The 461,373-nt window shown below is 44.0% G+C and carries 446 protein-coding genes, 1 tRNA gene, 3 pseudogenes and 1 riboswitch (2 of these 451 running past the window's edge); of the genes and pseudogenes, 260 read left to right on the top strand and 190 right to left on the bottom strand.

Annotation, left to right across the window (positions count from 1 at the left end; translation table 11 throughout):
- A protein-coding gene (locus tag AC5O63_RS02865) for a B12-binding domain-containing radical SAM protein (RefSeq protein ID WP_494503843.1) crosses the window boundary here: on the top strand, positions 1–487 show its final stretch. 725 nt of this gene lie to the left of the window's left edge; only the last 487 of its 1,212 coding nucleotides appear in the window; the start codon falls outside the window, past its left edge; it ends in the stop codon at positions 485–487.
- 276 nt (positions 488–763) lie between these two features.
- Positions 764–1,051, top strand: a complete 288-nt coding sequence (locus tag AC5O63_RS02860; protein ID WP_004743979.1) for a hypothetical protein — start codon at positions 764–766, stop codon at positions 1,049–1,051.
- Here AC5O63_RS02860 and AC5O63_RS02855 read toward each other — a convergent pair.
- Entirely contained in the window at positions 1,048–2,211 is a 1,164-nt protein-coding gene (locus AC5O63_RS02855; RefSeq protein ID WP_494503842.1) for a diguanylate cyclase, read from the bottom strand. The two genes, AC5O63_RS02860 and AC5O63_RS02855, sit on opposite strands and share 4 nt — an antisense overlap.
- Positions 2,212–2,491: 280 nt before the next feature.
- On the bottom strand, positions 2,492–3,403 hold the full coding sequence (locus AC5O63_RS02850) for a LysR substrate-binding domain-containing protein (protein WP_494503841.1): 912 nt from the start codon (positions 3,401–3,403) through the stop codon (positions 2,492–2,494).
- 88 nt (positions 3,404–3,491) lie between these two features.
- Here AC5O63_RS02850 and AC5O63_RS02845 point away from each other — a divergent pair, with 88 nt between their 5' ends.
- Positions 3,492–4,400, top strand: a complete 909-nt coding sequence (locus tag AC5O63_RS02845) for a DMT family transporter (protein WP_494503840.1) — start codon at positions 3,492–3,494, stop codon at positions 4,398–4,400.
- Between the two features lie 34 nt (positions 4,401–4,434).
- On the opposite strand, the gene AC5O63_RS02840 is transcribed toward AC5O63_RS02845, so the two are convergent.
- Positions 4,435–5,502, bottom strand: coding sequence for a DUF3541 domain-containing protein (locus AC5O63_RS02840; RefSeq protein ID WP_494503839.1), 1,068 nt, complete (start codon positions 5,500–5,502; stop codon positions 4,435–4,437).
- 375 nt (positions 5,503–5,877) lie between these two features.
- Here AC5O63_RS02840 and AC5O63_RS02835 point away from each other — a divergent pair, with 375 nt between their 5' ends.
- From AC5O63_RS02835 to gntR, 8 genes are all read left to right on the top strand, one after another.
- Positions 5,878–7,254 (top strand): diguanylate cyclase, encoded by a 1,377-nt coding sequence (locus AC5O63_RS02835; RefSeq protein ID WP_494503838.1) that lies wholly within the window; start codon positions 5,878–5,880, stop codon positions 7,252–7,254.
- Positions 7,255–7,324: 70 nt separating this feature from the next.
- Positions 7,325–7,759, top strand: a complete 435-nt coding sequence (locus AC5O63_RS02830) for an Mpo1 family 2-hydroxy fatty acid dioxygenase (RefSeq protein ID WP_494503837.1) — start codon at positions 7,325–7,327, stop codon at positions 7,757–7,759.
- A gap of 227 nt (positions 7,760–7,986) precedes the next feature.
- Positions 7,987–9,003, top strand: a complete 1,017-nt coding sequence (locus AC5O63_RS02825) for a TRAP transporter substrate-binding protein (protein ID WP_494503836.1) — start codon at positions 7,987–7,989, stop codon at positions 9,001–9,003.
- A 68-nt stretch (positions 9,004–9,071) separates the two neighbouring features.
- Positions 9,072–9,629 (top strand): TRAP transporter small permease subunit, encoded by a 558-nt coding sequence (locus tag AC5O63_RS02820; protein WP_494503835.1) that lies wholly within the window; start codon positions 9,072–9,074, stop codon positions 9,627–9,629.
- Positions 9,622–10,938 carry a TRAP transporter large permease gene (locus AC5O63_RS02815; RefSeq protein WP_494503834.1) on the top strand — a complete coding sequence of 439 codons (1,317 nt, stop codon included), beginning with the start codon at positions 9,622–9,624 and terminating at the stop codon, positions 10,936–10,938. Before AC5O63_RS02820 ends, AC5O63_RS02815 begins: the two co-directional genes overlap by 8 nt.
- A gap of 83 nt (positions 10,939–11,021) precedes the next feature.
- The gene (locus AC5O63_RS02810; protein ID WP_239853337.1) at positions 11,022–11,522 is read left to right on the top strand and encodes a gluconokinase; all 501 of its coding nucleotides are present in this window, start codon (positions 11,022–11,024) and stop codon (positions 11,520–11,522) included.
- Entirely contained in the window at positions 11,513–13,012 is a 1,500-nt protein-coding gene (gene gnd / locus AC5O63_RS02805) for an NADP-dependent phosphogluconate dehydrogenase (RefSeq protein WP_494504559.1), read from the top strand. Before AC5O63_RS02810 ends, gnd (AC5O63_RS02805) begins: the two co-directional genes overlap by 10 nt.
- A gap of 117 nt (positions 13,013–13,129) precedes the next feature.
- Complete coding sequence (gene gntR, locus AC5O63_RS02800) at positions 13,130–14,131, top strand: gluconate operon transcriptional repressor GntR (RefSeq protein ID WP_494503833.1); 1,002 nt, start codon at positions 13,130–13,132, stop codon at positions 14,129–14,131.
- 281 nt (positions 14,132–14,412) lie between these two features.
- Here gntR and AC5O63_RS02795 read toward each other — a convergent pair whose 3' ends face one another.
- Complete coding sequence (locus AC5O63_RS02795; RefSeq protein ID WP_494503832.1) at positions 14,413–15,945, bottom strand: DUF3612 domain-containing protein; 1,533 nt, start codon at positions 15,943–15,945, stop codon at positions 14,413–14,415.
- Between the two features lie 162 nt (positions 15,946–16,107).
- On the opposite strand from AC5O63_RS02795, the gene AC5O63_RS02790 reads away from it, so the two are divergent.
- Complete coding sequence (locus AC5O63_RS02790; RefSeq protein ID WP_171320695.1) at positions 16,108–16,680, top strand: aldolase/citrate lyase/malate synthase family protein; 573 nt, start codon at positions 16,108–16,110, stop codon at positions 16,678–16,680.
- Between the two features lie 67 nt (positions 16,681–16,747).
- Here AC5O63_RS02790 and AC5O63_RS02785 read toward each other — a convergent pair whose 3' ends face one another.
- Entirely contained in the window at positions 16,748–17,437 is a 690-nt protein-coding gene (locus AC5O63_RS02785; RefSeq protein WP_494503831.1) for a MaoC family dehydratase, read from the bottom strand.
- 316 nt (positions 17,438–17,753) lie between these two features.
- Here AC5O63_RS02785 and AC5O63_RS02780 point away from each other — a divergent pair.
- Positions 17,754–17,844 (top strand) — tRNA-Ser (locus AC5O63_RS02780).
- A 202-nt stretch (positions 17,845–18,046) separates the two neighbouring features.
- On the opposite strand, the gene AC5O63_RS02775 is transcribed toward AC5O63_RS02780, so the two are convergent.
- The 6 genes from AC5O63_RS02775 to AC5O63_RS02750 form a co-directional block, all read right to left on the bottom strand.
- Positions 18,047–18,949: a DMT family transporter gene (locus AC5O63_RS02775; protein ID WP_494503830.1), complete on the bottom strand. Its 903-nt coding sequence runs from the start codon at positions 18,947–18,949 to the stop codon at positions 18,047–18,049.
- 75 nt (positions 18,950–19,024) lie between these two features.
- The gene (locus AC5O63_RS02770) at positions 19,025–19,651 is read right to left on the bottom strand and encodes a LysE family translocator (protein ID WP_494503829.1); all 627 of its coding nucleotides are present in this window, start codon (positions 19,649–19,651) and stop codon (positions 19,025–19,027) included.
- A 65-nt stretch (positions 19,652–19,716) separates the two neighbouring features.
- On the bottom strand, positions 19,717–20,088 hold the full coding sequence (locus tag AC5O63_RS02765) for a hypothetical protein (protein ID WP_494503828.1): 372 nt from the start codon (positions 20,086–20,088) through the stop codon (positions 19,717–19,719).
- Between the two features lie 164 nt (positions 20,089–20,252).
- Positions 20,253–21,350: a YHYH protein gene (locus AC5O63_RS02760; protein WP_494503827.1), complete on the bottom strand. Its 1,098-nt coding sequence runs from the start codon at positions 21,348–21,350 to the stop codon at positions 20,253–20,255.
- Between the two features lie 3 nt (positions 21,351–21,353).
- Entirely contained in the window at positions 21,354–22,025 is a 672-nt protein-coding gene (locus AC5O63_RS02755) for a PEBP family protein (RefSeq protein ID WP_494503826.1), read from the bottom strand.
- A 113-nt stretch (positions 22,026–22,138) separates the two neighbouring features.
- Complete coding sequence (locus tag AC5O63_RS02750) at positions 22,139–22,690, bottom strand: helix-turn-helix domain-containing protein (protein ID WP_004749450.1); 552 nt, start codon at positions 22,688–22,690, stop codon at positions 22,139–22,141.
- A 182-nt stretch (positions 22,691–22,872) separates the two neighbouring features.
- Between AC5O63_RS02750 and AC5O63_RS02745 the strand changes: the two genes are divergently transcribed.
- The 8 genes from AC5O63_RS02745 (at position 22,873) to AC5O63_RS02710 (ending at position 29,172) form a co-directional block, all read left to right on the top strand.
- Positions 22,873–23,493 carry a LysE family translocator gene (locus tag AC5O63_RS02745; RefSeq protein ID WP_494503825.1) on the top strand — a complete coding sequence of 207 codons (621 nt, stop codon included), beginning with the start codon at positions 22,873–22,875 and terminating at the stop codon, positions 23,491–23,493.
- 35 nt (positions 23,494–23,528) lie between these two features.
- Complete coding sequence (locus AC5O63_RS02740) at positions 23,529–23,741, top strand: hypothetical protein (RefSeq protein ID WP_494503824.1); 213 nt, start codon at positions 23,529–23,531, stop codon at positions 23,739–23,741.
- Positions 23,742–23,817: 76 nt separating this feature from the next.
- On the top strand, positions 23,818–24,093 hold the full coding sequence (locus AC5O63_RS02735; RefSeq protein WP_494503823.1) for a hypothetical protein: 276 nt from the start codon (positions 23,818–23,820) through the stop codon (positions 24,091–24,093).
- A gap of 156 nt (positions 24,094–24,249) precedes the next feature.
- A complete protein-coding gene (locus tag AC5O63_RS02730) occupies positions 24,250–26,238 on the top strand; it encodes a sensor histidine kinase (protein ID WP_494503822.1) in 1,989 nt (662 codons plus the stop codon).
- 99 nt (positions 26,239–26,337) lie between these two features.
- Complete coding sequence (locus AC5O63_RS02725; RefSeq protein ID WP_494503821.1) at positions 26,338–27,405, top strand: threonine aldolase family protein; 1,068 nt, start codon at positions 26,338–26,340, stop codon at positions 27,403–27,405.
- A 29-nt stretch (positions 27,406–27,434) separates the two neighbouring features.
- Positions 27,435–27,776 (top strand): MerR family transcriptional regulator, encoded by a 342-nt coding sequence (locus AC5O63_RS02720; protein WP_004744019.1) that lies wholly within the window; start codon positions 27,435–27,437, stop codon positions 27,774–27,776.
- 58 nt (positions 27,777–27,834) lie between these two features.
- On the top strand, positions 27,835–28,704 hold the full coding sequence (locus tag AC5O63_RS02715) for a PhzF family phenazine biosynthesis protein (protein WP_494503820.1): 870 nt from the start codon (positions 27,835–27,837) through the stop codon (positions 28,702–28,704).
- Positions 28,705–28,911: 207 nt separating this feature from the next.
- Entirely contained in the window at positions 28,912–29,172 is a 261-nt protein-coding gene (locus AC5O63_RS02710) for a DUF5062 family protein (protein WP_004744021.1), read from the top strand.
- Between the two features lie 85 nt (positions 29,173–29,257).
- Here the strand turns inward: AC5O63_RS02710 and AC5O63_RS02705 are convergent, their stop codons facing one another.
- Entirely contained in the window at positions 29,258–29,686 is a 429-nt protein-coding gene (locus AC5O63_RS02705; protein ID WP_494503819.1) for a winged helix-turn-helix transcriptional regulator, read from the bottom strand.
- Positions 29,687–29,785: 99 nt separating this feature from the next.
- Here AC5O63_RS02705 and AC5O63_RS02700 point away from each other — a divergent pair, with 99 nt between their 5' ends.
- A complete protein-coding gene (locus tag AC5O63_RS02700) occupies positions 29,786–30,436 on the top strand; it encodes a glutathione S-transferase family protein (protein WP_494503818.1) in 651 nt (216 codons plus the stop codon).
- Positions 30,437–30,514: 78 nt separating this feature from the next.
- Here AC5O63_RS02700 and gcvP read toward each other — a convergent pair whose 3' ends face one another.
- The 3 genes from gcvP to AC5O63_RS02685 all read right to left on the bottom strand — a co-directional run bounded on the left by gcvP (position 30,515) and on the right by AC5O63_RS02685 (position 35,213).
- Complete coding sequence (gene gcvP / locus AC5O63_RS02695; protein ID WP_494503817.1) at positions 30,515–33,379, bottom strand: aminomethyl-transferring glycine dehydrogenase; 2,865 nt, start codon at positions 33,377–33,379, stop codon at positions 30,515–30,517.
- Positions 33,380–33,500: 121 nt separating this feature from the next.
- The gene (gene gcvH / locus AC5O63_RS02690; protein WP_004744041.1) at positions 33,501–33,881 is read right to left on the bottom strand and encodes a glycine cleavage system protein GcvH; all 381 of its coding nucleotides are present in this window, start codon (positions 33,879–33,881) and stop codon (positions 33,501–33,503) included.
- A 36-nt stretch (positions 33,882–33,917) separates the two neighbouring features.
- A complete protein-coding gene (locus AC5O63_RS02685) occupies positions 33,918–35,213 on the bottom strand; it encodes a serine hydroxymethyltransferase (RefSeq protein WP_239824186.1) in 1,296 nt (431 codons plus the stop codon).
- A 369-nt stretch (positions 35,214–35,582) separates the two neighbouring features.
- Here AC5O63_RS02685 and AC5O63_RS02680 point away from each other — a divergent pair, with 369 nt between their 5' ends.
- The 6 genes from AC5O63_RS02680 (at position 35,583) to AC5O63_RS02655 (ending at position 43,010) form a co-directional block, all read left to right on the top strand.
- Positions 35,583–36,206 carry a helix-turn-helix domain-containing protein gene (locus tag AC5O63_RS02680; RefSeq protein ID WP_239824188.1) on the top strand — a complete coding sequence of 208 codons (624 nt, stop codon included), beginning with the start codon at positions 35,583–35,585 and terminating at the stop codon, positions 36,204–36,206.
- A 259-nt stretch (positions 36,207–36,465) separates the two neighbouring features.
- A complete protein-coding gene (gene gcvT / locus AC5O63_RS02675) occupies positions 36,466–37,584 on the top strand; it encodes a glycine cleavage system aminomethyltransferase GcvT (protein ID WP_004744044.1) in 1,119 nt (372 codons plus the stop codon).
- 108 nt (positions 37,585–37,692) lie between these two features.
- Positions 37,693–38,661, top strand: a complete 969-nt coding sequence (locus AC5O63_RS02670) for a S1 family peptidase (protein WP_494503816.1) — start codon at positions 37,693–37,695, stop codon at positions 38,659–38,661.
- A 73-nt stretch (positions 38,662–38,734) separates the two neighbouring features.
- Positions 38,735–39,763, top strand: coding sequence for a S1 family peptidase (locus AC5O63_RS02665; RefSeq protein ID WP_494503815.1), 1,029 nt, complete (start codon positions 38,735–38,737; stop codon positions 39,761–39,763).
- 131 nt (positions 39,764–39,894) lie between these two features.
- Positions 39,895–40,560: a LuxR C-terminal-related transcriptional regulator gene (locus AC5O63_RS02660; protein ID WP_494503814.1), complete on the top strand. Its 666-nt coding sequence runs from the start codon at positions 39,895–39,897 to the stop codon at positions 40,558–40,560.
- Between the two features lie 164 nt (positions 40,561–40,724).
- Positions 40,725–43,010, top strand: a complete 2,286-nt coding sequence (locus AC5O63_RS02655; RefSeq protein WP_494503813.1) for an ATP-binding protein — start codon at positions 40,725–40,727, stop codon at positions 43,008–43,010.
- 24 nt (positions 43,011–43,034) lie between these two features.
- On the opposite strand, the gene AC5O63_RS02650 is transcribed toward AC5O63_RS02655, so the two are convergent.
- The gene (locus AC5O63_RS02650; RefSeq protein ID WP_494503812.1) at positions 43,035–43,298 is read right to left on the bottom strand and encodes a DUF3012 domain-containing protein; all 264 of its coding nucleotides are present in this window, start codon (positions 43,296–43,298) and stop codon (positions 43,035–43,037) included.
- Positions 43,299–43,607: 309 nt separating this feature from the next.
- Between AC5O63_RS02650 and rbsD the strand changes: the two genes are divergently transcribed.
- The 7 genes from rbsD to AC5O63_RS02615 all read left to right on the top strand — a co-directional run bounded on the left by rbsD (position 43,608) and on the right by AC5O63_RS02615 (position 51,245).
- Positions 43,608–44,027 carry a D-ribose pyranase gene (rbsD, locus tag AC5O63_RS02645; protein WP_494503811.1) on the top strand — a complete coding sequence of 140 codons (420 nt, stop codon included), beginning with the start codon at positions 43,608–43,610 and terminating at the stop codon, positions 44,025–44,027.
- Between the two features lie 24 nt (positions 44,028–44,051).
- Positions 44,052–45,557 carry a ribose ABC transporter ATP-binding protein RbsA gene (gene rbsA, locus AC5O63_RS02640; RefSeq protein WP_171320719.1) on the top strand — a complete coding sequence of 502 codons (1,506 nt, stop codon included), beginning with the start codon at positions 44,052–44,054 and terminating at the stop codon, positions 45,555–45,557.
- On the top strand, positions 45,554–46,537 hold the full coding sequence (gene rbsC, locus AC5O63_RS02635; protein ID WP_004745593.1) for a ribose ABC transporter permease: 984 nt from the start codon (positions 45,554–45,556) through the stop codon (positions 46,535–46,537). Before rbsA ends, rbsC begins: the two co-directional genes overlap by 4 nt.
- Before the next feature lie 60 nt (positions 46,538–46,597).
- Positions 46,598–47,476 carry a ribose ABC transporter substrate-binding protein RbsB gene (gene rbsB / locus AC5O63_RS02630; RefSeq protein WP_004745594.1) on the top strand — a complete coding sequence of 293 codons (879 nt, stop codon included), beginning with the start codon at positions 46,598–46,600 and terminating at the stop codon, positions 47,474–47,476.
- A 142-nt stretch (positions 47,477–47,618) separates the two neighbouring features.
- Positions 47,619–48,539, top strand: a complete 921-nt coding sequence (rbsK, locus tag AC5O63_RS02625) for a ribokinase (protein WP_494503810.1) — start codon at positions 47,619–47,621, stop codon at positions 48,537–48,539.
- 29 nt (positions 48,540–48,568) lie between these two features.
- Complete coding sequence (locus AC5O63_RS02620; RefSeq protein WP_494503809.1) at positions 48,569–49,570, top strand: substrate-binding domain-containing protein; 1,002 nt, start codon at positions 48,569–48,571, stop codon at positions 49,568–49,570.
- A gap of 127 nt (positions 49,571–49,697) precedes the next feature.
- The gene (locus AC5O63_RS02615; protein WP_494503808.1) at positions 49,698–51,245 is read left to right on the top strand and encodes a DUF3369 domain-containing protein; all 1,548 of its coding nucleotides are present in this window, start codon (positions 49,698–49,700) and stop codon (positions 51,243–51,245) included.
- Here AC5O63_RS02615 and AC5O63_RS02610 read toward each other — a convergent pair.
- Entirely contained in the window at positions 51,242–53,200 is a 1,959-nt protein-coding gene (locus AC5O63_RS02610) for a PAS domain-containing sensor histidine kinase (RefSeq protein WP_494503807.1), read from the bottom strand. The two genes, AC5O63_RS02615 and AC5O63_RS02610, sit on opposite strands and share 4 nt — an antisense overlap.
- A 118-nt stretch (positions 53,201–53,318) precedes the next feature.
- On the opposite strand from AC5O63_RS02610, the gene AC5O63_RS02605 reads away from it, so the two are divergent.
- From AC5O63_RS02605 to AC5O63_RS02590, 4 genes are all read left to right on the top strand, one after another.
- Positions 53,319–54,284 (top strand): ABC transporter substrate-binding protein, encoded by a 966-nt coding sequence (locus tag AC5O63_RS02605; protein WP_494503806.1) that lies wholly within the window; start codon positions 53,319–53,321, stop codon positions 54,282–54,284.
- Between the two features lie 148 nt (positions 54,285–54,432).
- Positions 54,433–55,416, top strand: coding sequence for a chemotaxis protein (locus AC5O63_RS02600; protein ID WP_494503805.1), 984 nt, complete (start codon positions 54,433–54,435; stop codon positions 55,414–55,416).
- Positions 55,417–55,567: 151 nt separating this feature from the next.
- Positions 55,568–56,008 carry a MarR family winged helix-turn-helix transcriptional regulator gene (locus tag AC5O63_RS02595; RefSeq protein WP_494503804.1) on the top strand — a complete coding sequence of 147 codons (441 nt, stop codon included), beginning with the start codon at positions 55,568–55,570 and terminating at the stop codon, positions 56,006–56,008.
- Positions 56,001–56,402 (top strand): VOC family protein, encoded by a 402-nt coding sequence (locus AC5O63_RS02590; protein WP_494503803.1) that lies wholly within the window; start codon positions 56,001–56,003, stop codon positions 56,400–56,402. Before AC5O63_RS02595 ends, AC5O63_RS02590 begins: the two co-directional genes overlap by 8 nt.
- Positions 56,403–56,447: 45 nt before the next feature.
- Here AC5O63_RS02590 and AC5O63_RS02585 read toward each other — a convergent pair whose 3' ends face one another.
- Positions 56,448–58,091, bottom strand: coding sequence for a methyl-accepting chemotaxis protein (locus AC5O63_RS02585; RefSeq protein ID WP_494503802.1), 1,644 nt, complete (start codon positions 58,089–58,091; stop codon positions 56,448–56,450).
- Between the two features lie 371 nt (positions 58,092–58,462).
- Between AC5O63_RS02585 and AC5O63_RS02580 the strand changes: the two genes are divergently transcribed.
- The 4 genes from AC5O63_RS02580 to pstB all read left to right on the top strand — a co-directional run bounded on the left by AC5O63_RS02580 (position 58,463) and on the right by pstB (position 62,040).
- Positions 58,463–59,284 carry a phosphate ABC transporter substrate-binding protein gene (locus AC5O63_RS02580; protein WP_069669128.1) on the top strand — a complete coding sequence of 274 codons (822 nt, stop codon included), beginning with the start codon at positions 58,463–58,465 and terminating at the stop codon, positions 59,282–59,284.
- A 105-nt stretch (positions 59,285–59,389) separates the two neighbouring features.
- Positions 59,390–60,319 carry a phosphate ABC transporter permease subunit PstC gene (gene pstC, locus AC5O63_RS02575; protein ID WP_004745605.1) on the top strand — a complete coding sequence of 310 codons (930 nt, stop codon included), beginning with the start codon at positions 59,390–59,392 and terminating at the stop codon, positions 60,317–60,319.
- Between the two features lie 50 nt (positions 60,320–60,369).
- The gene (pstA, locus tag AC5O63_RS02570; RefSeq protein WP_494503801.1) at positions 60,370–61,233 is read left to right on the top strand and encodes a phosphate ABC transporter permease PstA; all 864 of its coding nucleotides are present in this window, start codon (positions 60,370–60,372) and stop codon (positions 61,231–61,233) included.
- A gap of 57 nt (positions 61,234–61,290) precedes the next feature.
- Entirely contained in the window at positions 61,291–62,040 is a 750-nt protein-coding gene (gene pstB, locus AC5O63_RS02565) for a phosphate ABC transporter ATP-binding protein PstB (RefSeq protein ID WP_004745607.1), read from the top strand.
- Positions 62,041–62,500: 460 nt separating this feature from the next.
- Here pstB and AC5O63_RS02560 read toward each other — a convergent pair whose 3' ends face one another.
- Both AC5O63_RS02560 and AC5O63_RS02555 read right to left on the bottom strand, forming a co-directional pair.
- A complete protein-coding gene (locus AC5O63_RS02560; RefSeq protein ID WP_494503800.1) occupies positions 62,501–63,451 on the bottom strand; it encodes a curlin in 951 nt (316 codons plus the stop codon).
- Between the two features lie 51 nt (positions 63,452–63,502).
- A complete protein-coding gene (locus tag AC5O63_RS02555) occupies positions 63,503–64,135 on the bottom strand; it encodes a curlin subunit CsgB (protein ID WP_239856120.1) in 633 nt (210 codons plus the stop codon).
- A gap of 391 nt (positions 64,136–64,526) precedes the next feature.
- On the opposite strand from AC5O63_RS02555, the gene AC5O63_RS02550 reads away from it, so the two are divergent.
- Genes AC5O63_RS02550 through AC5O63_RS02540 form a run of 3 tightly spaced genes read left to right on the top strand, consistent with a single transcriptional unit; the run spans position 64,527 to position 66,236 of the window.
- Positions 64,527–64,976 (top strand): curli production assembly/transport protein CsgE, encoded by a 450-nt coding sequence (locus AC5O63_RS02550; RefSeq protein WP_494503799.1) that lies wholly within the window; start codon positions 64,527–64,529, stop codon positions 64,974–64,976.
- Between the two features lie 9 nt (positions 64,977–64,985).
- On the top strand, positions 64,986–65,387 hold the full coding sequence (locus tag AC5O63_RS02545) for a curli assembly protein CsgF (protein WP_425667264.1): 402 nt from the start codon (positions 64,986–64,988) through the stop codon (positions 65,385–65,387).
- A 12-nt stretch (positions 65,388–65,399) separates the two neighbouring features.
- On the top strand, positions 65,400–66,236 hold the full coding sequence (locus tag AC5O63_RS02540) for a CsgG/HfaB family protein (RefSeq protein WP_494503798.1): 837 nt from the start codon (positions 65,400–65,402) through the stop codon (positions 66,234–66,236).
- Here AC5O63_RS02540 and AC5O63_RS02535 read toward each other — a convergent pair.
- The 5 genes from AC5O63_RS02535 to AC5O63_RS02515 form a co-directional block, all read right to left on the bottom strand.
- The gene (locus tag AC5O63_RS02535; protein ID WP_494503797.1) at positions 66,233–67,342 is read right to left on the bottom strand and encodes a GGDEF domain-containing protein; all 1,110 of its coding nucleotides are present in this window, start codon (positions 67,340–67,342) and stop codon (positions 66,233–66,235) included. The genes AC5O63_RS02540 and AC5O63_RS02535 overlap by 4 nt on opposite strands.
- Positions 67,326–67,808: a putative pterin-binding protein gene (locus tag AC5O63_RS02530; RefSeq protein WP_494503796.1), complete on the bottom strand. Its 483-nt coding sequence runs from the start codon at positions 67,806–67,808 to the stop codon at positions 67,326–67,328. Before AC5O63_RS02530 ends, AC5O63_RS02535 begins: the two co-directional genes overlap by 17 nt.
- Before the next feature lie 168 nt (positions 67,809–67,976).
- Positions 67,977–69,347, bottom strand: a complete 1,371-nt coding sequence (locus AC5O63_RS02525; protein WP_486788206.1) for a YjiH family protein — start codon at positions 69,345–69,347, stop codon at positions 67,977–67,979.
- Positions 69,348–69,584: 237 nt separating this feature from the next.
- The gene (locus tag AC5O63_RS02520; RefSeq protein WP_494503795.1) at positions 69,585–70,250 is read right to left on the bottom strand and encodes a YoaK family protein; all 666 of its coding nucleotides are present in this window, start codon (positions 70,248–70,250) and stop codon (positions 69,585–69,587) included.
- Between the two features lie 102 nt (positions 70,251–70,352).
- Positions 70,353–70,760 carry a GFA family protein gene (locus AC5O63_RS02515; protein ID WP_486788205.1) on the bottom strand — a complete coding sequence of 136 codons (408 nt, stop codon included), beginning with the start codon at positions 70,758–70,760 and terminating at the stop codon, positions 70,353–70,355.
- 70 nt (positions 70,761–70,830) lie between these two features.
- On the opposite strand from AC5O63_RS02515, the gene AC5O63_RS02510 reads away from it, so the two are divergent.
- From AC5O63_RS02510 to ompW, 4 genes are all read left to right on the top strand, one after another.
- Positions 70,831–71,442, top strand: a complete 612-nt coding sequence (locus AC5O63_RS02510) for a hypothetical protein (protein ID WP_494503794.1) — start codon at positions 70,831–70,833, stop codon at positions 71,440–71,442.
- 117 nt (positions 71,443–71,559) lie between these two features.
- Positions 71,560–71,859, top strand: a complete 300-nt coding sequence (locus AC5O63_RS02505; RefSeq protein WP_004745615.1) for an isoamylase early set domain-containing protein — start codon at positions 71,560–71,562, stop codon at positions 71,857–71,859.
- Between the two features lie 150 nt (positions 71,860–72,009).
- Positions 72,010–73,317 carry a peptidoglycan DD-endopeptidase ShyA gene (shyA, locus tag AC5O63_RS02500; RefSeq protein ID WP_494503793.1) on the top strand — a complete coding sequence of 436 codons (1,308 nt, stop codon included), beginning with the start codon at positions 72,010–72,012 and terminating at the stop codon, positions 73,315–73,317.
- Positions 73,318–73,554: 237 nt separating this feature from the next.
- Positions 73,555–74,199, top strand: a complete 645-nt coding sequence (gene ompW / locus AC5O63_RS02495) for an outer membrane protein OmpW (protein WP_494503792.1) — start codon at positions 73,555–73,557, stop codon at positions 74,197–74,199.
- A 63-nt stretch (positions 74,200–74,262) separates the two neighbouring features.
- On the opposite strand, the gene ppsA is transcribed toward ompW, so the two are convergent.
- Complete coding sequence (gene ppsA / locus AC5O63_RS02490) at positions 74,263–76,632, bottom strand: phosphoenolpyruvate synthase (RefSeq protein ID WP_494503791.1); 2,370 nt, start codon at positions 76,630–76,632, stop codon at positions 74,263–74,265.
- A 174-nt stretch (positions 76,633–76,806) separates the two neighbouring features.
- Here ppsA and ppsR point away from each other — a divergent pair, with 174 nt between their 5' ends.
- Positions 76,807–77,640 carry a posphoenolpyruvate synthetase regulatory kinase/phosphorylase PpsR gene (gene ppsR, locus AC5O63_RS02485; protein ID WP_004745619.1) on the top strand — a complete coding sequence of 278 codons (834 nt, stop codon included), beginning with the start codon at positions 76,807–76,809 and terminating at the stop codon, positions 77,638–77,640.
- A 3-nt stretch (positions 77,641–77,643) separates the two neighbouring features.
- On the opposite strand, the gene AC5O63_RS02480 is transcribed toward ppsR, so the two are convergent.
- The 7 genes from AC5O63_RS02480 to AC5O63_RS02450 all read right to left on the bottom strand — a co-directional run bounded on the left by AC5O63_RS02480 (position 77,644) and on the right by AC5O63_RS02450 (position 82,999).
- On the bottom strand, positions 77,644–78,381 hold the full coding sequence (locus AC5O63_RS02480) for a substrate-binding periplasmic protein (RefSeq protein WP_494503790.1): 738 nt from the start codon (positions 78,379–78,381) through the stop codon (positions 77,644–77,646).
- A 65-nt stretch (positions 78,382–78,446) separates the two neighbouring features.
- Complete coding sequence (locus AC5O63_RS02475; RefSeq protein WP_069669147.1) at positions 78,447–79,229, bottom strand: heme ABC transporter ATP-binding protein; 783 nt, start codon at positions 79,227–79,229, stop codon at positions 78,447–78,449.
- Entirely contained in the window at positions 79,229–80,266 is a 1,038-nt protein-coding gene (locus AC5O63_RS02470) for a FecCD family ABC transporter permease (protein WP_494503789.1), read from the bottom strand. Before AC5O63_RS02470 ends, AC5O63_RS02475 begins: the two co-directional genes overlap by 1 nt.
- A 12-nt stretch (positions 80,267–80,278) precedes the next feature.
- Positions 80,279–81,124 carry a heme/hemin ABC transporter substrate-binding protein gene (locus AC5O63_RS02465; protein WP_494503788.1) on the bottom strand — a complete coding sequence of 282 codons (846 nt, stop codon included), beginning with the start codon at positions 81,122–81,124 and terminating at the stop codon, positions 80,279–80,281.
- 11 nt (positions 81,125–81,135) lie between these two features.
- Positions 81,136–81,549 carry an ExbD/TolR family protein gene (locus tag AC5O63_RS02460; RefSeq protein WP_494503787.1) on the bottom strand — a complete coding sequence of 138 codons (414 nt, stop codon included), beginning with the start codon at positions 81,547–81,549 and terminating at the stop codon, positions 81,136–81,138.
- Positions 81,546–82,247, bottom strand: a complete 702-nt coding sequence (locus tag AC5O63_RS02455) for a MotA/TolQ/ExbB proton channel family protein (protein WP_494503786.1) — start codon at positions 82,245–82,247, stop codon at positions 81,546–81,548. Before AC5O63_RS02455 ends, AC5O63_RS02460 begins: the two co-directional genes overlap by 4 nt.
- Positions 82,247–82,999 carry an energy transducer TonB gene (locus AC5O63_RS02450; protein ID WP_494503785.1) on the bottom strand — a complete coding sequence of 251 codons (753 nt, stop codon included), beginning with the start codon at positions 82,997–82,999 and terminating at the stop codon, positions 82,247–82,249. Before AC5O63_RS02450 ends, AC5O63_RS02455 begins: the two co-directional genes overlap by 1 nt.
- Before the next feature lie 170 nt (positions 83,000–83,169).
- Between AC5O63_RS02450 and hutW the strand changes: the two genes are divergently transcribed.
- The 4 genes from hutW (at position 83,170) to AC5O63_RS02430 (ending at position 86,226) form a co-directional block, all read left to right on the top strand.
- The gene (gene hutW, locus AC5O63_RS02445; RefSeq protein WP_494503784.1) at positions 83,170–84,540 is read left to right on the top strand and encodes a heme anaerobic degradation radical SAM methyltransferase ChuW/HutW; all 1,371 of its coding nucleotides are present in this window, start codon (positions 83,170–83,172) and stop codon (positions 84,538–84,540) included.
- Between the two features lie 11 nt (positions 84,541–84,551).
- Positions 84,552–85,055, top strand: a complete 504-nt coding sequence (hutX, locus tag AC5O63_RS02440; protein ID WP_069669154.1) for a heme utilization cystosolic carrier protein HutX — start codon at positions 84,552–84,554, stop codon at positions 85,053–85,055.
- A gap of 34 nt (positions 85,056–85,089) precedes the next feature.
- Positions 85,090–85,620: a heme utilization protein HutZ gene (hutZ, locus tag AC5O63_RS02435; protein WP_004745628.1), complete on the top strand. Its 531-nt coding sequence runs from the start codon at positions 85,090–85,092 to the stop codon at positions 85,618–85,620.
- Positions 85,621–85,704: 84 nt separating this feature from the next.
- A complete protein-coding gene (locus AC5O63_RS02430; protein ID WP_239824227.1) occupies positions 85,705–86,226 on the top strand; it encodes an ATP:cob(I)alamin adenosyltransferase in 522 nt (173 codons plus the stop codon).
- Positions 86,227–86,274: 48 nt separating this feature from the next.
- On the opposite strand, the gene AC5O63_RS02425 is transcribed toward AC5O63_RS02430, so the two are convergent.
- Both AC5O63_RS02425 and AC5O63_RS02420 read right to left on the bottom strand, forming a co-directional pair.
- A complete protein-coding gene (locus AC5O63_RS02425; protein WP_494503783.1) occupies positions 86,275–86,826 on the bottom strand; it encodes a DUF924 family protein in 552 nt (183 codons plus the stop codon).
- Between the two features lie 16 nt (positions 86,827–86,842).
- On the bottom strand, positions 86,843–88,261 hold the full coding sequence (locus AC5O63_RS02420; protein WP_494503782.1) for an aminotransferase-like domain-containing protein: 1,419 nt from the start codon (positions 88,259–88,261) through the stop codon (positions 86,843–86,845).
- Between the two features lie 99 nt (positions 88,262–88,360).
- On the opposite strand from AC5O63_RS02420, the gene AC5O63_RS02415 reads away from it, so the two are divergent.
- From AC5O63_RS02415 to AC5O63_RS02405, 3 genes are all read left to right on the top strand, one after another.
- Positions 88,361–89,275 (top strand): DMT family transporter, encoded by a 915-nt coding sequence (locus AC5O63_RS02415; RefSeq protein ID WP_494503781.1) that lies wholly within the window; start codon positions 88,361–88,363, stop codon positions 89,273–89,275.
- Between the two features lie 98 nt (positions 89,276–89,373).
- Entirely contained in the window at positions 89,374–89,619 is a 246-nt protein-coding gene (locus tag AC5O63_RS02410; RefSeq protein ID WP_494504558.1) for a hypothetical protein, read from the top strand.
- Positions 89,620–89,726: 107 nt separating this feature from the next.
- The gene (locus AC5O63_RS02405) at positions 89,727–90,470 is read left to right on the top strand and encodes a substrate-binding periplasmic protein (protein ID WP_494504557.1); all 744 of its coding nucleotides are present in this window, start codon (positions 89,727–89,729) and stop codon (positions 90,468–90,470) included.
- A 30-nt stretch (positions 90,471–90,500) separates the two neighbouring features.
- Here AC5O63_RS02405 and AC5O63_RS02400 read toward each other — a convergent pair whose 3' ends face one another.
- The 3 genes from AC5O63_RS02400 to AC5O63_RS02390 all read right to left on the bottom strand — a co-directional run bounded on the left by AC5O63_RS02400 (position 90,501) and on the right by AC5O63_RS02390 (position 92,355).
- Positions 90,501–91,049 (bottom strand): MSHA operon transcriptional regulator, encoded by a 549-nt coding sequence (locus AC5O63_RS02400; protein ID WP_494503780.1) that lies wholly within the window; start codon positions 91,047–91,049, stop codon positions 90,501–90,503.
- Positions 91,050–91,334: 285 nt separating this feature from the next.
- A complete protein-coding gene (locus tag AC5O63_RS02395) occupies positions 91,335–91,934 on the bottom strand; it encodes a hypothetical protein (protein ID WP_494503779.1) in 600 nt (199 codons plus the stop codon).
- A 127-nt stretch (positions 91,935–92,061) separates the two neighbouring features.
- A complete protein-coding gene (locus AC5O63_RS02390) occupies positions 92,062–92,355 on the bottom strand; it encodes a YfcZ/YiiS family protein (RefSeq protein ID WP_004748556.1) in 294 nt (97 codons plus the stop codon).
- A gap of 484 nt (positions 92,356–92,839) precedes the next feature.
- Between AC5O63_RS02390 and AC5O63_RS02385 the strand changes: the two genes are divergently transcribed.
- Positions 92,840–93,301 carry a TetR/AcrR family transcriptional regulator gene (locus tag AC5O63_RS02385; protein ID WP_004748557.1) on the top strand — a complete coding sequence of 154 codons (462 nt, stop codon included), beginning with the start codon at positions 92,840–92,842 and terminating at the stop codon, positions 93,299–93,301.
- A gap of 61 nt (positions 93,302–93,362) precedes the next feature.
- Here the strand turns inward: AC5O63_RS02385 and AC5O63_RS02380 are convergent, their stop codons facing one another.
- Positions 93,363–94,919, bottom strand: coding sequence for a methyl-accepting chemotaxis protein (locus AC5O63_RS02380; protein ID WP_367938501.1), 1,557 nt, complete (start codon positions 94,917–94,919; stop codon positions 93,363–93,365).
- Between the two features lie 226 nt (positions 94,920–95,145).
- On the opposite strand from AC5O63_RS02380, the gene AC5O63_RS02375 reads away from it, so the two are divergent.
- From AC5O63_RS02375 to AC5O63_RS02255, 25 genes are all read left to right on the top strand, one after another.
- Positions 95,146–96,060 (top strand): protoglobin domain-containing protein, encoded by a 915-nt coding sequence (locus tag AC5O63_RS02375; protein WP_171320754.1) that lies wholly within the window; start codon positions 95,146–95,148, stop codon positions 96,058–96,060.
- A gap of 19 nt (positions 96,061–96,079) precedes the next feature.
- A complete protein-coding gene (locus AC5O63_RS02370; protein WP_494503778.1) occupies positions 96,080–96,439 on the top strand; it encodes an STAS domain-containing protein in 360 nt (119 codons plus the stop codon).
- On the top strand, positions 96,432–96,854 hold the full coding sequence (locus AC5O63_RS02365; protein WP_494503777.1) for an anti-sigma regulatory factor: 423 nt from the start codon (positions 96,432–96,434) through the stop codon (positions 96,852–96,854). Before AC5O63_RS02370 ends, AC5O63_RS02365 begins: the two co-directional genes overlap by 8 nt.
- A gap of 1 nt (position 96,855) precedes the next feature.
- Positions 96,856–97,440, top strand: a complete 585-nt coding sequence (locus tag AC5O63_RS02360) for a SpoIIE family protein phosphatase (RefSeq protein ID WP_004748563.1) — start codon at positions 96,856–96,858, stop codon at positions 97,438–97,440.
- On the top strand, positions 97,433–100,582 hold the full coding sequence (locus tag AC5O63_RS02355; protein WP_494503776.1) for a hybrid sensor histidine kinase/response regulator: 3,150 nt from the start codon (positions 97,433–97,435) through the stop codon (positions 100,580–100,582). The genes AC5O63_RS02360 and AC5O63_RS02355 overlap by 8 nt, the downstream gene beginning before the upstream one ends.
- Positions 100,575–101,705 carry a response regulator gene (locus AC5O63_RS02350; protein ID WP_494503775.1) on the top strand — a complete coding sequence of 377 codons (1,131 nt, stop codon included), beginning with the start codon at positions 100,575–100,577 and terminating at the stop codon, positions 101,703–101,705. Before AC5O63_RS02355 ends, AC5O63_RS02350 begins: the two co-directional genes overlap by 8 nt.
- A gap of 127 nt (positions 101,706–101,832) precedes the next feature.
- On the top strand, positions 101,833–102,837 hold the full coding sequence (locus AC5O63_RS02345; RefSeq protein WP_171320760.1) for a response regulator: 1,005 nt from the start codon (positions 101,833–101,835) through the stop codon (positions 102,835–102,837).
- Positions 102,837–103,274: a PAS domain-containing protein gene (locus AC5O63_RS02340; RefSeq protein ID WP_171320761.1), complete on the top strand. Its 438-nt coding sequence runs from the start codon at positions 102,837–102,839 to the stop codon at positions 103,272–103,274. The genes AC5O63_RS02345 and AC5O63_RS02340 overlap by 1 nt, the downstream gene beginning before the upstream one ends.
- An 88-nt stretch (positions 103,275–103,362) precedes the next feature.
- Positions 103,363–104,862 (top strand): NAD(P)H-hydrate dehydratase, encoded by a 1,500-nt coding sequence (locus tag AC5O63_RS02335; protein ID WP_494503774.1) that lies wholly within the window; start codon positions 103,363–103,365, stop codon positions 104,860–104,862.
- Positions 104,863–105,075: 213 nt separating this feature from the next.
- Positions 105,076–107,004 carry a threonine--tRNA ligase gene (gene thrS / locus AC5O63_RS02330; protein WP_004748569.1) on the top strand — a complete coding sequence of 643 codons (1,929 nt, stop codon included), beginning with the start codon at positions 105,076–105,078 and terminating at the stop codon, positions 107,002–107,004.
- Positions 107,005–107,007: 3 nt separating this feature from the next.
- Complete coding sequence (infC, locus tag AC5O63_RS02325; protein ID WP_071881323.1) at positions 107,008–107,559, top strand: translation initiation factor IF-3; 552 nt, start codon at positions 107,008–107,010, stop codon at positions 107,557–107,559.
- 106 nt (positions 107,560–107,665) lie between these two features.
- On the top strand, positions 107,666–107,860 hold the full coding sequence (rpmI, locus tag AC5O63_RS02320) for a 50S ribosomal protein L35 (protein WP_004411425.1): 195 nt from the start codon (positions 107,666–107,668) through the stop codon (positions 107,858–107,860).
- Positions 107,861–107,901: 41 nt separating this feature from the next.
- Complete coding sequence (rplT, locus tag AC5O63_RS02315; protein ID WP_004401084.1) at positions 107,902–108,255, top strand: 50S ribosomal protein L20; 354 nt, start codon at positions 107,902–107,904, stop codon at positions 108,253–108,255.
- Between the two features lie 153 nt (positions 108,256–108,408).
- A complete protein-coding gene (locus AC5O63_RS02310) occupies positions 108,409–108,615 on the top strand; it encodes a GDCCVxC domain-containing (seleno)protein (protein ID WP_494503773.1) in 207 nt (68 codons plus the stop codon).
- Between the two features lie 69 nt (positions 108,616–108,684).
- A complete protein-coding gene (locus AC5O63_RS02305; RefSeq protein ID WP_494503772.1) occupies positions 108,685–109,182 on the top strand; it encodes a DUF2231 domain-containing protein in 498 nt (165 codons plus the stop codon).
- A gap of 112 nt (positions 109,183–109,294) precedes the next feature.
- On the top strand, positions 109,295–109,759 hold the full coding sequence (locus tag AC5O63_RS02300) for a hypothetical protein (RefSeq protein ID WP_494503771.1): 465 nt from the start codon (positions 109,295–109,297) through the stop codon (positions 109,757–109,759).
- Between the two features lie 24 nt (positions 109,760–109,783).
- Complete coding sequence (locus AC5O63_RS02295; RefSeq protein WP_239853417.1) at positions 109,784–110,158, top strand: nuclear transport factor 2 family protein; 375 nt, start codon at positions 109,784–109,786, stop codon at positions 110,156–110,158.
- A 61-nt stretch (positions 110,159–110,219) separates the two neighbouring features.
- Positions 110,220–110,711: a GNAT family N-acetyltransferase gene (locus tag AC5O63_RS02290; protein ID WP_494503770.1), complete on the top strand. Its 492-nt coding sequence runs from the start codon at positions 110,220–110,222 to the stop codon at positions 110,709–110,711.
- 55 nt (positions 110,712–110,766) lie between these two features.
- Positions 110,767–111,369: a class I SAM-dependent methyltransferase gene (locus AC5O63_RS02285; protein WP_494503769.1), complete on the top strand. Its 603-nt coding sequence runs from the start codon at positions 110,767–110,769 to the stop codon at positions 111,367–111,369.
- A gap of 51 nt (positions 111,370–111,420) precedes the next feature.
- Positions 111,421–111,720, top strand: coding sequence for an antibiotic biosynthesis monooxygenase family protein (locus AC5O63_RS02280; protein ID WP_494503768.1), 300 nt, complete (start codon positions 111,421–111,423; stop codon positions 111,718–111,720).
- Between the two features lie 57 nt (positions 111,721–111,777).
- Positions 111,778–112,191, top strand: coding sequence for a nucleotide triphosphate diphosphatase NUDT15 (locus AC5O63_RS02275; RefSeq protein ID WP_494503767.1), 414 nt, complete (start codon positions 111,778–111,780; stop codon positions 112,189–112,191).
- A gap of 65 nt (positions 112,192–112,256) precedes the next feature.
- Positions 112,257–112,703, top strand: coding sequence for a GNAT family N-acetyltransferase (locus tag AC5O63_RS02270; RefSeq protein WP_494503766.1), 447 nt, complete (start codon positions 112,257–112,259; stop codon positions 112,701–112,703).
- A 24-nt stretch (positions 112,704–112,727) separates the two neighbouring features.
- The gene (locus AC5O63_RS02265) at positions 112,728–113,213 is read left to right on the top strand and encodes a YbaK/EbsC family protein (protein ID WP_004749055.1); all 486 of its coding nucleotides are present in this window, start codon (positions 112,728–112,730) and stop codon (positions 113,211–113,213) included.
- Positions 113,214–113,283: 70 nt separating this feature from the next.
- On the top strand, positions 113,284–113,727 hold the full coding sequence (locus AC5O63_RS02260; protein ID WP_494503765.1) for a hypothetical protein: 444 nt from the start codon (positions 113,284–113,286) through the stop codon (positions 113,725–113,727).
- Between the two features lie 8 nt (positions 113,728–113,735).
- On the top strand, positions 113,736–114,536 hold the full coding sequence (locus tag AC5O63_RS02255; protein ID WP_494503764.1) for a PhzF family phenazine biosynthesis protein: 801 nt from the start codon (positions 113,736–113,738) through the stop codon (positions 114,534–114,536).
- Positions 114,537–114,558: 22 nt separating this feature from the next.
- Here the strand turns inward: AC5O63_RS02255 and AC5O63_RS02250 are convergent, their stop codons facing one another.
- Both AC5O63_RS02250 and AC5O63_RS02245 read right to left on the bottom strand, forming a co-directional pair.
- Positions 114,559–115,452, bottom strand: a complete 894-nt coding sequence (locus tag AC5O63_RS02250) for a cation diffusion facilitator family transporter (protein ID WP_272788141.1) — start codon at positions 115,450–115,452, stop codon at positions 114,559–114,561.
- Positions 115,453–115,639: 187 nt separating this feature from the next.
- Positions 115,640–116,518 carry a LysR family transcriptional regulator gene (locus tag AC5O63_RS02245; RefSeq protein WP_494503763.1) on the bottom strand — a complete coding sequence of 293 codons (879 nt, stop codon included), beginning with the start codon at positions 116,516–116,518 and terminating at the stop codon, positions 115,640–115,642.
- A 144-nt stretch (positions 116,519–116,662) separates the two neighbouring features.
- On the opposite strand from AC5O63_RS02245, the gene AC5O63_RS02240 reads away from it, so the two are divergent.
- The gene (locus AC5O63_RS02240) at positions 116,663–117,241 is read left to right on the top strand and encodes a class I SAM-dependent DNA methyltransferase (RefSeq protein ID WP_494503762.1); all 579 of its coding nucleotides are present in this window, start codon (positions 116,663–116,665) and stop codon (positions 117,239–117,241) included.
- Positions 117,242–117,303: 62 nt separating this feature from the next.
- Here the strand turns inward: AC5O63_RS02240 and AC5O63_RS02235 are convergent, their stop codons facing one another.
- Positions 117,304–119,304 carry an acetoacetate--CoA ligase gene (locus tag AC5O63_RS02235; RefSeq protein WP_494503761.1) on the bottom strand — a complete coding sequence of 667 codons (2,001 nt, stop codon included), beginning with the start codon at positions 119,302–119,304 and terminating at the stop codon, positions 117,304–117,306.
- A 225-nt stretch (positions 119,305–119,529) separates the two neighbouring features.
- On the opposite strand from AC5O63_RS02235, the gene phhA reads away from it, so the two are divergent.
- Both phhA and AC5O63_RS02225 read left to right on the top strand, forming a co-directional pair.
- Positions 119,530–120,321: a phenylalanine 4-monooxygenase gene (gene phhA / locus AC5O63_RS02230; protein ID WP_069669185.1), complete on the top strand. Its 792-nt coding sequence runs from the start codon at positions 119,530–119,532 to the stop codon at positions 120,319–120,321.
- Entirely contained in the window at positions 120,314–120,643 is a 330-nt protein-coding gene (locus tag AC5O63_RS02225) for a 4a-hydroxytetrahydrobiopterin dehydratase (RefSeq protein ID WP_171320773.1), read from the top strand. Before phhA ends, AC5O63_RS02225 begins: the two co-directional genes overlap by 8 nt.
- A 72-nt stretch (positions 120,644–120,715) precedes the next feature.
- On the opposite strand, the gene AC5O63_RS02220 is transcribed toward AC5O63_RS02225, so the two are convergent.
- The gene (locus tag AC5O63_RS02220) at positions 120,716–121,030 is read right to left on the bottom strand and encodes a hypothetical protein (RefSeq protein ID WP_494503760.1); all 315 of its coding nucleotides are present in this window, start codon (positions 121,028–121,030) and stop codon (positions 120,716–120,718) included.
- Positions 121,031–121,167: 137 nt separating this feature from the next.
- Positions 121,168–123,495, bottom strand: coding sequence for a bifunctional diguanylate cyclase/phosphodiesterase (locus AC5O63_RS02215; protein WP_494503759.1), 2,328 nt, complete (start codon positions 123,493–123,495; stop codon positions 121,168–121,170).
- A gap of 204 nt (positions 123,496–123,699) precedes the next feature.
- Positions 123,700–123,765, top strand: a riboswitch (Fluoride riboswitch).
- 114 nt (positions 123,766–123,879) lie between these two features.
- Here AC5O63_RS02215 and AC5O63_RS02210 point away from each other — a divergent pair.
- Positions 123,880–124,572 (top strand): iron-sulfur cluster assembly scaffold protein, encoded by a 693-nt coding sequence (locus AC5O63_RS02210; RefSeq protein WP_494503758.1) that lies wholly within the window; start codon positions 123,880–123,882, stop codon positions 124,570–124,572.
- 15 nt (positions 124,573–124,587) lie between these two features.
- Positions 124,588–125,562 (top strand): GGGtGRT protein, encoded by a 975-nt coding sequence (locus tag AC5O63_RS02205; protein ID WP_494503757.1) that lies wholly within the window; start codon positions 124,588–124,590, stop codon positions 125,560–125,562.
- A 13-nt stretch (positions 125,563–125,575) separates the two neighbouring features.
- On the opposite strand, the gene AC5O63_RS02200 is transcribed toward AC5O63_RS02205, so the two are convergent.
- Complete coding sequence (locus tag AC5O63_RS02200; protein ID WP_494503756.1) at positions 125,576–126,103, bottom strand: hypothetical protein; 528 nt, start codon at positions 126,101–126,103, stop codon at positions 125,576–125,578.
- Positions 126,104–126,197: 94 nt separating this feature from the next.
- Between AC5O63_RS02200 and AC5O63_RS02195 the strand changes: the two genes are divergently transcribed.
- The 5 genes from AC5O63_RS02195 to AC5O63_RS02175 all read left to right on the top strand — a co-directional run bounded on the left by AC5O63_RS02195 (position 126,198) and on the right by AC5O63_RS02175 (position 132,041).
- Complete coding sequence (locus tag AC5O63_RS02195) at positions 126,198–126,866, top strand: flagellar basal body-associated FliL family protein (RefSeq protein ID WP_171320779.1); 669 nt, start codon at positions 126,198–126,200, stop codon at positions 126,864–126,866.
- A gap of 99 nt (positions 126,867–126,965) precedes the next feature.
- On the top strand, positions 126,966–127,448 hold the full coding sequence (locus AC5O63_RS02190; protein WP_494503755.1) for a hypothetical protein: 483 nt from the start codon (positions 126,966–126,968) through the stop codon (positions 127,446–127,448).
- 79 nt (positions 127,449–127,527) lie between these two features.
- Positions 127,528–129,375 carry a protein translocase subunit SecD gene (secD, locus tag AC5O63_RS02185; RefSeq protein WP_494503754.1) on the top strand — a complete coding sequence of 616 codons (1,848 nt, stop codon included), beginning with the start codon at positions 127,528–127,530 and terminating at the stop codon, positions 129,373–129,375.
- Positions 129,376–129,377: 2 nt separating this feature from the next.
- Complete coding sequence (gene secF, locus AC5O63_RS02180; RefSeq protein WP_004746032.1) at positions 129,378–130,280, top strand: protein translocase subunit SecF; 903 nt, start codon at positions 129,378–129,380, stop codon at positions 130,278–130,280.
- Positions 130,281–130,775: 495 nt separating this feature from the next.
- Entirely contained in the window at positions 130,776–132,041 is a 1,266-nt protein-coding gene (locus tag AC5O63_RS02175; protein WP_494503753.1) for a Rid family hydrolase, read from the top strand.
- A 204-nt stretch (positions 132,042–132,245) separates the two neighbouring features.
- Here AC5O63_RS02175 and AC5O63_RS02170 read toward each other — a convergent pair whose 3' ends face one another.
- Positions 132,246–132,494 (bottom strand): hypothetical protein, encoded by a 249-nt coding sequence (locus AC5O63_RS02170; protein WP_486788170.1) that lies wholly within the window; start codon positions 132,492–132,494, stop codon positions 132,246–132,248.
- A gap of 250 nt (positions 132,495–132,744) precedes the next feature.
- Here AC5O63_RS02170 and AC5O63_RS02165 point away from each other — a divergent pair, with 250 nt between their 5' ends.
- From AC5O63_RS02165 to AC5O63_RS02130, 8 genes are all read left to right on the top strand, one after another.
- Positions 132,745–133,389, top strand: a complete 645-nt coding sequence (locus AC5O63_RS02165) for a hypothetical protein (protein WP_494503752.1) — start codon at positions 132,745–132,747, stop codon at positions 133,387–133,389.
- 9 nt (positions 133,390–133,398) lie between these two features.
- Positions 133,399–134,082, top strand: coding sequence for an ABC transporter ATP-binding protein (locus tag AC5O63_RS02160; protein WP_494503751.1), 684 nt, complete (start codon positions 133,399–133,401; stop codon positions 134,080–134,082).
- The gene (locus tag AC5O63_RS02155) at positions 134,070–135,329 is read left to right on the top strand and encodes an ABC transporter permease (protein ID WP_494503750.1); all 1,260 of its coding nucleotides are present in this window, start codon (positions 134,070–134,072) and stop codon (positions 135,327–135,329) included. Before AC5O63_RS02160 ends, AC5O63_RS02155 begins: the two co-directional genes overlap by 13 nt.
- A complete protein-coding gene (locus AC5O63_RS02150; protein WP_494503749.1) occupies positions 135,322–136,080 on the top strand; it encodes an outer membrane lipoprotein-sorting protein in 759 nt (252 codons plus the stop codon). The genes AC5O63_RS02155 and AC5O63_RS02150 overlap by 8 nt, the downstream gene beginning before the upstream one ends.
- A complete protein-coding gene (locus tag AC5O63_RS02145; RefSeq protein ID WP_494503748.1) occupies positions 136,081–137,349 on the top strand; it encodes a hypothetical protein in 1,269 nt (422 codons plus the stop codon).
- Entirely contained in the window at positions 137,349–138,383 is a 1,035-nt protein-coding gene (locus AC5O63_RS02140; RefSeq protein WP_494503747.1) for a sensor histidine kinase, read from the top strand. Before AC5O63_RS02145 ends, AC5O63_RS02140 begins: the two co-directional genes overlap by 1 nt.
- Before the next feature lie 13 nt (positions 138,384–138,396).
- Positions 138,397–139,182: a LytR/AlgR family response regulator transcription factor gene (locus AC5O63_RS02135; protein ID WP_494503746.1), complete on the top strand. Its 786-nt coding sequence runs from the start codon at positions 138,397–138,399 to the stop codon at positions 139,180–139,182.
- 91 nt (positions 139,183–139,273) lie between these two features.
- Positions 139,274–139,885: a DsbA family protein gene (locus tag AC5O63_RS02130; RefSeq protein ID WP_494503745.1), complete on the top strand. Its 612-nt coding sequence runs from the start codon at positions 139,274–139,276 to the stop codon at positions 139,883–139,885.
- A gap of 65 nt (positions 139,886–139,950) precedes the next feature.
- Here AC5O63_RS02130 and AC5O63_RS02125 read toward each other — a convergent pair whose 3' ends face one another.
- On the bottom strand, positions 139,951–141,582 hold the full coding sequence (locus AC5O63_RS02125; RefSeq protein ID WP_494503744.1) for a glycoside hydrolase family 13 protein: 1,632 nt from the start codon (positions 141,580–141,582) through the stop codon (positions 139,951–139,953).
- 145 nt (positions 141,583–141,727) lie between these two features.
- Between AC5O63_RS02125 and AC5O63_RS02120 the strand changes: the two genes are divergently transcribed.
- Positions 141,728–142,624, top strand: a complete 897-nt coding sequence (locus tag AC5O63_RS02120; protein ID WP_494503743.1) for a LysR family transcriptional regulator — start codon at positions 141,728–141,730, stop codon at positions 142,622–142,624.
- A gap of 49 nt (positions 142,625–142,673) precedes the next feature.
- On the opposite strand, the gene malE is transcribed toward AC5O63_RS02120, so the two are convergent.
- The 3 genes from malE to AC5O63_RS02105 form a co-directional block, all read right to left on the bottom strand.
- On the bottom strand, positions 142,674–143,852 hold the full coding sequence (malE, locus tag AC5O63_RS02115) for a maltose/maltodextrin ABC transporter substrate-binding protein MalE (protein ID WP_494503742.1): 1,179 nt from the start codon (positions 143,850–143,852) through the stop codon (positions 142,674–142,676).
- A gap of 199 nt (positions 143,853–144,051) precedes the next feature.
- Positions 144,052–145,905 carry a maltodextrin glucosidase gene (gene malZ, locus AC5O63_RS02110; protein WP_494503741.1) on the bottom strand — a complete coding sequence of 618 codons (1,854 nt, stop codon included), beginning with the start codon at positions 145,903–145,905 and terminating at the stop codon, positions 144,052–144,054.
- A 1-nt stretch (position 145,906) separates the two neighbouring features.
- Positions 145,907–147,697 carry an alpha-amylase family glycosyl hydrolase gene (locus AC5O63_RS02105; protein WP_494503740.1) on the bottom strand — a complete coding sequence of 597 codons (1,791 nt, stop codon included), beginning with the start codon at positions 147,695–147,697 and terminating at the stop codon, positions 145,907–145,909.
- Positions 147,698–147,964: 267 nt separating this feature from the next.
- On the opposite strand from AC5O63_RS02105, the gene AC5O63_RS02100 reads away from it, so the two are divergent.
- On the top strand, positions 147,965–149,398 hold the full coding sequence (locus AC5O63_RS02100) for a serine hydrolase domain-containing protein (protein ID WP_494503739.1): 1,434 nt from the start codon (positions 147,965–147,967) through the stop codon (positions 149,396–149,398).
- A 210-nt stretch (positions 149,399–149,608) separates the two neighbouring features.
- The gene (locus AC5O63_RS02095; protein WP_004749433.1) at positions 149,609–149,803 is read left to right on the top strand and encodes a hypothetical protein; all 195 of its coding nucleotides are present in this window, start codon (positions 149,609–149,611) and stop codon (positions 149,801–149,803) included.
- 48 nt (positions 149,804–149,851) lie between these two features.
- Here the strand turns inward: AC5O63_RS02095 and dgcA are convergent, their stop codons facing one another.
- The 3 genes from dgcA to AC5O63_RS02080 form a co-directional block, all read right to left on the bottom strand.
- Entirely contained in the window at positions 149,852–150,820 is a 969-nt protein-coding gene (gene dgcA / locus AC5O63_RS02090; protein WP_494503738.1) for an N-acetyl-D-Glu racemase DgcA, read from the bottom strand.
- Between the two features lie 11 nt (positions 150,821–150,831).
- On the bottom strand, positions 150,832–151,836 hold the full coding sequence (dgcN, locus tag AC5O63_RS02085; RefSeq protein ID WP_494503737.1) for an N-acetyltransferase DgcN: 1,005 nt from the start codon (positions 151,834–151,836) through the stop codon (positions 150,832–150,834).
- A gap of 96 nt (positions 151,837–151,932) precedes the next feature.
- A complete protein-coding gene (locus AC5O63_RS02080) occupies positions 151,933–152,799 on the bottom strand; it encodes a LysR family transcriptional regulator (RefSeq protein WP_494503736.1) in 867 nt (288 codons plus the stop codon).
- Positions 152,800–153,015: 216 nt separating this feature from the next.
- Between AC5O63_RS02080 and yegD the strand changes: the two genes are divergently transcribed.
- Positions 153,016–154,368 carry a molecular chaperone gene (yegD, locus tag AC5O63_RS02075; protein WP_494503735.1) on the top strand — a complete coding sequence of 451 codons (1,353 nt, stop codon included), beginning with the start codon at positions 153,016–153,018 and terminating at the stop codon, positions 154,366–154,368.
- 222 nt (positions 154,369–154,590) lie between these two features.
- Entirely contained in the window at positions 154,591–156,501 is a 1,911-nt protein-coding gene (locus AC5O63_RS02070) for a methyl-accepting chemotaxis protein (protein WP_494503734.1), read from the top strand.
- A gap of 54 nt (positions 156,502–156,555) precedes the next feature.
- Here AC5O63_RS02070 and AC5O63_RS02065 read toward each other — a convergent pair whose 3' ends face one another.
- On the bottom strand, positions 156,556–157,200 hold the full coding sequence (locus AC5O63_RS02065; protein ID WP_494503733.1) for a helix-turn-helix domain-containing protein: 645 nt from the start codon (positions 157,198–157,200) through the stop codon (positions 156,556–156,558).
- A gap of 331 nt (positions 157,201–157,531) precedes the next feature.
- Between AC5O63_RS02065 and AC5O63_RS02060 the strand changes: the two genes are divergently transcribed.
- Positions 157,532–158,443, top strand: a complete 912-nt coding sequence (locus AC5O63_RS02060; RefSeq protein ID WP_494503732.1) for a cation efflux transmembrane domain-containing protein — start codon at positions 157,532–157,534, stop codon at positions 158,441–158,443.
- A gap of 23 nt (positions 158,444–158,466) precedes the next feature.
- Positions 158,467–159,303 carry a DUF3626 domain-containing protein gene (locus AC5O63_RS02055; protein ID WP_494503731.1) on the top strand — a complete coding sequence of 279 codons (837 nt, stop codon included), beginning with the start codon at positions 158,467–158,469 and terminating at the stop codon, positions 159,301–159,303.
- Between the two features lie 23 nt (positions 159,304–159,326).
- Here AC5O63_RS02055 and AC5O63_RS02050 read toward each other — a convergent pair whose 3' ends face one another.
- Positions 159,327–160,532, bottom strand: coding sequence for an MFS transporter (locus AC5O63_RS02050; RefSeq protein WP_494503730.1), 1,206 nt, complete (start codon positions 160,530–160,532; stop codon positions 159,327–159,329).
- A gap of 97 nt (positions 160,533–160,629) precedes the next feature.
- Between AC5O63_RS02050 and soxR the strand changes: the two genes are divergently transcribed.
- Entirely contained in the window at positions 160,630–161,094 is a 465-nt protein-coding gene (gene soxR, locus AC5O63_RS02045) for a redox-sensitive transcriptional activator SoxR (RefSeq protein ID WP_494503729.1), read from the top strand.
- Here soxR and AC5O63_RS02040 read toward each other — a convergent pair.
- Entirely contained in the window at positions 161,068–161,943 is an 876-nt protein-coding gene (locus tag AC5O63_RS02040; protein ID WP_494503728.1) for an AEC family transporter, read from the bottom strand. The two genes, soxR and AC5O63_RS02040, sit on opposite strands and share 27 nt — an antisense overlap.
- 99 nt (positions 161,944–162,042) lie before the next feature.
- A complete protein-coding gene (locus tag AC5O63_RS02035) occupies positions 162,043–162,522 on the bottom strand; it encodes a peptide-methionine (S)-S-oxide reductase (RefSeq protein ID WP_494503727.1) in 480 nt (159 codons plus the stop codon).
- 285 nt (positions 162,523–162,807) lie between these two features.
- On the opposite strand from AC5O63_RS02035, the gene AC5O63_RS02030 reads away from it, so the two are divergent.
- Positions 162,808–163,458: a Qnr family pentapeptide repeat protein gene (locus AC5O63_RS02030; RefSeq protein ID WP_494503726.1), complete on the top strand. Its 651-nt coding sequence runs from the start codon at positions 162,808–162,810 to the stop codon at positions 163,456–163,458.
- Positions 163,459–163,526: 68 nt separating this feature from the next.
- Here AC5O63_RS02030 and AC5O63_RS02025 read toward each other — a convergent pair whose 3' ends face one another.
- The 12 genes from AC5O63_RS02025 to AC5O63_RS01970 form a co-directional block, all read right to left on the bottom strand.
- Entirely contained in the window at positions 163,527–164,330 is an 804-nt protein-coding gene (locus AC5O63_RS02025; protein ID WP_494503725.1) for a nickel/cobalt transporter, read from the bottom strand.
- Positions 164,323–164,934 (bottom strand): DUF1007 family protein, encoded by a 612-nt coding sequence (locus AC5O63_RS02020; RefSeq protein ID WP_494503724.1) that lies wholly within the window; start codon positions 164,932–164,934, stop codon positions 164,323–164,325. The genes AC5O63_RS02025 and AC5O63_RS02020 overlap by 8 nt, the downstream gene beginning before the upstream one ends.
- Before the next feature lie 51 nt (positions 164,935–164,985).
- Positions 164,986–165,867 (bottom strand): zinc ABC transporter substrate-binding protein, encoded by an 882-nt coding sequence (locus tag AC5O63_RS02015; RefSeq protein ID WP_494503723.1) that lies wholly within the window; start codon positions 165,865–165,867, stop codon positions 164,986–164,988.
- Between the two features lie 185 nt (positions 165,868–166,052).
- Complete coding sequence (locus tag AC5O63_RS02010; protein ID WP_494503722.1) at positions 166,053–166,586, bottom strand: pilin; 534 nt, start codon at positions 166,584–166,586, stop codon at positions 166,053–166,055.
- Positions 166,587–166,661: 75 nt separating this feature from the next.
- The gene (locus tag AC5O63_RS02005) at positions 166,662–167,291 is read right to left on the bottom strand and encodes a DsbA family protein (RefSeq protein WP_494503721.1); all 630 of its coding nucleotides are present in this window, start codon (positions 167,289–167,291) and stop codon (positions 166,662–166,664) included.
- A 548-nt stretch (positions 167,292–167,839) separates the two neighbouring features.
- Entirely contained in the window at positions 167,840–168,667 is an 828-nt protein-coding gene (locus AC5O63_RS02000) for a hypothetical protein (protein WP_494503720.1), read from the bottom strand.
- A 429-nt stretch (positions 168,668–169,096) separates the two neighbouring features.
- The gene (locus AC5O63_RS01995) at positions 169,097–169,645 is read right to left on the bottom strand and encodes a hypothetical protein (protein WP_494503719.1); all 549 of its coding nucleotides are present in this window, start codon (positions 169,643–169,645) and stop codon (positions 169,097–169,099) included.
- Between the two features lie 152 nt (positions 169,646–169,797).
- On the bottom strand, positions 169,798–170,103 hold the full coding sequence (locus AC5O63_RS01990) for a hypothetical protein (RefSeq protein ID WP_494503718.1): 306 nt from the start codon (positions 170,101–170,103) through the stop codon (positions 169,798–169,800).
- Positions 170,103–170,573, bottom strand: coding sequence for a hypothetical protein (locus AC5O63_RS01985; protein WP_494503717.1), 471 nt, complete (start codon positions 170,571–170,573; stop codon positions 170,103–170,105). Before AC5O63_RS01985 ends, AC5O63_RS01990 begins: the two co-directional genes overlap by 1 nt.
- A gap of 34 nt (positions 170,574–170,607) precedes the next feature.
- Positions 170,608–170,844: a hypothetical protein gene (locus tag AC5O63_RS01980; RefSeq protein ID WP_004748112.1), complete on the bottom strand. Its 237-nt coding sequence runs from the start codon at positions 170,842–170,844 to the stop codon at positions 170,608–170,610.
- Positions 170,838–171,254, bottom strand: coding sequence for a hypothetical protein (locus AC5O63_RS01975; protein ID WP_494503716.1), 417 nt, complete (start codon positions 171,252–171,254; stop codon positions 170,838–170,840). Before AC5O63_RS01975 ends, AC5O63_RS01980 begins: the two co-directional genes overlap by 7 nt.
- Before the next feature lie 38 nt (positions 171,255–171,292).
- Entirely contained in the window at positions 171,293–171,436 is a 144-nt protein-coding gene (locus tag AC5O63_RS01970) for a hypothetical protein (RefSeq protein WP_239824299.1), read from the bottom strand.
- A gap of 411 nt (positions 171,437–171,847) precedes the next feature.
- Between AC5O63_RS01970 and AC5O63_RS01965 the strand changes: the two genes are divergently transcribed.
- From AC5O63_RS01965 to AC5O63_RS01955, 3 genes are all read left to right on the top strand, one after another.
- Positions 171,848–172,846, top strand: a complete 999-nt coding sequence (locus AC5O63_RS01965; RefSeq protein WP_494503715.1) for an ABC transporter substrate-binding protein — start codon at positions 171,848–171,850, stop codon at positions 172,844–172,846.
- 3 nt (positions 172,847–172,849) lie between these two features.
- The gene (locus AC5O63_RS01960; protein WP_494503714.1) at positions 172,850–174,220 is read left to right on the top strand and encodes a diguanylate cyclase domain-containing protein; all 1,371 of its coding nucleotides are present in this window, start codon (positions 172,850–172,852) and stop codon (positions 174,218–174,220) included.
- Positions 174,221–174,358: 138 nt separating this feature from the next.
- Positions 174,359–174,967, top strand: a complete 609-nt coding sequence (locus AC5O63_RS01955) for a YitT family protein (RefSeq protein ID WP_004748620.1) — start codon at positions 174,359–174,361, stop codon at positions 174,965–174,967.
- A 51-nt stretch (positions 174,968–175,018) separates the two neighbouring features.
- On the opposite strand, the gene AC5O63_RS01950 is transcribed toward AC5O63_RS01955, so the two are convergent.
- Positions 175,019–175,525: a flavodoxin family protein gene (locus AC5O63_RS01950; protein WP_494503713.1), complete on the bottom strand. Its 507-nt coding sequence runs from the start codon at positions 175,523–175,525 to the stop codon at positions 175,019–175,021.
- A 95-nt stretch (positions 175,526–175,620) separates the two neighbouring features.
- Entirely contained in the window at positions 175,621–176,094 is a 474-nt protein-coding gene (locus AC5O63_RS01945; RefSeq protein ID WP_494503712.1) for an HAD family hydrolase, read from the bottom strand.
- A 320-nt stretch (positions 176,095–176,414) separates the two neighbouring features.
- On the opposite strand from AC5O63_RS01945, the gene AC5O63_RS01940 reads away from it, so the two are divergent.
- Together AC5O63_RS01940 and AC5O63_RS01935 are read left to right on the top strand one after the other, a co-directional pair.
- A complete protein-coding gene (locus tag AC5O63_RS01940) occupies positions 176,415–177,560 on the top strand; it encodes an efflux RND transporter periplasmic adaptor subunit (RefSeq protein WP_494503711.1) in 1,146 nt (381 codons plus the stop codon).
- Positions 177,561–177,569: 9 nt separating this feature from the next.
- The gene (locus AC5O63_RS01935; protein ID WP_494503710.1) at positions 177,570–180,695 is read left to right on the top strand and encodes an efflux RND transporter permease subunit; all 3,126 of its coding nucleotides are present in this window, start codon (positions 177,570–177,572) and stop codon (positions 180,693–180,695) included.
- 38 nt (positions 180,696–180,733) lie between these two features.
- Here AC5O63_RS01935 and AC5O63_RS01930 read toward each other — a convergent pair whose 3' ends face one another.
- The 3 genes from AC5O63_RS01930 to AC5O63_RS01920 are packed head-to-tail and all read right to left on the bottom strand — an operon-like array spanning position 180,734 to position 185,828.
- Positions 180,734–183,835, bottom strand: a complete 3,102-nt coding sequence (locus tag AC5O63_RS01930; RefSeq protein WP_494503709.1) for an efflux RND transporter permease subunit — start codon at positions 183,833–183,835, stop codon at positions 180,734–180,736.
- Positions 183,832–185,148 carry an efflux RND transporter periplasmic adaptor subunit gene (locus AC5O63_RS01925; RefSeq protein WP_494504556.1) on the bottom strand — a complete coding sequence of 439 codons (1,317 nt, stop codon included), beginning with the start codon at positions 185,146–185,148 and terminating at the stop codon, positions 183,832–183,834. The genes AC5O63_RS01930 and AC5O63_RS01925 overlap by 4 nt, the downstream gene beginning before the upstream one ends.
- Positions 185,148–185,828 (bottom strand): TetR/AcrR family transcriptional regulator, encoded by a 681-nt coding sequence (locus AC5O63_RS01920; RefSeq protein ID WP_494504555.1) that lies wholly within the window; start codon positions 185,826–185,828, stop codon positions 185,148–185,150. The genes AC5O63_RS01925 and AC5O63_RS01920 overlap by 1 nt, the downstream gene beginning before the upstream one ends.
- Positions 185,829–186,237: 409 nt before the next feature.
- Here AC5O63_RS01920 and AC5O63_RS01915 point away from each other — a divergent pair, with 409 nt between their 5' ends.
- Positions 186,238–186,633, top strand: a complete 396-nt coding sequence (locus tag AC5O63_RS01915) for a DUF6559 family protein (RefSeq protein ID WP_171320836.1) — start codon at positions 186,238–186,240, stop codon at positions 186,631–186,633.
- A 55-nt stretch (positions 186,634–186,688) separates the two neighbouring features.
- On the opposite strand, the gene AC5O63_RS01910 is transcribed toward AC5O63_RS01915, so the two are convergent.
- The 5 genes from AC5O63_RS01910 to AC5O63_RS01890 all read right to left on the bottom strand — a co-directional run bounded on the left by AC5O63_RS01910 (position 186,689) and on the right by AC5O63_RS01890 (position 194,454).
- On the bottom strand, positions 186,689–188,965 hold the full coding sequence (locus AC5O63_RS01910; RefSeq protein WP_494503708.1) for a glycoside hydrolase: 2,277 nt from the start codon (positions 188,963–188,965) through the stop codon (positions 186,689–186,691).
- A 62-nt stretch (positions 188,966–189,027) separates the two neighbouring features.
- The gene (locus AC5O63_RS01905) at positions 189,028–189,867 is read right to left on the bottom strand and encodes a DUF2861 family protein (protein WP_494503707.1); all 840 of its coding nucleotides are present in this window, start codon (positions 189,865–189,867) and stop codon (positions 189,028–189,030) included.
- Positions 189,864–190,511 carry a response regulator transcription factor gene (locus AC5O63_RS01900; protein WP_494503706.1) on the bottom strand — a complete coding sequence of 216 codons (648 nt, stop codon included), beginning with the start codon at positions 190,509–190,511 and terminating at the stop codon, positions 189,864–189,866. The genes AC5O63_RS01905 and AC5O63_RS01900 overlap by 4 nt, the downstream gene beginning before the upstream one ends.
- Positions 190,508–191,884, bottom strand: a complete 1,377-nt coding sequence (locus AC5O63_RS01895) for an ATP-binding protein (protein ID WP_494503705.1) — start codon at positions 191,882–191,884, stop codon at positions 190,508–190,510. The genes AC5O63_RS01900 and AC5O63_RS01895 overlap by 4 nt, the downstream gene beginning before the upstream one ends.
- Positions 191,885–191,976: 92 nt before the next feature.
- Entirely contained in the window at positions 191,977–194,454 is a 2,478-nt protein-coding gene (locus tag AC5O63_RS01890; protein WP_494503704.1) for a bifunctional diguanylate cyclase/phosphodiesterase, read from the bottom strand.
- Between the two features lie 204 nt (positions 194,455–194,658).
- Here AC5O63_RS01890 and AC5O63_RS01885 point away from each other — a divergent pair, with 204 nt between their 5' ends.
- The 3 genes from AC5O63_RS01885 (at position 194,659) to AC5O63_RS01875 (ending at position 196,256) form a co-directional block, all read left to right on the top strand.
- Positions 194,659–195,591 carry an endonuclease/exonuclease/phosphatase family protein gene (locus AC5O63_RS01885; RefSeq protein WP_494503703.1) on the top strand — a complete coding sequence of 311 codons (933 nt, stop codon included), beginning with the start codon at positions 194,659–194,661 and terminating at the stop codon, positions 195,589–195,591.
- A gap of 73 nt (positions 195,592–195,664) precedes the next feature.
- On the top strand, positions 195,665–196,033 hold the full coding sequence (locus AC5O63_RS01880; RefSeq protein WP_494503702.1) for a VOC family protein: 369 nt from the start codon (positions 195,665–195,667) through the stop codon (positions 196,031–196,033).
- A 76-nt stretch (positions 196,034–196,109) separates the two neighbouring features.
- Positions 196,110–196,256, top strand: coding sequence for a hypothetical protein (locus AC5O63_RS01875; protein WP_272788212.1), 147 nt, complete (start codon positions 196,110–196,112; stop codon positions 196,254–196,256).
- A gap of 54 nt (positions 196,257–196,310) precedes the next feature.
- Here the strand turns inward: AC5O63_RS01875 and AC5O63_RS01870 are convergent, their stop codons facing one another.
- The 5 genes from AC5O63_RS01870 to AC5O63_RS01850 form a co-directional block, all read right to left on the bottom strand.
- Positions 196,311–197,711 (bottom strand): class II fumarate hydratase, encoded by a 1,401-nt coding sequence (locus tag AC5O63_RS01870; protein ID WP_494503701.1) that lies wholly within the window; start codon positions 197,709–197,711, stop codon positions 196,311–196,313.
- Positions 197,712–197,728: 17 nt separating this feature from the next.
- On the bottom strand, positions 197,729–198,109 hold the full coding sequence (locus AC5O63_RS01865; RefSeq protein WP_171320846.1) for a hypothetical protein: 381 nt from the start codon (positions 198,107–198,109) through the stop codon (positions 197,729–197,731).
- A gap of 171 nt (positions 198,110–198,280) precedes the next feature.
- On the bottom strand, positions 198,281–199,138 hold the full coding sequence (gene yghU, locus AC5O63_RS01860) for a glutathione-dependent disulfide-bond oxidoreductase (RefSeq protein WP_494503700.1): 858 nt from the start codon (positions 199,136–199,138) through the stop codon (positions 198,281–198,283).
- Positions 199,139–199,317: 179 nt separating this feature from the next.
- Positions 199,318–199,968 carry an HAD family hydrolase gene (locus tag AC5O63_RS01855; protein WP_494503699.1) on the bottom strand — a complete coding sequence of 217 codons (651 nt, stop codon included), beginning with the start codon at positions 199,966–199,968 and terminating at the stop codon, positions 199,318–199,320.
- Positions 199,969–200,125: 157 nt separating this feature from the next.
- Positions 200,126–201,523, bottom strand: a complete 1,398-nt coding sequence (locus AC5O63_RS01850; RefSeq protein WP_494503698.1) for an alpha-amylase family protein — start codon at positions 201,521–201,523, stop codon at positions 200,126–200,128.
- 278 nt (positions 201,524–201,801) lie between these two features.
- Here AC5O63_RS01850 and AC5O63_RS01845 point away from each other — a divergent pair, with 278 nt between their 5' ends.
- Positions 201,802–202,680 carry an NAD(P)-dependent oxidoreductase gene (locus tag AC5O63_RS01845; protein ID WP_494503697.1) on the top strand — a complete coding sequence of 293 codons (879 nt, stop codon included), beginning with the start codon at positions 201,802–201,804 and terminating at the stop codon, positions 202,678–202,680.
- Between the two features lie 238 nt (positions 202,681–202,918).
- Here AC5O63_RS01845 and katG read toward each other — a convergent pair whose 3' ends face one another.
- The 12 genes from katG to AC5O63_RS01785 all read right to left on the bottom strand — a co-directional run bounded on the left by katG (position 202,919) and on the right by AC5O63_RS01785 (position 215,273).
- On the bottom strand, positions 202,919–205,096 hold the full coding sequence (katG, locus tag AC5O63_RS01840; RefSeq protein WP_494503696.1) for a catalase/peroxidase HPI: 2,178 nt from the start codon (positions 205,094–205,096) through the stop codon (positions 202,919–202,921).
- A gap of 267 nt (positions 205,097–205,363) precedes the next feature.
- Positions 205,364–205,981 carry a glutathione S-transferase family protein gene (locus AC5O63_RS01835; RefSeq protein ID WP_494503695.1) on the bottom strand — a complete coding sequence of 206 codons (618 nt, stop codon included), beginning with the start codon at positions 205,979–205,981 and terminating at the stop codon, positions 205,364–205,366.
- 9 nt (positions 205,982–205,990) lie between these two features.
- Positions 205,991–207,022, bottom strand: a complete 1,032-nt coding sequence (gene curA, locus AC5O63_RS01830) for an NADPH-dependent curcumin/dihydrocurcumin reductase (RefSeq protein ID WP_494503694.1) — start codon at positions 207,020–207,022, stop codon at positions 205,991–205,993.
- Positions 207,023–207,108: 86 nt separating this feature from the next.
- The gene (locus AC5O63_RS01825; protein ID WP_494503693.1) at positions 207,109–207,693 is read right to left on the bottom strand and encodes a TetR/AcrR family transcriptional regulator; all 585 of its coding nucleotides are present in this window, start codon (positions 207,691–207,693) and stop codon (positions 207,109–207,111) included.
- Between the two features lie 152 nt (positions 207,694–207,845).
- Complete coding sequence (locus AC5O63_RS01820; protein ID WP_494503692.1) at positions 207,846–209,549, bottom strand: diguanylate cyclase; 1,704 nt, start codon at positions 209,547–209,549, stop codon at positions 207,846–207,848.
- Between the two features lie 160 nt (positions 209,550–209,709).
- On the bottom strand, positions 209,710–210,024 hold the full coding sequence (gene yqfB / locus AC5O63_RS01815; RefSeq protein ID WP_494503691.1) for a N(4)-acetylcytidine aminohydrolase: 315 nt from the start codon (positions 210,022–210,024) through the stop codon (positions 209,710–209,712).
- The gene (locus tag AC5O63_RS01810) at positions 210,025–211,221 is read right to left on the bottom strand and encodes a DEAD/DEAH box helicase (RefSeq protein ID WP_494503690.1); all 1,197 of its coding nucleotides are present in this window, start codon (positions 211,219–211,221) and stop codon (positions 210,025–210,027) included. It abuts the gene before it with no gap.
- An 81-nt stretch (positions 211,222–211,302) separates the two neighbouring features.
- Complete coding sequence (locus AC5O63_RS01805) at positions 211,303–211,740, bottom strand: hypothetical protein (protein ID WP_494503689.1); 438 nt, start codon at positions 211,738–211,740, stop codon at positions 211,303–211,305.
- Positions 211,740–212,216, bottom strand: a complete 477-nt coding sequence (locus AC5O63_RS01800) for an OsmC family protein (protein WP_494503688.1) — start codon at positions 212,214–212,216, stop codon at positions 211,740–211,742. The genes AC5O63_RS01805 and AC5O63_RS01800 overlap by 1 nt, the downstream gene beginning before the upstream one ends.
- A 118-nt stretch (positions 212,217–212,334) precedes the next feature.
- Positions 212,335–212,889, bottom strand: coding sequence for a GNAT family N-acetyltransferase (locus tag AC5O63_RS01795; protein WP_494503687.1), 555 nt, complete (start codon positions 212,887–212,889; stop codon positions 212,335–212,337).
- A 214-nt stretch (positions 212,890–213,103) separates the two neighbouring features.
- Complete coding sequence (locus AC5O63_RS01790) at positions 213,104–214,783, bottom strand: RluA family pseudouridine synthase (protein WP_494503686.1); 1,680 nt, start codon at positions 214,781–214,783, stop codon at positions 213,104–213,106.
- 88 nt (positions 214,784–214,871) lie between these two features.
- Positions 214,872–215,273 (bottom strand): hypothetical protein, encoded by a 402-nt coding sequence (locus AC5O63_RS01785; protein ID WP_494503685.1) that lies wholly within the window; start codon positions 215,271–215,273, stop codon positions 214,872–214,874.
- 152 nt (positions 215,274–215,425) lie between these two features.
- Here AC5O63_RS01785 and AC5O63_RS01780 point away from each other — a divergent pair, with 152 nt between their 5' ends.
- A complete protein-coding gene (locus AC5O63_RS01780) occupies positions 215,426–216,295 on the top strand; it encodes a LysR family transcriptional regulator (protein WP_494503684.1) in 870 nt (289 codons plus the stop codon).
- A 47-nt stretch (positions 216,296–216,342) separates the two neighbouring features.
- Here the strand turns inward: AC5O63_RS01780 and AC5O63_RS01775 are convergent, their stop codons facing one another.
- Both AC5O63_RS01775 and AC5O63_RS01770 read right to left on the bottom strand, forming a co-directional pair.
- Positions 216,343–217,116, bottom strand: a complete 774-nt coding sequence (locus AC5O63_RS01775; protein WP_494503683.1) for a siderophore-interacting protein — start codon at positions 217,114–217,116, stop codon at positions 216,343–216,345.
- A gap of 93 nt (positions 217,117–217,209) precedes the next feature.
- Positions 217,210–217,794: a LysE family translocator gene (locus AC5O63_RS01770; RefSeq protein WP_004746944.1), complete on the bottom strand. Its 585-nt coding sequence runs from the start codon at positions 217,792–217,794 to the stop codon at positions 217,210–217,212.
- A 145-nt stretch (positions 217,795–217,939) separates the two neighbouring features.
- Here AC5O63_RS01770 and AC5O63_RS01765 point away from each other — a divergent pair, with 145 nt between their 5' ends.
- The 4 genes from AC5O63_RS01765 to AC5O63_RS01750 all read left to right on the top strand — a co-directional run bounded on the left by AC5O63_RS01765 (position 217,940) and on the right by AC5O63_RS01750 (position 222,978).
- Positions 217,940–218,380, top strand: coding sequence for an Lrp/AsnC family transcriptional regulator (locus tag AC5O63_RS01765; protein WP_494503682.1), 441 nt, complete (start codon positions 217,940–217,942; stop codon positions 218,378–218,380).
- 200 nt (positions 218,381–218,580) lie between these two features.
- Positions 218,581–219,576, top strand: a complete 996-nt coding sequence (locus AC5O63_RS01760; protein WP_494503681.1) for a porin — start codon at positions 218,581–218,583, stop codon at positions 219,574–219,576.
- A gap of 275 nt (positions 219,577–219,851) precedes the next feature.
- Positions 219,852–221,480, top strand: a complete 1,629-nt coding sequence (locus tag AC5O63_RS01755; protein WP_171320868.1) for a methyl-accepting chemotaxis protein — start codon at positions 219,852–219,854, stop codon at positions 221,478–221,480.
- 454 nt (positions 221,481–221,934) lie between these two features.
- Positions 221,935–222,978, top strand: a complete 1,044-nt coding sequence (locus tag AC5O63_RS01750) for a GMP reductase (protein ID WP_004746952.1) — start codon at positions 221,935–221,937, stop codon at positions 222,976–222,978.
- 123 nt (positions 222,979–223,101) lie between these two features.
- Here the strand turns inward: AC5O63_RS01750 and AC5O63_RS01745 are convergent, their stop codons facing one another.
- The gene (locus AC5O63_RS01745) at positions 223,102–224,133 is read right to left on the bottom strand and encodes a phage integrase (protein WP_494503680.1); all 1,032 of its coding nucleotides are present in this window, start codon (positions 224,131–224,133) and stop codon (positions 223,102–223,104) included.
- A 134-nt stretch (positions 224,134–224,267) separates the two neighbouring features.
- Between AC5O63_RS01745 and AC5O63_RS01740 the strand changes: the two are divergent.
- The 4 genes and pseudogenes from AC5O63_RS01740 (at position 224,268) to AC5O63_RS01725 (ending at position 226,606) form a co-directional block, all read left to right on the top strand.
- Positions 224,268–224,558: pseudogene (locus AC5O63_RS01740) on the top strand (hypothetical protein).
- A gap of 150 nt (positions 224,559–224,708) precedes the next feature.
- Positions 224,709–225,836 carry a hypothetical protein gene (locus AC5O63_RS01735; RefSeq protein ID WP_494503679.1) on the top strand — a complete coding sequence of 376 codons (1,128 nt, stop codon included), beginning with the start codon at positions 224,709–224,711 and terminating at the stop codon, positions 225,834–225,836.
- On the top strand, positions 225,829–226,149 hold the full coding sequence (locus AC5O63_RS01730; protein WP_494503678.1) for an STAS-like domain-containing protein: 321 nt from the start codon (positions 225,829–225,831) through the stop codon (positions 226,147–226,149). The genes AC5O63_RS01735 and AC5O63_RS01730 overlap by 8 nt, the downstream gene beginning before the upstream one ends.
- Positions 226,150–226,153: 4 nt before the next feature.
- A complete protein-coding gene (locus AC5O63_RS01725; RefSeq protein WP_494503677.1) occupies positions 226,154–226,606 on the top strand; it encodes a hypothetical protein in 453 nt (150 codons plus the stop codon).
- Between the two features lie 8 nt (positions 226,607–226,614).
- On the opposite strand, the gene AC5O63_RS01720 is transcribed toward AC5O63_RS01725, so the two are convergent.
- Complete coding sequence (locus tag AC5O63_RS01720) at positions 226,615–228,657, bottom strand: ATP-dependent nuclease (RefSeq protein WP_494503676.1); 2,043 nt, start codon at positions 228,655–228,657, stop codon at positions 226,615–226,617.
- On the bottom strand, positions 228,657–229,283 hold the full coding sequence (locus tag AC5O63_RS01715) for a phage repressor protein CI (RefSeq protein WP_494503675.1): 627 nt from the start codon (positions 229,281–229,283) through the stop codon (positions 228,657–228,659). The genes AC5O63_RS01720 and AC5O63_RS01715 overlap by 1 nt, the downstream gene beginning before the upstream one ends.
- A 91-nt stretch (positions 229,284–229,374) precedes the next feature.
- On the opposite strand from AC5O63_RS01715, the gene AC5O63_RS01710 reads away from it, so the two are divergent.
- The 22 genes from AC5O63_RS01710 (at position 229,375) to AC5O63_RS01605 (ending at position 244,327) form a co-directional block, all read left to right on the top strand.
- Positions 229,375–229,587: a hypothetical protein gene (locus tag AC5O63_RS01710; protein WP_019275486.1), complete on the top strand. Its 213-nt coding sequence runs from the start codon at positions 229,375–229,377 to the stop codon at positions 229,585–229,587.
- A gap of 67 nt (positions 229,588–229,654) precedes the next feature.
- Entirely contained in the window at positions 229,655–230,194 is a 540-nt protein-coding gene (locus AC5O63_RS01705; protein WP_494503674.1) for a phage regulatory CII family protein, read from the top strand.
- 28 nt (positions 230,195–230,222) lie between these two features.
- Complete coding sequence (locus AC5O63_RS01700) at positions 230,223–230,435, top strand: hypothetical protein (protein ID WP_494503673.1); 213 nt, start codon at positions 230,223–230,225, stop codon at positions 230,433–230,435.
- Positions 230,423–230,650, top strand: coding sequence for a hypothetical protein (locus AC5O63_RS01695; RefSeq protein WP_494503672.1), 228 nt, complete (start codon positions 230,423–230,425; stop codon positions 230,648–230,650). The genes AC5O63_RS01700 and AC5O63_RS01695 overlap by 13 nt, the downstream gene beginning before the upstream one ends.
- Entirely contained in the window at positions 230,647–230,880 is a 234-nt protein-coding gene (locus tag AC5O63_RS01690) for a hypothetical protein (protein ID WP_494503671.1), read from the top strand. The genes AC5O63_RS01695 and AC5O63_RS01690 overlap by 4 nt, the downstream gene beginning before the upstream one ends.
- A 12-nt stretch (positions 230,881–230,892) precedes the next feature.
- Complete coding sequence (locus tag AC5O63_RS01685) at positions 230,893–231,138, top strand: hypothetical protein (protein ID WP_494503670.1); 246 nt, start codon at positions 230,893–230,895, stop codon at positions 231,136–231,138.
- Entirely contained in the window at positions 231,125–231,682 is a 558-nt protein-coding gene (locus AC5O63_RS01680; protein ID WP_494503669.1) for a hypothetical protein, read from the top strand. Before AC5O63_RS01685 ends, AC5O63_RS01680 begins: the two co-directional genes overlap by 14 nt.
- Complete coding sequence (locus AC5O63_RS01675) at positions 231,654–233,195, top strand: rolling circle replication-associated protein (protein ID WP_494503668.1); 1,542 nt, start codon at positions 231,654–231,656, stop codon at positions 233,193–233,195. Before AC5O63_RS01680 ends, AC5O63_RS01675 begins: the two co-directional genes overlap by 29 nt.
- A 585-nt stretch (positions 233,196–233,780) precedes the next feature.
- Complete coding sequence (locus AC5O63_RS01670; protein ID WP_494503667.1) at positions 233,781–233,999, top strand: hypothetical protein; 219 nt, start codon at positions 233,781–233,783, stop codon at positions 233,997–233,999.
- A gap of 25 nt (positions 234,000–234,024) precedes the next feature.
- Entirely contained in the window at positions 234,025–234,264 is a 240-nt protein-coding gene (locus tag AC5O63_RS01665) for an ogr/Delta-like zinc finger family protein (RefSeq protein WP_494503666.1), read from the top strand.
- A 209-nt stretch (positions 234,265–234,473) separates the two neighbouring features.
- Entirely contained in the window at positions 234,474–235,799 is a 1,326-nt protein-coding gene (locus AC5O63_RS01660; RefSeq protein ID WP_494503665.1) for a hypothetical protein, read from the top strand.
- A 635-nt stretch (positions 235,800–236,434) separates the two neighbouring features.
- Entirely contained in the window at positions 236,435–237,625 is a 1,191-nt protein-coding gene (locus AC5O63_RS01655) for a DNA circularization N-terminal domain-containing protein (protein ID WP_494503664.1), read from the top strand.
- Positions 237,622–238,560 (top strand): phage tail protein, encoded by a 939-nt coding sequence (locus AC5O63_RS01650; protein ID WP_494503663.1) that lies wholly within the window; start codon positions 237,622–237,624, stop codon positions 238,558–238,560. Before AC5O63_RS01655 ends, AC5O63_RS01650 begins: the two co-directional genes overlap by 4 nt.
- Entirely contained in the window at positions 238,553–239,095 is a 543-nt protein-coding gene (locus AC5O63_RS01645) for a phage baseplate assembly protein domain-containing protein (RefSeq protein ID WP_494503662.1), read from the top strand. Before AC5O63_RS01650 ends, AC5O63_RS01645 begins: the two co-directional genes overlap by 8 nt.
- Positions 239,092–239,493 carry a phage GP46 family protein gene (locus tag AC5O63_RS01640; protein WP_494503661.1) on the top strand — a complete coding sequence of 134 codons (402 nt, stop codon included), beginning with the start codon at positions 239,092–239,094 and terminating at the stop codon, positions 239,491–239,493. The genes AC5O63_RS01645 and AC5O63_RS01640 overlap by 4 nt, the downstream gene beginning before the upstream one ends.
- Positions 239,490–240,533, top strand: coding sequence for a baseplate J/gp47 family protein (locus AC5O63_RS01635; RefSeq protein ID WP_494503660.1), 1,044 nt, complete (start codon positions 239,490–239,492; stop codon positions 240,531–240,533). Before AC5O63_RS01640 ends, AC5O63_RS01635 begins: the two co-directional genes overlap by 4 nt.
- On the top strand, positions 240,515–241,045 hold the full coding sequence (locus tag AC5O63_RS01630; RefSeq protein WP_494503659.1) for a hypothetical protein: 531 nt from the start codon (positions 240,515–240,517) through the stop codon (positions 241,043–241,045). Before AC5O63_RS01635 ends, AC5O63_RS01630 begins: the two co-directional genes overlap by 19 nt.
- The gene (locus AC5O63_RS01625; RefSeq protein ID WP_494503658.1) at positions 241,042–242,322 is read left to right on the top strand and encodes a pyocin knob domain-containing protein; all 1,281 of its coding nucleotides are present in this window, start codon (positions 241,042–241,044) and stop codon (positions 242,320–242,322) included. The genes AC5O63_RS01630 and AC5O63_RS01625 overlap by 4 nt, the downstream gene beginning before the upstream one ends.
- Positions 242,322–242,867, top strand: coding sequence for a hypothetical protein (locus tag AC5O63_RS01620; RefSeq protein WP_494503657.1), 546 nt, complete (start codon positions 242,322–242,324; stop codon positions 242,865–242,867). Before AC5O63_RS01625 ends, AC5O63_RS01620 begins: the two co-directional genes overlap by 1 nt.
- A gap of 151 nt (positions 242,868–243,018) precedes the next feature.
- Entirely contained in the window at positions 243,019–243,261 is a 243-nt protein-coding gene (locus tag AC5O63_RS01615; protein ID WP_494503656.1) for a hypothetical protein, read from the top strand.
- Complete coding sequence (locus AC5O63_RS01610) at positions 243,258–243,803, top strand: lysozyme (RefSeq protein WP_494503655.1); 546 nt, start codon at positions 243,258–243,260, stop codon at positions 243,801–243,803. Before AC5O63_RS01615 ends, AC5O63_RS01610 begins: the two co-directional genes overlap by 4 nt.
- Positions 243,804–243,805: 2 nt before the next feature.
- The gene (locus AC5O63_RS01605) at positions 243,806–244,327 is read left to right on the top strand and encodes a hypothetical protein (RefSeq protein WP_494503654.1); all 522 of its coding nucleotides are present in this window, start codon (positions 243,806–243,808) and stop codon (positions 244,325–244,327) included.
- Between the two features lie 17 nt (positions 244,328–244,344).
- Here AC5O63_RS01605 and AC5O63_RS01600 read toward each other — a convergent pair whose 3' ends face one another.
- The 4 genes from AC5O63_RS01600 to AC5O63_RS01585 form a co-directional block, all read right to left on the bottom strand.
- Positions 244,345–244,644, bottom strand: coding sequence for a hypothetical protein (locus AC5O63_RS01600; RefSeq protein ID WP_494503653.1), 300 nt, complete (start codon positions 244,642–244,644; stop codon positions 244,345–244,347).
- 1 nt (position 244,645) lies between these two features.
- Entirely contained in the window at positions 244,646–245,221 is a 576-nt protein-coding gene (locus AC5O63_RS01595; RefSeq protein ID WP_494503652.1) for a hypothetical protein, read from the bottom strand.
- A 147-nt stretch (positions 245,222–245,368) separates the two neighbouring features.
- Positions 245,369–246,337, bottom strand: coding sequence for a phage portal protein (locus AC5O63_RS01590; RefSeq protein WP_494503651.1), 969 nt, complete (start codon positions 246,335–246,337; stop codon positions 245,369–245,371).
- A gap of 21 nt (positions 246,338–246,358) precedes the next feature.
- Positions 246,359–248,119, bottom strand: coding sequence for a terminase large subunit domain-containing protein (locus tag AC5O63_RS01585; RefSeq protein ID WP_494503650.1), 1,761 nt, complete (start codon positions 248,117–248,119; stop codon positions 246,359–246,361).
- A gap of 134 nt (positions 248,120–248,253) precedes the next feature.
- Between AC5O63_RS01585 and AC5O63_RS01580 the strand changes: the two genes are divergently transcribed.
- From AC5O63_RS01580 to AC5O63_RS01525, 12 genes are all read left to right on the top strand, one after another.
- Positions 248,254–249,069 carry a GPO family capsid scaffolding protein gene (locus tag AC5O63_RS01580; RefSeq protein ID WP_494503649.1) on the top strand — a complete coding sequence of 272 codons (816 nt, stop codon included), beginning with the start codon at positions 248,254–248,256 and terminating at the stop codon, positions 249,067–249,069.
- Positions 249,070–249,101: 32 nt separating this feature from the next.
- Positions 249,102–250,139 (top strand): phage major capsid protein, P2 family, encoded by a 1,038-nt coding sequence (locus AC5O63_RS01575; RefSeq protein WP_494503648.1) that lies wholly within the window; start codon positions 249,102–249,104, stop codon positions 250,137–250,139.
- A 108-nt stretch (positions 250,140–250,247) separates the two neighbouring features.
- Positions 250,248–250,697 carry a head completion/stabilization protein gene (locus tag AC5O63_RS01570; RefSeq protein ID WP_494504554.1) on the top strand — a complete coding sequence of 150 codons (450 nt, stop codon included), beginning with the start codon at positions 250,248–250,250 and terminating at the stop codon, positions 250,695–250,697.
- Entirely contained in the window at positions 250,697–251,161 is a 465-nt protein-coding gene (locus tag AC5O63_RS01565; RefSeq protein ID WP_494503647.1) for a phage tail protein, read from the top strand. Before AC5O63_RS01570 ends, AC5O63_RS01565 begins: the two co-directional genes overlap by 1 nt.
- Complete coding sequence (locus AC5O63_RS01560; RefSeq protein ID WP_494503646.1) at positions 251,158–251,667, top strand: phage virion morphogenesis family protein; 510 nt, start codon at positions 251,158–251,160, stop codon at positions 251,665–251,667. Before AC5O63_RS01565 ends, AC5O63_RS01560 begins: the two co-directional genes overlap by 4 nt.
- Positions 251,667–251,849 carry a DUF2635 domain-containing protein gene (locus AC5O63_RS01555; protein ID WP_152472119.1) on the top strand — a complete coding sequence of 61 codons (183 nt, stop codon included), beginning with the start codon at positions 251,667–251,669 and terminating at the stop codon, positions 251,847–251,849. Before AC5O63_RS01560 ends, AC5O63_RS01555 begins: the two co-directional genes overlap by 1 nt.
- Complete coding sequence (locus AC5O63_RS01550; protein ID WP_494503645.1) at positions 251,846–252,979, top strand: phage tail sheath subtilisin-like domain-containing protein; 1,134 nt, start codon at positions 251,846–251,848, stop codon at positions 252,977–252,979. The genes AC5O63_RS01555 and AC5O63_RS01550 overlap by 4 nt, the downstream gene beginning before the upstream one ends.
- 3 nt (positions 252,980–252,982) lie before the next feature.
- Positions 252,983–253,348: a phage tail tube protein gene (locus AC5O63_RS01545; protein WP_494503644.1), complete on the top strand. Its 366-nt coding sequence runs from the start codon at positions 252,983–252,985 to the stop codon at positions 253,346–253,348.
- A 10-nt stretch (positions 253,349–253,358) separates the two neighbouring features.
- A complete protein-coding gene (gene gpM / locus AC5O63_RS01540; protein WP_494503643.1) occupies positions 253,359–254,039 on the top strand; it encodes a phage terminase small subunit in 681 nt (226 codons plus the stop codon).
- Positions 254,023–254,310: a phage tail assembly protein gene (locus AC5O63_RS01535; RefSeq protein ID WP_494503642.1), complete on the top strand. Its 288-nt coding sequence runs from the start codon at positions 254,023–254,025 to the stop codon at positions 254,308–254,310. Before gpM ends, AC5O63_RS01535 begins: the two co-directional genes overlap by 17 nt.
- Positions 254,310–254,453 carry a GpE family phage tail protein gene (locus AC5O63_RS01530; RefSeq protein WP_085058121.1) on the top strand — a complete coding sequence of 48 codons (144 nt, stop codon included), beginning with the start codon at positions 254,310–254,312 and terminating at the stop codon, positions 254,451–254,453. The genes AC5O63_RS01535 and AC5O63_RS01530 overlap by 1 nt, the downstream gene beginning before the upstream one ends.
- A 36-nt stretch (positions 254,454–254,489) precedes the next feature.
- Positions 254,490–256,379: a hypothetical protein gene (locus tag AC5O63_RS01525; protein WP_494503641.1), complete on the top strand. Its 1,890-nt coding sequence runs from the start codon at positions 254,490–254,492 to the stop codon at positions 256,377–256,379.
- 190 nt (positions 256,380–256,569) lie between these two features.
- Here AC5O63_RS01525 and AC5O63_RS01520 read toward each other — a convergent pair whose 3' ends face one another.
- The gene (locus AC5O63_RS01520; protein WP_494503640.1) at positions 256,570–257,478 is read right to left on the bottom strand and encodes a hypothetical protein; all 909 of its coding nucleotides are present in this window, start codon (positions 257,476–257,478) and stop codon (positions 256,570–256,572) included.
- Positions 257,479–257,884: 406 nt separating this feature from the next.
- On the opposite strand from AC5O63_RS01520, the gene AC5O63_RS01515 reads away from it, so the two are divergent.
- Complete coding sequence (locus tag AC5O63_RS01515) at positions 257,885–258,559, top strand: Rha family transcriptional regulator (protein ID WP_494503639.1); 675 nt, start codon at positions 257,885–257,887, stop codon at positions 258,557–258,559.
- Positions 258,560–258,639: 80 nt separating this feature from the next.
- Here the strand turns inward: AC5O63_RS01515 and AC5O63_RS01510 are convergent, their stop codons facing one another.
- Positions 258,640–259,317: a DUF429 domain-containing protein gene (locus AC5O63_RS01510; protein WP_137356968.1), complete on the bottom strand. Its 678-nt coding sequence runs from the start codon at positions 259,315–259,317 to the stop codon at positions 258,640–258,642.
- A gap of 9 nt (positions 259,318–259,326) precedes the next feature.
- Complete coding sequence (locus AC5O63_RS01505) at positions 259,327–260,019, bottom strand: hypothetical protein (RefSeq protein ID WP_137356969.1); 693 nt, start codon at positions 260,017–260,019, stop codon at positions 259,327–259,329.
- A 309-nt stretch (positions 260,020–260,328) separates the two neighbouring features.
- On the opposite strand from AC5O63_RS01505, the pseudogene AC5O63_RS01500 reads away from it, so the two are divergent.
- Positions 260,329–260,583, top strand: a pseudogene (locus tag AC5O63_RS01500) (IMP dehydrogenase); the annotation flags it as partial.
- Between the two features lie 105 nt (positions 260,584–260,688).
- On the opposite strand, the gene AC5O63_RS01495 reads toward AC5O63_RS01500, so the two are convergent.
- Positions 260,689–261,135, bottom strand: coding sequence for a DUF1240 domain-containing protein (locus tag AC5O63_RS01495; protein WP_494503638.1), 447 nt, complete (start codon positions 261,133–261,135; stop codon positions 260,689–260,691).
- A 34-nt stretch (positions 261,136–261,169) separates the two neighbouring features.
- The gene (locus tag AC5O63_RS01490; RefSeq protein WP_494503637.1) at positions 261,170–261,625 is read right to left on the bottom strand and encodes a hypothetical protein; all 456 of its coding nucleotides are present in this window, start codon (positions 261,623–261,625) and stop codon (positions 261,170–261,172) included.
- A 540-nt stretch (positions 261,626–262,165) separates the two neighbouring features.
- On the opposite strand from AC5O63_RS01490, the gene AC5O63_RS01485 reads away from it, so the two are divergent.
- On the top strand, positions 262,166–262,942 hold the full coding sequence (locus AC5O63_RS01485) for a hypothetical protein (RefSeq protein WP_494503636.1): 777 nt from the start codon (positions 262,166–262,168) through the stop codon (positions 262,940–262,942).
- Between the two features lie 341 nt (positions 262,943–263,283).
- Positions 263,284–265,296, top strand: coding sequence for an elongation factor G (gene fusA / locus AC5O63_RS01480; protein WP_494503635.1), 2,013 nt, complete (start codon positions 263,284–263,286; stop codon positions 265,294–265,296).
- 318 nt (positions 265,297–265,614) lie between these two features.
- Here the strand turns inward: fusA and AC5O63_RS01475 are convergent, their stop codons facing one another.
- Positions 265,615–266,343 (bottom strand): 4'-phosphopantetheinyl transferase family protein, encoded by a 729-nt coding sequence (locus AC5O63_RS01475; RefSeq protein WP_494503634.1) that lies wholly within the window; start codon positions 266,341–266,343, stop codon positions 265,615–265,617.
- Positions 266,344–266,529: 186 nt separating this feature from the next.
- On the opposite strand from AC5O63_RS01475, the gene AC5O63_RS01470 reads away from it, so the two are divergent.
- The 5 genes from AC5O63_RS01470 to AC5O63_RS01450 all read left to right on the top strand — a co-directional run bounded on the left by AC5O63_RS01470 (position 266,530) and on the right by AC5O63_RS01450 (position 273,049).
- Entirely contained in the window at positions 266,530–267,294 is a 765-nt protein-coding gene (locus tag AC5O63_RS01470) for an ABC transporter ATP-binding protein (protein ID WP_171320874.1), read from the top strand.
- Positions 267,288–268,169, top strand: coding sequence for an iron-siderophore ABC transporter substrate-binding protein (locus AC5O63_RS01465; protein WP_494503633.1), 882 nt, complete (start codon positions 267,288–267,290; stop codon positions 268,167–268,169). The genes AC5O63_RS01470 and AC5O63_RS01465 overlap by 7 nt, the downstream gene beginning before the upstream one ends.
- Complete coding sequence (gene fhuB / locus AC5O63_RS01460; protein WP_494503632.1) at positions 268,166–270,142, top strand: Fe(3+)-hydroxamate ABC transporter permease FhuB; 1,977 nt, start codon at positions 268,166–268,168, stop codon at positions 270,140–270,142. The genes AC5O63_RS01465 and fhuB overlap by 4 nt, the downstream gene beginning before the upstream one ends.
- A 97-nt stretch (positions 270,143–270,239) precedes the next feature.
- Positions 270,240–272,480 carry a TonB-dependent siderophore receptor gene (locus AC5O63_RS01455; protein ID WP_494503631.1) on the top strand — a complete coding sequence of 747 codons (2,241 nt, stop codon included), beginning with the start codon at positions 270,240–270,242 and terminating at the stop codon, positions 272,478–272,480.
- Between the two features lie 155 nt (positions 272,481–272,635).
- A complete protein-coding gene (locus AC5O63_RS01450; protein ID WP_494503630.1) occupies positions 272,636–273,049 on the top strand; it encodes a GFA family protein in 414 nt (137 codons plus the stop codon).
- Here AC5O63_RS01450 and AC5O63_RS01445 read toward each other — a convergent pair.
- Together AC5O63_RS01445 and AC5O63_RS01440 are read right to left on the bottom strand one after the other, a co-directional pair.
- Entirely contained in the window at positions 273,046–273,762 is a 717-nt protein-coding gene (locus AC5O63_RS01445) for a response regulator (protein ID WP_494503629.1), read from the bottom strand. The genes AC5O63_RS01450 and AC5O63_RS01445 overlap by 4 nt on opposite strands.
- Positions 273,759–277,019, bottom strand: a complete 3,261-nt coding sequence (locus tag AC5O63_RS01440) for a PAS domain-containing hybrid sensor histidine kinase/response regulator (protein WP_494503628.1) — start codon at positions 277,017–277,019, stop codon at positions 273,759–273,761. Before AC5O63_RS01440 ends, AC5O63_RS01445 begins: the two co-directional genes overlap by 4 nt.
- Positions 277,020–277,551: 532 nt before the next feature.
- Here AC5O63_RS01440 and betI point away from each other — a divergent pair.
- The 3 genes and pseudogenes from betI (at position 277,552) to nagE (ending at position 280,367) form a co-directional block, all read left to right on the top strand.
- Entirely contained in the window at positions 277,552–278,148 is a 597-nt protein-coding gene (gene betI, locus AC5O63_RS01435) for a transcriptional regulator BetI (RefSeq protein ID WP_494503627.1), read from the top strand.
- A gap of 89 nt (positions 278,149–278,237) precedes the next feature.
- Positions 278,238–278,792, top strand: a pseudogene (locus AC5O63_RS01430) (ATP-binding cassette domain-containing protein); the annotation flags it as partial.
- A 123-nt stretch (positions 278,793–278,915) separates the two neighbouring features.
- The gene (gene nagE, locus AC5O63_RS01425) at positions 278,916–280,367 is read left to right on the top strand and encodes an N-acetylglucosamine-specific PTS transporter subunit IIBC (RefSeq protein ID WP_272788263.1); all 1,452 of its coding nucleotides are present in this window, start codon (positions 278,916–278,918) and stop codon (positions 280,365–280,367) included.
- A 66-nt stretch (positions 280,368–280,433) separates the two neighbouring features.
- Here nagE and AC5O63_RS01420 read toward each other — a convergent pair whose 3' ends face one another.
- The 5 genes from AC5O63_RS01420 to AC5O63_RS01400 all read right to left on the bottom strand — a co-directional run bounded on the left by AC5O63_RS01420 (position 280,434) and on the right by AC5O63_RS01400 (position 284,077).
- The gene (locus AC5O63_RS01420) at positions 280,434–281,723 is read right to left on the bottom strand and encodes a sensor histidine kinase (protein ID WP_494503626.1); all 1,290 of its coding nucleotides are present in this window, start codon (positions 281,721–281,723) and stop codon (positions 280,434–280,436) included.
- A complete protein-coding gene (locus tag AC5O63_RS01415) occupies positions 281,707–282,381 on the bottom strand; it encodes a response regulator transcription factor (protein ID WP_004749422.1) in 675 nt (224 codons plus the stop codon). The genes AC5O63_RS01420 and AC5O63_RS01415 overlap by 17 nt, the downstream gene beginning before the upstream one ends.
- A 222-nt stretch (positions 282,382–282,603) precedes the next feature.
- The gene (locus tag AC5O63_RS01410) at positions 282,604–283,032 is read right to left on the bottom strand and encodes a DUF3010 family protein (protein ID WP_171320892.1); all 429 of its coding nucleotides are present in this window, start codon (positions 283,030–283,032) and stop codon (positions 282,604–282,606) included.
- 151 nt (positions 283,033–283,183) lie between these two features.
- Positions 283,184–283,567 (bottom strand): cystatin domain-containing protein, encoded by a 384-nt coding sequence (locus tag AC5O63_RS01405; protein ID WP_494503625.1) that lies wholly within the window; start codon positions 283,565–283,567, stop codon positions 283,184–283,186.
- 165 nt (positions 283,568–283,732) lie between these two features.
- Positions 283,733–284,077 (bottom strand): DUF3316 domain-containing protein, encoded by a 345-nt coding sequence (locus AC5O63_RS01400; protein ID WP_272788265.1) that lies wholly within the window; start codon positions 284,075–284,077, stop codon positions 283,733–283,735.
- 383 nt (positions 284,078–284,460) lie between these two features.
- Here AC5O63_RS01400 and AC5O63_RS01395 point away from each other — a divergent pair, with 383 nt between their 5' ends.
- The 3 genes from AC5O63_RS01395 (at position 284,461) to AC5O63_RS01385 (ending at position 286,489) form a co-directional block, all read left to right on the top strand.
- Positions 284,461–285,291: a DUF6279 family lipoprotein gene (locus tag AC5O63_RS01395; protein ID WP_494503624.1), complete on the top strand. Its 831-nt coding sequence runs from the start codon at positions 284,461–284,463 to the stop codon at positions 285,289–285,291.
- An 88-nt stretch (positions 285,292–285,379) separates the two neighbouring features.
- The gene (locus tag AC5O63_RS01390) at positions 285,380–286,144 is read left to right on the top strand and encodes a sulfite exporter TauE/SafE family protein (RefSeq protein WP_494503623.1); all 765 of its coding nucleotides are present in this window, start codon (positions 285,380–285,382) and stop codon (positions 286,142–286,144) included.
- A gap of 153 nt (positions 286,145–286,297) precedes the next feature.
- A complete protein-coding gene (locus AC5O63_RS01385) occupies positions 286,298–286,489 on the top strand; it encodes a hypothetical protein (protein WP_004748196.1) in 192 nt (63 codons plus the stop codon).
- A gap of 19 nt (positions 286,490–286,508) precedes the next feature.
- On the opposite strand, the gene exaC is transcribed toward AC5O63_RS01385, so the two are convergent.
- Positions 286,509–288,029, bottom strand: a complete 1,521-nt coding sequence (gene exaC, locus AC5O63_RS01380) for an acetaldehyde dehydrogenase ExaC (protein ID WP_494503622.1) — start codon at positions 288,027–288,029, stop codon at positions 286,509–286,511.
- Positions 288,030–288,283: 254 nt separating this feature from the next.
- On the opposite strand from exaC, the gene AC5O63_RS01375 reads away from it, so the two are divergent.
- On the top strand, positions 288,284–290,047 hold the full coding sequence (locus AC5O63_RS01375; protein ID WP_494503621.1) for a sigma-54-dependent Fis family transcriptional regulator: 1,764 nt from the start codon (positions 288,284–288,286) through the stop codon (positions 290,045–290,047).
- Here AC5O63_RS01375 and AC5O63_RS01370 read toward each other — a convergent pair.
- The gene (locus AC5O63_RS01370; protein WP_494503620.1) at positions 290,040–290,444 is read right to left on the bottom strand and encodes a VOC family protein; all 405 of its coding nucleotides are present in this window, start codon (positions 290,442–290,444) and stop codon (positions 290,040–290,042) included. The two genes, AC5O63_RS01375 and AC5O63_RS01370, sit on opposite strands and share 8 nt — an antisense overlap.
- A gap of 64 nt (positions 290,445–290,508) precedes the next feature.
- On the opposite strand from AC5O63_RS01370, the gene AC5O63_RS01365 reads away from it, so the two are divergent.
- The 19 genes from AC5O63_RS01365 (at position 290,509) to AC5O63_RS01275 (ending at position 311,532) form a co-directional block, all read left to right on the top strand.
- Positions 290,509–290,850, top strand: a complete 342-nt coding sequence (locus tag AC5O63_RS01365; protein WP_494503619.1) for a putative quinol monooxygenase — start codon at positions 290,509–290,511, stop codon at positions 290,848–290,850.
- A 14-nt stretch (positions 290,851–290,864) separates the two neighbouring features.
- The gene (locus tag AC5O63_RS01360; RefSeq protein ID WP_486796522.1) at positions 290,865–291,308 is read left to right on the top strand and encodes a YtoQ family protein; all 444 of its coding nucleotides are present in this window, start codon (positions 290,865–290,867) and stop codon (positions 291,306–291,308) included.
- 464 nt (positions 291,309–291,772) lie between these two features.
- Positions 291,773–293,182 carry an undecaprenyl-phosphate glucose phosphotransferase gene (locus tag AC5O63_RS01355; protein WP_494503618.1) on the top strand — a complete coding sequence of 470 codons (1,410 nt, stop codon included), beginning with the start codon at positions 291,773–291,775 and terminating at the stop codon, positions 293,180–293,182.
- 9 nt (positions 293,183–293,191) lie between these two features.
- Positions 293,192–294,427, top strand: coding sequence for an outer membrane beta-barrel protein (locus AC5O63_RS01350; protein ID WP_494503617.1), 1,236 nt, complete (start codon positions 293,192–293,194; stop codon positions 294,425–294,427).
- Between the two features lie 28 nt (positions 294,428–294,455).
- On the top strand, positions 294,456–294,986 hold the full coding sequence (locus tag AC5O63_RS01345) for a polysaccharide biosynthesis/export family protein (protein ID WP_486788058.1): 531 nt from the start codon (positions 294,456–294,458) through the stop codon (positions 294,984–294,986).
- 23 nt (positions 294,987–295,009) lie between these two features.
- The gene (locus AC5O63_RS01340) at positions 295,010–297,220 is read left to right on the top strand and encodes a GumC family protein (protein ID WP_494503616.1); all 2,211 of its coding nucleotides are present in this window, start codon (positions 295,010–295,012) and stop codon (positions 297,218–297,220) included.
- Positions 297,221–297,228: 8 nt separating this feature from the next.
- On the top strand, positions 297,229–298,359 hold the full coding sequence (gene wecB / locus AC5O63_RS01335) for a non-hydrolyzing UDP-N-acetylglucosamine 2-epimerase (RefSeq protein ID WP_494503615.1): 1,131 nt from the start codon (positions 297,229–297,231) through the stop codon (positions 298,357–298,359).
- Between the two features lie 56 nt (positions 298,360–298,415).
- Positions 298,416–299,663: a UDP-N-acetyl-D-mannosamine dehydrogenase gene (gene wecC, locus AC5O63_RS01330; protein ID WP_494503614.1), complete on the top strand. Its 1,248-nt coding sequence runs from the start codon at positions 298,416–298,418 to the stop codon at positions 299,661–299,663.
- Positions 299,664–299,666: 3 nt separating this feature from the next.
- Positions 299,667–300,809, top strand: a complete 1,143-nt coding sequence (locus AC5O63_RS01325) for a glycosyltransferase (RefSeq protein ID WP_494503613.1) — start codon at positions 299,667–299,669, stop codon at positions 300,807–300,809.
- Positions 300,799–301,998, top strand: coding sequence for an MATE family efflux transporter (locus AC5O63_RS01320; RefSeq protein WP_494503612.1), 1,200 nt, complete (start codon positions 300,799–300,801; stop codon positions 301,996–301,998). The genes AC5O63_RS01325 and AC5O63_RS01320 overlap by 11 nt, the downstream gene beginning before the upstream one ends.
- A complete protein-coding gene (locus AC5O63_RS01315) occupies positions 301,979–303,211 on the top strand; it encodes an O-antigen ligase family protein (protein WP_494503611.1) in 1,233 nt (410 codons plus the stop codon). Before AC5O63_RS01320 ends, AC5O63_RS01315 begins: the two co-directional genes overlap by 20 nt.
- Entirely contained in the window at positions 303,186–305,366 is a 2,181-nt protein-coding gene (locus AC5O63_RS01310; protein WP_494503610.1) for a bi-domain-containing oxidoreductase, read from the top strand. Before AC5O63_RS01315 ends, AC5O63_RS01310 begins: the two co-directional genes overlap by 26 nt.
- A 40-nt stretch (positions 305,367–305,406) precedes the next feature.
- Entirely contained in the window at positions 305,407–306,558 is a 1,152-nt protein-coding gene (locus tag AC5O63_RS01305; protein ID WP_494504553.1) for a prenyltransferase/squalene oxidase repeat-containing protein, read from the top strand.
- 1 nt (position 306,559) lies between these two features.
- Positions 306,560–307,303 (top strand): WecB/TagA/CpsF family glycosyltransferase, encoded by a 744-nt coding sequence (locus AC5O63_RS01300; RefSeq protein WP_494503609.1) that lies wholly within the window; start codon positions 306,560–306,562, stop codon positions 307,301–307,303.
- 11 nt (positions 307,304–307,314) lie between these two features.
- The gene (locus AC5O63_RS01295; protein ID WP_494503608.1) at positions 307,315–307,959 is read left to right on the top strand and encodes a hypothetical protein; all 645 of its coding nucleotides are present in this window, start codon (positions 307,315–307,317) and stop codon (positions 307,957–307,959) included.
- Positions 307,960–308,009: 50 nt separating this feature from the next.
- The gene (locus AC5O63_RS01290; protein ID WP_494503607.1) at positions 308,010–309,050 is read left to right on the top strand and encodes an acyltransferase family protein; all 1,041 of its coding nucleotides are present in this window, start codon (positions 308,010–308,012) and stop codon (positions 309,048–309,050) included.
- A 138-nt stretch (positions 309,051–309,188) separates the two neighbouring features.
- Positions 309,189–309,620: a hypothetical protein gene (locus tag AC5O63_RS01285; protein ID WP_494503606.1), complete on the top strand. Its 432-nt coding sequence runs from the start codon at positions 309,189–309,191 to the stop codon at positions 309,618–309,620.
- A gap of 57 nt (positions 309,621–309,677) precedes the next feature.
- Positions 309,678–311,093 (top strand): O-antigen ligase family protein, encoded by a 1,416-nt coding sequence (locus AC5O63_RS01280; protein WP_494503605.1) that lies wholly within the window; start codon positions 309,678–309,680, stop codon positions 311,091–311,093.
- Positions 311,086–311,532 carry a low molecular weight protein-tyrosine-phosphatase gene (locus AC5O63_RS01275; protein WP_494503604.1) on the top strand — a complete coding sequence of 149 codons (447 nt, stop codon included), beginning with the start codon at positions 311,086–311,088 and terminating at the stop codon, positions 311,530–311,532. Before AC5O63_RS01280 ends, AC5O63_RS01275 begins: the two co-directional genes overlap by 8 nt.
- A gap of 5 nt (positions 311,533–311,537) precedes the next feature.
- Here AC5O63_RS01275 and AC5O63_RS01270 read toward each other — a convergent pair whose 3' ends face one another.
- The 4 genes from AC5O63_RS01270 to AC5O63_RS01255 all read right to left on the bottom strand — a co-directional run bounded on the left by AC5O63_RS01270 (position 311,538) and on the right by AC5O63_RS01255 (position 316,303).
- Positions 311,538–312,170 carry an esterase/lipase family protein gene (locus tag AC5O63_RS01270; RefSeq protein ID WP_494503603.1) on the bottom strand — a complete coding sequence of 211 codons (633 nt, stop codon included), beginning with the start codon at positions 312,168–312,170 and terminating at the stop codon, positions 311,538–311,540.
- Positions 312,171–312,334: 164 nt separating this feature from the next.
- On the bottom strand, positions 312,335–313,123 hold the full coding sequence (locus tag AC5O63_RS01265) for a PhzF family phenazine biosynthesis protein (protein WP_494504552.1): 789 nt from the start codon (positions 313,121–313,123) through the stop codon (positions 312,335–312,337).
- Between the two features lie 189 nt (positions 313,124–313,312).
- Positions 313,313–314,452, bottom strand: coding sequence for an FMN-dependent L-lactate dehydrogenase LldD (gene lldD / locus AC5O63_RS01260; protein ID WP_494503602.1), 1,140 nt, complete (start codon positions 314,450–314,452; stop codon positions 313,313–313,315).
- Positions 314,453–314,611: 159 nt separating this feature from the next.
- Positions 314,612–316,303, bottom strand: a complete 1,692-nt coding sequence (locus AC5O63_RS01255) for an L-lactate permease (protein ID WP_494503601.1) — start codon at positions 316,301–316,303, stop codon at positions 314,612–314,614.
- A 155-nt stretch (positions 316,304–316,458) separates the two neighbouring features.
- Here AC5O63_RS01255 and AC5O63_RS01250 point away from each other — a divergent pair, with 155 nt between their 5' ends.
- Entirely contained in the window at positions 316,459–317,358 is a 900-nt protein-coding gene (locus AC5O63_RS01250) for a LysR family transcriptional regulator (RefSeq protein ID WP_239855471.1), read from the top strand.
- Between the two features lie 95 nt (positions 317,359–317,453).
- Here the strand turns inward: AC5O63_RS01250 and AC5O63_RS01245 are convergent, their stop codons facing one another.
- Positions 317,454–319,076: an ABC transporter ATP-binding protein gene (locus AC5O63_RS01245; RefSeq protein ID WP_494503600.1), complete on the bottom strand. Its 1,623-nt coding sequence runs from the start codon at positions 319,074–319,076 to the stop codon at positions 317,454–317,456.
- A gap of 13 nt (positions 319,077–319,089) precedes the next feature.
- The gene (locus AC5O63_RS01240) at positions 319,090–319,584 is read right to left on the bottom strand and encodes a hypothetical protein (RefSeq protein WP_494503599.1); all 495 of its coding nucleotides are present in this window, start codon (positions 319,582–319,584) and stop codon (positions 319,090–319,092) included.
- A 206-nt stretch (positions 319,585–319,790) separates the two neighbouring features.
- On the opposite strand from AC5O63_RS01240, the gene AC5O63_RS01235 reads away from it, so the two are divergent.
- On the top strand, positions 319,791–322,151 hold the full coding sequence (locus tag AC5O63_RS01235; RefSeq protein WP_239855473.1) for a Lon protease family protein: 2,361 nt from the start codon (positions 319,791–319,793) through the stop codon (positions 322,149–322,151).
- A 55-nt stretch (positions 322,152–322,206) separates the two neighbouring features.
- Here the strand turns inward: AC5O63_RS01235 and AC5O63_RS01230 are convergent, their stop codons facing one another.
- Positions 322,207–323,205, bottom strand: a complete 999-nt coding sequence (locus AC5O63_RS01230) for a 2-hydroxyacid dehydrogenase (RefSeq protein ID WP_494503598.1) — start codon at positions 323,203–323,205, stop codon at positions 322,207–322,209.
- Between the two features lie 155 nt (positions 323,206–323,360).
- On the opposite strand from AC5O63_RS01230, the gene AC5O63_RS01225 reads away from it, so the two are divergent.
- The 3 genes from AC5O63_RS01225 to AC5O63_RS01215 all read left to right on the top strand — a co-directional run bounded on the left by AC5O63_RS01225 (position 323,361) and on the right by AC5O63_RS01215 (position 326,284).
- On the top strand, positions 323,361–323,837 hold the full coding sequence (locus AC5O63_RS01225) for a GNAT family N-acetyltransferase (RefSeq protein WP_494503597.1): 477 nt from the start codon (positions 323,361–323,363) through the stop codon (positions 323,835–323,837).
- Between the two features lie 197 nt (positions 323,838–324,034).
- Positions 324,035–325,672, top strand: coding sequence for a methyl-accepting chemotaxis protein (locus AC5O63_RS01220; protein WP_494503596.1), 1,638 nt, complete (start codon positions 324,035–324,037; stop codon positions 325,670–325,672).
- Positions 325,673–325,765: 93 nt separating this feature from the next.
- On the top strand, positions 325,766–326,284 hold the full coding sequence (locus AC5O63_RS01215) for an NUDIX hydrolase (protein WP_494503595.1): 519 nt from the start codon (positions 325,766–325,768) through the stop codon (positions 326,282–326,284).
- 77 nt (positions 326,285–326,361) lie between these two features.
- Here the strand turns inward: AC5O63_RS01215 and AC5O63_RS01210 are convergent, their stop codons facing one another.
- Complete coding sequence (locus AC5O63_RS01210; RefSeq protein WP_494503594.1) at positions 326,362–327,324, bottom strand: hypothetical protein; 963 nt, start codon at positions 327,322–327,324, stop codon at positions 326,362–326,364.
- Between the two features lie 150 nt (positions 327,325–327,474).
- Here AC5O63_RS01210 and AC5O63_RS01205 point away from each other — a divergent pair, with 150 nt between their 5' ends.
- Positions 327,475–327,945, top strand: coding sequence for an Lrp/AsnC family transcriptional regulator (locus tag AC5O63_RS01205; RefSeq protein WP_171320933.1), 471 nt, complete (start codon positions 327,475–327,477; stop codon positions 327,943–327,945).
- Between the two features lie 47 nt (positions 327,946–327,992).
- Here the strand turns inward: AC5O63_RS01205 and tkt are convergent, their stop codons facing one another.
- Positions 327,993–329,984, bottom strand: a complete 1,992-nt coding sequence (gene tkt / locus AC5O63_RS01200; RefSeq protein ID WP_494503593.1) for a transketolase — start codon at positions 329,982–329,984, stop codon at positions 327,993–327,995.
- Positions 329,985–330,066: 82 nt separating this feature from the next.
- Complete coding sequence (tal, locus tag AC5O63_RS01195) at positions 330,067–331,017, bottom strand: transaldolase (RefSeq protein WP_004747746.1); 951 nt, start codon at positions 331,015–331,017, stop codon at positions 330,067–330,069.
- A gap of 450 nt (positions 331,018–331,467) precedes the next feature.
- Between tal and AC5O63_RS01190 the strand changes: the two genes are divergently transcribed.
- Positions 331,468–332,448: a sugar-binding transcriptional regulator gene (locus AC5O63_RS01190; RefSeq protein ID WP_004747744.1), complete on the top strand. Its 981-nt coding sequence runs from the start codon at positions 331,468–331,470 to the stop codon at positions 332,446–332,448.
- Positions 332,449–332,499: 51 nt separating this feature from the next.
- Here the strand turns inward: AC5O63_RS01190 and AC5O63_RS01185 are convergent, their stop codons facing one another.
- From AC5O63_RS01185 to moeA, 5 genes are all read right to left on the bottom strand, one after another.
- Positions 332,500–333,333, bottom strand: a complete 834-nt coding sequence (locus AC5O63_RS01185; protein ID WP_494503592.1) for a sulfurtransferase — start codon at positions 333,331–333,333, stop codon at positions 332,500–332,502.
- Positions 333,334–333,426: 93 nt separating this feature from the next.
- Entirely contained in the window at positions 333,427–335,373 is a 1,947-nt protein-coding gene (locus AC5O63_RS01180; protein ID WP_494503591.1) for a methyl-accepting chemotaxis protein, read from the bottom strand.
- A gap of 92 nt (positions 335,374–335,465) precedes the next feature.
- Positions 335,466–335,780 (bottom strand): hypothetical protein, encoded by a 315-nt coding sequence (locus AC5O63_RS01175; protein WP_494503590.1) that lies wholly within the window; start codon positions 335,778–335,780, stop codon positions 335,466–335,468.
- Positions 335,781–335,813: 33 nt separating this feature from the next.
- Complete coding sequence (moeB, locus tag AC5O63_RS01170; RefSeq protein WP_494503589.1) at positions 335,814–336,563, bottom strand: molybdopterin-synthase adenylyltransferase MoeB; 750 nt, start codon at positions 336,561–336,563, stop codon at positions 335,814–335,816.
- A gap of 9 nt (positions 336,564–336,572) precedes the next feature.
- Positions 336,573–337,808 carry a molybdopterin molybdotransferase MoeA gene (gene moeA, locus AC5O63_RS01165; RefSeq protein ID WP_494503588.1) on the bottom strand — a complete coding sequence of 412 codons (1,236 nt, stop codon included), beginning with the start codon at positions 337,806–337,808 and terminating at the stop codon, positions 336,573–336,575.
- 155 nt (positions 337,809–337,963) lie between these two features.
- Here moeA and folE point away from each other — a divergent pair, with 155 nt between their 5' ends.
- Positions 337,964–338,617, top strand: a complete 654-nt coding sequence (gene folE / locus AC5O63_RS01160; protein ID WP_004746842.1) for a GTP cyclohydrolase I FolE — start codon at positions 337,964–337,966, stop codon at positions 338,615–338,617.
- Between the two features lie 106 nt (positions 338,618–338,723).
- Positions 338,724–340,100 carry an ATP-dependent RNA helicase DbpA gene (dbpA, locus tag AC5O63_RS01155; RefSeq protein WP_494503587.1) on the top strand — a complete coding sequence of 459 codons (1,377 nt, stop codon included), beginning with the start codon at positions 338,724–338,726 and terminating at the stop codon, positions 340,098–340,100.
- Positions 340,101–340,177: 77 nt separating this feature from the next.
- Here dbpA and AC5O63_RS01150 read toward each other — a convergent pair whose 3' ends face one another.
- The 3 genes from AC5O63_RS01150 to AC5O63_RS01140 all read right to left on the bottom strand — a co-directional run bounded on the left by AC5O63_RS01150 (position 340,178) and on the right by AC5O63_RS01140 (position 343,580).
- Entirely contained in the window at positions 340,178–340,924 is a 747-nt protein-coding gene (locus AC5O63_RS01150; protein WP_494503586.1) for a MipA/OmpV family protein, read from the bottom strand.
- A gap of 154 nt (positions 340,925–341,078) precedes the next feature.
- Positions 341,079–342,215 (bottom strand): peptide-methionine (R)-S-oxide reductase MsrB, encoded by a 1,137-nt coding sequence (gene msrB, locus AC5O63_RS01145; RefSeq protein ID WP_494503585.1) that lies wholly within the window; start codon positions 342,213–342,215, stop codon positions 341,079–341,081.
- 162 nt (positions 342,216–342,377) lie between these two features.
- Positions 342,378–343,580, bottom strand: a complete 1,203-nt coding sequence (locus tag AC5O63_RS01140; protein WP_494503584.1) for an aromatic amino acid transport family protein — start codon at positions 343,578–343,580, stop codon at positions 342,378–342,380.
- Between the two features lie 579 nt (positions 343,581–344,159).
- Here AC5O63_RS01140 and AC5O63_RS01135 point away from each other — a divergent pair.
- From AC5O63_RS01135 to AC5O63_RS01125, 3 genes are all read left to right on the top strand, one after another.
- Entirely contained in the window at positions 344,160–344,735 is a 576-nt protein-coding gene (locus tag AC5O63_RS01135; protein WP_494503583.1) for an acyl carrier protein phosphodiesterase, read from the top strand.
- Positions 344,736–344,770: 35 nt separating this feature from the next.
- Positions 344,771–346,030 carry a DEAD/DEAH box helicase gene (locus tag AC5O63_RS01130; protein WP_494503582.1) on the top strand — a complete coding sequence of 420 codons (1,260 nt, stop codon included), beginning with the start codon at positions 344,771–344,773 and terminating at the stop codon, positions 346,028–346,030.
- 71 nt (positions 346,031–346,101) lie between these two features.
- The gene (locus AC5O63_RS01125; protein ID WP_494503581.1) at positions 346,102–346,605 is read left to right on the top strand and encodes a GNAT family N-acetyltransferase; all 504 of its coding nucleotides are present in this window, start codon (positions 346,102–346,104) and stop codon (positions 346,603–346,605) included.
- 31 nt (positions 346,606–346,636) lie between these two features.
- Here AC5O63_RS01125 and AC5O63_RS01120 read toward each other — a convergent pair whose 3' ends face one another.
- Complete coding sequence (locus tag AC5O63_RS01120) at positions 346,637–347,764, bottom strand: acyl-CoA desaturase (RefSeq protein WP_494503580.1); 1,128 nt, start codon at positions 347,762–347,764, stop codon at positions 346,637–346,639.
- A 254-nt stretch (positions 347,765–348,018) separates the two neighbouring features.
- On the opposite strand from AC5O63_RS01120, the gene AC5O63_RS01115 reads away from it, so the two are divergent.
- The 4 genes from AC5O63_RS01115 to AC5O63_RS01100 all read left to right on the top strand — a co-directional run bounded on the left by AC5O63_RS01115 (position 348,019) and on the right by AC5O63_RS01100 (position 353,255).
- A complete protein-coding gene (locus AC5O63_RS01115) occupies positions 348,019–348,579 on the top strand; it encodes a GNAT family N-acetyltransferase (RefSeq protein ID WP_367937841.1) in 561 nt (186 codons plus the stop codon).
- 99 nt (positions 348,580–348,678) lie between these two features.
- Entirely contained in the window at positions 348,679–349,797 is a 1,119-nt protein-coding gene (locus AC5O63_RS01110; protein WP_494503579.1) for an efflux RND transporter periplasmic adaptor subunit, read from the top strand.
- A gap of 10 nt (positions 349,798–349,807) precedes the next feature.
- On the top strand, positions 349,808–352,960 hold the full coding sequence (locus tag AC5O63_RS01105) for an efflux RND transporter permease subunit (RefSeq protein ID WP_425667149.1): 3,153 nt from the start codon (positions 349,808–349,810) through the stop codon (positions 352,958–352,960).
- A 73-nt stretch (positions 352,961–353,033) separates the two neighbouring features.
- Positions 353,034–353,255 (top strand): DUF7661 family protein, encoded by a 222-nt coding sequence (locus AC5O63_RS01100; protein WP_494503578.1) that lies wholly within the window; start codon positions 353,034–353,036, stop codon positions 353,253–353,255.
- Positions 353,256–353,290: 35 nt separating this feature from the next.
- Here AC5O63_RS01100 and AC5O63_RS01095 read toward each other — a convergent pair whose 3' ends face one another.
- Complete coding sequence (locus AC5O63_RS01095) at positions 353,291–355,051, bottom strand: methyl-accepting chemotaxis protein (RefSeq protein ID WP_494503577.1); 1,761 nt, start codon at positions 355,049–355,051, stop codon at positions 353,291–353,293.
- A 144-nt stretch (positions 355,052–355,195) separates the two neighbouring features.
- Here AC5O63_RS01095 and AC5O63_RS01090 point away from each other — a divergent pair, with 144 nt between their 5' ends.
- Complete coding sequence (locus AC5O63_RS01090) at positions 355,196–355,798, top strand: beta-phosphoglucomutase family hydrolase (protein WP_494503576.1); 603 nt, start codon at positions 355,196–355,198, stop codon at positions 355,796–355,798.
- A 34-nt stretch (positions 355,799–355,832) separates the two neighbouring features.
- Here the strand turns inward: AC5O63_RS01090 and AC5O63_RS01085 are convergent, their stop codons facing one another.
- Both AC5O63_RS01085 and AC5O63_RS01080 read right to left on the bottom strand, forming a co-directional pair.
- Positions 355,833–357,137: an inosine/guanosine kinase gene (locus tag AC5O63_RS01085; protein WP_272788325.1), complete on the bottom strand. Its 1,305-nt coding sequence runs from the start codon at positions 357,135–357,137 to the stop codon at positions 355,833–355,835.
- 111 nt (positions 357,138–357,248) lie between these two features.
- A complete protein-coding gene (locus tag AC5O63_RS01080; protein ID WP_004746809.1) occupies positions 357,249–357,716 on the bottom strand; it encodes a CreA family protein in 468 nt (155 codons plus the stop codon).
- Positions 357,717–357,982: 266 nt separating this feature from the next.
- Between AC5O63_RS01080 and AC5O63_RS01075 the strand changes: the two genes are divergently transcribed.
- Both AC5O63_RS01075 and AC5O63_RS01070 read left to right on the top strand, forming a co-directional pair.
- Positions 357,983–358,480, top strand: coding sequence for a flavodoxin (locus AC5O63_RS01075; protein WP_494503575.1), 498 nt, complete (start codon positions 357,983–357,985; stop codon positions 358,478–358,480).
- Positions 358,481–358,701: 221 nt separating this feature from the next.
- Positions 358,702–359,349: an HAD-IA family hydrolase gene (locus AC5O63_RS01070; protein ID WP_494503574.1), complete on the top strand. Its 648-nt coding sequence runs from the start codon at positions 358,702–358,704 to the stop codon at positions 359,347–359,349.
- Positions 359,350–359,784: 435 nt separating this feature from the next.
- On the opposite strand, the gene AC5O63_RS01065 is transcribed toward AC5O63_RS01070, so the two are convergent.
- Positions 359,785–360,240: a methylglyoxal synthase gene (locus AC5O63_RS01065; RefSeq protein ID WP_004743830.1), complete on the bottom strand. Its 456-nt coding sequence runs from the start codon at positions 360,238–360,240 to the stop codon at positions 359,785–359,787.
- Between the two features lie 9 nt (positions 360,241–360,249).
- Positions 360,250–361,266, bottom strand: a complete 1,017-nt coding sequence (gene torT, locus AC5O63_RS01060; RefSeq protein ID WP_494503573.1) for a TMAO reductase system periplasmic protein TorT — start codon at positions 361,264–361,266, stop codon at positions 360,250–360,252.
- An 80-nt stretch (positions 361,267–361,346) separates the two neighbouring features.
- On the opposite strand from torT, the gene torS reads away from it, so the two are divergent.
- Both torS and AC5O63_RS01050 read left to right on the top strand, forming a co-directional pair.
- Positions 361,347–364,238 (top strand): TMAO reductase system sensor histidine kinase/response regulator TorS, encoded by a 2,892-nt coding sequence (gene torS, locus AC5O63_RS01055; RefSeq protein ID WP_494503572.1) that lies wholly within the window; start codon positions 361,347–361,349, stop codon positions 364,236–364,238.
- Positions 364,239–364,240: 2 nt separating this feature from the next.
- The gene (locus AC5O63_RS01050; protein WP_239854860.1) at positions 364,241–364,768 is read left to right on the top strand and encodes a GNAT family N-acetyltransferase; all 528 of its coding nucleotides are present in this window, start codon (positions 364,241–364,243) and stop codon (positions 364,766–364,768) included.
- Here the strand turns inward: AC5O63_RS01050 and AC5O63_RS01045 are convergent.
- Positions 364,765–365,388 carry a lysoplasmalogenase gene (locus AC5O63_RS01045; protein WP_494503571.1) on the bottom strand — a complete coding sequence of 208 codons (624 nt, stop codon included), beginning with the start codon at positions 365,386–365,388 and terminating at the stop codon, positions 364,765–364,767. The two genes, AC5O63_RS01050 and AC5O63_RS01045, sit on opposite strands and share 4 nt — an antisense overlap.
- 62 nt (positions 365,389–365,450) lie before the next feature.
- Complete coding sequence (locus tag AC5O63_RS01040; protein WP_494503570.1) at positions 365,451–366,599, bottom strand: iron-containing alcohol dehydrogenase; 1,149 nt, start codon at positions 366,597–366,599, stop codon at positions 365,451–365,453.
- Positions 366,600–366,740: 141 nt separating this feature from the next.
- Between AC5O63_RS01040 and AC5O63_RS01035 the strand changes: the two genes are divergently transcribed.
- Together AC5O63_RS01035 and AC5O63_RS01030 are read left to right on the top strand one after the other, a co-directional pair.
- A complete protein-coding gene (locus tag AC5O63_RS01035) occupies positions 366,741–367,625 on the top strand; it encodes an AraC family transcriptional regulator (RefSeq protein WP_494503569.1) in 885 nt (294 codons plus the stop codon).
- Between the two features lie 384 nt (positions 367,626–368,009).
- Positions 368,010–371,162 carry a chitinase C-terminal domain-containing protein gene (locus AC5O63_RS01030; RefSeq protein ID WP_494503568.1) on the top strand — a complete coding sequence of 1,051 codons (3,153 nt, stop codon included), beginning with the start codon at positions 368,010–368,012 and terminating at the stop codon, positions 371,160–371,162.
- Between the two features lie 69 nt (positions 371,163–371,231).
- Here the strand turns inward: AC5O63_RS01030 and glgC are convergent, their stop codons facing one another.
- From glgC to fruB, 5 genes are all read right to left on the bottom strand, one after another.
- Positions 371,232–372,446, bottom strand: coding sequence for a glucose-1-phosphate adenylyltransferase (gene glgC / locus AC5O63_RS01025; RefSeq protein ID WP_494503567.1), 1,215 nt, complete (start codon positions 372,444–372,446; stop codon positions 371,232–371,234).
- A 152-nt stretch (positions 372,447–372,598) separates the two neighbouring features.
- The gene (locus AC5O63_RS01020) at positions 372,599–374,500 is read right to left on the bottom strand and encodes a sensor domain-containing diguanylate cyclase (RefSeq protein ID WP_494503566.1); all 1,902 of its coding nucleotides are present in this window, start codon (positions 374,498–374,500) and stop codon (positions 372,599–372,601) included.
- A gap of 234 nt (positions 374,501–374,734) precedes the next feature.
- Positions 374,735–376,471, bottom strand: coding sequence for a PTS fructose transporter subunit IIBC (fruA, locus tag AC5O63_RS01015; protein WP_494503565.1), 1,737 nt, complete (start codon positions 376,469–376,471; stop codon positions 374,735–374,737).
- 19 nt (positions 376,472–376,490) lie between these two features.
- Positions 376,491–377,465 carry a 1-phosphofructokinase gene (pfkB, locus tag AC5O63_RS01010; protein WP_494503564.1) on the bottom strand — a complete coding sequence of 325 codons (975 nt, stop codon included), beginning with the start codon at positions 377,463–377,465 and terminating at the stop codon, positions 376,491–376,493.
- 11 nt (positions 377,466–377,476) lie between these two features.
- Positions 377,477–378,610: a fused PTS fructose transporter subunit IIA/HPr protein gene (fruB, locus tag AC5O63_RS01005; RefSeq protein ID WP_494503563.1), complete on the bottom strand. Its 1,134-nt coding sequence runs from the start codon at positions 378,608–378,610 to the stop codon at positions 377,477–377,479.
- 307 nt (positions 378,611–378,917) lie between these two features.
- On the opposite strand from fruB, the gene cra reads away from it, so the two are divergent.
- Complete coding sequence (cra, locus tag AC5O63_RS01000; protein WP_494503562.1) at positions 378,918–379,895, top strand: catabolite repressor/activator; 978 nt, start codon at positions 378,918–378,920, stop codon at positions 379,893–379,895.
- A 51-nt stretch (positions 379,896–379,946) separates the two neighbouring features.
- On the opposite strand, the gene AC5O63_RS00995 is transcribed toward cra, so the two are convergent.
- Together AC5O63_RS00995 and AC5O63_RS00990 are read right to left on the bottom strand one after the other, a co-directional pair.
- Entirely contained in the window at positions 379,947–380,465 is a 519-nt protein-coding gene (locus tag AC5O63_RS00995) for a hypothetical protein (protein ID WP_171325129.1), read from the bottom strand.
- Between the two features lie 97 nt (positions 380,466–380,562).
- A complete protein-coding gene (locus AC5O63_RS00990) occupies positions 380,563–380,937 on the bottom strand; it encodes a YgiW/YdeI family stress tolerance OB fold protein (protein ID WP_494503561.1) in 375 nt (124 codons plus the stop codon).
- Positions 380,938–381,111: 174 nt separating this feature from the next.
- On the opposite strand from AC5O63_RS00990, the gene AC5O63_RS00985 reads away from it, so the two are divergent.
- The 4 genes from AC5O63_RS00985 to modC are packed head-to-tail and all read left to right on the top strand — an operon-like array spanning position 381,112 to position 385,140.
- Complete coding sequence (locus AC5O63_RS00985) at positions 381,112–382,569, top strand: cobyric acid synthase (protein WP_494503560.1); 1,458 nt, start codon at positions 381,112–381,114, stop codon at positions 382,567–382,569.
- Between the two features lie 11 nt (positions 382,570–382,580).
- A complete protein-coding gene (gene modA / locus AC5O63_RS00980) occupies positions 382,581–383,336 on the top strand; it encodes a molybdate ABC transporter substrate-binding protein (RefSeq protein WP_494503559.1) in 756 nt (251 codons plus the stop codon).
- Between the two features lie 8 nt (positions 383,337–383,344).
- Positions 383,345–384,037, top strand: coding sequence for a molybdate ABC transporter permease subunit (gene modB, locus AC5O63_RS00975; protein WP_494504551.1), 693 nt, complete (start codon positions 383,345–383,347; stop codon positions 384,035–384,037).
- Positions 384,034–385,140 (top strand): molybdenum ABC transporter ATP-binding protein ModC, encoded by a 1,107-nt coding sequence (gene modC / locus AC5O63_RS00970; RefSeq protein ID WP_494503558.1) that lies wholly within the window; start codon positions 384,034–384,036, stop codon positions 385,138–385,140. Before modB ends, modC begins: the two co-directional genes overlap by 4 nt.
- Positions 385,141–385,181: 41 nt before the next feature.
- Here the strand turns inward: modC and AC5O63_RS00965 are convergent, their stop codons facing one another.
- Positions 385,182–385,619: a DUF3069 domain-containing protein gene (locus AC5O63_RS00965; protein WP_004742764.1), complete on the bottom strand. Its 438-nt coding sequence runs from the start codon at positions 385,617–385,619 to the stop codon at positions 385,182–385,184.
- 228 nt (positions 385,620–385,847) lie between these two features.
- Between AC5O63_RS00965 and AC5O63_RS00960 the strand changes: the two genes are divergently transcribed.
- Positions 385,848–386,783 carry a GGDEF domain-containing response regulator gene (locus tag AC5O63_RS00960; protein ID WP_494503557.1) on the top strand — a complete coding sequence of 312 codons (936 nt, stop codon included), beginning with the start codon at positions 385,848–385,850 and terminating at the stop codon, positions 386,781–386,783.
- On the opposite strand, the gene AC5O63_RS00955 is transcribed toward AC5O63_RS00960, so the two are convergent.
- On the bottom strand, positions 386,780–388,015 hold the full coding sequence (locus AC5O63_RS00955; protein ID WP_494503556.1) for a GGDEF domain-containing protein: 1,236 nt from the start codon (positions 388,013–388,015) through the stop codon (positions 386,780–386,782). The genes AC5O63_RS00960 and AC5O63_RS00955 overlap by 4 nt on opposite strands.
- A gap of 218 nt (positions 388,016–388,233) precedes the next feature.
- Between AC5O63_RS00955 and AC5O63_RS00950 the strand changes: the two genes are divergently transcribed.
- The 12 genes from AC5O63_RS00950 (at position 388,234) to AC5O63_RS00895 (ending at position 398,966) form a co-directional block, all read left to right on the top strand.
- A complete protein-coding gene (locus AC5O63_RS00950) occupies positions 388,234–388,599 on the top strand; it encodes a late competence development ComFB family protein (protein ID WP_494503555.1) in 366 nt (121 codons plus the stop codon).
- Positions 388,600–388,619: 20 nt separating this feature from the next.
- Complete coding sequence (locus AC5O63_RS00945; protein WP_004742760.1) at positions 388,620–388,898, top strand: HlyU family transcriptional regulator; 279 nt, start codon at positions 388,620–388,622, stop codon at positions 388,896–388,898.
- A 298-nt stretch (positions 388,899–389,196) separates the two neighbouring features.
- Positions 389,197–390,747, top strand: a complete 1,551-nt coding sequence (locus AC5O63_RS00940) for a Re/Si-specific NAD(P)(+) transhydrogenase subunit alpha (RefSeq protein ID WP_494503554.1) — start codon at positions 389,197–389,199, stop codon at positions 390,745–390,747.
- 13 nt (positions 390,748–390,760) lie between these two features.
- Complete coding sequence (pntB, locus tag AC5O63_RS00935) at positions 390,761–392,137, top strand: Re/Si-specific NAD(P)(+) transhydrogenase subunit beta (RefSeq protein WP_171325113.1); 1,377 nt, start codon at positions 390,761–390,763, stop codon at positions 392,135–392,137.
- Between the two features lie 154 nt (positions 392,138–392,291).
- Positions 392,292–393,743 carry a sensor histidine kinase VxrA gene (gene vxrA, locus AC5O63_RS00930; RefSeq protein ID WP_494504550.1) on the top strand — a complete coding sequence of 484 codons (1,452 nt, stop codon included), beginning with the start codon at positions 392,292–392,294 and terminating at the stop codon, positions 393,741–393,743.
- Positions 393,718–394,377: a response regulator transcription factor VxrB gene (gene vxrB / locus AC5O63_RS00925; protein WP_494503553.1), complete on the top strand. Its 660-nt coding sequence runs from the start codon at positions 393,718–393,720 to the stop codon at positions 394,375–394,377. The genes vxrA and vxrB overlap by 26 nt, the downstream gene beginning before the upstream one ends.
- Positions 394,377–395,255, top strand: a complete 879-nt coding sequence (locus AC5O63_RS00920; protein ID WP_239854878.1) for a DUF2861 family protein — start codon at positions 394,377–394,379, stop codon at positions 395,253–395,255. The genes vxrB and AC5O63_RS00920 overlap by 1 nt, the downstream gene beginning before the upstream one ends.
- A 59-nt stretch (positions 395,256–395,314) precedes the next feature.
- A complete protein-coding gene (locus AC5O63_RS00915) occupies positions 395,315–396,490 on the top strand; it encodes a conjugal transfer protein TraF (RefSeq protein WP_494503552.1) in 1,176 nt (391 codons plus the stop codon).
- Positions 396,491–396,573: 83 nt separating this feature from the next.
- Complete coding sequence (locus AC5O63_RS00910) at positions 396,574–396,723, top strand: YoaH family protein (protein ID WP_004742753.1); 150 nt, start codon at positions 396,574–396,576, stop codon at positions 396,721–396,723.
- 602 nt (positions 396,724–397,325) lie between these two features.
- A complete protein-coding gene (locus AC5O63_RS00905) occupies positions 397,326–397,736 on the top strand; it encodes a hypothetical protein (RefSeq protein WP_494503551.1) in 411 nt (136 codons plus the stop codon).
- A complete protein-coding gene (locus AC5O63_RS00900; RefSeq protein ID WP_272283887.1) occupies positions 397,736–397,891 on the top strand; it encodes a hypothetical protein in 156 nt (51 codons plus the stop codon). Before AC5O63_RS00905 ends, AC5O63_RS00900 begins: the two co-directional genes overlap by 1 nt.
- Positions 397,892–398,390: 499 nt before the next feature.
- Positions 398,391–398,966, top strand: coding sequence for a hypothetical protein (locus AC5O63_RS00895; RefSeq protein ID WP_494503550.1), 576 nt, complete (start codon positions 398,391–398,393; stop codon positions 398,964–398,966).
- Between the two features lie 219 nt (positions 398,967–399,185).
- Here the strand turns inward: AC5O63_RS00895 and AC5O63_RS00890 are convergent, their stop codons facing one another.
- The 3 genes from AC5O63_RS00890 to AC5O63_RS00880 all read right to left on the bottom strand — a co-directional run bounded on the left by AC5O63_RS00890 (position 399,186) and on the right by AC5O63_RS00880 (position 400,513).
- Entirely contained in the window at positions 399,186–399,566 is a 381-nt protein-coding gene (locus tag AC5O63_RS00890; protein WP_494503549.1) for a phage protein, read from the bottom strand.
- A 251-nt stretch (positions 399,567–399,817) separates the two neighbouring features.
- On the bottom strand, positions 399,818–400,129 hold the full coding sequence (yciH, locus tag AC5O63_RS00885; protein WP_004742716.1) for a stress response translation initiation inhibitor YciH: 312 nt from the start codon (positions 400,127–400,129) through the stop codon (positions 399,818–399,820).
- A 6-nt stretch (positions 400,130–400,135) separates the two neighbouring features.
- Positions 400,136–400,513: a DUF3319 domain-containing protein gene (locus tag AC5O63_RS00880; protein ID WP_038197061.1), complete on the bottom strand. Its 378-nt coding sequence runs from the start codon at positions 400,511–400,513 to the stop codon at positions 400,136–400,138.
- 99 nt (positions 400,514–400,612) lie between these two features.
- On the opposite strand from AC5O63_RS00880, the gene AC5O63_RS00875 reads away from it, so the two are divergent.
- Entirely contained in the window at positions 400,613–401,569 is a 957-nt protein-coding gene (locus tag AC5O63_RS00875) for a tyrosine-type recombinase/integrase (RefSeq protein WP_494503548.1), read from the top strand.
- Here AC5O63_RS00875 and AC5O63_RS00870 read toward each other — a convergent pair.
- Together AC5O63_RS00870 and AC5O63_RS00865 are read right to left on the bottom strand one after the other, a co-directional pair.
- Positions 401,566–402,558, bottom strand: coding sequence for a D-alanine--D-alanine ligase (locus tag AC5O63_RS00870; RefSeq protein WP_494503547.1), 993 nt, complete (start codon positions 402,556–402,558; stop codon positions 401,566–401,568). The genes AC5O63_RS00875 and AC5O63_RS00870 overlap by 4 nt on opposite strands.
- Before the next feature lie 155 nt (positions 402,559–402,713).
- Positions 402,714–403,289 (bottom strand): SPOR domain-containing protein, encoded by a 576-nt coding sequence (locus tag AC5O63_RS00865; RefSeq protein ID WP_494503546.1) that lies wholly within the window; start codon positions 403,287–403,289, stop codon positions 402,714–402,716.
- 218 nt (positions 403,290–403,507) lie between these two features.
- Here AC5O63_RS00865 and AC5O63_RS00860 point away from each other — a divergent pair, with 218 nt between their 5' ends.
- The 3 genes from AC5O63_RS00860 to arsB all read left to right on the top strand — a co-directional run bounded on the left by AC5O63_RS00860 (position 403,508) and on the right by arsB (position 407,843).
- A complete protein-coding gene (locus tag AC5O63_RS00860) occupies positions 403,508–406,189 on the top strand; it encodes a bifunctional acetate--CoA ligase family protein/GNAT family N-acetyltransferase (RefSeq protein WP_494503545.1) in 2,682 nt (893 codons plus the stop codon).
- Positions 406,190–406,332: 143 nt separating this feature from the next.
- Positions 406,333–406,674 (top strand): ArsR/SmtB family transcription factor, encoded by a 342-nt coding sequence (locus AC5O63_RS00855; protein ID WP_004742710.1) that lies wholly within the window; start codon positions 406,333–406,335, stop codon positions 406,672–406,674.
- Positions 406,675–406,772: 98 nt separating this feature from the next.
- Positions 406,773–407,843: an ACR3 family arsenite efflux transporter gene (gene arsB / locus AC5O63_RS00850; RefSeq protein ID WP_494503544.1), complete on the top strand. Its 1,071-nt coding sequence runs from the start codon at positions 406,773–406,775 to the stop codon at positions 407,841–407,843.
- Between the two features lie 51 nt (positions 407,844–407,894).
- Here arsB and AC5O63_RS00845 read toward each other — a convergent pair whose 3' ends face one another.
- The 6 genes from AC5O63_RS00845 to AC5O63_RS00820 form a co-directional block, all read right to left on the bottom strand.
- A complete protein-coding gene (locus AC5O63_RS00845) occupies positions 407,895–408,764 on the bottom strand; it encodes an EAL domain-containing protein (RefSeq protein ID WP_494503543.1) in 870 nt (289 codons plus the stop codon).
- Positions 408,765–409,026: 262 nt separating this feature from the next.
- Positions 409,027–409,422, bottom strand: a complete 396-nt coding sequence (locus AC5O63_RS00840; protein WP_494503542.1) for a GFA family protein — start codon at positions 409,420–409,422, stop codon at positions 409,027–409,029.
- A gap of 19 nt (positions 409,423–409,441) precedes the next feature.
- Positions 409,442–410,299 carry a mechanosensitive ion channel family protein gene (locus AC5O63_RS00835; RefSeq protein WP_004742706.1) on the bottom strand — a complete coding sequence of 286 codons (858 nt, stop codon included), beginning with the start codon at positions 410,297–410,299 and terminating at the stop codon, positions 409,442–409,444.
- Between the two features lie 159 nt (positions 410,300–410,458).
- Complete coding sequence (locus AC5O63_RS00830) at positions 410,459–410,926, bottom strand: DM13 domain-containing protein (RefSeq protein WP_004742705.1); 468 nt, start codon at positions 410,924–410,926, stop codon at positions 410,459–410,461.
- A 76-nt stretch (positions 410,927–411,002) separates the two neighbouring features.
- On the bottom strand, positions 411,003–412,232 hold the full coding sequence (gene pepT / locus AC5O63_RS00825) for a peptidase T (RefSeq protein WP_486791556.1): 1,230 nt from the start codon (positions 412,230–412,232) through the stop codon (positions 411,003–411,005).
- Positions 412,233–412,425: 193 nt separating this feature from the next.
- Positions 412,426–413,634, bottom strand: a complete 1,209-nt coding sequence (locus AC5O63_RS00820) for a NupC/NupG family nucleoside CNT transporter (protein ID WP_171323555.1) — start codon at positions 413,632–413,634, stop codon at positions 412,426–412,428.
- A gap of 536 nt (positions 413,635–414,170) precedes the next feature.
- Between AC5O63_RS00820 and AC5O63_RS00815 the strand changes: the two genes are divergently transcribed.
- Together AC5O63_RS00815 and AC5O63_RS00810 are read left to right on the top strand one after the other, a co-directional pair.
- Entirely contained in the window at positions 414,171–414,617 is a 447-nt protein-coding gene (locus tag AC5O63_RS00815; protein ID WP_425667103.1) for an exoribonuclease R, read from the top strand.
- Positions 414,618–414,739: 122 nt separating this feature from the next.
- Positions 414,740–415,660: a hypothetical protein gene (locus tag AC5O63_RS00810; protein ID WP_494503541.1), complete on the top strand. Its 921-nt coding sequence runs from the start codon at positions 414,740–414,742 to the stop codon at positions 415,658–415,660.
- Positions 415,661–415,693: 33 nt separating this feature from the next.
- Here AC5O63_RS00810 and AC5O63_RS00805 read toward each other — a convergent pair whose 3' ends face one another.
- From AC5O63_RS00805 to AC5O63_RS00790, 4 genes are all read right to left on the bottom strand, one after another.
- A complete protein-coding gene (locus tag AC5O63_RS00805; protein ID WP_494503540.1) occupies positions 415,694–416,419 on the bottom strand; it encodes a carbonic anhydrase in 726 nt (241 codons plus the stop codon).
- A 168-nt stretch (positions 416,420–416,587) separates the two neighbouring features.
- Positions 416,588–417,685: a Fic family protein gene (locus tag AC5O63_RS00800; protein ID WP_494503539.1), complete on the bottom strand. Its 1,098-nt coding sequence runs from the start codon at positions 417,683–417,685 to the stop codon at positions 416,588–416,590.
- Positions 417,686–417,986: 301 nt separating this feature from the next.
- Positions 417,987–419,018 carry an L-threonine 3-dehydrogenase gene (tdh, locus tag AC5O63_RS00795; RefSeq protein ID WP_069669486.1) on the bottom strand — a complete coding sequence of 344 codons (1,032 nt, stop codon included), beginning with the start codon at positions 419,016–419,018 and terminating at the stop codon, positions 417,987–417,989.
- Entirely contained in the window at positions 419,018–420,214 is a 1,197-nt protein-coding gene (locus AC5O63_RS00790; protein WP_494503538.1) for a glycine C-acetyltransferase, read from the bottom strand. The genes tdh and AC5O63_RS00790 overlap by 1 nt, the downstream gene beginning before the upstream one ends.
- Positions 420,215–420,439: 225 nt before the next feature.
- On the opposite strand from AC5O63_RS00790, the gene AC5O63_RS00785 reads away from it, so the two are divergent.
- The gene (locus tag AC5O63_RS00785; protein WP_494503537.1) at positions 420,440–421,354 is read left to right on the top strand and encodes a LysR family transcriptional regulator; all 915 of its coding nucleotides are present in this window, start codon (positions 420,440–420,442) and stop codon (positions 421,352–421,354) included.
- Between the two features lie 29 nt (positions 421,355–421,383).
- Here the strand turns inward: AC5O63_RS00785 and AC5O63_RS00780 are convergent, their stop codons facing one another.
- The 4 genes from AC5O63_RS00780 to AC5O63_RS00765 form a co-directional block, all read right to left on the bottom strand.
- On the bottom strand, positions 421,384–422,850 hold the full coding sequence (locus AC5O63_RS00780) for a PepSY-associated TM helix domain-containing protein (RefSeq protein WP_494503536.1): 1,467 nt from the start codon (positions 422,848–422,850) through the stop codon (positions 421,384–421,386).
- A gap of 119 nt (positions 422,851–422,969) precedes the next feature.
- Positions 422,970–423,335, bottom strand: coding sequence for a hypothetical protein (locus AC5O63_RS00775; protein WP_494503535.1), 366 nt, complete (start codon positions 423,333–423,335; stop codon positions 422,970–422,972).
- A gap of 122 nt (positions 423,336–423,457) precedes the next feature.
- The gene (locus tag AC5O63_RS00770; RefSeq protein WP_494503534.1) at positions 423,458–423,841 is read right to left on the bottom strand and encodes a cytochrome b562; all 384 of its coding nucleotides are present in this window, start codon (positions 423,839–423,841) and stop codon (positions 423,458–423,460) included.
- Between the two features lie 81 nt (positions 423,842–423,922).
- Entirely contained in the window at positions 423,923–424,666 is a 744-nt protein-coding gene (locus tag AC5O63_RS00765; RefSeq protein WP_494503533.1) for a phosphatase, read from the bottom strand.
- A gap of 169 nt (positions 424,667–424,835) precedes the next feature.
- Between AC5O63_RS00765 and AC5O63_RS00760 the strand changes: the two genes are divergently transcribed.
- The 5 genes from AC5O63_RS00760 (at position 424,836) to AC5O63_RS00740 (ending at position 432,115) form a co-directional block, all read left to right on the top strand.
- Positions 424,836–427,712 carry an HD domain-containing phosphohydrolase gene (locus AC5O63_RS00760; protein ID WP_494503532.1) on the top strand — a complete coding sequence of 959 codons (2,877 nt, stop codon included), beginning with the start codon at positions 424,836–424,838 and terminating at the stop codon, positions 427,710–427,712.
- Positions 427,713–428,075: 363 nt separating this feature from the next.
- Positions 428,076–429,578: a glucose-6-phosphate dehydrogenase gene (gene zwf / locus AC5O63_RS00755; RefSeq protein WP_239825084.1), complete on the top strand. Its 1,503-nt coding sequence runs from the start codon at positions 428,076–428,078 to the stop codon at positions 429,576–429,578.
- On the top strand, positions 429,575–430,291 hold the full coding sequence (gene pgl / locus AC5O63_RS00750) for a 6-phosphogluconolactonase (RefSeq protein ID WP_494503531.1): 717 nt from the start codon (positions 429,575–429,577) through the stop codon (positions 430,289–430,291). The genes zwf and pgl overlap by 4 nt, the downstream gene beginning before the upstream one ends.
- Before the next feature lie 35 nt (positions 430,292–430,326).
- A complete protein-coding gene (gene gnd / locus AC5O63_RS00745; RefSeq protein ID WP_004742688.1) occupies positions 430,327–431,775 on the top strand; it encodes a decarboxylating NADP(+)-dependent phosphogluconate dehydrogenase in 1,449 nt (482 codons plus the stop codon).
- A 196-nt stretch (positions 431,776–431,971) separates the two neighbouring features.
- Positions 431,972–432,115 carry a hypothetical protein gene (locus AC5O63_RS00740; RefSeq protein WP_171323527.1) on the top strand — a complete coding sequence of 48 codons (144 nt, stop codon included), beginning with the start codon at positions 431,972–431,974 and terminating at the stop codon, positions 432,113–432,115.
- Between the two features lie 48 nt (positions 432,116–432,163).
- Here the strand turns inward: AC5O63_RS00740 and AC5O63_RS00735 are convergent, their stop codons facing one another.
- Positions 432,164–433,060, bottom strand: a complete 897-nt coding sequence (locus tag AC5O63_RS00735) for a LysR family transcriptional regulator (RefSeq protein ID WP_171323524.1) — start codon at positions 433,058–433,060, stop codon at positions 432,164–432,166.
- 252 nt (positions 433,061–433,312) lie between these two features.
- On the opposite strand from AC5O63_RS00735, the gene AC5O63_RS00730 reads away from it, so the two are divergent.
- The gene (locus AC5O63_RS00730; RefSeq protein WP_494503530.1) at positions 433,313–435,469 is read left to right on the top strand and encodes a TonB-dependent hemoglobin/transferrin/lactoferrin family receptor; all 2,157 of its coding nucleotides are present in this window, start codon (positions 433,313–433,315) and stop codon (positions 435,467–435,469) included.
- 448 nt (positions 435,470–435,917) lie between these two features.
- Here the strand turns inward: AC5O63_RS00730 and AC5O63_RS00725 are convergent, their stop codons facing one another.
- The 4 genes from AC5O63_RS00725 to AC5O63_RS00710 all read right to left on the bottom strand — a co-directional run bounded on the left by AC5O63_RS00725 (position 435,918) and on the right by AC5O63_RS00710 (position 438,647).
- The gene (locus AC5O63_RS00725) at positions 435,918–436,169 is read right to left on the bottom strand and encodes a hypothetical protein (RefSeq protein ID WP_494503529.1); all 252 of its coding nucleotides are present in this window, start codon (positions 436,167–436,169) and stop codon (positions 435,918–435,920) included.
- A complete protein-coding gene (locus AC5O63_RS00720) occupies positions 436,169–437,887 on the bottom strand; it encodes an SgrR family transcriptional regulator (protein WP_272787207.1) in 1,719 nt (572 codons plus the stop codon). Before AC5O63_RS00720 ends, AC5O63_RS00725 begins: the two co-directional genes overlap by 1 nt.
- Before the next feature lie 77 nt (positions 437,888–437,964).
- Positions 437,965–438,198, bottom strand: coding sequence for a DUF3389 family protein (locus tag AC5O63_RS00715; RefSeq protein WP_494503528.1), 234 nt, complete (start codon positions 438,196–438,198; stop codon positions 437,965–437,967).
- 2 nt (positions 438,199–438,200) lie between these two features.
- Positions 438,201–438,647: a hotdog fold thioesterase gene (locus AC5O63_RS00710; protein WP_494503527.1), complete on the bottom strand. Its 447-nt coding sequence runs from the start codon at positions 438,645–438,647 to the stop codon at positions 438,201–438,203.
- A 104-nt stretch (positions 438,648–438,751) separates the two neighbouring features.
- On the opposite strand from AC5O63_RS00710, the gene AC5O63_RS00705 reads away from it, so the two are divergent.
- Complete coding sequence (locus AC5O63_RS00705; protein WP_494503526.1) at positions 438,752–439,540, top strand: M48 family metallopeptidase; 789 nt, start codon at positions 438,752–438,754, stop codon at positions 439,538–439,540.
- A 42-nt stretch (positions 439,541–439,582) separates the two neighbouring features.
- Here the strand turns inward: AC5O63_RS00705 and AC5O63_RS00700 are convergent, their stop codons facing one another.
- Complete coding sequence (locus AC5O63_RS00700) at positions 439,583–440,665, bottom strand: site-2 protease family protein (protein ID WP_494503525.1); 1,083 nt, start codon at positions 440,663–440,665, stop codon at positions 439,583–439,585.
- A 253-nt stretch (positions 440,666–440,918) separates the two neighbouring features.
- Between AC5O63_RS00700 and AC5O63_RS00695 the strand changes: the two genes are divergently transcribed.
- Positions 440,919–441,476, top strand: coding sequence for a PhnA domain-containing protein (locus AC5O63_RS00695; protein ID WP_494503524.1), 558 nt, complete (start codon positions 440,919–440,921; stop codon positions 441,474–441,476).
- A 63-nt stretch (positions 441,477–441,539) separates the two neighbouring features.
- Here AC5O63_RS00695 and pulA read toward each other — a convergent pair whose 3' ends face one another.
- The 5 genes from pulA to AC5O63_RS00670 form a co-directional block, all read right to left on the bottom strand.
- Complete coding sequence (pulA, locus tag AC5O63_RS00690) at positions 441,540–447,581, bottom strand: pullulanase-type alpha-1,6-glucosidase (RefSeq protein WP_494503523.1); 6,042 nt, start codon at positions 447,579–447,581, stop codon at positions 441,540–441,542.
- 324 nt (positions 447,582–447,905) lie between these two features.
- A complete protein-coding gene (locus AC5O63_RS00685; protein ID WP_494503522.1) occupies positions 447,906–448,604 on the bottom strand; it encodes a DUF1223 domain-containing protein in 699 nt (232 codons plus the stop codon).
- Between the two features lie 128 nt (positions 448,605–448,732).
- Entirely contained in the window at positions 448,733–448,924 is a 192-nt protein-coding gene (locus AC5O63_RS00680; protein WP_069669505.1) for a hypothetical protein, read from the bottom strand.
- A gap of 286 nt (positions 448,925–449,210) precedes the next feature.
- Positions 449,211–450,170, bottom strand: a complete 960-nt coding sequence (locus tag AC5O63_RS00675; protein WP_494503521.1) for a TerC/Alx family metal homeostasis membrane protein — start codon at positions 450,168–450,170, stop codon at positions 449,211–449,213.
- 496 nt (positions 450,171–450,666) lie between these two features.
- A complete protein-coding gene (locus tag AC5O63_RS00670; RefSeq protein WP_494503520.1) occupies positions 450,667–452,418 on the bottom strand; it encodes a bifunctional metallophosphatase/5'-nucleotidase in 1,752 nt (583 codons plus the stop codon).
- A gap of 231 nt (positions 452,419–452,649) precedes the next feature.
- On the opposite strand from AC5O63_RS00670, the gene AC5O63_RS00665 reads away from it, so the two are divergent.
- Positions 452,650–454,281, top strand: coding sequence for an ATP-dependent endonuclease (locus AC5O63_RS00665; RefSeq protein ID WP_004742671.1), 1,632 nt, complete (start codon positions 452,650–452,652; stop codon positions 454,279–454,281).
- Between the two features lie 111 nt (positions 454,282–454,392).
- Here the strand turns inward: AC5O63_RS00665 and AC5O63_RS00660 are convergent, their stop codons facing one another.
- Together AC5O63_RS00660 and AC5O63_RS00655 are read right to left on the bottom strand one after the other, a co-directional pair.
- Positions 454,393–454,878 carry a DUF1097 domain-containing protein gene (locus AC5O63_RS00660; protein ID WP_004742670.1) on the bottom strand — a complete coding sequence of 162 codons (486 nt, stop codon included), beginning with the start codon at positions 454,876–454,878 and terminating at the stop codon, positions 454,393–454,395.
- Between the two features lie 165 nt (positions 454,879–455,043).
- Complete coding sequence (locus AC5O63_RS00655; RefSeq protein WP_004742669.1) at positions 455,044–455,949, bottom strand: LysR substrate-binding domain-containing protein; 906 nt, start codon at positions 455,947–455,949, stop codon at positions 455,044–455,046.
- A gap of 250 nt (positions 455,950–456,199) precedes the next feature.
- Between AC5O63_RS00655 and focA the strand changes: the two genes are divergently transcribed.
- Positions 456,200–457,648 carry a formate transporter FocA gene (focA, locus tag AC5O63_RS00650; RefSeq protein WP_494503519.1) on the top strand — a complete coding sequence of 483 codons (1,449 nt, stop codon included), beginning with the start codon at positions 456,200–456,202 and terminating at the stop codon, positions 457,646–457,648.
- 119 nt (positions 457,649–457,767) lie between these two features.
- Here focA and AC5O63_RS00645 read toward each other — a convergent pair whose 3' ends face one another.
- From AC5O63_RS00645 to AC5O63_RS00635, 3 genes are all read right to left on the bottom strand, one after another.
- Positions 457,768–458,337, bottom strand: a complete 570-nt coding sequence (locus AC5O63_RS00645; RefSeq protein ID WP_004748099.1) for a YceI family protein — start codon at positions 458,335–458,337, stop codon at positions 457,768–457,770.
- Complete coding sequence (locus AC5O63_RS00640) at positions 458,334–458,873, bottom strand: cytochrome b (RefSeq protein WP_494503518.1); 540 nt, start codon at positions 458,871–458,873, stop codon at positions 458,334–458,336. The genes AC5O63_RS00645 and AC5O63_RS00640 overlap by 4 nt, the downstream gene beginning before the upstream one ends.
- A 141-nt stretch (positions 458,874–459,014) precedes the next feature.
- A complete protein-coding gene (locus tag AC5O63_RS00635) occupies positions 459,015–459,263 on the bottom strand; it encodes a DUF2164 domain-containing protein (RefSeq protein ID WP_494503517.1) in 249 nt (82 codons plus the stop codon).
- Between the two features lie 103 nt (positions 459,264–459,366).
- Between AC5O63_RS00635 and AC5O63_RS00630 the strand changes: the two genes are divergently transcribed.
- The 3 genes from AC5O63_RS00630 to AC5O63_RS00620 form a co-directional block, all read left to right on the top strand.
- Positions 459,367–460,002 (top strand): hypothetical protein, encoded by a 636-nt coding sequence (locus AC5O63_RS00630; protein WP_171323621.1) that lies wholly within the window; start codon positions 459,367–459,369, stop codon positions 460,000–460,002.
- Between the two features lie 76 nt (positions 460,003–460,078).
- Positions 460,079–460,867: a lipase family protein gene (locus AC5O63_RS00625; RefSeq protein ID WP_494503516.1), complete on the top strand. Its 789-nt coding sequence runs from the start codon at positions 460,079–460,081 to the stop codon at positions 460,865–460,867.
- 284 nt (positions 460,868–461,151) lie between these two features.
- Positions 461,152–461,373: the 5' portion of an EAL domain-containing protein gene (locus tag AC5O63_RS00620; RefSeq protein ID WP_494503515.1), read on the top strand. It continues 624 nt past the right edge of the window; only the first 222 of its 846 coding nucleotides appear in the window; it begins with the start codon at positions 461,152–461,154; its stop codon lies beyond the right edge, outside the window.

Genomic DNA, 461,373 nt, shown 5'->3' with positions numbered 1-461,373 from the left:
TTTGATAGCACGTGATGAGGAGCTACTGTCAGCGGCCAAAAGAGCCGGCTTCAAAGCGGTCTTGCTTGGGGTTGAAACACCATCGGAAGAAGCTCTGAAAGCACAGAAAAAGGGATTCGTGAAACCAGACAAAATGAAGGAGTACATCAAGAAGATTAGGCAGCATGACATTGAAGTGTGGGGAGACTTTCTGTTTGGGTTTGATGAGCATGACACGTCAATTTTTGAGCAAACTCAACAGTTTGTAAAAGAGATAAAAGTCGACAAGGTAATCCCGCACTACATGATTCCTTTCCCTGGTTCCGAAACGTTTAAAAAACTGGACCAAGAGGGAAGAATTTTAACTAAAGACTGGTCTAAATATGATGGGAGCCATGCCGTTTACTTGCCCAAGAAAATGACCGCGAGCGAGCTTGAAGAGGGGATTTATTGGATATGGAGCAAGAACACGTCTTTTGTCGATAAGATGAAATCTTGGTTTAGTTAATCCAATAGCGTCAAGTTTTCCTATTTTGAGTATCGATTTGATAAAGAGAAAGGACTCGCAATGGGCGAAAAACGAGTTCTTCCAGCTAATCATGTACTTAGTGATGTATTTAGTAGTTGGCATAAGGTTTGCTATGCATAACGTAAGCCTTTTTGGGGAGTGATTCCTTGATTGGCATTTCGGAAATGCCGAAGATTTCAACAGTTATTATCAGAATTGTTATTGTAAGTCTTGGCTATACTTAGATAAAAGGCGGTCAAAAGAGAGGAGGTGCTTATGGCTGTTGTTCCAAAACACACTGACTCCCATAGTCGATACGACCCTAAGCAGGAGTTAACCGCAGATCAGTTACATCGTTTTGGTAAAGTGGCACAGAAAGCCCGTGAGCGACGTAAAGAAGAAGTGGAAAGAGGCACTATGTCTGCTGTTGCGAGGGCTGCGAAAGAAACTGCATTCAAACCAATAGTGACGCCTAAGCGTGAAAAACGTAACACGGTTCGCTACGCTGCATGGATGCTAGTCGCAATGGCTGTGTCGTTATGGCTAATGTATATGAGCCGCTAACCTCGCTTTAATGAAGTGACGCTTGCTAGCGTCTCTTCTTTGTTTTGTTTTTGTCCTTGCTCTAGTTGGCTTTCTACTCGATAAAAACGATATTGGTTTTTTCCACTGTGCTTAGCGGCATACATGGCTTTATCAGCGCAGCGGGTAAGCTCTGCAAGTGTACTGGCGTCATCAGGGTAAAGAGCAACGCCGACACTTACCGTGAGTTCATTAATACGTTGAGAAGACTGATACCCATCAGTAAAAAGCCCACAAATGCGTTTCAGAATGCCTTCAAGATCTTGCTTCGATTTCACATCGTAAAGCAGCAATACAAATTCATCTCCTGCGAAGCGAGCGACTGAATAATCGTGTTTATCTGTACTGCGATCTTTATTTCTGACGTTGTTTTTCAACCGCCTTGCAAAATGTTGTAAGACTCGGTCGCCCACTTCATGTCCGTAGGTATCGTTAATGAACTTGAAGTTGTCGATATCAAGAAACACCATAGCCGTGACATTTTTGCGCTCTATCTTTTCTTCGAGTTTCCCTTGTGCCCAATTTTCGAAACTCCAACGATTAGCGAGACCAGTAAGCTGATCTAAGTAAGCGAGATCTTCAATTCCTTCTTTATACAAAGATTGCACATAGTTCATGACTTTTGAGTATTGGTATGCGGAGATGTTGCATAGCAGGTAGAGGGAAAACAGACTAAAAAGAAATATGCTATGCGAACCTCTAACCATGTAGGATATAGAATCAGAAAAAAGTACTGACGACAAAACGACAAGGAAAAAGCCAGTACTGAGTGTTACACCAATTTTAAACTCGTTGGCAAAGATGATGATTGCGGTAATCGGATACAGCCAGAGCAAGCGATCTGGCACACTTTGCCCATAAACAAGCAAGATCACACCGTGAAATAGAAGAACGCCGCTAAGTATTAGGTCGCTGAATTTTGGGGTTGAGTGTTTGACCAGATAGAGAATGTTGAGCGTTAGAACGATAGAGGTAAAAAAGTTAATTGAGGCGAAAAAGTAGTTTTGCTCAATAAATCGAACCAAGCAGAAGGTGAAAATAATGGCTAGGGACACGGACGAGCATAGCAAGACAATCTTACGCTTTCTCGTTGCGCGAATATCTGCCATCTCTTCTATTTGTTGCCCTGCCATTTGTGGCATAGTCCACCTTTCGAAAAATGTAACCCCTCAAGCAAAGTTTAGAAGATAAATAAAAGTCTGAACGGGCCAATAATTATAAAGAATTTAACGACTTCAATAGCTTATATGTGCTTTTGTGCATACCTCGTGGATGAAAAGTTAACGTAATGAATTTTGACGCATATATAACTCACTGTCTTGAATTCCAAAAATGACCATCCGGTAGTTTATTGACGCTAGCTACATATTGATTGGTCGATTTAGTAAAGCATATTGATAGCTTTATTTATAACAAAAAAATCTATTGTTCCAATCGTGTATCTTCACTGAACTCGCGTCTTATCCAGCTTCTAAGTTGCAGTACGTTCTCGTTTTTCAACTTTCCGGGTAAACAAGCGAAGTAAAACTCTTGGTGTGGATTCAATACAGGTTCACCAACTTCGACTAGGTAGCCTTGTTGTACGTCATCACGAACAAAAATCCGGTGTGTAACAAATACTCCAAGGTGACGGGTGGCAGCCTGAACTGCTTGGATAGAGGCGCCAAACTTTAGGTTGTTTGCTGGATTGGGAATTGAAGTATTGTTCGCTTCGCACCACACTTGCCAGTCATGTTTTCGTCTGTCGTTAGCGGCAATGATTGCTGGATATTTTTTAAGTAGTGCTATGGGACAATCATAGTCAGCGGCTAACTCTGGGCTCGCGACCATGATCAGTTCATCATCTGCGAGCTTTTCACAGTAGTAATCCTGCCAGTCTTCAACATTACCGTGTATCACAGCGACGTCTACCCCTTCATCTTCCATGACAAATGTCCCAATGAGGGTAGAGATCCTCACATCAAGATTTGGAGCGTACTGGTTGAGTTGGTTAACTCTCGGAATCCACCAATGCATCGCCAGCGAGTTGACCATATTCAACGTTAAGCGATGAGATTGCTTGTCTTCGATTAGCTGGTGGGTAGCACGAGTGATCTGCTCAAGAGCTGGGGCAATATTTTTGTAGTATTGGCGTCCAGTGGCATTGAGAGTCACATGACGCCCAACACGGTTAAACAGAGATTGCCCAACGTGTTTTTCTAAAGACTTGATCGCTTGGCTGATAGCAGAGTGGCTGACATATAGCGCTGATGCGGCCTCTGTCATGCTGCCTGTTTCTGCGACGGCGACGAAGGCATAAAGAGATTTTATTGGAGCGGGAACGATACGTTTCATGTGTAAGTTTTTCTTACTAATGGTGTCAATATTACTCGTTATTTATTTCGGCTTGTTGCCCCTACACTTTAGATTAAGGGAGGGAGTTATGTCGAACCAGTTGTACCCAGTTTTATTTATGTTGGCCTCAACCTTTAGTCTGTCACTAACCGGACTATTTTCAAAATTATTAGGTCAATATCTTGAACCAAGCCTATTTAGTTTTCTAAGGTTTATAGTGCCTGCACTTATTATTGTCGCAATGTCACGAAGGCTCTATACGCGACCCACAGGCACATTGTGTCAGGCGATTTGGATTCGTGCCTTATGCATCGCCGCATGCCAAGTCTGTTTTATCTATTCGCTGAATCACTTAAGTTTAGTTGAAAGTGTGGTTTTATTTGGCACAGGTCCTTTGTTCTTACCTGTGTTAGAAAGATTAATATTTCACACCCAACTAAAGTGGATTTCAATTTGGGGGCTGGTACTGACGTTTACGGGAGTACTTCTACTCGCGGGGGATGTGTCAGGGATTAATCTACGACTCGAATTGTTGGTTGGGTTAGCGTCCGGCCTGTTCAACGCGGGTTCTCAGCTTAGCTTGTATCGCATTAGTAAGTCAGAACTCAACGCATTTGAAATCAATTACTGGACGTTTCTGTTTGCGGCGATAGTGTTATCCCCTTACGTTGGCTTTAGCTACATTACTAGCGAACAGATGGTCAATACCGTAGGGATTAATATGGAAGTGCTTATTGCTGTGATGTTAGGCGTCTCATTCCTAATCATTAATACGCAGGTATTTCGTTCTAAAGCGTACAAGTTGGCTGAATCGGGGTCGCAATTGGCGCCGCTGATCTTTACTAACTTACTGTTTACTGCGATATGGCAGTGGCTATTTTACGCAGAAAGCTACAGCTATTTGCAAGTAATGGGACTGACTCTGATTGTGCTTGCCAACATGTTTGTCGCCTTTGCTCCCAGATATCTGGCAAAGAGACCGGCGTCCATCGCATAAACTAGTAGCCCCGCATCGCTGCGGGGCTATCTGTTTATTGTGGGATAAGGCCATAAGGCGGACTAGAGAACATCTTTGGCTGACCTTTCACTGTCGGAGCCTCATTCACCTGCTGCCAATCGAGCAACATAATCGCAAGCACATTGCGGTGCTCGCCGTAAGTGACATCGAAATCACCAGTGACAGAAGGAATCATCCCTTTGTTTAGGTCAATTGAGCTTTGAATCGCTTTACGGGTTTTCTCGACCACTGGGTCATCTTCAAGACCAGCTAGCAAGAAGGTAATCCCTACCTCTGCGATGACATCTTCTTTAGCTCGAATCAGAATGGTATCAATGTTGTCGCGGAAATAGTCGTATATCCACTGATGCTGCTTTTCACTGACTTGGTGTTGGTAGTATTCCGAATCGCCGAAAATGATATGAGTCATACCATAAAGCTTGTTGCCGTACTGCTGCTTGGATAGCTTTTTGTCTTCGTGGTCTGGGTAGGCTTTCTTGAAAGCTTCTGTGAAAGGCTCCACAACATCTTGCTCTCCTAGCTGTCTTAGCCAGTAAACTTGATTGGCCAGTTGCGCAGCCCAAGCCTTAATCATCTCTTGGTCTGTTGCGTATTTAGCGAAATCATATCGACGAATGACGGAACGAAGCTTGTCATCATACTTGTGCTTCAAGCCGTACTCATTAGCGCGAGCCATCGAGCCTAACAGGTCAACACCAAGATAGAGATATTCAGGCATATGTTTGGTGACGGTATAACGTCTAACACTGCGCTCATCGGTTTCGCCAATGTAGCCAGAAACACGCTTTTCGGAGTAGAGGAGTATCTGCTCTGGTGTGTTGATTTCCGCGGTAAACTTATTGAGTCGACTGGCAACACGGGCCATATCAGTCCACACCGCTGCTGAGTATTTTGGATCCAACGTTTGGCGGAACATACGGAGTCCGTAGTGCCCTTCTTTAAAAGCTGGCAGGGTATATAACTGACTCTCGTAGGTGTTTCGAATGATATCTGCGGACTCTTTGTAGCTTTGTGGCGGAGATGCCATGACTGAGGGAGACAATACAATAGCAAAACACAATCCGATTAACTTTCCGCGCATTCTAATAGCCCAATAAAACCCAATGAATATAACCATTAAGGTTAACAGGTATTTTAAAAGTCGATGTTATCTCTCGGTCAAATATTTCGTTGAATAACCGCCTACAAGCCATTAACGCGAGCTGGATGCAAAATCGCCTAGTTTAGATAATCTACTCATTAAAGTGGCGAGCATTGGCCTTAGTTCCGCTGATTTTCGTTGTTACACTCGATAAAAATGGCCTTATTGTCGATAATTTTATCTATTGTCGATGAAAAACAGGCCGATTTATTGTAACTTTTATATAACCAATACAAATAATAACAATACGAATTACAGGCTTTATTCCTCGGGTGTGACCCGGTTTTTTGTTGCATGAATAGTTGTGGGGGGCGGATGGCCTTGAGTTCAGGCAGGCATTTTTATCTTAATGCTGTATGTTTGTTGGTTTTTGTTATCTCTATTGGATTGGTTGAGTCCCTCGATCGTAGCCAAAAATCTTTCTTGCGTGACAGTTTACTCGCCAGAGCCAAAGAAGAAGTTTCTATTGTTCGATCTGAATTAGAATCGGCCATTGTTTCAGATATCTATGTTGTTAACAGTTTGCCTGCATTAGTCGCGGCTAACCCCGAGTTTGAGTTTTCTGGATGGGATCTGATTGCTTCAAGCGTAATCCGAAAAAGCAGCCATGTTCAGTTGTTGGGCTTAGCTCCAGATGATGTGATTAAATACATCTACCCTTTAGAAGGTAATGAAAAAGCTTTGGGTTTGGACTACCGAACGATTCCAAGCCAATGGCGGACGGTTAAGAAAGCTCAAGACCTACAAGAAATCTTTATCGCGGGTCCAGTCAACTTAGTGCAAGGTGGCTTGGCTCTGATTGCTCGCGTTCCGATCTTTTCAGATCCTCCATATAACTCAAGATATTGGGGGGTATGCAGTGTAGTCATCTCGCTTGAATCGTTGTTTCTTGATGCTGGGGTTTCATCATTTGAACACAGATACAATATTGCCATTCGAGGAAGGGACAGTACAGGCTTAGATGGGGAAGTTTTTTATGGCTTGCAATCAACCTTCGATAACGCATTTGCTATTGAATCGGTTCACTTTCCCTATGGAAACTGGGTGATTGCTGCTTCGACGAAGAAAGACTTACTCGCGAGTAAACCTTGGTATCAAGTCCATGCAGTTCGGCTGCTTGGCTACCCAATGATACTTATTCTACTTGGTGCGTTTGCATTGACGTATCGCCTTTATGCTGCGGCCAGTAAGCGGTCGCTGCAAGACGAGTTAACCTTGTTACCTAATCGACGTTACTTTATGTATACCTTGCGTGAACACTTTGATTCTGTGAAGAAACGCCACGAGCCTGATAGGTTTGCGATTCTAAATATCGATCTTGATAAATTTAAAGCGATCAACGACACCTATGGACATGCAGCAGGTGATAAGGTCTTAATTGCTACTGCAGAGCGTTTAAAGAGCGTGTTGAGAACATCTGATGTTGTAGCAAGAATCGGTGGGGACGAGTTCTTAATCCTGTTGCCACGAATTGAAAACTCCAATGACATCGATGTAATCAACATCGAATTGCAGAAGGCGATTTGCCATACCCCAGTCATATACGAACAGCACTTGATCAATTTACAGGTGAGTGTTGGCTATGCGATCTATAAGCCTGAATTCAATGACATAGACGACATGCTCAAGTTAGCAGATTCACGTATGTATCAAGAAAAACGCCGCCAGTTGCAAAGAACTATCACAAATTAGTCTTTATTGACGGCAGGGGATGTAAAGCCATGCTATAGAAATAATAGGATGATTTTACAGGTGAAAGAGTATGAAGGATCTCACTCAGTGGCTTGCTGAATATGGTGAAAGCCATCAGAACCCGATCAATCAAAAGATACATAAAGTTGCCGTCCCCGGAATTTTTTTATCAGTGGTCGGGCTGATTTGGTCAATACCGCCGCTTGAATTGTTTGGTTTAACACTCAACTGGGTTTGGGTGGCTGCTTTACCTGTAATGGTGTTCTATTTTCGACTTTCACTCAGCGTGTTTCTTATGATGTTGGGTTTTACCCTCGCTTGTATCTCTCTGGTTTGGTCTATTGAAGTCATGCAGTTGTCGGTTTTGCTTGTTTCTTTGGTGCTGTTTGCCGTGCTGTGGCTGTTTCAGTTTATCGGTCACAAAATCGAAGGGAAAAAGCCATCATTTTTCGAAGATGTTCAATTCTTACTGATTGGCCCGATCTGGGTATTCAGAAAACGATAACAGAATCTGTGATCTAGCTAAGCGAGACTTTGATCACAGAGTCTGATCTCGATGTTAATTCTTTTGGGTTAGTAAATAACAAATGTGACAATAGTCATAGTAAAACGTTATCTGTTACCGGTAACATTGCCTCTAACGTTACCGGTAACATAAAAATAAGAACCGGTAGTTTACCTAGGTCATATCGGCTAGATTGGAAACTGAAACAAATAAAGGATACCCCTACTATGAAAGCGATGACTAAAACTCTGCTTGCTGCCACGATAACCGGTTTTTTCTCCGCCTCAGCGTTCGCTGCAGATTTTAATCTAAAGATTCAATCATCAGATCCGTCTGGCGATCTTAACTACAAGGTTCAGCAAAACTGGGTAGAGCGTGTTGAGAAAATGTCTAACGGCCGTATCGAAATCGACCTATTACCAGTAGGTGCAGTGGTTAAACACACTGAAACCCTAGGCGCGATCAAAATGGGTATCCTAGATGGTCAGGTGACAGCAACTGGTTACTTCTCAGGTAAAGATCCAGCGTTCGGCCTTATCGGCAACATGGTAGGTGCTTGGTCAGATACGACTCAGCTACTGCAATACATGAACTATGGCGGCGGTAACGAACTAATGACTGAGCTGTATGCGCCTTACGGTGTTAAGTTTGTAGGCGCTTCAACCACAGGTGTTGAATCCTTTATTTCTAAGAAGCCGATTGATGGTGTTGGTGATCTAAAAGGTTTGAAACTTCGCGCACCAGAAGGTCTGGTTCAGCAAGTGTTTGCAGCTGCGGGTGCGACGCCTGTTAACTTGCCAGGTTCAGAAGTGTTTACCGGTCTTAGTAAAGGTGTTATTGACGCAGCAGACTACACGGTTTTTTCAACCAACCAGAAAGCGGGCATGAACGATATCGCAACGCATCCTGTTCAACCTGGCTTCCACTCTTTGCCGCTAATCGATATCTCAATCTCGCAAAAGAAATGGGACAAGATGCCGGAAGATTTGCAAACCATTCTTCAGACTTCGGTACGCGACTTCTCTTACGATATGACGACTCAGCTAAAAATGGCTGACCAAGCTGCAGTGAAGGAAGCGCAAGCAAACCCAAATATAACCATTCACAACTGGTCTGACGAAGAGCGTAAGAAATTCCGTGAAATTGCCAAGACTCAATGGAAAGTGTTTGCAGAGCGTTCTCCAAATGCACAAAAAGTGTATGACTCAGTTACAACATTCTTAGAAACCAATGGTCTTCTTTAAGCTATCCGACCTTGTTTAGCTTCTCTCGGGAGGGCTAGCGCCCTCCTAATTTTTTGGGAACATTTTTTATGACTGATAAAACACCCCATACGCCACCAGAGCCTGATGAACAGCCAAGAAACTTTTTGGACAGAATCATTATAAAAATCAGCAACCTGTTGAGCTGGTTCTTTATCGTGACAGTACTTATCTCATTTTACGAAGTTGTGATGCGTTATGTATTTGATGCCCCGACGACTTGGGTTCACGAAACGGCATCATTTATTGGTGGGTCTCTGTTCATTGTTGGGGGTATATATGCATTCGCCGCCAATAAGCATGTTCGTGTAGTGTTGATTTACGATGCGGTCTCTTCTCAAACCCGCAAATATCTTAATCTCGTTCACCATATTGTAGGACTAGCTTTCGCAGGGATGCTGGCCTATGCCGCGTATTTTCTAGCGCAGGAAGCTTGGTTTACACCTTGGGGTGAGCTTAGATTAGAAACATCTGGCTCAGTCCTCAACGCCCCATACCCTGCATTACTCAAAGGTCTCATCTTTGTTGTTCTCAGTATTCTTGTTGTCCAGTTTGTATTGCACCTAATCCAAGAGATTATGGGGCTAAGGAAGAATGACGATGTTTGATCTCTCTTCAATTGGCATCGCATGGGGAAGTGTACTCATGCTAGTGATGATGATTGGCTTGCTGCTTACCGGCATGCAGCTCGCTTTTGTGACAGGTTTTGTCGCCATCTTCTTTACCTTATGTTGGTTTGGGCCAGATGCTCTACCTCTTATCGCGAGTCGTACCTATAGCTTCGCCTCTGGTTACGTGTTCTTAGCGGTTCCGATGTTTGTCTTAATGGCGGCATTGCTTGATCGTTCTGGTATCGCGAAAGACCTGTTTGATGCGATGAAATCAGTCGGTCGAAAGGTGCGCGGTGGTGTTGCTGTTCAGACACTATTGGTTGCGGTATTGCTTGCCTCTATGTCGGGTGTTATCGGCGGTGAAACCGTACTACTTGGTATTCTCGCGTTGCCTCAGATGCTGCGCTTAGGCTACGACCGTAAACTCGCTATCGGTACTACTTGTGCTGGTGGAGCGTTGGGAACCATGCTGCCTCCGAGCATTGTATTGATCATCTACGGTATGACAGCGAGCGTATCAATTGGTGACTTGTTTAAGGCGTCATTTTTGCCCGCATTTATCTTAGCTGGCTGCTACATCGCATACGTGTTGATTCGCTGTAAGCTGAACCCTTCTCTGGCACCGATTCCTAGCGATACTGACGAGGAGGATGAACCACAAGTCAGCTACTTTAAAGCGTTGTTTTTCCCTCTACTTTCAGTCGCGGTTGTATTGGGTAGTATTTATACCGGTGTCGCATCGGTGACTGAAGCATCGGCATTAGGTGTTGTCGGTATCATGCTCTCTGCGATTATTCGTGGTGAAATGAACTTCAAAATGCTTAAGGAAAGTGCCATCGCAACGATGCGTACCTGCGGCATGATTATGTGGATTGGTATCAGTGCAAGTGCATTGGTCGGTATCTACAACCTAATGGGCGGTATTGATTTTGTTGAAGAGGTGATTCTTGGTCTGAGCGGCGGTAGTGCGATTGGCACTCTATTGATCATGATGGTGATTCTATTGGTACTGGGCATGTTCCTTGACTGGGTTGGCGTAGCGCTGCTAACCATGCCTATCTTTGTACCAATTATTACTGGCTTAGGCTTTGACCCAGTGTGGTTTGGTGTCGTGTTCTGTTTGAACATGCAGGTTTCTTTCTTGTCACCACCATTTGGCCCTGCTGCATTCTACCTAAAATCCGTAGCGCCGAAGGACATTAGCCTTGGAGAAATCTTCACTTCACTGCTGCCATTTATCGCATTGCAGGTGTTTGTACTTAGCTTAGTGATTATTTTCCCGGAATTAGCGATGTGGTGGAAATAACCACCTCATAAGCGAACGATTACACATTTTGAATTGGTACACAGCCTTCGGTGAGAGTTGAAGGCTAAGGATAGTATTGTCCAATGAAAGCAAAGAAAATATTAGTGATGGGCGTATCAGGCTGCGGTAAGAGCTTGATTGGCAGCGAGATTGCGAAGTCCCTCAATTTGCCGTTTTATGATGGTGATGATTACCACCCACAAGCCAACGTTGAGAAGATGCGTCAAGGTACGCCGCTCACCGATGATGACAGAATTGGTTGGCTGCATACTTTAAATCGTCTCTACGTCGAGAATGAAGCAGCGGTTATCGCTTGCTCCGCGCTAAAACCTGAGTACCGCAACATCTTAAGGCTAGAAAACCAAGATCTAGTGATCGTGTTTCTTAAAGGCGATTTCGAAACCATTTGGTCTCGCCATCAAAAACGCGATAACCACTACTTCAATGGTGAAAGTATGTTGAGAAGTCAATTTGAAGCACTTCGAGAGCCAACACTGGAGGAAGCGCTACACATTGATATTCGCCATTCAGTGGAAGAGGTAGTTGAACAAGCTTTACAGGCGATTGAGGAGTCATACTCATGATTCAGTCAAATATTGCCATGATTGGCCTTGGAGTGATGGGGAAAAGCCTCGCGCTTAACCTGCTTGATAATGGTTTCCATGTTACTGGTTTTGATATCAACCAACAAAATCGTGACCGTGCCCAAGAAGAAGGTGAACAGCTATCAACGCAACCAAGCAAAGGCCGTCTACGCATCGTAGAGAACTTAACGCAGCTGCTAGAAAGCCTAGAGTGCCCGCGAGTCATTGCTCTCTCTGTTCCTGCTGGTGAGATCGTTGACTCAGTCATCGAAGATTTAAGTAATGCTGGCTTAAACCATGAAGATATTGTCATCGATACTGGCAATAGTTTATGGACTGACAGTGAGCGTCGTGAACAGCAGTTTAAGGGTCAGTTGCGATTCTTCAGTACCGCCGTTTCAGGTGGTGAAGTTGGGGCGCGTACAGGGCCGTCATTAATGGCAAGTGGAGACCGTGAAGCGTGGAACTATGTCAAACCGATGTGGGAAGCGATTGCAGCAAAGGTTGATGCAAAAGGTCTTCCGGTCGCTCAATTTGAATCTGGGGAGGCATGCGCAGCCTATCTAGGAAGAGCGGGGGCAGGACATTACGTGAAAATGGTGCACAACGGTATTGAGTATGCGGATATGCAGCTGATTTGTGAGGCATACCATTTCATGTCGAGTGCGTTAAACATGCCTGCTCATGAGGTTGGTGATGTGTTTGAGACGTGGAACCAAGGCGTACTCAATAGCTACTTAATGGAAATCAGTGCAGATATCTTGCGCACTGATGATCCGGTAACGGGGCGGCCGCTTGTTGAAATCGTCTTAGATAAAGCTGGTCAAAAAGGAACAGGGCTTTGGACGGCGGTGAATGCGCTGCAGCAAGGAGCGCCGACTCCCACCATCGCTCAAGCGGTATTTGCTCGCGCTCAGAGCAGTCAAAAGGAGACTCGTGGTTTAGCGTCTAGCGTTTTCAAGCCAAAACCGAGTGCAGAAACCGAGTTGGATAAAGCGTCACTGCTTGCAGAGCTACACGACGCTCTCTATTGCTCAAAGCTGACGGTTTATGCTCAGGGTTTTGATCTACTTAAGACAACCTCAGACAAAGAAGCGTGGGCGTTAGATTTTGCTAACATCGCTAAGATATGGCGAGCGGGATGCATTATTCGAGCAATTTTCTTACAAGATATTACTCACGCTTATCAAGAGAACAAACAACTGGAGAACTTGCTCCTCGATCCTAAATTTGTTGAGCAACTAAATAATCGCTCGCTAGGCTGGCGAGGGTGCATTGCAAAAGCAGCGCTAACCGGCGTTCCAGTGCCGGCGATGAGCTCAGCGTTGAGCTACTTTGACGGGCTTCGCAGTGCGGTTGTGCCAGCGAACTTACTCCAAGCTCAGCGAGATTACTTTGGTTCACACAGTTATGCGAGAATCGATGAGCCAGAGGAATCTCGCTACCATTTGACTTGGAGCCGCGAGCAAAAACAACAGATTTTCGTATAAATCAGAGCGCTCACACTAATGTGAGCGCTTTTTTGTTAGGTTCAACAATAAAATAGAATTAAATACTCGGTACTATGTTACCAGTAACAAAATCAGAACAACGCAAAGTAACACTTCATGGCGAATAAGAAAAAAAGACCAACGCTTCAAGATATTGCCGACAGGGTCGGCGTAACGAAAATGACCGTGAGTCGTTGCTTACGAGATCCTTCCCAAGTCTCAGAAGCAATCAAAGATAAAATTAACCAGGCAGTAGAAGAGCTCGGCTATATTCCCAATCGCGCCCCTGACATACTTTCAAATGCTAAATCGAATGCCATTGGTGTCTTGGTGCCGTCTTTAACCAACCAAGTCTTTGCTGAGGTAATGCGAGGTATTGAATCCGTCACTACCCCTGCCGGCTATCAAACTATGATTGCTCACTATGGCTATAGTGCAGAGCTAGAAGAAAAAAGTATCGCGTCATTACTGTCTTACAATGTGGATGCGATTATCTTGTCTGAAAACTTCCACACAGATAAAGCGCGCAAGATGCTTGAAACCGCTTCAATACCCATCGTAGAGATCATGGACTGTTTTTCTCCTCGGATTGAACAAGCTGTCGGTTTTGACAATGCAAAAGCATCACAAGCGATGACAGAAGCCATTTTGGCTAAAGGGCGCAAACGGATCGCTTACTTTGCTGCGAGAATGGATGAGCGGACTCGGCTAAAAATGCAGGGTTATCAAAGGGCGATGGAAGGCGCGGGTTTAGAGCCTATCAGCTTACAAACGGAAGAAGCGTCTTCATTTACCCTTGGCGCTAAGTTGCTAGGTGAGCTTAAAGAGTGCCATCCCGATGTAGACGGTATAGTGTGTACGAACGATGATTTAGCCATCGGGGCGCTCTATGAATGCCAAAGGAGAGGGATTTTGGTTCCCGAGCAAATGGCGATTGCTGGTTTCCATGGTCATGATATCAGCCAAGCGATGATTCCTAAACTGGCGACTGTGGTGACACCGCGTGAGGAGATTGGACGTGTTGCGGCCACTCAGCTGATAGACAGGCTGAAAGGGAAAACATCATGGAATGATTGTATTGATTTGGGTTATCAAATCGAAACAGGTGAAAGTATATAATTGCATTTTGCAAAATCTGCATTTCCTATAATGCACTAAATTGCAAAATGAAAACCCGTTATGCGCATTGTTTTTGTGAAATGGGTTATAAATTAGCCATATTTAAGGGTTTTGAATGGTTTTAAAAGTTGGCACGATTAATGCTCTATTACTAGTGACCCTTATTAAGCCGAGGGTCACCTAGCCAACTGACGTTGTTAGTGAACCTAATTTGTTCACACTTATATGTAGCCAATCACGATTGTTGTGATTGGCTTTTTTTCTATCTGGGCTAGGTAAACTTAAATTTGAATCGACGCTTCCTGACAACCGTTATAACAACTTGGTTTGCGTGGGCACACTGCACCTCGTGAACAGATAACTCTTGCATCAGTATGTATGCCACGTTCAATCCAGTTAATATTAAGAATCTTAGCAATGGTCGTGAATTCTTTTTGCATGTAGCGAGGAATAGCGGCGCTACCCCCATTACTCACACACAAAGATTTAAGCTCTTCTGCCAGTTCAATCGAATTTCCCCCCTGAGCATCGATAGCTGGGTTTAAGTCGATACCAGCACAAAGAACACGATTGTTTCCTGCCGGGTCAGTCATATTGACTGATTCACAACAGTATATTCTTGGCTCATCCCCGACATTCAATATCGATATTTGTGCCGAGCTACCCTGCTGAGGCTCCGACAGTCTTCTAAACACTGCCCAATGCTGACAAGGGTCATTTACCTTCCTCATGTTTCCCCAAGGTAAAGGAATACCATTGCCACGATATACGGCTTTGAGTTTATTCTGACCGTAGGCATCAAAGTAGTGCCAGTGGGGGTAAGGAGAGACAACGGTCATACGTCGCATTGCAACAGAAGGAGAGACACCGGCTTTTAGGTGAACATCGATTTCATAACCACTGCGATCGAGTAATTGCCTAAAAGGAACTTTAGGACACAGTAGAGCACCTGCGAAAAAGCTCGATTCGAAGTCTCGCCATGCTTGTAAAATGTCTTGGGAGTTAAGCTCAGATGTAGGAGAGGCTTGGCTATTTTCCTCCCAGCTATTCGCGTGTCCAACTGAAAGAACGCTTTTTAGTCCTTCTTTACTATGTAACACGCAGTGACCTATATAGACCGCTAGATCGTATTTAAGGCGCGTTGGGTACTGTTTAAGTACCTCATTTAGGTAGATGCTACCGGGAGGCTCAAAGAATGAGGTGACAATCTGTTTTGCACTTACTCCTAATTCGTCCACGACATCTTTAGGAGGGCGAGAAATCCAGCGAATGGTTAGCCCTAAACTTCGCGCAATATCCATCAAATCTTCTGCCGACAGATTAAGCCTTTTTAATCCTACTTCTTCAGCTGCTCGCTCTAAATCTGGAAAGTGGTTTTGGTTGCTTTCTTGATGAGCACGAATAAGAAGGTGTGCAAACTGGCGGCCAGTAATGCCAGTTTGTGACAACATCTCGGGTATCGCTATCTGTAGAATATCATTAGAGAACAAAAAGCTTGGCTCTAGAGCCATTCCACTGATACCACCTCTATTGCCTTTGTCTGGTGTAATATCTGCTTGCTCTGGTTCATCATCCAAAAACCAAGCCGGATCTTTTTGGAACACCTCTGCAATGACCTCTAGCATATCAATGCTTGGAACGCGCTTTCCCCGCTCTATCATGGATAGATAAGAGACAGAAGGGGCATACTCTGGATTGACGCGAATACAGCGTGCAGAGAGGTCTTCCATAGTTAAATGGTTGCGTTTCCTAAGATTTCTTATCTTAGTACCTAAAAAATGAGACTGACGAATAAGGCTTTTTGACACTGGCATTTTGTAAAATTCACACTGTAAAATTTTTGTTGTGAAATTGTAGTCAAAAATTCACTAGTATACAAAGTAAGCAAAGTCACAAATTCGCAAATCAATGAAACGCCAGTTTGGAATATTTGCTCTAGGACATAAAAGTTGTGAAATATCCGCGAGGGAAACGCTATGAACATGCTGACATTCGATAAGACTGAAATCCAAAAACAAAATAAGCCATTTATCGCTGAAGCAGTCTTCGCGGTAGAAACTATCAACGCAAGCCAAGCCAGTGAGAAGCAAGTAAAAGCAAAACAGTTGCTTGACCGTCTGTTCCCACTAGAAAATGGTTCTCATAAAGAAGTGACCGCTTATGTTATCGATTACCGCCATGTGATGGCTTACTTTAAAGATGGTAGCCACAGTGGATTGAAGCATCCTAAACACTTTGTCGCTTACATGGGCGAAAAAGAAGACCCTACGTCAATTCTGTTTAGAGATGGCACAGGAAGCCACGTTGAGGTGACCTTTGGTAATCATAAAGGGACAGGTTGTATTGAACTGATAGATATCGAAGACATTCAGTTAGAGACTTGTACGACCTTCCCGCAAGAAATGGCAGAAATGGCGGCGATGCGCCACTGGATTAGCCTAGTGAAAGGCGATGAAAAAGGTAAGCCAAGAGCTAATACAGAAGAGAAAGAGTACACCGCTAAAAACGGCGATGACTATCAATTAGAGTGCTGCTATACAATGAAATAAGTGAGATTGTGTAAAACGAAAAAGGGATACCCGCGGGTATCCCTTTCTTTTTAAATCAATCTATTGATTAAAAGTGCAATTGAATCACAGATGTGACTACGGCGCCTGGGCGGCGAACACCTTCAATCTCGACTTTGATTTCACGTTCGATTTCTAAGCCTTTACGGATTGGCGTTACCTTAGACAAGGTACTTACCGCACGCACTTTGTTATTTGCTTTAACAGGATAAGGGAATCGCACTTGGTTTAAGCCAATGTTGACGACCATCTTCGCTGTAGGGAAGAGGTTATTGTCAGGATCAACGCTATCAGTCAGCTTTGGTAATAAAGCTAACGTCAGAAAGCCGTGAGCAATCGTCGTTTTGAATGGAGATTCTGCTTCTGCGCGCTCTGGATCGGTATGGATCCACTGCATGTCTTCAGTTACTTGGCCAAACTGGTTAATTCGTTCTTGAGAAACGTCTAACCACTCACCAGTATGGATCACTTCACCTAGCTTTGCTTGCAGCTCTAGATAGAGTTTTTGCGCTTCAGGCTTCAACTCAATAGGTTTCGGCTGCTGAACCAGAGGCTGAACTTCATCATTAACAGCAGGAGCTTGAAAGTCACGCAGACGAGTAAACAGGTGGCGGTTATGAGCCTTGTTAACAATCTCTCCCCAGTATTCTTTTACAGTTGGAGTCATCCACTGCATAAACTCAGAATGCTGCTTAGTAATTGTTTCACCACGATGTTTAAATAAGTCAGCGACTTTCATAAAAACCTCTGAAATAGACGATGTTACTCAGTTAATTCCGTAATTTTGAATTAGTTCACACTATTGTGCAATCACTTTCGGGCGTACACGTGTTGTGTCAAAGTGTGTTTTCTTATATTTATCAGTTAGATATAAATAAAACACTATTTTATTATCATTTATGATTTAGAGTACTTAACCCATTAAATGGTCACTCTATGAGCGTAAAGTCACGAAAATATATGAAATGGTTGTCTAGATTATCAACACTTGAAACATCGAAGGTAAATTAGTGCTTTACAAGCCTGAGACCAATACCTAATATACGCACCGCAACGGAGAGATGGCTGAGTGGTTGAAAGCACCGGTCTTGAAAACCGGCATACGTTAATAGCGTATCTAGGGTTCAAATCCCTATCTCTCCGCCACATTAAAAAAGCCCGCTGACCTCAGCGGGCTTTTTGCGTTTTCTGTTGTATGTTCTTGAGTATTTTTACTAGAGAGCAATTGTTATGCCTGTTTTATTATTTTATATAAAACAATGACTTATGTTTTTTTAGTTAAGTTGGCTGAGCAAATATTTACCTAGCATAAGCAAAAAGCTGTTGAACCATGAGCAACATGTTGATTTTATCGGTTTGACGTCAATGGCTTCAGTAGCCGTTTACCGAAGACGTTAACCAATGCTCCCGTCACGATCAAACTCCCCCCTAAATAAGTCCATACGGAAGGAACTTCGTTAAATAGCCATACGCCAAGTAATGCGGAAAACACGATTTGGATGTAAGAGTAGGCTGACGCTTTTCCTGCTGCTTGAGTTTGCATCGCTTTGGTTAAACCATACTGGCCGATTTGGGTAAAAATTCCGACCAGTACCAAAATCAGTGTGAGATAGAAACTTGGCCAGACAAACTCGTTCCATACCAAGAAAAGGGAAGTGGGCAGTGCTACGAGCGGAAAGTAAAAAATGATGACGGAGCTGTCTTCAGTTTGGCTTAGCTTTCTCACAATCACGTAGGCAATTGAACTGCCGAAAGCCCCAAGTAATGCCGTGGCGACACTAAACAGTGGTAAATCTGAGCTTTGTCCACCACTCATGGTGGGCTGAACCATGACCCACAACCCGGCCAAGCAGAAGGCAATACAGATCATCGTTGAGGACTGAATACGCTCTTTTAAGAACAAGACCCCGAGTAAGGCGGTAAACACAGGGTGGACGTACTGTAAGATGGTTGCCTCAGCAAGCGGAAGCGTTGTGACCGCATAGTAAACGCACATCAATGCCACGGTGCCAACGGTTCCCCTGACTAAAAGCAAAGGCCTGTTATTACCCCAAACCGAGATCCTTTTGCGTTTGACATCTAGATAGCTAATGACCAAAGAAACTAGAGCCCGCGCCGCGACAATTTCAAATACGGGAATACCATGATTACTGACGTACTTTACACACGCAGACATTAGAGCGAAGCCTAGTGCGGAAAGAAGCATGAAGCGAACCCCTACAGGGATTTGATTGAGTGTATTGTTTAGCATGGTATCTAGATTGGGTGGGTTAGAATAAGGGTGACTAGCGCCACCCTTAGGTAAAATCAAAGTCGTTAAGTGAACTTATTTGTTAATGGCTAGATAAGTTCCGGCAGCAATCATAATACCGCCCGCACCTCGATTGAGTTTTTGTTGCGCTTTCGGCGTCTTGATCACTTTAGCTAACCTACCTGCACCTATCGCGACACTCATTAGCCCAGTCATCAAAGCCACCATTGTGAGCACAACGGCAAGGGTAATATCTTGGCTGCTTAGAGAGGTGAGATCCATAAATGTTGGCAAGAATGAAATGTAGAACAAAATCACTTTAGGGTTGGAGGCTGAAATGAGAAAACCTTGTACAAAGCCGGATAAACTAGATTGTTTATTAATTTCTGCACCTTGTTCAAGCGCTTCACTTGCTTGAGGCAGCGCTTTGATCATCTTGTAACCTAAATAGATTAAGTAAGCGGCGCCAACGTATCGGATTGCGACAAACAATGTTGCCCAGTTTTCGGCGATAGCGGCAAGGCCGAAACAAGCAAGAAGAAAGTAGATCACATCACTAACAACCATTCCCGCAGAAAGAGCAAGACAATTTCGAGCTCCTGAAACCATTGCGCGAGCGATAATGGCAAAGACACCAGGGCCGGGTGTAACGCTGAAGATCAACATTGCGATAAAAAAGGTAACAGCACTTTCAAAGCTCATACGCAGACGCTCCGGTTTTCATTGATTCTTTGCACACTAGCACCTTTTTCTATGAGTGAAAACGACTAATGTTGGAGCGAAAAGTTTTGAGTCGTGCCTGCTGGTAGCTGGCTATAAACTGGACGGGATAATGAAAAATGCACGTCACCGAGAGATTTGGGGAAGCGAATCTCAATTTCTTGAGGAGACTGAAAAGTGTGCGTCGCTGAAAAGCGAAATTCTACGACGTGGCTATGTTGTGAATCGGCTGTTTTAATAGGCGACAATGGAATAGGCTTTCCGTCTATAGTGAGTTTAACGCCATTCTCTAGAAGCTTGTATAGTTCAACGTTCAGGCGGCTTGATGTAAGTTGTGGTTCAGTAAGGAGAACTTCGGTATCCCCGAGTAGCCAAGCTTGAGGATCTTGCAGCCTCATAAGCCAAGTTTCTATATCCACGTAAAGTCTTAGTTCAGCCTGTCCATCGCGCAAAATGAGTTGTGAAGAGGTTTGCGCTAACGTGTGGCTTGAGGATATGGGTGGGAACAGTATTGCGACTAGACTAGTCAAACACCACAATATAAGTTTTGTTTTATATAACATAATTGACGTCTGTTTGGTTATTAACGGCAGTAAGTTCCTGACTCAATGGCCCCATTATTACTTATGGTTTTTTGTACGAACTCATAGCAGTTAGGTTGTGATTTTGATGGCGTATAACGTGAATAGTATTCGACACCTTGATAAGTATAGGAGAGCTCCCTCGTTCCGTCTTTTGACTCAGTGTGTCGCAAGTTTTGAACTCCATTCTTCGGCGGTTTTAAGTTCGCGCGAGCCCTTGCTCCCTTAAGTGGAGCCACTCTAGGTAGAATCTTGGTGTCTACTTTCCCTACTAAGCATTGAAATATGTATGGTGGTTGTGGAGAGGTATGATAACGATAGCCATAAGTGGGGTCTGTTTGCCCGTTGCAAATATCGAGAGAGCCGTTTTCGATCTGGGTTCCATTAGGGTTTCTATCGGCAAGCAGAGGGTATCCGTCGTAACCCCAGCCTATGATTGATGAATCCCCCCAGTTCGGCATGGATTCGATCATGCAAACTGGCTTTGCGTGATAGTGGTAATCATCGCCTCGACCTGCATGCCCGCCACATTGGTCTAACTGACCAAGCTTTACGGTATCTTTGGCTGATTGGCATCGCTCTGGGTTAAGTTCCCCTTGAGCTGAATAGTCGTAGATTGGGACACCGTTGATGGCAATTCCAAGAGCGGCATCTATCGATGTGTACGATTTGGCTTTCTCAGGAGAGAGTCTGATGGGGGCGACGTATTGACTAGCTGGGACGGGTATCTGCTCGTTTGTCCCCGTAATTCCATTCATTACGTCATGCTCAGGGTACGTATCTGACTGAACATATGCATAGGTCTCGTCGCATACGACAGAGACATTAGAGAAACCTGCTTTGAGAAAGCTCTCTTGTACTTTTGTACACTCAGGGCTATCGATAGTGGTTGTTGGCAGTACTAAGGCTTTTGGGGGGTTACCACGTTTTGGCTTTTTGTCTTTTTTGTAGTGTCTTATCGGGGCTTTAAGCACCTCAACTGAAAATTGGGTAGAAAGCTCTAACCTCGCTCTACTTTTGCCTTCAGACGCTGAAGAAAGTGAGGAAACAGAAGTTAGAGAAAACGCCAATGAAATTAGCAGTTTGCTGCCCAGCTTCATATCCTAAACCTCTTCTGAAGTGAGAGTTGCTCGACACAAAATCGTGTTGTCAGTCTCTAAATCTGCTGTCCATATTAACTTAGCCTCACGATGCCAACGAATTAGGTCGTAGCCACCTTTTGGTTTTACTTTAGATTTTGGAAATGCACTCGCATTTGGCCACTGTCTATCGTCGAATGACGTTGTTTTCCAGCCGTGTGGTTCGGAGGTTATATCGCTCATGCAGTCTTTATTAGGCTGGCTAGATTTTTCGCAGCGCTTGTCGATTGGAGCAATATGGATCGGAAAGCATCGCCAAGCTTCGTTGGAAACTAGCAGCGTTTTGTTATTACTACTGTCAGTGAACTGCGCAATAAATCCACCATCACCCATCTGTTGCTTGCGAGAACCGATATATTCCAAACCTGTATCATTTTGTTTGTAGTCTTTTATTACAAAGCTCAGCGTTACGGGCAAAGAAGATTGGAAGACAAAACTCTCTGCATTAAATGACCGCTCTGTATTTATGGAGACTGAGTCTTCCATGATCATTTGATCTTCTATGTACATGGCGAACCAGTTGTCTGCCCATACATCTGCTTGAATCTTGACCATTTCAGAACTGCTTGCATATGGCGTTGAAAGTGCAAGTGCAGAAATAGCGAGAGTGGAATAGAAGCGAGAGGTCTTTAGCATAAAGTCATCAATCCTTTGACAGCGGTGCTCGCTCAAATAGTAGAACGGGATTTTAACTGTTCAAGATAACCTTCGCTTAAATGTTACTGTGGTCATATTCTCAACCACTTAGACTATCGATACTCCGACACTAACATTGCACGCGTATTCGGTTCTAATGCCTCAAATATATGAGCTTGATCTCCGGGGTAGGTAATGTAGTCGCCTTCTCCGAGTTCATGCTGATCGGATAAGAGCCCTAATCGAGCCCTTCCTTTGACAATGATCATATGTTCAATCACACCGCGATTGTGCGGCTCTGAATGAAAAGGCGCACCCGGTTCGACTTCTAGCCAGTAAATATCGCGGCTGACACTCGGAGGGCATGCTGCCAGCAAGGTTGCTTTGTAATCTTCATTCTTCGAGAAAACAGATACGCCTTCACCGTAACGGATCACCTTGGTTTTTGCTGACGGTTCTTCTATCAAACGAGAGAAGGGGATATCCAAAACCACGCAGATTGACCATAGGGTTTCGATACTTGGGTTTCCAGAGCCATTTTCAAGCTGAGAAAGCGTTGATTTTGCGATGTTGGCACGTCTTGCCACCTCAGCGATGCTTAGACCAGAGCGCTGCCTTTCTGCACTAAGTGTTGCTGCTATCTGAGCTATTGGTGCTTTATTCATTGTCATAGGGTTCCAAGCTTCCTCACTCTTATCTTCACTATGTTCATTATAAAAAACGAATGTACGGTTTGACAAACATTATTCCGGTGTTCAATATATAATCTCATCGTTCATTAAATCGACTGTTTGATTGAGGGATTGGCTGTACGCAATTAAACCAAGAGTAAAAGAGGAAGTTTGTTGTGGAGTATCTATTATCCGTAGCCTTGTTCGCTATTTCTTCATCAGTAACACCTGGACCGAACAATATTATGGTGATGACGTCGGGAGTTAATTTTGGTGTTAAAAAGACCTTGCCTCTGCTTTTGGGGATATGCGTAGGCTTTACCTTTATGTTGCTATTAGTCGGGCTTGGATTTGGTCAGTTATTTTATGTGTTCCCCCAGTTAGATTTGGTCATTAAAACGCTCGGAACGGCTTATTTACTCTATCTTGCGTGGCAAATTGCTCAGTCTGGAAATGTCTCAGCGGCAGGAGGTCAATCTAAGCCACTGGGCTTTATGAAAGGGGCATTGTTTCAGTGGGTAAACGGGAAAGCGTGGGTAGTGGCGATTGGTGCCATTTCGGCTTTTACGACCGTTGGCGATACTTACATGTCGCAAAACCTAACGATTGCTATGACTTTCTTTGTGGCTTCCTTTCCGTGCGTCGGAGTTTGGCTGATGTTTGGTTCAGTTTTGAGGCAATACTTGCAAAAACCAAGTTATTTACGGTTGTTCAATCTCACCATGTCGATTCTGCTAGCTATTTCGGTGTTACCCGTTGTTATCGATATTGCCGCTGAACTAAAGATAGTTATGTAGAAATAAGTCTCAAAAGCAGGCTTGCAGAGAATGCGATGACATCTTTAGTCCAGAAACAGCAACTATCTGAAGGTGATCGAACTCTTGAGCTCAAGGCATTCGAAAGCGTTCTGCCTAAAGGATCAAGACTTTCTAAGTCACAAAGTTATCCCGTAGGAACATTTAACTCGCAAACCCTTAGTGATGAAGAGTATAAAATGAGTGAACAAGAACGGCAACAGGTGGCTTTTTTAGAACAATTGTTATGATATCGGCAGTTCGCACTAGTAGGGGACTCAAAACTATCATACAATCGAACGGTGTTTTTTATTGTGTTGATATTTTATGATCTATAAACATCCCGTTTTTATATTGAGCCTACTCGCCACGCTCACTGGATGCTCAAGCACGAATGAAACGCTTTCACCGGAAGAAGCTGTCAACCAGCCTCCACCCACTATCCAAAAGGAAGCTAGTGACCCAGAACCTATTCAGAAAAGTGTCGATGCTCAGGTCTTGCTAGATACCGAACCCACAAGGCAGATCCTAACTGCGGTAGAAAGCTTAACAGATACGCTGAATGTCCTCAGTTTTGGTATTTTTGCTGGCTCGAAAATGTAGAGAAACGCCCAGCTTCGTGGGAGTAGCTTCCACACCCAATACGGATTTAGTGACTATGCTTTAGGAACAAATACGTGTAAGCGGGTTGTTATGCTAAGTCTACAGAGAATATTAAGAAAACTGTCGATTAGAAACAGATTGCTGTTCGGCTATTTGATGTTGTTCATAGTCGTGATCAATATTGCTAACCTCGCTAACTACTTGTTAATGAGAGAGGTGGTTAAGCAAGGCGTAGAGAAAGAGTTAACGTCTGCAACCGAGTCGATCACCAATAACATTGCCAATACAGTCGATATAACGATTCGCAGCTATTTACGTGGTATCTCAGAGCAAAACCTCCAATATGTTGAGTTGTGTTTTCAGCAGTATCAACGTGGTCAGATTACACAGCAAGAAGCAAAGCAAAAGGCAACAAACTTCTTATTAAGCCAATCGATCGGTGAAACAGGATACCCCTATGTCGTCGACTCTTCAGGAGTGATTAGGGTCCACCCCAAACAGCCGCTGTTGAATACTAGCCTAATTTCCTTTGATTTTATTAAGCAGCAAATTGAGCTGAAGAGGGGGTATCTAGAGTATCAGTGGAAAAACCCTGATGAACTGGTTGAGCGGCCAAAAGCTCTGTACATGGTTTACTTTGAACCTTGGGACTGGATCATCACATCTTCCTCATACAGAGAGGAGTTTGCCAGTTTGATCAATATCGATGATTTTAGTGACTCTATCTCTAAGCTAAACTTCGACGAAACGGGTTACTCTTACGTACTGAATCAATTGGGTGACCCTATTGTGCATCCATTCGTAACCGGCAACTTTTATAACGTTACAGATTCCAATGGCAAGCTTTTCGTACAAGAGATAATTCATCAGAAAAACGGCACGATTACTTACACGTGGAAAAATCCCCATGATGAAGGCTATCGAGAGAAGATAGCGGTTTTCAGATACCTACCGGAGTACGATTGGTACATAGTTTCTTCAACCTATGTGGAGGAACTCAATCAACCGCTGGTGGATCTAAAACTTGTACATGTAGCCGTGCTAGTGTTTGCAATCGCTTTAGTGATTCCATCGAACTTAATTCTTAGCCGCTCGATAGTGTTGCCGTTAAAAGGCATGATGAACTGGATTAGCCAAGCATCTATGAGTAACCATCCGACGTTGATGAAAGACAAATCGGGTTCGACAGATGAACTCGCTCAGCTAACGGTCTACTTTAATCAGTTCGTATCTGACTTAGAAAAAGCTAATCAAAAACTACATAAAGAAATAGATGTTCGTATTGCTGCCCAAAAGCAACTTGAAGATTTAAATGAAAACCTTGAACACAACGTAGCGCAACGCACACTTGAGCTCAAGCAGAGCTTGGAACAACTAAAACAGACTCAAGACCAATTGATAGAATCTGAGAAACTATCAGCACTAGGGGGACTTGTTGCGGGTATTGCTCATGAAGTTAATACTCCTCTTGGAATTGCAATTACTTCTGCCTCGTTGGTCGCTGATGCAAATAGTGAGCTCAATTCTGCTTTTCAAAATCAAACTCTAACGAGCGATCAATTTGAATCTAATATGCAGCACCAATTAGAGGCTTTAGCCTTATTAAAAGAAAACTTAAACCGTGCTTCTTCACTTGTTCAAAGCTTTAAACAAACAGCAGTGCACCAAACCTCTGAATCACTGAGTGAATTTGTCGTTAGAGATGTACTCGAGTCATTGATCGCTAGTCTCCATCCTGAAACTCGAAAAGTATCAGTAGAGCCAATGTTAAAAGGCGACTCTAATGTTTCAATGACAAGTCTATCTGGTGCGCTAACTCAAGTGTTTTCAAACCTGATTTTGAATAGTATCCATCATGCATTCGATCAACAGCCACAGCCTGAAATAGTGATCGAGTTTTTTGAACAAAGCCAAGATGTGGTATTTGTTTATCAAGACAATGGGTGCGGGGTTGAGCAAGATTTACACAAGAAGATCTTTGAACCTTTTTATACTACTCGACGTGCCAGCGGGGGAACTGGTATTGGGCTTAATATGGTTTTCAACTTAGTTACTCAAAAGCTGAAAGGCAAATTAGAGTTCTCTTCAGATAAGGGCATAAAGTTTGTGATAACTCTTCCTAAGCAAAGGGTGTCGGAGGACTAGTCCGCACTGCGGGAAGCAAGCTTACCTATTTTTTAGAGGTATTTACCCTTCGTTTTTAACAGGTTACATTGTTGAAACCTTAAATCGAAGGAATGAACCATGAGCGCTCATCTAAAACAGCTATGCGGTACCCATCTACCAGGAAATAAAGAGGATTCACCAGCAGAACACTTCAAAAAAATGGCTAAGTGGTGTGAAGACAATGACGTGAGTCATGATGTCTATGGTGAGGGTGAAACCATCCAAGCTTTCGAGCAGAAGGTTGCTGACTTGTTAGGGTATGAAGCTGGGCTTTTTGTAGTCACAGGCACAATGACTCAGCCAACAGTATTGGAATTGGTGGCAAAGCAAAAGCGAAACCCAAATGTAGGCATGCATCCATCTAGCCATATTTATGTACATGAAAGACAAGGCTACCAACTTCAAAATCGATTCAATATATTGCCCATAGGCAATCAGTTCCAAACATGGAAGCTCGAAGATCTAAAAGCGTGGCCCGACGAATTGGCTGCGGTTTTGTATGAACTGCCTATGCGTGAAATTGGTGGTCAGCTACCTTCATGGCAAGAACTTGAAGAGATAAAAAGCTATTGTGCGGACAATAGCATTCATTTCCACATGGATGGCGCGCGATTATGGGAAGCGGCTGCTTACTATCAGAAAGAGTACAGAGAAATCGCGCAAGGTTTTGATACAACCTATGTATCCCTTTACAAGGGGGTTAATGGACTTGGTGGTTCTATGCTACTTGGCTCAAAAGAGTTTATTGATTTAGCATCAATCTGGATGAAGCGCCAAGGTGGCAATCTCTATCATCGCACCCCTTACGTGGTTTCAGCAGCGATGCAATTTGATGAAAAGCTAGCCAAGCTGCCCAAACTGTTTGAGCGTACTAAGCAGATATACAAGATTATCGATGAGTTTCCAGCTCTAGCAGTGAATCCTATTCAACCACAATCTAACATGCTTCATCTCATCCTTCCGTTTAGTTGCCATGAAGCCAAAGAACTCCAGCAGGCTTTTGCGACGGAAAAGGGCATATGGTTTGGTAATCCACAAGTGACAGCCAACCCAAATCAGTCAGTTGTGGAATGGTATGTGGGCGACAACCTGCTAGAAATCGAAGATGAAACGTTAAGAGGTTTCTTTAAGGAACTCATTAACTGAGGGTAATAGTGGTTATAGGTGCCTATGAAATGAAAATTGGAATTGTCAGCGATCAAACAGGAATGAGCATTCACACTATTCGTTATTATGAGAAACAGGGGTTAGTTAAAAAGCCTGTTAAGGATGCTAGCGGTCATCGCTCTTATACCTCAAAAGATGTGGATGTCCTCAATTGGATCTCTTGTATGAAAAACTCTGGTATGTCGCTAAACACCATCAAAAGATATACAGAAGCTTTTTATCAAGGCAATGATTTAGAATGTATCGCATTTCTAGAAGAACACCTTAACCACCTTTATAAACAGCAACAGGATATCGAGCACTATATTGAGGTTACAGAAAACAAAATAAATCGCTTCAAAAACGCTTGACCTAGAGTATGGTCTAGATTGCTAACCTCATTGAACTAACCCAGTGAGGAGAAGCAAAATGGAAGTGAAAGTAGCAATTGTAGATGCGTTTGTTGATGGTGAAAATGGTGGCAACCCAGCGGGTGTTGTTTTAGAAGCAGATGCTTTAAGCGCAGAACAGAAACTAATGATTGCCAAGCAAGTGGGCTTGTCTGAGACTGCGTTTGTTTCAGAGTCGACTTCTGGCGCAGATTTTAAACTCGACTTTTTTACCCCAGATAGGCAAATAGCTCATTGTGGCCATGCCACTATTGCGACTTTTAGTTACCTTTCCCAGCAGGGGCTAATTCCCAATCCAAATACGTCTAAACAAACGATTGATGGAAATCGGCACATCCGAATGGAAGGCGAGTTAGCCTATATGGAGCAGTTAAAACCTCAATATCTCCGCTTTGAAGCCGATGCGGACAACGTTTTAGATGCGTTAGGTCTCACGCAAGACAACATTTTAGCAACACCGATTATCGCGAGTACCGGAAATGCCTTTGCGCTAGTCGGTGTTAAAGATATTGATACCCTAGAAGCCCTTGTGCCAAAGATGGACGTCATTGATGAGCTGTCAGAAAAATATGACTTGATAGGCTTCTATGTATTTACACTGGAAACCAATAAAGCGGAGAGGGATGCGTCAGCACGAATGTTCGCACCTCGCTACGGGATTACAGAGGAGTCAGCGACAGGAATGGCTGCTGGACCGCTTGGGTGTTATTTATATGACTACTTGGGAGTCAAAAAGAACGAGATACATATTGAACAGGGGTATGCGATGACAACACCGTCGCCAAGCTGCATTAAAGTGTTGCTAGCATTTCAAGATAATAGGATTACTTCTTTGCTTGCGGGTGGAATTGGCGTGGTTTCTAGTTCTAAATCTATCGTTTTAGAATAGTGTTAATTCGGAGCTTATTGTCCCGTGCTCTAATCCTGAATAATCAGCCAGCTCATTTATTCACCTATTTGTCAAAAAAAAAAGACCTTGGAGTAGGCAATGGGCTGGCAAAATCAATCTATGTCGTTGTTATTCTGAGAGGTTGCTAACACGCCTACTTACGAGCTTGATGTATTCTGGATGGAGTCAGGAAAGAGGAATTTATTAATGTCAAAAAGCTCCAAGCTTCACAATGAAGATAAACTGGTAAAAAAGGCACTAGAAATTGGTGAGAAAATGGCAAAGATGCAAGGCTTTGATTTGCCCAAATCGCCACAGCCTGTCAGGGTGAAAGCGGTTTATCTATTTTTGGTTGATGCCAAACAAATTACTCCGTTGCCTGACAGTAAACTTGATGGTGCCAACATCAAACATAGACTCGCGCTTTGGATTCATAGCGCGTTGCCAGATAACGACCCTCTAAAATAAACGTGCTTAAATGGCCTACCTAAGATTTAGGCTGGAGCCTGAGTAGCGCCGCTAACGAAATATTATCTTGAGGGGCAGTGAGCCCCTACTTACTTTTGTCGTCTATGGCTAAGCCCTGTCGTAACTCTTGGTGTAACGACTCGGGGTCTTTACGCAGTTTGCGAATGAAATCAGAGGGAACTTCGGTTTTCGTATCGTATTTTTCGGACCAATCGATCATCGCTAGCATCATAGGTAGCAAATCTATTCCTTTGTCGGTCAATGTGTAGACAAACTTAGAACGCTTGACAGTATCACGTGTTTTACTGATCAGTCCGTTTGATTCTAAATCCGCAAGTCGACTCGCCAAGATGTTAGTGGAGATGCCTTCACCTGCCTCTAAAAACTCTTGATAGTAATGCCGACCTTTAAACATCAAGTCTCTAAGAATCAGAAAGCTCCACTTATCTCCGAATTGGCTCATGCCAAAACGCACTGGACAGCCGGACCATTCTTTAGTTTTTTTATCTACCATTCATTAATCGTACTCGTTTTAAATTTAACTTGCAAAATGAAAGTTAATTTTCTAGGGTTATTTAACTTGCAAAAAACAAGTTAAATTCAAGGAGGACACATGAAGCTATACGCAATTGTAGGATCGCCCAACTCTCGTAAAGTGTTGGCGGTGATCAATCATCTAGGACTAGATATTGAAATAGAGTATCTAGATTTGTTTTCTGGGGAGCACAAACAGCCGCAATACCTGAGCCTAAACCCGAATGCCATGGTACCGACGTTAATTAATGGCGATATTTCACTGTGGGAATCTAACGCCATTATTCAGCATTTAGCTGAGACTTCAGGTACAAATGACCTATATCCAAACGACCAAACAGTAAGAGCTGATATCAATCGCTGGTTATGTTGGGAGCTCGCCCATTTCAATCAAGCCTTTGGAACTTTAGCGTTAGAAGCCGTTGCCAAATCCAAATTTATGGGTACAAAAGGCGATGATGCTGTTATTCATTGGGCCAGCCAGAACCTAGTCCGATTTGCAGAAGTATTAGAGCAGCACCTACAAGGGCGCCAGTTCATGGTTGGTGATGCAATAACATTGGCGGATTACGCAATGGTGCATGTCGAGTTTTTTAAAGAAAGCATCCCTTTTGATTGGGAACCCTACCCCAACGTCAACGCGTATTTTGAGCGCATGCGTAAGGCCCCTCATTGGGCTGCTACAGCGCCAAGCAAAACTGAAGAGATTGGTAAGTCGACGAAAAGGTAATCCCTTACTCGAAGAGCGTTAAGGCATGAAATAAAAAGGCGAACCATTGGGTTCGCCTTTGGCTTACTGTAAGGAAACTTAGTCTTCGTAGCTGTCGATGCTTGGGCAAGAACAGATTAGGTTACGGTCACCGTATACGTTGTCTACGCGGTTTACTGTTGGCCAGTACTTCCAAGACTTGGTAGCAGGTGATGGGAAGCAGCCTAGTTCGCGAGAGTATGGGCGATCCCATTCATCTTTCGCTAGGTCTACTTGCGTGTGAGGTGCGTTGACTAGAGGGTTGTTCTCTAGTGGCCACTCACCGTTTTTCACCTTCGCCATTTCTTCGCGGATTGCGATCATCGCTTCGCAGAAACGATCGATCTCTTCTAAATCTTCAGATTCCGTTGGCTCAACCATCAGTGTGCCCGCAACTGGGAACGACATGGTTGGTGCGTGGAAACCGTAGTCCATTAGACGCTTGGCTATATCTTCTTCGCTGATACCTGTTTCTTCTTTCAGTGGACGAATATCGATAATACACTCGTGAGCCACACGGCCGTTTGTACCACGGTAAAGAACAGGGTAGTGAGGGCGTAGACGCTCCATCATGTAGTTGGCGTTAAGGATAGCGACCTTAGTTGCTTCTGTTAGACCCGCTTCACCCATCATCGCGATGTAAGCCCACGAGATTGGCAGGATAGAGGCACTACCTAGATCTGCTGCTGATACCGCAAAATCTTCACCTTCGACACCGTTTTCGATGTGACCCGGTAGGAAAGGTGCTAGGTGCGATTTAACGCCGATAGGACCCATACCCGGACCGCCACCACCGTGTGGAATACAGAAGGTTTTGTGCAGGTTAAGGTGAGAAACGTCAGAACCAATCAGGCCAGGAGAAGTTAGACCAACCTGAGCATTCATGTTTGCGCCGTCTAGGTAAACCTGACCGCCAGCCGCATGAACCATTTCACACACTTCTTTCACTTGCTCTTCGTATACGCCGTGCGTAGAAGGGTAAGTGATCATGATGCTTGATAGATTGTCAGCATGCTTTTCAATCTTCGCTGCTAGGTCTGACATGTCGATGTTACCGTCGTCGTCACACTTAACAACAACGACTTTCATTGACACCATTGATGCAGTCGCTGGGTTAGTACCGTGCGCTGAGCTTGGGATCAGACAGACGTTACGGTGACCTTCGCCACGGCTATCGTGGTAACGTTGAATCGCGATAAGACCTGCGTACTCACCAGATGCACCAGAGTTAGGTTGTAGTGAGAAATCATCGTATCCCGTGATTTCACACAGCTTCTCTTTAAGATCTTTCGCTAGCGCTGAGTAACCTGCCGCTTGCTCGATTGGCGCGAATGGGTGGATAGAACCAAATTCAGGCCAAGTTACCGGGATCATTTCAGCGGCAGCGTTGAGTTTCATTGTACAGCTGCCCAGTGGGATCATACCGTGAGTCAGCGAGAAGTCTTTGTTCTCAAGCTGTTTCAGGTAACGCATCATCTGCGTTTCACTGTGGTGAGTATTGAATACTGGGTGAGTGAGGTACTCAGACGTACGGCGAAGTGCTTCTGGGATCGCTGCAAATTCGTTGCCTGCGATCTCTGAAGATAGAGCGCTAACTTCTTCTTTCACGCCAAAGACAGCGAATAGTGCTTCAATATCATCCGTTGTCGTTGTTTCGTCTAAGCTCACACCTAGCTTGCCTTGAAGTAGGCGAAGGTTGATATCAGCCGCTTGCGCTTTTGCGTATAGCGCTTCAGTCTTATCAGTAGTATTGATAGTGATGGTATCGAAGAAGCTATTGTGAGCGAGCTCGAAACCAGACTTAGTCAGGCCAGCCGCTAGAATCGCAGTCATATGATGTGTGCGACGTGCAATCGTACGTAATCCTTCTGCGCCGTGGTAAACCGCGTAGAATGACGCCATGTTGGCCAATAGTGCCTGAGCAGTACAGATGTTAGACGTCGCTTTCTCGCGGCGGATGTGCTGTTCACGAGTCTGCATTGCCATACGCAGTGCTTGGTTACCGTTGGTATCGATAGAGACACCGATAACACGACCAGGCATAGTACGCTTGTGTTTATCACGTGTTGCCATGAATGCAGCGTGTGGACCGCCGTAACCCATAGGAACGCCAAAGCGCTGAGCTGAGCCGATAACTACGTCCGCACCCATTTCACCAGCAGGTTTCAGTAGCGCAGATGCAAGAAGATCAGTTGCTACAGTAACCAGTGTTTTGTTTGCTTGCGCTTTTGCAATGATATCCGTTAGGTCGCGAACTTCACCGGTTGTACCTGGGTACTGAACAAGTGCACCAAACACGTCTTGCTCTGGAAGAGATTCTAGTGAGCCTACTTGAACATCAAAGCCGATGTATTTAGCACGAGTTTTTACAACTTCCAGCGTTTGAGGGTGAACATCGTCTGCTACAAAGAAGACGTTACTCTTGCTCTTACCAGCACGCTTACATAGCGTCATCGCCTCGCCAGCCGCTGTTGCTTCGTCAAGAAGTGATGCGTTAGCAATGTCCATTGCTGTTAGGTCCATCACCATCTGTTGGAAGTTAAGTAGCGCTTCTAGGCGACCTTGAGAAATTTCTGGTTGGTAAGGCGTGTATGCTGTGTACCAACCTGGGTTTTCAAGTACGTTACGTAAGATAACGTTTGGCGTGAAGGTGTTGTAGTAACCTTGACCGATGAAAGTACGCTTAATTTGGTTTTGGTCGGCAAACTCACGCATCGCAACCAACATGTCTGCTTCGCTTTTTGCTTCCGCAAGAGTCATTGGTTTTTCTAGGCGAATTTGCGCTGGAACGGTTTCTTCAATCAACGCATCTAGGTTTGCTACGTTGATTGCTTCCAACATTTTCTGTTGGTCTGATTTGTTTGGGCCGTTGTGGCGAGCAACGAACTCGTTTTGTGTGCTGAGGCTTTGAAGTAATTCAGTCATTGTCCTTTACCTACTCCGTAGTCCGGGTAATGGATATCATTACTGATATATCTAATTATACGTCCGAACTTAGAAAAAAAGCTGCCACCCGAGTCGGGGGCAGCTTTCTGCATCTTCCTAATTACTCGTCTTCGATTGAGTTTAGGTACTCTTCTGCGTCTTTAAGGTTGTCTAGTTCAGATGCATCAGACATCTTTACTTTAACAATCCAGCCGCCTTCAAAAGGTTCTTCGTTAATAAGCTCTGGGCTATCTTCTAGTTCTTCGTTGATCTCTACGATTTCACCAGTGATTGGCGCGTAGATGTCTGAAGCTGCTTTTACAGACTCAACCAGAGAGAAGCTATCGCCTGCTTCGATTTCATCTTCTACTTCAGGTAGGTCAACGAATACTACGTCACCTAGCATTTCTTGAGCGTGCTCTGAAATACCGATAGTTACTGTGCCGTCACCGTTGTCACGTACCCACTCGTGGCTATCTGCAAACTTCAGTGTTTTGTCCATTGCTTAATCTCCAAAAAATAACTTTGATTAATTTGTTTATTGGTAAAGTGGGAAGCGAGCACACAGTGTTTTCACTTCTTTGCGAACGCGTTGTTCTACTTCTGCGTTACCTTCAGGGTTATCAACTAGCCCATCTAGTACGTCGCCAATCCAATTACCGATGAGTTTGAATTCTTCAGCGCCAAAGCCGCGGCTTGTACCCGCAGGCGTACCCAAACGGATGCCCGATGTAATCATAGGCTTCTCTGAATCGAATGGGATGCCATTTTTGTTACATGTGATCCCTGCACGCTCTAATGCTTCTTCAGCTTTGTTACCTTTCAAGCCCTTAGGGCGAAGGTCAACCAACATTAGGTGCGTATCTGTTCCGCCAGTCACAATGTCACAACCGCGAGTTTGCAACACTTCAGCAAGAACTTTTGCGTTATTGATCACTGAATCGATATAAGTTGAAAATTCAGGGCCTAACGCCTCGCCGAATGCAACCGCTTTTGCTGCGATAACGTGCATTAGAGGGCCGCCTTGAAGGCCTGGGAACACTGCTGAGTTGATTTTCTTGATGATGTCTTCGTGGTTAGTCAGAATCATACCGCCACGAGGCCCGCGCAGTGTTTTATGCGTTGTTGTCGTAACAACATGCGCATGTGGAATTGGGCTAGGGTGTGCACCTGTCGCGATTAGGCCAGCAATGTGCGCCATATCAACCATTAGGATGGCATCAACTTCATCCGCGATTTCACGGAACTTAGCGAAATCGATAGTGCGAGGAATGGCACTACCACCTGCGATGATCATCTTTGGTTTATGCTCAACAGCAAGCGCGCGAACATCTTCGTAGTTGATTTCTAGAGTTTCACGGTCAACGCCGTATTGAACGGCATTAAACCATTTACCTGATAGAGCAGGGCGCGCACCGTGAGTAAGGTGACCACCTGCATCAAGAGACATACCTAAAATGGTATCACCAGGTTGAAGTAGAGCCAGTTTCACAGCGCCGTTTGCTTGCGCGCCTGAGTGTGGCTGGACGTTTACGTATTCACATTTAAACAGTTGCTTAGCGCGTTCGATTGCAATCGCTTCTACTGTATCGACGTGTTCACAACCACCGTAATAGCGACGGCCAGGGTAGCCTTCTGCGTACTTATTGGTTAGGCAAGTGCCTTGAGCTTGCATTACCGCTTTAGAAACAATGTTTTCAGAAGCGATAAGTTCAATTTGTTCGTTTTGACGGGTGAATTCCGCTTGGATTCCAGCGAAGACTGCGTCGTCAGTAGCAGCAAGGTTAGTAGAGAAAAAGTTCTCTAGGCTGTGATTTTGAAACGGTTTGTTCATGGTAGATGACCTTCCATTCATGCCAACGAGATTCTTATGTCGTTCATTATTCTCGTTAGTTCTACTTCTATTACTACTCTTAACAAGGTAAGAGCAGGGTGAATTTCCAACCCCAAACGGTGGGGAAAACCGAAACTGAGCGTTAAAACAGTTAAGCACTGAGTTCGGAAATAACATCTCTACAACTAACAAGTTGGTAACATAGCGGTTGTAGCAAGAACAATCAACCAAAAATTTCCTATTGGAAACAAGGTTTCTAATTTTGTTAACGAGAGCACGGTTTATTTCTTGTTCGGTGCTTTCTTCCACTATCTGCTTCGTGCACAATGAAAATGAAACAGGAAGTCGCAGTAATAAGTAGAGGGAAGCATGCCCGAAGATATCTATGATGAGTATCCATCTTTGACTCTTGCGAAAGAGTCAGTGGACGAGAATATTGAGCCATTAAAGCTCGGCCAGAGAATTAAAGACATTCGAGGCAAGCTTGGGTTAACGTTAGAAGAGGCCAGTCAGCGCACCGGATTAGCGCGTTCTACGTTAAGCAAAATAGAGAACGAGCAGATTTCGCCGACCTTCCAAGCAATGCAAAAATTAGCGTTGGGCTTACAGATTGATATGCCACAACTCTTTGAGCCGCCTAGAAAAAAGGTCGCGACAGGTCGTCGAGATATCACCAAGGCGAATCAAGGCAAACCCCATCCGACCCCGACTTACGAGCATGAACTTTTGGCGACACAACTATCTAATAAAAAGATGATGCCCTTTAAGAGCCAGGTTCACGCGCGCAACTTTGAAGAGTATGGAGATTGGGTCAGACATGACGGAGAAGAGTTCCTTCTTATCTTATCTGGTTCAGTGATGTTTTACTCTGAATTCTACGAACCCGTAGAGATGAATGAAGGCGATAGTGTTTATTATGATGCAAATATGGGTCATATGTTGATATCGACCAGTGAACAAGATGCACACATTCTTTGGGTCACTGCGAAATAATGTAGATTTAATGTGAATTTCTTATAGTGAATGCAACCGTTTGCCTTCATTTTGTTAGAGTATTATTTAGCGCCATTTTGGATGGTTTATATCCGAAATGGCGTTTTTGTTTTTTTCTTTTTGTTGTGAATATGATGTTAAATGTCACATTTTGAATGTTCATCGTTAGGTTAAGAGTGCAAAAAATCTTCACTCATGTTTATTATTGGAAACAAGGTTTCCTCGAACGGAAAACGAACCTGATTAAATGGAGACAACAATGACTCAAGAACTACTTAAAACCCCTCTACACGCACTGCACGTTGAAGCTGGTGCGAAGATGGTTCCTTTCGCTGGCTACGATATGCCTGTTCAATACAAGCTTGGTGTTAAGAAAGAGCATTTACATACGCGTGATGCAGCGGGTCTGTTCGATGTTTCGCACATGGGGCAACTGCGCTTACACGGTGAGGGCGCAGCAGCATTCCTTGAGTCATTAGTTCCTGTCGACATTGTTGATTTACCACAAGGCAACCAGCGCTATGCTTTCTTTACCAATGAGCAAGGCGGCATCATGGATGACTTAATGGTGGCTAATCTAGGCGATCATCTATTTGTTGTTGTCAATGCAGCATGTAAAGAGCAAGACATCAATCATCTAGAAGCGCATTTACCGTCAGGTGTTGAACTAGAAATTATTGATGACCGCGCATTGTTAGCACTACAAGGCCCAAAAGCGGTAGATGTACTCAAGCGTTTCAATGCTGAAGTTGCTGACATGCTGTTTATGGATGTGAAGAAGCTAGAGATCTTAGGTGTAGAGTGCATCGTTAGCCGCAGTGGCTACACAGGCGAAGATGGCTATGAAATCTCAGTACCAAATTCACATGCGCAAGAGTTGGCGCAAAAGCTAACTGGCGAAGAAGAAGTCGAATGGATTGGCTTAGGTGCACGTGATTCGCTTCGTCTTGAATGCGGTCTATGTCTATATGGTCACGATCTTGACACAACGACTACTCCTGTTGAAGCAAGCCTTCTGTGGGGAATTCAGAAGATCCGCCGTGCAGGTGGTGAGCGAGAAGGTGGCTTCCCAGGTGCGGATATCATCCTTAAGCAGATTGAAACTAAAGACGTTTCACGCAAGCGTGTTGGCTTAGTCGGCCAGACGAAAGCGCCAGTGCGTGAAGGTGCAGAGCTGTTTGATGCAGAAGACAATAAAGTCGGCGTAGTCACCAGTGGTACAGCAGGCCCTAATGCAGGTAAACCAGTATCAATGGCGTATGTACGTGCTGACCTTGCCGCGATTGGTACAGAACTGTTTGCCGATGTTCGTGGCAAGAAACTACCTATGACGATCGAAAAAATGCCATTTGTGCCACAGCGTTATTACCGTGGCTAAAAATTGTATGACATGATACGTATGCTGTGCTAAAACCTCTCTTAGGAGAGGTTTTTTTATGCCGATAACTCCTGCTAATTAAATGGATTTGATGAATAGGAGAAGGTAATGCGAAGGATCTCAATTGTTCTTTCTTGCCTGTGGGCTGCAGGTGCCTATAGTGCGAGCGTATCGCCATATATCGTCAACGGTAGTGACGTCAATGTGAGTGTTCACCCCTCATTTGCTAGTTTGTTCTACGACCGGATTAACTATGATGGTCGTTATGGTACTGGACCTTATTGCGGAGCAACTCTGCTCAACAGCCAATACGTGTTGACGGCAGCGCATTGCATCTATGGCTCTACTCAAAATCAGCTGTTTACTTCCGTAGTTCCGCAGCTTCAAAATGAAACGGATTTTCCTAACTCAGTGGCTCAACGTGTGATGGTTAATGAGTTTTACTATCCAAGCAACTACAACAACAGTACCTTGGCGAATGATATTGCGATACTAAAACTCGCTTCGCCTATTACTGCTGTAACAAGTTATGCAACGCTTGGCACCACTGGCGATGAGGGCACTTATAGGCAGACTAGCCCAGTTCAAGTGTTTTATGCGGTTGGTCACGGTAATACTCAAACCAATATCGATACCACCACTTATCTACAAAGAACCCAACTGCAGTATGTTCCCAATGCGAGCTGTAATGTCTATACCAATGCGGATACTAGTGCCAATCTGTGTATGACAGGTGCTGCAACGGTCGTCTATGACAATGCAACTTGTCAAGGGGACTCGGGAGGCCCCTTATATTGGGATAACTCAGGTAGCTTTGTTCAAGTTGGGATCACCAGTTTTGGTCCTGAAACATGTGGTAACCCTTCCATTACGCCAAACTCGGTATTTACTGAAGTTTCTGATCATTCAGCTTGGATTGCATCTGTATTAGCTGGAAACGAAACGCCTAAAGTGACAGTAACAGACGCTCAGCGAAATGCGTATCTCAACCCTAGCTCTGGGGACTCTGGCGGTGGCTCCCTAGGCTTCGTGTTTCTATCACTATTAGGTTTGGTTGGTTGGAGACGCAGCAAATAAAAACTTACTGATCTGACCTACTTTCTACATCGTAATCTAAACTTAAATGGTGATTGCGATATAGGAAGAAAGCATGAAAGCGTCAATTCGTTTAATTTGCCTGCTTTTGATTACCAAGTTGAGCTATGCCGTTGAAGTTACGCCTTATATCGTTAACGGCAGTGATGCTAATATTGTCAATTACCCTTCCTTCGCCAGTCTTTTTTTTCGCAACGGTAACTTATATAGCTCGTCATCTTACTGCGGCGCAACGATGATCAATTCGCAGTTCGTGCTTACTGCTGCCCACTGTATCTACGATGACGACAATTTGATGCTGTATACCGTCGTCGCTCCTCAACTGGATGACGAAAGTAACTTTCTCTCGAATCAACAGGCCAGAGCTTTAGAGTTTTATTACCCAGATAGCTATATCGATTCATCAGCAGAGCTTTGGCCTGATGACATTGCTATCATTAAGTTAGAAACGCCGTTGGCAGTTTCCAATTATACCTCTCTTATAAACACGACGATTAACAATACATTTTCAGTCAGTGATACCTTTAAAGCGATTGGGCATGGCTTAATTGAAGGCAATGTATCTGGCGGGACTAACTTGTTAGAAACGACGCTAACCTATATGACAACCTCAGCATGCCAAGCGGAGTATGGAAGCAAGCTGACCTCAAGCCATCTTTGTTTCAGTGGACCAATCAGCGGCGGTTATCGGAACTCTACCTGTAATGGGGATTCTGGCGGTCCTGTCTATTGGTATAATGGCTCTCAGTACATCCAAATTGGTATAACGAGTTTCGGGCCAAGTACGTGTGGCGATACCAGCCGCAGTGTCACCTCTGTTTTTACCGATGTGCATGATTACCAAGCTTGGATATCTCGCGTTATCAATGGTCTTGAAACTCCGAAAGCATATGTCGCAACCGTTAATGGTGTGCGCACTCTAGTGAAAGGGACGTCATCTCCGCCAGTGACAACAACCAGTGGAGACAGTGGTGGTGGGAGCGCAAATCCGCTAATACTTCTCTATCTTCTACTAGTACTTTTTGTTCGCTTCCGGTCGATATTCACGATGCGCATATCCAATTCGTGCGCTTCTCACAAATGAGAACGTTCGGTTAATTTTATGAAATTAAATGATATTTCATACTTTCTTTCCCGCTATTTGTGATTTGTTAGGTTGACTATTTGCCACTAAACGATAGTTTTAACTTATCGATAAATCGAGCAGGAATTACCATGATGAATAATGATATTTATAAAATTACTCTTGTTTCTGATGTCACTATGCAATCGAAACTGCTGAAAGATTCTTTGGAAAAAGGGCTGGATCTCCAAGTAACCATGGTTACTTCCGAGGCTCTAGAAATGGAAGAGGGGAGTTCATTACTTGGCAATCTTGTTCTTATCGATTACCACTATCTGGATGAAAGTAAGTTTGAAGCGTACAATCAAGCAAAAATGGTGAGCCAATACACAGTCAAAGAAATTGTGTTTAACTGTCCTAACGAAGCGCCTTCAAGCCATCTGTTTAAATGGCGTAATCTAGTCGGAGTTTTCTACGTTGATGATGAGGTTTCTTTACTGCTCAAAGGTATGGAAAAGATCATGAATGATGAAATGTGGCTATCACGTAAAGTCGCTCAAGATTACATCGAGCATTTCCGCTGTGCGAATACGGTTACCACTTCCCAAGCCTATGCGAACCTAACTAAGCGCGAAAAAGAAATCATGCGTTTGCTCGGACACGGTGCGTCCAATATTCAAATTGCCGAAGAGTTGTTTGTCAGTGAAAACACGGTGAAAACGCACTTGCATAATATCTTTAAGAAAATTAATGCCAAGAATCGACTTCAAGCGCTGTTGTGGGCAAATAATAACATCGCTTTAGAAGAGCGGGTTTAATCGCCTGAATGACAAATTGTCTTTATCTGGCCAAGCTTAATCGCTTGGCCTTTTTATTGTTTGAGAAACTTCACCAATCAACTACAAATAGACCACCTGAATTGGATGGGGTATTGAGCCTAAACTACGCTTAGTTAAGTGAGTAAATAACCGTTAGGTGTGAAATGGCAGACAAAGAGCTAATTTCATTGCTCTGGTTGCTAGGGTGTACCTGTATCGCCCTGTTTATGCAGGCAGGTTTTACCTTGATCGAGACAGGTAGCGTACGAGCTAAAAACTCGGTCAATGTAGCGATGAAAAACCTTGCCGATTTCATTGTTGTGACCGTGGCTTACATTGTGTTCGGATATCACTTGAGCCAAGGTGATAGCTTGCTCTCGTTCGAGACGCTAGCTATGGACGATGAGCACCTACCTAAACTGTTATTCAACGTGATGTTTGTAACCACTGCAGCGACGATCGTTTCGGGATGTGTCGCGGAGCGCATGAGTTACAAAGGCTATATCTACACTTCTTTTTTAATCGCCGTTATCACTTATCCCATCGCTTCCTATTGGACTTGGAACCCATACTCTTGGCTTAACTCAAGTGGTTTTTATGATTTTGCTGGTGGCACAACGGTACACGTTGTCGGGGGTATGATCGGCTTGATTGGAACCATGATAGTCGGGCCGAGAAAAGGTCGTTTCGACAACAAGTCAGTACGTGAAATCCCTTCTTATAGCCATACACTTGTGACGTTAGGCGTGTTCTTAATGATGTTTGCTTGGCTTGGTTTTAATGGCGGAAGCCTATATACCTTCGATTTACGAGTGCCCAAAATACTGTTTAACACCTTAGTGTGCGGTGCGATTGCTGGATGTACAACTTTATTCTGGTTACATCACTATCGGCATGTTCCAGTGTTTGTCGTTCTCAATAGTGTTCTCGGCGGTTTGGTGATTGTTACTGCGGGTGCCGACATAATGGGAATGGTCGATTTGTTGGTGCTTGGTATGTTTGCTTCTGCGTGCGTCATTTTAGGCGATCGGATGCTCATCAAAGCCAAAATAGATGATCCGGTTGGCGCGATTCCTGTCCACCTATTCTGCGGGGTTGTTGGAACACTGTATGCGGGTTTTAAATTGGGATGGATTGAAAACCAAGACGTTGTTAACCAGTTACTCATTCAAGTTACCGGTTTAGTGATGGTTACGTGCTGGGCGGCGCTCAATGCCGTCACTATATTCATGCTTCTGAGAAAAATGCACCTAGATCGAGTGACAGAGCGAGAAGAAGAAGTGGGCCTTAATGTCAGTGAGCACGGTGTTAGGATGAGTTGGCTCGAAACCGTCAATACCATTGAGCAGATAAGCCAGCATGGAGACTACTCACGTCGAGTTCCGATTGAGTTTGGTACTGAGGCGGGGGATGTGGCGATATCATTCAATAATTTGATGGACCGACTAGAGAGTAACATTGATGTACTCCATCAGGTTGCTAAAGGGAACCTAGAAGATCTAGACGTGACGCCAAGCAGTGATCGAGACATCATGTCTAACTCACTAAAAACAATGATCCTTGGATTGCGCTCACTTATTGATGATGTGGAAGACCAACTACAAAAACAGGCCTCACAGGGTGACCCGCATACTTTACAAGCGTTAATAGAGCGTTTTAAGCGCACGCAAGATCAACTCATGGAAGCGGAAAAAATGTCCGCGTTGAGTGGTATGGTGGTAGGCGTGGCCCATGAACTGAATACACCTTTAGGGGTGTCGGTTACAAGTCTATCTATCTTAAATGAACGCCTGTTTTCAATTCAAAAAAGCTTTCAGGATAAGACGATTTCGCAGGACGATCTCACCGAGTTTCTCTCAGTGGCTAACCAGTGTATGGAGATGCTTATCGCTAACATCAATCGCTCTGTTGAGTTGGTGAGTAAGTTGAAAAGTGTCGACCAGAAAATGACGGTGGAAGAACCCAAGTTGATTGAATTATCGCAACTGTTTAGCGACGTATTAACTCATACTGAGGAGTTGTTCGATGAACACAATATCTCTGCCCGATTAGAGTGCGATGAGAAACTTCGTGTTTACGTTGCACCGATTTCGTTGGCGTGTGTTATTGAGGAGCTTTTAACCAATAGCGCATTGCATGCATTCTCTGACGAACAGAGCTCTCAGCGCGAGGTTAAGCTAGTTGCCAGCCAAGATCATCAACATACCTATATCAGCGTTGAAGACAATGGTAAGGGGATCAGCGAACAAGATCAGTCAAAAATATTCCAACCCTTTTTCACCACGCTTAGGGCTAGAGGGGGAACGGGACTAGGGATGCATATGGTTTACAATATTTGCAGTCAAAAACTAGCAGCAAATATTGAACTGGAAAGTACTTTAGGCGTGGGGACGAAATTTGTCATCACACTTGAAAATCGGATTGAACCGGAAGGAAGAGCATCTGCATAATTGTAAATGCTCTTTAGATATCGATTAGAATACACAATGCTTGGCGTAACTCGTTGCGTCGTTCGCGCTCCAGTCGCCTTTGGGCTTGTCTTCTAAATCTTTACACCAGCCTTCACTTCCGACAGCGTCTTGTAGCACACAGTGCTTAGCGTAATCAACAGCGCCTTGGGCATTCCATTCGCTCTTAGGCTTATCTGACATCTCGTCACACCAGGCTTGTGTGCCCACTTCTGTTTGACAGGCACTTAGCGTTAGTAGCGCAACGAAAGAAAATGCAATCTTTTTCATCTCAATTTCCAAGTCTTCTTGATGCCCCACACTATACCTTAAAAGATCTGCTGCTCCGCTTAATCGAGCAAATAAATATAGAAAATGGCATATCGAAACGTTTCGATGAGTGATCTTAATCACTTTGATAAGAGAATAGTCACTAGCAAAGCGGATCAATTTCACACTCTATAGAATCGAGTCTCGAATTTCTGAAGTGACGGACTATTATGTCATCGAAACGTTTCGATGAGTATTTTCTCAATAACAAGCATGACAGAGAAAATAAAGCTTGCCGTACGATAAACGTATTTTTGAAAGGTCGATGAGATGAAGAAAAGTACCCTTATAAATTCAGAACTTTCTTACTTGGTGGCGACATTAGGTCATACCGATGAGATTACCGTTTGTGATGCAGGCTTACCTATTCCTGATGAAGTGCAACGTATCGATTTAGCACTGACACATGGTGTTCCTTCATTTCTAGAAACAGTACGAGTGCTATTAAGTGAGTCTCAGGTTGAAGGCGTCATTATTGCTGAAGAATTTGCCAAAGTGAGCCCGGCTCATCATGAAGCTTTAGTCAAAGAACTTGCGACAGAAAGCGAGTTAAGCGGTAAGAAAATTGAAGTGACGTATGTGTCTCATGAAGACTTCAAAGTTCGTACTCAGCAGAGTAGAGCAGTAGTTCGTACTGGTGAGTGCACACCGTATGCGAACGTTATATTTCAAGCAGGTGTGGTTTTTTAAGCCGCGCGATCGTAGGGAAGAATTATGACTCAAGCCATTCTTCAGCTGAGCTCCATTGAAAAGGCTTTCCCAGGTGTTAAAGCTCTGGACAAAGCAAGCCTGAATGTTTACCCCGGACGTGTAATGGCACTGATGGGAGAAAACGGAGCAGGCAAGTCGACTTTGATGAAAGTGCTAACGGGCATTTACACCAAAGACAGCGGCAGCATTCAATATCAAGGTGAAACGGCAGCCTTTAAAGGCCCAAGAGACTCTCAAGAAGCTGGGATCAGCATTATTCACCAAGAATTAAACCTCATTCCGGAACTAACTATTGCCGAAAACATTTTCCTTGGTCGAGAATTTACCAGTGCATTTGGTGGCATTCAGTGGGGAAAAATGTATGACGAAGCGGACAAACTACTGGCACGCCTGAACGTCAAACACAGCTCTAAGACCTTGCTGGGTGACCTGAGCCTAGGTGAGCAGCAAATGGTTGAGATTGCGAAAGCACTGTCGTTCGAATCTAAGGTCATCATTATGGATGAGCCAACGGACGCCTTAACCGACACAGAGACTGAATCATTGTTTAAGGTGATCAACGAGCTTCGTGCTCAAGGTTGCGGCATTGTTTACATCTCTCACCGCCTTAAAGAAATTTTCGAAATCTGCGACGACATTACCGTTCTTCGTGATGGCAAGTTTATCGGTGAATGCCAAGTTTCTGATACCGATGAAGATGGCCTCATTGAGATGATGGTTGGTCGTAAGCTTGATGAGCAGTATCCGCGCATCGATGTTCGTCATGGTGAAACCTGTCTAGAAGTGATCGGTTTGACAGGTTCTGGTGTCCAAGACGTCACTTTTACTCTTAAACGAGGCGAGATTTTGGGTGTGTCTGGCTTGATGGGTGCAGGTCGTACTGAGCTAATGAAAGTCATCTACGGCGCACTACCGAGTGAACGTGGTGTGATTAACCTAGACAACAAAACGATTAACCCCGTTAGCCCGCAAGATGGACTTGCGAATGGTATCGCCTATATCTCTGAGGACCGCAAAGGGGATGGCTTGGTACTAGGACTTTCGGTTAAAGAGAACATGTCTCTTTGCGCGTTAGATAAGCTGACCAAGGGTGGTCGTATTCAGCACAGTGATGAAGTGGTCGCTGTTGAAGACTTCATCAAGCTTTTCAACATCAAAACTCCGACTAGAGATCAAATCATAGGCAACCTATCTGGCGGTAACCAACAGAAAGTGGCGATCGCTAAAGGGTTAATGACCAAACCTAAAGTGTTGATCTTGGATGAGCCGACTCGCGGTGTTGATGTCGGTGCGAAGAAAGAGATCTACCAACTTATCAACAAATTTAAAGCCGATGGCATGAGCATCATCCTTGTCTCATCGGAAATGCCCGAAGTGTTAGGCATGAGCGACCGCATCCTCGTTATGCACGAAGGTCGAATCAGCGGCGAGTTTGATGCAAAAGACGCCGACCAAGAAAAACTACTCGCCTGTGCCGTAGGCAAAAAGATTAATGAGGAAGCAGCATGAGTACCAATACCATGAGCAAACCAACGGAAACAAACAGCAAAAAACTGTTTAGCAAAGAGTGGTTAATTGAACAAAAATCACTGATTGCACTCTTGTTTTTGATTGTTGTCGTATCATTCTTAAACCCGAACTTTTTTACGGTCGACAACATTCTCAACATCCTGCGCCAGACATCGGTTAACGCCATCATCGCCGTCGGTATGACTTTGGTTATCTTGACTGCGGGTATCGATTTGAGCGTTGGCTCAGTCTTGGCTCTGTGTGGTGCCTTCGCTGCGAGCTTAATCGCGATGGAAGTGCCTGTCTTGATCGCAGTTCCAACCGCACTGTTCGCTGGTGCCGCACTAGGGGCAATCAGCGGCATTATTATCGCTAAGGGTAAGGTTCAAGCCTTTATTGCTACCTTGGTGACTATGACGCTTCTGCGCGGCGTGACCATGGTGTATACCGACGGTCGACCAATTTCTACAGGCTTCACTGACACAGCAGATGCATTCGCTTGGTTTGGTACTGGCTACGCATTAGGTATCCCTGTTCCAGTTTGGCTAATGGTTATCGTATTTGCAGCTGCTTGGTACCTACTTAACCACACTCGCTTTGGTCGCTATGTCTACGCCCTAGGTGGTAATGAATCTGCGACTCGCCTATCTGGTATCAACGTTGATCGCGTAAAAATTGGTGTCTATGCCATCTGTGGTCTGCTTGCTGCACTGGCTGGCATCATCGTCACCTCACGACTGTCATCGGCACAACCGACTGCGGGTATGGGTTACGAGCTAGACGCGATTGCCGCAGTTGTACTGGGTGGCACTAGCCTAATGGGTGGTAAGGGCCGCATCATGGGCACACTGATCGGTGCGCTGATTATCGGCTTCCTAAATAACGCCCTAAACCTACTCGACGTTTCCTCCTACTACCAAATGATCGCTAAAGCAGTGGTAATTCTACTTGCGGTACTGGTAGACAACAAAAACAAGTAAATCATAACTAAATCGAGCCAAGTGACGTGTCTTGGCTCACCCTACACAAGGACTGAGAAAATGAAAAAACTAACGACTCTTATCTCTGCTGCACTACTTTCGTCAACCGTTTCTGTTTCAGCGCAAGCTCAGGACACGATGGCAATCGTACTGTCTACGCTGAACAACCCTTTCTTCGTTACGATGAAAGATGGTGCTGAAGCAAAGGCAAAAGAGTTAGGTTATGACCTAATCGTACTAGACTCGCAAAATGACCCAAGCAAAGAGCTGTCAAACATTGAAGATCTGACTATCCGTGGTGTTAAGGCGATTCTAATCAACCCAACGGATTCAGACGCGGTGTCTAATGCGATTCGCATGGCAAACCGTTCTAACATCCCAGTACTTACTCTAGACCGTGGTGCGAGCCGTGGTGAAGTGGTGAGCCACATTGCCTCTGACAACGTTGTTGGCGGCGAAATGGCGGGTAACTACATTGTTGAAAAAGTGGGGATGAAAGCGAAAGTTATTCAACTTGAAGGCATTGCGGGTACTTCTGCGGCACGCGAGCGTGGTGAAGGCTTTATGAATGCGGTTAAAGGCAGTGAAATGGACGTTCTAGCGAGCCAACCTGCAGACTTCGACCGTACTAAAGGTCTTAACGTAATGGAAAACCTGCTAGCGGCTAACCCAGATGTGCAAGCGGTATTTGCTCAGAATGATGAGATGGCTCTAGGTGCTCTGCGCGCGGTTCAAGCATCAGGTAAAGATGTAATGATCGTTGGCTTCGATGGCACGGATGACGGCATCGCAGCGGTTAACCGCGGCAAGCTATCTGCAACTATCGCTCAGCAGCCAGATCTTATCGGCGCACTTGGTATCGAAACCGCTGACAAAGTACTGAAAGGTTCTCAAGTAGAAGAGTACATCCCAGTACCACTGAAAGTTATCACTAAGTAATGAGTTAACCAATTTTGTCCTTCTCCCCGTTTATATCTGTCGTTTAGGGGAGAAGGGCGAATAGCCATGTGCTTTTTTACAGAGTTCATCGCTATTACTCCTGTTCACATATAAGTGGCTCTAGCGAGCCGAGGATTACCTTATGAATAAGTTAGTGGTTTTAGGTAGTGTTAACGCTGACCATGTTCTTCAAGTGCCTTCTTTCCCTCGCCCTGGCGAGACGTTACATGGTCGAAACTATCAAGTTATTCCTGGTGGTAAAGGGGCAAACCAAGCCGTAGCGGCTGCAAGATTAAATGCGGATATCGGCTTCATTGCTTGTGTCGGTGATGATGCGTTTGGTATCAACATTCGCGAAAACTTCAAGATGGACAACATCAACATTGCCGGCGTTAAAATGGAGCCAAACTGCCCAACCGGTATTGCAATGATTCAGGTCGCCGATAGCGGTGAAAACAGCATCTGTATTTCTGCAGAAGCGAATGCAAAACTGACCGCTGAGGCTATTGAGTCAGATTTAGAGCAGATTCGTTCGGCCAAGTACCTGCTGACGCAATTGGAAACGCCGATTTGTGGTATAGAAAAAGCGGCCAAAGTGGCCAAAGAAGCGCGCACCAATGTTATTTTAAACCCTGCGCCAGCGCGTCCACTTTCGGATGAATTGCTCGCCTGTGTCGATGTTATCACGCCAAATGAAACAGAAGCGGAAGTGCTTACTGGGATCACTGTGACGGATAATGATAGCGCGCAAGAAGCGGCGAACGAACTGCATCGTAAAGGGATCGAAATCGTCATGATTACCCTTGGCGCGAAAGGGGTTTGGCTGAGTCAAAATGGGCGTGGAGAGCTAATTGCTGGCTTTAAGGTCGATGCAACAGATACGACGGCGGCGGGAGATACATTTAATGGGGCATTGGTCACTGGTCTGCTCGAAGATTTACCTTTAGAATCAGCGATCAAATTTGCTCATGCAGCAGCGGCTATCTCTGTGACGCGTTTTGGCGCCCAAACATCCATCCCGTCAAGAGAAGAAGTCGATGCTTTCTTAGCAGAGCAAAGCTAACGTCTAGCCACAAGCAAGGAGAGAATGACATGGCGACAATGAAAGATATCGCAAGAGTTGCGGGTGTATCGACCTCTACGGTGAGCCATGTCATCAATAAATCTCGTTTCGTCAGTGAAGAGATCTCTGAGCGCGTAAATAATGCCGCTCGTGAGCTTAATTACCGTCCGTCTGCATTAGCTCGCAGCCTTAAAGTCAATCGCACTAAAACCATAGGTATGCTGGTGACCACCTCGACCAACCCGTTTTTCGGTGAAGTGGTAAAAGGGGTGGAGCGCAGTTGCTATCAGCAAGGTTATAGCCTGATTCTGTGTAATACCGAGGGCGACCACGAACGGATGCGAGACTCGATCAATACCTTGCTGCAAAAACGTGTCGATGGTTTGATCTTGATGTGTTCTTCGCTTGAAGGTGAGCGTTTGGAAGTGTTTGAGCAATACCAAGACATTCCAGTCGTTGTTATGGATTGGGGGCCGATGCTGTTTACCAGTGACAAGATCCAAGACAACTCATTGCGCGGTGGCTATCTGGCAGCGAAGCACTTAATCGAATCTGGTCATAAAAAGATTGGTTGTATCACTGGTCCATTGGTCAAACACCAAGCTCAAATGCGTTATGAAGGGTATAAACGAGCCCTGAACGAACACGGATTGGAGTTCAAAGCTAATTGGATCATCGAGTCTGACTTTGAGTGTGAAGGCGGCTATGAAGCGTTCAATAAAATGATCGCTAAAGGACCGCTACCAAGTGCAATTTTTGTCTGCAATGACATGATGGCGATGGGGGTAATCAATGCTGCAAACGAGAAAGGTATTCGGATTCCGGAAGAGTTGTCTATCATTGGCTACGATGATATTCATATTGCAAAATTTATGAGCCCTTCGCTTACTACTATTCACCAACCTAAATACCGATTAGGTAAAGCAGCTGTAGAAGCGCTACTCAAGAAATTAGAAGGTGAATCAACAGATACTCAGGTGGTTCAGCTAGAACCAACTCTGGTCAGCAGAGCAACCGTTCTTAGGTTGTGATAAAGGTAGTGTCAAGCGTCAAACAATGAGTACACTGAATTAGCTTTTGCTTAATGAGTAAGTAGTAAATATCTGCAAATTTGTGCTAAACCTAAAGAATGAACTCATTTGCGATATTAGGTACTACATGGAGTTGTTTGCCGATCAAAGAGAGCAAGAAAGTCCTCTGAGCGATGGCCCGATTGATGAGGTTATCCCATCAGTGCCGTGGACAGTGCTGCTTGTAGATGATGACGCCCAAATGCATCAGGTGACTCGCTTGGCCTTGTCTGGCTTTACCTTTGAAGGCCGCAAACTCAATTTGATCTCTGCTCACTCGGCCCGAGAAGCCAAAGTTATGTTTCAGCAAAATAGTGATATTGCTCTGGCGCTGGTGGATGTGGTGATGGAAACAGAGCATGCAGGATTAGAGCTAGTAAAGTTCATTCGCGAAGATCTAGGTAACAACCTTGTTCGAGTCGTATTACGTACCGGACAAGCAGGGCAAGCTCCTGAAGATATTGTTATTCGCGAGTATGAAATTGACGATTACAAAGAAAAGACGGAACTTACCACTCAAAAACTCAAAACCTTGCTCTACTCGATGTTGCGTTCTTATCGAGACTTGTGCCTTATTAACCAGCAGAAGTCGGGGCTTAAGAAAGTGATTGAGTCTTCCGCGAAAGTTCAAAATACCACCACTTTACAAGCCTATGCCGCCTCTGTTTTGGAACAGCTTACTTCGTTGCTTCAGTTAGAAAAATCAGCTTTTTACTGTCTAGTAAAACCAAGACCCAATGGTGAAGTGACACGAGCATTGACTTTAGCAGCAACGGGCGAATACGTGGATTGCTATAGTGAGTGCGCATTCAATAAGCTGCCTGAAGAGGTCGCCAATCGTTGCCAGCAAGCCCTTGAACAGCGCCATTCGCAACATTTTGGCGATGCGTTTATTCTCTACACCAGTGATGAGCAGGGTGTCGATAGTCTACTGTATGTCAACTTCCATAAAGACCTTTCTGAACTCGATGTACAGTTGCTAGAAATCTATATGCAGAATATAGGGCTTACCTTCGAAAACCTGAGTCTTCTTATCGATATAAAAGAAACATCAAAAGAACTTGTCTATAACCTCGCTAACGCTGTAGAAGCGCGTAGCCGTGAGACTGGAGCGCACGTTCAACGAGTCTCGCTTATTTGCGAAAAGCTGGCGCTCCTCTATGGCTTGAATGAACATGAAGCCAGTATGATGAAGCACGCCTCGCCCTTGCATGATGTCGGTAAAGTCGCGGTACCTGACTCGATTCTTCATAAACCCGGCAAGCTAGATGCAGATGAATGGGAGATTATGAAGAAGCATGTTGATTATGGGGTGGAAATTTTAAGTCGTTCTAAACGTCGCTTGATCGTTATGGCTAAGGAGATTGCGGCTTATCACCACGAGAAATGGGACGGTTCGGGTTATCCGAATGGATTAAAAGGCGACGAGATACCCATCAGCGGACGTATTGCGGCGCTTGCTGATGTGTTTGATGCCCTTGGCGCCAAAAGAAGTTACAAAGAGCCGTGGAGTGATGAAGATATTCGCGCTGAGATCGTCAATCAAAAAGGGGCACACTTTGAGCCGCAGCTGGTCGATTTGCTAATCAACCATTGGGAAGAGTTCATCGAAATCCGTAACTCACTGCCTGATTAGATGTTGTAATCTAAATGGTGGTCAGGAGAATCACTAGCAGGCAAATTCCTTGGCAGTCTGAGCTCGAATCGCACCCCTTGTCCGAGTTCAGATTCAAATATCAGTTCACCTTTCAGTTTCTGTTTTACCAGATTGAATACCAAATTCAGCCCCAAGCCTGAGCCGCCTTTGCCTCGTTTTGTGGTGTAGAAGGGCTCGAAAATCTTTTGGTGTAATGATGCCTCTATGCCACTGCCGTTGTCTCGGTATTCAAACACCAGAATATCTTCATCTTGATGGAAACGAATTGATATCTGCGGTGTGCTCTGTTCGTGAAAAGCGTGATTGATGCTGTTCATAATCAGATTAGAAATAACCTGAGTTAATACGCCGGGTAGACTGTTCATAGTTAAACTGGTATCGCCTTCAAGAACAGGAACTACCGGGAGCTTACGTGTCTCTGGGTGCAAGCTGGCAATTAATGCATCCAATACTTGAAATACCTGAAATTGACTACGGCTTTCTGACACCTGGTCAACCGCGGTTTGTTTAAAATCTCGGATCAGTTTTGCGGCTCGATTGAGATTATGCTCGAGCATAGTGCTACTATCGGACATTCGCTCCATAATAGATCTGAATTGATCTGTTGTGAGAGTTTGACTGGCAAAGGCTTGATTCGCTTCGTGGGTCACATCACGTATGACAGAAGTTGCCGTTACTGCTATACCCAACGGTGTATTCACTTCGTGAGCAACCCCTGCCACAAGCCCCCCGAGGGCGGCGAGTTTTTCAGATTCAACAAGCTGCTCTTGGGTATGTTTGAGCTGCTCCATACTTTGTTTCAAGTCTAGGGTTCGAGTCGCCACTGTGTGTTCAAGGTTTTGGTTCAGCTCTTCAAGTTCAATCTGAGTCAGCTTCAATTCGGTTATATTGATGGCAGTGCCGCGAAAGCCAAGGAAACGATCACTTTCATAACGCGCTTTGGCTTGAAACAGCAGGTATTGAGTAATGCAGTTTAGTGTGATGGTCTCTTCACACATCGAAAAGGTGCTTCGTTGGCGAAGCTTTCCATGAAGTGAAGTGCAATGCTCCAACGCGGTTAGCTGATTCATTACCGGTTTGCTGAGACTATCTATGCTAAGCGCTTCTCTCATGCTATCTGAACAATAAACAAGATGCCCTAACTCATCAGTCTCCCATAGCCAGTCTGAAGAGACGTGGGCAAACTCTTTAAGGCGCTCTTGCTCTTGCTTGATATTGTCATATAGACGAGTGACATTACTGGTGATTTTATTGGCTTCTTCGGCAAGCCAGTCCAACTCGTCATCCTTTTCAGAGATCCAAGCTTGATGTTCAAGTTCCAAAGGATCGGCGGGGTGGCGCGGGTTGTATTTACGAAGGTACTTAGCGATTGCGAAGATCCTTTGGTTGACACTGCGATGGAATACCATCAACACCAGATAACAAACCAGTAAAGTCTTACCTGCGTTGAGAAGTAGGGTGTAAACCGCTTGCCAGATCAGGTAGTCGTAGATCTCTTGTGCATCAGACTGAACGTAAATATGACCGATTTCCTCGACGCGCGAAGTATTTGGATGCTTGTATATCAAAGGATACTTTTTGGTGATTGCGTTTTCGATGACTTCTGTGCCAGCTTCAAAAGTGTAGCCGCCACTTTCGACTCTGAGATAGTCCACTCTCGGCAAGTTCACCAAACCATCAATCTCTTGCTGAAGAATTAAAAGGTCAAAGTCCCAAACTGAAGAGGCAATGATTGGAGCATGTATATCGCGTATCTCAAATTGACGCTGTTTAACGGTATCAAACTCTTTTCTGTAGTCCCATGATAATTGTAGCAATGTAGTAAAAACGGTGATCAAGCTACTCAGCAGCACCATAATCAGGATGATACGTCGTCCGATCCTGCTATAAAAAGGACTGTTTTGGCTTTCTTCGATGTCTTTGCTACGCGTCATGGCATTAATTCGAAAGTTTATTTTTGAGTATAGACGTTCAAATACTAATTGAAGGCGAATGCTGGTGGAGACTTGAGCTAAGGCAACTACACTAATAGAAAAGCAAGAGGAAACTCTCATGCGTTGGATATTACTTTGTCTAGTTTTTTCGTCCCAAGCATTTGCAACTAAAGTGTTGCTGATTGAAAGCTATCATTCCGAATACCCTTGGGATAAAAGTTATGTTGAAGGCATACAGGCTACGTTAGCCGATACGGTTGAGTTAGAAACTTTCCAAATGGATACCAAACGTATCCCTAAAGCAGACTACGCGGGAAAAGCCAAGGAAGCGTTTGCCAAGTATAAGAGCTTTAAGCCTGATATTGTCATGCTCGGTGATGACAATGCTTTATCCTACATGCTACCGATGTTATTTGATGAGCCGATTTCGATTGTGTTTTTAGGGATTAACTCTAACCCTAGAAAGCTGATGTCGAAGTATCGTGGTCAGGCGAAAGTGACAGGTGTGTTGGAGCGGCCACTTTTTACTAAGTCACTGGGAGAGCTTAGAAAGCTATTTGATGATCGAAATTTCAAAGTGAAGGTATTGTTTGATTCAGGTGTGACGTCCCAAATTGCCAAAAGCTATATAGACAAACAGTATACTTTAATTAGGGAAAATCTTGGGATTGATGTTGATATACAAGCTAATGCGACCAAAAATGAGTGGCAAAGCCAAGTCAAAGGGGCAAAGAATGACGGTTTTACGGTCATCATTGTTGGCCTCTATCAAACGCTTATCGATGAACAGGGGAATAATGTCCCGGCCGAGCAAGTCATTAATTGGACCAATCAACACTCAGAGTTGCCGATTTTTGCATTTTGGGACTTTGCCGTAGGCGAAAAGAAAGCGGTAGGTGGTGTGGTGCTGTTTGGCCACAGTCAAGGGGAACAGGCGGCGAGCTTGGTGAATCAAATCATCAACAATGGTCACAGTAAGCCGATTCCTATCGTGACAGGCAATCAAGGTAAAGCGATTTATTCCGAAGTAGAGCGAGAAAGGTGGGGGCTAGAAATGCCTTCTCATTGGCGTTTAATTGATTGAATTGTCACTTGATAAGGCGCTGATATAGAGAAGTTTGAACTATGTCGAAGCAATTGATTTACAATTCACGGGATTACAGATAAAAAGAGCAAAAGAATTTGTAATTGATGACGATAATATAAAGTGATCAAACTAAGAAAGTAGAATTATGAGCGGATCAACCAGTACGATTTTAACGGAAAGTGGTACCAATGAACTTGAGATTATCGAGTTTCATTTGGTTAAGGAACTGCCAGACGGCAGCAAAAAGACGTGCTATTACGGTATTAACGTCGCTAAAGTGAGAGAGGTCATCCAAGTACCGGAAACAACCGATTACCCCAATGCACAACCGCATATGGTGGGGGTATTCTCGTCTCGTGATATTTTAACTCCGTTGGTCGATCTTGCTGGTTGGTTGGGCGTACCAACGTCGAAAGATCTGCAGAAAAAATTTGTTATTGTCACCGACTTTAACAATATGACTAATGGCTTCTTGATTGACAGCATTAGTCGAATTCACCGAATCTCATGGAATGATGTTGAGTCGCCAAGCCAATTCCTTGAAGCCGGTGAGCAAGACTGTGTGGTCGCGGTGGTACGCAAAGATGGCAACTTGATTATGATCTTGGATTTCGAAAAGATTATTGCCGATATCAACCCAGAGCTGAGTATGGAAAAATACGATGTCACAATCGACAAGAGTGTTGACCTTAACCAGCGAATGGTCACTAAGCGAAATGGCAAAACCATCATGGTGGTGGACGATTCAGCGTTTATCCGTTCTTTGATCCAAGATACATTAAGTTCTTCGGGCTATAACATTATCTCGTGTAAAGACGGTGGTGAAGCGCACGAGAAACTTATGAGTTTAATTGAAGTTGCCAAAGAAGAAGGCTTGCCTGTCAGTGAGCTGATTGATGGTGTAGTGACAGACGTAGAGATGCCTCGTATGGATGGTATGCATTTAGTTAAACGTCTACGTGATACTGATTCTTATGCCTCTATGCCAATCGTCATGTTCTCATCTCTAATGAGTGAAGATAACCGAGCTAAGGCATTGGCACTCGGTGCTAACGATACGATTACCAAACCAGAGATTGGTAAGATGGTCTCTATGATGGATAAGTACATCTTCGGTAAGAACGCTTAGAACGCTCCCGTACATTTTTCATTTAAAGGCACGCATTGCGTGCCTTTTGTCGTTATTTTCCGTTCACACATAAGATCCTTTTCGTCTTAATTGTTGTGGTTTGATATTAAATCTAATAGACTAGTTTAAATTCAAACTAAAATGCGGTGCTATGAAACCAACAGACACTATCGGCGGACTGGTCGGCTTGGCTTCTCGGGTTTTGACCAACGAACTTGAGGCGCAATTTAGCCAAAATGGGCTTAATTTAACCCGTGAACAGTGGATCTTTTTGATGACAGTCATCGAAGCAGAGCGCATTACGCCGCTCGAATTGTCACAACGGTTGTTAAAAAATCGAGGCTCTGTGACCAGTCTGATTAAAGGATTGGAAAAGCGCGAGTTGATACGTCGACTGACCAATGAAACTGATGGAAGAAGCTATTCCATTGTCGCAACAGCAGAAGCAATTGCACTGGTTGAGTCCTCGAAACACGTCGCCTTTGGTGTGTTAGGTAAAGCATTGCACAACTTTGATAGTCAACAACAGCAACAACTTCACGAATTGCTCAACATGTTTGTGGAGAACTTATTAGGAGAAAATAATGGATAAACCATTCGAAGACCACGGCCTGTTTAGCTGGTGTGAACTGATGACGACTGATTTTGAGAAGTCTCTAGAGTTTTACTCTAATGTATTGGGCTGGACGCTAAGAGAAGTGCCGGGAAGAAATCAGTCACGCTATGCCTTGGTTATGAATGAAAACAGCTCTGAGCCATTTGCAGGTATTCTGACGATGCCGGAGCCATTAAAAGCGCGCGGCGTCCCAAGTTTTTGGCAAGCCTATGTGACTGTAGAGGATGTGGATGCGACGCTTGAGAAAGCGCTAGAAAACGGTGCGCAAGTAGTCGTTGAGCCGATGGATATAGAGCGTATTGGTCGTATTGCTTCATTTCGCGACCCACTCGGCAGTGTGTTGTCTGTCATTAAATACGCGAGAAAGTGATACGAAAAGAGGCTCTTTAAGAGCCTCTTTTGAACAGTGCGATAATTACACTTTAAAGAATCCAAGCTGCTGTTTTTGATTTTCAGCGAGGTTAGATAGCTCTTGGCTTGCGGCCGCTGATTGGGTAATCCCAGTCACGTTTTGGCTAACAAGCTCGTAGATGTTGCCAAGGTTCTTATTAATGTCAGATGTCACTTGACCTTGCTCTTCTGAAGCCACAGCCACTTGCGCATTAAGCGTGGTGAGTTCAGATATTGAAGAACTAATGTTACTCAGCGCTTCGCTGACTAGCGTTGCTTGTTGCTGGTTTTGAGAAAGCATCTCAAGGCTAGAGTTCATGCTGTCGTTAGCGCTGCCTGACTGCCGCTGAAGCTCCTCGATGATGGTTTGAATCTCTTTGGTTGATTCTTGAGTGCGCGCGGCAAGCATACGCACTTCATCGGCTACCACCGCAAAACCACGGCCACTTTCACCTGCACGCGCGGCTTCAATTGCAGCGTTGAGTGCCAGTAGATTAGTTTGCTCAGAAATACTCTCGATAACCTCAATCACTTTACCAATCTGCTCAGACTGATCTTTTAGTGTGTTTACGACGCTCGCAGCCTGAGTAAGTTGATCGGCCATCTTGGCGCTTTCTCGAGTGTTTTGCTCGAAGATTGCTAGGCTTTCTCGCGCGAGTTTATCGGCGCTACTTGAAGCTTGATCAGCAAGATTGGCATTCTGAGTGACTTCTGATGCGGTACTTTCCATCTGGTTGATAGCTGAAGCAACCTGTTCAACTTCGTTCTTCTCTTGATCTGAGTTGGCCGTTGATTGCGTCATTACAGCGGCAAGCTCTGTTGAAGCCGAAGCCACATCGACACTAATTCGCACGAGTGAATCGACGGTGGTTTTTAGTTGTGCCACAGTTGAGTTGAAGTCTCTTGATAGGGCGGTGATTTCATTGTTACCTTGTTCGACAACGCTCACCTTAAGGTTGCCCTGAGCAAGTTCTTGCATCGCTTTTTGTAGCTTTCTGATTGGCGTAACGATAATTCCCGCAAGCACCCAGCTAATGACAAATGCGCCAAGTAAAACAAAACCTAAACCAATGACTGATTTGGTCATTACGCCAGAGTGAATTTCACCATTGTGTTCTACCTCTGCTAAAGCCAGTAGGTTTAGCTTGCTCGAAAGGTCTTCAATCGCTTTGACCATTAGGTTGCCTTTATCGCGATAAAGGGCAGACGCTTGGTCATATTTGCGTTGGAATTCGTTAGATACCGAAGACTGGCTGTGTTTGGTGTTTAAGAGTGGCACCATGGTGTTGATCGAGTAACTCACATAGCCTTCAATTGCTTCTTCCATCTGCTTTACTTCTCGTTGTAAGCCGTCGATATCACGTAGCGAGTCGAGAAGGCGCAAATTGTCATTCTGTTTTGCGAGTAATGTTGACTGAAGTTGAGCAACATCTTCGGCACGGAATAGGCTGTAAATCGCCTTAATACGCATACCATAAGTGTTGTCGATGATTTTTGTCAGTTCGTCTTTATGCTTGACCACGTCTTCGGTAGATACCGTGACCTGATTAAATGCATGCTTTAAGCTGGTGGTGCTGTAAGTAATGCCGACAATGAGTAGTAATAAGGTGAATATTACAGGCACGACGACCTGTAACTTAATCGATAAGCCGTTTAGTAACTGGCGCATTTAGAGTCCTCTCCGATGAAATATTAATAGTTTTATAATTGTTATAATGAGAGTGATTCTAATTCCTTTAATCTATAAATCAAAGGTGAATTCAGCAGGGTTTTTACAAATTTTGAAGAGGCATTATGCAACTAAATTATTCATATTTTTCATTAGGTTAAAATGTGTTCGATTTGTCACATTTGGACACAATTAGCCGAATTTCAAACAGAACGATCTACTCTAATAATTGTTCTGGGACGGGGAAAAAGAAAAATTTCATCTGTCATACAGGCTTCAACGAAGTGAAACACAACTGTCATATTTGAGTCCTAAAGTGGGCACCGTTCAAGTGAAACACAACGGCAATAAAGCCACTTAAGGAAATTGTGATGAAAAAGACAGTAATCGGTGCAATCGCACTTCTAGGCGCAATGGCAGTGACTTCAGTTTCTGCTAAAGAAACTATCTCTGCAGTGGGCTCTAGCAGCGTAACTCCACTGATGGAAGTTTTCTCTGAAACATACATGAAGACACACAACAACGTGTTTATCGAAGTTCAAGGCCCTGGTTCTTCTGCTGGTGTAAAAGCAGCGAAAAACGGCAGTGCTGACCTTGGTATGTCTTCACGTAACCTAAAAGATTCTGAAAAAGAGCCAGCTCTTAAAGAACTAACAGTTGCACTAGACGGTATCGCAGTCGTGGTTAACCCAAAAAATGGCTTAGACAAGCTAACGGCTGAGCAAGTAACTGCGATTTACAAGGGCGACATCACTAACTGGAAAGATGTTGGTGGTGCTGATAAGCCAATCGTAGCGATCACTCGTGACACAGCTTCTGGTACTCGTGGTGCATTCGAAGACATCATGAAGCTTAAGAAGAAAATCTCTGGTAAGAAGGTTTCTGCAATTTCTCAACGCGCTCAAGTTGCAAACGGTAACGGTGCACTGAAAACTATGGTTGCTTCAAACCCTTACGCTATCGGCTACATCTCTCTAGGTACAGTTGATAACTCTGTAAACGCGCTTTCAATCGACGGTGTGGCAGCGAACGTAGACAACGTTAAGAATGGTTCTTACAAAGTTGCTCGTCCATTCCTAGTTCTTTTCAAAGAAGGCAAGCCATCTGCTGAAGCTCAGAAGTTCCTAGACTGGATGGTTTCTGATGAAGCACAAGCTCTTGTTGATAACAAAGGCTACATCTCAGTTAACTAATAACAGTTAACCCCATTTATTAAATTTGCTCAGCCCACCTTTTCGGGCTGAGCGTTTTCAATCCATTTCGACTCTGCTTTGCAGCTCGAACTGTGAGATTTTCATATGACCATCGCAAATAGTGAAAAGCTTATGAATACTGAAGCGACTCAACTAAACAAGTCAGGTCTGCGTGCCCAAAAACGTGTAGATTGGAAAGAAAGAATCTTCCATGGCCTGTTTTTAACCAGTGCGGTTATCGGTATTGTCTCTCTAGCGGTTATCGCTTACTTCATTGTTAAAGAAAGTATCCCAGCGTTCCAAGAAGCGGGTGTTTCTGGCATCGTCCTCGGCCAAGATTGGTTGCCGCCAGCGCTTTACGGCGTTGCTACTATGATCGTTGCCTCTGTGGTATCCACCTTAGGTGCGGTTGTGGTAGGTGTGCCAGTTGGTGTTCTAACGGCGATTTATATTGCTGAAATCGCGCCTAAACGTGTTGCTGACATTATTCGCCCTGCGGTAGAGCTTTTGGCGGGTATCCCTTCGGTCGTTTACGGCTTCTTCGGTTTGGTAATCATTGTTCCTCTGATTCAAAACATCTTTAACGTTCCGGCAGGAAACACGATTCTAGCGGGTATCATTGTGCTAGGTGTGATGATTCTTCCAACGGTTATCACGGTATCTGAAACCTCGATTCGCGCAGTACCAAGAACCTATAAAGAAGGTTCTTTGGCACTAGGTGCTTCGAAGATCTTTACTATCTTCAAACTGCTAGTGCCTGCAGCTCGAAGCGGTATTATGACTGGTGTGATTTTGGGTATCGGTCGCGCACTGGGTGAAACCATGGCAATCATCATGGTTATGGGTAATGCGCCAGCGATGCCTGAGGGTATCCTTGACTCTGCACGTACTTTAACGGCGAACATTGCGATTGAAATGTCTTACGCAAGTGGTGTCCACGCGAACGCACTCTACGCAACCGGTGTTGTTCTACTGGTGTTTATTATGTCTCTGAATGCGGTTCTGCTTTACCTTAACCGTGAAAAAGCGAAGTAATGACTATGTCTCAAGTAAATCAATCACCTAATAAGACAAAGGCCTCGCAAATGGATACAGCAAAACTTAAGAAAGCTCGTCAGACCAAAGACAATATCCTAAATGCCTTCATTTGGGCTGCAGCGGCACTAACAGTCGGATTCCTGTTCTGGATTATCTGGTACATTCTTTCCAATGGTCTCCAGCATGTGGATTGGGCATTTATTACCGATAACTACACCGCGACTGGCGAAGAAAAGGGTATTTTCCCGATGATCGTATCGACCGTCTACATGGTTATTGCATCGATCGCGGTTGCGGCGCCACTCGGTATTATGACGGCCATCTACCTTACTGAGTATGCGAAGGTTGGTAGCCGATTAGTTAAAGTTATTCGTTTCTGTACTGAGTCATTGGCCGGTATTCCATCGATTATCTTTGGTCTATTTGGTATGACCTTCTTCGTGGCGATTCTTGGTCTTGGCTTCTCGATTCTATCTGGTGCTTTAACTCTGAGTATTCTTATTCTGCCAGTCATTATCCGTACTACGGAAGAGGCGTTAATGGCAGTACCACAAACATACCGTGAAGGCTCTTATGCACTGGGTTCTTCAAAAATCTATACTATCTGGCGTCTTATTCTACCGAGCGCGACACCAGGTATCTTAACTTCGGTCATTCTAAGTATTGGTCGTGTAATTGGTGAATCCGCACCTGTGTTCCTAACAGCAGGTATGGTTGCGCGAGTTCCAGATTCTCTTCTCGACTCAGGACGCACACTAACGGTTCACCTTTATAAGCTAACTACCGAGCTGTTCACTATTGAAGAGTGGAATCAAGCATACGGTACAGCAACAGTGCTGATTGTCGTGGTCTTATTGATCAATATGACAACCAAATTTATCGCTAGCCGCTTTAACAAAGCAACCTACTAAAGCTAGCCCTAGTCAGCATAGTTAGACACGAATTACAGAATTTTAGAGATTAAGACAATGAACAAATTTGATATTGAAAATCTAGATCTATTTTACGGCGAAAACCAAGCACTGAAATCAATCAACCTTCCAGTACCAGAGCGTCAAGTCACGGCACTGATTGGCCCATCTGGCTGTGGTAAGTCAACACTATTGCGTTGCCTGAACCGCATGAACGACCTGATTGAAGGTGTAAAAATCACTGGTCGATTAGAGATGGATGGCGATGACATTTATGGCAACATTGATGTTGCGGATCTGCGTATCAAAGTGGGTATGGTGTTCCAAAAACCAAATCCGTTCCCAATGAGCATCTACGAGAACGTAGCATATGGTCTACGAGCTCAAGGCATTAAAGATAAAAAGCACATCGACCAAGTTGTAGAGCAATCTTTGCGTGGCGCCGCGCTTTGGGATGAAGTGAAAGACCGTTTGAAATCTCACGCATTTGGTTTGTCGGGTGGTCAGCAGCAGCGCTTATGTATCGCGCGCACCATTGCGATGGAACCTGATGTCATCTTGATGGATGAGCCAACGTCAGCACTTGACCCAATCGCAACACATAAGATCGAAGAGTTAATGGAAGAGCTGAAAAAGAACTATACGATCGTTATCGTGACGCACTCTATGCAGCAAGCACGCCGTATCTCTGATCGTACCGCTTTCTTCCTAATGGGAGAGTTGGTCGAACACAATGATACTCAAGTGATTTTTAGCGATCCTCAAGACGACCGAACGCGTGGTTATGTAAACGGTGACTTTGGTTGATATCGAATACTGGCAAGACAAAATTATAACTATAAGCGATGGTACTTTGCCCCTCACTATGAGGGGCTTTTTTGTATCTGTTGCTTTGACTTAGCGGGTTAATTGTCTAAGTTGACAATCTCGATCGAGAGAGAATCGCGTTGAGTTTTCGGGTGTTATTATCTCAAGAGTTAACGGGAAATCTGAGGCCATAAAATGAAACCCTAGACGGGAGTTGGCTGTTAGAGAAGTTTGTACAGAGTTAGCACCACTGATTTTAATTTTGCTGTTTTCGGGGGTGTTTGACTGACTCGAAATAACTAACTGAACGCCTGATGTGTGAACTTCACACACAAGTCGGGCATAGTCGGTAATGATATACATGGAACCGCTACTTCCCTTTGCAGTGGTATGGAGAGGAAAGAGCAATAAAGCGGTGCATAGTAGCACCGCATTTTTCATATCGTGCCCAATCATTCGTTTAGTTCTGAATGATGTTTACGGTGTTATGATTTGAGGCGTAACCTGTCACAGTTGCTGAGTCAGAGGCATTTTGCCAAACGGTAACATCGTTATTGCTAGAGTATCTTAGATTCACAAGTGCATTAGAGCTGTGAGATGTCTGATCGATATCGATGTCATTGTTATCGCTGTGACGTCCTACGTAAACGCGAGCCTGGTTTCGATCGTTTTGGCTAATATCAATGTCATTGCCATCGCTACCCCAGTAGACACTTACGTTGGCATAGTTTCGGTTATCTTGAGTGATATCGACTTCATTGAAGTCTGACCCACTGCTGACATTGACATAAGCTCGGCTGAAATCGCCATTTTGAGTGGTGTTAATAGTGTTGGAGTCACTGTATGAAACGGTGACATGTGCATCATTTCGGTATCCGTTGTTTACCGCACTATTCACTTTGTTATTGTCACCATTCACAATTCGCGTTTGGATATGGTTTCTGTCAGCACCAGCACCATTGAAACTGGCGACTGTCATATTCCCGTTACCTTGAACACTGACGTCAGCATCATTGTAGTCACCTGATGTCACGAAGATCTTCGAATCATTGTTATCGCCTGTTTGAACGATGTCGAGATCGTTATTGCGGTTATAGATGCCCTGTGTTTTGATTTTGGCTTTGTTTTTGTCGCCTGTTTGAGTGATGTCAAAGTCAGAATGGCGAGCGTGAGTGGCGTCGACCGTGGCTGTGTTTTGATCGCCAGTTTGTAGAATAACCGTGTCATTCTTGTAGGTTGATGTCATATAAACAAAAGCGTCATTACCAAGTGATGGGTTTGCATGGGTAGTGTTTTGGGTGATCTGGACATCATCGCCATACGCATATTGAAGTTGAGTGGTTGCTTCGTTGCCCGCGTATACTGCACCAGATGCTAGAATAGCCGAGATAGTAATCGCTAACTTTTTCATGAATAGATCCTTTTCGTATATTTGTATTGATTTTCATCCTCTACGCCTTAATTACTGCTTAACGTAAATACCGCGATTCATATTGCTAAAAATTACGATGGAGTCGCCCCCATCCTGTTGTATGCCGTAGCTAGAGTTTCCTTTATCTACGACGAGTGCGAAGTTATCGTCATTCTTTTGAACTATGCTAATATCACTCGCGTGATCAGTTTGAGAACAATCGAACCCTTTGCATTGCCTTAAATAGGCGATATTGTCACTGCCGTATTGGCTGATATAGCTATTGTGACCGTTACCTGCCTGCTTGATTTCCGCGTAATTGTTATCTCCTTCGTTTTGCTCAATGACAGCGAGGTTATTCACCCCTGACTGCGTGATCGCTGCTTTATTTCTAGTTACGTTGGTTTGGACAACCTTCGCTTTATTTGTCCCGCTACCTAAACTGACTTGATTGATCAATACTTCCGAATCGTGAGCATTATTTAAAACAACTTCAGCGTAGTTGCTATAAGGTAAGATTCGGTCTTCTAGTTCAGCGTAAATAGCCGACTCATCATAAAATTCGCCAAACTCCTGAGCCATCTCGTTTAATTGAGAAAAATCAGTGCTATTGGCTAGGCCAAATTTTGAATAACAAGCTGAAAAGACAACAAAATAAAGTATTACCTTTTGCTGTTTATTCACTTATACCTCCTTGTAACTCCGGTGTTTGCGGGAGTTGAGGTAATTATGAATTTCATTGAACTAAATACAATCAACTTATAATTGATTATATTAATAGCGTACGAGGTATTAGTATGATTTGATTCTTAAGTTTGACACATGATAGTTTAATTTTTGATACGCAATTATTAACCATAAAGTTTATTTGGTTTTATAAGTTGATGAAAAGTAACATTTTATTTGGTTGTTTTTTGTTGTGTGTTTTACTTTTATGAAATTAAATTTGTGTAGTTAAAATGAGAAATCTGTTGTACCAATAATGAGAATATACTATTCAATGCTTTTAATATGTTTTAAGAGGGCTGTAATTAATATAAGTTGTAATAATTAATGTTTGTCTTAGAGGGTAGAGATGAAATTGGCATATAACATGGTGTGTTATTTATTAATAGCCACTTCTTTTACCACTTTGGCTAATGTTGATAAAGAGATTAAAAGTTCGACTTCTGCCAATGATGAAAACTTATTAATAGAAAATGAAGTTAATGGATTGATAATTGATAGAACAATAACACGCCTTGGTGATGATTTTTATTTCTATTTCAGTCAATTAGTTAATGAGCGTCATGGCTCACTAAAAGAGAACCTAACCGTAAAAGAGCGTCCAACGGCTCTCTCAGGCAGCATTATTAGTATTTTTCACAGAGGAAAAATTATATATAGAACAGCGCTTTCTCCTGGAAGAAAGCATGCTGAAGACAAAGCTAGAGAAGCATTGAATATATTAACGTCGTACTTGATTCGATGGAAATCTCAATTGGCTTATCAGGATACGTTTGATTTAGAACGTGATGAGTTTTAGGAGGAAACAATGAAAGGCAAATTCTCAGTCTGGGTAATGTGTTGCGTTGCAATCGGTGCGCATGCTACCGAGCTTGTTTATACACCGGTAAACCCAAGCTTTGGTGGTAATGCACTCAACAGCGCTCATTTGTTCGGCGTCGCTAATGCAATTAATGATTACAAGGCTCCCGATGATGGCTCTTCCATTGAGGGGGAATCGTCCCTAGAAAGATTGGCGAATAGTTTGCAATCACGCTTAATTAGTCAGTTGCTTGCTGATGTGGGTAATGGCAATACTGGTCAGTTGGAAACGGACGAGTTCTTCTTGAATATTGTTGATAACAATGGCGCCTTGATTGTCCAAATCGTCGATAAAGTCTCGGGTGAATCGACAGAAATTAAAGTGGCTGGCCTTAAACCGGATCAATAGAAAGGGAACAAGATGAAAACACTAATACTTCTTTTAGGGTCTCTTTCGTTGTTCGGTTGTAGTTACTCGATGGATATGCCTGATGCAAATGAGGCTCCGACACTGATGCCACGTGGTTCTTCATATCAAGACTTGGTGAGCCTGCCTCTGCCTAGGGGAAAAATCTTGGTGTCGGTGTATGACTTCCGAGACCAAACAGGGCAGTACAAGCCACAGCCTAACAGTAATTTCTCTACCGCTGTCCCTCAAGGTGGAACGGCCTTGCTCACTGCTTCTTTACTTGATTCAAAATGGTTTGTCCCACTAGAAAGAGAGGGGTTACAAAATCTACTTACAGAGCGAAAAATCATTCGTGCTGCACAAAAGAAAGGGCAAGGCGCGGCGAATCATGGTGACGACTTATCTGCATTGAGCTCGGCCAATGTGATGATTGAAGGCGGGATAGTCGCTTACGATTCCAATATCAAAACCGGTGGTGCTGGCGCACGTTATCTTGGTATTGGAGGCTCGGGTCAATATAGAACGGATCAGGTTACCGTTAATCTGAGGGCCGTTAACGTTAGGACTGGCCAAATATTGCTTAGCGTGACAACGAGCAAAACCATCTACTCTCACGAGTTAACCGCCGGCTCGTTTCGATTTGTCGACTACAAAGATCTGTTAGAGATAGAGCTAGGTTATACCAATAATGAACCTGTTAATGTCGCTGTCATGTCAGCCATTGATGCGGCAGTGATCCATATGATTGTCGGCGGTATCGGGCGAGGTCTATGGCAACCGCAAAGCGACAAGGATGTTAAGCATGAGATATTGCAGAAATACGCAAGGCAAACTCATCAGGTTCTTTAGCCAATGGTTTGGGGTATTTTGACTTTACGTGCAGTGTGCTTTTCCACATACATGTTGTTATCGGCGAGTTGCATTAGTTCGTTGAGCTCGCCTGCATCTTCTGGGAATCGCGCACTGCCAACGCTAGTACTGATATGAATCACAGTGCCATCTGTGACTATGATTGATGCTCTCATTTGGTGATGTATTGCCTCGGTAATCGAATGCAGTTCATTCACAGCAATTTTATCATTGATAACTGCAAATTCGTCCCCTCCAATTCGATAACATTCAGTATCTAGACTACTTAAGCGTTCTGCAAAAGCTTTCAGCACACGATCGCCCGATTGGTGGCCAAATTGATCGTTGACGGCCTTAAACGCATTTAGATCGAGCAGGAATAGATGAAAAGGATAGTCGTTGTGTATTCGCCATTTTAAGTCATTGAACAGTGCTAAGCGATTAGCAATGCCGGTGAGGGAATCAGTTAAAGATTGCTGGCGATGGTATTCGGACTCTTTGTGTAAAATGAAGGTGACAAGTACAACGCAAACGATCAGCAAGATCATTGAGGTCAACTGGAATTGGTTTAAATCGTTAGCCGCGCGCTGTTGGTATTCATAGAGCGGGCTTTTAACACGGAAATTGGTGTTCACGTACTTCACCATTGATTGATAAAGCGTATCAAGTTCTAAGCCCAACGCTGCGGCTTGCTGCGGTGTCTTCAATTGTACAATTTTAGGTTCCAAAGCTTGGAAGTGGTGAAATAGCGTTGTGAAGAATTCACGCGCGCCAGGAAGAGAGATAAATGAGTCGGCCTCATCACTGGTAAGTAGAAGGTCAAAACGTGACCAAGTAAGTTCATACTTTAATAGTGTTTTATCCATATACTCTTCATTTGAAGTGGAAAATGGCACGATAGATTTTAGTTCAGTGAATTCTTTGGTGAGCTGAAGGAGGAACCAAGTCGCCTGATTTTGCTGTTCACTATACGAATGCGCATGTTGTCGAGTAGCCGACAGGAAATAGAGGTTGGCAACAATCAATACAACACTGAGCAACAGCAGCAGGTACTTTGCACGTTTAAGCAGAGCGGATGGGTCATTATCGTTATTTATTTTCCACATCTTGTTTTCTATGTACCATAATCTCATCGATTTGCCATACCATTTGCGAATGAAAAACAGCGTTATCGATCTCTGGGTTCTCATCTAAGTTAAAGACCAGCCAATACGGTCCTTTATTTCGAACTTTCATCTTTTTATCGTTCATTTTATATGCAACTATAGGCTCATATTTTAAAATATCCTCAATTTGAGAGCTTGCTGCGTAATCGTTAAGGGCGATGAAAGAGACGGAGAATGCATCATTTATTGAAAGATACTGCAATAACTCAGAGACTTTAAATCCGGTGTACTTATTGGTGTTGGCGTACCAAGGAAGCTTAGTGGTAAATGAGGCAGGGGAGAGTTTGGTCGTAATATCAGCATGCGATAGATGAACTGCTTGCTCATCGCCAACTCGAATAACCAGTTGAGAAGCTGTCGCTTGAAAACTCAATAATAGTGATACAAATACCAACGTCCACCTCATAAGCACTCCTTGCAAGTAAGGTTATTATGTAATGTATCATTAATTATATGATGAGATGATTGTTAAGGGAATTTTAATTCCGAATGAGAATGTTGGCTAACCAATTAGTGGTAGGGGTGTAATCGCTTAGGTACAAAAAAGCCCCCGTAGGGGCTTAGTTACTATATTTTAGAATATGAGATGAGCAACACCCGCAATCACTGGCAGGGTAATTAAGGTACGCAAGATAAATATTGCGAACAGCTCAAAGATATTCACTGGGATGCGGCTACCTAAAAGCAGAGCACCAACTTCAGACATGTAGATAAGCTGGGTTACCGACATGGCTGCAATCACAAAGCGAGTCATTTCGTTATCAATTGATGCCGCTAAGATTGCTGGGATAAACATATCCGCAAAGCCAACCACGATAGTTTCAGATGCCGCCGCCGCTTCAGGCACGCCAAGCAATTCAAGGAATGGGATGAAAGGCTGGCCTAGAATGCTGAAAACAGACGTGTATTCCGCAATCACAAGCGCAATCGTACCTAACCCCATAACAACAGGGAGCACGCCAAAGACCATGTCGACGGCGTTACGTACACCTTCGCCAAACACGCCTTTAACCGACTTCACTTGAGCAGCTTTCTTCAATGCTAAATCCATACCCCAAGAGAAAGCGGTGTGTCCTTGAGGAATAGCATCGGCATCTTTAGCAGGCTCAGAACCGTCGATAAATGTGTTTTTCTTAAAGCTTAGTGGAGGAAGGCGTGGAATGATGATCGCCGCAACCAAGCCAGCCAAACAAATCGCACCATAGAACGGTAGGAACAGATGCTCCAACTCAACTTGTGCTATTACGACAAGGCTGAATGTAATCGATACCGCAGAGAAGGTAGTACCAACGACTGCTGCCTCGCGCTGAGTATAGAATTTGTTTTCGTACTGCTTACTTGTCAGAAGGATGCCGACAGAGCCATCACCCAACCATGAAGCCATACAGTCAATGGCGCTGCGTCCTGGCAAATTGAATACTGGACGCATGATTTTACTCAGCAAAGTGCCAAATAGTTCCAGTAGGCCAAAGTTCAGTAGGAGTGGCAGCAACAAACCAGCAAAGATGAATACGGAGAATAGCGTCGGTAGTAGTCCTTCTAGCACTAAGCCGCCAGTATTTTCTTCCCATACCGCATTTGGACCGACTTGGAAGAAAGTCATTACAACGGCTGCACCACCAATCAAACGTACCACTAACCACAATGGGCTTGGATTGAACAATCCGTTTAAGAACTCGCTATTAGCGATAAAAGCCGGCGTTTTGATACGGCATAGGGCAGACGCAATGGCCATAAAGGCGATGATCGCTGTCACCATGCCAACTAGGTGGTCGCCAAAAATAGCTTGGATAGATTTCGCTAGTACTGCGACAGGGATAGTAATATCACCTTCGTAACTGATCGGAGCCATAAAAAGGAACAAGCCGATGAGAGAAGGGATAAAGAACATCCAAAAGTTGCCTTTAGTTTTTGGTTGTTCTGTTGATTGAGCGCTGTTTTGCATACGTTTCTCGAGTTACAACTAGATAAATAGTATAGCCACTGGGTGGCATAGTTATTCACTAAACGTCCATATATTATCAAATTGGCGCAAGATTAATGGCTTTTATGCATCCTTGCAATACTATTCAATAAATACCGCTAAATATTCAAGATAAAGCGTCGAATATTTATCATTTAGTGGTTAAATGTGTCGAGAATGTTAAATTGTTTGTTTGTCTGTTTCAAGCTTAGTGGCACATTATCTGTGTGCGTTATGGTTTGATAGGAAGCGCCAGTAGGTGATCGCAAGTAAAAAGGCTAAAGCAACAGGCAGTAGCAATGCGGCTATTGAGTAGATAGAAAATACCTTGGCGCCAACGATACCACCGAATAAAAATCCGCAGAAAATAAACATAAACAGTTTGGCTTTACGGTAGTCAAAGCTTTCTCCCCGTAACTTTGCTCCGATCATTAATCCAAGATCAGTTATGATCCCTGTCATATGCGTAGTGCGAACAATAGCGCCACTAAATGTCGTGATCATGGCGTTTTGTAATCCACAAGCCGCAGAGGCGAGGTACTGTCCGGCAAGGTAATTCTTATCAAGCAGCCAATAAGCTCCAAGCAACAAAAAGCCTTCAACGCACAATGCGATGCCATATCGGCGGCCTAATTTCAGTGCTGTACTTTCTATAAACAACCCACTGAGAATCGCGCCAAACAGGAAGCTAAACAGGATCAGAAACAGATGGCCTGATTGCGCATTGAGAGCTTCGATTGATGTGCCTAAGAGAGTGACTGTGCCAGATATGTGTGAAACGGCTTGGTGCTGGAAGCCGAGCAGACCGATTGCGTTTACGGTGCCAGCGAGTAAAGCGAGTAGAAAAGCGCCATATTCTACCCAACGAGGGAGTTTGGTGATCAAAATTGACTCCTTAGATTAGGGCGCAATTATAGAGCGAGTATGCTGAGTTCGGTAGGGAAAAAATGCCGAGAATATTGATCCGAAACAATGAGTCGAGAAGATCTAATCGTAGTGCTCCATTTGGCAATCAAATTTGACCCAACCATGTTTCCTCTCTTCATAAACTGAAAAGCTTGGTGAGGGTAAGTCATGTTCGTTAAATACGCCTACGGGCACAACAAGAGCATCAGGTGCCGCTTGTAGACGGAGCAACATCGTTGTGCTGCATTTAGGGCAAAACGAATAGGTCACTTCATTGCCAGAATCACTTATCCTGGTGTACTCAATCAACTCGCCGCTAAAAGAAACTTGTTCTTTTTCGAATCGCGCTTGTACGCCAAAGACACTGCCCGTTCTTTTTTGACACTCAAAGCAGTGACAAACTGAAGTACGAGAGGGCTCTCCTCGGCAAACTAAGCTCACTTGGCCGCAGCTACAATCTGCGATTCGAACTTTCTTCTGATGTTCCATTTTAACTCCTAATAGTGTCCTGCTAACATGGAGGCGAATAACGTATCGCTTTTATAAGACCTTAACTCACATGAAAAAACGCATTTTACCTGTCCCACTTATCCTTTTGATTCCTCTCGTATTACTAATCATAGTCGCTGTGGCAGGGATTTATCGGTTCAGTCTTACTGATGAAGAAATTTTAGCCAAATTTCCTAACCAAGTCTCTCAGTCAGATCGAGTAATGCAAAGCCTGTTTTCAATTAAAACGGTCAACCCTTGGACGATTAAAATCCCAGAAAGTACTGCCTTTACATTTATTGACGATATGGAGCAACCACAGATTGTGAAAGGCACCTACGAAGAAGGGGCTGAGCGTGGTGAGGTGTCGATAGAAACTCGCTTTATCACGCAGGTAAATGAGACCACCTACGTGTCGCCATTAGTAGTAAGTAACCAAGGTTCAGGCGTTTTTTACTATTTAATCATTTCTACATACGATGAGTTTAGACAGCGTATGGTGACAAAAGGCTCTGCATTTTTGGGAGATAGAGTTCGAATCAAAGATATTTCTGTTAATGAAAATCAAGTGACGGTGAAACTCTTACAACGTGATGAACATCAAGCAATGTCAGAAGAACCTTCTCAATTAACCACTATACTTTTCAAGGTAACTGAGCAAGATAGCTTAGCAAAGCAATAGGTTTAAAGACCCAAGTTATCCGCATTGAATTCAGTATTGAGTATGTGTGATAGATTGCTTATGATTTGACCTAACAAGTTATGAGATGGAATTTAATTGTCGTTAACGGAGTAAACTATGATCAATAAACGTTTTTTCAAAACGAAAAATGAAGTTGAAGTTACCTTTGAGCTTGCAGCGGAAGAAGTAGGTCAATCTGTCGCTATCGTTGCTGATTTTTTAGATTGGCAGCCAACGGAAATGAAGAAAGTGGCGAAATCGAAGTCATACAAGTTTAAGACTCGTTTGCCAAAAGATAGTCAGTTCGAATTTAGGTATCTGGTAGATAAAGAAAAATGGATCAATGATCCGAACGCAGACCAATATCGACCAAATGGGTTTGGTGAAGATAACGGTCTAGTGTCGACCTATCAGTAACAGCGACAACTTTAGAAGTAACTGCTAATTTAGACCAATAAAGGCGCAATCTGCGCCTTTTTTAGTTTAAATCTGACATTTCGCAGGTGACAACTTCTAGATAAATTCGTAACCTTATGCCTTTGTTTATATCAGGTAATAGGTCAAATTGTGCTAACTAGAAGTCTGAAGACCCGCTTCCAACAGCTGTCTAGACCAAAAAAAATGATGGTGGTGAGTTTACCTCTCTTAGCTGCAGTCGTTATTTCTAGCGCACCTAAGCATGGTAAGTATCATCGCACTATTGATCTTTCTCTTCCTGAGTCTTCCCTTGTATCCGATTTCTTACTCGACAATGAAGTTGTACGTGACGTTCCTGACTACGAATACGTAATCCAATCTGGCGATAACCTCAGCACCATCTTTGATCAGTTAGGTTTTGGTTATAGCGAGCTAATGAAGATCATGGAAACCGATCTTAACTTCCTTGCTTTAGATACTCTTAAACCTGGAAACACATTGAGGTTCTGGCGTAATGAAGAGACGGGCAATTTGAGCAAAATGGAGCTTGAATTTAGCTTAGTTGAACGTGCGGTGTATAGCCGACTCGAAGATGGCAGTTATGAGTTTGCCGATGTCAAAATCCCCGGGGTGTGGAAATCCTTCCCTATGGTTGGGGAAATCAATGGCAGCTTTTCCCAGTCAGTTAATGCGCTTGGCTTAGGAAAGAGTGAAATCGAACAAGTCGTCAGCTTACTAAAAGATAAGATCAATTTTGCCCGAGATTTGCGCTCGGGTGATAAGTTTGAAGTGGTTCAGTCACGCCAGTTTGTTGGAGAGCAGCTTACTGGTAATCGAGAAATTCAAGCGATTAAAATCTATAACCGTGGTCGTGTGCTATCTGCTTATCTACATAGTGACGGGCAATATTACGACTACAATGGTGACAGCCTGCAACGTGCTTTCCAACGTAAACCGGTTAATGGTCGATACCGTCTAAGCTCCAACTTCAATCCTACGCGTAAGCACCCAGTAACTGGGCGCGTTTCACCACATAATGGTACAGACTGGGCAACCCCAACCGGTACGCCGATTGTCTCTACGGGTGATGGGGTCGTGATCATGACGCGTAAACACCCTTATGCTGGTAACTATGTAGTGATCCAGCATGGAAGTCGCTACAAAACGCGTTACCTTCATTTGAGTAAGATTTTGGTACGTAAAGGACAGAAGATTTCGCGCGGGCAGCGTATTGGTTTATCGGGCGCAACCGGGCGTGTCACCGGCCCTCATATTCACTATGAGTTGATTGACCGTGGCAGACCTGTCAATGCAATGAAAGCCAATATCCCAATGGCAAGCTCAGTGCCGAAGAAGCAGATGGCATCATTCCAGTCTCATCGAGATGAAATGGATAAGATGCTCAAGCAAAGGGAAATTGAACTCGCTAAACAACCAAATAGCGCGAATACTAGCTAAGTTTAAAGCTCCTTCGGGAGCTTTTTTAGTGCGTGATGAACATAAAAGTTGCATTACATAAATGTCATCAATGTTACATCTTTTAGTGATCGTATCGATGAAAAGGTAACTGCATACTCAATAAATTTCACAAATTGATTTCCCTCAACTTTGTATGGTTTTTATGTGCTACTTTGCGGCGCAAATAACAATGATTCCTTCAATCAATAAAACAAAACCCTACAAAAGGAAATCAAAATGAAAAAAACACTTTTAAGCCTAACTGTTCTAGCAACACTCGCTTCAGCAAATGCGTTTGCTCATAAAGAGGGTGACTTTATTCTTCGTGTAGGCGCGGCCACTGTTTCGCCTAACGACAGCAGTGGTGCTGTGCTAGACGACCCAGCGCTTAAATTCTCGGTTAACTCAGACACTCAGTTGGGCTTAACATTAGGCTACATGTTCACAGATAACATTAGTCTTGAAGTGTTAGCTGCAACGCCGTTCTCACACAATATTTCTGTAAATGGTGTTGGTGAGCTGGCGGAGACTAAGCACTTGCCACCAACATTTATGGTTCAATACTATTTCGGCGAGTCGAACAGTAAGTTCCGACCTTATGTAGGTGCGGGTATTAACTACACTGTGTTCTTCAGTGAAGAATTAAATAGCAAAGCAAAAAATGATGTTGGCCTGAGCGACCTATCTCTAAAAGACTCATGGGGTTTAGCGGCTAATGTGGGTCTGGACTACTCATTAAGCGAAGATTGGTTCTTAAATGCGTCTGTTTGGTATGCAGATATTGATACAACTGCTTCATATAAAGCTGGCGGCAAGCAATACTCAACTAAAGTAGAAATCGACCCTTGGGTATTTATGATCGGTGGTGGCTACAAGTTTTAAGCTCGCTTAAACCAGAAAGTAAAAAGGCTTCCAATTGGAAGCCTTTCTTCATATTAAGCGAGTTTATTTGCTTACGTTGCCTAACTTCAACCAAGTATCGATAACCGTATCAGGGTTGAGTGACACAGAGCTAATGCCCTGAGCCATCAGCCATTCAGCTAGGTCGTCATGATCCGATGGACCTTGTCCACAGATACCGACGTATTTGCCTGCTTTGGTTGCCGCATCAATGGCCATTTGAAGCATGGCTTTCACCGCTGGGTTACGCTCGTCAAATAGATGTGCAACATCACCTGAGTCACGGTCAAGACCAAGCGTAAGCTGAGTCATGTCGTTTGAACCAATAGAGAAGCCATCAAAGTATTTTAGGAACTCATCAGCGAGTACCGCATTCGATGGCAATTCGCACATCATAATCACTTTCAAGCCTTGGTCGCCACGGCGTAGGTCAAACTTAGCAAGAAGGTCGATAACCGATGCTGCTTCGCTTGGTGTACGAACAAATGGGATCATAATCTCGACGTTTTTCAGGCCCATCTCATTGCGAACGCGTTTAATTGCCTGTGTTTCAAGCTCAAAACAGTCTTCAAACACTGGCGAGATGTAACGCGATGCACCACGGAAACCTAGCATCGGGTTCTCTTCGTGCGGTTCAAAGCTCTTTCCACCAACTAGATTGCTGTACTCGTTAGACTTAAAGTCTGACATACGAACAATCACACGCTTTGGCCAGAATGCAGCACCAATCGTGGCAATACCTTCTGTTAGCTTACTCACGTAGAAATCGATAGGGTCTTTGTAGCCACGAATACGCTGACTAATTTCAGCTTTTAGCTCGTCACTTTGTTCGTCAAAGTTCAATAGTGCTTTCGGGTGAATACCAATCATCTTGTTAATGATGAACTCTAAGCGCGCAAGGCCTACACCTTCGTTAGGAAGTTGTGCGAAATCGAACGCACGATCTGGGTTACCTACGTTCATCATCACTTTAGTTGGTAGCATTGGCAGCTCGTCGACTGAAGAGCGCTTAACTTCAAACTCAAGTTCACCTTGATAAACGTAACCTGTTTCACCTTCAGAACAAGAGACTGTCACGGTCGCACCATCTTGAAGGCTAGTCGTTGCAGTACCACAACCTACGATCGCTGGGATGCCTAGTTCGCGGGCGATGATCGCCGCATGACAAGTACGACCGCCTCGGTTAGTCACAATCGCAGATGCCTTCTTCATCACAGGTTCCCAGTCTGGGTCTGTCATGTCTGTGACAAGCACGTCACCATCTTGAACCAAAGACATTTGGTCAAGAGAGTCGACTAAACGGACTGGGCCAGAACCAATGCGTTGACCGATTGCGCGACCTTCAACAAGAACGTCAGCCTTATTGTTTAGCTCATAGCGCTCGATAACATTTTGCTCGCTTTGAGAACATACGGTCTCTGGACGTGCTTGAACAATGTACAGTTTGCCGTCAATGCCATCTTTGGCCCACTCAATATCCATAGGACGTTGGTAGTGCTTCTCGATGATCATTGCTTGCTTCGCTAGCTCTTTGATCTCTTCATCGTTTAAAGAGAACGCTTGGCGCTCTTGCTCTGAGGTATCAATGATGTCTACCTGTTTGCCAATTTCTTGGTTGGTTGAGTAGATCATTTTGATCAGTTTAGAACCAAAGGTTTTCTTAACGATCGGGTAATGACCCGCTTCAAGCATTGGCTTGTGGACATAAAACTCGTCAGGGTTAACCGCACCTTGAACAACCATTTCGCCAAGGCCCCAAGAAGAAGTAATAAATACAACTTGGTCGAAGCCTGACTCAGTATCTAGGGTGAACATAACACCTGAAGACGCTTTGTCTGAGCGAACCATGCGTTGGATGCCCGCTGAAAGCGAGATTCCGCGGTGGTCGAAACCTTGGTGAACACGGTACGAAATCGCACGATCGTTAAACAGTGACGCGTAAACGTGTTTTGTTGCTTCAAGGACAGCATCGATACCTTTCACATTAAGGAAAGTCTCTTGCTGACCAGCGAAAGAAGCGTCTGGTAAGTCTTCAGCGGTGGCTGATGAACGCACAGCAACTGAAAGTTCATCATTACCGCCAATAAGTTCTTGGTAGTTTTCACGTATATCCTGCTCTAGATCGGCAGGGAAGGGGGCTTCTAAAACCCATTGACGGATGGTAGCACCTGTCTTGCGCAGAGCGTCTACATCATCAACGTCCAGTTCATCCAGCAATTGGTGAATGCGATCATCCAGTCCTTCAAAATCTAGGAACTGGTTAAACGCGTAGGAAGTGGTCGCAAAACCGTTGGGTACTGAAACGCCAGCATTGGATAGGTTAGAAACCATTTCACCAAGTGAGGCATTCTTACCGCCGACTTTGTCGACATCTTCCATGGATAGGCCATCGAACCAGAGGGTGTTCTTTTGCATGTCTTTCTCCAGAAACATTGCAGCTTTGTAGGGATTGGGCAAACGATTACGTAAAAGCTTAAAAAAATTCACAAGGAATTTTCAAAGCTGTGGGGGCCGTAACAGCAACCCGGGTTTTATTGTCGATATTATGGCTACTATCCTACTCAAAAGAATTTTAAAGTTTAAAAAAAAATGCAAATTGATATTCAAAGTCGTGATGTATTCTATGTTTCTGACGGAACGGCCATAACATGTGAAACATTAGGGCACGTTGTTCTGGGTCAATTCCCGTTTAAAGCTAATGAGAAAACCTTTCCTTTCATCGAAAGCGAAGACAAATTATCTGACCTGATAAAAGAAATTGAAACTTCATACCAAAGAAGTGGCATAAAGCCGTTGGTGTTTTTCTCCATCGTTATACCTGAGTTTCGTCAGCGCTTGCTAGAGTCGAACTCGTATGGCTACGACGTGTTAGAGAGTATTGTTCAGAAAGTACAAGATGATATTCAGATGCAGCCTAAACCGAAGTTGCAGCGTTCGCGCAGTGTAGGACGCGACTCTGATAAGTACTTTGACCGAATCGCCGCGATTGAATATACCTTGGCGCACGATGATGGAATTACCCTAAAGGGGCTTGAAGAGGCGGACATTATCTTACTGGGGGTTTCTCGAAGCGGGAAGACACCTACCAGTTTATATATGGCGATGCAGTTTGGTTTGCGCGTGGTCAATTATCCATTTATCGATGATGACTTGAAGCGCATGAGGCTATTGCCCGAGTTTGAGATTCATCGTCACAAGTTATTTGGTTTGACCATCAATCCAGAGAGATTGACTGAGATACGTGAAAATCGATTAGCCGGTAGTGAATACGCCAGTAATGAACAATGTTTACACGAGCTGCAAACGGTAGAGTCTTTGTTCCGCCGTGAGGCGATTCCATATATCAATACCTCTTCTCTTTCTGTCGAAGAGATCTCGACGAGGGTGCTAGAGAAAACAGGGCTAAGAAGAAGACTTCTGTAGTTACTACTCTCGTTGTCGAATAGTGCGAAGGTGTTGATCTAAATACCGCTTTAGTTCATGCCTTTGCTCTAATTTACGTGATATAAGCATGTAGAATTTGTGTGGTTTCATTTCGGGAACGGCGACAGAAACTAACTCATCCGTTATTAGGTCTATCCCCCACATCTCCTTTATCGCGTGCAGAATCTCTGCCCAGTTTAGGTAAATGTCGCACTTTCCCTGTCTCACTTGCTCAAGACAATCATGAACGGAATGACCTACGCGCGTAATGTTACTCAGTTGGAAATCGGAATAGTTATATCCGTGGTTGCCACAGACTCGGTATTGGGCAAGATCTTTGACATTTGAGATAACCAGCCCATCGGGAAACCGTTCTGTTGAGTAGACATAATGTGGGGTAATGGCGTAATACCAGTCTGTGTAGAGGTAATCTTTATCTCTTCGTACATTGAAAGAGGCACTAAGGGCTAAGTCGAATTCCCCATTTTTTGCCCCGCGTAGACATCGTGACCAAGAGGTCATGGTGATATCGTAGCTTAACCCTTTCTTGGTAAAGACTTCTTCCAATATGTCGACATCATAGCCTCGTGCTTTGTCGTTCAGTACATAGGTATAAGGTGGCCAGTCGATGGCATCTCCACAGACACGGATATGAGGAAGGTTATCGTGAGGGGCAGCGAGTCCCCCAAAACTGAGTAACAAGCTAAGAACAGTAATCAAAGGGCCAGTGATCCGAACCATCTTATAGCGCCTCTCAAGCACGATAACTTGAGTATAGCCAAGGTTCTCTGACCCTTCTAAATTACCTAAGCAGCTGGATAAATGAGAGGGAAGTCGAGCGTGGGGTGCGGTGCAACAATGGAGTCATAACCGTAAACACGTTTAATCATCTCGGGTTGGAGAGCTTTCCACGGCGCGTCATCACAAACTAGCTTGCCATCATGAAGCACGATTAAGCGATCTGAGTATTGAGCGGCTAAGTTCAAATCATGCAGCACGACAATAACAGCAGTATCGTGTTCATCGGCTAGTTTGCGCGCAATCTTCAACGTATTGTGCTGGTGGGCTAAATCTAACGCAGAAGTTGGTTCATCAAGCATTAAGATCTTATTTTCACCTGCCTGGTCAAGCTGAACAAGAACGCGAGCTAAATGAAGACGCTGTTTCTCACCGCCAGACAGTGATGGGTACAAACGGTCACTTAAGTGAGTGACGTCCGTCATCTCCATATACTTGTTCGCGAGCTTTTGTGCAGACTTGTTTGGCACATTTAATGGAATCGCCCCAAGCTCAACTACTTCATGGGCAAGAAATGGGAAACTCAATGTGCTGTGTTGTGGCAGCATTCCGAGGTGCTTAGCCAAGTCCGCAGGTTTCCATTGCTCTCGCGGTTGGTTGAAGTAGTGAATGTCACAGCGTGACGGTATTTCTCCGCAAAGCAGTTTAAGCAATGTACTCTTGCCCGCGCCATTAGGTCCTAGAAGTGTAGTGACTTCTCCGGCACGAATATCGATATTAATATCATCCAATACCTTGCGAGCGCCGAACTTCATGGAAATATGCTTACCTGATAAAACAACTTTACTCATCAGATGATTTTTCCTTTTTGCTTGAAGAGTAGATAGATGAAGAAAGGCGCACCGATGAGTGCAGTAACAATACCAACAGGCAACTCTGCAGGAGCGACGGCAACGCGAGAGAACATATCGGCAAACGTAAGCAGTAAAGCGCCCATCAGTGCCGAGATTGGCAATAGGGTTCGGTGATCTGGACCCGATAGCATTCTACCTAAGTGAGGGATGACCAAGCCGATAAAGCCAATCATGCCAGAAACACTTACAGTGACACCAACACCAACAGCGGTTAACAGAATCAGCTGACGCTTCAAGCGCTGTACAGGAATGCCCAGATGGTTGGCTTCCGCTTCGCCTAGCAAAAGAGCGTTCAGTGACATCGCCTTACGCACAAATATGATCATCAATAAAACCAGCGTGATCGCACATAAGATGATGCTTGTCCAATTTGCGCCTGCCAATGACCCCATCGACCAGAGTGATAAGTCACGCAGCATTTGGTCATCAGCAATAAAGTTCATGTAACCGATTCCCGCACCCGACAGAGCACTAATCGCCACACCGGCTAACAGCATGATAGTCACAGACGTGCCCATCTTGCTTGTGCCTAACTTATAGACAAGAACAGTCGTCAACGCACCACCAAGAAAGGCAAATATCGGTACGGCAGCTAAGTTCATAAATTGAGGGTATTGCTCACTAAGATCAGCGAACAGAACAATAGCTAACGCAGCCCCTAATGATGCCCCTGCTGAGACACCGATAATACCGGGTTCAGCAAGGGGGTTGCGAAACAAACCTTGCATCACAGTGCCACAGATAGCGAGTATTGCGCCTACCAGCATGCATAAGATAGTGCGTGGAAAGCGTATTTCATGGATAACCAAATTCACATGTGGGGCTAACTGTTCTGAACGAAACATAAGGCTTTGGACACTTTCCCAAAAGCCAATGTTCATAGGGCCAACAGTGACGGAACTGATCGCAGTAACAACCAAGACAATACCAAATATGGCAACAGCAGCGCTAAGCGGCAGACGGCGTAGAAGCATAGTAGTGACTCGTTATTTCAAAAGCTGGCTTAAGCGCTCAGCTTCAGACAGGCTTTTTAGTCCCAGTCCGCCGACTAATGCGTGACCATCAATTTTAATGAACTGTTTGTTCTGTCCTGCTGGTGTCGCCGCGAGCATTGGCATTTTCTTTAGTATTTCGTCAGCACCACCCAGTTTGTTATAGCTGCGCCCGCTGACCAAAATAATGTCTGGCTGCATTTCGACCATAGCTTCGGTAGAAAGCGGTTTGTATGAACTTAACTGGCTAGCGGCTGGGTTAACACCACCTGCGAGTTCAATAATCGCGTTAGGGGTGGTATCACGTCCGGCGACGTTAGCAGGTCTTCCTTCGTGGATAAGTAGGAACAGCACTTTCTTTGCTAACTTTTGCTGGGATTTGTTCTTTTCTAAACTAGCAATCTGCTCGGTTACTTGCTTTTTCAACTCGCTTGCTTGCTGCTCTGCTTGAGTGAGTGCGGCGATTTCATCAATACGTTCAAGAAGACCTTCTGGAGTTGGCTTTGTATTGACGATATCAACTTCAACACCTGCTGAGCGAAGCTGGCTGAGAGCCGTCTCTGGCCCCATCTCATCCGAGCCGATCAAGCGATTCGGGCCGAGAGCCAAAAGACCTTCTGCTGATAAACGTCGGTGATAACCTATTTTTGGCAGTTGTAAGGATCCCGGTAGTTCGCTTGTGACATCAACCGCGACCAGTTTCTCTTGCTGATTTAAAGCGATAAGCAATTCTGTAACGGCACTTCCTGCACTGACAATTCTTTCGCTAGCGAATGATGTTGAAGCCATTAACGATAAAGAAAGGGCGGTTAAGGTTTTTATAAGGGCTTTTTTATACATGTTGAACTCGATTATTTAGATTCTTCCGTGAGTAGCTGTGTCGCTTGAATACCGTTTTCTTGCAAAAAGGCGAGCAACTTCACTAGGTGCTGAACTTCGGCTGTTTTATCTGCACCTATCACGATGGGCTGTTTGTTAGATTTATATTCTTCCAGTAACGCTAGGGTGAAATTCTCCCAGTCTATGTATTCTTTTCCATCAATTGCCCAGTGAGGTTCTGCCTCCAAGATGTTGACGGTTAGAGATTTAGTATCCACGTCTGACACTACTTGCGAGTCAGTGGTCGGCAGGTCAACTTCAAGTGAGTCGAGCTTTACTGCTGCGGTGAGCATCAAAAACACCATGACGATAAAAATAATATCGAGCAGAGGCGTAAGATCAGGGGTTAAGCCGAAGCGATTTTCTTCCTGCTTAACCTTGATCATGAACTCGCCTCAGTGGTTAAGTTCGCGGAGGGCTTTATTGTGGTCAAAGCGTTATCTGGTGAGACATGCTGAAGGATAATTCCTTCCAACCATAGGTTTACGTAGTTAAGAGTGTGCTCTAATTTCGCCATGACTTTATCGGCCCACAAACCAAGAAGCTGGGCTCCAGCAATCGCAGGTAGTGCAATAAGAAGACCAGCGGCTGTGGTTCTCATTGCCAAGCCAAGTCCGTCTGCTAGGTCATTAGGGGTAATGTTGCCGGTTGAGGCCGCGACGCCTTTAAACATCTCTATCAGACCTAATACCGTTCCCAGTAAGCCAATCAGTGGGCTAATCACCCCAATCAGAGTCAGTAGCCTTAACCCTGAATTAAGCTGGTGGCGTTTTTCTTGTAACCACATACCTGCGGCGTCTTCACGTAGAGCTTTCGAAAATGAGTGGTGAGCAAGCAACATGGCCACACCTTTGTAGAGCAAAGGTCGGCGAGGTGAGAGTTTTTCTGCCAACGCCTCGATTTGATGACTGTCAGTTGGGCTAATCTGCTTTAGTTCGCTACGAATGGCTCGCTTGCCAACACCTAGGCTAATCATGACTTGAAAAAGACGCTCAGCAATAATCATTAATGTGAGTGCTGAGCAGATGATCAATGGCCAAGCCATAAGACCTAATTGTTGTTGCAATTGCTGTAATTGTTCCATTATCGATCCAACTTAAAACGAACAGGGATTTGAACGCGATGAGCCATTTTTTGCCCATCGACAGAGTGTGGTGAAAATCGCCACTTCTTGATTGCTGTCAGTGCTGACTTATCAAGCATTTCAGTGCCTGAAGATGAGATAAGGACTTGTTTAACTTGTTTACCATCTTCATCTAGCCAAATTTCGTAAAGGGCGATGCCTTCAATACCACGTTTTCTCGCCAATCGCGGATACTTGGGAGCAGAAGGGCGAGTGAGAAACGAAGGTTTGGTGACCATTACGGGTTGAGAGCTTGCCCCTTGATTAACCAACTCTGGCTGGGCTTTCGATTCGTGTTGCTTAGGCGCTTGCTTTTTTTCAACGACCTTTTGCGCGGGTTTCTCTTTTGGTTGGTCAGCCACAGGTTGTTTCTTAGGTACAGGTTTCGCTTTGGAGACCTTTTTTTCTACCTTGGGCTTTTTCTTGACGACTTTCTTTTCGACTGGTTTAGGTTGTTTTACGACTTTTTTGGGCTCAGGCGGAGTCACTTGTTCTTTAGTCGGTTCTGGTTCAGCTTTTGGTTGTGACTGTGTTACCGGTTGTTCTACTGGTGTGGCAGGCGGCGTCGCGACTGCTTTAAAATTTATCGACACAGAACTTGATTGTGCCCCGGCAGGCATTGCAAAGGCTTTTGGCTCTTGTGCAACGAACACGAACGCAGCGTGGATAGCTAACGAAATGCTACCTGCAATGGTGTATCGCTTGACGTTCACTTGAGTTCTCCATGATTCATATCGTTGACCAGACGGATTAGAATTATTACCCATAATGCAAATAAGATCAATTATCAATTGCATTATCATTAGCGCCAATTTATGATCGTTTTCAGTTTTTAAGAATTTAGCGTGAGGCTAGAGCTGACAAGCGCTGAGAGATTTATGAAATGCTTGATATTTATAAATTTGATGAATCAATTTTGGCGGCAGATACGCCAGATCCACTTCGCTTTGCTTTTGCCAAAAAGTCCTCCCCTCATGCAGGTGGTATGGCAGCCCCTTTATTGCCTGAGCAGAAAGCTGAAGTATTAAATAGACTCTATGCCTCACAAGGGGAAAAAAATGATAAGCGTTGCTTATATATCCATATTCCTTTTTGCCGAGTCCGTTGTACCTTTTGTAACTTTTTCCAAAATGCTGCCAGCCGAAAGCTAGTTGATGATTATTTCGAAGCCTTGATGGTTGAAATTAAGCACAAAGCGGCGATGCCCTGGACGCAATCTGGAACTTTCCATGCGGTTTATATTGGTGGGGGAACGCCCACCGATCTGTCGGCGGAGCAAATCGAGCGATTAGGCAAAGCCATTCGAGCAAATTTCCCTCTATCGACTGATTGTGAGATCACTCTAGAAGGACGAATTAACCGCTTTAGTGATGAAACATTTGAGCGCGCTTTAGAGGGTGGTTTTAACCGCTTTTCATTCGGTATTCAGAGCTTTAATACTCAGGTTAGACGTAGTGCAAAACGCCTCGACGACCGAGATGCGGTACTGGAACGTGTGAGCTCCTTAAGTGCCACTGACCAAGCGCCTATTATTTTAGACCTACTTTATGGCTTGCCTTACCAAACCTTAGAGGTGTTTGAGCAAGATCTAAACGACTTCATGTCGACAGGTGCTCACGGGTTAGATTTATACCAGTTAGTGGTTGGTGGTAACGCACCAATGTTGAATCTGGTCGAGAAAGGAAAGATCCCCACACCAGCAACGACACCTGACAAAGCATCAATGTACCAGCTTGGTTCAGAATTTATGCGAAAGCATCACATGCGACAGCTAAGCGTTAACCATTGGGCTAGAGACAACCGTGAACGCAGCCAATACAACTCGTTAGCAAAAACCTATGCTGAGGTATTACCTATTGGCTGCGGGGCAGGCGGCAACATTGGTGGCTACGGTATGATGAATCATCGAACACTAGAAACCTACATGACAGCAATGAAGTCTGGTGACTCATTAGTCGCGATGATGACTAAGCAGCACTCGTTGGAACCGATTTTTTCTGTACTGAAATCAGGCTTCGACCGCGGTGTGTTATCGCGTGCGGCAATGCCTAAATTTTTAGGACTATCCTCATTTGATTTCTTATTACCTTTATTCCACAACTGGCAAGAAAAAGGGCTAGTTCAAATCGAAGGTGATTATCTCTCATTAACTTTGGCTGGGCATTTTTGGGCAGTAAGCCTCGCTCAAGCTTGTATTCAAGTACTACAGTCAACGTATCAAGAAAAAAACGCGCTCGAATCAGTCGCGATGTAAATGGAAAAACTATGGAAGCACTAAAACAGCAGGTTGCTCAGCTTATCGAGCAAGAACCCACTCTACTACCCGCAGCAATTGCTGAGAAACTCAATGTCTCTGAGTTTGAAGCGGTAGCGGCCTTACCTGAAGAAATGATTGCTTTGGTGGATGGAGAACAAGCTCAGCATATCTTAGAGAGCTTAGTTGGATTCGGCCCTGTAACGACAATTGTTCATTCTTTTGGTTCAATCTTTGAAGTAAAAGCGCCGTTTCCTAAAGGAAAAGTTGCGCGTGGTTACTACAACTTGATGGGACGTGAAGGCGAACTACACGGCCATCTGAAGCTAGATAATGTTAAGAACATTGCTTTAGTGAGTAAACCTTTCATGGGTAGAGAAAGCCACTACTTTGGTTTCTTCTGTGAAGCGGGAAATAACATATTTAAGATCTACCTAGGTCGCAATGAAAAGCGTGAATTGATTGAATCGCAGGTAGCGACATTCAAACAATGGCAGCAAGAGTTTAAAAAGTAATTCAGAATAATAAGAGAAAGTTAGGAGCCTCAACATGGATCAACAAGTTAAACAAGAACGCCTTCAAGGACGTCTAGAACCGGAAATTAAAGAGTTTCGTCAAGAGCGACGTACGCTGCAACTGGCGACAGTCGACGAAAACGGTCGTCCAAACGTAAGCTACGCGCCATATGTGCAAAACCAAGATGGCTATTTCGTGCTTATCTCTGAAATTGCTCGTCATGCGCGTAACCTGCAGGTAAACCCAAATGTTTCTATCATGATGATTGAAGATGAAGATACCTCTAAGCAGCTGTTTGCACGTAAGCGTTTAACGTTTGATGCAGTCGCTTCTGTAGTAGAGCGTGATACTGAGCAGTGGACTCAAGTCGTTGCACAAATGCAGGGGCGTTTCGGTGAAATCATCGACGGTCTAAGCCAGTTGCAAGACTTCGTTCTATTCAACCTTAAAGCCGACAAAGGTCTGTTTGTAAAAGGTTTTGGTCAAGCATATCAAGTGTCAGGTGATGATTTAGTAGACTTTGTTCACCTAGAAGAAGGACATAAAAAGGTTTCAAACGCTTAAGTTTGTTTTAAGTTTAAGAGCCTAGTAAGCTAATTCTATTCAAAGGAGCCACATTGGCTCCTTTATTTTTGCCAAGGATTTATTATGCGCCCTGTAAGTAAAGAGCATGGAGAGATCTGCTACCCGTTTATCTATGAAGATAGCCCAGTGTGTGATTTTGAAATTGCTGCCGATGAACTGTGTAGTCGAATCGGTCTCGTGCTGACCATGGAATTAGACGCACTGTGCCGCGATATTTTAAGCCGCGTGCAGCCGAATGTTTATCACTTGAATGGCTCCGTTCGAGGTAAATTAGCGATTGATGAGCAGCAACTCCAAGAACTCTATCAAGACTATAACCTGTTGCGAGATAAGTTAGATGGCGGGTTTCGAGGCTTTGTCCTTCCCGGCGGTCATCCTATTTCTGCAGAGCTGCATCTATGCCGAACTCAGGCGAAGAAAATAGTCCGCGCCTTGGTTGCGGTTGAACATTCAGGTAAAAAGTCTCCAGCGCCAATTCTATTCCGCTACGCAAACTTACTCGCTAACGTGATGTATACATTGGCTTCTTACACCAATTTGCTTCATGAAGTGGATGAAGTCGAGTTTGTCAGTCGCAGTTACTAAACCTAGATTACAAAGATTATAGTAGGGGGCTATACAGGCCCCACATTGTTAGAAGCTAGAGCCAGGCTGTGTAAGGAACTCTATTTCTTCAGGAGTGCTAGAGCGCTCAAGAATGTCATTGCGATGTGGATAACGTCCAAATCTGTCAATAATCACCTTATGCTTCAGTTCAAACTCGTAATTGTTTTCCATTCCCGCCACGTTAAACAGCTCAACCGCTTGCTGATGGATGATCGCTGACTCGCTGTGCATAAATGGCATATAGAGAAAGCTTCTTTGCTTGGTTTCTAACTCCTGGTCCAGCCCAAGTGAAATCGCCTCTTGCGCGAGGGCGAGTGCCAAAGGGTCTTGGGCAAAGGCCTTAGGCGTGTTGCGATAGATATTGCGAGAAAACTGGTCTAACACAATGATTTCAGCAAGTCGTCCTTGGCTAGAGTCTCTCCAAGTGAACAGTTCACTTTGTGCGGCGCTTTTAAGTAAATCGCCAAAACGAGATGTGATTGTCTTATCTAGTTCTGAGTTGCTGACAAACCAGTCTTTGGGCTTTAACTCGTTAAACCAAAAATCGAGAACGTCTGTTGCATTGGGAAGTGTACTCATAATTCTATCCGTATAATTAGGGAGTTAACTGATGATGGATAAGAGTGGCGAGCTTTTCAACCCCAAGTTTCCAATCTGGGTTCGATAAAAAGTTGGAGCAGCTAAAGCGTATGCAATGTGAGTATTGTCCTGAGGTATCAAAAATGGTGCCGGGTAAAATGCTGATTCCTAGTGATTTTGTTTGCTGATACAAAGCACTACTATCGAAACCATTGGGTAACGCGAGCCAGAGTAAAAACGAACCTTGCGGCAAGAGTAGTTTAAACTTACCGTTTAAACTCGGGTACTGGTTAAGGCTACTGCTTAGCTGTTGGTAAAACAGCTTAGTGTTAGTTTGGTACAAGCGCTGCATGCGTTGCACGTGCTGGCGATACTTGCCAGAACCGAGGAAATCAGCCACGGCAGATTGCATTAGATTCAGGCTGCCCATGTTGTCACACATGAGGAACTTTTCAATTTGTGCTTGGTATTGTCCTGCCAGTATCCAGCCTATACGCAAGCGAGAATCAAGCATCTTAGAAAGCGAATTCACGTAGATGATCCGATCTTGCGTATCAAGAGTCTTCAGTGGCGGGATCCCTTTATCAAATGCAAGTGCACCAAAAACATCATCTTCAATGATGGGAATAGACCCTGTTACCTCTAGTAATTTCAAACGGTTGTCTAACGGCATTCTCGCCCCGGTCGGATTGGTAAAGTTGGGAGTGACGAGCAGTGCTCTTACATCCCAGCTATATAGCGCATCTTGCAGTGATTGAGTATCGATACCAGTACGAGGACAGCTTGGAATCTCGACTACTTTCAATCCTAAGGACTCCATCAATAGTAAGTTACCAAAGTAACAAGGTGACTCAACCGCAATGATGTCTCCTGTCTTGGTCAAAGCACGAAGCGCTAAACTGATCGCTTGTTGGGCACCATGAGTAATGGCTATTTCATTTTTGCCTGCAATCACACCGAGATCTTGGCTAATCTTAGTCAGGTGTTTGAGTAACAGCTCGTTGCCAGGAGGCAGTTGATAGTGGCTTGGGGTATGGCTTTGACGTCGGCTATGGCGACCTATTTCTGCATAAAGACTTTTAATCGCAGGCGTATCTATATTTGGATGAGCAGAACCTGTCGCCAAGAGCTCCTGTTGGTGTGAGTAAGTAAGGATCTCTTTACAAACCGAAAGCAAATCAACGTTGTTTGGTGCATGTACCGACGGCGCTTGAGAGTGACGAGCAGACACGCGATAACCTGATTTAGGCACCGTATAGATCATGCCTTGTGCTTCGAGCTCTTGATAAGCACGAATGACGGTGTTTTTACTCACGGTTAATGTATCGCTTAGTGAGCGAATCGAAGGTAGCTTATCTTCATCTGCCAACAAGCCAGTATCAATCTTCTGTCTGATGTATTGCTCAACCATCAGATACTTATTACTCGCATTCATTAATCTGTACCCAATAAATAATCCAAATCTGTATCTTTAAGCTTTTTCTGTACCTATTAAAGTAAACCTATATTAGCGATTAAATCCAGAGGAAAGTTCATGTTAGTGCGGCTCATCCCATTTGTGTTTGTAGTTCTTTGGGCTTCAGGCTTTGTAGGTGCAAGGTTTGGGCTTCAGTATGCCGAGCCTGCGACATTGCTTTCTTTGCGCATGGTGTTGAATGTCGCCTTGTTCGCGGTTTTGATTGTGTTCTTACGCCGCCGATTGCCAACAGGTAAAGCTTTACTGCATTGCGCAGTGGTTGGGGTACTTATTCATGGTTTCTATCTTGGTGGAACCTACCTTGCCATTGACCTAGGCATGCCAGCAGGGTTGAGTTCATTGCTGGTTGGCCTACAGCCGATATTGACAGCGGTGATATTAGTTTCTTTCATAGGACAATCATTTAAAGCCGCTCAATGGATGGGATTAGCGCTTGGCTTTATCGGGATAAGTCTAGTCTTGATGGGTAAAGTAGATTGGCAATCTGAAACGCATAAGACAGCGGCGATCATCCTTTGTTTGATCTCTTTGGTCGGTATTACTGTTGGGACTCTGTATCAGAAAAAATTCTGCCAAGGCGTCGATATGGTGGGCAGTGCGGCGGTTCAGTATTTTGCGGCGAGCCTGTTGTTTATCCCCTATGCGGCGAATTTTGAATCCATGCAGGTCGACTGGAGTTTACAGTTTATTCTTACCATGATTTGGCTAGTAGTGGTGCTGTCATGTGTTGCGATTCTGCTGCTGCTTTATATGGTTGAGCATGGAGCGGCATCCAGTGTGGCTTCCGTCTTTTACCTAGTGCCGCCAACAACGGCTGTTCAAGCTTGGTTGATGTTTGGCGAGTCTTTTGATGGCCTTGGTGTGCTTGGTTTTGCCTTTGCTGCTCTCGCGGTGTATTTGGTTGGCAAAGCGCCGGAGTTTAGATTGTTTAAGCGCAGAAAAGATAAAATCACTAATCCACACACTTTGTAGGTATTGGCAAATTTGGCTAAAGATCTATAATCCCGCTCCTTATTGTTGTTTGAGCTTTTTGTGTGAAAGAAAGTAGAAAACCAGATCGAGTCGCCGCAATGAAAGGCATTATTGAGCAGGTAAAAGATACCTTACCTCTTTATGCGCCAGAAACGTTTGTCTGTGGCATTAAAGGTAATTGTGTCGGTTGTCCAAAGAAGTTGTTAGAAATGGTCGACTCTGAGCTGAGTTATTGGGAGTCGGCGATAGATAGAGGCATCACTCCGCAGTTCGATGAGATTCGTCGATTTGGCAAAATGTGCTCAAGTGTTAAGCGCGGCTTAAGTCGAAACGGTCTAATTTAATTGAATCTCCCCCTTTAGAACTGGTCATCTCTAGACTAACTTTAGTATTAGATGGCATTTAGGGGGAGAACATTGTGATTCACAACATCTCTGTTTACCACTTGCTTATGGCGCTTGCTGTTTGGTTGTTGTCTCCAAGCGTGCTGAGCAAGGACAACGATCTGCGAGAAGTCTCGTTTTATACCGAGGCTTATCCGCCTGCCAATTTCCTCAAAGATGATAAGATTACTGGCTACTCTGTTGAGATACTGATGGAGGCGAGTGCCTTGGTCGGTGAGCCTGTTACCTTATCTCAAATGACCCTTCAACCTTGGGCGCGTTCGTATCGTACTGTACTGACGCACAAAAACTCTGTTCTGTTTTCAACAACACGCTCTGAACATCGTGAAAACTTGTTTCAATGGGTAGGGCCAATCGTCGATATCAAAGTCGTTGTCCTCGCTAGAAAAGACTCAAACATCAAGATTAATGATGCGCTTGATATGGCGAATTACCGTATTGGCGTGATTCGAGACGATATCGGTGAGCAAAGTTTGCTAGAACTCGGTATTCCAAGAAACTCGATGCAAGAGGCCTCTTATGTCACCGTGTTAGCTGAGCAGTTAATGAAAAAGCGGATTGATTTACTGGTTTACGCGGAGCGAGCCGCTTACTGGTGGTCAAGGCAGGCAGGTGTTGACCCAGATATGTTTGAAGCAGTTTATGTGGTTAAAGAGGGCGATGTTTACTTTGCCGTTAATCGTAATACAGACAAAGAAATCGTCGATAAGCTACAAAAGGGGCTTGAACTGCTAAAACAACAAGATGCGTCGGGTAATAGTCGCTATCAACAAATACTCGATAAGTATTAAGGACAGCGATTCGCTGCCCTTATCATACGACTAGACTTTGGCTTTTTTGACAAAGTATGGATTGTCGAACTTTTTAGGGCTTCCCAATTCAGAAACCACCAACTTGTTCCATAACTGAATATCGAACTCACCTTTCTCTATCGAAGGGTAAAGTGTCTCTGCTTCTTCAAGGGCGAAGCGGATAAACTGCTTCTTCTTAATCTGGTTGTATTTACGTGCTACGCGATTGTGTTTCGAAATCCACTCTTGCTTAAACGCAATCAAGCCGGGTTCTGCTTGTTCAAGTGGTAAACGCGATAAGTAAATACGCTTGTATGATACCTTACGATCCATCATAGTTCGCATTGCAGTTTGAATGTACTTACCATGGTTGGTAATCGAGATATCATTATTATCGAAAAGTTGGACACTCCAACCCGACGGAAAAAAGTTAGGTTTTCGGTATTGCTTATTCCTAACTTCGATTGCTTGGTGCATGACAAGATCAGAAGTGCCGTTGAACGTCTGCTGCCATTTGCCTATTCGGATCTGTACAGCCGTTGGCAATCGATAAATATTGGTGAATTTATCTTGTTCCATATTAGGTACACTATTATACGTCTATGAATATGAAGACGGGAAAAAGGCGAACACGTGGAGCGCCTTAGACATTGCTTGTTTTTTATTCTGCCACAGTGTAATGACTAGCGCGTGTGCAATCTAGTGGATTGAGTCAATTATAAGTCAGAAATGTGGCGGCTTACTTTAGCGTTAGATTATACATGATAACGACTGGCTGTGCGATATGTGAGCGATAACAGTTGTATCATTTCATTTCGCTTTACTTCTATAGCTTAAACAATACCCGGTAAAGTGTATCCACTACTATGGGGCTACTGCGCCGCCTAGGGTTAAGTTTGTCGGCCATTTCGAAATACGGTTACCACCCAGAAAGATATTGCCTTTGACCGTCATGGTGTCGGGAAACTCGGTAATCTTTGACCCGCCGATATAAAGATTGCCTTCAACGGTCATTCCCTCTGGGAGTGTTTCAAGCGGGGTGCGTATCACGCTGAGATCCCCTTTTACACGTAATCTTGGCGGTAAAGAGGTGAGGGGAGTGTCTGTTAGATTAATATAGCCGCCGACTTTTACGCCAGAAGGCCATCTTGTGATTTTGGAGCCAAGCAGGTTGGCATAACCTTTAATGGTTACCCCTTTATCTATCTTACTTAGGCTGCAGTTGGTCGCGGTCAGGCTACCTTGAATATCGACGCCTTTGGGAATTCGCTTAATCGAGGTTTTAGCAATGTTTAGGTTACCTTTGATCACCAAACCACTGGGCAGTTCGGTGTAGGGCTTATTGCGCAAATCTAAGTTACCATAGTTATCTAGATGGTTAAGAATACGAAATTGATCTAAAGCGACAGCATGGGTATTCAGAGAGAATACGACTAACAAGATTGAAAACAGAATACGCAGCATAGTCGAATGAGGTTTGAAAGAGTGATACCTAATATTAAGTCTAGGCTTAAATAGTGCAACGATATTGGCTTGTTGAAACAAAAAAACGGGCTGAATAGCCCGTTTTAGATAAAAATCAAATAGTTGATTATCGCGCTAGAGAGCGAGTTTTCAGTTCAAAGATAAGCTTTTCAGCACTCACTTCAAACTTAAAACGAGCTGTTAGCTCAGTCGACTCTTCAGTGATTGGAGATACTTCAAATTCAACAGCCGCACAAACTTGCTTGGCTAACTCAACATACTTATCCAGTTCTGCTTGTAGTAGCGTTTGACCCGCTGCAAAGATAGTTACTTCAGCAACATCATCACCTTCTTTAATGATGAAACCCATTTCGCCTGCACAGCCACATGCTTCGCATACTTGTTCTGGTTCAGTGCTCATCTCAAATCAATCCTCTTACAAATAATAGGGCTATATTAACCAGTAATTAGATCTGAATCCATAAAAAGGACTCTGCTGACTTTAGAGAAAATAACAGTATGATCTATTGTTTGCTGAAATTTTGCGCAACTATAAACACGGCGAATTGGTTCGCTCTAAGTGTGATTTAGATCAATAAATTACGAAAATTCATGTCATTCTCATGTCAGAATGCTATTCAGTTAGTTGTAAGCACCAACAAATTGTAAGATTATCGGTCGCTCAATATTATATAAACAAAAAGATAACGTCCTTTGATTTCATAAATGTCGTCAATGATTATTTGTGGAAAATTAGCTTGCATCACACAACAATTAGATAAGCCGTATGGTTTAATTGTGGTTTGGTCTTTTACGTTGAGTCATGACGTACGATACTAAAACGGAAGTTAGTGACATTGGACGTCAATAATTAAAGACGGATATACAGAGAGAAGAGCCTAAACATGCCAAAGCGTAGTAAAGAAGATACTGAGATCACCATCCAGAAGATAATGGATGCGGTAGTAGACCAACTATTACGACTCGGTTACGACAAGATGTCGTATACGACACTAAGCCAACAGACAGGCGTATCAAGAACAGGTATTAGTCACCATTTTCCGAAGAAAACCGACTTCACTGCTGCACTGGATGGTCGCATTTTTAAAATGTTTGTCGAGCACGTTGATTTCGAAAATGGACTGGACGCATTTTCATCTAGCTGGGTTGCTGCGCTAGATAACGAAGAGTTTCGTGCGATCCTACGTCTACTATTCCACCACATTGTGACGTCTCAAAGCACACACGAGTTTGCCAGCAATGGTATCGAGCGTCTTTACAAGGTTTGTGAAGAGAAGCTTGGTGAGGGCAGTGCGAAAGAACTTGAGTGGCTAATTGGTCGTTCATTGATTCGAATGGCGCAATAGCCAAAAATAAAAGCCTTCTTCGGAAGGCTTTTTTGATCTCATTGGAGCCTATTATCGGTGGCTATAGCTTTCTGAACTGGGCGACGAGCTTACCTTGTGAACCTAAGTTGTCGACCAGACCTTCACATTCATCTTTCGTGTCACTTGCCAACACATTGGTCGCAGCACACACATCACTGATTGACTGAACGCTAGAGTTCATTTCATCTGTCACTCTCGCCATCTCTTCAATCGCAGTCGCAATTTGATTGTTTCGATCTGAAATATCAGTGACTTGATGAAGTAGCGCGTCCAATTTATCTCCAGAGGTATTAGCGCAGTCGACACAAATATCTGAAAGCTGATTGCCTTCATTCATGGCTTGAACTGCTTTTTCAGTGCTGGCTTGAATGAGTTTGATGATGTTCTGGATCTCTTCTGTTGATTCATGGCTTCGCTGCGCTAATTGACGAACCTCATCAGCCACAACGGCAAAGCCTCGACCTTGTTCGCCGGCACGTGCCGCTTCAATCGCTGCATTGAGGGCTAATAAGTTGGTTTGCTCTGCGACACCTTGAATGATGACCAGAACTTCACCGATCGTTCGACCATGCTCTACTAACTGCTGAATAACCTCGGAAGCAACACCAAGCTGCTTGGAAAGTTCATTGATGGAGTCAATAGTTTGAGTAACGGAAGCTCTACCTTCATTCGCCGCGGTTCCTGCTTGCTCTGTAACGTCGGAAGCACTTTGCGCATTTTGTGCAATTTCATTGGCGGTAGAGTGCATTTCATTGATGGCAGCGGCAACTTGCTCTGTTTCCGATGTTTGACCAACAAGGTTCTCGGCTGTCGTCTCACAGTTTTGTGCTGAAGAGCTCGCAGCTTTAGATATCTGCTGATTGGAGTCTTGAATACGCCCGACAATAGAGTTGATTTCAGATTGGCGCATTTTGAGTGCCAGTTGAATCTCGGATATATCATCGACACGCTTGTTGTAAACCAATTCCATCAATGGGTTATCGAACACCTTACGTGCATCTTCCGATAATGATTCCAAGCGACGAGTAAGAGCAAAAGCAGCCGCCGTTCCTAGTAGGAAAAATCCCCAAATGGCCATTACTGGTGACGCTTGAGCGATTAAACTGGTGACTATGGCAATAACCAACAAGGCGAGAGCCATACGTTGCCACAAACGAGTTCGAGGCAGTTTTAGCTGTATCGGTGTTTTTCCTTGGTTTAGCTGAGCGTAAAGCTTCTCCGCATTTTTGACATGTTCCCTTTTTGGGGCAAGGCGTACAGATTGATACTCGACCGTTTTGCCATTCTCTTTAATGGGAGAAGCAAAGGCATCGACCCAATAGTGGTCCCCATTTTTACAACGGTTTTTCACCAATCCCATCCAAGAGTTACCTTGCTTTAGATACCCCCACATGTTTTCGAAAGCGGCAGGTGGCATGTCTGGGTGGCGAACAATATTGTGGGGCTGGCCCACTAGCTCATCTAATGTGTAACCCGCAACCTCACAAAAGTCTTGACTAGCATAGGTGATATGGCTGCTCGGCTTGGTGATCGAGAGGAGATTGTACTCCGGTGGATACGTGACTTCCCTTTGAGTTACGGGTTGGTTTACGCGCATAAGGTTCCCCTATTACTTCCTGTTCTAAAACGATTTCTAATGACCGAGTTCCATTCAGTATATGAACAAATTGAATACTTGACCTAATTACTAAGGATTAATTTTGTTTTTGATTATTTTGTTATTTGTCACGTCAATAATGTGAACTAAGCTTAATTGCATAATCAATTGTTAAGACTTTAGTTGAATCGTTCCTAGAGCGACGAGTAAAGGTGAGGAAGCAAGAATGTCAAACAATAAGTCAGTCGGTTCATATACAAGTGCGGACAGCTTACTCAAGTTGCATGATTTAACTGAGGCAGATTTGGCGCTTATCCGAAAGTTCGGTGATCTCATGTTGCCTAAGTTACATGAGTATGTAGGTCACTTTTATGACTGGCTTGAAAATCAACCCGAATATATTCAGTTCTTTGCGGACGATAAAAAGTTAAAACGGGTTCAAAATGCACAGATTGAATACTGGAGTACATTTTTCAAAGCCAAGGTCGACGACGAATACGTTAAACAGCGTCGAGACGTAGGTGAGGTGCATGCACGTGTCGGTTTGCCTCTACCTACATACTTCGCAGGTATGAATATCTCGATGGTTATTTTCACCAAAAGGATGTACGACGGAAGTTTATACAGTGATGAGTACAGCTCACTGGTGACTGCGTTTACGAAATTACTTCATTTAGATACTACGATAGTGGTTGATACCTACTCTCGACTGATCAATCGCCGTATCGCTGAACAGAGCGAAGCGCTTTTGGCTATGTCTACTCCGGTGACCATGGTGTGGCAAGATATTTTGATGTTGCCCATTGTGGGCATTATCGATTCTAAACGCGCGCAAGATATCATGTCGGCAGTGCTTAACAAAATATCTGAACACCGCGCCAAAATATTCATTATGGATATTTCTGGCGTTGCTGTCGTCGATACTGCAGTTGCCAATCACTTTATTAAGATAACTAAAGCCACCAAATTGATGGGCTGCGATTGTTTAGTGTCGGGCGTTTCACCTTCCATTGCTCAAACCATGGTTCAGCTTGGAATCAACGTCGGTGAAGTCCAAACCAACGCGACCTTAAGAGATGCATTAGAAAATGCTTTTGAAATGATGGGGTTAAATGTACAGGCACTAAAAGCACTCTCTTAGCGCGAGGCTTAGCATAATAATGAAGAAGTCCATTTCCATAAGTCAGTTACAGAATGTTCTCGTCGCGACAATTCAAGTCGATTTGAGCGATGAGGTCTTAGACGATTTTCGCCTTCACTTATTAGAGAAAGTTGGAAGCCATTCGATCAGTGGCGTGCTGATTGACTTATCAGAAGTGAAAACGTTAGACAGAGCCGATTTCGATAAGCTGTTTACCATCGTGAAAACGGTACAAGTTATGGGTAGGCGCTGCCTGTTTGTTGGTATACGACCTGGTATTGCAATGGCATTGGTTAACATTGGCTATCATACCGAGCAACTACCTTGTGTGCAGAGTATTGATGATGGTTTGCATCTAGTAGGAGGTGCAGGTGATTGATTCTAGCGCGCCCGAGAAAGTGATAGAAACACATTATGTTAACTCAGAGTCTGATGTTATGAGAGTTGTCATGGCGGTGTACACCATAGCTCAGCAGCTTGGGTACAGTGCGCCAATTGTCAGTGAGCTAGCGACGTCTGTCTCCGAACTTGCTACCAATATTGTCAAATATGCAGGTGAAGGAGAGGTATCGATACATCATGTTGAAACTTCGCTAAATATTGGATTGAAAGTTATCGTATCAGATTCAGGAGGAGGGATAAGCGACTTAACAAACGCGTTGAAAGACAACTATTCGACGGGGCAATCACTCGGGCTTGGACTTCCTGGTGTGGTGAGAATGATGGATGATTTTGATATTCAGTCATCACCTGAGCAAGGAACTGTTGTGACCATTACTAAGTGGAAGAGCTAGTATGGGTTTTCAATACAGCGTTAAGTGTGTCCCATATCGAGATGAACCGGAAGCAGGAGATGGCTTCCATATCTGTAAGCTAGAAAACGGGTTGTTGGTGACCATTATTGATGTTTTAGGACATGGAGAGAAAGCTGCACAACTGGCGCGACAGATTGAGACGTTTCTTGATGATATAGGTAGTGCTGATATTGATTGGACGATGCGCCAAGCTCATGAGTTCCTTACAGGAACTATAGGCGCAGCAATGACGATGGTCTTTTTCGATTCAATCAAGTTAAAAGGTTATGGCTTAGGTGTTGGAAATACTCTCATTCGGCATCTTGGAGACAAAGGAACGAGTTTTCATGCTCAAGCGGGCATTGTTGGCGAGACACTTCCCAATCTTAGGCATTTTGAATTTGAGTTTTCTGACGATTCCACTTTTCTCTTGACGACTGATGGGGTCAAAGAGAACATTTCTCAGTCTGAGTTAGAGCACGCCAATGGCAAAGCGGTAGATTACATCTCCTCTTACTTTATTGAGTCGTTCAGCAAACCGTTTGATGATGCGACTGTTATTGTTGTGAGGTTCTCTCATGACTAATCAATATCACCTAACCGTTACCAATAGTGACGTTTCTAGAATTACCTTGCGAAGGAAAATCGCATCTATATTGGATGTCATTGGATACCAACATTTTGAACGCGACCAACTGCTAATGCTTAGCAGTGAAATTCCAAGGTATCTCTATACGCTGACAGACAAAGTTGAATTGATGGCGGCAGTGGATGATGAGTTACTGATGTTTGAATGGCGCTGCCCTGAACTTACAACAGTTATTCCCCATCTAGCGATTCCAATACTGGATGTTCAGATTTCTAAACAGAGTTTAATCTGGCGAATACGGTTAGGGGCAACGCTTACTGCCCCGCAACATACAGCCATCGCAAACATACTTGGGGAAAAGTCACGGGATGAGTTGCTGGATGAGTTGCAGCAAAAAAACCTTGCCTTAGCTGAACACCAACAAGGTTTAGAAGCTGAAATTGAGCGTCGAACTAAAGATCTGAAAGCCTCTGAGGCCCTGTCGAGTACCATTATTGATGGGGCACCATCGAGCGTCGTTATTATTGATGCGCACCAGAAAATTGTTATGTGGAATAAGACCGCACAGGAGACTTATGGCTTTACTTCGCAGGAAGTCACTGGCAAGAACTTATGTGAGCTGCTCAAAATCGATTTGCCAAACGATCTAGATGAAATCTTGAGTGGTGAGCTTTCTATTGACGATCAAGAAAAGGTCAGCGGCGGGTTCTTTGAAGTCGAAACGTTCACCAAAGATGGGAAAATGATTCCAATAGATCTGGGGATTAGCATTTTCTGGTTTGATGACCAATGTTGTGCCGCCATGTTTTTGCGTGATGTGACCTCAAGGAAGGTAGTCGAAGAAGAGCTCATGGTAGCACGGGCGAAAGCAGAGGAAGCGGTTGAAGTAAAATCTATGTTCTTAGCCAACATGAGCCACGAAATTCGCACGCCTATGAACGCGATCATTGGTATGTCTCACTTGGCTTTAAAAACAGACCTTTCACCTAAGCAGCATGATTACCTGTCTAAGATTCACAATTCAGCTTCTCTACTACTGGGTATCATCAACGATATCCTCGACTTCAGCAAAATCGAAGCAGGTAAGCTCACCATCGAAGAGATCGACTTTTATCTCGATGATGTTTTACATAATGTGTCTATGGTCACTGGGCAAAAAGCGTTTGAAAAAGGCCTAGAGCTTCTATTTAAAGTCTCTAAAGATGTCCCTAAAGTGATCAAAGGGGACCCGCTTCGCTTGGGGCAAATTATCATCAATTTGGTGAACAACGCGGTTAAGTTTACAGAGCAGGGCGAGATAGCGGTGACGGTCAATGTTCGCCCTGAATCGGACGGCCAGATTTACTTATGCTTAGACGTTCAGGATACCGGAATCGGAATGTCAAAGGAGCAAGCTGACAAACTATTCAATGCATTTACTCAAGCAGATGGTTCCACGACACGGCGTTATGGGGGAACGGGCTTGGGGTTATCAATCTGTAGAAGACTGGTTGAACTGATGGGCGGAGAAATTCGAGTTGATAGTACGCCAAATCAAGGCAGCTGTTTCTCATTTTGCGTCCTCGTTGGATTTGAAGAAGCCAATCAGGATAAATGTTTGGTGGTTCCAGATACGCTCCAATCAGTAAAAGCGTTAGCCGTAGATGATAATGAACATGCGCTACTCATTATGGAAGATTTACTTGATGTCTTACCGCAAAAACCGAGTTTGGTCGACAGTGGAGAAAAAGCACTGCAAGAACTTGAACGCGCCTCAGCGGCTGGAGAGCCATATAACCTAGTGTTCATGGATTGGAAGATGCCTGAAATGAGTGGTATTGAGGCAACAAAGCTGATCCGCCAACAAATCAAACCGCAGCATCAACCCCAAATGGTCATTGTTACCGCCTATGACAAAGACGACATCTCCAATGAGCTAGACGATTTAGATATTGCTGGGTTCCTCGCGAAACCGATAGGGCAGTCATTTCTTTTCGACTTATTGATGGATTTATTTGCCCCAAATGGTTCATCGTCGAGTTCTCGTCATAAATCGAAGGCAGAAAAAGACGGCAGTATGTTTAATTGCTTGAACGCACTGCTTGTCGAAGACAATGAGATCAATCAGCAAATAGCGGTTGAGCTGATGGAAGACAAAGCGATGCATGTGACGGTGGCCAATAACGGCTTAGAAGCACTACAGATATTAGAGAAGAACCATGAGGACTTCGACATTATCTTTATGGATTTGCAAATGCCTGTTATGGATGGTTATGAGGCTAGCCGAAGAATTCGATCCAATGAGTTGTACGATGACATTCCACTGGTTGCCATGACGGCGCATGCGATGATTGAAGAGAGAGAAAGGTGTTTAAGTTTGGGTATGAACGAGCATGTATCTAAACCGATTGATCCAGACGCGCTTTATTCGACGATAAAGAGGTGCTGTATCGATAAGCTCGCTCTTAAAGATTCGAGGCAACAGTTTGCTGTCTCGGAGCAAGAGAATGAGAGTGCTGTTGATACTAGCTACTCGATCCATGATATTGAGTTGCTTGACGCTAAAAGTGGGTTAATGCGTGTTGCAGGTAACGAAGTGCTCTATCAAAGATTGCTCTCTCAGCTTGTTGATAAAGAGCATGATTTCTGTAAGCGTCTAAACATATCGCTTGAGAAACAAGATTATCCCCACGCGAAACTGTTAATACATACGCTTAAAGGTTCTGCTGGGAATCTAGGGGCAACACGATTATCTGATATCGCCGCACGATTAGAGTCACAACTGGGTGAAGAAGGGACCAACCAAGAGTTTGAAAGCTTAATTGAGGAACTTGAAGCACATTTAGAGCCGTTTTTTATGGCAGTTTGCAAAGGGCTAGGCAGACCTTATCCCGCTGAAGTTAAAGAGAGCTTAGATGACGAGAGTGTCGCGCTGATAGCTCGGCTCGATATGTTACTTAATGAATTTGACTCAAGTGCTATCGACTTTCTTGACGAGCACTACATACGACTCAATACTTTACTAGAGTCGGAGAACTTCGAAGCCTGCTGTCGGAATATTCACGATTGTGACTTTCTAGCGGCAAGTCAGGCATTGAGAAAGGCGATCAGTATCTATCCATTAGATATTGATAAAGTGTTTGGAGAGTCAAGTGGCTGATTCGGTATCGAGTGTGCTTGTTGTCGACGACAACGCAGAAAATCGGGTGTTATTAAGCAGCCTGCTTAAGCCGCATCACAAAGTCATTGTGGCAACGAGTGGCCAGCAAGCTCTGGCTATCTGCGAAAATCAATCCCCTGACATTGTCCTTCTAGATATCATGATGCCTGAGATGGATGGTTATGAAGTCTGTGAGAGGCTCAAAGCCAATCCGAATACCCAGCACATTCCAGTTATCTTTCTCACCGCTAAAACTCAGATTGAAGATGAGCAACGTGGCTTTGAAGTTGGAGCGGTCGATTATATCCTGAAGCCGATCAGCCCACCGACCTTGCTATCACGTATCAATACTCACCTTAAGCTACGTTTCACGATGGAAGAGCTGTCTGAGCAAAACGAAAGCTTGGAACAACGCGTGAAAAAGCGTACTCGAGAGTTAGAAATGCTGCAAGACGCGACAATAGGCGCGATGGCATCATTGGCGGAAACACGAGACAACGAAACAGGAAACCATATACGTCGGACGCAAAACTACGTCAAACTGCTTGCTGAAGAGCTCCTGCTTAATGGTCACTACACGGAAGAGTTGAATCCGAGCTCAATAGAACTGCTCTACAAGTCAGCACCTCTGCATGACATTGGTAAAGTCGGTATTCCTGATAGCGTACTGTTGAAGCCGGGTAAATTGACCGATGAAGAGTTTCATTTGATGAAGTTCCACACCACGCTTGGTCGAGCTGTGCTATTGACGGTTGAGGACTCTATTGACTTTAAGTGTGATTTTCTTCAAACGGCAAAAGAGATTGCCTACAGTCACCAAGAAAAGTGGGATGGTAGCGGTTATCCGGAAGGTTTGTCAGGCTATGATATTCCTTTGAGTGCGCGGCTTATGGCGGTTGCTGATGTCTATGATGCGCTAATTTCAGAGCGCGTATATAAACCGGCTTTTTCCCATGAGAAAGCGGTAGGAATTATTGCTGACGGCTCAGGTAGCCACTTCGAACCCTTGATGGTCGATACCTTCTTAGCAATAGAAGAAAAATTTAGAGAGATTGCGTCAACGTTTCGCGATGAAGGATTTGACGAGGACTCATTTAATCAAAAAGCGAGTGGTGAAGAGTAAGCCTAATATTGGTCTAGTGGTCTTACCTACTGTTTACTCAAAAGAAATTTGCCGCCTAGCGTACCGGGTGTGCAAACCTTCTGTTACACTCAAATAATAAACTACATAAATAGGAGTAGGTGTACGCATGTCTTATCCGGTACTTATATGCGATGACTCCGCTTTGGCGAGAAAGCAAATGGCTCGCTCACTGCCTGCTTCGCTAAATGCTGATATTACCTTTGCAGTCCATGGATTGGATGCTTTAGAGCAGCTAGAACAAAATGAATTCAAGTTGATGTTCTTGGATTTAACCATGCCAGAGTTGGATGGTTTTGGTACGTTGGAAGAGATTGGTAACCGAGGTATTGATATACCAGTGGTGGTAGTCTCAGGCGATATTCAACCTAAAGCCAAAGAACGAGTGATGACGCTAGGGGCAAAGGCGTTTATCCAAAAGCCAATTGATAAAGATGCACTTAATCAGGTGCTTAAAGAGTTAGTTGAACCGCCCACTCAACCGAGAATTGTCACACCTGTTTCTGTCGAACTACCGATACTCCGCCGCCGCGATATCTATATGGAAGTGGCTAACGTCTCTATCGGTCAAGCGGCTGATGCCTTGGCAAGACACTTTGATGTGTTTGTCCATTTACCTTTACCGAATGTGAACATACTAGAAGTTAGTGAACTTCACATGGCTCTGCGAGATCTGGCGGAAAACGATCAAGTCTCAGGGGTGTGCCAAGGGTTTAGCGGAGAAGGTATAGCAGGTGAAGCGCTGGTACTTTTGAGCGACTCCAGTGTCAGTGACCTGAAAAAACTAATGAAAGTGCCAGCTGATAGTGAAGAGTTAGAAGAGCTTGAGCTATTAATGGATGTCTCTAACATCTTAGTCGGCTCCTTCCTGAATGGCTTAGGTAAGCAAGCTGAGGTGCGCTTTTTCCAGAGTTCTCCTGTTTTGCTAGGCCAACATATCTCAATAGATTCTGTGATTTCTTCAACCACGGGGGTTTTTAAGAAAACCATGACGTTTGAAGTCAGTTACAACATTGATGGAACGTCGATACGGTGTGATTTACTGTTTATGTTTGTCGATGAATCGTTACCACTTCTCGACAACAAGCTTTCGTACCTAATGGAGGACTTCTAATGTTATCTCTTCCAGCTGAATTTGAGCAGTTCCACTGGATGGTGGATATGGTGCAAAATGTAGACTTGGGCTTAGTGGTTCTTGATACTGATCATAATGTTCAAGTGTGGAATGGGTTTATGACTCACCACAGTGGCATACAGGCGCATGATGCGATCGGAAAGTCTCTGTTTGAGCTGTTTCCTGAAATTCCTCAAGATTGGTTTAAGCTAAAAACCAAACCTGTCTACAATTTAGGGTGCCGTAGTTTTATCACTTGGCAGCAGCGTCCGTACTTGTTTAAGTGCCGAAATGTTCGTCCTGTGACTCAACAGGCCGACTTTATGTACCAGAACATCACGCTTAACCCGATGCGTACACCGACAGGTGAGATTCGCTCTTTGTTCCTCTCTATACAAGATGCAACTGCCGAAGCGCTTGTCTCCAAGAAGCAATAATAGTAAGCACTAATCTGTAACCAACGCCAAGGAAATCCTTGGCGTTGTTGTATATGCTCTAAATATGTTTTGGTAACCCTTCATATCTATGAACTCAACACTTCCTCTAGAACTGTACACAGGCCAGCAAGTCAAACGCGGTGAACAGCAAGCGGCAAAGCTCGCTGGCGTCGAGATGTATACGCTCATGCTCCAAGCAGGGCTGGCAACTTATCAAGTGATGAGAGATAAGTTTCCTCATGCTAAGCGCATCGTGATAATGGCAGGAACGGGAAACAATGGCGGAGATGGCTTTGTTGTCGCCAAACTTGCCAAATCAGATGGATTAGACGTTGCTCTCTATCTATTCGGTGATGAGACCAAAATATCTGCTGATGCGGCTAAAGCCAAACAAGAGTGGATGGAGTGCGGTGGAGAGATTCAATCGTTCGACTCGTTGGATTGGTCGAAAAACAGCGCGGATGTGTTGATTGATGGACTATTGGGCACTGGGCTTGCGGGAGAAGTCAGGAAACCCCTTCAAGATCTCATCGCAAAGGTCAATGATAGCCAAGTTCCGGTTGTCGCGATAGATACCCCTTCCGGTTTGTGTACCGACAGTGGTCAAATCTTGGGAAATGCGATCATTGCAAAACACACGGTAACGTTTATTGGCGTAAAACAGGGTTTAACAACCGCACAAGCGAGAGCTTATATCGGTGAGCTTCACTACGCGGGATTAGGCGTTGAAAATGAATTTAGGCAGTGCGTCGAAGCCAGTAGCCGATTTATCGATGCGGATCAATTTCGCTTAGCGATGCCACCCCGTCTCGCTACGGCTCACAAAGGGCACAATGGACGTTTGCTATGCCTAGGAGGAAATCAAGGTTATGCAGGAGCGATTCGTCTATGTGCGAGCGCCGGGGCGCGAAGTGGTGCTGGTCTGATACGGACATTATGTCACGCAAGTTCGGCATTGCCACTGCAGGTTGCCTGCCCAGAGGTAATGGCGTTAGGGTGGAGCGGTGAAGCTGATGCTCTGAAGGAAGGTTTAGAGTTCGCAGATGTCATTGCTGTGGGGCCGGGGCTTGGTACCGATAACTGGGCACAAGGTATATTCTTAGCAGCCAGCCGAGTAGAAAAACCAAAAGTTGTTGATGCGGATGGTCTCAATCTATTGGCGCAGCAACCTAATGTCGATGAATTACGAATTATCACACCCCACCCGGGTGAAGCAGCGCGTCTTCTGGAGTGCAGCGCCACAGACATAGAGCAAGACCGCTTTCAGGCAGTAAGAAACTTGCATAAGAAATACGGTGGTATCATCGTCTTGAAAGGCGCTGGAACCTTAATATTCGACGGAGACGAGATCTCAATTTGTCAGGCAGGAAACGCAGGAATGGCAACTGGCGGTATGGGGGATGTGTTAACAGGGATTATCGCTGCCTTAATCGCGCAGGGAATGTCATTGTCAAATGCTGCCAAGTTCGGTGTACTATTACACAGCGTTGCCGCAGACCAAATCGCAATGCGTGAAGGGCAAGTCGGTATGCTCGCCAGCGATGTGATTGATGAAGCGAGAACGGCGCTTAATTACTGGTTAACCTGAACGATTTTTGAACTTTTCTTAATCAATTCTGTGACTTCGATTGTTATTTTACATTAATTCGTTACAATACGCGTTCGTTCCTGAGTTGTGCATCCGTATTTGCGCAGAAAAAGGAAAAGAACTCTCGTCTTTACTCCTTGAATTCTAAGTTAAAGACACGTTTTAAATTGCATGTGTTGCTTGGTGTGCAACACCACTGTAAAGGACAGTTAAATGCCTATTATTACTCTTCCTGACGGCAGTCAGCGTCAATTTGACAACCCTGTTTCTACTCTTGATGTCGCACAATCTATCGGTCCTGGTCTTGCTAAAGCAACCATCGCTGGTCGTGTAGATGGTAACCGTGTTGATGCTTGTGATCTTATCGAACAAGATGCAAGCCTAGAAATCATCACAGTTAAAGATGAAGTAGATGGTCTAGAAATCGTTCGTCACTCTTGTGCTCACCTACTTGGTCACGCGATCAAGCAGCTTTTCCCTGAAGCGAAAATGGCGATTGGTCCAACTATCGATAGTGGTTTCTACTACGATATCGACCTTGAGCACTCTCTAACGCAAGAAGATCTAGAAAAGATTGAAAAGCGTATGAAAGAGCTTGCTAAGACCAAATACCAAGTAATCAAGAAAAAGGTTAGCTGGCAGGAAGCTCGCGATGCATTTGAAGCTCGCGGTGAAACATACAAGATGGAAATCCTAGACGAGAACGTTTCTCGTGATGATCGTCCAGGTCTTTACCATCATGAAGAATACATCGATATGTGTCGTGGTCCACACGTACCACATATGGGTTTCTGTCAGCACTTCACGCTACTTAACGTAGCAGGTGCTTACTGGCGTGGTAACAGTGACAACAAGATGCTACAACGTATCTACGGTACTGCTTTCCATGACAAAAAAGCGCTTAAAGCGCACCTTACTCGCTTAGAAGAAGCAGCGAAGCGTGACCACCGTAAAATCGGTAAGCAGTTAGATCTGTTCCACATGCAGCAAGAAGCACCTGGTATGGTGTTCTGGCATCATAATGGTTGGTCTATCTTCCGTGACCTAGAAGTGTTCGTACGTCAAAAACTGACCGAGTACGATTACCAAGAAGTGAAAGGTCCATTAATGATGGATCGCGTTCTTTGGGAGCGCTCTGGTCACTGGGATAAATACGCAGATGCGATGTTCACAACATCTTCTGAGAACCGTGAATACGCGATTAAACCGATGAACTGTCCAGGTCACGTCCAGATCTTTAACCAAGGTCTGAAATCTTACCGTGATCTACCGCTACGTATGGCAGAGTTCGGATCTTGTCACCGTAACGAGCCATCGGGTGCACTACACGGCATTATGCGTGTACGTGGCTTCACACAGGACGATGCACACATCTTCTGTACTGAAAGCCAGATCCAAGACGAAGTAACGGGTTGTATCAAGATGGTTTACGATACATACCAAACGTTCGGCTTCTCTAACATTGTGGTTAAGCTATCTACTCGCCCAGAAAAGCGTGTAGGTTCAGATGAGATCTGGGATCAATCTGAAGAAGCACTTAAGCTATCTCTAGAATCAATGGATATTCCATACGAGATTCAAGAAGGTGAAGGCGCGTTCTACGGTCCTAAGATTGAATTTACGCTTTACGATTGTCTAGATCGTGCATGGCAGTGTGGTACAGTTCAGCTAGACTTCAACCTACCGGGTCGTCTAGGTGCTACTTACGTGGATGAAAATAACGAGCGCCAAGTGCCAGTTATGATTCACCGTGCTATTCTAGGTTCACTAGAGCGTTTCATCGGTATTTTGATCGAAGAATACTACGGCTTCTTCCCAACTTGGTTATCGCCAGAGCAGGCTGTAATCATGAATATTACTGATAAGCAGTCAGATTATGTTCAGGAAGTGGCACAAAAACTACAAAAATGTGGAATTAGAGCTAAAGCGGACTTGAGAAATGAGAAGATAGGCTTTAAAATCCGCGAACATACTTTGAAGCGTGTACCGTATATGCTTGTTTGTGGCGACCAAGAAATGGAAGCTGGCGAAATCGCAGTACGTACTCGTAAAGGCAAAGATCTTGGCAAGTTTAAAGTGGATGACTTTATCTCATACATCCAAGACGAGATCTCAAGCCGTAAGCTCAATCTGGAGGAATAAACTATTAAAGGCGGAAGACGCGGCCAAGTACCGGCCAAACAAAATGCTCATCGTTTAAACGGTGAAATTCGTGGCGTTCGTGAAGTTCGTTTAACTGGCGCTGATGGTGAATCAGTTGGTGTTGTTTCTATCCAAGAAGCAGTAGCAGCAGCTGAAGAAGCTGGTATGGATCTGGTAGAAATCAGTCCAAACGCTGAGCCACCAGTATGTCGTGTAATGGACTACGGTAAATTCCTCTTTGAGAAGAGCAAATCTGCTAAAGAGCAGAAGAAAAAGCAAAAACAGGTCCAGATTAAGGAAGTAAAATTCCGTCCTGGAACTGATATTGGAGACTATCAGGTAAAACTACGCAACCTGACGCGTTTCCTTGAAGAAGGCAACAAAGTGAAGGTAACAATTCGCTTCCGTGGCCGAGAAATGGCACACCAAGAGATCGGTGTTGACGTTCTAAATCGTCTTAAGGAAGACACTGTTGATTTAGCAGTAGTGGAATCTTTCCCTAAGAAGATCGAAGGTCGTCAGATGATCATGGTTCTTGCCCCTAAAAAGAAGTAATTAACGGCTTTGCAAGTAAGAAAACTCAGCTGCCGTAAGGTGGCTGGGTTTTGTTCGCCCTAATTACTATTGTTTAAAACAACTCAACAATGCGGAGTTATTCATCATGCCTAAGATGAAAACCAACAAAGGTGCTGCTAAGCGTTTTAAGAAAACTGCTGGTGGTATTAAGTTTAAGCACGCTACTAAACGTCACATCCTGACTAAGCGTACTACTAAGAACAAGCGTCAGCTTCGTCCAAATGCAATCCTTCCTAAGTGTGAAGTGGCTGCAGTTGCTCGTATGCTACCATACGCATAATTCTTTTTAGTTTATTAATCGTTTAGTTTAGGAGAAGCATAATGCCTCGCGTAAAACGTGGTGTACAAGCTCGTGCACGTCATAAGAAAGTTCTAAAACAAGCTAAAGGTTACTACGGTGCACGTTCACGTGTTTACCGCGTAGCTTTCCAAGCAGTTACTAAAGCTGGTCAATACGCTTACCGTGACCGTCGCAACAAGAAACGTCAATTCCGTCAACTATGGATTGCACGTATCAACGCTGCATCTCGTCAGAATGGTCTATCTTACAGCCGTTTCATCAACGGTCTTAAGAAAGCATCTATCGAGATCGACCGTAAGATCCTTGCTGACATCGCGGTATTCGACAAAGCTGCATTCGCAGTTCTAGTTGAAAAAGCGAAAGCTGCTCTTTAATTAGAGTTAGTTTTTAGGATTAAGAAAAGGAGAGCTTCGGCTCTCCTTTTTTGTATCTGTAGTTCAGAAGACATCTCCCTTTGTTCGTAAACCCGCAACGATGTGATTAATTGTTGGCTATTCTTTTCTTAGTGATATAGGAAGGCAGAATTTATGGTCATCATCCTTGAATCTGAACTGGTTTGTCCGAAGTGCCAGAATAAACGCACTGAAGTTATGCCTACAGATCACTGCGTATACTTTTACGAATGTACCAATTGTGGAGAGCTGTTAAAGCCAAAGCATGGCGATTGCTGCGTGTTTTGCTCCTATGGCAGCGTTCCCTGCCCACCTGTACAACACAAAGGTAGTTGTTGTTAATTGTGTCGGCTTGGTTCTTGTCTACCTATAATCATGTTTGATTGGTAAATCAAAACCAAGGAGTGAGCAATGATCGAAGTTATTCCAAACTGGCACCCATTTGTGGTGCATTTTGTTATCGCCCCAATGGTTATTTCCTCTCTCTGCTATATCCTAAGTCTGTTTCCTTTTCCTGCTAACTTACGCTCTGAGCTACTCATTGTGGCTAAGTGGAGCTTATATGCTGCTGCGATTTCTAGTCTTATTGCTGCCATCACGGGGTGGTATGCTTTTAATACAGTTGCACACGATGAGGCTGGGCACGTAGCAATGCTGCTGCACCGTAAGGCTGCCATTGTTTCTGTAGCACTTATGTTTGTCTCTCTGGGTGTATTCCTCCTAATACGTAATAAGACAGTCAACGTATGGTTTATTGTTATCGTGCTAGTCTCGACCATGAGCGTACTTGTCACCGGTTATCTCGGTGCAGAAAATGTTTATCGCCATGGCATAGGTGTGCAGAGGATTCCAGAGATCGTAAATGGAGTCGGTCTTGAGGATCACAGCCACCATGATCATGACCATTAATCGATGTTGTTGACTTAGTGTAAATTCTTATTGCAAACGTATTGAATTCACTTAATATTTTGATTCAAACTCATTATGCACCTGAGTGGGTAGATTAGGTATTAGGGGTAATATGCAAGCAAAGGAAGCATTTGAAGCGGCGAGTAGTGCAGAGAAAGTCGCGAGCTCGTTGTACAAATGGATTGCAGGTAATCGTGGGCTTAAAAGAACGGTTGTAGTTGAACTGCAAGAAAACATCGAGCTCATTCGTTTGTATGTAGAGACGCGCTCTGGGTATGAACAACTCATTCCACAAATTAAAGAATCAGCCTATCGAAACGCATTGCAGCAAGGGTTTAACTTTAACTCACTCAATCGCTCCAAAATAGATGCAGCCAGCACTAAAGGAATCAAACAGCTTGAGCGCTACCATGGTTGGGAGACTCAGCAAGTGATTGAAAGCATTTACGCCAAGATTTCAGCAATTAAAGCCGCCATCACTATTAAAGGTAATGCCAAGCCATTACGATTAGGGGTTCGATTACACAACATCTTCAAGCTTCTTGTGATGCTCTCTAATCACATAGGTCAAAAGTAAAATAGCCGAACGAGGTGATAGGAAATGGATATTCTGATTGAACAAGAAAAAGCGCTACATCAGTTTTCAGTTCGGAAAGACAAAGCTGAAAGAGAACGACTAATCCACGCGACATTTCGTGAAGTAGGTAAATCGGGTACCAGCTTTGATTTTGAGACGATCAGTGAAATGATGGAGGGTGAAGAACCTTCTCAAGTTATCATCCATTCACAGGATTATGAATGCATTCAACTCGAACCTTCCGTTCAGCTTCTTCTGTATAAATCAGCATTAATCTCTGCGGATGGCGAAATTAGTAGTTATGCCAAACGGTCATCGATTTGGGCATTTACGGGGTGTAACTGGCAACTGAAATATCACCAAGGGACGCCTTGCCCTGCATTTGAAATTGATTCTTAGGTTTATCTCTTAGCTCAATCGAGTGTAGGATGAATAGCGAGTTATTGGTTAAGGAGGACAAATGGAACTAAGACAAGTGCAGCTCTCAGATGCTCAATGGATAGCGGATATCTACAATCATTACATCGCCACGACGGCTATCTCATTCGAAGAAGAGTCTGTTTCTATTGAAGATATGAAGGTGAGGATTGATGCCGTTCTCTCTGCAGAGCTACCTTGGATTGTGCTCGAAGAGGCGGGCCAACCCCTAGGGTATGCTTATGCGGTTAAGTGGAAACCTCGCAGTGCTTATCGCTATACGGTTGAACCATCTATTTATCTATCTAGTGATGCGAAAGGCAAAGGGGCGGGGCAAAAGCTCTATACTGCTCTGATTGCTCAATTACGTGAACTCGGCATTAAAAACGCGATAGGAACTATTGCGCTGCCAAACCCGTCTAGTGTGGCATTACATGAGAAGATGGGGTTTAGAAAAGTTGGCGAGTTCGCCAACATTGGATTCAAGTTTGATCAACATATCTCCGTAGGTTATTGGCAGTTAGAGCTTAACTAAATTGTCCCAAGAATTATCACGAGTCGTGACGAATAAAGGAATGATAGAAACCAACATGAAACCAGAACAAATAGGCAAGGCATACGACCAAATTACTCACATTTGGCAAGGCGAAAGTTTCAACTTAGAGAATGGTATTGAGCAACACAAGCGTGCTATTTCGTTTACGGAGAAACGCGGAAACGCTCTAGATATTGGTTGTGGTTGTACCGGACGATTCATTGAATTGTTATCGAATGAAGGGTTCAGTCCTTCAGGTATGGACGTATCAAGTGAGATGCTGGCGCTAGCCAAAGAGAAACACCCACAGGTTGAGTTTATCAACGCCGATATTTGTCAGTACGAATTTGCTGAAAAATACGATTTCATTACCGCTTGGGACAGTATTTGGCATATTCCTTTAGATCAACAGCGCCACGTGATGACCAAGATTGTCGATAGTCTAAATATCGGCGGTCTTTTCATTTTCTCATTTGGTGGCACAAGTGAAGAGGGCTTTCACACCAACAGCTTTATGGGGCCAGAAGTCTATTACTCGTCACTCGGAACCAATGGCTTTTTAAGTTTGTTTATTGAGCTAGGCTGTATGGTTCGACATCTCGAATTTGACCAATACCCAGAGCTTCATACTTATTTGATTGTGGAAAAACTGAAGTAGTCGCATTGAGCCTCAGTGGAGGAAAATACGCTCGGCATCATGGAGGATGTAATGTACGCGGTCATTTTTAAAGCGAAAACGGGTAATCAAGATGCCCACTATTCTGAGATGGTTGCACTTATGCGTGACCTTGCCTTTGACAAATACAACTGTCGAGACTTTATCGCAGTATCAGAAGGTTCTCAGGAGATAGCGATCTCTTACTGGGACAATGAAGAAGACATTCGAAAATGGCACTTAGACAGTCAACACTCAATCGCTCAAAACTTGGGGCGAGAAAAATGGTATTCATCCTATGTTGTTGAAGTTGTAGAGATAAAACGTCAGTATGCGTTTGGCGAGTCGGTATAATAGCGAAAAGCGAACAACTTTAAGTCAGAGCATACAACAAAGAGGAGATGGTTAACGATGAACAAAGAAGTACGTGTAGGTGTAGCGGTTGTGATTAAGCGAGATAACCAAATCCTTCTGGGAGAAAGAATCGGTGCTCATGGCGCTCACACTTGGGCGACACCTGGAGGACACCTAGAATTTGGCGAGTCTATTGAAGAGTGTGCTGAGCGCGAAGTCCTAGAAGAGACCGGATTGCAGGTGAACTCAATCAGTAAGCTTGGGTTTACCAACGACGTGTTCGAACAAGAAGATAAGCATTACATTACCTTGTTCGTTGTTGCTGAGTGTGCAGCCGGAGAGGCTCAAATTATGGAGCCGAATAAATGTAAGCAATGGAAATGGTTTGCATTAGATTCACTTCCAGAGCCTTTGTTTTTGCCGATGACCAACTTATTAGCTGAAAATCCTGACTTAACCGCTAAGTGCTGAATACCAAAGACTCTTTCTACCTGATACAGATAACCAAACGAACAGTGAATACGACTTACTAAGCCATGATATTTAAAGAAACTTTGCAAAATAAGGTACCGATGGACTTGTTGCTTGAAGCTGATCCCAGTGAGAAAAGCATTGCAACGTATCTTAGTGATTCTTGGTGCTTTGTCGCTTTAGAGAACGAGAAAATGGTGGCGGTATGTGTAGTAAAGCCTTTAAGCGGCGTACTTGCAGAAATCTTTAATGTCTCAGTACTACCAGTGTATCAGCAGAAAGGTATCGGTTCGCAGCTACTTAGGTATGCGCTCGCTGAGCTAAGTAATAAAGGTGTCAAGCGAGTCGAGTTAGGGACGGGAACGTTTGGTTATCAACTGACTTATTACCAAAGGCTAGGTTTTAGAGTCGATAGCGTTGTTAAAGATCACTTTGTAGATAACTACGCTGAAGCTATTTTTGAGTCTGGCATTCAACATAAGGATATGTTGAGGTTATACATACAGTTATAAGAACGAAAAATAAGAGGGAATACTATGTCAACGGAACTGAAAGCTTCATCCATCAAAGTTCAGGACTTTTTATCAAGTCGTGGCCATGATTTCGTGATTCAGCAAATGCCTGCCTCAACTCGCACTGCAGTAGAGGCGGCTGATGCTATTGGCTGTGGTGTCGCTCAAATCGCCAAATCGCTCATTTTTAAAAATGGCCAAACAGGCGAGGCAGTACTGATTGTTGCTTCAGGCACCAATATGGTTTGTGCAGACAAAATAGAGCAGCAAACAGGTATCCCACTTGAAAAAGCCAATGCGGCATTTGTGCGCGAGAAAGTTGGCTATGCGATTGGCGGTGTGCCTCCCGTCGCTCACACCGCAAAAGTGCAAACCCTGCTCGATCAGGACTTGAAACAATACGGTGAGATTTGGGCAGCAGCGGGAACGCCGAATACAGTGTTTAGATTAAAGGCAGCAGATCTTGACAGTTTAACAGGCGGCCAGTGGCTAGATGTAGCAAAACGCTAGTCATGACAAGCAATGAGAGTAGTAGAGGTTTTTAACATTGGTTAGTCCATCAAGCAGGCTAGTCACACTGATGACGCTTGCCATGGTTTTTATCAGCGCTTACGTCATTTTAAGAGATACCAGTGTATTTCAAGATGCCGCGAGTGAAAGTGACGTTGAGTTTTACGATGTCACCTTCGTTGAGGTGTTTTCTGGCGTTAAAGGTGGGCTATATAGCCACTTACAAGATAAGCAATCTGGTAAACGCATCAATACCGAATACTACCCATTTGAGGATGTTAAGAGCCCAGTTCGTGAGGATATTCATGTCGGAGTCGTTCCGCGTTCAAGTGGTCGACTTTACGATATTGTTTTCTTAAAAGTGGGGGAAACCGTGGTCAAGAAAACGGCTTATGGATTGGCGGATGTTAACCAGCAGAGAACTCAGAATGGCGCCTCTTACCTCTACATAATCATGCTAGGTGTTGCGATAGCACTCGGACTTAGTGCCTATGGAAAGCAGAAATCAGATTAAGGAAACAAATGGATATTGAGATTTATCAAGTCGACTCTTTTACCTCTCAGCCTTTTAGAGGGAACCCTGCTGGCGTTTGTATTACTCAAGAGCCGCTCGAAGAGTCGCTGATGTATTCGATTGCTGAAGAAATGGCGGTCTCAGAGACAGCATTTCTCACATTGAGCAACATGCAACTGAGGTGGTTTACACCCAAAGTTGAGGTTGCACTATGCGGTCACGGTACCCTCGCTGTTGCCCACATTCTCGCGCAAAAGGGCGCACTCTCAATAGGGGAGAGCGTCGCTTTTAACACACTGTCAGGGCAATTAACGGTCAAACGTAATCTCAATAGCATTGAACTAGATTTTCCAATAGCAACTTTGACTGGTAGTGAAGAAGCGGATAACTCCTTGTTGTTTGAAGCTTTAGGATTGAGTTCAAATCAAATTATTGCCACAAGGCAGTTTGATGAAAAAGTACTGATACACGTACCTGATTTACACATACTGGAGCAGTTGAAGCCGAACTTTGATGCCATGAAGCAACTGAAAGGCCGTGGAGTGATTGTTACTGCGTTGAGCAATAATCCAGAGGTTGATTTTGTGTCTCGTTATTTTGCTCCTTGGGTAGGCGTCAACGAAGACCCTGTCACAGGCTCTGCTCATTGCGCTTTAGCCGCTTATTGGCAACAGGCGTTAGGTAAAAGTAGCTTTAATGCTTACCAAGCCTCTCCTCGGGGTGGGCATATTGGCTTAGAGATAGAAGGTCAGCGAGTGAAGTTAAGCGGTACCGCTTGCACTATCATTTCAGGCGTGCTGCATCTGTAACGAGATACAGCTTAGCTCGTTTTTAGCTGGCAATATTCATGGTTAGATTAAGGTCTAACGAAAGCTTCGACAGTTTATCTTTTAACACTCGGCGGGTTTTATCCAGTTCCGCCACTTCAACTTGTTGACCTTTTGAGTGAACGTCAAGATTAACCCTCAACTCACGGCCGACCTTAGTGACGGCCGCTACTTTTAGTTGCTGAGACACTTGTTTATCTAATGCAGAGACTTCTTTGTCTACCGCGTTACAAATGGCTTCGTCAGGTTTCATCATCAGCAGCTCGCGCAGTGCGCCCATCAACATATCAAACGGTACCTTGATGAAGTAAAAAGACATAAGAATCATCATCATAGGGTCGGCATAAACGGCATATTTAGCAAATGGCGAAATGGAGACTAACCAAGCGGTTACAAAGCCTAACGTGACAGCGACACTTAATAGGGTATCCATTTGCCACTGTTTGCTTTCTGCTTCAATAAGCCCAGAAGAAAAGCGTTTTGATTTGTTGGCGATATACCACCAAGCATAGCCACAACCTAATACGTTCACTACGCCAAACAGAGTCGCAATGCCCGCGTCAACCTCACGTCCGCCAGTAAACATAGCCGTCACTGCTGAGTAGAGAGAAACGCTGACAATAGCGAGGATGACACTGCCTTTTACAGCAATGACAACGGGCTCTAGCACTGCTTTACCAAATGGGAATTGACGCTTCGAAGGGCGCTCAATAAAGCGCGAGACAGCCAGCGACAATAAAGTTAACAGCAGACTGACCAGAGAATAAACGCCGTCAAACACAATAACCAGTGAACCTACAAGCAAGCCGAGTACGAGACCTGCGCCAGCAAAGCCCGATGCGAGCAACGCTGAGAAGGTGAGTATTCGTTTTTCGTTTAAGCTTGTCCTAGCACACATAATGTTATCTCTTGTTTATCTACACTTACAGTGTTCTCAAAACCAGCGCATTTAACAAACATTATATGAGTTTTAGGTATGGTGTATTTTTAACCTTTCTTGGTTAATCTATATAATTCAATGAGATAGGTGTGAAATTTGGTGTCACTATTTTTGACGCTCACTGATGGTTTGTTTGTGTGTCAGGCTAAAAATCAAACAGATACTCGTTTAACTTGTCAGCCAACCAAGACATCCCGGGGTGCTCGGCCATGCCAGCTGCGGTAAACATGCAGTAATCTTCCTGAGTTAAACCATAGGTATGCTTAATCACCGCAAGCTCTTGTTTACGTAATAGATTACGGATCAGAGGTTCTGGTAGAACGCCCCATGCTTCTTCTTCAAGAATCGTATTGAGCATATATTCAAAGCTTGAGAAGCCGATATAGCGTAATGAAAACGGCTGAAGTTCAGGGTTGTCTTTCTCATTGAGATAGACCATAACCGCCTGCATCGCGTTACGTAGTTCATCATCGGATACACGACGTAATCGCGCCAACGGATTGTTGGTTCGGCACACCGACATCAAGCGGATTTTTCCGAGCGGCTGGAAGGTAACGAGAGGATCATCGATGCGCTCATAATCGACGCCGAAAGCAAAATCAACCTGAGAGGTCGCGACGAGATTGGCGAGGTCACCACTAGAGGCGAGCACAATATTGAATGTTGTGGCAGGAAAGTGGTTATTGAGCCTATGAGAGAGGTCATGCCATAGATCATCGGGCAGTGAATCGTCACGGGCAATCCAAACTTCAGCGTTGAACTCTCCGGAAACTTGAGCGCAGGTTTGGCGAATACGCGATGCGGTCACCAGCAAGTTCTGACTATCTTTATAAATCGCTTTACCCGCTTCGGAAAGCACTAAATTGTTACCGCTACGAACGAATAGCTCTACATCGAGATCTTTTTCCAATGCTTTGATTGCCATACTTAATTTAGTGCGGTTGCATTCAAGCTGGCGGGCGGCCTCCGAAACAGAGCCAGTATCTGCGACGGTGCAAAAAGCTTCGATCTGAGATAAGTTCATCTTTTGTACAATTTGATTAGCTTGAAATCGATATTATATTAATCCTAGGCAATTGTCTGTTTTCAGCATTGAAATGCTATGAATTTCATGCAGTTTTGATACTCTTGAGCGATGCCAAGTGAATGTAGTAACAGGGAGATCATGATGGCTAATAGTTGGGACGATGTCGCAGCAAACTGGGATGCGGAAAACGCAACCAATGATTACGCAGATAAGGCGTTTGAGTCGTTACAGAAAGTTGTCGATTTTAAAGGAATGCACATTCTGGACTTTGGCTGTGGTACCGGTTTGTTGAGTCAACGGATGTCGCCAATCGCTAAAGACATTGTCGCGCTAGACAGCTCGGAAGCGATGATCGAACAGCTAGACATGAAAGAGCTTGCCAATGTTGAGCCAGTAGTCGATATCCTCAGTCGCGGACTTGTCGCAATGCACCCAGCATTTAGAGCACAGTTTGATTTGGTCGTTGCCTCGTCGGTTTGCAGCTTTTTACCAAGCTACTCTGATACTGCAGATATTGTCTTCAGTTTGCTCGATGAAGGCAGTTACTTTGTCCATTGGGATTGGTTGTCAGATAAAGACGAAGTTGGCGGTATGACCATCACGCATGCGCAGCAAGTGTTATCCAGTGTTGGTTTCAGTGAGGTTGTTGTAACGACACCATTCGATATTGAAACGCCAGATGGAACGCTAAAGGTACTGATGGCCGTGGCTAAAAAATAATAGCCTAAAAGTGATAGCTTAAAGAGATTGAAGAAGCCCGACGATGACGTCGGGCTTTTTGTTTAGACAACAGGATGACCTTGGAACTTCTCGACTTCATCCAAAACCCAAGGGTTAGCGATAGCGCCTTTGTTCTTTATCTCTTCACCATGTAAGACTTGTTTTACCGCAAGCTCGACCAGTTTGCCGGATTTCGTTTTTGGTATTTCAGTCAATGTATAGATTTCTGAAGGCACATGGCGCGGAGAACACTGTGCCCGCAGCGTTTGCTTAATCGTGCTTTCGAGCTCCTTAGTAAGCGTCTGTTCTGGGTTCAGCTGGACAAAGAGGACGATTTTCTCGTCGCCATCCACGCGCCGTCCTACTGCGATAGAGTCTTGAATTTCGGGAAGTTGATTCACCTTCTGATAAATCTCAGCGGTACCAATTCTTACCCCGCCTGGGTTGAGTGTGGTGTCGCTTCGCCCATAGAAAATCATGCCATTTCGCGCGGTCATTTCAACATCGTCACCGTGGTGCCAAGTGTTTTCATATTTGTCCCAGTAGGCGCTGTGATAGCGTTCACCGTCATCGTGCCAAAAGCCTAGAGGTTGATTAGGAAAACTGTTGCGACAAACCAGTTCACCTCGCTCTGCAATCACTTCTTTTCCTGAGTCATTGAACACGGCAACATCCATGCCTAGCCCAGCACCCTGACACTCCCCACGATAAACTGGCGAAATAGGGTTGCCTAACACGAAGCAGCCACAGATATCCGTTCCTCCGGAGATGGAAGCCAAATGAAGATCCACTTTGATGTTGGCATACACATAGTCAAACTGTTCGGGGTACAAGACAGAGCCTGTGGAACACAAGGTTCGTAGGGAGTCCAACGAATAGTGACTACTTGGATTAAACTGGGACTTTTCAAGCGCTTCCAAATACTTAGCTGACGTGCCAAATAAGGTCGCTTGCGCATCTTCGCATAGTTGCCACAAAGCATTTGGGTTTGGGTACATAGGGCTACCGTCGTAAATGACCAAACTGGCACCACTGGCCAATGCTGACACATGCCAATTCCACATCATCCAGCCACAGGTTGTGTAATAGAAAACGCGATCTTTAGGTTGAACATCACAGTGAAGTTGATGTTCTTTGAGGTGGTTTAGAATTGTTCCGCCAACTGAGTGGACAATACATTTTGGTTTGCCCGTTGTGCCTGAAGAGTAGAGAACAAACAGCGGATCATTGAAACTGATCCTTTGATAGCGCATTCCCCGTGGCAGGAAACTGGCTAAAATGGCTTCCCAGTCAGAAAATGAGTCGCTAAGACCTTGGTTGCTCGGTTGTTCTTGCAAGTAGTCAATCTGACAAGTATTCACTAAGCTCGGCATAGCATCGACAATTTGCCGATTCTTCTCTTCCATATGAAAAGTTTTGCCGTTGAAGTCGTAACCATTACAGCAAAACAGTACCTTTGGCTGAACTTGACCAAAGCGCTCAATAACGCTTTCTGCACCGAAGTCGGGAGAGGTTGACGTCCATATTGCACCTAGGCTTGTCGTCGCTAACATGGCGATAACGGTTTCTGGCATGTGCGGCAAGTACCCAGCAACGACGTCCCCTTTTTCGACGCCATTGTGCTTTAACCATTGCTGAAGAATAGACACCTGATCACACAACTCTTGCCAAGAGAGTTTTCGGCAATCTCCGCGCTCATTTTTAAACCAGATAGCGATGTCATCAGGGGCTTGAAATGCGTAGGCAAGGAGGTTTTCTGCATAATTGAGTTGCGATTGAGGGAACCAAATAGTGTCTCGACTAGGGCTGAATGTTCCCCATTTGGCTAAACCTTCACCTAAAATACAGTCGCCTTTGTAACCAATAACATCACAAAATTGCCAGACTTCTAACCAGAAATCTTTTTTGCACTCTACTGACCAGCGATGTAAGTCAGAGTAGTTTTCTATCGCATCTCCCTGAATATTAATGTGTTTTATGAATTGATCTAGATTTGATGATTCTATACGCTCGCGACTAGGCGCCCAGATCGGGGAAGGGAAGCGCTGCTCTGAGTTAGACATGACATCCTCGTCTTTTTGTTCTCCGTTATCCAAATAAGCTTTGATGAAAATATAGGCAAAGTCAAACAAGTGGGGTGACTTCAGCTCCATGAAAAATAAGCAAAAAGCTGTCAAATGTAAAAATTATGTTACAGGAAAGGGTGGCGATAGAGTTGGCTCGGAAAATTGTCACCGTCTTAGCATGGCGATAGGCTTAATGTAACGGATTTGTTAACGGAGCTAGGTATGGCACAGTATCATTCTAAACCTGTGAATGAGCACGGGATTGTGGAGTGGAGCCGGGAAGAGAATGAGGTTTGGCGCGATTTGGTTGAGCGTCAACTGCACTTGGTAAAGCAAAGAGCTTGTAAAGAGTATTTGGCAGGACTCGAACTGCTTGATTTGCCAATTGATAGAGCTCCGCAGATTGTTGATATTAATCGAGTATTAAAGGAATCGACGGGTTGGCAGGTAGAGCCTGTACCTGCACTGATCAATTTTGACCGATTTTTTGCTCTGCTTGCAGATAAGAAATTTCCGGTGGCGACATTTCTGCGAACTCGTGAAGAGTTTGATTACCTCCAAGAGCCGGACTTTTTCCACGAAATCTTTGGTCATTGCGCTATGTTGACCAACCCCGAGTTTGCCCAGTTTACTCAGACGTATGGCCTTCTCGGCCGCAATGCGAGTGACAAAGAGCGAGTCTATTTGGCGCGTTTATACTGGTTCACGGTCGAATTTGGACTGGTTAAAGAAGGCGATCAAACTAAGATTTATGGTGGTGGTATTTTGTCTTCACCAGGTGAAACGCTATACGCATTAGATGATCCTAAGGCACAGCGAGTAGAGTTTGATATCCACACCGTATTTAGAACGCCTTACCGGATAGATATTATGCAGCCAGAATATTTTGTTCTTGATAACATTCAGCAGTTATACAAACTAAGTAAATTGGATTTAATGTTCCATGTTAAGCAAGCCATGCAGGCTGGATTATTACCCCCATTATTTGAACCAAAGGAAGTGACACATGCTTGATGAATTACGTTGTGAGTCTTGTACCAGTAGCGCAGTGGCGTTAGGCGCAGAAGAGAGAAGGTTACTCCTTACAGAGCTAGAAGGTTGGCAGATGCTAGAGCGCGATGGTATTCCTCAACTGGAAAAAGTCTATAAGTTTAAGAACTATAAACTTGCATGGGCGTTTGCCAACAAAGTGTCCGAGCTTGCTGAAGAAGAGTTTCATCACCCATCGATACTTCTTGAGTGGGGGAAAGTGACGGTAACTTGGTGGAGTCACTCCATTAAAGGGCTGCATCAAAATGATTTTATCTGTGCCGCTAAGTGTGACCGCTTAGACTAGCCCAACAAAACCTAGAAACAACAAAGCCTGAGGAGTGAATTCTCAGGCTTTGTTTTTTGGGGCTACCCAAATTTAAAATGAAGGAAGGTAGCGCTGCTCGCGAATGACATCACCATTCTCATCAATAATTTCGAATGTAAAAGTACGACCGTTGTCCAATAGGTTTGCCGCCATAAACGTACCTTTTACTCCCGTTGTGAAGTAATGGGTTCCATTGCCCTTAACCTTTACTTTGACGTCGCTCACTGGCACGCCATTTTCAGTTACGGTGACAATAGCTTGGTTTTCAATAGTCTTGATTCGGATTGATTGATCCTCTGCTGGCATTGCAAATGCGACTGTTGAAGTTAGGGCGGTAAGTGCGATTGCTTTTAGTACTGTTTTCATCATGAATTCCTCTCAACTCTTGGCTGTAGTTAATTTTGTAAACTGCGTCTTGTGCGCTTGAGAGAAATAATATGTGTGAATTAAATCACAAAAAATAGTATAAATTCGTTATTCATATTCGAAGTTTTCGAACAAGGTTAAGCGGTCGCTTTTGTCTGGTTATCGAGGACTCTTTCTATGCCACACACGGTAAGCGGCTTAGACTTCAAGTATCCCTGAATCAAGTTACAACGATGTTGGGTTAAGAAAGCGAGTTGCTCTGGGGTTTCTACGCCTTCGGCGACGACTTCTAGATCGATGGTATGCGCCATATTGATGATCGCCTGACAAAGGCTATCGGCATTATGTTGACCAAGTGCTATGCGGCTAACAAAACTGCGGTCGACTTTGATCACATCAACAGGGTAGTCATTGAGTACTGAGAGTGAAGAGTAACCTGTGCCAAAGTCATCCAAGTAAAGGGTTACACCGAGATCTTTGATACGCTGAAGTTGGCTAGCGTTGCACTCGTCCGCTAGAAGCATAGACTCTGTTATCTCTATACCGATGAGATGGGCTGGAAAAGAGTGACTCTCAAGTAAATGCGCTAGCGTATGGTAGATATGCTCTGACTCAAACTGCTTGGCCGACACGTTAATATTGAAACGAGGTACATTGTTGCCTTGTCGCGTGATCCATAATCGCTCTAGAATCTTGCAGCACTCTTTCGCCACCCAATCACCAATTGGAATGATCTGTCCTGTCTCCTCTGCTATCGGGATAAAGTCTTGGGGAGAGATGAATCCGAGCTTTGGGTGATTCCATCTAAGTAGAGACTCAAATCCGACAACTGAATCACTGCTTGTTTCATAGATAGGTTGATAGACCAATGACAACTGCTTAAATGCGAGTGCGCCCGTCAGCTCTTGCTCTAAAGTAAAGCGTTTCTTAGCCTGATTAAACATCTGGTCATGGAAGAAGACAACCTTCTCATTTGACGAGCCTTTAGCCTTATACATCGCAGTATCTGCCTCACGCAGAATGCCAGCTATGGTCTGCTTGGGGTCCGTGACTACCGAAATACCAATGCTCGCGCCTATATGACAAGACTGGCCATCAATCGTGTAGGGCTGACTTAGCGCCTTGGCGTAGCGATGACATATGTGTGTCAGTGCACCGCGTGAGGTTAACCGAGGTAAGCAGATGATGAACTCGTCACCGCCAAAGCGAAAACTCATATCGTCGTCGCGGCAGTGGCGGGTTAATCGAGATGCCACTTCCTTGAGTAATTTGTCGCCATGGAGGTGACCCATAGAGTCGTTGATGACCTTAAATCGATCTAAATCGATAAAGAGTATCGAGAAACCATCAGATGACCCTTTTTGTAAATACCTAAGCTGTTTATCGATTTCTCGATTGAGTGCAGTTCGATTGTTTAACCCAGTTAAGTTATCTTTGACCGCTTGAATAGCAAGAGAGCGGGTTTTCTCTTCGATCAATTGATCAGAGACTTTCAATCGGGTGGCATAGAAGTTTGCGGCTATTGAAACAGAACCCGTTAAAAGAAAAATCAACAGTATTGACGCTGTACTATACAAAGCGGTACTGCCACTACTATCCATCTTCGAGATTGAAATGGTCCACTCCTGATTGAATAGCGGGACGCGTATAGTTTGGTCAAGCGAAACGAGCCGTGCGGTTAGACCATCTTCGGTAAGCTTGGTGTTGATATGAGACTCAAAGGCAAGCTCATGGTTTGGTTGAACATAGACTTCAATTTCAGTTGTGGCTGAGTTCACTTCTCGTTGCCATATCTCACCAAGTAGTTCATGGAAAACAACCTTAGCGACAATAAATCCTTCAAGCTTTCCAGCGGTAGAGAACTTAGGTAAGACCAAGTTTGCAGCCAGTTGACCTTCTTCAACAAAATCGGCAACACCGACTCGATTGGAGGTAATAGCACGGGACATCGCGCTAACCAGTTGAGTGTCACTCTCTAATCGAAAGCCTAGATCATCACTCCCTTCAAACGAGGAGGATAGGTAGTAAACAGGAACCGTTTGATTACTGAGAAACCATGTTTTGTCTTCATTGGTCGATAACGGCGGAGTGAGCTCAAAACCTAGAAAGCCGTTCTGCCTTGCGGTCTGTTTAAACTCAGAAACCTGATCAATGGATACAGTAGGTGCCCAAATCACAGCTTGAACGTTTGGCAGCAGCGAAGATTGCTCTGAAAAGTATGCTTCAAATTGTTTAGGTGTTGGCTTATTGCCATTCGATAAAAATGCTCTAGTTGAATAGAGCAGCCTTTCAATCGAGTTTAGTGATTGTTGAAGGGTCTGTACTTGGTTGTTTAACTGCCCAGTAAGTTGGCTATTGAGCTTTTGTGTTTCGTAATGATGAACGATTAAGTAGCTGCCTCCAGCTAGACTTAGACCGATAATCCAGATCAGAAGAAAATGTTTAAGTGACAGAGCAAGTTTCAAGGCAGAGTCAGAGGTAATCCGTTACACATTCCTAAATGGTAACTGCAATTAACATTAATGCAAATGATAATTGATAACAAATAAGTTCAACAGTACAAGTAATTGTTACATTTGGTTTAATTGGTCTGCTTATATAAATTGGGTTGATTATAAGTTTTCACTCTAAATAAAGGTTTGCATAAAAGTGTGATGTGGATCTATTCTATTTCCCAAGGTGATGGGGTTCCACCTACTTAACCGCCAATTCTGGCTGATGACTCCTACAGATACGAAAACAGGTGATGCTGTTGTGAATAAACCACTCGCTAACGAGTCGGTTTGACGTTCTGTAGAGAAGTTGTATCTTCACGCCTCACTTGTTTTCCTGACGATTAGGAAAACGCCATGCAATACTCTTCTGAAATTCAATCTATGTGCCCAATTCAACGTGGGGACTTACATCCATCTGCGCCCATTCCAGTGGAAGGGTTAATGGTGCGGCCAAAAGATGTTATCGCCATTTCTGGTTTAAGCCACGGTGTTGGTGCTTGTGCTCCCCAGCAAGGGGCCGCGAAACTCACTTTGAATGTAAAGCAAGGCATCATCGAAGAAGCGCTGATTGAAACTATAGGCTGCTCTGGAATGACACACTCAGCGTCTATGGCGGCTGAAATATTGACTGGAAAAACCATCCTAGAAGCGCTAAATACCGATCTGGTCTGTGACGCGATTAATGTCGCGATGCGCGAGCTATTCCTCCAATTTGTTTATGGGCGTACTCAATCTGCTTTTTCTGAAGGCGGGTTAGAAATTGGCGCTGCGTTGGAAGATCTCGGTAAAGCTCAGAGAAGTCAGGTTGGAACGAGTTACTCGACGATGGCGAAAGGAGTGAGATACATGGAACTTGCTGAAGGCTACGTAACCAAACTTGCGCTCGACGAGAATGATGAAGTCATCGGGTATCAGTACCTTAACCTTGGCAAAATGATGGCAAACATTGAAAGTGGAATGGAGGCTGAAAGCGCAATGCTAGACGCGGGTGGAACGTATGGACGCTTCGATGAAGCTGTAAAAACGATCAATCCGCGTAACGCTTAACCAGAGGGCCAAATCATGAATATTTCGACAACTCAATTACTTAATCACATGAACTTTTCTACTCTAGAAGAGGCGCATCATTACTGTCTGACTTTCGGAATTGACCCTAAGCAAGTAGTACTTGAAACTCAGCCGATTGCATTTGATAACGCTTGTGATGCGTATACCTTAGGGACTGCACTGGCGCTGTTTCGCCAATCAGAAAACGCGGAGCAGGCAGCGCTAGCCATCGGTGAAGGGCTACAAGCGTTTACCAAAGAGGGCAGCGTTGCCCAGCAAAGACAAGTAGGTTTAGGGCACGGCGCTTTGGCTGCTCGACTGCTTAATGAGCAAACGCAGTGCTTTGCATTTCTCGCAGGTCATGAGTCTTTTGCTGCAGCGGAAGGAGCGATTAAAATTGCTCTCAATGCTAACAAGTCGAGAACTACACCTCTTAAAGTGATCTTGAATGGACTCGGTAAAGATGCGGCCTACTTAATCGCTAGAATTAACGGATTTACCTATGTAAGAACCGAGTTCGACTACCAAACCGGGGAGCTGGTGGAGGTTGAAAGAAGACGTTTCTCTCAGGGCGCGCGTGGTGAGATTCTCTGTTACGGCGCTGATGATGTCAGAGAGGGCGTGGCGATCATGCATCGTGAATCGGTAGACGTCAGTATTACGGGTAATTCGACTAACCCTACACGCTTTCAGCATCCGGTCGCCGGTATCTACAAATCTGAGTGCAATGCTCAGGGCAAAGCGTATTTTTCGGTTGCCTCTGGTGGTGGTACTGGACGAACGCTACACCCAGATAATGTTGCGGCAGGACCAGCAAGTTACGGAATGACGGATACCATGGGGAGAATGCACGCTGATGCCCAGTTTGCAGGAAGCTCTTCAGTGCCAGCTCATGTGGCAATGATGGGCTTCATCGGTATGGGGAATAATCCTATGGTAGGCGCATCCGTGGCACTCGCAGTGGCGGTGGAACAGCAACTTCATCACTAAGGTAAAACCGGAATTAATCCTGAGGCTTTGGTTTGGCGTTTTCCAGAGCCTCAATCTCTTTTCTATAGCGCCCTTCAAGTATGGTCAGTTTACTGATCAAGGATTCAATATCTTTCCTCATTGCTTGGTTAACCTGTGAGTATTGCCAACCGCTAATGACATTAGATTGGCTACCTGATTGTTTGCAATGTTTACTGATCGATAACCAACGTTTTTCCATCGCGTTCGCTTGATTGACTAATGGGTCAAGTAACCGTTTCTCTTCGTTTATCCTGCTTATCACAACACCGGAAGCCTCCGCTTGGGTTTGCATATGCTGATGAAAGGTGTGATTGCCGCTTTGCCACAGCCCTTGCAGTTCATTGGCGGTGAACTCCTGATATAAGAAAGGCTGAGCTTGGTGTATCTGGAGAAACTGATTGAATCGAGTCGCGTGAAAGTTATATTTCTGATCCAATTCTTGCTGAAGTTTGAGGGCACGATTCCATGATTCAGCGTCGCAATGCGCACTATTTGCCCCATAAGGTAAAGTGATCAGCAATGCTGCCGCTATAGTTATATTAATACTGTGCCATTTCATTATGATGGTTGTGGTGTTTGCAACCTCTTAAGTATAGGAAAAGAATCAGGGCGATATGAAAAAGGTCATTATGCTTCTCCTGCTGCTCGTCGGCATAGGCTGTGCTGCGGGTGGTTACTACATCTTCTATTACAAACCTCAACAAGACGCGTTAGCGATGGAAGGGGTAGAGGAAGAAGAGCCAATGACACCCATTCTTCTGGTTGAAGAGGAAGAAGAGGTCGAGCCACCGCCGCCGATTACCGACTACTATGTTAGCCCTCCCAAACTGGGTGTGCGTGAAGCTCCAGATTACTCCGCGTTTGTGGAAAATGTGGTTTATCGTGGAGACAAGCTGCATATCTTAGAAAAACGAGATGGCTGGGGAAGAATATCGCCTTACTATGTTTACGAAGAAGGTGGGCCTGAAGTTGCAGAATGGGTACCAATGGAAGCACTTCTGGAAGTGGCTCCAACCATTACCAAGCAAGAGAGAGTAGAAACCGTCACTACTTATATTGAAGATTCTGATGATTTTAAACAGCATTTCGAAATGTTCATTAAGACAACAGATAACCTGCTTAAAGAAGGGACGTGTGTACCGGAGGATTTTGAAGAAACTCAAGGTTGGATACGTTCGGTGACGTTTGAAGATATTGATGCCTACTTTGTGTACTGCGGTGGCTTGAAGCAAGCCAATAAGATCTATTTGGATGTTCAAACGGGTAAGATTTTCTATCGTTAAAACCCACCAAATTTGAAATGTTAGCTTTTAGATTATTTTAGTTGTCTGTTGCCAAGGTTAGATCTACTATCACGCTGTTGACTACTATCAGGTTCATCAATGCTTCAACGAATCGTTTCATATATCTGGCTTTTTACACTTGCGATGGCATTGCCAACGCAGGCGTTTGCCTATGTATTGCAAGCTGAAAATGAAGCATCTGCACGCCTTAATTATCGCACAAACGCGTTACTGCCCCTTTCAAACAGTGACTTCCAAGCTCTATTTGATGAAGTAAAGCAAGAGCCTCAATCAGAACCTGTTACCAAAGCCAATTTTTCGCAAGATTGGCTAGCCATCATCAATGCTAATCGCTGGCTGAATGTCACTCGCTACCTTGATAATGGTGATTCCTCTTCAAACATTGATTTACCTAGCTTTGAACCTGCTGCGATAGCTCTGTTCAGGTTGTATAAACTCCCTAAAATAGAGTCAGGTCTAGGCGTTACATCACGCTACAATTCCCCTTACCGCATTTCTGGTTGGAAAGAGACTAACGCGCTTTACGTGGCGCTCAACAGTCAGTATTCCGCTATTTCCTAACTTAAATACCGAAGCTATAGCTTTCACCGTTTATCCCTAGGTACAGATCTATCTGTTCCCAGCTAAGTTAAGAAATATTATGAAAAAAAATCCTATAAAGCAGGCGAAATCCGCGCGCCTGATGAACCACTATTCTGCATGGAAATATGTGGTTCTTATTGCGACAGTGGTAATGCTTACCCTTAGCGCCGTTCCAACTTGGTATGGTGAGAAACCTTCTATTCAGGTGACAACGTCACAAGTTGACTCAAACAACACTGTCAATAATGTCACTGAACTCAACCGCTATCTCGATCAACGTGATATTCAAGTGAACGAAATCGAACAGGTTGGTAACAAAACAACGCTCGTGTTTGAAAACGAAACTGAGCAAACTCAAGCACGTCAGGCGCTAGATAAGCTATTAGGGAAAGAAGACTCGATTACCTTTTCTTATGTTTCTGTCGCGCCTAAGTGGCTAGGTGATATGGGCTTTAGTCCTATCAAGCTAGGTTTGGACTTACGTGGTGGTGTGCAGTTTTTACTCAATGTTGATATTGACAAGGCATTTGAAGACCAACGTAACAGCTTAGTAGATGAAGTGAGAGACTTCTTGCGTCAGGAAAGACTGCGCGGTATTCAAATTTCTTCGGTTGGTTCTGAAGCCTTTGATGTTAAGACTGACACTGACAATGCGCTGGCTCAAGTGAATACTTTCCTTAAGCAGAACTACCCGAACTGGGATGTGAAGCGCCATTCGGATTATCTTGCGGTTAAGCCAACGCCAGAGAGTAAATCTGAGTTCCAGTCGGTCACTATCAAGCAAAACTTAAAGATCATGCGTGATCGCATTGAAGAGCTAGGCATTACAGAAGCTCTAGTTCAGCGTCAAGGCGAACACAGTATTCGTATTGAGTTACCTGGTGTGCAAGACCCTTCATTGGCGAAGAACGTTATTGGCGCAACGGCGACTTTGGCTTTTCATGAATCACGTACTCCTTCAGAGGGTAAAGCTTACGGCGACGTTGTTTTGAAAGACAATGACGGTCGTGATGTGACTCTAGCAAAACGTCCAGTTCTGACTGGTGAGCACATTATTAATGCGCGTGCTGGCATTGATAAAATGGGATTCTCTGAGGTAAACATCTCCCTTGATCATGCTGGTGGCAAAATCATGAGTGATTTCTCTGGGGGCCATATCGGCAAACCAATGGCAACTGTGTATCGCGAATATACGACTAACGCTAAGGGTGAAACTGAACGTAGCGAGCGAGTCATCAGTGTCGCAACCATTCAATCTCAACTAGGCAGTCAGTTCCGCATCACAGGTGCAGGCTCAATGGAAGACGCACAGAACCTTGCATTATTGCTTCGCGCTGGCTCGTTGACCGCACCAGTGACGATTGTTGAAGAGCGCACTATTGGCGCTTCATTGGGTGCTGAAAACATTCAAAATGGCTTTGCCGCTCTGGCGCTTGGTTTAGCGATGACATTGACCTTTATGGCGCTTTGGTATCGCCGATTAGGCTGGGTCGCCAACGTTGCATTAATGGTTAACATGGTAAGCTTACTTGGTTTGATTGCACTTCTACCTGGTGCCGTCCTGACTCTACCTGGTATCGCTGGTTTAGTTTTAACGGTCGGTATGGCGGTAGACACCAACGTACTGATATTCGAGCGTATCAAGGACAAACTCGCTGAAGGGCGTACATTCGCTCAGTCGATTGACCTTGGGTTTGATAGTGCTTTGAGCACGATTCTTGACGCCAACATTACAACCATGATCACTGCTGTCGTTCTTTACTCGATTGGTAATGGTCCAATTCAAGGCTTTGCCTTAACTCTAGGTCTGGGTCTGTTGACCAGTATGTTCAGTGGTGTGTTCGCATCACGCGCAATCATCAATTTGGTATGGGGACGCGATGCACGTCGCGATGTGAGAGTATAACCATGGTTGAATTTTTTAAACAGCATATTCGTCGAGTTCGCTACATTACCAACTTTGTATCGTTCGCGTTAATGGTCATCTCACTTGTTGCGTTGGGGATGAATGGCTTAAACATGGGGCTCGACTTTACTGGCGGTATGGTCACTGAAGTCAAAGTAGACAACAATGTTACCCATGAACAACTTGTTGATGCCCTGCAACCAGAACTAGGTCAGTTCACTAATGTGACTCACTCAGATCAAGATGGTCGATGGGTAATTCGCTATCCAATTCCTGAGCAAGGCGAACAATCAGCGGACCTAGTTAAAACACTCTCGCCGATTTCTCACCAAGTGGATGTGATCAGCAATAGCATGGTCGGCTCTCAAGTAGGGCAAGACTTAGTCGACCAAGGCGGTTTAGCGCTGATGATCTCTATGATGTGTATTTTAGGTTATCTGTGTTTCCGCTTTGAGTGGCGATTGGCAAGCGGCTCTTTGTTAGCATTGGTTCACGATGTGGTGCTTGTGTTGGGCTTTTTCGCTGCAACACAGATGGAATTTAACCTGACCGTGTTTGCTGCGATACTGGCGATTCTTGGTTACTCGCTTAACGACTCGATAATCATTGCCGACCGAATTCGTGAGTTGTTGATCGCTAAACAGTCATTGCCAACCGAAGAGATTAACGACCAAGCCGTTATGGCGACCTTCTCGCGAACTATGGTGACTTCGGGTACCACGTTAATGACGGTATCGGCATTGTGGATTATGGGCGGTAGCGCGCTGCAAGGTTTCGCTATTGCGATGTTCATCGGTATTCTGTCAGGAACCTGGTCTTCGATCTCCATGGGTACGGTGTTACCAGAATGGCTAAAACTTGAGCCCAAGCACTATCTTCCTGTCGAGATTGACAACGCGCCATAAAGCGATGAGTTAAATGAAAGGCCCTGAGCGATACGTCTCAGGGCCTTTTTGTTTCTAGCGATATTACCTAGCGTTAAGCCTGTTTTGGTCGCTTCTTAACGACACCTAGAATAATTTATGCACTCACAGAGAGATAAATCGCAGTGGTTAGATTGAATTGGCATGACTTTGTCCAGATTCTTGTGAAGCGGCTATCAGATCTGATCGAAACAAACCTCAGAGAACAGCTTTCTCAATGATTATGTATTCACTATTCTGGGAAAATTACATTATTTAATGAGTGCGAGTTTAATCAAGTAATAAAAATCTGGATATTTAATCTGGTAGTGACTAAATATCCTTATTTTCACCAGTTTATAGTAAAAGTAGTTCTTGATTCTAGTCACAATTAACAGCCAATAATTCACTTACTATCGTGTCACTTTAATTCCAATAACAAAAACTAACCCAAGATAAAATAACTATCTAGCGTGAAATAGAAGGATAAAAATCGACATGAGTGGCGCAATCATTAAAGTTTCAAGAAACACCGAAAATGCACCTGTTTCTGAGCTGTCTACGCAAAGCGTAGCATTCTCTCACTACAATAATATCTCTGCGCAGTTACCCCTAGACCCTGCTACTGGGCAGGTTGTTGTAGGTGATGTAAAAGAGCAAGCGAAACAGTGTTTAAACAATATTAAGGCGATTGTTGAAAGTATTGATCACGTCATGGACGACGTTGTACGTATTAATGTTCACCTAAAGAACATTGCAGACATGGAAGCTGTGGACGAAGTATACGAGACTTTCTTCCCGAACCTCATTCCAACCCGTACCACTGTGGCTGTGAATGCACTACCACACGGTGATGCTTTGGTTCAAATGGACGCGCTAATTTCAAATGGCGAAGGTACAGCACCTCAAGAGCCTTGTGCGCTTATCAAGCTATCAAGAAACACTGAGCAAGCACCCGTCAGTGCAGTATCTACACAAACCGTTGCATTCTCGCACTACAACAATATCTCAGCTCAGCTGCCAATTGATGCGGAAACAGGCAAGCTAATTGAAGGTGGCGTTCAAGAGCAGACGGCTCAATGTTTGAAGAACATCAAAGCTATCATGGAGAGCATTGATGTCCCATTTGATGACATTGTAAAAGTGAACGTGTATCTGAAAGATCTAGCGGATATGAAAGAGGTCGATACGGCATACACGACTTTCTTCCCAGATTCGTCTATCGCACGCACTGTCGGTTATATGCCAGCACGTACTTTTGTTTCTGTGGCAGACCTTCCAATGGGTGCGAAAGTTCAGTTAGATGCCGTCGTTTCTCATGGTGATGGTACACCACCACAAGAAGTGGAAGATAGACACGGTATTGTGATTCGTGCGCATAACACAGAAAATGCGCCAGTTAATCCATTTCACTCTCAAACAGTGGCATTTTCTCACTACAACCACATTGCAGCGCAGCTGCCAATGAAAGCAGGCGCGAGCCAATTGGTTGCTGGTGGAGCAAAAGAGCAGGCTCAACAGTGTCTCGATAACATTAAAGCGATTGTTGAAAGCATCAATCACGTGATGGACGATATTGTTAAAGTAAACATTCAACTGCGTGATATGGCTGATCTAGAGGCCGTAAATGAAATTTACAAGACGTACTTTGAACGTGAACTGCCAGCGCGTACTGTTGTTGGTGTCGCTGAAATCGCAATGGATGCATTAGTACAGATTGATGTGGTTGTTTCGAACGGTGAAGGTACACCGCCAAACGCATAATGTTAATCAATTATAAATAATGGGAAGAGGCTGACTAAATTAGTTAGCCTCTTTTTTATAATAACTGGATAACTGGATAACTGGATAATTATCCGAAATATTGGATAGTGTTTATTTTAGTTATTGTATTTGTAAAATATAAAGTTATTTTCGTTAAAATAAAGCCTGCATATAGGCAGGCTTAGTATATATTTAGGCAGTAAATTAGTGAGGGCGTTTAGGTCCATTGCGAACCAAGTCTTGTCCAGTCTGGAATACTTCCTCTGTCACCCAACGACCTAACACAAGTTGGTGCTTATCATCTAATACTGCAACAAATCGGCGTCCGTCACTGTTGTTGGTTGCGAGTACTACGCCAGCGGCATTACTCAGCCCAAGTACACCACTCTCTACAGCGATTAGGAAAGCCTCCAGTTCTGTTAAGTCTGCGATAATTCTGTCGTCATTAATCATTGGTCTATCTCGTTACATTTCTTACTTATAGCCAAGCATTTAGTAAAAAGCAGTGGCTCAATTATTGGCGCTACTCTAACGATCATAGTGGGAAAAATCTATAGCTGCACTCCGTTAGCGTTGAGGGATTATCCATTTAATCCGCTTTACGACCGTTTACTCCCGATTTCTTCCATTCGTCGCATAGCGCTGCCGACTTTTTCTGACGCAGTTATTCTTCCATCATCAAAACAGGCAAGGGATTATTCAGATGAAAACAGTAACGTTAGCGAGCTTATTTAGTATTGGGTTAGTTGTAGCGACACAAGTCGTCGCGGCGCCGAGTGAGGAGCTGATTGCTCAATACAATCTTGCAGCAGAAGGCGATGAAGACAAGGTGGAACTTGTTCATCAGCAGTTAGAGACTCAAATTGCTACCGATGGCGCTGACCCATTGAGTTTGGTGTATCTAGGAAGCACTCAGACTCTTATGGGGCGAGATGCGTTTATGCCGTGGAACAAAATGAAGTACACAGAGCAAGGGCTAGCGACCATCAGTAAAGGTTTGGATCTTCTAAGCAGCCAATCAACACCGTTAGAACAACAAGAATACCGTCAAGGGCTGCCTGAATCGTTACTTGCAAGATCAATCGCGGGTGCAACGTTTACTTCGTTACCGGATATGTTCAACCACTTTGAGCGGGGCTATGACGTGTTTCTCGACTTGTTAGCCGATGAGTCGTTTAAGCAACAGCACTATGATGCCATCTCTTGGGTTTATATCTATGCCATTCAAGCGGCACTTCGAGCAGAGGATAAACCTCAAGCTAAGCAGTGGGTCGCTGAAATGCAAGCTAGAAACCCGAATCACCCTATGACAGTTCAAGCTAAAGCAATTCTAGATTCTGCAGCTTAAGGAGGCGTTATGATTGAGTTTAAGCAGATTAATAAAACCTATCGAATTGGCCAACAGCAGGTACATGCCTTAAATCAGGTCAGTGGTGTGATTAGTAAAGGCGAGATGGTGGCTCTATGTGGGCCATCGGGCTCGGGCAAGAGTACGCTCCTCAACATATTAGGCTTACTCGATATGGACTACCAAGGTTCCATTGAATTATCTGGCCTTGCTTACCCAAGAGAAGCGATTAAGGCGGCTCATATGCGCCGCAACCAACTTGGCTTCGTGTTTCAAAAGTTTAACCTGATCCCTGTTATGACTGCGTGGGAAAATGTCGCTTATCCATTGATGTTAAATGGCTTTTCTTTGCAAGAGCAAAAACAAAAAGCGTTTGAAATCTTGGATAAAGTTGGCCTTAAAGAGTTTGCCAAGCATCGCCCAGACAACCTTTCTGGAGGTCAGCAACAGCGGGTTGCTATCGCGAGAGCCCTAGTACACAAACCGCAAATGGTGATTGCAGATGAGCCTACCGCAAGCTTAGACAGCCATACTGCCTCGGTAGTCATCGAACTGATGAAGGGGTTAGGGCACGAGTTGGGTACCACTTTTATTGTTGCGACACACGATCCCCGTATGGCGCAGCAGTGTGACCGAAGCATTGACCTATTGGACGGTACTATCAACAAGGAGCCAATGAAATGGGCAAGCTAATTCCACCATCATGGCGTATCGCGTTTCTTAACCTTCAGAGAAATAAACGTCGTAGTGTACTGTCTGTACTGATCATAGCGATTGCTATTTTTGCTCTAACTTCTGCAGGTGGCTTTGGGCTTTACACTTATGATTCTTTGAAAGAGTCGACGGCAAGAGACACTGGTCATTTGACTATCAGCCAGCCTGACTTCTTCGAAAAAGATGAAGAGATGCCACTGGCAAATGGTCTGTCAGATGGCACTCAAATCACACAGCAATTGATTGTCAACGATAAAGTGCGTGGTGTTCAGCCGAGAATCGAGTTTACCGGTCTTGTCTCTAACGGAAGTAAATCGACCATCTTTGTTGGCACTGGTGTCAATGAACGCGAGTTTGATATGAAAGGACCGTTTTTGGATGTTCGCCAAGGTAAAACGCTGTCGAGCATTCAATCTTCTCGCTACGACCCAAGTGAGCCAGAAGTCATGCTTGGCGTCGATTTAGCGCGCAATCTAAATGTTAGCATTGGTGACTGGGTCACATTGCTGGCGACAACCAGTGATGGCGCGCTAAATGCCTATGACTACAAAGTTCGCGGGATCTATTCAACGGGTGTGCCTGAACTGGATAAGCGCCAGCTCTACATTCATATCAAGTCTGCTCAGGAGCTTTTAGGTAGTGACAAGGTCAGCACATTATCCGTGTTCCTATTTGATACTGAGCAAACAATGCCGATGAAGCTTTGGGTTGAGCAGCAGCTGGCAGACATGTCTCTCGCGGAGCCAGTTGAAGTGACGCCATGGCAAGAGCGCGCATTCTTCTATACCAAAGTTAAAGACCTGTATGACCGAATTTTCGGCATTATGGGCGCTGTGATGGCGTTGGTGGTGTTTGTCGCACTGTTTAACACTATGACGATGTCGGTCACTGAACGCACACGAGAAATTGGCACCCTGTCGGCACTAGGCACTTATCCGAGAGAAATTGTGTCTGGCTTTGTACGCGAGTCCGCCTTGCTGGCCCTGATTGGTTCGTTCATTGGAGGCGTCATCAGCCTGTTAGTGAGTCTATTGCTTATGGTTGTGGATGTGCAAATGCCACCCCCTCCGGGCCGAACAGAAGGTTACCCACTCAATATCTACTTTTCACCAGAACTACTCTCTATGACAGCCGTGGGCGTGTTGCTCATATGTGTTGTGGCAGCATGGTTATCTGCATCGAAAGGGGTTAAGAAGCCAATAACGGAGGCGTTGATTTATGTTTAGTTTGATTAAGAAGATAGTTGTAGCGTCAGTGCTTATCGCCAGTGCTTCGAGTGTAATGGCGAAAGATGTCGCGACCATGGTTAAGAATGCCGATCAGTACCGCCTTGATACTGATGCCGCCAAAGTGGTGTCACTGGTCAGCCTGTTTGAAAATGGAGAGTTGGATAAAACGCGTGAGTACAATGTTTACACTCGTCCAAATCGAGAGTCTCTAGTGCTGTTTAAATCCCAAGTTGAAGCAGGGCAAAAAATGCTGATGCTAGGGGACAACTACTGGCTAGTGATGCCGAAAAGCCGCCGTCCAATCCGCATTACACCAATGCAGAAGTTATTGGGTGAGGCGTCAGTCGGGGATATTTCAACCCTGACTTGGAGCGAAGATTACCATGCAACGTTTGTAAAACCGGAACAACTGGATGTAAACGGTGATTCCTTACTGGTTAATCACCTACGTTTAAGAGCGACGACCAAAGGGGCAAGTTATTCGAAAATTGAACTGTGGTTAGATGAAAGTAACGACTTTCCTATCAAAGCTGATCTTTATCTGCGCTCGGGTAAGCTAGCCAAACAAGCTTGGTTTACCCAAGGTGAACGTGATGGTTTGCAGCGAGTTGTTGCCATGACGCTGCTTGACCAAATCCAGCCTGCGAAAAAGACCGTGATTGAATATCAGCAAATCACGCCAGTGGCACTAGAAGATAAATACTACAACCCAGCGTATTTAACGCGTAATGCGTTGTCGGAGTTATAAATGAAACATTGCCTTGCATTAACTTGCTTATTGGTATTTTCAACGTCTGTTGTGGCGGACGAAGTGAGCTTTGACTGGGATTACACACTCAGTGCTAGCACCGCGCAGCATCGAGATTCCGCTTTGCTTGGTAAGTCGAGCGACAGCAGTAGCGAAACGGTAGATGCGCTTATCGACTTACAACTAGAAGGCTATGGGTTCACGGGCTTGATAGCGGCAAAAGGCAATCAAATCTACAGCTCAGATTCGTCTGAGTCATATGATGGCGAGTTGATAATCCAAGAGTTGTTTTGGCAAGGTAGTACAGAGTTTTTTAAAGCTCCAATTGATTTAACGTTAGGTAAAGTGCGCCTCGATTGGGGGGTAGGTTACGGCTATCGCCCACTCGATGTATTTAAACCTTACCGAAGAAACCCTGTTGGTATTCAAGTTGAAGAAGGAACCGACGTCGCGATGGCGTCTTACTTTGACATGTCAGGTGAGTGGAGCCTTGTTTACAGCGACTCTTCATGGACGCAACAAGAAGGTAGCCAGTTAGAAGAGGCCTCTGAGCAGCAAGGTATTGGTCTAAGGCGATATGTTCTGTCGGGAGACAGTGAATGGCAAGGATTGGCTTACTATGATGACGTTCGCCAAGGTTTACTCGGTGGTTCATTTGTGACTGTTCTCAATGATGCTTGGTCACTGCATAGCTCTGCACTCTATCAACGTAAATACTTAAGCTATATCCAAGGCGAAAATCATCAACCAGTCACCTTGGCGGAGCAAACGGACGCAGTTCAAGCTCTGGTCGGGCTTAACTGGGCAAATGCAGTCGGCAACAACATCATCTTAGAGTATTGGTATGACAGTCGCAGCTGGAGTCAAAGTGAATGGAATAACGCATTCGAGCACGTGGCTTTTTTATCGAACGATCAATCACTTAAGCCGTTGGCTTCATCGTATGCACAAGGGTTAAATAATACTAATTTGGTGCAACATAATATGATGTTTCATTGGTCGTTAGACTCTTCGAGTTGGAGCCAATGGTCTTGGTCAAAAGAGTATTTGTGGCTAAACAAACTGACTCCGACGTTTGATCTTCTTTATTCCCCCCAAGATCAGGGAGTGATAGCGACTCAGTGGTTGGATTATCGGGTGTATGACTCTGGCTCTGCGTCATTTTCAGCGGAACTTGCTGCGCGTTTTATGACGGGTGACAGCGAGTCTGTGTATGCAAATTTATCAGATAAGCGTATGATTTTTATTAATCTAAGAGGAAGGTTTTAATGAAGGAATCGTCGAGTTACGCTGCAAATGCCTTTAAAAGTTTTGCCTATACCACGATCTTTTGCGCAGTGATTGCTTTTGTCACTCAATCTATTTGGCCAAGTGCCTACCTAGAGCATCTGGCGATAAGTTTAGGCTATGGTTACAGCTCGGTTGTGAGCTCATTGGTGATCAGCCGCTTGTGGCCGCAGCTGTCTAATCAAGTGGTTACCGGGTTGTCGATAGTGAGCGCTATGGTTTTCGGTACGCTGAATGCCTACTGGTGGTTAAATAGTTACGAAAAGTTCTCTGATATCAGCCAACTTAAACCAGTAGCAATTCTTGGTTTTATCTTCTCAGCGACATGCTTTTTCTACTTTTACACGCATGAGCAAAAGATACTGGCGCAAAAGGAGTTGGAAACAGCCAAGCGAATTCAATCAGAACAAGAGAAAGCCTTAGTCAAGAGCCAGCTTCGTCAACTGCAAAGCCAAATTGAACCACATTTCCTATTTAACACCTTGGCCAACGTCAATGCGTTGATCAGTCATGACCCAAAAGCGGCGCAGCATATGTTAGGGAAATTGACGGATTTGCTAAGAGGGACGCTACAAAACAGCCGTAAAGAGACTTCGACTTTAAAAGCAGAATTAGACTTGGTTGATGCCTACTTAGCGATACAAAAGATCCGTCTCGATGAACGCTTAAACTATCAGATCACCAACTCGATCAGTGAAGAGGTATTGTTTGCCCCTTTGCTGTTGCAACCTTTGGTTGAAAATGCGATTCAGCATGGTATTGAACCAAAAGTTGATGGTGGCGAGATCTCTATCGAAGTCTCGAAAAAAGAACAGCTTATGGTTATTGAAGTCGAGGATTCTGGTGTAGGGTTTGCTAATGCGCCAAACAGCAGTGGCAATGGTATTGGGTTAGAAAACACCAAAGAGAGAATTGCTGCGCTTTATGGCAACCAAGCGAGCTTGAAAATGAAGCAATCTGCCTCTGGTGGTGTGTTGGCCGTGATTCAAATTCCGTTCAATCAATTGAACTCGTAATAGGAAGGATTTAATGACAATCAAGGAAGTTAGCGCAGTCATCGCCGATGATGAACCATTGTTGAGACATCACCTTAACAAAATGCTGGCTGATGTTTGGCCTCAATTAGAAATTGTCGGGCAGGCTAAAAACGGTCAAGAAGCGCTGGAAATGATTGAACAATTCGAGCCAGATCTTGTATTCCTTGATATCAAAATGCCTCAACTGGATGGCATGGCTGCAGCAAAAGCTCTCACTAAGATGGATTGCCCAACTCAAGTCGTGTTTATTACTGCCTACGATGAGTACGCGCTACAGGCGTTTGAAGCCAATGCTCTTGATTACTTGCTAAAGCCGTTATCCGAGCAGCGCCTAGAGCAATGTGTTGTGAAGATAAAGCAGCGAATTGAGAGCGTAACTACACCTACTCCGCCAGATATGGCGGCGCTACTTGCACAAATTCAACAGCTTGGTCATCAATCAGCGCCAAGCTATCTAAATTGGGTAAGGGCAAGCAAAGGGGAAGATATTCACCTCATCTCCATTTCAGATGTGCTCTATTTCAAGGCGGAAGATAAGTATGTTTCGGTGTTCACACAAGAAGAAGGTAAAACGGTCGAGTACCTGCTTAGAACCTCGTTAAAAGAGTTGATACAACAGCTTGACCCAGACAACTTTTGGCAGATACATCGTTCAACCATAGTCAATGTCTCCGCCGTCGAGAAAGTGAAGAAAGTTATTACTGGGAAAATGGTCGTCGTAATTGGTGATGCTAAGCTCCCAGTTAGCCGTGCAATGCAAAGCCAATTTACTAAGTGATCCGGTTATAGAATTACTTAATGTCTTGTAGTGCAATTTGATTCTCAGCAGTTATGCTTAAAGCTATCAATAATATGCTGGAGCGATGTAAATGGCTGACAATAAACTTTACTATGTTTATGACCCTATGTGTTCATGGTGTTGGGGGTACAAGCCAGTCTGGCAGCAGATTTGTCAGATACTAGAGGGCAAAATTGATATTCAATATGTGGTTGGCGGCTTAGCGCCAGATTCTGACCAACCCATGCCGAAAGAGATGCAACAGCAAATAGCGTCGTACTGGAAAAGAATCGAAGACTTTCTTGGTACCCAGTTTAATTATGATTTCTGGAACAAAAATACCCCGAGACGTTCTACTTACCCTGCCTGCAGAGCGGTGTTAGCTGCGCGTAAGCAAAGCGCAGAGAAACAAATGCTGACCGCAATTCAAACTGCGTATTACCTTGAGGCGAGAAACCCGAGTGACAGCGATGTGCTTATCGATCTTGCTGACAGCATTGGTTTAGATTTAGAACGATTTGAGTCCGACTTTGGCTCGGTCACCTTGAACGAGGAGTTCATGCGCGAGTTGGATTTTGCTCGTAGCATAGGGGGGAATAGTTTCCCATCATTGTTTGTGCAAACGGCTGAAGGACTTGTCGAACTTCAAGTGGATTACCAATCAGCACAAACCACTATTAGCCAGATTGAACAATTGATTTAGGCTTGCGATGCCAACAAAGAAACACCGGGTTAATGCCCGGTGTTTTTGGTTAAGGATCGATTCAATTAGAGTTTAACTGCGATAGATTCGAATGGCTTAAGGTTTATTTCATTGCTAAGCGAATCGATTGAGTGACCGTTGCTGATTAAGGTCTTGACCTGCTGACCAACCAAGTAGTCGGGTAGTTCAACACTGATGGATTCAGCACTGAAGTTATTAAATACCACTATGTGTTCCGCAAGCCCCTTGCGCTCATAGGCGAACAGTTGTGGGTGATCTTCCAGTAGCGGGATGAAATCGCCATAGACAATCACTGGGTGTGCTTTACGCAGCGAGATAAGTTGCTGATAGTGATAGAAGATTGAGTCTTTGTCGGCAAGTGCTCTAGCGACATTGATTTCTGTGTAGTTTGGGTTGACCTCTATCCACGGAGTACCATTGGTAAAGCCTGCATGATGGTCATCATTCCATTGCATTGGCGTACGCGCATTATCGCGGCCATTTTCATGGATGGCTGTCATCATGTGTTCATGACTCACTCCCGATTCTGTCTTCACCTTATAGAAATTGACGGTTTCGATATCTTTGTATTGTTCAATGTTTTCAAACGCAACGTTGGTCATGCCAATCTCTTCGCCTTGATAGATGTAAGGCGTGCCTTTCATAAAGTGCAAAGTCGTGGCGAGCATCTTGGCAGATTCAACTCGATATTGCTTGTCACAGCCATATTTCGAGACGACACGCGGGAGATCGTGGTTGTTCCAAAATAGTGAGTTCCAACCTTGGCTTTTTAGCTCAACCTGCCATTTTGTTAGCACACGCTTAAACTCGTTTAAATCGAGTGGAATAGGGCGCCATTTATCACCGTTTTGCCAAGTCAGTGTGATGTGTTCAAACTGAAACACCATAGAAAGCTCATGCCTTGCAGGATCGCTATACAGTTTAGCAATCTCTGGTGTTGCACCCCACGTTTCGCCTACCGTGAGTAAGTCTTTGTTACCAAACGTTGCTTGGTTCATTTTCTGCAGTAATGGATGCAGGCGGTCACCGTTGCCTGTGATGCCTTTATCGATCTCTTTACCAATAAGGTCGATCACATCTAATCGGAAACCACCAATCCCTTGCTCGATCCACCAGTTCATCATCTCGAACACTTTGTCGTGGACGTTTGGGTTTTCCCAGTTTAAGTCAGGTTGGCGTTTTGAAAATAGATGGAAATAGTACTGCTGATTCTCTTCATCCCACTGCCACGCGCTGCCACCAAAAATAGAGTCTATCTGGCTTGGTGGAGTGCCGTCTGGATTGGCGTCGCGCCAAATGTAGAACTCCCGATATTCGCTGTTAGGGTTTTGCTTTGCTTCAACAAACCAAGGGTGTTCATCAGAGGTATGGTTGACCACTAAATCCATGACGATGCGAATACCGCGTTGTTTAGCTTGTGCAATCAGCTCGCGCATATCTTCCATGGATCCAAACTCAGGTGCGATAGCTTGATAATCTGAAATATCGTAGCCGTTGTCGTCCATCGGTGACTGATAAACAGGAGAGAGCCAAATAACGTCAATCCCGAGTTTATCTAGATAGTCGAGTTTGCTGATGATGCCTTGAAGGTCACCAATACCATCGTTGTTTGAATCACAAAAGCTGCGCGGATAGATCTGATAGACCACACTGTCATGCCACCAACGTTTTTCCATTTTCTAAGCCCTAACTGAACTGATTAACTGATCAGACTATAGCGAACTAATACAGGTAAAAATAATTGATTGTTTGAATTGCCCTATAGAAAAAATCAATACCACACGCTAGGCTTTAGCCTTCAGAAAACGGATGCGTGAAAGTATGGATAAGCAATATCGTTATTTCTATGAAGTTGCGCGGCAGGGCAGCATAAAAGCCGCTGCTGATAAGCTCTTTATTAGTCAGCCTTCCTTGACGACAGCAATTAAAAAGTTAGAAGAGCAGCTGGGAGCCGACTTGTTCGTCAGAAGGTCAAAAGGTGTCGAGCTTACAGAATATGGTTGGGTGTACTTTCGCTATGTTCAGGAGGTGCAAGAAAAGCACACCCAGATGATGCATCAAATGTCGGATATGAAGCTCAGAAGCGGTGGTAAGGTTAAACTGGGTATTGGGGAAGCTTGGTGGCAATGCTTTGGCGCGGAAGCGGTTCAGCAATTCACAAAGAAATTTCCTAACAGTTCAATGCACATCGAATTTGGTAATGGCTTGTCGATGCTCCATCACCTGATCAACGACGATATTGACCTGTTTGTTGGTCATGAAATTATCGGTATTAACACACGTCATCGTGTTCGTTTTATTCCGCTCTTTCAGGAACGTGAAGCTTGGTACGTTCGACCGGAGCACCCTTTAAGAGGCGAAGCCAATATTGCTGATAAAACCAAAGACTATCCGCTGGTTAAGGTTACGCCTGACCATGCTCGCCATGGCGATGTACTTACAGAAGAGGGGGCGGAACTGTTCACCGTTGCTGCGCAAAATACCCAAGTTACGTATGAGCTAGATTCGCTCTCAGCCAGTATTGATATGGTTAAAATGAGTAATGCGATTATGCCTTATACCTCTGAAATGGAGACGTATTTTGTTAACCAAGGTTTAGCCCTGTTATGGCTAAACAAAGAGCAGCTTGGTCAGGTAGGGATTTACACTAAGGTAGGTGACTTTACCAAACCAACCCAAGCCTTAATTGATCTGATTATAAAAAAAGCCGAGAGTTAAACTCTCGGCAAAAGGACTGAACAAGTTAAAAGAAGAAAGTAAGTCGATATTATTTAATGATCTGTTTCGCTGCCGTATCAAGGGCTTGTTTTACCGTTTGTTTTCCTTGCATTGCGTTATCAATAGCTGCTCCTTCGGCAAACCAGTAAGCAGTCATCTGCGGAATGTTAGGCATGATCTCGCCATTTTCAGCATTGGTCATTGTTGCCTTGATTCGCTCATCGCTTTCTAGGATTTTCTGGAAGCTTTTTAGTGTGACGGCACCAAGCGGTTTGTCGTCATTCATGATTTTTAACGCGTCATCAACGAACAAGTAGTTTTCTAATAGTTCGACGGCTAAATCTTCATTTGGGCTCCCAGCATTAATACCTGCACTGAGGACGCCGACAAACGGATTACCCTTACCGCCATTTAGGGTTGGAAGCTCGGCCACGCCATAGTTCAGCCCCATTTTATCTAGGTTGCCCCAAGACCAAGGGCCATTAATTGTCATGGCAACTTCACCTTTGCTAAAGGCAGCTTCGGACACTGAGTAATCCATATCGGGATTGACGACGCCTTGGTTCACCATGTCGACAAGAAACTGAAGTCCCTTAATACCCGCTTCATTATTCACGCCGGTCTTTGAGCCATTATAGCCGCCATCGACCTTTTCAAATGCGTAGGCGCCGCCCGACGAAATCATTGGCCAAGTAAAGTAGGCGTTCTTTACGTCCCACATAATGGCTTGTTTACCTTGCTCTGCCATGTTTTTGTGAATAGCGGCGAGCTCTTCCCATGTTTTTGGCGGCTCGGGCAATAAGTCTTTGTTGTAGATAAGCGAAGGTGTCTCAATGGCGATTGGGTAACCCATAATCTTGCCGTTAACCGTGACCGCATCCCAACTGAAATCGATGAGTTTGTTTTTAAATTCTTGGCTAGGATTGAGCTCCTTTAGAAGGCCAGCCTCTGCATAGCCACCGAATCGGTCATGTGCCCAAATAATAATATCTGGCCCCATTCCTTTCGCGGCGACTTTTTCAAATCGTTCTTCTAAAGATTCAGGGTGCTGAACAATGACTTTGACCCCAGTATCTTCTTCAAACTGTCTACCAATTTCAGCTAAACCTTCGTAGCTTTTATCACCGTTGATCCAAATCGTGATTTCACCTTCGGTCATCGCCATAACAGGGCTTGAAGCCAATACTGCCAGAGTACAAATAGAAAGAGGTTTCAGGAACTTGTTCATCAATATCAATCCATGTCATTAACTTTAAGATAAGGCTACCTCTCCTCCAGCTAATGAGAAAATAGATTATCGAAAGCAATGTATAGGAAAAAACTATATCAGACGTTAAAGATGTGCTTGTGTTCAAAGAAAACGGCGCATCAAAGAAAATGCGCCGCTGGTTTTATCCTTCATAGTGTGAAGTTAAGGTCAACAGACCCTAGGACTCCTCTTTTAACAGCAGCAGTGCTGAGCGAGGTGGCATTGAAAGGTTCAATAGGCCGTTAGAGGCGTAAGATACCTCACCACAGAGTTGTCCATTGAAAGTACATGAGTGTATATCAGCTCGCCAGACTGGCAGTTGGCGGTGGACTGTTTTCTCGCATAAGTTGAAGGCACAGAGCATGGTATTGCCGTCTAGTTTACGTGCAAAAACAAAACAGTCATCATCGTGATGGACGGGAATATAGTCACCTTTCTGTAGGGCAGAGTTCGTTTTTCTTAGAGCAATCAACTTCTTAAACCAGTCAAGATACTCGGAGTTATCCATCTGTTCCCAAGGCATTGTGCGGCGATTGTCAGGGTCATGGCTCCCCACCATACCGAGTTCTGTGCCATAGTAGACGCATGGCGTACCAACGTAACTAAACAGCAACACACTTGCCAGCTTAAATAGGCGAGGGTCATGTTTAACGAGTTCAAGGAAGCGCGCCGTGTCATGGCTATCTAGCTGGTTTAACTGGGCTAGTTGGTTTTGCCATGGCAGTTTAGCTCTTGCTTCTGCTTGCCAATCGATAAACTCCCCGATACTGATATCGATAGGGTCAAAGGCAATATCGAGTTTGGCTAATAAAGCTCTTACAGGATGGGCAAAGCCGTAGTAGTTCATCGCGCCATCTTCTTGATCGCCCTGCAACCACTGTGTCGCTTCAAAGAAGTGCTCTCCGAGTACATAACAATTTGGATTCACTTGCTTCGCTGAATCTCTGAATGCTTTGACATAGTGGGCATTATTTGTCGCGCCTTCGCCTTCACCAAGCATATGAATCACATCAAAGCGCCACGCATCGATTTGATATGGCGGCCTCAACCAGTGTTTGATGACCGCTTCATCGCTGGCGTAGATATAGTCTTTCACCTGCTGGTTTTCAAAGTTCAGTACAGGGAGTGATGGAATTCCCTTCCAGCCGACGTAGTCTTGGCTATCACCATTAAAGAAATAGTAATCCCGATACGGAGAATCCGGTGATTGATAGGCACCAAGGCTATCCTGTAACCCTTGTAAATTAAACCACGGATGCTCTGTTGACGTATGGTTAAACACCGCATCGAGCATGATTTTCATCTCTCTATCACGCAGTTGCTGGCAAAGGCTGGCAAAGTGCTCATTGCTGCCTAAATGGGGGTCAACTTGCAGGTAATCAGAGGTATCGTACTTGTGGTTACTTGGCGCAGTGAAAATTGGGTTTAAGTAGAGCGCAGTTACCCCAAGGTTTTGCAAATAGTCGAGTTTATCTTCAACGCCGTATAAGTCCCCGCCGTAGAACTCGCAACCCGCGTTTCCGCCTTCGGTATCTACGGGTTCACCCCATTGCTTAGTCACGACCGATTTTGTCCCGCCGGAGACTACGTATTCTCCCTCTTTAACGCTGATTTCAGGTTTGCCATTGCAAAAACGGTCAGGGAAGATCTGATAGAAAACCTGCTCTTGCACCCAGTTCGGCGGTTGGTGGTGTGCATTGTATTTAAAGTGAGTCTCTTTTGGTGAAACTCGCTTTGAGACTCCTTTGGCATCAAGCCAGTATTGCCCGCACTCAGTCAAAAGCTTGAAAGTGTAGTGCGAGACATCTCGGTCATTGTTGAGAGGGAAACTCGCTTGCCAGTACGTTAAGTGTTCAGTGGTTTTGCTTAACGTCATCTCGACCAAGTATTCTTCATTATCTGGCTCATGGCGCAGCAAGACTTTGGTAAAGTTGACGGCTTTCTCGGTGGCTAAGGTGACATTGAGTTTATTGTCTTCGCGTGTTAGCCAGTCAACAGATTGTCCATGATAGATAAATGGTAGTGACTTCATCTTAACCTCTCAACTGGTTGAGATTATCTAAACATAGGAAATGGGTTGCCAATGGAGCAAGATCTAATTCGATCCTTGCGCAGCTTTCGTCGACCTTGAGGCGATACGTTTGCTGATTGAGTTTATCAACGAGAGGGTATTGCCCATCACTTAATTGCCACAGCTCCACAAGGTTATTTGGGATAATTAGCTTGAGTTGCTTCGACTGCTTGTCACTAAAGTTAGTGGCGATGATGATGGCTTGTTCATCGTCGGAACGAGCAAACGCATACAGTTTATCCTGCATATCCGCGAAGTTATCAAAATTGGCGGCGTATAAGTCATGGTACTCGCCACATAGGGCTGAATGGTTCAACGTTAGGTTAAGCAGTGTGCTGTAGAAGTTTCTTAGTTCGAGTTCTGATGGTGAAAGAAGGCCGCTATCAAAACGTCCTTCATTCATCCAGCGCTGGTGGGCAGGGACACCAATATAGTCAAAAATTGAAGTTCGTGATGGTTGACCAAACCCTGCCATTTCAGCGCCCGCTTCACCAACCTCTTGACCAAAATAAATCATGGTCGGTGAGGTAGATAAACACGCCGATACCAACATGGCAGGCTTGCCTTTCTCGCCACTGCCTGCAAACTCAGGCGAAGCCACGCGCTGTTCGTCGTGGTTATCAAGGAAGTGGAGCATATGGTGCTCTATATCGCGCAGCTCATGCTGTATGCGTCCAATCTCTTTGGTCGAGCCCTTGTCCTGAATCACCTCTTTGAGTGAATCATAAAGATCGACTTTGTCGTATAAATAGTCCATCTTGCCCAGCTGAATATAGTCGCGATATAAGTCCGGTTGATAGACCTCCGCCATGAGGAAAGCATCTGGATTAACGTGTTTAATCGACGAGTTCATAAAACTCCAAAACTCGACAGGCACCATTTCTGCCATATCGTAACGGAAACCATCGACGCCTTGTTCAAGCCAATACAGTGCGATATCGCGGAACTTAATCCAAGAGTCGGGCACTTGCTTGTCTGACCAAAACTCTAGGTGTTCGTTAGCTGATTTAAAGCGATAGTCTTCAGGTAGTGTTGCAAAGTCTTTGCTGCCGTCGGGTTTTACCCCATAGTTAACTTTGACCGTTTCATACCAATCATCATGATTAGGTTTAGCAAGGCGCGAACCATTGCCTGTCCACTTTGCGGGAAACTCATAATACGGATCGACAAGATCTGGATGTTTTTCACCACCAAGTGGCGGCTCCTCAAGTAGAGTATCAGGCAACTCAAACGCTTGATTGGGGATATAGTAGAAGTTGTTATCTTTGGCGTAAGCAAGGCTAGTGTTATCATGGGCACCAAAGTCGCTGACGCCTTTGGGGTTGTTCAGCCCCTTGTAAACGCGCGCAACATGGTTGGGTACGATGTCGATGATGACCTTCATGCCCGCGTTATGCGTTCTTTCAATCAGCGCTGCAAACTCTTGGTTGCGCTCGCTAGGGTTGTCGGCTAAATCGGGATTGACCGAGTAGTAATCTTTTACCGCGTAAGGTGACCCTGCACGCCCTTTGACCACGCTTGGGTGGTCATTGCTGATACCTACCTCACTGTAGTCACCAATAACAGCATGATGGGGAACCCCCGTATACCAGACATGTGTGATGCCAAGCTTTTTAATCTCGACCAGCGCCTTATCAGTAAAATCGCTGAATTTCCCGACGCCATTTTGTTCAACGGTTCCCCAAGGAATATTGGTTCGATGGGTATTGCCAAATAGCCGAGTGAAGACTTGATAAATATTGTGTTTTTTCATTGTGTAGGGTAGCCAATTGTTGTTTTGTCAAAGGCTAAAACAAGCGGGGGAGAGCCAACTCATCCCTTTTTAAACTATAGGGGGCGTAGAAAAAGAAAGTGTGATTTTAGTTAAACAATTTCGCCTGAATTCTAGCAACCTTCCACCAATATAAAGTTTGGCATTGATAAGATTTATCGCGTTTGGTCTCGCATATTTGCTTAGTAAATGGTTGTATTAAAATAGAATTATTTAGAATGGGAATGAGAAAACTAATCAGGAGTCAGGATGATGATAACAGCTAAACGATGGCGGATTCACAAAGCCTTTTCTGTGGTTACTTGTACGGCTTTACTCTTATCCCATGTGCAAGCAGAAACGCTCACAGCACATCATGGAATGTATGAAGCGGGAAAAGCTGAAGCGCAAAATATGTTCTTTTATGAACAAAACGGCAACCAATACCTTTACAGCGCATGGGGCGTTGTCCCAATAGAGGTCAACGATAAAGGGGAGTTTAATGCGCTAGACCCAAATGTTCCTTTATCAGGCTCTTTCTATCACCAAAAAGACGGGGTGTACCAATCCGGAAGATTCCAATACAGCGAATTTAAAAGCTTGTTTGGACGTGCCGATGTCAATAGTCATGAGCTCAACGTTCCTATGTTATTTGACGACTACTGGTGGAGTAACTTGAGTAACGAAACCAGCTGTGAAAATCAAGAGTGGCAAACTGACAGTAATATCCGCTATGACCAAAGCGTAATAAAATCGCTTGTTGAACTAAGCCAACAATCAGATTCCCTCTATGCGAATACAGACAGTCTACTGGTCGCTAAGGATGGTAAATTAGTCATTGAAAAGTACTTTGGGGGTTGGCAAGCAGACTTTCCTCATACGATACAATCGATCAGTAAAAGCTTAACTTCCCTCGCAGCTGGCTCTGCGATAAAACAAGAGCTGGTCGAAGGCTATCAAACAAAAATAGCAGACCTCATGCCTGCTTATGCCAAGTTTCTTCAACAGGATAAATCCGAGCTGACATTACATCATTTCTTGTCAATGGGCGCTGGCCTCAACTGGGATGAGTGGAGTATCCCTTATGGCAATCCAAATAATGTTCGCTCAATTGAAATGGCAAAAAACGATCCTGTCGAGTTTATTTTAGATCGTGAGCTTGCCGTACAACCTGGCAGCATGTTCCAGTACAACGGTGGTCTAGTGACTATTGTTGGAGAAATTGTCGCCCAACAGAGCGGAAAGAAAAACTTCGCAGACTATTGGCGCTCTAGCCCTCTTAATATGCTTTGTTTTCAAAACGCTTACATGTCAATGCAGGCTGGTGGTGTGAGTAATGCTGCTGGTGGTGGTTATATGCGACCACGAGACATGCTAAAGGTCGGTCAACTGGTCGCACAAGACGGAGTGTGGCAAGGCGAACGAATTTTGCCTGAAGGTTGGATTAAACGCTCGACACAAAAGTATTTAAAAACCCGTGATAGGGGCGTTAGCTACGGATATTACTGGTGGTTAAGTGATGCTGAAGTAGATGGGAAAACTTACTCTGTTGCTTATGGCTTGGGATATGGTGGACAGATAGTCGCTGTGGTGGATGAACTCAACTTAGTCGTGGCGCGAACGGCGTGGCAAATGAATGGACCGACACCGTATCAAGAAATAATGGAGGACTATATTATTCCTGCATTTACTTCAGTTAAATAAGTTAATAAATTTACGTAAAAATTGGTATAGGCTCACAGATTCACTAATTGTGCGAGCCTTTTATTGTTAGCCATACTGATTAGTTTCTCTTTAATATCAGATGCTAACCAAGAGTCTTATAGTGTTTTCTGGTACGAAAGTTCACTTTGACACTTGGAGGAGATTTCCTAAGCTTTATTTGAGTAAAACGTCAGAGGAAAGGAGAACACAATGGCGAAATTCCAACAGGACATCCCTAATCGCGTCACCGTATATCATGATGATATTGACCAAGAAAAAGCGCTAAAGAACGCGATGCTTCCTGAAAAACCAAGATACTTTAACGGCTCACCCACCTACGAAGCATCAAGCGTTGATGAATTCAAAACCAAGCTCAGTCAAATAGGCATGTCACTCGATGTGTAACAGTAAGTAGAATAACCAAGGCAGCCTAAATGGCTGCCTTTTTGTTGTTTACAATAAATGCAATTTGCCTTCACTGTATCTCAATCCATTTTCCACATCTTGACCTAGTAAAACAGGGCCATCTAGATCGACGATTTCTGCACGCGTCGCGATTGGCAAAGCCGCTTTCATGGCAATGGAAGTGCCTAACATGCAGCCAACCATGATACCAAACCCAAGCGAGCGCGCTTGAGCTTCAAGTGCAAACGCTTCGGTGAGCCCGCCAGTTTTATCTAGCTTGATGTTGATCATCTCATAGCAGTCTTTTAGTGAAGATAGGTCTTGTTTGGTATGACAGCTCTCATCAGCACATAGCGGTATGGGATGAGCAATGCCTTGCAATAACTCATCCTGACCAGCAGGAACAGGTTGTTCAATCATCGCGATATCATAGTGAGCGAGACGCTGAAACAGCGACTCTAATTCCATATCGTGCCAAGCTTCATTGGCATCAAGAATGATTTTGCAATTTGGCGCGGCTTGCCTTACAGCTGCAACCCTATGTTCTATGTCTGACTCATCAAGTTTAACCTTGAGTAAGGTCGCCCCTTGTTGGGCATATTGGCGCGCTTGTTCTCCCATGACTTCTGCACTGCCTATAGATACCGTCATTGCCGTTTCTATATTGGGGTTAACGTCGAAGTAAGGTGCGGGAAAGTCGAGTTCATCCATATCGCAAATTAACGCCCACAATGCGCAGTCCAAGGCATTACGTGCTGCACCAGCAGGAAAGTTTTGCAATTGCAGCTTGGCTTGTACTGGAGTTAAGTGCTTTAAATTCACTTGCCAAGTTTCGATTTGTTCTAGTACGGATTCAACACTTTCCTCATAACGTGGGTAAGGAGTACATTCACCGACGCCTTGCCAATTGCCCAAACTAATCGTCACTCGAACGACATTACAGTGAGTCCGGGCACCACGAGAAATAACAAACGGTGTGGCAAGCTTAATTGAGTGAGCTTGGGCTTCAATGTGCATCTTACTCACCTTTAAAGCTGGGCAATATGGTGTGCAATAGAATCAATACCAAAGCGTACAGGGTCTGTCACAGGTAAATTGAATTGCTCTTGCCAATCGGCGCATAAAGCGCGCGCTTCCTCTTCACTGATTGCAGAGGTGTTTAAGCTTATGCCGACAATCTGAACATTGGGATTGGTGAGCTTAGCAGCGGCTAAGTTAGCTGATAGTGTCTCCTCGATTGAAGGGACAGGGCAATGAGGTAAATGACGAATATGCGGGCGACCGATTTCGTGACAAAGCACCAAAGCGTCGGCCTGAGCGCCATGAAGTAACCCCAAACTGACGCCTGCAAAAGAAGGATTAAATAGTGAGCCTTGGCCTTCGATAATATCCCACTCGTGGTCTGTAAAGTCAGGGCTAATCGCTTCTACTGCACCAGAAATAAAATCTGCTACTACGGCATCGACTGAAATGCCTGAGCCTTCAATCAAAATGCCCGTTTGCCCAGTGGCCTTAAATCGCGCATCTACGGAGTGCTTATTGAGAGCACTTTCAAGTGCGAGGGCAGTAAACATTTTGCCAACAGAGCAATCGGTGCCCACGGTTAAAAGGCGCTTACCTAGACGTTTTTTACCACTCCCGACTGCAAGTGATTCGTCAAAGTGGCGTACATCGTGAAGCTGGCATTTGCCTTGTTCTTCAAGCAATTTTAACTGAGGAATATCGGATAGGCGGCTATGCATTCCAGACGCAATATTGAAGCCCATTTCAGCTGCTTGAATTAACGTGTTTTTCCAGCTCTCAGGTATAACGCCACCTGCATTAGCGGTGCCTATGACAAGGGTTTTGACGCCTTGCTCTTTTGCTTGTTGCAACGATAACTCTGGTAAATCTAATGATACGGCTTCTTCGCTCAGCCTCAGTTGCCCTTTACAGGTTTCTGGGCGCCACAAGGCAATGCCACGGGCTGTTTTGGCTGCGATTGGATCAGTGACATCGCCAAGAAAGAGAAGGTAAGGTTGAGCAATTGACATAAGCATCCCTGTTATTGATTGTTTGCAATAACAAGACTGTAACTAGGCGTAGAGTCAGTTTCGAATGCTTATTTTTTTGTTGGGTATAACGTTAGGTTATAGGCTGGAGTAAAGCTGTTCGACAAACCACTTGGCCGCGATCGATAATGGGTAGTGCTCTGCATGAAGTAGAGAAACGGAGACTCTAATGGCAGGTTCGAGTTGAGCGGTTTGCACCTTGTTCTGATAATGCTGCGCTGTCCATGGGTCCACGACCGCGTTACAGTTTCCATACGTGACAAGTTCTGCAGCTGCGCTGTAGCTTCTTACTGAGATTTTAGAGTGATAGCTGGCGTCTACCGCATGAATAGCTTGGTGAAGTCGCAACCCTAATGGATCGCGAGTATCTAGCCCAACTAAGGGGTATTCATTCTCTATAAGTTCTGAAAGTGAATAGCTAGCTTGAGTAGTACTCTTCAGCGGCGTTAATACCGTCATCTCTTGGTCTAGCAGTTCGCTTCTCACTATTGCTGGTGGCGTTTCGTCACCAAAACCAATCGCCAGATCCACCTCATTTTTGATCAAAGCATCACATAACTCGTCTCGGTTACCGGTAGAAATTTCAACGGTATAATCGGTTTCGCGGCAAATTTTATCTACGATGGGGGCAAGTAAGATGGTCGCAAGAATAGGCGGAGCGCCAATTGTCAGGTGTTTTTCTCCTGCTTTTATCTTGTTAGTCAGGTTTCTAAACTGTCCAAGTTGTTGATAAACCTTTTCAGCTTCAGGTAACAGAAAATTAGCTTCTCTAGTTGGGATTAAACGCCCTTTAACACGCTCAAATAGCGCGAAACCTAATTGCTGTTCGGTGTGAGACAAAACGCGGGTAACATTGGGCTGGGAAACAAAAAGCTGTTTTGCCGCACCTGAAACGGTGCCAGTCTTCATTACTGCATAAAACACTTCAAGCTGTCTTAAATTCACCGACCACGATTCCTTCGCTCATTTATTCTTCAATCACTCTAAATGAATTTAGGTATTTAAAAAAGAAGCCTTTATCGCTATTGACCTGTCTACCAGTGTAGGTTCTACTATCTGGCTCGCCAAAATAAGGCTTAATACCAAGCAGAATAAATATCTGATCACCTATTTTATGCCGATTGGTATCAGATTTCGTTACAGTGAAGAGGTGCTGCCACTATGTCTATTGGATTTGATTATGGAACCGCGAATTGCTCAGTCGCAACGCTAGTCGATGGACAGGTGAAACAGATTCCTTTGGTGGGAGAAGATTACTATATTCCTTCGACCCTTTGTGCTCCAACGTCAGAAGTGGTGTCGGAATACCTATTTAGAATCCTAGGAATTAAGCCCTCTGATGCAGCGGGAGAACAGATGCTTCGTCGTGCGATTAAACTCAATGCCGAAGAAGGCCTCGATGTTCGTAGTGATGATGTTAAGTTTGGTCATGAAGCGCTCAACCTCTATTTAGAAGATCCTCAAGACGTTTACTACGTTAAATCGCCTAAATCGTTTTTAGGTGCAATGGGGCTGCGCGATATGCAGTTGTCATTTTTTGAGGATCTGGTGTGTGCCATGATGGCGAACATTCGCCAACGAACAGAGGCGGCTCTAGAACAAGAGGTGACTCAAACCGTGATCGGTCGCCCGGTGAACTTTCTTGGTCGAGGTGGAGAAGAGTCTAACATTCAAGCCGAAGGCATCTTGCGTCGCGCCGCTCTAAGGGCGGGATTCAAAGACGTCGAATTTCAGTTTGAACCCGTTGCCGCCGGGTTGGATTATGAAGCATCATTGGATCAGGACAAAAATGTCTTGGTCGTGGATATTGGTGGTGGTACCACAGACTGCTCTTTTTTACGCATGGGGCCAACATGGGCGGGCAAACGCGAACGTAGAGACTCGCTGTTAGCCCACTCAGGTCAAATGGTGGGTGGTAACGATCTTGATATTTTTACCGCGTTTAAGCAGTTTATGCCTGAGTTTGGTATGGGAACGCAAAATCTAGCAGGGTTAGAAGTACCGACAACCCAGTTTTGGAATCCCATTGCTATTAATGATGTTCAAGCGCAGCGTAAGTTCTATGGTCACGACAATCGCAAACAGCTGCAACTGCTAATTAAAGAAGCGCAGACCCCGGATAAATTGCGCCGACTATTCGAACTATATCAGGGCACACTGGGTTATGCCGTCATCCGAGAGGCAGAGCAAACCAAAATTGCTTTGGGCGAAGACGACAGCTACCAAGCGAAAATTCAATTGCTCAATGAGTTGGTTTCAATCCCTGTTTTAAAATCGGATATGGAAGAGGCTATTTCAGTCCCGACAGAGAAGATTAAAGCACTAGTTAAAGAAGCAATAAACCAGAGTGGGATTGAGCCAGATGTCGTTTATATGACAGGGGGCTCTGCACGCTCACCAATTTTAAGAGGGGCGGTGAGCGCGATACTGCCGACCACGCCAATCGTGAGTGGTAATTACTTTGGTTCGGTCACCGCTGGACTAGCGCGCTGGTCTGACACTATTTATTCCTAACGTTAGTCGTCCCACTTTTGGGACATCAACAAGCTAAATCACATTTTACTTACTGATATTAATCACATTAATGATTTATCTATCATTAATGTGATTATTGCATTTCAAATCTGGATTTTTGTCATATAACAGCCACACTTTAATAATAATTTTAATAATTAACTAAAGTTGACGTACTTCAAGTCGCTTAATAACTAATTGACTAAAAAAGGGTTGTTTGTAATGAGGAATTTAGGGTTTAGAAAACTACTTCTTATCTCCATTATTGCTCTGGTTGTTTTTTCGGTCTCTGTGTCTAGCTATGTTGCTTATATTGATCAGAAAGAAACGTTGGTAGAACTTATTACCAACAGCAACCAAGAGTATGTAGAGAGTCAGGCAGAGCAAATCGCCAGTAAACTCAATGAGAAAGTGGCAGGTTTAGATAAGCTTGGCAAACAGTTCGAAAGTGAGCCTATTACGGGAACAGAACAAGATTTCATTCAATTGACCCACCTGATTGCAGGCGGGATGAATCTGAATAGTTCGGTTGTTGGGTTTACCAATGGTGATGCGTATTGGAACCAAACCGCAAAAACTTGGCCGAACCATAAATACGATGGTGATGTTACAACGCGAAGTTGGTATCAGCTTGGTAGGCAAAGTACCACTGCGGCTATGACTGAACCATACCTAGACAGTGATGGGGACACCTATTGGGTATCCATTGTTCGTAAGACATTTAGCGGCATGATCTCTGCCGATATGCAGCTCGGCTTTCTCAACGAAATCGTCAAAAATGCGAACGAGATACCGGGCGCGATTGCGATGATTATTAACCACGATAAAACCATTCTTGCATCATCATTCGACGAGGTAAAAGCTGGCGAAAAATCAGATAAATACCCTTGGCTTAGTGACGTTGCAAAGCAATCACTTGGCGTTAATGCGTCGGTATTTGATGGGCTCATGGGAGATAAAGATAAATTGTTTTTCTCGCATCAAATCAACATCGCGGGTAAGAGTTGGTATTTTGTTGTTGGTCTAGAAAAGGACATTGTTTTTGCTGATCTCGCTTCGGCGAAGACATCTGCCATCACTACTGCGCTAGTTGCCACGGTGATCAGTGTGATTCTGGCACTACTAATCATGAATGTGTTGTACCGACCTATACTGGTACTGAAAGAGACCATTGCTGGTTTGAGTCAAGGTAATGGTGACCTAACCCAACGCATTGAGGTGAAAACCAATGATGATCTTGGGCAAATATCCGAAGGCGTCAATGCGTTTATCGCCAACTTGCAAAACATGCTGTTAGAGATAAGAGAAGTCACTGACCACCTGAATGAAAACGTCGATCGAATGAAGGACCAGAGTCAACGCAACAGCGTCATTCTTCAAAACCATGTTCAGGAAACCGAGCAGGTTGTTACTGCAATTGAAGAGATGAACTCAACCGCAGAATCTATGGCGACGGATGCAGCGAATACCGCTCAGCTTACACATAAAGCGAGTGAGGCGAGCACAACCTCAAAGAATACAGTCACACAGGCGCAAAACAACGTTCAGGAGTTAGTCGATGATGTCAGTACCGCTTCAGACAATGTTAACAACATGGCGTCAGAGACGGATGGTATCAACACTATTTTGGGTGTTATCGGTGATATTGCAGAGCAAACTAACTTACTAGCCCTAAATGCGGCAATTGAAGCAGCGCGTGCAGGGGAACAAGGTCGAGGCTTTGCGGTTGTAGCTGATGAGGTACGTAATCTTGCAAGCAGAACGAAAACCAGTACCGAAGAAATCGAGGCAGCGCTTGCGAGTTTGCTGCGCGGTAGCCAATCGGTTGTCGATTCAATGGACTCGACCAAGCAGAAATGTGCGCAAACCGCAGAGGGTGCCGGTGAAGTAGCAGAGAGCCTAGATGTGATGACAGAGTTTGTTACCGACATCAACGACCTGAGCACCCAGATTGCGACAGCGGCGGAAGAGCAAAGTAGCGTGACTCAGGAGTTGAGCCGCAATATGTCGGCGATTAATGACATCGTTGGTGAGTTGGACAGTAATGGTCAACAGGCTCTTGAAGAAGCTCAGAATATCTCTGACATGAACCAGAAATTGACCGGAATCGTGGGTCGATTCAAACTTGACTAATATAAAACAAAAAGAGGCACTGATTAGTGCCTCTTCTACTATCTGGATATTGGATTAGCTGCGCCTAGCCCAAACACCCCAGCGTACTACGCCAATAACTTCAATTTCAGATTCATCAATGGTGTTGATCGGGTTGCGATCAGTATCTTCACCATACCAAACGTGAACTTTGTCAGCGATTTTAACCAATGTGAAAAAGTCGGGAGTCGGATTACTACCAATGCGAGCCAGAACAATATCATCGTTCGCCCACTCTTTCTCTTTGGTAATAAGTGCGTAGCAACTCCATGTTCTCGACATTGATCCTGTTACTGGATAGACCACACCGAAGCAATCTGCATATTCTTTTGCTACAGGCATAGTGTCTACAGGTGTCGCGTCTGCAGTAGTTAGATGCTTATGTACATCTGTACGCTTATAGATATTAACGGTAGCAGCTTCCGAGTCAGACAGTAGGTTAATTGTCTCTTTATCTGTTGACTTGTCACCAATTCCAAAGCAAAGCCAGTGTGGTTCAACATCAAGAAAGCGAGCAATATCAGAAAGCTCTTCTAAGCTTGGGTAAGTACGGTTGCTTGATTTTGAAAGGTAGCGGCCGATGGTTGCTTTGCCTTTGCCGATACCTTGTGCCAGTGACGCGTTGTTTTCTCCACGCTCTTTCAAAAGAGCAATGATTCTGTCTTGGTAATTATCTTGCATCGATGGAAACCTTAACGGGTAAGTATTCTTCTCAAATATGAAACTACAAGAAAATATATGCTCTTTTTGAAAACCATGCAAGTCGTGATATCTCAAATTTCTTGAGCAAGTTTCTGATTTGGGTGGCTAATAATCAATATTTTGTATTTATTTCAAAAATGATTAACAGAATTTGTAACATGTCTGCGGATAATTGCCTATTTGGCTGTGCTCAAAGAGAACTCACTCTTTTATAGCGAGGTTTCGCGTATTGCGAGTCGGGTAAGTCGTAACTAGAATGTCAGTCTTGATTTAACACACTTAGCTTGTAGAAGTGGAAAAGGATATTGGGATGAAAGATCAAATTGCTCAAACAGAGAAGCGCGCATTAAAGTTAGGAATAGCGGCTAACTTGGTGATGGCGTTTTCAGGTTGGGCAGCTTACAACTTATCTGGCTCAGAGGCTTTGCTGCTTGATGGCAATATGTCTTTTATCTTGTTTCTTACTGCGATTGTGGCGCTGAAAATTACTCAAATAAAATCGTTACGTAATGAAACTTATCCTTTTGGCCTGTACGTTACAGAGGCACTATACAGCTTAATGAAAGGTTTGTTGCTGCTAGGTGTTGTTATATCGGCAATCGTCAGCAACGGGTCAAAAATTGTTAGCTATTTAAATGGAGCTCAGCTCACAATGATTAAAACCGGTGTGATTGTCTATTATGCGATTGCTATGGTGGCGATTTGTTGGGGGCTATCTGCTTTTTACTACTTTCAGAATAAGAAGATCGCTAACAGCAGCTCGATGTTAAAGGTCGATCAAAAATCTTCACTGATTGACGGGGTACTTTCTGCTTCGACCGGCGCTATTTTGGTTGTTATTGGTTACGTTCAAGTTGGCAGCCAATTTGATTTCCTGCTTTATATTGGCGATGCGTTATTAGTTTTAATTTTAGCACTGCTGATGATAGGTCAGCCGATTGGCATTATTCGCGAGGCGTTTGTTGAACTTGCGGGTGGTAAACTGCAAAATGAGCAGCAGCATCAAGAGATTTCGACGTTAGTGACAGATCATTTTGCTAATCAAGAGATAGAAAAGCTCAATATCAGTAAAACCGGATCAAGTTACCTAGTCGTGATTGGTGTGTCGCTACAGCAGTTGCAACAACACGATGAGGCAATATGGCGTGAGCAAAAAACGAAACTCACTCAAGTGCTGAGCAGTAAATATCCTTTTGTCGATGTCGAGGTGGTCGTTATCTAGATTTTTTGGGATAGAAATAGACAATGGCACAAGATATTTATCACAGAGCACTTCAGGCGATACGCGACAAGTCTTCACAGAATACTTCGTTATGTCCTTATGCCGTGACGATTAATTTTCACCCCGATCGTTTTACCCACGATGGACGACCGTTGATCGAGCAACTAGCGCATGATGGGGTTTTGAAGTCTCAGTTCGAAACACAAACGAGTAACGGTGGTTTAACGGCATTTAATGGTGGAGAACGCTGGCTATGGGAGCAACGCGTATTTGGTGGTGTTTATGATACTTGCGAAGCACATCAGAGGCCTAAATATGGTGCTTTGAACTTTCTTGAAAGCGAATACGGAGCAGCCCCTCGATTTGGTTCAAGTTACTTTCGATTAAATCGTAAAGTGTTAGAAAGAATCAGTTATTGCTATCCAGATAGCTACTATCATCCTAGCAATTTCGCTACATCCAGCTCCGTTAAATCTTTAGTCAAAATGGCACAAGCGTTTACTGGAGATGAGCTCGATAGATATGTTGAAGCGCAAATCCATGGTGAGTTGAACCTTGCTAAAGACGTTGAAGTATTGGTTCTTGACCCAAGCTTCAAGGGCACAGAGGTCGAGGTATGGGCTAACAAACTGCCATGTGTTTTAGAATGGCATAGCGGATACGTTTTAGATGTCCAAGACGTTAATGACAACCCTAGTTACAGAGGCGGGCGTTTCATCGAGCTGGCTGTAAAGCTAGCGACTAACAATAAGATAAAGCCAATAGATCTTTCTAGAGCCATTTATCAGATGAACTTTGACGAACAAGATATCAAGAAAATCTGGCACTATATGGCTAATTTCGGCAGATTGGCTCGCTAAATTACGAGCCTAATCTACTTAAGCTAAGAAACCAGTAATGGCTCTAGTTCGTTTCTTTGGTTAAGTCTAATCATCACACCGACGGCGACAAACATAACGGCGGCGGCCAGCATAAACCCATATTGAGTTGTACCGTAGTGAGCCAAAGCCGCAATCACAACATAGCTGATGCTTTGCACCGAAGTTGAGAACATAGCTAAGCCTCCATCCACTCGACCACGTTGATTGACCTCAATAGTGTGGTGCATCCAATTGGTACGTGCGATGCGATTTAATGCGTTAAAGAATCCAAAAAACAGAGTAAATAGCAAGATATAGCCAGGATGTTGCGAGAAACTCATGCCGACTAGGGTAAGCGCCACTACCGCCATGGAATACTGCATGGTTGTTTGGTGTGAGGTTAATGTCAACAGTTTGCTAAGTAATACACCTGTGAGCAGTGAACCTAAACCAAAAGTGATGTTATAGCCTGCATACCAATCACCTGAAATCCCATTTTCTGCAAACCAAATCGGAACCAACTTGCCTAAAAAGGTCAGTATCGGATAGGAAAGGCAAGAGAGCATGATAAAGGCATAGAAACGTGGTTGCTTAGCGAAAATACTCTTACTTTCTTTCATCTGTTCCAGAAAGGGCGCCTTGTGTGTGCTACGTAATTTTCTACGGTAAAGCGTTACTATGTAGCTAAGCGCAGCGATACCCGAAGCGCTCGCTGCGAAAGCTGCGAATTCAAGCATGCCCCATGCTTGCAGCAATATGACGCCCAATGCACCAGCACCAAGAGTTGTTCCTTGCATCACAATTTCTTGCTTGCCTGAGATAGAAGCGTATTCATGCAAATCGTAGTTTTCTTGAGTAAATGCATTATTGGTCGTCCAAGCTAGATTGCTCGTTACCCAGAACACAAGTTGTGCTGCAGCAAGTAACCAATGTGATCCGTCAGACAGCCAATAAGAAAAGAAGACAACCATAGCAGTTGCGGACTGAATCAATTGGACTAAAACCAGTAGTGACTTACGCGAGTGTCTGTCGATCAAAGTAGAGAAAAATGGGGTAAGGACAAACGAGGTTGCGGTACAGGCGAGTGCGATTAGGGCGACAAAGGTGCCCATGTTTTCTGATTCAAGCATGACCCAAGGCAGGGCCATCATAAACAAGCCAGATGAAATACCATCAAAAAAGCGTCCGGAAAGATAAGGTAAGGTTCTGCTTTTTGCGAGTAGGTTCATTGAATTTTCCTTATGTATATTCGCCAACTTGGTGCTACTCTAAAACCTCAAGATAACTTGAGGTAAAGCACTTTATTCAATTAATTTGGAGGCTTATATGGAAATGAGCGTAGGGGAAGTCGCGAAGCGTGCCGGAGTAAAAGTATCGGCACTGCATTTCTACGAACAAAAAGGTTTGATTCACAGCTGGCGTAATCAAGGCAACCAACGGCGTTACGATCGTAGCGTACTGAGAAGGATCGCAGTGATTAAAGCAGCACAGGAAGTAGGTTTAACGCTAGAGGAAATTGTCCACTCTCTTGATCAGTTGCCTAAGCATCAAGCACCAAATAGAGAGCAATGGGATCGGATGGCTTCAGGATGGAAAGAGATGCTTGAGCACAGAATTCTACAACTAAAAGCACTCCAAGATGACCTAGGGGGCTGCATTGGCTGCGGTTGTCTCTCTATGGAGTCTTGCGCAATCTACAATCCTCAAGATATTCGCGCAGAAACATTTAAAGGCAAAACCTTACTGACCAACCCTGAAGAGTGGTCAGAGGGAAAGAGCGAACCCGAGTAACAAGGGCAGAGTTAAAATACTAAAGAAGTTGCCAAATAAGACCATTGAAGCCACCTTGGTGGGCTCTATATGAAAGCGCTCAGCGAATAAGTAGTTCATCACGGCAGGTGGCAGCATGGTGAAAAGTACCATCATTTGTAACTGCATCGTTGGTAGTGGAATAAAGAAGTAAATAACCGCGAAAGCAATCGCGCCAGTAAACAGTGATTGCAATGTGCAAAGCAGACCAACCTTAAGACCGCTCATCCTCATATTACACATTTGAGCCCCTAAAGAGAGCAGCATCACTGGTACAGCCGCTTGCCCGAGTAAAACAGTCGCTTCATACAATGGAGACCAGACACCAATACCAGATAAATTGAAGATAAGCGCTGCGCTTGCGGCAAGAAAGATCGGCATTTTGATGATCTGCTTGAACGGATTCCCTTCACTGAGTAGAGCTAAACCAAGGCTAATGTGGAGACAAGCAGAAACCACAAACAGTAACACAGCAGAAGCGAGTGCGGTGTCGCCAAAGGTGTAAGTGAAAAGGGGGATCGCTAAGTTTCCACTGTTACGAAACATATGCGGTGGAGCCCAGGCTTTATACCTCAGCTTAGACACTTTACATATTGGAATCATTACCAGACCCGGCAGCAACACAGCGACGAGGGATGCAGTGAGCAAAGGCACTTGCTGTGTATCTAGCGGCATAGCAACCAATGAAGAGAAGACTAGCGCAGGGGTAAAGGCATCCATGTTAATGCGATTGATCGGCTTGAAGTCGGGTTTTAACCAACGCCCAACAGAGTAACCCACAGCCACCAATGCAAAAACTGGAAAAAGTATGCCTACGACTTGCTGAAACATGTCCTGCCCTGAACTGTCTAAATCCTAGTCGTCAAAGTAACTGATTTTATTACAACAAAACAGAGCAAGAAGGGAAATAAGTGAACTATCTACTTTGCGTTACTCTTGGCGATATTTGTGCAGTAGATTGATTGGTATATGACAGTAATCATTGGGGAAGCGCGTTAATCTATCTTGGTGCTCTTCATCGCTTTTAACGTAATTGGTCAGCACTTTGACCTCTACTGCAATCTTGTCGCTGTCTGGTCGATTGGCAATATAGTTCTGAGCCGCAATCAGATGAGCGTTGTTTTGGCTGTAGACTCCAGTGCGGTACTTTTCTCCAACGTCTTCTCCTTGCTGATTGACACTATAAGGGGCAATTATCTCGAAAAGGTAATCCATTAACTGTTCGACAGAAACCTTATCGGAGTCAAATTGGGTGCGGACGCATTCTGCATAGCCGTCATACTCGCTTGATGTCGTGTTTGTGGTTCCGTTGGCTCGCCCTGCTTCTGTGCTCAATACGCCGGGCACGTGTTTCATAAATTCTTGGACGCCCCACAAGCAGCCGCCGGCGATGTAAATCTCTTCTAGCAAAACATTTTTCCGTGAACGATTTGCCGCGATCTTATTACAGAACGCGTAGCTAATGAAGGACTAGGTTCTCCATAATATTCGCGAGTCTCTATATGGCTCTAAGTCGGTTTAAATTATTTTTTGCATAAGCGCATAGGGTGAAATTGAAATAAGTGGCTGAGAGCGCCAGTTTGACACCTCAAAATGGCGATTTTGAGGGGTTTTAAGTTGATGGTTTTTAAAGGTTTGTTTTTGTGGAAAAACAGCAACTTAGAGTGTTAGTCTTGCGTTCAACAAGGAGACACTATGATTACAAGCGACGTAATTTTTGAATTTGAAGACTTTAGTCACCAAGATTTACAAAACAGCCTTTTTGAGCGATGTCAGTTTATTAAATGTACTTTTGACCGAGCGGATTTAAGAGAAGCCAAGTTTGTCGACTGCCGTTTCATTGAACCACAGGCTTTGGAGTCTTGCAGCTTTCAGCATGCCAACTTAAAAGACGCGAGTTTTTCCAACTGTATGCTTGCCATGTGTCAGTTTACAGGAGCAGACTGCTTTGGAATTGAGCTACGTAAATGCGACTTGAAGGGCGCAAACTTTCAACGTGCTAACTTTGCCAACCATATTAGCCACAAAGCTTATTTCTGTTCTGCTTTCATAACGGGGTGTAACTTGATTTATGCTAATTTCGAAAGGGCATTGCTAGAGAAATGTGAACTGTTTGAGAATCGTTGGAATGGGGCGAACCTATCTGGTGCAAGTTTTCTGGGGTCTGATTTATCCAGTGGCGAGTTTAGCTCAGAGCAGTGGGGGACTTTCAACATGGAGCAATGTGACTTAACCCACGTGGATTTAGAGGGACTTAACTTACGTAGAGTCTCTATGACAGGGGTGAAAATCTGTGATTGGCAACAGGCTCAATTACTTGAGCCATTTGGTTTGATAGTGGTTTAATGTGTGTTTAAGCCGTAGCTCAAGTGTCAAAAAGGCAGGTAGTAACATACCTGCCATTGCATTTTGGGTTAAATCTGAATAAAGGTGGCGTACTGTTCAGTCGTGAGCAGCAAATAGCCAAACAAGGCAACGAATGCTCCGCCTATAAACTGGATCGCCTTAAAAGAGTACTTAGAAGGGAGTAGTTCTGCGATTGAGTCTTTACCTTTGACTGCGAGGCAAGCAATAATACTGGTGGTAATCGCAGTGCCGATTGCCATCATAATCGCACTAATGATACCGACTCCACGTAATCCAACCATGTTCGAGAAGAGCAAGATCATCACCGCACCAGTACATGGCCTTAAGCCAACTGCAGCAATAATGCCATATAGGCCATGCTTGTTTACAAAAAGTGGTGCTTTGGAAGTGGCCTTAACCATAAGGACCACGCCAAGGCAAATAACACAGAAATAGCTGATTCGAATCGCCGATGCAATTGCACTATGCACTTCACGCATGGTGGCGGCGAACATCGCTAACATAAACTCGACAATGACAATCGCTACACATGCTTGCAGCATGGCGGTTGTGACGGTAATAAACATTGCTTTTGAAACGGTGCCACGATTAGTAATAAGGTAGGAGCTAACCAAAACCTTGCCGTGACCAGCGCCTAGTGAATGCAATATTCCGTAGCAGAAGCTGACACTGATAAACCACAGCATGGCACCTTGCTTGTTTTCCTCGATATCATAAATAAGCTCCGCGAGCTCATGATTTAAGATGCGTTGCCATTGAATTGCCTTAACCATAATCACAGGCCAATAAGTGGCCAATAGATAAATAGAGGCTAGGGCTAAGCTGACGTATATAATTTTATTTTTATTCATTTGTTTGGCAGTCTAAATAAACGGTTTGTGTAAAAAGTTGCCCGAGTGCATCATCTGGGTCGGCATCGATTGGAAGAGCCATTGCATAAGCCATCTGCTCTGGTGTTGGATTGGGTTTTTCTAGTCGTATCTTGCACTGCATACTGTCATCTAGATGGATATCTTCAGCACTGTTCCAGCTCATATCAACATAATAAGTCGGATCAAAAATTAGTAGTTTTAGTTTGTCGCTATCAAGGGGTAAGGGCTTGGCTAACGGCAAATCAAATCTCAGTGTGGCTTTGCCTCGCTTTAACGTGAGATCGGGGTCAATCGCCTTACGATATTTAATCGGATTTTCACCTTGGTAGAAGTAGGTGAAGTAGTGATTACTTAACATATTCTCTGCGATCGAGTGAGCTAGCTGCTTGAGCATGTTTGGGTCAGAGCGATCTTCACCATCAAGCATATAGGCGGTGGTCATTGCATCAAACTCCCACACCATATATAGGCCAGTTATCTCATGTTGGTTGCCTTGAATATAGGTATTCATCTCTACCCACGAATGTGGGTGAGCCACCACTTGAGCGCAGTAAATCAGCAGTAAAAGGACAGCTTTTTTCATCATTGTATCGTTTGATTGTCAAACAAAAGGCTGCAATTGCAGCCATTAACGTTACTTTAAACAGCTCGTAAGGCTGTCTGAGATTGACTTAAGGAAGGAGAAGTAACTGCCTTTTTTAACCTCAATATCGCTGCCCAATGGATCAAGAGAGCCAATTTTCGCGTTTGTACCGCGTACCGTAGACTCGATAACTGCTGGGGTAAACTGAGGCTCTGTAAACACACATTGAACATTCTTTTCGTTGATGGTGGTACGAATCTGATTGAGCTTTTTCGCGCCAGGCTTACGCTCTGGGTCAACGGTAAAATGACCAAGCTTCTTAGTTTTGAAGTAATCTTCAAAGTAGCCATAAGCATCGTGGAAGACGTAATAACCATCGTTCTTAATTGGCTTGAGCTCGTAGTTGATTGCGGATGCCGTCACCATCAAGTTGTACTGAAACTTCTCAAGGTTATGCTGATAGGCAGTAGTTTTTTCTGGATTAAGCTGTACCAAGCGCTCGGTAATTAAACGTGCGACTTGAATCGCTTGGCGGGGACCGAGCCACACATGTGGATCAAAAGTACTATGATGATGACCACAGCCGCATTTCTTGCCAAACTTGCGTAATTCAACTGATTCTTGGTCTTGGATTTTTAAGGCATTATCAACACCACTGATTGGTTTAACAAGGAAGCTTTCTAAATCTGCGCCAAACCATACGACTAAATCACTCTGTTTAAGGCGGGTAAGATCAGAAGGTTTAAGTGCATAATCGTGAGGTGAAGCGTTGGCAGTTAACAATGTGCTAGTAGTATCGCCCTCAACGATGAGCTCATGGGCGATCATCTCGATCGGCTTAATGGTGGTCAAGACACTAACCGCTTGCGCTTGCAGAGAAGCGACCATCAATGCTGCGGTTGCCATTCGTTTAATCATTTTTGATCTTTCCAAACTTAAAAAAAGGGCGGCGTAATGCCGCCAAAGAGGGGTTAAAGGGTAATCCAGCGGTTTTGTGTCGCTAGGTGTGCAAACAGGTTTTGATTAAGCTGGTAAGTAGAGAAGTTTTGTACATTAGTGCTGATAACTGTAAACATGGTTTCCTCGGAGTAAAGCGTATACTTAAGTCAAGCGGTGGGTTAACAACCGCTCTTAATCAATTCGAAGGTGTACTTTCCTTTATCTGGCTCTTGAAACACTTTTATATGGCATCTATTGCCTTTCAGTGGATCACTTTCAGCATCCTGACCTGTTGGCTCTTTAAGCATAATGGCTGTTTCACGTTTTTGAGTGCCAGTATTAAAGGAATTGAGTTCATCACTTTTGATGTTGATGATGAATACGTTGTTTAGATCAAGCACGCGCGCAAAATTTGATGCTTCATTAATAATGTGACCGTAGTTAACCCAAACCTTCTCATCTTCTTTGTCCTCGCTGTTATGCGTTTCGACTATGGTTTCAAAGAGTTCTTTCTTATGGTCACCGTTTAGAAATGCTTTACCATAAACCATAGAATCTGCACCTAATAGGGCACCCTGAGTTGCTTTTAATGTTGATACACGTGCTTCTTTGGTTACTTCCATATACTTCGGCAGTGCAGCTGCCGCTAAAATCCCTAATACGGCCACAACAACAACGAGTTCAATAAGAGTAAAACCTCTTGCTTGTTTCATTTGTATTCTCCGATTAGTGTTTGTTGGGAGTGACTCCGATTTTGAGTCGCTCCATAGAATTTTAATTGGTTGGGGTTAAACGCCGCTTAGCTCGATTAACAGCAACTCAAGTTCCGGTAAGCTCTTTAGTGAACCAAGGTTGATGCGCTTGTTGCCATTGACAACGATTGTTGGCGTTGCGTTGATGTAATATTGTTTTGTTAGTTGGTCGAAGTTTTCGATGTCTTCACGGACATCTTCACAACCCTTGCGAAAATCAGTCGCATCGCCACCGCAGCGCTCGATCATTTCTGCGAGATCATCACGAGTACGTGGGGCTGAGCTAGGGCGAACGTGAATGCTTGAGATAAGCTCGTTGACATAGTCGTGACCGATCTCTTGACGATTCGCTGTAGCAATGCTTGCTTGGATGTCTTTACCTAGTGGGCCGAAATCTACCGGTACATCTACAAAGCTGATGCCAGCACGTTCAGCCATAGTACGAATTGGTGTGTGCACAATTGCGCAAGGGCGACAAAATGGTGTATAAAAAATCTTTACCTGTGGCTCGCTCGTTGGCTGTTGGTCGAGAGTGACATAATGAACATTCTCTTCGAAGCTACCTGCATGCGCTTTTGAAGTATGTTTTGCGACAGCAGAAAAAATCACTGTGATACAAAGAAGGTAAAAATAAGTGGTGTTTTTTACTTGCTTACTGAATTTCATAAATCATCTCTTTAAAAACATAAGGCTTACCGCCTAGGCTAAGAATAAAAGTGCCATCCTTGGCGTTCTAGCAGTTGCTTGTTTTAGGCTTGATAACGGTATAGTTATCAGGCCAGAATTGAATCCATCCAGATTTATTAAAGGTATTAGAAGCTGTGCACAACACTGGTTTTAAATACGTGCCATGCCCGTCCCTATGCAAGTTAACTATGAAAAACTATCTTTATTGTTTCATAAGTGACAACCCTGAAAGCATCTTGTTTCACCTTTTAAGTCCGGAATGAATAATACAGTGTTTGTAATCAAATGTGAACGTTTTAATATCATAAATAATCCATATGTGTTGTTGATCTACTATTAATTACATTTTTCTGACATTGGCTTACAGTCTGGAATCATTTTTGATTTAGGACTAAGGATGATATGAAGATATTATTTGGAGCTAAACCATGACCTAAAATTAGAAATTGGCTAGTTATAAGTTAAAGCCCCAAAGCAAATACTTTAGGGCTTAATACTAGATTCGCTAAGAGCGAGCTATTCAAAGGTTAGAATACGAACTTAGCACCTAGCTTGATCATGTCATCTTTGTTTGCGTAGTTGCGAGAGTATTGAACGTAAGGAAGTACGCCTTCGTAGCTAGTCAGTGTTGCTTTAATTTCACTAGTCCAGTAGCTATTTTTGTTGCCAGATAGTCCAGTGATGTTGTCTTTATCAACTGAATTGATGAAGTTAACACCTTCACGGATTTTGCTATCTAGTTGTGAACGATGAATCCCCTTAGCTGTTAGAGTAATTGTATTTCCGAAGTTATAACCAACTAGAAGATCTGTACGGCCAATTTTACCTTGAGTCGTAAAATCTCGAGTTTCGATTAGCTTACTTCCAGAAAAGCCTTGTGCCTCTAAGCCTGTTTTATCCATATCACGCTCATAACGGTAACGAGCTGAAGTGAAGAAATCACCAAACTTAGCACCAGCCTCTAGCCCCACTTTTAGTACGTTACTATTGTGGCCTACAGTGTTGATATTTAAAGAATCAAATCTAGCGTCTACCATTCCGGCAAAATCCTCGCCAATAGTTCCTACAAGTTCTTTCTTATCACCCCATTTTACAACATATCCAGCTGAAGGTTTTACGTAGAAGTTGTCAGCGATGTCGAAAGTGTAAGCAACGCCAAGATCTAAATCTTTGTTCGTTGTTGCTTCTGCAGTTAGAGACAGGTTTTCAATTGGTGAGTAGCCTAGCTCAACACCTTGTTTCGCAAGATCGGTATCATGGCTGCGGTCTGAGTAAACATCTACTGAAATAGATGCGAATGCTGCTGATGTAGTTAGTGCTGCTAGAACTGCTGATGCGACTGCTAGTTTTTTCATGTTTGTACCTATTGAATTTAAATGAAAAAACCTTCCTTGGAGAGTTTCACAAGTGGTGCATATCCAATTTGTATCAATCACCTGTGACCTTGGAAATAATAATACACCGTTCAAAATCAAATGTGAATGGATAAAATCCATAAATGATGTAAATGAGTGCTTATTTGAGTTATTTTTACTTTGTTATGACAATTATGACACTGGTCTTTCAGTTTAGGGCTGTTTTTTCATGTTCCAAACAAAAAATGAACCGGAAATGGCTTTTGAGTTTTAAGAATGATTTATAAGTTAATCGGGATGACACCGACTGATTTGATGAGGAAAGGCCTTGTAATTCACAAATCGTAGTTTTCTTATGACACAAAAAAAGGCTCAGAGATGATGTTCTCTGAGCCCAATATCTTTTTGAAGTTAGCTAAACTGTGTCAATTATGATTTAGAATCAGTTTGCTCTAGATTCGCTTCACCGACGACAACAACATCACCAGTCTCTTCATCTAGGTATGCGCCGATTGGTTGAAGTTGCTCATCCTCTGCAGGTGCAGTTTCTTGTTCACCTACAATAACCACTTCGCCAGTCTCTTCATCTAAGTAAGCGCCAATCGGTTGAGGTTCAGCGATAACGAATTCGTAACAGATCTTCGCATCAACGATACCAGCAAGCTTGTTTGACTCACCCGCAATTTTGCCTGGCTGGTTTTCAGCTAACCAATCGTTAGTTGCTGCGCGAAGTGGTGCTTCTTCTTTAGAGCCGAAAATGCCTGAGTCGTTGTAACAGGTCAGAACCTTTCCATCGCTAAAACGGTGTTTTGCGACCGTGTACTGGTTACCGTCAGGTGCGTTGTAGATAGAGTCGTTTGAAGTCACATCGTAAGTCACTAATTGACGGGCACCTTGTACATCGTTGTAAATAGAGCAGCCGCCTAGAGTAGAAGCAGCGACAATAGCAACAAGCAAAGATTTAACTGTAGTTTTCATTTCGATTCCTATTTGTTCAGTAGTAAAGGACGTGGAACGACCTTAAATGTTGTTTTCTGCATCGGTAAGGCATAAATGAAACCTGAGAGACGCAAATATGGATTAAATTCTGAAGCTTATGATCTGTTTGATTTATGAGCTTACTGTCCGGCTTAAAGGACAAGCTCGACCACTCGGCCTATTTGATATTTCATTTTGTCAGATTTGCGCTGTTGAAATAGATAGCGCTCGTTCGCCTGTTGCCAGCCAGAGGTGAGCAAGCAACTGGTATGGTCACCAGTTTCGGCTGACGCCTCTAAACAGGCTTGGCTAATGGAATGACATTCGCCATAACTTTTGCTGATAGACTGGTTTACCTCGTGGTAATAGTCTGCACAGGAGCTAAGGTATGAAGTGCTAACTGAAAAAACACAGCATCCGACGATTGCACCAGTTAGTGCAGTAGAAAATACGTTCATTATCGATTCTCCGCCGCGATAGCTTTGCCGATGCAGGTGCTGTTGAATACGCTAAGCGAGTCGCTGATCAAACGAATGATGTCAGGCAGTAACAAGCCGTCGCTGAGGTTTTCCTCAACTTTTTTGTTGATCAGACCCATAGTGATGTTGAGAAAGCGATAACCTTTTAGCTGTTCATCTTCCGTACCATGAGTAATCAGTCTATTTCCAATTAGAGCATGGCTAAGGAGTATCTTTTCATTCTCGCTAGCACCTTGAGTTTGTAGAGGTGCAAACTTAACCGCCTTCGCTCGCGTGTTGTGCGACTCAACCATAGCTTTTATCGCTTTAGCAAAATTGAGGCTGTGAGCGATGCGGTGATGCTTCTTGTCATTGCCAAAATGACGATCAAGCAGCTTTGCATTGTATCTACCCAACACGTGGTTGAGCCAAATTGAAGGAAATAGAGATTGAACAATTGAACTGATCATTTTTCACCTCGACGAACAATATTTAGCAAATACACTATCTTTTACTATCAAGATATAAGCGCACACCTGTAGCTATGCCTTCTAGCAACTTATCCATAGCGACGACATCAATTTCGCCACCAGATAAATCGCGTAAAGATCCATCGACTAGCTTTAGTCCGTTCTTTCCTTGTTGGATCGTTAATGGGATTCCCCAAATACCAGAAAACCTTTCTGCTTTAGCACGAACCGTTTTTAAACGGTGGGCATCAAGGTGGGTCACGGCTAGCATGCCTCTTGTGGTTTATTTGTTTTGGTCACTTCATTTGCTTGAAGTGAGATTGATTTGGTCGGCATAAATAGCAATGCTAAGCCGAGCAACAAAGATACAACACCAAATATGGCATGAATGGCGCTGCCAACTAACACTGTGCCTTGAATAGCAAGGCTTGAAGCAGTGCCAATTTTAAATGCGGCCTTTAACCTTGCACTGACGATCGCAAAGCTAGCAATCATGCACACGCTATAGGGAACCAAGAGCAAAGTGAATGCAGCCATATGGGATCTTGGAGTAACAAGGTTTACAGTGGCTAATACAATCAATTGGCAAACCACAAGGTTAAGTGCCATTAGGCCAAGGTAATGCCGACGACTTAAGGTCGCATTTTTAAAGGTAAACACTGATTTTATTAGCTGTTTCATTGGTGGTTCCTATGCTCTCATGTGCCAGCCTGAGCTAACTAACCTTGAATGCCGCGTGTAGCAGTTGTAAAGGTAATCACCTCAAAGAGTGATGAAACGTCTTGAGGCTTAACTTGTTCTGTCACATTTGAAATAGGTGCAACATTAAACAGTGTTAAAACGGCAAGAGTGATGATTTTCATACTTGTATACTCCTACGCATCATATTCATCAGTTCGGTAAATTTGGAGTAATTGTGTTTCAATACTCAACTTATGCTTGCATTGTAGTTTCATGATTGGATTGATATGTCAGGTTAATGTCAATTGTAATCATATATGGAATGCTTTGATGGTATTTCATTACAAATGGTGAATCATTATCGTATGAATTACTCAAATTGATGATGGAAGAAGTAAGCTAACCTCAGCACTTAAACTGTGAAAGGTGTGTGGTTTCATCGGTGGTAGTCTCAAGTAATTGTGATCTATAGCAAGTTTTGGTAGGGAATATTGCTGATATTTAGGTAAATATGAGCTTTCAGTGCCATTTTTTACAATCATAGTCTAGATTTATATGTGCTAGGTTTCTTATAAGGGCTGGGTGTATCTAGAATGCCGGTTTTCAAAAGTAAAAAATTGGCGCTTGGTGTATCTGTGTTAGTGCTATGCACTGTGGTTGCGGGCGTAATTATTGGGATGAAGGTAGATAAAAAGACCTCGTCTTCTCACATTAAAATTGGGGTGTCTTTAACACCTTCCTCTTCGCCATTTCTCATCGCTGAGCAGCTTGGCTTGTTCAAGCATTTTGGGCTTGACGCCACACTCTTCCCTTGCTCTAGTGGAGCGGCGTGTACTCAACTGATGCTGGATCAAAGTGTTGATTATGCCATCGCTTCGGAATCGGTCGTGATGTTTCAAAGTTTTGAACGAGACGATCTCACTCTGCTTGCGAGCTTTGTTGAATCTGATAACGACCTCAAACTTCTCACGCTTACCCCCGTTAATATACGCAGCGTTGCCGACCTAGATGGTAAGCGGGTTGGAATTGTAAAAGGCACCGCCAGTGAGTTTTACTTTGATTCTGTGCTTATCAGTAATAGTGCTCAGGAGATCGAAGTAGAAAAAATCTACCTACAGCCTCATGAGCTTGTGCCTGCACTTCTTTCTTACCGTGTTGAAGCAATATCTGCGTGGGAGCCGATGGGATTTGAAGCCAATTTATTGTCCGTGTCTGAAGTCTCCAACTTAGGTACAAAAGGCGTATATCAGCTTTCCTTTAACCTTATTACACGGTCCCCATATCTCGAATTCGTTGGAGATGAGCCAGTTCGATTACTTCGAGCACTTGATATGGCTAACGAGTGGATTAACTCCAACCCAGACAAAGCGCTAAGTATCATTTCACAAAGATTAGATATACCGCTTAACCAAATCGAATGGTCTTGGGATGATTATTTGTTTCGTTTATCTCTGGGTAACTCGCTACTTTCTAACCTTCAGCTTCAATCTCGCTGGGCAATTGAAAATGGCTTTGTTGAGGATGCACCACCTGACTTTCGTCAAATTTTATATTCCTATCCATACCAACAAGCCGTGGCGTTAAGGGATTAAGCAATGTTGGACTCACTGTTTAAAAAGATGTTTATCTTATCGACAACCACCATGATTCTAACTTTGTTTATTGTGGTCTCTTTCTTCAAGATTAATGAACAGCAAAAGGTCACCAAGGTCGAGCTAGATCAAATCATCGACTTACAGCTATGTGTCGATTTGCTAAGAAGCCAATTGTGGGTGTTTAAGCAGTTCGGTGATGGTTCTAGTCTTAACCAAGTAGAAGTGGCGCAAGCGGAGCTTTCAACCAAACTCACCGCCTACAAAGGGAGTAATATCCAACTCGATAATCTTCAGCGGATGAACCACAGCTTGCATACACTTTTGATTAGAGAGAAGCAGCTTTACTTTGTTGGGGCTGAGAGCAATGCAGATGATGCTGCTTCTATTCTCAATGCGAGGAACCTTCTCCATTCTCGCTACAACATGATTGTGCAAAACATGACGGAGGAATTGGCATACGTTCACCGATTAGTGGTTAAGAGGAATGCTTCTTCGCTAGAAAACGTCATGTCGACTGCGGCGGCATGGTTGATTCTATGTTCGATTTTGGTGAGTGTCACGGCATGGTTAATCCTGTTCCGCTTTAAATCAGGGGCTGAAGCGATGAAAGCAGCGATTCTGAACCTAGCGCAAGGTCGATTAGATACCAAAGTCGAAGCGGTCAAAATGGACAGCGAGTTCCGTGTGATCGCGAATTTCTTTAACCAGATGACGGTCTCTTTGTGTCACTCGACAGTAACCAAGCAAGAGCTTGAAGAAGAGATCATTCGACAAACCAAACAGCTCAAGCATAAGCAAGAACAACTGCTGTTTTTATCAGAGCATGATCCACTCACGAATTTAATGAATAGAAGAGCTTTCGACAAACAGCTTGAACAGTCAATTGTTAGGGCCAAGCGAACCGGACATAAGTTTGCACTGCTGTTTATCGACTTAGATGACTTTAAAAACGTCAATGACAATTATGGTCACGATGCAGGTGATTATGTGCTAGTGAAAATTGCCGAGCGTCTGTCGGAATGCGTTCGCGAGTCTGACATAGTAGGTAGGTTGGGGGGCGATGAGTTTGTGGTTTGCCTCGATTTGCTAAAAGATCTGGAAGGTGTTCCTGGGAAAATCGCTCATATAGGGGAAGTGATTAAATCGCCGATCGTTTTTGCTGGGCATTCATTGAGTGTGGGTTCGAGCATTGGGATCGCCTGTTTCCCAGAGCAGGGGACAACCAAAGATGAGCTAATCTGTATCGCCGATAAAGCCATGTATGTTCAGAAAGAATGTAAGGATCAAGCGCAGGCTGAGCAAGAAGAAAAATCGGATTCGAAAAAGACGCAAAACGTCGTAAAGCTATTTGCGCAAAGTAATAAACAATAGCTCAGTGTAAAATAGGATTAACACCTTCAAAACATGTGATTTGTCACTAATTCTAGACTTCTTTATCAATAATCGACATTTTATGCAGGTTTGATTCACGCCTCTTTTGTGAATCGTAAAGGGATAGGAAGTCTAAGAATGGATAAAGAACATAGTATGCGCGAGAACTTGCTCGCCTTGATTCTCGGTAGTGCCTTAGTATCTTTGGGTGTTATCTTTTTCAATAAAGTCGGTTTGTTAACTGGTGGTACAGCTGGTTTAGCGATCTTTTTAACTAAAGTTAGTGACTTTAGCTTTGGTCAGGTGTTCTTCGCACTAAACTTACCGTTTTATCTCCTCTCAATCACTCGCATGGGCTGGCGCTTTACACTCAATACTTTTATTGCAGTAACGATAGTTTCATTCGCCGTTGACCATTTGCATCATGTGATTGAAATTGCGCGTATCGACCCATTTTATGCCGCCTTACTTGGTGGTGGCATGATAGGCATTGGCATGCTAGTCATATTTCGCCATAAAATGAGTCTCGGTGGCTTCAATATTCTTGCGCTGTTCTTACAAGAGCGATTTGGGATTCGTGCTGGAAAAGTACAGATGGCGCTCGACTGTTCTATTGTTGTGATGTCGCTGTTTATTGTCGATATCTCATTGATTCTACTCTCAGTCGTGGGAGCAATTGCAACCAACTTGATACTGGCAATGAACCACAAGCCAGGGCGGTATCAACCTCAGGCAACCACGGTTTAAAGTTGCCAATCAACGAAATGGGCTTGGCAACTCGCTAAGCCTTTTTATTTTCTACCTATTGTTCAACGCTTGGTTAAACAGCGAAACCTCTTTGGAATCTATTGAGTATCCGCTATTACAGGCAGCGTGTAGCGTTGCCGCGTATTCAATATTAAAGTAGCGAAAAAGTCCTTCAAAGAAGCTGTGAAAAGTCGGGCAGATCGCCTGTTTACCTGAACTGGTGAGAACAAAACCACGTTTAGATTCTAATGCTCTCGCTTTAGGTTTTAGCTCTGCAACATCTAACAGCTCGGTCATTCTATCAATCAGCGCCTTCATAGGGGCGGTTACTGAGTACCAGTAGATGGGTGACGCAAACACAATATTGTCTGATTCAAGCATCTTTTCAACAAGCGGATAAAAATCATCGTCTGGATAGCGGTTTTCGTAACGATAGGGTGTGATAGTGAGCATATCAATATCGACAACCTCTACAGTATGGTCTGCTGCTATGTGTTCAATTGTCTTGGCAGTATTGCCTTGTTTGTTCGCGCTAGAGAAGAGTACTAATGTCTTCATTTATAAGTCCTTTTCATTGTCATCGAGATTCGATGAAAGGACTATAAAACCTCAACCATAGTTGAGGTAAAGCACTTATTACTTTTTACTTATCACTAGTTAGCTGCTAACAATTTTGATAGACGCGAAACACTGTTAATGCCTTCTGGCACTTGAGTGCGTTGAGGGTTGTAATAAATCGCCTGCAAACCAGCTTCAAGCGCTGGGTAAATATCCTTATCTAAGTTGTCTCCAACCATAGTGACTTGTGAAGCACTGTCTCCGAGAGATTCGAGTATTGCTTGGTAAAACTCAGGGCTGTTTTTCTCAAGAGCTAAGTTCGCTTTACAGAAATAGCCATTGATGTACGGCTCTAACCCGACACGTTCAAACGCTTGCTGAATTTCAGACTCGGTAGATTCTTGCGCACTGGTTGCAACGTAAATGGTGTGGTTTTTACTCAGTGCTTTAAGTGTTTCTTCCGCTTCTTCAACGGCTTCGACTTGAGGCCAAAGATACATTTTTCCCTTTTGCTCAGCGAAGTCGACCATGAGGGTGTCCCCCCAATCGAACAGATAGACATGGCTCATCCTAAGCCTCCTATTAGATTAATTGGTTTATCAAAATTCATTCTAACTTTACTAAGGTAAATTTCACCATTAATTGCTTATATTTACCATGTGAATAATACTTGTTCGAATGCCACCTACTTAAGTTATTGTTTTATAATGATATCCATGTTGGTATTTGATTTGCTCATACAGGTGACATTATAAAAATGAATGAGAATTTAAGTTAGGTATCATTTGTTTTTATAAAATTTGTAGGCTAGCTGGATAGTTTCGAATTAATTGGTGTCGAAGCACTATCCGCACGTATAAATAACGATAATAGAAAACAAGGATTTCTGATGACGACTAAGCCGTTACGTTGGTTGCTACCTTTTATCATCTTAGGTGGTGCTTATGCTGGTTATTCAACAATAGCCTCTAGTGCGCCTGAAACTCTAGAAATTAAACCTCCCAAGGCACCTCCTATCGTGAAAGTCTCGAAGGTCTCGTCGAGCGATCACAAAGTGGTGATTACTAGCCACGGAGAGCTTCAACCTGTTGAAGTCACTCAGCTTTCCGCTCAAGTGTCCGGTGAAGTGGTTAGTTGGCACCCTAATTTTGTTGTCGGTGGAATTGTTAAGCGCGGCGAAGTCCTGTTTCGTATCGAGAGTGATAACTATCAAGCGGCTGTGCTCCAAGCTGAGGCGCAATTAGCGAGTGCTAGAGCGGCGTTAATCGAAGAGAAAGCAAAAGCTGAAGTAGCAAAGCGTCAGGCTAAAAATCTACGGCAGAAACAGGTGACAGATCTGTACTTACGCAAACCTCAGCTACTTAGTGCTGATGCGCAGGTGAAGTCGGCTTTAGCTGCGCTTAAACGTGCAAATCGCGATCTTGAAAACTGCAAGGTGGTCGCTCCCTATGATGCGTTAGTGGTGGCGAAAGATATTGGTGTGGGGCAATTCATCTCAGCGGGTGCTCACGTTGCGACGCTTAACAATGTGGAAGCAGGAGAAATTCACATTCCTATCGCAGGGTTCGACAGTGCGTTCTTACCACAAGATTACGCAGGTATCCCGGCACAAATCATCCAGCGAGGCATCAATAACATTCGCCGTGAAGGCAAGATTGACCGCGATTTAGGGATAGTGGATAGCAGCACTCGAATGATAAACATGGTCGTCAGGGTTGATAACCCCTATGCAATTGATAGTGAACAAGCACCAATGAAGTTTGGCTCTTATGTCGAGGTTCAATTTGCAGGTAAAGAGTTAAAACATATCTACCGCCTTCCACAAGAGCTGGTCAACAATCAACAGGTATGGGTTGTGAATGAACAGAATCAACTTGAGCCACGCGTGGTCAACGTCTTACGGGCAGAAAAAGAGTTCATGCTGATCAATCAAGGCTTAAGCGATGATGATCAAATCGTATTGACTGTGCCTGAGTATCCGCAAAAAGGGCTGCAAGTCGAAGTCGCGGTTCAAGACAGTTCATCGGATAGGTAGAGGCGAGTCATGGAAGAGAACAAACAGAAAGGTTTGATCGCCTATTTTGCCAATAACTCTGTCGCGGCAAACTTACTCATGGCCTTCATATTGATCATTGGTACGGTCAGCTTCTTCTTTATCCAGCGTCAGATGTTCCCAAATATTGAAGTGAACTACATCAATGTCAGTGCTCAATATCCGGGAGCTTCACCGCAAGAGATTGAAGAAAGCATCCTGATCAAGTTAGAAGAGTCGCTCAAAGATGTTACGGGCATTAAAAAAGCCGTGTCGAGTGCTTATCGAGGCAGTGGCAACATTGAGCTAGAAATCGGTGTCGATGAAGATATTGATGCTGTGCTTGATAAAGTGAAACAGAAGGTCGATTCGACTTCTAACTTCCCAGACGCAATGGAGCCGATTCAAGTTTATCAATATGAATGGCGACAAGATGTTATTGAGATGGCGTTAGTTGGTGATAGAACCCTGCTTGAACTTAAGCCTATTGCCAAACAAATAGAAGATGAGCTTCTTCAGCTGAATAATGTTGCTCTGGTAGAACTCGGTGCTCCGGAATATGAAATTGCTGTCGAAATAGAGCCTAGAGTTTTACAAAAGTACAGCCTGACACTCAATGATGTCAGCAATGCAATCAAGCGATATTCAGCGAACTACTCTGCTGGTGAAGTGAGAACCAATGCGGGAATGATCTCGGTTCGAATAGAGAACCAGTATTACAAAGGCGAAGAGTTCAGAGCCATTCCAGTCAAGATTGGCGCAAATGGCGGTAAAGTGTTGTTGCAAGATATCGCAACGATCAAAGATGGATTTACGGAAGATGATCGATACTTCCGTTACTCTGGCCAAAACGCAATGTATCTCTCGGTTAAAGCAACCAAAGACCAAAATATGGTGACCGTTGCTGAGTCCGTCAAAGCTTACATCGAGCAGAAAAACCAAACTTTGCCGTCTGACTTAAAAATCAAAACACTGGTCGATATGACCTATTACCTTAACGCTCGCCTCGATATGATGCTCAAGAACCTATTGCAAGGTGCAGTCTTGGTTGCACTCATGCTAAGTCTTTTCTTGCGCGTTAAGCTTGCCATGTGGGTGATGATAGGGCTTCCGGTGTGTTTCTTGGGCGCAGTGATGATGATGCCTGCCATTGGCGTGAGTATTAACATCATTTCTTTGTTCGCATTTATCATGGTGCTCGGTATTGTCGTTGATGATGCTATCGTCATAGGGGAGAGCGCCTACAGCGAAATTGAAAAAAGTGGAGGCGGTGTTGAAAACGTGGTTCGTGGCGTAAAACGTGTCGCGACGCCAGCAACGTTTGGTGTGCTTACGACTATGGCCGTGTTTGCGCCATTTTTAATGTCAAAAGGTATAGAAAGTGCGTTCTTCTTTGGTATCGCTTCCATCGTGATTCTTTGTCTGTTCTTTAGTTTGATTGAGTCTAAGCTGATTTTGCCCTCGCACTTGGCACACTCTAAGTTTAAGCCGATCAAAAAAGGCAGTTGGCGAGATAGATTCAACACGCGTTTTTTTGGTTTTATCAATGGACCTTATAAAAGGTTTGTAAAGTGGTGTACCCACTGGCGATGGAGTGTGTTTGCCACCTTTGTTGGCGTGTTAGCGATCACAGTCGCTATGGTCATGGCAAGTTACGTCAGAATCGTACCATCACCGAAAGTGCCTCATGACTTTCCAAGCATTAAGTTGGTCATGAATGACAATGTTTCCAGTGAGCAAACCATTGAGGCGTTGAAGTTAATTGAGTCGACAGTTTTGACTATTGATCAAGAGATAGAACAAGAAACGGGTCAGAAGATGATTCGTGACATTCTTACGTTCAGTCAGGGGAGAAAAGAAGGCCGACTTGTTATTCCGCTTGTCGATGAAGAACTCAGACCGTTTAATACTTTTGAGCTTGCAAGGCGCTGGCGGGAGCGTATGCCAAGTATTCCGGGGCTGAAAATGCTTAACGTGTCCGATAACGTCAATGACGACGAAAAGGGCGATGAATTCGGTTTCCTACTCTATGGTTCTGATATCGAGAGTCTGAACTCGGCGGGGCGTGAATTAATCCTCAACTTGCAACAACAGAAAGGCTTGTTTGATATCTCGTCGTCCATCGATTCTGGCAGTCAGGAAGTATTACTTTCGCTCGCACCTGTGGCATACGATTTAGGGTTAGATCTGTTTGATATTGCGACACAAGTGGGTGGCAGTTTCTATGGTGGTGAAGCACAGCGAGTCTTACGCGATGGAGAAGAAATCAAAGTCATGGTTCGCTATCCGCAGTTAACCCGTGAGGCTTTCTCTTCATTACGTTATGCAGTGATCACCACGCCAGAAGGCAAGAAAGTCATGCTAGGCGATGTGGTTGAGATTAACCAGAAACCCGGTGTCAGCAGTATTCGACGTGAAGGGGGCTATCGAAGTGTGTATGTCTATGGTTCGATTGATGAAGAACTTGTCGAACCGAACCAGATCGTCGAGCAAATCAATACCGAGGTTATCCCTGATATTCTGGCTGCTTACCCAGGCGTTAAAAGCGAATTGGGCGGAACAATCGAAGAGCAGCAAGCTCAACAAGACGAGCAAATCATCTTCTTTATCGCCGGTATGATTATTGTTTACATACTGCTAGCCGTTCCGCTGAAGAGTTACACTCAGCCATTAATCATCATGTCGGTGATTCCATTTAGTCTAACAGGTGCAATATGGGGCCACTATTGGTTTGGTTTAGATCTCAGCATGATGTCGACATTCGGTCTTATTGCGGCGGCAGGTGTTGTGGTTAACGACTCTTTGGTTATGACGGATTACGTCAACCAATTAAGAGCGCGCGGTGTCGCAATTAAAGAGGCGGTCATCGAAGCAGGGTGTGCTCGTTTCCGAGCGATTACGCTGACTTCAATCACTACCTTTGTTGGGGTACTGCCGATCATGTTTGAAACAAGTCTGCAGGCGAAGTTTGTTATCCCAATGGCAGTAGCACTTGGCTTTGCGGTGCTGTTTGCTACCTTGCTAACCCTGATACTAGTACCGTGTTTGTATCTCATGCTAGAGGACATCAAAGGGATATTTGCAAGATTAAAGGGGCTGATAACGCGAAAGAGAAGCCAAGCTGAAATCTTGTCTTAATGTAAGAAGCGGGTCGAAGTGACCCGCTTTTTTTGTACCTATATTTCTTCGTGCTTATGAACCAATCCAAAATCTGCGAGGACGGCATAGGCTGCCGGAATCATAAACAGCACGAGTAAGGTTGAAGCGAAGATACCAAAGACAATCGAGATAACCAACGGCTGAATAACCTGAGCCTGCAAGCTAGTTTCCGTCAATAGCGGGAGCAAACCCGCAGCGGTTGTCATCGAGGTCAGGAAGACGGCTCTAAAGCGTTCTCTGCTCGCTTTAACCACAGAATCATGAACACTATCGCCTTCATCAACGTGATGGCGTATGTACTGAACGAGTAGAATAGAGTCGTTGACTACGATACCCGCCAAAGAGACAAAGCCCATTATACTTGGCATACTGAGTGAGTGTCCCAGAAGAATATGCCCCCAAACCACACCTATAAACGCCAGCGGTATAGCTAACATAACAACGACAGGTTCTAGGTAGCTACGGAACTGATAACTCAATATTGCGAATACTCCGAACAGACCAAGTAGGAAGCCTTTACCCATTGATGCGCCTGTTTCAGCGGCATCTTTTGCTTCCCCTTCAAAGTCGAAACGTAACCCCGGATACTTGGCTGTTAATTTAGGGGCTTCATCGCGTTGGAACTGAGCAATGATTGCGGTTGAGTTCGCTTTGGTATTGTCAACGTCACCAAACACGCTAATGGTTCTTAAACCGTCGATACGCTGAATTCGCACATAGTTACGCTGGAAGTCTAGTGTTGCGATGGTTGCAAGCGGAATTTGGCTGCCATCAGACATAATGATCGGGAAGTTAGCCAGTTGCTGGAGATCGCCTGCTTGCACTTTGTCTAAACGCACTTCGATAGAGATGTTTTCAACGCCCACCTGAATCTCATCTGCGGTTTGTCCAAAGAAGGCTGCGCGAAGTTGATTGGCGATCAGTTGTCCATTGATACCATAGGTTTCTGCACCCGGACGAAGCTTGACGAGTACTTCTTCTTTACCCATACGCATATCATCGAGCACACCGTGTACACCATCAAACTCATTCAGGTACTGCTGAATATCAATCGAAGCGGCTTTCAATGCATCGAGGTCGTCGTGTTTAGCTCGTATCTCAATCGCTCGTCCGCCCGGTCCCATTGTCGGCTGCTTGAAGACCAGAGAAATAGGGTCAGCTAGTTCACCGATGTCTTGTCGCCAAGCCGCAATAAAGTCATCAATAATAGTGTTACGGCTTTCTGCACCGAGTAAATCGAGTCTTACCGTCGCAATATGAGGGCCTGATTCGTTGGCATCGGCATTCGCATTAAACTGACTGGTAATGTGTTGAATGAGAGGTACACCGTTTTCGACTTTCTCTGTCCATTCCTTATCTAGCTTTTGCGCAGACGCAACAATTCTATCCACTACCGCTTCGGTTTGAGCCAAAGATGAGCCAGGAGGAAGAATGATACGAGCTTCTGCTATGTCTCCGTCTAACTCCGGGAAGGGTTGGAACTTAAGTAGTCCGCCTGCAATTGTCGCGACCGAGACAAGAAGCAGCGCAACCACACCACCTAAGAAGGCATATCGAAACTCAACAACTTTCTCTACAGCGTTTACTAGAGTGGTATTTCTAAAGTTTTCAAATCCATCGAGCAGTTTTTTCTTAAACTTCGCTGGTGGCTTCTCTTTTTTCTCTTTATGTAGAGAGTGAGAGAGGTGATTCGGTAGAATTAGGAAGGCTTCGACCAGGCTCAGTGTTAATACCAGAATTAACACTTGAGGCACGGCTTTAAGCACGGCGCCCATTTCACCTTGCAAGAATAATAGACTACCGAAGATGCAGACTGTGGTTAAGAAAGAAGAGATAACGCCCGGGAGCACTTTCTTCACGCCTTTGATCACCGCGTTGTCGACGTCTTCACCTCGGTCCAAGTGTGCCGCGATTGACTCCGCAATAACGATGGCATCATCCATCATAATACCGATTGCCATCAGTAGACCGACTAAAGACATGATATTGATGGAAAGACCTAGCTGCGCCATCAAAAACAAGCCACCAAGGAAAGCGACAGGCAAGCCCGCAGCAACCCAGAAAGAGTAGCGCAAACTAAAGAATAGCCACATAGTCGCGAAGACAAGAATGATACCCTGCCAACCATTACTGACCATCATGGTTAAGCGATCCCAGAGTACAGAAGAGAGATCGTTGGTCAGCTCTAACTTGACACCTTCAGGCGCGATAGCTTGTTGCTCTTCGACAAATTGCGCCACACGCTCTTTAATCCGTAACGCATCATCCTCTTTGTTCTTACTGACTTTAAGCAGGGCGGAAGGGTGACCATCGAACAAGACCTTCTGCTCATCGAGCTCAAAGCGATCTGTGATGGTCGCAATATCCTTAAGGCGAATGAGCGAGCCGTTTGGACCAGAGCCAACGACAATACTTTCCAGTTGCTGCGGTGTAATGCGCCTTTCATCAAAGCGGATCAAAAAGTTTTTGTCTGGCGTCTCAACATTACCGCTCGGTAGCTTGATGTTCTGGCGGCCTATTTGCGTTGCAATATCACCAACACTTAAACCTAACTGACGCATTGCTTGAGAGTCTAACTCGACGCGAAACTGGTGATCAGAAAAACCAGCCACATCGACAAGAGATACGTCATAGTCAAGTTTTAACGTTCGTTTAAGCTGTTCTGCATAGGCTTTAAGTTCAGGCCATGTGGTATCGGCAGTGATGGCTACATCTACTACAGGTTCGTTCCAATCGAGTTCTTGAACAACTGGAGACTCGATTTCTTGTGGGAAGTCATTGATGGAGTTGATCTGCGTTTGAACATCAACCAGCATACGACCGATGTCTGCTTTCTCGTTCAGTTTAAGGATCAGTCTGGCAGAGCCCTCAATCGCCTCACACTGGGTCTCTTCGATGTTGGCAAGACCATCAACCGCATCTTCCATTCGAACACAGATGCTTTCTTCCACTTCTTGTGGCGAAGCACCCGGGTAAACGACGCCCGCCATGATGTAGGGAGGATCAAACTCAGGGAAGGTTTCCCTTTTGATGTTGGGCAGCGATGTAATACCCAAAACGAGCAAACCGAGCATCAGCAAGTTGGCTGCTGTTGGGTGTTTAGCGAAGAATCGAATCATTGAGCTGACTCCTCTTTAGTCACCGTTGCCCCTTTAAGCAGCATGCCGTTGATAGCAGGGAGTAGGTCATTGAGGATTAGCTTGTCACCTTGGCTCAGGTCACCATCAATAATGACTTGATTGTCGCGACGGTAAAGGACAGTGACAGGTTTGATAGTAAGCTTATTCGTTTCATCCATTAGGTAAATTTTGTCGCCATGAAGTGCGCGCTCAGGAATCACCCAGCTTGGGTTTGCTTGACCTTCAATAAATGCACGAACAAACATCCCATTCACGAGTGGAGGTACACTGTTAGGGTTTAGATTGCGGTAGTCTTGCTTAATCTCCAAGATTACCCCAGCAGTCGCTTGGTTGGGGTCGACGGTTTCACTGATTCGACTTACTTTTGCTGGCCAAGTTGCTTTCATATTACCGCTGCTCAGTTCAATACTGGCATTGATAAAGGTCATGTCTGGTTGAGGGATACCAGACTCATCACGATTGAATTCACCTAAGCTTGACGCAAGGGTGTGCATATCATGAATTGAAAGTTGGGCTTCTACTTCCATCACATCCATGCCATGCGCAGTGACCATAGTTTGCTGTAGGTTGACCACCTGATTTTGTTCGATATCAACGGCGGCAATGCGCAAGTCGTAAGGCAGCTTGATAATGGTTTTTTCTAACGAACGGTGTGCCTCTTCGACCTTAGAAGTGTTTACTTTAACTAAAGCTTCAGCAACGCGTTTTTCATCGGGCATCAAACCGATTTGGTTTTCAATATCGAGAACTAGTTTTCGTTGCGACAACGCACTTTGTTCTTGCTGGTCAACATCAGATTGCGAAGTGAGCCCTTTTTTTCGCAGGTTCTGTTTACGTTGTAGCTCTTTGTTTGAGATAACCAGACGATTGCTTTCAATTTTGAGTGTCTGTTTAAGGTTATCTTCTTCTTGGTAAAGTTTAGCTAAAGAGGTTTGAGCAGATTTGAGGTCAGCTTGGGCTTGTACCAGTTTCAACTCGTAATCGAGTGGGTCTATACGCAAAATTTCAGTCCCAGCTTGAAGCACTTGCCCTTTCTCTAGCCTTGGGTGGCGATAAACGACTTTACCCGTCACTTCTGCTATCGCTTTCCATTCGATTTTTGGCGCAACTTTACCAAAACCGATCGCTTTAGGTGCCATTGCGCGCAACTCTAGAGGTGTCGTTTCTACCAATCGCGCTCGGTCACCCGCGGGTTTAACCGGTAGATCGGGTTTCATTTTTACAGCTAACACTAAGGCGATGACACCAACGGCTAGCGCTGGAAAAAACAGTAGTTTCTTATTTATTTTCATCATTGTTGTTCCTGCTGGTCGTTGGAGGTAAGGAATCCGTGTGTCATTAGTTTGATATTGTGCTCAAACAGTTGGTTGAGAAACTCTTCATTCAGCTCAATCCCGTGAACGGCAAGTAGGGCTGGGGGAGCAATAAAAGGAAAGACCATCAAGCTAATATAAGAGACTTTACATAGCTTGGGGTCTGCATCTGGCCTAAGCACCTTGCTATCTACAAGCTTTTCAAACATCACCATTTGCATTGGCTGGCTGATGTCGAAAAAGACCTTTTCTAGTAATTTCCTTTGTGTATCAGAGGCGTCCATATGCATAACTTGAGCAACTAAGCGGGGAAACTGAGGCACTTTGATCATTTCGCGATAATAGGTTCGCATGATATCAAGAAAATTCTTTTGTGAGCTGTCTTTAACAAGAATGTCCATCTGCTGTTTCATTGGCGCGAGGGTTTCTCGCAACATAGTTTCGAACAGACCTTCTTTGTTGCCAAAGTAGTAGCGGATCATTGCTACGTTTACGCCCGCTCGATTGGCAACAAGGCGCGTTGAAACCTTGTCATAAGGCATAACTGTAAAGAGTTCGCGTGCGTGATGAATCAAATTTTGCCGAGCGTCAATGCTGTCACTGGGACGACCCGCTTTTCTCGTTGTCGTTGCCACGCTTTTTACCTCAAAATTAAACATTCGATTAATTATAGAGTGCATGCTAAGTATTCGATATGACTTAAATTAATCAATATTTAAACAAGTGATTAATTAGTGGGCTTGTTGAGATAAGTAAAAATAGCGGACAGAAAAATGCCCGCATAGCAGCTACTAAGCGGGCGAAAAGTCAAAAATAGTTGTTGTATATTTGGAAGTTGTTGGTTCTATATCCATATCTGAGCTGTTATGAAGAATCTGTGGTTATTAGCAGTTCTTTATATCAGTGTAACCAATGCTGCTTAAGTTAACACTTTTGTCATGAACTGATAATTATTAAAAGTGCAAAGATAATTTTCACTTATGAAATGTACGGGCTACAGCTAGAAAGCCCCCTTTTTGAAGTGATCTTCGTGCTATAGTGTTGGCAAATCAAGTAGTACAGGTGTTGATGGCTATGCCTATTTTCAGAACCTTTTTTAAGCGCAGAGCGCTGCGGAAAATGATTGCTCAGATGACCCCCGCTTTAATTAAGGGGTATGGGTCACGAGACTTTTACTCTGCTGGTCAAGTTTTACAGGCAGCAATTTCCGTTGGGACTTCCAAACGTTACTTTCACTATAACCTTGCGTTGTTTTCTAATGAGCTCACTAGCGAGCAAAGTGACAAGTTTGAACTTAGCCAATCTCAGTTAGACGCTTTACGCAAAGAACTAAGCCTTAAAATCTTCGCTGGAGCGGAATATACGGCGATGGATGTACTCAAGCTAGCGAGCCCTTCTTCTTGGAAAGGCGGAAGCATAGAAGACAGCATGGCGAATCACTATGGAATGAATAGCCGGTACTAAGCAGTAAGCTGACCGAAAAAGAATTAATACAGTGGTATTAATCCTTTTTTCGTTATTACTTCAGTTCTAAAGGCTTCCACCTCATCGTTTTATTGCCTCCGAGCAAAGCCAATATAGACTGTGGTTCAAGCTTGAACTTGTATAGTTCAACTTCTTTGTCTGAGAAGTTAGCTATTATCTTACTGCCATCAGAAAAGGTCGTTTGCTGTACCTTGCCATCTTCCGTTAACCACTCAAAACGGTTTAACTGCTTATCCCAAAGCGCCTGATGTAGAGGCTTAAAACCTGATTGGTAGTGTTTAAGCTGCACTAATCTCTTGCTGTTTGGTGACAAAACTTCGTCTCTACTGAGATGAACCATTGATGGAACATTGTAAAGCATAGCTGTTAGGTCACGCTCGATTTTAACATCGCTGAATTTTAGGCTATCAGAGTGCCAATGGTGGCTGTTAATCACTTCATCGTGAAAGACGGCTTGGTAGAGCGGAATGCGATATTGAGGCGCAAAAAGTATTGTTTTATAGGGCTCTTTAACTTTTGCTGGCTTAAAAAAGAAATCTGGCTTGTGATCTGGATACCAACGACCTAGGTAGTAGGGTGAGCTGGCATCGCGTTTCATCTCTTTATCGCTCCAGCCAAACCCAATCGTTTCTAAACCATGGGCAAAAGCAATGCCCGAGGTGGTGAGTGCGTTGCCATCCTCTGATCCGAGTACGACGTTGTTCTTAGCGACTATTGACTGCATTCGCGAGTTAAACCCAAGTAACATATCAGGTTCACTTGTCTTTAAGTTGTAGTCTTCACGCGCCATAGCAGTGGCATCGACATCAATGAACAAACTATCAAACTGACCAAATCGAATAATGTCTGAAATTCGTTTGCTTACGTAATCTGTTTCACAAAGTGGGTTGAGGTAATAGCCGTTACCACGAAAGCCCTTTTTCTTTGAACCATCTGCCAGTTCGATAGCGCATGTGTTGCGAACTTGGTCAGGGAGTTGCGCAGTAAGCCATCCATCATTGAGCCCAATGGGTATTGCAGTATTGTATGAATCATAAGTACCGACCAAATAGCCGGCTTGCTTGGCTCGTTGAATGACTTCTGGTTGGTAGAAGGCTGGCATCCAGTTATCAAAACCGAGCCATAAGTGGGTTAAACCTGACGCTTTGAGGTTTTTTACCATATCGGTTGAGATAGCTTGTCCCCATCGCTGTGGATCAATGAGGTATTGTCCAGCGTGAATGCTTAGCCACTGTTTCTTTTGCTGAGCGGCTTTAAATTGCGCTTCAATGGCATTGTCGACCATAGTTGGGGCTGGGGCGTTAAACTTTGTATTAAGGGCGAGGTTGATAGAGTCTACCAGCAACTGTTTGTGATAGTGACTCAGCCAATCCTTGCCTTTGACCAGACCTTGCAACTCTTTTCTGGCTGACTTTTCTATCGCAAGCTGAGCGCGCTTAAACAGCCACGAGTGTAAACCCCACCAATCAGTGACGTCTTGAACACTAATTCCATCAGAACCAAATAGATACACTTGGCTAGCGCCAACAAGCTTTTCGATGTTTGGGTTAGCTTGCTTTTTCTCGGCCAGAGTAGAGCTAAGGCCATTAATGATTCGCCACTGGCGATACTGCTTTGCTCCACTTAACCAATCATCACCAATGCTAACGGAGACAGTGAAAGGCTGTTTAGAATTGAGGGAGGTAAATTGATGCGTAGCTCTCATATCGAGTTTGTCAGCGACTTGGTGAAAAGATAGCGAGTTATTGGTTGCTGCTACCATGTGCCAGCTAATGTATTGAGAGCCCTGCTTAGCTGTCCAAAAAGGCATTTTTAGGTCTTGAGTGGTGTTAGAACCATCACGGCTCTTAGATAGGTATTTGATCCAATCAGGGCTTGAGGTTGGAACCCGCATGCCTTCACTAAAAGGTAAATAGAGCTCCTGTGCATCTTCTTCCGCTAGGTTATACCAACTCAGGGTAATAGGTTGGTCTCTTATCACGGTTTGATTTTCAGCAAGGCGGAAAGACAAGCTCAGAGTTGACGATAATTTTGCATCTACTCTGATGTTGCTCGGCTTTAAAATCCATTGAAAGTGGGTGTTAGAAAGCTGCTCTAGCTTTACGGCCTGCTGACTGACACCATCAATTTGCAGACCTGCTTGGTTGACCGATTGATTGTTCCACTTTATCGCCAGTGAGTTCGGTTCGATGTTCACTGATTGCGAGTCAGTTATGAGTGAGATGCTGTCAACTGATGTAGCCAGTGAAGCAGGTGATAACAATAGGCTAGCTATGGTTGATAGGATTAAGGTGGTTGGTTTATAAGGCATATTTTACGTCGTGTTGTTTTCAATATGCCTATTACACATTAGCGGGTGTTTAAATTTGTCACCTATTTGTCTCTATTAGAGAAGGGCAACGAGATTCGATGAATATACTCAACTTTTACTCCAGGCTGGTACTCAAAAATCAGTGTGGAGGCACTTAAGTGGCGAGCATTGGGTGGGGGTTGCAGTTGCTCTAGAGTTATCTTCTTGCTCGTCACTTCTAGTGCTTTTTTGTTCTTTACTTGATTGTACTCGGAATCAAACCATTGGAGATTCACAACCGGTTTCGCACAGCCGTTATTGAGTTGAGGAAGGCTCGCTTGAATCTGAGAACTATCCATTGTTGAACGATTAAGCCAGTGGTTGCTATCGTAACGAGAAACAACAATAGGCAACTCGTTGCGAGTGTATTTTAAATAGTAGACTCCCGCCTCAGGAGAAGTAATGAGTTCGTTGGTTTCCCATTCCTGATAGTTCTTGTGAGGCTCAATCTCTCCAGACAATAGAGATATTCCTTGCGGGGTGACGAGCGAGAAATGACCACCTTGTTGTGTTTCTTCTGTCGATACCTTGATTTGGTAGCCGCTGCTAGAGAAACCGCTACGACTGATAAAAGAGAGTGTTAACCGAGGAGGCATCGCAGACAAACTTGTTTCAAGCTGATGACCGCAGTTTGATTGTGCCAATATGGCTTCTTTAACGGGTTGCCAATGTATGGGCTCAATTTGATTCTGACTCAGTGCTAGAGTGAGTTCTTGCCATGCTCGTCTCGGCTGCTTTTCGAGTAGAGCCTCCATGGTCGATTGCATTGGCGTATTGCGAAGCCACGAAGCGTCGTTTGCTGAACAAAAAGGAGTAACGAAAGCAATCAGCAGTGGTGTCACTATCCAAGTCTTATAACTCATGAGTTTTCCACCAATCGATATCCTACACCGCGATGTGTTTCTATCTCTAAACACGGTAAGGTATTACGTAGCTTTAAGATATGGTTGTCTACGGTTCGGGTTGTGGGAAAGGCTTGGTAACCCCAGACCTTATTGAGTAGCTCTTCACGATGGAAAACGCGACCTTGATTTTGTACTAAGAGAACGAGAAGTTGAAACTCCTTCGGTTTCAGGGCGACTGGTTTATCTTGGTCGAGCACCTGTCGCATAGATACATCAATAGAAAGGGTTTTGTAAGCGATCGTACTTGAGCCCAGAGGACGAAGTTGGGTAACGATGCGGGCTAAGAGTTCTTCTTGTGCAAAGGGCTTAGTCATATAGTCTTTCGCACCACACATTAACCCTTCAACGCGTTGCTCAACCTCGATTTTGGCTGTTAGCACAATGACAGGCAGTGCTTTAGTTTGTAACCAAGTGGGTAAGTGATTAAGGCTATCGCCATCTTGAAGTTGGCGATCTAAAATCACGAGATCGGCACTAAACCAATGTTTTCCAGCCTCTTTAGCGTTGGTAACCCAAGTACAATGATACCCATTGGATTGTAAGAAGGCTTGGACTCCTTGACCGAGTAGTTGATCATCTTCAACTAGCAGGATTGAATTCATAGAGGCAGCTCCAAAGTAATACGTGTTGGGTTGGTGCTGATGATGACTTTTCCACCGAGGTGTGACATCAGGTGGCGAACCAAACTCAGACCGATGCCCATATTGCTGTCTTGATTGGTGTTTTGCTTCATTCTCATACGATTCCAATAGGAAGGAAATTGCCCAGCATCGGTAACGGTAATACAGAGCCTCTCATCAACAGAAACATGGATTTTGATCGGAGCCTTACCATGTTGTTTGGCATTCATTATCAGGTTGTTCAAACAGATGGTAAGCCAGTAGAAGGGAAGCGTGAGTTGTTTGTCTTCATCCAAATAGAATTCAACGCCCTGTCCAGAGCAAGTATGTTCTAACCATTCACTCAAATAGGCTTCTTGATTGGCAATGTTGTAGCTTTCTTTTGAACTCAAGTACCCCTTGCTGGCTTCAGTGAGTTGCGCTAGGCGTTGGTAGTCTTCCAATAAACGCCACATAGCCTGTTGTGAGTTATCATTCAGCGAATCAAACTCTTGGCGAAACAGGTCGACTGTCATGCCTAGGCTCGCAATGGGAGTACGTAGTTCATGCGTCAGTAGCTGTAAGATAAAACGTTTGTTGCGATTTTGCTGACGTTTTAGATAAAGAGTGCGAGCTAATAATAAAGCCAATACTAAAGAGAAGATGGAAGCGAGTATCGCTGCAATATATCCATTGGATTGAGCTTTAGCGATACACAAGTTGCTGTAGCGAAAGTCACACTGATTGCCATTAATCGTGATCGCAAACTGCTGTGCAACAGGCTGCCAATCTTTGTTTGGAATCTTTTTCCAACCTTGTTCTCCATTTAGCCATAGCGCATCGGGTTCTAGCCAAGCTCGGTAACCTTTCAGTAGTGCGTCTCTTCCAGAATCTGAAATCTGATTAAATACACTTCGTAGTGGATGTGATGGATTGTCACCGGATAACCAAAGCACCAGTTGGTCGTTTACTGGCTTGTTGCTTTCGAAGTAGCGATCGACAAAAGTGCCTCCAGCTGGGTGGCGTTTCGGGTTTTCCTCAAACCACGAGTCAGGGAGCGCTTTCTCGTTGCAAACATACAGCTCAAACTCAACCGCGCTTTCCAGAGTTGGATTATAAGCAGAAGGCGTCTGACACTGTTGTTTGATCGTTGAAAGCACCTCAATGTCTGCCCACGAAAACTGGCGAAAATCAGGATATTGACTCTCTGATATCAGTAGGTCACTTGGATAACGCGACAGCTCTTCTTGCGACAGAGTCAATTGAGCATTGGACCAACTACTTTGATAAAACTGCTGCCATGTTTGCTGCAAAGATGCCTCAGCATCGCAAGCAAACAAGACGAAGAAGAAAGTAGCGTATATGCGTAGGGGCATTAAAAACCATTAACCAAATGAAGGGGCTCCCACAAATGTTAGCGACTTTTTCGCGAGATTTGTAACCTCAGTGTCAACAAAATATACGCGGACTATAATTCAGCGTATTTTTCGGCTAATTGCGCAATGGGCATTGGTCTTTCGATTAGGTAACCTTGCAATACGTCACATCCATAATCGATCAGTACCGTTTTTTGTGCCTCTGTCTCTACACCTTCAGCGACAACTCTCATACTTGCGGATTGCGCAATGGCGAGAATAGCTTTGACTAGAGAGTCACTCTGCTCAGAGCTCAACATCTTATCGACAAAGACTCGGTCAATTTTGAGTTCGTCCAACGGCAGGTTACTCAAATAACTTAGCGATGAATAACCAGTACCAAAGTCATCAAGAGAAATCGTAAAGCCAAGCTCTTTGATCTGATTAATAATCGGTGTCACTTTGGGTAGGTCGCTGATTAACACATTTTCCGTTATCTCTAACGTAATTCGGTTACTTGGTAAGTGGTTCTCTTCTATCGCTCTTTTTAGCTGGCTAATGAAAGCTTTATCCATCAACTGCATTGGGGAGATATTAATCGATAGGGTAGAGTTGTACTCGGGAGACGGAAAAACGCTGGCAAATTCTTCGCAGGCTTTATTGAGTACAAACTCTCCGATCTGACCTATGAGTCCAATCTCTTCGGCGAGAGAGATAAATTCCAATGGAGACACGTTGCCTAGGTGAGGGTTGTGCCAACGTAGCAGACTTTCCACCCCATGCAGCTCACCCGTTTTGGCGGTGACTTGAGGTTGATAGCTTACGGTCAGTTCGTCACGTTCAATAGCTTCACGTAACTCTCTTTCAAGCAAGAAATCGTACTGTACCTGTTTGTTGATTGAACTATCAAAGAATAGGACATCACCTTTTTGCCGTGCTTTAGATTTGTAGAGAACAATGTCGGCCTTTGATATTAATTCTTCAGGCTCGTCTCCATCGGACGGATACATGGAGACGCCAATAGAACAACTAGCAAAAATAACCTTACCGTCGATAACAAATTGTTGTTTGAACACATTTTTTATCTTGTCGACTTTAGCTTCGGTCTCAGAAAGATTTTTTAGGTTGGAAAAACAAAAGATAAACTCATCACCACCAAAGCGAGCAACGAAATCATTTGGCCCTAAAAACTCATCAAATTTCTTACCGATCTCGCTGAGTAACTTGTCACCCGCACTGTGTCCGTATAAATCATTTACTTTCTTAAAGTCATCTAGATCGACAAACATAACTGCCAATTGACAACACGCTGCTTCGGAAAGCTGAATTCCTTGTCGAATATTGTTGTGAAGCTTGGCTCGGTTAGGCAGTCCGGTTAGTTCGTCGTGACACGCCATGTATTCGAGTTTGTCCTTGGTATCTTGTAAATCATCAAAATCGCGGTTAATTCTTTTTTCAAATCGCTTGAATCGATTGGCGATAAGTCGGCTAAGTACTAAAGACAAAGCAGCGACAACGAATATCGTGAATCCACCAATGACTAGCATCTGGTGTAGCGTCTCTTGCTGCTCTTGGTCAGCTTGTTGAGCACGGCTGGCTAAAAATTGATTATTTAATTCGTTGTAGATGCCTGCGCCAATTGTCCAACCCCAGTTTTCATCTTTGACGACGTAACTGGTTTTAGAGTAGTTAGATATATTAGAAGGGCCAACAGGCGCGATGTATTTCACAATGCCCTTGTTGGTTTCCATAATACGTTTCGCGCCTTCTTTGACTTCTTCACTACCAATATCAAAGATGCTTTTGCCAATTAACGACTGATCTAAATGAGAGAGAACTTGACCGTTCTCATCAACAACAAAGACATAGCCGTGCTCACCAAATCTTAAGTTTTTTAACCATTCGAGCGAAGTCGCTTTGATGTCATTTTCCACGTCGACAACATAGTCACCTGTGCCAATAAACCAATCATAGGGTGCAAAGTATTTACCGAAACCAATTTTTTCAAACTCATGATTTTTGTTGTTGGGTTTTACAAACCACCATCGATAGAAATCCTCGCCTTTAGCTTTAACTTGTTCGCCCATTTCACGGACAATGTAGCTACCGCGAACGTCTCTGAAATCCCATAAAGATGTCCCTTCCACTCTAGGGAGCAGAGGGTGCATCACATTGAGGCCTTCCGTCTTATAGATAAAGAAGTAACCGCGTCCGTTATTGAAGCGAATATCTCGCAAGGCGTCAGTGATGAGCTTAGTGACTTGCTGTTCTGGGAGTTGTTTGTTGTTTTCGTAGATGCGAGTAGCGATAGCGTGTGCTTCGTAGATTCGTTCTTTAATCGTACTTTCTAGTTGTTGTTCTGTTTGGTCACGGGCGAACTCAATTTGCTCAAGGACGTACTCTACGCGGTTGGTCAATTCGACAAGCTGTCTTTGCTCGTAATCCTGTTGAAGTGAAGCGAGATCTTCTTGAGAGCTTAGGATGGTGTCTCTAACGGTAAACAAAACCCATAACAGGGTAAAAAAAGCAACGATAGTAGCGGGAGCAAACGTAATAAGATTGATCAGTTTTTTGTCCGTTAGCTTGCTCATATCGCTCCTTGAGATGGTTCGCTCTGTTGGACAGTATAGCGCCATTGACTTTATAGTTTTATTTACATTCTGCAAAATTATTGATTGTTATCGAAATTTGAGAGTTAGCCATAACAAACTAGCTGCTTAAGATTAAGACAATCTGGAGACATTCACGTTATGTAGACCATACTTACTGAACCTTATTCTTTAGAGTGAGTCTCGGTGAAAAGAGCAGTTATTTGGTTTATCGTATTCATTCCAGCATTGGCTTGGGTGAGCCTGTCGTTCTACGAGTCAACATGGTGGATAGAAAACATCGTCGCATTTCCGGCGATCTTTCTGCTTGTATATTGGGTCATGAGTGTTGGCTTCTGTCTCGGAAAACATTGGCTGCAAGCGTGCGTTTGCTTGGTCGTTTCTGGCGTGTTCTTTTTGCTCACACCTAAGTCGAACCGTGTGCTCACTGCCAACTGCGTCAACCCAATCACCGTGACGCAATTTAATCTTTACTACGAGAACGACAATGTAAACGGGTTTATTAACTATTTGCTCGCCAACCCAAGTGATTTAGTGGTTCTACAAGAAGTTGCTCCGGAAATAGGCGAGAAGCTTAAAACCCTTGATGATGTGTACCCTTATTACTACGGTGGTCAGGAGGGAATAGGGTATCCATCAAGCCAGATGGTTTTGAGCCGTTCACCACTGAAAGATATGTCGGTTTTTCTCACGCCGGATGAACAAGCGATAATCCGGGGTACATGGCACCCCAACAAACATGTTGATCTCACTCTGATGGTGGCTCATCCCACCTCACCGAGGACCAAAGCGCTATGGTATCGACGCAATGCCATTATTCGCACTATTGAGTCTTTAAATCAGCTCTATCCAAGTGACGAGGTGTTGGTTGTCGGAGACTTTAATCTCTCTTCGGCGAGTCTTCGGTTTGGTAAGATGTTTCCCAGTTTTCAAACTGCACCTGTAGCGAGTTGGCCAAATTGGGTAAATCAGTTTCAAACTCCAGATTTTACGATGATTGCAATCGATCATTTATGGCTAAAGTCGAGTCAAACCGGCAGAAGGATTTGCGAGCGTAGAAGTGTCGAAAAGCCGAATGGCTCCGATCATAAGATGGTGTTGACGAAAATTGGTTATTGATATCGATTCTCACTTGCAAACAGAGTATGCTTGCTCACCTAATTATTTTTTGCCAAGGGAAAGGATGCTCACTATGAGTAATTTAGCCATCACAGAAATCAAATCGTTTATTCCAAGTAAAGACTTCACCGAGTCGCAACGATTTTATCAAGCTCTTGGTTTTGAGGTCGCTTCAGTTTTTGGTGATGTTGCTTACTTAAGGCGTGAAGGCCACGCTTTTCTGCTGCAAAACTACTATAACGTTGAGCATGCAGAAAACACCATGATGCACTTACTGGTTGAAGATGCGAATAGTTGGTTTAGCCATGTTAAAGATTCGCAGGTAGAGCAAAACTTTAGTTGTAAAGTGACTGAGTTGATTGAGCAGCCGTGGGGAATGCTGGAGTTCTGCGTAATTGATCCATCTGGCGTGTTGTGGAGAATTGCGCAAAATATTCGCTAAATCTATATCGGTTGAAGTCGAGCAGAGCTAGCTATAGAATTGCCGCTCCTTTCACATCTCATTTGTTTGAGGACATATGAACAGTGCACAAGTTGCGGCGTCATTCTCGCAAGCAGCCGTTTCACCTAAGCGTGAAGTGATGCTAAGAGAGTTATTGGCGTTAGCAAAAATGGCATCGGCGATTGCCTTACCATTTTTGCTGTTGTCTCTGGCTTGGATTTAGTCCAGAGCACACAACACAAGGATGTGTGCTTTCTGTTTTGACCTGTCAAATACGTTATTCAGCGACACCACCTTTGGTCAACTTCGTTGGGTTCAACAAACGTTCTAGTGTTGCGCGATCCAAATCGGTTTCACGTTCAGCAACATCAATAATCGCTTCACTTTCTTTATAGGCCTTTTTCGCAATATCTGCTGCTTTCAGGTAGCCAATCACAGGGTTTAATGCTGTCACTAGAATTGGATTTTTTGCTAATGCAACTTCGAGGTTGTCTTCGCGGACCTTAAATGTGGCGATTGCTTTATCTGCTAGTGCAGTTGCGCTATTAGCGAGTAGCTCAATGCTTTCCAGTACGTTGTGAGCAATCACTGGCAGCATAACATTGAGCTGAAAGTTTCCTGACTGACCAGCAACCGTGATTGTCGTATCGTTGCCTATCACTTGAGCTGCTGCCATGGCTGCTGCTTCTGGAATCACAGGGTTTACTTTTCCTGGCATGATAGATGAACCAGGCTGAAGACCTTGTAGCTCAATTTCACCCAAACCTGCCAGTGGGCCAGAGTTCATCCAACGTAGATCGTTAGCAATCTTCATTGTTGCTACCGCGGCTGTTTTTAACTGGCCTGAAAGCGCAACAATGGCGTCTTGGCTGCTGAGGTTGTAAAAGAAATTCTCGCTAGAAGCAAAATCAATACGCGTTGCTTGGGCGAGATTGTCTGCAAACTTAGTCGCGAATCTAGGGTCTGCGTTGATACCTGTGCCAACAGCCGTACCACCTTGCGCTAAGGCTTTGACTGCAATCAGAGATTGTTCAATGCCAGTTTTCGCTTGTTCGATTTGGAACTGCCAGCCACCTAATTCTTGGTCGAATGTAATTGGCATCGCATCCATCAAATGCGTTCGGCCAGTTTTAACACTCTCGCCAACTTCAGCTCGCTTATCGTTTAGCATTTTAGATAGATGGTTTAACGCTGGGATAAGCTGCGTTTCTATCGCTAATACCGAGCTAATTTGGATTGCAGTAGGAACAACGTCGTTACTGCTTTGTCCCATGTTAACGTGGTCGTTAGGATTCACATCGCCACCAAGTAATTGTGAAGCGAGCGTTGCGATCACTTCATTAGCATTCATGTTTGAACTGGTGCCAGACCCTGTCTGATAGACATCGATAGGGAAGTGCTCAATGTGCTCACCATCAATGATTGTTTGTGCTGCATCCGCGATAGCCTGTGCAATATCACCTTCTAGTAGTCCTAGTTGGGCATTGGTCAAAGCGGCGGTTTGCTTAATGTAGGCCAGTGCTTTAATAAAGCCTTCTGGCATCACATGTTTGCTGAAGTGAAAGTTATCGACAGCACGCTGAGTTTGAGCTTGGTATAGAGCATTAAGAGGTACTTTTACCTCTCCCATACTGTCTTTCTCAGTACGAAATTCTTGTGCAGTAGGGCGTTGAGTCATCATTGGGTCCTTTTGAATTAGTCTAATGGCGCTTGTATGCGCTGTAATTGTTGTTTTAGGTGTAAAAACTGAACGTCACCATCTTCCCATTGATAGTAGTAGCGTTTTAGGCACATCAATGGGGTATGGATAGAGTCTAGGCAGACTCGACGAAAAATTCGGCTGCGTATTGGATCTTGAATTGCATCAAGCAGATGAAAATAGAGCTGGCGCAGGAAAAGCTCACACAGAAGTGGGTTTTCATTGTTCGCTCCAGACTCATATTGGGATGCCAACAACATACCCCAATGTATGTAGTCATGAATGACATCAGGTTCAAACCCACACTGAGTATAACGATCAAGAAATCGATCCTGAGATTTGTAGAATGCGTTATAAAGTAGCTGTTGATTATCCATATGCACCTCAACTTAATGTAATGATAATTATTATCAATTAAGTTGGGTGAATCAACCCTTAGTTTTGTGGTTGATTTCGATTGTGAGGGTTTGGACTGAATAGTTAGGTATCTATAAAATAAAAGCCCTGCTAAATGTCTAGCAGGGCTTTAAGGACCGTATTAAATAGGGCTAGGGTTTCAGTGCTAGCACTTTATCAATATCTTCAGCACTGTGACGTTCAGGAACTTGCTCCCAATCTTCGCCCCAAGCTCGGTTAACAATGCGACCACGTTGCACTGCTTCACGGGCTTCAATTTGCTCCGCCCAACGTTTCAAGTTTTTGTAGCTATCAACGTCTAAGAATTCTGCGGCATCATAAGTCTTACCTAACACTAGGTTGCCATACCAAGGCCAGATTGCGATATCTGCGATACTGTACTCTTCACCAACGATAAAGGTGTTGTTTGCCAGTTGTTTATCAAGAACATCTAATTGACGTTTTGCTTCCATGGCAAAGCGATTGATCGGGTACTCGAACTTCTCCGGAGCGTAGGCGTAGAAGTGACCAAATCCACCACCAAGGTATGGGGCAGAACCCTGAAGCCAGAACAACCAGTTCATGACTTGAGTTTTTGCAGTAGCTTCACTTGGTAGGAAGTGACCGAATTTCTCTGCAAGATAAAGCAAGATATTGCCTGACTCAAACACATTAATCGGTGCATCGCCTGATTGGTCAACTAATGCAGGAATTTTTGAGTTTGGGTTTACCTCTACGAAGCCAGAGCCAAACTGGTCGCCCTCGCCAATCTTAATTAAGTATGCATCGTACTCAGCCTCTGTCACGCCAAGTGCAAGCAACTCTTCGAGCATGATTGTGACTTTCTGACCATTCGGAGTACCCATAGAGTGGAGCTGGATAGGGTGCTGACCAACAGGTAACGCTTTCTCATGACGAGCACCAGAATCAGGACGGTTGATACTCGCCCATTGGCCGCCGTTCTCGTCATCCATTTTCCATACTTTTGGTGGTACGTATTGGTTTGTCATTGTTATTCCTTATTCAGATTGTTATCCGGCAATAATAAACATTGGGATACATAAATCGGATAAAAAGCCCTTAAGGAATTTTTTATTAGAACAACTGGTTATTGAAAATTGGGAAAGGATATAAGGAATTACTAATAAACAAAACAAACAGGCTTAGTTGGTCTAAGCCTGCTTAGCGATTAGTGATCTGCTTTTAAATATGCAAGGACATCAATTAAGGAAGGCTGGATTTGATGACCCAATGCGGTGACTTCTTCGCAAGGCTCAACAAGATCGGGGATTTGGAAAGTGGTCATATGAGCTGCGACGGCACTGCGAACGCCATTATTGGAGTCTTCAAATGCAAGGCAGTTTTCTGGCTGTACATCTAGGCGCTCAGCTGCAAGCAGGTAAATTTCTGGGTCAGGTTTACCGTGTGTGACCTCACAGCCGCAAGTCAAACTATCAAAATACTTAGACAAACCAGCGAGTTCGAGTTTAATCGTAGCGACTTCACGATGAGTGGAGGTCGCCACTGCAGTTGGAACATTGTTGCTTTTCAACCACTCTAATAGCTCAACAACACCATCTTTTACCGGTATTGCCTGATGCTTGACGATGGCATCGTAATTTATGCGCCATTCTGCATGCAGCCTATCAAGATCGTCACCATATGCTTGGCGAAGAATCAGATCAATGCCCGCAGAGTTTCTACCGATGATTGATAGATACACGTCTTCATAGAAAGGGAGATTGACATTTTCACAGGCTTGCTTAAACACACGCATACAAACGCGTTCAGTGTCGAGTAATAGCCCATCCATATCAAAGATGGCAGCTTGAAATTTCATAGGTACGGCTTAATCCATAACAGTGTGGTCAGACACAGACATTCTTGCACACAAAATAATTATAGTAAAAGCCAAGGTTTAGGATAGTGAGTCTTAGGTGTCTAGAGGTTAAGTTCAAAGGCCTAAGCGATGCTAAGGCCTTTGAGATGATGGACTGCTACAGCTTCCACATCCTAGCGGTGCGCGCGGGAACAGTAAATTGGTGGTAACGTGAGTTAACGGTTGTTGTATCTGAGCTTAAGACATCTTTATACGCAACGTGCCAGTTAAACTCATGCTGATAGGTATCAACAGTGATTGCTTTACTTTCACCACATTTATTGATTCCGACAACTCCCTCTTTGCCACGCTTGAACAGCAAGGTACATTGATCACTGTGTAGCATGGTCATTGATTTACCTTGCATCGCATTGTGGAATTTGAGCATGTTGATCATGGTAGAATTTTTCCAAACATCTGCCCAGCGACCATTATCTTTATCTTCGCTGTCAGGTAGTTCATCACTGTAGATCAGAGGCGTTCCCCCATCTTTGCCTAGAATGTAGGCATAAGCGAGTTTCTCGTCGGTAGGGTCCATAATTTGGTAACGGAAACCATCATTTGTCGGGATATCGTGGGTGATAGTAAAGGTAATCGCGCGTGCATCTTCTAACGCTTGACCATATGCCTGCGGATCATGCAGTTGGTTTAGCCCACCACCAAAAGAGAAGGCACCTCGAATAGAAGCAAATAGTGGGAAATCGTATGCAGCGTGATTAGTGTTGTTAAGGTATGGGGCTAAGAATGCTTCGTAACCGGAATCACCTTTGCCGCCGCTAGTAATCACCTCACCAAACACATGCATTCCGGATGTAATGTCAGAAGAGAAAATTTGATCGATTTGATATTGGCTCATATGTTTAACCGCATCAATACGGAAGCCTTTGATACCCATCGACTTTAGCGCTTTAAGGTAACTTTTTTGTTGTGATACAACCCAGTTGTTCGGATCTAAATCTGGTAGACCTGTATCACCATCCGCGCCACATAGTCGCCAGTACTGAACGTGACCTGGATCATTCCAGTTGGTGATACATCCTGCAGGGTGAAAGTCTGATGCTGAAAACAGGTTTTGGCTCAAATCACCAAACAGTTTTTGATTTGCGTAATAACTAGCGCGAGACGAGTAGTCATTTAATACGTCGGTACCAGGGTAATTGAGGTCGTTGCGTTTCCAAGATTCATTCGCCATGTGATTCAGAACGACGTCAGCATAGACATCAACCCCTTGCGCTTTAAGAGCCGCAATCATCGCCTCTAGGTCTTGTTTGTTCCCCAACGGTGAGTCGATAACACGTAGGTCTTGTGGTTGATAGCGTGCCCACCATTGAGTCCCACTTGACTTCATTGCTGGTGAAATCAACACTTTCTTATAACCGTTGGCAGCAATTTGTTGTGCATTCTGAGTGACATCGGAGTATTTCCAATTGAATGCATGAAGTATTGCCTCGGCACTGGCAACTTGAGGAATACAGAGTGCAGCTGTGGCAGCGAATATTGATGTTATTTTTTTCATAGGGTTTTCTCGTTATTTGTATTCATGGGGATGATATTTTGGCTGTTTCCTATGTGTAGTGAAGAAATGTCAACGCGGAATAGTGCTCACGCTATGTAGGGATCTAATTTATAAAATTAATGCAGAGCTAACATTTGGTTTGGTTAATTTGGATTTTTAGATTCATATTGCTTGCGACAAACCCATGTTGTTCGAGACAAACTTAGATTAGTGGTAAAACTTAGCGGCTTAGTTTAGTAGACTGTCTCCCTAACTATAAAATTCAAAAGGAGATAGGGATGAGTCAGCAGAAAGTAGCCTTTATTGGTTTAGGTGTGATGGGCTATCCAATGGCTGGGTTTTTAAGTAAGGCAGGCTATGACACTAAGGTATTCAATCGTACTAAAACCAAAGCAGAGCAATGGGCTAATGAATACCAAGGTATTGCGTGTGAGACGCCAAAACAAGCCGCTCAGGATTGTGACATTGTATTCGTCTGCGTGGGTAACGATGATGACGTGCGCAGTGTTATCTACGGTGAAGGTGGTGTATTTGCAGGGCTAAAGCAAGGCGCTGTATTAGTTGACCATACTACGACGTCCGCTGAGTTAGCGGTGGAACTTGCCAAAGCGGCTCAAACCAATGGCAATCACTTTATTGATGCGCCAGTGTCGGGCGGTCAAGCAGGGGCTGAAAATGGTGTGTTAACCATCATGTGTGGTGGTGAACAGGCGATATTTGATCAAGTTGCACCAGTCATGGATGTTTATGCCAAACAGATGACCTTGCTGGGTGAAAATGGTCAAGGCCAGCGCTGTAAAATGGTTAACCAGATTTGTATCGGTGGCATCTTGCAAGGTTTAAGTGAAGCGCTGTTACTTGCTCAGAAGTCAGGCTTAGATATCGAGCAAGTTGTTGAAACATTAAAGCATGGTGCAGCAGGCTCGTGGCAGATGGAAAATCGCGCCGTGACAATGTCACAAGATAAGTTTGATTTTGGTTTTGCGATTGATTGGATGCGTAAAGACTTGGGCTTCTGTCTTAAAGAAGCAGAGCGCGTTGGGTTAGATCTACCTCTAACTAAAAAGGTGGACGAACAATACGCCGAACTGCAGCAAGAAGGCTTCGGGCGTATGGATACGTCGGTACTGATGAAAGCGGTAGCGAAACATCAGTAATAGATGAATAGTTCTTTGGTATCAAACAACTTAAAGAAATCGAAGCCTTTCATAACCAACTCTCCTCACTGTAACACTTGTTGTATTGAACATTGAGGCGTTATATGCGCCTCATTTCGTAATTGTGGTTACACTATTAAAACTAGTGCAACTTGGGCGATTTTTCCAAGCGATTAGCCGCTTTCAATAGTTCGTTTATGCCTCCACTACTCGCTGAAGAGAGTGGAGGCGATTCAAGTTACTGTTTTAAATCGAAACGGTCTGCGTTCATGACCTTAGTCCAGACTTTGATAAAGTCTTGAACAAACTTCTCTTTGTTATCGTCTTGTGCGTAAACCTCAGCGTAAGCTCGCAGGATGGAGTTCGAACCAAATACCAAGTCAACGCGAGTTGCAGTCCACTTTTCTTCGCCGCTTGCACGTTCAATGATTGAGTACGAGTTGCGACCAGTTGGTTTCCACGTATAACGCATATCCGTTAAGTTGACGAAGAAGTCGTTTGTGAGTGTTCCAACCTTGTCGGTGAACACACCATGTTGAGTGCCTGAATGGTTTGTACCGAGTACTCGCATACCACCGATTAGTACAGTCATTTCAGGTGCGGTTAGACCCAGCAATTGAGCATGGTCTAGCATCAGTTCTTCTGGGCTGACAGCGTAGTGTTTCTTCTGCCAGTTTCTGAAGCCGTCAGCAACCGGTTCAAGAACCTCAAATGATTCGACATCGGTTTGTTCTGCTGTTGCGTCGCCACGACCCGCAGCGAAAGGAACCGAAATATCTATGCCACCAGCTTTAGCTGCTTGCTCAATCCCGACATTGCCAGCTAAAACAATAGTATCTGCAACGCTAATACCGAACTCGTTCGCAATGCCTTCGACTATCGGTAACACTTTCGCCAATTTCTCAGGCTCGTTGCCTTGCCATTGGTTTTGAGGTGCGAGGCGAATACGTGCGCCGTTAGCCCCGCCGCGTTTATCGGAATTACGGAAAGTGCGTGCGCTATCCCATGCCGTAGAGACCATCTCACTAATGCTTAAGCCACTTTGAGCGATTTTGGCTTTTACTGCCGCAACGTCATAGTCACTTTTTCCTACTGGAACAGGGTCTTGCCAGATTAACTCTTCAGCCGGAACGTCTGGGCCAAAGTAGCGAGATTTTGGTCCCATATCGCGGTGAGTCAACTTGAACCATGCACGGGCAAAGGTTTGTGAGAAGTACTCTGGATCGTTGTGGAAACGCTCGGAGATTTTACGATAGTCAGGGTCAAATCGTAGAGCCATGTCCGCGTCAGTCATGATTGGGTTATGACGAATACTCGGATCTTCTACATCGACAGGCTTATCGTGCTCTTCAATATGGGTTGGTTCCCATTGCCAAGCGCCTGCAGGGCTCTTTTGTAGCCACCAATCGTAATTCAGTAGCAAGTGGAAGTAGCCATTGTCCCATTGTGTAGGATTGGTTGTCCAAGCACCTTCGATACCGCTTGTCACCGTATCGCGACCAACGCCGCGAGAAGTGTGGTTGTTCCAACCTAAGCCTTGTTCTTCTAGTTCTGCACGCTCAGGCTCCGCTCCTAGTTTTGACGCATCGCCGTTACCGTGTGCTTTACCGACTGTATGTCCACCCGCTGTAAGGGCAACGGTTTCTTCATCATTCATTCCCATACGTGCAAAGGTAACGCGCATGTCTTGAGCTGTTGTAAGTGGATCTGGGTTGCCGTCGACACCTTCAGGGTTGACGTAGATTAGCCCCATCATCACTGCGGCAAGTGGATTCTCTAGATCGCGTTCACCAGAATAACGACTGTTATCTGAATCACTGGTGGCTAGCCACTCTTGCTCTGCACCCCAGTAGATGTCCTTTTCTGGATGCCAGATATCTTCACGGCCGAAGGCAAAACCAAATGTCTCTAATCCCATTGATTCATAGGCCATATTACCCGCAAGAATCATAAGATCAGCCCAGCTGATTTTGTTGCCATATTTTTGTTTGATTGGCCAAAGTAGGCGGCGGGCTTTATCAAGGTTACCGTTATCTGGCCAAGAGTTAAGAGGAGCAAAACGCTGGTTACCTGTATCCGCGCCGCCGCGACCATCGCCAATACGATACGTACCTGCAGAGTGCCATGCCATACGAATCATCAAACCGCCATAGTGTCCCCAGTCTGCTGGCCACCAATCTTGGCTGTCCGTCATCAATGCTTTTAAATCGTTTTTAAGGGCGTCTACATCGAGCTTTTTTAGTTGCTCTCGATAGTTAAAATCAGCGCCCAATGGGTTAGTTTTTTGGTCGTGTTGATGAAGGATGTCGAGGTTAAGCGCATTTGGCCACCAAGCGACATTGGATGAATTTGAAGAGGTTGCTCCGCCGTGCATTACTGGGCATTGACCACCATTGTTACCATTTTTATGTTCCATGATTTTGCTCCTTAGTGTCGCGTACTTTCGGCTGTCTGGTTGATTCTTGTTTTGTCGGTGACAGTCGAATTGTTCATGTTTAACAAGTCTTGCAGGACCGTTTATCTACGACAGAGAATAGTAGGCAGGAGCTTAGATATAAAACTGATTGTAGCTATGTTATCGATAGATAATTTCTATCTTGTGGGATGCCAAGAGTATAAATAGAACATAAAGGCTAGGTAAGTAGGCTGCCAAACTGAGTTTGGCAGCTTGAAAGCGAACAGGTTATGAGAACTTGATTTCTAGTTGCTGCGCTTTTTGCCATGTTTCATGGCTAGCGAGTTGCTCTGCATAGCGAGTGATATTGGAATAACGCTCTAGCAAACCAAAGTTGGTGAGAATATCGACGATGAAAGACATCATAATATCGGCACCAGTGAGTTTGTCAGCGACTAGGTAACGCTTACCTTCAAGTCGTTGATCAACATAACTCATCACTTTATCTAGCTCGATTGCCGCATAGTCAGGCAAAAAGTTCATTGCAGCGCCATCTTTTTCAACGAACACTTTTAGTAACAGCGGCAGAGCTGCGGAGCTCTCAGCAAAGTGAAGCCACTGTAAATAATCTAAGTGGTCGTCGGTCCCTTTTGCAGGTGCCAGTGTATCCGAGGCGTATTTATCAATCAGATACTCTGTAATAGCACCCGACTCAGTGATCACTCTCCCGGCTTCTTCAATAACTGGAGACTTCCCTAGTGGGTGAATAGACTTTAGCTCTGGCGGAGCTAGAAATGTCACACTATCACGACGATAAGGAACGATCTCATAGTCTACGCCGAGCTCTTCAAGCAACCAGATAATACGCTTGGAACGAGATTGATTTAAATGGTGTAACTTAATCATGCTAGTTCCTTATAGTGCGTCGTTGGTCTTGATAACCAGTTTGCCAAAATTCTTACCTTCTAATAGGCCGATAAATGCTTCAGGAGCCTTATCAAAGCCTTCTACGAGGTGCTCACGGTAATGAATTTTTCCTTCGGCAAGCCATTGGCCCATATCTGATGCAAACTCTCCGTAGCGGTGCCCATAATCGTCAAAAATAATGAATCCCTGCATTTTGATTCGTTTGATCAAAAGCTGAGCCATCAGCATCGACATTCTGTCTGGACCTTCCGGTAAAGAAGTAGCGTTGTACTGAGAGATAAGGCCACATAGAGGAACACGAGCACCAGTGTTTAGTAAAGGCATAACAGCGTCGAACACCTTGCCACCCACGTTCTCAAAATAGATATCGATACCTTGATCACACGCTGCTGCTAATTGCTGCTCAAAGTCATTTGCTTTGTGATCGAGACAAAGATCAAAACCCAACTTTTCGACTGCGTAACGGCACTTTTCTTCACCGCCGGCCACACCGATAACGTGGCAGCCTTTTAGCTTACCAATTTGACCAACCATAGAGCCTACAGCCCCGGTTGCCGCAGCGACAACAAGAGTATCTCCGGCTTTAGGTTGGCCAATATCAAGCAGTCCCATGTAAGCGGTAAAACCAGGCATCCCCATTACGCCAAGCGCATAAGATGGGTGAGTCGGATTCTTGCCCATTTTAATCAGCCCTTCACCGTCTGAAATACCGTAGTCTTGCCAACCAGTAAAGGCTAATACCCATTCACCAACTTCGTAATCTGGATGATTTGAAGCTTCAACTTGGCAAACGGTTCCTCCTACCATCACTTCATCTAGGGCAACAGGATCAGCGTAGGATTTAGCATCGCTCATACGACCACGCATATAAGGGTCCAGAGATAGATAGACGCTACGAAGTAACATTTCGCCTGGCTGTGGTTGTGGCTTCTCTGACTCTTCTAGGCGGAAGTTTTCTGCTACAGGGGCACCTGTAGGGCGAGAGGCGAGTACAATACGTCGGTTTACGTGATTAGTCATTAAGTGATTTTCCATTATTAGACCAGTCGTCTAGTTGTTGTTTCAAAAAATTCCCGTAGGACATTTCAACTACGGGAATTGTGCAATTAAGAGTTTAGTAGCACTTTGGTTGTTTCTAGGCTGTGCTCAAGATGAGTATGATCTTGAACCAGCTTGTTAAGTAAACTTGCGCCAAGCCACTGTTGATATAGCTGCGTAGCCGTCGCGTGAGGATTTACCGCTGATATCGAGCCATCTTTAATACCGGTTTGAATGCATTGAGCGATCGATTCAATGATTCGCTCTGCGCCCGTTGCTAAAGCGACGCGCATAGTCTCAGACAAATCCGAAACCTCAGCACTGAGCTTTACGACTAAACAGCGATTGGCATTACATACGCCGTTTTCCACTTCAAGCCAGCGTGAGAAATAACCCATCAATCGTTCGTTAGCATTACCTTCTTCAGAGTTAAAAAATGCGTTAAGTCGCGCAAGATAGGTTCTGAAGTAATCTTCGATTAAGGCTTCGCCAAATTGTTCCTTAGACTTAAAGTAGTGATAAAAAGAGCCTTTGGGTACATCCGCGGCTTTTAATAGTTGCGACAAACCAACAGCCGTAAAGCCTTTGGACACCACTAATTCGTAGCCCACATCAAGTATATGTTGGCGAGTATCGTTCGTTTTTTCGTTCATGGTCTGAACTATAAATGAAATTAGACCAGTCGTCTAGTGGGTGTCGGCGGCAAATTAAATCTGCACTTTTTGATGTGGGCTAGCGTGATAAATAAACCGATAAAGCATCACTCATAATCTGAACTAACAGATTATGAGTGATGAATGAGTGGTTAGGGTTGGAGAGGAAGAATATCTGTGATGGTTGCAGTAGGCGCTTTCTCAACATTGGTATGAGTATGGATAGCCTGGCTACGTCCTTGCTCCTTAGCCTGATAAAGCGCGGTATCAGCTGCTTTGACCAAGTCGGTGGTGGATGCATTTAGCTCTGGGAATGTGGTCACACCGATGGAAACGCCGAGCTGCCCTAATGAGAGACCTTTCATGTCCAAGTGCAGTTCTCGCACCGCTTCGACGATAAGATTAGCCAGTTTAAGCGCTTCGTCTTTGCCCGTCTCAGGACAAATAATCGCAAGCTCTTCACCGCCAAGTCGACAAGCAACCTGATTCTCTTCGATAGAACGATTGAGCAGGGCTGATACCTCTTTTAGTACGTAATCTCCCGCATCGTGACCAAAGTTATCGTTAAAGCGTTTAAAATGATCAAGGTCGAGCATCAGCAGTGATAGTTCAGCATGATCTTGTTCCGCTTTGGACCATTCTTTGTCAAAAACTTCTTCAAAGTAGCGTCGATTGAACAAGCCAGTAAGTGGATCTCGCATCGCTTGCGAGCGCAACTTCTCCTGCAAGCTTAAGTTTGCTAATGCCAAGCCAAGGTGCTCAGCGAGCGTAAAGGCTAATTGTTTGGTCTCTTCGCTGACTTGCTCAGATTGAACACCGAAATAGAGGTGGAACATACCAACCGTATTACCATGCGCGGTAAGAGGTATGCATAGTGTTGTTCCATCTTCATCCAAGCCATTCATATGACTGCAGACTAAGTTGTGATGCTTTTCATGAGATAGATGAAACTTACCTTTTCTAAGTGCCCAGCAATCATTTGGTGCATAGACTTTACTCGCTGGCCATTCACCACCCCAGTCCAGTTTCACTTCGAGTTGGTTACGTGACTCGCGCATGATTGACACGCTGCCATTAATATCGCCGAGTAGCCTAGGGATGATATCTGCTACAACAACTTGCGCTTCTTTAATGCTATTACATGCTGCAAGCATATTGGCGAGTTGGTGCAACAATTCAATCTCACGGGTACTCTTTGCAATCCGCATTTCCTGTTGTTGACGCTCGTGGTTGACCACGGCAAAAATTCTTCGATGACTAAACCAAGAAGAGGTGATGAGTACGATAAAGGAAGCGGCCATTAAGGCATCGACAATTAACTCTAGGTCCAGTGTCATTGCGTTAAGCGCGGTAAGCGGCATGGCGAGGCGGATGACATATTTCGTGTCATGCCCATGCTCATCGGGCGGAAGCTCTAGAGTTTTGGCGACATAGAGTAAATCTTGGTTGATAGATTCGCTGTACCGCTTTGATATACCCACTCCGCCACTCAGTGCTTCAGCAATTTCTGGACGATTACTATGGTCATCCAGTGCGTTAATCTCTCGATTTGAAAGCTGCGAGTCGCCAAGTACCTTACCGCTGCTATGTATGATGGTAAAGCGTTGTCCAAAGCGTGATTGGGATAGGTTATCGATAAAGACGTCAATCTCAGGTTGTTCCATATCATAGAGATCGAGTTTCTTTTCGTGTATTTGGTGTGCCACATCATCGAGTAAGCTAGACATGTATCCGCTTACAATACGCTTAGTCCAATCGGCTAGCGTATTATGGAAAAAGTAGCCACCCACAATCATTGAAATGGCGAGCGCTACTATGGGTAAATATTGAAATCTATGTAGAGAAGAAACTGACATTGATACCACACACAATATAAGGTTATTGATTCAATTGAATATTTTGCCTATATATCAGTTTAGCTGCATATCAAAAAAAAGTAGGAGAAGTGATGAATTTGGAAGAAAGATCAAGTTTTTATACGCCCGCAGACGCAGAAAGTGTCTGCGGGCATTTGGTTTAAACTAGCTCGTAGCTAATTTCGAACAATGTGTCCGTGTTAGGGTAGATATCTCGAATTAACTTTTTCAGCTTAGGCAGTTCAATGTACTCTTGCTGCGCATGAAACTGGTTAATATCATCAAAGTGCAGCGGTTTCACAGACAAGATTTTCACCTCACACACTTTTTCATCGGTCTCTAGGGTGAAAACTTCAACCGTGGTGCCTGGTACGTAGTGAGACTCTGATTCATCGCGAATCGTAATGGTCTTCTTACCGGAGGCGACTAATGGAGTCAGAAACTCGAAGAAGGTGATTTTTGTTGGGGCAGCCATTTAATCTTCCTTTTGCTGACGCTTGTGCTTAGGTACATAATTCAAAATTGAAATAGGTACAGGTTTTCGTGGGGCGAATCCTTCAACTTCACGGCGTTCAATGAGATGGCCCAAGCGAGATTCGATCATGCAAAGGTTTTTGAAGTTGTCTTTGGATACGAAAGAAATCGCTTCACCTTGAGCATCTGCGCGACCAGTACGCCCGATTCGGTGTACATACTCATCGGCAGGAAACGGCAGATCATAGTTAATCACACGCGTTAAACCTTCAATGTCGATACCGCGAGCGCCAACCCCTGTTGCGATCATGTACTTAATCTTACCTGCTTTGAAATCTTCCAACAGTTTTGAGCGAACTGCTTGGCTACGACCACTGTGGAATGCTTCGGCGATAATGCCACGTTTTTCGAGTTGAGTAGCGAGCTTAGCAGCGCCATGTTTTGTTTCAATAAATATCAGCGCTTGGTCCCAATCATTCTCATTGATTAGGTGACTCAATAGGGCAGATTTCTTGTCTTTATCAACGGTAATCAGCCATTGCTCGATGTTCTTCTTCGACGCTTGGTTTGCTGCAATTGAGATTTCGTAAGGATCATGAACGGCGGTTTTCGCTAGGTCTCGAACCTTGTTTGAAAGTGTGGCAGAGAACAGAAGGTTCTGAATATCTGCTGGTAAGCGATCAAGGATTTTGTTGATGTCATCAATAAAGCCCATATCCAGCATGCGGTCGGCTTCATCAAGCACCAAGACTTCGACTTCTTCAAAATGTACCGCGCGCTTGCCGTACATATCAATCAGACGACCCGGTGTAGCAACGAGAATATCGACACCTTCGATTAACGCTTGTTTCTGGGCTTGTTCGTCAACACCACCATACATGGCGAGAGAGGTCAGAGGCAGGTGCTGACTGTAATCTTGAATCTTCTGTTCAACCTGAACCGCTAGTTCGCGAGTCGGGGTCAGAATGAGAGCTCGAATGCGCTTTTTGCGTTGTGTTTCACCTTGGCTAAGTTTTTCCAGAATAGGTAACACAAAGCTCGCGGTTTTACCTGTACCTGTTTGTGCAGCGGCGATGAGATCTTCTCCGCGGAGAATGACAGGAATCGCTTTAGTTTGGATATTAGTGGGTTTTTGATAGCCAAGTTGAGAAATAGCATCAGTGATAGGTTGGCTTAAGCCGAGTTTCGAGAAAGACATGCTTACACTCTGAATCTAGATTAAATCAGGGGGAGTACCCTATAGTTGCAGCAGAGTGTAGCATGAAGAGAGGGACGACAATTAGCTTTGTTTTTCCAGATACCAACTGCCTTTGCAGATGCCGTTTTTCAAATGCCACTCGCCGGAGATTCGGTTACCGCTCGCCTTGCCTGTAAAACGGTAATCCCACTGATTATTGGTAGCGTAGAGTACAAGTCCACCTTCAGTCGAGTCGATCCAACCTTTTAAAGGTGTGCCATTGTAAGTCAAAATGAACTGAGCAAATCCTTCAGCAACGGTTCCAGTAATGGTGGTCTTTGAACACATATTGTTGCCACTCACGTCGACTCTTCGGCCTATCCATTGGCCATCAAATTCATGTGACACAGTGAAATCTGGTTGTGAAGGTAATTTAGGGAAGGTATCAGGGTTGTTTGAACCGAAAAGCTGTGACTGCTGACCAACTACAACAAAGATACCGAAGCCGACAAAGGTTGCGATAAGAAATAGTTTCTTCATTAGTAGCCCATTTGAATAATTTCGGTAGTAATATCTGTTTTGACAGAGTTCGCGATAAAGCAATGTTGGTGCGCCAAATGGTGTAGCTTTTCAAGTTGTTCCAAGGAGGGTTGCTTTTCACCTTTGAATTCTATCTTTGGGCGAAGTATGACTCGTGTGACAGAACTTCTACCTGATGAGTCTTCTTCAAGGAAGCCCACGGCCTCATCGGTATAGCTGTCTATGATGTAACGGCGTTTCGCAGCAATGCCAAGAAAGGTCAGCATATGACAACTTGAAATGGAGGCAATAAAGGCTTCTTCTGGGTCGACGTTTTCTTCTACTGATAAAGGGAGCGGAATAACATGGGGCGATGATGAAGCAGGAACAGTGATTCCTCCATCAAAGTGCCACGTATGGGCGCGACTATATTGGTTGTCGTTGAAGGCTTCACTTGGGCCTCGTTGCCACTTTACCGCTGCGCTAAACTTGGACATCGCTATCATTCCTTTTGGTCGCTCGTTCGCCAATTGATTTGTCTAACATGATTGAATGATTAGGTAGAAGCGTTGCGACTTAAAATTTAAGCGTGCCTCACAGGAATATGAGTCAAAACTAAACCTGTCTCGTTTCTCCAACCAATTCTTTAAACGTTTGACCAGAGAGATTGATATTTTTGGTAAAGGTTAGCTTCGCTTTGTGTAGATGTGCATTAAACGAGCGGGTGTTCTCTTGATGTACATAGGTATAAACAAAATGATACTTAGAGCTAACGTTGCTTAATGCATATTGATAGAGGCTTTCGAATTCACTACGTCCTCGGTTATTGCTGTTGATACAAACAGGCCCCCAAAAGAATGAATTCTCTGCAGATAACCTTTCGTTGTTAAATGTGATGCTCTGTAAGTCATGCGACAGTTCAGTTAGTACAGGTGAGCAGCGCCAAAACTGCCAAGAAGCACAAACGGCTAACCCAATAATGGTCTCTTCATGTTCGGCGACAAAGATTCCTTGTTCTGACTCGATGATTTGAGTGAGTTGCTCAGCAGTCAACATCGTATTTAGGAATCCATCTTTCTTGTCTTTCTCTGTCAGTGAATCAATATGACATTGCTTTTGTAGAGCGACTAATTGCGCGACATCACCTAATTGAGCTGGTCTGAATAACATACTTACTCCTTTTATATAGCCTATCGTACTATAAATTAAATCACTGGCTAGAGCTATGTTATGTATTGATATTGTTTAAAACTCAATCAATGAACCGCGTACGAATTACATGACTGGTGGGACGCGATAGCGGCTGGCACAGAGTTAAGGGACTAGACGTTAGGCGTTGATTCATATCACCAACGAAAGGTTGATGATATGAATAAACGAAAGTTTAGAAGCCCTCAGGTGCTTGGAAGGTCATAGGTTGTTTCGAGTAAGGGTGTTCTAGCTCCAATCGCTCGGCATGTAAATGTAGTCGGTCTGCTTTTTCGCCATACAAGGTGTCGCCAACCATAGGAAGGTTAAGCCCTAAGTGGTGAGCACAATGTACTCGGAGTTGATGAGTACGACCGGTTTTAGGGTACATGTAGAGTTTGCTTCTACCATTTATTGTAGAAATTTCTTCCCAGTAGGTTTGCGCGGGCTTTCCGTGCTCAAAACAGACCAATTGGCGAGGGCGATCGACCGGGTCTCCACGCATTGGCAGATTTATTTCACCGCGAGATTCAGAGACTTTACCCTCAAGTAGTGCAACGTAACGCTTTTGCACGCTGCGAGAAATAAACTGCTTTTGCAGGCTCTTATTGGCACGCTTGGTTAAGGCAAACACCAATAAACCAGATGTTGCCATATCAAGTCTATGGATGACGAAAGGCCCTTCGGCATCAGGGTAACGCTGTTGAAGTCGGGTGTAAGCCGAATCTGTGATGGTTTTTCCCGGCACAGATAGCAACCCAGATGGCTTATTGACGATAACCATCGCGTCATCTTCAAATAAGATCTCTAGCTCTTTATCTTCCGCCCAATTTTCTTCAAGTGGATTGTCGTCAACCAACATGCCTTCAAGCATATGCCCAAGGATCGGCTGGCATTTACTGTTACACGAAGGATAGAACTTAGTGTGCTGACGAATTTCAGATTTGGGTGATACGCCCCACCAAAACTCAGCCAGTGCAAGCGGCTTAAAGCCATGCTTAAAGGCGTAGTGGAGTAGCTTGGGCGCTGCACATTCACCTGCTCCTGCTGGTGGAACAGGAGAGGTGGTGGGTGCAAAGATTGATTTTAGAGACCGCTCTTCAGCGCGAATGTTTAAGAAACGGTATTGTTCAAAAAGCTTGTTCTGCAAAGCATTAGAGAGTTGTTTACGTTTTTCTTTTAAGGCGTTGAGTGACGTTGTCAGTTCATTTAGTTTTGAGCTGACGCCAGCGATTTTCTCTTCCCACTCTAACTTTAAGTACTTCAGGACGTTTTTCTCAGCCACGCTTTCTTTACTCAATTCAACGAGTAGGGCATCAAGTTGTCTAGAGTCGAGGTTGGCTTCGCCTTGTTTTCTCTGTTCTTTTCGCTTAGCGCGCCCTTTAATAATCGCGTCACGTTGCTCTTGCTCTGCCTCTGCATAACCTTGTTCCAGCTGACTTAATGCCTCTTTAAGCTGCAAAAGTTCTGGATTGGATTGTTCTGTTTTAACTGCTTGATTGAGCTGAGTAATCTCAGCGAGATCGGAACGAAAGAAGCTCTCTTCCGCTAACATATCAAACACAGGTGGAACAAAACCGGGCAATAAGTTTTGATCGGCGATTTTGCCAGAGAACGCAGAGAAATAGCCTATATCACCTTCGGGAGACTGAACAAGAAGCACACCGAACATCTTACCTGTGCCATCTGGGTTACCATCAATACCAAAATCATGATGCCAAGCTTGTTGCACTGTAAGGTGGCGTTGCAGCTGCTGCGCAGCTAGGACACACAGTGGGTGAGGCTGGTAGTAAAAAGGAAAGGTAAACTTCTCGGGTAGTGGATACGATTGGATATCACTATCGAAACGAGTGAAAAGCTGGTTTGGGTGGTGCATTAAAGTATTCACTACAGGTAAAATCAATTGGGCGTGATTCTACCTGTTTGTGAGCATATTTCTAGTTTAGAAAACTAGGCCACAGACTCTAGCGAACGTAATTGATCTGCGCTGAAATAAACCAGTGCTGAACCGTGCCATCCGTTCTTTCAACCCAAAGGTCATTGTCTAATTGCTTCACACGACCATTAATCGTGATTGAGAGCTTGTTCTCATCCGTTTGGTTTACTTTGATGAAAGGGTCTGAAGTAATCAGAAACGGGGTCGCATCTTTTACCGAACTGTTTTCATCGATTAGAAAGAAGTGATTCAGTTTGCCATCTTCGGGCTTGGTCGAGATTGCCTTGTGACCGATGAGCTTGAACCCTTCGCCAACGGGTTGATTAAGAATTTCGCTACTGAGCCTGACATGGGTAGGGATAAAAACCCAAGCGAGAACAAGGGCAACAGTGACCAAGGCAGCGCCTAGAGAGATTTTGAGTTTCGACATGCTGTGTTATTGAGATGTTTGGAACAGAGGCACATATTAGCACAGTTCTATACTGCAATTCGCGCTAGACTTGGCGATTTGCTAGGTGGTATTACTGTTACAGGTTTGCAATAATGACTGTAGTTTAACAAGACAATATTACAGAAATCACTATGGCAAATTGGGAAGGAGTGAGTGAGTTTGTCGCAGTCGCAGAAACTCAATCTTTCACCTCTGCAGCAAAGAAGCTCGATACATCGGTCGCGCAAATAAGCCGTAAAGTCGCCCTGTTAGAAGAAAGACTGGCCGTTAAGCTCTTCAATCGTACCACACGTAGAGTCTCGGTAACGGAAGCTGGGCAACTCTATTATCAGCAGTGTAAGCATCTCGTCGAAGGTATAGAATTGGCTGAACTGGCAGTCACTCAAATGCAGTCGACACCTAAAGGTTTGCTAAAGGTGACCGCTCCCGTCACTTTTGGTGAACAAAACCTCGCGCCTTTGTTACACCAATTCTTAGAACTCTATCCACAAGTCGACTTAGAGTTAATGTTGACCAACCAAAAGCTTGATTTGATCGAAGTAGGCGTTGATGTTGCGATTCGTTTGGGGAAATTGCAGGATTCGAGCTTAATTGCCAAGCGATTATCGAGTCGGCAGTTGTATGTGTGTGCGAGTCCAAGCTATCTAGAAAGGTACGGCGAGCCTCATACTTTATCCGAACTCAACCATCATCAGTGCCTTGTCGGATCAGTTGATTACTGGCGCTTTCGAGATTCTAAAAGTGAAAAATCGATACGGGTTTCAGGAAGAATTCATTGTAACTCGGGCTACGCACTGCTTGATGCAGCAAAGCGAGGGCTTGGATTAGTACAGCTACCGGACCACTATGTGAAAGAAGCGCTAGAGGCCGGAGAGTTAGTCGAGGTGCTTTCAGAGTATCGTGATGAGCGAGAGGGGATCTGGGCACTTTACCCGCAAAACCGAAATCTCTCACCAAAAGTCCGCTTACTGATCGACTTCTTGGCGGAGAACTTTGATTAAGACCAAGAGAAGGCACCTCTTGGTCTTATCGCACAGTAAAACTTGAGTTAAGCTTCTTGCTCTTCAGCGTCTTGGCGTTTAATCACCTTGTGACCGTCTTCTGAAACACCTTGTTTCCAATAGCTGCTAATGTAGATGTTTTCGCGCTCGACTTCTTTCTCGTTGCGGAAGTACTGACGCAGCGCGCGCATTGAATCGAACTCACAAGCACACCAAACGGACACTTTACCAGCTAGCCAAGGTAGAGCGCGAACTGCTTGTGCCAAGTCATCATTCTCAAAGATCCATTGGACTTCAAAATTTTCTGGGGTTTCGATGGGTTGAATATCTTGCTCAGAGATAACTTTAATCACAGCGTAGCCTTTTGCATCAGCTGGGAGACGTCGAATCTTAGCTGATAGTGCAGGTAGGGCTGTCATGTCTGCGGTCATGAAGAACCAATCCGCGTCTGTGCTCATATCTTGTATGGTGCCAGGGCCGGCAATATGAATGGAATCACCAACCTGAGCCTTCATTGCCCAGCGCGCAGCAAAACCGCATTTAAGGTCATGAGTGATGTGTTTAACAAAGTCGACCTCAATGGTTCCCGCTTGCTCGTCAAACTTACGAATGGTGTAAGTACGCATCACTGGGCGCTCATCGCCTGATAACTGTTGTGGGTCAGTGTCACCAGAAGGGGTAAACAATAGCTTGATGTAGCCACCCTCACAGTTGCTTGGAAACTCTTTTAGCGCATCACTTTGAAAGGTAATGCGCTGCATGTTTGGAGTGACAGATTCGGTTGAAGATATGGTAACGTGCTTTGGTGATGGCTTTTTCATGTGCTAACCCGAGAATTGTTCTTGTTCTCATCTAGGTTAACAGCACACAACAGAGTTAGATAGTATCTTTAACCAAATTTACATTCCTGACATCTATATCATCGGCAGGGTGGAGCCAACTAATAAGACGGCCATCAGAATATTGAAGCTTCGGATACGTAAAGCGCTAGTTAGCCAACGTTGAAGCTCTCGACCTGCCAAAATCCAAAATGAACCCGATGGGAAGTTGACCAATAAAAAGGTCGCCGAAATGATCAGTAGTTCGATCCATCCGCCACCATTGCTATACAGAGTGACGGAACTTAGCGCCATAGACCAACCTTTTGGGTTTACCCACTGAAAACTGGCTGCCCCTAGGAATGTCATAGGGCGAAAATTATCGACGTCTTTTGCGCGTCCACTTAACGCGATTTTCACTGCTAAATAGGCAAGATAAGCCAAACTCACATACTTCAAGACAAGGTGGGCGATTGGGTAGGCTTCAAACACCGCTGACAAGCCAAGCCCAACAAGCAAAACCATAAATGCAAAACCAAATGCAATTCCGCACATGTGAGGTAACGTACGCATATAGCCAACATTGGCGCCTGAAGTCATCAGCATTAAGTTATTTGGCCCCGGAGTAAAGGTCGAGACAAAGGCAAATATCACAAGAGCAGTGAGTTGTTCGAATTCCATGAGATGTCCTATTTCTATCGTGAAAGCAATAATATTGCGTAGTAACGCTTGTCTTGACCGGTCAACCACTATATTAGGTGGAATAGTGCGCAATTATGTGTTTTTATTCGAATGACTAAGACTAATTGCGCAATAAAGGTAAGAAATGGATAAATTCGACGAAAGAATATTGCAAGAACTCAAAAGAGACGGAAGAATCACCAATGTCGAGTTAGCAGAGCGTATTGGTTTATCAGCTTCAGCAACGCTTAGGCGCGTCCAAGATCTTGAAAAACGCGAGGTGATTAAAGGCTATCGAGTCATGCTTGATAATAGCCAACTTGGTGTCGGCTTTGTCGCCTATGTCTCTATCGGCCTTGCCAGTCATCGAAAACAAGCCCAGCTAGAGTTCGAAGAACACGTCAGATTTGTTGATGAAGTCGTTGAGTGTCACAACATCACAGGTGCTAACGAGTATTTACTTCGAGTTGAGACCAAAGACTTGCCAAGCTACAAGAAGTTTCATGCTGACGTATTAGGTGAGTGCGATCAAGTACAGTCTATCACTACCATGGTGGTCATGGATTCACCCAAAGACGAGCGTTAAGTTTGTTACCATCACAATTCTATTGCGTCTGTATTAAAATTAACTGATTGATTTTGTTTATTTTACTGTCATGAATCATAAATATAATCGACATTTAATCGTAATGGATTAGCAATCGAAACGTCATCCTGCCCATCTAATTTATCTCGCATCAACAGTTCGAGCATAGAAGCTCATTCTATATGTAAAGGGTAAATAAGATGAAAAAAGCAGTGGCAGCGTCTGCAGTATTTGCAGCACTTGTATCGGGTTCTTCTCTTGCAGCGACAGTGTACAAAGCTGATGGTACTGAGCTTAAAGTGGGTGGTCGCGTAGAGTTTCGTGGTGACTTTATTGGCACAAGCAAAGGCGCAGAGATTAAAGGCACGATGGACGATAGCACTCGTGCACGTCTAAACCTGAAAGGCAAATCTGAGATTACTGAGGGCATGTCAGCGTTTGGTGTCTATGAAGCTGAGCAAGATACAGGTAAAGATGAGTTTGAAAACCGTTACATGTATGCAGGTCTAGACTTTGATGGTCATGCGCTGTCGTTTGGTCGTCAAGACATGGCTGCCGTTATCGTATCGGATCTGACAGATATCTCGGAGTTCTCTGGTGTTCAGCAGGTGATTAACTCTGCAAGCGACAAAGAAGACAGCGTGTTTGCTTACCGCGGTGCATTCGATGCGTTTCAACTTCAAGCCACTTACCAAGCAAATAGCGATGAAGACACTGACGGCTACAGCATCTCAGGTCTTTATTCAGCGCCGTTTGGCTTATATGTTGGTCTAGCGTTCTCAGGTGCTGATTTAGGCAAAGGTAACGGTAGTCAAAATCAAATTCTTGGTGGTCTAGGTTATACACTAGACGCACTTTACCTAGGCGCGACATACTCAGTAGGTGACCTAGATGACAAAGCAACAGGTACAAGCGACAAAGAGTTCAAAGCGCTTGAGGTTGCAGCGAAATACAAATTTACAAAACAGTTATCAGCAGCAGTTGTTTACACCAATCAAGAAAATGAAGCGGCGAATGGCACTAAAGCGGATGCGACGGATGGTGTAGAAGTCGTGGGTTACTACAAGTTCAACGGTAACTTCCGAACTTATGTTTCTTACTTCTCCAATGGTATTAAGTCGACAGATGCTGACGCAGACGGCTTTAAAGACACGGGTGAAGATACTCTTCGTTTAGGTGTACGTTACGATTTCTAAATACAGAGTTGCCTGAAATTCTGTCCCATTGGCCAAGCATTAGCTTGGCCTTTTTTGTTCTATATCAAAGAGGTTGCTATTCAGTTAATTTATAAATCAATTGCATATGGAAAATAAGTGTCTTTTGTAAAACAGAAACTTACGAGATAGAACAGCGCGAACTAAGCAGAATTCAAATGTGACTTTGATCACGCTCTATGCTAGAGTTCGCGCACTTTATCTATGGGAATCTTCCCACTTCAAGGATGAGTCCAACGACTTGAATGAGAAAAATAATGCAATTGTCCCTTAAAAATTTGTCTATTCGAACGCAGGTATTGGTACCTGTTATCTTCACAACGTTCGCGCTATTTATCGCATTGTGGATCACTAAAAGTAATCTAGAGGCAGAGCAAGAAATTATCAGCTCTAACACGGATTCTCTTGTGTATTACAAAGACACCTTGGCAAAAATCGATGATCAGGTTTATCCGTTACGTATTAGCGCGGTGTATGCCATCTACGATGATTCTCGCCGACAAGTGTTTCTAAATGAACTTAAAACAGGCTTAAAAGAGATTCAAAAAGATCTCGACTTGATGGCTAGTCGCGACACATTCAGAGATGAAGTGCGAGTGGTGCGCCGCGCTATTGAAGATTACGTACAATACTCTCACCGTGCTGTAGAACTGTTTTCACAGAGAGACAGCGGCCAAGTGAGCCTGCAAGAGTACAATAGCTTTATCGCAAAATATCGTGACTCTGGCAATCAAATGGTCGGCGCCATCAATACCTTGTCTGCACAAGTTAATGAGTTCGCGACCGATGCCATGGAACATAGCGCTGAGCAGAATACAAAAGTTAAAAACATGGCAATGTACATGGTACTTACTGTTCTTGTTGCCTCTTTAGCTGTCGCTTGGGTACTTTCAGGCATGATTGTAAAACCAATCCTTCAACTGCAGAAAGTGATGCGTAAGCTAGCACATGGTGATCTTTCTGTTCGTGCCAAGGTCGATGGTGATAATGAAGTCTCTCAGCTAAGTACTGATGTGAACCAAACCGCTGAGCAACTTCACAGCACGGTAGAAGAGTTAAGCCGTATCAGTGAGGAAGTCGCTTCCGCTTCTACTGAGTTAGCTGCCGTGATGACGCAAGCTCAAGCCAATGCCCAGCAAGAGCTGGCTGAGATTGAACAAGTCGCATCTGCAGTCAACGAGCTTTCTAGCACCGCAGATAACGTCAGTGATAACGCTCAGATGGCAGATTCAACAGCACGTGAAGCTGATCAATTGGCTAAATCTGGCTTGGATATCTTTGAAGAGAGTAGTCAAGCAAGTGCTCAAATGGGTAATGCACTAAACGAAGCTGCGCAAGTTGTTCTAACTCTTAAAGAGCAGTCTGAACAAATCAATGATGTGATTGAAGTTATTCGCGGTGTTTCAGAGCAGACTAACCTTCTAGCACTAAACGCAGCCATTGAAGCAGCGCGTGCGGGCGAATCTGGTCGTGGTTTTGCAGTGGTTGCGGATGAAGTTCGAATGCTGGCAGCAAGAACTCAAGAATCAACGGGCGAAATCCAAGCCATCATTGAAGAGCTACAGAAGCAGTCTGGGCTTGCTAACGATAGCATGCAGCTTAGCCTTGAAATGCTAGAGAAAAACAATGAGCTATCATTGCAAGCTAACAGCGCGCTACAGGGTATTACAGAGTCTGTAACGAATATCAATGATGCCAATACCCAAGTTGCAACCGCAGCAGAGCAGCAATCTCAGGTAACGCAAGACATTAACCGCAACGTTGTGAACATGTCTGAGCTGGTCAATCAAAACGTATCTGGTATTTGTCAGAGTGCAAGTGCGAGTAACGAGCTGTCTACATTAGCAGAAAAACAGAAAGCCCAGCTTTCATTCTTTAAGCTATAAGCAAAAGCTTTATCTGTAAGAAGCAGCCATTTTCGGCTGCTTTTTTTGTATTTGCGTAAAATTTTTTGAAAATTTCTGTGCTTATAAAGAGCAAAAATGAGAGTTCAAATGTGATTATATGTGGGTGAATTAGCCAATCGATCAGAAGTTGGACAGCTTGAAGACGAAAAGGATTGCGCAAACGGTTAGCAAGCTTTGAGTTAAGTGATTGTTTTTAAGGGAGAAGAACGAATAACTGCTGAGAAAGGAGTTACTTAGGTATGCAACTTAACCGAACTGTATCACAAAAAAATTGGAAATATCAGTCTTGCGGGAAATAAATCACGACCTATAATGCTGAAAACCGGAGCGTCTGCCAACGCTCCGGTTTTTTTGTGTCCGAAACTCAGTAAAGCGTCTGCCAACGTTTACCGAAAACGCACGACACGTAAATTTGCTTATAGGAAAATTTATCATGCGTATCGAACAAGAACTTAAGTTAGGCTTTAAAGATGTACTATTCCGCCCGAAGCGTTCTACTCTTAAAAGTCGTTCTCAAGTTGAATTAACCCGCGATTTTACATTCAAGCATAGTGGTCGTCAATGGTCTGGCACACCAGTAATTGCAGCAAACATGGATTCAGTCGGTAGCTTCGAAATGGCTAAGGCTCTAGCGGAACATGGCGTGATGACTGCAATTCACAAACATTACACCGTAGAGCAATGGGCTGACTTCGTGAAATCAGCGGATCAAAAAACACTAAACAACGTGTTTGTTTCTACGGGTACTTCAGATGCTGATTTCGAAAAAACGAAAGAAATCATGGCACTATCTGAAGAACTTATCTTCATCTGTATTGATATCGCGAACGGTTACTCTGAGCACTTAGTAGAGTACGTAGAGAAGGTACGTGCCGCATTCCCTAACAAAGTTATCTCTGCGGGTAACGTTGTAACTGGCGACATGTGTGAAGAGCTTATCCTTGCAGGTGCAGACATCGTGAAAGTGGGTATCGGCCCAGGTTCTGTATGTACAACTCGCGTTAAGACAGGTGTTGGTTACCCTCAGCTTTCTGCAATCATCGAATGTGGTGACGCTGCGCACGGCCTTGGCGGTATGATCATCGGTGACGGTGGTTGTTCATGTGCAGGCGACGTAGCAAAAGCATTCGGCGGCGGAGCTGATTTCGTTATGCTAGGCGGTATGCTTGCAGGCCACGAAGAGTCAGGCGGCGAAGTGATCGAGCAAGACGGCAAAACCTTCATGAAGTTCTACGGCATGTCTTCTCAGTCTGCTATGGACAAGCACTCTGGAGGTGTGGCGAAGTACCGCGCAGCTGAAGGAAAAACCGTACTATTGCCATACCGTGGCTCTGTTCATGGCACTATCTCAGACATCCTTGGTGGTGTACGTTCAACTTGTACATACGTAGGCGCAGCAAAGCTTAAAGAGCTAACTAAGCGTACAACCTTCATCCGTGTGCAAGAGCAAGAGAACAACGTTTTCGGTAAAGAGTAATTTGATGACTCTTCGGAAAATACGAAATAAAAAGAGCCGCTTTTAGCGGCTCTTTTTTTGCCTGAAAATCGTAAAGTGGCGACAAAGTGGCGACAGCCAGCTAAAAATTTTTTGTGGCGACAACTACAAGTTAGCGAGTGGGTTGTGTGTGATAGCTTCTGATAGGTGATCTGGAGCGAAGTGGGCATAGCGCATTGTCATACTAATATCTGCATGGCCAAGAATGTCTCGCAGCACCAGAATGTTCCCGCCATTCATCATAAAGTGGCTGGCGAATGAATGGCGAAGAACGTGCGAAGCCTGGCCAGAGGGTAGGGTAATGCCAAGTTTGTTCTTAAGAATGTAGCAAAAGGGTGTGTAACACTCTTCGGACAGCTTACCTGAAATCGGCTTATAGATCTCATGATAAAGCTCTTCAGAGATAGGTACAGAGCGATTCTTCTTAGTTTTAGTATTGGTGAAGGTAACTTTGTATTTAGTGAGCTGAGAGCCGTTAAGTTGCGCTGCCTCGTTCCAACGTGCACCGGTGGCAAGGCAAAGCTTAACTATTTTGAGCATATCCTCTCTAGTGTGCAGGGCAACTAGTTCCAATAGCAGGGCAATTTGCTCTTTATGTAAGAAAGCCATACTGCGCTCATGATCTTTAAAGGGCTTAACATCTTCAATAGGGTTTGGGAGTCTCCATTCTCCTAGTTCCTTCAACTTACTGAAAACAGCTTTGAATCTAGCTAACTCAGAATTCAGCGTAGCGATACTCGGTGCGCCTTTTTGCCAACGGTCATCAACAAAGCTAATTTGCCCACTCATTCGTTTACTTCTAAATTCAGAGTATGTTTTTGCAACGAAAACGGTCGCTATAGGGTTACCCATCGCGTTAGCCATTCTTAGAAACTTACTATGAATGATACTGCCATTGGCAAGTGTTGCACCATAGTGTAAGTACCAAAGCTCGATTAGTTGAGAGAGCCTGCGATGATCCGGCTTGTCACCCATCCATGGCTTATCGTCAATTTCTTTCATTGTGTTCAGTTCAAAGACCTTGGCTTCGCCCTTAGTTGCAAACTTCTTACGAACACGCTTACCTTTACGGCCGTTTGGGTAGCATTCGCAGATCCAAGGTTTGGTAGAGCCATCTTTTAAATTGCGGACAGACATATTAAAGCCTAAAATAACTGTATATAAATACAGTTTAAATCGAGCTAAAACGTAGGACAATGTTTTATATTGGGGTGAGAGTACATGCTCAAACCTAGTTTCAGCTGTTAGAAAAAGGGCTTGTTAAGTTCGTTATGTTTCAATCCATTCAAGTTAGCGCGGGCTACAGTATTATAAAAATGAACGCTGATGGTCCTTTAGGTATGCACAAGAAGAACGAAGGGACTATCTCGGCATTATTGAAGCTGAAAATGTTATTGGATTGAAGTGGGTCAAGTTCATCTATATTAAGTACTCGTGTACTGACGAAGAAGCTGAGGTAGTCGAGTACGTTATACAAAAAGATCGTTATGTGTCGGAACGTTTAGGGACAGAAAATTGTACATCTTGTTATTTGGGGGATGCCAAAGCATCACCAGATTTAAGGATTTGAGCACGACGGATAGAATAATGCATATGGGATCTATTGAGCTAATGTAGTGTCTTTATGCCGACTCATTAAATAAATGGGATACTGAACTTACTGTTGTACAGTGATATTATGCATATAACGTTATTTGTGATTGGAGCTGAACTTGAAACAAGTAGATATTGCTATCGGTAAGAGGTCGGTGGTCTCTAAATCTTCCCGAAAGATTTATACGAATAATCTAAATCGTTGCCGAAAACTCGGTTCGACTAGGAAAAAGGCGAATTTGGTGGCAAAGAGACACTACAAGAGAAAGAATCGTCGAGTAGAGAAAGTAATAGCACCTAATCAGATCTGCATATATAAAAAGCAAAATCAAACTAAGATGATGTTGTTTTTAGAGGATCTGGAGCGGAAGGTTAAGCAAGCTAAAGATAATACTATATGTATTTGCTTTAGAGACTCTGGAGCAATTACGGCCGGTGCATGTATTTTGTTTCTGGCAACGGTAGATAGGTTGAAATCACAGTACCCTGAAGTGAAATACTCAGTGACTTATCCTCCTGTAGTCCCTTATAAGGAGCAAGGCAATAATGGTGTACCTGTAGTTTCTAGTGTATTAAGTCAGGTTGGATTTTTTAAACTATTGGGTGTTGATAGTCCTAAATACCGTAAGCTGAATACAGTTGATTGTTGGAAAGTAGCGTCCGGAGAATCTGTTGAAAGTGTGTTACTTGGGGAGATGTTGCAGTCTTTGCCAGAGGAAGTGGAAAAGAAAGGAGAGCTATACCGACCAGCTCTAGAGGCTATGTGTAACAGTGTAGAGCATGGCTACGATCCCGCTTTTTGTGATGATAACAAAAAAGATTACAAAAAATGGTGGTGTTTATCTGCAGTGATTGATGGGCACCTAGTCGTAATAGTGTGTGACTTAGGTGTTGGTATTCCTTATACTTTACCGAGAACTCAGTCTGAAAGTATGTTTAAGCGACTATCCTCTAAAATTGGTCGTGCATTCAATTCTGACTCGGATTATGTCCATGCCTCACTCTTCGTTAAGAAAACGAGAACTGCAGAAGAGCATAGAGGGAAAGGCGGGCAAGATCTGAGGACTATCGTTGAATGTACTCCAAACTCAACTTTGATAGTGCACTCTAACCGAGGCGCATATACTTTTAGAACATCAGCAGATATTGAACAAAGCCAAGAAAAGATCTATGACAACGATATATCAATTGGCGGTACTGTAACTGGCTGGAGTATTAAGTTAACTGATGGTATCAAAAATGACTAACACTATAAATATTAAAGACTTTTCTGTATTTCCTGGTCCTAGATTTATTGAGCTTGGAGACTTTAGTGGTGAGGAGTTTCGTGATTCGGTTTTGATTCCTGCACTTAGACAAGGTGATGTTGTCGTTAATTTGGATGGTGTATTCGGCTTTGGTTCTTCTTTTTTAGAAGAGGTTTTTGGTGGTTTAGTCCGTAAAGGCATTTCTCGAGAGAAGGTTATTTTTGTTAGAGATAATCTGATTTCTAATGATGACCCAAGCTTATTAAGTGAAATTAGTGAGTACATTGACGACGCTTTGAAAGCTGCATCATAAAACAATGTCAGCTATCGGAATCAATTGGACATATGTAGTTGTTGCTACTGTTAATGTTGTAGTAGCTGTTAGCGGGTGGGTCTACGCTAGTAGAACTCAAGACTCGAGAGCCAAAAGGCAGGCAAGAAATACAGAATCAGGTAGATTGATTGATAAAATCGAAGATCTGTTCGACTCTTTGATTGAGCATGTTAATGATGATTGGGACACTGATGACTCAATCAAAAGCACTTATCAAAAAAGAGTTGCGATCATATCTAAACTTAGATTTTTAATGCTAAAACTACATCAAGTCGACCCAGAATTACCTACGATTGATCATGATGTGTTGAAAGACATGAGAAAACTCCTTACTAACGATGTCAAAGCTAGTAACTTGTTGAAAAATCAGACAGTAGCAAGACTTATAAGCCTCTCAGAGCGCTTGCTTGCTAAGTATGATAAGAAATTCGATTGAGAAAGCCCCTAGTTAGGGGCTTTTTGGGTGCTAGCTTCTAGTTCTTTAGGAAGCATCGAAGTTTTAGGTGGGACTATCTTCCCCAAGATTGTATCTAAATTATCTAGTCTGTATTTACTACTGTTGCACTCGAGGATGTGCTCAAACACAAAATAGCACAGCTGTACCGTCTCTTTGTTCCACTTTATGTCCTTAGCCCGTGTATTATTGATGTGTTTTACTGCTGACTTACAGAAGTCTACTTTATTGCTTATCGTGCCTGAGTCTCCTTCAAAGTACTTCAGAGGAGGGGCTATAAGCTGAGCAATTTGTTCAGGAGTTTTTCCTTGTTTCATTTTCTTCGTGATATTTCCCAAAGCTGGGTTCACTACTAATGACTCTAGATAGCTTCCGATTCCATCACTGTCTCGATATTCTGATTCAACGATGTCGTCTTTATTAAATTTGGTGTCTGGATTAGTTCGTGAACCTTCTAATCTAGCTTGCGCTGCAGCTAAGACAGCATCCATAGGGATGCAGTTTTCGATTTCTTTTTTTGTAAGTAGATGGAACTTCTTACCTAAAGCCTTCTCAAGAACTTCGACCCTATCGCTCCTATCTTCAATATCTTTATCTGCAATCAAGCATATATTTCTATTGAGAGCCCTCGCGAATGTTGTTTCATCATGTAGCTCTTGTTCTTCATTAAAATCCCAATGAGTAATGTTAGCCCCTTGATACTCAGTAAAGACGTAGTGTAGGTTTTCTTGCATAGATCGAAGTGTAGAAATGACGCCTTCATGTGGAGGCTTGTATATAATTTCTAAGCATTCTAAGAACTTATGTAACAGCGCTCTAATATAAAGTTTATCCGTCACTCCTTCTACCCATATAGAACAGTTGGCAAGCATGACTGAAGAGGCTCTAACTCCTAAATCGGCTAACGCCAATGAGTAGTTATTTAATGAGGTAACGACGCTTTTTTCTTCATGATCTTGCTGAACTCTATATACACTAATATCGTCACTCTCTTGAGCTATATCTATCAGATCATTTGAGTGAGACGTTACAAAGAACATATGTTGCGGGCAGGCTCTAAAAGCTTCTATCAAAGAACGTTGCATACCTGCATGAAGGTTATGTTCTGGCTCTTCTATAAAGAAAATTGTTGGACTTGATTCAAGAAAGGGTCTCACGGTCATGGCGATAATTGCTTGAATACCATCTCCGAGCATAAAGATAGGCATCTGCTTATTGTTACCTATTTTTACTTCTATGACAGGTTTTAGACCTTTTACTTGATTCCTAGTTTTACGTGGAGTGATTTTTACGCGCTGACCTTCGAAGAAATGTTCAGAAAGATAGTGATGGTATTTCTCTACACTCTCTTGTTGATGCTCATCTCCGAGTATGGCGTAACTCATATCATCAAAAAGACTTTGACCAGTGAATATTTGTAACTTGTCTGTCGATTTATATTCATCGAAATAATCTTCAATAGTGCGATCTAAATAAACATCGCGATTATTATCAAGAGTTCTAAGTCCTCTTAGAATAGGTAAATATTCCTTCCGAACTGTATTTAGAGAGTTGTTTAGATTAAGTTCAATACTGCAAATATCCCGCCAGAGCTCTAGCCCAAATAGGTTATGGGCTCTTACATGGATATCTTCATGGTTTGATTCTCCGGTGTGACCAACTAGGCTGTTGTCAATTATTTTATAGATTACTTCTTTTAGGTTTGAGTCAAGGATTACAGTCTCTTCGTCGGAAAATGTTTTTTTTAACTGCTCATGAATTATGTCCTGAATATGATCTTTATTTTTAGTTTTACAATCCTGAATTGCTTTTATCGCTTTTGGGGTTATGGGAGATGATTCGTCATGACCCCAGATTAAGTAGCTAAACACGTTTCTCAAGAGCCTACTTTTTCCTGAATTATTAGCCCCTGTAAAAATGTTTATTGGTTTTACATCTTCCAAGGTATTTTTTCTCGAACCAGGAAACTTGAAAGGGTCATTGCCGGGAACATGGAAACTAAAGGCGGTAACTTTATTTAGGTCGTAGTCCATCACAGCTTCTCCATCACCAACGCAACTCTACCAACAACCTTAACTTCATCCTCTTCAACAGTAAGAGTTGAGCCATTAAAGCTGATCGCCAGTTTCTTACCAGGTAAACGTTGTATTTCGTTGAGAGAGAGTAGGCCGTCCATATCAACTAGATATGTCCCGTTTACGGCTTGGTGAACTTCTTTGTCGATAATTGATGTTAAGTCGCCTTCACGAATAGCCATAGCGTTCACAACAGAAACATCATCAAGCAAGGATTTATCGAACGTAAGCGTTTTAGATTCAATTAATTCGCCATTGAGGATTTTAAAGCAGTCGATATCGAACAGAAACTTGGTTTCCACACCCTCGGAATCATGTTTGTGCGAACTTCTATTCGGAAATGCCTCTCCTTCACCCAGTAAAAGCCACTTAAGTGACACGCCTGTATGCAAATGAGCTCTAACGGCGATCTCATGAGGAGTTAAACCACGTTTCACCCATGTGGAAATAGTTGAAGTAGGTACACCTAGTTTCTCAGAAAGGACTCGTTGACTCTTTGATTCTGTTACTTCGATCAACCTTTGAACAAAGTCCTTACCACTTAAATACGCAAAAGCGGATATTTCTTCTTGATTAGTTGGCATAAGCGATCAATAATCTTTGCTAAAGCGTAGTCAGCGAGCTGCAACTTCTGACTACTTATATACACATTCAATAACTTACAAGGATACCACCATGCTTTCATATCAAGTAGTGCTAAATACGCCTTTCATGACCTATGACCAATACTCGCAGTTCTCTGGTATGCCTAAGCGCACCATTATGGATTGGGTTTCTGACGGTCGTCTGCCTATCAAAGCCAAGTCTAAACCTAAGGAAACGCCGCTAATCAACATGGTTGCTTTGTTAGAAATGGCAACACGTGAAGCAATGCAAAACCTCGGCTAAATAACGGTTTCTAAACCTTGGTTGGTTTTTCATTTTCATCTCCTTGGCATGCAAATGAGTATTGGCTATGAACGAAAGTGACTCAATGTGCGAATTTATTGGCACGAAACAACTGGCATTTAACGAAGCGTGTTGTGCATTTGCGAAGTCAGAGAATATGACCAAGCTGGCAGAAGGCATAGGTATGAGCCCAACAATGCTTCGCAACAAGCTCAATCCAGAGCAACCTCATGTCTTAACGTGTGTCGAGCTCATCGCGATTACTAAAGCCAGTGGCAATCACACTATAGTAAACAGCCTGCTTCTAGGGTTGGGTGTTGTTACTGCTCATATACCGCTTGATGCAGCTGAAGAAACCTTTATCAAACGTGCATTAGAGAACTCGATTCACTCGGGGGACCTGTCTCAAATGGCGTTAGACCAAGCTGGAAACGTACGCTTAAGCCGCACAACTAAACACAACATTATTCAGAAAGCCCAAGCCAGCATTGGCAATCTTGTGCTTTTGATTAGTGATCTCGAAGAACGCACTAAAGGCGTGTCTCCCTTTTTAGCTATGGGAGTGGATTTTGTTGCCAACGGTGCGCCAGTCCCCGGACTGAGTTAACTGAAGAAAACAGAAAGGAAGTTTCAACATGATTACGATTGAACTCAACACTCTGGAAGAAGCTTTACACCTACAGAACGTCGCTGCGCTAAACGTCACCAAGTACCAAGAGAACCCTGTCGAGGGGCAAGAGCGCCAGCAAAACTCAAACATTCGTCTTTGGCAGAGTATCAGCCGTCAAGCGGGCCTAGCGATGAAGGCATTAGGCGCGCATTCGGAGAGTGCCTCATGCAATACGTAGCCATTCGATTGTTTGGTGATGGCGCCATGAAGCGCCACGAACAAACTCAAGAGCCAGAAACAACGGCTCTTGGTGATTTCGATTCTTTAGACGATGCCGTAAGCCAAGACTGTGAACAGCTCAAATGCAATCACGTTCGCCACGGAGTACTAAGCGAAGGTGAGGGGCAGGGCGGGTTTATCGTCGTAGACACACAGGAGCTTGCTGAGATATGAGTATCCAAACATTTACTGAACCTTGCCATTTGCCCTGCCCAGATATGGTGGCACACAGCTTAAACAAAGAACAGAAAACCAAAGGGCTAGAAATGCTCAAGAAAGTAAAAGCTCAGGTTAGAGAAGGAATGCTTTCTAACTTGCGCAAAGAGTATGAGCAGACAGAGAGTCCATCTCAAAGATCTCGCATTAATCAGCGAGCTAACAGAATCAAACGTAATTGGTCTTAGGAGAGAGAAATCATGAACAAAGACCTTAACTCAAATCCAGAAAACCCGTTTGCGCAAAGCATCACTTTGTTGGAGTTTTTGCGAGACCGATTGGTTGAAGCAGCTGACTGTATAGAATCCGGTGTAGACATCACTCGAAATGCTGGCTTAACAACGGAAGATCTAGAACGCCAAATCGCAGATTGTCGTTTTTTTGCTGAGGAGGCAACTGAGTTTTTAGCATCCATGAGTGGGCAGCGAAGTCATGAAAGACAGTGACCTGCTATACGTCGCGGGGGCAGTAATGCCCCTGGACAGAATCAAACAAAATGACGCCAGCCATCGAGCTGGTTTTTTAGGTTCCAAAATTCACTCAGACCAGGAGCAAGCACTACTTGATAGTGGTTTAGTTAAGAAGATTCCTGTTTATGATCGTGTGTCAAATCGATTATCCAAGCGCGAGCACGATGTAAATGTTCGAACAGATTTCTACAAAGCGAAGAATTATCGCTCAAAACACGACCGCGAAGCGGCGGCGAGAATCGCCGAAAGACTTAGTCTAGTCAAAGGGCGCAAAAGTCCGACAAAGGATTTTCGCCAAAGAAAAGAGTTTCAGATTCGTAGAATCAGGACTCTGAACAAGTCTCTTAGAGCGAAGTCAGTGCTCGATTCTCCCGAGGCTTACTTCAATCATTCGGCTCTCTACGAGACCACTGAGCGCTCGAAACCCGCTGTGTTAAACGAGAATGGTCGGCGAGCGAGAGACGGGCCGAATACCTATTTCGATGCAATTGATGCATCGTGCTTGGAACGATACTTATAAGTTTCAAGCTATAACCGAGACGCCTTCAAGTGCAGCGCCAACTGCCAATGTGGGTGAGAGGTTTTCTGAAAAGTTAACTTCACGTTCCGTTAGCAAAATCTTTGAGGCTGGTGCATATACCGCTGCCTGCCATGGAGGTTTTTCTACGTTCCTGACTCTAACCTTCACTAAAGCTAAGCGTCTGGCCATGTTTGGAGGAATGCTCGATGAAGACGATTGCCGTTCAATGGGAGCTAACCATCCAATTGTTTATAAGCGGAACATGGTGACTGCTCATCCGCGTGCTCTGGAGAAGAAAATCTGGCACCCAATAACGGATATCGGTGGCGAGTATTGGACGGTGCCAACCAAAGATAACCCCTTACCAAGAAAGATGAATCCAGATGGGGTAATCGCCGGAGCATACTGCGATTTGAAGCAGAAACCTGAGCATGAATTTACGATGGAAAAAACTCTAGAGACGACGATTGGACATGAAGTTTCAAGGTTTCTAGATGCAGCTAAGAAAATGTACCAAAGAGGCTGGCTTGCAGACCATACGGTTCGGACTGATCCTGAGTCGGGTCAGAAGTATTGCGATCTAACTAAAGAGAAAGTACCAAAGTACGTTCAACCTAATGACATAGGACCAATGAACATACCGGCAGACTTTCACTACATTTGGGTAGCTGAGTGCCCGGCTAATGAGGACGGGGAACCAAACCCTCACGTACATTTGTTATTGAGGTGGACTGTTCCGGAGCATCTGTTTAGTCCCTGGTCTAAACGCCTTGAGAAAATATGGGGTCACGGATTCGCAAAGCTCGAGAGAATCAAAAAGCCTAAAGCTGCAGGTTCATACATCATAAAGGCAGTAGGTTATGCAGCGAAAGGCGCCAATGAGAGCCAGGGGTTAATAAAGGGCAATCGGTATGCGATTGCTAAATGTTCGAGGGCGCCTGCTTGGGAAACGTTAGCAAGTTTTGAAGCTGATAATATGACTGCAATCATAAAAGAGTTGGGTTACAAGCTCGAGCAATGGAAGAAGCCTATTAAAAGGCAAGTTCGAAGCCTCCAGGCAGCTAAAGCTCAAACTATTAAAGCTAAGTCGATTGCCAGAAATCAGAACAAACCTGAGGAGTACCAGAACCGCTTGTACAATCGAATCATTCGATTAGAGAAGCAAGCCGAGAAACTAAACAAGACAATTCAAGAGCGGGGAGTGCATGTCAGCTCAAACAATAGGTTCTGCATTACATTCGAAGGCGAGGACGCGAAACAAAAGGTAGATAAGTTCATGATCTGGGCCGCTGGTGCTCGAGGGTGGCCGATGGAGTGTCGAGATATAAATATGAGTGATATTAAGTTGGTGGCAAACTCAATATATCGATATGAATTTGCACAATTTATTGATAAAACCTTCTACTGGAAAAACGTTCTCTCAGCTTCGATATCAACTAATGACGTTAGCGAGATAGAGCGTGACTACTGGTTAAGTGTATCTCACGAGTATCTGGAAAATGTTTCACCTTAAATCTAAAAGCCTAAGGCTCTATTTCATATTTGTACAAGTAATAATCCCTTCATACCTTTTCTACGCATTGGTGGAAGAATCGAAGATCCTAATTCAAGATAGTTTTGATGTTGTTCCGTTGACGGTGTTATCAACCATTGCGGGAGGACTATGGTTTGCGATTTGTTGGGATTTCTTCAATAAGATGACTCGGGGTGTTAGAAATGTGGACATCATCGTATTCGTATGTAGAACCAATGGAGTTCTCGTAATCCTATCAATATTAGTAAGGAACTATTTGCATGCATGGTACTTCAATGATTTACGCACTTTTGAGAGCATAGAACAGCGTCTAAGTCAGTTTAGTATCTGGATTGCTATATTGATGTGCGTGCTTATAGCGTCCGTTCATTGGAGGTATCGACACCGAGATAAAGACAATATCCCCGACTATGCAAGATGGCTTCACACAGATAAATATATACGGTGAAATCAAAAATAAAGGTTAGGTTTAACTCCTTATACAGTGACATTGACAGCAAAACACAGGTATAAACCTGTATAAATATACAGTATATTTTCAATGTCATTGGTAAGGATATTGATATGTCTAATAAAAAACAGCTTTTCCAGCAAGCACTGGAGCTAATTCTCGACGGCGTCGCATTGAGTACTAACGGTGAAAACCGCGCCCAAGCAGGTGCTTACTTAATGAGATTAGTTGTTGCCGACAATCAAGGTGAACTTGATAGCGAGAAAGTGGAAGCCATCAAGGCCATTATCGAAATGGCTGACGAAGTCGAAAGCCCGCAGTTTAGGCTATAGGCGCAATTACTGAAAAGGAGTTGCCATGTTAATCACTTGCCCCAAATGCGAAAGCAAAGCCCGCATTGCTACATCCAGAGCGATGAGTAAAGAAACTCGTGAAGCATACTGCCAGTGCCTCAACCTAAACTGCGGCACAGTCTTTGTTACCTACACATCCGTTCACCGCATTATCGAACCTAGCGGTGATAAACCTGATCCAAAACTCCAACCTGAACTTTGTAAGGGGGATTTGGATCAGCTGGATATTTTTTGTGATCAATAATCTGGCTAAAGTAGACCTCTTTTTCCTCTTGTCCTTTACTACCAGTTTTCATCTTTTAGATAGAAATACACGTGTATTAATCTGTTGCGAACGACTAGGTAATTTGCGACTTTTTATAGTGATTTCAACTATTTTGATACTGTGTAGAATTTTTAATATCAAACGTTGTTATGATGCGCGGGATTTGACTAGTTTTAGTAGGATGTTTTATGTCGGAAGGTGAGTTTAATAACAAGAAATTGACAAGTTCCTCTGGTGGCGGTTATAGGCAATTGGATGATGTTGCCCCCGAAATATCAAAGCCTAAAGTGACAGAGGACACTATACAGCAACGCACCGAACGGCAGCGTCAAGCACGGAGAGGTGAGCTGACATTCAACGAAGAAGATGAGCAACGCTGGGCGGCAAATCGGGAGCGTAAAAAAGAACCTCTTTTTGAACTGGGTTGGATGCAGGTTGATGAAACGCAGTCACAACTCACGATCTGGTCAAAGTTATTTACTGATCAGACTCCAGTCGATGCACAAGAGTTTATAAAGTCGTGCAATGCGCACCTTAACGAACCAGTTCGCCAAGGCGAGATAGTTCTTATCCCGACTTCTGAGCCTAAAACTGCTCAAGAGAAAAGTGCTCTGAAAGAAATGATTGAAGAAGCCCAAGCTGCTAGTGAAGCTCTAGGTAAGCTTCTTGAAGAAGAAGTGGCAACTTTAAATCGCCACTTTGAGGTGCTTTCTTATCAATTGGATGAGCGCATTAAAGCTGACGGTTTACCTAGTGAAGGCGACTATTATGCCCATGCAGCTATAGGTGTTGGCTTTGCGTCAGATTTGGTAGGTCAGCACCTTAAGAATATTCAAAATGTCCTCCTTGAAATCAATGACTTGTATACTTCTCAAGTAGCAATGGCAAGTCGAACAGGAGGTATTAATTACGGTACGTTTGTTTCAGAACGCGCTTCGCTGTTCAAAAAACTCGATGGCTCATTTGCTCGACTTTCGAAGCGCAACATTAAACTCCCTGTTTACACGCAGATTAAGAGAAACCTCAAGTTGTCTACTAAATCGGTTATCCACAACGCTGATGAGATTCTAAAAACAGGATATGTGCCTAATCTTGGTAAGCGTATTGCCAATATAGCTATGGGGATGTCTGCTGCAAAAGGGGTTGGTTATGTTGGAATTTTGCTTGGTGGCGCTAGTGGTGTGAACAATATCTATGATGCATGTAAAGTTGATGGTACTGGAAACTGTGGCAAGACTATAACTCGTGAAGCTTTCGGTTTTATGGGGGGAGTAGGTGGCGGCTTAGCTGGTAGTAGCACTTTGGCAACCGTATCTTCCGCTGTTGTTAGTGGCGTTGCGTTATTCTTTGGAGTTACACTGTCTGCACCTGTTCTAGCCGTTGTAGCCATCGGTGGTGCAGTTGCCGGAGGTGCTCTAGGAGGAATCGGGGGTGGCACTGCAGGTAAATATGTCGGTGATACGATATACGAAATGGGTAGCGAGGTGAAAGAGTCAATAGAGGAAGTATTTTAATGGATCTGTTAGCGGTCGTATCGCTTTTAATGAAAGGCATTTTTGTAGTTTATATGCTGGCTTGGGTCGTTTTAGCTACTAGTGCACTAATTGCAGTTTCTTTCGGAAATTGTAAGCACATTATTTTTATTGATAAGCACCTGGCTAAAAATATAAGTAAATACTACGACGATAAGGGTTACATGCGTCCACAACATCAACTGTTTAATGCTGTAGGTAGCCGTTTTATGCGATATTGCTTTTGCTACCCGTGGATAAGGCGCCGGTCAACCTCCCAGTCCTTAACGTTCAAAACCTTCATGTGGTTTAATTCGCTAGGATACTGGGGCTTTATATCGGTCTTATTTTTTGGAGCCCTCCAGAAAGCACTACCACTTTAATTAAAAGCGCACAAAAACGATCTCCGACGATCTCTAAATCCCCAATCTAAAACAGCCCTCGGTGTAGATACATCGGGGACTGTGCTTTACTAACGCTACCGAAACGCGATCACTTTAAGGATCGCAAAATTACAGTGAGGAATTTTAGCGCGGGGGGAGGGGTGAGTCCGAACAAGGGCTGGAAGCCGACATTCATCACCTGAACTTTCTCTGCTCTTCAAACTCCAAACCTCTTCTTCGATTGGTAGGCTACTGATGTGGGAACGACAACACGAGCACGCTAGGTGGAATGGGCTGAAGCTCAACATCCTGTCTACCTCTTTTGATGGTGGTAAGCGTCTACAAGTGAGCGAAATCCCCTACGCTGAACTACCGCACATCAAAGTCATGGGCACCAAAGCCCGAACATTTACTATCGAATCTATATTCGTAGGTGCAAGCTCACTAGCTGACGCCAATGCGTTCATTGAAAGCCTGGAGCAACAACCAAAAGGAGAACTCGAGCATCCCTGGTTAGGAGAGTTGGTGCTAGTGTTCGAGGAACATTCCCTCAGTATTAACACCAAGAAAGGTTTAGTGACGCTGAGCCTGAAGTTTGTCCGTGCCGGCACTTCGCCTTCCATCACTGCACCGACAACAGTACGCACCAAAGCACAAGCTGACATAGTAGAAGGGCTGTCTAAGCAATCATTTGTTGAAGAAGTGAAAGGGCTGGATGTTTCTCAAATCAACGAAGTACAAAACAACGCAACGAGTGCGCTCAATGTGTTGGTCGATATTACTAACCGCCTGAACCTAGGTGATGATTCGCTGCAAGATATTAACCTAGCGATAAATGAAGCCTTCTCAGCTGTCAGCAGCTTGAGCACTAACCCTGCTGAGTTCGCTGATCTGATTTCTAGCGCTGTCGATACGGTGTCTGAAGGTGTTCAATCAGAGCCTGCTTCCGAGAGTGAAGCCGTAGATAACTCACGCAGTGCTCAAGCTTTGATGCTTGGAGAAGTAAAAACCGATAGCCCAACCAAACACCACAACGTACAAATGGTGACGGGTGCGGTGAAGATGAGTAAAGACGTTGCTGACCTAGAAGCTCATGACAGCTTTGAGCTCACCTTAGCCCAAAAGCAACCAGAGATTATTCAAAGTGATCTCTCAACTCTAATTGCCAACGTTGATGACCGCATCAAGGAAACGACTCAAGTCTCTACGCAAGAAAACATAGAGCTCTATGACGCACTCACTTCCTTAAAAAGTAATGTGCAGACTCAGCACGACAAAGTAGCAGAGGGAACCAAAGCACACAGAACAGTGCAATCCCCTCATTTTAAGTCAGCGCTGACCATTGCCCATGACGAATACACCAATGAGAACATCATTACCAAAATGAATGCACTTCAGCACCCTTTATTTATCCGTGGTGATATCGCGGTGAGGGATGCACGATGAATCAACTCACGATGTACATTGACGGCAAGCAGCATACTTTCTACCAAGCCAACTTGAACTACTCAACAGAGCAACTGGCCCACACATTTAACTGCTCTATTGAGCCCATGAACATTGATCGCCCGTTGTCGGTAGAGTTCTTCCTCAATGACCAATCCATCTTAATCGGTCAGATAGATGAGGCAGAAAACGAGACAGGTGCAAGCTCTTTAACTATGCCAATAGTAGGACGTTCCAAGAGCGCCAACATGATTGACTCGCGCATCACTATGGATGCGCTTTATAACCTCAATGTTGAAGAGCTGCTTAGAAAACTGGCTAAACCATTTAGCTTAGGGGTAAAGAGCCTCGTTAAAGGCATGCCGAAGATTGAAGAGTTTCAGATTAACGCTGAGTCTCCGGTTGAAAATGTTGCTCAGCTCATCCGTGAGCAAGGCTACATGCTAATAGAGCGAAATGGTGTACTGACTATAGAGAACACGGCGCATGCAACGATTAACAATGTTGGTCTTGAAACAGGCAATAACATCGACAGCTTAAAGGTAAAACGCACCTTCAATAAGCAGTTTCATACCATTGATGTGCAGGGCCAGTGGGATGATGCCAGTGCCCAAATTACCAACCCAAGTATTGATAGCTCGCGCACAATGGTAATTACCTGTGACCAACTGCAAAGCAGTACTGCGTGTTTATCTCGTGCCAAATATGAACGCAACTTAGCCACCGCAGAAAGCCTGACCGCTTCAACGTCTGTCGCAGATGTATTTCCTCAGCTTGCGATTGATGGATTAAACCGAGTGATTCGAGTGATCGACAAAGAGCAGAGCTTTAGCGAAATGCTGGTGATTAAGTCTCTTGGCCTATTGGTGTCCGAAAGCGCCGCGAGCACTTCCGTGGAGTTGGTCAGACCGTTTAAGGAGCAAAGCCATGCCTAGTGTTCAGCGTCAGCAACAACAGCGATTAATGGCTCGCATCAAGAACGTGATCGGAACAGGCACGGTAACAGGTGCAACTACGGGTATGTTGCAAATCAGAACGGCAACAGGCCGCACCAATGACCGAATTAAACGCGTCCACAACTACGGTTTTATGAGCCGACCACTACCAGAAGCCAAGGCTTACAATCTGTTTATCGGCGGTGTCACTGCGCGTGGGATTACCGTCAATGTTGAAGATGAGCGTTACCAAATCGACTTAAAGCCCGGTGAGGTCGCCATGCTCGATGACAAAGGAAATCTAGTTCACTTCACTAAGCAAGGTATCAAGGTGACATCTCCAACCAAGTTGTTGGTAGACACTCCCGAAAGCGAATTCACAGGTAATGTCACGGTTGGTGGAAATGTTACCGCTAATGGAAAAGTGGAAGGCAAACAAGGTGGCACTTTCGCAGGCGTCAGCAGTGAAAACCACGACCACGACTATGAAGACGACAGCACAATCAAAACGACACGGGAGCCTAACAAAGCATGAGCCACTTTAAATTGAACGCGCTTACCGAGTCGGTGGACTCCAAAGAGGGCATGACTCATGCGGTGCTGCAAAGCGTCTACAACTACGCCGAGTCAACCAAGAACGACCGCGCACGAATGGACAACAATGACCGAGGCGGTACTTGGAGCAATGAACTGGTAGAGATTGTTGGCTCTCGTGATTGGACTCTCAAACGAGCCAAATTGACTGACGAAACCTTAAGGCTTGCTAAACGCTTTTATGAAGAAGCACTCGCCTGGTTAATTCAACAAGGCCACGCCAAAACCATTGAAGTCACTGTTTGGAGAGAGAAACCAAGCCAAATGGGCCGTAATGTCATGATAACCCTAACGGACGGATCCACATTTGATGTTCCACTATCGAAGGTAGATAAATGAGTACACAAGTTAGCCTTGAGAGCTTAATCGCTCGTGCTGAAGCTAACCTGACAGCAGTAACAGGGCAAAGTAATCCAGCGACCAAAGCCATAGCCTCTGCCATTGCTGGCGTCAGCTATGGGCAATATGGCTATCAAGATTTGCTTTTCAGACAATTGCACCCTGAAACATGCTCTGAAGCGTGGCTATACTTACATGCCAATCGCCACAATACACCACGACTGCTGCCTACTTTTGCAAAAGGTACAGTGCAGTTTACTGAGCTAGGTGGAACCGTGGTGATCGCCAAAGGCACTCGCCTAATCTACGGTGATAAAGAGTACGAAACCACTAAGGAGCAGTACAGCAATGTGCCTGTAGAAGTCATTGCACTTGAATCAGGGACAGCAAGCAATTTACCAAACGGCGCCAAACTCACCCTAACCGAAGGGCTAAGCGGTATCGACCCTAATAATATCTTATCGCTTAGTATTGAAGGCGGTGCGGATATCGAAGAGTTAGAGCACTGGCGAGCGCGAGTAATCGTGGCATTCGAGAAGAACGAGCTGATCGGCAAGTCAGAAGATTACAAAGTGTGGGCAGTGTCGGCTCACTCTGATGTTGATTTTGCTTGGGCACTCGATAACACGCCAGAGCGCGGCATGGTTGAGGTCTACATTGGCGCACGTGAGAACGACCCAACGCTAAGCGGTGAAGTCGTCAACCTTGTTCAAGAGACCTTTGAAACCAACCGACTCGCTGGTTGTCATCCATTTGCTCATCTCCCAGAAAAAGCGCCGCTCGCTATAGAGATTCAAGGCATTGAAGACCTAGCGATTCGTGATGATGTGGTCACGGCCCTTGAAAACTTTGTAAAAGGGAAAATGGGTAAGATAGACCCAGAAACTAAAAAGCCTGAATCCATCACCAACACCGAAATTGTGTTAGTGATTTCAACGGTGACGAATAACTTTATTGTCAAATCGCCCGTAGGCGAAGTTGCTATCAACAAGAACCAAATTCATGTACTAGGAGCCGTCACATGGACACCTCCGACTTAATCATTGAATACAGCGAAGGGGATTTTGCTGATGCGTACCGTGGGTTACTTCCTCAAGGCGAATACTGGCAAGACACCGAGAACGCAGAGCTGACCAATACCATTAACGGCATAGCGAAAGACTTTAAGAAAACCCATGACGATATTGAATTATCACTATTAACGGAGTTTGAAGAGCAAGGGTTTGGTTGGAAGATTCGCGATTATCAAAGCCTGCTTGGAACAATGGGCTCAAACGGCTTGGTTTATGACGATGTGAAAAGGCCCAATCTGATTTTGATTGACCTCTTCAGTTATGGCAATGGCGCAGCCATTAGCGCATTTGAAAACGTTCGATTACCTCATACCGAGTTTCACTGGCTTTACCCATTGGAAGCCGAAACCCAATTTGAACAGGCAACCGCCTTAACGATAAAGCCAGAGTTGAGCTCACAGTTAGAAATAGAGGCTGAAACTCAAATCTTGTGCCGCACTGCCATTACTTGGCAACTTGAAATAGGAGACACCGAATGAGCACACTGCAAGCTATTCCGACTCAGCACGGGATAGGCATTTTAAACAGTGAGCTGAAAAATACTGTAACCAAGTATCGGCTCATTGGCGCGTTAACCCATGACGCACCAAGTGAATCACTGACTTCATTCTATGAGAACACCATTGAAACCAGTTACTACGATGACAGTGGCGTTTTAACCTTTATCTTAAACCTACCCATTGAGAAGCACTTTGATGAGTACCTACATCAAATCCATGTGCTTGATAGCAGTAATCAATCCGTGATCGAGTGTTCGACACCAAAAGTTGCACTGCCGAAGGGCATTGGCGGCATGGTGACACTCAAAGCGGCGATTTCGGGTGAAGCCGGGCAAGTCATTTTCAAACACAGTGAGTTTGTGACTGAGAGGGAGCTAATAGAGGTGTATTTTTCTAACACCTTCACAGGTTCGAGTAAGGAGAAAGCTGTCACGGAAAAAGCGTTAAAAGATGGCTTGGAAGATGTGAAAAGCCGAGCAATGATCAGGACAGGCCCCGAAGGTAAGACAGATCCAAATGCCTTAACTGAATCTGGTTCTTACCGATTAGAGCCTCATGAGAATAATCCAACGGACGATTATTATGCTGTCGTGGTGTTTGGCAATCAAGTCAATGTAATTGGACAGATTGCTACCCACATTTCGAACGGTAAGATTTATTACCGCTCCTATAACAACAAATGGTCGACATGGAAGCATTTAACCGAGACTGAAGCTCTAATGGAGAGCATGGTTGGAATGGTGGTCCCTTTTCATCTGGAGGGTGAAAAACGCGGCTGGGTAGACGCAAAAGGGGGAGAGCTTTCCAGAATTGTAGATAAATTGCTTTGGGATTATGCTAGCGCATCTGGAATGGTGGTCAGTCAAACAATCAAAGATGCCGATCCCATAACTCATGCTATGAAATTTGGGGATGGGGATGGTTCGACGACGTTTACTGTGCCAAATCACCATTTAGGGCACTTTACACGAGGTAACCCAATTGGAATTGAGCATGGGGCAGTTCAAGGTGACGCGATAAGAAACCTTACAGGTTCATTAGTGTTAGGCTCTATTGTGGGTCGATATGACTTCTCGGGAGTCGATGGTGTATTTGAAAAACTACCCTCCAGTGGCGGTGAGTTGAATTCTGGAACTTCGTCATATAGTGTCAGCCCCGATGTGAAATTTGATGCGTCAAAAGTAGTGCCTACTTCAGAAGAAAATCGCCCTCACACTGCAAACCTATCCATTAAAATTCACCGAGGTTGGATGTAATGAAAATAGCATATCACTACGCACCAAAGACCTGCTTATTCGTAGGCACTAGCCAAGTGCACAAAGTGGCGGGTTATGAAAATTACATGCTGCCCCAATTGGCGACTTGGTTGGAGCTTCCAGAGTTCAAAGAGAATACACAACAAGTCAGATTTTCTGTAGAAGAGCAAAAGTGGAATATTGAAGATAAACCTATTGAAGTTAACGCTTACCTAAAATCTGACGGCTCTAAAGTTAAAAGGTTTGCTGATAAGTCGGTCGTCACAGATGAATACACGCTAGTTGAACCTGCCACCTTGTTTGACGAGTGGGTTAATGATGCATGGGTAACCAACCTAAGCAATAAATACATTCACGACTATGCGCAAGTGGACGTTACTCGCTCAGCGCTTTATACCCAACTCACCGACCCACTAGAAAGTGAGCTTGCGCGTAAGGAGCGGCAAGGCAAAACCGAAGCGGTGCAAGTACTCTCTGATCGCATCAACGAACTGGAAGCCAAAATCAAAGCAGAGAACCCATACCCAGAAGCGTCAACTAACTAACCATCAAACCCAGCCTAGACGCTGGGTTTGTTCTTTCTACCTTCCCAAACTTCTATATCTCTGCACTAGAAATGCCATAAGTACCCTTTAAACCCTAGCTCTATACACTGGTTTTGTGGGGCACTAATCACTAGTTACGAGAGAATAATCAATGAATCAAACAGAGGTAAAAGCGTTAGTGGTTTCTTTGCTAGACGTTACCGGGCTAAAGAAAATTTTAACGTCTGTTAGTGCAACCCTCATCAGCTTCGGTGTGAACGATATTGCCCAGCTTATCGCAATCTTCGTGGGTATCGTTTCGGGCGTTATGGCTATTCGCCACTATGCCGTTGCCACCAAACTCAACCAAGCCAAGCTGGACAAGCTGAAATCACAAGAGGACGGCGCAATATGAGCCTAAAAACCAAAGCGATACAGGTGGTGGTGTGCTCTGTCACTTCGGTTCTTACCATTGTCTTCACCATTGACTCAGAACTAAGCGTCAGCGAAAACGGCTTGAGCCATGTCGCCAACGAAGAAGGATGCAGACTCACCCCCTATCAATGCAGTGCTGATGTTTGGACTGCAGGGCTAGGTCATACCCAAGGCGTAACGCAAGATACTGTACTCACTGAACAGCAAGCCGCTGAGTTCTTCGTTAAAGATATCGCCTCTGCTGAGCGTGTAGTAAACAAATACATCACCCAACAGCCTAATCAAGGCGAGTACGACATGATGGTGAGTTTTGTTTATAACCTTGGTGCAGGTAACTTCGCTCGCTCTACGTTGCTGAAAAAATTTAACCGCGGTGATCGCACTGGTGCTTGTAATGAGTATCTGCGATGGGTGTTTGTAAATGGTAAAGATTGCCGAATAGAAAAAAGCAATTGTGCCGGTATTCCTATACGCCGAAGTAAAGAGCAAGATATTTGTCTAAACGGTTGGCAAGGAGAGTAACCATGTTAAGTCATTATCTGACTCTGTTTAAAGCTGTTACCTTTACTGCCGTTCTTGGCGGCGTTGCTTACCTTTCCTACGACTACGGCGTAACGACTGCAGAAGCAAAGGCCTTAAAAGCGCAAAACGCCCTGTGGGACAAAGTAGAACAAAAACAAAAGGAGGCTTTCCAATTAGCCGTAAAACTGGCTAGCCAAAAGCCTGATATTCGAATTGAGTTTCGAGAGATAGAAAAAGAGGTGATCAAGTATGTTCAAAAGAATACTGACAAGCAGTGTATTGTTAATGATGCTGATTGGTTGCACATCCGAGCCGACGCAGTGCGAGCGCATAATCGAGCAATCGGTATTAAGCAACCCTCCACCGTCTCTGATGGTGCCACCAAAACCGCTGCAAGTTCAAGTTACGAGCGAGATTCCGAAGTCTTAGCAGAGAACATCGCTAATATACAGACCTGCACTGAGAATGCTGCGCAACTACTCAGTCTTCAGGAATGGATAGTCATGTTCTCTGCAGGGAGATAAACTTTGTCGCTGAAAACTCACACTGCTATATCAAGTAGCTGCTTAAAGAAACTAAAAACAGAATTAAAAGCAGTTACTCTTTCTTCATGGCTTTTATTTGCGTTGGAAGCCACTAATGTTAGTTGTTCGATATCGCTTAACTCAGAGGTGTCAATTTGATTCATAAGATTAACTATTTGATTCAAAGCCATTGAATCAATAACATTGCGAATGTTGTTAGCATCAATTAACAACATGTCTTTATCGAAGCCATCCTCTAGTTCTTCAATCATTTCAAGTAGCAGGCGTAATTTTTCTAATAGCTCTTCGTTAGTCATGTTACATATCCTGGATCTGGCGAATTTCTGACTCAAGTGACTGCATTGCAGTACTCGCTTTCTGTGTGAAATCTGTTATGTGGGTAAATAAATCATTGACTGAGTACAATTTAAACAACTCGTAAAGTTTCGCTTCTCCAGCTTTTTCTGATTGAATATAGGAATCGAGGACAATGTGAACTTTTTTCATTGCCTTTACATACGACTGAAGCTCTGCAGATTTCGTTTCAATTTGCGTTAGAGCACTTTCCAGTCTAGCGACATTCTCATCGTCAATTTTTTGAGTTTCCAACATCTTGGAATAAAGCGTTTGGACTTGTTCAGGAGTAAGCTGGGCTGCAATCTGCCGTTGAAAAATCTCAGTGTTTTTTCGAGTGCGGTCTTCTATGTTCTTTAGCTTTCTATCTGCAATATTTTTGCTAGCCAACAACAACGCCTCTGATTGTATTGATAGCATAGCAATTGTTTGGTTGAAGTACTCAATTTGGTTGACTGACAACTGCTTGACTTCAGGTGGCGTAGCGCACCCCGCAGTAATCAAGCAAACAGTTAGAAGTAAGAATCTAGATATGTTCATAATATCAACCTTGTATACGTGTCTAGAAGAGAAGTGTAGAAGGTTTGGTTTTATAAAATGCAGGGTTGCTATCTTATTGTATAAATGCTTGACTTTTGTTTAACATTTAATGAAATAAGATGTAATTAATATTCGTATTAATAAGTGTTATTTTAAGCTTAAGCTCTTATATTTCTCTGATGCAATTAGAGCAACTCCCACAAACTCATTCAGTTCCTGCAGTGCATCAATCATTGGCAGTAACTCATTCTTATGAAATAGCCAATCGACTTTGTTGAGATCGAGTGACGTAATACTCTCGCGGCGAACACTCATCAGCTCGATAGGGACACGATGGAGAGCCAGCACATCATTCATAGTTTGGTTCTTCACTTCCTTAAATGAATCCTTTGCTTCTACTTGGCCAATCGGCTTAAGTTCTGGTGCCTTAGTGTCTTTGCCTCGTGCATTTACAAACATATTTTTAAACGCCATGCCTTCTTTTGCCTGAAGCTTGGTTTTAATTTCGTCTTCCTGCTTTTTCGTCATGCTAGGTTCATTCATATAAAGCAGGTAACCCGCGTGTTGGCCGTTGCGGTAATACTGGCGGCGGAACAAGGTGGCATCGTCATTAAGCCAGATGGAGGTGAGTCCACTTACGTGACCGGGTAACCCATAGATCTCCTGAGCAACGTCGTATTCAGACAGATGGAAGATTTGTCCCTCCTTAAAATCAACTCTGCCATCATCCTCATAAGTTTTTGGCTTGTAGGTATAACCCAAGTCCTCGCGGCGACGCATATACAAAGCGGGAATGTGTTTAACCTGAACGATAGGACCTTTGCCCGCGTGTGAGCGAACAATTTGGAAGTAGCCGTTGCCAAAGGTGAGATAGTCTTGGATAAACCGCTTAAGGTCGCGACGGGATAATACTGACGAAACGTTCACAGCATAGGCGAGGGTATTGCGCTTAAACTCAATCGCGCTCGAGTGCATCGGGTTAACGCGCAGCGCTTTGGCTAAGGTGTCGAATGGAATCGGTGGCTCATATAACCCATCAACCAAAGCCGTTTCAAGGTAACTTAGGATGTCGCTGTTCATCACGCTGACAGGGTTAGAAAATTCAATCTCAATCACTTCGTTTCTCCGCTCTTTGGCTTAGAAGATTTCAACGGTGGTATCGTCGTCATTGTTAATATCAATTGGCTCCCAGCACATCACGTGCATTGAAGCCCAGGCAAGGTCAGCATGCGAACCTATCTTGCTGCGGTTAGAGACAAACGTAACCTGGTTACTGATGTTGGTGGTCTGCTGGCGAATCATCAGGAAGGAATGCACCAGGTCATCCCATTCGGCATCAAACTGCAGTCGACCATTGCCGATGATCTCCCGAGCTTTGTAGGCCATCATCCGCTTGACCTCTGGTGAGTAGTTCAGCTCGAGCAAAGACGGATAGAACTTTCTAACCAATTCAGCCACGGCAGAACCTACGCCACTGGTATCGATGGCCAGGTGCACTACATTATATTTTTCGGTGATCCCGCGAATGGCTTCAGCTTGCTGTTCATAGCTCGAACCTTTGAGTCTTAAGCGCTCGATGAAGCGGAAAACGCCGCCCTTCATTTTTGGCTTAAGTGAAACCACTAAACCCGCATCATCTGAGCCTTCTCCTTGACCACCACCTCTTGGGTCATAGCCGACTAACACTTCCGCGTCACCGACGGGGCGTGGCTTGTTGTGGTCAACTTCCTTCCATAAAGAGGAGTCCGCTTTGCAGGCGAGAAGGGCTTTCAATGAAAAGAACGAAGCGCTGTCATCCAAGAATTTGCATCGCAGTAGGTTGTCGAAAATTTCCTTAACTGGATATTTACGCTTTAGCTTCTCCATGTTGAAGAAGGTCGCGCCTTTCTTCATCGCGTCATCAACGGTGATCATTTGCCTGAAGATAAAATCAGGACCTAACGCCCCATCTTTCAGCGCGGAGTGGCTGATATCAATACTGTGCTCTTTCTTACCTTCCCATTTCGGATAAGCTTCATGAGCCATCGTGGAAGGCGTCGAAATGTAAGTGGTACGAAACTTCGCTTGTATCGACATGCCGCCCGCGTAGTCATCCAACTCAGCGAAGCGTGGTATCCAAAACACCTCATCCCAATACATGTGGCCGTTGAAACCCTGAGAGGTGGAAACGTTGGTCGACATAAAGCCCAGCTTGGCGCCATTACTTAATTCGATATCATCTTTGCCCTTGAGGTCGACTTCTCCAATCTCCAGAGCAAACTTACGGATGTAGTTCTTGAAGATATACGCCTGCTTTTTCGACGCAGAGATAAAGACCTGGTTATCACCATTAAGCACAGCGTCTTCGAAAGCTTCATAAGCAAAATAGAAGGTGAGACCAATTTGGCGCGACTTCAGATAGAAACGCGTTTCGTTGATGTCATCATCGAGCTTGTGAGCGTGTATCTCTTTCTGGTATTCAAAGAAAGTACGCTCGCGGTATTCATCAAGCATCTCTTTGGTGATCTGCGAAACATCATTCTTAACTTTGTTAGGTTTGCGACCTCTAGGGCTTTTGCCTTCGACCGATGTGCCTGGTCTGCTTCGCTTATTCTCCGCTTCAACACGTTTGTAGTGCTGGTCGAGTAGCATCTTCAGCTCGCGTTCCTGACATTCATGCTTTTGGTCAACCCACATCAGATACGTGATCCTCTGACGCAGCATGAGCTCTACGGGCAAATCATCCCGCATCTCCTTCCAGCCAAATTTTGATACCCATTGCTGAACTGTTCGGGTGGCAACACCGATTTTATCCGCGATTTCAGCCGGCTTTTGCTGGCGTAAGAACAAACCAAACGCTTGAGTTTGCGTTGGCGTGTATAGCGGCTGGTTCAGATTGGTTACTGCATTCGTCTCCATGCCAGCATAGTGCTACAGAGCCCGCCATTACTCAGCTTGCGAGAGTTCTATATCGGGTATCTAGAATCAGGATGAATACAAAAAGAGGAAGGCTTTCGTTAGATTGAAATCATCGAATTCAGGAGAGTTTAGACATGTTTCAGTCAGAGCCGATTTGTATTTTGCAGGCAGGGACAACCGTTGATGGTCGCGTTATTGAACAGAAAATCATTGATGAAATCGCAGAGACCTACAACCCAGAGGTGTACACCGCGCGCATCAATGAAGAGCACTATGACTGGAGCTACAAATTCGGTTCGGTGTTGTCGGTAGAGAAGCGTGAAGACAAGTTGTTCGCGGTCATTAAACCTAACTCCCATTTGCTACGCATGACGGAACAAGGCCAGTTGCTTCATACATCTTGTGAGTTCATTGAGAAGTTTTCTAACACTGAGAAAGCCTATTTAACCGGACTGGCTCTGACCGACAAACCCGCATCACTGGGTACAACTCAGATCCATCTCTCTAGCAGGGACGATGGCAAGGTTCACGTACTTTCAAAGTTTACCATCGAACCGCAAGCGCTTTCGCAAGAAGAACCTGAAAGTGATGCCTCCTTATTCCAGAAATTCAAAAGCTGGCTCAGCGGTGAAAAGTCTCCTGAGCAGTTCTCGCAACAAGAGGAAGAAAGCGAAATGAGTAAAGAAACTGAAGAGCTGCTCAAACAAAGCATCGAGCAGAACAAGGTACTCAGTACGAACTTAGGCCTGTTGGTCGAAAGCCTTTCCGCGCAGAAAAAGCCAGAGGTTGATCAAGAGGAGCCTGAAAGCAATCAGCTCGATGAACTCAAAGGTCAGGTGGAGCAGTTGTCGACTCAGATGTCAGAGATGACGACAACGCTTAGCCAAATCACTGACGAAACACCGCGCAAGCTAGCAGGTCAGGACAGCGAAGAAGAGCAGTACTTATAACGCCAGTCTGACGAAGAGAAACAGGTAAAACTATGCAGAAACAAACGCAAATCAAGCTCAATGCTTACGTGAAGAAAGTCGCTGAGCAAAATGAAGTGGATGACGCGACCCAGAAGTTTAACGTCACGCCGAACGGCACTCAAAAAATCATTGGTCAGATGCGAGAGAGCAACTGGTTCCTGAAGAAGATCAACATCATTCCGGTGAAGAACCAGAAAGGCGAATCCATCGGTCTGGGTGTAACGGGCATGATTGCTAGTCGCACTGACACATCAGGTGAAGGTCGCCGTGTACCGAAAGACTACTCAGGCATGGGCGCGATGCCGTACATGTGTGAGCAGACTAACTTCGATACCGCTATTCGTTACGACAAACTTGATGCCTGGGCGCACGACAAGCGTTTCAACTCAATCATCTCAGCTCATACACGTGAGCAGATCGACGCTAACAAAATCACCATTGGTTGGTACGGTGAGCGCGTAGAGAAGAACACCAATGCGAGCTCGAATCCAAACGGCGAAGACGTCAACAAAGGTTGGTTTCAGGCGATGCGTGACTACAACGCCGAGCGCTACATCACAGAAATTGAGCCTGACTCCGGTGAGATTCGAATCGGTGAAGGTGGTGACTTCATTAATCTCGATTTAGCGGTGCTCAATACGAAGAACCTGCTTCACGATGCGTGTGAAAACGACTCAAACCTGATCGCGATTATCGGCTCTGACTTGCTGGCTTACGACAAAGCGATGTTCTACGAAGCGCATGGCAATACACCAAGCGAGAAGAGCAAAATTCAAGAAGTGCAGGTTATTGGAACCTACGGCGGCCTGCCTGCGGTGAAGGTTCCGGGTTTCCCATCAACCGGCATTATGGTGACCAGCTACGACAACTTGTCTATCTACATTCAGGAAGGCTCGATTCGTCGCTCAATGGGTAAGAAGAACGACGAGAAAGACCAGATCGAAAACTTCGAGTCGATGAACATCGCTTACGTCATTGAAGAAATCGGGAAAGCAGCCGCGATGGAATTCAAGAACGTCAAACTGAAGATTGGCGAAAACTGGGTATAGCCCTTAAACGACCACCCCCTCAATGCGGGCTCTAACACTCAATCTGTGAAGCCTAGGCAGAAGCAGAGTTCAGTGTTTGTCTGCCCGCATTTCTCACGAGGAACCATGATGGAATTTGTCGGTGATAAAAGCGAAACCTACGACTCAGAGCTACCAGCCACGGCAAAGTATCCGGTGTTGAAGCTAGCAGAGTTTCAGTCTCTGTTTCATTTCATGAGCAATGAAACAGAGGCAGGCATTCTGCATCAAGCGAGCGTGTCACGTATCAAAGTACACAAAGAGTTGGAGTGCGTTATGGCGCCTTACGATGACCTAAACGCACTTTCTAAGGATAAGTTTGAAGATGAAGAAGCAGGCGCAACGCTTTACAAGCAAGCGGTATTTGCTTTAACCGCCAGTGAGTTGATCGGTATTCAGTTAAGTGGGGATGCGACAGCGGAAGCAGCGCAGCGACAAGAAGCGTTAACAGACAAAAAGCAGCATTGCGAAGTCCAGTATCGCCAGGCTATCGACCTGCTCGTTCATGGTCACGAAACCTACTGCTTTGAGGTGGTGTGATGCAAGCGCTACAAAGCCTGACTGAGCTGTTTAAAAACCACATTACTGATTCGAATAGCTTAGATATCTGGGTAGAAGATGGCGCTCTGTTTTGTGGTCAAGGACCATTGGTCGACGGCTATGAGTTGGAATACACGGCAATTGTTTTTGTTCAGAACGCGAGATTAAAACCGCACATTCTGTTTATGCATTTGGTGAATTGGCTCAACAATCATGATCCGGAACGAACAGAGAAAGGCTTACCAGCACCGACGTTTGCGACTCAGATGCTCGATGATGGCAAATGTGACATCAAGATAAAAATCGACCTGAGAGAAAGTTATTCACTGGCAGAGAGTGAGCAAGGAAACTGGAAGCAGCAAGGGACCCTATATGAGTGTATCAGCGAGTTTGAGGCGGCTGTGCAGGCGGATGAACTGAATGAGCTGGTTTACTTCATTGGCCATACCAAGGACTTGCCATGAAAACGCTGGAAAGCCCAGAGCAGCTAACTCAACTAGTAGATACGTTGGTCGTAAAAGCTTCTGAAAAGCATGACTTAAACCGCCGAATGGCAAACCGTGCACGGCAGTTCTTTAGGCAGCAAATCAGAGCGCAGCGAGACATTAATAACAACCCATTTCAGAGCCGAAGACCAAAGACTCACCTTGATTATGGAGCGAGCAGTAAAGACATGCTGCTGGGTTTTGCTCAGGCACTACGAACACGAACCAGTGACAAAGGGTTTGAGGTTGGACTAAAGGGCTCTGCGGGTGTTATTGGCCGTGAGCACAATGAAGGTGCTCAGCTCTCTTTCACCACAAGGGTAAACGGCTTCTTCGATTCGAAGGTGGGACAGTGGCAGGGTGGAATACTCACTAAACGAAGTTATCGCATGCCCAAACGTACGTTTATCGGCTGGACGCCACAGCTCGAAAAAGAGTTGTTGGCGATGGCTGCAGAACACTTTGCACTAGAGGATGCAACCTAATGCGAACATTTAAGGTTAAGCCGAGCAGCAAAGGCTTACTGGTTCGAGACCCTGAAACCAGACAACCGCTGAAAGCTGCGGGAGAAGTGAAACCGCGCAATACCTACTGGCTACGCCGAATCAAAGATAAATCCGTTGTTGAGGTTAAGGCGAAACAACAAAAACAGGAGACTGAAGAATGAGTATCAGCTTCTCAGAAGTGCCGAGCAATGCTCGTGTTCCGGGCATGTATGTCGAGATTGATAACAGCCTGGCTAACAGTGCTGAAGACCAGCAACTTTGCCTTGTGATCGGCAATGCCGCCGATGGTGCCGCGGTAGGGGCAAACACAGTAAAGCTTTGCATGGATGATGCAAAAGCCGCCGAACACTTTGGCAACTCAGATATCGTTAAGATGGTGAAGTTCTTCCGCAAGCAGGATGAAACTATGCCCGTGTATGCGGTGAGTGTGGCCAGCAATGACACCATGTCTGCGCTTGCTGCATTGGGCGATAAGCAGTATCACCATATCATTTGTTCATTGAATGACGAGACCACCATTCGTGACTTGGGAGAGTTCTTGGAAAAGCGCTACGACGCGCTCAATCAAATCCCTGGTCTGGCGTATCTACCAAAGAAAGGCACACACTCGGAGCTGGTGACCTTTGGTTCGAAAAGCAATTGCCCACTGATCAGCTTTATGTCGATTGATAGCTTGGGGGATTCATCGAATCAGGTGTTGTCGGATGCAGAAGCTGTTGCTGCTTGGGCAGGGCAAATTGCCCCTTCATTGGCCAACGACCCATGCCGACCCCTACAAACCCTCAAGTTGAGTGGCGTGTATTCAACAGCGGAAACGGAATTCGACTGGGCAGAGCGTAACTTGCTGCTTCATGAAGGAATGGGGACTTACACCGTCACGCCGAGCAAAGAAGTGCAGATTGAGCGCCCCGTTACTGCGTATACCGAGAATGCGTCAGGTATCGCCGACAACAGTTACCTCGACATCATGACACCGGCAACCGCAATGTTTTTCCGCCAGAAGCAGCGTTCACGCATCCTGAGCAAATACGCGCGCCACAAAGTCGCAAAGGACGGTACCAAGTTTGCGCCCGGTCAGGTCATTGTTACGCCAAGCATGTTCAAAAGTGAATTGCTCGCATTATATCGGGAGCTGGAATATCAGGGCATCGTGCAAGATTTTGATGGCTACAAAAAGTCTTTGATTGTCGAGCTCGACCAAACCAACAAACAACGTATCAACTATCAGGATTCACCACAGTTCGTGAATGGACTGATCATCGTTGCAGGTAAGATTCAATTCAGGAAGTAAGCCATGGGAACAACAATTACTAGCCGCGCGGTACTTAATGCCGGTTCATTGGGGCGCTTACCAATCAAAGAAGGCGCGGAAATCAACTTCGGTAACCTCAAGCGTGAACCAGTTATGGGTGACGATGGTGTGCTTGGCCACAGCGAGTCTTATGAAGAGGCCCCATCCATTAAGTGCACCATCGCCCACGCCAGCAACACCGATGAAGATGCCATTAAAAAGTTCGTCGATGAAAACATCACGCTCGAGACGAACAGTGGCAAAACCTACACCTTAACCGATGCGTGGGTGGGCGACCCGCTCACGTTGGCCGTGAAGGAAGGGCAACTGGAAGTCATGTTCTATGGCTACGAGCTGATCCCACAATAAGGAGCGAGTCATGTATTCAATACTCATGAAGCGTCAGGCGCTCACCAACAAGCCTAAAGTCGTGCCGGTAGAACAATCGAATCGACCATCGGCGTTGAGTAAGCCCTGGGAAGAAATCCAATTGATGCTCAAACAAGACTTGTCTTACGTTCGAACCTTGGCGGGCTCAAAGGAGAAAGACCCATTCAAAGAGTCTTTAATCGAGAAGTACCGCTCAACCGTCGAAACCCTGCTTGAAACGCATCAGGGTAATTACGCCAATCTTGATGTGTTGTGGTGGTTCTTCATGTGGCATGTCGATTTGGGACTGCTGGAAACCATTCATGATGATTTTCGCAATGCCATTGGTGCAGGGCTGGAAACACCGCAAAATTGGAAAATGAACGGCCAGACTGCCTATTGCGGCTATGTATTCAATTACTCGCTGGAAGCCCACAAAGCCAACAAAGAGTATGAGCGTAGTTATTTGCTCAATGCTGTGCAGGATTTGCAATCGGGAGAGCTGGCAACCAATGCACCACTAAAAGTGAAGATGTATCGCTTGGTCGGTGACTGGCATTACGAAGAAGGCGAACGCGAACTGGCGTACCAACTCTATGAACAGGTGATGAAGCTGGACCCGGACAAAAGCGGCTGCAAAACCAAACTCAAAGAACTAAAGGAAGAATTGGGCTATGGCGACACCGATTAAACACAGCAGTAAAGTGAAAAAGGTTAAGTTGGCAGTACCGCATGAGAAAGACGGCGAGATGATTGAAGAACTTGAAATCACCAAACCGCACTCGGGCAACTTGCGTGGTTTAAACCTCATCAAAGTGTGTGAAATGGATTTCGAAACAGGGCAGATTCTGGTGCCAAGAATCACCTGCTTAAATGAGCGAGATATGCTCAACTTAGCGCCAGAGAACTGGGCGCCGATACTGACTGAAATCGCCTCTTTTTTCGTCAACACGAAACAGTAATCGAACACGTTGAAGACTACTACGCAGACATAGCAGTAGTGCTGGGCTGGCAGCCAAGCGAATTGGATAGGCTTAGCTACGAAGACTTATTGCTGTTTCGGGAAAAAGCCAGAGTTAGACACGAACGGAAAGAGAGCGAATAAGCTCTCTTTTTTGCATCACCAATAAGGGATATCACCATGAAAATGAATTTGTCAGTTGTGATGGGGATGAAAGACAAGATATCCGCACCGCTTAAGGGCATCTCCAGCGAATCAGATCACTATGCAAAGGTCATCAAGAAGGTGCAAAAAGCGCAGGCAGATGACACAGCTGTACTAGGTATGATCGCTTCATTCAAAAGCTCGCAGAAAGCGATAAGTAAGAACGCCCTCGCCATAGCAGCCACTAACGAAAAGCTCACCGAACTCAAAGCCAAAGCGGCATCCGCAACGCGCCCAAGTGCAGCGCTGACGGAGAAGATCAGCAAACAGCAGGAGAAGTTAGACAAGCTTAACTCAGAACAAACGAGCTACAAGAACAACCTGATCCGGCTAGGTAAACAGCTTAACCAGACAGGAGTGAAAATGTATGACTTGGAAGGCGAAAGTGATCGGCTAAACCGAAGCTACAAAAAGCACGGCAAAGAGATTGCGCGCCTTAGCAAGAAGTACTCGATCTTACAGGGGGCAATGAAGCCCATTCAAAAGCTCAATGGTGTAATTCGTTTGCCGAATGTTGCTTCCACGACGGTAGGCAAGGGCGCCGCTTTATTGGGTGGCGTGAGCTTGGCTGGATTGGTCTCAGAGGTAAACAGCACGGCAGAAGAGATGGACAAGCTGGCGAAGGTCGCTGGTAACCTGAACCTGCCGATTGAGGAGCTGCAAGCCATGCAATCCCAAGCCAATCATGCAGGCGTTGAAAGCGATGCGTTGTCTGGCTCTATGCTCAGGTTTACTAAACGCTTAGGCGTATTGCAGGAGACAGGAACAGGCGCACTAGGTTCATTTCTTAAGAAAAGCGGTAACTCACTCCATAAAGACTTACAGGGAGCAGAAGATACCCAGCAAGCCTACGAAATGCTGCTTGATGCATTTTCAAAGCTAGAGTCACCCCAAGAGCAGATGGCATTTTCCGATGCCGCGTTCGGGCAGGATGGACGCAAAATGTTAATCATGCTCCGCGAAGGTACACAGGGGCTAACCGCTGCACGTAAAGAGCTTAACGCTCTTGGCGGAGGTGCAACCGCTAAAGACGCAGCAAAGGCAGAAGCATACAACGACGCACTACAGAAAATTCAGGAAAGTGTTCGTTCAATAAAGTTTGCTGCACTCGCGCCAGTGATGGAGAAAGTTACCAAAGTCTTTACCCGTTTCTCAGACAAGTTTAAAAACGCGCAATGGCGCACTGAGTTTATTGAAAAGCTCATCCAAACCGTCGACGGCTTGTATCGAGGTTTTGCGTTCCTGGGTAAAGGGCTTATCTGGGTAACGCAAAATTTCAAAGGCATTGTGGCGGCACTCGCTATCTTTAAAGTTGCGATGATTGGCCTTAACGCCGTCATCATGGCTAACCCGATCGGGATGATAGTGGCAGCGGTAGGTGCAGCGATTATCGCCATAACTTACTTAGTCGATAAGTTTGTTGGCTTAGATAAGGTTATTAAGTGGGTAGGGGAAAAGGTGGGCTGGTTATGGAAAAAGTTCAAAGCCCTTATAAACAAACTGCCAGATTCACTGATTCCAGATGGTTGGAAGATAGAAACCGAACAGGCAGGTAAACAATTCGACAGCCTTGCCAGCAAGCTCGATGGCATCAAAGACAAAAACGCCAAACTCGGTATTACCACTGAAGAAACAACAAACCGCCGTGAAACAACCAGCTCACAAGACCATGCTTATCAGTCAGGAAATCTGACTACGCCAAAGCCATATCAAGCCTATCGACCACTCACTAGCCAGACCTTAAAGAGCAAGTCCGAAGTGGAACTTCGGATTAAGTCAGATAAGCCAGTAACAGTAGACAAAGCCAAGAGTGAAAAGGGTACCGAGATTAATTTAGATGTGGGGGTGTTAGGACACAGCTATTAAAAGAGTTACGTTATCTACAAGTGGTTGACTTATCAACTGTTGAGCCCCTCAAAAGGCACTAATCTGAATGTAAACACTCTGAAAGCTCACCTTTGATCAGAGCTTCCAGCTCCCAATTTGCATATTATAAATCATACATTACTAGGTTAATGATCACATACCAGTTAATCAGTTTGATAGCCCATACCCGTTAGTATTTAGAAGCAAACATTTTCGTGGGCTCAGACTTGATAGTATCTCCCCGAAAGTCGGTCAGGCTGACTGTGAATGTAAATGGATTAGCATTTTTAATGAGCGCATTGAGCTCTTTAAGCATGCTACCATTGACTCTAGACTTGTCTACTTCGAAAAGAACTTGATTCATCGATCTCTTATAAATAGTCGTAGGTGGAGTCGCTATTAGAGTTGGACTCATTTGATTTCCAGTGAAAAAGTTACTGTCAATTACCTTAAGTGGGATGCTTTGATCATATGTGGCTATATTAAGCGTTGCTCTGCGCTTAATTAGCCCGTCAGTATTGCCTTTATTGAGAAGGGTTGTAGAAATTAACACTTCTCCTGTTCTAGTAGTGTTGAAATCTTTCAAATACTTTTCGTGTTGTGAAATTTTTGACATGTATTGCTCTACATCTTGAACTTTTTCTTCGTACATTCCTATGAGGTCAAGCGTAGTAGTGTTGCTCGAGTCGTAAATTGGAGGAACATAATTAGGTGTGAGTTTTGATGCCAATTGATAGAAACGCAAATTGGGTTCTTGAGCTTTGAGAAAAGTTAGATCTCTACTATAGGTTTCAAGGAGATTAGAGCAAACATAAGAAATATGCTCCAACTGATACAAGATAGAATTGGCTTGTTCATCAGTCAGCTCTGGCCCAAGCCAATCATATGATTGTATAGCGATGGGTATTGGAAGTTGGAAAGAATGGACCATATTTAGGTCGCGAACTATTTCTCTGTTGAAAGGTATTTTGCTAAAGAGTGGCGTCGCTTCTACTTGTTCTATAGATATAATATCCTTAGTCTGCCAATCATTAAAGTAATAGCCAATTGGACCTGCGAGCAAAGTTGCAAACACTGCTGCAATAGCTTCTTTCTTCATCACTCATTCCCTATGTTACATGTGTCATGTTTTTATATACAGTAATTAATATAGGGATTTCTATTTGAATTGCAACGATATTAAACGTTTGACACCGATCTGCCACATCGTTAACCTGTAACGGCACTGGCAAAATCCAGTGTCGGGATTGGACCCCCGTTTGATTTACTCAAGGCGCATAGTCGCCAGCTTTTTGCTGGTTTTTTTATGTGCGGCGTTGGCACACCCAAACATGGTGGTTTTGCTTAACTATTAGGCAAAATGTAACTGAATTATGGTGGGCTGGGCAGGGCAGCTTTATGCTGGCCGTTTCCTTGAGTGCGGTAGGTCCAACCTTGTTCAGTTCACCACCCATTGATTGGACCCTTTGAGTGGTGATTTAAAAATCATACTCAAGGAGGCCATCATGGCTAATACAACTTCCCTTACCCTGACAGTATCTGATCTTGTCTTTAATCAAGGCGAGAAAGTTCGTACTACTTCTCTTAAAGTCGCAGAAGCTTTTAATAAGCAACATCGAGACGTTCTTCGCAAACTCAACAGCCTTAAATGTTCTGATGAATTTAACGCGCGCAATTTTACGCACGTTGAATATCGAGATAAAAAAGGTGAGCTTCGAAAAGCTTTTGAGATGACAAAAGATGGTTTTATGTTCTTGGTCATGGGCTTTACCGGAAAGAAAGCAGCGCAGATAAAGGAAGCTTATATCAACGCATTCAACCAGATGGCCAATCAACTCCGCAGCGCTATGCCGACACTTCCTCCCGCTCAATACCAACTCCCCGAAACCTGTCTCCCTAACTACTACGACTCTGGCTGGTTACCCGCACTCTACAAACGTTGCCCAGCAGAAAGCCATTGGACATATCACATTAAGTTTCAGATAAGACCAAAAGGCGGGAAGTTCTGCGCGAAGTTTGAATTAGGAATTGGGGGCAAAGGTGAAGATAAGCCGTGGTTTGAATCCAGCGGCTCCGAGTTCATCGACAGTGGTTTCTACCTAGAGTATCGAGACCTAAATGAGCTGTGGGAGAACGTTCGTAAAGTGTTGACCAAGTATCAGGCTAACAGTCCGTTCTAAAGAAAAACGCCGAGCTTAGGCTCGGCGTGTTGACTAACGTTGGCTGAGTAAAAAGTGATTTCTACGATTTTTTGTTTTTTCTAAATTGTTAACAGTTCGTCTAACGCTTTGCCCAAAGGAAGCACATAACTCCCTTTAGAAGGAGGGTATATTGAAATAGCTGTTTTCTCTGCAAACTTCTTTGCCATGTCATAGGCAACGTATGCATCTAGAATGTCATCATTTTCGGTACATATTTCTGGGAATCCGAGTGTGTCTACAATCAATTTTCTAGAATCTTTTGTTTTCTTGTACACAGGAAATGGTTCTTTCACATCTTTCTCGTACCACATACACGCCATCGATACTGCTGGGTGTACTTCTAGTAAGTATTGACCTTTATGATTTTGAAACGTTTGATGCTCATACAGGCGAAGGGAGTTTAATCGTTCGCCGAATGGAAAACCTAATGCTTCACAAGATATCACCCAGTGAGACAAGCCGGAAAAGGGTAGAGCATTTACAGACTTCTTTTCAAAGCAACCGTCATGAACTTTTTGCTTAACCCATTTTCTCGTTATTTTGTCTACAACCCGGTCAGAATATGAAGAGTTACAAAAGGATAAGGGGGCGTCCCAAGCGATCAAGCAATTTGGTTCTTTTTCAAGGATTAAGTTTATGTAATGCCTAACATTTTGCGGTTTAATAAACTCATAGTCTTTACCAGTCCAAACACAGGTCTCTTTGCCTGAAGCCGGATCTATCCCAATATATTTCATAAGATTCCCTTACGACTTTACATGAGCTTTCTGGTGCCAGCGATAGTAAAGTTCGCTGCCAGCCCAATTTTGGACAGCCTTACCTGTTAGTTGGTTTATCAGTTCATTTAGCTTATTTGTAATTTGTTTCGATCTTGCTTGAACAATGATCCCATCAACAACAGTTACATAGCCTTTCTCGAAAAGATCGTCACATCCAGCTTTGCACATTAACGCTGCTACGTTGTCAAAATCGAGCTTTTCATCAGTGGTACAAGCTGACCTTTTTTTAATGTGTGCAGCTACCAAAAAATCAAAAGGAAAAGTTTCACCACATAAGGTGCATTCAGCAGTTTGACGTCCACGTAGCAAATGAGCTCTCAAGAAACTTTGCTCCTTTCGAACTTTGGCTACTGAGTCACCATCAAGATCTCTTTCTTCTACACTGTCAGACAAAAATTCTGCGGGCTCTAATGATAAGTCTTCTGACACCAAAATCTTGGAATGCGTAATGAAAGAAGGAGCATTTGGAATTTCATCATTGGACATTCTGGCACCATAACCAGCTTTCACGAGCGCAGCAAGCTCGTCTAATGAGTCAGTTCGAACGTAATCCTCTTCAAATCTAGTTAAGCTAGCAACGTACTTAGAATCCTTTTTGCCCTTATGAGGGTAAAGTAGTTTTCCTTTATATTTTCCTCTAGTAACTTTTGCTGTAAGCATACCCACCTTTACCTTTCTAGATAGCAGTTGAATTCAACACAAGAATTGTACTCAGCTCGTGCTGTGGTGTGAAAGAGAGCATAATAACCGAATGCTTAAGTGATAAAAAATTACTAGTATGGATGATCTCTTACTTACTTCCTTCCAAGCTAAATATATTGAAATAAATACTGAATTAGTGGCGACAAAAATGGCGACACTCATTGAGAAACTACGTTAAATAAGGGTCTAAATCGCCATTTTTAACTGTTTTTATATACATATAAAATTCTTTAAGATATTGAAATATAATGACTATGTGGCTTTTGTGTGAAGTTCTACGGCATGACTTCTCAGTCTGCAATGGACAAGCACTCAGGTGGTGTGGCTAAGTACCGCGCAGCTGAAGGAAAAACCGTACTATTGCCATACAGAGGCTCTGTTCACGGCACTATCTCAGACATCCTTGGTGGTGTACGTTCAACGTGTACCTACGTAGGCGCAGCAAAACTTAAAGAGCTAACTAAGCGTACAACCTTCATCCGTGTACAAGAGCAAGAGAACAACGTTTTCGGTAAAGAGTAATTTTACGGATTACTTAAGACATAATTGATAAGAGCCGCGATTGCGGCTCTTTTTGTTTGGTTTCTTCAGTTGATGAACAATTTTAGTTGAACACTACAATTCCAGTTATTCATTGCAAAGTGAAGAGTCTGTTGCAAACTTCTTTGCAAATAGAGGTAGATGGCCTGCTGGAACCCCTTTACATGGCTGTAGTCCGGCCTTCTCATATCTTTTCTCATATACTGAGGGGGTTATTACTGCAACTAAAACAGTAACTATCAAAAGTCCAACTAAAGAAAGTGGTAATACTGCTCCATAACGATCCTCCCATTTTTCTTCAGTAATAACGTAAAATATCCCTAGTATAACTACGATAAACAAACCTATGCCCATAGGTATCGCAGCAAAATCGAAGCGAGAGTATGTTTCTATTTCGTTGATGGGATTACCTAATGCCATTACTTTCTGGAATCCCAAATAAAGACTAGAAAATGATAGAGCAGCCATCACTGCGGTATATACCGCAATCTTGTAGGTCCTTTTAAACTTATTAAGAAGGAAATATGTATTCATAGGGGTTTCGTAACCAAATCACTGATTGAATTTTTTACAAAAACGTTTGAAATGAGGAGCTGCTCATTTCTTTTCCTAAGTTAGTTGCTTTTACAGAGTGAGGCACTGAAAGCAAATTTTTCGCAAATAAAGGGAGGTGACTTGCCGGTATTCCCTCACAAGCTTGAAGCCCAGCATTCTCAAGACGAGTTTCATATATTGAAGGTGTCAACCATGTAATCAAAAACGCTAGAACAAGTGATCCTATAATGGTGTAGCTGAGGGCATTTCCGTAGACATCATCTAGTCGTTTGTTCTTGAGATTAAAATATATAACTACAATTAAAGTAGCCAACAAACCTATACCACACGGTATCATTGCTAATCCGAACCTGTAGTAGATCACTACTTCACCGAACTTAGTTGAGAGTAGGGAGATAGAATTAAATCCAATATACAAGCTAGCTATGGACAGGATAATCAGCAAAACAACGCCTACAAGTGTTTTCATGACTTTGGCTATATTATTTATCGAGATTTTAATGTTCATAATGATTATTTTTGATAGCTAGTTGACCGACGTCTGCAAATAAATTTTAACCTCTTCTTCAACCTCCTTTTTGCTTTTCTCACGCTGGACTTCAACTAACATAGCGGTCAAGCCTAAAAAACTATCGTATATATCTTGTTGAAGCCCTTTGCCTGTCTGAACAGTTTCGTGCAGCGAGGGCTACTGAGCCTGATGCCAGTGAACCGAGCAAAACAGACACTGCCGAGGATTTAACTATCTTAACAATATCTGTTGCTAGTGAGCCAAATAAGTCAGATAAAAGGTGACTAAATGAATGGGCATTTTTACTAAATCATCTTAGATTGGGTTAGCATCACAACTTTTGGTCAGAGCAGTTTTTTCTTTTCCATGGTATGTCTTTGCATTCATGAGCTAAGAACCCCCTTAACACCCAACCATCTTGATTATGCGGTGCAGCTCACTCGCAACTTTCTTTAGCCGTTCTATGCTTTGATTGCTTTAAAATATAAAGAGCGTCAGATGGCTAATAAATTCGGAATACTCACTCTTCATGGGATGGGAAACCAACCTAAGGACTACCACAAAAAATTTATCTCTAGAGTAGAGAAAGAGCTAGGGGTAGATAAAGAATCAATCCCCGTTGAGTCGGTCTATTACCACACGCCAATGCAAGACAATCAAAAAGCGATGTGGGAACGAATGACTAAGGATCATGATTTAGATGTGCGCAAGACCCGTCAATTTATGTTGTTCTCATTTAGTGATGCGGCAAACATTCAAGACTATAGTACACCAGAAAGCCTCGGTTCTGTCGTGACCAGATGTGTTCATGACAAGTTCAACACTTTGTTAGAGGAACTCGACTCCAACGGTGTTATTGTCGTAGTGGCTCAGTCTTTGGGCAATCAGGTATTTTCTAACTATGTCTGGGATATTCAAAACAAGACAGGCATCTTTCGCCCCGGTGGTGAAGATGCGGAGGCGGCACGCGAAAAGCTTAAACGCGTTCGTATTTGGTTTAGCACGGGTAATAACATGCCGCTGTTTGTGTCAGGATTGCACGAAGAGAGTATTAAGGCGATTGAAAAGCCAAGTGATGATTTCGAATGGTGGAATTTCTTCGATGTAGATGATGCGCTTGGTTGGCCTCTCAAGCCAATGGGGGGAGGGTATACGAATGCCCTTAATATAACGGACTTTGAAATCAATACGGGGATGACATTATTGTCTCACAAGTATTACTGGAAAGACCGAGACTTCATTGAGCCGCTTTGTGACAAGCTAAGAACGTTATAGGAAGCACACTAGCGGATGATGATTGGGCTGACCATTTTTTATTGCAACACCAAGAGCTGCAATCGCGGCTCTTTTTGTATCCTTTCAAAGTGCCCTTAAGTTAGGATCTCTAGGCTAATCTCCCCCTCAATTGATGCAGCTCAAATCTTAACCTCTTTGGCTATGAAATAAGTCACATTAAAGTGAGGATATTTGATGCATGCTAAACTCATCTTCAATGAAAGCTGAAGTTGGTCTTTATGCATAGAGTGATCCGCAAAATGACATGGAAGACGAGTAGGCGGTAAGCCCGCCGCTCTACTGCTCACTACGTTCCGTAACTCATTTTGCAAGGAGGCTCTATGCCTATCAATAAGATTCGAAATATCGCATTTGTTGGTCAAACGGGTACTGGCAAAACCACTTTAATCGAAAAGCTTCTCCATACCTGTCAAGCAACAAGAACCCTAGGAAAGGTTGAAAAAGGCGATACCATTACAGACTTCGATGCCCAGTCGATTCAGTATCAACATAGTATCGAAGCCACACCTGTGACTATGCGCTATGACAAGCATCGACTGAACATCATTGACACTCCGGGGCAAAATGAACTGCTTGGTCGGGCGTTAAGTGTCTTTCCCGCAGTAGAAACCTCAGCGCTAATCATCGACCCTCAACAGCCTATCACTCAAACCTCTCAACGTTTATTTGCCTTCGGCCAAGAGCAGAGAAAATGCCAAATGATCATCATCAATAAGCTTGATGTTGCGGCGAGTCAGCTCTCTCAGCTACTGGATGAAATCAGCGATAAATTTGGGGACTACTGCTTGCCGATTAACTTGCCTACGGCTGATGGAAAAGCGGTGGTTGATTGTTTCTTTGAGCCAAACATGAATGTAGAAACGCTGATCAACGATGTCGAAGCAGCTCATGAAACACTTATCGATCAAGTGATTGAGGTTGATGAAGAGTTAATGGAGCTCTATTTAGAGCAAGGTTCGGAGCTAACGCCGCAACAACTGCATGATCCGTTTGAAGAGGCGTTAAGAACCGGGCATATCATCCCAATTTGCTTTGTCTCAGCGGAGACGGGCGCAGGAGTGGATCTACTACTTAGAACTCTGTCTGAAATTATGCCGATGCCAAATGAAGGCAATCCACCTTTGCTAGAGAAAAACGGCAACAAAGTAAAAGTGAACTGCGAAACATTAGAGCACACCGTTGCGCACGTTTATAAGGTCAGCGTTGACCCTTACATGGGCAAACTTGCCTACGTTCGCGTTTTCCAAGGTGAGATCAATGCGGGCAGCCAGCTCTATGTCGGGGAGAGTAATAAAGCCTTTAAAGTGGGTCATTTATACCAGCTGCAAGGTAAAGAACGTACTGAGATCCACCAAGCATTAGCAGGCGACTTTTGCGTACTAGCGAAAGTGGATGAGCTAGAGTTTGACTCTATTTTGCATGACTCACACGACGAAGATGATGTCGAGCTTAAAACACTTAATTTCCCACAGCCGATGTATTCACTGTGTTTGAAGCCGATCAAACGAGGAGACGAGCAGAAGCTTAGCGATGTGCTGAATAAGATCGCGAGTGAAGATCCTTCATTGAGGATTGAACATAGAGCGCGTACCAATGAGACCATTATCAGTGGGCAAGGGGAGTTCCACCTTAAGGTGGCGTTAGAGAAGATGCAATCGGTCTACAAACTTGAAGTTGAAACCGGTCAGCCTAGCGTCGAGTACTACGAAACGATTACTAAACCCGCCGAAGCTCAGTATCGTCACAAAAAGCAAAGCGGCGGTGCAGGGCAGTTTGGTGAAGTACAGTTAAAAGTTGCGCCACTTGAGCGAGGCTCAGGCTTTAAGTTCATTAACAAAGTGGTTGGCGGTGCGATTCCTACCGCGCTTATTCCAGCCGTTGAAAAGGGAATTAAGCAAGCGTTAGAAGAAGGTGCGATTTCAGGGAATCCAATCAAAGATATTGAGGTGACGGTGTTTGACGGCAAGTACCATTCTGTTGACTCGAAAGAAATCGCCTTTGTGATTGCGGGTAAGAAAGCCTTCTTGAAAGCAGTACAAGAAGCGGGGCCGATTGTATTAGAGCCGATTGTGCAGATGGAACTGGCGATCCCAACCCAGTATGTCGGTGATGTCTCGGGAGACTTGTCGGGTAATCGCGGCTTAATTGAGGGTACAGAGCAGATTGACGCGAACTATACCTTGCTGCAAGCCAAGTCTCCTATTAATGAACTGCAAGATTACGCAAGGCGATTACGCTCAATAACGGGAGGTGAGGGCAGCTTTAACATGAGCTTAAGCCACTATGAGCCAGCACCACCTAGTGTACAAAAGCAGGTTTGTGCAGAAACTTAGCAAATAAGGATTAACAATCACCAATAAAGATAAAAAGCCGCATTTGCGGCTTTTTTGATGCTTTCCTAATCTAAGATTATCTTTTGGTTTTTGACTGTTTTAATCATCTTTAGGCGGGCATTTGCACGGTACATCGATATCCGCTGACATAATGGTTTCGACAGTTTGCCCGTTTTTAAGCAGTTGAACTTGATAACCAGTTTGTGGCTTTGGGAATTCAAACAGTCATCGTGTCGGGATTGTGGGTGGTAGTGAGTCAATTTAGGTCTATGTATCAGGGTACGAAATGTCATCGACAGAAATTACCCCAAAATCGTATTAGTTTGGTGTGATACTGAGGGCCAAAGTGACTATATGCGTATCGTGTAACTGGTAGTGACACACAAGTTGATGTGGGAATCCTTTAACCGCCAAATAATCTGAGCAAGCAAAATGTAAGGAATGTGCTTTGGCATCAATTAATTCCACGACATCAAAATCAAGGACTTCTTTTACTTGTGGGTAGATAGCTTTATACAGCGCTTCTTTGGCAGAAAATATAAGGGTCACTTTTTGCTGATAGGAAAGATGAGTATCTTGCAGCCTTTCTATCTCTACATCTGTGCAAACAAGAGCTGCGACGTCGTCTGTTTCTTCACTTGAAAACCAGTGCTGGATGTCGATACCTAAGTGAGTATCAGGAATTTTTTCACTTGGGATTGTTGCTGCAATAGCAAGGTTTTGACTGTGAGAGATTGAGCCTTTCAGCGCTTTAGGGAAAAGCGGGGAACGATCTGGATTGATCTCAACGCTTTGGTCTTGATCGAACGCATTCATTGAATAGTGAGCTGCGACGCGACCCGCTATGAATTCAGCTTGGCGCTTATGATTGGCTTGTCTTAGTTGTAACGGCAGCCACTGTGATAGTTGTAAATCCAACGAAAAGTGAGAGACATCGTATTTTACAACACAGATATTGATTATTCGCTCAGGTATGGAAAAGGAATAGTTTGGACATCTGGTTAACCATGGTTTCGATAAAGTTACTGATGCCAATCGTTTGTCCATTATTCTTCGCTAACTCACTCTTTTACACTCGCAGATTACCCTAACAATTATCCCAATAAATGCAAATGCAAATGCAAATGAAAATGGTTTGCATTTATATATTTACTGTTATATAAATTCCACCTTGTTAATCAATCGTGTTGTATTGATTAACCCTATGTAAAAAGAGAGTTTAAGGGAAAAGATATGCTCGAAGCTAGAAAGCTAGCATTTAGCGTTGGTGACAGAGCGCTGCTGTCAGATTTTGATATGAATTTTGAACCAGGCAAAATTTATGCACTCGTCGGCCACAATGGTTCTGGTAAATCGACGCTACTTAAACTTCTTGCCCAACAACAAAAATCAACCGATGGGGATGTTGTGTTGCAGGGCAAATCAGTCTCCCAATGGTCTGATAAAAAATTCGCTCAACAAATTGCTTATCTTCCTCAACATCTTCCACCAACAGATAGTTTATCGGGCAAAGATCTAGTCAGTTTTGGCCGCTACCCATGGCACGGCTTACTTGGGCGTTTAACTAGCCAAGACAAGCAGTTCATTGAACAAGCCATGCAAATGACCGATACCACCAAGTATGCAGATCGCCTTGTGGATACGTTGTCGGGCGGTGAACGGCAGCGAGTTTGGTTAGCCATGCTATTGGCACAAAGGACACAATATCTACTACTTGATGAACCTTTGTCAGCGCTTGATATCGCTCATCAAGTTGAAATGCTCGAACTGATCAAAAAACTCGCGACTGAGCTTGAGTTAGGTGTGTTAATCGTAATTCACGATATTAATATGGCTGCGCGCTTTTGCGATCATATTGTCGCGCTGCATAGCGGTAAGATGATTGCGCAAGGTTCGGTATCGGAAGTTTTCACTGAACCTCAATTGCACGATATATACGGAATCAAAATGCAGATAACGGATCATGCGGCAGGTTATCCGGTGGCAATGCCATGCTAGGTTTTAAAACAATTACTTCTTTTTGCCTTCTAGCCTCTGCAGTAGTGACGCCTGCATTGGCGGAAGAGAAGCATTTAGATACTCCGTTGCGAGTGATGTCGATTGACTGGTCTCAAACAGAAACCATGATTGCGCTAGGTATCACGCCAGTCGCATCTGCACAGCAATCTGATTATAACGATTGGGTCAGAAGTCCTAAGATTCCCGCTGAAACTGTCGATGTAGGTCTGAGAACTCAGCCTAATCTAGAAAGGCTTTCAGAATTAGAGCTAGACACAATTTTCCTTTCTCCGAGATTCTCTTCTCTTGAAACTCAGCTTTCTCGCATTGCACCAGTAAAAATTCTTGGTTTATACAAGGTCGGAGAGGTGAATTGGGATGCCGTAACAGACTTTACTCGTCGTATGGCAAAAGAAGTGAACGCAGAGAGCCAAGCCGAGCAGCTTATCGCTGATAGTGAGCAAGAGTTAAAATCGCTTAAGAGCAAACTGCCACCCAAGCTTGCTCCGGTGTTACTTGTTCAGTTTATGGATACCAAGCATGTGCGCGTGTTTGGGGAAAATAGCATTTATAAAGTGGCGTTGAATCAACTCGGGATTCAAAACGCTTGGAACAAAGAAACCAATGCGTGGGGCTTCAATTTAACAGGTATCGACAAGTTACAGGGTATCGAAGGGCAGATTGTAGTGATTGAGCCGCTGCCTGCAGGAGTTAAAGAGCATCTAGCACAAGATCAATACTGGCAATATTTAGTTAAGCAAACAGGTCACCCTTCATTATTGGTTGAGCCGACTTGGAGCTTTGGCAGTCTGCCTTCCGCGTTGCGTTTTGCCAATCTGATCACGGCTGCATTGACTGAAGAGGTAACACAATGAGAATTCTATCTCTAAGTCTTGTTGCGATACTTGCGGCATTTATGCTGACAATCGTTGGATTCCAATTAAACGCATCAGGTAATTTTTCTAAGGGTATTAGCAGTTTGTTTCAAGCGGATTGGATGTCCCCAGAATCCGTTAAGCTTCACCTAACCTGGTGGCCTAGATTCTTTACTACATTAATTGCTGGCGCTGCATTAGCCGCTGCTGGAGTTTTGATGCAACAGGTACTGCGCAACCCACTTGCCTCTCCTTCAACGTTAGGCGTTGCGAGTGGTGCAAGTTTTGCGCTTATGCTGGCAACCTTGTACGCCCCATGGTTGCTGACTTTTTCCAAGTCTCTTATCGCGCTGGTTGGTGGTGTCGGTACCATGGCCTTGGTGTTTGCACTATCATGGCGTCGTGCTTTATCGCCCACCGTCGTCGTTGTTTCAGGCCTAGTAATCAATCTCTATTTCGGAGCGGTCAGCACGGTTCTCCTGATGATGAACCAAGACCAGTTAGCGGGTTTAATGATTTGGGGGGCGGGTTCGCTTGTGCAGACAGGATGGGCAGATATCGCTTACCTTGCACCAAGATTAGCGTTGGCGATCGGCATCTCTTTCTTATTCGTTAAGCCGTTAACTCTATTGGAGTTATCGGAAGAGGGCGCTAAGAGTCTAGGCGTTTCATTGGCTAAATTGCGGGTAATCTGTCTTGGCTTAGCTGTGCTACTCACTTCTTGGGTGGTCGCAAAGGTTGGTGTAATCGGTTTTGTTGGATTAGCGGCACCGGCTATTACTCGTGCAACCGGTGTCCATCGCTTAGTACCCAAACTAATCGTTTCTATGCTGCTAGGTGGTTTACTACTGACATTAACAGATTTACTTATTCAGCAGCTTCCGGGCATCGCCGCGATGATTATTCCTACTGGTGCAGCCACAGCAGCACTTGGCGCACCTTTATTACTTTGGCTGTTGCCTAGGTTATCAATGCGAAGTCAAACCCAGACGCAAACAGTGATGACGCGCCATAGTGCGCAAGTGAAATCACTTAATCGCAATGCGATTGCCTTGGTCGCGATTATACTGCCGATTACTTTGTTTGTTTTTAGTACCATTTCGGTTCAGAGTACAGGTTGGCAATGGTTAGTCTCTTCTGGTGAGTGGAACTTATTAGAATGGCGATGGCCGAGATTAGTCGCTGCAGCGCTAGCAGGGGTGATGCTGGCTTGCGCGGGAACGGTAATCCAAAGGTTAAGCGGTAATCCAATGGCAAGTCCTGAAGTGATAGGTATCAGTTCTGGTACGGCTTTGGGGTTAATCATTGCGATGTTCTCTGGTATTGGCGTGAGCTTAATCGGGCTGTACTTAGGCGGTTTGTTAGGCGCTTTGGCCTCTCTGTCGGTAATTGTTTTGCTTAACCGTAAGTCTGGTTTTCAACCTGAGCGTGTTTTGCTGACAGGTGTTGCTATTACTGCGCTGATGAATGCCGTACAAAGCTTTGTTCTTGCGGGAGGAGATCCTCGCAGCTATCAAGTATTAGCGTGGCTTTCTGGCTCAACCTATTACGTTACTGAAGCAACACTTATTCCATTGGCTGTGGCAGCTATCGTTCTAGTCGGACTGAGTTTTGTTACTGCTCGATGGTTAGACATTCTCCCATTAGGTGAGGCCAGTTCCCGCGCAGTTGGAGTTAAGGTGGGGCAGGCAAGAGGCTTATTATTACTACTTGTTGCCTTGTTGACAGTGAGCGCGACTTTGGTGGTTGGCCCTCTGAGTTTCATTGGCTTGATGGCTCCTCATTTAGCACGTCTGTTCGGGTTTAGTCGAGCCCGTGAACATCTTATCTGTTCGGCACTTGTCGGCATGGGCTTAATGCTACTTGCGGATTGGCTAGGTCGTCAGATGTTATATCCACAAGAAATTCCCGCAGGCTTAGTGGCATCTCTGATTGGTGGTATGTACCTGATGTGGGGACTTCGTAGACTCTAAAATCGATTTGGGGGAATGATGCTCATCTTCCCCTCTATTTCAATATTCATAGATAATGATAATCACAATAAAACACATAAATATTTAGGAGAAAGATATGAAGCCGCAGTTTATGCTGAGCCCAGCTTGCTTAGCAGTCACGTTTGCCTTGTCTGTTGGAGTCGCTAATGCAGCGGAAGATGAAACGGTAGTGGTGGTTGGTCAGCAACATGAAAGCTCGGTAGGGCCCGATTTCAGTTATCTAGGACAAAAGAGTCGAACAGCGACCAAAACAGACTTAGCTATTCATGAAACACCTCGCGCAGTTTCTGTTGTCACACGAGAGCAAATGGATGACCGAGCGTCTATCAGTATCTCGGATGCACTTCAGTACACTCCAGGTATTCAAGCTAACCATTACGGTGATGACAACAAGCAAGATTGGTTTGTTGTGCGAGGTTTCGCCCAAGCGGGGACGGGTCTTTATCAAGATGGTACACGCCTTTACTCAGCTGGCTTTTACAGTTGGCAAATTGACCCGTTTGGTTTAGAGCGAGTTGAAATTCTGCGTGGCCCAGCCTCAGTACTCTATGGACAAAACCCACCAGGCGGTTTGATCAATACGGTAAGTAAACGCCCGCAGTTTGACGGTGGCTCTGGTCAGGTCGCGTTAGAGTATGGTTCGTTCGATAGAAAGCAAATTAGCCTAGATGTAAACCGAGAGATCAATGAAGATGTTGCGTTTCGCTTGGTTGCTATGGGTCGTAAGAACGGTACAAAAGTTGATAATGTTGATGCTGAGCGCATTTTAATTGCCCCTTCTTTAGCATGGAACATTAGCGACAAGACGAACATTACCTTCTTAACCAGTTATCAAAAAGATGATTCAAAGCCGTATTTGCAATTCTTGCCTGTTGAAGGCACGTTGACGCCTAATAAAAATGGTCAGATTCCTGATAATTTAGCTATCGGCAATCCGGATTGGGAAAAATTTGAACGTGAACAACTCTCAGTGGGCTATGAGTTTGAACATCAATTCAATGACACTTTAAGCTTTGGTCAATCAACGCGCTATAGCCGTATGGATATTGATTTACGCCAGATGTACTTCTCAATGTATGCTGCTGATGCGCCTACCATACAAACTCAGGTGGGTCCTGTTAACTTAGGGCAAGTCTTAGAGCCAACAAGCTCGCGACAAACGATTGTGAGAAATGCGACGACGGATAAAGGTCACTCAGATGCGTTCAATATTGATAACCGTCTTGTGTATAAATTCCGTACGGGCGCCGTGCAACACACGCTCTTAACAGGTATCGATTACCAACAAATCAAGATTGATAGCCAAGATTATTCAGCTGATCCGACTGTAGCCGATGGAAATGGCACAACGGCTTTAGGTACCGCGGATCCGACGTTCAACATGTTTAATCCGACGTACACAAATAACGTAGTACTGCTGCATCCGAAAACACTCCAGCCGTTAACGGATGCTGATCTAGAAACGACGATTACCAAAAACCGTCAAGTTGGTTTTTATCTGCAAGATCAAATGCGAATTAATGATTGGGTCGTGCAAGCCGGCGTGCGTTACGATGATACATCTAATGAGCAACGTAACCAGACAACTGGTACAGCGTATGAAGCTGATTACCAAGAATGGACTTCAAGTGCTGGTGTGGCGTATGTCATGAGCAATGGCTTTACGCCTTATGCTAACTACGCGCAATCTTTTGAACCACAAATCCGTTCTGTAACCAATCAACCAGCGAAGCCAGAGCGTGGGGAGTCGTTTGAAATTGGTTTGAAGTATCAGCCTAGAAGCTTTGATGGTTACTTTAATCTGTCTGTTTATGACGCCGCTAAGACGGATGTGGTTCAAGTCGATGGTTCAGATATTAAGCAAGTGGGTGAGATCCGTAACCGAGGTATTGAACTTGAAGCCGTTGCCAATGTCACTCAATCTCTAACTCTGATCGGTAACATCACTCATCTTGATTCTGAAATCAAAGATGACAAAGACAAGTCGCTTGTTGGTAAAACGCCGCAGCAAGTAGCGGACACGCTAGCTTCGGCTTGGGCTAAGTACCAGTTCTTTGGTGGCGCCCTTAACGGTCTAAGTGTTGGTGGTGGTGTTCGTTATACAGGTGATACTTATGCGGGCAACGACAATAGCAAAAAAGTCTCCGCTTATACGCTTTATGATGCGACGGTGAGTTACCGTTTCCAAGACTATAAGGTCCAAGTGGCAGCGAAAAACATCTTTGACAAACAGTACATCTCAACATGTACAAGCAATCACTGGTGTTACTACGGCGATCGCCGCAACGTCATTGCTAGCTTAAGTTACGATTGGTAACGACGACTACTCAACACCTCACTCTTTAGAATGGGGTGTTGTTTTTGGTTAACTACTGAGCAAACGACTCCTGCTGGCAGTCCGCTAGAAATTCTTTTACTATGATTCACAAAGGTCAATGTTAACTATGTGAACCGTTGTAAAAGGAAGTGCTAATGAGTTACCTAGTAGAAGGTTCTTGTCAGTGTGGACAAGTGTCATACAAATTAAACCAACCACCTAAAATGGTCATTGCGTGCCATTGTATAGAATGCCAAAAGCTATCAACAGCTCCATTCAGTGTTACTGCGGTGGTCGGTACCGAAGATATTGAATTTGATGGTGAACTAAAAGAGTGGCAGCGTCTGGCGGAGAGTGGCAACAAAAACTACGCCAAATTTTGCCCTGAATGTGGTAACCGAGTTTATCATTTCAACCCAGACGATCAGTCAACCCTGAAGCTTAAGCTAAAAGCCAGTACACCAACCAATCATGATGTTTTTGAACCAACGGTACATGTTTGGGTGAGCGAGAAACAAGATTGGTATCAGTTGCCTGACGGTATAAAAGCCTTCGACAAACAACCTTAATCTTCATACACCAGTTGAGTTTCATCCATTCGAGCGTAAAAAGAATGGACTTCGATGATTGTACTTAGCTCATTTAAACGACGGATTAACTTAGCGTTAAGTTTTGTCCCTGCTTTAAGTAAGCAGCCGCCCGTTTTTACGCAGATATTTTCGAGTACAATCATTCCTTCTTTAAGCTCAGATAGGGTTCCTATTTCAATGACTTGGGAGGAAACTTCTCGTATTTTAGGAGAGTTATCTTCGCTCACAGTTTCAGAAGGCTCAAAGCTGACCTCTGTTGTTGCCGTATCATAGAGGTGCTTTTGATATAAACGTTTTGGTTCAGAGACAGCGGATTTTATCTGCTCTTGAGCGCTCTGAACGGTGATCGGTTTCACTAAAAACGCGTCAACTTCTAACGTCATACAACTTGCTATTGTCGCCGTGTCAGAAAGGGTCGTCACAGCAATTATGCTAGTCAATTCAGACGCGCCAGATTCTCCTTCACGTACTGTTTTAACCAACTCCAATCCATTCACTTTGGGCATGTTAATGTCGGTAATGATCAGGTCTACATGGTGCCTGTTTAACTTTGTCAGTGCTTCTTCACCATCTTGGGCACTGAGTAAGTTCTCATATCCTGCTCTGACAAGCATATTGATCAGGGCTTTGCGTGAGAACTTATGGTCTTCAACAATGAGTATCGTGTAGTCGCGAGGGATAAATTGAGTCATAACGAAGCTTCCGTACTTTCTATGATCGATTGTTCGATAAGGTAGACCCTTAACTTCTCTGCTTCTGTTTTGCTTTCCATTAAAGTGCTAGAGAGGGCGTTCCAATCTTTTTGTGGTGCGATGTTTTGTATTTTCTCAAAGGTCTCAGCTAAGTTCTGTGCACCTGCTGAACGGGCTGCACCCTTCGCCGCATGTGCGATTTTCTGAAGATTAAGTTCGTCTTGCTCCAATAGGGCGTGCTCTGCTGAAGTAAGATCTTCTGCAACGGACTCCCAATAGCCTTCGAGTAGGGGTGAGACTATCGATGAGTCTGTTGTTCCAAGTATTTCTTTGAGAGATTGCATACAGATTGGAGAGTCAATGTCCTCTGCATTTGTATTAATAGGTTTAATTGTTTGGGGGGGGGCGGGTGACAGCGTCAACCACTTGATAATTGAGGTATTAAGTTTTTTCAGTTCGACAGGTTTGGTGAGGTAATCATCCATACCACATGTCATGCATTGCTCAGAGGCTTCTTTCATTGCATTAGCCGTAATGGCAATGATTGGGATATGGCCTAGGTCCTTGTCATCACGCTCCATCTGGCGAATTTGGCTAGTAAGTTCATAGCCATCCATCACGGGCATATGGCAGTCAGTGAGAATTAAGTCAAAGTTTCCGGATTGCCACATATGCAATGCTTCTTGACCTTGCGTGGCGATTTCGCATTGGTAACCTAAATGGGAGAGTTGACGCTTTAGCACATCTCGATTGGTTGGCTGATCGTCGACCACGAGAATCAACTCTTCTCGAGGTTCGTCAATAATCAAAGCATCGGTTGTGTTTTCTATATGAGCGATGTCTGGGCTTAGATGCCCCTTTATAACTGAAATCGCTGTAGTGAGCTCGCTAGGTTTAAACGGGCTACAGTTCATAATGTACGTGTTGGTTTTCAAAAAGCCAGTTTTTGCACCAGCGTCGGAAGTAAATAGAATAAGTTTATTCTTATCGAGTTGTTCTTGTTCAAAAGAAGACAGCTTACCTTCAGTATAGTTGTGATAAATGTCAGGGCCGAAGATCACAACATCGATTTCTATCTCGGTTTTTTCAGCATGATTGAGGACAGTAATTGCGCGTGGAACAGTAGGGACGAAATGTACCTTGCAGTCATAGTTAGATAGGTTGATGTCGCAGAAAGTAATCACATCTTGTTCGTTAGAGACTAGCAACACCCGGGTGCCATTGATGTATTGTGGAATAAGATCTTCCGGCGGCGATTCAACTTCTATAAATGGCAACTCTAGAGTGAATCGGCTACTGACACCAAACTGACTTTCAACGTTTATACTGCCACCCATAAGGTCTAGAAGTGAATGAGTAATAGAAAGCCCCAACCCTGTCCCGCCGTAGAGGCGTGTGGTGCTTGTATCGGCTTGCGTGAAGGCTTTAAACAGGTTTTCTTGTTGTTCCTCCGTCATACCAATACCGTTGTCCTCCACCATGAGGTCAATGCAAGGAGCGATACCATTTGAACCCAAAGAAGCAGAAACCCATACTTTACCTTTTACCTCACTCGTACTATCGGTAAATTTCACCGCGTTACCGACCAAATTGAGCATGATTTGGCTAATTCGGACACTATCACTCATTATCACTTTGGGTAAATTAGGATCGTAGGTTAAGTACATATCGATCCCTTTATTGTTTGCTTGAAGATAGAGAACATCAAGCGAGCGTTCTAATAGGTTCTGCAGCTCAACAGGAGCACTCTCTAGCCTCATTTGTCCGGCTTCAATTTTGGAAAAGTCTAGAATGTCATTAATGATATGAAGTAGGGTTAATGCCGAGTCTTTGATGGTGGAAACCATAGCTCTCTGTTCGGAATCAAGTTCGCCTTCACTCAGTAGGCTCAGCATACCGACAACGCCATTCATTGGCGTTCTAATCTCATGGCTCATATTGGCCAAAAACATTGACTTGGCTTCATTCGCCGCCTGAGCAATTTCACTTTCTTGCTGTAAAGAAGCCTGAGCTTTTTTCTCTTTGGTGATGTCAATGTTCACTCCACCCATGCCAATAGCGGTATTGTTGTCTGCAGCGAAAACAACATCTGCAGCTGCTTTGACCCAGCGAATATCACCACTTGGTAGTAGGATTCGGAATTCAGCATTGAACTGACTCAAGTTATCGCGTGCAGAAAGCAGAGCTTGCTCTGCGAAATCAACGTCTTCAGGGTGGACCCTTTCTTGCCACATAGCGTAGTTGTTTTCGCATGATTGTGAGTCAACGCCATAAATATCGTACATTCGAGCGTCCCAAGTTACTTCGTTACTTTCGAAATCCCAGCTCCATATCCCGATACCTCCGGCTTGTGTGGCCAAGTTTAAATTTCGAACCACACTTTCTAATTCGGACTCACTGCGCTTAAGTTCCAATTTAGCATCGTGCTCTGAACTTCTGTCGTGAAGGGTGATGAGAATGTATTTACAGTTCTTAATCGAGATATAACGAGTAGCGGCTGACAGAGAAAGTACTTCATTTTCACGATGAACATAAAAAATTTGGTTGAGCGATACCTCTTGGAACATTGGAACTTGTTTAAGCTGCTGTTCGAGGTGCGAAGGTTTGAGATCACCGAGTAGTGAACTGATATCTAAACCTAAAATGTCGGTTCTTTGGTGGCAAAAAAGTGATAATGCAGAGTCATTGGCATCAAGTACTTGGTTGCTCTCGTTAAGCAAGATCATTGCGTCGACCGCTTGCTCGAAAATAACGCCAATTTGCAGTTCGTGTTCGTTAATACGTTTGTTTTGTTGTGCAACCAGCTCTTTTAACTGTCGATTGCTGTTTCTTAACGCTGCTTTGGCTTTTTGTATTTCAGAGATATTGGTATTGGTAATCACCAAATAATTGAGAGAACCATCCTCCCTGAACATAGGTTGGATATCGACTTTTACCCACATACTGGCATTACCAGGTCGAACGATAAAGTTTGAACATGTTCCAGCATCTGCAGCCGTTTGAAGTTTATCCAGGTCGGCGCTAGAAAGGAGCGGAGAGAAAAACTGACTCAGACTTTGACCTACTACGGTAGAGTTTTTACATCCATACAGTTGCCCAAAAGCAGGGTTGGCATAAAAGATGGAATGAGAGCCTCGGACGCCGTCACATATGAAGACGCCTTCTGGTAGAACATCTAACACACTTTTCTTTATTTCATCGGCAGGAGGGCCGTGTCTGTCCTTTTTAGAAAGGATAGAGGAAAAAGGATTCTTCATGGTGCCAACCTTGGTCTTGTTACTTTTTCAATCCATTGACTCATAATTGTTATGTGTACTATTTCATAATATAGTTTGCGATAAGCGCTTGAGCAAACGGTATTAACTGGTGATGTTGATGTTTTGACTTAGTGAGGGTGGAAGTATTTTGTGACTCTATCAGTGTTAAAACGGCATTGTGATTTGGATACTTGAGTAAATATTTAGTGTTCGAATTAAAATGTCACGTCTGAGTTTTTAAGTGGTAGGTTTTACGTGCTAGCTTCGCGTGTTTTTCTGTAGCGTGATATCAATGCGCTGAAATGATAATTAAATAAGTTGTTGAATTATATTGGTTATAATTGGTTGCCAACGTGCCTTGCTAAGAACAATAGCTTGCGTTGCTTAGTCTCTATTTCAATTTGAGTTCGTAGTGTTATGGCTCAAGTTTTCATTTTTAATAGCACAATTTATAAAAAATAATTTGAGTACGAATGAAAAATCAGGCATTTTATATTTAATTGATCGTTCAATTAAAAAAAGGAGTAATGAAATGCCGAAGGTTGGTATGCCTGATATTCGTAAGCCTCAGCTTGTACAAGCAACGATGGCGGTGATCGATCGTGTGGGATTACAATCGGCAAGTATTTCTCTTATCAGCAAAGAGGCTGGCGTCTCATCTGGGATCATTAATCATTACTTTGGTGGTAAGCATGGATTGCTTGAAGAAACGATGCGCGAGATTTTGCGTCAGCTTTCATCCACCGTAACGCAAAAGCTCAACCAACTGCCAAAAGAAGCTCACCAACAACGTATTAACGCCATCATTGATGGCAATTTTGTCGGTTATCAAGCAGAAAACAAAGTTGCCAAAACTTGGTTGGCATTCTGGTCTTACTCAGTCCATGACCCTGAGCTGAAACGTCTTCAAAGGGTCAATGAAAAACGTTTGCTGTCCCATTTAAAAATTGAATTAAAGAATTTGTTTGAAAAGGAGCAGGCAGAGATCATTGCTCATGGTATTGCTGCTCTGATAGATGGCATCTGGCTGCGTGGAACGCTCAACCCGCAAGGTATTGATGCCGAGAAAGCAAGAATAATCATCAATGATTACTTAGACAAACAGCTCACTTTCTACTCTCAAAAATAATCATAAAAGTCAGATCTTCACATGGAAATGAAATCACTATTCATAAATGGCAAACCCTGCCATGCAATCTCTAACGAGACCTTTACTACCTACAATCGCAAAGTAAGCTGAACAAAACAATCTTATTTGTCAGTCACGATTTGGACGAGGCACTTAAGATAGGAAACAACATCGCGATTATGGAATCAGGTAAGCTCATTCAGCATGGTAAGCCTGAACAAATCATTCTCTCACCGGAAACGGATTACGTTAAAGACTTTGTCGCTCATACTAATCCTCTTAATGTGCTTAAAGGTCGTTCATTAATGCAGTCACGGGAAGAGCTAGCAAGACGAAATGATCAGTGGGAGATTTGTTCATCAGACGAGCTTTGGGTTGAGCAACTTCCCCAAGGTTTGAGTTTGGTTGATTCGAATAAAACGCTAGTGGATTGGAATGACGATTCTCTTGAAATAGATGACATCAACAGCACTATGGTGGTTCAAGCAAGCCCGGATATAGGAATGCGCGAGGCGATTGAGCTTAAACAGCGCAGCAATCAGCCTATTTTATTGGTCGAAGAAGATGAGCTTGTAGGAGTTCTCACGGACAATGAGCTCTATGATGCCTTGCTGGGTAACTTCAAAACCAAGCAGGTCGCTTAACCAAAATGCCCAGCCTGTTAGGTTGGGCATTTTTCATTAACAAATCTTAATCTACACTCAACTCTGCCTTAATCTCACTCTTAGTACTCTTTGGGAATAACGAAAACCAAAGGGGACAAAAAGGTGAATATACTAGGATATCTACAAAAAGTCGGTAAGGCGCTGATGGTGCCTATCGCAGTTCTGCCAGCGGGTGGTTTAATGCTCGGATTTGGCTATGCGCTTGACCCTACGTGGGGTTCGGGCGGAAGCGCGTTGGCGAGCTTTCTTATTTATGCGGGCAAGGCGATCATGGATAACCAAGCCTGGTTGTTTGCTGTTGGTGTCGCATTTGGTATGGCGAAAGACAATAACGGTGCAGCAGCACTGGCAGGTTTGATTGGTTTGTTTATTGTGCAAACTCTGGTCTCAGATCCTGCGGTCATTTCTATGCTAACGGGAACGCCTGTTGCGGATATGAGTAAGGAATCTGTTATCGCGTACGGGGCTGTGGTCAACGCCTTTACGGGAATTCTAACGGGTATTATTGCAGGAGAGCTCTACAACCGCTTCCATAATATTCAACTGCCGTCGGTATTGGCATTCTTTGGTGGACGCCGTTTTGTGCCGATTATTACCTCGGCAGTAATGTGTGTTGTGGCTTACATTCTGATTGTGGTTTGGCCTGTGGTCTATGTTGCACTGGTTAATTTTGGTAAGAGCTTTATTGACCTTGGTCCGGTTGGCGCTGGCCTGTATGGTTTCTTTAACCGTCTGTTGATTCCACTTGGCCTACACCATGCTTTGAACCAAGTATTCTGGGCTGACCTTGCCGGTATAAACGATATCTTCAACTTTTGGAACAATACTGGTGAGCTTGGTATTACAGGTCGTTATATGGCTGGCTTCTTCCCTGTCATGGGCTATGGTCTACCGGCAGCTGGCCTAGCAATTTACCACTGTGCTAAGCCAGAGAACAAAGCTAAAGTTGGCTCAATTATGTTGGCGGCAGGTACAACTGCAATTGTAACTGGTGTGACAGAGCCGCTTGAATTTGCGTTTATGTTTGTTGCACCAGTACTGTTTGTGATTCATGCCGCATTGACTGCAGCGTCAATGACGATTGCTGCCACCTTCCAGTGGACAGCAGGCTTTACATTCAGTGGTGGTCTGATCGACTTCTTGCTCTCTATGAACCTTCCACTGGCGAACAAACCCTATATGCTCGTCGTTCAAGGGCTCTGCTTTGCAGCCTTGTACTATGTTGTATTCCGATTCGCTATCACGAAATTTGACCTTAAAACACCGGGTCGTGAAGATGAATCAGAAGTTAGTGCGGTTGCAGCATCGACGGACAAAGCAAAACTGGCTGCTCAGTACACTGAAGCTTTAGGTGGAAAATCTAACCTAGAGAGTATCGATGCCTGTATCACTCGCCTTCGCTTGGCAGTGCATGACATGAGTAAAGTTGATGAAGCTGCTCTGAAAGAGTTGGGCGCAATGGGAGTAGTAAAACTGAACGAGCATAATGTTCAGGTCATACTGGGCCCTGAAGCTGAGTTAGTGGCTGGAGAGATGAAAGCTCTACCTGCCTAGTCAGTGAGGTTAAGCTCTGAAAACCCATGATAGAAAGGCAGCTTGATTCAAAGCTGCCTTTCTATGCTAGTGAGTGAAATAGAGCCTCACTCTTAACCCTGGTTTGTTATCGCGCAGTATTAAGCGTGCGTTGTGCTTGCTAAGTACCGCATCAACCAGAGAAAGTCCTAGCCCATTACCTTGTTCGGTTCTGCTTTTGTCCGCCCGATACATAGGGCGACACACGTAGAGTTTATCTTGATCTGAAATACCGATCCCTGAATCGGCAACCATAACGCCAAAGTGATCGACAACAACTTCAACCTTGCCATCCGCTGGCGTGTATTTCACCGCGTTTTCAATCACATTAAACACGGCGCGAAAAAGTAACGAACGATCGCCTAAAATAGTGCAGCTTTGGTCTTGTAGATAGGTAATGCTTTGTCGCTTTTGTTCAGCAAGAGGGGTAACGAACTCGATAGCATCACTGACGATACTGCCAAGCTCAACTTTCTCTGTTGCGAGACTGATTTGTCCGCTATTGATTTTAGCAATTTCGAGCATACTGTTAAAAAGTGATAAGATTAGTTCAAGTTCATCATGGCAGGCTGAAAATTGTTCTTGTTGAGACTCTGAAAGATCTTTACTCGATAGAACCTCTTCCAGACGCAGTTTTAATCTAGCTATTGGTGTACGCATGTCATGCGCAAGACCAACAGTTAAAGACTTTAACGTCGTCTCATTTTTTGCCATTTGTTCAATCATATAGTTAAGGTGAATCGCTAAGATATCGAATTCATCATCTTTTTCTGAGACGGAAAGTTTAACCTCTCGCTCACCACACAATACGCGGTTCATAGCGCGATTCACTTTCTCTAACCGTTTTAAGATCAGCAATGAAAAGAATAGGGCGGTGCTAAGCATCACCGCGACAGGCATAATGATGCCAGAAAACACAATTGGCGCGAGAGACTCTCGGTGGGCTTCAACGACACTTGGGTTAACACCGATTTCTAATCGAAAATCATCACCAAGCAAGATGTTAGTCTTCTCACTAGGTAAGGCGGCAATGGGATAGTATTGGGTGTTTAATATCGGCTCCATCGGCTCGACAAGTCGATAGTAAAAAGGGGTCTGAGAGGCTTGCTTAGCTTCTAAAAGGCTTTCAACGTTTGATTTACCTTGAGTGGCGGCAAAACTGAACTCCTGAATTTCATCGTTGAGTTGCTTGGTTAACTGTTGGCGGTGAAAGGCGTCTGAATCGACATAAAGCTGCCGTATAACAACGGTGTTTGCGGCAGCAACGAGCACAAACAAGCCCATTAAGGTTTTAAAGACGGAAGAGCGGGTGAGGGTATAGTTATCGACGAAGGACATAACCTGCCCCTCTTACGGTATGAAGTAACCCAGTACAACCTGCCTCTTCGAGCTTGCGCCTTAGATTCGCTACGTGAACATCGATAACGTTGGTCTTAGGATCAAAATGATAGCTCCAGATACTCTCAAACAAACGCATACGTGACACAACTTGTTCGTGGTGTTCAATAAAATGTTGAATGAGCTGGAACTCTTTAGGTTGAAGGAGTAGCTCTTGATTGTTGCAGGTAAATTTGTGTGCTTTTAGGTCGATTTTTAAGCAGTCGTAACTAAGAGTATGAGAAGGAGTTGATGCGCGATGTGCTCGGTTGATGATGATATCGACCCGGGCAATAAGTTCAGCGAGTGCGAACGGCTTAATAAGATAGTCATCACTGCCTGCTTGCAGTCCATCAACGCGATCTTCGATGCTGTCCATTGCACTCAGAATGAGAACGGGAATGTTGTTATCGGTTGCTCTAATCGCCGACAGTACTTTCATTCCATCTAGGTAGGGTAGCATTCGGTCAAGAATGATCAGTTGATAGTCGCTACTTAGCGCCATCATCAACCCTTTTTTGCCATCCTCAGCCTGATCAACCGCATAACCATGCTCTTGCAATCCTTTGGATACAAACTCTCGAGTGGTTTGGTCGTCTTCAATGATTAATATTTTCACAATAACCCTCTTTTCCATAGCTTGGGGTTATCATAACGAATAAGGTTCTGATTTTAAGAAGAAAAAATAAGGCTCGCGTGACTAATGCGAGCCATATCGGTTTAGGGGGTAAACCGAAAAACGTTTTAGATTAAGGATTTACAGATTAACTCAGCACTTATTTAGTGAGCCTTAACGAAACATTAAGATTTGTTAATCTGGTCATTCCAACTAAACGTTTGATTATCCGCGCATCATGGCGCAAGCGTATGCAGTGGTAAATGCTTGCTCTTGATACTGTTTTAAACCGGTATCTTTAAATTGAATGCCCAGCGGGTTGCGTTTAAGGCTCTCTTTGATAGCCGTTGGCGCCACAACTTCTACTTTCAAATCGTCGATAAGCTGAATGGCTGCTTCTAATTTAAAACCTACCGCGCCGCCTGCGAACTTACCTTTTGTTTGACGCTGGCGAATGACGACTTTTTCGATTTTGTAGTCTTCTATCAACTTGGCAAAAGAGAATTGGAATTTCTTCATCTCTTGTGTGTCGTTGGCATTACCAATGCTTAGTTTTGCTACGCGGCAGTCTGGTAAGTGAACGACCCCATTCTCATGCGAAAGAAGACAGATTACCGCATCGTTACCTTTTAGCTCTACACCACAAATTTTCATGTTTTCACCTAGTTGTTTGTTAGCGGCGCCATTATATCGACCATTTGTGACTTATCGAGCTTTTTATACAGTGATTGTTGGGAATAGGGTGAGGAAAGAGAAAGGAGCTCAGCAAAAGTTGAGCTCCATACATATAGTTTGAAGCAGGGTGTTATGGGCAGATCTTACCGAGGGTAGGTTGTTGAGTGATCGAGTACTCATCGTCAAGAGATTGGTAAACAATCGCGTTCCAAACCTCACCATTTTCAAGCTCAAATTCCACTGCGTAGTTCATTCCAGCAACAACTTGAGTGCGCACATCAGTGATCTGCTTTAACGGAGACTGAGAAGCGATTTGGTTGAGGACAAGGTCAACGGCTTTTTCGGCTTCAGGTGTCACTTCACCCGGAGGGTAGAAGCCTCCCGGCATCGCTTCGCTGTTACACATAGGGTCGTGTGGCATAGTTGAAATGTACTCTTGGTTTGTTGGAGTCGCTTGGTTACAACCCGCTAGTATAGCGACAGCGACGACTGACAGTAGGATAACTTTTTTCATGCTTACTCCATAACTGAATCATTAATGAGTTTATTTTGATTCGTTAGTTCAATTTAACTCAAGATCTAAATGAAATTTAACTCATAAATGGTTGTGTTAAGTCAGGGAAATGCAATAAAAAAGCCGCTTTAGATAAAGCGGCAAGGCAGGTGGAACGATAAACGGTTAGCTGTTGCCGCTTTCACGGTATTTGTATTGATAATCTACATCGAGCACGGCTTTGTACTGAATATTACCTGGTGCGTTTGCAAATTCTTCAATCTGTACTGTCATGTCATTGAGTTTCACACTTGGGTAAACGACGTTACTCTGTGAAATATGCAGCTTGTTCTTAAGTTGCGCTGGGTTCATTGTTTTCATCTCATCCATGAGGTCAAACGCGGCATCATAGGCTTGTTGCTTAGTTGAGTATGCGTCAGTGGTAAAGCTTGTGTTTGATGACGTGGCATTGGTTGATGCAAATACAGACGCACTCATTACCAACGAAGCTAATAGAATCACTTTTTTCATAAACTTTTCTCCTGATGGGTGACCTTCGAGAGAAATATTACGCCTAAGGACGTAAGGAGTCTGTCAGGCTGTGTAAGATTACTACTAGGTTTTGTAAAGCTTACCTTTACGTTTGTAACCTGTTCATGACTAAGTCAATTTGCTGTCAGCGAATAGCGTGTTTAGTGAAGCGAGGGTCAGAGGTGAGGGGCTGCCGCCCTAAAGTTTTTATATTCTCGTTGCGCTTATTATGATCGCAGCTAACTGTTTGTTTGAGTGATGAACATTTAAAAAGAGAGCGGATCTGGTATCGAAGTTGCTTGCGTTGTTGTTACAGACACAAGAGCGTAAAGTGTCTATGTTAAGAATAATGGTATCAGCAGTGAATTGCGCAGGATGAAGCAATGAAAAAACTAGGAATACTGTTTACTGTCTGTTTGGCTCTGGCTGGATGTAGTACCAAGTTTGTCTACAACAATATGGACTGGCTGTTACTGGAATACCTCGATGACTATGTTGAGCTCAATGATTCTCAAGAAGAGATTGTTAGTCAAAAGGTAGCCGTTCTGAGTGAGTGGCATCGTACACAAGAAATCCCCCATTATGTTGAACATCTTGATGAGCTAATGGCAATCGAACCTAACACGTTCACAATGGATCAGCTTAAAGAGCAGGAAGCTAAATTTCAGCAGCATTCACAGCGCCTTGTGGCGAGAGTTGCACCCGAACTTTATTCCATTGCTAGAGAGTTATCTAACGAGCAAGTAGAAGAGCTGATGAACAGTATTCGTGTTCGTCACACCAAATACAAAAGAAAATACCAAAAACTTTCCGACTCAGAAATCAAAGAGCGTTATAAAGAGCGCATTGAAGAGAATCTAGAAACTTGGCTTGGCCGTCTAACCAAGCAACAACAAGCGTTATTGGATGATTGGGTAGCAGATCTGTATGTCACTTCTCATGATTGGATTAATCACCAAACAAAAATGCGTATTGAAGTGAATGCCTTATTATCGAATCGTCTAGATATGGCTAAGTTCCAGCCTGAATTTCAACAGCTTATGTTTAACCCAAACAGCTTCTATGCGCCGGAACTTGAGCAAAAAATCGATCACAATAAACAAGTCGCGAATCAGTATCTGGTGAAAGTCATTAACTCTATGACCACTAAGCAGACGAAGCACTATCGTGAAGAGCTGCAAGACTGGAAAGAACTTGCACTAGATATTCAGTAACTTACGCCACAAAACCGGCAAAATGAGGTTTGTTTAATAGTTTGAGCAAGCTAGAGTAAGAGATTCCTTACACAACCTTGCGATAACTATGGAATGGATTCTGTTATTTGGCGCGGGCGTTTTGGGAGGGATACTCAATAGCATTGCTGGTGGCGGGAGTTTTATCACTTTTCCAGCGCTTATGTTTGTGGGCGTACCTCCTGTCGTTGCGAATGCCACCAATACTTTTGCTGCATGTGCTGGCTATATCAGCGGCACCTATGGGTTTAGGCACGATATCGCTGAGTCCAGCGGTTCTATGAAGCGAATCATTGTTCTTAGTCTTGTTGGTGGCGCACTCGGTGCTTATTTGCTCCTTAGTGTTTCAGAACAAAAATTTTTAACCGCAATTCCTTGGTTACTCCTGTTTGCAACTTTACTATTTTTGTTAGGTAACCAAATCAACCGCTGGACTGCCAAGCTTTCTCGTTCGGCTTCACTTCACCCGCTGTGGGCGGTACTTTCTGCCTCGATACTGCTTATTATCGTTTCTGCGTATGGTGGTTTCTTTAATGCAGGTCTAGGGGTTGTGGTGCTGAGCTATTTGGTGCTAGCAGGGCACAGCGATATCAACCAAATGAATGGCCTAAAGCTGTTAATCTCTTCTTGTGTCTCTCTTATCGCGATAGTGGTGTTCGTTATTGATGGCTCAATAGACTGGTGGCGAGGCGGGGCAGTGATGCTGGGAACGCTATCGGGGGGCTATGTCGCGGCGAGAGTCTCGCGAAAAGTGGAGCAACATTACGTTAAAGGCTTTGTTGCCTTATCTAGCGTTGCGATGACTGTGTACTTTTTCTTAGATGTCTATCTTTAAAGACGTTTGCCTACCTTGAGTGCCATCACGTTCATATCTATTTTGATGTCAATTTAGGTTAATTTAGCTTTCTACAAGGCATAATAAAAGTGGTCAAGAAAAGGCCAGTTGTTTGTCTTTCAAGGCCTTTTCGATTTGCGATTAGGAGGCTTTATGAGTAGAAAACTAGGCAGAGTCATGTCAAGTAGCCGCATGATTACCTTCGTTGCTTTTCTAGCTGCAACATTTGCTTGGATATTAAAGATGCCAGCCCTGTTTACTGTTTCGTTGATTGCGCTTGTTGCTAGTGGTGGTCTCTATCTCAACGATAAGTATAAGCACCGTAAAGAAGAAAAGAGCGCCTGATGGCGCTCTAAGGTGTGTGTTAGAAGAATCCTAATGGGTTAACATCGTAACTGATCAGTAGGTTCTTGGTGTTTTGGTAATGATCGAGCATCATTTTGTGTGTCTCTCGGCCAATACCTGACTTCTTATAGCCACCAAATGCAGCGTGAGCAGGGTAAGCGTGGTAACAGTTGACCCAGATTCGTCCCGCTTCAATGTTGCGACCCATTCGATACGCTAGGTTGGCATCGCGAGTCCAAACGCCTGCACCAAGACCGTACTCTGTGTCGTTGGCAATCGCAAGCGCTTCTGCTTCATCTTTGAAACTGGTCACCGCAATGACAGGGCCAAAGATCTCTTCTTGGAAAACACGCATCTTATTGTTGCCTTCAAGCAAAGTAGGCTGAATGTAGTAACCTGATTCAATGGCGTCAGTTTGCTGCGCAATCTCACCACCAAACACCACTTTCGCACCTTCTTGGCGGCCAATTTCTAGGTAACTTAAAATCTTATCAAATTGTTCCTGAGAAGCCTGTGCGCCAACTTGAGTGTCAGTGTCGAGTGGGTTGCCTTGTTTGATGGTCTTAGCTCTTTCCGCCACTTTAGCGATGAACTTATCGTAGACAGATTCGTGCACTAAGACACGTGATGGACAGGTACAGACTTCACCTTGGTTAAAGAACGCGAGCAAAGTCCCTTCGATACATTTATCTAGGTATTCATCTTCATGGTCAAAGATATCTGGGAAGTAGATGTTAGGTGATTTACCACCTAGTTCAACTGTCGACGGAATGAGGCTTTCGGCGGCGCACTTCAAAATATGGTTACCAATTTCTGTTGAGCCCGTAAACGCGAGTTTGGCAATACGGTTGCTGGTTGCAAGTGCTTGGCCTGCTTCGCTACCGAAGCCGTTGACCACATTAACCACCCCGGCAGGAATCAGGTCACCGATTTTTTCCATCAATAGTAGGATTGAAGTAGGTGTTTGCTCTGCGGGTTTTAAGACGACACAACACCCTGCTGCAAGTGCAGGCGCTAGCTTCCATGCCGCCATTAACATTGGGAAATTCCAAGGGATGATTTGCCCAACCACACCAATCGGCTCAGGGAAGTGGTAGCTTGCGGTATTGACATCGAGCTCAGCGGCACTGCCTTCTTGAGCGCGAATACAGCCTGCAAAGTAACGGAAATGATCGACAACAAGCGGTAAATCCGCGGCTAGTGTTTCACGAACAGGCTTGCCGTTTTCCCATGTCTCTGCGACAGCAAGCTCTTCTAAGTTCTGCTCAATTCGATCCGCGATTTTAAGCAGAATATTTGAACGTTCAGTTACGCTTGTCGCTGCCCAACTCGCTCGTACACTATGCGCCGCATCAAGGGCGAGGTTAATATCCGCCTCACCAGAACGCGCAACTTTACAATAATCTTGACCATTAACAGGCGAGGTGTTGTCAAAGTATTCACCTGACACAGGCTTCACCCATTCGCCCCCAATGAAATTGTCATAGTGGGTTTTGAAACTAACAACGGAACCTTGGCTGCCTGGCTGTGCGTAAATCATATAAATATCCTTTTTATTTTCTCATTCAAGTATGTCTGAAGGGCTCACACTCGGGTGAACACTTCTAATGGCACAGGTTAGTTAACGCAAATCACAGACCAAATGTTAAAAACTTGTTGTAATTATTTTCTGGCGCTAGAGTATTCAAGGCTTAAAGAAAGATGTTTTAAACACAAAGTAGAGGAACGAGTTGTTAACAAATTGTTCAACTGTTCCAAATTGGTACAACTCAAGTGTTCAAAGTTGGAACAGGTATGGAACTACAGACAACACAATCTGGTGACTGGCTCGCCTCTTCTTGGCAAAGAAGCTCAAATGCAGGTTTAAGACAAATTAAAAAACCGGATGACATTAATGTTTCAAACGCTCTACTCAAGGAGCGACGTTACAACGCCCAAGGAGTCATTGAAGCGGTCAAACAATGTGCATTGCCTCTGTTCAATCAAGTTATGTCTCGTAGCGAAAGTCGCTTGATATTAACCGATTCTGAAGGTGTGATACTTGCCAGTTGGGGGCAGGAGAAGTTTCGAGAGAAATTGATGTCGATCGCCCTCGAATCGGGCACATGTTGGCAAGAAAAATGGAAAGGCACCAATGCGATAGGAACCGCTCTTTTCGAACAGAAAGCGGTTTCCATTATCGGTGAACAGCACTTTATCAAACAGCATAGGTTTATCAGTTGCTCGGCCAGTCCTCTGTTCAACCACCTTGGTGAATTGGTTGGGATTCTTGATATTACGAGCGAACAAGCCAAACATGATGTGACAACGCAACTTTTGGTGCAAAACATGGTTCAGTTAGTGGAGAACTACATGCTGACTCAAATTCCAGAAGGTTCATTGCAAATTAACTTGGCCCATAACGAATCGGTTTTAAAAAGTGGCTGGCAAGGGATAGTGATTGCGGATGAGAATGGTCATGTAGTTGCCCATAATCAAGTGGCGACCCAATTGATTGATCAGGCCTCTTTGCTGGGCGAGCATTTCGAGAATCTACTCCGACAACCGCTACAAAATCAGTTTGTTTTCGAAAAGAAAAGCATTGGCAAATCACCTTCCGCTAAGAAATGGATCAGCGCAGCCAGTGACTTGCATTATGGAGACGATAAGGTAGAGCAGGCTTGGCAACAGGCCAACAAGGTCATGGGTTGCGATATCAGTCTGTTGATTTTAGGTGAAACCGGGGTGGGAAAAGGTGAGTTTGTTAAAGCACTGCACAAGCACAGCAGTCGTCGCAGTGAACCCTTGGTTACCGTGAACTGTGGTGCATTGCCGAAAGATTTAATCGAGTCTGAGTTGTTTGGCCATGCCCCAGGTGCATTTACTGGTGCTAATAAGCAAGGCTACAGTGGGCGCATAAGACAAGCCGATAAGGGGATCTTGTTCCTTGACGAGATAGGGGAGATGCCGCTTGAAGCTCAATGCCGCTTGTTATCAGTATTGCAAGATAAAGTCGTCATGCCGGTGGGATCTGCCCAATCTCACCATGTTGATATTCAGGTTATCGCAGCAACGCATCAAGATCTAAATCTTTTGGTTTCTCAAGGTAAGTTCAGGCAAGACTTATATTATCGACTTAATGGATTGGTGGTGACGTTACCGTCTTTGTATGAACGCCAAGATAAGCTCGCCTTGATTCACGCTATTCATAACAAGTATCAGCAGAATAATCAAATGCTTTCGAGTGAGCTGACAAGCGCACTAATGAATTATCGTTGGCCAGGTAATCTCAGAGAGCTCGACAACCTAGTCAAAGTCGCGAGCTTAATTGCCAGTGATACCCACGAAATAGGCATAGAACATTTGCCTGCTCACTTTTCACAGCCTTTGCAAGGTTTGCAGCCCAGTGCAAAAGATCATGACGAGGTATCTGATCTAAAGTCGACGCTTAACGCCACTTTAATCGATACCTATCACACTCACAATGGCAATGTCAGCAAAGTCTCTCGTGCGCTTGGCATTAGCCGTAATACGGTATATCGCAAACTCAAAGCCTTGGGGTTAATGAAAGCTAAATGATATTTTGGTGCGAGATATCTGGATGATATAGCGGTTGAATAACATGGCCTTCAGGATCTTTGCAGTGAAAGCTCCGAGCGCCATCACTATGATCGTGAGGTTCATCCAAGACTGGCACTCCTTTATCTAACATAAACTCGTACCAATGATGGAGTTCATCTTTGGTTCTGACGATAAAACCAAAATGATCGACGCTTATCGGTGAGCAAACTCGTTGAGACTGCGCTCGTCCAAGCGACAAGTTATCACAGCCATTGGTCAGGTAAACGAGGTTATCGTTGGCTCTTCTTAAGATACTCATCCCCATAATTTCTGTGTAAAAAGCTTCACACTCCTCAAACTTTTGAACAACCAGTGCGATATGTCTAATGCCACTGAATGGTGTTGGTCTGTCCATACTTTGTTTCCTTGTATATTATCCTTCTTATTATTGTATACAATTAAGCTATTATGGTACAACTATGAGTAGAACCAAACTCAAGGAGGCTAAAGCCACTATGTACTGTATTATTGTGAGCAATCGAGTCAAACAGGGTCGCGAAGAAGACTACATATCTATAATGGGAAGAAATGCTCGTTGTTCAGTGGAGAATGAAGATGGTTGTATACAATTTGATGTGTTGAAGGATATTATTGATCCTCAGCTGTTTCATTTGTACGAGATTTACCAAAACCAACAAGCGTTGGCGATACATAAGCAAACCGAGCACTATTTATTAAGTCGCGAGCAACTCGCTGATATAGTCATAGAGCAATCTGTATTGCGTGCTGATGTGTTAGCGACAAATTCTAAGAAAAGCTAGAAGGGAACAAGCAAATGATTTGGAAAGTTTACCTAAGTGGGGAAATACACACCGATTGGCGAGAACGCATAATAGAAGGCGTAAGGAAGTTGGAACTGAATATAGAGTTCTACTCAGCGAATACTGACCATGAGTCAAGCGATGCGGCTGGAGATCTGTTACGACAGAACGAATCAGGTTTTTGGCGTGATCATCAGTCTTCTAAGGTCAATGCTATTCGCACGTCTACTTTAATCAAGCAATGTGATATTGGTGTAGTACGTTTCGGTGAAAAGTATCGTCAGTGGAATGCAGCGTTCGATGCGGGTATGCTATCGGCACTCGATAAGCCTTACATTACTTTACATGATGAGTCACTGATTCACCCTCTTAAAGAAGTCGACGCGGCCGCAATGGCATGGGCAGAGTCACCAGAGCAGGTTGTTGAGCTGCTAAAATACGTTGTTCAATCCAACTAGTGATAGATTAGCCATCTTGCAAACAGCACCACCTAAAAGGTGGTGTTTTTTACATGCCTAACAAAATTCACTCGATAACGTCTAAATTACGTATATTTCAAATAAGTCAATCATAATTGTTGAAACAAGTAATTATTAATCATCAATTCTTATGTTTAATAATCTAACATCTCAAGTCTAATAATTGAGAAACTCCCCCATACCTTATTTGATTGAATCAAAAGTGCGACTTTCTACGAATTAACTAATGGCTGTAATAATAAAAACACAATGTTTTTTGAGTGGGTTTTATACAACTTTAGAACTTATTTTGTTTATCAAAAATGAGACTTTACTTTCAGTGCTTATCTAATTAAAAATAAAACCGCTTTTATTTCTGATGTAAAAGTTATACGTAGAGAATAACTGTTTAATAACTCAATAATCCTGAGATCTACGTCTTGGGAGTAGTAGCGTACCGAAATATGGATATGACCACGCAAAGTAAAGTTAAATTCGGAGAGGAAGAGTCTAGTGCTCTCTATCGAATAATTGATGGATTTGTAATTATATTTTTCCTCCTTGCAGTATCCACAATTTATTTAGGTGATTTTTCGAAAATTTATACTATTTCAGGCTTAGTCTCAGCTTTGCTTTTTGTGTTTTTTGCCGAGCAATCTGGTTTGTACCGATATAATGGTGTATTTGTTCAGCGTCATGAATTTAAGAATATTATCAGTGCATGGCTTCAAACACTGCTTGTACTGTTGTTGTTTGCGTTCTTTACCAAATGGACGGAAGTCCACTCCAGAGTAGTTATCACCACTTGGATGCTTGCCACACCCGCATTGTTGATTTCCAGTCGTCTAGTTGGAAACTCTCTTATGCGTGCACATTACAAAAAACACCAATATAAGCAAAAAGCGATTATTGTCGGTGTTTCAAATGCAGGCATTCGCTTAGCGCATGATATGGTAAATGACAAATCTTCTAACCTTGATTTTGTAGGGTTTTATGATGATAGAGAGCCAAGCCGCCTTGCAAAGGATGGTCTTAGTGAGCCGATTTTGGGATCGATTAAAGACTCGGTCGAGAAGGCCAAAAAACGCGAGATTCGCCATGTTTACATTGCATTACCAATGGGTGAAGTTCAGCGCGTTAAAGACGTCGTGAAAATGTTTTCTGATACTACGGCAAGAGTCTATCTGATACCCGACATTTATACCTATGAGCTAATGCAGGCCCGTTGGCGCACGATTGGCAATAGCCCAACAATTAGTGTTCAAGATACTCCATTTTATGGTCTAGCCAGTGTTGTAAAACGCGCAGAAGATATTTTGTTAGCGAGCATTATTACTTTTCTAATTAGCCCCATTTTATTGATGGTTGCAATTGGGGTTAAGTTGTCTGGTCCAGGTCCGATTATTTTTAAGCAAATGCGTTATGGATTGGATGGGGCGGCGATTAAGGTTTGGAAGTTTCGATCGATGAGTACCACTGATAATGGCAACGTCGTAAAGCAAGCAACGAAAAATGATCCAAGAGTCACCAAGTTTGGAGCATTTATTCGAAAAACGTCACTAGATGAATTACCTCAGTTTATTAATGTTATTCAAGGTCGAATGTCAATTGTTGGGCCAAGACCGCATGCAGTCGCACATAACGAAGAGTATCGACAAATAGTCGACAAATACATGCTACGCCACAAAGTAAAACCTGGTATTACTGGATTGGCTCAAATTAGTGGTTATCGAGGCGAAACCGATACGCTAGAAAAAATGGAAAAACGAGTTGAGTACGATCTCAAATATATTCAAAGCTGGAGCCTGGGCCTAGATTTGAGAATCATCTTTTTAACAATATTCAAAGGCTTTATTGGAAAAACGGCATATTAAGGATTTACGATGAAACTTGGGAATTCAGCAATTTTATTTACAGTGCTGTCTGGCTGTGTCTGCTATGCCGTATCTGCTTCAGAAGAACGTGGTTATGTGACGGACTCCGGTATTCGAGTCACTCCATTATTTGAAAGTAGTCTAGAACACAATGACAACATTGGTCGCTTCTCTAGTAACCAAAGTTCAGAGTCTTCAGGCATCTTGGTTTTAGAGCCCGGTATTGCTTTAGAATCGGATCGTGGTGGGAACGAGCATTTAGTGGCTTATCAGATCTCGTCTGGGACTTACTTTGACAGTAGTGATGATAACTTTCTAGATCATAAGTTCGTTACCAATAACTTTATTAGGCTTAATGCTAAGCACGGCGTTTCATTCAATTACAACCTGCTCTTTTTACATGAAGAGCGCGGTACTGGGCTTAGCGCCGGTGACACATTAGCGACGATCGTTACTGACCCAGTCGAGTACGTGATCAACGATGTCAACAGCACTTATGTATACGGCAGCGAGGGGGCTCAAGGGCGACTCGAATTTTCTCTGGGGTATTTAGACCGTAGTTATAAGAACTACCGCGAAATCAGCGACCCAAATCTGTCGCAATTAAGTACTAAGTATAAAGATTTTGACGAAGTGAGTGGTGGTGCTGCGTTTTACTATCGCGCGATGCCAGCAACTCAAGCCTTGTTTGAAATCGAGTTGGTTCAGCGTAGCTATGATTTATTCGACCCTTCGACTAATCGCTCTCAAGATAGCTTAGATCACTTCTACATGGTCGGTTCTAAGTGGGATATCTCCGGTAAAACCACCGGTAAGCTCCGTTTAGGTCTTCAAAACAAAGATTATGAAGACTCGCAAAAAGATCAGTTTACCGGATTTAGCTGGGATGTGGATTTGCAGTGGAATCCTTTAGAGCATTCAGAAGTGACGCTATTGGGTGGTCAACGAGCACGCGATCCAGATCAAGGCAGCAATTATGTGAAAGACCTGTTCCTATCTTCGGGTTGGAAGCACTACTGGCGAAGTAACATCTATAGCGATGTCGAATTCACGCTCAGAAACAGTGATTATTCAAGCTCTAACCGAGATGACGATTTCTACTCTAACAGGTTGGCACTCGGTTACACCTTTAATGATATTACTGATTTGGTTTTAGGTTGGGAGTATGAACGTGTCAACTCAACCATCAGTGAAAATAGTTACAAGCAGAACATTTGGTTCATGTCTGTAAACCTAGTCCTGTAATCGCAGCAAGATACTGAGGATATTTAAAGTGAAATTGAGGCTTAAAACCTTTCTTTTGTTGTTCGTCATGCTGTTTAGTTTACAAGCTGTCGCATTCCAAGGAACGTACGAACTGGGTGCAGGAGATAAAATCCAGATCTCCGTATATGGTGAGGATGACTTATCCATTAAAGAGCTTTACATCAACAACAGTGGCAGTTTTGACTACCCATACTTAGGTCAACTGAAAGCAATTGGTAAGACTCCTGAGCAGCTTAAGCAGGAAATCTATAGCGGTCTAAAAGGTGATTACCTTATCTCACCCAAAGTACGCGTATCAGTGGTTGGATTTCGAAGCATTTATGTGAACGGAGAAGTGAAGAAACCTGGTGGCTATGAATATCAGCCAGGACTGACCGTAGATAAAGCGATCGCACTTGCAGGTGGATTTACTGATAGAGCGGCTAGGAACAAAGTATTTGTTTCAAAAGCTGGTGAAGACGACACGAAGAATAAAGCAAAGCTCTCTTCGTCCGTTTTACCTGGTGACATTATCGTCATCGAACAAAGTTTCTTTTAGCCCTGTTTAAGATGGATTTTAAAATGCATTCCCAATCTGAGACTGTTCCACAATCTCAACTTCTAGATCTTGGCTACTATGTTCATTTGATTAAGACCAGATGGTTGCCAATTGTAACGTTTGCAGTGCTATGTAGCGCAATTGCGATACTGGTTGTGTTATCAGTTACCCCTGTCTATAAAGCAACGGCCACTTTACTTATAGACTCGTCAACGAAAAAAGCGGTTTCTATTGAAGAAGTCGTTGGCTTTGATACCAGTACTAAAGAGTACTATCAAACTCAGCTTGAAATACTCAAGTCAAACCAAGTCGCTCAACGAGTTATCGACAAGTTAGAGTTGGTACATTTTGAGGAATTTAACTCAGCGCTTAAGCATTCTGAGCCGGGAATTGTTTCGCAGCTTAAGTTAGCATTAAAAAGCTTGCCTGTCCTAAAAGCTTATATGAGAGAGACGGCTAAAGAACCGACTGCTGAGGAAGTTGAAGAGCAAATTAACCGCAAGGTATTAAAAGCCTTTAAAGCCAAACTGTCCATTTCGCCAGTGCGTAAAACCCAGCTCGTTAGGATCAGTTTCGAATCAGAAGATCCGCAGCTTGCAGCACAAATCGCAAATGAAGTGGGGCACGCGTTCATAGAGAACAACTTAGAATCTAAGTTACTCGCTACGGAACAAGCGACCAGTTGGATCAATACTCGTTTGAGTGAACTCAAGAACAAGTTGGATGAATCTGAAACTAAGCTACTCGCTTTCCTAAAGAAGCAAGAGTTGATTGATGATAGCGGAATTGTGGCGCTAACGAGCTCTGAACTATCAAATCTCACTGACCGTATTGCTAAGGCGACAGAGAAACGTATCGAGACTCAGGCGGTTTACAGCGCGCTAAGAAATAGCAACAGTAAAGATGTCACTACCTTAGCCTCTATACCTCTGATCTCTAATCACCCCCAAATCCGAGACATTCGTCAAGCAGAGTCTGAGGCAGTCAAGCGGGTCAGTGAGCTTTCGAAACGCTATGGGCCAAAACACGACAAAATGATTCAAGCACAGGCACAGTTGGAAACTATTTCATATCGTGCGAACCGAGTCGTAGCCAAATTGGTCAATGGTATTGAAAAGGAGCTAACGAGCGCTGTTAACCAAGAACGTCTGTTAAGAGATGAGTTATTGGCAAAGAAAGATGAGTTCCAAGAGCTCAGTTTAGTCAAGCGAGAATACGATGTCTTGAAACGAGATGTTGACACCAACGCCAAACTTTATGATTTGTTCCTGACAAGACAGAAAGAGGCTTCTGCAACCAGCGATTTTAGCTCATCTAATGCAAGGTTTAGTGACTATGCATTGGTCCCTGAAGCGCCAAGTAAGCCTAATCGCAAACTTATAGTGGTGCTCGCGTTTGCCATCAGCTTAGGCTTTGCACTGGTGGTGGTTATCGCTCAGGATGCGTTCAACAATACAATCGAATCTTCACGCGATTTTGAAAACAAGCTTGGGCTGTTGCCTACTGGCACAATTCCAAAGATCAAAGACAAAATGTACAAAAAATCGCCGCTTGACTCTAGCGTGTTTGCAAATGACAAGTTCACGGTTTTTCAAGAGTCCGTCGATTCAATACGTACTTCTTTGGTCCTTAGTCTTCACAATACGCAAAGAAAGCTGATTGCTGTTTCGTCTTCGGTACCGGGAGAAGGTAAAACGACTACTTCTGTAAATTTAGCACTTTCTTTCTCTAAGCTAGAGAGAGTCCTATTAGTTGACTGTGACTTAAGAAAGCCATCAATTGCCCAAAGATTCAAACTGAATCCATCGACGCCTGGTTTGGTTAATCATCTATTGATGAACAATCCACTTGAAGAGTGTATTACCAGTATCGAAGGGACGAATTTGGATGTTATGAGTGCAGGCATGGTCGCCCCCGATCCTCAAGAGCTATTAGGCAGTCAGGGCTTTACTGAATTGATTGAAAAACTGGAAACGAAGTACGACCGCATCATCATTGATACACCGCCAATACTTCCGGTCAAAGACTCATTTATCGTTGGCAAGATGACGGGTGGAATCATCCTCGTTCTAAAAGCAAACAGTACAACCAAGTCTGTTTATAAACACACAATGACTCTCTTTACCAAGCACAAAATTGTTATCGATGGCGTGGTACTCAACCAAGTTCCAGCAGCGAAAAAAGGGAAACATACATATTCAGAGTACGCGACGTATGCGTATGGGCAATCGTAGGGATCACAATGGAAAAGAATATTAAGGTACTTTCAGTTTTTGGAACGCGCCCAGAAGCAATCAAGATGGCTCCGTTAGTCCATGAATTAGCAGCAGCCACTGGAATTGAATCCAAGGTATGTGTTACCGCGCAACATAGAGAAATGCTTGATCAAGTATTAGAGTTATTTGAAATTCAGCCTGATTATGATTTGGATATCATGAAACCGGGTCAATCTCTTTATGAGGTGACGTCAAACATTATGTTGGGTCTTAAGCCGATCTTAGAATCGTTTGCTCCTGATATCGTGTTAGTGCATGGCGATACGGCTACGACTTTATCAACCAGTCTTGCCGCTTACTATCAGCAAATTGCTATTGGTCACGTTGAAGCGGGTCTACGCACTCAGAATATTTACTCTCCTTGGCCTGAAGAAGGAAACCGTAAACTTACTGGTGCGCTAACTAAATTGCACTTCGCGCCAACAAGAACTTCATACGAGAACTTGCGTAAAGAGAACATTGAGCAAGGGGTTCACATAACAGGGAACACGGTGGTAGATGCATTGCTTGCAGTTACTGAGAAGTTAGAAAAAGATCCTGAACTTTCTGTTGTATATGCCAATAAATTTGCTCAAATAGACAGCCGTAAAAAAATGGTTTTGGTCACCGGGCATCGACGTGAGAGTTTTGGCAGTGGGTTTGAAAACATTTGTCAGGCTCTGAAAGAGATCGCCGAAAAACATTCAGACTGTCAAGTTGTCTACCCAGTGCATTTAAATCCAAATGTTAGGGAGCCCGTTAATCGACTTCTTTCTCAAACAGACAACGTAATCTTAATTGAACCACAAGACTATTTGCCGTTTGTATACCTGATGAACAAAGCACATCTGATCCTGACTGATTCTGGTGGTATTCAAGAAGAAGCGCCTTCATTGGGCAAGCCAGTCCTTGTGATGAGAAACACAACAGAGCGTCCAGAAGCGGTCGAAGCGGGCACTGTTAAGTTGGTTGGCACAGATAAAGAGACCATTGTTAATGAGGTCGAAACGTTACTGCTTAATGAAGAGGCTTATAAAAAGATGAGCCTAGCACACAATCCTTACGGTGATGGTAAGGCAAGTCAGCGTATCGTCGACATTATTAAAGAACATTTTTAGTAAGTATTTCCATTTTATTTATTTTCAATTTTGGGCATTTAATTGAAGGGATTTTTATGTCTTTTAAAACAGTTTCTGTAATCGGATTAGGTTATATCGGTTTGCCAACGGCGGCTGTAGTCGCATCACGTGGTATCAACGTTATTGGTGTCGATGTTAACCAAAATGCTGTAGAGACGATTAACGCGGGCAATATTCATATCGTTGAGCCAGATTTAGATATCATCGTTAAGGGTGTTGTTGCGACAGGTAACTTAAGAGCCACGACAGAGCCAGAAAAAGCCGATGCATTTATGGTGGCCGTCCCAACGCCATTTTTACAAAGCGATAGTGGTGACCACAAACCAGACCTTTCTTATGTAGAAGCAGCAGCGCGAGCGATTGCGCCAGTTCTTGAGAAAGGAAATCTTGTTGTTCTAGAATCAACATCTCCAGTGGGCGCTACAGAAAAGCTAGCCAATTGGCTGAATGAAGCGCGACCAGACTTAAGCTTTCCTCAAGATTGTGGGGACAGCGCAGATATTAAAATTGCCCATTGCCCAGAGCGTGTCCTACCGGGTTACGTTATTCAGGAACTGGTTTCAAATGATCGCGTGATTGGCGGTCTTTCAGCGGCATGTAGTGAGCGAGCTTCAGAACTTTACAAAACGTTTGTACGCGGCGAGTGTATCGTAACCAATGCTCGAACAGCAGAAATGGCGAAGCTTACAGAGAACTCTTTCCGAGACGTCAATATTGCCTTTGCCAATGAACTTTCCATCATTTGTGAAAAATTGAAAATCAACGTATGGGAATTGATCAAGCTTTCTAATCGTCACCCTAGGGTAAATATTTTGAACCCTGGTCCAGGTGTAGGTGGCCACTGTATCGCTGTTGACCCATGGTTTATCGTCGACAGTGCACCTGATGATGCGAAACTGATACGTCAAGCTCGACTTGTAAACGACTCAAAACCATTCCATGTCATCGAGCAAATCGAGAAATCTGCCGATGAGTTTAAGCGACCAGTTGTGGCATGTTTAGGGTTAGCGTTTAAAGCCGACATTGATGACTTGCGTGAAAGTCCTGCTCTGCAAATTGTAGAGGAGTTAACTCAACGTGATGTGGGTGAGTTGCTGCTAGTTGAACCAAACATCGAAGAGCTACCAAATAATTTGGAGCAAAAAGGACTGGAGCTTACATCATTTGAAAGTGCAATTGAGCGAGCCAATATCGTTGTAGTTCTAGTAGACCACAAGCAATTTAAGCTCGCTGACAAAACAAGCTTCGCTAAAAAAGTGATCATTGATACACGAGGTTTATAGATCATGGCTAAGCTAAGTGGATATGACGGCATTGTATGTTTTGCTGGGGAAGATTGGTGGTATCACAATAAAGGCCACTTCGATATGAAGGTGATGGAAGAGTTTTCTAAGAATCAGAAAGTCATTTTCATCAACTCAGTCGGAATGAGAGTGCCTAAACCCGGTAAAACAACCAACATCGTGCAGAAAATTAAGCGTAAGCTCGCGAGCATTTCAAAAGGCCTGGTGCAAGTTGACGAAAACTTTTACGTGTATTCACCGTTTTATATTCCAGGCAAAACCTTCTCCGCTATTTCCAATCTATTGTTGAAGTTACAGGTTAAGGTGCTTACTAAAAAGCTAGGAATGGCTCAACCCCTAGCTTGGGTAGTGACACCAACGGTTTCGAAGGCGATAAACTTGAGAAAGTTTGATGTGATTTATCAGCGAACTGATAAAAACGAAATGCTATCAGATGGTGATTCTGAGTTTATCGAGCAAAGCGTAGAGGCTCTTAAACGTGACGCTAAACTGGTGATCTATTCATCAAAGGCGCTTCAAAGCAAAGAAAGCAATGCTGTGAAGGATAGCTTACATGTTTCGCACGGTGTGGCAGATGTTTTCTTTAACAAGAGCTTAATTGAGCAACCCACAGAGATGGAAGCGTCAGATAGGGCGAAAGTTGTATTTGTAGGTGCGATTGATTCGCACACCTTCGATCTTAGCTTGTTGCTCTATTCCGCCAAAGCGTTGGCCAACACTGACTTCTACTTGATCGGTGAGGTGAGCATGGGCGAAAAACTCCAGAGGGAAGATGTACCCAATAATGTTCATTTCCTTGGTAAAAAAGCTCAAAACGAGGTGCCTTCATACCTACACAATGCTGATGTATTAGCCATGTTTTGGCAAGGGAATGAATGGATAGAGTATTGTTCACCGGTAAAATTTAAAGAGTACCTGACTGCTGGAAAACCGATCGTTTCAACCTTTTTCAATGGCTGGAATGAATTTGGCACTTCGAACATCAATGTATCCAATGACTATGATGAATTTGTCGATAACCTACGCTGCGCGATTGAAAATGGTGAGCGACAAAGACTAGACATGGACTCTGAGCGTTGGTCATACAAAGCGCGACTGATTGCAGAGAAGTTAAATGAAGCATAAGGTCTTTACGGCACTAGCGGATCAGATGCTCTATTCAGGGGGCACGTTCATCTTCTTCGTATGCTTAGCCAACGTAGAAGGTGAGCTCACGCTTGGCGCATATTCACTATGTTTAGCAACAGCTATTTTTTTTCAAGGAATACAGAGAAACTTAGTCTCTATCCCTCTCTCAATCTCAGATGATATGAGTGATGAGTTGGTCAGTTCCTTAAATCAGACATCGATTTTATCTTCACTAATTATCGGCTTAGTTAGCAGCAGCATTATCGCGGTATTTTGCTATGTTAATTCGCTCGATATCGTAAAGTGGGCGTCTTACTATTTACTATTGAGCTTATCGCTTTGGAGCTATGAGTTTAAAAGGCGACTCCTGTGGAGAAGAGCTGATTACTCAAACATTCTAAAGTTGTGTGGTGGATATTCGATACTGCTTATTGTATTCGGTTCCGTACTATATTTTCTGTCAGTAGAAATTATCTATGCGTACCCATTAGCTTTTGTCGTAGCAGCGGCTCTTATTAAAACAAATGTCAAAGTCAATTGGAGCTATGATAAGCATTTTGTCACCAAACAGTTAAAACGCCAGAGGTATGAAATACTTAGCGGTTTTGCGTTTGGCGGGTACAACAACCTACTGATTATCTCTTCGGGTTTTGTATTCGGCCCAAGTATGGTCGCTTTACTGTCTGTGGCGAGAAATCTACTTCAACCTGTTCAAGTGTTGATTAGCGCGGTTGATTCCTTTGATAAAGTCGATTCATCTAAGAAGTATCATAGCAGCGGTAAATCGGCGCTACTTAGGAGCTTAATGAGGTCAATGGCAATTGTGGCTGTCATTGCTGCCCCTTATATGGCTTTGACAGTGTCTTTTTCCGAAGAAATAAATCAGTTGCTATATTCAGGAAAGTACAGTGACTTAGTGGAGATATTACTTCCATTCTCACTCGCTTATATTCTTATGATCGTTGGGCATTTTTTAGAGAATGCTTTGTACATTACTAAGATGGCTAAGAGCTTGTTTTTTAATCGCATTATATGTGCTTTTCTAGCTCAGGCTTTTTTAGTGATTTCTATAAGTTACATCGGCGTTGTCGCAATGCCAAGCTCAATGGCGGTTGGGTGGTTAGTAATCGTCATATTAACTCTAAGAAAAATAACGGATATAGAACGTGATTATCAGAATCAGTAATAACTTATTACTCACACTCTATGCTGTTTTGATCATATTTACGGTATCAACTTTTAGAAACCGTGGCGTAGAGTCCAGTGGGTTTGACCTGCAACTGATAATAAAAGCTTTGGTTTGGCTTATGTGCGGTGCTGTAAGTCTGTTCTTTATGCTGAGAGTAAATATCCGTCCTTCTTCTTGGACTCAGGCTCTTATTTTAGTATATGCCATATTTATCTTGATGCAGTCTCCACTATCGCCCGCAGGTAGTTATTCGGTCATGGCATCGGTTGTGTTCATGATTTTCGTAGTGGCCAATTTGGTTATATTTAACTTATTCGATCATTCCCGAGCGATTGAAGTGTTTTTAAAAGCGTCACTTGTACTGTGTTTCATGTCGTTAGTGTTTTATTTCTTGTTTCCAAGTATTGCGTTGCAGGAATATTGGAATGACCTTGGCTACATTGAAGGTGTAAGATTTAAAGGTATTGCAAGTAACGCAAATGCGATAGGGCAAGTTGCCTCAATCTCATTGTTCTTGTTAATTGTCTCGTCAACACACACAGAAATGACTCTATCGCGCCTGGTGGTCATGCTTGGGGTTTTATCTGTACTAGTATTATCGCAAAGCCGTACATCAATGCTCGCACTTGTAGTTGCGACAAGCTATTTCCTACTGCATAAGAGATACGCGTACATCTTATACGTTTTAGTTGCTGGCTTTACTATTGGAGCCATTGTTTGGGTCTCTGAACTATATATGCATGTACTACCGTCTCTTTCGAGAAGTGGCGGTGTTGAAGAGCTGTTTACGTTCACTGGACGCACCCTAATTTGGGAGGTCGTTGTCGACTTGATTTCAGATAAGCCCTGGACTGGTTACGGTTATGCTTCTTCAAAGACACTCATCCCGTTGAACTTTGAAACTAGTTGGGGGTGGACCACGGTCAATAGTCACCAGTTCATACTACAACTGCTTTTATCGACAGGATTTATTGGTTCAATACCTATATTACTTATTTTACTAACTCAGCTTTATTTTCTAATCACTTTTAAGGCGAAGCTTTCATCTTCACTTTTCATATTCGTATTAATTACGGGAATTCTGGAGAGCGGGGCTATTGGACCTATTCCAAACTATTTAACTTTGGTTTGGTTAATAACAATTTCAGTATTATTCAAAGAATTTCAATTAGAGAGACTACCCAATGAAACAAGTAACACAAACTCTTAAGTCGGGCGTTGTTGAAGTAAACGATGTACCTGTACCTACGTTAACAGACAAGTTTGTCTTGGTTAAAAACTCCGCTTCAGTGATTAGTGCTGGAACGGAGAAAACTAAGATTGATATGGGTAAAAAGAACTTACTACAGAAAGCCAAAGCGCGCCCTGATCTTGTAAAACAAGTACTAAATAAAGTTCAAACTGAGGGACTTAAGAAAACACTTCAGACGGTAAGATCTCGATTAGAGTCTCCATCACCGCTTGGATATAGTTGTTCAGGAACTGTGGTTGCTGCGGGTGGGTTAGTAGAAGGCATTCAACCCGGCGACCGAGTTGCATGTGGTGGTGCAGATTACGCTAACCATGCTGAATTTGTCGCCGTGCCGCAAAATCTTGTGGTGAAAATACCTGAAAATGTCACCGATGAAGAAGCCGCGTTTACGACGGTTGGGTCAATTGCTTTACAAGGTGTAAGACTTGCCCAGCCGCAGTTAGGAGAAACGTTCTTAGTATTAGGTTTAGGTTTACTAGGCCAGATCGCAGTACAAATACTGAGAGCTAACGGGTGTAATGTAATTGCAACGGATCTTGATGAGTCTCTGATAGCTAAAGCAGAGACATACGGTGCCATCGGTGCGAGAGGCGATATTAAATCAATATGCGAAGAACTGACTGGCGGACATGGCGTTGACGGTGTGCTTGTATGTGCGGGTACGTCGAGCAATCAACCTATTGAACTATGTGGAGACGTGACACGTTCTAAAGGCCGAGTTGTTGTCGTTGGTGCTGTACGTATGGATATTCCTCGCGAGAACTACTTCAAGAAAGAAATCAGCGTGGTGATCTCTCGTTCTTATGGTCCTGGGCGTTATGATCCAAATTATGAGGAAAATGGTAACGATTATCCTCTCAGCTATGTACGTTTTACAGAGCAGCGCAACATGCAAACGTTCTTAGAGCTGCTATCTCAACGCAAGATCGAAGTCGCATCGCTTATCACTCATCGATTTGATGTCGACTCTGCAGATGAAGCTTACCAATTGATTGAGGGAGCCAAATCCGAACCGTATCTGGGTATTGTTCTTCAATACAGCACAGAGCCAACGAACGAAATTAGCAACGCAGCTAGGATTACCACTCGAACAACACCGATAACCAAAAGCAAACTGGGTGTTTCCTTCTTTGGTGCAGGCAACTATGCGACTGCAAGTCTATTGCCGCCACTTGCCAACACAGGGGCTGTTGAATTTCGAGGCTTAGTTACTGCAAGTGGACGCTCGGCGGTAGGCGTAGCAAAGCAGTTTGACTTTAAATTCTGTGCAGGGAGTCTGGATGAGATTTTAGATAGTGATACGGATGCTGTTGTTGTGACCACAAGGCATGACACACATGCTTCAGCCGTAACAAGTGCACTTACTGCAAATAAGCACGTATATGTTGAAAAACCACTGGCATTGAATGTTGAAGAAATGGCAGCGATTCACCGAGCTAAAATGGCTTCGGACAACGCGCAAGTGATGGTGGGCTTTAACAGACGTTTCGCTCCGTCGACACGTGAAGTGGTTGAATTTTTCTCAGAGGTTAAATCTCCGCTAATCGTTAACATTCGTGTTAATGCCGGCTCGATCCCAGCGGATCATTGGATTCAAGACCCATATGTTGGTGGCGGTCGAATTATTGGTGAAGGTTGTCACTTTGTCGATCTGGCGTCTGCGCTCGTGTCTAGCCAACCAAAGTCTGTAAATTGTATTGGTACGAGCAAAGCCAATAAATCAGCGTTGCTCAACGATAATGTATCGATTCAACTGACGTTTGAAAATGGCTCTGTTGCAAACATTTTATACACTGCTGATGGCTCCAAAGCGATGGCAAAAGAATATGTTGAAGTGTTTGGTGGTGGGCGTAGCGCCGTTATCAATGACTTCAAAGAAGCGATCTTATACAGCGGCAGTTCAGACAAAGAAACGAAAAAGCTTTCAACTCAAGACAAGGGGCAGAAAGCGATGCTTAACGCATGGATAAAAGGTCTAGAAACGGGTGAGCCATGTATGGATTATGGCGAGATGATTAAAAACAGCTTAGCAACTATTCTGGCGATTGAATCTCTAGCATCTGGTACACCTATGAATGTAGATATGTCTGTTTTGGAGCAAGCCCGTGACTAGTCAGGTAGTTTCAAAGCGAGCGGAACAGGTCAAAGACGAGATATTTTTACTTTCTGAATGTGAAAAATTTAGCGGCTATGACCCATTTGACGGACTAAATAGTCGGGTGTTTGACTTAATGCCCGGCCTGAAGAAAGGGCTGTTTGGTCTGGGGTGGATTCAGTTTTTTAAACGCTCACCAATTAACTTCCGCCGTCTCGCTGGTGTGCCGAAAAGGCGCAACCCAAAAGGAATAGGCTTGTTTATATTGGGCATGCTAGAAGACTATAAGCGAACTAAACAGACAAAGTACCTTGATTTGAGTGTTGAGTTAGGAGACTGGCTACTGACTCAGCAATGCGATAAGCAACTGTGGAAACACAGTTGCTGGGGCTATCACTTTGACTGGAAAGCGAGAGCCTTCTATGTGCCGAAAGGTAAACCTAACGTTATAACGACGATTTACGTGGCTCAAGCTTTGATGGAGTTATCTAGAGTACTAGATAAAGAGGGCCGCTCTGGAAGTGAAAAATTCAAACTTCCTGCTATTGATGCGGCTAATTTTATCGTCGAGTCTCTTTATACTGAGTCTGAGCAGAGATGCTTTTTTGCTTACATTCCCGGTGAAACCGCTTTTGTTCACAATGCAAGTTTGTGGGCAGCGGCTTGGGTTGCGACCATCGCTGATGAAACCGACAATGAAAGTTATAAAAGACTCTCGTTAAAGGTTGCGAGACAGTCGGCACAAGAGCAGAATTCGGATGGCTCATGGGTTTACGGCGCAAGACACCATCATCAGTTTATTGACGGGTTCCATACTGGTTATAATTTGGAGGCGCTCGATATCGTGCGCCGTAGTCTTTCAACTGACGAGTTCGATGACGTGATTGATAAAGGGCTGGATTACTATCGCTCACATTTTTTCGAACAAGATGGCTTAGCCAAATACTATAACGACAACCCTTATCCTCTCGATCCGCATTCGGTGGCACAGTCGATCATTACTTTCTCCAAGTTGTCTAAGTCGAAGAGTGATGCTGAGCTGATTGGTAAAGTTATACAGTGGTCAGTTGACCACTTGTACCTTCCTAATAAGAAGCAGTTTGTCTACCAAATCAATAAAAAAAATACCAATAAAATTAATTATATGCGCTGGACACAAGCGTGGATGTACTACTCATTTTCTTACTATTTGAACCAGGACGAACGTTAGTATGCAAAGAATTTTAGTTATGGATAGTCCCATGGATTCCGGGACTATGACCGAAACCGTAGATCTCATTAAGAGCCGAATTAGTGACAAACAGTTCACGCAACATGTTGTGGTTAATGTGGCCAAAATAGTCAATATGAGAAAAGATAGAGCGTTATCTGAAAGTGTGACTGAGTGCGATATCATCAATATTGATGGAATGGGCGTGGTTTGGGGAGCCCGATTCCTGGGCCATCAAGTCCCAGAGCGTGTAGCGGGCGTCGATCTTTTCCACTCGCTTAATGCTATGGCTGAAGAAGAATCGTTTCCAGTATTTTATCTCGGTGCAGAAGAGCACATTGTCCAAGAGACGGCGGTTAGAATGCAAAGCAGCCACCCAAACCTGATGATTGCGGGCACACACCATGGATACTTTTGGGACGATGAAGAGAGTGTTGTGCAGTTGATTAAGCAATCTGGAGCAAGATTGCTTTTCGTCGCTATTACGTCACCAAAAAAGGAGAATTTCATCAATAAATGGCGAGATCAATTAGGTGTCGATTTCGTTATGGGAGTAGGGGGCACTTTTGATGTCGTCGCTGGAAAGGTTAGTCGAGCCCCATCCTGGATGCAAAAGTTCGGTTTGGAGTGGTTATACCGAGTAATTCAAGAGCCACGGAGGATGTGGAAACGGTATTTGGTTACAAATTCAAAGTTTGCTTGGTTGCTCCTAAAGGAAAAGCTAAAACGACTTTTTTCTAAGTAAATATAAGCGCGATGCGATTTTTTCCTTTATTAGTAGCATTGGCGTTGGTCACCCTTTCTTTGGTTCAGTTAACTCAGACGGTTTATACGAGCAGCCTGACTTACTCGCTTTCGCAATACAGTGACATCAATAACGCAGATTATGATTCGCAAAGAGTGGATAACGAACGGCTGTTAGTGAGTACGATATTGTCACTCCCTAACGCAGGTGCTCATCAGTATGAACTGGCTGCTAACATTTTGAGTTGGCACTCTTATCTTAACTATAACGGTACGTCGGATGAAGAAGTTAAGCGGAACCTAATGGAGAGCATACATCTAAGACCAACTTGGTATGCTCCTTATGTACAGTTGCATCGTCTTTTCGCGCCGGATGTAAATTCGTTCTTAGCTAACTCGCCACAAGATCTTGCTTCTCGCTTTGGTCCATACATGAATGAGACCAAAATGATGTTGTATGACATTAAGTTCTCTCAATGGGAAGCACTTAAAAAAAAGGAACAAGTCGAACTCACTACTCAGTTTTTGACTAGTGCTCGAAGTTTTCGTTTCCGCGATACCTTAAAGGCGTTATTGGACTCGTCAAAGAGTGCACAAAGAATGTGTAAGTTATTGGCATTTAACGATATAAATCATTCGTCATGCCATAACATGTAGTTTGCCACTTATAAATCTACGGACTCCGTCTAAGTACAGGATTGTATATTGTGTGGATTAACTCATTTAATAATTTTAGAGCCATTGCCATTGTTTTTATAGTAGCAGCCCATAGTTTTGGTATATCAGGTGTTAAGAGAGAAACATTTTTTGATTATTTTATTAGCAACTTAATTGCTGGAGGTACAACTCTTTTTGTCTTTATTTCAGGTTATCTATTTTATGAAGTGTTTTATAAAGATTTTAACTATGTAAAGTTTATAAAGAAAAAGGTCAACAATATACTGTTGCCTTATCTTTTTCTTGGTATTCCTCCCATCATGGTTTACTTGTTTTTTATTCAAGGAGAATTTGATGGGTATTTTGATGCAACTCAGCCAGGTTGGATACATGAGTATGTGATTCCATTGGTAAAATATTATCTAAGTGGTAGGTTCCTACCCGCGTACTGGTACATACCATTTATTCTACTGACATTTCTATTATCGCCTTTACATATTCGTTTTGTCAATATGAAACTGAGAAGCCAGATGGTGATTATTGTTGTTTGGAGTGTTGTTGCTGTCTTTATGCATAGACCTATAGAGAATATTAATGAGGTACAAAGCTTTGTTTACTTTACGCCTGTCTACTTAATCGGTATCGCAAGTGCAATAAATAAAGAGTATGTCTATCGAACTCTCAAGGGAAAGGATATGTATTTGCTGGCAATCATTGTCGGACTAGCTGCAGTACAAGCGGGTTTGGGCCAATATGGAAGTAGCCATAAGGCAACATTTGAGTTTGCTGGGATGGATATCCTTTTAGTGCAGAAAGTGGTTATGTGCTTTTTCTTCATGATATTTCTTCATCGTTATGAAGACTATTCAAACAAGCTATTGGCGACATTAGCTTCTACAAGTTTTTCTGTGTTCTTTATTCATCCATATATCATTCAGGCATGGCCCAAGCTTGGATTGAAGAGTGTTGGAGATAACTCTTGGCTAGCCTATTTAATGACAGTTATGTTAATTTGCACGCTCTCTGTAATGATAGGGAAATCAGTAAAATTTGTCCTGAAAAAACACAGTAGAATGTTAGTGGGTTATTAACGTTGAGACATTAAATTCTTAATATTGATAATGCTCTCGTATTTTCTACTTTATTTGTAGTTAGTGGCTCATATATCTAGTAATGTGAAATAACATGGTTAAATTTCATAGTTTATCATTTTAAGCAAGGAAACTTAGATGAATCTTGTATCACGATTCTTCCTTCCGCTTGGATTAGCTTTGTCTATATCCTCTGTTGCCATAGCGGAAGAACAAGCGAGTACGGTGGCTACAGACGCTGATATTGTCGCCGCATATCAAGCTAATCCAGATGGAGTATTGGAAGTTCTTCAATCGCTTTTGGCAATGGATGGCATCGATACACAATTAGCACTTCAGACTGCATTCGAATTAGCACCAGATCTTGCTCAACAGATCGCCGAAATTGCCCGAATAGCTGGTATACCCAATGAAGACGTGACTACCGCAGCCCTGTTGGCTGGTGTTGACCCGACTGAAATTGGTGAAGCGACAGCGGCGGGTATTGCATCTATTGCACTCACCCCACCCGCAACTCCGGCTGTTGGCGCCGATGGTGGTGGCGGTAGTGGCGTTATCTCACCGAATTAATCAACTTAAAGCTCAACAACGGTTGGGCTTTCTTTTCCCCTCAAAGACCAATCTCGAATGAAAAATGTAGAAAAACTTGTTTTCTGCTCGCTCCTTATCCTTATAGTGTGGTTACCTGTGCCACTAGGCAGTAATAGACCTTGGGCATGGTCTATTGCACAGCTTTGGATTGCAATTCAAACCATAGCTTTAGTAACTATCTATTGGAGAGGCATACCTTGGAGCTATGTCAATAAATATAGGTGGTTGCTTTGGCCTCTAGGAGTGTTTCAGGTTTGGGTTGCGATTCAAACTACGGTCTTACCCAAGGATCTTGTTTCTTTGCTTTCTCCGAATGCTGAAGGGATTTACGCATTAGTTGGTGCCGATAGTTTTTCTATCTCATTAGATCGGAGCATGACGATGGCGGCATTACTCAAAGGGATGTCCTACTTTCTCATTGCGTTTAACTTGATCTTGTTAGTTAACTCAGGAAACCGGCTTAGATGGACTGCTTTAGCGATCGTCGCAGCGGGAACTGCTCAAGCTTTCTATGCCGCGTTAACCGTTAAGTTGGGTATCAGTGAAAGCCTTGTTTGGGGGTATGCTGAAAAAGAGATAGCGACAGGTTCATTTGTTTATAAAAATCACTTGGCCAATTATTTGATGATGTCGTTGGCTATTGGGATTGGGCTTATTATTGCACAGCTGCATACGTCGGAATCAGGGTCATGGACAGTAAGATTGAAAAGGATTCTTGCCGGACTGATGAGTAGCAAAATGTTGATCAGGTTGTCACTGGTCATTATGGTCATCGCATTGGTCATGACACGATCGAGAATGGGGAATACGGCTTTTTTCGTCGCGGTGACAGCTATTGGTTTGTTTTCATTAGTTTTCTACCGTAACAAACCGAGAGCATTGACGATTTTAATCGTCAGTATTCTAATGATTGACACCTTAGTGGTGGGCGCACTATTCGGCTTGGACAAGGTTAAGCAGCGAATCGCAGAAACATCAGTCGAGCTTGAGTCAAGAGATCAAGTTGTCATGTGGAGTATGGATATCATTAAAGACTATCCAATCACAGGAACGGGTATGTCGACGTTTTATACTGTGTTTCCGAGTTATAGCCATGCCAATATTGGTTTTTATGATCATGCCCATAATGATTATGTTCAGTTCGCCGTAGAAGCGGGTATTCCCGCGACCTTAATGTTGGGAACACTTGTCCTATATTCGCTTTTCTTGTCGTTACGAACGTTAATTAGGCGCAACAGTCATACTATGAAGGGCGTCGCCTTCGGTGGCGCGATGGCTATTGTTGGTATGCTTATTCATATTTCGGTGGACTTCAACCTCCAGCCAATGGCTAATGCTGCAACTTTTGTCATCATATTGTTTTTTTGTTTTGCCTCGTCAATTTTACCCGCACGAAACAGAAAAGCTTTCGAAACACCACAAAACCTAGTCGGAGAAACGTTTCGTGTTTAATTCAATATTGCTCGTTTGCACTGCCAATATCTGTCGTTCACCCATTGCAGAAGCCTTGTTTGAAAAACACTTTCCAAGCAAAAAGATAGGATCAGCAGGAACGAATGTCGAAGAGTTGAATTTGATAAGTGCTGTTGCTGAACCAGGATCGGTTACTGTTACAGCCGCAAATGGTTTAGATATCTCGAAGCATCGAGCTAAGCAGGTGACTAAAGAGATTCTTACCCAATATGATCTGATACTAGTGATGGACGAATACCAAAAAGAGCTCCTCTCTAACTATTCTGCTGGGATTCGCGGCAAAACCTTTTTAATTGGACAATGGATCAATATTGGCCAAATTAAAGATCCGTTTGGTAAAGGAGAAAGCGAATTCAATACCTGCTACCAATGCTTAGAGCAAGCCGTCATGAGTTGGAAAAAACGTATTCCCCTCTAAGTTGGTTAGTGCGTTTGTTTTGTTTTTCTAAACTGCCCGTTAGCAATGAAATGATGTATTTGCCCCGGTACTAACGAAGAGTAGATCAAACTAGTATGACTGCTTCTAATCTCGATATGGTCAGTCATCCCTTCTATCTTAGTCTCTTCTACTGTTACCGTGCCGTCTGACATCATTTTATTGTCCATTAAAAGCAATGAGCGAGCACCAAGTGGAAGCGTACCGGCAATACAACCAAGTTTTTGTGGAAGAGACCAACTACCTTCATGTTGAGCAAGACCAAAATCTGGTGAGTTGCCTAAGATAGCACTCATGCCTAGTTCTTGAATCCGAGTAACAATGGATGCCCCTTGCATTGGAGAACCGATGGTAACAACGTGTGAAACAACATCTTGATTTAGCTGGCGAGATTGCAGGTAATGCTTAATGATCAGCCCACCTAAACTGTGCCCAACGAGAACGTTAGGCATAGTATCGGATAAAGCGTTATCAATAGAGGTAAATACTTGCTGCTCATCGATTGCAACGCTGTTGTAAGAGAGTATCTTAGTTCGGTAACCAAGCTCCCTGAGTTTGTGGCTTAGTGGTTGCATCACCATTCCATGCATGTAAAGCCCATGTAAGATAATGATTTTCATATAATTCTCCACAACCGCCAATACAGAGAATCTAACCATATTTTCTGACAAAATCACCTACTTTCTGGCAAGTTTGTGCAGCCAAACAAGATGACTAAATAAATCACTTAACCAGTTATTCAAGTGGCTAATGTGGGCTTAGGTCTATGGCAACATGGTGAATTTCAAACGTATATCTTTCCATGCGAGTAGGGTACGACATCCCCAGCTACGACGACATTTTGTTGTGAAACATGACAATAGACAATTCCGCCGCGCTTGGACGCTTGGTATGCTTTCAAATTGTTTTTGTTGAGCCTGTCAGACCAAAATGGAGCCAGTCCTGCATGAATGGAACCTGTCACAGGATCTTCATCCCCTCCATTGGCAGGCCAAAAATAACGGGAAATAAAGTCGTACTCTTTACTCTTGGCTGTTGCAACTACGTCATATGGGGCGAGACGTTTAAGGAAATCACTTTTGGTTTTTAAATCATAAACATCTTGTTCATTGTCATAGATAGCGAAATAAGCTTGCGGGCTTCTTAGTACCTCGACCGGAGGGATCGACAAGCCTTCTAGCAGATCTGCGGGAGGATTAGTGGCTTGCGGCTTTCTGAGTGGAAACGTCATCAAAATACGACCACTAAGGTCTTTATCGACAACTAGCGGACCAACAAAGCGAGTTTCAAAAGTAATGCTGTCTCCCGCATCAAAGTGGGAAAATAGGACATAGGCAGAGGCTAACGTGGCATGGCCACAAAAATCAACTTCACATAGAGGGGAGAACCAGCGAATTTCATAGTGTTCGACATCTATGGGTTTAATAAAAGCCGTTTCCGATAAGTTGTTTTCGGCGGCAATCTTAAGCATCAAATCATCGCTAAGCCAATCATTGACCGGAACAACTGCGGCAGAGTTTCCCTTAAACCTTTGAGTCGTAAAGGCATCGCAAACGAACATTTCAAATTCCATCATCTTTCCCTCTGTTGTGGAGATTTTATAGATGATATGAATTATTACCTTTAGTTACCATAGTTGGTCGGGATTGGCGGAGAGTTGCGACTCGCTTCAACTGAAAGCATACTGAGTCGACACACTCTCCGATAATTAAAAGTGAATATTATTGGGTTACAATGTCACTTTAATATTGAGAGTAAGGCTTTATTTGAAGTTAACAAGAGAGTCTCTATTCAGATCGTGGATACTTTTGGCTCCCGTTAGCGTCATGGCTACACGCATTTCTTTCTCATATAGGTCGAGAAGATTTTCAACACCTGCTTGACCTTGCGCGGCGAGCGCATAGATAAATGAGCGACCTAGCAGAGTACAATCGGCGCCGAGTGCAAGCATACGCACGACATCAAGACCTGTTCTGATACCTGAATCGACGAAGATTTTAAGATCACCTTTTACTGCGTCTGCGATGGTAGGCAGAGCTTTTGTGGTTGAAAGGACGCCATCTAATTGTCGACCACCGTGATTCGAGACCACGATGCCATCAGCGCCAAAGGTTACCGCATCTTTCGCATCTTGCTCATCAAGGATTCCTTTGATAACCATGGGGCCATCCCAAAATTCGCGAATCCATTCAAGATCTTTCCACGAAATAGAAGGGTCAAAGTTGTCGCCTAGCCAGCCAATGTAGTCTTCTAATTTGGTAGGCTCTCCGCGATAAGTCGAGATGTTGCCAAGGTCGTGTGGCTTGCCAAACAATCCGACATCAAAAGCCCAGCTTGGGTGACGCATCGCTTGGAACACACGGCGCGCGGCAGCGTTAGGGCCACTCATACCTGAGTGCATGTCACGGTAGCGAGCTCCCGGTACTGGCATATCAACGGTGAATACAAGCGTTGTAACACCAGCAGCTTTCGCACGCTCAAGCACATTCTTCATAAAGCCGCGATCTTTCAGCACATACAGTTGAAACCACATTGGGCGCTCAATCGCTGGAACGACTTCTTCAATCGGACAGACCGACACTGTAGACATAGTGAATGGAATGCCTTTGTTTTCCGCTGCTTTGGCTGCCTGAACTTCACCTCTTCGTGCATACATTCCAGTGAGCCCAACAGGTGCAAGCGCAATTGGCATCGCAAACTTTTCGCCAAAGATCTCTGTCTCCAGACTCAGATCTTCCATATTGTTTAGTACGCGTTGTTTCAGCGCGATGTCTGCGAGATCTTCGGTGTTTTTTCTCAAGGTATGTTCACCGTAAGAACCGCCATCAATATAGTGAAAAAGGAACGGAGGAAGCTTCGCTTTTGCAGCGGCACGATAGTCAGTAGAAGCAGAGATAATCATAAAGTCATTCCTAATAGAGTTTTTAGTGCCTTTCTATGAAGGTTTAGTATGGTCGATATCTTAAAAGGGAGGCGTCAATACCCACGGTTTTGCTATCGTTTTCACGTTAGCAGGGGTCTTGTCAGGGGTTAGAGTATTAACGCCTCAAGGGAAATTCTTTTAGTTCATTAACGCGTCAGTAATTTGCAAGCCATAGATAGCGACTAGACCAATGATACCCGTTACAACTAAGTAGTAGATGGTAGGGATAATGGTCTTACGCAGCGTTGCCCCTTCGCGTCCAAGCAGTCCAACGGTGGCAGATGCAGCAACCACATTGTGGATAGCGATCATGTTACCGGCAGCAGCACCGACAGCTTGTAGCGCAACAACCACGGCACTCGATATGGTCAGAGTTTGAGCAACTTCAAACTGGAACTGGCTAAACATCATGTTCGACACTGTGTTAGAACCCGCAATGAAGGCGCCAAGCGCACCGACTGTCGCACTAAGGGCTGGGAATGCCTCACCCACCAAGCCTGCAGCAAAGTTAGCTGTCGTGACCGGCATACTTGCTAGATTAGCTCCGTTGATGCCTGAGTTGATGAAGATGCGCACCATAGGGATAGTAAACACCAAGACAAATCCTGCACCAATCAGTGTTTTACTTGATTCACCAAACGCTTTCCCAAGTGGTGCAATGCTGCGAGATTGAAGTAATACCGCTACTAAAGCAACAAACACTAGAATACCACCTGGTAGGTACAGAGGTTGTATGGCCGTGCTAATGCCCGCTTCACCTAAGATATTGCTAAATGAAAGACTAACGCCACGCAGCATCGCTTTGAATTCAGTACTGACACGGCTAGCGACAAGTACAACAGCAAGTAGTACATATGGAAGCCAAGCTAAAGCCATGTTCATTGGCTTAGTTTTAGAGTCATCTAAATCGATCTTTAGTGAGCCTAACCATTCAGCAGGCCATTTGTTTTCGTCTTCAAAGTCCCACGTTGACTTAGGAACTAGGAAGCCACGTTTAGCCGCTGAAACCACAATGGATAGGCCAACTAAACCACCGATGAGTGACGGGAACTCAGCACCAAGGAACACGCCTGTTAACGCATATGGGATAGTGAAAGAGAGGCCAGCGAATATCGCGAATGGTAGGATATCTAGCCCTTCAGTCCAGCTTCTGTTCTTGCCGAAGAATCGAGTCAACATCATCGCCATTAGTACAGGGATTAACGTGCCTACACAGGCGTGAATTAAAGCAACGCTCGATGTGATTTGCTGTAGGTAAGCATCCCACGTTGAGCCATTAGCGATAAGCGCTTCGCCAATATTATGAGTGTCTAACCCTTTGTTAACGCCAACGATAATAGGTGTACCCACCGCGCCGAAAGAAACAGGCGTTGATTGAATCATCATTCCCATTAATACGGCCGCAAGTGCTGGGAAACCAATAGCGACAAGTAGAGGTGCGGCAATGGCTGCTGGCGTACCGAAACCGGAAGCGCCCTCAATAAATGAACCAAAACACCAAGCGATAATAATCGCTTGAACTCGTCTATCTGGAGAGATGTTGGTAAAACCGTTTCGAATCGTAGAGATTGCGCCAGTGTGTTTTAAAGTGTTGAGCAAGAAGATGGCACCAAACACAATCCATAATACAGAGACGGTGATTCCGAGTCCCTGAAATACAGAAGCAAGTACGCGGGTGGCTGACATATCCCAAGCGAAGAGGGCAATGACAACGGTTAAACCAAATGCGACCGGCATCGCGCGTTTAGCAGGCCAGTTTAGGCCTACGAGAAGTATGGCTGCCACCACTATTGGTGAGAAAGCCACTAGGGCAAGTAATGTTTCACTCATTGGTACGTCCTTTACATTCGTCAATCAGGACTCTTAAGAGTCTCTTAGATTTTATAATTGTGATGCTATTGTTAATTTGGGGTGAATTTACCCCTTTATTTTTTATTGATACAGGGAAATAATGAAAATAATTAATTCCAAAAGTGACATAATCAATGCGTGCAGATGACTTAATCCTGTTTTCTCAAGTCGTGGAAATGGGCAGTTTTAGCAAGGTGGCTGAGGCAAATAACCTTACAAATTCGGTAGTTAGCAAGAGAATTGCCCGATTAGAGGAAGAAATTGGTGTCCAGCTATTATATCGAACAACGCGTAAATTAACGTTAACAGAAGCGGGTAAAGCGTTAACGCATGGTGCTAAAAATGTGAAGCAAGCCGCTCAAGAGGCTATGGACGCAGTTTCAGGGTTTGGTGAGAACGTGAGCGGCCATATCAAAATGTCTGTCCCCACCATTTCAGGTGATCTCATATTGGCCGATGCTGTCGCCGAATTTTGCAACTCTCATCCAGGGTTAACGGTCGATATGTCTTTAGATAATCGATTTGTCGACCTCGTGGAAGGGGGGTATGACTTGGTGATTAGAACAGGCTATCTAGAAGATTCGAGCTTGATCGCTAGGCACATTCTAGATTCTCAATGGGTAGTGTGCGCGTCGCCTTCTTATATCGCCAGAAATGGCAAACCGATAGAGCCGCAAGACTTAGCAAAGCACAACTGCCTTCAATATGCCTACCAAACCACAGGTGCGAGCGAATGGGAGTTTAAAGCTGAAGAGGGGAACTATATTGTCAAAGTGACCGGTTCCTTTTCGACGGATAACGCGACCGCACTGAGAAAAGCCGCTTTGGGTGGTCATGGAATCGCCTATGTACCAAGATGTTTGGTCTATCACGACATACGAAACGGTCAGCTGGTGGATTTGTTTCCTGAGCAAGTCGGCAAACGGCTTGGGATCTATGCGGTGTACCCATTCACCAGACAACCACCGAATAAAGTAAAATTGCTGATTGAACACATTCGCGCGCGGTATTTGGCAATTTCTCATTACTTCTAGCCAGTTCAACATCAGCTCAGCAAAAGAGAGACAAAAAAGCCGACGCTTCCATGCGTCGGCTTTAGGGTCGGCGGCCAAACCGAACTTATATTAGCTTAGGCTGCTTCGGTGGATTCTTCCAAATCAAATGAGGCAGCGATAAGTTTCTTGGTGTAATCGCTCTTCGGGCTGTGGAATATTTCATCAGCAGTGCCTTGCTCCATCACTTCGCCTTTTTGCATCACCAGCACGCGGTCTGATAGAGCTTTTACAACACTTAAATCATGGCTAATGAACAAGAAGCCGATGTTGTGTTTCTTCTGAAGATCCTTAAGTAGATCAATAACTGTAAGCTGGACAGAACGATCAAGTGCAGAGGTCGGCTCATCTAGCAAGATGAACGAGGGCTCAAGAATCAGGGCTCGTGCAATGGCGATACGCTGACGCTGACCTCCAGAGAATTCGTGCGGGTAGCGGTTGATAGAGTGCGGATCTAGGCGCACCTCTTCAAGGGCTTTTCGCGCTCTTGCCATACGTTCTGTGCGAGTCAATTGAGGTTGATGCACGGTTAGCGCTTCCGTGATGATATCGCCAACTGTCATACGTGGAGATAGCGAACCATAAGGGTCTTGGAACACCATTTGAATATCTTTTTTCAGTTCAAAGCGCTGTTTCTCAGACAGTTGGCTGATGTCTTGGCCTTTAAACTGGATGTGTCCAGTTGAAGGTAGTAATCCAATCAGTGCGCGGCCTAGGGTGGATTTACCCGAGCCAGACTCACCTACAATGCCTAACGTTTCACCTTGTTTTAGTTCCAACGAGATCCCTTTAACCGCTTCGAAATATTGGTTACGGTTAGGCAAGAAGTGAGATTTAATTAAGAACTTTACTCGAATATCATCAGCTTTGAGCAGAGCAGGGGCATCTTCTTCTATAGGGTCTTTACTGCCACTAGGTATGGAGTTGATCAGCATTTGCGTATATTCATGCTTTGGTTGGGCAAACAACTCGTCACATTGACCTTTTTCCACCACGTCACCTTTACACATTACGATGACTCGATCAGCGAGATGTTTTACAACTCCTAGGTCATGAGTGATGAACAGAATAGACATGCCCATCTTAGCTTGAATCTCTTTAATAAGGTTCAGCACCTCAGCTTGAACTGTCACGTCTAGAGCTGTCGTTGGTTCATCGGCGATGAGAATATCGGGTTCATTGATCAGTGCCATCGCGATCATGATACGTTGTAATTGACCACCGGAAAACTCGTGAGGGTACTTGGTGTAAGCTTGCTGAGGGTTTGGTAAGTGGACCAAATCGAATAGGTCGAGCACTTTTTGCTTAGCCTGAGAGCGAGTCACGCTTCGGTGACACATAATGGCCTCAGCGACTTGAATTCCAACGCGCATAAATGGATTGAGAGAGGTCATTGGCTCTTGGAATATCATGCCAATTCGATCACCACGGATGCTCTGCATGGTTTTTTCTGATTTATCCAACAGCTCTTTATTTTCAAACTCAATGCTAGATTGAGAATGAACAATCGCATTATTTGGCAGAAGTTGCATTAAGGCGTTGGTTGATACTGATTTTCCACTACCAGATTCCCCAACGATAGCAAGCGTCTCACCTTTTAGCAGATCGAAACTGACATCTTTTACCGCGTCAACAATTCCATCGTTGGTGGTAAAACTTACGGAAAGGTTTCGAACCTTAAGAATAGGCGTCTGTGACATTGTACATCCTTATTTAATTTATAGTGTGTGAGCTTTCCATAGCAGAGTTGTAGTGCTTGAGCGTCGAAAAGTAATGGTGAGCTTTTTGTACATGTTCAAATTCGAGCATCCACTGTGCATTACGTTGAGCACTACAAAAAGCGCCCATATGACGCAATAAATCCTCACACTGATTTTGTATGACATGTTGAGTGGCTTGAACTAGATCGAAAGATTCAATCGAGACAAACTGGAGCTGCGCATAGGTTTGGTTTAGCAGGTTGAATGCCTGTTGGTGCTGTCCCATCTTGTTCAGAATCTCTGATTGAGAAACGGCAGCATCGCGTAACCCTGTGACTAAGCAGCTAAATTGGCAAGGTTTTGTCTCATTATCCATCAGTGCATCTTGCAGGTGAGAAGGCAAGTGGCTTAGCACAAGTTCGTATAAGTAATGTGCTTCAGGCCAGTGTCCTTGTTCTAGCAATTGCTCTGCTTTTAGATAATGTGTCCAGCATTGCTGCAAATCCATGTCCAAATACTCCGCTCTCAAAATGTTATGCCTATTTAAATGCAATTTATTAACCAATGCAAATAATTATCATTTAAGCCCTGTTTAATTTTACACGAGTGATTAAAAAGTGAGCTGTTAAACGTGATTTGGCTGTAAGTCACTAAAACTTAAACAAATCTAGCCTAAACTAGCTTTATGAGAACAATAACTACAAGGATAGAGTGATGACCATTCAAAGACTTGAAGCGAATCAGCTATACCTATCAGCTGAGCTAGAAAAACTACAAAGCAAGTCGACAAAGGAGTTGGCGCCTATCGATGAGATTGTCGGACAGGAGCGTGCTCAGAAAGCCGTCGAGTTTGCTATGTCGATTAAAGAGAAGGGATACAACATCTACGCAATTGGCCAAAATGGATTAGGCAAGCGTACGATGATTTTGCGCTATTTAAATCGCCATCAACATGATGCCGCTGCACTTTTTGACTGGTGTTATGTCGCGAACTTTGAAGATATTCGAACACCAAAGGTTTTAAAGTTGCCTTGTGGGGTTGGCAGTAAGTTCAAACAAGATATTGAAAAACTCATGTCTAAGCTGGTCAATGCGATGCCGCTAGCCTTTGACAATGAGCTGTATTATAGCCGCGCAGATAAGCTGAAAAACCAATTGGCCACTAAGCAAGAAGCAGAACTTGCTGTCATCACTAAAGAAGCCAAGTCTAAAGGTATTAGCCTGACCATTACGACTCAAGGTGACTACCAGTTTGTTGCGATGAATGGCGAAGAGCTTCACACGGAAGAGTCGTTTGAAGAGCTGAGCAATAAAGAGCAAGAATACTTTGGTGACACGATCGACGAACTTGAAGTGCAACTGAGAAATATGGTTCGTCAACTTACTGAGTGGGAAGAAGCCTACACAGAGAAGATTAAAAAGCTCAACGATGAAGTGACGCTAGATGTGATCACCCATTTCATCAAACAGCTTAAGAAAGACTATTCAGGTTACCCTGCAATTAAAAGTTATCTTACTGAACTTCAGCAAGACATCGTTGATAATGCAGATATCTTCCTTGAGCAAAGTGCGGAGCAAGGCGAGGTGGCAACAGCCTCGCTCGACAAGAAATTGCCTCGTCGCTACAAGGTTAACGTTCTTGTAAGCCGTAAAAACGAAGAGTTTCCAATCGTCGTTGAAGAGAACCCAAACTATCACACATTATTTGGTTATATTGAAACCGCCACCTTTAAGGGAACGGTTTTTACTGATTTCTCCTTAATTCGCCCAGGTAGTCTGCACAAGGCGAACGGTGGTGTGCTCTTGATGGATGCGCAGAAGGTACTGGAGCAACCTTATGTATGGGATGGACTTAAACGTGCTCTGCGTGCGCGCCAGTTGAGTTTTACTTCTCTAGAGAAAGAAGTCACGCTAACAGGTACAGTATCACTTGATCCTGAAGCGATTCCTTTGGATGTGAAAATTATCCTATTCGGTGATTACCGCACCTACCAGTTGCTTCAACACTATGATCCAGAGTTTAGCGAGCTATTCCGTGTAACCGCAGATTTTGAAGATGAGATGACGCGTAATGCTGACTCTGAGCTTCAATACGCGAAGTTTATTTCTAGCGTGGTGAACGATAACGGGATGCTGCATTGTGATCGCAAGGCCATCGCAAGGATCATCGAGCACAGTTCGCGTTTAGCAGGCGATCAGAACAAAATCTCACTGCATTCGGCGAATATTGCGAATCTGTTGAGGGAATCGAACTACGTGGCAAGACAAGCGAACTCTAACATGATTCGTTCTAGCCATGTTGAGGAGGCGCTGTCTAACCAAGAGTTACGTGTTAGCCGATTAAAAGACAGCGTGATGGAGAGCTTTATTAACGGAACGACGCTTATTCACACTCATGGTGAAGCCGTTGGTCAGGTTAATGCTCTGTCGGTTCTTAGCACCAGTGAGTATATGTTTGGCGCGCCAAACCGGATTACTGCAACAACCTGTTACGGTGATGGTGAAGTGATCGATATTGAGCGCAGTGTTGACCTAGGTGGTAGTATCCACTCGAAAGGGGTAATGATCCTAACAGCGTACTTGTCCTCAGTATTTGGTAAAACGGCCAAAGTCCCGTTAAGTACCACTATTACTTTTGAACAATCATACGGTGGCGTAGATGGAGACAGCGCAAGTATGGCTGAGTTCTGTGCCGTGGTTTCGGCTTTTTCTAAACAGCCAAACCGCCAAGACATTGCTATCACAGGTTCCATGAACCAGTTTGGTGAATCACAACCGATTGGCGGTGTTAATGAGAAGATCGAAGGCTTCTTCGATGTATGTGAAATCAAAGGGCGTACGAACGAGCAAGGTGTGATTATCCCGCGTTCGAATATGCATAATTTGATGTTACGACCAGACATCGTCAAAGCGGTAGAAAAAGGTGAGTTCCATATCTGGGCAATCGACCATGTGACTGAGGCTATCGAACTCTTCACTGGAAAAGCGGCTGGCACGCCAAGTGATGAGGGGAGTTACCCGATTGATACCGTGTTCGGTATCGCGCAAGCTAAGCTTAACGCGTTAAGGAAATAAAACGACAAGAGCCCCTAACAAAGGGGCTCTTTCTTAGTGGTTGGTTAATTGAAAACTAAAGCTCTAGCACTTCGTTTCCTGAAGGTACGCCTTTAGCAAACGCGTCCACATTACCGAGCGTTGTTTCTGCAATATTGCCAAGAGCTTCATTAGTTAAGAAAGCTTGGTGACCTGTAAATAAGACATTGTGGCAAGCCGACAATCGACGAAATACATCATCAACAATCACATCGTTAGATTTATCTTGGAAGAATAACTCTTTCTCATGCTCGTAAACATCAAGGCCAAGTGCTCCGATTCGTCCGCGTTTTAGGGCTTCAACCGCTGCTGCTGAATCGAGTAAACCACCGCGACTGGTATTGACGATCATAACTCCATCTTTCATTTGCTCGAAAGCCGTTTCATCAAGTAGGTGATAGTTTTCTTCCGACATCGGGCAGTGCAGAGTAATGATGTCGCTCTGTTCAAATAGTTCTTGTTTAGAAACATATTTCGCTCCAAGTTCGATAGCGATCGGATTCTCATATGGATCGTGGCACAAAAGCTCCATTCCTAAGCCTTTTAAAATTCGCATTGTTGCAATGCCAATTTTACCTGTACCGATCACGCCTGCCGTTTTACCAAAGAAGTTAAACCCAACTAGGCCTTCTAGGTTAAAGTTCGCATCCCGGGTTCTTTGGTAGGCTTTATGAAAACGACGGTTTAGGCTCATCATTAAGCCGACTGTGTGCTCTGCGACAGATTCTGGCGAATAAGCAGGAACGCGAACTACCTGAATACCAAGTCGTTTCGCGGCTTCTAAGTCGACGCGATCAAATCCGGCACAGCGCATAGCGACCATCTTTACGCCTTGTTGCGATAACGCTTCAAGGACAGTTGCTGAAAGATCATCATTAACGAACGCGCAAACGACTTGACAGTCATGAGCCATTTTTGCGGTTTTTCGAGTTAACGGGAAATCGTGGAAGTGAAGGTTAAAACCATAAGCTTGGTTAACTTTCGAGAAAGATACTTCGTCGTAAGACTTAGAGCTAAACACAGCGACATCTATCATAAAAACCTCTCTAAGGTATTGAAGGAGAGTAACGACGCCTATTGAATACTGAATTAGAAAGAAAATAAACCATGAATTTACTGAGGCTATATCCAAGTTGCGCCAATAGTTAAATTATTGATATATATTAGATTCGACAAGGAATGGAGAAAAATATGATTAAGCTGACACCAATGACCCCCGCTTATCTTGAACAGGTGATCACTCTCAGTGTGGCGGATGAACAACTCCCGTATGTAGGCACTGTGGAGCAAGTTCTCCTCAATGCTGACGATAAAGTGCACCCTCATCTTGTTTTAGATGATGAAAAAGTCGTTGGTATCTTTCTTATCGATACCACTTATAGCCGTGTTTATGAGTTTGCTCCCGCGGGCGCTCTAGGCTTTAGAGCATTCTTGATCGATATAAACTGCCAAGGTCGTGGGTACGGAAGTGGTGCAATGTCTGGTTTAGGCAGTTACCTAGCACAACAATATCCACATTATGATGCTGTTTACTTGACCGTTAATTGCAAAAACCCAGTGGCTTATCGTTGCTATTTAAATAATGGATTTGTTGATAATGGTGATCTTTATTTAGGAGGAGCAGCAGGGCCGCAGCATATTATGTCGTTGAACCTGAGTTTAGGGTGATATTTTCATAGAGTTAAATTGAGCTAAATATCACTACCTCCTAAGTATTACTAAATTCATATAATAGTTACACAAACCATTCATTTTACTGCTACCGTTATATTTATAAAATAAATCCGACCAGTCAGTAACCATCTAATTATTATGGTTTTTGCAGTCGGGTTGATAATAAACTTGATTGGTTAGGGTATATGGATATGTTGGTAACGAAACTTAAAAACGTCTCAATTGCCGCAAGGGCATGGTCAATTCTTGGTTTATTTGCAGTTGGCTTATTTGCCAATACTCTTTTAAATATTGATAAATCGCGACAGCACATGCGTGAAAACTACGAGCGCGGAGTTGAAACGCTAGTAGAAAGTGCGGTTAGTGTGATTGATTATTATCATCAGCAGAGTGAAAGTGGAGCTTTATCAGAAGATGTCGCACAAGCTCGCGCTTTGGAAACGATTTCTGCAATGCGCTTTGATGGTGATAACTATATTTTTGTTGGTGATAATGATGGAATCCAAATTGCCTCTGGAGTTCTCTCTCTACTAGGTAAAAACATTATGAACCTCCAAGACAGCAACGGCGTTTACTTTGTGAAAGAAATGTACCAAACGGCGAAAAGTGGTGGAGGGTTTGTTGATTACCATTGGAAAAATCCAGATAAAGAATCCCTAGACCCTAAAACGAGTTACGCGGTGATGTTTGAACCGTGGGGTTGGATGGTTGGCTCTGGAATGAACATGGTTGCTTTAAAAGCGGTAACTTACCGTTCGGAAGTCACGTCCCTTAGCTATGCCGTCGGTATTTTAGTCGTGTTATCGCTGGTGGTCGGATATTTCATTAAAACGATAACGTCACCGTTAAAACGAACGTTACGCGCAATGAAAACATTGTCTCAGGGTGAAGGCGATTTAACACAGCGTTTACCAGAAGAGGGCAGTAAAGAACTGATTCACTTAGCTCGTTACTTCAACCAGTTTGTCGCCTCTATTCAATCGATTATGCTTAATATCAGTGATGCAGGGACACAAGTTTCAGCATCGGCGACTCAGTTATCCAATTCCGTGCATCATATTGATGACAGCCTGAATCAGCAGCAAAACGATGTGGATATGTTGGCGACAGCGATGACAGAAATGCTCGCCACCGTTGAAGAAGTAGCGAGTAGAACGGTTGAAGCTAATGACGCCAGTCGCCTTGCGGCAAAAGAGACGCAAAATAGCCACTCGATCATTCAAAAGAATGTTACTGAAGCGAATGAATTGGCGGAGCAAATCGGTTCGGCAGGGCAAGTAGTTCAGAAGCTCGCGACGGATGCGAGAAATGTGGATACTGTCCTTGAAGTGATTCGTGGCGTTGCTGAACAAACTAATCTGTTGGCACTCAATGCCGCAATTGAAGCGGCGAGAGCTGGAGAGCAAGGTCGCGGTTTTGCCGTGGTGGCTGATGAAGTAAGAACGCTGTCGCAGCGGACTCAAGAATCAACGCTTGAGATTCAAAACATCGTTGAAAAGCTTCAAACTGGCGCTGAAAATGTAGTCGTCGTGATGAACCAAGGCGCAGATAAAGCAAACCAAGCGTCTGAACTCTCTACGCAAGCTGGTCAAACTCTAGATAAAATTAATCAAGAGGTTCACACCATTGAGGAGATGGCGCAGCATATTGCGACTGCCGCAGAACAGCAAACGGTCACAGTGAATGATATCAATCGTAATGTCGTCAGCTTGAGTGACATGGCGAGCTCTGTATCGAGTGAGTCGGCGCAAATGGCGAGTTCGGGTAAAGAGTTAAGACATGTCTCAGAAAACCTTATGAGCATGATTAACCGCTTTAAGCTTGCATAAGGTTTAAGCAAACTGAGTTATCTCCAATCTTATTGGAATCTAAGACAGGGCTAGTGATAGAATCGCAACAAATTTTCTATCACTAGCCTATCTATGAGACATCTAAAGACCACAGTCCATCCTGATCTTGAACATTTGGACGACAAAATTATATTCAAGCGCAATGCAGCACGCGCCATCGTGGTTGATGGAGAGGATATTTTACTCTTGTACACCGAGCGCTACCATGACTATACCATTCCGGGCGGCGGCCTTGATGAAGGTGAAGATATCATTGCTGGCATGGTACGCGAGTTAGAAGAAGAGACGGGGGCTATCAATATTCATGGCATTAAGCCTTTTGGTATCTATGAAGAATTTCGCCCTTGGTACAAAGAGGATGCTGACGTTGTTCATATGATTTCGTACTGCTATACGTGCAAAGTTAACCGTGAACTTGGTGAGACTAACTACGAAGATTACGAGATTAAAAATGGCATGAAAGCTGTCTGGATGAACATTCATGATGCCATTGCTCATAATGAAAAAACTATTGCTGAAAGCCCAAAGAAAGGCATGAGTATTGAGCGTGAGACCTTTCTACTTCACCTTATCTCCAAAGAAATGCTTTAAGTCATTAAGGGTAAAAGACAAATGCCTACCAAACTACTTAGGTAGGCATTTATTTTGTTAGAGTCTAATGTCCACAATTAAGACTCGACTCTTCGATAAAAGTACTTTTCGCAAGTCGCATCACTTACATATTTGAGCGTGTGAGAAAGTATCGCTACGGTAACTAGTCCAAACAGTAACCTTCCCCAAAAGATAGAAATGAAATCAGCCCCTATCAGAAGTACAAGGATGGTGTCTTCAATCATACTGTGAACAAGATTAAGTAACATAATCGCGATAAACACATCTCGCGCGGGGATGTATCCACGTTTCGCTTCGTTAATCAAAAGGCCGCCACCAAAAGACAAGCCTAACGTAATGCCTACAATGGTCATGTTTGTCGCTTCACGACTGATTCCAAGTAACCTTAAGACTGGTCGCAACATTATCGCCATCACTCGTTCTACACCAATAAGTTTCATCAGCTTGAGGGCAAAAAGCAAAGCAGAAATGACAAGGAATATTGCAACTAGGTTTTCAACTTGAACCCATGCCCATTCTAAGTATGTTTGTTGTTCGACTTGCTCTGGTGACCAGACGACATTTGCAGTTTGACCTAATAAGTCCCAGTACTGGTAGCTATGGTGTAGTAGCCATGCTAAGAGTATTCCACCGCCTAAACGCAGCAGTAATGTCATTGTGATGCTTACGCCCGCTTTTTTGGCAATGGCAGCTTCAATGGGTAATGAGTGAGCAAGTAACATCAATGTGCCAAGCACTGACACTTGGGCGACAGTAAGCTGCACATCAGTATTCATAAATACCAATAAACCCGCATAGATGTTCGTCAGCAGCGTAGTTGCCCAAACGAGCCCCATCTCATCGGGAAGACCAACCAAGCTCATCAAAGGGCTAAGCCAATTACTCAAGATTGCGATGCCACCCATTTCTTCGATGACTTTGATGATGATAATGATCGGCACCATGATCTTGTAGAGCGTCCAAGTGACATCGAAGATTTCTTTAACGAGATCTCGAAAGAAATTTTGCAGCTTGTTCATTGTCGATTCCTTCAAAAACAACAGATAGCAAAATGTTATTCGAATGTAGAGAAATATGACGATGCTTATATAATGACTTTAACTAACTTTGTTTCTTTATTTTCTCTATAGGGAAGCAAAAATTCCTAGATATGGGGTTTTAAGAAATATATGGAAATTGACAGAATTGATCGAAAGATCCTTTCAGTGCTGCAAAAGAATAACCGCATAGCGAACGTTGAGCTTGCAGAGGAAGTTGGTTTGTCTCCACCCGCGTGTTTAAAGCGCGTTAAACGATTAAGGGCAGGAAAAGTGATTGTTGGAGATGTCTCGATCATCAACCCATCGTTAGCAGGCAACAAAATGACCTTGATTGTATCTGTGGAAATGGAACGTGATAGGGGAGATATCTACAGCGTGTTTAGGCAGTCGATTGAGAAAGCACCTGAAGTAACGCAATGCTATCAAATCACCGGAGGCTACGACTTTATGCTGATCGTATCGGTGTCGGATATACAGGCTTACGAGCGATTCATCGAGCGAGTCTTACATCAAGATCGCAATATACGTAAATTCCATACCTCGGTGTCGACTAAAACCGTTAAGTTCAGCACTCAAGTTAATGTAGAAGAGATCCAATAAAAATGCCCCGCTAAGATAGCGGGGCATTTATTATCAAGATACAGGGATTAAGCTAGCAGCTCTTTCGCTGTGTTTACTACGTTCTCAGTAGTGAAACCGAACATCTTGAATAGCTCACCTGCTGGTGCAGATTCACCGAATGTTGTCATACCGATGATCTTGCCGCCGAAGCCAACGTACTTGTACCAGAAGTCAGCGATGCCAGCTTCTACAGCGATACGAGCCGTTACGTCAGATGGAAGTACAGATTCACGGTACTCTGCGTCTTGCTTGTCGAATGCGTCAGTTGCAGGCATAGATACAACGCGAACTTTCTTACCTTCCGCTGTCAGTTCAGCCGCCGCGTTAACCGCTAGCTCAACTTCAGAACCTGTAGCGATAAGGATTAGCTCCGGCTTACCTTCACAATCTTTCAGGATGTAACCACCCTTAGCGATGTTAGCTACTTGCTCTTCGCTACGCTCTTGCTGTGCAAGGTTTTGACGAGAGAAGATTAGAGACGTTGGGCCATCTTTACGCTCGATAGCCAGTTTCCAAGCGACTGCAGATTCCACTTGGTCACATGGGCGCCATGTGCTCATGTTTGGTGTTAGACGTAGAGATGCCATTTGCTCAATCGGTTGGTGAGTAGGGCCATCTTCGCCAAGACCAATAGAGTCGTGCGTGTAAACTTGGATGTTCTGAACTTTCATCAGAGCAGCCATGCGCATTGCGTTACGCGCGTATTCCATGAACATTAGGAAAGTTGCGCCGTATGGTACGAAGCCACCGTGAAGTGCAATACCGTTCATGATCGCTGTCATACCGAATTCACGTACACCGTAGTGGATGTAGTTACCTGCAGGGTCTTCAGCAGAAACAGACTTAGAACCAGACCACATGGTTAAGTTAGAAGGTGCAAGGTCAGCAGAGCCGCCTAGGAATTCTGGTAGCATAGCCCCGAACGCTTCTAGTGCGTTTTGAGACGCTTTACGTGATGCGATGTTTGCTGGGTTAGCTTGAAGGTCAGCAATGATTGCGTTTGCTTTCTCTTCCCACTGCGTTGGCAGTTCACCGTTTACGCGGCGTTTGAATTCTGCTGCAAGCTCTGGATATGCTGCTTCATAAGCTGCAAGTTTCTCGTTCCACGCTGCTTCCTTAGCTGCGCCTGCTTCTTTCGCGTCCCACTGCGCGTAGACATCTTGCGGAATTTCAAACGGACCGTGCTCCCAACCAAGTTCTTTACGTGTAGCTGCTATTTCTTCAGCGCCTAGTGGTGCACCGTGACAGTCGTGTGAACCAGATTTGTTTGGAGAACCAAAACCGATGATTGTCTTAGTACAGATTAGAGTAGGGCGTGGGTCTGCTTTTGCTGCTTCAATTGCTGCGTTGATCGCTTCAGCGTTGTGACCGTCTACTGCTGGGATTACGTGCCAGCCGTAAGCTTCAAAACGCTTAGGAGTATCGTCAGAGAACCAACCTTCGACTTCACCATCGATAGAGATGCCGTTGTCATCCCAGAAAGCGATAAGCTTACCAAGACCTAGCGTACCTGCTAGAGAGCATGCTTCGTGAGAGATACCTTCCATCAGACAGCCGTCACCCATGAATGCATAAGTGAAGTGGTCAACGATGTCGTGGCCTTCTTTGTTGAATTGTGCTGCTAGAGTTTTCTCAGCTAGCGCCATACCTACAGCGTTAGTGATACCTTGACCTAGAGGACCTGTTGTTGTCTCGATACCTGGTGCGTAACCGTACTCTGGGTGACCTGGAGTCTTAGAGTGCAGCTGACGGAAGTTTTTCAGATCGTCGATTGATAGCTCGTAGCCTGCTAGGTGAAGCAGAGAGTAAATCAGCATAGAGCCGTGGCCGTTTGAAAGAACGAAACGGTCGCGGTCAGCCCACTCTGGGTTTGAAGGGTTGTGGTTTAGGTGATCACGCCAAAGCACTTCAGCGATGTCAGCCATACCCATAGGTGCGCCTGGGTGGCCAGAGTTTGCTTGTTGTACACCGTCCATGCTTAGAGCACGAATTGCGTTTGCTAGATTTTTACGATCCATAATAAATACCGATAAATAGATTGTTTCTTAGAAAGTATATAAAGAGGGGAACGCAAACGTTCCCCTCTAGAAATTCTGTTGATTAAAGCTTAGCTTCAATCATTGCTTCAAGTTTGCCTTGGTCAACTGCGAAGTTGCGGATACCTTCTGCAAGCTTCTCAACTGCCATAGGGTCTTGGTTGTGGTCCCATAGGAACTCTGCGTGAGTCATCGCAGCAGGGCGCTCTTTAGCACCTTTAGAGTCAACTAGCTTCTCTACCACTTCACCTTCAGCCGCTTCTAGTTCAGCAAGAAGTGCAGGAGCGATAGTTAGACGGTCACAACCAGCAAGCTCTAGGATCTCACCGATGTTACGGAAGCTTGCGCCCATTACTACTGTGTTGTAGCCGTACTCTTTGTAGTAGTTGTAGATGCTAGTTACAGATAGTACGCCTGGATCTTCTTGAGCTTCGAAGTCACGACCTTCTTTTGCTTTGTACCAGTCCATGATACGGCCAACGAATGGTGAGATTAGGAATACGCCAGCTTCAGCACAAGCACGAGCCTGAGCGAAAGAGAATAGTAGAGTAAGGTTACAGTTGATGCCTTCTTTCTCTAGGATTTCAGCAGCACGGATACCTTCCCAAGTAGACGCTAGCTTAATAAGGATACGGTCGTTAGTGATGCCCGCATCATTGTACATTTTAACTAGTTGGCGTGCTTTCGCTACGCTGCCTTCCATATCGTAAGATAGACGAGCATCTACCTCAGTCGAGATACGGCCAGGGATAGTTTTAAGGATTTCTTTACCGATGTTTACCGCTAGCATGTCACAAGTGTCTTGTACTTGTTGTGCTTTATCAGAGCTTTGCGCTTTAGCGTATTCGATAGAAGCGTCGATTAGAGGTGCATACTCTTCGATTTGAGCTGCTTTAAGAATCAGAGAAGGGTTAGTTGTAGCGTCTTCAGGCTGGTATTTTTTGATTGCATCAATTTCACCAGTGTCAGCGACTACAGTCGTTAGTTTACGAAGTTGCTCTAATTTGTTGCTCATTTCGATCATCCTATTTCATTGGGCTTCCACATCACTAAAGGATATGGGTGTGCAATTGCAAGCGAGTTAAGTAATAGTCGAATTTCCCACAGGGGACAACTTAGCTTACTTAACTTAAATAATTTCAACGTATGAACAATTGTTGTGAACATTTGCTCGAACGCTGAGTAAATGATGGGTTCATAATTATCTCATACAGCTAGAAAGTCAATTGTTGAATGAGCTTTTAAGTGATGTTCATCAAGTATTTTTTGTGTTCCCTACGCTTAGTAAGGAAACTAAACGTTTGCCAAGGCGGCGTAAGGGCTAAGGATAAACTTGTCAGGTGAAAATATAGGCTGAGAAAATGTAATTCTTATGAGCAAATGTTGCCAAAAAAGGTTGTTGTGACATATGCTACGGCTGTGAGCACATGTTAGGTGCAATTGGTTAGCTGTGGAAGATACCCTAATGAGCAAATCTCAAAGTGACATTTCAGATGATAACGCAGATCTATTGACGGAAATCTCTGTCGCCTACTATCAGGATGGTGCGACTCAGGAAGAAATCTCTAAGAAGTTTTCTGTCTCGCGTGCCAAGGTAGGCCGAATGTTAAAGCAGGCCCGTGATGAGGGTATTGTTGAAATTACGGTTAAATACCACCCTGTGTTTAGTGCCAAAATAGAGCAGCGCCTGATTGAGCGCTTTGGTGTTAGGCGTGCGCTTATCGCGCTAGATCAGCCGGTAGAAGAGCAACAACGCCAACAGGTAGCAGGACTGGTTTCAAAATATATGGCTAGTTCCATTCAAAATGGATCGGTAGTCACCGTTGGGCAAGGTCGTAATGTCTCCGCAGTAGCTCATCACGTTGGTGTCATTCCACAGCGTGATGTTAAGTTTGTCTGCGGCATCGGTGGTATCCACCCTCGCGGAGGGATGTTCAATGCTGATCATATTTGCCGTCAGTTTGCGAAGAGTTACGGTGGAACCTCAGAGACATTATACGCACCAGCCTATGCAGAAAACAGAGAGCAAAAGCTGGCCTTTATGCAAAACGCAACCGTTAAGCAAACCTTGGATCTTGCGCGTAAAGCTGATGTTGCTTTAGTCGGTATCGGTGACATGAGCGAGAACAGTTATATGGTTGACCTTGGCTGGTTTACGGCAGATGAAGTGGTTCAGTCGCGAATGCAGCAAGGGGTAGTGGGTGACTTTGCTGGTTACGACTTCTTCGATATCCATGGCGACTCAGCGACGACCGTAATGAGTGACCGAGTTATCGGCTTAAGTATCGACGAGTTTCGTCCGATTTCAGAGGTTATAGCCATCGCTGCAGAAAACAGCAAACCACTGGCATTGTTGGGCGCACTCAGAACCGGTGTGATTGACGTAATCGCGACAAGCGTAAGCAACGCACTGACAGTACTTAACCTAGACGAGCAGATGAAGTAAGCGATGCTGCAGACAAGGCAGTTAGATAACTGCCTTATGAACCAGTAAATGTTACGCTGTCACTATGGGCAGTGACTCGTTGCCGCCCCATTCCGTCCATGAACCGTCATACACTGCTAGGTTTTGATAACCGCACAGATGAGCGGCCAATAGAACGATACACGCTGTCACCCCAGAGCCACAACTAAATAGCGTTTGGCTGGCTTGCTGCGACAGTGAGCTTGTTAGGATTGATTGCAACGCTTCCACGGGCTTAAGCTTGTGCCCATCCATGAGTTCTGCAAATGGCTGACAGACAGAGTTGGGAATATGACCGCTTCGAATGCCCGCTCTTGGCTCAGCGACTTCGCTATTAAAACGGGCGCGTGAGCGCGCATCGACCGTTAGGCTGTAGCTATTGTCAATTTGCTTTAGTACGTAGTTGGCATCAACAAAGTAGTGTGGATCAAGCTGACCGGAGAAATCTCCAGTGGACTCAATTTTGCGATACGTTTTTGTGGTTGCAAGACTTTGAGATTTCCACTCTGTTAAACCGCCGTCAAGGATATAGACTTGCTGATGACCCATTGCGCGGAACATCCACCATGCTCTTGGTGAAGCGAAGGTGCCACTGTTGTCGTAAATAACAATGATGGAGTTGTTGTTAATCCCCAGATCTTGCGCCAAACTATTAAACCGCTTTTCACTTGGCATCATATGAGGTAAGGAAGCGTTTGGATCGCAAAACTCGTGGTCGTAATCGAATCTTAGGCTGTTTGGAATTAGGTTCGTTTTGTCTTTTTCTACTTCGCCTGGAATCTGAAAATCAATGCTGGCATCTAAAATAACTAGATTGTCGTCGTCCATTAACTTATTGAGATCAGTAGGGGTGATCAGCGGTGACATTGGCTATCCTTATGTTTTTGAAAGATATAAGGATTAAGCTACACGACCACTCGATGACAAGCAACCGTGTAGACCTTGAAACTGAGTTGTACGCTAAGCGATTTTAAATCGCTTCATCTGCAAATCGAGATACTGTGCAACTTCTGCAAGCTCTTGGGCTGAGTCAGCGACATGCTTGACCGTCTCGCTGTTTTCCCGCGTGATATTGTAGGTTTCGGTAATATTCTCGCTAACCGTCGTCGTCACCATACACTGTTCTTCCACAGCGGCAGCGATTTGCGTGTTAGTGTCACCGAGTTCATCAATAGTGCTGTGTATTGCGGAAATATTCTCTGATGCTGATTTAGCCTGTACCGCTGCCTTGGTTACGGTATCGTGACTTGAATCAATGGATTGCCTTGCAGAGTCAGCGCCAGATTGCAGTGAATGAATCATAGAATCTATCTGACCTGTTGCTTCTTGAGTCCTTTTCGCCAACGAACGTACTTCATCGGCGACCACCGCGAAGCCTCGACCTTGATCACCTGCGCGCGCTGCCTCGATTGCTGCATTGAGGGCAAGTAGATTGGTTTGCTCTGCTACGCCTTGTATCACTTCCAAAATACTACCGATATTCATCGATTCATCGTACAGTTCGCCTACTTGAGTTGACCCAATTTTCATCGCTTTCTCGGCGTTTTCTATTGCTTCTAGTGTGCTCTCGACTTCATTGAGGCTGTTGTTAACGTTGGTTGTCGCTGATTGAGTAAATGAGGCAGCGTCTGAGGCACTTTGTGAAATTTCAGTAGTGCTAGTTGAAAGTTGCTGAACAGAAGACGAAATCTGTTCCATTTCATGGCTAAGCTGGTTAGATGATTGATTGGTGGTGTGGGTTATAGCCGAAAGCTCTTCTGACATCTGACCGACTTTAATACAAGAGTCGTTTACCTTTCCGACAATATCACGCAACGAAAGAATCGTGGTGCGCATGTTTTTGAGAAGCTCTGCAATTTCGTCTTTGCCTTTAACTTCGACATCATTAGAAAGATCACCTTCTGCGAGCTGAGAAGAGATTTGTTTGACTTTATCTATCCCAATACGGATTGAGCGGGTAATAGCAAGAGCAGTGACTATCCCGACAATGAACGCAAGGATCGCCAGCGAGATGATAATTTCTATAGTGTCATTTTTTGCTTCCAACAGGTCGTTAGAAAGCACGTGTTGCTCTTCGACAGATTCTAATTTAATCAGCTCTAGTTCTTTAGAGATATCAAGCCCAAGCGCCAACATTTCTTTTTCGGCAATATGTTGTGTTTCTCTAAGTTTAACAACCTCTTCAAACCCCGTAGCGTAGGCAATACGTTGTTCAAGGAATTCATTTAGCAATTCAGTATCTCTACTACTGGTGATGTAGTTGCGGAACTTATCTTCAAGTGCGGGCAACTCGGAACCAAAATAGTTTCTCACTTCAGCAGCAACTTCTGCTTTCTCATTGTGCAGATAGTTCAATACTGCGATATTGGCGAGCAAGAACTTCTCCATAATCAAAGATGAATAGTATTCAATATCTGCATTAGACGTATCGTGTGCAGCTTCAATCATCTGCTCTAGATCGTAAATGGCCTTTTTCTCCAACTCGACCATTTCAACATAAACTTTATGTTCTACTGCCTCAGTTGATTGCTTAACGATTTGAAATGATTCGTCAAATAAATTGACCTCTTTGAACACGGTTTCTAAATGTTTTTTACGTAGAGGGTCTGTGGTGGCTTTTAAGTCATCAGAGACCATTTTGCGCAATTTAGCGAGGCGATTTTCGTAAATAGAGAGCTGCTGTTGAGACAGTGTATTGGCGTACTGGAGCGCACTTAGACGGACTTTGAGAAAGTTAGCTTGGATTTCCCCAGCTAAAGCAGTTTCGGTCGAGAGTTCGCCATAATGTTCAAAGTTATGTGCAGCCGTAACCATACCCTTATAGCTATAGAGAATCGCCACGAGGAAAAACAAAAGACAGACGGCAAAACCAAGGCGTATTTTATTGGCAATAGTAAGATTAAACATAAGCGTCCCTGCCCGTATAGTGTGCTTAATGACCCACTGGTATCTATGTAAGCTTATACGCTATTTACTATTTATCTAATATGTGTGCCACTTTACTCATATCTAGGTAGGCAAGATGAAAAGCGATAGCTACTAGTCTTGCCAAATGTGTTCTCCTCTATGAGCAAGGTAATACCTGAACCTTCAGGGCATACAGAAGAGGTTGGGGCGGTAACGAGAACGGTGTTGCCTGTGTCTAACTGAACACTTAGATAGCGACGTTGACCATCTAAAGATTGAGTGATTGTCTGAGATACGACAACACCATGAATGGATTTATTTTGAGTTGGTGGCAGAAGGAAGAGGAGTAAAGCAAGAACGAGTGATAGGGCTATTAAAGCAGCAAGGAAAATTTTGGGATTATTCATCAACAAGTCATTGTTCCTTACTGCTTAGAAAAGTTAACCACAAACGGGGCAGTTTGGCATTTTCATTAAGTTCATTTCACGCCAAGACATGCTCATTGCATCAAGCATAAGGAGCTTACCTTGTTTTGGCGTTCCATACTTGGCAATCACCTTGATCGCTTCCATAGCTTGCACCGCGCCAATGATACCAACGACAGGAGACATAACCCCGGCCTCAACACAACTTAGGGCTGCGTTACCAAACAGAGCACTTAAACATTGATAGCATGGCTGGCTGTCTTCTTGGTAGGTAAAGACACTGACTTGACCTTCCATTCGGATAGCAGCACCAGATACCAAAGGTCTTTTTAGAGCATAGCAAAGCTTGTTAAGTTGATTTCTGGTTTCAACATTATCTGAGGCATCGAGCACTAAGCTGTGATTTGCTATCAGTGCGGAAAGCTCTTTATCAGTTAGCCTTTTATCGATCGTTTCAACTTGAAGGTGTGGGTTCAGCTGTTTGAGCGAATTAGACGCAGATAAAACCTTCTTAGTCCCAACATCAGCATCATGATGCAATACTTGTCGTTGAAGGTTAGATAGCTCAACTACATCATCATCGATCAGGGTGAGTTTTCCGATGCCTGCTGTTGCCAAGTACTGACTAGAGGCGCAGCCCAAGCCGCCAGCTCCCAATATCAACACTGAGGCTTGTTTCAATGCTTCTTGACCGTCAAAGTCAAACTGCTTAAGAATGATTTGACGGTTGTATCGCAGCATTTCTTGATCAGATAAGATCTCCAAACGTCACCTCTAGTATAGGGTCGGGTTGAATAGCTGAATGCTGACTGTCTCACCGACTTCAACACGGCCACGTTCTCGTTCAAGAACGACAAAACAGTTGGCTAAGCTCATGGAACGGAATGCGCCTGAACTTTGGTTGCCTGTGGTTTCGACAACAAATTTGCCATCTTCGATTGAGTAGATGCCACGTTGATAGTCTGTACGACCTGGTGCTTTTTTAAATGCGCTGCGTGTCGTCGCCGGAATAGATTCAGGCGCTGCCCACTCAGTATGCCCAGCTAATTTAGCCAGTAGTGGCTGTACTAGCACATACATGGTTAATACGGCTGATACTGGGTTACCAGGCAAACCGCAGAACCAAGAAGTAGAAAGTTTACCAAAGGCGAAAGGTTTACCCGGTTTAATCGCCAGTTTCCAAAAACCGATTTGCCCAAGTTCTTCAAGAATGTCTTTCGTGTAATCGGCTTCACCGACGCTGACACCGCCCGAAGTCACCACCACATCCGCGAGAGTTTGAGCTTTTTCAAACGTCGCTTTGAGGGTTTCTGGACAATCAGGAATAATCCCAAGATCAATAGCTTCACAACCAAAGTTTTCAATCAGTGGCTTAATACCGTAACGGTTACTGTCGTAGATCTGACCTTCAGCTAATGGTTCACCCAGTGGTTTCAGCTCATCACCCGTGGAGAAAAAGGCAACGCGCGGTTTACGCACAACGGTCACATGGCTGATGCCCAAAGTGGCAATCATAGGAATATCACGAGAGGTGAGACGAGCGCCTTTGTTAAGCACAACATCACCTTGCTTGATATCGTCACCCATAGGTCGGATGTTGTTTTGCGGTTTTACGTCGCTTTGATTGAACTGGATTCCTTGCTCGAGTACTTCAGTATTTTCTTGCATAATTACTGCATCACAACCGTCTGGAATCTTTGCTCCGGTCATAATGCGAATACATGTTCCTTGCGGCCATTCACCATCAAACGGTTGACCTGCAAAAGACTTTCCAGCCAGTGGCATAATATTGTTTTGTGCTAGATCCGCTAGGCGAAGCGCGTAGCCATCCATTGCTGAATTATCAAAAGGAGGGACAAAAATAGGAGAAAGAATGTCTTCTGCTAAGACAAAACCAATAGCTTCAGCAAGTGGGAGTTGCAAGGTCGTTTGGATAGGTTTGATTGGCGACAGCATTTTATCCATCGCTTCTTCGATTGGCATCAAGCCAGGTGCGTCACAGCATCCCATAAATAATCCTACTCTTTATTATTGTAAGGTAATCAGATCACTCTACCACAGAAAGCCTTGTGCAATAATGACCTCCGATAAAATATGGGTGTAATTATTCAAAAATCCGAGTATCCTTGTCAGCCATCCTAAAGGGGTAAATGAGAGGAAGTGGTATGTCAGGTCTTAGCGAATCCGCAAAGTTGGTAAAAGATGCGCTAGAACGTCGAGGATTAGAGACGCCAATGGCTCCTAATCAGTTCAATCGAGAAGAGAAAAAAGAGAAAATTCAGCACCATATGCGTGAAATTCTCTCTCTGCTAGAGCTTGACCTTACCGATGACAGTCTTGAAGAAACACCGCATCGTATCGCGAAGATGTATGTAGATGAAATCTTCTCTGGTTTAGACTATTCAAACTTCCCGAAAATCACGGTGATCGAAAACAAAATGGACGTGAGCGAAATGGTTCGCGTTAAAGATATTACCGTGACAAGTACCTGTGAGCATCACCTTGTAACGATTGATGGGCGAGCGGCGGTCGCTTACATTCCTCGTGGTAAGATCATCGGTCTTTCGAAAATTAATCGCATTGTTCGCTTTTTTGCTCAGCGCCCACAAGTTCAAGAGCGCATGACGCAGCAGATTTTGGTTGCCCTACAAACGCTTCTAGAATCAGATGATGTGGCGGTAACAATCGATGCAACGCATTACTGCGTTAAGTCGCGTGGCGTTATGGATGCGACCAGCGAAACAACCACGACCGCTTTAGGCGGAATTTTTAAATCTAATCCGGCGACAAGACACGAGTTTCTTCACGGGATTCGATAGGGCAGCGATTAGATTATCGGCTTATTCAAAACCGCTTCTATTGAGGCGGTTTTTACTTTTTAGATCGAGAGTAAGACACTTTCGATAAACCACTAAGGTTAATATTGTGACAACTTCATTTAAGACGCTTGGTCTTCGTAGCGAACTGCTAGAAACACTCGACAGCTTAGGCTACACCCAAATGACGCCTATTCAGCAGCAGGCTTTACCAATGGTATTGGCAGGCAAAGATGTGATTGGTCAGGGAAAAACAGGTTCAGGTAAGACAGCGACGTTTTCATTGGGCTTATTGAGCAACCTAAACGTGCAACGATTCCGGGTTCAGACCTTGGTTCTTTGTCCAACTCGTGAGCTTGCCGACCAAGTGGCGAAAGAGATTCGTACCTTAGCGCGTGGCATTCACAACATTAAGGTTCTGACCCTATGTGGCGGTATGCCAATGGGGCCTCAGATTGGCTCGCTGGAGCATGGCGCACATATTTTGGTGGGCACGCCAGGTCGTATTCTAGACCATATGTCAAAAGGGCGTATTAGTCTTGATGAACTCAATACGCTCGTGCTTGATGAAGCTGACCGAATGCTTGAGATGGGTTTTGAAGAAGCGATTGATACCATCATTGAAGTGGCACCAACTAAGCGCCAAACACTGCTATTTAGTGCGACGTTCCCTGACAATATTGAATCACTTTCTGCCAAGGTGATGGTTAACCCAGAAATGGTGAAAGTAGAATCGACTCATCAAAAGAGTACCATCGAGCAGCGATTCTACAAGCTAGACACAACTGAAGTACGCGATGATGCGCTGGAAACATTGCTGCTGACTCATAAGCCTGAATCTTCAGTAGTGTTCTGTAACACTAAGAAAGAAGTTCAGAACGTGACTGATGAGTTAAGCCATCGAGGCTTTAGCGTGGTTGAGTTGCATGGTGATATGGAGCAACGTGAACGCGAACAAGCGTTAACCATGTTTGCCAACAAAAGTATTTCAATTCTGGTCGCGACGGACGTTGCGGCGCGTGGCTTGGACGTTGACAACCTTGATGCCGTATTTAACTTTGAGCTATCTCGCGATCCAGAGGTGCATGTTCACCGTATTGGCCGTACAGGTCGCGCAGGTTCAAAAGGGGTGGCGTTTAGTTTCTATAGTGAGAAAGAAGAGTATCGTGTGGCTCGTATCGATGAGTACATGGATATTGTGATTACGCCTTCACAACTGCCTGAAAAGCCAGTTGAGCGTCCTTTTTATCCTAAGATGCAAACCATACAAATCCTGGGTGGCAAAAAGCAGAAAGTACGCGCAGGGGACATCTTGGGAGCTCTAACAAAGCAAGCGGGGCTGGATGGTAAGAAGTTTGGTAAGATCAACATTTTACCAATGGTCTCTTATGTCGCCGTTGAACATGACATTGTTAAAGCTGCCCTTAAACAGCTTCAGACCGGTAAAATGAAAGGTCGTAACTTCAAAGCCCGAGTTATGAAATAAAAGCCGCAATAGTTAAAACCCCAGTAGGCGAAGAGCCACTGGGTTTTTATTTTTTCTTCATTAAGATTTGTTAGCCGTTAATCAGTAAACTTATAGACGACGCCAAGACTTGCTACCCAACCTAAGTCGCGCTGCACGAGCGGGCTATTTGAGTCGTGATGTTGTAGCTCTAGTTTAGCCAAGCCAAGCCAATCTGGTGTAAGGGTATAGATACCAATCAAGCCCGCTTGATAAACCCAAGATTGCTTCGCTTCAAATGCACTGAATCGAGACTGACTCGCTTCAATAGCGCTAACATTGTAAAGGTGCTGTGAGAGTTTCTTGTCACGGTAGTCAACTTCAATGTATGGGGTTAACGTTAAGTTATCAAAGGGCAAATCTAGCGTTCTACCTAGATGAAGTTGAACTTCATAACCTTTGTGTTCACTTGTGACATCGTGAAGAAAGGTTAATCGTGCACCTACCGTACCAATGGTTACACCAAGCTCACCATTGCCATCACGATCTTGAACTCCACTTGGAAGCTCATCAAAATCGTTGGATACTTCTGAAAATCGCCATTGACCTGAAATACCAAGATACGGCAACACGGAAACGTTAACTAAGCTGCCATCAACAAAGCCATATTTGCCGTTATAAAACAGGTTCGGCTCTGCAGAGGCTTGTCCCTTATCACCGTCAGTAAATACAGATTGGCCGAAAGTGCCGCTCGCTCCGACAAAACCAAAATCATAGTACTGCTCGTTAGCGTTTGCATGAGCACTGGTAACGCCTAAGGTAGCCGCGAGTACTCCTAATGTAACTGCTTTGATATTTAAACTCATTGTGATTCTCCTTGTCTTCACAAATAGGAGAAAGGGTATCGAGCAAATAAATTGCATAAAAACAGAAAAAATAATCAATAACTTTGATGTAAGACTAGATAAGAAAAGAGCCAATCCGGATGGGAATTGGCTCCTTGGTCGACGTTTGGATGGATTAACTGTCGAATAAGTATAGGTACTCTGCGTAGCCTTCTTTTTCTAACTCAGAAACAGGGATAAACTTCATCGCTGCAGAGTTCATACAGTAGCGCAGGCCTGTTGGTGCAGGGCCGTCTTTAAATACATGACCCAAGTGTGAATCAGCAAAGCGGCTTCTTACTTCAGTTCTCGGATAAAGCAGGTGATAGTCTGTTTTAGTGACAATGTAACCATCATTAATCGGCTTGGTAAAACTCGGCCAACCCGTACCTGACTTATATTTATCTGTCGACGAGAATAGTGGTTCTCCAGAAACGATATCGACGTAAATACCCGCTTCTTTGTTATCCCAATATTCATTGTTGAAGGCACGCTCTGTCCCTTCCTTTTGAGTGACATAGTACTGTAAGTCCGTCAGCTTCGCCTTGATCTGCTTATCTGAAGGCTTATTGTAAGCTTTGATGTTGGCGACAGCATTTTTCTCATCAATCAATTGACGTAATGTCACTGGATTTTCTTCGCGATCATCACCAAAGATTTCATCAAGATACTGGTCACGACCCGAAGCATATCGATAGTAGTTGTAACGAACTTTATTACGCTTGTAATAGTCTTGGTGGTAGTTCTCTGCCGGCCAGAACTTTTCGAATTTAATCAGTTCTGTTTTTAATGGTTTCTTGAAGATACCTAATGCATCGATCTCTGCCATAAACTGCTCAGCGATCATTTTTTGTTCATCGTTATGATAAAAGATCGCAGGTCGATAGTGACGCCCGCGGTCGACAAATGAACCTTTATTGTCCGTAGGATCGATATGGCGGAAGAACTGGTCGAGAATCTGTTCATAGCTAACCGCTTTTGGATCATATTTTACTTCTATGACTTCAATATGGCCGGATTTTCCTGACGATACTTGCTTATAGGTTGGGTTTTGTAAATCGCCACCTGAATACCCAGAAACAACGTCCAATACGCCATTAAACTTTTCTAGGTCTGACTCTGTACACCAAAAACAGCCTCCTGCGAGTGTGGCAACTTCGTATCCTTTTGAAGTTGTGTTTTTTTGCATGTCACTTTCTGCGGTACCTACAAAAGAGGCAAGGGCAGCTACGGCTGCGAGAGCGGATAGGACAAACTTAAACTTCACTTTCATATCAACCTCATCGATTGTTTTCGTTATCGATTAATAAGAACGGGTTAAGCAGTAAAAAATTACCAAATAGATACAAGTTTTATCCATATTCGCTGAAAAGGGATCAAAAAAAGACGCCAATATAGGCGTCTTTGTATGATTTCTTGGTTGTACTGACAAGGGTTATCCTAAAGCGGGTAGGAAACCTGCTGTGATAAGAATCTGTGCGCCGATGATCAGGACGCCCACAGTACTTCCAACCGCGAGACCTAGATTACCACCAAGCACCTGATAGTGCTCTGAATCAGATTGAGCGCGTGCCTTCTTTACCATCAATATTGGTAAAAAGATTGCGAGAACGACAAGTGCAATAGCGGCATAACCAAGCGCCATGATAAAGCCCTGCGGGTAGAAGAGAGCAAATCCCATTGGAGGAAGGAAAGTAATTATACCAACCAGAGCGCGTGAGTTGCCTTTTCCCTGCTTCTTCAGGGTATCACCTAAGAATTCAAACAAGCCTAAACTTACACCCAAGAAAGAGGTCAGTAGGGCTAAGTCGGCGAAAATACCAATAGTTTGGCCTAGGTTAGAAGCGTGCACTGTTGTTGCAAGCGTTGAAATTAATGCACTAAGACCTTGGTTTTCAAGCAACGTAGATTGGTTAACAACGCCAAGCGTTACCACTTGCCAAAATACATAAATAATTAGAGGGATAGCAGAACCGACCAAAATCGCTTTACGTAGTGAAGGGGTATGACCATCAAGGTAATTCACAATGGCAGGAATGCTGCCGTGGAATCCAAATGAAGTAAAGATCACAGGAATGGCTGCGATGACCAATCCTTGTTCTACAGGCATGCTCAAAAGGTAAGACTCTGTGACGTTTGGCGCTAAGAAAGTGAGTACCATCGCCATGGCGACAATCTTAACCAAAAATAGCACTCTGTTCACTTTATCTACCGTAGCGGTGCCAATAGTCACAACAGACGCAACGATGAGGGTGAAAACTAAAGTAGATGTCGTGTTCGAAACTTCTATGTTGGTGAAACCGGCAATACGCTCAGCAAATTGAGCACCGCCACCAGCAATGTACGCAGCACACAGGGCATAGAATAAGAACATCATGGCAAAACTCGCGACCCACTTGCCTTTGGTGCCAAGAAACTGCTTGGCTAACGTATGCAAGGTCGCATCTTGTTCAGCATGCTGGTGGACTTCAATCATTAACAGCGCGGTGTAAGCCATTAAGGCCCACAATGCGATCATGATCATTAGAGATGTAGAGAAACCGATTCCGGCGGATGCGAGTGGCAGTGCCAGCATGCCTGCACCAATGGTGGTGCCTGCAATGATCAAAGTACTACCCAATACCTTTGATTTTGTCATTGTATAATAATCTTTACGTTTTAATGTGCTTTTGTAGCTGTATAGGCTAATAAATATTCAAAATATGGTGTTTATAACTACCATAAGTGCGATTGTGTAAAATAATTCAAACGGGATCAAGCTTTTTGTACAGTTAAATTACCATTTCTGTAAATAATGGTGTACAGAATGGGAATTGCCCACGACGTAATCGTTTACTTGGGATTGGTTTCAAATCGTGGCCACAATTTACTTTTCCCTTTCAAAAAACTGTCATATAAGTGGTTTAAAAAGGAACAATAGAACCACATATTCAAGTAGAGACTTGTTTATGGGTCTTAAGAAGTGTTTTTATTAAGGAGGTCAGAATGAGTGACCAATCAGTAAATGAAGAATGCCTTGAGCTATTAGATGCGATGGAAATTGGCTTTGAGCTCTCAGACTATGAGCAGTCAATTGAAGAACTCGCAGAAGAAATCTTCAAATAACAATTCTTCAACGATGATATTGCTACTAATGTAGCCAACAGAAAGAGCCAGTGCATTCGCGCTGGCTTTGTGCTTTTATTGAAGAGGTAGACATTATTGCAAGGCTATTCGATTGAACTATCTCGCCCACTTACACATTGCAGATCATTGCGACTCGAACTTACTTGGCAACTTATTAGGTGACTTTGTAAAAGGTAATCCTGAGTCTCAGTTCCCTAACAATGTTTCCCAAGGCGTGCGCCTGCACCGATATGTCGATTCATTCACAGACCATCATGAGCAAGTTCTCGAAGTAAAAAGCTTATTTCCCAATGGAGTAAGGCGTTTTTCCGGTATCGCTTTAGATATGTTTTGGGACCACTGCTTAGCGAAGCAGTGGAGTCAGTTCCACTCAAACTCGCTGAATGAGTTTTGCCAACAAGCAGAGCATCGGGTGTCTCTCGACAGCCACAATGAACTACCAGAACGGTTTTTACGTGTCTCCACTGCGATGTGGCAGGGACGCTGGTTGGAGTCTTATCAACATCTAGACAATATTGAATATGCGTTGCAACGAATGTCTGCTCGATCTCCGAGAATGTCGCGGTTAAGTGACTGTTTTCCACATATTGAGCGAAATTATGACCACTTGGTAGAGACATTTTCCACCTTCTACCCTGATGTGCTAACTGCGAGCAAAAGTTTTTGATAGAATCGTCCGCCTTGCAATTAAAGGTTACGCGCATGTCGACACAATTTGAAGCACTAGGGCTTTGCTCAACACTTACCCAAACCACTGAAAAACTCGGTTTTAGCCAACCAACCGAAGTACAGGCTCAGGCTATTCCACATGTTCTTGAGGGTGCAGATGTCCTTGCTGGTGCTCAGACCGGAACGGGTAAAACTGCGGCGTTTGGTCTGCCTATTTTGCATAAGCTGCTTGCGTCTGATGTGAAGCGCGATCCTCAAAGTAACGATGTTCTCGCTCTGGTCCTTGTCCCTACCCGTGAGTTAGCTCAACAGGTGTACGATAACTTAGTGCAATATGCACAAGAAACGACAATAAAAATCGTCACTGCCTACGGTGGTACAAGCATGAACGTACAAACTCGTAACCTAAGCGAGGGTTGCGATATTCTGATTGCTACACCCGGGCGTCTGCTCGATCATATGTTCTGCAAAAACATCAACCTGTTCAAAACGCAATACTTGGTACTGGATGAAGCAGACCGAATGTTGGATATGGGCTTTATGCCGGATATCAAACGCATCCTTAAGCGCTGCAATGAAGATCGTCAAACTCTGTTCTTTTCTGCAACCTTTGATAAACGAATCAAAACCATCGCCTATAAAATGCTCAATGAGCCGGTAGAAGTTCAAGTAACCCCTTCCAACAGTACCGCTGAAACAGTAAAGCAGATGGTGTATCCGGTTGATAAAAAGCGCAAAGCGGAACTATTAGCGTACTTAATTGGCTCAAGAAACTGGCAACAAGTGTTGGTGTTTACTAAAACCAAGCAAGGGAGTGATGCATTGGCGAAAGAGCTTAAACTTGACGGCATCAAAGCGGCTTCGATTAATGGTGATAAAAGCCAAGGAGCACGCCAGAAAGCACTGGATGACTTTAAGTCAGGTCAAGTTCGAGCACTTATTGCCACCGATGTAGCCGCTCGTGGACTTGATATTCAGCAGCTTGAGCAGGTTGTTAACTTCGATATGCCCTACAAAGCGGAAGACTACGTTCATCGTATCGGTCGAACTGGCCGCGCTGGAAAAGAAGGATTCGCGGTATCGTTAATGAGCCGTGATGAAGAGTACCTACTCGAAGCAATAGAACGCTTACTCGACAGTAAACTGCCTCAAGAATGGCTCCAAGGCTTTGAGCCGAGCTTGATCGAAGAAATCGAACCAGAAAAATCGCCACGTCGTAGAGGTCGTAATTCAGACAAGCGCAAAATGAAGGCGAAGCTTAAGATTCACGCCAATCGTGGCAAAAGAAAATAGCAAAATAAAGAGGGCTCTGGTTGATGACAACAGAGCTCTTTTATCAAGGAGCAATAACAAGGAACTCGTTAGTGAAACTGGCACTCATTACATTAAAAGATGCTGAAGCCTTGCTGGAGTTTGAACTAGACAACAAAGCTTGGTTTGAAGAATTTATCCCGCCACGCGAAGAGGGTTTCTATTCGATACAAGGTGTGCAGCAACATATCCGTGAGTTCTTACTCGACTATCAATGCAATGAAATGATCCCGCTGCTTATTAAAAGTTTTGATGACCAAATCATCGGCAGGATCAATCTGACTAACCTTGACTCGGTGCGTCGCAGTGCTCATTTGGGGTATCGAGTTGGCAAAGCGTCAACGAATCAAGGTGTGGCTAAGTGGGCGGTTTCTGAAGTGAGGAAACTAGTCGAACAGAAAGGAATAAAAAAGGTTATCGCTTACGCTGCACTAGAAAATCCAGCATCGCAGAAAGTGCTGACCAATAATGGCTTCCAGCCAGTGAAGGTTGTTCAAGATTATGCGGAGTTGCACGGCACTTCGATCGATTGTATTGAATTCCAATTGAAGATGTAAAAACGGAAGCCTCGGCTTCCGTTTTTTAATGTTAGGCGTATTGGGCAACCATGCTTTCCCAACTTTTTCTTTGCGTAGCAAGTTCTTGCTTCATTTGCTGATAGCGAAGTTTAAGTAGCGATTTCTCATACTTCTTGGCGAGGTCGTTTTTCTTTGCCTCTAGCACCTGTTTCTTCACTTCGTAGTAATCAGACATCTTACCCATCAGCGCTTCAAACTCTTTATTCAACGCTTCGTTAAGCAGCGCAGCGTTAGGTAGTTTACTAATGTTACGCGATGCGGTGCTGAGGGATTGTTTAGCTTTGGCTTTTTCGATGATCAGCTTAGGCGTAACGCGAAGCTTCTTTGTTAGACCTAGCCAAGAGCAAGATTTGATCAACCATTTGGTAGGATCGTACTGCCACCAGTAGATGCCGTTGCGATAGTCGTTCTCAAAGATATGGTGGTAGTTGTGGTAACCCTCGCCGAAAGTAAACACAGCAAGCACAGCGTTATCACGAGCGGTATTCTTGTCCGTGTATGGCTGGCTTCCCCAGATGTGCGCCAAAGAGTTAATGAAAAACGTCGAGTGATGGCTAAGTACCAACCGCAAAACGCCAACAACTAGCAGCATACCTAAGATATCGCCGTGCAATAATCCAAGCGCGATAGGGATACCAAAGTTAGTCGCAATGGCTAAAGGTACATAATACTTGTGTTGCCACATAACGATTTTGTCTTTCTGTAAATCACGGCAGTTACTGTAGTTTTCAAAAGTATTGGCATTGTACTCACGCAACATCCAGCCAATATGGGAAAACCAAAATCCACGTTTTGCTGAATATGGATCTTTGTCGTTGTTATCGACATGCTTGTGGTGAATGCGATGATCTGAGCTCCAATGCAGCGCACTGTTTTGGAGTGCAAAGGCGCCACCTAAAGCGAAAAGGAAGCGCAAAGACCAGTGAGCTTCATAGGTTTTGTGCGACCAAAGGCGATGATAACCCGCCGTGATTGAAAGGTTACAGAAAGAGAACGCGACTAAAAACCAAATGAGGTGTTCGACGCCGTAACCCGAGGTCATGCCATACCAGGGCACGACAGCAACAGCGACGATAAAAGAGGATAAGAAGATAAATACATTTAACCAAATCAGAGGTGGTTTGCTAGAGCCCGACATGGTGATTTCCTTTCAGCTAACAGTTGTGCGCTAGAATATCAGCGTACAACTGTAAGTCAAACGGAATTAAGGAGTTTGATGTCTAACTCACGCCTTTAGTGCATCGAATATGTAACTAAGTTTGTAATCGTTAGTTTGGCTAGATAATTATTCAATTTCTTGCGTAACTAGTTTCAGAATGTTTGGCTTTTAGTTAAATGTTTTATAGTATGAAGAGGTAAGCAATCCTTACAGGAAGTAATAAGGAACTATAAATGGAATTAAAAGTAGCTGAATATAGCGACTATGAGCGCATTGCTACTCTGCATGCACAGAGCTGGAAGCTGTTCTACCAAGGTATTTTGGGCAAAGACTTTCTAGAGAACGAAGTGCTCGATGAAAGAATGGCTATTTGGCAAACACGTCTTATCAATCCTCCCTTCAACCAACATGTTCTTCTTATCGAAGAAGGTGGTTTACTGTGTGGTTTTATTTGCGCATTCGGTAACCACGACTTTGAGAAAGGCACCATTATTGATGCATTGCATGTAGACCCTTCATATAGAGGACGCGGGTTAGGTGTCAAACTGCTTTCAGAAATGGCGAAGTGGATCGCACAATACTTTCCTGATAACGGTGTATACCTTGAAGTAATGAAAGACAACAAACAAGCTGTAGACTTCTACGAACACCTTGGCGGCGACTGCCATATCGAGCGCTTGTGGAATGCGCCGTGTGGAAATCAAGTTCCAGAGTTAGTCTATACATGGAAATCGGGAAAGGACCTGGCAAACAGTGTCGAATCTCACACTAAGTTAGATGTTGTAACAGGTTGAAACAAATAAGGTTGTTTCCCTGATAATTCTCGGACATTTGCTTTGTGGCCGTTAGGTAGTTTTAGATAAGCCCATTTTTAATTACCTAACGGTTTATTCATGAAAAAAACAATTCTCTTCACAGCGCTCAGTAGTGCGCTTTTTCTCGTAGGATGCGGCGAAACTACAAAAGGACAAAATCAAGCTCCGCCACAATTGGTTGTCGCCGAGCAAGCGAAATTCACTTCTCATCAACAAAGTAAATCTTACATTGGCCGTGTCGAGGCGGTTGAAGATACCAACATCACCGCGCAGGTGACTGGCTATCTTAAGTCTCGCCATTTTGAAGAAGGGCAAATGGTCGAAGCAGGTCAGCTGCTCTACACGATTGAGCCGTCTTCTTTTGAAGCGCAACTAGCCAGCGCTAAAGCAGAGCTTGCTCAAGCGAGAGCGAATCTTAAAAAAGCGGAACTAGACTTCAAGCGCGGTGAAAACCTGCTACCGAAAGGCAGTATTTCCCAATCTGAATTCGATAACCTAAATGCGGCGCTCCTTGGTGCTAAAGCGCAATTGGAAGCGGGCAAAGCGCAAATGCATTTGGCTGAAGTCAACCTTTCTTATACTCAAATCAAAGCCCCATTTTCAGGCCGAATTGCACAAAGTAAAGTGAGTACTGGTGATCTCGTTTCCCCGCAGTCAGGAATTCTTACCACTCTGGTTAGCTTAGACCCAATCCACACCAGCTTTAGTGTGAGTGAGCGTGAGCGTCTCGAACTCGGTATGGATAGAGTCAAAGGCGAAGGCGATGTAGATCTGGTTGAGGTGCAAGTCGTCTTAGAAAACGGACAACCTTTTGAACACTTGGGAAGGCTCGATTTCTTAGGTAACCGTATCGACGTCAACACAGGCACACTCGCGATGCGCGCGGTCGTTGATAACCCTGAATATCGTCTGTTACCTGGGCAGCATATTCGTGTGGAACTACGTGAGAAAGAGGCACAGGATGTGGTGATTGTTCCGCGGCGTGCTGTCCAAACCGACCTTGAAGGCAATTTCGTTATGGTTGTTGCAGAAGGAAATGTGGCAGAGCGAAGAAACGTAGAGCTTGGTCGCCAACTAGAGCAGGGCATTATTGTTCAAAGTGGCGTTAGCGCTGATGAACAGGTGATAACCCAAGGTCTACAACGTATCCGAAATGGCGTTCCTGTACGTTTTGACGAAAAACCGGCAGCTGAATAACGAGGTCTAAATGTTAAGTCGCTTCTTTATCCAGCGTCCTAAGTTCGCGCTGGTCATATCAATCATACTCACGCTAGCAGGTGCGATCTCTTTGATGATCTTACCAGTTGCTGAGTACCCGAAAATCAGCCCTCCGTCGGTTAACGTTTCAGCCTACTATACAGGTGCTAGTGCAGAGGTTGTTGAGCAGGCCATTGCTGATCCCATAGAAACCTCCGTCAACGGCGTTGAGAACATGATCTACATGTCGTCAAAAAGCGCTAATGACGGTTCTTACAGCTTAAATGTGACCTTTGACGTTGGTACTGATCCTGACATGGCTCAGGTTAACGTACAAAACCGAGTGTCGCAGATTGAGTCTAAGCTACCGCAAGAAGTGCGTATGGTTGGTGTGACTGTTCAGAAGCAGTCACCAGATATGTTGATGGTGCTGAACTTCTACTCGCCAGACGGTAAGTATGATGACAAGTTCCTAATTAACTACATCAACCTAAACGTTAAAGATCAATTGGCACGCGTTAAAGGTATCAGTAACGTAAACGTTATTGGTGGTGGTGAATACGCGATGCGTGTTTGGTTAGATCCTGAAAAAATGGCTAACCTAAACCTGACCACAAGTGACGTTTATTCTGCACTAGCGGAGCAGAACGTTCAGGTAGCCGCAGGTCGAGTAGGTGCAGCGCCATACAGTAGTGCACAAGAGGTTCAGTTTAACCTAGTGACTAAAGGCCGCTTGGAAAGCGTCGATGAATTTGAAAATGTCGTTTTACGTGCAAACAGTGATGGCTCTACTGTCTACTTGAAAGATGTTGCTCGCGTTGAACTTGGCAAAAAATTCTATGACGGTACAGGTAAGTTCCGTGGTCAAGATGCTTCAATTGTCGTGCTTTCTCTGCAGTCAGATGCCAACGCATTAGAAAGTGGCGCGGCGGTCATGGAACTGCTTGAGAAGCTAAGCACCAACTTCCCAGAAGGTATGGTGTACGAAACCAGTTATGACACAACGCTGTTTGTCTCGGAATCGATTAAAGGTGTAGTTAAGACGCTCATCGAAGCCATCTTGCTAGTTATTGCGGTTACCTATCTGTTCTTGGGAAGTGCGCGTGCGACGCTAATTCCAGTCGTTGCGATTCCAGTGTCTTTGATTGGTACCTTTGCCATCATGCAAGCCACCGGCTTCACCATCAATACCGTAACCCTGTTTGGTCTTATTCTGGCCATTGGTATTGTGGTTGATGACGCCATATTGGTGATTGAAAACGTCGACACAACCATGGCCAAGGATCCTTCCATTAGTCCAAGAAAGGCAACTTTGATTGCGATGAAGGAAGTAACAGGGCCAATCATTACCTCAACATTAGTCTTGCTCGCAGTGTTCCTGCCAGTCGCGATGTTGCCGGGCATTACAGGGATCATGTACAGACAGTTTGCGTTAACGATCTGTATTTCTGTAGTCATCTCATCCATCAATGCGTTAACACTATCGCCAGCTCTATGTTCTCTGGTTTTAAAACAAGGCGGTGGCAACACAGCTCGTTGGTTTACCGCGTTTAATGCGGGTTTAGAAAAAGTCACCGCTCGTTATGGGCAAGTGGCCGGTTTCCTTGTTAAGAAGAGCGTGCTACTAGTTACCTTCTTTATTGTGGCCGTCGCAGCAGTAAGCTTCTTTGCTAAAACAACCTCTACTGCTTTCGTTCCTCAAGAAGATAAGGGCATCTTACTGGTTAACGTTCAGCTGCCGGATACCGCGTCTCTTTCTCGTACTGAAGAAGTGACTGAGCAGCTAGTAGAGTTGGTGCAGAATGAGCCAGGTGTCGAAGGTGTAACCGTGGCGAACGGCTATGCATTTATGACAGGGGCTTCAGCTTCAAATGGTGCATCGCTGTTTATCAAGCTACATGATTGGGATACGCGAAATGCGCTCGACGGTGAGCACTCTGCCAATGCGATAGGACAGCGTATCAATGCCATTGCGGCGACCGAGCTACCTCAAGCGATTGTATTTGCGATGGGAGCTCCAGCTGTTCCGGGTATGGGCGCAGCGTCAGGCTTTGAGTTCGTCTTGGAAGATAGCTTGGGTAGAAGCCGAACCGATCTAGAAATGGTCATGGGTCAAATGATCGAAGAGGCGAACAAACAGCCAGAAATCGCGTTTACCTTTAGTACGTTCCGCGCCAATGTTCCACATTACTATGTTGATATTGACCGAGAGAAAGTCCAGCAACTTGGCATTCCACTTTCAAGTGTATTCCAAACGCTACAGGGTAACTTAGGTTCTTTGTATGTGAATGATTTCACCATGTTTGGTAAGAACTTCCGTGTGACTATGCAGGCAGATGGCGAACACCGTCGCGGTATGGAAGACCTAGAGCGTTTCCATGTACGTTCATCGAGTGGGGAAATGATTCCGCTAAGTACGCTGGTTAGCTACGAGCAAATCTTTGAACCAGATGTTGCATGGCGATACAACATGTATCGTAGTGCCGTGATTCAAGGTCAACCTGCTCCTGGTTACTCAAGTGGTGATGCTATAGCCGCTATGGAACGTGTCGCTGCTGAAGTGCTGCCACAGGGCTATCAGTACGAATGGACTGGCATGGCATACCAAGAGGTACTTGCCGGAAACCAAGCGATATTTGCGTTTGCTCTCGCGCTTATCTTTATTTACCTGTTTATGGTGGCGCAGTATGAGAGTTGGACCATACCATTGGCAATTATATTAGTTGTTCCGATCGCAACGCTGGGCTCCTTCCTTGCGCTGAACTTAACTGGAACACCACTGAACTTGTATGCCCAAATTGGTCTTGTCCTACTCATAGCGCTAGCGGCGAAGAACGCAATCTTGATTGTGGAATTCGCCAAGGTAGAGCGTGAAGAGAAAGATGTCCCTATTGGTGAAGCTGCAGTTCAAGGTGGTAAGCTACGTTTCCGAGCCGTTAACATGACGTCGTGGTCGTTTATCTTGGGTATTTTCCCGCTGATATTCGCTTCAGGCGCAGGACATGTAAGCCAAAACTCACTCGGTATTTCGTTGATTGGCGGCCTGTTGTGTGTGCTACTAGCAGGTACATTCTTAATTCCGGGCTTCTACGCATTCGTTCAGCGTCGACGAGAGAAGGCACATGGTGGCAATACCAAATTGATTCCTTTAGATGACGAGTAACGTTTGGTAACTTCAAAATCCCCTTAGCTGAATAGCGAGGGGATTTTTTGTATTTAGAATTTGGAGAGTAAGCGTGAGATTCTTCTTTAATGTGTTCGGCAATAAGATGTCTGTAGAAAGAAAAGGTGAAGAGTGGTTACTGTATCAAGAATCAGATACTTCAATTCGCCGAAGGGTTTACGATATCTATATCCCGAGTGATGTAGAATGTGACCAACTCGCCCAGTACTTGGCTGATATGTATCATGAAAACGCGACAGAGAGATTTTCATCGGTAGAAAAAATAAAGCCCTAACCAACAGGTTAGGGCTTTGTCGATAGCTGAGCCGATTAAGACGTTTTGAACTCAGCGACAGCGTTGTCCATATCTGTGGCTTGTGCAGAGACACGGTCAACTTCGTTCAGACACTGCTGAGCCGAGCCCATATTTCCTTCGGAGATTGTGTTCAATTCGGTAATCGATTCACTCACTTGATTCATCACAATGCCTTGTTCTTCAATCGCAGAGGCAATACGTTCAGAGTTGGCTTGGATGTTGGTCATATCATCAATGATTTGAGTCAGGCTACTATCAAGCGTGCGTGACGCATCAAGAGTTTGAGAACCTTGCTCATTACACTGATCTATATTGGTGACTACTTGCGACATTTGAGACTGAATAGCGGTAACTACTTTGGTGATCTCTTCTGTTGACTGGTGAGTTCGACTAGCGAGTGCACGCACTTCATCAGCAACCACTGCAAAACCACGACCTTGTTCACCAGCGCGAGCTGCCTCGATAGCCGCGTTAAGAGCGAGTAAGTTAGTCTGCTCGGCGATCTCTTGGATAATGTTTACAGCATCACCAATCTTATCAACGTGATTGTTTAGATCGCTGATCGATTCTTGGCTGCTTCCCAAAATAGATGAAAGCTGATCAATATTTTGAACGGTTGTTTCAACGACCTTACGACCGTTTTGAGCGTTAACTGAGGCTTGCTGAACCCCCTCTACTGCTACAGCGGTACTTTCTGAAATTTCACTGATGGTAGAGACCATCTCTTGAACAGAAGTGGCCATAGTGCTGGTATGGTCTGCTTGAGTGTGGAATTGCTCAATGACATTTTGTAGTTCATTGTGCATATTTGAGGTACTTTGAGACAACTCTGCAGACTTAGCCTGAGTACCTGATATAAGCTTTTCGAACTCGTCTAATAGGCGGTTAAAGTAGTTACCTATAACACCTAACTCATCATCTTTAGCTAAGTTTGCGCGTAGTGAAACGTTATTGGTGCGTGCGATTTCTTGTATTGCCGCAAGTAACGAGGCGACTTGTTGATTGATGGTACGAGAAATTTGAAAGATAAATCCAAAAATAACCAAAATGACCAGCGTTGTGAAACCAGTTTTAAACGTTGTGAGCCGCTCTTTTGTTGCTGATGTTTCGTCGTTTAGTAAAGATGAAAACGATTTAAATTGTTCTTCTACAGTGTGGGATAGATTGCGAGTATCACCGAGTAACCCTTCGTTGTACTTAAGACCAATACGTGTGCTCTGGTCGATATACGCTTGGGCTGCCGCTTTAAGAGATGAAGCGGTTGTAGGTATTAGAGACGTGTCTAATTTACCTGCCAATACTTGTTTATTAAACTCGAATAATCCAACAAGTTCGTCGCTTGAGAGAGAGGGTTTAATTCCGGTAAGCTCGGAATTGTAACGTCCGACAAGCTTTTCTTCGGGCTTTAAACCACGTTGATCAAACGCCTGAACTAAAGCATTAAAGCCTGTTTGATACTTAAGAATATCTTGTTTAAGTTGACTGCTAGAAGGTAAAGAATGTTGGGTTAATAGTGTAGATAACTCAGACTCAACCGCCAAAAAAGTATCCATATTTTTGTTAAACTTATCGAGATATTTCATATCCTTACGGAGTAGGAAGTCTTTTTCATTACGACGAAGGTTTAGAAGTCGAATCTCGAGTTTGGCAACTAATAAACTTGCGTGATTGAGTTCTGAGGTAGATTGGGCAAAATGAGTAGAGGTTAATAGTACCGAAACAACCCCTAAAATGGCGACAGCACCCAATGAATACAGTTTATTTTTGATATTCATGAGATTACCTTATTTGTTAAACAATTTGATTTATAGGTAGTTAATGTGATGTTAGTTGCTATTCGCAAATATATCAATTAGGACTATGGTCTTAGTTTTGTATGCTAGATGTATTGTTCCAAGTTAAGTTATAAAGAGAAATAAATGTTTGAAAGCGTAGAGAAATATCAAGCACTCATATTTGATATGGATGGTACCATAATTGACACCATGCCTGCACATTTAAAAGCATGGCAGCAAACCGCTGAGCATTTTGGTTTCCCGTTTTGCGAGCAATGGCTACATAGTTTGGGCGGAATGCCGAGTTATAAGATCGCGGCTGAAGTCAACAAAAAGCATGATATGTCGTTGGAACCTACGGAAGTATCGCGGTTCAAAATGGATGCGTTCTCTTCTCTGGAGGAACATGGTGAACCGATTGATTGTACGGTGAATGTTCTTAACCATTTCTTTGGTAAGAAAAAACTTGCCGTTGGTACTGGAAGTCAACGAGAGAGCGCGATCAGACTACTGACCAAAGCAAAACTCATTGATAAGTTAGATGCTGTTGTTACCGCTACGGATGTGGCTAATCACAAACCAAATCCCGACACCTTCCTGCAAGCGGCAGAGATGGTGAATACAGTGCCAGCCAATTGCCTTGTGTTTGAAGATACCAAACTTGGCCTTCAGGCGGCCCATGCAGCAAAAATGGATTGTATGATGGTCGAAGGCGACGAACTTGTGTTCTATCCGTACTCTGAATAATAAAAGAGCCGCTAAAGTCAGCGGCTCTTGAGTTTTATCTGTCCCAGTAAGCTTCTTCTAAGCTATCTTCTCTCTCTGGAAGCGCTCGCGCTAGGCGAGGCGAGTGCTGAGTTAACACTTCATAGCTAACGCGGTTTGCGTACTTACAAATTTGCGACAGTGAAGAGTAAGTTAGGTACGGCTGGTCATGTTTTGATGAGTTCGGTACATTGACCTGATGGTGACTGTTCGCCGCCATATCATGCAGCAGTGCAGACAGAGCAGCATCACCAGCGCCGTTAGTGTTTTTGATCTCAAGTGGGCCACCGAGATAAGGACCAATATGAGAGTACACTTTTACTGGATTCTGACAATCTGACTTACGCATTGCGCGGCTGAACTCGTATTTATTGAATTCAGGGATATTACCCGGCAATAACGGTAATTCTGTTTCGCGCTTAACCGAATCTTCCGTGTAACCCGCCATATAAAGACCAACTGGACCAGCGGTACACAGGACCACATCTACCCATTCGAGTGCTTTGTCAGCAGCAAGAAGAGGATCTTTTTCACCTGTTAGGGCTTCGCCTTCTTCTTCATTCATCGCGACGATAGCGATGTTTTCCTTAATGTAGTCTTGCCACCACTTTGCATTGCCTTCGATGACCCATTTTGTGCCCAAGGTTAGGACAACAGGAACATTCTTCGATTTAGCAATCTCGATCGCACGAGCAACAGCTTGAGGCATAGGATCTTCAGGTTTACCGCGCATTAAATATGAAGAAACCACAAGAGCCGAAGCTTTATCAAACACATCTTCAGGAATGCTGTCAGGGCGCAGTTGGTTCATGTGGCCTTCGTTAATTGCGAAGGTACGTTCACCGTTTTCAGAAATTAGTGTGTAGCAGCGACCGATTGAGCCTTCAACCATTTGTAAATGGTTAAGGTTCATACGAGAAGAGGTTCTACATAGGTAACGGTAGGCGAATGAGCCCACTTCAATATTGCGTGACATAACGCCAAGTAATACTGACTTGCTGTCTGCGAGCACAGAGTAGTTGTGAAGCGTGTTGCCGATCGTATCTCCAGGGTATTGGTGAGTGATCAGTTCGCGTTCGACAAGCTCTTCGTACAGAGCATCGGCTTTGGCTTCTTCTAAAACTAGAGAGTGTCCTTTACTCAAGTCATATTTCGCAAGAAATTCGTCATCGACTCTAGCTTCAATATCAACGATTGTTTGACCAACACCTACCACAATTGGGCGGTAAAGTTTTGGTGTTTGTTTCATCTGATTGACGAGTGGATCACGGGCGTGAGTTGGAAAGTAGTGCTTAGATTTGCGCTGTCCGGGAAACTTCATGTTTAAAGTGGAGTTGGAAATTTTCCCGCATAATATCACATTAAATTAAGATTGCTTTCATATTTATTACATAAAAAAGTGCCAACCGTACGTGGTTGGCACTTAATTAAGCTATTTTTCTTTGGTGAAGCTACCGTAGGCTTTTGTTCCCCAAAGCGGCACGGTCGATAAACTGTGCTTGAAGCTGCCGTCAGTCTCTTTAGTCGTGTATGAGAGGTAAAGCAGTGTCTGATTGTCGGCATCGTAAATGCGTCTAACCTTCATCGATTTGAAAAAGATACTTTTCGATTTCTTGAATACGACTTCACCAGATTTACTCTTATCGATCTGAGCGATCATTTCTGGGGTAATATCACCCGTTTGGCGACACGAGATAGAGCTGTCGCTTGGGTCTGCAAGGCTAAAATCCGCTTCAATAGAAGCAATGTGGCAGGTGACACCTGTGACGACATCATCTTTTAGGTTTTCGATCTTAATGTCTTTCAATGTAAAAACGCCAAGCGAAACATCGCCAACTTCGTTGTCAGAACAACCCGCTAATAGTCCGGTTAAAAGCATTGCGGTGAGCAGTTTTTTCATTCTAAATCCTTGCTATTGTTTAGGTATCCGAATCTTTGGCTCAAGTATCAGGGCAATCAAGAAACGATAAAGGCAAATACCAACACTGTCGTTTCAAAAATGACTAACATCAAGCTTAAAGAGACAAGATGCAAATAGAGTGCTGATAGCATATCAGGTTTTTGAATACTTTACTGAATCACGTTTTAAAAGACTTGAGAGGTCAAGGTGTTATCTAGTAAGCTTCAGCCTAACTTCCTTAAGCGAGTACAGGTCTAACCGACGTTATGACGATACCTAAGATTGCTGAAATCAAAAATGAATGGCTTTATCAACAAGTCGATGTTGAATACCCAACAAAAGAGAGTATCGCTGGGTTAGCACTGTATAAAGAAAAGGCCGCCTCGTGCCAATATGATCAATTAGAGCCAATGCCGACAGAGTCGAGTGTCTTTGGTAAAGACGATATCTTTCTGGTTGATTTTCATCGTTTAACCGTTATGTTTGCCTTGTTACAGGCACGCCGTTGGCAAAGCCAAGCCGACAAAGACCTGATTTTAGAGTTCCTTTCGCAAATAATTTACTCTGAGCCATGCAGCTTGTATTTAGGTTTTAAAGCGGGAGAAGCGGTTGCCGCAGCGATCGTTACAGCAAGTGAAGATGCTTCACTGATTTCAGATATCGTTGTCAAAGACGAGCTAAGCAAACAAGACTTTGTTGCCGCGCTATGCGTGAAATTAGATTTGGCTAACAGCAATGCTCGTCGCTTGTTTATCGAAAGCTAGCGGTACACAAATAGGCCCATACGTAGTCACTTTAAACTCGACTAAATTCCACTTAGGCTAGCTTGCTAGCAAAGGCCTGTTAGCCTAAATCGTGGTAAATGGTGATGCGCCTTAAACTTCTGATTATAAGTCTCTTATAAACCAGCGAAATGTTAAGCTGGTCATTTCAAATATCACTATCTGTCTTATTATTTCTCGTAGAAAATTAAGAGGGTAGTGATATGGCAAAGCCTCAAGCTCAATGTGTAATTTTTGATTGTGACGGTACTTTGGTCGATAGCGAGAGGCTGTGTTGCCAAGCGCTGTGCGATGCGTTTAACCATTTTGGCGCGTCGTTGTCGATGGATGAAGCAGTCAGTCACTTTGAGGGGGGTAAGCTTGCAGACATCTTAGCAGCGACGAAGCAAAGGCTAGGGGTTAATGTTTCTATTGACCGACTCGAACCTGTCTACCGCCAAAAGCTAGACTTGCTGTTTGAACAGCAGTTACAGCCAATGGATGGGGTATTCGATGTATTAGACTACCTTAATAAAAACAATGTTGAATACTGCGTGGCGTCAAATGGTCCGAGAGACAAAATCGAGCGCTGCCTTGAGTTGACCGGGTTGTTACCGTTTTTTAAAGGGAAAATCTTCTCTGCATTTGATACCAATAGCTGGAAACCCGAACCTGATCTTATCCTTTACAGTGCAATGAACATGGGGTTTAAGCTCGAAGATTGTATTTATGTGGACGATACGCCAAAAGGGCTCGAAGCTGGAGTGAGAGCTGGCGTGCAAACTGTTCATTTAACCGGGTTAAACAACAAGCATCACACGCTAGATCTGAAAAAAATAAGCCACCTACGGGAGCTTGAAGAGATGCTTTAATGTGGGGCAGTCTGGGAAATTGTTGGCATTGTACCTACTTTATGTAGTAGCGCATGAGTTGGAGTGATTTGTGTGACATTTTCAAAAAAGGACCCACATTCTGCGCAAAGCATGTTGTTGTTATCAGACAGCAAGTACTCCTCGCTACCGCATAACGGACAGCACAGCACATCGTTGAGCATTTCATCTTTATTCATGGGGGAATCTCCCGGCAGCGACAATAGAAACAATATATTATTAATTTTGTAATGTTCTTCGACAGGATAACTGGGCGTTGTTAGCCTGACAATTCCATTTTAGTCGAATGGATCGCTGTATTACTCAATAAATGGAATTATCCGCAAATATTGAGAAGCATTTCATATATTGGAAAGATAGTAGAAGAATCAGATTTGATAAAAGCTCGCAGTTTCGCGAGCTTTTTGTTTTTTTAACTTATGTTCTGTTGGCAAGGTACGCTTCATAGTCGGGGATTTCGATATCCACTTCTTGTTCGATGAGCTCAGATTCAATAATGAACTTGGCCGTTGCACGGTTTGTCGCGACAGGAATATTCCACACACTTGCGATACGCAGCAGTGCCTTAACATCTGGGTCATGCGGAACCGCATTAAGTGGGTCCCAGAAGAAGATCAGTACATCTATTTTGCCTTCAGAGATTAAAGCACCCAGTTGTTGGTCACCGCCCATCGGGCCACTGATCATACTTTTAATCGCTAAACCAGTATCCTTACTCAGCATAGAACCTGTGGTGCCTGTTGCGTAGAGAAAGTGACGTTGTAGCTTTTCTTTGTTCTCTTTTACCCAACGTAGTAACTCAGGTTTGCAGTTGTCATGTGCGACAAGCGCGACGTGTTTGTGTGCAGGCAGGGTACGCGTCGTTTTTTCCATTTAGACTTCCTAATTGTTTTCGTTATATACGTAAAATGTTGGTCGATACTCTGAAGGGGATAGAGATTGCGCTATCACTTCAGGGTTCAAATTATTCGGTGTTAGCGGCTCAATAATCGGCGCTTCAATTTTGTTATAGTTCTCACCACGCAAATAGTGCACGGCTTGCTGAATCGAGAGGCGACCTTGCAGTACCATTTTATCCGTTGGGGCAAATTCAACTCTGCTCCTCAATAGGCCTCGGTATACGCCGTGACTTAAATAAGTCGAAACAAGGCCAATATCGTCCGCTCTATTCGCGCTGCGTAACTCGCTAATGGCCGCTTCAATCGCGACTGCGCTTCCTACTATATAATTAATATTTTTGTTATCAATGGCTTTTTGAACTAGGTTGCGTTGCAGCTCTTTATCATTGTCTGCCCAATAGGTGTCGACAACATTAATGTCGCTACCTTTAATAGCAGAGTAAAACCCTTGGATCACGGGTTTAGTGCCACCACTGGATTGAGGTCCGGGTAATAGGGCAATATTGGTTTGCCCAGAGCCCGCAGGGTGCTTAGATTTTAGATAATCACCCACATAGTAGCCCATCCAATACCAGTCAACGCCAACTTCCCCTTTCAAAGCGGTTTGGTTTTGTTGATCAACCACGAGTTTGTTGACTGTTGCAAATACAGGTACCGATGAAGAAACGGTACTCAGTGAAGAGTAAAATAGGTCGGGTGCTACCGTACCCAAAATGATCGCGTCTGCTCCCCACTTGACGCACAACGCCATATGTTCACGTTGCTTGTCTAAGTTAAGGTAACCGCCTGCTTCAAGAACTCGAAGATCGACATCTTGTTTGTTGGCTTCATCTACCATGCCGTAATTGACTGACAGCCAATAGGAATCTTTAAGATGAGGGTAGATAGCACAGATACGAGGAGGCTGAGCAGCATAGGTACTGGCAGAGAACAGGAAAAGGGTGAGCAGTATCGACGTAGTCAATGTTTTAGGTGTTTTGATTGCGGAGATCAAAGACATGCAGCATTTCGTTGGTAATGGGCGAATAAACACTGCAAAATATAGCGCATTATAGAAGAGTTAAGAAGTGAAGATTCTCAATGTTACTTGCTAAAGCGAGTATTGGCCGTAAATTGTTGCTGTCATTTTTGGCCATGGCGCTGCTGGTTTTAATATCCGCATTGATCGGTATGTTCGGATTTTCGTCCGTAGCAAAAACCGAGCGCAACGTGGTTAACTCTGCAATCCCTTCGTTGATCGAAGCTCGTCAGGTTTCGGAACTCAGTTCGCGCATCATCTCATCTGTACAGACACTCTCGAACGCTAAAACTGAAGCAGAACGTCAAGAATCAGGTAAAGAGCTCTTTTCGCAACTCGAAACCTTGCTCACGCATATAAAGCAGTTGGGTTCGGATTCATTTGACTCGTCATTGCTAGATAGATTGGAATCAGACGTTCAGGGTGTTATTGATACGCTGGCTAAACTGGGAATTGTGGTCGAAAGACGGTTATTTCTTAGTGATGATCTTGCGATAAGAACTCAAGAGCTGAGAAAACTGGCAAGAGAGTTGGAGCAGCTTACTCGTACTCAAGTCGCTAACACGTCAACCATTGCTGTAGCTAACGTTACGCATATCTATGCGCTACTGGAAAAAAACAAAAAAGATCAGGCTTATCAGGCACTTGACACTTTAGTGGAAGTCGATCTCGATTTAGCCGAGCGTTTACACGAGCTTCATCTACTCGCTTTTAAGCTTCTTAACCATATTGAAGAGACACGCACTATCTCTGATATTGATCGTATTCGAACCATACGCCAAGAATTTAACAACAACTTGAGCATTATGAAGCGTCGAGTTCAAGCGGTAGAAGATCCAACGCGTTCCGCTCAGATGACGGCCTTACTTGATAAGTTAGAACAAAGAGAAGTGGTGTTTGATGTTCTCACTCAACGTTATGAGAACGAACTTTCAGCACAGCAGTTGATGCAAGATACGCTTACCCAGTTTTCGACACTAAACACAACGGTAAACAAGCTTGTCGATGATTCGAACTCGGCAACGACACGTGCCGTCGCTGAGTTAAAAACCACACTAAATTACGCACAGTTGACCCTAACGATCATCACAATATTGGGTATGTTGATAGTGGTCATTATCGTGTGGAAGGTCGTCTATGTATCGGTCGTTAAACGACTCGCTGAGTACTCTTCAGCGCTGCTTTCGATTGCCAAAGGACAGCTTGAAGTTGACCTCAAAGTGAGAGGGAGCGACGAGCTGGCTCATATGGGCCAAGCGATAATTACCGCGCGCAACACAGCGAAAGCGTTAAAGGTGGTTGCAGAGAGTGAAGCGGCCGCCAAGAGAGAATTGGAAGAACACAAAGGTCATCTTGAAGAGCTAGTTGCTGAGCGAACACATCAGCTGCAAAATGCCAATACCCGTCTAAATGAGGAAGTAGAGAACCACGCCAGAGCGCGTCAAGAAGCCGAGCAAGCTAGCCGAGCTAAATCCGCCTTCTTAGCTACAATGAGCCATGAAATTCGTACACCGATGAATGGCGTTCTTGGTACAGCACGCCTGCTTAAAGATGCCGGTCTCAACAGTACCCAAGCGCACTATGTTGACGTGATCAATCGCAGCGGTACGACACTATTAGCCATTCTCAACGATGTTTTAGATTACTCAAAAATAGAGGCGGGACATCTTGAGATCCGCCCGGTTGATTTTAATCTTCCTGCGATGGTCGATGATACCAAACAACTGCTATTGGGCAGAGCGAAGGAAAAGTCATTGCAGCTAGAGTACTGTATCGAAAGCGATGTTGAAAAATACTGGTTTGGTGATGTGACTCGTATCAGTCAGGTTCTCAATAATCTGGTTGGTAACGCGATTAAGTTTACCGAACAAGGCAATGTCGATATCTATGTGTCGCTTGATCCAGATACTCCACAGCACATCATGTTCGAGGTTTCCGATACTGGCGTTGGGATCAGTGCTGACGAACAACTGACCTTGTTTGACGCGTTTACCCAAGCAGCAGGTGGCATGGGAGCAAAAGGCGGGACGGGCTTAGGCTTAGCGATCAGTAAGCGTATTGTTGAAGCAATGGGCGGGCAATTGTTTGTCGACTCAAGCGTCGGTGAAGGTAGCTGTTTTTGGTTTTCTATCCCGCTGACACTAGGTCAGGAGTTCGAAGTGCTAGAAGTAACCACTGATTGTCGAATCAAGGCTAAGGTTTTGCTTGTCGAAGATAATCCAGTTAACTGCATGGTTGCAGAAGGATTCTTGAAAAGCATGAACCACGAGGTACATACTGCGGTAACTGGCGAGAAGGCGTTCGCATTATTTAAGCAAGAGCAGTTCGATTTGGTGCTGATGGATATCAATCTCCCTGATTGTAACGGCGCAGAACTACTCAAAGAATTTAAGTCATATCAACTTGGTCAAGGGACTACAAGCGATATCCCTATGATTGCCGTCTCTGCGCACGTCTACAACGAAGAGGTTGAAAGTTACTTAGCAGCAGGCTTTGATGGTTACTTGCCTAAACCATTAGATAAAGATCAATTATGCCAAGTAATTCAAAATAGTTTAGAAGGGAAGCCTCTGTTACTTGCCCAAAGTGATGATTGTGATGTAGAAATAGGCATGCAAAAACGGTCAATTATTAATCCGAATGTTATTCTGGCTGATATGGAAGTATTAGGTAGAGACAAAATGAAAGAAATCAGCATGATGTTTAATCAGGGTGCTGATGAAATACTTGAACAACTCGATGCCGCTGCTAAACAAGAGAATCAGCATAACACGGTACAGTTAGCACATAAGTTAAAAGGTTCTGCGGGCAGCTTAGGCTTAGACTCTTTATACGATCTTTGCTTGGAGATAGAAAAGTCACCCAACCCCTTAGAGTGTTATCAACAACACAAAGCCGGGTTAACTTTGCTTGTTTCGCAATCGAACGATGCACTGAAAGAATTATTAGATTAGATATGAACCAAATTGAATCAAAAAAACTTTCCATGGCTCAGATCACGGAAGATGATTGGGCGCTGTTTGAACGATTGAATCAAGATGAAGATGTGATTCGCTACGCTTTTGATAAACCGTCCACTGAGCAAATCCGAGAGCGTTTTACATCGAGGTTACCCGCTTGGAGCTGGCCGGACAGCCATTGGTTGTGTCTGGTGATTCGAGAAAAAGAGTCCGGTGATGCTGTTGGCGTGACAGGCTTGTGTGTCTCTGAACAAAGCAAGGATGAAGTAGAAGTAGGTTATCTTTTACTGCCAGAGTTCCACGGTAAAGGCTATGGAACGGAGTCTTTAGTTGCTTTGATTGATCATGCTACTAGTGAGTTTCCGATTAAAACGGTCAATGCGATTGTGACTGACGGAAACATTGCTTCATGCAAAGTGCTTGAGAAAGCAGGCTTTACCTTAGCTGAACGTGAAAAAGATGCCTATTTACTAGGCGGTAAATACTACGATGACTTAATTTATCGTTTTCAGGTATCGGTCTAAGAAGCGACGACTGACAAAGTCAGCAAGGTTTGAGCCGTGTAATAGGTTATCATCACAACGTGACGCGAGTAAGCTGAGTGGCTACGAAAACGATCCACTGCCAGTACAACATCCGACACGATGAAAATGAATGCGCCTAACACGGCATAGCCCGCACCAGAGCCTAAAGATGAATTCCAATGCTCAATGGTGCCCCAAGCCATCATCAATATTCCTAAGCTATAGAAGGCGATAGGTAGCTTCCAACGGCCTAAGTTTGGCAATAACAGTAGATACACAAGCGTTCCAATCGCAAGGAGCGTTAACAATATCCAGACATTAATTTGCATATCTACCGCACTGAAAAATGCGATGCTATAAGCAAAGTGGGCAAGTAAAAAAACGCTAAGACCTTGTATAAACTTATCTTTTGGGTGCATTAAAAAAATGTCGCCTATGCAAGATAAGATCAGACCAACGCCAATCCACAAGGCGTAGGTTGACTGGGCATGTTGACTGCCAAAGACAATAATAGACATAAGAAAGATCGGTGTCGGCTTCGATAAATAAAAAATCCAACGATTGCTTTGGTTAATACTCCATACGTGTATTGCGCACGTTAGGGTAATTAATAGCCACATAAATCCTTCTTATACAAAAAAAGCAGCGAATGCTGCTTTTTAGATTAATAATTTAGCTGAATTTACGCAATAGCAAGGTCAAGGATCTTACGGCTTTGCTCTAAGTTGATCGCTTGGTTTTCACCCAGTGCAACCATGCCGTGTTGTGTCAGTTGATTAATAACAGAATCAACGGCCTGCTCTTTATCGGCTTCGTATTCGCTAAATTGTGTGGCGACACCTAGCGATTGGTAGAAAGATTCGATAGCAACAATGGTTTGCTCAGCAAGATCGTCTGTCGCTTCTAGACCAAATACGTTGATACCCATCTGTTCTAGTTTTGTCTTCTTAACGGCAAATTGATTACGTAGCAAAGAAGGCTGAACTATAGCGAGTGAGCGCGCATGATCAACACCCCAAAGCGCCGTAAATTCGTGACCGATCATATGTGTCGCCCAATCTTGCGGAACGCCAGAACCAATCAGACCGTTGAGTGCTTGGTTCGCTGTCCACATCAAGTTTGCACGCCACTGATCATTGTCGCGCTGTGCAAATTCAGCACCTAACACTTTTAAGTTCTTTAGCAGCGCTTCCGCGTAACCATCTTGAACCATAGCACCGTGTTGGTTGGTTAAGTACTGCTCGCAAACATGAACCCATGCATCGACAATGCCATTGATTAATTGCTTCTCCGGCAGAGTTTTCATTACATCTGGGTCCATGACTGCAAACTTAGGCTGTACATGCGGTGTCATGAACGGGAGTTTGTCATGAGTTTCTGCTTTGGTAATCACAGCGCCCATGTTTGACTCTGATCCTGTAGCTGGCAACGTTAAGATAGCGCCTAGAGGTACGGCTTCAGTCACTTGATGTTCGCCAACCATAATGTCCCAACCATCACCATCATATTTCGCAGCGGCTGCGACATATTTTGAGCCATCGATGACCGAACCGCCGCCCACCGCAAGTATGAAGTCAATTCCTTGTTGCTTGACGAGAGCCACGGCTTTATCGAGTGTTTCTTTTGTTGGGTTTGGCTCTACGCCGGAAAATTCACTCCAAGTGTGGTTGCTCAGAGCCAGCGAAACCTGATCATAAACACCATTGCTTTTAATTGAACCACCACCGTAAATAACAAGTACTTTTTGATCGGCAGGGATGATGGATTGAATGCTTTGAATTTGACCTTGACCAAATTGAATTTGGGTTGGGTTAACGTATGAAAATTGCATTGCGTTATGCCTCTTGCTTCCAATTATGGATTGTAATCTTTATTGCTAATATGCATATTAGTAGTGGAGTGTGGCTTGATAAAGGCCAATTACTCCAAATATTATGCCTATTTCTCCAAAGTTAATTTTAGCGGAGCAAAAATGTCACTCGCAGAACTTATGCAGCAATACGTCGATATGAAAGGTTTCGATCAACTCGAAGGCATTGCTAAAACAGAAATCGAAGGGCTCTACTTTTATCGAAGTAGTCAAGGAAACACGCGTCGGCCTTTTGTCTATCAATCTGGCGTTATTGTGCTTGGACAAGGTAAAAAGAACATCTACCTTGGTAATCAACCTGTTCAATATGGACCCGATGACTATCTCGTTGTCGGCGTTCCAATGCCTTTAGAGTGTGAAGCAATCGCTGTTGATGGAGAACCCTTGCTAGGTTTAAGTATCGATATCGACCCACAAGTCCTGCACCGGCTCGTAAACAAGCTGGAAACCATGAACTGTTACAAGCCTTGTGCTGATGGCAGTGTGCGCTCCGGTCTTAAATCTGTGGCTATGGATGACGATATGCTCGGTGTCTGTAAAAGGCTGATGAAAGCACTCTGTAATCCGATTGAACTAACGGTGTTAGGCGATAGTTTGATGGAGGAGTTAGCGTTTAGAGCCTTAATGAGCAAAGAAGGCCATGTGTTATTCGATCTTGCTCGCCATGAGGGGCATTACGCACGAGTGGCAAAAGCGCTTGATTACCTCCATCAGAACTATACAGCTTCCGTAACAGTGCAAGATCTTGCTGAACAAGCAAATATGAGTGTTTCTGCGTTTCACCAAGCCTTTAGGAGTGTCACCTTAGCATCACCAATCCAGTACATTAAAAAGGTGCGATTGGATAAAGCGCGGGAGCTGATACAGTTAGAGGGGGTTAAAGTTGGAGAAGCCGCTCGTTTAGTGGGATACAACAGTACTTCTCAGTTCTCTAGGGAGTTTAAACGCCACTTCAATGAAACCCCGAAAGCCAAACTTGTTAGCTAACTGTAAAAAGAGGAAATCAGGTTTTACAAATTTACAGTGTTTTTTAACTCAAGTTTGAGTAATATTATAAAAACAAAGCGAATTATTCTCGTTTCCCTATAGGAGATCTAGTCAATCTTCTGTGATAAGCCCCTTTTTCAGTGATGATGAAGGGGCTTATTTTTTTATCAATAACCAAGTAAAACTAGTTATTGATGCAAATTAAGTGTCAGCTTGTTGCATATATTGAGCTGTAAATTGCGAGTCATTTTATAGTCTGACCAAACAATACGTGTCATTTTGGCATTCTTATCTAGGGTTATTTTACGCGAAAATTTAAGTGTTCAATCTTATTGATAAACATAGAAATTAAAGCGTTTAAACAATAACTTAAGGATAAATGAAATGCATAAATCAACGTCAGGAACGGCTAGAAGAGTATTTACCCTTAGTACTCTTAGCGCGTCATGTTTAATGGCATTTAACAGTTACGCCGCAGTTGACTGCAGCCCTCTCGGAGCTTGGGATTCATCGACCATTTATAACACTGGTGATCAAGTTCAACACTTGGGCGAGGGTTATCAGGCTAATTATTGGACGCAAGGAAATAACCCAACCCAAACGTCTGGCGAGTGGGGTCACTGGAAACATTTAGGAGCGTGTGATGCTACTGGAGGAAATGAGCCTCCAACGGTGTCAGTGACGTCTCCTCTTGCCTCTGATGCAATCACTCAAGGTGACGCTGTCACTATTTCTGCAAGAGCGTCAGATGTAGATGGAACGGTTACCAAGGTGGAGTTTTCTGTTGATGGTGTTGTGGTAGGTCAAGCGACACAAGCTCCTTATAGTGTGGCTTGGACCGCTACCGTTGGCAGTCATCAAATCGGTGCAGTTTCTTATGATGATGCAGGCGCTCAGAGTACAGTCAGTAGCGTGACAATAAATGTCGTCTCTGCAAATCCTGATAACATTGCCCCAACAGTCGATGTTGCGTTATCTACCAACTCGGTAGATGTAGGAAGTGCAGTGACGCTTACTGCGAATGCCGCGGATGCGGATGGGTCAGTTGATAAAGTAGACTTTTATGTTGGTGGTAGTTTGGTTGGTACTGCCGCTACTGCGCCTTACACTTTGAATTACACAACGGTGCAAGCTGGCAGTCTTGCGGTGTATGCCGTTGCAACAGACAATCTAGGGGCGAATACTAATTCGACGCCTGTTACTCTCGTCGTTAACGGTGTACCACCGGTTGCTAATTGTCGTCCAGACGGTTTATATCAGACACAAGGCGTGAATGTTCCTTACTGTACCGTCTACGATGGCGAAGGTCGTGAGCAGATGGGAGCGGATCACCCGCGTCGCGTGATCGGATATTTCACTAGTTGGCGTGCGGGTGATGACCCACAAGCCTCATACCTCGTCAAAGATATTCCGTGGGAACAACTGACTCATATTAATTATGCCTTTGTTGGTATTGGTTCTGACGGGAAAGTGAACTTAGGTGATGTCAACGATCCAAACAATGCAGCAACCAGTAAAGAATGGCCAGGGGTAGATATTGACCCAACACTGGGTTTTAAAGGGCACTTTGGTGCGTTAGCGACTTATAAACAGCGCTATGGTGTTAAGACGCTGATCTCTATTGGTGGCTGGGCTGAAACCGGTGGTCACTTTGATGCCAATGGTAATCGTGTTGCTGATGGTGGTTTCTACACCATGACAACCAATGCCGACGGATCAATTAACCATGCAGGTATAGAAAAATTTGCCGCTTCAGCCGTTGAAATGATGCGTACCTATAAGTTCGATGGTCTGGATATTGACTACGAATATCCGACGTCAATGGCAGGTGCAGGAAACCCTTATGATAAAGCCTTTATGGAGCCGCGACGCCCGTATTTGTGGGCTTCTTACCAAGAGTTAATGAAAGTTCTACGTGAAAAGCTCGACGCAGCTTCAGCGCAAGACGGTATTCATTACATGTTAACTATCGCGGCGCCATCATCTGGCTATCTATTGCGAGGCATGGAAACCTTTGATGTCACTAAATACCTCGATTACGTTAACATCATGTCCTACGACCTACATGGAGCATGGAATGATCATGTAGGACACAATGCCGCGTTGTTCGATACGGGAGAAGACTCAGAGTTAGCGCAGTGGAATGTCTATGGTACGGCCGCCTATGGTGGTATTGGCTACCTGAACACCGACTGGGCTTACCACTATTTCCGCGGTTCGATGCCAGCAGGCCGTATCAACATTGGTGTTCCTTACTACACTCGTGGTTGGCAAGATGTGACAGGTGGGACTAATGGTCTTTGGGGCCGCGCAGCCTTACCAAATCAAGCTCAATGCCCGGAAGGAACAGGGGAAGGCGAGAAGAACAATTGTGGTAACGGTGCGATGGGCATCGATAACATGTGGCACGATAAAGATCCTCAAGGCAATGAAATGGGGGCGGGCTCAGGCCCAATGTGGCATGCGAAAAACCTAGAGAAGGGGATATGGGGTACATACAGCGCTGCTTATGGCTTAGATCCTGTCAATGATCCGAGTGATCAATTGGTTGGCACCTATACAAGACATTATGACAGCGTTGCGGTTGCACCTTGGTTATGGAACGCACAAAAGAATGTTTTCCTCTCCACTGAAGATGAAGCTTCGGTCTCTGTTAAGGCGGACTACGTTATCAACAAAGAGATCGGTGGGATTATGTTCTGGGAGCTAGCAGGGGACTACAACTGTTATCTGCTTGAGAATGGACAGCGTACCTCTGTCGACTTGACTGAGCAAGCCTGTGCAAATGGAACTGGTGAGTACCATATGGGTAACAGCATGACGAAAGCTATCTACGATAAGTTTAGGTCTGCGACGCCATATGGCAATAAGGTTTCAACGGGCGCAATACCTACCGAGGCTGTTGATATAACAGTGACGATCGGCGGTTTTAAAGTGGGTGATCAAAACTACCCAATCAACCCTAAAGTTACCTTCACGAACAATACAGGGCAAGCCATTCCTGGTGGTACTGAGTTCCAATTCGATATCCCAGTCTCGGCGCCAGATAATGCTAAAGATCAATCTGGTGGCGGGTTAAAAGTCATCGCGTCTGGCCACACAAGAGCGAACAACATTGGTGGTCTTGATGGACCAATGCACAGAGTTGCGTTTAGTCTGCCAAGCTGGAAAGAACTACCTGTCGGTGGGACGTACGAGCTTGATATGGTCTACTACCTACCTATCTCTGGGCCTGCGAATTACACTGTAAATCTGAGCGGAGTAGATTACGCATTTAAGTTTGAGCAACCAGACTTACCGCTAGCGGATTTGTCTAATGGCGGAAACAATGGCGGAAACAACGGTGGTAATAACGGTGGTAATAACGGAGGCAATTCCGGCACAGTGTCAGCGTGGGAGCCAGGCGTTACTCAAGCAGTCAATGGAGATACCTATTCATACAATGGTAAGTGTTTCGTTGCCAAGAATAACCCGGGAACATGGGAATCACCGACTCAGTCAAACTGGTTTTGGGATGAGGTCACTTGCCCTCAGTAAGTGAATCTAGTTTAGTACAAGGCCCTGGCATTCCGCCAAGGCCTTTTTTATCGGGTGAACCCATACTGACTAAAATTTGTAGCTTTCAGGCACCACGACGATACCGTTCTCAGAAATGTGGAATCGTTTGGCATCTTCAATGGCATTTAATCCAATTGAAGTATAGGCAGGAATTGAAACATGTTTATCAATGATGCAGTTGACCAACTTACATCCTTCACTGACTTCAACATCATCAAATAAAATACTGTCCACAATGGTGGCACTGTCGTTGATACGAACATTGGAAGAAATCACCGAGTGTTGCACGGAACCACCGGAATTAATCACGCCATTGGCGATAATCGAGTTGATAAATATCCCTTCATTACCCGTTGCTGAGGAGACGGTTCGTGCGGGGGGCAGCTGCGGCTCATAAGTACGAACTCCCCAGTTAGGTTGGTACAGATTCATCGGTGGAATCGGCTCTAGCAAGTCCATGTTCGCCTGATAAAATGAATCGATTGTTCCTACATCACGCCAATAGCAGTCTCGTGCAACACGGCCACGATCGGAGCAAAAGTTGTAAGCGTAAACGCATTGCTCATCGATTAAGCGAGGAATGATGTCATTACCAAAATCATGCGAAGAGAAGTCATTATCAGCATCTTCTCTGAGCACCCTCTGAAGTGTTTCCATCTCAAATATGTAGATACCCATAGAAGCTAAACTACGATCGGGCTTGTTAGGCATGGATTGTGGATCTGCGGGTTTCTCGGAGAAGGTCTCTACTAAGCCTTGGTCGTTAACAGAAAGAACACCGAATGCCGATGCATCTTTTTTCGCGACATCCATTGACGCAATGGTCAGCTTTGCGCCATTTTCAATATGATCTTTCAGCATTTCAGCATAGTCCATGCGATAGATGTGATCACCGGATAAAACTATAACGTGCTTAGCGTCACTTCGCTCTAATAACCACAGATTATGGTAGATTGCATCAGCGGTGCCTTCATACCATTTACCTTTACCACGCATCTGAGGTGGGACGACCGAAATAAACTCGCCCAACTCAGGATTAAACAATGACCATCCATCTCGCAGGTGCTTTTGCAATGAGTGAGATTTGTATTGCGTAAGCACCAATATCTTACGAAGCCCAGAGTGGAGGCAATTGGTTAAGGTAAAGTCAATGATTCGGTATTTTCCTCCGAAAGGCACAGCAGGTTTAGCGCGGTCATCCGTAAGAGGACTTAAACGTGAGCCCATTCCCCCAGCTAAGATAACGGTAAGGGTATCTTGCATGATTCTATCTCCATATAGCGCAACAAACGACATATGAAGGTTAGTTCAAGATCTGCGCCAACTAGGAAACAGCGTACCAATAAGGGGTGTTGCAAACGTCTGCACCATAAATGTGTGAACTTGGTGCATATAAAATGACCATTGCACCAAAATTATGCAATTGAATGTGTTTCGCTGACAGAAAGGACAGAGACTTGATTGCGGCCAAGAGATTTTGACTCATAGAGAGCAATGTCTGCACGTTTATAGGTCTCTTCAGGTTTAGCTGAAATTTCGGTTGCACCAGCACTCACCGTAATGTTTAGCTCGCTTTCTATATTGATTGCCGTTCTGACGCGATTGAGTACCATTTCGGCTTCTCGTAAGTCGGTATGCGGCATAATGATAGCGAACTCTTCACCACCAATTCGTGCAATAACGTCGGTTTCTCTTAAGTGGTGTGATAAGCAACCCGCGACATCTTTAATGACATCATCGCCGCGATCGTGGCCGAATTTGTCATTGATGCGTTTGAAGTGATCAATATCTATCAAGGCTAATGTGGCAGGTTCATTATTTGAGTAACGTTTTGCACGCATTGCTTGATTTTGCATCTCTTTATCGAACTTGCGGCGATTCCAAAGTGATGTCATAGGGTCTTTTTCACTCAGTTCTCTTAGACGGTCTTCTAGCTCTTTTCGATGAGATATATCGACAAAAGAGGCAACATAGAACTGAATGACACCAAAACGGTCTTTAACCGTCTGTATACGCAGGATTTCCGTGATTAATGACCCATCGCGACGTTTATTGACCACTTCGCCTTCCCATAATCCCTTTTCTTCAAGAATCTTCCACATATTCATATAGAATTCTTGCAGGTGCTTTCCTGAGGCGAATAACGAAGGCGGTCGACCTTTTACATCTTCTAACGTATAGCCACTAATTCTTGTGAACTCGCTATTCACTTGGATGATTCTGTTGTTACGGTCGGTAATAACTACGGCTGACATGCCGTTCATCGCGGCGCGAGCAATCTTGCTATCTAAGCTATTTTTCTCGTGGTTATGATTCCATGTCACAAACGTGAATGTGAGCAAAAATAAAATAATCAAGATAAAAGCCGCTTGGATATAAAGATCATGGCGAGCGTCATCAGTGAATGCATGAGCTTCATCAAGTGAGGTTTTGATAAAAAAGATTAACTCGTCAACGTGTTCTACGTCATTGAGTTCAGCTGTAGTGTAAGAAATCCAATAATCACGTTCTTTAACTGTGCTGAATTTATCAAACTGCAACGAACGCCATAGCTGAGGAAACTGCTGTGAAATGTTGGAGTCTCGGTGAGCGTCTAGCAAGTTGCCGAGTATCTTTTCACCATTGGTCGACATCAAGTAATAGCCGTCACCTGTCGCTACTATAGGTAAATTGAGCTGATTACGCTTGTAAGCCAGACCATAATACAAACGAGCGAGGTCAAGATTTGCGACAAAATATCCTTTACGTTCACCATTGAGCGTAATCGGGTAAATGACTCGATAAGCAGGTTGATGAGGGGTTACCAGATTGCCATTTTCGACTTCAAGGTCAATACCAAAATTACCCGTATCATGATCACCTAGTGTTTTGGCAAAAGCGAAGTAATCTCGGTCGCCTTTGAATTGTAAACGTTCAGGTTCGACAATTTCTATAAATCGCTCACCGCTATTTATCCGAACAACCTCCATACCGTCTTGGTCTATAAAGCGTAATTGGGAGTAATAGCCTTGTGTTCGAGCAATGAGCAACCAAAACTCTTCTAAAGCATCCAGGTTTTCACGGGTTGGGTTTAGGATCGCTTGGTTTAATACACCATTGTTTGATAGGTAACGAAGCGATGTTGAGATCTTTTGCAGAGATGTTTGCAACTCCACTTTTGAATACTCAAGTTTATTGCGATTGAGCTGTTCGACATATTGCTCGGTTTGTTGATCGACAAGTGAAAGCTGAGTGTAAAAGTAGAGGAAGGGGACAAACGACAGCGCACAAAAAACAGCGATAAATTGGAAGACGATTTTGGAACCACGTTTGCGCATTTAACTATTCTAATTATTAAGTTAATCAGTAAAGGTCACATCATACTACGATATCATTACACTTACTGTGAGCGTGGTTGAATATTAATTGCGTATGTATGTGGTTATCGAAATAAATGAGGTTTTGTACACCTTACCAATGAGTTGTGTTGATGAACTAGAATTGCTCGGAATAAAAAAGCACCTCTAACACGAGGTGCTTTTGCCATCTATCGGGGGAGTGGCAAGAAACGTTTAAGCAGTTGCAGTTTCTTGCTTTGCTTCTGCTTTGTTTTTTAGGAATGCGTAAGTGAAACCTGTTACCGCCGTTCCTGCTGCAATAGCAACCAAATACATCAGCACTGGGGTGATTGCGTTAGGAATCAGTAGTACGAACAGTCCACCATGTGGTGCCATTAATTTTGCACCAAACAGCATAGATAGAGCACCTGTTAGTGCGCCACCTGCCATACATGCAGGAATTACACGCATCGGGTCTTTCGCAGCGAATGGAATTGCACCTTCAGAGATAAAGCACAAACCTAGCACGAATGACGCTTTACCCGCTTCACGCTCACCTTGTTCAAACTTATTCTTAGCAATAAAGGTTGCGAGACCCATACCAAGCGCTGGAACCATACCTGCTGCCATAATAGCGGCCATTGGCGCGTAAGTTTGCGAAGCAAGTAGGCCAACACCGAATGCGTAAGCGGCTTTGTTTACTGGTCCACCTAAGTCGAAGCACATCATTGCGCCCAGGATAATACCCAGTAATACCGCACTGTCAGAGCCCATGTTGTTGAGGAAGTCAGTTAGACCATTCATGATGCCAGAAACAGGGCCGCCTACGATGTAAATCATCACAAGACCCGTGAACAAGGTTGCCACGAATGGGATGATCAGAATTGGTTTAAGCGCTTCCATCGATTGTGGCAGTGATACCTTATCGGCAAGGAACTTAGCTGCGTAACCTGCGATGAAACCTGCGGCGATACCACCAAGGAAGCCCGCACCCGTAGAGCTTGCAATCATACCGCCAACAAGCCCCGGTGCTAGACCAGGACGGTCAGCAATAGAGAATGCGATGTAACCTGCAAGAACAGGAATCATTAGAGCAAACGCCGATCCGCCACCAATGGTCATCAATGCAGCAGCGAGTGTGCCTTCTTCTTTAAACGCTTCGATACCAAATACGAAGGATAGGGCGATGATCAAACCACCGGCAACCACGACGGGAAGCATGTGAGATACACCCGTCATAAGATGTTTGTATGCGCCTTTCTTCTCTTCTGATGCCGGAGAGTTGTTAGAAGAGCCTGAGTGTTGGTAGACGGAGGCTTGTTCGAACGCCTTATCCATCTCTTCAGCCGTTTTCTTAAGAGCCGGACCAGTTTTGGTGCGGTACATCTTCTTGCCGTTGAATCGGTCAAGTGGCACTTCGATATCAGCAGCAATGATGACCAAATCTGCATCCGCGATTTCTTGGTCGGTCAGTTGGTTTTTAGCACCTACTGAACCACGCGTTTCCACTTTAATTTGGTAGCCGCGGCGTTTACCTTCTTCTTCAAGTGCTTCAGCTGCCATGAACGTATGGGCTACACCAGTAGGACATGCTGTAATAGCTACAATCTTCTTAGCTGCTGTTGTATTTTTTGCTGGCGCTGAGACTGTGGTTGCTTGCTCTAGAATGGCTGCGTTTTCAACGGCAGTTTGTAAGAACGCCGATGTATCTTTCGCTACTGTACTGATATCAGCTTGGTAGACTTTTTTACCTACAAAACGAGAAGTATCGACCGGAGTGTTAGCCGCAATGATAACGACTTCTGCTTGTTGAATGTCCGAATCAGCAAGCCGTGTTGATTCAATCACGCTGGATTGGCACTCAATTTTCGCATTCCATCCTAGTTTAGCGGCGGCTTGTTCTAGTAGACCTGCCGCAATGATGCTGTTTGCAACACCACTCGGACAAGCTGTAATAATGGCAATATTCATACTGATAACCTTCTGTTCCTTAGTTGTTGTCTAAGTTCGTATTAGGGTAGAGCTCGCTTACTTGTGTTTGGAGCTTGATGTTATCCAGTTCTTCCTGACTGGTAATTCCAACGCCAACCTGGCTTACTGCGAGGGCAGAGAGAGCGGTGGCGAAGCGTAATAAATCTTCTTTGGGCATGAGTTGCATGTGACCCCAACACAATCCCGCGACAAGCGTATCGCCGGCACCAACTGTGCTGATCACTTTCATACGTGGTGGCTTGGCATGTAACCATTGACCTTGGTTAAGCCACATCACGCCGTCAGCACCCATTGAAACGACAATATTGGCGATGCCTTTGTTGCTTAGCGTTTGTGCCGCAGCTTGGCACTGCTCTGGTGTTGATAGATGATCACCGATAAGATCACTGAGTTCCTCATCATTGGGTTTGATCAGCCAAGGTTGAGCCTCAATGCCAGCGCGCAATGCCTTTTTGCTGCTATCAAATAAGACCTTCTTACCTTGCTGATGCAGTTTTTCGATCCAAGCAGCGCATTGCTCAGGGCTAACACCGCCCGGTAGGCTGCCGGCGAGTACGAAGTAGTCGTGAGTTTCCGCTAGCCTAAATAGGGTTTGCTCAAAGCGATCAATTTCTTCTTTCGTTACGTGAACGCCAGGGAAGTTAATGTCGCTAACTTGACCATCGGCTTCGACGAGTTTGACATTAATGCGAGTAGCACCTTGCACCTCTACAAACTCATTGTTGACTTGGATATCGTCAAAGAGCTGATGGAAAAGCTCTGGGTTATCTTTCCCAAGAAAACCAGTGACTGTGACCTCAGCACCAAGATCACTAAGGACCTTGGCAACGTTTACTCCTTTGCCCGCGGCATGTAGGTTGCTTTTTTCTACTAGGCTTACTGAGCCAACTGAAAGCGAGTTTAATGAGCCTGTGAGGTCAAGAGCCGGATTTAGCGTGATGGTAACGACTTTATTTGTTTTCAATGCAGACATAACCACGCTCCTTATCCTTCACCTAGACCAGAAGCAATGGCTTTACCAATCGATTCTAATGCTTGTGCTGCATCTGGACCTTCTGCAGAGAACTGAAGCTGGTGGCCGTGTTTGACACCGAGCGCAATCACTTTCATCAGGCTCTTCGCATTAACAGTTTTCCCGTCGCCATCGAGATTCGCAACGCGAATGTTTGATTCGAACTTTTTCGCTTCTGCAACGAGCATTGCACCCGGACGAGCGTGTAGGCCGTGTGCATTTTTAATCTTGAAAATGGCGTTGTTACCTGTTTCATCGGCGTCAGTTGTAACTTCTTCGCCTTTCAATAGCGCTAGTATTTGCTCAGCGGAAGCATCCAGAAACTTGTTGTGTTCGTTGTTAAACACAAGCGTTGAAATCGTCTTGAGAATAGGCTGATGAGCGTTGTTACAAGCGGCGAAAGCGACGAGTGCACGAACTTTCTCACCTTCAAGCTCACAATCATTGGCAGTAGATACAAAAGAAACACCTGTACGGGTTACTTGCTTATCGCTACCTACAAGCCAGAGACCCTGCCCAAGGTGTGTGGGTGTTTTCGTCACGAGATCAGCAACGAATTCTGCGCCAGCACAACCTGTGTTTTTAAGAAGGCCACCCGCAACCGCGCTCATTTGCACCATGTCGCTTGCGGGGAACTTCAATTGAATATGTGTAGCATCGAAGTCTGCTTCTAATTGAACATCGCCGTTGAGTAGGGCAATGATATCCTGTTCGCTTTTAGCACTACGTAAACGTTCTTCAACGCCATCAGCAGACAAAACTTTTGTTAGTTGTTTAAGGATGCCCAAGTGCTCATCGGATTTAGCCGCGATACCAATGGCGACAAACACTTTGTTGCCATCTCCCCACTCAACACCGTTAGGGAAATGATGAACGGAAACTCCAGTCGTTTTGACCATATTACGTGTGTCGGTCGTACCATGTGGGATCGCAATACCATTTCCTAAGAAGGTTGAGTTTTGTTTCTCACGGTTTAGCATGCCTTCAACATAACCTTGCTCAACAAGGCCTTTCTCCGTTAGAGCCTGCGCAATGTTCTTGATCGCTTCAAACTTATCGGTCGCTTTTTGGGAAAGGGTGATGTCACTTTTCACTAACTTAAGCATGGTGCTTCTCCAGCCTTAAGGGATTTAAACTTTTAATCGAGTCTTCATTTACAATGTCTTTTTGCTTAACTGAATCGATTCAGCAAAAAGATTAAAAATATTGGTTCAGCGTTATCAGGTCTAACTTGTTGATAAAAGGCCATTACTTAAAACAGCCACTAAAGCAAATTAGGTGATTTCACTCACTTTATAGACATTGCTGAATCCTTTCAGCTTTTATACTGAATCGTTTCAGCATATAATTCAACTCATCGTAAGATCATTTATAAAGTATTATGATCCGGCGCACAGAACAAAGGTTGTGGATATGACACTAGATGAGATAGCAAAGCTTGCTGGGGTTTCAAAGACGACGGCGAGCTATGTGATCAATGGTAAAGCTCAAAAGTACAGAATTAGCGAGAAAACGCAGAGAAAAGTGATGGACGTGGTGAATGAACACAATTACCGACCTGATCTCGCTGCAAGCACCTTAAGAGCAGGGCAGAGCCGCTCATTTGGACTCATTATTCCAGATCTAGAAAACACCAGTTACGCAAGGTTAGCCAAACTGCTTGAACAGAATTCACGTTCGGCAGGGTATCAGATCCTAATCGCGTGCTCTGACGATGAACCAGAAACAGAAAAAAACGTCGTTCAAGCATTGGTAAGTCGTAAAGTTGATGCGCTGTTTGTCGCTAGCGTGATTCCAGATGCTAGTGAGTTCTACCTGCAACTGAAATCGAAAGGGACGCCAGTGATTGCGCTTGACCGTCCGCTCGACGATGAACACTTCTCTTGTGTAATAAGTGAAGATTTTGGCGGCGCTTTTGAGCTGACTCAGTCGGTAATCAGTGACAATGTAACAAGTATCGGTCTTATTGGGGCATTACCAGAGCTGAATATTTCTCGTGAGCGTGAATTAGGGTTTGTTTCCGCGGCGAAACAGCAAAATGTGGCCTGTGTTGTTGGCTATGGCGAACACTTTAATCGCAAAGATGGTAAACAAGTGCTTGAAGCGTGGTGCAAAGAAGATAAGGTGCCGGATGCTATTGTCACTACTTCTTATACTTTATTGGAAGGGGTGTTGGATGTACTGTTGGAACGACCGGATTTAGCAAATAAGGTCAAAATTGCGACATTTGGTGATAATCGTTTGTTGGATTTTTTACCAATGAAGGTTAACTCGTTACCTCAGCAGTTCGAACTTATTGCAGATAGTGCGATGGAACTGGCGCTCAATGCGGCTGCGAAACGATATCAAGCAGGTGTTGAGTTAGTACCAAGAAAAATCATTGTTAGATAAAACTAAGCCCTGTTTTAAACAGGGCTTAGTTTTTATGTTTGGCTAGATGGTTTAATATTGGAATCGAACCGACATAGTAACTTGCGGGCCATAAAGGCCGTTATTGCGGGTTTCCGCTGAAAGGGAAAGTTGTTGAGTCGAGTGGAAACGTACGCCAGCATGGAATACAGACGAGTCATCATTGCGGCCGATACGTCCTGTTGCTTCAACTTGATCTGTTAACCAAAGACGGACACCAACGTTTATTTCGGCTTGGGTATCACTTTCGCCGCCTGCTTCTTGCGTGTACTTCACTTGGTGGACAAGTAATTGACCATAGATGTCGGCAAACTGACTGACAGGGCCGTTAAACCCAATACCACCAGCGAGATCGTAGTCTTTATCAAACTGGGTATCTGCGCGGAGAATAAAGTGAGAGTTTTCGGTAAAGAATGTACTAAACTCTGCACCCGTCATTTCAGGTCCAATAGCTGTTCGAACTTCGAAAAAGTTATAGTTAAAATTGTTCGCTTGGGCGCTTGTGCTGATTCCCGCAATTGCTAGAGCACTGGCCAAAATGAGTTTTTTCAAAAGTAGTCTCCGACTAACAACAATAAATTGACTAATAAAAATGGCTTGCAATAAGCAAGCCAAATCATAGCGTAATCAGAGAACTAATTCAGGGGATTTATAGAATCTGAATACGATCAACTTCAATTTCTGGTGTGTTGCCGCCTTCGTATTCACCGAAAAGGCGTACTTTCGTCGTATGATCAATTGGCTGTGCCATATGAATGTCGTCGTCCAGCTCTACTTGAATCTCACCTTTGCCATCAGAGAAGATAAAAGTATCGCCTCTAACTTGTCTTAGAAGGTTACCTTCTACAACAACATTCTTCTCAGTAAACATACTGGTATCTGCTAACAAGGTGTCTACAGTAGTGAGCTCAACAGGGCCACTGTACTGAATTCCAGTCCCTTTTTCATGGTGACCATCTTTTGCTAAAGCAAAGGTAGGAGCTAGGATAAGGGTAGCAGCGGTAGCTAGAATTACTTTTTTCATCATGTTTTCCTTTCTAATGTCAGGCAGTGTTTGTTTGATGGTGCTATTAAAACAGACCCATTTTGAATCCATGCTGAGCGTAAGATTCATATTCCATTCATATTGTTGAGGAAATTAGCCAAATACCGTTATTATTAGCCTTATCTCAATGAATCAAATAAGTATTAATAGTTCATGCAATCCACATTGAAAGCGCTTATGGTCCAAGGCACTACTTCAGACGCAGGGAAAAGTGTTCTAGTGGCAGGTTTATGCCGCGTATTGGCTCGAAGAAATATTAAAGTCGCACCCTTTAAGCCGCAGAATATGGCGCTCAATAGTGCCGTCACCCCAGATGGGGGAGAGATAGGCCGAGCACAAGCTGTTCAAGCGCTCGCGTCTAACATCGAATCTAGCGTTCATATGAATCCAGTTTTGCTTAAACCAAATACGGACATGGGGGCTCAGGTCATTTTTCAGGGGAAGGCAACGACGACGGTTGATGCAATTGGCTATCAGAGTTATAAAAAAGTGGCCTTGCCGGTGGTGATGGAGTCTTTTTCTATCCTTCAGTCTCAATACGAATCCGTATTAATCGAAGGTGCGGGTAGTCCCGCAGAAATCAATCTAAGGGCTAACGATATAGCAAACATGGGATTTGCCGAAGAGGCCGACGTTCCTGTCATCATTGTTGCTGATATTGATCGCGGCGGTGTGTTTGCCCATCTTTACGGGACATTAGCGTTACTATCTGAAAGCGAACAAGCGCGAGTAAAAGGCTTTGTTATTAACCGCTTCCGCGGCGATATTTCCCTTTTGGAGCCAGGACTCGATTGGTTAGAAGAGAAAACAGGTAAGCCCGTGATTGGGGTATTGCCTTACTTACACGGTTTCGATCTAGAGGCCGAAGACGCGATCAATGCCCAGCAAGTGAGCAGCGAGAGTACCAAGCTAAATGTTGTAGTTCCTGTATTTCCACGCATTAGTAATCACACAGATTTTGATACGCTCAGACTCAACCCAGATATTAACCTGAGGTACGTTGGTAAAGGAGAACGCTTATCTGATGCCGACTTAATCATACTGCCTGGTTCAAAATCAGTCAGAAATGATCTTGATTATTTACGTAGCCAAGGGTGGGATAAAGATATCAATAGACACCTTAGGTTAGGCGGTAAGGTAATGGGTATTTGTGGTGGATATCAGATGCTTGGTTCGATGATTCATGATCCTCTCGGTATTGAAAGTGATCCGGGCTCTAGTCAAGGGCTAGGGCACCTCTGCGTAGAGACCGAACTTAAGCAAAGCAAAACGCTAACCAATGTGAGTGGCACGATGACTTTAGAGGGTAATGATATTGCCGTAAGTGGATATGAGATTCATGCTGGAGTCAGTCATGTATCAACGAATCATCTGATTGAACTGGAAAATAAACAATTCGATGGCGCGATTAGTGATTGCAATCAAGTGCTCGGTACCTACCTACATGGTATCTTTGATAATGCTGACGCTGTATCCGCCATTTGCAAGTGGGTGGGTGTTGAAAACGTGGCGAAGATAGATCACCATCTAAACCAACAAAAAGCCATTGATAGGATTGCCGATGCCATAGAGCAGCATCTCGATCTTAAAAAGCTATGGCCTGAATTATAATCAATGCAACCATGACCAGTTTAAAACATTCTCTTTTAGCCTTTTTTGTATGTGTGAGCTTTAGTGCTCATTCTGAGTCGCTACGCATTTACGCGGCTTCATCAATGACCAACGTGGTCAATGATCTTGTCGAGCAATATGAAGAGTCGAATGATACCTCTGTAACAACCGTGTTTGGTGGAAGCGCTTCGTTGGCGCGTCAATTGGCGCAAGGTGCTCCTGCGGATATCTACATATCAGCAAACCAAAAGTGGATGGAATACTTAGTTGAGCAGAGTATCGTTAATGGTGACGGTGTCACATATATTGCGGCGAATAGTTTAGTTGCTATTGCTCCGAAAGGTCATTTTCTTAACTTAGATGTAGATTCAGAGGAGTCGTGGATATCCGCATTAGCGGGATATCGTCTCGCGATTGGACAAACTAATGCCGTGCCAGCGGGTATGTATGCAAAACAGGCACTAGTTAACTTAGGTGTTTGGAATAAGGTGAAAACGCATCTCGCGCCAACAAACAACGTTCGTATTGCGCTGACGTTAGTCGAAAGAGGTGAGTCTCCTCTCGGCATCGTCTATATAACGGATGCGTTACTAAGTGATAAGGTTGAGGTAGTGGCGACATTACCTAGCAGTGCACATGCAAATATCGTCTATCCGATGGCGCCGCTTAATGAGAAGATAGAGACACAGCGCTTTGTTAAGTTTATCCACAGTGAACAAGCTCAAAGTGTGTTTAAACAGTATGGTTTTACTGAGGTAGTGGAATAGAGGTGAGTTTGTTAACCGATTACGAGTATCAGGCATTATTGTTAAGTTTAAAGGTGGCGTTGTTTGCCATTGTTTGGCTGATACCTATAGGGGTTGGTCTCGCATGGCTATTAGCGAGAAAACAGTTTTTCGGTAAAAGCTTATTGGATTCAGTGATTCATCTCCCTTTGGTTTTGCCCCCTGTAGTGATTGGTTATCTGCTGCTTATCTCTATGGGTAGGCAAGGCTTTGTTGGTAACTGGTTATATGAGCATTTTGGGTTAGTGTTTTCTTTCAGCTGGAAAGGGGCGGTGCTGGCCTGCATTATGGTCGCGCTTCCGTTAATGGTTCGCTCAATAAGGCTTAGTTTAGAGAATGTTGATGGTCGCTTAGAGCAGGCGGCGGCAACACTGGGCGCTTCTCCCATTAAGATCTTCTTCACTATTACGTTGCCGCTAACGATCCCAGGGATCATCACTGGAACTATGCTTTCCTTTGCGCGAAGCTTAGGTGAGTTTGGGGCGACAATCAGCTTTGTCTCAAATATTCCTGGTGAAACTCAAACTATTCCGCTGGCGATGTACACCTTTATTGAAACGCCAGGCTCTGAAGCAGAAGCAATGAGGCTATGTCTTATTTCGATTGCGATAGCACTTGCGTCGATGCTGATCTCAGAATGGTTATCTAGGGTGAGTGCTCGTCGATTGGGAGCAAGCCAATGAAGGGAATAACTGCACGCTATAAACAGCAGCTAGGCGATGTTAAGTTCGATATAGACCTGACATTACCAGAAAAAGGGATTACTGCTGTTTTTGGTCGCTCTGGTGCGGGAAAAACGTCACTGATTAACGCTATCGCAGGCTTAAAACAGCCTGACAATGGCTTGATTACTATCGGTAACAAAACGCTCTTTGATTCTGAGAATAAAATCGACGTTCCAGTGCATCTGCGCAACGTTGGTTATGTATTTCAGGATGCGCGTCTATTTCCCCATTTAAAGGTTGAGCGAAACCTTAACTACGGGGTATCCGTCTCGGATAAATCGCACTTTGAGCCGATTGTTCAGTTGCTGGCGCTAGAGCCTTTGCTAAAACGTTACCCTCACCAACTTTCAGGCGGAGAAAAGCAACGGGTGGCGATTGGTCGTGCCTTATTGTCTAAGCCAGATATCTTATTGATGGATGAGCCTCTCGCGTCACTCGATTTACCGAGAAAGCGAGAAGTGATGCCATTCTTAGAACAGTTATCGCAAAACGTTGAGATCCCAATAATCTATGTTTCCCACAGCTTGAATGAAGTGCTGCGCCTTGCAAGCCACTTAGTTGTAATTGATGAGGGTAAGGTTGCGGTCTCTGGGCCCATTGAAGATGTTTGGTCGTCGCGAGCAATGAAGCCTTGGCAATCTTTCTCTGAACAAAGCTCATTGTTTGAAGCTAGAGTAGTGGAGCACAACAAGCAATATGCTTTATCTAAGGTTGAACTTGCGCCCGAGGTTGCTCTGTGGGTGCAAAAGATCGACGGTGAAATTGATTCCCCAGCAAGGTTGCAAGTAAGAGCTAATGACGTGTCTATAATGCTTGATGAGCCTCAGCGGACTTCCATTCGAAACGTCTTAAAAGGCAAGGTATCGAAAATAGAAACTCATGCGAGTAGCCAAGATAGAATTAGTGTGTCGGTGCAAATCGAACTATCTAAAGGCTGCCACCTAGTCGCAACCATTACCGCTTGGGCGAGGGATGAATTAGAGCTTGAACAAGGGATGGACGTTTACGTTCAAATCAAAGGTGTCAGTGTCACTCAGCGCGATATCGTTGTCTCCAATTAAAAAACGCCGCGAAATGCGGCGTTTAAGTTTCTAGCGTTTCATTATTTTGCGAACACGTCTGTGAAATCGCGTTTTAGAATTGGGTCACGGCGCGCTTTTTTGATCTGCTTAACCATGTCTTTAACACAGTTGTGCAGTACTTGGTCAAGTAGCTCAGCACGGTATTCTTCTTTTTGCTCTTCAGTCATGTCTTTTGGAAGATTTAATGTCGGAAACTCTTCCATTACATTTAAGCCAGCAAAGGCTTGGCTCACTGATACTAAAGCGTGAAATTGTTCAAAATTATCTAGAACATTTTGCGCACTGCTTGGCAGTTCATTCCACGATTCACGAACAGCTTCTTCAGAAACTTCATGGATTGACGTTACCATTAGGTGCATTGCTTCTGGAACTTCATCAAATTCAATTACTTGGCGCAATTCAGCAGATACTTCTGCAAGATCTACTTTTGGCTGTTCTGTTTGATTAACGTCAGACATGGATAATATTCTCTTAAAATGTGTGTGTATCGGCGCTATCGTAAAAAATTAGGGATAAATGTCAACCTTGAATGGATGATTAAACTAAGGTGGAGTATGCTTTTGTTAAGCATGTGATTTCTTAGTGATTTTGTAGGTTTAAATCTATGAAACAGAATGACTAAAATTGGCTAAGACAAAAACGGATTTCAAGGGTGGTAGTAAACAGTGGAAATATCGGGTTCCTCGATGAACATCCTGCTAGTTGATGACGTTCAAATGGAGCGTATACAACTAGCGATAAGGTTAAAACAACTAGGGCACACGGTTGAAATGGCTAGCTCAGGTCAAGAGGCTTTGGAAATGTACCCTAAGTTCGAACCTGATCTTGTTTTGCTTGATATTTCCATGCCTGAAATGAATGGATTTGAAGTCTCCGCGAAAATCCGAGAACTCTATCCTGATTGGGTACCAATTATCTTTTTAAGTAGTCATGACGAACCGACGATGATTGCAAGTGCGATCGATGCAGGGGGGGATGACTACCTAATAAAGCCTGTCGACAAGATCGTACTCAATTCTAAACTAATCGCGATGCAGCGTATCGCTTTTATGCGTCGCGAACTTAAGCAAAAGTCTGCAGCTCTGGCGAAAGCAAATGAAGAGTTAGCGCAGTTAGCACAAGAAGACGGATTAACTAAAGTCAAAAACAGACGTTATATCGATGAGAAGCTAACTGAAATGATCTCATTGCACGGGCGTCATCAGCTTCCTCTCAGTCTTATTTTGCTCGATGTCGATCGGTTTAAACTCTACAACGATAACTACGGCCATATTGAAGGTGATCGATGTTTAATCGAAATCGCTTCAACGCTTTCAAATTTGTTTACCAGAAGTGGGGAAATCGTGGGGCGTTATGGTGGTGAAGAATTTGTTGTACTGCTCGGGCATACCGATCAAGAAAAAGCGACTAAGAACGCCGAGCGAATCAAATCATCCATAGAAGCGGCTAACTTGCAGCACGAGTACAGTGATGTGTCGTCTTTAGTGACGGTGTCACAAGGGGTGTATCACCTGATCCCAAATGGACGGGAAACCATAGAGCAAATCTATGAACTTGTAGATAAGCGTTTGTATCAAGCTAAAGTCAACGGAAGAAACCAGTATATTGCGAGTGACGTTTAATTAATACAGACTTGGTTTCTACCTGCTTTTTTCGCCTTGTATAATGCGTTGTCGGCAGCTTTCATGACTTCGGAGACTTTATTCGATTCTATGCTGTCAGCAACGCCAATACTAATTGTGACGTTAACATATTCTTGCTTTTTCTTAGCTCCACGGCTTTTAGAACCAACTTTATCGTCTTTTGGCCGCGCATCTTGATTTCTCAAAACCATGTTGTAATTTTCGATCGACGCTCTTAGCAGTTCTAAATGATCACGCGTGTCTTCAGCTAGTTTTCCTTTGAACAGCACGGTGAACTCTTCACCACCATAGCGGTATACCTTCGCTCGACCACCTACATGCTGAAGTTTGGTTGCAACAAGCTTTAAAACGTCATCCCCAGTGTCATGCCCATAGGTATCGTTGAACGATTTAAAGTGATCGATATCCAACATGGCTATGGTGTATTTACGTCCGAGATGTTTTAGATCAGACTCAAGCGCAAGTCGTCCTGGTATCTCAGTTAGCGTATCCATGAAGGCGAGCTCATAGCTTGCAGAGAGCAGGTAGACGAGCAACAACACACCCGCTAGGGAAAATAGAGTACTAGAAATGTAGGTGACATCAAAAAACACAAACGTTGCGGCTGATAACAGCGTCGCTGAGTAGAGAACAACATCAATGATGCTATTTCTGTTCAAGACGCAGATAGCAAAGATCAACACCATGGCGGTGAGAAAAACAACCAAAATAAAGGGCAGTCTTGAGACCTGAGGCAAAACAAACAAAAACGTTTCGTTAATGTTTTCAAATCCGCCTTCATAGAAGTAGGTCAAGATCAAATACGACCATAACAGCAGCATGGCGAGCTTAAACAAGTACAAGCCGAACGTGCGAGTAAACAGTGAAGAATCTTTGTAGCTATAAACAAAAATTAAAGCGATAGGCAGCAGCGCTGCGAGCAATGATAATTCAAGGATGGTTGTCCCTGATGAGAGGGGAGATTGTAGCCTTTCTTGTATGACCCAATAGGAGACAGCTAGCGCAGAAGCGACCATAGCTATTCGACTTTGTTTAAATGCGTCAGCTAGCACTATAGTTATAGCGAAGAGTACAAATGGAAGCTTTGACACGATACCTAGGTTTGAATAAGTGAGGTTGATTACATTGTTCATTCCAAATGCAATAAACGTCAGCAACATCAAAGGTAGTGAAAGACGGAACCAGTTTGTAGTGACTACAGAAAACGACATTCAACCTAGCCTAATTGGTCTTATTATTAATTAGTAACTTGTTAAGAATACTTTTATTTGATGAATTTCCAAGCTTTTTACTAAACTTATAGATGAAAATTAGGGTCACGTTTAGATAGTGGTCATAAATTGGCGTTGAAATGCGCAAATCCGTAGAAAGCGTTAACTAATTGAAACATACTAGAACGAACAATTGTCCCTACAAGGAGTTGAGTAATATGCAGATAAGTGTGGACGTACATAACTATATGGAGACATTAGTCGGTCAAGAGCTTGCGAAATCCGAGTATGTTGATAATTTTGACCATGAGCAACTTGCTGATCTTGCCTGTTTAGCTTTGTCTCAATTGCGACCTGTGTATATTCGCTATGATATAGACTTTCTATCCGCCTTACCGGAAGAGAGGCTGGTCACTTTGAAGCACTATGCGTCGACGGCTATAGAGGCCGCAGTGAGTATGATTGTTGACGACCGTAGAAAAAACAGGAAAGATGAAGTTCTTGTCGTGTTTAGCAAACAGCAGATGATTGATGACGACATTGAACTAGAGTGGTTTGAAAAACCAATCCTCAAGAAAAACTAATCGTTACCAAGGAGTACTTTGTGGGACTTTTTTCTCGCTTGTTTGGTGGTCAAAAAGAACAACCTAAAGTCGAAGTCGAGCCTATCGAGTATAAAGGCTATCTAATATACCAAGAAGCGCTTGCTGAAGGTGGTCAATATCGTATTGCGGGTCGTATTACGAAGCAGTTCGGTGAAGAAGTGAAGACACACCGTTTTATTCGCTCTGATGTCCTACCGAGCGAAAGTGATGCCAACGAATTTATGCTCAAGAAAGCGCAAATGTTTGTAGACCAGATGGGCGACAACATTTTTCAGTAGATCCTCTCCAAATTGACAAACATCATAATTTTAAGAGCCATTAGTCGTTATTCTGATGGCTCTTTTAGTATGTGGATGTCACATAATCAGTTGTTTTAATGAGATTTTTCGCTTACTGGTTTGACCTCTTAACACTATCGTGTAGTGTGGTTAGGTAACAAACACATAAGCAAAATGGTTCATTACCATCGGTTATATGTAATGATATTTTGTGTTTTTGTTACAAAATGCTTGAAGTATCTAAAATCGTTGGATAAAAACAGAACAATCATTATTGCGAATAGTCAAGGAATAGCTAATGCAAATTGGTGTGCCAAAAGAAATACTCGCCGGAGAAACGCGAGTGGCTGCATCGCCAAAGTCGGTTGAGCAGTTATTAAAATTGGGCTTCGAGGTTAATATCGAATCTGGAGCGGGTGAATTAGCGAGTTTTGATGACTCTGCTTTTGAAGCTGCCGGAGCTAAAATTGTTTCCACAGATGAGGTATGGACGTCTGATCTTATCCTCAAGGTCAATGCGCCGCTTTCTACAGAAGAAAACGACGAGATTGCTCTGTTAAAAGATGGTGCCAGCCTAATCAGTTTTATCTGGCCAGCACAAAACCCAGAGTTAATGGAAAAGCTTTCAAGTAAAAACATTAACGTAATGGCAATGGACGCCGTACCACGTATTTCACGCGCGCAGGCTTTAGATGCGCTTTCTTCAATGGCAAACATCGCAGGTTATCGTGCTGTCGTTGAAGCGGCACATGAATTTGGTCGATTCTTTACCGGTCAAATTACCGCTGCAGGTAAAGTGCCACCAGCGAAGGTACTTGTTGCTGGTGCGGGTGTGGCCGGTCTAGCTGCAATCGGTGCAGCGGGTAGTTTAGGTGCGATTGTTCGTGCGTTTGATGTTCGCCCAGAAGTAAAAGAGCAAGTCCAATCTATGGGCGCAGAGTTCTTAGAAGTCGATTTTAAAGAAGACTCAGGCTCAGGTGACGGCTACGCGAAAGAAATGTCCGATGAGTTCAATAAGAAAGCGGCTGAGCTGTATGCTGAGCAAGCTAAAGATGTTGATATCATTGTGACCACCGCACTTATCCCTGGCCGACCAGCTCCAAAGCTTATTACCAAGGAAATGGTTGATAGCATGAAAGCGGGTAGTGTCATCGTCGATTTGGCTGCTGCAAATGGCGGTAACTGTGAATATACAGTTGCAGATAAAGTCATCACAACAGCGAACGGCGTGAAGATCGTTGGTTATACCGATATGGTTGGTCGTTTGCCTACGCAATCTTCTCAGCTTTACGCGACCAACATTGTTAACCTACTTAAGCTGCTAGCAAAAGAGAAAGATGGCAACATTAACATCGATTTCGAAGATGTAGTTCTGCGAGGCGTTACGGTTGTTAAAGAAGGTGAGGTTACTTGGCCAGCGCCTCCAATTCAGGTTTCCGCTCAACCAGAGCAAAAGCCTGCTCAACCAGCTGCAAAAACAGAACCTAAAAAAGAAGAACCGACTTCTCCAGCGAAGAAAGTTGGGGCTCTAGTCGTAGGTTTAGGCGCATTTGCATGGATTGCTTCTGTGGCACCTGCTGCGTTCTTATCTCACTTTACGGTATTTGTTCTCGCATGTGTTGTTGGTTACTACGTTGTTTGGAATGTAACCCACGCGCTGCATACTCCACTGATGTCCGTCACTAATGCTATTTCAGGCATTATCGTTGTAGGTGCGTTACTGCAAATTGGTCAGGGGAATGGCGTTGTGTCGTTCTTGTCCTTTATTGCTGTCTTGATCGCCAGTATCAACATCTTCGGTGGATTCACCGTCACCAAGCGTATGCTTGAAATGTTCCGTAAAGACTAAGGAGTAACAGGGAATGTCTGCAGGATTAGTACAAGCAGCTTATATTGTTGCTGCATTATTCTTTATATTGAGCTTAGCAGGATTGTCTAAGCAAGAATCAGCAAGATCGGGTAACTACTATGGTATTGCCGGTATGACAATCGCCTTGATCGCGACGATCTTTGGTCCAGAGTCTGAAGGCTTTGTTTGGATCATCATTGCTATGGTCATTGGTGGTGGTATTGGTATCCACTACGCTAAGAAAGTTGAGATGACAGAAATGCCAGAGTTAGTGGCGATTCTTCACAGCTTTGTTGGTATGGCAGCAGTGCTGGTTGGTTACAACAGCTATATTGATGCACCTGAAGCGGCAACGCACGCTGAGCATGTTATCCATTTAGTGGAAGTGTTCTTAGGTGTGTTCATTGGTGCAGTGACGTTTACCGGCTCTATTGTCGCCTTTGGTAAATTGCGCGGTATTATTTCATCTTCACCTTTGAACCTTCCGCACAAACATAAAATGAACCTAGCAGCGATTGTCGTATCGACGCTGTTAATGCTTCATTTCGTTAATGCTGACGGCAGTATGTTTGCGTTGATAGTAATGACGTTAATTGCCTTCGCTTTCGGATACCACTTAGTGGCTTCGATTGGTGGTGCAGATATGCCAGTGGTCGTGTCAATGCTTAACTCATACTCTGGTTGGGCGGCAGCGGCGGCAGGCTTCATGCTAGCAAACGATCTATTGATTGTGACTGGTGCGCTTGTCGGTTCTTCAGGTGCGATCCTTTCATACATTATGTGTAAAGCGATGAACCGTTCGTTTATCAGTGTAATTGCTGGTGGCTTTGGTCAGGAAATCGTAATTTCATCTGATGCTGAGCAGGGTGAGCATAGAGAAACGACAGCAGAAGAGGTTGCTGAGCTTCTTAAAAACTCAAAATCGGTTGTGATTACTCCTGGATACGGTATGGCTGTGGCTCAGGCGCAGTATCCTGTTCACGAAATCACAGAGACATTACGTTCGCAAGGTATCGAAGTACGTTTTGGTATTCACCCAGTAGCGGGTCGTCTACCAGGTCATATGAACGTTCTGCTTGCAGAAGCTAAAGTTCCATATGATATCGTGCTTGAAATGGATGAGATCAACGATGACCTTTCTGAAACAGATACGGTACTGGTTATCGGTGCGAATGATACGGTGAACCCAGCGGCTCTAGACGATCCAAATAGCCCAATTGCGGGTATGCCAGTACTTGAGGTGTGGAATGCGAAGAATGTTATCGTGTTTAAACGCTCGATGAATACAGGTTACGCAGGGGTGCAAAACCCACTGTTCTTCAAAGAAAACACCCAGATGTTATTCGGTGATGCAAAAGAGAGCGTCGAATCTATCTTCAAAGCGTTGTAGATTCGGATTACACTGTACAGAAGCCAGCATAACGCTGGCTTCTTTCGTTTCGTGAGTACCATTTCTGACATTGATATTACATTTCAGTTTTATATTTTTGCCATAATGTTTTACTCTAAATCATAACTTACTGATTTAATGAATTTTTGCATTGATTAAGACAACAGTTAAAGCGATCGCAATAGGTATTGCGGTCCTCTCAGGTAGCGCATCTGCAGAGTCTTTACCGGAGCGTATCGACCGATTTGTTGATCTTTTCGATCAAGAACAGGCAACGGTTTCTTATGATATCCGCAGTTTGCAGTCAGATTATCCAACAAGGCTTCTTACTCCGGAATCGATGTTACCGCAGACCTCAGCATACCCTTTAAAGGATGTGCAAAGGCTATACAGGCTGGCGCAAAACTGTACTGGAAAGCTGCCGCTGAGTCCTTTGATTACTGAGCCACTGGTTTTTACACGTGCTATGTGTAAAGGGAATAAGCTTAGTGAAAAATGGTTTGCCAGAAGTGCATTAATTCACCCTGGTGGTGGAACCTATGCCAGCAGATATGTTCAAACTTATCCGGAGTATATTGAGCAACTGCAGCAGTACATGCACATAAAAGAGCGTCCTTTAGCCTCTGATTCGACATTGCTGGGTCGATTACAAAGGATGAACGAAGATACCATGGTCGCGCTCATTTCTGGCTCTAGCATGTTTATTGAGCGTAACGAACTCTGGCTAAGAAAAAGCGATAACTACTTAGTTTATCCAGAACGAATTTGGAAACAAGCTGTCGAAGACGCAGGGCTGTCGTTTAGCTTAAGAAAAGAGTCGAGCAGCTGTTTTGTACAACGTGGTAACTTATGTTGGGACGTTGAAGACCATTCTGACATCTTACGAATCAGCATGGTCGCGCTGGTCATTGCCAACATATTATTGGTGTTAGGCTGGTCTGCGTATCGTTGGAACACGAAGCGTCAAGAGATGAAAAGCAGAATGCTGATCCTGCAAATCTTGACCCATGAACTGAGAACGCCAATTGCCAGTTTGTCTTTAACAGTAGAAGGTTTCAGGCGTGAATTTGAGTATTTGCCTGAATCCGTTTACGACGAATTTCGCCGTTTATGTGAAGACTCAAGACGATTACGTCAGTTAGCTGAAGCGAGTAAGGACTATCTTCAGTCTGATAACAAACCGCTCGCGACTGACTGGGTTCCCTCTGTAAAAGAGTGGTTAGAGTTTAAAGTAGAAGAAGAGTTTGGCGGTAAAGTTAAGCTCAATGTAAATCAAGATGTCGCGGCCAAGTTGAATGTCTATTGGCTTGGGACATGTATAGATAATTTAATCCGTAATGCCAATAAATATGGGGTTGCGCCTGTTGTACTTGATGTAACAACAGAAACACAAAAAATTACGGTTAAAGTGCAAGATCAGGGCGAACTGTCAGCAAAAGATTGGCGACAGTTACGCAAGCCATTTGTCAGTAAAAGTGGCCTTGGTCTTGGCTTGACCATAGTGGAATCTATGGTTGGTCGAATGGGCGGTAGAATGTCGCTAATTGGCCCACCAACAGCGTTTATTTTGGAGATACCTTGTGAAACAGACACTGCTTCTTGTTGAAGATGATAAAAACTTAGCTGATGGTCTTTTGGTTAGTTTAGAGCAAGCGGGGTATGAGTGCTTCCATTCAGAGACAATTGCGGATGTTGCGCAGTACTGGGATAAAGCAGATCTCGTAATACTTGATCGTCAATTACCAGATGGTGATTCCGTTGATCACCTCGTTGAGTGGAAAAAGATCAAAGACGTTCCAGTGATCTTATTGACGGCGTTAGTGACAGTTAAAGACAAAGTTATGGGTTTAGATGCGGGTGCAAATGATTACCTGACTAAGCCATTCGCCGAAGCGGAACTGTTCGCACGTATTCGAGCTCAGTTAAGAGCGCCAGAAGGTGAAGCGCAAGACGATAACAAAGTCGTGACAGATTGCCTAGTGATTGATAAATCGACGCGTGAAGTTACCTATAAAGATGAGTTGGTGACTTTGACGCGAACAGAGTTTGATTTACTGCTGTTTTTGGCAAGCAATCTTGGCAGAGTCTTTACTCGTGATGAGCTATTGGACCATGTTTGGGGTTACAACCATTTCCCAACAACACGTACTGTAGATACCCACGTACTTCAGCTTCGTCAAAAATTACCTGGATTAGAAATCGAAACATTACGTGGCGTTGGCTACAAAATGAAAGCTTAATGGATAGAGCAAAGTTATTGATTGGCGCACTGATGGTCAGTGCGTCAACAAATGCAGCACAAGTGCCTTGGTTTGAAAGTAACTCGCCTTTAACACAGGCACATAGGCATTTGTTGAATAACGATTTACCAGCGATGTTTACATCGCTTGTAGAGGTGTGGCAACTAGAAAAAAATCGTTCGATCACGCCCCATCTCAACGATCTTTTTCTTCAATCCCTAGATGTAGATTGTGGTAAAAGCCTAGATAATCGTTCATTACCCGAATGGATTAGCAACGTTACAGTTCGCCGTAGTGAAATACAAAGTCCTGGCAGGGATGCGTATCGTGCAATCGTTGAAATTGAATCTAACCGAGATATAAAAGATATCTCTCTGACTCGTTGGGTATCTAAAAACCTTTCTACCGATAACTCTTTCATCCAATCATCTCCTACAAACGACCTAGGTACTCAAAAATACGTCAAGCGCTATAACTTAAATAGCAGAGTCCGAAGTGGCTTGTATAGAATTGATGTGACCGCTGCCGATGAGTCTTCTTGGAGTTCATGGCTAGTATTGGGTGAACCTAAGTCAGAGATGACAGTTCGTTGGGATGCAAAAGCTCAGTGGAAACTGGAAAGAAACGCGTTGTTAAATCCTAATTGTCCATTACCTAAACTCGATGTTGCACTCTATGACTACATTGATGGTAACTACAACCAAGTGTGGGGCGAAAGCTATGACTCCGACTATCCAACGTCATTAGATAATGGGATTGTTGACAAAGGTCGGTATGTTTTAGCGGTTTCGATTAACCACCAAAGGTGGCAAGGCCCGATAATTGTTGAACAACAACAAATAATTAGTAAGACCTATGATGTTTCAGTGGAGGAATAACTAAAGTTAATAGACAATAGAACGATATAAACATATGGAACTAAAAAGTTTATACAATTATGGAAAATAAAATAAGATTTCTTACATTGTCTATTGCACTTGCAGCCAGTTCAGCTTCCGCTGCAAACTATGCTATTGAAGCCCGCGGAGACGCAATGGGCGGAGTAGGTGTCGTTTCTGCAACTTTCCTCACAGCTCCTTTTTACAACCCTGCGCTCACTGCAATTTATCGTCGAAACGACGACTATGGTATGATCACGCCAAGTTTTGGCTTGTCATACAGTGATGAGCATATGATGGTTGATGATCTTAAGAAGGCCGCGGATCTTATCGAGCAAGGGACTAGCAACCCTGCAGATCTCAATGCATCTGAGCTTGATGCCACTTTAAAGGCGCTAGACGGTGACATCGCCAAACTGGAAATTGGCGGCGTGGTCGCCTTTGCTATTCCAAACAAATTTGTTGCTGCTAACGTATTTGGTAAAGCCTATGCCGAGTCTTATGCGAACCCAATCATTGCCAATGATTGTCAAAATGGTAGTGACGCATGTATTCTGCAGAACGCACAAAATAGTACCGTTAATGCTGTTTCAGTAGGGGTAACTGAAGTCGGTATATCATTAGCCAAATACCAAACCTTCTTAGGACAACACATTTCTTTCGGTATTACGCCTAAACTGCAACGCATCTATACCTATGTCTATGAAGCGAGCTTTACCAACTACGATATCAAAGATGTTCGTGATAATGGCACAGGTGAAACCATGTTCAATATGGACGCAGGTTTCCTATGGTTCTATGGGCCTTTGCGTGTTGGTTTCTCGGCGACGAATTTAGTAAGTCGAGATATTAAAACCTTAACGATTCCTTCGTCTGTCAGTGGCAAGCCTGATGTTTCTTACTCTTACCAAATGCGACCGCTCTACACGGTTGGTGTTGGTTTAGTCGCAGACTATGCAACCATCAGTGTGGACTATGATCTTAACGAAGAAGAGCGTTACACCAATTTCAACGACAATACCCAAATGCTTAGAGTCGGTGGCGAAATTGATATCATGCGTCAGTTAAAGCTGCGTGCTGGTTGGAAGAGAAATCTAGCCTACGATAATTTAGATGACACCGTGACTGCCGGTATTGGTTTGTCGCCGCTAAACTTATTCCAGTTGGATATCGGCGCTAGCTACACGAATGAAAATTCAATGGGCGCATATATTAACTTCCTCACGAGTTATTAAGTTATAGGTTAGGGTAGTTATACACTAGCTCTTACAGTCAAATCGTAATATAGTCGGCTCCTAAAGTTTTAGGAGCCTTTTTTATGTTTGATGATCTACCGCCACTTTCCCATGAAGAACAGCAAAAAGCTGTCGAGAAAATCCAAGAGTTAATGGCAGAGGGTATAAGCACAGCTCAAGCGATAAAAATGGTCGCAGAAGAAATTAGAGCTGAAGCCGCTAAACAGCAGTAGCAACGATTTAAACCTAGCAACAGATACAAAGAAGAGCAGGGAACTGCTCTTTTTTTGTGCTTGTATATATTGATGCACTATAACAGAATTCTGTATCAACAAGCTTACTCGTCCGTACTCACACATCGACTACAACAAGATAAAACTCCAACCAAATCATCATTTGTAATAAAGGTGAAAGTCTTATCTGTATAGCGCTTTATGTAAACTAAATTAATTTAAAACAATGACTTATAGTGGCTGATTGTTCTGTGTGAAATGTTAGCAATTTGCGTTATGTAATAAAATTACATAACTGTAATTCTAGTCTGCAAGCGCTTACTATCATGTAGTGTATTATTCTGACACGTGATCGTGTAACTCATAAAATCTGAAGCCAGTCTCGAACGTCGCCTAATTCGTTATGGATTAGTAATCGATTTTCAAAAGGTACAAAAAGGGTTCGTATCTATGATTTTGTACCTACTAAGGAGCGTGCACGCTTAGTGACGCTGTCACTATTTGCGAGTGAAAAGGAAGTAATAGTTGGTTGGAATTGTATGTGAGGACTGAAGCTTGCTTAAAGATTGTCCCCATATCGAACTTAATCGCCATGTGTATCCATGATTGGCTCGATTATCAGTTTGTTTAATGGCGGACTCGAAGCCTATAGGCAGTACAACCGCAATAAGGCCGAAACCTTAAAGCGCAAACACGAGCTCGATCAGGAGAAACATCAGGCGAGGGTACGCAGGCTACAAAAAGTCGAAGAGCAGGCCAGTAGTCTCGATGAAGTCAGCATCAAAGAGCGCGGCTTCAAAGACGAATTTATCCTGCTTGTGGTGTTTATTCCGCTCATTCTTTCCTTCATTCCTGATTACGCGCCCTATGTCGAACAAGGCTTTGAGGCGCTGCAGAACATTCCCGAACCCTATTGGTATGTTGTTGGTGCGGTCGTCATCGATACTCTTGGCATGCGCGCGATGGTTCGTTATCTGCTGGAATTCTTCTCGGGCAAGTTCAGGGGGCCGTAATGGGACTACTCGAAGCGATGCTCATCGCTCTAATCACTGGTGTCGTTTCAAGCGCAGGCACGATTGCGGCGCTCAAAACGGACATCAACTGGATAAAGAAAGTACAGCAAGATCAGGAACAACGAATACGTAAACTGGAGGACTCTCATGGCTAAACGATGCTGTAAGTGCAAAGGCCGTAAACAAAACGGCCAGCTTAAGAAAGGGTATACGCTGAAAGGTGGACGCGTAGTTAAAGCCACCGCGACTCGAAAGAGACGAAAAACTCGACGCAGACGCTAAAGAAAACCGCTCAAGATTGGGCGGTTTTTATTTCTCATAGGCTCAAATCTTGATTTAAAGCATGTCATACAGAATTAATATGCACTTTAATGCATCGATTGATTGCTATAGTTTTAAGCTACTGATAGATTAAAGAAAATAGGACAATGTTAGCTGTGTTAGGGCGAAAGACAGAAGAACTCTATGGCTAAATAATCACATTACTAGATTCTGTTTCGTATCTTGTTGTTATCGCATCATTTGTACCTTAACCGTGCATTATTTCAGTTAATTAATCCTGGTTTACGCTCGCGCCAGCCACGAAAAAGCCCTTAACTTATTCGCGACCTTGTTCGTCACCACCCATTTACTAACTAAAAAGGCGCGAGATCCATGAACAACACTACGCCCATCCAACGTCAGTCGATTGATGTGCAGTTTCTGCAAGATGTCATCAATCAAACCAATCTTGAATTGAAAGTGTCGTCACTCAGTGAGCAGAGCTACCGAGCGCTGGCGTGCGAAGAGAGCCCGGTCTTGGACTGGCTTGAGCACTATCATTTATCCTGTTTTACCGGCCGCGCTTTTCATATCGGCGTGCAGCGTTTCAAACAAGCACGACCCGGACTGTTAGTCGGTGTGTACGACAGTCGGGTAGGGAGACAGCATACGTTGTTACTTGAGCCCTTGGATGGGCGTGCCGCTCAGGCCATGACCGAGCGCTTGATGTCGGTGATCACCTATATTGCGCTGTATTTTCTGTCGACGTATCCCAACAGTGTCGGCGTGTACCTTGTTGATCCACCGAAAGCGTTTCTGTCGCATTATGGCTTGTACGGCTACAAAGTCTTAGACAGCTGGCACGAGGTGCCAGTGATGTTTGCCACCTTTGACAGTCTGTTTGAGCGTCAGCAAGACGTGCTGTTCGAAATGTTGCTCGATGAAGAGTTGGATTTGTTAGCGGATTAACCGAGGAGAACGATATGTTAAATCGACGACGTGTACGGCTGCGGCCATCGCAAGGCCAGGTTAAGCAAGTGCTGCTCAAGACCGCCGCGGTGTTGCTGCAGGATGAACGCTACAAAATCCCCATCGATGACGCGGTGCCACCGCCAAGATCAAACCCACTCACTCAAGCGCGCCGGACTTAATATCCGGCGTGTGCTTTGAAAGCGTCTGGTGCTGAGGTCATTTGAATTTACTCGGTACCCAAGGTTTTGGCTCGACATGGCGGCCACCACGAAAAGGCGTGAGATTGGGCACCGCTGGCGTGGGACACGGATCGTGCAGTCGGCCATACAATTTGACCAACTGACGATGTTCATCGCGCCAGTAGACGAAGTTTTCGAGCTCTTTGGGGTTAAACTCGCGTCGATCGGGCGTAATCAGCGTGGCGCGCTCTTCATGGACACGAAAGCCGTCCCAGCGGATATCGAGCGGCAGATAGCCGCGAGCTTTAATGTTGAGCAGCTTTTCCGCGAGTGGATTGACCGGTGTGAGACCTAAAATCCAACGTTTGACGGTGACGGGTTGCACGTGAAAAAACGCGGCGGCTTGGTGCAGATCCATAAACTGTTGGTGGACTAGCTGACTGAAGCTGGGTGTGAGCCTAGAGGACATTTTAAACTGGGATGATACTCTTAGTGCGCATTATGTACGTTATGTTAAATAGAATTTAGCATTAAGAAAGGACAGCTGTTGTCCTTTCTTCTCTACTTATGGTTTTCTACTTTGTGCTGTGAAATTCAACATAACTAGATTTACCATAAAATACCTAATAATCAGTTCGATAATCAGAGATTAACTCACTGCTTCTTGGTTTAGCCGCCAGCCAATTTAACTGTGTGGCCTTTCTTTTCTAGGTGCGCTTTGATCTTGTCACGTGCATCACCTTGAATTTCAATTGTTCCGTCTTTTACTGAGCCACCGCAGCCACAAACTTTTTTAAGTTCTGCGGCTAATAGTTTAAGTGGCGCATCATCCAAATCAAGCCCAGTAACAATAGAAACGCCTTTACCTTTGCGTCCTTTAGTTTGGCGTTGAATACGTACAATGCCATCGCCTTTTTCGCGTTGAGGCTTCTCTTCTTCAGGTTTGATGCGACCTACGTCAGTGCTATATACAAGAGTCATACAGTTTTACTTCTTCTGTTGCTGTTCAGCTTTTTGCTTAGCGACCAAGTATGCCTCTATGTGCTTCTGAATAGCAAGCTTTCCGCCTTTAATTAGCCTTCCATTAAAGAAACAGTACCAACTGTTTACGTCACCGGTGTCATTTTTGATGGTGTATCCATGAAAGTTTTCTTGTGCGGGTTGCCCGGTAGCTTTCTGTTTACTCGCCAGTGAATTGAATTCTTTAGGATCGATAATTGTTGCCGTATCACAAAACCAATCGATGCTTTTCTTCACGGCTGCCATACTTCCTGACAACACGTGTTGTTTGATTTGTACTTGCCAAACTTCAGTCGAATTTCCAGCAGATTTGAGGGTGAAACCTCGGTAAGTTGCAGCAGCCATAGTCATTATTATCTTTGTATTCAGATAGTTTAATAATAATTGTATATCTCTCATTATCAAGTATATTTATCATACGTTTCGAGGTTATGGTGCGTTAAAGTGCGGAAAAATGTTCGCGTCGTCACATGTGAAGGTGAGAGAAAACAATTCGTTAATAAGTTATTAAACAATATAACTATTGAAGAGGTAAATGAATTATTGAACGGTGAGTACGCCCGCAATTCTCTATTAGCTATGCGCAAAGATTGGAATCTATTTAACGAATTTTGTTCGCAAAAAGGTGTGAATTCCCTACCCGCGGCGTCCACCGCGGTACGTTTGTTCTTAGAGAAAGAGTCTAAGCAAAGGAAGTATTCAACCATTAAACGTTACAGTGTGACATTGGGTTTGTTCCACAAAACGTTAAACTTGCCAGACCCTACTTCTAACATTTCCGTTCGAAACCTACTTGCGTCACTGAGAATTGATAAAAAATCCGACGCCAAATCAACCACTTCTTTCAATAGACAGCATTTGGAAACACTAACAAATCTACTTACGCCTTCTAAGCATGTCAGAGATGTTAGAAACCTAGCGATATATCATCTTATGTTCGAGTGCTTGCTTAAACGTTCCGAATTACGAGATCTAGAATTCAAAAGCGTTTGTTTAAATGACGCCGTTGTTAGTATTTGGATAGGCAGTGAAGAGTATCGTTTATCAGACGAAGCCTGTGAGATTTTAAATCGATGGTTGATTGTGCGCGGAAGTCATAATGGTGCGCTCTTTAACGCAATAGACAAACACGGCAATATAAGTGATGAAGCGCTTAACGATTCGTCAATTTATCGTATTTTGCGCTCGGCCAGCGATAAGCTGAAGCTAGATGTTAAGTTCTCTGGGCTATCATTGCGAGTGGGTGCGGCGAATGAGCTCGCTTCTCAAGGTGTGAAAGTTAAAGATATTCAACGCTTTGGGAGATGGAAAAGTGCTGCTATGCCCTATCAATACATAGGAAATCAATCTCAAGCAGCACTTGAACGCATGGTTTATAAAAGCTTTAAACCGTGGGATTAGAGCGAAGTTTTAACACAGTTTGCCAAGAAGTCCGCAAACGAATGTCCATTATGCTCTAGCATTTTCGGGAACATCGAAATTGGAGTCATTCCTGGGAAGGTATTAACTTCATTTAGGTAAATCTTCCCATCAGGTGTTAAGAAGAAGTCGATGCGAGATAGATGGCGTAAACGCATCTGAGTAAATACTTTTTCTGAACTTTGACGGATAACTTCAAGTTGCTCTTGGCTGAGATCTGATGCCTCTACCTTAGTTATTGAATGACTTGAAGTGCTGTACTTCTCTTCGTAGCTATAAAAAGCATCTTCTGGTGCAATGATTTCGCCAGGCTTAGATATGTGAAGTTTACCTTCGTACTCATACGCCGCTACTTCAAGCTCTCTCGGCTTAACTGCTTGTTCGACTAATACTTGATCTGAATAACCGAATGCATCATCAAGCGCTTTCTGAAGTTGTGAAGCATCCGTTACCTTGTAACAACCCACAGAAGACCCCTGTCTAGCCGCTTTAACGAACACAGAGCCCCACTCTTTAAACGCAGCTTCACTGCGCGCGTAGGCATCTTGATTGTTTTCAGACAAGAAAATGTAAGGAGTATTAGGAATGCCTAGTGCGTCATACCAAAGCTTAGAGGTAATTTTGTTAAAGCTATTAGTGCTCGCCTCAGGGCCGCAACCTAAATAAGGAATACCTGATAGCTCTAGCATAGATTGGATATCACCCGTTTCACCTGGGAATCCATGAATACAAGGAATTACAAAATCTAATTTGGTCGAACTTGAATCCGTGTTTATTGTGCCAGCATTGGTATCAAGATAAGCAAGCTCACCATCATTGGTGAACCAACCATCAGCTTTCATTTCAATGCGAACAACATTAAAGCCTTGAGTTGATTCTAATTGAGACTGCAAGAAATCGGCGGAAACAAGTGAGACTTCATGTTCTGAAGAACCACCACCGCAAAGGAGAAGAATAGTCGTATTTGTCATTAAAAATCTTTCCGTGTGACAACAGGGAGAATCTCTGACTATGATAATAAAAACCGCTATAAGTTACACGGTTTTACCAGACAAAAATCCGTTTTGTCGGCTGAGTGAAGAAAATATAGGCGATAAAAAAGGGGCTGATGCCCCTTCTCTTTCAATTAGTTTAGCTTGTTAAGCGTTGGGTATTGTGAGTTCTTAATGTCATCAATACTCTTAACGAAAGGCTTAAGTGTGCGGAATTCTGCAGGTAGTTCCGAAATCGCTGCTTTTGCTTCTGTACGTGTCGCGTAGTCACCGTAAAGAATCGTATACCATTTAGTACCGTTCACAACTTTATAGTTTTCCCAAACTGGTTGGTTATCTTCGCGAGGTAGTTTACGCGCAAAGTGATCCACTTTAGTTTGTGAACCGACTGCCACTACCTGAATGGTGAAGCCGTAACGTGGATTCATTGACTGCTGTTTGGCGGTCGGCGGAATAATAGCAACAGCCGGTTTAGGCTTAGCTTGCATCTTCACGGTTTGGCTCTGTTGAGCAGGTGCGGTATTCACGACCTTAGCAACGTTATCTTCAGAGATGCCGCTAGTCATTCCTTGCTGAGTTACGACAGGTTGCTCAACCTTTGCCGTTTTGTAATCCTCACGATAGCTTTCTGAACTCACGTCTGTCACATAATCGCTCGAAACACATGCAGAAAGCACCACTGATAAGCCAACTATTGCTATTTTTTTCATGAATTATTCAAATGCCTTAACTAGAAATTACTGTAAATCATGCCGTTAGATAGACTTAGAATCAACCCAACATTTTAATTATATATCAATACTCTGTGACACATGGCACAAACTTCGCTCGTACCTCAGTGATCTGATTAAAACAACATCAAAAATGCCAAGTATTAGCGCCCTTTGTTGGTTACGATTATACCTGTCGCCCCTTTAGGAGCCTTGCAATGAGCCACCTTACCCATCTGTTGAGACCAAAATCCGTTGCTGTTATCGGCGCTTCTACCAAACCAATGCGTGCTGGCAATATCGTTATGAAGAACTTACTGCATGGTGGGTTTGAAGGCGCGATTATGCCCGTGACACCCAAATACTCTTCTGTGTGTGGTGTGCTCGCCTACTCTGCAATTGAGCAGCTGCCGATTGTGCCCGATGTCGCCATCTTGTGTACTCACGCAAAATACAACGAGAAGATATTTGAGCAGTTAGCTGAAAAGAAAGTAAAAGCGGTGATCGTTCTATCGGCGGATATGCACTTTGCTAACGAACAAGGAGAAAGCATTCAAGATGCTTGCCTATCGGTTGCTAGAGATAATGGAATGCGAGTTCTTGGGCCTAATAGCTTAGGTTTGATTCTCCCTTGGGTAAACTTTAACGCTTCTTTCTCTCCCGTTACTGCCATTAAAGGCAAGATAGCTTTTATCTCTCAATCTGCGGCGATGTGTACCACGATTCTCGATTGGGCGAACGATAAGAACATTGGCTTTTCTGCCTTCGTATCGTTGGGAAATGCCCTTGATATCGACTTCGCTGACTTGCTAGACCACCTATGTACCGACTCTCACACAGAGGCGATCCTTCTTTATGTCGATACGATCAAAGATGCGCGCCGCTTTATGTCAGCGGCTCGTGCAGCGTCACGCAATCGACGTATTCTTGTTTTGAAAGGTGGTAAAACGTCTGCGGGCCGAATTGCTGCAAGAGCACATACGGGTGGCGACGACACGTTAGATATTATCTATGATTCAGCGATCCGCCGTACTGGTATGCTCAGAGTAAACAATTCACATGAGCTTTTCGCCGCAGTAGAAACACTGACTCATTCGGTACCGCTCCGAGGTGAAAGGCTGGCGATCATCACTAATGGTGGCGGCCCTGCGATTATGGCCGTCGACACTCTTCTCCAGCGTGGCGGTAAACTCGCCGATTTGTCAGACGAATCTATTGAAAAACTGAGTGAGATTTTACCCGCCAGTTGGAGTCACAATAACCCCATTGATATGGTCGGCGATGCGGACGAAAAACGCTACGTCAATACACTTAATGCGGTAATGGATGCTGACTGTGCCGATGCGATTCTTATTATGCATAGCCCATCAGCGGTGGCGCATTCAGAGCAAACGGCGAGTGCCATCGTTGAAGCGATTAAATCGCATCCACGCCATAGGCGTTTTAATTTTTTAACTAACTGGTCTGGAGAATTAACCGCTAAACCCGCGCGAGATATTTTTACTCAAGCAGGTATCCCGACCTATCGAACGCCAGAAAGTGCCGTGGTTGCCTTCATGCACTTGGTCGAGTACAGACGAAACCAAAAGCAACTGATGGAGACACCAACCACTGCAGAACCTGTGCATATTGGCGAGCTTAACGAAGCCAAAAAATGGATTGAAACCAAACTGCTGGATGTAAATACAGTATCTTTGGATACACACCAAATTGGCACCTTTCTACGCCACTTCAACTTTAAAGTGTTACCAACTTGGATTGCATCTGATTCAAGTGAAGCCGTCCATGTTGCTGAGCAAATTGGTTATCCTGTGGCTGTTAAACTTCGTTCGCCTGATATCGCGCATAAGTCCGATGTTCAAGGTGTGATGCTCAACTTACGTAACAGTAATGAAGTCGCTAGTGCTTCTGAGGCGATACTGGATCGAACCAAGCTCTCCTACCCGTCGGCTAATATTCACGGGCTGCTAGTCCAAGGGATGGCGAAGTTAGCAGGTGGCGAAGAGATTCGAATCAAAGTCAAAACAGACGAAACTTTTGGTCCTGTGATTCTTATTGGTCAAGGTGGTTCTGAATGGGACGAATCAATAGATGCAGCATCTGCGCTTCCACCATTAAATATGGCACTAGCTCGGTATTTGATCGTACGCGCGATTAAGAGCGGTAAGATTCGCCCACAAAAATTACCGGAGCCTATGGACATTCATGGCTTGTCCGAGCTGCTTGTTAGGGTATCTCAAATGGTGGTTGATTGCCCTCAGGTATACGAACTGGATATACATCCAGTGCTGGCTAATGGTTCCGAATTTACCATTCTCGATGCGGATTTGATTCTAAAAAAATATGAGGGAGATGCGCAGCAACGTCTCGCTATACGCCCTTATCCGGTTGAATACGAGCAGCTCATCACGCTTAAAGATGGAGAAGAAGTCTTGTTAAGGCCGATTCTCCCTGAAGACGAGCCACACCATGCCGACTTTATCCATAATGTATCTAAAGAAGATCTTTATAAACGATTCTTTACCGATGTCGGCGAATTCAATCATGAGGCACTTGCCAACCTCACTCAGATAGATTACGACCGAGAGATGGCCTTTGTTGCCGTTAGCCAAAGTCGTGTGGGAAGCCCAATTATTGGTGTATCGAGAGCGCTGATTAACCCAGATAATACCGATGCTGAGTTTGCGATTCTTATTCGGTCTGATCTTAAAGGTAACGGTTTAGGTAAAGTGCTAATGAAGAAGATCATCGAGTATTGTCAGCATAAAGGAACTAAGCAGATGTCAGGAATGACGATGCCAACTAACCGCGGTATGCTTATGCTGGCTCAAGGGCTCGGATTCAAGTTAGATGTGCAGTTTGAAGATGGAACTGCAGATATGGTACTCCCCCTCAACTAGCCTCGGTTGTTTATAGTTAAGTCGCTCGTATTGGGCGACTTGACCTTTTCGTTCACAAACTATTTGGTGTTTATCTTGCGCAATGAAATTTGTCGGAGTATGATTAATCGCAATTCGACGATAGACTATAGAGTGAGTAGAAAATGTCTAATCCGTGCAGCAGCGCTAATACAAAAGCTTTCGAATCTTCAGAGCAAGATCTGGCACTAGAACAGAAGTTCGCCACACAAGCGAAAGCTTTGTCTCACCCTGCTCGCGTACGTATCGTTAAAATTCTTTTGAATTTAGAGAAGTTAGGTGGTTGTTTAAACAGCGATTTAGTTTCAGAGCTCGGTTTGGCACAGTCTACCGTATCTGAGCATCTACGAATCCTTAAACAGGCAGGATTTATTAGCGCGGAATCAATACCACCTAAAGTCTGCTATCGCGTTGATAAAGCGGAAATTGAACAGTTTTCGAATCGTTACGCATCGATATTTAGTTAATATTTAGTTTAGCAAGTACATATACGGGAAGAGAGCATCTTCCCATTTTTTAACCTTTTACAATCGTCATTCGACGATAAACGAAAGAGAGCGTTGCAATGAATCAACAAGTCGCAACAAACCGCACAGCACCATCGGCGGCAAACAATATGTCCTTTTTAGATCGTTACCTCACGGTATGGATTTTTGTCGCTATGGCAGTGGGTATTGCTATTGGCGTCGCTTTCCCTCAAGTGGCAGAGTGGAATGAATCTATGTCAGTAGGAAGCACAAATATCCCACTCGCTATTGGCTTGATCTTAATGATGTACCCGCCATTGGCGAAGGTTAACTATGGCTTGTTAGGTAAGGTTCGAAAAGACAAAAAGGCAATTCAGTTGTCTTTGTTTATGAACTGGATTGTTGGCCCTATCCTAATGTTTGTCCTTGCTCTGGTATTCTTAGGCGATAAACCAGGCTACATGGTCGGTATCATTCTTATTGGTTTAGCAAGATGCATTGCAATGGTACTTGTTTGGAATGATATCGGTGGCGGAAACAAAGAGTACGGAGCAGCTCTGGTTGCGTTAAACAGCGCATTCCAAATCGTGACATACAGTTTTATGGCCTGGCTATTCATTACCGTTCTTCCACCGATACTTGGCTACCAAGGGTTTGATGTCGATATCTCGATGATAGACATTGCTGAAAGCGTTTTGATTTATCTTGGTATACCGTTTTTAGCTGGTTTTCTCAGTCGTAAATGGTTAACTAAGTTAAAGGGAGATCAATGGTATAACGAGGTGTTTCTTCCACGTATCTCACCGATAACCTTGATCGCTTTGCTGGCTACTATTGTTCTGATGTTCAGTTTAAAAGGTGAAATGATTTTCGAACTGCCTATGGATGTGGTTCGAGTAGCGATTCCATTGGCGATCTACTTTGTCATTATGTTCTTTGTGAGCTTCTTTGTCGGTAAAAAAATGGGCATTGAGTATGATAAGAATGCCTCAATTGCTTTCACCGCAACGGGTAACAACTTTGAATTAGCGATTGCGGTGAGTATTGCGGTGTTCGGTCTTAACTCCGACCAAGCCTTTGCAGGTGTGATTGGCCCACTGATTGAAGTTCCCGTTCTGATTGCACTTGTTAACGTAGCGCTAAGAATGAAGAACAAGTACTACGCTTAGTTTAGAATCTTGCCAAGACTAGTTTATCCGACTTCTAGTCTTGGCTTTGCTTCATTTGCAGAATGAAAACTGCGAACACACTTGGTCGAACGGCATTGGCTTATAAAAGTAATAGCCTTGTATCGACTCAACCCCCAAGCTTGAGATGAAATCAAGTTCCTCTTTTGTTTCTACCCCTTCGACGGTAATCTCCGCACCAGAGAGTCTGACCAAATCAGTGGTAAGACGGAACATTTCTCGACCATTTTTATGACCAATGTTGGTCACTAATGAGCGGTCAATTTTAACCTTGTCATATTCGTAGTTAATTAGGTTTCCAATAGAGGAATACCCTGCTCCAAAGTCATCTAGTGCGATGCTGACTCCTGCACGTTTTAGTTGGGTGAACACTTTCCGCATCTGGTTTGCGTCTTGAATCAGTACATCTTCAGTGATCTCCAGTTCAACTTGGTGATACTGAAGGTTACTTTGGATAATCATCGAAAGAACGGTGTCTGCAAATCCTTTAATAAGGAAGGTTTGCGGCGAGACATTGATCGATATCTTAAACTCTGGATTCTGCGCTAAGGAAGAGACTTCCTGCAGTGCTCTTTTAATTACCCATGTATCAACTTCCGGTATTAGCCCCAACTTTGCAAAGCTTTGTAAAAATGTCGGTGGCGTAATTACCCCTGTCGACGCTTTATGTCTGATTAGAGCTTCGAGTGACGTTATGCAATTTCTCTCGATGTTCATTTGTGGTTGATAGTAGAGAATGAACTCGCCGGATTGTTGAAGCTGTTTAATATGCTGGTAGGCGCGTAGGTCTTCAACCTGACGTAGCAAGACCCTACTTGCATTAAGTTTTGCGTGTAGTTTGTCGTGAAATAGCCTGTTAGTTTCTTTTGGGATAGCAAAAGGATAGATGACATTTTCGTTCATTAAGGAAATAAGCCAATTGGTTCAAATTACATGACGCTTATTGATGCGTATATGTTGCCTGAAACACAGCGATTCCTTAATGATGTGATTGTATCCTTTTGCTGTGTTTGATGCCTCAGTGATAGACCACTAAGCTCATATCGGCAATTGAGGGCACCATACTCCTTTCTCACACAAAGTTCTAATTAGAAAATTAACCGTGATGACAAACGATAATTATTGAGAAGTATGGTGATTGATTTAGGTAATTGCCCTTTGGAATTTAACGGTCTGCAGGATGATTTACGCCATCATGCGTGACAATGTCACCTAAATCAAAAGGATTGATTCCTTCTAAACAGCCGACATTAAAGCCATATTCGTCAGGGAATGAGCGCCTTTGATGGTGGGTGTAAATCCCACAGTTCGAACAAAAGTAATGTTTAGCCGTGTTGGTATTAAACTGATACAGCTTAAGCCTATCTTCACCTTTGAGAATGCGAATACCATCTAACTTAACCGACGCGACAATAGCTCCCTTTCTACGGCATATAGAGCAATCACAGCGGCGGGGCTTCTCAATTCCATTTGGTAGGCTAAGCTCCAATTCAACCGCACCGCAGTGGCAACTCGCCTTATGTTTGGATTGTATTGGTGTGTTCCCTACTTGCTTAATCATTTATCCTCCTGACATTGTCTTATACTTTTTCTACTTCTTTTTCGTTTGAAAATCGCTCCTCATAGATTTGCATAAAGTCGGCACGAATTTCTTGTTCTAGATGTGTTGCCTTATCCGTTGGACAGAACAGCATAAAGTGAACAATCTGCTCACCTGTGCTGCCGCTAGTAATATGAATGTGAGGTTCTGCTCCTGGCAAATCGACACCTGCGTGCTTTTCAATCACCGTGTTGTAGCGCGTCGCCACCTCATAAAAGTAACTTGTGTGCCCATCGATCTTTTCTAGCATCGTCGGGATCAGTGGATAAAGGTTGACAAACTCAGGTACAACGATAGAAAAATCGTGGTACACGTAGCGCTTCATAAAGTTAAGGTTTTTTACTGGATAGGTAAAAAACATGCTGTTTGGCAACGTCGCGGTTTTACCCGTGTAATGATACTGGCCGTGATGCAAATCGATTTCCTGGATGACCGTTGCCATCATGTTGTGCTCGATGACTTCACCACAGATTTTTCCGACTTCTATCCAATCGCCAATTCGGAATGAACGTGAGCTCGCGCGTTGAATCGATCCTGTAAAACAAAGAATTATCTCCTTTGAAGCGACTACGATTGCAACAGCGATAGCAGTCACTGAAAGTGCAAATTCATTGATCTCTGATTGCCACAGAATGAACAGCAGAAGCACGGTAGTGATAAAGGTGCCATTCTTCGTTCGTGACATCCAGCTGCGTTGTTCTTCTGATACAAATGCCACATCTCCACGAATCATGGAAAGCACCATTCGGCGAATAATTGAGATCAGAATAACGATTAACGCGGTGAAAACGAGTTTGTGAGTTAGAAGAAAATCGATTACGGCTTGTACTTTCTCCACGCTCTGCTCCTATTAGTGAAAAGGGGCAAAAGCCCCTTTGTTTAGTTTGTATTTTTGTAGTTTTACATGCGTAAGAACCAACTTCCCACACATCTCACGAGAGATCTAGTATCGCGATGCAATATTGCAATAGATGTTCTGAACCTAGACAAATTTGAGTTATTTATAACGCGCTGAGGTAATGAACTCGCCAAAAGTCTCGCACCACACAATAACCGTGTTGTAGTCCTGAATAGCAAAATCTTGAGGGAGATTTACGGTAAATCGATCGAAGCTCTTTACTTCCCCAACCTGTACCATCGTCTGCTTCTGAGCATTAAAATCTGCCTCTGTTTCTACAAACGTTGGCGAAAAGTACAGTTTATAATCTGGCCCAGGAGCCAACTCACCGACAAAGGCCACTTTATCTGCACTGATCGAGACGGAACCCTCACCCCAGTGGAGAAAATCACTGTCTTTGCGATCTTTTTGAAATGAGGCGTTATAAATTGCGTTGTTAGTAACGGTTTGGACGTCACTCATGCTTGGAGATGTTGGTTGAATAAGGATGGGCAACGCATAAATGCCAAGAGCGAAGCCCAATCCAATACACGCACAATGCGTAATGATCAAAAGGAGTTTTTTCATCCTGAAATCCACTGAAGTAATCTATATTAATAAATGTATATGATTTTCAATGAAATATCAGGTTTACGTTAGGTGTTTATTTGTATTTAAGTGCTGTTTTCTCTGCCAGAGTCACAATAACTTTCACCGCTTGCTCCATACCTTCAATTGAAATGAACTCATGAATACCATGGAAATTGTAGCCACCTGTAAATATGTTAGGGCAAGGTAACCCCATAAATGAGAGCCTTGCGCCGTCTGTCCCGCCACGTATTGGTTTGATTTGTGGTTCAACGTCACAGGCAATCATGGCCTCTTTTGCTAGTTCAATGACATGAGGGAATGGCTCAACTTGTTCTCTCATATTGAAATAGCTGTCAGTCAGTTTGAGTTCTACACGTCCATGTTCAAGCTTTTCATTGAGCTCTGCCACTTTATCAATCATGAATTGTTTGCGCTTTTCTTGAGCGTCGCGATCAAAGTCTCGAATGATATAGCCGAGTTCACTTCTCGCAACGGACATCTCTGCCGATTTTAGATGGTAGAAACCTTCATAGCCTTCAGTACATTCTGGTGTCTCTTCTGCAGGCATCATCAACTGAAATTGCGCGGCAATGTTCATAGAATTAATCATTTTGTTTTTGGCTGTTCCCGGGTGAACATTGACGCCATAACAAATAACATCAGCGCTGGTGGCGTTAAAGTTTTCATATTCGAGTTCGCCTACCGGACCACCATCAATAGTGTATGCCCATTCTGCGCCGAACTTCTCTACATTAAACAGGTTTGCGCCACGGCCAATTTCTTCATCAGGTGTGAACCCAATACAAATATCCCCGTGTGGAATATCAGGATTGCTAATTAGATCTGAAATAGCTGAGAGGATCTCGGCGATCCCTGCTTTGTTGTCAGCACCAAGGAGTGTCGTGCCATCGGTTGTAATTAAATTGTGACCATGCAGTTTATGGAGATCAGGATATTGTATCGGAGAAAGAACTTCATCCCCCTTACCTAACGCGATATCACCACCTTGGTAGTCGTCAATGATCTGTGGTTTCACATTTTCACCAGACGCGTCAGGTGCCGTATCCATATGGGCGATAAAGCCGATAGCAGGGACAGGATAGTCAACATTGCTTGGTAGCCTTGCCATCAAGTAACCATTGTGGTCTAGTGAAATATCCGCTAAACCGAGCTCTTCAAGCTCCCTCTTTAAAAACTGAGCAAACGTCAGTTGCCCTTCACTGCTCGGGCAAGCCGTATTTGCTGGGTTTGATTGGGTGTTAAAAGCCACATAGCGCAAAAAGCGTTGAACTAATTCATTCATAGCAAGATCTCTTATAATTCTGACACTAAAAACGTTGAACTTAGAACATCCTACGCCTTCTAGCTTGGAAAATTTTGCTATAAATCAGGTTTTAAGCAATCAGTGCCATACATGATGTCATTTTAAGTTTGCGGATTTTGGATATAAAAAAACCGAATAGTCTCCTATTCGGTTTGTAAGCGAAATGTGCGAATTAAAGCAAGATAAAGATTCCTGCTAAACATGCGCTCATCAGGTTAGCTAAAGTACCGGCCAGTACAGCTTTAATACCTAGATTAGCAACCTCAGCACGGCGCTCTGGGGCAATCACGCCAATAGAACCGAGCTGAATGGCGATCGAACCAATATTAGCGAAGCCACATAGTGCGAAAGTGACAATGACCTGAGTATGTTCAGACAGCATCGCTTTATGTTCAACGAAGTCAATAAAGGCAACAAATTCGTTCATTACAATCTTTTGGCCAATGTACGATCCCGCCATCAACACTTCGTTTGAAGGAACGCCAATTAACCAAGCAAGCGGAGAAAACAGGTAACCGAATAGCGCTTGAAGAGTCACACCAGTAAAACCAGCGACTTCGCCTAAGCTCTCAAGGCCTGTGTTAACCATCGCTATCACACTAACAAACGCGATCAGCATAGTACCGACAGCGACAGCCACCTTCATACCGTTCATCGCACCGCTTGCAAGCGCATCTATCACGTTGCTCTCTTGTGCTTTATCCATCTCAATGTCGGATTGGTCGATAGGTGTTTCACGTTCAGGAACGATGATCTTTGCCATCATCAAACTACCTGGAGCGGCCATAAAGCTTGCAGCAATTAGGTATTTCAGCTCTACGCCTAAACCTGCGTATCCACCAAGTACACTACCGGCGACTGACGCCATACCACCTGCCATTACCGCAAATAGTTCAGAACGAGTCATTCTAGAAAGGAATGGACGAACAAGAAGTGGAGACTCGCCTTGAGAAAGGAATATGTTACCCGTCGCTACAAGAGATTCAGCTTTACTTGTCCCTAGGAACTTTTGGATACCACCACCGATAAACTCGATGACTTTCTGCATTATGCCTAGGTAATAAAGCGCAGAGATAAGAGCGCTGAAGAAGATGATGATAGGAAGAACGCGAACCGCGAAGATAAAACCAGTGTTGGCAAGGTCACCGAATAGGAAGCCAATACCTTCGTCAGCAAAGCCAAGTAAGCTAGAAACACCACTACTTAGACTCGTCAGAGCGGCTTGCCCCCATGGGAAGTAAAGAACTAAAGCGGCGAAACCGACTTGAAGTAACAGCGCGCGTGACACTGTTTTCCAGTTAATTGATTTACGACTTTCAGACAGTAAAACCGCACATAGCAACAATGCGATGACACCGATTAAGCCAAACAAAACATTCATTAAAGATTACCTCTACAAGCATTGAATAGGTAGCTGGTCCGGTCCGTGGGGTCATTCACCATTCCTTGTGACGGCTTGTATTGGTAGAGCTGTTACTCTCAACCGGGCGGAAAGTATAGCGCCCAATGTGAGATATTCATCACATATTTTTACGCAAACGTTCAACCGTTCACTCAGTAATCAAACTAATGAGTGATCAGCGAATGATTCGTTTTTAGGAGTTATTTTGTTAGCTGGCTCATATGAACGCTATTGCTATAAAACATTGAACCAAGATCACAAAATAAGTCAATATACATTACAAATCTAATCATAAAGTTTGCGCTTCTAGGTAAAGCATCTAATTTTAAGTAAGAATTCTTAACGTACTTTTTGGTAACGACAATAAATTCTCTAACAACGTCAATGGCTACTAGCAAACACAACGAATATTGCCCCGCTGATCTGGCGGGGCTTTTTTGTATAGGGTTTTCGAGTAGTAATTATTGTTGAAAACGTTAGAATACCTCCCCATTTACTTTTGCCAGACTACTAGCATGCAACGCGATTACACTTATCACTGCTTATCTCAAATGCCACGAGAAGAGTTAGAAGAACTTAGCTTGAGAATGGTTCACCGTTTGGTGCCTGAAGAATCTATGACTGAGATTTTCACTTTTGATTTAGATGAGGCAGAAGACGAAGACAAGCTTCAAGAAGCCCAGTTTGATGCGATGTTGCGCATGAGTGCAATCGCGCTTAGTGAGCTCCCTGCTCTTTTTGAAGCTTCGGAAAGCAAAGAGCAAAACATCCAACGTATGCAGCGTCTGTTATTGTGGCATTTCTACTCGGTTTCTTTTCATCTTGAACGAGCCATCCCACTTGAGACACACTGCAACCACGTAGAAATCATAGTCAAGCAGGCACCACAGAATGCTCTTGAATGGGTAACCACACTGACCGATCTGCTACGCCAATACTCGCAGATAGCACAAGGTTCTTAACCAAATCGCCAACCATTTTACGGTTGGCGTTATAAAATTTTCACTTGGATTCGTTAAAACATTGACCATTTGAATGTGTTTTAGACATACTCAAACTCTAAGCCTCACAATGTATTAATGAATTGCGTTATTTAGTTCTATTCTCGACCTTCTTGTCTGCTGCAACGTACGCCGATGGCGAAGTTGATTACTCCGATTGCCATAGTCAGCCAGATAGTGCAGAGATCCTCGACTCCGCTTTTAACTATGTGAATACTAAGCTTTGTGAACCTGCGATTTGGTTTGATAGTTTTTTCGTTGATGAGCGAGTAGACCAAGACGCACGTGCTGGCAGTACCGTTCGTTGGAGAAATGATTTCTCTTATGTAGAGGGTGAAGGCTACAAGTTTAAGACTCGATTCAAAGCGCGCTTTCACTTACCTAAGGTAACCAAACGACTTAAGGTGGTTTTCGAATCGGATGAAGAAGATGATTTATTCGACTTGTTCCCGCAATCGAGCGAAGATGCCGAAAATACCTTTGGTCTTAGATACGATTGGCTAAGTAAAGAACGCTATAGTTTCAACGTTAAGGTCAATGCAAGACCGGGTATCGAAGGACGTTTTCGCTATACATACCCTATCAATGATGAATGGTTATTGCGCGTTACTCAGAAGTTGTATCAGAAAAAAAGCGTAACGGGTGAATCTACCGATATTGACTTAGATTATTCAATCAACCGCGATTTTTTGCTTCGCTGGAGCAACTACGCTCAGTGGGAAAGCGATATCAAAGGTTGGGAAGTTGGTACAGGGTTTATGCTCTATCAGCATATTTCCGACCATCAGGCTCTTAGCTATCAATTAAGTACCACAGGAACTAACCGACCCTTTCATTACATTACCAATACTCACGTCTCCGTGACTTATCGACAGAATGTATGGCGCACTTGGCTGTTTTACGAGTTGATCCCTGAGTACAACTGGAATCGTGAAGAAGATACACAAAGAGAAGGTGAAGCAAAAATCACGTTTAGATTAGAAATCCTGTTCAATAATATTTAGCGCCAGAATAATTGCTGGCGCTATGAGTTTTTACTATTCGTTTTCTAGCACTACACGAGCGTTTTGAGCTTGAATAGGCCGATTGTTTTTCCCCATTACTTGTTTAAATAGTTTCGTTTGCTCCTGACTCAGTGTCTGTGCTTGTTTCAAAACGAACCAGCGCACGCCTTCCGAGCATGGCGGCGTTGTTAGCGACCCGTTAAAGCGATAGTAATGATCGGTATCCGGGATCATATCCGCTACGTTAATAGCATGATTCAAAGAAACCGTTTCACCTGACTTTGGTAACGTCTCTAATAGAGTGGTGATTTCACTATTGTTAGTTGGAGACGTGTTATACATAACCGCCAGTACTGCTAGGTTGCCATTACTATCCGCGTTTACGAAATGAGCTTCGAGCGGGAAACTTTGGCTCTTGATTAGGTTTTCTGATGGTGTATGAAAGTGAAACTGAACGAGGTTAAACGCCTTGCCATCAACAGTGAAAGTATTATCTCCTTCGACCACGCCTTGTAGCGTATGTCCATTGTTGGTCAGTGCAGTGACCTTTCCTGAATAATCTAGATTTAACTCTGCGATGTTTGCCGTAACTTCATCTTTAACGTCGATTGGACTTTGGTTCTTTCCAGATTGGCACTCTGCACCAAACTCGCCCCAGTGCTGTGGTCCTGTTTCTCCTTCATAACTCCATTGTGCAGAATGAGCAGTAGTAACGACTAGCGCTGTTGCTAAGCCAATTGATAATAGTGTTTTGTTCATTTTTATTCCTATAGGTCACTAACGTTGACGGTCATAATACGTTGGTGAGAAATGCAATGAACAGATAGAAAACTATGATTACCTACAATAGTTGGAAGCAGGTGCAAAGGATTTGAAATCTATATAAATATCAATGGATTATTATGAGAGTTTACGCTGTTTTTAGCTTTACTTAGCAAGCACATACCGAGTACTTCGTCCGGCACCTGATTTTACTAAACATCCCTGCTCTACTAAGGCAGTCAAATGTCGAGTCGCTGTTGGTTTACTGACTTTCGCTACTTTGTGATATTGAGAGGTATTAATACCATCAACAAAGTCACCATCAAGCATTCGATTAAGAACCTTTGCTTGCTCTGACGTCAATTGAGTCTGATCTACGTCTCGCCAGAAATTGGTTTTAAATACCGTTTGTTGAATCTCTTTTAAGACTTCATCGAAGGTTTCATTCAGGACGTCAAGAAACCATACTACCCAGTCGGTAATATCGACATCGCCCTTCTGCGTTTTTTCTAGAATTTGATAGTAGCTTTTTCGATTCGCCAATATACCTACTGACATCGCATAGAAACGAACTGATTGCTGATCCGCTTGAGCTAGAGCCAGATCGGTTAACAAACGCGCGATTCGCCCATTGCCATCATCGAGTGGGTGCAGAGTAACAAACCACAGATGTGTGATGGCCGCTCGAAGCAATGGATCCAAAGTCGTGTTTTGCTTTGAATGATTGAACCAAGCCACGAACTGGTCAAGCTCCGTATCAAGCCTTTCTCTCCCCGGTGCTTCAAAGTGAACAACTGGCCTATCGATTCGTCCGGACACTACCTGCATAGGTGCAGTCCCTCTGAGTTGACCGCCAACAACGGGGTTGAACAACGTGTAACCTTCAGGGAAAAGCCTATCGTGCCAATGTAGGATTCTTTCTATGGTAAGAGGTGCATCAAGGTTATCGACAGCATCAAGCATGATCTCGGCAAGCCCATCTGTTTGCTCTGTCGTTGGGAAAGGTCGCTCTTCTGTCAAACCGAGTTTGTTCGCGAGCGAAGAACGAACTGAAAATGCATTCAGCTTTTCACCTTCAATCGCACTAGAATGGACTATGTTGGCTAACAAGGTATCAAGCATACTTTTGTTCTGATCTTGAGGCTGGCTAGTCATCCTACCCAGTAAGATACCTTGGTTTAGTCGTGTCTTCCTAAGCAACGGATCTACGACTGCTTCATCCCAACAAAAGTGAGGCCAGTTTGTTTGCTCCCAGATCCACATAACAACACCTTGATTTGATAATCGCCCTTATTCAAATCATATTATGATTTGAATAACTAAATTATTCAACTCATGTGGTGATTCGATTAGGTTCCTTATTCGAATCACCCGTTAACTAGAAAAAGTAAAATCTACAAGGCCTAATTGCTGGATACAAAAAAGACGCCTCGATTTAACTCGAGGCGTCATTCAATTCTTGGGGCATTTCTAGATAGAAATTAGGGCTATTTGTTACTATTCACTGTCCGGATAACCGATAACCAGTTAGCTAGCAAAATGCCATAATCAGCCTAGTATTTCCCTACTCCCAATCTAGGATAACTTTTCCTGACTTACCGCTACGCATAGCATCAAAGCCTTGTTGGAAATCATCAATCTTGTAGTGGTGAGTGATGATTGGCGTTAGATCTAGACCTGACTGGATTAATGAAGCCATCTTGTACCATGTCTCAAACATTTCGCGACCGTAGATACCTTTGATCACCAAACCTTTAAAGATTACTTGGTTCCAATCGATGCCCATATCTGATGGTGGAATACCTAGTAGTGCGATACGGCCACCGTGATTCATTGTTTTAAGCATCGAGTTGAAAGCAGAAGGTACGCCAGACATTTCAAGACCAACATCAAAGCCTTCTGTCATGCCAAGCTCTTCCATAACGTCTTCAAGCTTTTGCTCAGCAACGTTTACTGCGCGAGTCACGCCCATCTTACGAGCTAGATCTAAGCGGTATTCGTTAACGTCAGTAATGACAACGTGACGAGCACCCACGTGTTTAGCGACTGCTGCCGCCATGATACCGATAGGACCAGCGCCTGTTATTAGTACGTCTTCGCCAACAAGATCAAAAGACAGTGCCGTATGAACAGCGTTACCAAACGGGTCGAAGATAGAGGCTAAATCGTCAGAGATACCTTCTGGGATCTTAAATGCGTTAAATGCAGGAATAACAAGATATTCAGCGAACGCACCTTCACGGTTAACACCTACACCGACCGTATTGCGACATAAGTGTGTACGACCGCCGCGACAGTTACGACAGTGACCACAGGTAATGTGGCCTTCACCCGATACGCGGTCACCAATTTCAAAACCACGAACTTCTTGGCCAATGCCTACCACTTCACCCACGTATTCATGGCCGACAACCATAGGCACAGGGATTGTGTTTTGCGACCACTCATCCCAGTTATAGATGTGTACGTCAGTACCACAAATCGCCGTTTTCTTAATACGGATAAGAAGATCATTGTGACCAAGCTCAGGCTTGTCCACTTCTGTCATCCAGATGCCTTCTTCAGGCTTAAGTTTTGATAGTGCTTTGATTTTCATTATTTGATGATCTCCATGTCACGACCTACTTCGATAAATGCATCGATCGCTCGGTCTAGCTGCTCACGTGAGTGTGCTGCAGACATTTGTGTACGGATACGAGCTTGACCTTTTGGTACGACTGGGAATGAGAACCCAATAACATAGATACCTTTTACAAGAGCACGCTCTGCAAACTCAGCGGCTACTTTAGCGTCGCCAAGCATGATTGGAATGATTGCGTGGTCTGCACCACCCATAGTGAAGCCTGCCGCTTCCATACGCGTACGGAAATGCGCTGCATTTTCCCATAGTTGCTCACGTAGGTCGCCGCTTTGCTCTAGAAGGTCAAGAACGCGGATAGAAGCGTTAACAATGGCCGGAGCAACTGAGTTCGAGAACAAGTAAGGACGTGAGCGTTGACGTAACCAATCGATGACTTCTGCTTTACCAGATGTGTAACCACCTGAAGCACCACCCATCGCTTTACCTAGCGTACCTGTAATAATGTCGATGCGGTCAACAACATCGTGGTATTCGTGTGTGCCCGCGCCAGTTTTGCCCATAAAGCCAACAGCGTGAGAATCATCAACCATAGTCAATGCGCCGTACTTATCTGCAAGGTCACAGATAGCTGGCAAGTTTGCTACCACACCGTCCATAGAGAACACACCGTCAGTCACGATAAGAATATGACGAGCACCTGCTTCTTTAGCTGCGATAAGTTGCTGCTCTAGCTCTTCCATGTTGTTGTTCGAGTAGCGGAAGCGCATAGCTTTACACAGACGAACACCATCAATGATTGAAGCGTGGTTAAGAGCGTCAGAAATGATCGCATCTTCTTTACCTAGAATGGTTTCAAACAGACCTGCGTTTGCGTCGAAACAAGAGGTGTAAAGAATCGTATCTTCTTTACCTAGGAACTTTGACAATTTTTGTTCTAGTTCTTTATGGATGTCTTGTGTACCACAGATAAAGCGAACAGAAGCCATACCGAAACCGTGTACGTCCATACCTTGCTTACCCGCTTCAATTAGCTCTGGGTGGTTCGCTAAACCAAGGTAGTTGTTTGCACAGAAGTTAAGTACTTCTTCACCAGTAGAGATCTTAACAGCCGCTTGCTGCTGAGACGTAATCACACGCTCTGACTTGTAAAGACCCTCAGCCTTTACTTCTTCAATTTGGGTTTGAATCTGTTCGTAGAATGCAGAAGACATTTCAAATTCCTTCCTAGTTATTATGCGCATTGCTTATTGTAGGGTTCTAGCCGATTGCTAGAGCCAAAATCTGATGTTGTAAGTGTAATTCAAGCACGTGTTTTTCATTATCCCGTTAGTTGGAAAAACATTATTGAATCTAAGGCACAAATAACGCCTTTTAATGATGACCGTCACATTTATAGGGTATAGAATGGCTATAAATAGTTATTTGAAGCCATTGAAATGAAGAATACGAAGTTGATTGCGCTACTTCCCGATCTAGCGAGTTTTATTCTGATCGTTGATGAAGGGAGTTTTACTGCTGCGGCTAAGATTCTCGATGTGACCCCTTCTGCACTTAGCAAATTGGTAACGCGACTAGAGACATCCCTTTCCGTCAAATTGTTCGAGCGCACTACGCGTAAGTTGATTATCACCCACTCTGGTCAACAGGTGTATGACCAAGCTTTAGTGATGGTTGATGCAGCAAAGCGCGCTGTAGAACTCTCGACAACAGACCATCAAGATATGTCCGGCGCATTAACAGTTGCAGCGCCTGAAGCATTCTTAAACTCCGTATTACAGCCCCATGTTGTACCGTTTTTACAAAAGTACCCTGAAATACAGCTAAAATTGCGCGCGGCAGATGGTGAAATCGACCTAATCCGTGATGGTATTGATGTTGCGTTTAAACTGACGGATAAGCCTGACGAGAACTTGGTACTCAAAGAAGTCAGTAAAACCAACTTAGTTCTTTGTGCCAGCCCCGACTACATTGCCAAACGAGGGATGCCTAAACACCCAACACAGCTGACTGAACACGATTGCCTCTATCTCGCAGAAACCGACAGCGACCATATATGGGATTTCTTTAAAGAAGACGAGTATCACTCAGTGGGAGTCTCAGGTCGTTACGCGGTCAACCATTCACAGATGCGATTGACGGGCGTTAAAAATGCGCTAGGTATCGGCATTTTTCATGACTTTGTTGTCTCAGAGGCGATTGAAAACAACGAAGTGATTCCTGTACTCGCTGATTGGACGATAAAAAGTAATTATCATGGCGCAATCGCCATGCAATACCCGCAAAACAAATACATGCCAGCCCGATTGCGTGGATTTATTGATTACATGACGCAACAGTTGAGCGCAAGATAAGAACAAGCCCCGAAATCGGGGCTTGTTGTTTATGACAAATAGGCTTTCAATTTTGGACTTCGTTTTACGAGCAACGTATCTAGGATTAACACGCTAACGATGGTCACGCCAGCCAAAGGGAAAAGAACGCTCACCAATATTATGGTTGCGGCGCCAACCTTCCAAATACCGTCTTGTTCGAAACGGGCTGGCACACCCAACTTATTCTGATTAGACGGGCGACGTACCCACCACATCAAAGCCCCGGTTACTGAAATAACGATAAACGCTAAACAGAAGAAAACATTCAGCAATTTATTTACGATGCTTAAATCACCTTGGTGAAGTGAAACCCCAGCGGCCATCAACTTAGCGACAACATTGTAGTCATCCCAAGTAACATCAACGAGCACTTCTCCAGTGTATTGGTCAAAGTGTGTCGTCCTATCTTTTCTTGGGTCAGTAACATCTCCCGCCATTGAGTTAGCAGATACCGTGTAAACGCCAGTCTCAGATTGAGGTAAGTAGACTTTAAATTGGGTGAAGCCGAGTGATGTTGCTTTGCTTATGATGTGATCGATTCCTACGCTCTGCGATAAATCGAAAGGTTGTGCAGAATGATGCTCGTGGTGACCCCCATGATGCCCTTGCGATTCAGGCACTGCAGCGAGTTCTAAGTTCCAAGGCATTTCTTCCTCGCTACCGTGGTTCAAGTTTGCGTGAATTAAAGAAGATTGCGGTTTCTCCCCCCACGTGTAATAGGTAGGGAATGTATTCCAACCTTGGACCATTTTGGCGCCCCATACCCCTGCCCATGCAAGACCGGAAAGCAGAAACAGCAGTAAAACGATCGAAAGTGTTCCCCCTAAGTTGGCGTGGAGATCTCGCATTAGAACACGCGAACCACTACGCATACGTATTTTGAGAAAACCAGCCTTAGTGGCATTATCTGTTGGTAACCACAGATAAATGCCGCTGACCACCAGCAGAATGCCTAAACTCGCAGACACTTCAATCAAGTAATCTCCTGATTTACCAATCAGCAATGTTCCATGGATATCATTAGCAAGTTGATACCAACTGTCACTGCGATCGATTTCGCCTAGAATTTCACCGGAGTATGGATTGACCGTCACTAAAACAGACTGACCATCTTCTTGCCTAACATTGAATCTGTTCGCCTTTGCACTTGAGTCAGACGCTACAAATTGGGTGATTTGAGAGTCTGGATACTTTTCCTTGACTGAACGCAGTTGAATAGAAGGTGGTAGAGTTTGCGCCTGCGGAGCAACTGCGATGATTTCACTGTATCTTGCTTGTTCAATTTCGTCATCAAATAGCATCACAAGCCCAGTAAGACTTAACATGAGCATAAATGGGATAACGAAAAGGCCTGCATAGAAGTGCCAACGCCATGTGAGAAAATAACGTGCTTTTGCTTTAACCTTGTTTGAGTCGTCACTTTGAGATGAACGTAGTGAGCCCTTAGGTTGAGTCTGAGATTGACTACCCAACATTACAATTTCCTTTTTGAGCGCACAGCAAAAATCCCGAAACATAGTTGAGTCGTTAGTGCTGAGCTTTACTTTACTAAGTGGCGTATTGGGTCAACAGACCCTAGCCTTTGTTATTTGATTTATATGAAGTTGATTGTAGTTAGTGTCGGTGGCGCTCGTGGGATAGCGAGCTGAAATCGTTCACTTAGAGCCAAATAAGCGTACGAGTCGAATGTCGCTATCGATGTTCTTCTAGAGTGAGTGGGTGTTGGAAGGGTGTCTTGGTGGAAGCTTGAGAAGTGACTAAATGGACAAGGCTTACTGTGCTGAGTTTCAACCTTTCCCTCTTCGACTTGGACTAGCTCAAATCCATTGATGGTACAAAGTGTCGCCCACACGCCAGCACTGGCACCATGAGCATTGATTACAGGCATCAAAGTCACAAGCACCCAACTTAGGGCACTTGCGATGAGCATAGTTCGCTTGAAGCTTGATGTCCGTATCATAGTCACTCTCAATCAATTGAGAGTAAATATATAACCTTTTACTAACAAACTCAGTAAGGCTCGCTAAAAAACCTAACAAGGATCATGGTATTAGCATTGCCAATTCGAAATTTGCTGACTTATTAGCCGAACAGCTTGCTCCAAATACTTGGGTTACGTTTATCGTGGTATTCCACTCGAAGGCCATCGACGGTTTTTAGCTCAGCTTTTGCCGCGTCTAGATCGCCCGAATCGAGTTTCTTCTCAACGGAATCAAGCGCAACGGAAAGCTTACTAAAGCCCTCGAAATAGATATCAAATTTTTCTGGTGGGTAGTTACCGCGCTTAGACTGCTCAACTAACTCAGAAAGGTTATTAACAGCAGACTTCATATCACTGACTTCAGTGGCTTCAGCGGCATGTTTAAACTCTACTTTCATCTGCTTCATTGCCGCTTTAAGATCAAAATCGCTGGCAAAAGCTTGTGCTGACATGGCTAGGGCTAAAACTGGGATTAACTTTCTCATTATATTTTTCTTGTGTGTGGGACTAGGAACAGGAAGTGTACTGAATTTACTCAGCACACTAGAAGCGAATATTGTATCAACTTATAAATGCTGATACTCAGAAATGGTTGAATGACCTCGAAGTGCCAAGAACGCTAAGAATTGCTTTACACTATGCGTAATGACTTGAGAGTCATCCACTCCGACTTTATCTAAAAGATCAGAGACTTTTGAAAGGTTGCCTACGTCTTGGCAAAAGTGAGCGTCACTGCCTGTTGTGAAGTAAACCCCAATCTCTTTACCGAGCTTTGCAATCTCGGCGCAACGTTCAACACTTCCTACACGACTATTGCCTTTTAAGGTGGTGTTATTAATTTCTATGGCAACGTTATGCTCTTTCGCACACCTCAATACTTGCTCATAATCAAAATCGAAGTTTGGATTACCTAGGTGGCCAAGTGCATCTACCTTGCCACTCTTAATCGTGTTCAGTAGAGCAAGCGTATGGGACTGTCTATCACTTGGTTTGAAAACAGGCTCATGAAAGCTAGCTATCACCCAATCGAGGCTTTTATAAGAAGTCGGATGAACATCCACTTCTCCTTCCATATTAAGAATGTTTGACTCTACGCCACGGATTACCGCAACACCTTCGATGAACCTTGGTAACACACGTTGGTTGGAAAAAAACCAATAGTGCGGAGCCCCTGGCATTGATTCAGCATGATCGGTTGTGCAGAACATCTCTAGACCATTTTCTTTCGCCATACGAGCGTTTTCTATCAAAGTGCTGTAGGCGTGACCACTGGCGTATGTGTGGGTATGGGTGTCGATAACGAGGTTCATAGTTCTATATAGATAGTGACAGTTGCCTGTTATGTTATCAGCCAATTTAGCTTATTGCTTGTAATTCGTGCCCTTGTTTACGTTATTGAATTTAGATGACAGATCTTGAAATTTTGCAGGATTCAGGAATTGTTCGATACTTATTAGGTGTCATGCTTATGGTCGAGCTATGAAAAAACGCCGTTATTCTTTAAGTATTCATATCACTACTCTGTTTCTTGTTCTGACTACATTAGTAGGCTCGGTACTGATTGCTATTAGCTATAAACATGCCCAAGAACTGCTTACTGGCAGTGCAAAAGAACTAAGCCAAGAGAACAGCCGCAAGCTTGAATCCACATTTCAGGTCAAAGCCGGACCGATATTAACCACTCTCGATTTTATGTCGCTGAGCCAAGCCATCGATAGCCACAAATCGCCTGTTAGGCACATCCGGTTTTTAACTTCACTGCAAACCATCTTCCAACGAAATCCGGGCGTCGTAGCACTCTACTATGCTAATGAGTCTGGTGATTTTACTTTGGTTAGAGCATTAAGAACCAATGCCGATCGTGAGAGGTTTGACGCCCCAAACAAAGCGTCACTGATGATTAATACCACACGTGTTTCTGGCTTAAATGAGTTTTACTTTTTAGATGGTGCCTACCGCAGTTTAGGTCACCGTAAAACTAAAGATAATAAGTTCGACCCTAGAGTGAGGCCGTGGTTTATCAACGCTGACAAAGATGGCGTTATTAGGCTAACAGAGCCATATTTTTTTTACTTCCTTAAAACCAATGGCGTGACATTGTCACGCAGATCGCCAGACGGTACCAAAGTAGTTGGAGCGGATTTCACCCTTACTTCACTTTCCGACCAGATCAGTCAGATGGGCTACTCTGAAAACACCAAACTGGTCTTGTTTGACAATCAATTTAAGGTATTGGCTCGGCACAATCTGGATGACGTCACAGAAACGGATGGTGAAGTCACTTCTGATGCTTTAAAAGGCACTGTTTTTGAGGGTGTAATTAATCGCAGTTCAAGCCAAATTATTTATGAAACGGTTGAAGCAGACAACAAAAAATGGTCGGTAACATTAACGCCCGTGAACCTTAACAAGCAGACACGTTTGCTACTTGCAGAAGCCACGCCTCAAGATGACCTACTCGCTACTCTGCTTTCAATGAGGGACAAACAAGTCAGTGTTGCCCTTGCCATGCTACTAATGAGCTTTGTTATTGTCTGGCTCGTAGCAAGACGCTTAGCCAATCCGTTACATGCATTAATGCGTCAAACCGATAATATTGCTCGTTTTGATTTCAAGAAAACACGTTACTCGAAGAGCGTAATTAAAGAAGTTGCAAACCTGACTGAATCGATAGAACTCATGGAGCATACTCTCTATGATCTATTGAGGCTATTAAGGGACACAGCGAGTAATACCGACTTTTCAGTTTTGGCAAAAACCATCGCACACCAAAGCTTCTTGGTCACCAGAGCGGAAACGATCGTACTTTATATTAAAGACGAAAAAGAGAGTAGCTATACCGTCGCTGCAAACCACGCCATCATTCCATTCAAAATCGATGTTAACGAGCTCGTTGCGCATACCGCATGGGTTAGTACTGACCTTGCCAAGGGCGAAATAGTCCACTTAAATCGCGAAGACAATGCGCTAGCAAACTATAGAGAATCCCTCTTTAATTCGGATGTTTACCTGTTTCCTTTGCACAACCGTGATAATCAATTAGTCGGAATTTTACTTTTAGGGTATGAACGAACAATCACTCAAGAGCAAGCAGACAAACATGCCTTCCTAAAAGAGTTGTTAAGTTTTGCTGAAATTGCTAAAGAGAATATCGACCGAATTGAGCAACAAAAAGAGATGCTTAATGCATTTGTCGAACTGATCGCTTCTGCGATTGATACCAAATCACCCTACACAGGAAGCCACTGTCAACGCGTTCCTGAGTTAACCAAAATGCTTGTGCAGGCCGCAGTTGATGACGACACTCATTTCCCACTCTTCAGCATGTCAAAAGAACAGTGGGAAGAATTACATTTAGCTGCGTGGCTGCATGATTGCGGCAAGGTTACCACGCCAGAATACGTTATCGATAAAGCCACCAAATTAGAAACCATCTATGACCGTATTCATGAAGTACGCATGCGGTTTGAGTTGTTGAAATCACAGGCTGAGGTTGAATATTGGCAAGGCATTGCCAATGGTGAAGATAAACAACAGCTTAAGGACGCTTTAAAACAGAAGCAACAACAACTAGATGATGACTTCGCATTCATCGGTGAATGTAATCTTGGCGGTGAATCGATGAGTAAAGAAGCCCTCGCCCGCCTTAATGCCATCAGCCAGTACAAATGGACAAGAACTCTGGACGACCAAGTTGGTGTTTCATGGGTAGAGAAAGCGCGATGTGCGCCTACTCAACCTCTTCCAGTAGAAGAAACACTGCTATCGGATAAGCAGGTTCATCAAATTCACTGGGATATTAATGGCAAGCCTCAAGATTTCTGGCAGGAAGAGTTCGTGCTAAAACCTAGTGATTTGAAATACAACCGTGGCGAGCTGTACAACTTATCGATCGAGCGCGGTACCTTAAACTCAGAAGAACGCTTTATTATCAATGATCACATCATTCAAACCATAATGATGCTCAAGCGGTTACCTTACCCAGAACATTTGAAAAACGTGCCTGAAATCGCTGGCGGGCACCATGAGCGGATAGATGGCCGCGGGTATCCTAAAGGGTTATGCGAAGAAGAACTCTCTTTACCTGCAAGAGTAATGGCAATAGCCGATGTCTTTGAAGCACTAACTTCTAGCGACAGGCCATATAAAAAGGCCAAAACACTTTCCGAATCCATTGAAATCATGACTGATATGGCGACCAGTGGTCATATTGACCCTAAGCTTTATTTGATTTTCCTAGAGCAATCGATCGACCAAGAGTATGCACAGCGATTCCTCGATAACTCACAAATAACCGCTATCGATCGCGAGGATCACATGAAGAGAGTAAAAACCTTTATCAAATCGCACTTCTGATCCTACCAGTTACAGCTATTTGGAATGTTAGCTCTAATTTAGAACCATACCGTATAAATTTGCCACATCATTTGTTTTCAACAACTTACGTTAACTACTAGTCAATATTTAATCGATTGCTTTCTCAAAGGTTGATGTATGTCAAATAGTCATAGACAATACGCTGCCGTCTGTGAATATCGCCGTGACTTGTTACCAAACCAGTTGCAATTAATAATTCAAATGGCATGAATTTTTGGTTTTGCCTATCAATACAATAGGTACGACCTATTTTATAATTTGAGGTGTCGTTGATACCGTTGGCAAACTTTAGTGCCAACAACTTAGGCACATGCTAACTACCTCGTTTCTAAGGGAAAGATGATGGTAATACCAGAAAACAGCAGCATCGTTATTTTTGGTGCTTCGGGCGACTTAACCTATCGCAAGTTGATCCCTGCTTTATATCACCTTTACTCAAATAAACAGCTACCAAAAAACTTCGCCATTTTAGGCGTAAGCCGAACTGAGTACAGTGATGACTCTTACCGAGAAAAGCTAAAGCGTTCACTCCAAGAAATGGAGAAAACAGAACCAGCTACTCTTGATGCTTTTATTAATCATCTGCATTACCAAGCCATCAATACTTCAGATACTGCCGACTACGCTAAGCTATCAACCCGTCTTGACCAGCTATCTGAGCAGTACAGTTTCGAACAACGTAATACCCTATTCTATTTAGCTACACCTCCTAGCCTATATAGTGTCATCCCGGCAAGCCTTGCCGCTCATGGACTAAACAGTGAAGAAGACGGCTGGAAGCGCCTGATCATTGAAAAGCCATTTGGTTATGATCTTGCGTCTGCACAAAAGCTAGATAAAGAGATCCATGATCACTTCCAAGAACATCAGATTTATCGCATTGACCACTACCTAGGTAAAGAAACAGTACAAAACCTTCTTGTGTTCCGCTTCTCTAACGCAATGTTCGAACCTCTTTGGAACCGCAACTTCATTGATTATGTAGAAATCACTGGTGCTGAATTCCTTGGTGTTGAAGAACGTGGTGGATATTACGACGGTTCTGGTGCGGTTCGTGACATGTTCCAAAACCACTTGCTACAAGTTCTAGCAATGGTTGGCATGGAGCCACCTGCACAGATCAATGCTGATTCTATGCGTGATGAAGTCGTTAAAGTCCTTCAGTGTTTGAAACCGCTAGAAGAAGATGATTTGCGAAACAACCTTGTGTTGGGTCAATACACAGAATCTGACGTTCGTGGCGAGTTCTTACCAAGTTACCGTGATGAGCCTGGTGTTGCTGAAGACTCTCGTACAGAAACTTATGTTGGCCTTAAGGCGTACATTAACAACTGGCGTTGGAACGGCGTACCATTCTACGTACGCACAGGTAAACGTCTGCCGACTCGCGTAACTGAAGTTGTTATCCACTTTAAGCAAACACCTCACCCAGTATTTGGCCAGAACGCTCCGGAAAACAAACTGATTATCCGCATTCAACCAGATGAAGGGATTCAGATGAGCTTTGGCCTTAAAGAGCCTGGTGCAGGCTTTAATGCTAAAGAAGTGAAAATGAACTTCCACTACGCGTCTCTACAAGAAACGCAAATGCTAACGGCATACGAGCGTCTTCTACTTGATGCACTAAATGGCGATGCCACTTTGTTTGCACGTAGCGATGCTGTTGAAGCGTGTTGGAAGTACGTTCAACCGATTCTAGACTTCAAACAAGACCCGCAAGCCCTATTTGGATACGCTTGTGGTACGTGGGGACCAAAAGAGTCTGACGACTTGTTACAACGTGACGATCGTGCATGGCGATTCCCATGTAAAAACCTAACAGATACGGATTACTGCGAACTATGATCAATCACAAGATTTTTCAAACAGCTGACCAAGTTGTAGAAAGCCTAGCTAATGATATGAAAGCGTTCAGTGAGCTTGACCGCCCTGTTCACATTTCACTGTCTGGTGGCAGCACACCAAAGATGCTGTTTAAACTTTTAGCGCAGGCACCCTATGCCGAAGGCATTCAATGGAACAACCTACACTTTTGGTGGGGAGACGAGCGTTGTGTTGCCCCAGATGATGCTGAAAGCAACTACGGTGAAGCTAACGCACTACTGTTCAGCCAAGTTAATCTGCCTGCAGAGAACATTCACCGTATTCGTGGTGAAGATGAGCCAAAAGTTGAAGCTGAGCGTTTTGCTAAAGAAATGGCATCTGTAATCCCTGCTGAAAATGGAACACCAGTATTCGATTGGATACTTCTCGGTGTTGGCGCTGACGGTCACACGGCTTCGCTATTCCCAGGTCAAACCGACTACCAAGATGAGAACTTATCTGTGTTAGCTTCTCATCCAGAATCAGGTCAAATCCGCGTATCTAAAACCGCTAAGGTATTAGAAGCCGCGAAACGTATCAGCTACCTTGTACTTGGTGCAGGTAAAGTAGATATCGTAAACGAAATTCATACCACTCCAGCGAGTGAGCTGCCTTACCCTGCAGCTAAAATCCAGTCTAAGACTGGTGAGACGGAATGGTACTTAGATTCAGACGCAGCAGCAAAAATCGCTTAGTGCGAGCGTCCAAATAGGAAAATTGGAGAGAAATAATGAAAGGTGATATCGGTGTAATTGGCCTAGCAGTAATGGGTCAAAACCTTATCCTAAACATGAACGACAACGGCTTCAAAGTTGTTGCTCATAACCGTACTGCTGCGAAAGTAGACGAGTTTCTAGAAGGCCCTGCGAAAGGCACTAACATCGTTGGCGCATATTCTCTAGAAGAGCTAGTTGAGAAGCTAGAAGCGCCACGTAAAGTAATGCTAATGGTACGTGCTGGCGCAGTTGTTGATACGTTTATTGACAACCTAATCCCGCTTCTAGACGAAGGCGACATCATCATTGATGGTGGTAACACTAACTATCCTGACACAAACCGTCGCGTAGCACATTGTCGTGAAAAAGGTATTCACTTCATCGGTACTGGTGTATCTGGTGGTGAAGAAGGTGCACGTTTTGGCCCTTCAATCATGCCAGGCGGCGCAGCTGAAGCTTGGGAAGCAGTTAAGCCTATCTTCCAAGGTATCTCTGCAAAAACTGACGCTGGCGAACCTTGTTGTGACTGGGTTGGTAACGACGGTGCTGGTCACTTTGTTAAGATGGTACACAACGGCATCGAATACGGTGACATGCAACTTATCACTGAAGCTTACCAGTTCATGAAAGATGGTCTTGGTATGTCAGCTGACGAAATGCAAGCCGTGTTCGCTGATTGGAACAAGACTGAGCTAGACAGCTACCTTGTTGAAATCACTGCAGACATCCTTGGCTACAAAGACGAAGATGGTGAGCCACTAGTAGAAAAAATCCTAGACACAGCGGGCCAAAAAGGTACCGGTAAATGGACAGGCATCAACGCGCTAGACCTAGGTATTCCACTAACGCTTATCTCTGAGTCTGTATTCTCTCGTTGTCTGTCTGCTCTTAAAGATCAACGTGTTGAAGCTGAATCTTTATTCGGTAAGACAATCACGCCAGTGGAAGGTGATAAGCAAGAATGGGTTGATGCACTGCGTCAAGCACTACTAGCATCTAAGATCATCTCATACGCTCAAGGCTTCATGCTAATGCGCGAAGCGTCTAACGAAAACGGTTGGGACCTAAACTACGGTAACGTAGCACTAATGTGGCGTGGTGGTTGTATCATCCGCTCTGCATTCCTAGGCAACATCCGTGATGCGTACGAAGCAAACCCAGACATCGCGTTCCTAGGTTCAGACGAGTACTTCAAAAACATCCTGCAAGGCAGCCTAGCGGCATGGCGTAAAGTAGCGGCGAAATCTCTAGAGTCTGGTATCCCAATGCCATGTACGATTTCTGCGCTATCTTTCCTAGACGGCTACACGACGGCTCGTCTACCAGCTAACCTGCTTCAAGCGCAACGTGACTACTTTGGTGCACACACGTACGAGCGTACGGATCGCCCTCGTGGTGAGTTCTTCCACACTAACTGGACAGGTACAGGCGGTGACACGGCTTCTACTACCTACGACGTGTAAGAATTAGCTGAAAGGATGAGACTGAGGTTTATTAATACCTGAGTCTACTTCTATAATTAAGCTGTTATGGAGGATGTTAACTAAGTTAACATCCTCTATTTTTTTAAACCTACAACATGGAATCTTCATCAAGCGATGACGATTAGGTGAATTGTCTAACCTAGATGGTTACAACTGTAAAATAGAGGTTCTTTCGATGACTATTAATAAGTACTTTGTTTTTGTTCCACAACAAGAAGAACGTGGGATGAATAAGGAACATCAAGTGGAAAACGAACAGGAAACTCAACGTCAGGCTTTAGTAAAACAAGCACAGCAGCAAGGTGGTGTGCAAGGCTAGGTTTCTAAACTAGAAGGGAGCGATAAGCTCCCTTTTGTTTTACTTGGTTTAAATCTTAGATGTCGCTTTAAAATGCTTGATTAAGTATTGAATACACCAAGATTTAGCTTCACCAATTTTATTACGTTTCCAAGCTAAGATGATCTCAATCGGTTGAGATTCGGTGTCGGTTATCTGCTTTAAGTCACCGCTCGCAATAAGTTGAGTTGCTAACTCTTTTGGCAAGGTACCGATACCTAAGCCTGTCTTGAGGGCCTCTACTTTTGCTGAAAAGTTGGTCACGGTTAGTCTTGGTTGTCTTTGAGTTATGTTGACGCTGATTGCTGGCTGCTCACGGGCTGTATCCGCTATCGCAATAACGCGATATTTTTCACGCGCTTTTTCGTCGAATACCCCACTGCGTTTATGTACGTAGTGATCCGTCGCTGCAACCCAGATCATTTCCATTTCACCAATGGTTTCAGCTTTGACATCTTGCGGTAGCGTTTCCATTCTTGGACAGACCAATAAATCCGCTCGCCCTGAACTTAACGCTTCCCAGCAACCAGCAAGTATTTCTTCTTGGAGCTTAATTCTTGTTGAACTGACATTACTTAAGTCATTAACAAGGTTGAAGAAATTAGCTACGGGGATAATACCGTCAAAGGCGAGAGTAATATCCAGTTCCCACCCATTAGCCAGAACACTCGCATCATTTACAAGCTTGTCAGTTGCTAGCAGTATGTCCCTTCCTCGTTCAAGAATCAGTTTACCTGCTTCCGTAAAATTAGCTTTGTGCCCAGAGCGATCAAAGATCATAATATCGAGATCTTGTTCGAGCTTCTGAATTTGATAGCTCAGTGAAGACGGTGCCCTATCGAGTTCGTTTGCCGCAGCAGCAAAGCTCCCACGCCGGTCAATCGCATCTAATATATGTAGCGCTTCAAGTGTTATTGGGCTCTGCAATATTATCATCCTTATTAATAACAATTAACAACACAGTGATACAAGTCACACTATTAATTGATAAAGTGAACCTTTACAAATGTAAACAAAATGTTTAAGTACTTGTAATATTTGAATTTTATTCAAGTTCGCATACGAGTAGAGCAGAAAAACCACCATTTACCGTAATGCAAACAATAGTAATTATCATTTAGATCCAATAGAATGCCGTTCGTTCAAAGAAAACCTATATGGATCAAAGGTAATTATAAAATGTATAAGAAAACTTTCCTGTCAGCTTCAATTGTTTTGGCCCTTGCGTCAACTGCTCATGCCGAAGAATATGCCCTCTTCGACGAAGTTGTTGTTTCAGCGACTCGTACTGAACAAAGTAAAGCCGATGTTAGCTCTTCTATCGAAACCGTTTCATCTGAAGATATAGATAACACCCTTTCGACAGATGTAAAACAAGCGCTTAAATATACTCCTGGTGTTAATGCTCAAGGTTCAGGCCGTTTTGGTATTTCAGGATTCAACATCCGTGGTATGGAACAAAGCCGAATTAAAGTTATGGTTGATGACGTTCAGCAACCTGTACCTTACAACTCTGGTGGCGGTACTCAGGCAAAACATCAAAACACATTTGAAATCGATACGCTTCATAGCATCGAAGTCAATAAAGGCGCATCGTCATCCTTATATGGTTCTGATGCACTTGGTGGTACTGTACTGCTACGTACTAAGAATCCGGACGATATCCTCATCACTGATGGCGATGAACACCGTTTTGGCATTAAAACTGGCTACACATCTGCTGATGAGACATTCAAAACGACCGGAACGTGGGCAATGCGCAGAGACAAGCTAGAAACGCTGTTAATGCTTACCTACGCAGACGGAAATGAGACTAAAAAGCATGGCGACGGAGCCGATATTGAAGGTGATGATCGTGGTGCAGCCAATCCAGCAGACAAGAAAGTTCAAAACCTTCTAGCAAAAGCTTACTACCAGTTAAATGAACAACATCGCTTGGGACTAACAGTCGAGCATCATGACTTCAAGTACGAAGAAACGGATCTAGAAAAGCTATCGTCGACTCCACCTTATAACTACAGTAACGCTTTCAATGACGACAATAACAAACGAACTCGTGTGACATTGGAACATGAGTGGATGCTTAATGCTGCTATCGCCGATCAGCTAAACTGGTCTTTATCTTACCAAGATTCACAATCCGTTAATGATAATGGCGATACTACAGATGCTAAAGGCAAACGAGTCCGTGTTCGCGATACGCAAGACAATTCAATCCAGTTTAACTCACAGTTGAACAAAATCATCGAGAATGACTCTTCAACACACGAAGTGACTTATGGCCTGAGCTATATTAAAAATGACTTCGAGCTGAGTAATACTGATTACTTCCTTGACTCAGGTACGTCTGCACCGAGCACTAAAGGTACAAGTCCGAACGCGACTCTTACGCAATGGGGTGCTTTCGTACAAGACAATGTCTTCCTAATGGATGAAAAACTGGTTGTTACAGGCGGCTTGCGATTCGATTCATTTGAGTCAAATCCAGAGCAAACGCCTAGCTACACAAACACGGTATCTAAGAACAGCGATTCTGCCATTACAGGTAATATTGGTACTGTGTACCACCTGACTGACAAGTTCTCTACATTCGCTAAGATCAGTACAGGCTTTAAAGCGCCAACCGTGTATGACTTGTACTACTTGTATGATGAGGGTGCGATAGTTGAACCTAATCCGGATCTAAAAGCCGAAAGCAGCATTTCTTACGAAGTGGGCTTTAGAGGCAACAATGAGTTTGGTCGCTTTGAGCTAGCCACTTACTTCAACCAATACGATAACTTTATCGAAACTGTTGCTACGGGCTCTAATGGTTCTAAGACTGTCTACACCAACAAGAACTTAGACAAAGTAGAAATCTACGGTGCCGAACTATCTAGTACCCTGCTTATGGACAAGGCTTTTGACTTACCAGAAGGTACATATACCAAACTATCTATTGCATACTCTGAAGGTAAGGACAAGAAAACTGGTGAAGCGATTAACAGCGTTGCTCCACTCACTTCTATTGTCGGTTTGGGCTACGATAACCCTAACCAAACATATGGTGGTGTTATGAACATTACTATGGTTGCTGCTAAGACAGATTGGACGTCAATGACCGATCGAATGGGCAATTCTGTCGAAAACGTTGATGTTAATGGATATACCGTCGTTGACCTAACTGCTTACTACCGTCCAATGCAAGATTTAACATTGCGAGCAGGTCTGTTTAATGCTCTAGATAAGAAATATCATTTATATGATGACTTATCAGGTAAATCTAGTGTCTCAAACATGGACTACTACTCTCAACCGGGTCGAAACTGGGGTGTGAGCCTAGATTACCAATTCTAATTTAGAACTTTAAAACCAAAGCCAGCTATCAAGCTGGCTTTTTTTAGTTAATCACCTACTTAAATCATAAATATCAGCAAGTTAAAGGTAATAAAAAAGCCCCTAAACTAGGAGCTTTCTTGGGTATATTCATCAAAAAGTATAGAAAAAATGGTATGAATAGACCGATTATTTAGCTGCTGCCATCTCTTTCTTAACCATTACAGCTGCTGCAACGATGAAAGTGATGATAAGACCTAGCTCCATTACAAACCCCTAAAGTAAAGTTGGAAAAACCGAAAAGAAACTGCGGCTATTCTAACACCATAAAAAAACAATGATACCCCTTAACGAGATTTTTACGTTTTATATCGATTGAGATCAAATATTGCGTCGTGATGTCTATTTTCTACAATCTTACTAATCAATTAGTTTATAAAATGGTTTAGAGAATTGTTCTAATGCGAAGCTATTTCATAGTAACTTTGCCACCGATTATTTTGTAAGCAGGAGTACCTCTAATCAAAGTCTCTCGGGCAAATTCACCACCGCACTGAGGGCAAATACAGGGCTGTTCGGTGTAATCAGAAACAATTCTTTCCTTAAAACATTTCACAAGAGACCCTTTGCCCACTTTTCTGTACTTAAATAACTGGGTTTTACATTTTGCGCAGTAAATCTCGACCGTTTTAGACGGTTGTTTCTTATTAGGTTTCGCCACTACCCTTCCTCTTGATGCGAATTTGTTGCCTCAGCTATTTCAGGTTTGACCCAAACTTTGCTGAAATCAAACCATCCAAGCGCATTACATTTCGCATTTTGTAACGAACCACAATGATCTTTACTCACCCCTAACCAACAGTGAAACATGGGAATGAGCTGCATCTTTTCTACTAAAGATTTTCCAAGCTCTTGTGCAGGGAAACTAGCATTTTGTGTTGCTTGCCACTCTTGTACGACTTTAGTCCAATGTTCGAAATCCTCTTCACGGCTAAGTGCCTCAATATCGCTATTATTGAGTAGCCACCCTGCTAGTGAATCATCCCTGTTTGTGGTGATTCCCATCGGTTTAACCCAAATGTCCACTTCTGAAGTATCTTCAACGGTCAAGTCATAGTTAATAAAGTTAACGCTCAATCCATCCTCTTTAAGCAAGCCTTCAATACATTTGACCAAGGTTGGGAACATTGGGTGCTGACCGTGGTAAGCAATAGTGACTGAACGATAGGAAGGTGGTGACGTATAACCATGCCTTGTATGGTGATACCAACCTGGCTTTAAACCATGCGCCGGAAGTACACCTAGTTCGACGATTTTCTCTTGAGGTAGATGCTGGAATAAATTTAATGTGCCCAACTTCTGGGTGAAGTAATTCGCCCAATCATTGGCCGCCGCTAGTCCATTTTTTCGGTTGAGTAGTAAATAGGTGCAACCCGGATCGAGGTCTACGCTATCGGCATAGTTGGCCACTTCAGGCTTAAGGGGTTTAGATAAGCTCGGGAAAATCATCGACGAATGTAGGTCATCAATCACCCACACTTCGATTCGATCTAACAGGGGCCTAAAACCAAAGTAACCGTCAAAGGCTTGTAAAACGAGGCGTTTATTGTCGTTTTGAATGACTCGGTAAGGCCCTGTACCAACAGGGAATAGATCATAATCCTCAGCTCTATTCTCTTGCGGCAACATAATTTTCGCGCAAGATTCAGAAAGCAATAGCGCCAATTGATAATCATCGCGTGAAAGTTTTACATCAACGATTAAGTGACTTGGAGAGCTCACGTCTGCGATATGTGAAAACAGCTTCTTCTGTTGAAGTGCCAATAAGTTATCAACGACCGTTTGAGAAGTGAGCAAGTCTCCATTGTGAAACCTAACACTCGGGCGAATGTAAAACCGCCAATGACGAGGAGTGAGCATTTCCCATGAATGGGCCAGATCAGGTTGAAGTTCTTCACTGTCATCGATGTAAGTTAAACCACTGAAAATCTGCTGGACGATATGCAGCTCAGAACGGCGAATCGGCAACGTAGGATTTAACGTAGAAAGTGCACGGTAATATGGCAGCCTGACAACTTGCTGGCCTTCTTGATGAACAATGCCAAGATAGCTTTCAACCACTTGAGCAAGTTTTGCCGTATCTTGATCTAATACTTTTAGCGCTTGGCCAATCTTCCCTTCTTCAAGATATCGGCGCGCTAGATTTTCGCTGACATCAGCTCGGCTACGCTTAAAGATTAACTGAGATAACTTTCCTCGACCGGGAGCTGGGTGCCATTCCAACCACCCTTCTTCTTCCATTTTATTCAGAACAATTCGAGCGTTACGACGAGTACAAAACAGTATCTCGGTGATATCTTCAAGCTGGACACCGCAATCTTGCCCCTTGTAATGCTCAAACAAGGTTTCAAACTGAACTCTAAGTCTTGGGCTGCTCATAAAGAGGAAATCTCATACTAGTTAACCTAGCTCTAAGTTTCCTCATTTAATATTCTCGAATCAAGATAAAAACACGATTATTGGACTTGGCTGCCGATTTGCTCGGCAATCTGTTGGATTTGTTGTTCATTGTCCAATTTTATCGACCACTTGTTTTCGCTGCCGTTAGCGGCAATCACATTCGCCCCTCTCCCAATCAGAGTGATAGCATCGGTTTGCGCTTGAAGCGTCACCATGTGCTCACCGGAAAGCTTTACCACCACTTCGTGGTTAGTCACAATGATTTTTCCGCTTTTAAAAGGAATCATCATCGTTATAGTCCTTTGTCTGACGAGGCAGATTTTTTATGTTTAACAGCGATGGTCAACCGACTCGTACACACCAAACGTTCACGCTCATCGGTAATATTAATTTGCCATACTTGAGTGGATACCCCTAAATGAATGGGCTTAGCTGTACCAATAACGATGCCGCTTCTCATTGAACGTACATGGTTGGCATTAATGTCGAGGCCCACACAGTAACTTCCTTTTGGAACACAGAAATTAGCCGCAACTGAGCCAAGCGTTTCGGCCAAGACAACAGACGCACCACCGTGCAGCATACCAAGCGGTTGGTGAGTAAACGAACAAACAGGCATAGTGGCCGTTATAAAATCATCACCCACCTCGGCATAAATAATGTTTAGGTGATCTATCAAAGTATTTTCTGACGTCTTATTAAGGGCTTCAAGACTGATCGATTTTTTCCAGATTGTCATTATGCATTCCACTACTGAATGTGATTACCAAGAATTGTACGCTAATGCTATGATGTGTATAGCTAAATAGTAAGTTTAATATTGCGATTGAAACGGAGAATTCAATGCAAACGTGGTTTAAATTCGTCACTCTCACTGCCGCAATGGCAATGACAGCCTGTACTTCTTCCCCGACAGGTCGTAACCAGCTGCTTCTTTTTTCAGATTCAGATATGAGTAGTTTAGGCGCCCAATCGTTCGAGCAAATGAAGAAAGAGCTTAAAATCAGCTCTGACGCTAAGACAAATGCTTATGTTCAGTGTGTAACAGATTCGATTACTCAACATGTCCCGAAACAACCAGGATTTGATGGCTGGGAAGTCGTCGTCTTTGATAGTGATCAAGTCAATGCGTTCGCGTTACCAGGCGGCAAAATTGGTGTCTATACCGGTTTACTTAAAGTAGCGGTTAATCAAGACCAACTAGCGACCGTTATTGGTCATGAAATCGCGCATGTTCTCGCCGATCATAGCAACGAACGACTGTCTCAATCTCAAATTGCCAATGCCGGACTTCAACTGACCAATATTGCACTCGGTTCTTCCGAATACGCACAGTATCAAGGAGCAACCATGGCTGCGCTTGGATTAGGCGTACAATATGGTGTTTTAATGCCCTACGGTAGGACTCAAGAATCGGAAGCGGATATTGTGGGGTTAGAATTGATGGCGAAGTCTGGTTTTGATCCTAACCAGAGTGTCGATCTATGGAAAAACATGGCTAAGGCATCTGGCGGTGCTCAACCGCCTGAACTGCTCTCAACACACCCTTCTCATGGAACTCGAATTCAGGATCTCTCCGCTAAGATACAGACATTACCCGAGAACAATGTAAAGCGTCCGAACTGTATTTAGACATTAAAAAAGGGAGCAACATTGCTCCCTTTTCTCTTTAGTTTATGTACCTAATATAAGCAGTGGTAAGCTCAACAATTGATCCCCAGTTGAAGCAAAGAACCAAATAATTCCAATCAATGAAGCAACAAGCCCAATGTACCAAACAGCAGCGACAGCTTGACCGTACCTATCCAGTGGAAGTAAGTGGCTATGATGTCTTCCTCTCCACTCAATCACGATTTCTAGCATGCCCATGATAAGCAGGAAACCAAACAACGTAAGCCCTAGTGAGTAGCTTAACACCACGCCACCAGCGGCAGCTGCGGTACACAAAACTATTCCCGCCACACTGTTCATCGAGAAACTGATACTCTTCAAGACATGCCCACCGTCGAGTGGCAATATCGGTAGTAAGTTGAATAGATTTAGAAATGCATTGAATACTGCCAACCCTGCGAAAAACATCTCGCCAGTGATCAAGTAAGTAATGAGCAAGATGACAGACAGAATTAAGCCAAACATCGGCCCCATGATTGAAATGACGACGTCTTGCCAACGGGTATTTATCTTTTCGTCGCTTAAAGCTAACCCACCAAGAAACGGCACCAAGTAGATACCTTTTGTCTTCATACCGAAGTACTTCATCGCGCGAACATGGCCATATTCATGAAAGACCAAACACGCAATCAAAGCCAGCGCAAATTGAAAAGAAAACAACCATGAATACGCCGCTAAACTCGCCGACGCAAGCACTACTTTAATCAGCTTTGCACTCTTAAGCGCTTTCATCCCAAGCGATAAAAGACCAATAAGGCTAAACTTTCTTTCTGGCTCCGGCTTAGTAAACGGTGTTTGCTTTTCTATGTCCTTAGTATTGCGACTTCCTTGCTCAATGACTTGGCTATCGACTGTCGCGACATACTCTAAGACAAATGGTTGCCATATCAGATTAGTTTCTAATTTACATGCCAGCTCTTGCTCACCATTGAGCAAAGTAAACTCATGGTAGGATTTCTCACCACGGTCAGCATTGGCATCAAGCTGAGACACGAGTTGATTGTTCCAAAACAGTTGTTGCCAACCCGCCATAGAGCCTTCGAGTCTAAGTGGTTTACCCAAAAACTCGATTGATAATAATTCCAATGTCTAACCTACTAAATTGATATAACAGCGGGTCTGATTATGCCAATCTAGACTAAATAGGTAAAGGAATTGCTATTAATGTGACATTGTCACTATCTATAAGGTATTGATTGTTCGAATCATGTTGTGCAAATTTCTTATGAAAAGTAAGAATTCGTCTATTTATCGATTTGTATTCGGATTACGCTTTATTTTTGACAGATAAAGTGGATAATAGCCGGCGTTATTAACACCTATAAAATGTGAGTCCATTATGTCTTCTGAAGCAACTATGCTAGAACGCTGCCAATCAAAATGTGAATTATGTGCTGCTGATGCACCATTAACGGCATATGCTGTTCCCCCGCACAGCCATGTGACAGTAGATTACGGAATCATGGTTTGTGACAAGTGTCTTGGTGAGATCGAAGAACCAAAAGACATCAACCACTGGCGTTGTCTAAACGACAGCATGTGGAGCCAAGTTCCTGCGGTTCAAGTTACTGCATGGCGCCAGCTAACTCGCTTAAACACAGAAAGCTGGGCGCAAGATGCGCTAGACATGATGTACATGGAAGAAGAGCAAGTGAACTGGGCAATGACTGGCATGTCTGCAGACGACAAACCATTCGATTGCAACGGCGTTGAACTTAAAAAAGGTGACGACGTAACGGTTATCAAAGACCTACCAGTTAAAGGCACTAACCAAGTCATCAAGCAAGGCACTGTTATCCGCGGCATCAGTATTGGCGATGATCCTAAGCTTGTTTCTGGTAAAGCGAACGGCGGCCAATCTATGTACGTTATCGCAGAATACTGCCGTAAGAAGTAATTAGATAAGCTTCAAAATAAGAAAGGCGCTCTATTGAGCGCCTTATTTGTTAAAAGTTGAGTGTTACTTGAGAAGAAGCAATCTACCAGTCAATGGAGGGACTTCAACAGCTCCATTTACAGACTGAACATTGATAGTTTCACCTGTCATTAGATCGACAAACTCTGTTGCAGATTTAACACGTGATAAATCGACGTTTAGCGTTCGTTGGCTCTCTCCAGTATTCAATACATAGATGATCTGCTGATCGCCATTGACTTTAAGATCCGCGTATAACGTATCGTCTAGCCAAAGGTTTCTTCGCTCACCATTGTATAGCGCAGGGTGCTCGCTTCGGACTTTCATTAGCTTAGCGACGTAAGCTTTCAGATCACTCTGCTCCGCGTTAAGTGTTGTTGATGTCACTCCTTCCACTTTTGCACTTGAGCGAGCGACGTGGTCATCGCACATGCCCTGCGTAACGCAATCAGAAGTTACTTTCGCGGCAAAGTTTTCAACTTCATCACCAATTTCCTCTCCATAGTAGAAAGTAATTGGCCCCGAGTACGCTGCTAAGAAACTGTATGCCGCTTTATGGCGTGGGAAGTAATTATTCAGCCCACCACGTTGGATCAGATCACCAAAACGAACCAGATCGTGATTACCAATCATTAAGTTCGGCATTGCATGATAAGGCGCTTTTGTTCTCGAGTTCCAATCCGCGTCGAGTGCACGTGCGTTACTCTTAGCACCAGACTCTTCAACAGCAAGCGCCTGAACTAAACCATAACGAAGTGGGAAATTAAACGCTGATGAAAGCCCTGGTTTGGCATCGCTACCATAGACAGTACGAGTAATTTCATCCGCACTGCTCCATGCTTCACCTACCATGTAACCCAAAGTGCCCCATTTCTTACCTGCGATAACATTTTCCATCGATGCTTTTTCAACAGCCGTTCGGATATTGCGCCAGCTATCAAGCGGGACTTGGTAAGCTTGGTCCAGTCTCCAGCCATCAATGCCATACTCTTTAATCCAGTATGTTGCGACTTCGGTGAAAAAGGCTTCACTGTCTGCATTCGGATAGACAACATATTGACCCGGATAACCTGATTCTTTTCTCAAACTTGGCACTTTACCGGTCGGTGATGGTTTAGCACCACTAATATGAGTATGACCAAACACACCATCTAAGAACACATACAGCCCTTTCGTATGAGCAGTATCAATGAGCTCTTTTAGCTTCTCGTTGGTGCCGAATTTAGGGTCTACATTAAAGAAGTCACAGGCAAAGTAGCCCGTCGCATCGAGCTTATCATCACCACCTTGACCCGCACATGAATCAAACACTGGTGTTAACCAAAGCGCATTCATGTTTAGGCTCTTAATATAATCAAGGCTGTTAATGATCCCTTGAAGATCCCCTTTATGATGAGAGTTTCCATAACCTACGCCATAATCATGATTCGAATCTCCATCAACAAAGGATTCAACCATGACTTGATAAATACGCAGGTCACAGGCCGTGTTGTTATCGCTATAACATCCGTAATCGAGACCAGTATCTTTCACGCTAACGACTAAAGATGACTTATCTTGCGCATTTAGACTAAAGTCATAAACACCTTGCTTAGTGACCGTTACCTTAATGTTTCCATTTCCCGCATCTTCAAGCGCTATCGAGCCATTGGCCGCCGAGAATGAGCCGAAGCCAAGGTTAAGTGTGCTCCAATCTGACGAAGCAATCTTAAACTCATACACACCAGGCGTTAGATACCCGTTGAATGTATAGACACCATCGCCTTTGTACTGCATTTCACTGCTCGTGTTCCAACCATTCATAGAACCGCGTACGTACACCTTAGTCGTCCCATAAGGCGCGACATCAAATGGCTTGTTATCAACAACGAGCCCTTCACCTTGACCTCCGCTCTGCGGCAAGACAAATACAGCTGCGGTCAGTGGAGGAACCGTAAAGTTCTCGTTGGCGAACGTCGCTTGTTTAACGATAGGGTCATCTGAATTTCTCAACGCATCATGTAGGACAAAATCTTTTGCTCCCGCTACTTTGAGGGTTTGCTCAGAAGTATTGGCATTGATTACGACCATTAATGCATCATTGTTGCTATCGAGATCAGCACCTACAGAAATACCATCGTTAACTGACATAGCAATTAACCCCGGTAAGGCGTTGCTTCCCGTATTGTGGAATCGTACGCGATCGACCACCTCTTTTTCAGAAACAAGCTTGAGAAGAGGCGTTGAAGAACGAACTTGCAATAATGCTTTAAACGCACTGTCTGTCCATTCGATATCTTTAGCCGACGCAACGGTATTTGGGTTGCTGATGATAGATTTAATCGCATTCCAGTTAGCTTGGTCTTTGTCTGCTCTTGGTAAGCCGATATTCCAGTTGTTCGTTTGTTTGCTGAAATCAACCTTGTTATACCAATCACCACTGTCGTAACTATCACGCTCCATTGATTTAGAGCGAAGTAGTTCTGAGCCCATATGAAGGAATGGTACGCCTTGACCGAGCATCACCGTCGACAAACCAACAATCTGCATTCGGGCTCTTTGCTCTGCCGTCATATCTGCAGACGCTTTATATTGGTTAAAGTCCCACAAGGTCTGGTTGTCATGCTTAGAGACATAGTTGATCGACTCTTGAGGGTCTAAAGTATAGGCTGCGCCTTGACCACCATATTGGTAGTCTTTGCCATACACTACGCTGCCACTATAGGTTTCAAGAGGGTAATTTTGTAGGTTACCTGTCATGCCATAACGGATTAGATCCATTTTCGACTTCAATGCGTCATCAAACCTGTCTCCAGCGTTTGCAAAGCCAGGAGTCTTCAGCAGTGCATCGCCACTATCGAAAGGACCACCTCCGCGTACTCCGTCGCGAAGCCTATCGTTATAGGTGCCGATTCCTGTGCCCGCCATTGGCCACTGTGTTGCGTTTTCACCACGTTGACCATTTGCGACTTCACCAAAGTTCCAACCTTCACCATAGAACCAAGTGTCTGGGTCAACTTGTTTCGCCTTATCATAAACATGTAGCATGCTCGACTTCATCAAGTGGCCCATTAAATCAAAACGGAAACCATCAATCTTGTAGTCTTGAGCCCACATCATTACGCTGTCTGCTACTAGCTTTTCAAACATGCGGTTTTCTGATGCTGTGTTATCACAACAAGTGGAATTTTCTACCGCACCAGTAATCGGGTTTAAACGGTGGTAGTAGCCCGGAACGGTTTTATCGAGCACGGATTTGTCGTAAAGACCAGATGAATACGTATGGTTGTACACCACGTCTTGAACCACGCGGAATCCCATTTCGTGAAGTTTCTTGACCATTTCTCGATATTCTCGAATACGGTCTGTGCCATCTTTTGACACTGCGTAGCTACCTTCCGGCGCACTGTAATGGAACGGATCGTAGCCCCAGTTGAAACCATCGAGTGGCCTGATGTCAGCAAGAAGCGCTTGTGCCTCGCCGGTATTAGGATCGGTCTTTTCTAGAAGGGATAAGATCGTCGAACTGTGGCTGGTTCCATCTTCACACAATTTCGCTTTAGGATTGACTGAACATAGTTTACCCACCGTATCATTTAGGTTGACCGTTTTAGATTCCTGTTCCGGAATAGAAGCAAGGTCATAGCTTGGCAACAAGTGAATCGTTGTTAAACCAGACTCTTTTAACGACTTGAGTTGCTTAACACTGTCACGCTCATCTTCTAAGAAAGCAGTATACTTACCGTTCCTTTCAGGCGTACCATGCTTGTCACTAACGCTGAAATCACGAATGTGCAATTCATAAATGATGTGGTCTTCTGGATTTTGCAATACCGGAACATCGTGCGAGTCCCAACCGTTCGGTTTAGTTTGCGCAGAATTTAAGTCCACAAGTTGAGAATGTAAGCTATCTGTACTCAGAGAAAGTGAGTAAGGATCAGTACTCATCATCCATTCAACGTGATCCGTTTTCGGGTGATAAGCTTTAACGCGATAACGGTAGAAGATATTTTCTAATGAAGAACTACCTTGGTAACCCCATACACCTGTGTCTGAGTTTAACGTCATCTTAATCGGTGACGCTTGAACAAGTGCTTTGTCACTATCGTATAGATAAAGCTCCACATCTTGAGCTGTTGGTGCCCAAACCGCGAAGTTAGCCGTATCACCGTCAATCCAACTCCCGAGCTTCGCTTCATCGGCATCATTTGGCCCACTGGTGTATAGCGCATCTATCACTCCAGGGATCTGAATGCGTGTCGCGACCAAAGGTTTGCCTTGCTCATCAAGAGCAACGGCAATTAATTGCTGCTTGAGTAATGCCTTCGCCTCTTCGGCGGTTACAGCCAGATTGAACTGAACTCGACCTTTAAGGTGTGGGAATTTGGCATTATCAACTACGCCTGCTAGCCCTAGATCGTGTTTAGTAAACATCTCAGGTTTGGTTATATCACCCGCTCCCGCAAAGGTAGACCAAAGCTGGTAACTTTTCGCTTGTGAATGATCAAACCAAGCTAAATTATTAAGATCTAACCAGTGTGCTGCAGCGCCAGAGAGTTCAACAACCGTTTGTTCGTTCGGAGAATACTTAAGAGTTGAACTACCGTGAGTGGTATAGAGAGTATTGCCTTTGGTAAATTCAAGTTTAAGATCGTCACCACCCAATGCCTTATCATTGCCTTTATGCACGATAAAGTTCATACATGTGCCGTGTGCATCTTTAAGGGATACAACAAATTTGGCGCCGAACTCAGGGTCAATTACCTTCCAAGCAAGCGGGTTCGCCCAATCGACACCATTCAATGCATCGTCACTTACTGCATCACAGCTTCCATTGTTCCAAAGGTGCAGTCCCCAGTCGGCGTAATTTCCATCTTCGCGCTTGTAATAGATAACCGCTTCTTGATACGTTGGCGCAGGTTCGGTAGACGTATTATCGGGGCTCTTAGGGTTAGGGTCGATGGAGTCAGGTATCCCATCTCCGTCATCATCACTTGATGCAAAATCCCCTAGGCCATCGCCGTTAGTGTCTTTGCTTTCAAGTCTATCCTTTGGAAACGCATCACTGTTATTAGGCGCACCATCACCATCAATATCTGTGTCTTCTGAATCTGCAATCCCATCTCCATCGTAGTCACTTGGCTTACTTTCTGCTGAGTAGGGATTGCTTCCCAGACGTTCTTCGTCAACATTGCTCCAACCATCGCCATCGATGTCAGGGTCTAGACTATCTGGGATTTTGTCTCCATCAAGATCGGCAGGTTGACTAGAAGCACTGTAAGGATCGGTGCCTAATTCACGCTCCACTTGGTCTGAGAATCCATCATTATCATCGTCTGTATCACGATGGTCACCAATTCCATCATTGTCACTATCAACGGACTCTTGAATATCGTGAGGGAAAGCATCTACGCTGTCTGCAACGCCATCGCCATCTGAGTCCAAAGTCACTATTGGATTACCGCCATTCAGTGCCAGTGTTATGCCTTCTAGTGTTCGGTTACCGCGTTTCTTTTCTTCACCTAAGGCCTTTGTACCCTGCTCTATTGTGTCTAAAAGTGGATCTAAAGTTTGCTCTTCAATAGAGTCAGGCAAGATTTGACTTAGGGCTTTCGCACTTTTTGCTACAAGCGCATTGCCATTTTCAATGTAATCGGAATCTAGATCGAGATGGGGCTGCTTTAACTGACGACGGAGTTTTTTCAGTGCTCTCTTTTCGCTTTTTCCATCCATCATTTGTAGCGACACATAGGTCGTCAGTGGCGTAATGTGACTGTACTCCGCTGGAGCGAGCATGACGTACTCACGTGCTGCTGTTACGCCGGGAATATCGCTATCAATCGACTCCCCTCGTTTTACTTTCGCTATCAGGTGCGCGTTTCTATCACGCTTAGAGAGCCCACTGATATCAAGTACCGCATAGCCTTTCTCGTCTGTGATAGACGAAGGCTCATCGCCATCTTGCTTGTAGTTTCCATTTACGTCTAGCCAGACTTCGGCTTTTTCAATGTAGCCATCCATCACTTGTACTTCTAGCTGATCATTACAGCCAGCTAGTAGCCCAAGCGACGCCATGGCGATGCTGAGTTTGGTTGGTTTGATGTTCATTTTTATATCCATTTTAAATTCACGTTCTAAGGTCAAACTTGTTGAAATAAAGTCACAAAACCTCAGGTTTACGTTATATTTGGATATCAAAATCTCACCTCATCCTATAAAACCTCTCTCATAGGCGTAGACAAAAAGGAGTAGAACTGTTTTTGGATTGAATCTCACATAGCTAAGGCTGAATTCGATCGGAACATTACACTCATGTGGCACATAGAGTGAGGAAAGTGGCACTTTGTAGCAGTAGACGGCCGATTATCTGTAGGATTACAACAATGTGCCTCAAATATGAGAATTATGATCTAGTACGTGTTCTAGCGAAAGTTACTCTATCTTGCCAGCAACCGTCTGAATACGATTAAAACTTCCAACTGGAGTGATCCAAGCAGCAACGGCGTCGATATCGCTCAAGTTCCCTTCATAAGTAAAAGTCCAATGACCTTCTGAAGAGCGAGCTTGTGATCGGCTTACTGCGATAAAATCATGCTCTAGAGTCCTTCCTCTGTTTTCACCTGCTCGAATCTGCGTCGTTTGATTGTTTGAAAGAAAGATGATCGTTGCATCCAATGTCGAGTCATCATCGTATTTCAGTTGGAAAGCATTATCCTTTCTTACTAAGGTCAAGCGTTTTGCCGCAGTTTGCTCGTTTTCAGGCAACTTTCTATTTACCCAATTGAAAAAGCCTCGCCACTCTTTACCGTCGACGACAAAGCCAGGGGTGTAAACACTTCCCACTACATCATAAGCGTTATAAAGACGTTGTAATTGAGAGAACTCTGGCTTAGCAAATTTGTCTTTCCATCCGAGATAGTCCCAATAATCTACGTGATAAACCACAGGGATAAGCTCATCCCACAAGCCACGATTACTTTCAAATTTAGAGATGTATTTGTCTGCTGGTGGGCAGCTAGAACACCCCTCAGAGGTAAACAGTTCTACCACCTGAGCTGGCTGTCCTTCGTTAACCCAGATTTGGCCCGCGGATACGGTAGATACAACGGAGAGAGCGATCAAAGCGGTCATCATCAAATCCTTTCTGTGATACTTTTACTTATCTGAAGAGATTGACCGCCTGATGTTCGATTTAATTTCCTGAAAGCAAAAAAAACGCTAGCGTTCTGCCAGCGTTTTAGTGAAATCTGAAATCGCAATTAACGATAAAGACCAATATCTTTCTGCATATGACCCGACAGATCACTCGCATAGTGAGCGCGAGGTTCACTGTTGTCAGTGAAAAGAATATCTAATAGGTGTGCAATCAATCCTTTGAAAGAAACCGCGTAGGTTTTTTTATCCATAGAGATAGGAGCTTCGATGTTACCGATTTGCATTGCTTGTGCCATGATTGCCTCTCTATAAACTGTTTAATTCGTTTTGATGCGGCAATATTAAGCAATAATTTACTGATCAAAAAATGACTATTTTTGTCTTTTCGGATTAGTTATTCTTATAAAACAAGCCATTAACAACCCACTCCGTCCATTATGCGTTCGGAATGAATAGTATTTCATTAAAACCTGCTATTTCTGAATTATTATTTTTTAGGCAATAAAAAAGCCGCCCTAAGATCACAAATATTTTACAACATATTTGGTTTTAGTAGCGGCTAGTCAGTTTTAAATTATTAGTTTATTTATCAACAACTACATCAGTTTTCATTGACTCATTTCTCTGCTTAATAATAGAAGCGATAACTGCAATTGTCATCGTCGTTAGCAGAACCAATAAAGAGACGACCGTCGGGATTTCCCACTCTGAACCAACAAGCATCATCTTGATACCGATGAAAACCATGATGAAAGACAGAGCTGGTTTAAGATAGATAAACTTATCCATCATACCTTGTAAAACGAAGTACAGAGAGCGTAACCCAAGCAATGCAAATACGTTAGCTGCTAGCACTAAGAACGGCTCTCTTGTTACCGCAAATATTGCTGGAATTGAATCAAGCGCGAACATGACATCCATAAACGCGATAACCGCAATCACAATGAACATTGGAGTCGCAATACGTTTGCCCTGCTCTACGATTGTTAGAGCGTTGCCTCTATAGCTTTCACTAACCGGAATAAAACGGCGAATGAGTCGTTCAGGTAGTGGGTTGATTTCCTCATCCCCTTTATCTCTCGCAAGCTGAATACCTGTCCAGATGAGGAACAACGCAAACACGTATAGTACCCAGTGGTACTGAGCAAGCAATTGAGCCCCCACAGCAATCATTATCGCCCTTAAGATCAGCGCACCTATCACACCCCATAGCAAAGCACGTGGACGTAAGTGTTCAGGAACTGCATATTGATGGAAAATAATCGCGAACACGAACAGGTTATCGACACTCAACGATTTTTCTAACAAATAGCCAGTAATAAATGAAACTGTCGCTTTCTCAGCCGTGTACTCACTACCCGGTGCGTAGAAATCCCAGAATAAGTAGATGGTGGCTGCAAACAAAAACGCCAAAGCGAACCAAAATACGCTCCACACCGCTGCTTTCTTGATCGTGATTTGTCCACCGCGCGTTTGCCATATATCAAGCGCAACAAGGACTAGTGTCAGTATGCCGAAGCTAAAGTAAGTAATTGGGGTCATAAATCCTCCAGAGGCGGAGGGATCGGATATATTGAATTGTGACGATCCCTACCGCAAACAAACACTCTACCCCAATGTCTATAAACACTGGTGTAGCATTTGATTACGTTGGTCTCGTCGAAATACTGCCTGATAGTGATTATCAGCAATACTTATACTTACCGGATAGAACTGCGTCTAACGAGATGACGATAAGTAAACCAGAGGCGACTACTCCCCAAACAAGGCGCATACTATTCCTAAATTAAGCGAGAGTCCATAACAAAAACCAAAAAGGAGCAAATTATTTGCTCCTTTTCCACTGCGTTCCTGCGGTGATATTTTTGACGGTAACCTTGGCTTTTATGACCTTATACTCCACCGACAGGAATAAAGTAGACCAGTGCAGACCAAACGCTAACCCAGCTAACGACGACGGCAACATCTATCCAATCTTTACTCCACATAATACCCTCCTTTGAGTACTATTTATTCGTAGCACGAACCCATGGAGTAATTAGCAACCTTTATGCCATCGTTGGATAATCACATCACTCACGTCACGGTTTAATACTTCGGGTTGATCTGTGAGTAAGTTGATAAAGCAATCAGCCATAGAATGCGTCGTGACTACACCTTCGTCTTCCATATTGCTGATTGCTTCATAGCCTTCTTTGCCCTTCATGGTATAAGCGGACGATGTTCCCATATAGAGACGCTCGCACTCTATTTTTTGCCATTCTCCGGCTTCGCTTTTCAGCTCAAGGTGGGTGACACGCTGACCTTTAGGGTTTGACGGTTGATATTCGAAGCGTAGATTATGAGTGTAAGGATAAGAGCCGTCTCCTGTCCCTTCTATACCATTATTGAGCGCATTATCTAACGCACCTTCAAGGATAAGCGGCAAGTATTGACCTTTAATCGTGTACACACCGATAGGAACGGCAAAAGGCAGCAACTTACCGGCAACATCCGCTACAGAGATATTGCCAGGGTTAATTGAGTTTCTCACACCGCCCGCATTATGAATCGCAAAATCAACGCTAAACCCGCATTGCTTCATCGTGTAAGTAAAAGATTCAGCGACGAGCGGCGCGAGTTCACTGGCACCTTGTTCATCAGGCACTCGTATATGGCGCAGTTTTCTATCCGCTTTCGCGATGATCTTGCGCTGTAATTCACGTACTTGCGTAGTGTATTTATCGTTGAGAATATTTTGAACAGTGATGTCTTTTTTACATACAACCACATTTGGGTGGTTATCTATAAAACTTCTCGCAACGTTGTAAGGGACTTCATTATGAGTTTCGTTCATGCTTGCATCGATGAACAATCTTCGCCCTAGTAATAAATCATTTTGACCTTTAAACGAGACCAAAGCCCCTTGCGCATCGAACTCTAAGTCACAATGGCCAATTGACAACGCGTGGAATCCTGCTTGAACAACATGAGTTTGGTTCACTTTAATTCCGTACTCATCCTCTTTAGCAAGGCCTAACTGACTAAAGTCACCCTGTAACCTGTGACTATGCCCACCAACAATAACGCTGATCCCGTCAACATGCTTTGGCAGTTCCATATCCGCCTCGTAGCCCATATGACTCAGCAAAATGATTTTATTAATCCCTGCTTTATGGATCTGCTCTACCGTATTCCTGGCGGTTTCAATTGAATTGATAAAAGGCGTATCCCAATCTGGGTTTGAGATATCTGCCATCTTATCTAGCGCTAGTGAGAATATAGCGACGCTGTCATCGCCAACCTGTTTCTCTATCCAATTGGCAGATTTATTTTGTGCGTCGAAGCTAACGATGGCTGAGTTATCTGATAGTCGACACGTTTTATCATTCAGTTCATTGCTCAAATCCCAGTTGCCCGCAAGCAATGGAAAATCGATTTGCTTGGCAAATTGCGCGACGGGTTCATTACCCATATCTAACTCATGATTTCCGAGAGCCATGGCATCTATTTGCAGCTCATTGAGCATAGTGGCGTTGGCTTCGCCTTTAAACAGGGAGAAATAGAGTGTGCCTTGGAAACAATCACCGGCATGTAAAAATAAGAACTCTGAACCACTTTCACTCGCTTCACTTCGTAGTTGGTTGACGCGTGTCTTTATACGGGCAAAACCACCAGCGCTGACAAATGGTGAAAGTGCTTTGCCGTCAACATCAATGGTAAGTTGTAATGAAGTGGGTTCGAAATAGGAATGGGTGTCGTTTATATGAGCTAATCTTAATTTAGTTGTTTTATTGTTTTTATCTGTCATATCTTCTCTCTCTTTTCACATTATCCTACCGCATTCCATATGACAGAATCATTATATTTCACACTCATTTTAAATATGACGCTCTATATACATAATTTTCTGAGAGGTTTGTCATTATTGATTAAGAGTTAATCACAAACGAAATTATGCTTTGGATTGTGACCTAAACGCCTGCTGACACACAAGTTTTCGATTATGCTTAATTTAACTACAGCGTAATGGAGCCACTCTATGAAGCTAGAGCGAATAGAAATATCTGGTTTTCGCGGCATAAAACGTCTTTCTATTGCATTTGATGAATTAACCACGCTTATCGGTGAGAACACCTGGGGTAAATCTTCGTTATTGGACGCATTATCTGTTGCCCTTCCCCCTGAAGGCATTCCTTACAGCTTCGAGTTAACTGACTTTCATGTTGATTACTCGATCGCCCACCCTCAAAGTCAACACCTACAAATCGTGCTTAGTCTTGTATCGACAGATAAGAACGAAATCAATTCTGGTCGATATAGAAAGATAAAGCCAATATGGGTACAAGACCCACAAGGAACAAACCGAATCATCTATCGTCTAAGCGCCTCTAGAGATCAATATGATATCAAAACTAACTACACCTTCCTCGATTTAGATGGTAACCCGATCCCTCTTCATCATTCTGAGAAGCTTGCGCAAGAGTTAATGACATTGCACCCAGTAATTAGACTACGTGATTCAAGACGATTCGAGCGCCCCATCGCTGATGCCAAAGACGTGAATGCACGCGTAGAGAAGCGAATTGATAATACCTGCCGCCGATTAATGGCGATCCCCGGCCATGTAAACAAAGGTGAGATGCGCAGTAGCCTCAATTCAATGAATGCCTTAGTCGAGCACTATTTCTCGTTTAAATCCAACTCACGTAAGAACCTACGAAAACAACGAGACGGTATTTTCTTTAATGCTTCACCTGGCTCAAAGAGTATTTCTCAAGTTGTCGAAGAAACCAAAGACAAGCAGACACGCTTACTGTTTATGGGCTTACTAAACGCGTATCTGCAAGCCAAAGGACCGACCACATTGAGGCGTTGTGCCCGACCTCTATTGATCATTGAAGATCCTGAAGGTCGACTCCACCCGACCCATTTAGCTCGCGCATGGGGTTTATTGCAGTTGCTACCTATGCAGAAGATACTCACAACAAATAGTGGCGAACTGCTTGGGCAAGTACCTCTCGCGAGTATCCGTCGCCTAGTTCGACTTTCTGACCGAACGATCACAAAATACATTCCCGACCAAGGGTTAGGCAAAGACGAGTTAAGACGCATAGGTTTTCATATCCGCTTCCATCGCTCTGGTGCACTTTTTGCACGTTGTTGGCTGTTGGTTGAGGGGGAAACAGAAGTCTGGTTATTCAACGAATTAGCCAACCAATGCGGCTATAACCTCGCTGCTGAAGGGGTTCAAATCATTGAATTTGCCCAATCGGGGTTAAAGTCTCTTATCAAAGTCGCAAAGGCTTTTGGTATCGATTGGCACGTGGTAACTGATGGAGACGCGGCGGGTAAGAAATATGCCGCAGCGGTGAAGGCACAGCTAGATAACGATCAACAGAGGCACCGACTCACTGAATTGCCCGATCGAGATATCGAACACTACTTATATAACAATGGATTTGAACCATTTTTTAAAAACATGGTGCGTATTCCATTAGACCACCCAATCCCCGCCAAAAAAGTCGTGACTAGAGTGCTTAAGAAGTTCGCTAAACCAGACCTTGCACTAGCGATTGTCTCGTACTGTGAGAATCAAGGTGTTGAAGGAATACCACTCTTACTTCGTTGGACGTTAAAACGTGTCGTAACGATGGCTAACGGTAACACATAAAAAAGCGGCATCTATACAATAGATGCCGCGTATCAAAAATGCTGCTGATACAAATCAATCGGGGGTAATCCTAAACAACTTCGGTAATGTCGCTAGGATGAGCATCAAAGGCTAAGAGCGCGTCTGTAAACGTCCATTAGCCTGAGATTGAGTCGACTTTTGATGAACCCACATACCACTCGCTTTCATTAGGTAACCAAAAATACCGCCTAAAATCAGCGAAGGAATAACTAGCTTCCAATTACCATCTGCTGCGAAAGTCGCACATGAACCAATGAAAGTGCCCGGTATGTAACCTAACCAAGATTGCTTAGCTTGCACGCACATAAAGAACGCTACAACGGCTGTAATGACATAGCCAAGGATCTCAAGCGAGGCAAATTGCGAAGCATGAATAATCACCATCGCCCAAAATACACCACTCATATTCGTTATCAAACTTACTGATAGCCCTTTTAGACCATCATTTGGTGAAGCAAAATAGCTGGTACAGCCTAAGAAACCCGCCCAAGATAGCAGCCCTAAGGAGATAGCGACCCATCCCCATAGTCCAGATAAAATGCCTGTAGTAAGTGAAATTGCGACAAGAGTGCTCATTACGCCTCGCTCAGTGTGTGGTTTCACACATCAAAAGTACAAGTGCGCATAATAGGTAAAATACCGCCCCACAAGTAATACATTGATCACATTATCAAAGTAACAACCATTCAATAGATCATTGTTATTGTGATGCAATCGATATTTCAACAGTTTTAGTAAATACTAGAGGACTGATGGTTTCCCTTTCATCATTCGTGCCCCCTCTCTCTTAATACATTCTACTAGAGGGTTTTCGACCATATCAGCTCGCCATACAAATGAGAGCGTTCGTTCCATCGTAAGCTCAGGAACATTAAGAGCCACTAGCTGACCACTTTCGATAGAGCGTTCAACATCAAGATACGGTAAACAGGTAAGATACTGGCCATTTTCAACCATACTACGCAAGACAGGAACGTGTTCATACTCACGCCAAACATCTAAGTCTTCAATAAGATGGTGAATAGAACTATCAAATATCATTCTTGTGCCACTACCATGCTCTCTTAAGACCCAACGTGCTTGTTCAAGCTGCGCAAGGCTTACGGTTTCGTGGCGTGCAAATGGGTGATGGGCAGCGGCAACTACCGTCAAATGATCTCGACACCATACCTCTTGGTTCAATCGATTGTCGTCACAGCGACCTTCGATAATCCCAATATCATATTTATAGTCAAGTACACCCTGTAAAACGCTGTCAGTACTTTTCACTTTGAGTGAAATACGCATCTCTGGAAATGAGTTATCAATAATACTGATAAGGTCTGGTACTAAGTGTTCCGCTGGGGTTTGGCTTGCGCCTAGCTTTAAATGCCCACTTAATAAGTGTTGCTCATAAAACCCCATTTCGATTTGCTGAGCGTCCTGGAGCAAGCGTTTTGCTTTTGGCCGTAACCACATTCCCCAATGCGTTAGCGCCATTTGCTTACCTTGCCTTTCAAACAAAGGCCGGCCAAGCATCTTTTCAAGTTGAGCGAGCGACATACTGGTCGCCGATTGCGTTAACGCAAGCTTATCGGCGGCCATACTTACACTTCCCGTATCAGCAACAGCATCAAAAACTGCGAGCTGTTTTAATGAATATCGCATAGCGCTCCTATCCTTGTATCCTTTATTGAGTTGTTCTCTGTAACACTCTGATCTCTCGCAAATTGTACTTTCCAATAAGCAAGTCGTTTCATTTTACCTATCAAAATTTCCATATCAATATTTTTGATGTGGTTTTTAAAAATTATCAATTTTACCTGTAGTAGTCAGTTTCCTATTCTGATTTGGCAGCGAACATGACGTCGCTGAATTTGTAAGGAGGTTTATATGAAATTTGCATTTGGGAGTGGGTATGGCGTCAGCACAAACGAATAATCAATACTTTTCGCCCATCGAGATGATGGCTGAAGCTGAAAAATTTGCTCTCAGTAAAGCAAAGAAAAGCAGCGGAATGACGTTAAGTCTTGCCATTATGGCAGGCGCATTCATCGGTCTCGCGTTTTTGTTCTACATTACGGTGACAACGGGTAGTGCCGAAGCTGGATGGGGATTAAGTCGCTTAGCGGGCGGGCTCGCTTTTAGCATGGGACTTATTCTTATTGTGATTTGCGGTGGAGAGTTATTTACCAGTTCCGTCCTATCAAGCATTTCATGGGCGAACAAACAAATTAGCTTTAGCAAGATGCTTTCTATTTGGGGCAAAGTTTACCTTGGTAACTTTATTGGAGCCATGTTGCTACTCGTTATCGTTTCTGCTGCTGGCCTGTATCAAATGGATCACGGTCAGTGGGGTCTCAATGCTTTAAACATCGCGCAACATAAATTGCACCATACTCCTGTTCAAGCTTTTGCTCTGGGTGTTCTGTGTAACTTACTGGTTTGTTTGGCTATATGGCTCACTTTCAGCAGTGCCAATGCGATGACAAAAGCAGCAATGACCATAATGCCAGTTGCCATGTTTGTTTCTAGTGGCTTTGAACACTGCGTCGCAAACATGTTTATGGTGCCACTGGGTATCGTTATTCACAACTTCGCACCTGAAAGTTTCTGGCAGCAAATCGGAGTCGCATCCACTCAATATGCTGACCTCAACATTCAACAATTTGTCTTCGCCAACCTTATTCCTGTCACGTTAGGCAACATCGTCGGCGGCTCTGTACTCGTCGGATTGGCTAACTGGGGAATCTATCGTCGCCCACAGTTAAAAGCGGCAAATGTACACGCAATCACTACAACAACTCAGATTAATTCGGCTAAGGAAATCACTATGAACAGCAACATTACTGCATCAGCAATTATGAACCAGCAACCTCTAGTACTACGTGCAGAAATGCTAACGTCAGTGGCGATCGATACTCTACTAGACAACCATCAAGTCAGTGCACCGGTTTGTGACGTTGAAGGCCGACTAGTTGGATTCTTCTCAGCTCATGACGTCATGGTAGATCTTTGGTGCCAAGATTACATTCCAGCTCAAGACCAGAAAGTCGTCGACATTATGTCACGAGACGTTGTTGCTATTGATGCTAATGACAAGTTGGTCGACATTGCTGAGTTCTTATGCATTGATAAAGAACAGCTTTACCCAACGACTAGCATGGGGATTGCCACTCAGTTCACGACACTTTCTTTAGAAGAGCGTGCTAAAGCAATGAAAGTAAGTAAACCGCATGTGCTGCCAGTATTGGATAACGGCGCATTAGTTGGTGTGATTTCACGTGAACATGTATTAGGTGCTCTTCGCCCTATCTATGGGGAACGCGTGAGCGTTGTAGAACAGCGCGAACTTGAATCAGCGTAAAGATAAAACTTAGCAACGATCAACGATACGGCTAGAATTTTGGTTAGGAAATAAGTCGCTTGACCAAAAAAGCCCCCAACGTAAGTTGGGGGCTATTTTGTCGTTAAGCAGTAAATGGATTACTTCTTGATACCTTCTACGTGTAGTTCCATATCAACGTAGCTTGATGCACCCATCACTGGGATATTGAAGTCTGCAAGTTCTAGGCGAGTTGAGCCTAAGAAGCCAGCACGTTCACCACCCCAAGGGTCTTGACCTGCACCGATGAAGGTCGCATCAATAGTAATTGGTTTAGTTACACCGTGTAGGTTTAGGTCGCCATTAACTTCAAGCTTACCATTGCCTTTGTCGACAACACTTGTACTAGTGAATGTCGCAGTAGAGTATTTCGACGCATCAATAAAATCTGAGCTACGAATGTGCTTATCACGTTCTGCATGGTTTGAATCTAGACTCGTCGTATCTACATTCACTGTCACTTTTGATGCAGCAACGTTAGCTGGGTCGTAAGAAAACTCGCCATCAAAAGTGTTAAAACGACCTTGAATAAAGCTATAGCCTAGGTGACTAACTTTAAAGTTAACCGAAGCATGAGCACCTTTTGTATCGATCATGTAATCCGCCGCGCTTGCACCAAATGGTAATGCCATTACCATTGCTAATCCGGTAGCAAATAACGTTTTTTTCATTTTGAAGCTCCTATCATTTTGCGTAGCGTGTTGTCTTTATTAATAAAGTGGTGTTTCAAAGCCGCAATAGCATGCACTGCAGCAATAATAATCAGTGCCCAAGCGGCGTAAAAGTGAACTTGTCCAGCAATGTCGGCTTGGTTTTCAAACAAGGCTCCTAAGCTTGGCACTGTAAACCAAGTGAATACATCGATGCCACGTCCATCTTCAGTAGAGATTAAGTACCCTGAGGCAAAGAGTGCCAAAAGTATCGCGTACATTCCTAAGTGAGCCAGCTTGGCACCAATGATCTCATAGGCAGCTCCTTCAGTTTTTGGTGACACTGTCACTAGCTTCCAAAGAAGTCTAAATAGGGTCAAGCCTGCCAATAACAAACCGATTGATTTATGCCAATGTGGGGCGGTTCGATACCATTCACTGTAGTAAGACAAATCAACCATCCATAGACCTACAGCAAACAAACCTATTATCACTAATGCAGAGAGCCAATGAACGCCTCTTGCAACAAGGTTGTAGTTTTTTACTTCCGATTTCATCTGACAGTCCTAAAAGTTAATGACTCTTGTTTTAATTCAGAGTACATATCTCATCTTTCTTGCAACAGATTATTTACCATTCTTTACATAAGCGAAATGTCTTTAGCTTGATTAAGTCGTTCGAAATTTTTGAAGGAACTTTTAAAACTCACTTTCTTGTTCTATTTCGTAGATTTCATCTGCGATATCAATAATTTTCCTTTCAATTATCGATTTCGCGTCAGACAGTCCTTTGTTGTAAAACGCAGCGCCAAATTTGCTAACAATGAAGTCAAAAAGAAAGTCTGCATCAAACTGCCCAATTTCAATATCAAGCTCTTCTTCTATATAGCTTTGAAGTTCTCTCGACATCGCCTGCTTTTGTTGTGATGTAAATTCAATCTTAGACATAAACCCTTCAAGTACCATATTATTTTACCGATTAACTGTAACGAAAGTTAACTAGCGCGTGTTAGGCTAGTATCGCATATTGCTCATTATGGAGAGATGGATCTTGTTATTGGATGTGCTGGTTCAAAGTGTTAATGAATTTCAGGCCGATTGTATGGCGTTGTGCGAAAAACACTATCCGACCATTCACAACAAAGGGATGAGTGAGCATCACTTGGGTCTCGCATTTGCTCGACGATTATCACGCACGCTCACAGAGTTTGGGCATGATTACGAGTATAAGCCTTTAGACAGTAATCCAAGCGCCGATTTCCCACACCACTATCGAGTTAGCTCTGAAATTGGAACGGTATGGGTACTCACCTCTCACCTAGTCAGTGCCGGGCCATCATGTAGAAAAAAACTGTTTAGAACGATCGCTCAGTGGCAAGAAGAATACGGATATGCTGTTCAGCCTAACGATCTTTTGCTTCTATTGACCGACCATTGGATTACTCGCAATAAACAAAGCCGTGAGTTACTTCATTGGTGGACCGGACAACTACCCGATGAGATTGACGAATACCGTATTCAGGGCATTACGCTTTATGAAAGCGAATCGCTACTCGCTCAGTCTCTGGAGCAACATTTCAACATCAGCCCCTACTTTGTGAAATTTACTCACCCGTTAAAAAGAGCGACCGATAAACAGCTTGTTAGAAAATACATCCAACTCTACTCGGTTATCCAACTAAGTTAATTAAACGCTTTGTCATAACACGTTCACTGTTTTCTATCATACTAATATAGGTATTGTGTCTGCCTAAGAGTATCGAGTGAAGACGTTAAAGCGCTATCAATATGAAAGATACGCAGTGCTGTGTAACCTTGCTTACCGACCAGTCCTTCGTCAAACCCAATATGGATTTTCATCCAAGGGACAGCGCGTAATCCGCAATCGCTTCGGTCAACCGATGATTCGTGTACTCTGGCATGAGGATAAAGAAGAGGCAATTATCGTTATAAAAGGCTCTCATAATCCTTATGATTGGCTATTAAATCTCGCACTATGGCAACGCAGTTGTCAGCAGTTTGACCTTCCATATTCCATCCACGCGGGATATCACTTTTTACTTCGCCAAGAGAGCCAAGCTAACCGAAATGACGACTCATTGGGGGCTAGCGTAATCGATAAGCTGTTTACGACGCTTGATGAATTGATTTCAGACGGTAAGCGAATCACTTTCACTGGTCATTCATCAGGTGGAGCGTTAGGCTGCGTACTCGCCGATAAGCTTGAAAGGCAAAAACCTAAAAGCGTTAAACGGGTTGTTACCTTTGGCCAACCTGCTATTGGCGGTTCTCAGTTTGGCCGTCACTACCTCCTTTGTCACAAGACATACCGTATTTGCTGCGACTTAGATATCGTCACTTTCTTACCCCCCATACCTGTCATCTATTCTCACGTTGGCAAAATGCTGTGGTTGTACAATGGCAAAATACACGAGAATACGCCGACATGGCGAAGGCTATCTCTATCAATAGTATCCTGGATCATGCGCCCCTTCTCGTACCACTTAATGTCTAAATATATTCGCAATAAAGATTTCTTTGATGAACGTTGATGAGAGCTTCGCCCAAAAATCGAACTGGACAATGAGTGCGATGTTTTTTTACGCCTCAAAATAATATAACTTGGATCAATAGCATTTGACGTTATTGATATTACACCTATTAAAACTTACTGGTAGTTTACAGCGTATAGTTCGATTTTGAGCCTAGTTCAAAACTTTAGCCATCTAGAAGTAAACAACCATTGACAGCAATGTGCCTATGTCAATATTATGTCAAAACTTTGCACTATCCCATGCGGAATAATTTATTTACACTCTAGAGGTCGGTAGTACGTATGATTCTCTCCACTAAGCAACAGTTTGTGGATTGCCTTTCTATAAATGAGGATTCTCAATACATTGGTACCTACAAGAGCCTGACGCTGAATAGCGTATACCAGCCTATTTTCGATGCCGACGACAACATTATCGGAGTTGAAGCCCTAGTCCGTATTGAAGACTCAGTTAAAGGTACTATTAGACCCGATCAGTTTTTTCATAACCAGCAAATCGATTTC

Source organism: Vibrio sp. SCP2, assembly GCF_059295395.1.
This window is presented reverse-complemented; position numbering and strand designations above follow the sequence as displayed.

Coding starts and splice junctions, on each gene's coding strand:
- AC5O63_RS02860 (WP_004743979.1), top strand. CDS start 764: ATGGCTGTTGTTCCAAAACACACTGACTCCCATAGTCGATACGACCCT.
- AC5O63_RS02855 (WP_494503842.1), bottom strand. CDS start 2,211: ATGCCACAAATGGCAGGGCAACAAATAGAAGAGATGGCAGATATTCGC.
- AC5O63_RS02850 (WP_494503841.1), bottom strand. CDS start 3,403: ATGAAACGTATCGTTCCCGCTCCAATAAAATCTCTTTATGCCTTCGTC.
- AC5O63_RS02845 (WP_494503840.1), top strand. CDS start 3,492: ATGTCGAACCAGTTGTACCCAGTTTTATTTATGTTGGCCTCAACCTTT.
- AC5O63_RS02840 (WP_494503839.1), bottom strand. CDS start 5,502: ATGCGCGGAAAGTTAATCGGATTGTGTTTTGCTATTGTATTGTCTCCC.
- AC5O63_RS02835 (WP_494503838.1), top strand. CDS start 5,878: ATGGCCTTGAGTTCAGGCAGGCATTTTTATCTTAATGCTGTATGTTTG.
- AC5O63_RS02830 (WP_494503837.1), top strand. CDS start 7,325: ATGAAGGATCTCACTCAGTGGCTTGCTGAATATGGTGAAAGCCATCAG.
- AC5O63_RS02825 (WP_494503836.1), top strand. CDS start 7,987: ATGAAAGCGATGACTAAAACTCTGCTTGCTGCCACGATAACCGGTTTT.
- AC5O63_RS02820 (WP_494503835.1), top strand. CDS start 9,072: ATGACTGATAAAACACCCCATACGCCACCAGAGCCTGATGAACAGCCA.
- AC5O63_RS02815 (WP_494503834.1), top strand. CDS start 9,622: ATGTTTGATCTCTCTTCAATTGGCATCGCATGGGGAAGTGTACTCATG.
- AC5O63_RS02810 (WP_239853337.1), top strand. CDS start 11,022: ATGAAAGCAAAGAAAATATTAGTGATGGGCGTATCAGGCTGCGGTAAG.
- gntR (WP_494503833.1), top strand. CDS start 13,130: ATGGCGAATAAGAAAAAAAGACCAACGCTTCAAGATATTGCCGACAGG.
- AC5O63_RS02795 (WP_494503832.1), bottom strand. CDS start 15,945: ATGCCAGTGTCAAAAAGCCTTATTCGTCAGTCTCATTTTTTAGGTACT.
- AC5O63_RS02790 (WP_171320695.1), top strand. CDS start 16,108: ATGAACATGCTGACATTCGATAAGACTGAAATCCAAAAACAAAATAAG.
- AC5O63_RS02785 (WP_494503831.1), bottom strand. CDS start 17,437: ATGAAAGTCGCTGACTTATTTAAACATCGTGGTGAAACAATTACTAAG.
- AC5O63_RS02775 (WP_494503830.1), bottom strand. CDS start 18,949: ATGCTAAACAATACACTCAATCAAATCCCTGTAGGGGTTCGCTTCATG.
- AC5O63_RS02770 (WP_494503829.1), bottom strand. CDS start 19,651: ATGAGCTTTGAAAGTGCTGTTACCTTTTTTATCGCAATGTTGATCTTC.
- AC5O63_RS02760 (WP_494503827.1), bottom strand. CDS start 21,350: ATGAAGCTGGGCAGCAAACTGCTAATTTCATTGGCGTTTTCTCTAACT.
- AC5O63_RS02755 (WP_494503826.1), bottom strand. CDS start 22,025: ATGCTAAAGACCTCTCGCTTCTATTCCACTCTCGCTATTTCTGCACTT.
- AC5O63_RS02750 (WP_004749450.1), bottom strand. CDS start 22,690: ATGAATAAAGCACCAATAGCTCAGATAGCAGCAACACTTAGTGCAGAA.
- AC5O63_RS02740 (WP_494503824.1), top strand. CDS start 23,529: ATGACATCTTTAGTCCAGAAACAGCAACTATCTGAAGGTGATCGAACT.
- AC5O63_RS02735 (WP_494503823.1), top strand. CDS start 23,818: ATGATCTATAAACATCCCGTTTTTATATTGAGCCTACTCGCCACGCTC.
- AC5O63_RS02730 (WP_494503822.1), top strand. CDS start 24,250: ATGTTGTTCATAGTCGTGATCAATATTGCTAACCTCGCTAACTACTTG.
- AC5O63_RS02725 (WP_494503821.1), top strand. CDS start 26,338: ATGAGCGCTCATCTAAAACAGCTATGCGGTACCCATCTACCAGGAAAT.
- AC5O63_RS02720 (WP_004744019.1), top strand. CDS start 27,435: ATGAAAATTGGAATTGTCAGCGATCAAACAGGAATGAGCATTCACACT.
- AC5O63_RS02715 (WP_494503820.1), top strand. CDS start 27,835: ATGGAAGTGAAAGTAGCAATTGTAGATGCGTTTGTTGATGGTGAAAAT.
- AC5O63_RS02710 (WP_004744021.1), top strand. CDS start 28,912: ATGTCAAAAAGCTCCAAGCTTCACAATGAAGATAAACTGGTAAAAAAG.
- AC5O63_RS02705 (WP_494503819.1), bottom strand. CDS start 29,686: ATGGTAGATAAAAAAACTAAAGAATGGTCCGGCTGTCCAGTGCGTTTT.
- AC5O63_RS02700 (WP_494503818.1), top strand. CDS start 29,786: ATGAAGCTATACGCAATTGTAGGATCGCCCAACTCTCGTAAAGTGTTG.
- gcvP (WP_494503817.1), bottom strand. CDS start 33,379: ATGACTGAATTACTTCAAAGCCTCAGCACACAAAACGAGTTCGTTGCT.
- gcvH (WP_004744041.1), bottom strand. CDS start 33,881: ATGGACAAAACACTGAAGTTTGCAGATAGCCACGAGTGGGTACGTGAC.
- AC5O63_RS02685 (WP_239824186.1), bottom strand. CDS start 35,213: ATGAACAAACCGTTTCAAAATCACAGCCTAGAGAACTTTTTCTCTACT.
- AC5O63_RS02680 (WP_239824188.1), top strand. CDS start 35,583: ATGCCCGAAGATATCTATGATGAGTATCCATCTTTGACTCTTGCGAAA.
- gcvT (WP_004744044.1), top strand. CDS start 36,466: ATGACTCAAGAACTACTTAAAACCCCTCTACACGCACTGCACGTTGAA.
- AC5O63_RS02670 (WP_494503816.1), top strand. CDS start 37,693: ATGCGAAGGATCTCAATTGTTCTTTCTTGCCTGTGGGCTGCAGGTGCC.
- AC5O63_RS02665 (WP_494503815.1), top strand. CDS start 38,735: ATGAAAGCGTCAATTCGTTTAATTTGCCTGCTTTTGATTACCAAGTTG.
- AC5O63_RS02660 (WP_494503814.1), top strand. CDS start 39,895: ATGATGAATAATGATATTTATAAAATTACTCTTGTTTCTGATGTCACT.
- AC5O63_RS02655 (WP_494503813.1), top strand. CDS start 40,725: ATGGCAGACAAAGAGCTAATTTCATTGCTCTGGTTGCTAGGGTGTACC.
- AC5O63_RS02650 (WP_494503812.1), bottom strand. CDS start 43,298: ATGAAAAAGATTGCATTTTCTTTCGTTGCGCTACTAACGCTAAGTGCC.
- rbsD (WP_494503811.1), top strand. CDS start 43,608: ATGAAGAAAAGTACCCTTATAAATTCAGAACTTTCTTACTTGGTGGCG.
- rbsA (WP_171320719.1), top strand. CDS start 44,052: ATGACTCAAGCCATTCTTCAGCTGAGCTCCATTGAAAAGGCTTTCCCA.
- rbsC (WP_004745593.1), top strand. CDS start 45,554: ATGAGTACCAATACCATGAGCAAACCAACGGAAACAAACAGCAAAAAA.
- rbsB (WP_004745594.1), top strand. CDS start 46,598: ATGAAAAAACTAACGACTCTTATCTCTGCTGCACTACTTTCGTCAACC.
- rbsK (WP_494503810.1), top strand. CDS start 47,619: ATGAATAAGTTAGTGGTTTTAGGTAGTGTTAACGCTGACCATGTTCTT.
- AC5O63_RS02620 (WP_494503809.1), top strand. CDS start 48,569: ATGGCGACAATGAAAGATATCGCAAGAGTTGCGGGTGTATCGACCTCT.
- AC5O63_RS02615 (WP_494503808.1), top strand. CDS start 49,698: ATGGAGTTGTTTGCCGATCAAAGAGAGCAAGAAAGTCCTCTGAGCGAT.
- AC5O63_RS02610 (WP_494503807.1), bottom strand. CDS start 53,200: ATGACGCGTAGCAAAGACATCGAAGAAAGCCAAAACAGTCCTTTTTAT.
- AC5O63_RS02605 (WP_494503806.1), top strand. CDS start 53,319: ATGCGTTGGATATTACTTTGTCTAGTTTTTTCGTCCCAAGCATTTGCA.
- AC5O63_RS02600 (WP_494503805.1), top strand. CDS start 54,433: ATGAGCGGATCAACCAGTACGATTTTAACGGAAAGTGGTACCAATGAA.
- AC5O63_RS02595 (WP_494503804.1), top strand. CDS start 55,568: ATGAAACCAACAGACACTATCGGCGGACTGGTCGGCTTGGCTTCTCGG.
- AC5O63_RS02590 (WP_494503803.1), top strand. CDS start 56,001: ATGGATAAACCATTCGAAGACCACGGCCTGTTTAGCTGGTGTGAACTG.
- AC5O63_RS02585 (WP_494503802.1), bottom strand. CDS start 58,091: ATGCGCCAGTTACTAAACGGCTTATCGATTAAGTTACAGGTCGTCGTG.
- AC5O63_RS02580 (WP_069669128.1), top strand. CDS start 58,463: ATGAAAAAGACAGTAATCGGTGCAATCGCACTTCTAGGCGCAATGGCA.
- pstC (WP_004745605.1), top strand. CDS start 59,390: ATGACCATCGCAAATAGTGAAAAGCTTATGAATACTGAAGCGACTCAA.
- pstA (WP_494503801.1), top strand. CDS start 60,370: ATGGATACAGCAAAACTTAAGAAAGCTCGTCAGACCAAAGACAATATC.
- pstB (WP_004745607.1), top strand. CDS start 61,291: ATGAACAAATTTGATATTGAAAATCTAGATCTATTTTACGGCGAAAAC.
- AC5O63_RS02560 (WP_494503800.1), bottom strand. CDS start 63,451: ATGAAAAAGTTAGCGATTACTATCTCGGCTATTCTAGCATCTGGTGCA.
- AC5O63_RS02550 (WP_494503799.1), top strand. CDS start 64,527: ATGAAATTGGCATATAACATGGTGTGTTATTTATTAATAGCCACTTCT.
- AC5O63_RS02545 (WP_425667264.1), top strand. CDS start 64,986: ATGAAAGGCAAATTCTCAGTCTGGGTAATGTGTTGCGTTGCAATCGGT.
- AC5O63_RS02540 (WP_494503798.1), top strand. CDS start 65,400: ATGAAAACACTAATACTTCTTTTAGGGTCTCTTTCGTTGTTCGGTTGT.
- AC5O63_RS02535 (WP_494503797.1), bottom strand. CDS start 67,342: ATGTGGAAAATAAATAACGATAATGACCCATCCGCTCTGCTTAAACGT.
- AC5O63_RS02530 (WP_494503796.1), bottom strand. CDS start 67,808: ATGAGGTGGACGTTGGTATTTGTATCACTATTATTGAGTTTTCAAGCG.
- AC5O63_RS02525 (WP_486788206.1), bottom strand. CDS start 69,347: ATGCAAAACAGCGCTCAATCAACAGAACAACCAAAAACTAAAGGCAAC.
- AC5O63_RS02515 (WP_486788205.1), bottom strand. CDS start 70,760: ATGGAACATCAGAAGAAAGTTCGAATCGCAGATTGTAGCTGCGGCCAA.
- AC5O63_RS02510 (WP_494503794.1), top strand. CDS start 70,831: ATGAAAAAACGCATTTTACCTGTCCCACTTATCCTTTTGATTCCTCTC.
- AC5O63_RS02505 (WP_004745615.1), top strand. CDS start 71,560: ATGATCAATAAACGTTTTTTCAAAACGAAAAATGAAGTTGAAGTTACC.
- ompW (WP_494503792.1), top strand. CDS start 73,555: ATGAAAAAAACACTTTTAAGCCTAACTGTTCTAGCAACACTCGCTTCA.
- ppsA (WP_494503791.1), bottom strand. CDS start 76,632: ATGCAAAAGAACACCCTCTGGTTCGATGGCCTATCCATGGAAGATGTC.
- ppsR (WP_004745619.1), top strand. CDS start 76,807: ATGCAAATTGATATTCAAAGTCGTGATGTATTCTATGTTTCTGACGGA.
- AC5O63_RS02480 (WP_494503790.1), bottom strand. CDS start 78,381: ATGGTTCGGATCACTGGCCCTTTGATTACTGTTCTTAGCTTGTTACTC.
- AC5O63_RS02475 (WP_069669147.1), bottom strand. CDS start 79,229: ATGAGTAAAGTTGTTTTATCAGGTAAGCATATTTCCATGAAGTTCGGC.
- AC5O63_RS02470 (WP_494503789.1), bottom strand. CDS start 80,266: ATGCTTCTACGCCGTCTGCCGCTTAGCGCTGCTGTTGCCATATTTGGT.
- AC5O63_RS02465 (WP_494503788.1), bottom strand. CDS start 81,124: ATGTATAAAAAAGCCCTTATAAAAACCTTAACCGCCCTTTCTTTATCG.
- AC5O63_RS02460 (WP_494503787.1), bottom strand. CDS start 81,549: ATGATCAAGGTTAAGCAGGAAGAAAATCGCTTCGGCTTAACCCCTGAT.
- AC5O63_RS02455 (WP_494503786.1), bottom strand. CDS start 82,247: ATGGAACAATTACAGCAATTGCAACAACAATTAGGTCTTATGGCTTGG.
- hutW (WP_494503784.1), top strand. CDS start 83,170: ATGCTTGATATTTATAAATTTGATGAATCAATTTTGGCGGCAGATACG.
- hutX (WP_069669154.1), top strand. CDS start 84,552: ATGGAAGCACTAAAACAGCAGGTTGCTCAGCTTATCGAGCAAGAACCC.
- hutZ (WP_004745628.1), top strand. CDS start 85,090: ATGGATCAACAAGTTAAACAAGAACGCCTTCAAGGACGTCTAGAACCG.
- AC5O63_RS02430 (WP_239824227.1), top strand. CDS start 85,705: ATGCGCCCTGTAAGTAAAGAGCATGGAGAGATCTGCTACCCGTTTATC.
- AC5O63_RS02425 (WP_494503783.1), bottom strand. CDS start 86,826: ATGAGTACACTTCCCAATGCAACAGACGTTCTCGATTTTTGGTTTAAC.
- AC5O63_RS02420 (WP_494503782.1), bottom strand. CDS start 88,261: ATGAATGCGAGTAATAAGTATCTGATGGTTGAGCAATACATCAGACAG.
- AC5O63_RS02415 (WP_494503781.1), top strand. CDS start 88,361: ATGTTAGTGCGGCTCATCCCATTTGTGTTTGTAGTTCTTTGGGCTTCA.
- AC5O63_RS02410 (WP_494504558.1), top strand. CDS start 89,374: ATGAAAGGCATTATTGAGCAGGTAAAAGATACCTTACCTCTTTATGCG.
- AC5O63_RS02405 (WP_494504557.1), top strand. CDS start 89,727: ATGGCGCTTGCTGTTTGGTTGTTGTCTCCAAGCGTGCTGAGCAAGGAC.
- AC5O63_RS02400 (WP_494503780.1), bottom strand. CDS start 91,049: ATGGAACAAGATAAATTCACCAATATTTATCGATTGCCAACGGCTGTA.
- AC5O63_RS02395 (WP_494503779.1), bottom strand. CDS start 91,934: ATGCTGCGTATTCTGTTTTCAATCTTGTTAGTCGTATTCTCTCTGAAT.
- AC5O63_RS02390 (WP_004748556.1), bottom strand. CDS start 92,355: ATGAGCACTGAACCAGAACAAGTATGCGAAGCATGTGGCTGTGCAGGC.
- AC5O63_RS02385 (WP_004748557.1), top strand. CDS start 92,840: ATGCCAAAGCGTAGTAAAGAAGATACTGAGATCACCATCCAGAAGATA.
- AC5O63_RS02380 (WP_367938501.1), bottom strand. CDS start 94,919: ATGCGCGTAAACCAACCCGTAACTCAAAGGGAAGTCACGTATCCACCG.
- AC5O63_RS02375 (WP_171320754.1), top strand. CDS start 95,146: ATGTCAAACAATAAGTCAGTCGGTTCATATACAAGTGCGGACAGCTTA.
- AC5O63_RS02370 (WP_494503778.1), top strand. CDS start 96,080: ATGAAGAAGTCCATTTCCATAAGTCAGTTACAGAATGTTCTCGTCGCG.
- AC5O63_RS02360 (WP_004748563.1), top strand. CDS start 96,856: ATGGGTTTTCAATACAGCGTTAAGTGTGTCCCATATCGAGATGAACCG.
- AC5O63_RS02355 (WP_494503776.1), top strand. CDS start 97,433: ATGACTAATCAATATCACCTAACCGTTACCAATAGTGACGTTTCTAGA.
- AC5O63_RS02345 (WP_171320760.1), top strand. CDS start 101,833: ATGTCTTATCCGGTACTTATATGCGATGACTCCGCTTTGGCGAGAAAG.
- AC5O63_RS02340 (WP_171320761.1), top strand. CDS start 102,837: ATGTTATCTCTTCCAGCTGAATTTGAGCAGTTCCACTGGATGGTGGAT.
- AC5O63_RS02335 (WP_494503774.1), top strand. CDS start 103,363: ATGAACTCAACACTTCCTCTAGAACTGTACACAGGCCAGCAAGTCAAA.
- thrS (WP_004748569.1), top strand. CDS start 105,076: ATGCCTATTATTACTCTTCCTGACGGCAGTCAGCGTCAATTTGACAAC.
- rpmI (WP_004411425.1), top strand. CDS start 107,666: ATGCCTAAGATGAAAACCAACAAAGGTGCTGCTAAGCGTTTTAAGAAA.
- rplT (WP_004401084.1), top strand. CDS start 107,902: ATGCCTCGCGTAAAACGTGGTGTACAAGCTCGTGCACGTCATAAGAAA.
- AC5O63_RS02310 (WP_494503773.1), top strand. CDS start 108,409: ATGGTCATCATCCTTGAATCTGAACTGGTTTGTCCGAAGTGCCAGAAT.
- AC5O63_RS02305 (WP_494503772.1), top strand. CDS start 108,685: ATGATCGAAGTTATTCCAAACTGGCACCCATTTGTGGTGCATTTTGTT.
- AC5O63_RS02300 (WP_494503771.1), top strand. CDS start 109,295: ATGCAAGCAAAGGAAGCATTTGAAGCGGCGAGTAGTGCAGAGAAAGTC.
- AC5O63_RS02295 (WP_239853417.1), top strand. CDS start 109,784: ATGGATATTCTGATTGAACAAGAAAAAGCGCTACATCAGTTTTCAGTT.
- AC5O63_RS02290 (WP_494503770.1), top strand. CDS start 110,220: ATGGAACTAAGACAAGTGCAGCTCTCAGATGCTCAATGGATAGCGGAT.
- AC5O63_RS02285 (WP_494503769.1), top strand. CDS start 110,767: ATGAAACCAGAACAAATAGGCAAGGCATACGACCAAATTACTCACATT.
- AC5O63_RS02280 (WP_494503768.1), top strand. CDS start 111,421: ATGTACGCGGTCATTTTTAAAGCGAAAACGGGTAATCAAGATGCCCAC.
- AC5O63_RS02275 (WP_494503767.1), top strand. CDS start 111,778: ATGAACAAAGAAGTACGTGTAGGTGTAGCGGTTGTGATTAAGCGAGAT.
- AC5O63_RS02270 (WP_494503766.1), top strand. CDS start 112,257: ATGATATTTAAAGAAACTTTGCAAAATAAGGTACCGATGGACTTGTTG.
- AC5O63_RS02265 (WP_004749055.1), top strand. CDS start 112,728: ATGTCAACGGAACTGAAAGCTTCATCCATCAAAGTTCAGGACTTTTTA.
- AC5O63_RS02260 (WP_494503765.1), top strand. CDS start 113,284: ATGACGCTTGCCATGGTTTTTATCAGCGCTTACGTCATTTTAAGAGAT.
- AC5O63_RS02255 (WP_494503764.1), top strand. CDS start 113,736: ATGGATATTGAGATTTATCAAGTCGACTCTTTTACCTCTCAGCCTTTT.
- AC5O63_RS02250 (WP_272788141.1), bottom strand. CDS start 115,452: ATGTGTGCTAGGACAAGCTTAAACGAAAAACGAATACTCACCTTCTCA.
- AC5O63_RS02245 (WP_494503763.1), bottom strand. CDS start 116,518: ATGAACTTATCTCAGATCGAAGCTTTTTGCACCGTCGCAGATACTGGC.
- AC5O63_RS02240 (WP_494503762.1), top strand. CDS start 116,663: ATGGCTAATAGTTGGGACGATGTCGCAGCAAACTGGGATGCGGAAAAC.
- AC5O63_RS02235 (WP_494503761.1), bottom strand. CDS start 119,304: ATGTCTAACTCAGAGCAGCGCTTCCCTTCCCCGATCTGGGCGCCTAGT.
- phhA (WP_069669185.1), top strand. CDS start 119,530: ATGGCACAGTATCATTCTAAACCTGTGAATGAGCACGGGATTGTGGAG.
- AC5O63_RS02225 (WP_171320773.1), top strand. CDS start 120,314: ATGCTTGATGAATTACGTTGTGAGTCTTGTACCAGTAGCGCAGTGGCG.
- AC5O63_RS02220 (WP_494503760.1), bottom strand. CDS start 121,030: ATGAAAACAGTACTAAAAGCAATCGCACTTACCGCCCTAACTTCAACA.
- AC5O63_RS02210 (WP_494503758.1), top strand. CDS start 123,880: ATGCAATACTCTTCTGAAATTCAATCTATGTGCCCAATTCAACGTGGG.
- AC5O63_RS02205 (WP_494503757.1), top strand. CDS start 124,588: ATGAATATTTCGACAACTCAATTACTTAATCACATGAACTTTTCTACT.
- AC5O63_RS02195 (WP_171320779.1), top strand. CDS start 126,198: ATGAAAAAGGTCATTATGCTTCTCCTGCTGCTCGTCGGCATAGGCTGT.
- AC5O63_RS02190 (WP_494503755.1), top strand. CDS start 126,966: ATGCTTCAACGAATCGTTTCATATATCTGGCTTTTTACACTTGCGATG.
- secD (WP_494503754.1), top strand. CDS start 127,528: ATGAAAAAAAATCCTATAAAGCAGGCGAAATCCGCGCGCCTGATGAAC.
- secF (WP_004746032.1), top strand. CDS start 129,378: ATGGTTGAATTTTTTAAACAGCATATTCGTCGAGTTCGCTACATTACC.
- AC5O63_RS02175 (WP_494503753.1), top strand. CDS start 130,776: ATGAGTGGCGCAATCATTAAAGTTTCAAGAAACACCGAAAATGCACCT.
- AC5O63_RS02170 (WP_486788170.1), bottom strand. CDS start 132,494: ATGATTAATGACGACAGAATTATCGCAGACTTAACAGAACTGGAGGCT.
- AC5O63_RS02165 (WP_494503752.1), top strand. CDS start 132,745: ATGAAAACAGTAACGTTAGCGAGCTTATTTAGTATTGGGTTAGTTGTA.
- AC5O63_RS02160 (WP_494503751.1), top strand. CDS start 133,399: ATGATTGAGTTTAAGCAGATTAATAAAACCTATCGAATTGGCCAACAG.
- AC5O63_RS02155 (WP_494503750.1), top strand. CDS start 134,070: ATGGGCAAGCTAATTCCACCATCATGGCGTATCGCGTTTCTTAACCTT.
- AC5O63_RS02150 (WP_494503749.1), top strand. CDS start 135,322: ATGTTTAGTTTGATTAAGAAGATAGTTGTAGCGTCAGTGCTTATCGCC.
- AC5O63_RS02145 (WP_494503748.1), top strand. CDS start 136,081: ATGAAACATTGCCTTGCATTAACTTGCTTATTGGTATTTTCAACGTCT.
- AC5O63_RS02140 (WP_494503747.1), top strand. CDS start 137,349: ATGAAGGAATCGTCGAGTTACGCTGCAAATGCCTTTAAAAGTTTTGCC.
- AC5O63_RS02135 (WP_494503746.1), top strand. CDS start 138,397: ATGACAATCAAGGAAGTTAGCGCAGTCATCGCCGATGATGAACCATTG.
- AC5O63_RS02130 (WP_494503745.1), top strand. CDS start 139,274: ATGGCTGACAATAAACTTTACTATGTTTATGACCCTATGTGTTCATGG.
- AC5O63_RS02125 (WP_494503744.1), bottom strand. CDS start 141,582: ATGGAAAAACGTTGGTGGCATGACAGTGTGGTCTATCAGATCTATCCG.
- AC5O63_RS02120 (WP_494503743.1), top strand. CDS start 141,728: ATGGATAAGCAATATCGTTATTTCTATGAAGTTGCGCGGCAGGGCAGC.
- malE (WP_494503742.1), bottom strand. CDS start 143,852: ATGAACAAGTTCCTGAAACCTCTTTCTATTTGTACTCTGGCAGTATTG.
- malZ (WP_494503741.1), bottom strand. CDS start 145,905: ATGAAGTCACTACCATTTATCTATCATGGACAATCTGTTGACTGGCTA.
- AC5O63_RS02105 (WP_494503740.1), bottom strand. CDS start 147,697: ATGAAAAAACACAATATTTATCAAGTCTTCACTCGGCTATTTGGCAAT.
- AC5O63_RS02100 (WP_494503739.1), top strand. CDS start 147,965: ATGATGATAACAGCTAAACGATGGCGGATTCACAAAGCCTTTTCTGTG.
- AC5O63_RS02095 (WP_004749433.1), top strand. CDS start 149,609: ATGGCGAAATTCCAACAGGACATCCCTAATCGCGTCACCGTATATCAT.
- dgcA (WP_494503738.1), bottom strand. CDS start 150,820: ATGCACATTGAAGCCCAAGCTCACTCAATTAAGCTTGCCACACCGTTT.
- dgcN (WP_494503737.1), bottom strand. CDS start 151,836: ATGTCAATTGCTCAACCTTACCTTCTCTTTCTTGGCGATGTCACTGAT.
- yegD (WP_494503735.1), top strand. CDS start 153,016: ATGTCTATTGGATTTGATTATGGAACCGCGAATTGCTCAGTCGCAACG.
- AC5O63_RS02070 (WP_494503734.1), top strand. CDS start 154,591: ATGAGGAATTTAGGGTTTAGAAAACTACTTCTTATCTCCATTATTGCT.
- AC5O63_RS02065 (WP_494503733.1), bottom strand. CDS start 157,200: ATGCAAGATAATTACCAAGACAGAATCATTGCTCTTTTGAAAGAGCGT.
- AC5O63_RS02060 (WP_494503732.1), top strand. CDS start 157,532: ATGAAAGATCAAATTGCTCAAACAGAGAAGCGCGCATTAAAGTTAGGA.
- AC5O63_RS02055 (WP_494503731.1), top strand. CDS start 158,467: ATGGCACAAGATATTTATCACAGAGCACTTCAGGCGATACGCGACAAG.
- AC5O63_RS02050 (WP_494503730.1), bottom strand. CDS start 160,532: ATGAACCTACTCGCAAAAAGCAGAACCTTACCTTATCTTTCCGGACGC.
- soxR (WP_494503729.1), top strand. CDS start 160,630: ATGGAAATGAGCGTAGGGGAAGTCGCGAAGCGTGCCGGAGTAAAAGTA.
- AC5O63_RS02040 (WP_494503728.1), bottom strand. CDS start 161,943: ATGTTTCAGCAAGTCGTAGGCATACTTTTTCCAGTTTTTGCATTGGTG.
- AC5O63_RS02030 (WP_494503726.1), top strand. CDS start 162,808: ATGATTACAAGCGACGTAATTTTTGAATTTGAAGACTTTAGTCACCAA.
- AC5O63_RS02025 (WP_494503725.1), bottom strand. CDS start 164,330: ATGAATAAAAATAAAATTATATACGTCAGCTTAGCCCTAGCCTCTATT.
- AC5O63_RS02020 (WP_494503724.1), bottom strand. CDS start 164,934: ATGAAAAAAGCTGTCCTTTTACTGCTGATTTACTGCGCTCAAGTGGTG.
- AC5O63_RS02010 (WP_494503722.1), bottom strand. CDS start 166,586: ATGAAACAAGCAAGAGGTTTTACTCTTATTGAACTCGTTGTTGTTGTG.
- AC5O63_RS02005 (WP_494503721.1), bottom strand. CDS start 167,291: ATGAAATTCAGTAAGCAAGTAAAAAACACCACTTATTTTTACCTTCTT.
- AC5O63_RS02000 (WP_494503720.1), bottom strand. CDS start 168,667: ATGAAAAAACTAGCAGTCGCATCAGCAGTTCTAGCAGCACTAACTACA.
- AC5O63_RS01995 (WP_494503719.1), bottom strand. CDS start 169,645: ATGAAAACTACAGTTAAATCTTTGCTTGTTGCTATTGTCGCTGCTTCT.
- AC5O63_RS01990 (WP_494503718.1), bottom strand. CDS start 170,103: ATGAACGTATTTTCTACTGCACTAACTGGTGCAATCGTCGGATGCTGT.
- AC5O63_RS01985 (WP_494503717.1), bottom strand. CDS start 170,573: ATGATCAGTTCAATTGTTCAATCTCTATTTCCTTCAATTTGGCTCAAC.
- AC5O63_RS01980 (WP_004748112.1), bottom strand. CDS start 170,844: ATGCTAGCCGTGACCCACCTTGATGCCCACCGTTTAAAAACGGTTCGT.
- AC5O63_RS01975 (WP_494503716.1), bottom strand. CDS start 171,254: ATGAAACAGCTAATAAAATCAGTGTTTACCTTTAAAAATGCGACCTTA.
- AC5O63_RS01970 (WP_239824299.1), bottom strand. CDS start 171,436: ATGAAAATCATCACTCTTGCCGTTTTAACACTGTTTAATGTTGCACCT.
- AC5O63_RS01965 (WP_494503715.1), top strand. CDS start 171,848: ATGCCGGTTTTCAAAAGTAAAAAATTGGCGCTTGGTGTATCTGTGTTA.
- AC5O63_RS01960 (WP_494503714.1), top strand. CDS start 172,850: ATGTTGGACTCACTGTTTAAAAAGATGTTTATCTTATCGACAACCACC.
- AC5O63_RS01955 (WP_004748620.1), top strand. CDS start 174,359: ATGGATAAAGAACATAGTATGCGCGAGAACTTGCTCGCCTTGATTCTC.
- AC5O63_RS01950 (WP_494503713.1), bottom strand. CDS start 175,525: ATGAAGACATTAGTACTCTTCTCTAGCGCGAACAAACAAGGCAATACT.
- AC5O63_RS01945 (WP_494503712.1), bottom strand. CDS start 176,094: ATGAGCCATGTCTATCTGTTCGATTGGGGGGACACCCTCATGGTCGAC.
- AC5O63_RS01940 (WP_494503711.1), top strand. CDS start 176,415: ATGACGACTAAGCCGTTACGTTGGTTGCTACCTTTTATCATCTTAGGT.
- AC5O63_RS01935 (WP_494503710.1), top strand. CDS start 177,570: ATGGAAGAGAACAAACAGAAAGGTTTGATCGCCTATTTTGCCAATAAC.
- AC5O63_RS01930 (WP_494503709.1), bottom strand. CDS start 183,835: ATGATTCGATTCTTCGCTAAACACCCAACAGCAGCCAACTTGCTGATG.
- AC5O63_RS01925 (WP_494504556.1), bottom strand. CDS start 185,148: ATGAAAATAAATAAGAAACTACTGTTTTTTCCAGCGCTAGCCGTTGGT.
- AC5O63_RS01920 (WP_494504555.1), bottom strand. CDS start 185,828: ATGTTTAATTTTGAGGTAAAAAGCGTGGCAACGACAACGAGAAAAGCG.
- AC5O63_RS01915 (WP_171320836.1), top strand. CDS start 186,238: ATGGCTATGCCTATTTTCAGAACCTTTTTTAAGCGCAGAGCGCTGCGG.
- AC5O63_RS01910 (WP_494503708.1), bottom strand. CDS start 188,965: ATGCCTTATAAACCAACCACCTTAATCCTATCAACCATAGCTAGCCTA.
- AC5O63_RS01905 (WP_494503707.1), bottom strand. CDS start 189,867: ATGAGTTATAAGACTTGGATAGTGACACCACTGCTGATTGCTTTCGTT.
- AC5O63_RS01900 (WP_494503706.1), bottom strand. CDS start 190,511: ATGAATTCAATCCTGCTAGTTGAAGATGATCAACTACTCGGTCAAGGA.
- AC5O63_RS01895 (WP_494503705.1), bottom strand. CDS start 191,884: ATGCCCCTACGCATATACGCTACTTTCTTCTTCGTCTTGTTTGCTTGC.
- AC5O63_RS01890 (WP_494503704.1), bottom strand. CDS start 194,454: ATGAGCAAGCTAACGGACAAAAAACTGATCAATCTTATTACGTTTGCT.
- AC5O63_RS01880 (WP_494503702.1), top strand. CDS start 195,665: ATGAGTAATTTAGCCATCACAGAAATCAAATCGTTTATTCCAAGTAAA.
- AC5O63_RS01875 (WP_272788212.1), top strand. CDS start 196,110: ATGAACAGTGCACAAGTTGCGGCGTCATTCTCGCAAGCAGCCGTTTCA.
- AC5O63_RS01870 (WP_494503701.1), bottom strand. CDS start 197,711: ATGACTCAACGCCCTACTGCACAAGAATTTCGTACTGAGAAAGACAGT.
- AC5O63_RS01865 (WP_171320846.1), bottom strand. CDS start 198,109: ATGGATAATCAACAGCTACTTTATAACGCATTCTACAAATCTCAGGAT.
- yghU (WP_494503700.1), bottom strand. CDS start 199,138: ATGACAAACCAATACGTACCACCAAAAGTATGGAAAATGGATGACGAG.
- AC5O63_RS01855 (WP_494503699.1), bottom strand. CDS start 199,968: ATGAAATTTCAAGCTGCCATCTTTGATATGGATGGGCTATTACTCGAC.
- AC5O63_RS01850 (WP_494503698.1), bottom strand. CDS start 201,523: ATGAAAAAAATAACATCAATATTCGCTGCCACAGCTGCACTCTGTATT.
- AC5O63_RS01845 (WP_494503697.1), top strand. CDS start 201,802: ATGAGTCAGCAGAAAGTAGCCTTTATTGGTTTAGGTGTGATGGGCTAT.
- katG (WP_494503696.1), bottom strand. CDS start 205,096: ATGGAACATAAAAATGGTAACAATGGTGGTCAATGCCCAGTAATGCAC.
- AC5O63_RS01835 (WP_494503695.1), bottom strand. CDS start 205,981: ATGATTAAGTTACACCATTTAAATCAATCTCGTTCCAAGCGTATTATC.
- curA (WP_494503694.1), bottom strand. CDS start 207,022: ATGACTAATCACGTAAACCGACGTATTGTACTCGCCTCTCGCCCTACA.
- AC5O63_RS01825 (WP_494503693.1), bottom strand. CDS start 207,693: ATGAACGAAAAAACGAACGATACTCGCCAACATATACTTGATGTGGGC.
- AC5O63_RS01820 (WP_494503692.1), bottom strand. CDS start 209,549: ATGTCAGTTTCTTCTCTACATAGATTTCAATATTTACCCATAGTAGCG.
- yqfB (WP_494503691.1), bottom strand. CDS start 210,024: ATGGCTGCCCCAACAAAAATCACCTTCTTCGAGTTTCTGACTCCATTA.
- AC5O63_RS01810 (WP_494503690.1), bottom strand. CDS start 211,221: ATGTCTTTCTCGAAACTCGGCTTAAGCCAACCTATCACTGATGCTATT.
- AC5O63_RS01805 (WP_494503689.1), bottom strand. CDS start 211,740: ATGAAGAAACTATTTCTTATCGCAACCTTTGTCGGCTTCGGTATCTTT.
- AC5O63_RS01800 (WP_494503688.1), bottom strand. CDS start 212,216: ATGTCCAAGTTTAGCGCAGCGGTAAAGTGGCAACGAGGCCCAAGTGAA.
- AC5O63_RS01795 (WP_494503687.1), bottom strand. CDS start 212,889: ATGTTATTCAGACCAGCTCAATTAGGTGATGTCGCGCAATTAGTCGCT.
- AC5O63_RS01790 (WP_494503686.1), bottom strand. CDS start 214,783: ATGCACCACCCAAACCAGCTTTTCACTCGTTTCGATAGTGATATCCAA.
- AC5O63_RS01785 (WP_494503685.1), bottom strand. CDS start 215,273: ATGTCGAAACTCAAAATCTCTCTAGGCGCTGCCTTGGTCACTGTTGCC.
- AC5O63_RS01780 (WP_494503684.1), top strand. CDS start 215,426: ATGGCAAATTGGGAAGGAGTGAGTGAGTTTGTCGCAGTCGCAGAAACT.
- AC5O63_RS01775 (WP_494503683.1), bottom strand. CDS start 217,116: ATGAAAAAGCCATCACCAAAGCACGTTACCATATCTTCAACCGAATCT.
- AC5O63_RS01770 (WP_004746944.1), bottom strand. CDS start 217,794: ATGGAATTCGAACAACTCACTGCTCTTGTGATATTTGCCTTTGTCTCG.
- AC5O63_RS01765 (WP_494503682.1), top strand. CDS start 217,940: ATGGATAAATTCGACGAAAGAATATTGCAAGAACTCAAAAGAGACGGA.
- AC5O63_RS01760 (WP_494503681.1), top strand. CDS start 218,581: ATGAAAAAAGCAGTGGCAGCGTCTGCAGTATTTGCAGCACTTGTATCG.
- AC5O63_RS01755 (WP_171320868.1), top strand. CDS start 219,852: ATGCAATTGTCCCTTAAAAATTTGTCTATTCGAACGCAGGTATTGGTA.
- AC5O63_RS01750 (WP_004746952.1), top strand. CDS start 221,935: ATGCGTATCGAACAAGAACTTAAGTTAGGCTTTAAAGATGTACTATTC.
- AC5O63_RS01745 (WP_494503680.1), bottom strand. CDS start 224,133: ATGTCTGTCCGCAATTTAAAAGATGGCTCTACCAAACCTTGGATCTGC.
- AC5O63_RS01730 (WP_494503678.1), top strand. CDS start 225,829: ATGACTAACACTATAAATATTAAAGACTTTTCTGTATTTCCTGGTCCT.
- AC5O63_RS01725 (WP_494503677.1), top strand. CDS start 226,154: ATGTCAGCTATCGGAATCAATTGGACATATGTAGTTGTTGCTACTGTT.
- AC5O63_RS01720 (WP_494503676.1), bottom strand. CDS start 228,657: ATGGACTACGACCTAAATAAAGTTACCGCCTTTAGTTTCCATGTTCCC.
- AC5O63_RS01715 (WP_494503675.1), bottom strand. CDS start 229,283: ATGCCAACTAATCAAGAAGAAATATCCGCTTTTGCGTATTTAAGTGGT.
- AC5O63_RS01710 (WP_019275486.1), top strand. CDS start 229,375: ATGCTTTCATATCAAGTAGTGCTAAATACGCCTTTCATGACCTATGAC.
- AC5O63_RS01705 (WP_494503674.1), top strand. CDS start 229,655: ATGAACGAAAGTGACTCAATGTGCGAATTTATTGGCACGAAACAACTG.
- AC5O63_RS01700 (WP_494503673.1), top strand. CDS start 230,223: ATGATTACGATTGAACTCAACACTCTGGAAGAAGCTTTACACCTACAG.
- AC5O63_RS01695 (WP_494503672.1), top strand. CDS start 230,423: ATGCAATACGTAGCCATTCGATTGTTTGGTGATGGCGCCATGAAGCGC.
- AC5O63_RS01690 (WP_494503671.1), top strand. CDS start 230,647: ATGAGTATCCAAACATTTACTGAACCTTGCCATTTGCCCTGCCCAGAT.
- AC5O63_RS01685 (WP_494503670.1), top strand. CDS start 230,893: ATGAACAAAGACCTTAACTCAAATCCAGAAAACCCGTTTGCGCAAAGC.
- AC5O63_RS01680 (WP_494503669.1), top strand. CDS start 231,125: ATGAAAGACAGTGACCTGCTATACGTCGCGGGGGCAGTAATGCCCCTG.
- AC5O63_RS01675 (WP_494503668.1), top strand. CDS start 231,654: ATGCATCGTGCTTGGAACGATACTTATAAGTTTCAAGCTATAACCGAG.
- AC5O63_RS01670 (WP_494503667.1), top strand. CDS start 233,781: ATGTCTAATAAAAAACAGCTTTTCCAGCAAGCACTGGAGCTAATTCTC.
- AC5O63_RS01665 (WP_494503666.1), top strand. CDS start 234,025: ATGTTAATCACTTGCCCCAAATGCGAAAGCAAAGCCCGCATTGCTACA.
- AC5O63_RS01660 (WP_494503665.1), top strand. CDS start 234,474: ATGTCGGAAGGTGAGTTTAATAACAAGAAATTGACAAGTTCCTCTGGT.
- AC5O63_RS01655 (WP_494503664.1), top strand. CDS start 236,435: ATGTGGGAACGACAACACGAGCACGCTAGGTGGAATGGGCTGAAGCTC.
- AC5O63_RS01650 (WP_494503663.1), top strand. CDS start 237,622: ATGAATCAACTCACGATGTACATTGACGGCAAGCAGCATACTTTCTAC.
- AC5O63_RS01645 (WP_494503662.1), top strand. CDS start 238,553: ATGCCTAGTGTTCAGCGTCAGCAACAACAGCGATTAATGGCTCGCATC.
- AC5O63_RS01640 (WP_494503661.1), top strand. CDS start 239,092: ATGAGCCACTTTAAATTGAACGCGCTTACCGAGTCGGTGGACTCCAAA.
- AC5O63_RS01635 (WP_494503660.1), top strand. CDS start 239,490: ATGAGTACACAAGTTAGCCTTGAGAGCTTAATCGCTCGTGCTGAAGCT.
- AC5O63_RS01630 (WP_494503659.1), top strand. CDS start 240,515: ATGGACACCTCCGACTTAATCATTGAATACAGCGAAGGGGATTTTGCT.
- AC5O63_RS01625 (WP_494503658.1), top strand. CDS start 241,042: ATGAGCACACTGCAAGCTATTCCGACTCAGCACGGGATAGGCATTTTA.
- AC5O63_RS01620 (WP_494503657.1), top strand. CDS start 242,322: ATGAAAATAGCATATCACTACGCACCAAAGACCTGCTTATTCGTAGGC.
- AC5O63_RS01615 (WP_494503656.1), top strand. CDS start 243,019: ATGAATCAAACAGAGGTAAAAGCGTTAGTGGTTTCTTTGCTAGACGTT.
- AC5O63_RS01610 (WP_494503655.1), top strand. CDS start 243,258: ATGAGCCTAAAAACCAAAGCGATACAGGTGGTGGTGTGCTCTGTCACT.
- AC5O63_RS01605 (WP_494503654.1), top strand. CDS start 243,806: ATGTTAAGTCATTATCTGACTCTGTTTAAAGCTGTTACCTTTACTGCC.
- AC5O63_RS01600 (WP_494503653.1), bottom strand. CDS start 244,644: ATGACTAACGAAGAGCTATTAGAAAAATTACGCCTGCTACTTGAAATG.
- AC5O63_RS01595 (WP_494503652.1), bottom strand. CDS start 245,221: ATGAACATATCTAGATTCTTACTTCTAACTGTTTGCTTGATTACTGCG.
- AC5O63_RS01585 (WP_494503650.1), bottom strand. CDS start 248,119: ATGGAGACGAATGCAGTAACCAATCTGAACCAGCCGCTATACACGCCA.
- AC5O63_RS01580 (WP_494503649.1), top strand. CDS start 248,254: ATGTTTCAGTCAGAGCCGATTTGTATTTTGCAGGCAGGGACAACCGTT.
- AC5O63_RS01575 (WP_494503648.1), top strand. CDS start 249,102: ATGCAGAAACAAACGCAAATCAAGCTCAATGCTTACGTGAAGAAAGTC.
- AC5O63_RS01570 (WP_494504554.1), top strand. CDS start 250,248: ATGGAATTTGTCGGTGATAAAAGCGAAACCTACGACTCAGAGCTACCA.
- AC5O63_RS01565 (WP_494503647.1), top strand. CDS start 250,697: ATGCAAGCGCTACAAAGCCTGACTGAGCTGTTTAAAAACCACATTACT.
- AC5O63_RS01560 (WP_494503646.1), top strand. CDS start 251,158: ATGAAAACGCTGGAAAGCCCAGAGCAGCTAACTCAACTAGTAGATACG.
- AC5O63_RS01555 (WP_152472119.1), top strand. CDS start 251,667: ATGCGAACATTTAAGGTTAAGCCGAGCAGCAAAGGCTTACTGGTTCGA.
- AC5O63_RS01550 (WP_494503645.1), top strand. CDS start 251,846: ATGAGTATCAGCTTCTCAGAAGTGCCGAGCAATGCTCGTGTTCCGGGC.
- AC5O63_RS01545 (WP_494503644.1), top strand. CDS start 252,983: ATGGGAACAACAATTACTAGCCGCGCGGTACTTAATGCCGGTTCATTG.
- gpM (WP_494503643.1), top strand. CDS start 253,359: ATGTATTCAATACTCATGAAGCGTCAGGCGCTCACCAACAAGCCTAAA.
- AC5O63_RS01535 (WP_494503642.1), top strand. CDS start 254,023: ATGGCGACACCGATTAAACACAGCAGTAAAGTGAAAAAGGTTAAGTTG.
- AC5O63_RS01525 (WP_494503641.1), top strand. CDS start 254,490: ATGAAAATGAATTTGTCAGTTGTGATGGGGATGAAAGACAAGATATCC.
- AC5O63_RS01520 (WP_494503640.1), bottom strand. CDS start 257,478: ATGAAGAAAGAAGCTATTGCAGCAGTGTTTGCAACTTTGCTCGCAGGT.
- AC5O63_RS01515 (WP_494503639.1), top strand. CDS start 257,885: ATGGCTAATACAACTTCCCTTACCCTGACAGTATCTGATCTTGTCTTT.
- AC5O63_RS01510 (WP_137356968.1), bottom strand. CDS start 259,317: ATGAAATATATTGGGATAGATCCGGCTTCAGGCAAAGAGACCTGTGTT.
- AC5O63_RS01505 (WP_137356969.1), bottom strand. CDS start 260,019: ATGCTTACAGCAAAAGTTACTAGAGGAAAATATAAAGGAAAACTACTT.
- AC5O63_RS01495 (WP_494503638.1), bottom strand. CDS start 261,135: ATGAATACATATTTCCTTCTTAATAAGTTTAAAAGGACCTACAAGATT.
- AC5O63_RS01490 (WP_494503637.1), bottom strand. CDS start 261,625: ATGAAAACACTTGTAGGCGTTGTTTTGCTGATTATCCTGTCCATAGCT.
- AC5O63_RS01485 (WP_494503636.1), top strand. CDS start 262,166: ATGGCTAATAAATTCGGAATACTCACTCTTCATGGGATGGGAAACCAA.
- fusA (WP_494503635.1), top strand. CDS start 263,284: ATGCCTATCAATAAGATTCGAAATATCGCATTTGTTGGTCAAACGGGT.
- AC5O63_RS01475 (WP_494503634.1), bottom strand. CDS start 266,343: ATGGACAAACGATTGGCATCAGTAACTTTATCGAAACCATGGTTAACC.
- AC5O63_RS01470 (WP_171320874.1), top strand. CDS start 266,530: ATGCTCGAAGCTAGAAAGCTAGCATTTAGCGTTGGTGACAGAGCGCTG.
- AC5O63_RS01465 (WP_494503633.1), top strand. CDS start 267,288: ATGCTAGGTTTTAAAACAATTACTTCTTTTTGCCTTCTAGCCTCTGCA.
- fhuB (WP_494503632.1), top strand. CDS start 268,166: ATGAGAATTCTATCTCTAAGTCTTGTTGCGATACTTGCGGCATTTATG.
- AC5O63_RS01455 (WP_494503631.1), top strand. CDS start 270,240: ATGAAGCCGCAGTTTATGCTGAGCCCAGCTTGCTTAGCAGTCACGTTT.
- AC5O63_RS01450 (WP_494503630.1), top strand. CDS start 272,636: ATGAGTTACCTAGTAGAAGGTTCTTGTCAGTGTGGACAAGTGTCATAC.
- AC5O63_RS01445 (WP_494503629.1), bottom strand. CDS start 273,762: ATGACTCAATTTATCCCTCGCGACTACACGATACTCATTGTTGAAGAC.
- AC5O63_RS01440 (WP_494503628.1), bottom strand. CDS start 277,019: ATGAAGAATCCTTTTTCCTCTATCCTTTCTAAAAAGGACAGACACGGC.
- betI (WP_494503627.1), top strand. CDS start 277,552: ATGCCGAAGGTTGGTATGCCTGATATTCGTAAGCCTCAGCTTGTACAA.
- AC5O63_RS01420 (WP_494503626.1), bottom strand. CDS start 281,723: ATGTCCTTCGTCGATAACTATACCCTCACCCGCTCTTCCGTCTTTAAA.
- AC5O63_RS01410 (WP_171320892.1), bottom strand. CDS start 283,032: ATGAAAATTTGTGGTGTAGAGCTAAAAGGTAACGATGCGGTAATCTGT.
- AC5O63_RS01405 (WP_494503625.1), bottom strand. CDS start 283,567: ATGAAAAAAGTTATCCTACTGTCAGTCGTCGCTGTCGCTATACTAGCG.
- AC5O63_RS01400 (WP_272788265.1), bottom strand. CDS start 284,077: ATGAAAAAAGTGATTCTATTAGCTTCGTTGGTAATGAGTGCGTCTGTA.
- AC5O63_RS01395 (WP_494503624.1), top strand. CDS start 284,461: ATGAAAAAACTAGGAATACTGTTTACTGTCTGTTTGGCTCTGGCTGGA.
- AC5O63_RS01390 (WP_494503623.1), top strand. CDS start 285,380: ATGGAATGGATTCTGTTATTTGGCGCGGGCGTTTTGGGAGGGATACTC.
- AC5O63_RS01385 (WP_004748196.1), top strand. CDS start 286,298: ATGAGTAGAAAACTAGGCAGAGTCATGTCAAGTAGCCGCATGATTACC.
- exaC (WP_494503622.1), bottom strand. CDS start 288,029: ATGATTTACGCACAGCCAGGCAGCCAAGGTTCCGTTGTTAGTTTCAAA.
- AC5O63_RS01375 (WP_494503621.1), top strand. CDS start 288,284: ATGGAACTACAGACAACACAATCTGGTGACTGGCTCGCCTCTTCTTGG.
- AC5O63_RS01370 (WP_494503620.1), bottom strand. CDS start 290,444: ATGGACAGACCAACACCATTCAGTGGCATTAGACATATCGCACTGGTT.
- AC5O63_RS01365 (WP_494503619.1), top strand. CDS start 290,509: ATGAGTAGAACCAAACTCAAGGAGGCTAAAGCCACTATGTACTGTATT.
- AC5O63_RS01360 (WP_486796522.1), top strand. CDS start 290,865: ATGATTTGGAAAGTTTACCTAAGTGGGGAAATACACACCGATTGGCGA.
- AC5O63_RS01355 (WP_494503618.1), top strand. CDS start 291,773: ATGGATATGACCACGCAAAGTAAAGTTAAATTCGGAGAGGAAGAGTCT.
- AC5O63_RS01350 (WP_494503617.1), top strand. CDS start 293,192: ATGAAACTTGGGAATTCAGCAATTTTATTTACAGTGCTGTCTGGCTGT.
- AC5O63_RS01340 (WP_494503616.1), top strand. CDS start 295,010: ATGCATTCCCAATCTGAGACTGTTCCACAATCTCAACTTCTAGATCTT.
- wecB (WP_494503615.1), top strand. CDS start 297,229: ATGGAAAAGAATATTAAGGTACTTTCAGTTTTTGGAACGCGCCCAGAA.
- wecC (WP_494503614.1), top strand. CDS start 298,416: ATGTCTTTTAAAACAGTTTCTGTAATCGGATTAGGTTATATCGGTTTG.
- AC5O63_RS01325 (WP_494503613.1), top strand. CDS start 299,667: ATGGCTAAGCTAAGTGGATATGACGGCATTGTATGTTTTGCTGGGGAA.
- AC5O63_RS01320 (WP_494503612.1), top strand. CDS start 300,799: ATGAAGCATAAGGTCTTTACGGCACTAGCGGATCAGATGCTCTATTCA.
- AC5O63_RS01310 (WP_494503610.1), top strand. CDS start 303,186: ATGAAACAAGTAACACAAACTCTTAAGTCGGGCGTTGTTGAAGTAAAC.
- AC5O63_RS01300 (WP_494503609.1), top strand. CDS start 306,560: ATGCAAAGAATTTTAGTTATGGATAGTCCCATGGATTCCGGGACTATG.
- AC5O63_RS01295 (WP_494503608.1), top strand. CDS start 307,315: ATGCGATTTTTTCCTTTATTAGTAGCATTGGCGTTGGTCACCCTTTCT.
- AC5O63_RS01285 (WP_494503606.1), top strand. CDS start 309,189: ATGAATCTTGTATCACGATTCTTCCTTCCGCTTGGATTAGCTTTGTCT.
- AC5O63_RS01280 (WP_494503605.1), top strand. CDS start 309,678: ATGAAAAATGTAGAAAAACTTGTTTTCTGCTCGCTCCTTATCCTTATA.
- AC5O63_RS01270 (WP_494503603.1), bottom strand. CDS start 312,170: ATGAAAATCATTATCTTACATGGGCTTTACATGCATGGAATGGTGATG.
- AC5O63_RS01265 (WP_494504552.1), bottom strand. CDS start 313,123: ATGGAATTTGAAATGTTCGTTTGCGATGCCTTTACGACTCAAAGGTTT.
- lldD (WP_494503602.1), bottom strand. CDS start 314,452: ATGATTATCTCTGCTTCTACTGACTATCGTGCCGCTGCAAAAGCGAAG.
- AC5O63_RS01255 (WP_494503601.1), bottom strand. CDS start 316,303: ATGAGTGAAACATTACTTGCCCTAGTGGCTTTCTCACCAATAGTGGTG.
- AC5O63_RS01250 (WP_239855471.1), top strand. CDS start 316,459: ATGCGTGCAGATGACTTAATCCTGTTTTCTCAAGTCGTGGAAATGGGC.
- AC5O63_RS01245 (WP_494503600.1), bottom strand. CDS start 319,076: ATGTCACAGACGCCTATTCTTAAGGTTCGAAACCTTTCCGTAAGTTTT.
- AC5O63_RS01240 (WP_494503599.1), bottom strand. CDS start 319,584: ATGGATTTGCAGCAATGCTGGACACATTATCTAAAAGCAGAGCAATTG.
- AC5O63_RS01235 (WP_239855473.1), top strand. CDS start 319,791: ATGACCATTCAAAGACTTGAAGCGAATCAGCTATACCTATCAGCTGAG.
- AC5O63_RS01230 (WP_494503598.1), bottom strand. CDS start 323,205: ATGATAGATGTCGCTGTGTTTAGCTCTAAGTCTTACGACGAAGTATCT.
- AC5O63_RS01225 (WP_494503597.1), top strand. CDS start 323,361: ATGATTAAGCTGACACCAATGACCCCCGCTTATCTTGAACAGGTGATC.
- AC5O63_RS01220 (WP_494503596.1), top strand. CDS start 324,035: ATGTTGGTAACGAAACTTAAAAACGTCTCAATTGCCGCAAGGGCATGG.
- AC5O63_RS01215 (WP_494503595.1), top strand. CDS start 325,766: ATGAGACATCTAAAGACCACAGTCCATCCTGATCTTGAACATTTGGAC.
- AC5O63_RS01210 (WP_494503594.1), bottom strand. CDS start 327,324: ATGAACAAGCTGCAAAATTTCTTTCGAGATCTCGTTAAAGAAATCTTC.
- AC5O63_RS01205 (WP_171320933.1), top strand. CDS start 327,475: ATGGAAATTGACAGAATTGATCGAAAGATCCTTTCAGTGCTGCAAAAG.
- tkt (WP_494503593.1), bottom strand. CDS start 329,984: ATGGATCGTAAAAATCTAGCAAACGCAATTCGTGCTCTAAGCATGGAC.
- tal (WP_004747746.1), bottom strand. CDS start 331,017: ATGAGCAACAAATTAGAGCAACTTCGTAAACTAACGACTGTAGTCGCT.
- AC5O63_RS01190 (WP_004747744.1), top strand. CDS start 331,468: ATGAGCAAATCTCAAAGTGACATTTCAGATGATAACGCAGATCTATTG.
- AC5O63_RS01185 (WP_494503592.1), bottom strand. CDS start 333,333: ATGTCACCGCTGATCACCCCTACTGATCTCAATAAGTTAATGGACGAC.
- AC5O63_RS01180 (WP_494503591.1), bottom strand. CDS start 335,373: ATGTTTAATCTTACTATTGCCAATAAAATACGCCTTGGTTTTGCCGTC.
- AC5O63_RS01175 (WP_494503590.1), bottom strand. CDS start 335,780: ATGAATAATCCCAAAATTTTCCTTGCTGCTTTAATAGCCCTATCACTC.
- moeA (WP_494503588.1), bottom strand. CDS start 337,808: ATGGGATGCTGTGACGCACCTGGCTTGATGCCAATCGAAGAAGCGATG.
- folE (WP_004746842.1), top strand. CDS start 337,964: ATGTCAGGTCTTAGCGAATCCGCAAAGTTGGTAAAAGATGCGCTAGAA.
- AC5O63_RS01150 (WP_494503586.1), bottom strand. CDS start 340,924: ATGAGTTTAAATATCAAAGCAGTTACATTAGGAGTACTCGCGGCTACC.
- msrB (WP_494503585.1), bottom strand. CDS start 342,215: ATGAAAGTGAAGTTTAAGTTTGTCCTATCCGCTCTCGCAGCCGTAGCT.
- AC5O63_RS01140 (WP_494503584.1), bottom strand. CDS start 343,580: ATGACAAAATCAAAGGTATTGGGTAGTACTTTGATCATTGCAGGCACC.
- AC5O63_RS01130 (WP_494503582.1), top strand. CDS start 344,771: ATGTCGACACAATTTGAAGCACTAGGGCTTTGCTCAACACTTACCCAA.
- AC5O63_RS01120 (WP_494503580.1), bottom strand. CDS start 347,764: ATGTCGGGCTCTAGCAAACCACCTCTGATTTGGTTAAATGTATTTATC.
- AC5O63_RS01115 (WP_367937841.1), top strand. CDS start 348,019: ATGGAATTAAAAGTAGCTGAATATAGCGACTATGAGCGCATTGCTACT.
- AC5O63_RS01110 (WP_494503579.1), top strand. CDS start 348,679: ATGAAAAAAACAATTCTCTTCACAGCGCTCAGTAGTGCGCTTTTTCTC.
- AC5O63_RS01105 (WP_425667149.1), top strand. CDS start 349,808: ATGTTAAGTCGCTTCTTTATCCAGCGTCCTAAGTTCGCGCTGGTCATA.
- AC5O63_RS01095 (WP_494503577.1), bottom strand. CDS start 355,051: ATGAATATCAAAAATAAACTGTATTCATTGGGTGCTGTCGCCATTTTA.
- AC5O63_RS01090 (WP_494503576.1), top strand. CDS start 355,196: ATGTTTGAAAGCGTAGAGAAATATCAAGCACTCATATTTGATATGGAT.
- AC5O63_RS01085 (WP_272788325.1), bottom strand. CDS start 357,137: ATGAAGTTTCCCGGACAGCGCAAATCTAAGCACTACTTTCCAACTCAC.
- AC5O63_RS01080 (WP_004746809.1), bottom strand. CDS start 357,716: ATGAAAAAACTGCTCACCGCAATGCTTTTAACCGGACTATTAGCGGGT.
- AC5O63_RS01075 (WP_494503575.1), top strand. CDS start 357,983: ATGACGATACCTAAGATTGCTGAAATCAAAAATGAATGGCTTTATCAA.
- AC5O63_RS01070 (WP_494503574.1), top strand. CDS start 358,702: ATGGCAAAGCCTCAAGCTCAATGTGTAATTTTTGATTGTGACGGTACT.
- AC5O63_RS01065 (WP_004743830.1), bottom strand. CDS start 360,240: ATGGAAAAAACGACGCGTACCCTGCCTGCACACAAACACGTCGCGCTT.
- torT (WP_494503573.1), bottom strand. CDS start 361,266: ATGTCTTTGATCTCCGCAATCAAAACACCTAAAACATTGACTACGTCG.
- torS (WP_494503572.1), top strand. CDS start 361,347: ATGTTACTTGCTAAAGCGAGTATTGGCCGTAAATTGTTGCTGTCATTT.
- AC5O63_RS01050 (WP_239854860.1), top strand. CDS start 364,241: ATGAACCAAATTGAATCAAAAAAACTTTCCATGGCTCAGATCACGGAA.
- AC5O63_RS01045 (WP_494503571.1), bottom strand. CDS start 365,388: ATGTGGCTATTAATTACCCTAACGTGCGCAATACACGTATGGAGTATT.
- AC5O63_RS01040 (WP_494503570.1), bottom strand. CDS start 366,599: ATGCAATTTTCATACGTTAACCCAACCCAAATTCAATTTGGTCAAGGT.
- AC5O63_RS01035 (WP_494503569.1), top strand. CDS start 366,741: ATGTCACTCGCAGAACTTATGCAGCAATACGTCGATATGAAAGGTTTC.
- AC5O63_RS01030 (WP_494503568.1), top strand. CDS start 368,010: ATGCATAAATCAACGTCAGGAACGGCTAGAAGAGTATTTACCCTTAGT.
- glgC (WP_494503567.1), bottom strand. CDS start 372,446: ATGCAAGATACCCTTACCGTTATCTTAGCTGGGGGAATGGGCTCACGT.
- AC5O63_RS01020 (WP_494503566.1), bottom strand. CDS start 374,500: ATGCGCAAACGTGGTTCCAAAATCGTCTTCCAATTTATCGCTGTTTTT.
- fruA (WP_494503565.1), bottom strand. CDS start 376,471: ATGAATATTGCCATTATTACAGCTTGTCCGAGTGGTGTTGCAAACAGC.
- pfkB (WP_494503564.1), bottom strand. CDS start 377,465: ATGTCTGCATTGAAAACAAATAAAGTCGTTACCATCACGCTAAATCCG.
- fruB (WP_494503563.1), bottom strand. CDS start 378,610: ATGCTTAAGTTAGTGAAAAGTGACATCACCCTTTCCCAAAAAGCGACC.
- cra (WP_494503562.1), top strand. CDS start 378,918: ATGACACTAGATGAGATAGCAAAGCTTGCTGGGGTTTCAAAGACGACG.
- AC5O63_RS00990 (WP_494503561.1), bottom strand. CDS start 380,937: ATGAAAAAAGTAATTCTAGCTACCGCTGCTACCCTTATCCTAGCTCCT.
- AC5O63_RS00985 (WP_494503560.1), top strand. CDS start 381,112: ATGCAATCCACATTGAAAGCGCTTATGGTCCAAGGCACTACTTCAGAC.
- modA (WP_494503559.1), top strand. CDS start 382,581: ATGACCAGTTTAAAACATTCTCTTTTAGCCTTTTTTGTATGTGTGAGC.
- modC (WP_494503558.1), top strand. CDS start 384,034: ATGAAGGGAATAACTGCACGCTATAAACAGCAGCTAGGCGATGTTAAG.
- AC5O63_RS00965 (WP_004742764.1), bottom strand. CDS start 385,619: ATGTCTGACGTTAATCAAACAGAACAGCCAAAAGTAGATCTTGCAGAA.
- AC5O63_RS00960 (WP_494503557.1), top strand. CDS start 385,848: ATGAACATCCTGCTAGTTGATGACGTTCAAATGGAGCGTATACAACTA.
- AC5O63_RS00955 (WP_494503556.1), bottom strand. CDS start 388,015: ATGTCGTTTTCTGTAGTCACTACAAACTGGTTCCGTCTTTCACTACCT.
- AC5O63_RS00950 (WP_494503555.1), top strand. CDS start 388,234: ATGCAGATAAGTGTGGACGTACATAACTATATGGAGACATTAGTCGGT.
- AC5O63_RS00940 (WP_494503554.1), top strand. CDS start 389,197: ATGCAAATTGGTGTGCCAAAAGAAATACTCGCCGGAGAAACGCGAGTG.
- pntB (WP_171325113.1), top strand. CDS start 390,761: ATGTCTGCAGGATTAGTACAAGCAGCTTATATTGTTGCTGCATTATTC.
- AC5O63_RS00920 (WP_239854878.1), top strand. CDS start 394,377: ATGGATAGAGCAAAGTTATTGATTGGCGCACTGATGGTCAGTGCGTCA.
- AC5O63_RS00915 (WP_494503552.1), top strand. CDS start 395,315: ATGGAAAATAAAATAAGATTTCTTACATTGTCTATTGCACTTGCAGCC.
- AC5O63_RS00910 (WP_004742753.1), top strand. CDS start 396,574: ATGTTTGATGATCTACCGCCACTTTCCCATGAAGAACAGCAAAAAGCT.
- AC5O63_RS00905 (WP_494503551.1), top strand. CDS start 397,326: ATGATTGGCTCGATTATCAGTTTGTTTAATGGCGGACTCGAAGCCTAT.
- AC5O63_RS00900 (WP_272283887.1), top strand. CDS start 397,736: ATGGGACTACTCGAAGCGATGCTCATCGCTCTAATCACTGGTGTCGTT.
- AC5O63_RS00895 (WP_494503550.1), top strand. CDS start 398,391: ATGAACAACACTACGCCCATCCAACGTCAGTCGATTGATGTGCAGTTT.
- AC5O63_RS00890 (WP_494503549.1), bottom strand. CDS start 399,566: ATGGATCTGCACCAAGCCGCCGCGTTTTTTCACGTGCAACCCGTCACC.
- yciH (WP_004742716.1), bottom strand. CDS start 400,129: ATGACTCTTGTATATAGCACTGACGTAGGTCGCATCAAACCTGAAGAA.
- AC5O63_RS00880 (WP_038197061.1), bottom strand. CDS start 400,513: ATGGCTGCTGCAACTTACCGAGGTTTCACCCTCAAATCTGCTGGAAAT.
- AC5O63_RS00870 (WP_494503547.1), bottom strand. CDS start 402,558: ATGACAAATACGACTATTCTTCTCCTTTGCGGTGGTGGTTCTTCAGAA.
- AC5O63_RS00865 (WP_494503546.1), bottom strand. CDS start 403,289: ATGAAAAAAATAGCAATAGTTGGCTTATCAGTGGTGCTTTCTGCATGT.
- AC5O63_RS00860 (WP_494503545.1), top strand. CDS start 403,508: ATGAGCCACCTTACCCATCTGTTGAGACCAAAATCCGTTGCTGTTATC.
- AC5O63_RS00855 (WP_004742710.1), top strand. CDS start 406,333: ATGTCTAATCCGTGCAGCAGCGCTAATACAAAAGCTTTCGAATCTTCA.
- arsB (WP_494503544.1), top strand. CDS start 406,773: ATGAATCAACAAGTCGCAACAAACCGCACAGCACCATCGGCGGCAAAC.
- AC5O63_RS00845 (WP_494503543.1), bottom strand. CDS start 408,764: ATGAACGAAAATGTCATCTATCCTTTTGCTATCCCAAAAGAAACTAAC.
- AC5O63_RS00840 (WP_494503542.1), bottom strand. CDS start 409,422: ATGATTAAGCAAGTAGGGAACACACCAATACAATCCAAACATAAGGCG.
- AC5O63_RS00830 (WP_004742705.1), bottom strand. CDS start 410,926: ATGAAAAAACTCCTTTTGATCATTACGCATTGTGCGTGTATTGGATTG.
- pepT (WP_486791556.1), bottom strand. CDS start 412,232: ATGAATGAATTAGTTCAACGCTTTTTGCGCTATGTGGCTTTTAACACC.
- AC5O63_RS00820 (WP_171323555.1), bottom strand. CDS start 413,634: ATGAATGTTTTGTTTGGCTTAATCGGTGTCATCGCATTGTTGCTATGT.
- AC5O63_RS00815 (WP_425667103.1), top strand. CDS start 414,171: ATGCAACGCGATTACACTTATCACTGCTTATCTCAAATGCCACGAGAA.
- AC5O63_RS00805 (WP_494503540.1), bottom strand. CDS start 416,419: ATGAACAAAACACTATTATCAATTGGCTTAGCAACAGCGCTAGTCGTT.
- AC5O63_RS00800 (WP_494503539.1), bottom strand. CDS start 417,685: ATGTGGATCTGGGAGCAAACAAACTGGCCTCACTTTTGTTGGGATGAA.
- tdh (WP_069669486.1), bottom strand. CDS start 419,018: ATGAAAATCAAAGCACTATCAAAACTTAAGCCTGAAGAAGGCATCTGG.
- AC5O63_RS00790 (WP_494503538.1), bottom strand. CDS start 420,214: ATGTCTTCTGCATTCTACGAACAGATTCAAACCCAAATTGAAGAAGTA.
- AC5O63_RS00785 (WP_494503537.1), top strand. CDS start 420,440: ATGAAGAATACGAAGTTGATTGCGCTACTTCCCGATCTAGCGAGTTTT.
- AC5O63_RS00780 (WP_494503536.1), bottom strand. CDS start 422,850: ATGTTGGGTAGTCAATCTCAGACTCAACCTAAGGGCTCACTACGTTCA.
- AC5O63_RS00775 (WP_494503535.1), bottom strand. CDS start 423,335: ATGATACGGACATCAAGCTTCAAGCGAACTATGCTCATCGCAAGTGCC.
- AC5O63_RS00770 (WP_494503534.1), bottom strand. CDS start 423,841: ATGAGAAAGTTAATCCCAGTTTTAGCCCTAGCCATGTCAGCACAAGCT.
- AC5O63_RS00765 (WP_494503533.1), bottom strand. CDS start 424,666: ATGAACCTCGTTATCGACACCCATACCCACACATACGCCAGTGGTCAC.
- AC5O63_RS00760 (WP_494503532.1), top strand. CDS start 424,836: ATGAAAAAACGCCGTTATTCTTTAAGTATTCATATCACTACTCTGTTT.
- zwf (WP_239825084.1), top strand. CDS start 428,076: ATGGTAATACCAGAAAACAGCAGCATCGTTATTTTTGGTGCTTCGGGC.
- pgl (WP_494503531.1), top strand. CDS start 429,575: ATGATCAATCACAAGATTTTTCAAACAGCTGACCAAGTTGTAGAAAGC.
- gnd (WP_004742688.1), top strand. CDS start 430,327: ATGAAAGGTGATATCGGTGTAATTGGCCTAGCAGTAATGGGTCAAAAC.
- AC5O63_RS00740 (WP_171323527.1), top strand. CDS start 431,972: ATGACTATTAATAAGTACTTTGTTTTTGTTCCACAACAAGAAGAACGT.
- AC5O63_RS00730 (WP_494503530.1), top strand. CDS start 433,313: ATGTATAAGAAAACTTTCCTGTCAGCTTCAATTGTTTTGGCCCTTGCG.
- AC5O63_RS00720 (WP_272787207.1), bottom strand. CDS start 437,887: ATGAGCAGCCCAAGACTTAGAGTTCAGTTTGAAACCTTGTTTGAGCAT.
- AC5O63_RS00715 (WP_494503528.1), bottom strand. CDS start 438,198: ATGATGATTCCTTTTAAAAGCGGAAAAATCATTGTGACTAACCACGAA.
- AC5O63_RS00710 (WP_494503527.1), bottom strand. CDS start 438,647: ATGACAATCTGGAAAAAATCGATCAGTCTTGAAGCCCTTAATAAGACG.
- AC5O63_RS00705 (WP_494503526.1), top strand. CDS start 438,752: ATGCAAACGTGGTTTAAATTCGTCACTCTCACTGCCGCAATGGCAATG.
- AC5O63_RS00695 (WP_494503524.1), top strand. CDS start 440,919: ATGTCTTCTGAAGCAACTATGCTAGAACGCTGCCAATCAAAATGTGAA.
- pulA (WP_494503523.1), bottom strand. CDS start 447,581: ATGAACATCAAACCAACCAAACTCAGCATCGCCATGGCGTCGCTTGGG.
- AC5O63_RS00685 (WP_494503522.1), bottom strand. CDS start 448,604: ATGACCGCTTTGATCGCTCTCTCCGTTGTATCTACCGTATCCGCGGGC.
- AC5O63_RS00680 (WP_069669505.1), bottom strand. CDS start 448,924: ATGGCACAAGCAATGCAAATCGGTAACATCGAAGCTCCTATCTCTATG.
- AC5O63_RS00675 (WP_494503521.1), bottom strand. CDS start 450,170: ATGACCCCAATTACTTACTTTAGCTTCGGCATACTGACACTAGTCCTT.
- AC5O63_RS00670 (WP_494503520.1), bottom strand. CDS start 452,418: ATGACAGATAAAAACAATAAAACAACTAAATTAAGATTAGCTCATATA.
- AC5O63_RS00665 (WP_004742671.1), top strand. CDS start 452,650: ATGAAGCTAGAGCGAATAGAAATATCTGGTTTTCGCGGCATAAAACGT.
- AC5O63_RS00660 (WP_004742670.1), bottom strand. CDS start 454,878: ATGAGCACTCTTGTCGCAATTTCACTTACTACAGGCATTTTATCTGGA.
- AC5O63_RS00655 (WP_004742669.1), bottom strand. CDS start 455,949: ATGCGATATTCATTAAAACAGCTCGCAGTTTTTGATGCTGTTGCTGAT.
- focA (WP_494503519.1), top strand. CDS start 456,200: ATGGCGTCAGCACAAACGAATAATCAATACTTTTCGCCCATCGAGATG.
- AC5O63_RS00645 (WP_004748099.1), bottom strand. CDS start 458,337: ATGAAAAAAACGTTATTTGCTACCGGATTAGCAATGGTAATGGCATTA.
- AC5O63_RS00640 (WP_494503518.1), bottom strand. CDS start 458,873: ATGAAATCGGAAGTAAAAAACTACAACCTTGTTGCAAGAGGCGTTCAT.
- AC5O63_RS00635 (WP_494503517.1), bottom strand. CDS start 459,263: ATGTCTAAGATTGAATTTACATCACAACAAAAGCAGGCGATGTCGAGA.